Source organism: Trueperella pecoris (assembly GCF_014926385.1).
Classification (GTDB): Bacteria; Actinomycetota; Actinomycetes; order Actinomycetales; family Actinomycetaceae; genus Trueperella; species Trueperella pecoris.
The window spans coordinates 1551605-2012977 of sequence record NZ_CP053291.1 but is presented as its reverse complement, the minus strand read 5'-3'; the positions used below and the strand labels follow the sequence as shown (position 1 = coordinate 2012977).

Annotated in this window: 394 protein-coding genes, 5 tRNA genes, 1 pseudogene and 1 riboswitch (1 of these 401 running past the window's edge); of the genes and pseudogenes, 229 read left to right on the top strand and 171 right to left on the bottom strand. The window is 61.7% G+C overall.

The annotated features are described in order from the left end of the window. On the top strand, nt 1-1143 hold the 3' portion of the coding sequence (locus HLG82_RS09225) for a TRAP transporter large permease (RefSeq protein WP_193326540.1). The gene continues 171 nt to the left of window position 1, outside the view; 1143 of the gene's 1314 nt are visible here — the last part of the coding sequence; its start codon lies off the left edge, out of view; its stop codon occupies nt 1141-1143. 529 nt (nt 1144-1672) lie between these two features. Here the strand turns inward: HLG82_RS09225 and HLG82_RS09220 are convergent. Then, complete coding sequence (locus tag HLG82_RS09220) at nt 1673-1951, bottom strand: hypothetical protein (RefSeq protein WP_193326539.1); 279 nt, start codon at nt 1949-1951, stop codon at nt 1673-1675. Further along, entirely contained in the window at nt 1942-3414 is a 1473-nt protein-coding gene (gnd, locus tag HLG82_RS09215; RefSeq protein ID WP_193326538.1) for an NADP-dependent phosphogluconate dehydrogenase, read from the bottom strand. The genes HLG82_RS09220 and gnd overlap by 10 nt, the downstream gene beginning before the upstream one ends. A gap of 272 nt (nt 3415-3686) precedes the next feature. Here gnd and HLG82_RS09210 point away from each other — a divergent pair, with 272 nt between their 5' ends. From HLG82_RS09210 to HLG82_RS09195, 4 genes are read left to right on the top strand one after another with little or no spacing between them, the layout of a single operon-like run. Further along, on the top strand, nt 3687-4691 hold the full coding sequence (locus HLG82_RS09210) for a siderophore ABC transporter substrate-binding protein (RefSeq protein WP_193326537.1): 1005 nt from the start codon (nt 3687-3689) through the stop codon (nt 4689-4691). After that, nucleotides 4678-5733 (top strand): ABC transporter permease, encoded by a 1056-nt coding sequence (locus HLG82_RS09205; protein ID WP_193326536.1) that lies wholly within the window; start codon nt 4678-4680, stop codon nt 5731-5733. Before HLG82_RS09210 ends, HLG82_RS09205 begins: the two co-directional genes overlap by 14 nt. After that, nucleotides 5734-6723 (top strand): iron chelate uptake ABC transporter family permease subunit, encoded by a 990-nt coding sequence (locus HLG82_RS09200; RefSeq protein WP_193326535.1) that lies wholly within the window; start codon nt 5734-5736, stop codon nt 6721-6723. Beyond that, nucleotides 6720-7478 (top strand): iron ABC transporter ATP-binding protein, encoded by a 759-nt coding sequence (locus tag HLG82_RS09195; protein WP_193326534.1) that lies wholly within the window; start codon nt 6720-6722, stop codon nt 7476-7478. The genes HLG82_RS09200 and HLG82_RS09195 overlap by 4 nt, the downstream gene beginning before the upstream one ends. A 404-nt stretch (nt 7479-7882) precedes the next feature. Here the strand turns inward: HLG82_RS09195 and HLG82_RS09190 are convergent, their stop codons facing one another. The 5 genes from HLG82_RS09190 to iolC form a co-directional block, all read right to left on the bottom strand. Further along, entirely contained in the window at nt 7883-9379 is a 1497-nt protein-coding gene (locus tag HLG82_RS09190) for a CoA-acylating methylmalonate-semialdehyde dehydrogenase (RefSeq protein ID WP_193326533.1), read from the bottom strand. A 167-nt stretch (nt 9380-9546) separates the two neighbouring features. After that, nucleotides 9547-11433 (bottom strand): 3D-(3,5/4)-trihydroxycyclohexane-1,2-dione acylhydrolase (decyclizing), encoded by a 1887-nt coding sequence (iolD, locus tag HLG82_RS09185; RefSeq protein ID WP_193326532.1) that lies wholly within the window; start codon nt 11431-11433, stop codon nt 9547-9549. Beyond that, nucleotides 11430-12326 (bottom strand): 5-deoxy-glucuronate isomerase, encoded by an 897-nt coding sequence (gene iolB / locus HLG82_RS09180; RefSeq protein ID WP_193326531.1) that lies wholly within the window; start codon nt 12324-12326, stop codon nt 11430-11432. The genes iolD and iolB overlap by 4 nt, the downstream gene beginning before the upstream one ends. Then, nucleotides 12323-13189, bottom strand: coding sequence for a Cgl0159 family (beta/alpha)8-fold protein (locus HLG82_RS09175; protein ID WP_193326530.1), 867 nt, complete (start codon nt 13187-13189; stop codon nt 12323-12325). Before HLG82_RS09175 ends, iolB begins: the two co-directional genes overlap by 4 nt. After that, nucleotides 13183-14175 (bottom strand): 5-dehydro-2-deoxygluconokinase, encoded by a 993-nt coding sequence (gene iolC, locus HLG82_RS09170; protein WP_193326529.1) that lies wholly within the window; start codon nt 14173-14175, stop codon nt 13183-13185. Before iolC ends, HLG82_RS09175 begins: the two co-directional genes overlap by 7 nt. Nucleotides 14176-14343: 168 nt before the next feature. Between iolC and HLG82_RS09165 the strand changes: the two genes are divergently transcribed. From HLG82_RS09165 to HLG82_RS09150, 4 genes are all read left to right on the top strand, one after another. Next, nucleotides 14344-15114 (top strand): GntR family transcriptional regulator, encoded by a 771-nt coding sequence (locus HLG82_RS09165; RefSeq protein ID WP_255313887.1) that lies wholly within the window; start codon nt 14344-14346, stop codon nt 15112-15114. A 216-nt stretch (nt 15115-15330) separates the two neighbouring features. Beyond that, entirely contained in the window at nt 15331-16410 is a 1080-nt protein-coding gene (locus tag HLG82_RS09160) for a transaldolase family protein (RefSeq protein ID WP_193326527.1), read from the top strand. A 76-nt stretch (nt 16411-16486) separates the two neighbouring features. Continuing rightward, complete coding sequence (gene iolG / locus HLG82_RS09155; RefSeq protein ID WP_193326526.1) at nt 16487-17473, top strand: inositol 2-dehydrogenase; 987 nt, start codon at nt 16487-16489, stop codon at nt 17471-17473. A gap of 52 nt (nt 17474-17525) precedes the next feature. Further along, the gene (locus HLG82_RS09150) at nt 17526-18386 is read left to right on the top strand and encodes a sugar phosphate isomerase/epimerase family protein (protein WP_193326525.1); all 861 of its coding nucleotides are present in this window, start codon (nt 17526-17528) and stop codon (nt 18384-18386) included. Between the two features lie 1218 nt (nt 18387-19604). Here HLG82_RS09150 and HLG82_RS09145 read toward each other — a convergent pair. Together HLG82_RS09145 and HLG82_RS09140 are read right to left on the bottom strand one after the other, a co-directional pair. After that, nucleotides 19605-21266 (bottom strand): MFS transporter, encoded by a 1662-nt coding sequence (locus HLG82_RS09145; protein WP_193326524.1) that lies wholly within the window; start codon nt 21264-21266, stop codon nt 19605-19607. Nucleotides 21267-21551: 285 nt separating this feature from the next. After that, nucleotides 21552-22685, bottom strand: a complete 1134-nt coding sequence (locus HLG82_RS09140) for a zinc-binding dehydrogenase (RefSeq protein WP_255313886.1) — start codon at nt 22683-22685, stop codon at nt 21552-21554. Nucleotides 22686-23374: 689 nt separating this feature from the next. Here HLG82_RS09140 and HLG82_RS09135 point away from each other — a divergent pair. Then, nucleotides 23375-23614 (top strand): ATP-binding cassette domain-containing protein, encoded by a 240-nt coding sequence (locus tag HLG82_RS09135; RefSeq protein ID WP_193326523.1) that lies wholly within the window; start codon nt 23375-23377, stop codon nt 23612-23614. A 73-nt stretch (nt 23615-23687) separates the two neighbouring features. On the opposite strand, the gene pgm is transcribed toward HLG82_RS09135, so the two are convergent. The 9 genes from pgm to HLG82_RS09090 form a co-directional block, all read right to left on the bottom strand. Next, entirely contained in the window at nt 23688-25367 is a 1680-nt protein-coding gene (gene pgm, locus HLG82_RS09130) for a phosphoglucomutase (alpha-D-glucose-1,6-bisphosphate-dependent) (protein WP_193326522.1), read from the bottom strand. Between the two features lie 169 nt (nt 25368-25536). Continuing rightward, nucleotides 25537-28305 carry a lysylphosphatidylglycerol synthase transmembrane domain-containing protein gene (locus HLG82_RS09125; protein ID WP_193326521.1) on the bottom strand — a complete coding sequence of 923 codons (2769 nt, stop codon included), beginning with the start codon at nt 28303-28305 and terminating at the stop codon, nt 25537-25539. A 435-nt stretch (nt 28306-28740) separates the two neighbouring features. Continuing rightward, nucleotides 28741-31365, bottom strand: coding sequence for a heavy metal translocating P-type ATPase (locus HLG82_RS09120; protein WP_369408117.1), 2625 nt, complete (start codon nt 31363-31365; stop codon nt 28741-28743). Nucleotides 31366-31454: 89 nt separating this feature from the next. Continuing rightward, a complete protein-coding gene (locus HLG82_RS09115; RefSeq protein ID WP_193326520.1) occupies nt 31455-31682 on the bottom strand; it encodes a heavy-metal-associated domain-containing protein in 228 nt (75 codons plus the stop codon). A 103-nt stretch (nt 31683-31785) separates the two neighbouring features. Beyond that, nucleotides 31786-33270: a hypothetical protein gene (locus HLG82_RS09110; RefSeq protein ID WP_193326519.1), complete on the bottom strand. Its 1485-nt coding sequence runs from the start codon at nt 33268-33270 to the stop codon at nt 31786-31788. Nucleotides 33271-33443: 173 nt separating this feature from the next. Beyond that, the gene (locus HLG82_RS09105) at nt 33444-34142 is read right to left on the bottom strand and encodes a DedA family protein (RefSeq protein ID WP_193326518.1); all 699 of its coding nucleotides are present in this window, start codon (nt 34140-34142) and stop codon (nt 33444-33446) included. Next, the gene (gene purB / locus HLG82_RS09100) at nt 34139-35551 is read right to left on the bottom strand and encodes an adenylosuccinate lyase (protein WP_193326517.1); all 1413 of its coding nucleotides are present in this window, start codon (nt 35549-35551) and stop codon (nt 34139-34141) included. The genes HLG82_RS09105 and purB overlap by 4 nt, the downstream gene beginning before the upstream one ends. 160 nt (nt 35552-35711) lie before the next feature. After that, nucleotides 35712-36569, bottom strand: coding sequence for a fructosamine kinase family protein (locus HLG82_RS09095; RefSeq protein ID WP_255313965.1), 858 nt, complete (start codon nt 36567-36569; stop codon nt 35712-35714). 41 nt (nt 36570-36610) lie between these two features. Further along, nucleotides 36611-37012 carry a phage holin family protein gene (locus HLG82_RS09090; protein ID WP_193326516.1) on the bottom strand — a complete coding sequence of 134 codons (402 nt, stop codon included), beginning with the start codon at nt 37010-37012 and terminating at the stop codon, nt 36611-36613. Between the two features lie 101 nt (nt 37013-37113). Here HLG82_RS09090 and HLG82_RS09085 point away from each other — a divergent pair, with 101 nt between their 5' ends. After that, nucleotides 37114-38172 (top strand): histidinol-phosphate transaminase, encoded by a 1059-nt coding sequence (locus HLG82_RS09085; protein ID WP_193326515.1) that lies wholly within the window; start codon nt 37114-37116, stop codon nt 38170-38172. 225 nt (nt 38173-38397) lie between these two features. Here the strand turns inward: HLG82_RS09085 and HLG82_RS09080 are convergent, their stop codons facing one another. Both HLG82_RS09080 and HLG82_RS09075 read right to left on the bottom strand, forming a co-directional pair. After that, nucleotides 38398-39306, bottom strand: a complete 909-nt coding sequence (locus tag HLG82_RS09080; RefSeq protein WP_193326514.1) for a YwiC-like family protein — start codon at nt 39304-39306, stop codon at nt 38398-38400. Between the two features lie 88 nt (nt 39307-39394). Continuing rightward, a complete protein-coding gene (locus HLG82_RS09075) occupies nt 39395-40048 on the bottom strand; it encodes a hypothetical protein (protein ID WP_193326513.1) in 654 nt (217 codons plus the stop codon). A gap of 122 nt (nt 40049-40170) precedes the next feature. Here HLG82_RS09075 and HLG82_RS09070 point away from each other — a divergent pair, with 122 nt between their 5' ends. From HLG82_RS09070 to HLG82_RS09040, 7 genes are all read left to right on the top strand, one after another. Then, nucleotides 40171-41172 (top strand): AAA family ATPase, encoded by a 1002-nt coding sequence (locus tag HLG82_RS09070; RefSeq protein ID WP_369408116.1) that lies wholly within the window; start codon nt 40171-40173, stop codon nt 41170-41172. A 2-nt stretch (nt 41173-41174) separates the two neighbouring features. After that, complete coding sequence (locus HLG82_RS09065; RefSeq protein WP_193326511.1) at nt 41175-42065, top strand: DUF58 domain-containing protein; 891 nt, start codon at nt 41175-41177, stop codon at nt 42063-42065. Continuing rightward, the gene (locus tag HLG82_RS09060) at nt 42058-42516 is read left to right on the top strand and encodes a hypothetical protein (protein ID WP_193326510.1); all 459 of its coding nucleotides are present in this window, start codon (nt 42058-42060) and stop codon (nt 42514-42516) included. The genes HLG82_RS09065 and HLG82_RS09060 overlap by 8 nt, the downstream gene beginning before the upstream one ends. Further along, complete coding sequence (locus tag HLG82_RS09055; RefSeq protein ID WP_193326509.1) at nt 42510-43487, top strand: vWA domain-containing protein; 978 nt, start codon at nt 42510-42512, stop codon at nt 43485-43487. The genes HLG82_RS09060 and HLG82_RS09055 overlap by 7 nt, the downstream gene beginning before the upstream one ends. Before the next feature lie 194 nt (nt 43488-43681). Continuing rightward, nucleotides 43682-44509 carry a vWA domain-containing protein gene (locus tag HLG82_RS09050; RefSeq protein ID WP_193326508.1) on the top strand — a complete coding sequence of 276 codons (828 nt, stop codon included), beginning with the start codon at nt 43682-43684 and terminating at the stop codon, nt 44507-44509. Next, a complete protein-coding gene (locus HLG82_RS09045) occupies nt 44506-45228 on the top strand; it encodes a hypothetical protein (protein ID WP_193326507.1) in 723 nt (240 codons plus the stop codon). The genes HLG82_RS09050 and HLG82_RS09045 overlap by 4 nt, the downstream gene beginning before the upstream one ends. Continuing rightward, nucleotides 45225-46049 (top strand): type I 3-dehydroquinate dehydratase, encoded by an 825-nt coding sequence (locus HLG82_RS09040; protein WP_193326506.1) that lies wholly within the window; start codon nt 45225-45227, stop codon nt 46047-46049. Before HLG82_RS09045 ends, HLG82_RS09040 begins: the two co-directional genes overlap by 4 nt. Before the next feature lie 34 nt (nt 46050-46083). Here HLG82_RS09040 and HLG82_RS09035 read toward each other — a convergent pair whose 3' ends face one another. After that, nucleotides 46084-46725 carry a DUF4126 domain-containing protein gene (locus tag HLG82_RS09035; RefSeq protein ID WP_193326505.1) on the bottom strand — a complete coding sequence of 214 codons (642 nt, stop codon included), beginning with the start codon at nt 46723-46725 and terminating at the stop codon, nt 46084-46086. A gap of 226 nt (nt 46726-46951) precedes the next feature. Between HLG82_RS09035 and HLG82_RS09030 the strand changes: the two genes are divergently transcribed. After that, complete coding sequence (locus HLG82_RS09030; protein ID WP_193326504.1) at nt 46952-48028, top strand: LLM class flavin-dependent oxidoreductase; 1077 nt, start codon at nt 46952-46954, stop codon at nt 48026-48028. 460 nt (nt 48029-48488) lie between these two features. On the opposite strand, the gene HLG82_RS09025 is transcribed toward HLG82_RS09030, so the two are convergent. Beyond that, nucleotides 48489-48920, bottom strand: coding sequence for a hypothetical protein (locus HLG82_RS09025; RefSeq protein ID WP_193326503.1), 432 nt, complete (start codon nt 48918-48920; stop codon nt 48489-48491). Nucleotides 48921-49132: 212 nt separating this feature from the next. Here HLG82_RS09025 and HLG82_RS09020 point away from each other — a divergent pair, with 212 nt between their 5' ends. The 3 genes from HLG82_RS09020 (at nt 49133) to HLG82_RS09010 (ending at nt 52161) form a co-directional block, all read left to right on the top strand. Beyond that, nucleotides 49133-50110 (top strand): aldo/keto reductase, encoded by a 978-nt coding sequence (locus tag HLG82_RS09020; RefSeq protein ID WP_255313885.1) that lies wholly within the window; start codon nt 49133-49135, stop codon nt 50108-50110. A gap of 160 nt (nt 50111-50270) precedes the next feature. Further along, nucleotides 50271-51230, top strand: coding sequence for a ferrochelatase (gene hemH, locus HLG82_RS09015; protein ID WP_193326502.1), 960 nt, complete (start codon nt 50271-50273; stop codon nt 51228-51230). Between the two features lie 16 nt (nt 51231-51246). After that, nucleotides 51247-52161 carry a CDP-alcohol phosphatidyltransferase family protein gene (locus HLG82_RS09010; protein WP_369408115.1) on the top strand — a complete coding sequence of 305 codons (915 nt, stop codon included), beginning with the start codon at nt 51247-51249 and terminating at the stop codon, nt 52159-52161. 67 nt (nt 52162-52228) lie between these two features. Here HLG82_RS09010 and HLG82_RS09005 read toward each other — a convergent pair whose 3' ends face one another. The 3 genes from HLG82_RS09005 to HLG82_RS08995 all read right to left on the bottom strand — a co-directional run bounded on the left by HLG82_RS09005 (nt 52229) and on the right by HLG82_RS08995 (nt 57364). After that, the gene (locus HLG82_RS09005) at nt 52229-53314 is read right to left on the bottom strand and encodes a phage holin family protein (RefSeq protein ID WP_193326501.1); all 1086 of its coding nucleotides are present in this window, start codon (nt 53312-53314) and stop codon (nt 52229-52231) included. 16 nt (nt 53315-53330) lie between these two features. Continuing rightward, complete coding sequence (locus HLG82_RS09000) at nt 53331-55154, bottom strand: LTA synthase family protein (RefSeq protein ID WP_255313884.1); 1824 nt, start codon at nt 55152-55154, stop codon at nt 53331-53333. Nucleotides 55155-55240: 86 nt separating this feature from the next. After that, the gene (locus HLG82_RS08995; protein ID WP_255313883.1) at nt 55241-57364 is read right to left on the bottom strand and encodes an LTA synthase family protein; all 2124 of its coding nucleotides are present in this window, start codon (nt 57362-57364) and stop codon (nt 55241-55243) included. 98 nt (nt 57365-57462) lie between these two features. Between HLG82_RS08995 and HLG82_RS08990 the strand changes: the two genes are divergently transcribed. The 6 genes from HLG82_RS08990 (at nt 57463) to HLG82_RS08965 (ending at nt 64806) form a co-directional block, all read left to right on the top strand. Then, nucleotides 57463-58575: a glycoside hydrolase family 36 protein gene (locus HLG82_RS08990; RefSeq protein ID WP_193326499.1), complete on the top strand. Its 1113-nt coding sequence runs from the start codon at nt 57463-57465 to the stop codon at nt 58573-58575. A gap of 152 nt (nt 58576-58727) precedes the next feature. Then, entirely contained in the window at nt 58728-59414 is a 687-nt protein-coding gene (locus tag HLG82_RS08985; RefSeq protein ID WP_193326498.1) for a nitroreductase, read from the top strand. After that, nucleotides 59411-59920, top strand: a complete 510-nt coding sequence (locus HLG82_RS08980; protein WP_193326497.1) for a macro domain-containing protein — start codon at nt 59411-59413, stop codon at nt 59918-59920. The genes HLG82_RS08985 and HLG82_RS08980 overlap by 4 nt, the downstream gene beginning before the upstream one ends. Beyond that, the gene (locus HLG82_RS08975) at nt 59884-60378 is read left to right on the top strand and encodes a CorA family divalent cation transporter (RefSeq protein WP_193326496.1); all 495 of its coding nucleotides are present in this window, start codon (nt 59884-59886) and stop codon (nt 60376-60378) included. Before HLG82_RS08980 ends, HLG82_RS08975 begins: the two co-directional genes overlap by 37 nt. Nucleotides 60379-60808: 430 nt before the next feature. After that, entirely contained in the window at nt 60809-61903 is a 1095-nt protein-coding gene (locus tag HLG82_RS08970; RefSeq protein ID WP_193326495.1) for a Fic family protein, read from the top strand. A 641-nt stretch (nt 61904-62544) separates the two neighbouring features. After that, on the top strand, nt 62545-64806 hold the full coding sequence (locus tag HLG82_RS08965; RefSeq protein WP_193326494.1) for an AAA family ATPase: 2262 nt from the start codon (nt 62545-62547) through the stop codon (nt 64804-64806). Between the two features lie 187 nt (nt 64807-64993). Here the strand turns inward: HLG82_RS08965 and HLG82_RS08960 are convergent. Continuing rightward, a tRNA-Gly gene (locus tag HLG82_RS08960) sits at nt 64994-65067 on the bottom strand. 295 nt (nt 65068-65362) lie between these two features. Between HLG82_RS08960 and dcd the strand changes: the two genes are divergently transcribed. From dcd to HLG82_RS08905, 11 genes are all read left to right on the top strand, one after another. Further along, nucleotides 65363-65974, top strand: coding sequence for a dCTP deaminase (gene dcd / locus HLG82_RS08955; RefSeq protein WP_193326493.1), 612 nt, complete (start codon nt 65363-65365; stop codon nt 65972-65974). Between the two features lie 146 nt (nt 65975-66120). Further along, a complete protein-coding gene (locus HLG82_RS08950; protein WP_193326492.1) occupies nt 66121-69321 on the top strand; it encodes a Na+/H+ antiporter subunit A in 3201 nt (1066 codons plus the stop codon). After that, on the top strand, nt 69318-69773 hold the full coding sequence (locus HLG82_RS08945; protein ID WP_193326491.1) for a Na(+)/H(+) antiporter subunit C: 456 nt from the start codon (nt 69318-69320) through the stop codon (nt 69771-69773). The genes HLG82_RS08950 and HLG82_RS08945 overlap by 4 nt, the downstream gene beginning before the upstream one ends. Continuing rightward, nucleotides 69770-71317 (top strand): Na+/H+ antiporter subunit D, encoded by a 1548-nt coding sequence (locus tag HLG82_RS08940; RefSeq protein WP_193326490.1) that lies wholly within the window; start codon nt 69770-69772, stop codon nt 71315-71317. The genes HLG82_RS08945 and HLG82_RS08940 overlap by 4 nt, the downstream gene beginning before the upstream one ends. After that, complete coding sequence (locus tag HLG82_RS08935; RefSeq protein ID WP_255313882.1) at nt 71310-72146, top strand: Na+/H+ antiporter subunit E; 837 nt, start codon at nt 71310-71312, stop codon at nt 72144-72146. The genes HLG82_RS08940 and HLG82_RS08935 overlap by 8 nt, the downstream gene beginning before the upstream one ends. Continuing rightward, nucleotides 72143-72682: an MrpF/PhaF family protein gene (locus HLG82_RS08930; RefSeq protein WP_208585115.1), complete on the top strand. Its 540-nt coding sequence runs from the start codon at nt 72143-72145 to the stop codon at nt 72680-72682. Before HLG82_RS08935 ends, HLG82_RS08930 begins: the two co-directional genes overlap by 4 nt. Next, the gene (gene mnhG / locus HLG82_RS08925; RefSeq protein WP_193326489.1) at nt 72682-73035 is read left to right on the top strand and encodes a monovalent cation/H(+) antiporter subunit G; all 354 of its coding nucleotides are present in this window, start codon (nt 72682-72684) and stop codon (nt 73033-73035) included. The genes HLG82_RS08930 and mnhG overlap by 1 nt, the downstream gene beginning before the upstream one ends. 121 nt (nt 73036-73156) lie before the next feature. Continuing rightward, the gene (locus HLG82_RS08920) at nt 73157-73396 is read left to right on the top strand and encodes a DUF4235 domain-containing protein (protein WP_193326488.1); all 240 of its coding nucleotides are present in this window, start codon (nt 73157-73159) and stop codon (nt 73394-73396) included. A gap of 117 nt (nt 73397-73513) precedes the next feature. Continuing rightward, a riboswitch (TPP riboswitch) is annotated at nt 73514-73619 on the top strand. 89 nt (nt 73620-73708) lie between these two features. Then, nucleotides 73709-74719: a thiamine ABC transporter substrate-binding protein gene (locus HLG82_RS08915; RefSeq protein WP_216858931.1), complete on the top strand. Its 1011-nt coding sequence runs from the start codon at nt 73709-73711 to the stop codon at nt 74717-74719. Further along, entirely contained in the window at nt 74680-76365 is a 1686-nt protein-coding gene (locus tag HLG82_RS08910) for an ABC transporter permease (RefSeq protein ID WP_255313881.1), read from the top strand. Before HLG82_RS08915 ends, HLG82_RS08910 begins: the two co-directional genes overlap by 40 nt. Before the next feature lie 9 nt (nt 76366-76374). Further along, nucleotides 76375-77079 (top strand): ABC transporter ATP-binding protein, encoded by a 705-nt coding sequence (locus HLG82_RS08905; protein WP_193326486.1) that lies wholly within the window; start codon nt 76375-76377, stop codon nt 77077-77079. A 426-nt stretch (nt 77080-77505) separates the two neighbouring features. Here HLG82_RS08905 and HLG82_RS08900 read toward each other — a convergent pair whose 3' ends face one another. Further along, nucleotides 77506-77784 (bottom strand): hypothetical protein, encoded by a 279-nt coding sequence (locus tag HLG82_RS08900; RefSeq protein WP_193326485.1) that lies wholly within the window; start codon nt 77782-77784, stop codon nt 77506-77508. A gap of 31 nt (nt 77785-77815) precedes the next feature. On the opposite strand from HLG82_RS08900, the gene HLG82_RS08895 reads away from it, so the two are divergent. Continuing rightward, a complete protein-coding gene (locus HLG82_RS08895) occupies nt 77816-78373 on the top strand; it encodes a hypothetical protein (RefSeq protein ID WP_193326484.1) in 558 nt (185 codons plus the stop codon). Nucleotides 78374-78387: 14 nt separating this feature from the next. Here HLG82_RS08895 and HLG82_RS08890 read toward each other — a convergent pair whose 3' ends face one another. Beyond that, a complete protein-coding gene (locus HLG82_RS08890; RefSeq protein ID WP_193326483.1) occupies nt 78388-79713 on the bottom strand; it encodes a DUF4921 family protein in 1326 nt (441 codons plus the stop codon). Between the two features lie 64 nt (nt 79714-79777). Here HLG82_RS08890 and HLG82_RS08885 point away from each other — a divergent pair, with 64 nt between their 5' ends. After that, complete coding sequence (locus tag HLG82_RS08885; RefSeq protein ID WP_193326482.1) at nt 79778-81049, top strand: MFS transporter; 1272 nt, start codon at nt 79778-79780, stop codon at nt 81047-81049. Nucleotides 81050-81144: 95 nt separating this feature from the next. Continuing rightward, complete coding sequence (locus HLG82_RS08880; RefSeq protein ID WP_193326481.1) at nt 81145-81576, top strand: cupin domain-containing protein; 432 nt, start codon at nt 81145-81147, stop codon at nt 81574-81576. Between the two features lie 103 nt (nt 81577-81679). On the opposite strand, the gene HLG82_RS08875 is transcribed toward HLG82_RS08880, so the two are convergent. From HLG82_RS08875 to HLG82_RS08860, 4 genes are read right to left on the bottom strand one after another with little or no spacing between them, the layout of a single operon-like run. After that, nucleotides 81680-82312, bottom strand: a complete 633-nt coding sequence (locus HLG82_RS08875; protein WP_193326480.1) for a hypothetical protein — start codon at nt 82310-82312, stop codon at nt 81680-81682. Further along, nucleotides 82291-83523 (bottom strand): hypothetical protein, encoded by a 1233-nt coding sequence (locus HLG82_RS08870; RefSeq protein WP_193326479.1) that lies wholly within the window; start codon nt 83521-83523, stop codon nt 82291-82293. The genes HLG82_RS08875 and HLG82_RS08870 overlap by 22 nt, the downstream gene beginning before the upstream one ends. After that, nucleotides 83516-84229: an ATP-binding cassette domain-containing protein gene (locus HLG82_RS08865; RefSeq protein ID WP_255313880.1), complete on the bottom strand. Its 714-nt coding sequence runs from the start codon at nt 84227-84229 to the stop codon at nt 83516-83518. Before HLG82_RS08865 ends, HLG82_RS08870 begins: the two co-directional genes overlap by 8 nt. 17 nt (nt 84230-84246) lie before the next feature. After that, on the bottom strand, nt 84247-84549 hold the full coding sequence (locus tag HLG82_RS08860; protein WP_193326477.1) for a hypothetical protein: 303 nt from the start codon (nt 84547-84549) through the stop codon (nt 84247-84249). Between the two features lie 543 nt (nt 84550-85092). Here HLG82_RS08860 and mobA point away from each other — a divergent pair. The 3 genes from mobA to HLG82_RS08845 all read left to right on the top strand — a co-directional run bounded on the left by mobA (nt 85093) and on the right by HLG82_RS08845 (nt 87358). Continuing rightward, on the top strand, nt 85093-85689 hold the full coding sequence (mobA, locus tag HLG82_RS08855; RefSeq protein ID WP_193326476.1) for a molybdenum cofactor guanylyltransferase: 597 nt from the start codon (nt 85093-85095) through the stop codon (nt 85687-85689). A 386-nt stretch (nt 85690-86075) separates the two neighbouring features. Continuing rightward, nucleotides 86076-86732 carry a GDSL-type esterase/lipase family protein gene (locus HLG82_RS08850; protein WP_193326475.1) on the top strand — a complete coding sequence of 219 codons (657 nt, stop codon included), beginning with the start codon at nt 86076-86078 and terminating at the stop codon, nt 86730-86732. A 17-nt stretch (nt 86733-86749) separates the two neighbouring features. Then, nucleotides 86750-87358: an SGNH/GDSL hydrolase family protein gene (locus tag HLG82_RS08845; protein WP_193326474.1), complete on the top strand. Its 609-nt coding sequence runs from the start codon at nt 86750-86752 to the stop codon at nt 87356-87358. A 122-nt stretch (nt 87359-87480) separates the two neighbouring features. Here HLG82_RS08845 and HLG82_RS08840 read toward each other — a convergent pair whose 3' ends face one another. The 4 genes from HLG82_RS08840 to HLG82_RS08825 form a co-directional block, all read right to left on the bottom strand. Next, nucleotides 87481-88422, bottom strand: a complete 942-nt coding sequence (locus tag HLG82_RS08840; protein WP_193326473.1) for an ROK family glucokinase — start codon at nt 88420-88422, stop codon at nt 87481-87483. 61 nt (nt 88423-88483) lie between these two features. After that, nucleotides 88484-89437 carry an ABC transporter permease gene (locus HLG82_RS08835; RefSeq protein ID WP_193326472.1) on the bottom strand — a complete coding sequence of 318 codons (954 nt, stop codon included), beginning with the start codon at nt 89435-89437 and terminating at the stop codon, nt 88484-88486. A gap of 9 nt (nt 89438-89446) precedes the next feature. After that, nucleotides 89447-90088: a TorD/DmsD family molecular chaperone gene (locus HLG82_RS08830; protein ID WP_193326471.1), complete on the bottom strand. Its 642-nt coding sequence runs from the start codon at nt 90086-90088 to the stop codon at nt 89447-89449. Between the two features lie 14 nt (nt 90089-90102). Further along, a complete protein-coding gene (locus HLG82_RS08825; protein WP_193326470.1) occupies nt 90103-92274 on the bottom strand; it encodes a prolyl oligopeptidase family serine peptidase in 2172 nt (723 codons plus the stop codon). 107 nt (nt 92275-92381) lie between these two features. Between HLG82_RS08825 and HLG82_RS08820 the strand changes: the two genes are divergently transcribed. Together HLG82_RS08820 and HLG82_RS08815 are read left to right on the top strand one after the other, a co-directional pair. After that, a complete protein-coding gene (locus HLG82_RS08820; RefSeq protein ID WP_193326469.1) occupies nt 92382-92666 on the top strand; it encodes a transposase in 285 nt (94 codons plus the stop codon). Continuing rightward, nucleotides 92636-93517 (top strand): IS3 family transposase, encoded by an 882-nt coding sequence (locus tag HLG82_RS08815; protein WP_193326468.1) that lies wholly within the window; start codon nt 92636-92638, stop codon nt 93515-93517. The genes HLG82_RS08820 and HLG82_RS08815 overlap by 31 nt, the downstream gene beginning before the upstream one ends. Before the next feature lie 190 nt (nt 93518-93707). Here the strand turns inward: HLG82_RS08815 and HLG82_RS08810 are convergent, their stop codons facing one another. The 4 genes from HLG82_RS08810 to HLG82_RS08795 all read right to left on the bottom strand — a co-directional run bounded on the left by HLG82_RS08810 (nt 93708) and on the right by HLG82_RS08795 (nt 98494). Continuing rightward, nucleotides 93708-94739, bottom strand: coding sequence for a dimethyl sulfoxide reductase anchor subunit family protein (locus tag HLG82_RS08810; RefSeq protein WP_193326467.1), 1032 nt, complete (start codon nt 94737-94739; stop codon nt 93708-93710). Nucleotide 94740: 1 nt separating this feature from the next. Further along, nucleotides 94741-95379, bottom strand: a complete 639-nt coding sequence (locus HLG82_RS08805; protein WP_193326466.1) for a DMSO/selenate family reductase complex B subunit — start codon at nt 95377-95379, stop codon at nt 94741-94743. 5 nt (nt 95380-95384) lie between these two features. Further along, entirely contained in the window at nt 95385-98039 is a 2655-nt protein-coding gene (locus HLG82_RS08800) for a DMSO/selenate family reductase complex A subunit (protein ID WP_193326465.1), read from the bottom strand. Between the two features lie 188 nt (nt 98040-98227). Next, the gene (locus HLG82_RS08795; RefSeq protein ID WP_193326464.1) at nt 98228-98494 is read right to left on the bottom strand and encodes a metal-sensitive transcriptional regulator; all 267 of its coding nucleotides are present in this window, start codon (nt 98492-98494) and stop codon (nt 98228-98230) included. A gap of 126 nt (nt 98495-98620) precedes the next feature. Here HLG82_RS08795 and HLG82_RS08790 point away from each other — a divergent pair, with 126 nt between their 5' ends. The 8 genes from HLG82_RS08790 (at nt 98621) to pyrE (ending at nt 106249) form a co-directional block, all read left to right on the top strand. Continuing rightward, a complete protein-coding gene (locus HLG82_RS08790; protein ID WP_193326463.1) occupies nt 98621-100285 on the top strand; it encodes an FAD-dependent oxidoreductase in 1665 nt (554 codons plus the stop codon). A gap of 35 nt (nt 100286-100320) precedes the next feature. Further along, a complete protein-coding gene (locus tag HLG82_RS08785) occupies nt 100321-100479 on the top strand; it encodes a DUF8730 family Cys-rich protein (RefSeq protein ID WP_193326462.1) in 159 nt (52 codons plus the stop codon). A gap of 590 nt (nt 100480-101069) precedes the next feature. Beyond that, the gene (locus tag HLG82_RS08780) at nt 101070-101747 is read left to right on the top strand and encodes a TetR/AcrR family transcriptional regulator (RefSeq protein ID WP_193326461.1); all 678 of its coding nucleotides are present in this window, start codon (nt 101070-101072) and stop codon (nt 101745-101747) included. A 289-nt stretch (nt 101748-102036) separates the two neighbouring features. Further along, nucleotides 102037-102687 (top strand): bifunctional pyr operon transcriptional regulator/uracil phosphoribosyltransferase PyrR, encoded by a 651-nt coding sequence (locus HLG82_RS08775; RefSeq protein ID WP_216858930.1) that lies wholly within the window; start codon nt 102037-102039, stop codon nt 102685-102687. Further along, the gene (locus HLG82_RS08770; RefSeq protein WP_255313879.1) at nt 102684-103658 is read left to right on the top strand and encodes an aspartate carbamoyltransferase catalytic subunit; all 975 of its coding nucleotides are present in this window, start codon (nt 102684-102686) and stop codon (nt 103656-103658) included. Before HLG82_RS08775 ends, HLG82_RS08770 begins: the two co-directional genes overlap by 4 nt. Further along, nucleotides 103651-104952: a dihydroorotase gene (locus HLG82_RS08765; RefSeq protein ID WP_193326460.1), complete on the top strand. Its 1302-nt coding sequence runs from the start codon at nt 103651-103653 to the stop codon at nt 104950-104952. The genes HLG82_RS08770 and HLG82_RS08765 overlap by 8 nt, the downstream gene beginning before the upstream one ends. Continuing rightward, complete coding sequence (gene pyrF / locus HLG82_RS08760) at nt 104949-105665, top strand: orotidine-5'-phosphate decarboxylase (protein WP_193326459.1); 717 nt, start codon at nt 104949-104951, stop codon at nt 105663-105665. Before HLG82_RS08765 ends, pyrF begins: the two co-directional genes overlap by 4 nt. A 5-nt stretch (nt 105666-105670) precedes the next feature. Beyond that, nucleotides 105671-106249 carry an orotate phosphoribosyltransferase gene (gene pyrE, locus HLG82_RS08755; RefSeq protein ID WP_193326458.1) on the top strand — a complete coding sequence of 193 codons (579 nt, stop codon included), beginning with the start codon at nt 105671-105673 and terminating at the stop codon, nt 106247-106249. A 125-nt stretch (nt 106250-106374) separates the two neighbouring features. Here pyrE and HLG82_RS08750 read toward each other — a convergent pair whose 3' ends face one another. The 3 genes from HLG82_RS08750 to HLG82_RS08740 all read right to left on the bottom strand — a co-directional run bounded on the left by HLG82_RS08750 (nt 106375) and on the right by HLG82_RS08740 (nt 108839). After that, nucleotides 106375-106560 (bottom strand): hypothetical protein, encoded by a 186-nt coding sequence (locus HLG82_RS08750; protein ID WP_193326457.1) that lies wholly within the window; start codon nt 106558-106560, stop codon nt 106375-106377. Between the two features lie 171 nt (nt 106561-106731). Continuing rightward, nucleotides 106732-107553, bottom strand: coding sequence for a hypothetical protein (locus tag HLG82_RS08745; protein WP_193326456.1), 822 nt, complete (start codon nt 107551-107553; stop codon nt 106732-106734). A gap of 185 nt (nt 107554-107738) precedes the next feature. Next, nucleotides 107739-108839, bottom strand: coding sequence for a quinone-dependent dihydroorotate dehydrogenase (locus HLG82_RS08740; protein WP_193326455.1), 1101 nt, complete (start codon nt 108837-108839; stop codon nt 107739-107741). Nucleotides 108840-109092: 253 nt separating this feature from the next. On the opposite strand from HLG82_RS08740, the gene dnaK reads away from it, so the two are divergent. The 5 genes from dnaK to HLG82_RS08715 are packed head-to-tail and all read left to right on the top strand — an operon-like array spanning nt 109093 to nt 113993. After that, entirely contained in the window at nt 109093-110973 is a 1881-nt protein-coding gene (gene dnaK, locus HLG82_RS08735) for a molecular chaperone DnaK (protein ID WP_193326454.1), read from the top strand. Nucleotides 110974-111031: 58 nt separating this feature from the next. Further along, a complete protein-coding gene (locus HLG82_RS08730) occupies nt 111032-111655 on the top strand; it encodes a nucleotide exchange factor GrpE (protein ID WP_193326453.1) in 624 nt (207 codons plus the stop codon). 38 nt (nt 111656-111693) lie between these two features. Then, nucleotides 111694-112692, top strand: coding sequence for a DnaJ C-terminal domain-containing protein (locus HLG82_RS08725; RefSeq protein WP_193326452.1), 999 nt, complete (start codon nt 111694-111696; stop codon nt 112690-112692). 51 nt (nt 112693-112743) lie between these two features. Next, nucleotides 112744-113262, top strand: coding sequence for a heat shock protein transcriptional repressor HspR (locus HLG82_RS10535; RefSeq protein ID WP_193326451.1), 519 nt, complete (start codon nt 112744-112746; stop codon nt 113260-113262). A gap of 41 nt (nt 113263-113303) precedes the next feature. Further along, a complete protein-coding gene (locus tag HLG82_RS08715; protein ID WP_193326450.1) occupies nt 113304-113993 on the top strand; it encodes an NUDIX hydrolase in 690 nt (229 codons plus the stop codon). A 72-nt stretch (nt 113994-114065) separates the two neighbouring features. On the opposite strand, the gene HLG82_RS08710 is transcribed toward HLG82_RS08715, so the two are convergent. From HLG82_RS08710 to HLG82_RS08700, 3 genes are all read right to left on the bottom strand, one after another. Then, nucleotides 114066-114800, bottom strand: coding sequence for a glycerophosphodiester phosphodiesterase family protein (locus tag HLG82_RS08710; RefSeq protein WP_193326449.1), 735 nt, complete (start codon nt 114798-114800; stop codon nt 114066-114068). Nucleotides 114801-114833: 33 nt separating this feature from the next. After that, nucleotides 114834-116876, bottom strand: a complete 2043-nt coding sequence (locus HLG82_RS08705) for an alpha/beta hydrolase family protein (protein WP_193326448.1) — start codon at nt 116874-116876, stop codon at nt 114834-114836. Nucleotides 116877-116946: 70 nt separating this feature from the next. After that, complete coding sequence (locus tag HLG82_RS08700) at nt 116947-117609, bottom strand: NADPH-dependent F420 reductase (protein WP_193326447.1); 663 nt, start codon at nt 117607-117609, stop codon at nt 116947-116949. A gap of 182 nt (nt 117610-117791) precedes the next feature. Between HLG82_RS08700 and HLG82_RS08695 the strand changes: the two genes are divergently transcribed. Further along, a complete protein-coding gene (locus HLG82_RS08695; RefSeq protein WP_193326446.1) occupies nt 117792-120908 on the top strand; it encodes an ExeM/NucH family extracellular endonuclease in 3117 nt (1038 codons plus the stop codon). Between the two features lie 117 nt (nt 120909-121025). Next, nucleotides 121026-121946: a tRNA glutamyl-Q(34) synthetase GluQRS gene (gene gluQRS, locus HLG82_RS08690; protein ID WP_193326445.1), complete on the top strand. Its 921-nt coding sequence runs from the start codon at nt 121026-121028 to the stop codon at nt 121944-121946. Here gluQRS and HLG82_RS08685 read toward each other — a convergent pair. Continuing rightward, nucleotides 121943-123328 carry a YkvI family membrane protein gene (locus tag HLG82_RS08685; protein WP_193326444.1) on the bottom strand — a complete coding sequence of 462 codons (1386 nt, stop codon included), beginning with the start codon at nt 123326-123328 and terminating at the stop codon, nt 121943-121945. The genes gluQRS and HLG82_RS08685 overlap by 4 nt on opposite strands. 640 nt (nt 123329-123968) lie before the next feature. Here HLG82_RS08685 and HLG82_RS08680 point away from each other — a divergent pair. Then, the gene (locus HLG82_RS08680; RefSeq protein ID WP_193326020.1) at nt 123969-124979 is read left to right on the top strand and encodes an IS30 family transposase; all 1011 of its coding nucleotides are present in this window, start codon (nt 123969-123971) and stop codon (nt 124977-124979) included. 230 nt (nt 124980-125209) lie between these two features. Here the strand turns inward: HLG82_RS08680 and HLG82_RS08675 are convergent, their stop codons facing one another. Together HLG82_RS08675 and HLG82_RS08670 are read right to left on the bottom strand one after the other, a co-directional pair. After that, nucleotides 125210-125398, bottom strand: a complete 189-nt coding sequence (locus HLG82_RS08675) for an antitoxin (protein WP_193326443.1) — start codon at nt 125396-125398, stop codon at nt 125210-125212. Nucleotides 125399-125567: 169 nt separating this feature from the next. Further along, nucleotides 125568-126566: an Fpg/Nei family DNA glycosylase gene (locus tag HLG82_RS08670; RefSeq protein WP_193326442.1), complete on the bottom strand. Its 999-nt coding sequence runs from the start codon at nt 126564-126566 to the stop codon at nt 125568-125570. A 166-nt stretch (nt 126567-126732) separates the two neighbouring features. Between HLG82_RS08670 and clpB the strand changes: the two genes are divergently transcribed. Further along, nucleotides 126733-129366: an ATP-dependent chaperone ClpB gene (gene clpB, locus HLG82_RS08665; protein WP_193326441.1), complete on the top strand. Its 2634-nt coding sequence runs from the start codon at nt 126733-126735 to the stop codon at nt 129364-129366. Nucleotides 129367-129441: 75 nt separating this feature from the next. Here the strand turns inward: clpB and HLG82_RS08660 are convergent, their stop codons facing one another. After that, nucleotides 129442-130863 (bottom strand): mycothione reductase, encoded by a 1422-nt coding sequence (locus HLG82_RS08660; RefSeq protein WP_193326440.1) that lies wholly within the window; start codon nt 130861-130863, stop codon nt 129442-129444. Nucleotides 130864-130931: 68 nt separating this feature from the next. After that, nucleotides 130932-131438 (bottom strand): TM2 domain-containing protein, encoded by a 507-nt coding sequence (locus tag HLG82_RS08655; RefSeq protein WP_193326439.1) that lies wholly within the window; start codon nt 131436-131438, stop codon nt 130932-130934. 159 nt (nt 131439-131597) lie between these two features. Here HLG82_RS08655 and HLG82_RS08650 point away from each other — a divergent pair, with 159 nt between their 5' ends. Next, entirely contained in the window at nt 131598-132401 is an 804-nt protein-coding gene (locus HLG82_RS08650; RefSeq protein WP_193326438.1) for a serine hydrolase domain-containing protein, read from the top strand. Nucleotides 132402-132505: 104 nt separating this feature from the next. Here the strand turns inward: HLG82_RS08650 and HLG82_RS08645 are convergent, their stop codons facing one another. Next, a complete protein-coding gene (locus HLG82_RS08645; RefSeq protein ID WP_193326437.1) occupies nt 132506-133342 on the bottom strand; it encodes an exodeoxyribonuclease III in 837 nt (278 codons plus the stop codon). A gap of 54 nt (nt 133343-133396) precedes the next feature. Here HLG82_RS08645 and HLG82_RS08640 point away from each other — a divergent pair, with 54 nt between their 5' ends. From HLG82_RS08640 to HLG82_RS08625, 4 genes are read left to right on the top strand one after another with little or no spacing between them, the layout of a single operon-like run. Continuing rightward, nucleotides 133397-134185, top strand: a complete 789-nt coding sequence (locus HLG82_RS08640) for an SDR family NAD(P)-dependent oxidoreductase (protein WP_193326436.1) — start codon at nt 133397-133399, stop codon at nt 134183-134185. Nucleotides 134186-134194: 9 nt separating this feature from the next. Beyond that, complete coding sequence (locus HLG82_RS08635; RefSeq protein ID WP_193326435.1) at nt 134195-134632, top strand: hypothetical protein; 438 nt, start codon at nt 134195-134197, stop codon at nt 134630-134632. 23 nt (nt 134633-134655) lie between these two features. Further along, entirely contained in the window at nt 134656-135348 is a 693-nt protein-coding gene (locus tag HLG82_RS08630) for a TrmH family RNA methyltransferase (RefSeq protein ID WP_193326434.1), read from the top strand. Beyond that, the gene (locus HLG82_RS08625; protein ID WP_304413592.1) at nt 135345-135830 is read left to right on the top strand and encodes a (deoxy)nucleoside triphosphate pyrophosphohydrolase; all 486 of its coding nucleotides are present in this window, start codon (nt 135345-135347) and stop codon (nt 135828-135830) included. The genes HLG82_RS08630 and HLG82_RS08625 overlap by 4 nt, the downstream gene beginning before the upstream one ends. A 160-nt stretch (nt 135831-135990) precedes the next feature. Here the strand turns inward: HLG82_RS08625 and HLG82_RS08620 are convergent, their stop codons facing one another. The 3 genes from HLG82_RS08620 to HLG82_RS08610 all read right to left on the bottom strand — a co-directional run bounded on the left by HLG82_RS08620 (nt 135991) and on the right by HLG82_RS08610 (nt 139867). After that, the gene (locus tag HLG82_RS08620; RefSeq protein ID WP_193326433.1) at nt 135991-136953 is read right to left on the bottom strand and encodes a type IV toxin-antitoxin system AbiEi family antitoxin domain-containing protein; all 963 of its coding nucleotides are present in this window, start codon (nt 136951-136953) and stop codon (nt 135991-135993) included. A 269-nt stretch (nt 136954-137222) separates the two neighbouring features. Beyond that, a complete protein-coding gene (locus tag HLG82_RS08615) occupies nt 137223-138860 on the bottom strand; it encodes an inorganic phosphate transporter (RefSeq protein ID WP_193326432.1) in 1638 nt (545 codons plus the stop codon). A gap of 155 nt (nt 138861-139015) precedes the next feature. Then, nucleotides 139016-139867: a Sir2 family NAD-dependent protein deacetylase gene (locus HLG82_RS08610; RefSeq protein ID WP_193326431.1), complete on the bottom strand. Its 852-nt coding sequence runs from the start codon at nt 139865-139867 to the stop codon at nt 139016-139018. A gap of 198 nt (nt 139868-140065) precedes the next feature. Between HLG82_RS08610 and fbaA the strand changes: the two genes are divergently transcribed. Together fbaA and HLG82_RS08600 are read left to right on the top strand one after the other, a co-directional pair. Beyond that, nucleotides 140066-141088 carry a class II fructose-bisphosphate aldolase gene (gene fbaA / locus HLG82_RS08605; protein ID WP_193326430.1) on the top strand — a complete coding sequence of 341 codons (1023 nt, stop codon included), beginning with the start codon at nt 140066-140068 and terminating at the stop codon, nt 141086-141088. Between the two features lie 673 nt (nt 141089-141761). Next, nucleotides 141762-142772, top strand: coding sequence for an IS30 family transposase (locus HLG82_RS08600; protein WP_193326020.1), 1011 nt, complete (start codon nt 141762-141764; stop codon nt 142770-142772). 140 nt (nt 142773-142912) lie between these two features. Here HLG82_RS08600 and HLG82_RS08595 read toward each other — a convergent pair whose 3' ends face one another. After that, nucleotides 142913-143473, bottom strand: a complete 561-nt coding sequence (locus HLG82_RS08595; RefSeq protein ID WP_193326429.1) for a hypothetical protein — start codon at nt 143471-143473, stop codon at nt 142913-142915. Between the two features lie 400 nt (nt 143474-143873). Here HLG82_RS08595 and HLG82_RS08590 point away from each other — a divergent pair, with 400 nt between their 5' ends. The 8 genes from HLG82_RS08590 to HLG82_RS08555 all read left to right on the top strand — a co-directional run bounded on the left by HLG82_RS08590 (nt 143874) and on the right by HLG82_RS08555 (nt 152899). Continuing rightward, nucleotides 143874-145160, top strand: coding sequence for an adenylosuccinate synthase (locus HLG82_RS08590; RefSeq protein ID WP_193326428.1), 1287 nt, complete (start codon nt 143874-143876; stop codon nt 145158-145160). Between the two features lie 230 nt (nt 145161-145390). Then, on the top strand, nt 145391-147262 hold the full coding sequence (locus tag HLG82_RS08585; RefSeq protein WP_193326427.1) for a phosphoenolpyruvate carboxykinase (GTP): 1872 nt from the start codon (nt 145391-145393) through the stop codon (nt 147260-147262). 255 nt (nt 147263-147517) lie between these two features. Further along, nucleotides 147518-148405 (top strand): phosphoribosylaminoimidazolesuccinocarboxamide synthase, encoded by an 888-nt coding sequence (locus HLG82_RS08580; RefSeq protein WP_255313877.1) that lies wholly within the window; start codon nt 147518-147520, stop codon nt 148403-148405. Between the two features lie 165 nt (nt 148406-148570). Continuing rightward, complete coding sequence (locus HLG82_RS08575; RefSeq protein ID WP_193326425.1) at nt 148571-148888, top strand: TetR/AcrR family transcriptional regulator; 318 nt, start codon at nt 148571-148573, stop codon at nt 148886-148888. Beyond that, complete coding sequence (locus HLG82_RS08570) at nt 148869-149384, top strand: hypothetical protein (RefSeq protein WP_193326424.1); 516 nt, start codon at nt 148869-148871, stop codon at nt 149382-149384. Before HLG82_RS08575 ends, HLG82_RS08570 begins: the two co-directional genes overlap by 20 nt. Nucleotides 149385-149478: 94 nt before the next feature. Then, nucleotides 149479-150816: an NADP-specific glutamate dehydrogenase gene (gene gdhA, locus HLG82_RS08565; RefSeq protein WP_193326423.1), complete on the top strand. Its 1338-nt coding sequence runs from the start codon at nt 149479-149481 to the stop codon at nt 150814-150816. Between the two features lie 180 nt (nt 150817-150996). Beyond that, nucleotides 150997-151371 carry a sterol carrier family protein gene (locus HLG82_RS08560; protein ID WP_193326422.1) on the top strand — a complete coding sequence of 125 codons (375 nt, stop codon included), beginning with the start codon at nt 150997-150999 and terminating at the stop codon, nt 151369-151371. A 10-nt stretch (nt 151372-151381) separates the two neighbouring features. Next, entirely contained in the window at nt 151382-152899 is a 1518-nt protein-coding gene (locus HLG82_RS08555) for an RNB domain-containing ribonuclease (RefSeq protein WP_193326421.1), read from the top strand. 276 nt (nt 152900-153175) lie between these two features. On the opposite strand, the gene HLG82_RS08550 is transcribed toward HLG82_RS08555, so the two are convergent. Next, nucleotides 153176-153412, bottom strand: a complete 237-nt coding sequence (locus HLG82_RS08550; protein ID WP_193326420.1) for a DUF3073 domain-containing protein — start codon at nt 153410-153412, stop codon at nt 153176-153178. Nucleotides 153413-153866: 454 nt separating this feature from the next. On the opposite strand from HLG82_RS08550, the gene HLG82_RS08545 reads away from it, so the two are divergent. After that, nucleotides 153867-154058, top strand: a complete 192-nt coding sequence (locus HLG82_RS08545) for a BldC family transcriptional regulator (protein WP_193326419.1) — start codon at nt 153867-153869, stop codon at nt 154056-154058. 155 nt (nt 154059-154213) lie between these two features. On the opposite strand, the gene HLG82_RS08540 is transcribed toward HLG82_RS08545, so the two are convergent. Together HLG82_RS08540 and HLG82_RS08535 are read right to left on the bottom strand one after the other, a co-directional pair. Further along, nucleotides 154214-154540, bottom strand: a complete 327-nt coding sequence (locus tag HLG82_RS08540) for a DUF3618 domain-containing protein (protein WP_193326418.1) — start codon at nt 154538-154540, stop codon at nt 154214-154216. Next, nucleotides 154540-154986: a phage holin family protein gene (locus HLG82_RS08535; protein WP_193326417.1), complete on the bottom strand. Its 447-nt coding sequence runs from the start codon at nt 154984-154986 to the stop codon at nt 154540-154542. The genes HLG82_RS08540 and HLG82_RS08535 overlap by 1 nt, the downstream gene beginning before the upstream one ends. Before the next feature lie 267 nt (nt 154987-155253). Between HLG82_RS08535 and betT the strand changes: the two genes are divergently transcribed. Next, on the top strand, nt 155254-157413 hold the full coding sequence (betT, locus tag HLG82_RS08530) for a choline BCCT transporter BetT (protein WP_246462335.1): 2160 nt from the start codon (nt 155254-155256) through the stop codon (nt 157411-157413). A 52-nt stretch (nt 157414-157465) separates the two neighbouring features. Here the strand turns inward: betT and HLG82_RS08525 are convergent, their stop codons facing one another. Then, nucleotides 157466-158365, bottom strand: coding sequence for a helix-turn-helix transcriptional regulator (locus HLG82_RS08525; protein WP_193326416.1), 900 nt, complete (start codon nt 158363-158365; stop codon nt 157466-157468). A gap of 259 nt (nt 158366-158624) precedes the next feature. Between HLG82_RS08525 and HLG82_RS08520 the strand changes: the two genes are divergently transcribed. The 3 genes from HLG82_RS08520 to HLG82_RS08510 all read left to right on the top strand — a co-directional run bounded on the left by HLG82_RS08520 (nt 158625) and on the right by HLG82_RS08510 (nt 163442). Beyond that, nucleotides 158625-160982 (top strand): Cna B-type domain-containing protein, encoded by a 2358-nt coding sequence (locus tag HLG82_RS08520; protein ID WP_193326415.1) that lies wholly within the window; start codon nt 158625-158627, stop codon nt 160980-160982. A 65-nt stretch (nt 160983-161047) separates the two neighbouring features. Then, nucleotides 161048-162457 (top strand): SpaH/EbpB family LPXTG-anchored major pilin, encoded by a 1410-nt coding sequence (locus HLG82_RS08515; protein ID WP_193326414.1) that lies wholly within the window; start codon nt 161048-161050, stop codon nt 162455-162457. Between the two features lie 73 nt (nt 162458-162530). Further along, nucleotides 162531-163442, top strand: coding sequence for a class C sortase (locus HLG82_RS08510; RefSeq protein WP_193326413.1), 912 nt, complete (start codon nt 162531-162533; stop codon nt 163440-163442). A gap of 2 nt (nt 163443-163444) precedes the next feature. Here the strand turns inward: HLG82_RS08510 and HLG82_RS08505 are convergent, their stop codons facing one another. Further along, entirely contained in the window at nt 163445-164149 is a 705-nt protein-coding gene (locus tag HLG82_RS08505; protein WP_193326412.1) for a hypothetical protein, read from the bottom strand. Between the two features lie 104 nt (nt 164150-164253). Here HLG82_RS08505 and HLG82_RS08500 point away from each other — a divergent pair, with 104 nt between their 5' ends. Next, nucleotides 164254-165837 (top strand): MFS transporter, encoded by a 1584-nt coding sequence (locus HLG82_RS08500; protein ID WP_193326411.1) that lies wholly within the window; start codon nt 164254-164256, stop codon nt 165835-165837. 72 nt (nt 165838-165909) lie between these two features. Here the strand turns inward: HLG82_RS08500 and HLG82_RS08495 are convergent, their stop codons facing one another. Next, the gene (locus HLG82_RS08495) at nt 165910-166866 is read right to left on the bottom strand and encodes an L-lactate dehydrogenase (RefSeq protein ID WP_193326410.1); all 957 of its coding nucleotides are present in this window, start codon (nt 166864-166866) and stop codon (nt 165910-165912) included. 81 nt (nt 166867-166947) lie between these two features. Then, on the bottom strand, nt 166948-168771 hold the full coding sequence (gene murJ, locus HLG82_RS08490; RefSeq protein WP_193326409.1) for a murein biosynthesis integral membrane protein MurJ: 1824 nt from the start codon (nt 168769-168771) through the stop codon (nt 166948-166950). Nucleotides 168772-168890: 119 nt separating this feature from the next. Here murJ and HLG82_RS08485 point away from each other — a divergent pair, with 119 nt between their 5' ends. Then, nucleotides 168891-169901 carry a lipid II:glycine glycyltransferase FemX gene (locus tag HLG82_RS08485; RefSeq protein WP_193326408.1) on the top strand — a complete coding sequence of 337 codons (1011 nt, stop codon included), beginning with the start codon at nt 168891-168893 and terminating at the stop codon, nt 169899-169901. Nucleotides 169902-170028: 127 nt separating this feature from the next. Here HLG82_RS08485 and HLG82_RS08480 read toward each other — a convergent pair whose 3' ends face one another. From HLG82_RS08480 to HLG82_RS08455, 6 genes are all read right to left on the bottom strand, one after another. After that, complete coding sequence (locus HLG82_RS08480) at nt 170029-171306, bottom strand: peptidoglycan bridge formation glycyltransferase FemA/FemB family protein (protein WP_193326407.1); 1278 nt, start codon at nt 171304-171306, stop codon at nt 170029-170031. Beyond that, nucleotides 171303-172580, bottom strand: a complete 1278-nt coding sequence (locus tag HLG82_RS08475; RefSeq protein ID WP_193326406.1) for a peptidoglycan bridge formation glycyltransferase FemA/FemB family protein — start codon at nt 172578-172580, stop codon at nt 171303-171305. The genes HLG82_RS08480 and HLG82_RS08475 overlap by 4 nt, the downstream gene beginning before the upstream one ends. An 81-nt stretch (nt 172581-172661) precedes the next feature. Beyond that, the gene (locus tag HLG82_RS08470) at nt 172662-173972 is read right to left on the bottom strand and encodes a carboxylate--amine ligase (protein ID WP_193326405.1); all 1311 of its coding nucleotides are present in this window, start codon (nt 173970-173972) and stop codon (nt 172662-172664) included. Nucleotides 173973-174312: 340 nt separating this feature from the next. Further along, a tRNA-Phe gene (locus tag HLG82_RS08465) sits at nt 174313-174385 on the bottom strand. A gap of 38 nt (nt 174386-174423) precedes the next feature. Beyond that, nucleotides 174424-174497, bottom strand: a tRNA-Asp gene (locus HLG82_RS08460). Nucleotides 174498-174531: 34 nt separating this feature from the next. Beyond that, a tRNA-Glu gene (locus HLG82_RS08455) sits at nt 174532-174604 on the bottom strand. Nucleotides 174605-175073: 469 nt separating this feature from the next. Here HLG82_RS08455 and HLG82_RS08450 point away from each other — a divergent pair. The 12 genes from HLG82_RS08450 to pstB all read left to right on the top strand — a co-directional run bounded on the left by HLG82_RS08450 (nt 175074) and on the right by pstB (nt 187951). Beyond that, the gene (locus HLG82_RS08450; protein WP_193326404.1) at nt 175074-176606 is read left to right on the top strand and encodes a mechanosensitive ion channel family protein; all 1533 of its coding nucleotides are present in this window, start codon (nt 175074-175076) and stop codon (nt 176604-176606) included. After that, on the top strand, nt 176603-177100 hold the full coding sequence (gene msrB, locus HLG82_RS08445; RefSeq protein ID WP_193326403.1) for a peptide-methionine (R)-S-oxide reductase MsrB: 498 nt from the start codon (nt 176603-176605) through the stop codon (nt 177098-177100). The genes HLG82_RS08450 and msrB overlap by 4 nt, the downstream gene beginning before the upstream one ends. 22 nt (nt 177101-177122) lie before the next feature. Next, nucleotides 177123-177995, top strand: a complete 873-nt coding sequence (locus tag HLG82_RS08440) for an endonuclease/exonuclease/phosphatase family protein (protein ID WP_193326402.1) — start codon at nt 177123-177125, stop codon at nt 177993-177995. Between the two features lie 4 nt (nt 177996-177999). Continuing rightward, nucleotides 178000-178944, top strand: coding sequence for an EamA family transporter (locus tag HLG82_RS08435; protein WP_193326401.1), 945 nt, complete (start codon nt 178000-178002; stop codon nt 178942-178944). A gap of 121 nt (nt 178945-179065) precedes the next feature. After that, nucleotides 179066-179142 (top strand) — tRNA-Lys (locus tag HLG82_RS08430). Between the two features lie 333 nt (nt 179143-179475). Further along, nucleotides 179476-180090, top strand: coding sequence for a hypothetical protein (locus tag HLG82_RS08425; RefSeq protein WP_193326400.1), 615 nt, complete (start codon nt 179476-179478; stop codon nt 180088-180090). 155 nt (nt 180091-180245) lie between these two features. Beyond that, nucleotides 180246-182648, top strand: a complete 2403-nt coding sequence (locus HLG82_RS08420) for an RNA degradosome polyphosphate kinase (protein WP_216858928.1) — start codon at nt 180246-180248, stop codon at nt 182646-182648. 76 nt (nt 182649-182724) lie between these two features. Continuing rightward, a complete protein-coding gene (locus HLG82_RS08415) occupies nt 182725-183690 on the top strand; it encodes an NUDIX hydrolase (protein WP_193326399.1) in 966 nt (321 codons plus the stop codon). A gap of 188 nt (nt 183691-183878) precedes the next feature. Continuing rightward, nucleotides 183879-184970 (top strand): phosphate ABC transporter substrate-binding protein PstS, encoded by a 1092-nt coding sequence (locus HLG82_RS08410; RefSeq protein WP_246462337.1) that lies wholly within the window; start codon nt 183879-183881, stop codon nt 184968-184970. 66 nt (nt 184971-185036) lie between these two features. Continuing rightward, entirely contained in the window at nt 185037-186101 is a 1065-nt protein-coding gene (locus HLG82_RS08405; RefSeq protein WP_246462339.1) for a PstC family ABC transporter permease, read from the top strand. Then, complete coding sequence (gene pstA, locus HLG82_RS08400) at nt 186098-187147, top strand: phosphate ABC transporter permease PstA (RefSeq protein ID WP_193326398.1); 1050 nt, start codon at nt 186098-186100, stop codon at nt 187145-187147. The genes HLG82_RS08405 and pstA overlap by 4 nt, the downstream gene beginning before the upstream one ends. A gap of 24 nt (nt 187148-187171) precedes the next feature. After that, nucleotides 187172-187951 (top strand): phosphate ABC transporter ATP-binding protein PstB, encoded by a 780-nt coding sequence (pstB, locus tag HLG82_RS08395; protein WP_193326397.1) that lies wholly within the window; start codon nt 187172-187174, stop codon nt 187949-187951. Nucleotides 187952-188079: 128 nt separating this feature from the next. Here the strand turns inward: pstB and HLG82_RS08390 are convergent, their stop codons facing one another. After that, complete coding sequence (locus tag HLG82_RS08390) at nt 188080-189084, bottom strand: inorganic phosphate transporter (RefSeq protein ID WP_193326396.1); 1005 nt, start codon at nt 189082-189084, stop codon at nt 188080-188082. Nucleotides 189085-189087: 3 nt separating this feature from the next. After that, the gene (locus HLG82_RS08385) at nt 189088-189717 is read right to left on the bottom strand and encodes a DUF47 domain-containing protein (protein ID WP_193326395.1); all 630 of its coding nucleotides are present in this window, start codon (nt 189715-189717) and stop codon (nt 189088-189090) included. A gap of 195 nt (nt 189718-189912) precedes the next feature. Between HLG82_RS08385 and HLG82_RS08380 the strand changes: the two genes are divergently transcribed. From HLG82_RS08380 to HLG82_RS08345, 8 genes are all read left to right on the top strand, one after another. Continuing rightward, complete coding sequence (locus tag HLG82_RS08380; RefSeq protein WP_255313876.1) at nt 189913-191583, top strand: alanine/glycine:cation symporter family protein; 1671 nt, start codon at nt 189913-189915, stop codon at nt 191581-191583. A gap of 366 nt (nt 191584-191949) precedes the next feature. Next, a complete protein-coding gene (locus tag HLG82_RS08375) occupies nt 191950-192777 on the top strand; it encodes a hypothetical protein (protein WP_193326394.1) in 828 nt (275 codons plus the stop codon). A 9-nt stretch (nt 192778-192786) separates the two neighbouring features. After that, the gene (locus tag HLG82_RS08370) at nt 192787-193449 is read left to right on the top strand and encodes a heme-binding beta-barrel domain-containing protein (RefSeq protein ID WP_193326393.1); all 663 of its coding nucleotides are present in this window, start codon (nt 192787-192789) and stop codon (nt 193447-193449) included. Nucleotides 193450-193499: 50 nt separating this feature from the next. After that, nucleotides 193500-193724 carry a hypothetical protein gene (locus tag HLG82_RS08365; protein ID WP_193326392.1) on the top strand — a complete coding sequence of 75 codons (225 nt, stop codon included), beginning with the start codon at nt 193500-193502 and terminating at the stop codon, nt 193722-193724. After that, complete coding sequence (ygfZ, locus tag HLG82_RS08360; RefSeq protein WP_193326391.1) at nt 193724-194914, top strand: CAF17-like 4Fe-4S cluster assembly/insertion protein YgfZ; 1191 nt, start codon at nt 193724-193726, stop codon at nt 194912-194914. Before HLG82_RS08365 ends, ygfZ begins: the two co-directional genes overlap by 1 nt. Then, entirely contained in the window at nt 194914-195246 is a 333-nt protein-coding gene (locus HLG82_RS08355) for a DUF2516 family protein (protein WP_193326390.1), read from the top strand. The genes ygfZ and HLG82_RS08355 overlap by 1 nt, the downstream gene beginning before the upstream one ends. Then, complete coding sequence (gene dtd, locus HLG82_RS08350) at nt 195246-195695, top strand: D-aminoacyl-tRNA deacylase (RefSeq protein WP_193326389.1); 450 nt, start codon at nt 195246-195248, stop codon at nt 195693-195695. Before HLG82_RS08355 ends, dtd begins: the two co-directional genes overlap by 1 nt. A gap of 184 nt (nt 195696-195879) precedes the next feature. Further along, nucleotides 195880-198504 carry an ATP-dependent Clp protease ATP-binding subunit gene (locus HLG82_RS08345; protein WP_193326388.1) on the top strand — a complete coding sequence of 875 codons (2625 nt, stop codon included), beginning with the start codon at nt 195880-195882 and terminating at the stop codon, nt 198502-198504. 207 nt (nt 198505-198711) lie between these two features. Here the strand turns inward: HLG82_RS08345 and rbsK are convergent, their stop codons facing one another. The 4 genes from rbsK to HLG82_RS08325 form a co-directional block, all read right to left on the bottom strand. Then, entirely contained in the window at nt 198712-199620 is a 909-nt protein-coding gene (gene rbsK, locus HLG82_RS08340) for a ribokinase (RefSeq protein WP_193326387.1), read from the bottom strand. Then, nucleotides 199620-200636 carry an aldose 1-epimerase family protein gene (locus HLG82_RS08335; protein WP_193326386.1) on the bottom strand — a complete coding sequence of 339 codons (1017 nt, stop codon included), beginning with the start codon at nt 200634-200636 and terminating at the stop codon, nt 199620-199622. Before HLG82_RS08335 ends, rbsK begins: the two co-directional genes overlap by 1 nt. Nucleotides 200637-200660: 24 nt before the next feature. Further along, complete coding sequence (fucP, locus tag HLG82_RS08330; protein WP_193326385.1) at nt 200661-202019, bottom strand: L-fucose:H+ symporter permease; 1359 nt, start codon at nt 202017-202019, stop codon at nt 200661-200663. Nucleotides 202020-202383: 364 nt separating this feature from the next. Then, nucleotides 202384-203337, bottom strand: coding sequence for a sugar-binding transcriptional regulator (locus HLG82_RS08325; protein WP_193326384.1), 954 nt, complete (start codon nt 203335-203337; stop codon nt 202384-202386). Nucleotides 203338-203755: 418 nt separating this feature from the next. On the opposite strand from HLG82_RS08325, the gene HLG82_RS08320 reads away from it, so the two are divergent. The 9 genes from HLG82_RS08320 to HLG82_RS08280 all read left to right on the top strand — a co-directional run bounded on the left by HLG82_RS08320 (nt 203756) and on the right by HLG82_RS08280 (nt 214946). Continuing rightward, complete coding sequence (locus tag HLG82_RS08320) at nt 203756-204778, top strand: DUF7973 family transport facilitator (RefSeq protein WP_193326383.1); 1023 nt, start codon at nt 203756-203758, stop codon at nt 204776-204778. 160 nt (nt 204779-204938) lie between these two features. Continuing rightward, nucleotides 204939-205787, top strand: a complete 849-nt coding sequence (locus HLG82_RS08315; protein ID WP_193326382.1) for an HAD-IIA family hydrolase — start codon at nt 204939-204941, stop codon at nt 205785-205787. A 97-nt stretch (nt 205788-205884) separates the two neighbouring features. Beyond that, nucleotides 205885-207471, top strand: coding sequence for an FGGY-family carbohydrate kinase (locus HLG82_RS08310; protein ID WP_193326381.1), 1587 nt, complete (start codon nt 205885-205887; stop codon nt 207469-207471). Nucleotides 207472-207509: 38 nt separating this feature from the next. Next, nucleotides 207510-208313: a DeoR/GlpR family DNA-binding transcription regulator gene (locus HLG82_RS08305; protein WP_193326380.1), complete on the top strand. Its 804-nt coding sequence runs from the start codon at nt 207510-207512 to the stop codon at nt 208311-208313. Then, nucleotides 208297-209664 carry a sn-glycerol-1-phosphate dehydrogenase gene (locus tag HLG82_RS08300; RefSeq protein ID WP_193326379.1) on the top strand — a complete coding sequence of 456 codons (1368 nt, stop codon included), beginning with the start codon at nt 208297-208299 and terminating at the stop codon, nt 209662-209664. The genes HLG82_RS08305 and HLG82_RS08300 overlap by 17 nt, the downstream gene beginning before the upstream one ends. A 40-nt stretch (nt 209665-209704) precedes the next feature. Then, a complete protein-coding gene (locus HLG82_RS08295; RefSeq protein ID WP_193326378.1) occupies nt 209705-211369 on the top strand; it encodes a ribulokinase in 1665 nt (554 codons plus the stop codon). Continuing rightward, complete coding sequence (locus HLG82_RS08290) at nt 211370-212119, top strand: L-ribulose-5-phosphate 4-epimerase (protein ID WP_193326377.1); 750 nt, start codon at nt 211370-211372, stop codon at nt 212117-212119. It begins immediately after the preceding gene. Next, on the top strand, nt 212116-213828 hold the full coding sequence (locus tag HLG82_RS08285) for a dihydroxyacetone kinase family protein (protein ID WP_193326376.1): 1713 nt from the start codon (nt 212116-212118) through the stop codon (nt 213826-213828). Before HLG82_RS08290 ends, HLG82_RS08285 begins: the two co-directional genes overlap by 4 nt. 77 nt (nt 213829-213905) lie before the next feature. Further along, a complete protein-coding gene (locus HLG82_RS08280; protein WP_193326375.1) occupies nt 213906-214946 on the top strand; it encodes an alcohol dehydrogenase catalytic domain-containing protein in 1041 nt (346 codons plus the stop codon). Nucleotides 214947-215138: 192 nt separating this feature from the next. On the opposite strand, the gene HLG82_RS08275 is transcribed toward HLG82_RS08280, so the two are convergent. Beyond that, a complete protein-coding gene (locus tag HLG82_RS08275; protein ID WP_193326374.1) occupies nt 215139-215576 on the bottom strand; it encodes an RpiB/LacA/LacB family sugar-phosphate isomerase in 438 nt (145 codons plus the stop codon). Nucleotides 215577-216515: 939 nt separating this feature from the next. Between HLG82_RS08275 and HLG82_RS08270 the strand changes: the two genes are divergently transcribed. The 5 genes from HLG82_RS08270 to HLG82_RS08250 all read left to right on the top strand — a co-directional run bounded on the left by HLG82_RS08270 (nt 216516) and on the right by HLG82_RS08250 (nt 228049). After that, nucleotides 216516-217295, top strand: a complete 780-nt coding sequence (locus tag HLG82_RS08270) for a Rib/alpha-like domain-containing protein (protein WP_193326373.1) — start codon at nt 216516-216518, stop codon at nt 217293-217295. Between the two features lie 143 nt (nt 217296-217438). Continuing rightward, nucleotides 217439-218311 carry an LAVTG motif-containing sortase-dependent surface protein gene (locus HLG82_RS08265; RefSeq protein WP_193326372.1) on the top strand — a complete coding sequence of 291 codons (873 nt, stop codon included), beginning with the start codon at nt 217439-217441 and terminating at the stop codon, nt 218309-218311. A gap of 756 nt (nt 218312-219067) precedes the next feature. After that, nucleotides 219068-221818 (top strand): glycoside hydrolase family 20 protein, encoded by a 2751-nt coding sequence (locus tag HLG82_RS08260; protein WP_193326371.1) that lies wholly within the window; start codon nt 219068-219070, stop codon nt 221816-221818. A gap of 147 nt (nt 221819-221965) precedes the next feature. Beyond that, nucleotides 221966-226579, top strand: coding sequence for a glycoside hydrolase family 2 TIM barrel-domain containing protein (locus tag HLG82_RS08255; RefSeq protein WP_193326370.1), 4614 nt, complete (start codon nt 221966-221968; stop codon nt 226577-226579). A 360-nt stretch (nt 226580-226939) separates the two neighbouring features. Further along, the gene (locus tag HLG82_RS08250) at nt 226940-228049 is read left to right on the top strand and encodes a hypothetical protein (RefSeq protein WP_193326369.1); all 1110 of its coding nucleotides are present in this window, start codon (nt 226940-226942) and stop codon (nt 228047-228049) included. Between the two features lie 159 nt (nt 228050-228208). Here HLG82_RS08250 and HLG82_RS08245 read toward each other — a convergent pair whose 3' ends face one another. Further along, a complete protein-coding gene (locus HLG82_RS08245; RefSeq protein WP_193326368.1) occupies nt 228209-229204 on the bottom strand; it encodes an IS30 family transposase in 996 nt (331 codons plus the stop codon). Between the two features lie 727 nt (nt 229205-229931). Between HLG82_RS08245 and HLG82_RS08240 the strand changes: the two genes are divergently transcribed. The 5 genes from HLG82_RS08240 to HLG82_RS08220 are packed head-to-tail and all read left to right on the top strand — an operon-like array spanning nt 229932 to nt 233342. After that, nucleotides 229932-230777 carry a class I SAM-dependent methyltransferase gene (locus HLG82_RS08240; RefSeq protein ID WP_193326367.1) on the top strand — a complete coding sequence of 282 codons (846 nt, stop codon included), beginning with the start codon at nt 229932-229934 and terminating at the stop codon, nt 230775-230777. Continuing rightward, the gene (locus tag HLG82_RS08235; RefSeq protein ID WP_193326366.1) at nt 230774-231496 is read left to right on the top strand and encodes an ABC transporter ATP-binding protein; all 723 of its coding nucleotides are present in this window, start codon (nt 230774-230776) and stop codon (nt 231494-231496) included. The genes HLG82_RS08240 and HLG82_RS08235 overlap by 4 nt, the downstream gene beginning before the upstream one ends. 36 nt (nt 231497-231532) lie before the next feature. Continuing rightward, complete coding sequence (locus HLG82_RS08230) at nt 231533-232576, top strand: ABC transporter substrate-binding protein (protein WP_193326365.1); 1044 nt, start codon at nt 231533-231535, stop codon at nt 232574-232576. A 5-nt stretch (nt 232577-232581) separates the two neighbouring features. Next, complete coding sequence (locus HLG82_RS08225) at nt 232582-232965, top strand: ABC transporter permease family protein (RefSeq protein WP_193326364.1); 384 nt, start codon at nt 232582-232584, stop codon at nt 232963-232965. Continuing rightward, the gene (locus tag HLG82_RS08220) at nt 232962-233342 is read left to right on the top strand and encodes an ABC transporter permease (protein WP_255313873.1); all 381 of its coding nucleotides are present in this window, start codon (nt 232962-232964) and stop codon (nt 233340-233342) included. The genes HLG82_RS08225 and HLG82_RS08220 overlap by 4 nt, the downstream gene beginning before the upstream one ends. Before the next feature lie 72 nt (nt 233343-233414). On the opposite strand, the gene HLG82_RS08215 is transcribed toward HLG82_RS08220, so the two are convergent. Both HLG82_RS08215 and HLG82_RS08210 read right to left on the bottom strand, forming a co-directional pair. Next, on the bottom strand, nt 233415-234161 hold the full coding sequence (locus HLG82_RS08215; RefSeq protein WP_193326362.1) for a sulfite exporter TauE/SafE family protein: 747 nt from the start codon (nt 234159-234161) through the stop codon (nt 233415-233417). 1 nt (nt 234162) lies between these two features. Next, on the bottom strand, nt 234163-235419 hold the full coding sequence (locus tag HLG82_RS08210; RefSeq protein ID WP_193326361.1) for an anaerobic sulfatase maturase: 1257 nt from the start codon (nt 235417-235419) through the stop codon (nt 234163-234165). Between the two features lie 173 nt (nt 235420-235592). Between HLG82_RS08210 and HLG82_RS08205 the strand changes: the two genes are divergently transcribed. Next, the gene (locus HLG82_RS08205) at nt 235593-236957 is read left to right on the top strand and encodes an MFS transporter (RefSeq protein ID WP_193326360.1); all 1365 of its coding nucleotides are present in this window, start codon (nt 235593-235595) and stop codon (nt 236955-236957) included. Nucleotides 236958-236969: 12 nt separating this feature from the next. Here the strand turns inward: HLG82_RS08205 and HLG82_RS08200 are convergent, their stop codons facing one another. After that, nucleotides 236970-237968 (bottom strand): LacI family DNA-binding transcriptional regulator, encoded by a 999-nt coding sequence (locus HLG82_RS08200; RefSeq protein WP_193326359.1) that lies wholly within the window; start codon nt 237966-237968, stop codon nt 236970-236972. A 75-nt stretch (nt 237969-238043) separates the two neighbouring features. Here HLG82_RS08200 and HLG82_RS08195 point away from each other — a divergent pair, with 75 nt between their 5' ends. The 5 genes from HLG82_RS08195 (at nt 238044) to HLG82_RS08175 (ending at nt 244799) form a co-directional block, all read left to right on the top strand. Then, entirely contained in the window at nt 238044-239480 is a 1437-nt protein-coding gene (locus HLG82_RS08195; RefSeq protein WP_193326358.1) for a sulfatase-like hydrolase/transferase, read from the top strand. A 135-nt stretch (nt 239481-239615) separates the two neighbouring features. Then, entirely contained in the window at nt 239616-241028 is a 1413-nt protein-coding gene (locus HLG82_RS08190; protein ID WP_193326357.1) for an NAD(P)/FAD-dependent oxidoreductase, read from the top strand. Between the two features lie 165 nt (nt 241029-241193). Next, nucleotides 241194-242093 carry a hypothetical protein gene (locus HLG82_RS08185; protein WP_193326356.1) on the top strand — a complete coding sequence of 300 codons (900 nt, stop codon included), beginning with the start codon at nt 241194-241196 and terminating at the stop codon, nt 242091-242093. A gap of 110 nt (nt 242094-242203) precedes the next feature. Further along, nucleotides 242204-243256: a homing endonuclease associated repeat-containing protein gene (locus tag HLG82_RS08180; RefSeq protein ID WP_193326355.1), complete on the top strand. Its 1053-nt coding sequence runs from the start codon at nt 242204-242206 to the stop codon at nt 243254-243256. A gap of 244 nt (nt 243257-243500) precedes the next feature. Beyond that, on the top strand, nt 243501-244799 hold the full coding sequence (locus HLG82_RS08175) for a Fic family protein (RefSeq protein WP_193326354.1): 1299 nt from the start codon (nt 243501-243503) through the stop codon (nt 244797-244799). 128 nt (nt 244800-244927) lie between these two features. On the opposite strand, the pseudogene relB reads toward HLG82_RS08175, so the two are convergent. After that, nucleotides 244928-245119: pseudogene (relB, locus tag HLG82_RS08170) on the bottom strand (type II toxin-antitoxin system RelB family antitoxin); the annotation flags it as partial. Between the two features lie 152 nt (nt 245120-245271). Then, nucleotides 245272-246204 (bottom strand): restriction endonuclease, encoded by a 933-nt coding sequence (locus HLG82_RS08165; RefSeq protein WP_193326353.1) that lies wholly within the window; start codon nt 246202-246204, stop codon nt 245272-245274. 417 nt (nt 246205-246621) lie between these two features. Here HLG82_RS08165 and HLG82_RS08160 point away from each other — a divergent pair, with 417 nt between their 5' ends. The 3 genes from HLG82_RS08160 (at nt 246622) to HLG82_RS08150 (ending at nt 251582) form a co-directional block, all read left to right on the top strand. Beyond that, nucleotides 246622-247686: a ParA family protein gene (locus HLG82_RS08160; protein WP_193326352.1), complete on the top strand. Its 1065-nt coding sequence runs from the start codon at nt 246622-246624 to the stop codon at nt 247684-247686. Between the two features lie 34 nt (nt 247687-247720). Then, entirely contained in the window at nt 247721-248350 is a 630-nt protein-coding gene (locus HLG82_RS08155) for a hypothetical protein (protein ID WP_193326351.1), read from the top strand. A gap of 313 nt (nt 248351-248663) precedes the next feature. After that, nucleotides 248664-251582, top strand: coding sequence for a restriction endonuclease (locus HLG82_RS08150; RefSeq protein WP_255313872.1), 2919 nt, complete (start codon nt 248664-248666; stop codon nt 251580-251582). Between the two features lie 704 nt (nt 251583-252286). On the opposite strand, the gene HLG82_RS08145 is transcribed toward HLG82_RS08150, so the two are convergent. The 9 genes from HLG82_RS08145 to HLG82_RS08105 form a co-directional block, all read right to left on the bottom strand. Further along, nucleotides 252287-253888 (bottom strand): recombinase family protein, encoded by a 1602-nt coding sequence (locus tag HLG82_RS08145; protein ID WP_193326350.1) that lies wholly within the window; start codon nt 253886-253888, stop codon nt 252287-252289. Then, complete coding sequence (locus tag HLG82_RS08140) at nt 253889-255325, bottom strand: recombinase family protein (RefSeq protein WP_193327784.1); 1437 nt, start codon at nt 255323-255325, stop codon at nt 253889-253891. Between the two features lie 1174 nt (nt 255326-256499). Then, nucleotides 256500-257471, bottom strand: coding sequence for an N-acetylmuramoyl-L-alanine amidase (locus HLG82_RS08135; RefSeq protein ID WP_193326349.1), 972 nt, complete (start codon nt 257469-257471; stop codon nt 256500-256502). Beyond that, nucleotides 257468-257935 (bottom strand): phage holin family protein, encoded by a 468-nt coding sequence (locus tag HLG82_RS08130; RefSeq protein ID WP_193326348.1) that lies wholly within the window; start codon nt 257933-257935, stop codon nt 257468-257470. Before HLG82_RS08130 ends, HLG82_RS08135 begins: the two co-directional genes overlap by 4 nt. A gap of 84 nt (nt 257936-258019) precedes the next feature. Continuing rightward, the gene (locus HLG82_RS08125; protein WP_193326347.1) at nt 258020-258196 is read right to left on the bottom strand and encodes an acetyl-CoA carboxylase; all 177 of its coding nucleotides are present in this window, start codon (nt 258194-258196) and stop codon (nt 258020-258022) included. Beyond that, the gene (locus HLG82_RS08120; protein ID WP_193326346.1) at nt 258189-258647 is read right to left on the bottom strand and encodes a DUF1617 family protein; all 459 of its coding nucleotides are present in this window, start codon (nt 258645-258647) and stop codon (nt 258189-258191) included. The genes HLG82_RS08125 and HLG82_RS08120 overlap by 8 nt, the downstream gene beginning before the upstream one ends. A gap of 13 nt (nt 258648-258660) precedes the next feature. Then, nucleotides 258661-261576, bottom strand: a complete 2916-nt coding sequence (locus HLG82_RS08115; RefSeq protein ID WP_193326345.1) for a phage tail spike protein — start codon at nt 261574-261576, stop codon at nt 258661-258663. A gap of 75 nt (nt 261577-261651) precedes the next feature. Further along, nucleotides 261652-262344 carry a hypothetical protein gene (locus tag HLG82_RS08110; protein ID WP_193326344.1) on the bottom strand — a complete coding sequence of 231 codons (693 nt, stop codon included), beginning with the start codon at nt 262342-262344 and terminating at the stop codon, nt 261652-261654. Then, a complete protein-coding gene (locus HLG82_RS08105; protein ID WP_193326343.1) occupies nt 262344-264896 on the bottom strand; it encodes a phage tail protein in 2553 nt (850 codons plus the stop codon). Before HLG82_RS08105 ends, HLG82_RS08110 begins: the two co-directional genes overlap by 1 nt. A 69-nt stretch (nt 264897-264965) precedes the next feature. Here HLG82_RS08105 and HLG82_RS08100 point away from each other — a divergent pair, with 69 nt between their 5' ends. Then, entirely contained in the window at nt 264966-265367 is a 402-nt protein-coding gene (locus HLG82_RS08100) for a hypothetical protein (protein WP_193326342.1), read from the top strand. A gap of 174 nt (nt 265368-265541) precedes the next feature. On the opposite strand, the gene HLG82_RS08095 is transcribed toward HLG82_RS08100, so the two are convergent. The 31 genes from HLG82_RS08095 to HLG82_RS07945 form a co-directional block, all read right to left on the bottom strand. Beyond that, nucleotides 265542-265940 carry a hypothetical protein gene (locus HLG82_RS08095; protein WP_193326341.1) on the bottom strand — a complete coding sequence of 133 codons (399 nt, stop codon included), beginning with the start codon at nt 265938-265940 and terminating at the stop codon, nt 265542-265544. Nucleotides 265941-265952: 12 nt separating this feature from the next. Next, a complete protein-coding gene (locus HLG82_RS08090; RefSeq protein WP_193326340.1) occupies nt 265953-266540 on the bottom strand; it encodes a major tail protein in 588 nt (195 codons plus the stop codon). Nucleotides 266541-266542: 2 nt separating this feature from the next. Beyond that, nucleotides 266543-266899 (bottom strand): hypothetical protein, encoded by a 357-nt coding sequence (locus HLG82_RS08085; RefSeq protein ID WP_193326339.1) that lies wholly within the window; start codon nt 266897-266899, stop codon nt 266543-266545. Continuing rightward, on the bottom strand, nt 266896-267330 hold the full coding sequence (locus HLG82_RS08080) for an HK97-gp10 family putative phage morphogenesis protein (RefSeq protein ID WP_193326338.1): 435 nt from the start codon (nt 267328-267330) through the stop codon (nt 266896-266898). Before HLG82_RS08080 ends, HLG82_RS08085 begins: the two co-directional genes overlap by 4 nt. Next, a complete protein-coding gene (locus HLG82_RS08075) occupies nt 267323-267661 on the bottom strand; it encodes a phage head completion protein (RefSeq protein WP_193326337.1) in 339 nt (112 codons plus the stop codon). The genes HLG82_RS08080 and HLG82_RS08075 overlap by 8 nt, the downstream gene beginning before the upstream one ends. Beyond that, entirely contained in the window at nt 267661-267993 is a 333-nt protein-coding gene (locus HLG82_RS08070) for a head-tail connector protein (protein ID WP_193326336.1), read from the bottom strand. Before HLG82_RS08070 ends, HLG82_RS08075 begins: the two co-directional genes overlap by 1 nt. A 35-nt stretch (nt 267994-268028) precedes the next feature. Then, nucleotides 268029-269246, bottom strand: coding sequence for a phage major capsid protein (locus tag HLG82_RS08065; RefSeq protein ID WP_193326335.1), 1218 nt, complete (start codon nt 269244-269246; stop codon nt 268029-268031). A gap of 20 nt (nt 269247-269266) precedes the next feature. Further along, nucleotides 269267-270121, bottom strand: coding sequence for a head maturation protease, ClpP-related (locus tag HLG82_RS08060; protein WP_193326334.1), 855 nt, complete (start codon nt 270119-270121; stop codon nt 269267-269269). Next, nucleotides 270118-271434, bottom strand: a complete 1317-nt coding sequence (locus HLG82_RS08055; RefSeq protein WP_193326333.1) for a phage portal protein — start codon at nt 271432-271434, stop codon at nt 270118-270120. Before HLG82_RS08055 ends, HLG82_RS08060 begins: the two co-directional genes overlap by 4 nt. A gap of 27 nt (nt 271435-271461) precedes the next feature. Further along, nucleotides 271462-273060, bottom strand: coding sequence for a terminase large subunit (locus HLG82_RS08050; RefSeq protein WP_193326332.1), 1599 nt, complete (start codon nt 273058-273060; stop codon nt 271462-271464). A gap of 110 nt (nt 273061-273170) precedes the next feature. Then, complete coding sequence (locus HLG82_RS08045) at nt 273171-273461, bottom strand: pseudouridine synthase (protein WP_193326331.1); 291 nt, start codon at nt 273459-273461, stop codon at nt 273171-273173. Between the two features lie 32 nt (nt 273462-273493). Further along, nucleotides 273494-273781, bottom strand: coding sequence for an Nmad4 family putative nucleotide modification protein (locus HLG82_RS08040; RefSeq protein WP_193326330.1), 288 nt, complete (start codon nt 273779-273781; stop codon nt 273494-273496). A 194-nt stretch (nt 273782-273975) separates the two neighbouring features. Further along, on the bottom strand, nt 273976-274647 hold the full coding sequence (locus HLG82_RS08035; RefSeq protein WP_193326329.1) for a hypothetical protein: 672 nt from the start codon (nt 274645-274647) through the stop codon (nt 273976-273978). Continuing rightward, nucleotides 274644-274829 (bottom strand): cell division protein, encoded by a 186-nt coding sequence (locus HLG82_RS08030; RefSeq protein ID WP_193326328.1) that lies wholly within the window; start codon nt 274827-274829, stop codon nt 274644-274646. The genes HLG82_RS08035 and HLG82_RS08030 overlap by 4 nt, the downstream gene beginning before the upstream one ends. 144 nt (nt 274830-274973) lie before the next feature. Further along, a complete protein-coding gene (locus HLG82_RS08025; RefSeq protein ID WP_193326327.1) occupies nt 274974-276224 on the bottom strand; it encodes a site-specific DNA-methyltransferase in 1251 nt (416 codons plus the stop codon). Beyond that, nucleotides 276196-277383: a methionine adenosyltransferase gene (gene metK / locus HLG82_RS08020; RefSeq protein WP_193326326.1), complete on the bottom strand. Its 1188-nt coding sequence runs from the start codon at nt 277381-277383 to the stop codon at nt 276196-276198. The genes HLG82_RS08025 and metK overlap by 29 nt, the downstream gene beginning before the upstream one ends. A gap of 88 nt (nt 277384-277471) precedes the next feature. Next, a complete protein-coding gene (locus tag HLG82_RS08015) occupies nt 277472-278047 on the bottom strand; it encodes a P27 family phage terminase small subunit (protein ID WP_193326325.1) in 576 nt (191 codons plus the stop codon). Between the two features lie 244 nt (nt 278048-278291). Further along, on the bottom strand, nt 278292-278672 hold the full coding sequence (locus tag HLG82_RS08010) for an HNH endonuclease (protein WP_193326324.1): 381 nt from the start codon (nt 278670-278672) through the stop codon (nt 278292-278294). A gap of 151 nt (nt 278673-278823) precedes the next feature. Continuing rightward, the gene (locus HLG82_RS08005; protein ID WP_193326323.1) at nt 278824-279288 is read right to left on the bottom strand and encodes an ArpU family phage packaging/lysis transcriptional regulator; all 465 of its coding nucleotides are present in this window, start codon (nt 279286-279288) and stop codon (nt 278824-278826) included. After that, complete coding sequence (locus HLG82_RS08000) at nt 279285-280646, bottom strand: DEAD/DEAH box helicase (protein ID WP_193326322.1); 1362 nt, start codon at nt 280644-280646, stop codon at nt 279285-279287. The genes HLG82_RS08005 and HLG82_RS08000 overlap by 4 nt, the downstream gene beginning before the upstream one ends. Then, nucleotides 280627-280905 (bottom strand): VRR-NUC domain-containing protein, encoded by a 279-nt coding sequence (locus HLG82_RS07995; protein WP_193326321.1) that lies wholly within the window; start codon nt 280903-280905, stop codon nt 280627-280629. The genes HLG82_RS08000 and HLG82_RS07995 overlap by 20 nt, the downstream gene beginning before the upstream one ends. A gap of 133 nt (nt 280906-281038) precedes the next feature. Next, nucleotides 281039-283306, bottom strand: a complete 2268-nt coding sequence (locus HLG82_RS07990) for a phage/plasmid primase, P4 family (protein WP_193326320.1) — start codon at nt 283304-283306, stop codon at nt 281039-281041. Continuing rightward, complete coding sequence (locus HLG82_RS07985) at nt 283303-283746, bottom strand: DUF7768 domain-containing protein (protein ID WP_193326319.1); 444 nt, start codon at nt 283744-283746, stop codon at nt 283303-283305. Before HLG82_RS07985 ends, HLG82_RS07990 begins: the two co-directional genes overlap by 4 nt. Further along, the gene (locus HLG82_RS07980; RefSeq protein WP_193326318.1) at nt 283743-284507 is read right to left on the bottom strand and encodes a phage antirepressor; all 765 of its coding nucleotides are present in this window, start codon (nt 284505-284507) and stop codon (nt 283743-283745) included. The genes HLG82_RS07985 and HLG82_RS07980 overlap by 4 nt, the downstream gene beginning before the upstream one ends. Before the next feature lie 201 nt (nt 284508-284708). Then, nucleotides 284709-286670 carry a DNA polymerase gene (locus HLG82_RS07975; protein ID WP_193326317.1) on the bottom strand — a complete coding sequence of 654 codons (1962 nt, stop codon included), beginning with the start codon at nt 286668-286670 and terminating at the stop codon, nt 284709-284711. A gap of 83 nt (nt 286671-286753) precedes the next feature. Next, the gene (locus HLG82_RS07970; RefSeq protein ID WP_255313871.1) at nt 286754-286939 is read right to left on the bottom strand and encodes a hypothetical protein; all 186 of its coding nucleotides are present in this window, start codon (nt 286937-286939) and stop codon (nt 286754-286756) included. A 16-nt stretch (nt 286940-286955) separates the two neighbouring features. Then, nucleotides 286956-287513, bottom strand: coding sequence for a DUF2815 family protein (locus tag HLG82_RS07965; protein ID WP_193326316.1), 558 nt, complete (start codon nt 287511-287513; stop codon nt 286956-286958). A gap of 21 nt (nt 287514-287534) precedes the next feature. Beyond that, nucleotides 287535-288671 carry a DUF2800 domain-containing protein gene (locus tag HLG82_RS07960; RefSeq protein ID WP_193326315.1) on the bottom strand — a complete coding sequence of 379 codons (1137 nt, stop codon included), beginning with the start codon at nt 288669-288671 and terminating at the stop codon, nt 287535-287537. Continuing rightward, entirely contained in the window at nt 288664-289074 is a 411-nt protein-coding gene (locus HLG82_RS07955; protein ID WP_193326314.1) for a hypothetical protein, read from the bottom strand. Before HLG82_RS07955 ends, HLG82_RS07960 begins: the two co-directional genes overlap by 8 nt. Beyond that, nucleotides 289071-289310, bottom strand: coding sequence for a hypothetical protein (locus HLG82_RS07950; RefSeq protein ID WP_193326313.1), 240 nt, complete (start codon nt 289308-289310; stop codon nt 289071-289073). The genes HLG82_RS07955 and HLG82_RS07950 overlap by 4 nt, the downstream gene beginning before the upstream one ends. A gap of 64 nt (nt 289311-289374) precedes the next feature. Continuing rightward, on the bottom strand, nt 289375-289998 hold the full coding sequence (locus HLG82_RS07945) for a sigma-70 family RNA polymerase sigma factor (RefSeq protein WP_193326312.1): 624 nt from the start codon (nt 289996-289998) through the stop codon (nt 289375-289377). A 406-nt stretch (nt 289999-290404) separates the two neighbouring features. On the opposite strand from HLG82_RS07945, the gene HLG82_RS07940 reads away from it, so the two are divergent. The 10 genes from HLG82_RS07940 to HLG82_RS07895 all read left to right on the top strand — a co-directional run bounded on the left by HLG82_RS07940 (nt 290405) and on the right by HLG82_RS07895 (nt 306062). Continuing rightward, entirely contained in the window at nt 290405-291646 is a 1242-nt protein-coding gene (locus HLG82_RS07940; protein WP_193327782.1) for an ABC-three component system protein, read from the top strand. Then, nucleotides 291633-291872: an ABC-three component system middle component 7 gene (locus tag HLG82_RS07935; protein ID WP_193326311.1), complete on the top strand. Its 240-nt coding sequence runs from the start codon at nt 291633-291635 to the stop codon at nt 291870-291872. The genes HLG82_RS07940 and HLG82_RS07935 overlap by 14 nt, the downstream gene beginning before the upstream one ends. Next, nucleotides 291850-293511 (top strand): DUF2326 domain-containing protein, encoded by a 1662-nt coding sequence (locus HLG82_RS07930; protein WP_193326310.1) that lies wholly within the window; start codon nt 291850-291852, stop codon nt 293509-293511. The genes HLG82_RS07935 and HLG82_RS07930 overlap by 23 nt, the downstream gene beginning before the upstream one ends. Then, nucleotides 293504-293761: a helix-turn-helix domain-containing protein gene (locus tag HLG82_RS07925; protein WP_193326309.1), complete on the top strand. Its 258-nt coding sequence runs from the start codon at nt 293504-293506 to the stop codon at nt 293759-293761. The genes HLG82_RS07930 and HLG82_RS07925 overlap by 8 nt, the downstream gene beginning before the upstream one ends. Next, nucleotides 293758-295539, top strand: coding sequence for a type I restriction-modification system subunit M (locus tag HLG82_RS07920; protein ID WP_193326308.1), 1782 nt, complete (start codon nt 293758-293760; stop codon nt 295537-295539). Before HLG82_RS07925 ends, HLG82_RS07920 begins: the two co-directional genes overlap by 4 nt. A gap of 155 nt (nt 295540-295694) precedes the next feature. Then, nucleotides 295695-296786, top strand: coding sequence for a restriction endonuclease subunit S (locus HLG82_RS07915; protein ID WP_193326307.1), 1092 nt, complete (start codon nt 295695-295697; stop codon nt 296784-296786). A gap of 10 nt (nt 296787-296796) precedes the next feature. Further along, a complete protein-coding gene (locus HLG82_RS07910) occupies nt 296797-299946 on the top strand; it encodes a type I restriction endonuclease subunit R (RefSeq protein ID WP_193326306.1) in 3150 nt (1049 codons plus the stop codon). 196 nt (nt 299947-300142) lie between these two features. After that, nucleotides 300143-302386, top strand: a complete 2244-nt coding sequence (locus tag HLG82_RS07905) for a type ISP restriction/modification enzyme (protein ID WP_255313870.1) — start codon at nt 300143-300145, stop codon at nt 302384-302386. Between the two features lie 102 nt (nt 302387-302488). Continuing rightward, the gene (locus HLG82_RS07900; protein ID WP_255313869.1) at nt 302489-303535 is read left to right on the top strand and encodes an AAA family ATPase; all 1047 of its coding nucleotides are present in this window, start codon (nt 302489-302491) and stop codon (nt 303533-303535) included. Continuing rightward, nucleotides 303528-306062 carry a S8 family peptidase gene (locus tag HLG82_RS07895; protein ID WP_193326305.1) on the top strand — a complete coding sequence of 845 codons (2535 nt, stop codon included), beginning with the start codon at nt 303528-303530 and terminating at the stop codon, nt 306060-306062. The genes HLG82_RS07900 and HLG82_RS07895 overlap by 8 nt, the downstream gene beginning before the upstream one ends. 394 nt (nt 306063-306456) lie before the next feature. Here HLG82_RS07895 and HLG82_RS07890 read toward each other — a convergent pair whose 3' ends face one another. From HLG82_RS07890 to HLG82_RS07875, 4 genes are all read right to left on the bottom strand, one after another. Then, nucleotides 306457-306618 (bottom strand): hypothetical protein, encoded by a 162-nt coding sequence (locus HLG82_RS07890; protein WP_193326304.1) that lies wholly within the window; start codon nt 306616-306618, stop codon nt 306457-306459. A 263-nt stretch (nt 306619-306881) separates the two neighbouring features. Beyond that, the gene (locus tag HLG82_RS07885; RefSeq protein WP_193326303.1) at nt 306882-307523 is read right to left on the bottom strand and encodes a helix-turn-helix transcriptional regulator; all 642 of its coding nucleotides are present in this window, start codon (nt 307521-307523) and stop codon (nt 306882-306884) included. A gap of 263 nt (nt 307524-307786) precedes the next feature. Beyond that, a complete protein-coding gene (locus HLG82_RS07880; protein ID WP_193326302.1) occupies nt 307787-308428 on the bottom strand; it encodes a phospholipase D-like domain-containing protein in 642 nt (213 codons plus the stop codon). Continuing rightward, entirely contained in the window at nt 308415-309233 is an 819-nt protein-coding gene (locus tag HLG82_RS07875) for a phospholipase D-like domain-containing protein (protein WP_193326301.1), read from the bottom strand. The genes HLG82_RS07880 and HLG82_RS07875 overlap by 14 nt, the downstream gene beginning before the upstream one ends. Before the next feature lie 384 nt (nt 309234-309617). Between HLG82_RS07875 and ppdK the strand changes: the two genes are divergently transcribed. From ppdK to HLG82_RS07835, 8 genes are all read left to right on the top strand, one after another. Beyond that, a complete protein-coding gene (gene ppdK, locus HLG82_RS07870) occupies nt 309618-312350 on the top strand; it encodes a pyruvate, phosphate dikinase (protein ID WP_193326300.1) in 2733 nt (910 codons plus the stop codon). 386 nt (nt 312351-312736) lie between these two features. Then, nucleotides 312737-313594, top strand: a complete 858-nt coding sequence (locus HLG82_RS07865; protein WP_193326299.1) for a hypothetical protein — start codon at nt 312737-312739, stop codon at nt 313592-313594. Further along, nucleotides 313594-315429 carry a hypothetical protein gene (locus tag HLG82_RS07860; protein ID WP_193326298.1) on the top strand — a complete coding sequence of 612 codons (1836 nt, stop codon included), beginning with the start codon at nt 313594-313596 and terminating at the stop codon, nt 315427-315429. The genes HLG82_RS07865 and HLG82_RS07860 overlap by 1 nt, the downstream gene beginning before the upstream one ends. A gap of 468 nt (nt 315430-315897) precedes the next feature. Next, nucleotides 315898-316125 carry a FeoA family protein gene (locus tag HLG82_RS07855; RefSeq protein ID WP_193326297.1) on the top strand — a complete coding sequence of 76 codons (228 nt, stop codon included), beginning with the start codon at nt 315898-315900 and terminating at the stop codon, nt 316123-316125. Next, nucleotides 316122-318365 carry a ferrous iron transporter B gene (feoB, locus tag HLG82_RS07850; RefSeq protein WP_255313868.1) on the top strand — a complete coding sequence of 748 codons (2244 nt, stop codon included), beginning with the start codon at nt 316122-316124 and terminating at the stop codon, nt 318363-318365. Before HLG82_RS07855 ends, feoB begins: the two co-directional genes overlap by 4 nt. Further along, nucleotides 318362-318721 carry a hypothetical protein gene (locus HLG82_RS07845; protein WP_193326296.1) on the top strand — a complete coding sequence of 120 codons (360 nt, stop codon included), beginning with the start codon at nt 318362-318364 and terminating at the stop codon, nt 318719-318721. The genes feoB and HLG82_RS07845 overlap by 4 nt, the downstream gene beginning before the upstream one ends. 36 nt (nt 318722-318757) lie before the next feature. Then, a complete protein-coding gene (locus HLG82_RS07840) occupies nt 318758-321727 on the top strand; it encodes an FAD-binding and (Fe-S)-binding domain-containing protein (RefSeq protein ID WP_193326295.1) in 2970 nt (989 codons plus the stop codon). A gap of 59 nt (nt 321728-321786) precedes the next feature. Then, complete coding sequence (locus HLG82_RS07835; RefSeq protein ID WP_193326294.1) at nt 321787-323508, top strand: hypothetical protein; 1722 nt, start codon at nt 321787-321789, stop codon at nt 323506-323508. A gap of 106 nt (nt 323509-323614) precedes the next feature. Here the strand turns inward: HLG82_RS07835 and HLG82_RS07830 are convergent, their stop codons facing one another. After that, a complete protein-coding gene (locus HLG82_RS07830; RefSeq protein WP_193326293.1) occupies nt 323615-324712 on the bottom strand; it encodes an alpha/beta hydrolase in 1098 nt (365 codons plus the stop codon). 36 nt (nt 324713-324748) lie between these two features. Then, nucleotides 324749-326002 (bottom strand): homoserine O-acetyltransferase MetX, encoded by a 1254-nt coding sequence (gene metX / locus HLG82_RS07825; protein WP_193326292.1) that lies wholly within the window; start codon nt 326000-326002, stop codon nt 324749-324751. 354 nt (nt 326003-326356) lie between these two features. On the opposite strand from metX, the gene HLG82_RS07820 reads away from it, so the two are divergent. After that, the gene (locus tag HLG82_RS07820) at nt 326357-327976 is read left to right on the top strand and encodes a C40 family peptidase (protein WP_193326291.1); all 1620 of its coding nucleotides are present in this window, start codon (nt 326357-326359) and stop codon (nt 327974-327976) included. A gap of 174 nt (nt 327977-328150) precedes the next feature. On the opposite strand, the gene HLG82_RS07815 is transcribed toward HLG82_RS07820, so the two are convergent. Beyond that, nucleotides 328151-328678 (bottom strand): inorganic diphosphatase, encoded by a 528-nt coding sequence (locus HLG82_RS07815; protein WP_193326290.1) that lies wholly within the window; start codon nt 328676-328678, stop codon nt 328151-328153. A gap of 239 nt (nt 328679-328917) precedes the next feature. On the opposite strand from HLG82_RS07815, the gene dacB reads away from it, so the two are divergent. The 11 genes from dacB to HLG82_RS07760 all read left to right on the top strand — a co-directional run bounded on the left by dacB (nt 328918) and on the right by HLG82_RS07760 (nt 339820). Next, nucleotides 328918-330255, top strand: coding sequence for a D-alanyl-D-alanine carboxypeptidase/D-alanyl-D-alanine endopeptidase (gene dacB, locus HLG82_RS07810; RefSeq protein WP_193326289.1), 1338 nt, complete (start codon nt 328918-328920; stop codon nt 330253-330255). Between the two features lie 90 nt (nt 330256-330345). Further along, nucleotides 330346-331263: a zinc-dependent metalloprotease gene (locus HLG82_RS07805; protein ID WP_193326288.1), complete on the top strand. Its 918-nt coding sequence runs from the start codon at nt 330346-330348 to the stop codon at nt 331261-331263. Continuing rightward, nucleotides 331263-332315, top strand: a complete 1053-nt coding sequence (gene tilS / locus HLG82_RS07800) for a tRNA lysidine(34) synthetase TilS (RefSeq protein ID WP_193326287.1) — start codon at nt 331263-331265, stop codon at nt 332313-332315. Before HLG82_RS07805 ends, tilS begins: the two co-directional genes overlap by 1 nt. Continuing rightward, nucleotides 332312-332869, top strand: coding sequence for a hypoxanthine phosphoribosyltransferase (gene hpt / locus HLG82_RS07795; RefSeq protein WP_193326286.1), 558 nt, complete (start codon nt 332312-332314; stop codon nt 332867-332869). Before tilS ends, hpt begins: the two co-directional genes overlap by 4 nt. Continuing rightward, on the top strand, nt 332870-334987 hold the full coding sequence (gene ftsH / locus HLG82_RS07790; RefSeq protein ID WP_193326285.1) for an ATP-dependent zinc metalloprotease FtsH: 2118 nt from the start codon (nt 332870-332872) through the stop codon (nt 334985-334987). Beyond that, nucleotides 334984-335547 (top strand): GTP cyclohydrolase I FolE, encoded by a 564-nt coding sequence (folE, locus tag HLG82_RS07785; protein ID WP_193326284.1) that lies wholly within the window; start codon nt 334984-334986, stop codon nt 335545-335547. The genes ftsH and folE overlap by 4 nt, the downstream gene beginning before the upstream one ends. A 10-nt stretch (nt 335548-335557) precedes the next feature. Further along, nucleotides 335558-336334 carry a dihydropteroate synthase gene (gene folP, locus HLG82_RS07780; protein WP_193326283.1) on the top strand — a complete coding sequence of 259 codons (777 nt, stop codon included), beginning with the start codon at nt 335558-335560 and terminating at the stop codon, nt 336332-336334. After that, complete coding sequence (gene folK / locus HLG82_RS07775) at nt 336331-337188, top strand: 2-amino-4-hydroxy-6-hydroxymethyldihydropteridine diphosphokinase (RefSeq protein ID WP_193326282.1); 858 nt, start codon at nt 336331-336333, stop codon at nt 337186-337188. Before folP ends, folK begins: the two co-directional genes overlap by 4 nt. Beyond that, entirely contained in the window at nt 337188-337679 is a 492-nt protein-coding gene (locus HLG82_RS07770) for a DUF3180 domain-containing protein (protein ID WP_193326281.1), read from the top strand. The genes folK and HLG82_RS07770 overlap by 1 nt, the downstream gene beginning before the upstream one ends. Before the next feature lie 57 nt (nt 337680-337736). Then, nucleotides 337737-338234 (top strand): PH domain-containing protein, encoded by a 498-nt coding sequence (locus tag HLG82_RS07765; RefSeq protein WP_193326280.1) that lies wholly within the window; start codon nt 337737-337739, stop codon nt 338232-338234. Continuing rightward, complete coding sequence (locus HLG82_RS07760; protein WP_193326279.1) at nt 338231-339820, top strand: PH domain-containing protein; 1590 nt, start codon at nt 338231-338233, stop codon at nt 339818-339820. The genes HLG82_RS07765 and HLG82_RS07760 overlap by 4 nt, the downstream gene beginning before the upstream one ends. 170 nt (nt 339821-339990) lie before the next feature. Here HLG82_RS07760 and HLG82_RS07755 read toward each other — a convergent pair whose 3' ends face one another. Beyond that, complete coding sequence (locus HLG82_RS07755; RefSeq protein ID WP_197551433.1) at nt 339991-341007, bottom strand: LacI family DNA-binding transcriptional regulator; 1017 nt, start codon at nt 341005-341007, stop codon at nt 339991-339993. A 261-nt stretch (nt 341008-341268) separates the two neighbouring features. On the opposite strand from HLG82_RS07755, the gene HLG82_RS07750 reads away from it, so the two are divergent. From HLG82_RS07750 to lacZ, 4 genes are all read left to right on the top strand, one after another. Beyond that, complete coding sequence (locus tag HLG82_RS07750; protein ID WP_193326278.1) at nt 341269-342570, top strand: ABC transporter substrate-binding protein; 1302 nt, start codon at nt 341269-341271, stop codon at nt 342568-342570. Between the two features lie 61 nt (nt 342571-342631). Then, nucleotides 342632-343555 (top strand): carbohydrate ABC transporter permease, encoded by a 924-nt coding sequence (locus HLG82_RS07745; RefSeq protein ID WP_193326277.1) that lies wholly within the window; start codon nt 342632-342634, stop codon nt 343553-343555. Then, nucleotides 343548-344357 (top strand): carbohydrate ABC transporter permease, encoded by an 810-nt coding sequence (locus HLG82_RS07740; RefSeq protein WP_197551434.1) that lies wholly within the window; start codon nt 343548-343550, stop codon nt 344355-344357. The genes HLG82_RS07745 and HLG82_RS07740 overlap by 8 nt, the downstream gene beginning before the upstream one ends. After that, nucleotides 344354-347374, top strand: coding sequence for a beta-galactosidase, LacZ type (gene lacZ, locus HLG82_RS07735; RefSeq protein WP_193326276.1), 3021 nt, complete (start codon nt 344354-344356; stop codon nt 347372-347374). Before HLG82_RS07740 ends, lacZ begins: the two co-directional genes overlap by 4 nt. 381 nt (nt 347375-347755) lie before the next feature. Here the strand turns inward: lacZ and dhaM are convergent, their stop codons facing one another. Genes dhaM through dhaK form a run of 3 tightly spaced genes read right to left on the bottom strand, consistent with a single transcriptional unit; the run spans nt 347756 to nt 351751 of the window. Then, nucleotides 347756-350146 carry a dihydroxyacetone kinase phosphoryl donor subunit DhaM gene (dhaM, locus tag HLG82_RS07730; protein WP_193326275.1) on the bottom strand — a complete coding sequence of 797 codons (2391 nt, stop codon included), beginning with the start codon at nt 350144-350146 and terminating at the stop codon, nt 347756-347758. Then, nucleotides 350139-350753: a dihydroxyacetone kinase subunit DhaL gene (gene dhaL / locus HLG82_RS07725; RefSeq protein ID WP_193326274.1), complete on the bottom strand. Its 615-nt coding sequence runs from the start codon at nt 350751-350753 to the stop codon at nt 350139-350141. Before dhaL ends, dhaM begins: the two co-directional genes overlap by 8 nt. Continuing rightward, nucleotides 350753-351751 carry a dihydroxyacetone kinase subunit DhaK gene (dhaK, locus tag HLG82_RS07720; protein ID WP_193326273.1) on the bottom strand — a complete coding sequence of 333 codons (999 nt, stop codon included), beginning with the start codon at nt 351749-351751 and terminating at the stop codon, nt 350753-350755. The genes dhaL and dhaK overlap by 1 nt, the downstream gene beginning before the upstream one ends. 167 nt (nt 351752-351918) lie before the next feature. Here dhaK and HLG82_RS07715 point away from each other — a divergent pair, with 167 nt between their 5' ends. The 5 genes from HLG82_RS07715 to lysS are packed head-to-tail and all read left to right on the top strand — an operon-like array spanning nt 351919 to nt 356762. Then, complete coding sequence (locus HLG82_RS07715; RefSeq protein WP_255313867.1) at nt 351919-352830, top strand: Rossmann-like and DUF2520 domain-containing protein; 912 nt, start codon at nt 351919-351921, stop codon at nt 352828-352830. Between the two features lie 10 nt (nt 352831-352840). Further along, a complete protein-coding gene (gene panC / locus HLG82_RS07710; protein ID WP_246462353.1) occupies nt 352841-353680 on the top strand; it encodes a pantoate--beta-alanine ligase in 840 nt (279 codons plus the stop codon). Beyond that, nucleotides 353677-354108: an aspartate 1-decarboxylase gene (gene panD, locus HLG82_RS07705; RefSeq protein ID WP_255313866.1), complete on the top strand. Its 432-nt coding sequence runs from the start codon at nt 353677-353679 to the stop codon at nt 354106-354108. Before panC ends, panD begins: the two co-directional genes overlap by 4 nt. Nucleotides 354109-354116: 8 nt before the next feature. Then, a complete protein-coding gene (locus tag HLG82_RS07700; RefSeq protein ID WP_193326271.1) occupies nt 354117-355118 on the top strand; it encodes an HAD-IIA family hydrolase in 1002 nt (333 codons plus the stop codon). Nucleotides 355119-355157: 39 nt separating this feature from the next. After that, complete coding sequence (gene lysS, locus HLG82_RS07695; protein ID WP_193326270.1) at nt 355158-356762, top strand: lysine--tRNA ligase; 1605 nt, start codon at nt 355158-355160, stop codon at nt 356760-356762. A gap of 87 nt (nt 356763-356849) precedes the next feature. Here the strand turns inward: lysS and HLG82_RS07690 are convergent, their stop codons facing one another. From HLG82_RS07690 to HLG82_RS07670, 5 genes are all read right to left on the bottom strand, one after another. Further along, the gene (locus HLG82_RS07690) at nt 356850-359120 is read right to left on the bottom strand and encodes an MMPL family transporter (RefSeq protein WP_193326269.1); all 2271 of its coding nucleotides are present in this window, start codon (nt 359118-359120) and stop codon (nt 356850-356852) included. Nucleotides 359121-359228: 108 nt separating this feature from the next. Then, nucleotides 359229-360755 carry a glycerol kinase GlpK gene (gene glpK, locus HLG82_RS07685; RefSeq protein WP_193326268.1) on the bottom strand — a complete coding sequence of 509 codons (1527 nt, stop codon included), beginning with the start codon at nt 360753-360755 and terminating at the stop codon, nt 359229-359231. A gap of 208 nt (nt 360756-360963) precedes the next feature. Then, complete coding sequence (locus HLG82_RS07680) at nt 360964-361710, bottom strand: MIP/aquaporin family protein (RefSeq protein ID WP_193326267.1); 747 nt, start codon at nt 361708-361710, stop codon at nt 360964-360966. A gap of 271 nt (nt 361711-361981) precedes the next feature. Further along, nucleotides 361982-362638, bottom strand: a complete 657-nt coding sequence (locus HLG82_RS07675) for an ATP-binding protein (RefSeq protein ID WP_193326266.1) — start codon at nt 362636-362638, stop codon at nt 361982-361984. Between the two features lie 141 nt (nt 362639-362779). Next, the gene (locus tag HLG82_RS07670; protein WP_193326265.1) at nt 362780-363619 is read right to left on the bottom strand and encodes an SMP-30/gluconolactonase/LRE family protein; all 840 of its coding nucleotides are present in this window, start codon (nt 363617-363619) and stop codon (nt 362780-362782) included. Nucleotides 363620-364479: 860 nt separating this feature from the next. Between HLG82_RS07670 and HLG82_RS07665 the strand changes: the two genes are divergently transcribed. Genes HLG82_RS07665 through HLG82_RS07655 form a run of 3 tightly spaced genes read left to right on the top strand, consistent with a single transcriptional unit; the run spans nt 364480 to nt 366861 of the window. Then, nucleotides 364480-365184, top strand: coding sequence for an ATP-binding cassette domain-containing protein (locus HLG82_RS07665; RefSeq protein ID WP_255313865.1), 705 nt, complete (start codon nt 364480-364482; stop codon nt 365182-365184). Beyond that, nucleotides 365174-366295 carry a hypothetical protein gene (locus HLG82_RS07660; protein WP_193326263.1) on the top strand — a complete coding sequence of 374 codons (1122 nt, stop codon included), beginning with the start codon at nt 365174-365176 and terminating at the stop codon, nt 366293-366295. The genes HLG82_RS07665 and HLG82_RS07660 overlap by 11 nt, the downstream gene beginning before the upstream one ends. Then, nucleotides 366289-366861 carry a hypothetical protein gene (locus HLG82_RS07655; RefSeq protein WP_193326262.1) on the top strand — a complete coding sequence of 191 codons (573 nt, stop codon included), beginning with the start codon at nt 366289-366291 and terminating at the stop codon, nt 366859-366861. The genes HLG82_RS07660 and HLG82_RS07655 overlap by 7 nt, the downstream gene beginning before the upstream one ends. A gap of 27 nt (nt 366862-366888) precedes the next feature. Here HLG82_RS07655 and HLG82_RS07650 read toward each other — a convergent pair whose 3' ends face one another. From HLG82_RS07650 to glpA, 3 genes are read right to left on the bottom strand one after another with little or no spacing between them, the layout of a single operon-like run. Next, nucleotides 366889-368133 carry an anaerobic glycerol-3-phosphate dehydrogenase subunit C gene (locus HLG82_RS07650; RefSeq protein ID WP_193326261.1) on the bottom strand — a complete coding sequence of 415 codons (1245 nt, stop codon included), beginning with the start codon at nt 368131-368133 and terminating at the stop codon, nt 366889-366891. Between the two features lie 2 nt (nt 368134-368135). Next, complete coding sequence (glpB, locus tag HLG82_RS07645; RefSeq protein WP_193326260.1) at nt 368136-369404, bottom strand: glycerol-3-phosphate dehydrogenase subunit GlpB; 1269 nt, start codon at nt 369402-369404, stop codon at nt 368136-368138. Further along, on the bottom strand, nt 369404-371056 hold the full coding sequence (gene glpA / locus HLG82_RS07640; RefSeq protein ID WP_193326259.1) for an anaerobic glycerol-3-phosphate dehydrogenase subunit GlpA: 1653 nt from the start codon (nt 371054-371056) through the stop codon (nt 369404-369406). Before glpA ends, glpB begins: the two co-directional genes overlap by 1 nt. A gap of 147 nt (nt 371057-371203) precedes the next feature. Between glpA and HLG82_RS07635 the strand changes: the two genes are divergently transcribed. Further along, entirely contained in the window at nt 371204-372214 is a 1011-nt protein-coding gene (locus tag HLG82_RS07635) for a sugar-binding transcriptional regulator (protein ID WP_255313864.1), read from the top strand. Further along, nucleotides 372181-372699 (top strand): amino-acid N-acetyltransferase, encoded by a 519-nt coding sequence (locus HLG82_RS07630; protein ID WP_246462426.1) that lies wholly within the window; start codon nt 372181-372183, stop codon nt 372697-372699. The genes HLG82_RS07635 and HLG82_RS07630 overlap by 34 nt, the downstream gene beginning before the upstream one ends. On the opposite strand, the gene HLG82_RS07625 is transcribed toward HLG82_RS07630, so the two are convergent. Continuing rightward, entirely contained in the window at nt 372696-373079 is a 384-nt protein-coding gene (locus HLG82_RS07625) for a hypothetical protein (RefSeq protein ID WP_193326257.1), read from the bottom strand. The two genes, HLG82_RS07630 and HLG82_RS07625, sit on opposite strands and share 4 nt — an antisense overlap. Then, complete coding sequence (locus tag HLG82_RS07620; protein WP_255313863.1) at nt 373076-373951, bottom strand: iron-sulfur binding domain-containing protein; 876 nt, start codon at nt 373949-373951, stop codon at nt 373076-373078. The genes HLG82_RS07625 and HLG82_RS07620 overlap by 4 nt, the downstream gene beginning before the upstream one ends. A gap of 106 nt (nt 373952-374057) precedes the next feature. On the opposite strand from HLG82_RS07620, the gene HLG82_RS07615 reads away from it, so the two are divergent. Further along, nucleotides 374058-374975, top strand: coding sequence for a hypothetical protein (locus HLG82_RS07615; RefSeq protein ID WP_193326256.1), 918 nt, complete (start codon nt 374058-374060; stop codon nt 374973-374975). A gap of 41 nt (nt 374976-375016) precedes the next feature. Here HLG82_RS07615 and radA read toward each other — a convergent pair whose 3' ends face one another. The 3 genes from radA to HLG82_RS07600 are packed head-to-tail and all read right to left on the bottom strand — an operon-like array spanning nt 375017 to nt 378483. Continuing rightward, entirely contained in the window at nt 375017-376390 is a 1374-nt protein-coding gene (gene radA / locus HLG82_RS07610) for a DNA repair protein RadA (RefSeq protein ID WP_193326255.1), read from the bottom strand. A 9-nt stretch (nt 376391-376399) separates the two neighbouring features. Further along, complete coding sequence (locus tag HLG82_RS07605) at nt 376400-377074, bottom strand: potassium channel family protein (protein ID WP_193326254.1); 675 nt, start codon at nt 377072-377074, stop codon at nt 376400-376402. A 23-nt stretch (nt 377075-377097) separates the two neighbouring features. Then, nucleotides 377098-378483, bottom strand: a complete 1386-nt coding sequence (locus HLG82_RS07600) for a TrkH family potassium uptake protein (protein ID WP_193326253.1) — start codon at nt 378481-378483, stop codon at nt 377098-377100. 240 nt (nt 378484-378723) lie between these two features. On the opposite strand from HLG82_RS07600, the gene HLG82_RS07595 reads away from it, so the two are divergent. From HLG82_RS07595 to HLG82_RS07580, 4 genes are all read left to right on the top strand, one after another. Next, nucleotides 378724-378927, top strand: coding sequence for a helix-turn-helix domain-containing protein (locus HLG82_RS07595; RefSeq protein WP_193326252.1), 204 nt, complete (start codon nt 378724-378726; stop codon nt 378925-378927). Nucleotides 378928-379029: 102 nt separating this feature from the next. Then, nucleotides 379030-379128, top strand: a complete 99-nt coding sequence (locus HLG82_RS07590; protein WP_005504750.1) for a 30S ribosomal protein bS22 — start codon at nt 379030-379032, stop codon at nt 379126-379128. A 354-nt stretch (nt 379129-379482) separates the two neighbouring features. Further along, complete coding sequence (locus HLG82_RS07585; RefSeq protein WP_193326251.1) at nt 379483-379935, top strand: MarR family winged helix-turn-helix transcriptional regulator; 453 nt, start codon at nt 379483-379485, stop codon at nt 379933-379935. Nucleotides 379936-380126: 191 nt separating this feature from the next. Beyond that, on the top strand, nt 380127-380789 hold the full coding sequence (locus tag HLG82_RS07580; protein ID WP_193326250.1) for a histidine phosphatase family protein: 663 nt from the start codon (nt 380127-380129) through the stop codon (nt 380787-380789). A gap of 89 nt (nt 380790-380878) precedes the next feature. Here HLG82_RS07580 and HLG82_RS07575 read toward each other — a convergent pair whose 3' ends face one another. The 8 genes from HLG82_RS07575 to HLG82_RS07540 form a co-directional block, all read right to left on the bottom strand. Beyond that, nucleotides 380879-381304: a PLDc N-terminal domain-containing protein gene (locus tag HLG82_RS07575; RefSeq protein WP_193326249.1), complete on the bottom strand. Its 426-nt coding sequence runs from the start codon at nt 381302-381304 to the stop codon at nt 380879-380881. A 31-nt stretch (nt 381305-381335) separates the two neighbouring features. Continuing rightward, the gene (locus HLG82_RS07570; protein WP_193326248.1) at nt 381336-382208 is read right to left on the bottom strand and encodes a 1,4-dihydroxy-2-naphthoate polyprenyltransferase; all 873 of its coding nucleotides are present in this window, start codon (nt 382206-382208) and stop codon (nt 381336-381338) included. 26 nt (nt 382209-382234) lie between these two features. Further along, on the bottom strand, nt 382235-383530 hold the full coding sequence (locus HLG82_RS07565) for an AMP-binding protein (RefSeq protein ID WP_193326247.1): 1296 nt from the start codon (nt 383528-383530) through the stop codon (nt 382235-382237). A 45-nt stretch (nt 383531-383575) separates the two neighbouring features. Continuing rightward, nucleotides 383576-384670: a TDT family transporter gene (locus tag HLG82_RS07560; protein ID WP_197551451.1), complete on the bottom strand. Its 1095-nt coding sequence runs from the start codon at nt 384668-384670 to the stop codon at nt 383576-383578. A gap of 591 nt (nt 384671-385261) precedes the next feature. Then, entirely contained in the window at nt 385262-386146 is an 885-nt protein-coding gene (locus HLG82_RS07555; protein WP_193326246.1) for a carbohydrate ABC transporter permease, read from the bottom strand. Then, on the bottom strand, nt 386143-387096 hold the full coding sequence (locus HLG82_RS07550; RefSeq protein WP_193326245.1) for a carbohydrate ABC transporter permease: 954 nt from the start codon (nt 387094-387096) through the stop codon (nt 386143-386145). The genes HLG82_RS07555 and HLG82_RS07550 overlap by 4 nt, the downstream gene beginning before the upstream one ends. A gap of 66 nt (nt 387097-387162) precedes the next feature. Continuing rightward, complete coding sequence (locus HLG82_RS07545) at nt 387163-388461, bottom strand: ABC transporter substrate-binding protein (protein ID WP_193326244.1); 1299 nt, start codon at nt 388459-388461, stop codon at nt 387163-387165. Nucleotides 388462-388718: 257 nt separating this feature from the next. Continuing rightward, nucleotides 388719-389699 carry a 1,4-dihydroxy-2-naphthoyl-CoA synthase gene (locus HLG82_RS07540; RefSeq protein ID WP_193326243.1) on the bottom strand — a complete coding sequence of 327 codons (981 nt, stop codon included), beginning with the start codon at nt 389697-389699 and terminating at the stop codon, nt 388719-388721. A 30-nt stretch (nt 389700-389729) separates the two neighbouring features. Here HLG82_RS07540 and HLG82_RS07535 point away from each other — a divergent pair, with 30 nt between their 5' ends. From HLG82_RS07535 to HLG82_RS07525, 3 genes are all read left to right on the top strand, one after another. Next, on the top strand, nt 389730-390704 hold the full coding sequence (locus HLG82_RS07535; RefSeq protein WP_193326242.1) for an o-succinylbenzoate synthase: 975 nt from the start codon (nt 389730-389732) through the stop codon (nt 390702-390704). Then, nucleotides 390701-392311, top strand: a complete 1611-nt coding sequence (locus HLG82_RS07530) for a thiamine pyrophosphate-binding protein (protein ID WP_193326241.1) — start codon at nt 390701-390703, stop codon at nt 392309-392311. Before HLG82_RS07535 ends, HLG82_RS07530 begins: the two co-directional genes overlap by 4 nt. 525 nt (nt 392312-392836) lie before the next feature. Further along, entirely contained in the window at nt 392837-393904 is a 1068-nt protein-coding gene (locus tag HLG82_RS07525) for a S1C family serine protease (RefSeq protein WP_193326240.1), read from the top strand. Here HLG82_RS07525 and HLG82_RS07520 read toward each other — a convergent pair. Further along, nucleotides 393888-395162, bottom strand: a complete 1275-nt coding sequence (locus tag HLG82_RS07520; RefSeq protein WP_193326239.1) for an isochorismate synthase — start codon at nt 395160-395162, stop codon at nt 393888-393890. The genes HLG82_RS07525 and HLG82_RS07520 overlap by 17 nt on opposite strands. 39 nt (nt 395163-395201) lie before the next feature. Between HLG82_RS07520 and HLG82_RS07515 the strand changes: the two genes are divergently transcribed. The 18 genes from HLG82_RS07515 to secA all read left to right on the top strand — a co-directional run bounded on the left by HLG82_RS07515 (nt 395202) and on the right by secA (nt 417401). Beyond that, on the top strand, nt 395202-395900 hold the full coding sequence (locus HLG82_RS07515; RefSeq protein WP_193326238.1) for a demethylmenaquinone methyltransferase: 699 nt from the start codon (nt 395202-395204) through the stop codon (nt 395898-395900). Nucleotides 395901-396035: 135 nt separating this feature from the next. Continuing rightward, complete coding sequence (locus tag HLG82_RS07510) at nt 396036-397304, top strand: NAD(P)/FAD-dependent oxidoreductase (protein WP_193326237.1); 1269 nt, start codon at nt 396036-396038, stop codon at nt 397302-397304. A gap of 91 nt (nt 397305-397395) precedes the next feature. Further along, on the top strand, nt 397396-397755 hold the full coding sequence (locus tag HLG82_RS07505) for an NADH-quinone oxidoreductase subunit A (protein WP_193326236.1): 360 nt from the start codon (nt 397396-397398) through the stop codon (nt 397753-397755). A 5-nt stretch (nt 397756-397760) separates the two neighbouring features. Then, nucleotides 397761-398315: an NADH-quinone oxidoreductase subunit B gene (locus HLG82_RS07500; RefSeq protein WP_193326235.1), complete on the top strand. Its 555-nt coding sequence runs from the start codon at nt 397761-397763 to the stop codon at nt 398313-398315. Further along, on the top strand, nt 398312-399019 hold the full coding sequence (locus tag HLG82_RS07495) for an NADH-quinone oxidoreductase subunit C (RefSeq protein ID WP_193326234.1): 708 nt from the start codon (nt 398312-398314) through the stop codon (nt 399017-399019). The genes HLG82_RS07500 and HLG82_RS07495 overlap by 4 nt, the downstream gene beginning before the upstream one ends. After that, nucleotides 399019-400368: an NADH-quinone oxidoreductase subunit D gene (locus tag HLG82_RS07490; RefSeq protein ID WP_193326233.1), complete on the top strand. Its 1350-nt coding sequence runs from the start codon at nt 399019-399021 to the stop codon at nt 400366-400368. Before HLG82_RS07495 ends, HLG82_RS07490 begins: the two co-directional genes overlap by 1 nt. Beyond that, the gene (gene nuoE, locus HLG82_RS07485) at nt 400368-401048 is read left to right on the top strand and encodes an NADH-quinone oxidoreductase subunit NuoE (RefSeq protein WP_193326232.1); all 681 of its coding nucleotides are present in this window, start codon (nt 400368-400370) and stop codon (nt 401046-401048) included. The genes HLG82_RS07490 and nuoE overlap by 1 nt, the downstream gene beginning before the upstream one ends. Before the next feature lie 44 nt (nt 401049-401092). Next, on the top strand, nt 401093-402385 hold the full coding sequence (gene nuoF, locus HLG82_RS07480; protein ID WP_193327771.1) for an NADH-quinone oxidoreductase subunit NuoF: 1293 nt from the start codon (nt 401093-401095) through the stop codon (nt 402383-402385). Continuing rightward, nucleotides 402382-404955, top strand: a complete 2574-nt coding sequence (locus HLG82_RS07475) for an NADH-quinone oxidoreductase subunit G (protein WP_193326231.1) — start codon at nt 402382-402384, stop codon at nt 404953-404955. Before nuoF ends, HLG82_RS07475 begins: the two co-directional genes overlap by 4 nt. 4 nt (nt 404956-404959) lie before the next feature. Beyond that, a complete protein-coding gene (gene nuoH, locus HLG82_RS07470) occupies nt 404960-406288 on the top strand; it encodes an NADH-quinone oxidoreductase subunit NuoH (RefSeq protein WP_255313862.1) in 1329 nt (442 codons plus the stop codon). Beyond that, entirely contained in the window at nt 406288-406959 is a 672-nt protein-coding gene (nuoI, locus tag HLG82_RS07465) for an NADH-quinone oxidoreductase subunit NuoI (protein WP_193326230.1), read from the top strand. Before nuoH ends, nuoI begins: the two co-directional genes overlap by 1 nt. After that, nucleotides 406956-407975 (top strand): NADH-quinone oxidoreductase subunit J, encoded by a 1020-nt coding sequence (locus HLG82_RS07460; protein ID WP_255313861.1) that lies wholly within the window; start codon nt 406956-406958, stop codon nt 407973-407975. The genes nuoI and HLG82_RS07460 overlap by 4 nt, the downstream gene beginning before the upstream one ends. Beyond that, nucleotides 407975-408274: an NADH-quinone oxidoreductase subunit NuoK gene (gene nuoK, locus HLG82_RS07455; protein WP_193326229.1), complete on the top strand. Its 300-nt coding sequence runs from the start codon at nt 407975-407977 to the stop codon at nt 408272-408274. The genes HLG82_RS07460 and nuoK overlap by 1 nt, the downstream gene beginning before the upstream one ends. A gap of 76 nt (nt 408275-408350) precedes the next feature. Continuing rightward, complete coding sequence (gene nuoL, locus HLG82_RS07450; protein ID WP_193327768.1) at nt 408351-410234, top strand: NADH-quinone oxidoreductase subunit L; 1884 nt, start codon at nt 408351-408353, stop codon at nt 410232-410234. 21 nt (nt 410235-410255) lie between these two features. Further along, nucleotides 410256-411788 (top strand): NADH-quinone oxidoreductase subunit M, encoded by a 1533-nt coding sequence (locus tag HLG82_RS07445; protein WP_193326228.1) that lies wholly within the window; start codon nt 410256-410258, stop codon nt 411786-411788. Further along, complete coding sequence (gene nuoN / locus HLG82_RS07440) at nt 411788-413392, top strand: NADH-quinone oxidoreductase subunit NuoN (protein ID WP_193326227.1); 1605 nt, start codon at nt 411788-411790, stop codon at nt 413390-413392. Before HLG82_RS07445 ends, nuoN begins: the two co-directional genes overlap by 1 nt. Next, nucleotides 413389-414399 carry a polyprenyl synthetase family protein gene (locus HLG82_RS07435; RefSeq protein WP_255313859.1) on the top strand — a complete coding sequence of 337 codons (1011 nt, stop codon included), beginning with the start codon at nt 413389-413391 and terminating at the stop codon, nt 414397-414399. The genes nuoN and HLG82_RS07435 overlap by 4 nt, the downstream gene beginning before the upstream one ends. A gap of 161 nt (nt 414400-414560) precedes the next feature. After that, nucleotides 414561-417401, top strand: a complete 2841-nt coding sequence (gene secA / locus HLG82_RS07430) for a preprotein translocase subunit SecA (RefSeq protein ID WP_216858925.1) — start codon at nt 414561-414563, stop codon at nt 417399-417401. Between the two features lie 40 nt (nt 417402-417441). Here secA and HLG82_RS07425 read toward each other — a convergent pair whose 3' ends face one another. Beyond that, a complete protein-coding gene (locus tag HLG82_RS07425) occupies nt 417442-417957 on the bottom strand; it encodes an Rv3235 family protein (RefSeq protein WP_193326225.1) in 516 nt (171 codons plus the stop codon). Between the two features lie 9 nt (nt 417958-417966). Beyond that, entirely contained in the window at nt 417967-418635 is a 669-nt protein-coding gene (locus HLG82_RS07420) for a LysM peptidoglycan-binding domain-containing protein (protein ID WP_193326224.1), read from the bottom strand. Between the two features lie 215 nt (nt 418636-418850). On the opposite strand from HLG82_RS07420, the gene HLG82_RS07415 reads away from it, so the two are divergent. Further along, nucleotides 418851-419450 (top strand): hypothetical protein, encoded by a 600-nt coding sequence (locus HLG82_RS07415; protein ID WP_193326223.1) that lies wholly within the window; start codon nt 418851-418853, stop codon nt 419448-419450. Here HLG82_RS07415 and HLG82_RS07410 read toward each other — a convergent pair. Next, nucleotides 419447-419656, bottom strand: a complete 210-nt coding sequence (locus tag HLG82_RS07410) for a helix-turn-helix domain-containing protein (RefSeq protein ID WP_193326222.1) — start codon at nt 419654-419656, stop codon at nt 419447-419449. The two genes, HLG82_RS07415 and HLG82_RS07410, sit on opposite strands and share 4 nt — an antisense overlap. Before the next feature lie 106 nt (nt 419657-419762). Between HLG82_RS07410 and HLG82_RS07405 the strand changes: the two genes are divergently transcribed. From HLG82_RS07405 to HLG82_RS07395, 3 genes are read left to right on the top strand one after another with little or no spacing between them, the layout of a single operon-like run. Next, on the top strand, nt 419763-420356 hold the full coding sequence (locus tag HLG82_RS07405; protein ID WP_193326221.1) for a hypothetical protein: 594 nt from the start codon (nt 419763-419765) through the stop codon (nt 420354-420356). An 11-nt stretch (nt 420357-420367) separates the two neighbouring features. Further along, nucleotides 420368-421483, top strand: a complete 1116-nt coding sequence (locus HLG82_RS07400; RefSeq protein ID WP_193326220.1) for a CpaE/TadZ family protein — start codon at nt 420368-420370, stop codon at nt 421481-421483. Nucleotides 421484-421492: 9 nt separating this feature from the next. Further along, nucleotides 421493-421939, top strand: coding sequence for a DUF6912 family protein (locus tag HLG82_RS07395; RefSeq protein WP_193326219.1), 447 nt, complete (start codon nt 421493-421495; stop codon nt 421937-421939). Between the two features lie 6 nt (nt 421940-421945). Here HLG82_RS07395 and HLG82_RS07390 read toward each other — a convergent pair whose 3' ends face one another. The 9 genes from HLG82_RS07390 to HLG82_RS07350 are packed head-to-tail and all read right to left on the bottom strand — an operon-like array spanning nt 421946 to nt 434463. Continuing rightward, a complete protein-coding gene (locus tag HLG82_RS07390) occupies nt 421946-425008 on the bottom strand; it encodes an AAA family ATPase (protein WP_193326218.1) in 3063 nt (1020 codons plus the stop codon). Then, nucleotides 424990-426180, bottom strand: a complete 1191-nt coding sequence (locus HLG82_RS07385; protein ID WP_193326217.1) for an exonuclease SbcCD subunit D — start codon at nt 426178-426180, stop codon at nt 424990-424992. Before HLG82_RS07385 ends, HLG82_RS07390 begins: the two co-directional genes overlap by 19 nt. A 59-nt stretch (nt 426181-426239) precedes the next feature. Then, a complete protein-coding gene (gene hisN / locus HLG82_RS07380) occupies nt 426240-427049 on the bottom strand; it encodes a histidinol-phosphatase (RefSeq protein ID WP_193326216.1) in 810 nt (269 codons plus the stop codon). Between the two features lie 48 nt (nt 427050-427097). Beyond that, nucleotides 427098-428111 carry a ribosome small subunit-dependent GTPase A gene (gene rsgA / locus HLG82_RS07375; RefSeq protein ID WP_193326215.1) on the bottom strand — a complete coding sequence of 338 codons (1014 nt, stop codon included), beginning with the start codon at nt 428109-428111 and terminating at the stop codon, nt 427098-427100. Further along, the gene (gene aroA, locus HLG82_RS07370) at nt 428108-429391 is read right to left on the bottom strand and encodes a 3-phosphoshikimate 1-carboxyvinyltransferase (protein ID WP_255313857.1); all 1284 of its coding nucleotides are present in this window, start codon (nt 429389-429391) and stop codon (nt 428108-428110) included. Before aroA ends, rsgA begins: the two co-directional genes overlap by 4 nt. After that, nucleotides 429388-429870, bottom strand: coding sequence for a DoxX family membrane protein (locus HLG82_RS07365; RefSeq protein WP_193326213.1), 483 nt, complete (start codon nt 429868-429870; stop codon nt 429388-429390). The genes aroA and HLG82_RS07365 overlap by 4 nt, the downstream gene beginning before the upstream one ends. A 28-nt stretch (nt 429871-429898) precedes the next feature. Further along, nucleotides 429899-431941 carry a sialidase family protein gene (locus tag HLG82_RS07360; protein WP_193326212.1) on the bottom strand — a complete coding sequence of 681 codons (2043 nt, stop codon included), beginning with the start codon at nt 431939-431941 and terminating at the stop codon, nt 429899-429901. 38 nt (nt 431942-431979) lie between these two features. Further along, nucleotides 431980-433641 carry an alpha/beta hydrolase gene (locus HLG82_RS07355; RefSeq protein WP_193326211.1) on the bottom strand — a complete coding sequence of 554 codons (1662 nt, stop codon included), beginning with the start codon at nt 433639-433641 and terminating at the stop codon, nt 431980-431982. Nucleotides 433642-433695: 54 nt separating this feature from the next. After that, nucleotides 433696-434463 (bottom strand): FadR/GntR family transcriptional regulator, encoded by a 768-nt coding sequence (locus HLG82_RS07350; protein WP_193326210.1) that lies wholly within the window; start codon nt 434461-434463, stop codon nt 433696-433698. 64 nt (nt 434464-434527) lie between these two features. Between HLG82_RS07350 and HLG82_RS07345 the strand changes: the two genes are divergently transcribed. The 13 genes from HLG82_RS07345 (at nt 434528) to HLG82_RS07290 (ending at nt 446842) form a co-directional block, all read left to right on the top strand. Next, nucleotides 434528-436114 (top strand): ABC transporter substrate-binding protein, encoded by a 1587-nt coding sequence (locus HLG82_RS07345; protein WP_193326209.1) that lies wholly within the window; start codon nt 434528-434530, stop codon nt 436112-436114. 134 nt (nt 436115-436248) lie between these two features. Continuing rightward, nucleotides 436249-437202, top strand: a complete 954-nt coding sequence (locus HLG82_RS07340; RefSeq protein ID WP_193326208.1) for an ABC transporter permease — start codon at nt 436249-436251, stop codon at nt 437200-437202. 3 nt (nt 437203-437205) lie between these two features. After that, nucleotides 437206-439299 (top strand): dipeptide/oligopeptide/nickel ABC transporter permease/ATP-binding protein, encoded by a 2094-nt coding sequence (locus HLG82_RS07335; protein WP_193326207.1) that lies wholly within the window; start codon nt 437206-437208, stop codon nt 439297-439299. Further along, nucleotides 439296-440102 carry an ABC transporter ATP-binding protein gene (locus tag HLG82_RS07330; RefSeq protein WP_193326206.1) on the top strand — a complete coding sequence of 269 codons (807 nt, stop codon included), beginning with the start codon at nt 439296-439298 and terminating at the stop codon, nt 440100-440102. The genes HLG82_RS07335 and HLG82_RS07330 overlap by 4 nt, the downstream gene beginning before the upstream one ends. 9 nt (nt 440103-440111) lie before the next feature. Beyond that, nucleotides 440112-441026, top strand: coding sequence for a dihydrodipicolinate synthase family protein (locus HLG82_RS07325; RefSeq protein ID WP_193326205.1), 915 nt, complete (start codon nt 440112-440114; stop codon nt 441024-441026). 9 nt (nt 441027-441035) lie between these two features. After that, entirely contained in the window at nt 441036-441971 is a 936-nt protein-coding gene (locus tag HLG82_RS07320) for an ROK family protein (protein ID WP_193326204.1), read from the top strand. Nucleotides 441972-441974: 3 nt separating this feature from the next. Continuing rightward, nucleotides 441975-442646, top strand: a complete 672-nt coding sequence (locus HLG82_RS07315; protein ID WP_193326203.1) for an N-acetylmannosamine-6-phosphate 2-epimerase — start codon at nt 441975-441977, stop codon at nt 442644-442646. Between the two features lie 38 nt (nt 442647-442684). Beyond that, complete coding sequence (locus HLG82_RS07310) at nt 442685-443461, top strand: glucosamine-6-phosphate deaminase (RefSeq protein ID WP_193326202.1); 777 nt, start codon at nt 442685-442687, stop codon at nt 443459-443461. After that, nucleotides 443458-444624 (top strand): N-acetylglucosamine-6-phosphate deacetylase, encoded by a 1167-nt coding sequence (locus HLG82_RS07305; RefSeq protein ID WP_193326201.1) that lies wholly within the window; start codon nt 443458-443460, stop codon nt 444622-444624. Before HLG82_RS07310 ends, HLG82_RS07305 begins: the two co-directional genes overlap by 4 nt. A 79-nt stretch (nt 444625-444703) precedes the next feature. Next, entirely contained in the window at nt 444704-445306 is a 603-nt protein-coding gene (locus HLG82_RS07300; protein WP_255313852.1) for a sigma-70 family RNA polymerase sigma factor, read from the top strand. Then, entirely contained in the window at nt 445303-445602 is a 300-nt protein-coding gene (gene rsrA, locus HLG82_RS07295; protein WP_193326199.1) for a mycothiol system anti-sigma-R factor, read from the top strand. Before HLG82_RS07300 ends, rsrA begins: the two co-directional genes overlap by 4 nt. Before the next feature lie 58 nt (nt 445603-445660). Next, nucleotides 445661-445735, top strand: coding sequence for a 50S ribosomal protein bL37 (locus HLG82_RS10635; RefSeq protein ID WP_425507827.1), 75 nt, complete (start codon nt 445661-445663; stop codon nt 445733-445735). A gap of 405 nt (nt 445736-446140) precedes the next feature. Beyond that, nucleotides 446141-446842 carry a C40 family peptidase gene (locus tag HLG82_RS07290; RefSeq protein WP_193326198.1) on the top strand — a complete coding sequence of 234 codons (702 nt, stop codon included), beginning with the start codon at nt 446141-446143 and terminating at the stop codon, nt 446840-446842. A gap of 180 nt (nt 446843-447022) precedes the next feature. Here the strand turns inward: HLG82_RS07290 and HLG82_RS07285 are convergent, their stop codons facing one another. After that, nucleotides 447023-447610: a GDSL-type esterase/lipase family protein gene (locus tag HLG82_RS07285; protein ID WP_193327766.1), complete on the bottom strand. Its 588-nt coding sequence runs from the start codon at nt 447608-447610 to the stop codon at nt 447023-447025. Nucleotides 447611-447822: 212 nt separating this feature from the next. After that, the gene (locus HLG82_RS07280) at nt 447823-451545 is read right to left on the bottom strand and encodes a multifunctional oxoglutarate decarboxylase/oxoglutarate dehydrogenase thiamine pyrophosphate-binding subunit/dihydrolipoyllysine-residue succinyltransferase subunit (RefSeq protein WP_193326197.1); all 3723 of its coding nucleotides are present in this window, start codon (nt 451543-451545) and stop codon (nt 447823-447825) included. A gap of 241 nt (nt 451546-451786) precedes the next feature. On the opposite strand from HLG82_RS07280, the gene HLG82_RS07275 reads away from it, so the two are divergent. From HLG82_RS07275 to HLG82_RS07260, 4 genes are all read left to right on the top strand, one after another. After that, complete coding sequence (locus HLG82_RS07275; RefSeq protein ID WP_193326196.1) at nt 451787-453097, top strand: hemolysin family protein; 1311 nt, start codon at nt 451787-451789, stop codon at nt 453095-453097. Further along, complete coding sequence (locus HLG82_RS07270; protein WP_193326195.1) at nt 453094-454122, top strand: hemolysin family protein; 1029 nt, start codon at nt 453094-453096, stop codon at nt 454120-454122. The genes HLG82_RS07275 and HLG82_RS07270 overlap by 4 nt, the downstream gene beginning before the upstream one ends. 392 nt (nt 454123-454514) lie before the next feature. Further along, on the top strand, nt 454515-455282 hold the full coding sequence (locus HLG82_RS07265) for a M23 family metallopeptidase (RefSeq protein ID WP_193326194.1): 768 nt from the start codon (nt 454515-454517) through the stop codon (nt 455280-455282). 36 nt (nt 455283-455318) lie between these two features. Next, nucleotides 455319-456113, top strand: a complete 795-nt coding sequence (locus tag HLG82_RS07260; protein ID WP_246462372.1) for a glycerophosphodiester phosphodiesterase family protein — start codon at nt 455319-455321, stop codon at nt 456111-456113. Nucleotides 456114-456126: 13 nt separating this feature from the next. Here HLG82_RS07260 and HLG82_RS07255 read toward each other — a convergent pair whose 3' ends face one another. After that, on the bottom strand, nt 456127-456882 hold the full coding sequence (locus HLG82_RS07255; protein WP_193326193.1) for a hypothetical protein: 756 nt from the start codon (nt 456880-456882) through the stop codon (nt 456127-456129). Nucleotides 456883-457346: 464 nt separating this feature from the next. Here HLG82_RS07255 and HLG82_RS07250 point away from each other — a divergent pair, with 464 nt between their 5' ends. Genes HLG82_RS07250 through HLG82_RS07240 form a run of 3 tightly spaced genes read left to right on the top strand, consistent with a single transcriptional unit; the run spans nt 457347 to nt 460083 of the window. Beyond that, nucleotides 457347-458369: a peptidoglycan-binding domain-containing protein gene (locus HLG82_RS07250; protein WP_255313960.1), complete on the top strand. Its 1023-nt coding sequence runs from the start codon at nt 457347-457349 to the stop codon at nt 458367-458369. After that, nucleotides 458369-459022: an ABC transporter ATP-binding protein gene (locus HLG82_RS07245; protein WP_193326191.1), complete on the top strand. Its 654-nt coding sequence runs from the start codon at nt 458369-458371 to the stop codon at nt 459020-459022. Before HLG82_RS07250 ends, HLG82_RS07245 begins: the two co-directional genes overlap by 1 nt. After that, nucleotides 459019-460083 (top strand): hypothetical protein, encoded by a 1065-nt coding sequence (locus HLG82_RS07240; protein WP_193326190.1) that lies wholly within the window; start codon nt 459019-459021, stop codon nt 460081-460083. Before HLG82_RS07245 ends, HLG82_RS07240 begins: the two co-directional genes overlap by 4 nt. Before the next feature lie 416 nt (nt 460084-460499). Here HLG82_RS07240 and HLG82_RS07235 read toward each other — a convergent pair whose 3' ends face one another. Further along, nucleotides 460500-461165: a hypothetical protein gene (locus HLG82_RS07235; protein WP_193326189.1), complete on the bottom strand. Its 666-nt coding sequence runs from the start codon at nt 461163-461165 to the stop codon at nt 460500-460502. Between the last annotated feature and the right edge of the window lie 208 nt (nt 461166-461373).

The window sequence follows — 461373 nt, the reverse complement described above, 5'->3', positions numbered from 1 at the left end:
GTGAACTCCTTCTCCCTCCTGGCAATCCCGTTCTTCATCCTGGCGGGCGTGCTCATGAATTCGGGTGGCATCGCCGCCCGACTCATCGACGCCGCCAAGGTGCTTGTGGGTCGCATGCCGGCGTCGATGGCGCTGACCAACGTGGTCGCCAACGGCCTCTTCGGCTCGGTCTCCGGCGCCGCGGTTGCCGCCGCGTCCGCCGTCGGAACTATCATGAATCCGCGCATGATCAAGGACGGATACTCGCGCGAGTACACCGCCGCCGTCAACGTGGCCTCCGCGCCGTCCGGAATGCTGATTCCGCCGTCGAACACCTTCATCGTCTACTCACTGGTGTCCTCCACCTCAATCGCCGCGCTGTTCATGGCCGGCGTCGGCCCGGGCACGCTCTGGGTTGCCGCATGTATGATCGTCGCACTGATCCTGTACTACAAGTACGAAAAGAAGAACGTCGTCCAGGTTTCCGAGCGCCCGAGCTTGAAGCTCATCGGCCTGACTCTGTGGCGGGCCATCCCGTCCCTGCTCATGATCGTCATCGTGGTTGGCGGTATCCTTGGCGGTGCCTTCACCGCCACCGAATCCTCCGCGATCGCAGTCGTGTACTGCTTGGTGCTGGGCTTCCTCTACAAGAACATCAAGGTTAGGGACCTTCCGGGGATTCTGCTCAACGCCACCCGCACGACCGCCGTGGTGATGTTCCTCGTTGCCGTTTCCGCAGGACTGTCGTGGGTGATGGCCTTCGCGCGCATTCCGGCAATGATCGCCTCGGGCCTGCTCGGGATCACGGACTCGCCCACCGGCATCCTGATCATCATCATGCTGATCCTGCTCGTGGTGGGCACCTTCATGGATCCGACGCCCGCCATCCTCATCTTCGTGCCGATCTTCCTTCCGATCGTCACGGCGATGGGGATTCACCCGGTGCACTTCGGTGCCATGGTCGTCATGAACCTGTCGGTCGGTGTTATTACGCCGCCTGTCGGTAACGTGCTCTTCGTGGGCGCGAAGGTGGCGGGGCTGCGCATCGAGCCCGTCGTGACCAGGCTATGGCAGTTCCTCGTGGGCATCATCTTGGCGCTGTTCGTCGTGGTGTTTGTTCCGGCGATTTCGCTCTGGTTGCCGGGGGTCTTCGGGCTCCTTTAAGCGGCGGTGCTCGGGGCTCTGTTTCCGCCGCGCTCCCGCTCGGCTCCCGCCGCACCAAATCCTGTGACTTTTTGGCGGAATTCGGCGTTTGTGTTCACGAAATTCCATATACTCACGGGATTTGGCGGAGGCCGGCTGGCCTGAGGGGTTCTGGGCTGCCGGGTTGGCTATATAAAAGGGTGGTTGGACATGTTCGCGTGTCCAACCGCCCTTTTGCATGCAGGAAGATCCTGGTCAGGGCGGGTGCCCAGGTTGCCGGGCGGGCTAATCCGGTTGTGCGCCATGGCACTCCGACTTTTGGGGTGTATAGCCCGACATTTGGGGTGCGCATCCCCGACTTTCGGACGGGATGCTTCGGGCCTCGGCCAAATGCTGTGAGTTTTTGGCTAAAATCAGCAAGTGTGTTCACGAAAAACCAAATACTCACAGGATTTTGCCAAGGGCGGGCCGTGGGCGGGCCTAGGGGAGGCCAAGGGTGCTGCTCGCGCCGAGCAAACAGCCCCGGTGCGCCCGGGGCTGCCTGAATTGCCTAAAAAGTGGCGAGAGTTTGTGCGAGTAAGACTCCGCCGCCGATGATGGCGGCGAGTCCGGCAAGGCCAAGAACGATCAGCCCGCCCGCGGCCCTCGCGCAAGCAAGGAACTCACCATGCCCGGCAGGCTGGCCGCCCGCCGGACTTTCGGCGCGGTCGGACTGCTGGTGAGGGGCTGTTTCGTGGCGGTGCTCCCGGCCACCCCGGCTGCTCCGGTCCTGCCGGCCCGCCTCACCAGCCAGATCGCCCTGGCCCTCCCGGCCAACCATCAGTCCCACTGCTCTTCGATGCGCCCCTCGGACCACCTGGTGTGGAAGGTGCCCTCCATGTCGACGCGGCGATAGGTGTGCGACCCGAAGAAGTCGCGCTGAGCTTGGATGAGCGAGGCGGAGAGGCGGGGAGCCCGCACGCCGTCATAGTAGGAGAGCGAGGACGCGAAGGCTGGAACCGGGATGCCGGCGTTCATGGCGCCGGTAACGACGCGGCGCCACGCGGGCACCGCCGCGCTGATCTCGCCGGCGAAGAAGTCGTCGGCCAGAAGTAGCGGAAGCTGCGGGGTGCGGGTGTATGCCTCGGTGATGCGGTCGAGGAAGCGGGCGCGGATGATGCACCCGGCGCGCCAGATGCGAGCCATGTCCCCGAGGCGGATGTCCCAGTCGTATTCGTCCGAGGCGGTGCGGATCAGCTCGAATCCCTGCGAGTAGGCCACCATCTTGGATGCGTAGAGTGCGAGTCGTACGTCCTCGATGAGGGTGGCGCGCTCGGCGTCGGTGGTGGCGCTCAGTGCATCTGTGACGCCGTGACCAGGTAGTGCCGCTTGGGCTGCCTCGCGCTGGGGGGCTGCTCCGGAGAGCGAGCGGGCGAAGGTCGCTTCGGCGATGCCCGTGACCGGCACGCCGAGCCCGGCGGCGCTCTGCACCGTCCAGGCGCCGGTGCCCTTTTGGGCGGCGCGATCCATGACGATGTCGACGAAGGCCTTGCCCGTCTTGGGGTCTTCGTGGCGGAGCACTTCGGCGGTGACCTCGATGAGGTAGGACTCGAGGTCTCCCTTGTTCCATTCGGCGAAGACGTCGCCGATTTCTGTGGCCGACATTCTCAGCGCGGAGCGCATGATTTCGTAGGCTTCGGCGATGAGCTGCATGTCTGCGTATTCGATGCCGTTGTGGACCATCTTGACGAAGTGGCCGGCGCCGTCGGGGCCAACGTGGGTGCAGCACGGTTCGCTGTCAGCCTTGGCGGCGATGGTTTCGAACATGGGGCCGAGGCGGTTGTATGATTCGATGGTGCCGCCGGGCATGATGGCGGGGCCGAGGAGGGCGCCTTCTTCGCCGCCGGACACGCCTGCGCCGACGAAGTGTAGCCCGCGCTCGCGCAGGGTTGCTTCGCGGCGGCGGGTGTCTTGGTATTGGGAGTTGCCGCAGTCCACGATGATGTCGCCCTTGTCCATGCAGGCGGCGAGTTGTTCGATGACGGCGTCGGTTGGCGCTCCGGCTTGGACCATAATGATGGCAACGCGCGGGGTGGAAAGCCCGGCTACGAATTCCTTGATTGTGTCGGCGGGGAAAAATTCGCCTTCCGTGCCGTGTTCGCTGATGAGGCGTTCGGTGCGGCCGATGGAGCGGTTGTGGACGGCGACTTTGAAGCCGTTGCGTGCGAGGTTGCGTGCGAGGTTGGCGCCCATGACGCCGAGTCCGGTTACGCCGATGTCTGCGATTGCGGTGGTGGGGGCGGGGAAAGTCATGTTGCTCCTTCGGGTAGGGCGCTTGTCATTCTTATTGTAATTTACCTTTCCGGGTTTTCTTCACGACGCCGTCGCTCGCCTTTCGATTTACGCAAGACTTTTTCGCCAGGCTTGGCATGCGCGACCTGCATCTATTAGCGTTACCTAAGTTGATTATGAAAGCGATGGCTTTCGTAATGACGGTTATGATGACGAGCCGTCCCGCCGGTCGCGCCGCCCACGTAGCCACACCTGGGCGCCACCGGGTGGTTCGGTGACACACAAGGAGCACTATGTACTTCTCAAAGGCCATCAAGGCCACCGCCCTCGCTGTCCTCAGCGCACTCGCACTCACCGCGTGCTCGGCCTCGGCTGACAAAGCCCCGGCGGTCGCGACCGGCTCGGCCACAGCCTCGTCGCCCGCTGCCAGCGACTTCCCGCGAACGATCAAGCACGCCGCGGGCGAGACGACGATCGAAGCCAAGCCTGCGTCCATCGTCGTCCTCGACATGGCGGCACTCGACACGATTGATGCGCTTGGCGCAGGACAGGCGGTGACGGGAACGGTCACCAAGAACGTCCCCACCTGGCTCAAGGACGATGAGGGCATCGACTACACGAAGGTGACCTCCGTGGGCGGCCTGAAGGAACCTGACATGGAGGCCATCGCCAAGCTCAACCCGGACCTCGTCATTGTAGGCAACCGTTCGGCGTCGTTCTACGAGGAGTTCTCGCAGCTCTTCCCGACGATCGACGTGACGCATTCGTGGAAGAGCTCCGACTATTCGGCGACTGTTCCTCAGAGCGTGGAGATGCTCGCTTCGGCCATCGGCGCCGACGGCAAGGCGGCGGCCGACGCCATCACCGAGAAGGTCGCTGCGTACACGGGAATGGGCAAGGATAAGGGCAACGCGCTCGTCGTGATGACGAGCGCCGGCGAGCTCTCGGTTCACGACCGCGGTTCGCGCTGGGCGCCGATCTGGGACGTCTTCGGTTTCGGTGAGGCATACAAGAAGGCAGAGGCAGACCAAGGCCACAAGGGGGAGAAGGTTTCCTTCGAGACGGTCAAGGACATCAATCCGGATTGGCTGTTCGTCGTGGATCGCGACGCCGCCATCGGCAAGTCCGAAGCCGGTCAGGCCGCCGCACAGGTGCTCGACAACGAGCTCATCAATGCAACGACGGCCGCCCAAAAGGGTCAGATCGTCTACCTTTCGCCTGAGCGCTGGTACGTGGTCATGACCGGGGCGTCCAACTTCCCGGCTATCCTCGACGAAATTGCTGATGCCATCAAGTAGCCAGGCCTCCGCCCCCGCCCCCGCCCATTCACTGGCGGGGGCGGGGGCGCCAGCACCTGAAGCTGCCGCGCCCCGACGCGGCAAGTTTGCCCGATCACTGGCCGTGGCGCTGTTCGTCGTCGTGGCACTGGGGCTCGTGTCGACGCTGGTTGGTGGAGCGCGCATGTCGCCCGTCGCCATCCTCACCGGCCAGGCCAGCCCCGATGACCTGCAGATTCTCCTGGCCTCCCGCATCCCCCGCACGCTCGCCGTGATCCTTGCGGGCGCCGCGATGGCGGTGGCCGGACTGGTGATGCAGCTCCTCGTGCGAAACCGGTTCGTTGAGCCGTCCTCCACGGGGGTGACGGAGTCGGCGGGCCTGGGCATCCTCGTGGCCACGATCTTCATCCCCACGCTGTCGCTGCCGGGGAAGATGGCCATCGCAGTCGCCTTCGCGCTCGCGGGCACGGCTCTCCTGACCGCGATCCTGCGCAGCCTTGACCACCGCGACATCGTGGTCGTTCCCCTTGTGGGCCTCATTCTTTCCGGCGTCATCGGCGCCGCCACGCTGTTCCTCGCATGGGAATTTCAGCTCCAGGGCACGCTCAACGCATGGATGACCGGCGACTTCTCGGGCATCATCCGCGGGCGCTACGAGCTGTTGTGGATCGTGGCGGCGGCCGCCCTTCTGGCCTACCTCTTCGCCGACCGCTTCACCGTGGCCGGCCTGGGCGAAGACCTCGCCCGCAACCTCGGCCTCAACTACGGCGCGGTCCAGGCCCTCGGACTGACGATCGTCGCACTCGTCACGGGCATCACCACGGTGGTTGCGGGGCCGTTGCCCTTCCTCGGGCTGGTCGTGCCCAACCTCGTCTCGATCTTCCACGGCGACTACATCCGCCGCTCGTTGCCGTTGGTTGCGCTGGTGGGAGCCGCGTTCGTCCTCGTCGCCGACCTCCTCAGCCGCACGCTCATCGCCCCCGCCGAGGTGCCCGTGGGCGTGGTGATGGGCGTCGTCGGCGCGGCAATATTTCTGACGATTCTGTTGAAGCGGGTGAGGTAGATGCACGACGCCGTCCTCGACCGTATCCTCAACGCGCGCCGTTCCCAGGCCCGCGCCCGCCTGATCCTCGTGGGCGCGCTTGCGATCGCGATGTGCGTTTTCTTCCTCACCTACGACGCGTTCGGCGCTTGGGCGATCATCGGCCGCCTGCGTGCGACGCGCTTGGGCGCGCTCGTCGTCGTCGCCGCTTCCCTTTCCGTGGCCACGGCCGTCTTCCAGGCCGTGACGCGCAACCGCATCCTCGCCCCGTCGGTGATGGGCTTCGACTCGATGTTCCAACTTGTGGCGACGGCGTCGGTCTTCTTCTTCGGCTCGGCTGCGGTCAACGCGATGCCCGGGTCGGCCATGTTTCTCATCAACACGGCACTCATGACGGCGCTGGCCGTCTCGCTCTTCTTGACGGTCTTGCGCAAGGGGCGCTCGAACGTCTATCTGCTTGTACTCGTCGGGATCGTCGTGGGAACCTTCCTGCGCTCCGTCACCACATTGCTCTCTACTGTGATGGATCCCGGCGAGTACTTGGTCGTGTCCGACAAGGGGACGGCGTCGTTCGCCGTGGTCAACGGGCAGGCGCTCGGCATCGCCGTCGTGGTGGCGTTGGCTGCGCTGGCCTACGTCGTGTGGCGCAGCCCGGTGTGGGACATCCTCGCCCTCGGCCCGGAGATCGCGATCGGCCTGGGGCTCAACTATCGGCGGGAGGTGCGGCTGGCGCTGTCGGCGTCGACGGTGCTGGTGGCGTGCGCGACCGCGCTCGTGGGGCCGCTGATGTTCTTCGGCCTGCTCGTGGTCAACGTTGGTTACTACGTCGGGCGATCGAACAAGCTACGTGACCTTGTTGGCGTGACGGCGGGCCTCGGCGTCGTCGTCTTGGTGGGAGGCCAGGCCCTGCTCGAGCACGTCTTCGACCAGGCGACGGTCCTGCCCGTGATTTTGGAACTCGTTGGCGGCTTGCTGCTGCTGACGATGATTGTGAGAGGTGCTCGCCGATGATCGACATTCTTAACGTCACCATGGCCTACGACGCCGAACCGGTGGTCAACGACGTCAGCCTCAGCCTTCCCGACACCGGCATCACCGCGTTGATCGGCCCCAACGGTGCGGGCAAGTCGACGTTGCTGTCCGGCGTCGGGCGGCTGCAACCATTGGCCGCGGGAGAAATCCGCATCGACGGGCGGGCGCTGGCGGATTGGGACACCGAAGAGCTCGCGAGGACGGTCGCGATCCTACGCCAGGAGAATCATCTAGCGATCCGGCTGACCGTGGCTGAACTGGTCATGCTTGGTCGGCACCCGCACTCCAAAGGGCGGCGCACCCGGGAGGACTATGCACACGCTGCCGACGCGCTGAACTGCGTGGACATGGCTGCCTACGCGGACCGGTTCATCGATGAGCTCTCGGGAGGGCAACGCCAGCGCGCCTTCATCGCGATGGCGCTCGCCCAAGACACCAAGTATCTCCTGCTGGATGAGCCCCTCTCGGCCCTCGACATGCGACACGCCCGCGACATGATGCGCCACCTGCGGCGCGTGTGCGACGAGCGCGGAATTTCGGTGGTCATCGTCATCCATGACGTCAACACGGCCGCGGCCTATGCTGACACGATGGTGGCGATGAAGGACGGCAGGATCGCTCGCGTGGGAGCGCCAGGCGTGGTGATGCGAGAGGAGATCCTCGGTGAGATTTTTGGTGTGGACGTGGACGTGGCCCGGATGGGAGAGCGCCTGGTGGCGATGCCCGTGGCGTAGGGCGCTGTGAGGCTGGGTGAGCGGTTGAGCCTTCGGGGAAGAATAGTAAAACCTCTACCTATGAGGAGCACCTTGGCGTTTTGCTTGGCGGCGGAAAGCCAATGGTTGAGCACGTAGTCTGGCGCGATATGCAGATTCGCATGTATACCGGGCGCGCAGTAAAGGTCAAGGTCTCACGCCGATTCGATCACCCATGAAGGGTGGCCCCAGATTGCCGTATGGCACCTGTGAGAGCCCCCATAGGACTCGACTCTTAGTGTTTATTTGTTGCTTTCGTTGGTGGTGGAGAACGGTAATTATATGTTGGGTGGTGTTGAGCCCGCTGCTGGACACCACCCAACATAGTGTTTAAATTCGCGTTTGGCCTGATCAGGAGAAATGCCTGCGGTCTATTTCTGGCGCAATTATTCCTCTCGCTGGAATGACATCGTTGCCGTGTAGGTGCGTTCCGATGGCCAGCGGCTGGTAATCACCTTTGCCTTGGTGTAGAATCTGACACCCTCGGGGCCGTGGATGTGGTGATCCCCGAGGAGTGAGCCCTTCCAGCCACCAAAAGAATAGTAGGCAACCGGGGTTGGGATCGGCACATTGACCCCGACCATGCCGGCCTCCACGTCGAGTTGGAACCGCCGCGCCATGCCCCCGTCGTTGGTGAAGATGGCAGAACCATTCCCGAAAGGTTGCGCATTGACGATGTCGATTGCCTCCTCGTAGCTTCTTGCTTCGTGTATCGTAAGCACCGGCCCGAAGATCTCTTCACGGTAAATGTCCATGTCGTAGGTGACATGTGTGAGGATGGTCGGACCGATGAAATAGCCTTTTTCGTAACCATCAACGACGAGGTCACGTCCGTCGAGCACAACGTCGGCACCGCCCGCCTCGGCATCGTCGATGAGGGAGACAATGCGTTTCTTCGCAGTGGCGTCAATGACGGGACCCATGTTGACGCCTTCCTCCAAGCCCATGCCGACCTTGATTTTCTGAGCGTGTTCCTTCACGAGCGCGGCGAGCTTGTCCGCGGTTCCCTCGCCCACGGTAATGACGGCGGGCAGGGCCATGCAGCGTTCGCCAGCGGCGCCGAATGCGGCTGCGGAGATGTGGTGAGCGGCGAATTCCAGGTCGGCGTCGGGGAGGACGATGGCGTGGTTGTTTGCTCCGCCGAGGGCCTGAACGCGCTTTCCGTGCTTCGTGCCGACCTCCTGGATGATGCGGGCGACGGGTGTGGAGCCGACGAAGGAAATCGCGTCGATGCTGGGGTGCTCGAGAATCTGGGTGACCATGGTGCGGGTGCCGGCGACTACGTTGAACAGGCCATCTGGCAGGCCAGCCTCCTGGTAGAGCTTGGCAATGAGGAGCGATGCGGTTGGTGTGGATGTTGCGGGCTTGAGGATGAAGGCGTTGCCGGTGGCTAGTGCGAGGGGGTGCATCCACATGGGCACCATGACGGGGAAGTTGAAGGGGCAGATTCCGGCGACGACGCCAACTGGCTGGCGAATGGTGTGAACGTCGACGCCGCGGGAGACGTCGAAGGAGAATTCGCCCTTGAGTGAGGTGTTGATTGAACACGCGAAGTCGAGTGTTTCGCGACCGCGCTGGATTTCTCCGATTGCGTCTGAATAGTCCTTACCGTGTTCGGCGACGATTGCGCGGGCGAGGTTGTCTTGGTGGTCGAGGACGAGTTGGCGCATCTTGTGCATGATGGCAACGCGCTGCGCCAAGGAGGTGAGTGCCCATTCCTTTTGGGCCTTGTTGGCGACGGCGACGGCATGATCGAGGTCGGCTTGTGAAGCGAGAGCAAGTGTTGCAGAGATTTCTCCGGTTGCTGGGTTCTCGACGTCGACGTACTTTTCTGGGGTGCCGAGATATTCTTGGCCGTCGATCCATTGGGTGAGGGTGGTCATGGTTATGCTCCATTTCTGGTACGTCGTTGTACATCTAACATGACAAATATATCACAATGCGAAGGCTTGTATGAACAATTGGACTTATGTCCTAAGCTGAACAGGTAGCGCACCGCCCGGCTGAGATGTTCAGCCGGGCGGTAGCTCTCGCCTAGGGAAGGTTCGGGCTAAAAGTAGTGCCGTTGAAGGGTTAGCGCCTGGCGGTACTCCTCATAGGCCTGGGCCGTCGAGTCGATACGAGAAACTTGCGCCACCGGAACATCCCAATAGGACGACGACGGCGGGTTGGGTCCGTACAGGTCCGTCTCGATGTAGATCATGACAGCTTTGTCCATAGCTGCGGCCTGCTGGTATGCCTCGCGGAACTCCGCAATGGACGACACACGGAGAACAGTCAGCCCCCACGACTCGGCGTTCTTAGCGATGTCAACGGGAATGATCTGCCCCTCTTGGTTATGCGGATTCCCGCCGCCCATGCGGTAGCGGGTGCCGAAACGCTGCGATCCGCGCGATTCGGAAAGCGCGCCGATGGAGGCGAAGCCGTGGTTTTCAAGGAGGACGTAGATAATCTTCAGGCCTTCTTGAGCCACGGTTGCCAGTTCCATGGGAAGCATCTGGTAAGTTCCGTCCCCCACGATGCTGACCACTTCGGAATCGGGCAGTGCCATTTTCACGCCAATAGCCGCGGGGATCTCGTAGCCCATGGTCGAAAAAGCGTATTCGACATGGTACTGAACTGGCGTCTTGGCTTGCCACAAGGCTTGTAGATCACCGGGCATGGAGCCGGCGGCGTTGATCAAGACGTCGTTGTCGCCCATCATCTCGTTGAGGGCACCAAAGACCTCAATCTGTGCAGGGAGTGGGCCGTGGTCGATATGTGTCAGTTCGTCGACCTTCTCGAGCCATGCCGAACGTTCCTGCGCGATACGCTGCGCATAGCCCTCGCTCACGTGGTAGTCAGCGAGCAGGTTCGTCAGGTCCGTCAGCGCTTCGCGCGCGTCTGCCACCACCATCATGGCCCCGTTCTTGACGGCGTCGAAGGCCTTCACGTTGATATTGACGAACCGGACGCCTTCGTTCTTGAATTGTGTGCGTGAGGCTGTTGTGAAATCGGAATAGCGGGTGCCGATTCCGATAACTAGGTCGGTCTCGTCCGCCAGGTGATTCGCGCTATCTCCGCCGGTTGAGCCGACGCCGCCAATGGCCTGTGGATGGTCACAATTGATTGCCCCTTTGCCCGCCTGGGTATCGGCGACCGGGATACCAGTCACGCGCGCGAACTCACGCAATTGCTCGGAGCCCTTCGAGTAGATCACGCCACCGCCAGCGATGACCATGGGTTGCTTCGAGCTACGGATCAGCGCGGCTGCGCGCTCCAGACATGAACGCTCGGCCGGCGGGCGCCGGATCGGCCACACGCGCTTTGCGAACGCCTCCTCTGGAAAATCGAAGGCTTCGGCTTGAACGTCCTGCGGCATGGCGATAGTGACGGCGCCGGTATCGGCTGGGTCGGTCAATGCGCGCATTGCCTGCATCAACGACGGCAGGAGCTGCTCGGGCCGGTTGATACGATCGAAGAACACGGATACCGGGCGGAAGGCGTCGTTAACTGACGTATCGAGCGTCTGCGGGTTCTCAATCTGCTGCAAAACAGGATCCGGTGTGCGGGTAGCGAACTGATCCGACGGTAGCAAGAGGACGGGCAGGCGGTTGGTGGTCGCGAGCGCGGCTCCTGTCACCATGTTGAGAGCGCCCGGGCCGATCGATGACGTACACACCATCGTCTGTGTGCGGTTCTTCGCTTTGGCAAAGGCGGCAGCCGCGTGGACCATTCCTTGCTCATTACGTGGCATGTAGTAGGGAAGGCTCCCGCCATCCGGCGTTGGGTCGATCTCGTTTTGGAGCAGAGCCTGGCCTAGCCCGGCAACATTGCCGTGGCCGAAAATGCCGAACGCTCCAACGATGAGTCGCTGTTCTACTCCGTCAGACTCGGTGTACTGATTGATGAGGAAGCGAATGGTCGCTTGTGCGACCGTCAGCCGTACACTGCTCATAGCGTCTCCTTAGTGAGTTCTGTAAAGGGGAGGCGCGGGTCGATATTTTCGCCCTCCCAGGCCTGGCGCTGCCAGGTGTGGATCGGGTCGTCGGTCATCATCCATACCGAGTCCTCGGCGGGCCCGGCCATCACGTTGAGGTAGTACATGTCGTATCCAGGGGCTGCCACGGACGGGCCGTGATAGCCGAAAGGAACGACGACGGTGTCGCCGGAGCGCACTTCTGTGCAGACGTCGATCTCCTTGCCAGGTGAGGGATAGACGCGTTGCAGGCCGAAGCCGGGGGTTTGAGCGGTCGGCCCACCCGGGCGCATTTCAAAATAGTAGATTTCTTCGAGGATGCGTTCTTCCTTGTTGTGTTCATCGTGTTTGTGGGGAGGGTAAGAGGACCAGTTCCCGCCGGGGGTGAGGACTTCGGTGACGAGCAGATGAGATGTTTCGACCCGATTGCCAAGCGCATAGTTGTTGACTTGCCGCGAGCAGACTCCGGCGCCCCGAATACCAGCATTGACCTCCGTCACTGGGCAGTAGCGCACTGGCAGGTCTTTGCTTGCCTTCGCTCCGGGAATGGCAAAGCGGCCGGGCGTCGTGGCGGTGAGGGTGAAGGCAGTGTGGCGGGGGAGGAAGATGTAATCGGTGAGCGCGGTAAATACGCTGTCTCGTCCGTTTAGATGGAATGTCTCCTCGCCGACCGTAACATCGGCGCTACCGACCAACGGGAGGACCAGAACCTCGTCCTCGCCGGTGTTTGTGGTGAGGCTTTCGTTGGCATCGAGCCCGGCGATCTTGAGACTGGAGTATTCCCAGCCCGCCCTCTCAGCGGTGATGTAGGTATCGAATGCCCCCTGGGCGCTGCTGCCGGAGGGGAGAACGTATTGATTGTTTTGATTCATAGCAACTCCACTGCGTTGTCGACTGCTTGCTGAACGTCTCCGCCATGGGGAAAGAGAAGGGACCTGCCGATGACCAGGCCAAAAACGTTGGGGTACGTCATGGCCTGAGCCCAACTACTCAGGGCCTTGTTTGGGTCGGCTGGCACCTCGCCGCCAAGGATGAGCGAGGGCAACGTGGTGCTTTCCAATACCCGCTCCATGTCCTCAGTATAGGGGAGTTTGAGCCAAGTATGGGCGCTGGTCGAGCCCAGGGCCGAAGCAATTGCGATGGACATGATGACGGCGTCGGCGCTGAGGTCGTTGACGATACGGCCGTTTTTCCACGTGGAGATGAAGGGTTCGATCATCGCTACCTTGTTGAGCTTAGCCAGTTGGTCGACGGCGTGTGCGGTGGCTTCAAGGGTGTGTGGCGTGTGGGAGTCTTCGAGGCAGATGCGCGTGAGGGTTTTTCCGCCGTCGAGATTGTAGGCAGCAATCGCCTCGGGTGTATAGCAACCGAAGCGGTCGTCGATCTCGAAGGCGGATCCTTGCAGGCCGGTGCGATTCATGGAGCCGAAAACGAGCTTGTTGTCGAGAGCGCCGAGCAAAGTAAGGTCTTCGATGAGGTCGGCAGTGCCGAGGAAGCCGTTTACTCCGGGTCGGGAGAGCGCGATCATGCAGCGTTCGAGGAGCTCGGCGCGGTTTGCCATCGCAGATGGATCTTCCCCAGCTCCGAGGGCGCCGCGGGCGGGGTGGTCACATGCGATGATGAGTAGCTTGCGCCCGTCTGTGGGGATCGCTCCGGGGCGCCGATTGGCCAGCGCATTTTTCACGCGTTGTGGGGAATGAAGGCGGATACTTGGGATATCGCTGATTGTCACCATGAGCGCTTCTGCACTTTCGGATTGGTCTCAGGGCGGGTTGCCATGAGATGGAGGACTTCGGATTCGGTGGCCATCGCCGTGGAGCACTCGAGGCGAGAAGAGACAATAGCGCCCGCGGTTGAGGCGAAATGGATGGCCTTGGGGATGTCCCAGCCGGAGAGGAGCGCGTGGATCAGGGATCCACCGAAGGAATCGCCTGCGCCGAGGCCGTTGAGCGTCTCGACGTGCGTGACGGGTACCTCGATACGCTCTTCTGCGGTCTTTGCAAGGGTGCCCTTTGGACCTTGCTTGACGATCGCAAGCTTAACGCCGCGTTCGAGCAGGGCGTCTGCGGCCCGGTCTGGCTCGGTCTCTCCGACGGCGATCCTGCACTCTTCCTTGTTGCCGACAGCCACGTTGACATGGGAGAGGATGGCGCTGATCTCGCGTTGCGCGATTTCTTCGCTGTCCCAGAACATGGGGCGGTAGTCGAGGTCGGCGATTGTCCAGCCGGGGGAGCCCATGCGTGCACGCAAGGCGGTCCAGTGTGCGGACCGGGAGGGTTCGGCGGACAGGCCCGTGCCTGAGAGGAGGAAGGCCTTGGCGTTGTGAACCGCCTCGATGGGAATGTCTTGGGAGCGTAATTGAAGGTCGGGTGCGGAGGGCTCTCGGTAAAAATAGAGGGGAAAGGTGTCGGGTGGGAATATTTCACAGAAGGTGACGGGCGTCTTGAAGTTGGGGGTGGTGATGACAAAATCGTCGGCGACGCCGAGCCGGCGCATTTCCAACCGAACAAAGTTCCCGAACGGGTCGTCTCCCACTCCGGTGATGACGGCAGCGGAATGACCCATTTTTGCGGCTGCCACGGCCACGTTTGTCGGTGATCCTCCGAGGAATTTCCCGAAGGTTGTCACCTCTTCCAGGCTGATGCCGGTTTGTAGCGGGTAAATGTCGACGCCGGAGCGTCCGATGGAAATTACTTCTGGATGTTGAGCGCTGTGCACCATTGCATGCTCCTTTCTGCGTGTTTCACAGTTTGCTACTCGCACGGCTATTTGTCAATAACATGTAAGCGTATTGAGGTTACAAAGCGTGGAGATAGTCTAAAGAATGCGCATCATTAAATGAATTGCGATAATGTATTTGTTAAATGTTGGGAAGAAAAGGAGTGCGTCGTGGTAGATAATGAAAAAGATGCATCTCTGGATACGCCGTACGTCCTTGATGTGATACTCGATCGAAATTCCACTGAGCCTTTGTATCAGCAGATTTACAATCCCATTGCGGAGCTGATCGAAGCCGGAACCCTGTTGCCCAACCAACTTCTCGAAGATGAGATCTCAATGGCTCAGCGGTTAAGCATCTCTCGGCCGACCGCTAGGCGTGCCCTACAAGAGCTAGTAGACGCGGGTCTTTTGGTTCGAAGGCGCGGTGTGGGAACTCGTGTCACACCATCTCACGTTCATAGGCAGCTAGCACTCACCTCGCTTAACGACGATTTAATTAAGGCTGGCCACTCAACACGTACTGAGGTCCTGAAATACCAAATCCATCTCGCGAGCCCTGATGAGGTTGAGCTTCTCAATTGTGCGCTGGACGAAGAGCTCGTTACTATCCAGCGCCTTCGTTGGATTGACGACCGCCCATTGGCTGTCCTTAACAATACGATTCCAAGTAGGATTGCCCCTACCTTGACGGAGTTGTCTCGGTATGGGCTGTATGAATCCTTCGGAAAGCACAACGTCTTTCCCGCTTCAGCTGTGCAGACGTTAGGGGCGAAGAATGCCTCAAAATCCGAGGCCGATCTCCTCGCAATCGAGCCTGGGATGGCGTTGTTTACGATGGAACGGACGGCGTACGACGTCGACGGCCGGGTCATTGAGCGTGGTAGCCACGTCTATGACGCACAGCAATACAAGATGACGTTCCCATTGGCGACCAGCTAGATGTCTCTTGAGACTTCGCGCGCCTAGGTGTTGTTGGGGAATTTCTTATGTGACAGGCATGTTTTCATCCTCTTCAATAATGTGCATACAAACGCTTGACGACTAGTGTCAATGTTAGTAACGTAGTGGCTAACGACGCACCGCCAACGACGGCGACAACGCGTTACTCACCGCGACTGAGCTGGTGTGACAATTGATTGAGGAGACAACCCTACAATGTCAGCTACGACGTATACACCGGGCCCGCTATTAACCGCGAATCGGCAGTTCCCCACCGTGTTGTGGAACGACTCATCGGACATTGATGAGCTTCGCCAATCCATTTCTTTCGGAGGCGTTGGCGCTACATGTAATCCGGTGATCGCCTACAACACCATTTCCAAGTATCCGGAGATTTGGACAGAGCGTATTCGTAAGATCGCGGCCGACAACCCCACGTGGAGCGAGTCGCAGATCGGATGGCAGGCGGTCAAGGACATGTCTGTCGAGGCGGCGAAGCTTTTCGAGGAGATCTTTGACGAGACCAATGGTCACGATGGTCGCCTTTCAGTGCAGACCGATCCGCGCCTTCACCGCGATGCGAAGGCCTTGGCGGATCAGGCAGAAGAGTTCCATCACCTAGCAAAGAATATTATTGTCAAGATTCCAGCGACGAAGTCTGGAATTGAGGCGATTGAAATGGCCACGGAGCGAGGAGTGTCGGTCAATGTCACGGTGTCCTTCTCCGTGCCGCAGGCTGTCACGGCCGCAGAGGCCATTCAGCGCGGTCTTGCCAAGCGTGAATCAGCCGGGCACGACGTGTCGCAGATGAGCCCCGTCGTCACCATTATGGTGGGCAGGCTTGATGATTGGCTCAAGTCCGTCGTCAAGCGGGACAAGATCTTCATCGACCCATCGGCCCTCGAATGGGCGGGCGTGGCTGCCGTCAAGCGCGCCTACAGCATCTTCAACGAACGTGGGCTTCGCCCGCGACTGCTCGTGGCAGCGTTCCGGAACGTGTTGCAGTGGAGCGAATTCCAAGGTGGAGACCTCGTCGTCTCCCCGCCGTTTAGCTGGCAGAAGATCGTCAACGATTCGGACTACGAGCCGGTGGAGCGGATGAGCGAGGACGTCGATCCGCACTACATCACCGAGCTGCAGCGAATCCCCGATTTCAACCGCGCCTACGACGTCGATGGCATGAGCGTCGAGGAGTTCGAGGCTTTCGGACCTACCGTGCGAACGCTGCGTCAGTTCTTGGCCGCAGACAACGATCTGGACATGCTTATCCGCGATGTCCTTATTCCGGCTCAGTAAAATGCGCTTGTCGCGCTTTTGGTGAACCACTTCTTTAACAATTTTTTTTCCCCCCCAACGACGTGAGGAACCCAAAATGATTCGTATTGGTCTTGTCGGTGCTGGACGCATCGCCCAGGTACACGCCCGCACTATCGCAGCACATCCGGAAGCAGAACTTGTGCTTGTGGGAGATCCCTATGAGCCCGCTGTTACTGCTTTGGCGGAAAAGTATGGGGTACGCTACTGCCTCGATCCAGATGAGGTGTTTGCGGACGACGAGGTAGATGCGGTAATTATCTGTTCGCCCACGCCGATGCACGTGGACCATATTCTTAAGGCCGCTAAGGCCGGCAAGCCTGCCCTGTGCGAGAAGCCAGTGGCGATGGAAACTGAAACAGTGGAGAAACTGATCGAGGAGCTCAAGGGTGTCGAGCATACGACGATGCTCGGGTTCAACCGACGTTTTGACCCGACGTTTGCGAAGATGCACCAGCTCGTCGCGGAGGGCGCGGTCGGAAACGTTGAGCAGGTGACGATCATCTCGCGCGATCCCGCCGCTCCTCCGAAGGAGTACATCGAGGTATCGGGTGGAATCTTTAAGGACATGACGATTCACGATTTCGACACCGCGCGCTTCTTCTTGGGCGACATCGTTTCAGTTTTTGCGGTTGGCCAGAATCTTGACCCGGATCTTGTTGATACGGGCGATTTTGATGCAGCCGTCATCACCCTGACGAACGCCGAAGGCAAGACGGCGACAATCACCAACTCGCGACATTGCTCCTCGGGATACGACCAGCGCCTAGAGATATTTGGTGATAAGGCGACCTTGAATGGAGAAAATCTGCGTGCCGATCAGATCCGCGTGTCCAATGGGCAGTACACGGATGCCAAGTCTGTGTATCTCGATTTCTTCCTCGAGCGCTACGAGGAGGCCTACGCGCGCGAGCTCGGGGAATTCTTTGCCGCGATTAAGGAAATGCGCTCTCCGTCAACCTCCATCGATGACGGCGCCAAGGCGTTGGCCATCGCTGAGGCGGCGGAGCTGTCAGCACGGACTGGAAAAGTCGTTACTCTCTAGTTCTCTAGAACCACAATCGATCAATCACAGAAGAAAATCAAAGGAGACTTTCATGAAGATCGCGGGAGCGCCCATCAGCTGGGGCGTATGTGAAGTACCAAACTGGGGCTACCAGCTCTCTCCGGAGCGGGTATTGACAGAGATGAGGGAGATGGGGCTGACCGCTACGGAGTTCGGTCCGCAAGGCTGGCTACCGGTTGAGCCGGAAGCGCGCGCGAAAGCGGTCTCGGGCTACGGCCTTGAGCCGGTGGGCTCGTTCTTCCTAGCAATTATGCACGATCCGGAGGTCGATCCGATCCCTGCGGTAAATGCGGAGCTTGACGCCTTCGAAGTCGCCGGTGGCACGAACCTTATCCTCGCAGCCGATTCGGGTCAGGATGGCTACGACTCGCGTCCCGTCCTCGACGAGGTGGGCTGGGATACCTTATTTACTAACCTTTCTCGGATTACGGAAGTTGCGGCCGCTCGTGGCGTGACGGCGTCGTTGCATCCGCACTGGGGAACGATGGTGCAAAACATCGATGAGGTTGAGCGTGTGCTCGATAATTCCTCCGTCGGCCTGTGCCTCGATACAGGACACCTAGCGTGCGGCGGCGCCGACGTTGTGGAGCTAGTGAAGAAGTATGCCGATCGGGTGAAGATTGTTCATGCCAAGGATATCCATGAGGATATGACGAACAAGCTGTTGACGGGAGAGATCGCCTGGGGCGAGGGCGTGAAGGCCGGAATGTTTGCGCCGATCGGTCAGGGCGACATTGATTTTGCTGCTGTCGTTGAGGAGCTCGATAAGGTCGGGTTTGACGGCTACTGGGTGCTTGAGCAGGACATCATGATCGACGGCGAGCCGGAGCCGGGGGCCGGGCCGATCATCGATGCGCGTGCGTCGTTCGAGGCACTAAAGGCGCTTGCTTAGAGAACACAATATGAAGGGTGCCCTCCGGTGCGATCACCGGAGGGCACTTTTCTACTCCTCGCATACATATACTGTCAAAGTTGAGGGTGTAACCAAACAATCACTGAAATTCTTTGTAATATGTCATAAATTTCCTCTAGAGTAGGGCCGAAGAACAGAGAAACAAAAGCCGAGGCGTTCGGAAGAAAGAGGAAACGCATGAGCATAATCGAAACTAAGAGTCCCGTAACTGAGCACATCAATGTACTATTCAAACGTGAGCTAGTGGAATCGCCAAGTGCTGAAGGGGTCGCACTCAACGTGGCCCCAGCCACAATCGCTCTGGTGTTATTCCTTGTGTCGATCGTGCTCGGCGTCGTTACATCAGTTCCCGTAGTAGTGTTCCTGTCGGGAGTGGGGGCAGCTTTATTGGTTCCCGTCTTCGCATTCGCTGATCTATACGCTCGAGTGCAAAAGTAAATAAGCGCAAAGAAGTGGCTGTATCACTAGCCATGTTTGGGGTGCCTGGAAGTTTGTTGAGGCTTCCAGGCACCCAGGACTGCTGAAGGTTTGGTTGACGCCGAGGCTGCTTTGCGAGTGTGGGGTAAGGAAGGATGCTGACCAAGCCAGAGATTTATAACGAGCCTTTTAGAGCTGACACGGTCGCCCTTGCTGAGTCGCGGATGAGCCGCAGGCAAGTTGCACTGATCTAGGAATCTCTCGCTCCTCACTGTAGAAATGGATCACTTACGCTCGTCTGGAAGCTCATCGTATGAACCCCTTGAGTGATCCAGCGGTCACCAAAGGGATGAGTGTGGCTTAAAGCGGATCCTTGAGCTGGCGACGGAAAATGGACCCTGATTCATTCAACTCCCGTTCTTTGTCAAGCTTGTGAACAATCTGCTCAGGAGTATGCTTACTGATTTTCGCCGCCATTCATCCATTCTCCCCACCCACAGGCAGGCCTTCTTTGGACAACACTTAAGTCACTTGGCCTTAAGAACCTAAGGACTCCACTGTTCGATATCAGGGGAAGCAGCATGGGTTGATGCTGGAAAACTGGTCGGAAACGTTTCTCCATTACTCGCTCCTTACACCCCCGATTTCACCCGAAAACGTTGATACGCCAGGGAAAACACCATCCTGAGGGGACTGAAAAAGTGGGAGTCGACCCCAGAAAACTGGAATCAACCCCCACTCTCAACAGGGCTTTTGATGCAGCACCTTCTAGTTGGCAAACTACTTGGAGTAACGATCTTCCATGTAGATCTCGATTTCCTCGAGAGACTTCTTCGACGTCTCGGGCATGATCTTCCACAGAATCACTGCGATGAGGAGATTCATGACGCCGTAGAGCGTGTATGTCAGCGCGCCGCCGAAGTTGTTCATCATGACGGGGAATGTCCATGTGATCAGGGCATTAGCAATCCACATACAGAAGATCGCGGTTCCATTCATGACGCCGCGCACCGATGCGGGGAACATTTCGCCAAGCATCGTCCACACCACGGTTCCGTTGGAGGACTGGACGACGAGCATGAAGAATCCCATGATTGCGAGGATCGCGTATGCTGCCCATGGGGAGGGTGTGCCGCCTGCGACCATGTGCGGAACAATCTCGAAATGGAAGATTGCCGCGATGCTCAGGAGCGAAATTCCCACGAGGCTGACATCCCAAATAAGGATCTGGCGGCGGGTGAACTTTGTGATGAGGACAAGGCCAAAAGCGGCCCCGATAACGGACATGACACCGTTTGCCACTTGGGCACTAATCGCCGCAGAAGTTCCCATGCCGGCGTATCCGAGGACCTTGGGGGCGTAGTACATAACGGTGTTGACACCGGTAGTCTGGTTGACGATAGCGAGGAAAATACCGACGAGGAGAAGTTTGCGTAGCCAGGGCACTTGCCAGACTTCGCGAAGGCCCTTTGTCTGGGGTTTTGCAAGATCCTTCTTTCGGCTGTCGACCATCTCATAAAGCTCGTCCGTTACCGAGCTCTCCGGTTCGTCTGCGCGGACGATCTTGAGCGTGCCAATTGCTTCGTACACGTCGTTACGCAGAACGTGCCAGCGAGAGGACTCGGGCATGAAATGCATGCCCAGCCACAGGAGCAATGCGGGGATAGAGCATAGGACGATCATCCAGCGCCAGGCAGAGCCGTTTCCAGAGCCTTCTTGGATGGATAGCTGCATAGCAAAGTCGCGTATCACATTCATGTCCGTTGAATGCACGGCCTGCTCGATTGCCTTTTGGAGCGAATCCCATGTGTATGCGCCGGCGGCAATCTGGCCAGTTGGGTCGGCGGTTACGGTTAGCTGCGGGCCGCCGTGTGCCGCATTGATTCCCGCGTTCATCGCGAACGCGAGCAGTTGCCCGGTGACAATCATCAGCTGGTCAAGAGCGACGATTGTGCCGCGGATTCGTTTGGGAGCAGTCTCGGCAAGATAGACCGGGACAGTGGCCGAAGCGCCACCGACTGCCAGTCCGAGAATTAGTCGGAAGGGGTACATAACCCACACATTTGGTGCGAAGGTGTTGCCAATGGCTCCGATAAAGAACAGGATCGCCAGCATGATGATATTGTGACGACGTCCGTACCGGTCAGAAAGACGTCCACCAAACAGAGCACCGAATGCTGCGCCGATGGTAAGGACGCCTCCAATTGCACCTTCCTCTGCTGCCGTGAGGCCAAGGCCACCAGCACCGATGGGCATATGCATGTAGGGTAGCGCGCCGGAAATGACGCCTGTGTCGTAGCCGAACAGCAACGAGCCAAGTGTTGCAACAGCGGCGATCGTAATGATTCCACGGGGTTTTCCGGATGCCGGGGTTTCCTTGACCATGCGGCCAAGGTCATCCTTGGTTATCTGCTGGATGGAAGCGTTGCGATGATGTTCCATCGGTTCTCCTTAATGGCAATCGCGAGAATTGATTGCATCGTTGCAATCAATGTCACGAAGTGACTTTTGATGAGATTTTGTTTGAGGAGGTGTCTCGGGGGTGCATCAATTTGTCGCCATCGTTGGCGGCTACCATATACACCTAGTGGTACAACTCTCAAACTCACCACAATTGTAAGGTTTGTTGAGCATCTTGTCTATAACAAATGCCAAACAAATGCGGTAGTTTTATATGCGACCTGCTGATGATGAGCGCGTCACACGCAAATCGTTGACGGCATGACCTTAGAGTGACATATCTACAACGGCGCGCCCCTGGATCTTTCCGGCGGCAAGTAGTGTATAGCCTTTGCCCGCCGCATCGAGAGGGAACTTCCGTGTCACGATGCTTCGATAGTCGATGTTCCCCTCGGCTGCCATCTTGATGACCGTGGGAAGGTCCTGGCGGGTGCGGGCGCCGTACGATCCAAGAATCGATTGTGATCGGCGCACAGTCCTATTGATCTCAACGGCCGCACTTTGTGTGCCCGCGCCCAGACCAATCGGGACCATACGTCCACCATCGCGCAGGCAGTCGAGCGCGCTGGCCCAAGTTTCGGGCCGGCCGAGTGCTTCGAATGCGACGTCAACACCGCGGCCGTCGGTGATCGCAAATACTGCCGCACGCACGTTCTCTGTTGTCGAGTTGACGGTGTGGGTGGCGCCGAGCGCGCGGGCGGCTTCGAGCTTGTCGTCGGCCACGTCAACCGCGATGATTTTTGCCGCGCCAAATGACTTTGCCACCTGGATGATGTTCGAGCCAATACCACCCGTCGCGACTACCGCGACGGTTTCCCCGTATTGAAGATTGGCGCCGCGTCTGACAGCGCCATACCCGGTCAGCGCCGCGCAACCGAGGATTGATCCCGCGACCATGTCCATCGAATCGTCTAGTACGGCAACGGACGTTGATGGAATGACGCAGTATTCAGCCAGTCCGCCCATGGAATACATGGCGATAGTTTCGCCGTCGACGCCGAAGAGTCGAGTTTCGCCGTCGTAGAGTTGCCCCTTGAGACGGTTCATATCGAAGAATGGCGCGCACAGGTCGTCGCGTCCCTCGGCGCAGAACTCGCACTGGCCGCAGGGCATGAGGAAGGCGCCGGCAACGTGTTGGCCGACTTCCAGGCCTGTATGTTGGTTTCCGGGCCCAACCTGCACAATCTCACCGGTTACCTCGTGCCCGAGGACACATGGAACTGGAAAGGCAATCTTGCCGCCGATAACATGGAGATCAGAATGGCACATGCCGCATGCAGCGACTTTGATGAGAACTTCTCCGTCACGTGGCTGGGGAGTCTTGATTGTTTCAGTTTGTAGGCCGATCTTCGGATCGCGAAGAACTGCTGCCCGCATCGTTGCGGGTATTTGTGTAGACATAATAGCCCTCCATTGGGATATGTAATCGACTATGTCATCTACGATATCACAAAGATTTCGCGTTTGTATGTGGTGTCATGCGGTTTTTCGGCGTCCGAAAGGGTACACCCTCCATTTTTATGGTGCCGTAGGTGTGCAGGGAATGGTGTGGTGTCGCCCTCAAGGTCTCTTCGGTGTCACTACCTGCGCGTCTGACAAACGCCTGGGCTGCGAGATAAGCTTAAGGCACCCGTTTCTGGCTCGCTTGATGTTGTCACACAGTCGAAGGCTGGTGTATCCCCAAGACTGTAAGAGGGCGGGAGTGGAGTGAAGCCTGGTGTGGCTGAGCGGTTCGTGGGTCGCTGAGTGCAAGAAGGCAGTCCGCGGATCGAGGGCTGATTAGGGGCATCTCCTCTTCGCCGAAGAGGGTGGAGAATGATTGCAGCCGGTGTAGCGCTATGAACAATCTGTTCGTTAACCACGTTGATCCCAAAGAGACTGTTTGTTAGCTCGTCACCCAGGACATTGCGAGTTGCGCCTTCGCGCATGATCCTTTCTACGTGCATGATGGCGAGATGGGAGGCGTAACGGATATCCCGGTTGATGTCGTGTAAAACCGCGAAAGCGCTGTACTGTTTTAGGATTGCTTTCCAGATGCCCTTGGCCAACACGAAGCCTGTCTTGGTGGGAGAATATGTACCGCCCGCGACATGATGCGCCACCTGCGGCGCGTGTGCGACGAGCGCGGAATTTCGGTGGTCATCGTCATCCATGACGTCAACACGGCCGCGGCCTATGCTGACACGATGGTGGCGATGAAGGACGGCAGGATCGCTCGCGTGGGAGCGCCAGGCGTGGTGATGCGAGAGGAGATCCTCGGTGAGATTTTTGGTGTGGACGTGGACGTGGCCCGGATGGGAGAGCGCCTGGTGGCGATGCCGATCGTCTAGAGACCGACGTGGGGCAAACACGAGCGGCGAGAAGTGCGCCGCTAGGCCGACGGACCTGACCAACTCGTCGAGGCTATGCCAGCGCCGCGCTCACCACGTCCTTGGCCTCGGCCTGGACTTTTGCCAGGTGCTCGGCCCCCAAGAAAGACTCGGCGTAGATCTTGTAGACGTCCTCTGTGCCCGACGGGCGGGCCGCGAACCACGCGTTCTTCGTGGTGACCTTCAGTCCGCCGATCGCAGCGCCATTGCCCGGCGCTTCGACCAGACGGGAGGTGATCTCCTCGCCGGCCAGGGTTGTGGCGGTGACGTCTTGCGGGGCGAGCTTCTTCAGCTTCGCTTTCTCGGCCTTGGTGGCCGCCGCATCGATACGGGCGTAGGCCGAATCGCCGTATTCGGCGGTCAGCTCGCGGTGGAGCTGCGACGGCGACTTGCCTGTCACAGCCAAAATCTCCGATGCCAGCAGGTCCATGATGAGGCCGTCCTTGTCGGTGGTCCACACGGTCCCGTTCTTGCGCAGGAATGACGCACCCGCCGACTCCTCACCTCCGAAGCCGAGCGTGCCGCTGACCAGGCCAGGAACGAACCACTTGAAGCCCACCGGAACCTCAACCATGGGCCGGCCCATGCCGGCAACAACACGGTCAATCAACGACGAAGAAACGAGCGTCTTGCCCACGCCCACCGTCGGCCCCCATTCGGGGCGGTTGTTGAACAGGTAGTTGATGGCGACGGCCAGGTAGTGGTTGGGATTCATGAGTCCCGCATCGGGGGTGACAATGCCGTGGCGGTCCGAGTCGGCGTCGTTACCCGTGGCAATGTCAAACGGCACGACGCCGTCCGCACCCGGCTTCATCCGCTCCAGCAGGGAGGCCATGGCATAGGGGGAGGAACAATCCATGCGGATCTTGCCGTCCCAGTCCAGGGTCATGAAGGGCCAAGCCGGGTCCACAACCGGGTTGACCACGGTCAGGTCAAGTCCGTAGCGTTCCCCGATCGCACCCCAGTATTCGGCGGACGCGCCACCCATCGGGTCCGCGCCGATGCGCACGCCAGCCGCGCGAATCGCCTCGAGGTTGATGATCGACTGCAGGTCATCAACGTAGGCTGACAGGTAGTCATGTCCGCGCGTCGTCTCCGCCACGCGCGCCTGCTCATAAGGAATGCGCTTGACGTTCTTCCACCCCTGGCGCAAAATCTCGTTCGCGCGGGCGGCAATGACCTCGGTGGCGTCCGTGTCAGCGGGGCCGCCATGAGGCGGGTTGTACTTGAAGCCGCCGTCACGCGGAGGATTGTGCGACGGGGTGATGACGATGCCGTCCGCAAGGCCTGGGCCCTGCGTGCGCACGCCGGCCGCGGTGTCCGCGCCGTTGGCTGTGAGAATGGCGAGCGAGACGGCCGGGGTGGGAGTCCACGAATTACGCGCGTCCAAACGCACCTCGACGCCGTTCGCAGCCAGCACCTCCAGCGCCGTGCGCTCGGCCGGCTCGGACAGCCCGTGCGTGTCCCGACCAATGTAAAGCGGACCATCGATCCCCTGCGAGGCACGGTATTCCACGATCGCCTGCGTGGTAGCAACGATATGGGCCTCGTTGAATGCGCCATCGAAAGCCGAACCACGATGACCCGACGTGCCAAAAACGACCTGCTGAGCAGGGTTGTCCGGGTCAGGCTCGATGTCGTAATAGGCGCTAATCAGGGCATCGATGTCGATGAGGTCTTCTTTTTCGGCAGGATTGCCAGCACGTTCATTCATGCCTCCATCGTCTCACTTTTCGCCCACGCGTTCTATCTTTTCCACACACGGCGATATCACGACGCCGTCCGGGCAACTCCCAGCGACGGCCCGGGTGTGCGCCGACTGGGGAAGGACACGGTGACGGCGTCGTGAAGGGGAGGTGACGGCGTCGTGAAACGGTGCGGGCCTAGACGATGTTGCGTTTCTGGGCGATCTGCAAGGCAACCCAGCCCAGCGGGACGCGCCCCCAGAAGGTGAAAAGTCGGTAGAGCACCGCGGTGGAAAACGCGATCGAGGACGGAATGCCGGCGATGGCCAGACCGCCGGTGAGCGCCGCCTCGACCGGGCCGATACCACCCGGCGACGGAACCACCGAGCCGACCGAATTCGAGATCAGATACGTCACCGCGAGCGTGATGAGCGGCAACTCATAACCAAAGGACTTCAGTGCAAACCCGAAGCACGCGATAAAGGCAACGGACATGAAAACCGAGCCGGCCGCGCCCGCAAGAATCCGGGTCGGGTGGGTAAACAGCCACACGACGCGCGGCCACACCTGGTTGAGGGTCGGGCGAATCTTAGCCAACACCCAGCGGCGCAACTTGGGAAGGCCGAACGCGAGGGCCGCGATCGTCACGATCAAGGCCAACGTGATCTGAATCGTGCCAGAGGGCAGGGAAAGGTTTCCGAAGTCGCCGGTGAAGAGGGACAGCACAATGAGCAGCGCGATCGTGACCACGAATTGGCCCAGCTGGACCACAGAAACCGTGGCGACGGCAGGGGCGGTCTGGACACCCTTCTTCTGCAAGAAACGCAGGTTGAGCGCGGCCGGCCCAATGCCCGCCGGCGCAACAAGCGTGACCACCGAGGCCGCCACCTGCACCAACAGCGTCTGGCCGAGCGGAAGATCTTCCTTCGAAAACGCCTTGAGCGTGAGGGCCGCGCCGATATAGGTGCCCAAGCCAAACAGGAAGGCCACGAGCATCCACCACGGGTTAGCGTCAAGGATCGCCGCCCGCAGATCTTCAAAGTTGAGTGAACCGAAGAGGATGAGGAGGGCGATGACGCCGACAGCTACCGTCGCGATCGTCTTGAGCGAAAAGCGAGTAAACTCGACAGTCTGCAGGTTAGAGGCCTCGGGGATCTTCGCCGCCAAGGCGTCGCGAAGAGCCTGAAGGTCGGCCTTCTTCAGCACATTCTGGGTCGCGTGAGGAAGGATCGTCGCCTGAAGGAATGGTGCGATCGAGGCGACCACCGTGTCAGAAAGGTTGCGCGTCGCCGAATCCACCGCACGCTCAACGCCGACGACGCCGGCCAGCATCGCCACCGTCTGGGCCATGTCCACCTGGCGGGACGTCTCCGAAGCGAGAATCGAGCCGTGTTGCCAATTCGCCACGTGCAAGCCCGTGGGTGTCACCTTGATGTGCTTGGCGTACATGTTGCCGTGCGAAATTCCATTCCGATGGGCCAAGCTGACCTCATGCCACAAGGCGTCCAGCTGGGCATCGGAGATACAGGCCGGGTCGACGTCGGCGAGGAGGGGATCCTCGGTGGCCTGCTCGGCCACCAACACCGAAGCGTCCTGGCGCGCGACCGTGACGAAAGCGGGTGGCGAGACGCCCACCTGCTCCGCCCTCGTCTGAACAAGAACCATGTGTTCGGCTGTGGCATCGAGGGTGCGGCGAGTCTGGCGAATCGCCGTGCGCATGGTGAGGCGGGCCCAGAAGTCGTCAAGGAAGGACAGGATCTGCCGGTCGTTGTCCAGCACCATGAGATGATAGGTGTGACCGTAAATGTCGGTCGCCAAGTAATTGCGCGAGACGGCCGACGGCATCGTGGTCGGATACCGCTTGCGGAGCTCCTCCCGGAAGGAATAGACATCGAGGCCGCTAAGCTCGCGTTCGTCGTCGTGAGGAAAAAGGGAATTGATCTCGTTGATCAAACTCCGGGTGCCCGTGGTGTCGCTGGGGGAGGATTCGAGAATTTTACGAAGCGGCTCGAGGCTGGTCAGATTCGTGTGTCCGAGAGGTGCCGAGGTAGTGACGTTGAAGGCGTAGAGGAGGTCATCGGCGGTGAGCTCGTCAACCCGGACGGCGTTGACCACGTCGATCCCCGACTTGCGAATCATCGCGATGAATGCCGCGCCCGTCGTCCGCTCGGGCGTGCCGCCCACGATGTAACGGGTCAGGAGGCCCGCAATGACGCCAATAAGGATCGTGAACAGTGCCCCGGGCAGGCTCTGATTACCCTGAAGAATCGACAAGACGAGAACGATGCCCAGCAACCACCAGCCCACACGCGCAATGCGCGAGCCTTTCGTCGAGCTCGAGACCGTGAGCAACGTGGCGAGCATCGCCACATACGGCAATGCCGCCAAGACGGACTGGCGCTGGAAGGAACCGGAGAGCTCGTCAAACAGGAGTGACTGCGGCCACCACTTCGAACCCATCCACACCACCAGCCAAGAGACCGACACCGCAGCGGCCGAGGCAACAACGGCCGTCACGAGCGTGCGCCAGCGCCGGTGGAAGACCATCTCGCCCAGCAAAATGAACGGCAAGAAGAAGGACATGAGGCCCTCAAGTGCGTTGATCGGAAGGGCCAGGATCGTCTCGAGAACACCACCCGTCACCAAACGGACGTCCTCGGTGACAGCCACCGTCGTGGTCTTGCCATACACCGCAACAAGCGCAACAACCGCGATCCCCACCAGGCCCATCACCGCCCCGAACATGTCCGCCGGGTTGCGCATCCACCGCTGCCGAGTGTCGATGAGGAGAACCTCTCGCGTGGGGGCGGGGGCTGGGGTTGGGGTGGGGGTTGGGGAATTCGGCGCGGGCGTGGGCGCCGGGTGGGTTGGCGCGGGCGTGGCTGGTGCGGACGACTCGGCTGAGCCCTCGTGCAGGGTTGAGGGCTGGTCTAGACCGGCATTGTCGGAATTCTGTTGCCAATTCACACCATGATCCTACTCATTTGCTAGGCAAAACGGTCTGTTATCGCGGTGGGCCGCATTCCCCGAGGTCGCTGAGCGGGAATGGCATCGGTCCGAGCGGGAATTGGGCTCGCCCGCGCGGGGGTTGCTCGCTTCGGGTGGTCATGGTCAAACTCTGGAAGCGGTCGGTGAGCTCGAGCCGCCAAGGGGCGGGATCTGGATGCTATGGGAATGTTTTTATTTGCCATCGGGTGGGCTCTGGGTGCCATGGGATGAGCCACATGTACGCCGCGGTAGCATCATTCTCTCCCGGTAGCTCGAAAGCGCCGAGGTAGCAGCTGCTTACGGCTTGTTTTCGTGGGGGTCGGCCTTTTTGGCGCTGCGGCGGTGGTTTGGTACTACCGCGGCGTCAAATACGGCGTGACGCCGAAGCCAAGCCCGGTTGTCCAAACGGTCCGGCTAAGCGGCGCGCAGCCGCAGCGAATTCGCCACGACGATCACGGAGGAGCTCGCCATCGCAAACGCCGCGATGCCCGGCACGATCAGGCCGAAGACGGCGAGGGGGATGGCCACGAGGTTGTAGGAGAAGGCCCAGGCGAGGTTCTCCTTGATGATCGTGAGCGTACGGCCGGACACGTGTAACGACGCTGGAATGGCCCGGATATCCGAATTCACGATGGTGATGTCGGCGGCGGCTTTGGCGACGTCGGTCCCCGAGCCCATCGCGATCGAGAGGTCGGCGCCCGCCAGCACGGCTGCGTCGTTGACCCCGTCGCCCACCATCGCCACGCGCCGGCCCGCGCCCTGCAGGTCGCGGAGGATCTGAAGCTTCTGGTCAGGTAAGACGCCCGCCCGTACGTCTTCGATGCCGAGCTCGTCGGCGACCGTTGCGGCGGCACCCGCGTTGTCACCCGTCACGACGACGGCGGTCAGGCCGCCCGCGCGCAAGGCTGCGATCGTTGCGGCGGCTTCGGGGCGCACGGTGTCGCGGACGGCGATGAGCCCGGCGACGGCGTCGTTGACAGCGATCACGACGACGGTCGCGCCCGTTTCCTCCAACGCGCCGACGCGCGCGCGGATGGTGCCGACGCCGGAACGAAGGTGGTTGGCGTCGGAACGCAGGCGGTTGGCGAGCCAGTCGAGGCGGCCGGCGGCGATGAGGGTTGAGGAGCTGCTTCCCGAGCCGATGTCGCCTGAGCCGATGTCGCCCGCTGCCCTACCACTCGTGGCGAGCGCCGAGGAATCGACGCGCCCAGAAACCCCATGGCCGGAATGGTTTTCGAACTCGGAGACGACGGCCGGCGTGATGCCCTCGTCGCGGGCCGCGCGCACGATCGCCTGGGCAACGGGGTGTTCGGAATGGCCCTCGAGCCCAGCGGCGAGGGCGAGGAGCATGGGGGCGTCCAGGCCAGAATCGGGGGCGGGTTCAACGGCGTTGACGCTCATGATGCCGGTGGTGAGTGTGCCGGTCTTGTCGAGCATGATGGTGTCCACGCGGTGAGCGCTTTCGAGTACTTCGGGGCCGCGGATGAGCGCGCCAAGCCGGGAGAGTCGGCCGGAGCCCACGAGGAGCGCGGTCGGCGTGGCCAGTCCCAGGGCACACGGGCACGCCACGACCAACACGGTGATGGCAGAGGCCAGGGCCATCTGGAGCGGGTTGCCGATGGCGAGGCGGATGGCGAAGGTTGCGAGTGCGATCGCGATGACACCCGGAACGAAGACGGCTGAGATGCGGTCGGCGATGCGTTGGACGGGGGCTTTTCCGGTCTGCGCCTCGGCGAGCAGGCGGCCCATCTGCGCCAGCGTCGTCTCCTCGCCCACCCGCGTGGCGCGGATATCGAGGGAGCCGTGGACGTTGAGCGTTGCGCCGGTCACGGGGTCTCCGGGCCCGACGTCGACGGGGACGGATTCGCCTGTCACGAGCGAGGCGTCGATGGAAGACGTCCCCGATACGACGACGCCGTCAGCCGCCACCTTTTCGCCCGGGCGTACGCGGAAGATGTCTCCGACGCGAAGGTCGGAGGCGGGGATCATTCGCATCGTGGCCTCGGGGGTGATGGGGTCGGCATCCGACAGCGTGACGGGGCGGCCATCCGAGGGGCCCGCGGGGCTGGCCGGCGTCGAGGCGCAGAGCGTGGTGTCGGCCCGGCTGACGAGCAGGGCCTCGCTGGCGCCGAGCTCGAGGAGGGCTCGCAAGGCGTCGCCCGCATGATGCCGCGAGCGCGCCTCAAGCCAACGTCCGACCAGCAAGAACGTCACGATCATCGCCGCGGATTCGAAGTAGATGTGAGGAGAGGCCGCATGCCCCAGGCCGTGGATGCCGGTCATGTGCATGGTGTAGTCCATGCCGCCTGCGCCCCCGAACACCAGCGCCCACAACGACCATCCCATGGAGGCGATTACGCCAAGTGACACGAGTGTGTCCATCGTCGAGGCTCCGTAGCGTGCCGCCCGGAAGGCCGCGCGGTGGAAGGGCCAGCCACACCAGACGGCGATGACGAGGCTGAGAACGGCGATCAGCCACTGCCAACCTGCGAATTGGAGCGCCGGGAACATCGACAGCCCAATCACCGGCACCGACAGCACCGCCGAGACCTTGAACCTGCGCCACAGGTCCGCAACGCGAGCCTTGGCGGCTGCGTCGGCTGCATCTTGGGCGGCCTGGGACCGTTCGGCCTCGTCGGCCGTATGTGAGTCGCTCGTGGCGACGGGTGCCGCGCCCGAGAACTCGCCGCTTTCCGGCACGCTGCCCGAACCTACGTCATATTCCCCGCCGGGGCGAGAGCCCGCGCCAGAGCGAGAGCCCGCGCTGGGGACGTTCACTGGCCCGACGTCGTCGTGCCTGCGAATCAAGGAGGCATCATAGCCGGCCTTGACGACGACGGCGATCAGCTCCGCGTTGGAAAGCGAGGCCGCCGACGGGTCCAGCTCAATGTGTGCGCGTTCGGTGGCGAGGTTGACCACGGCTCGTACGCCGTCGAGCTTGTTGAGCTTCTTCTCCACGCGCGCCACGCACGAGGCACACGTCATCCCTCCGACCGCCAGGTCGACCTCGGCGGCGGGGGAGCGGGAAGGCCCCGGCACCCCGGCCGTCTTCGTATCGGCCGTCTTCGCACCGGCCGGTGGTGGAGAGGCTGGCTCCGCCCCGGAGTGAGGCTGCGGCGTGGTGGTCACTATCGGATGACGTCGACGACGGTGTAGTTGCCCGCCTCGTCAACCGCAGCGCGCAGCTCCTCGTCGGAGACGGTGGCGGAGGTGGTGACGACGACGTCGGAGGTGCCCTGCGGGTTCAACGCCACGTCGACGCCCTCAACGCCGGCGAGCTCGGTGATCTCCTCCGTCACGTGAGAAGCGCAGTGGTTGCACGTCATGCCGTCGATCTTCAGCGTAATGGTGGACATAGCCAGCCTTTCGTTTAGTTCTGAGGCTCACCCCAGCCGGGCCCGATGCCCGCGCACATGTAACGGCCCCCAGGCGGGAATTATTCCGTGTGGGTGCCGTCCGTTACTCGTGCGTGGCTGCCGCTTCGACGTCGTCCTCACCGATCAGCTCATGAATCCAATGGATACCGGCCGTGAGATCCGCCGGGAACGGGCTGCCCTCGTGCGATGTGGACTCGAGGTGATCACGCGCGGCGCGGTCGAGTAGCCAGTCGGGCATGTTGTCGGCGGAGCGGGGGAACGCGGCGAGCTCGTTGCGCCACTCTTCGGCGGGCACCAGATCCGCCCAGACGGGCTCCTGAACGGCATTGACGTTCAGCTTGCCCTCGCCCTTGTTGTTGATGTTGATGACGGCGACGAGGAATGGGTCCTCTCCAGCCAAAACGCGATCCTGCTTGAGGCGACGCATGTGGTGGCAGATGGCCGTGGGGATGACGCGCAGGGAAGCGTTCTGGCCGTCCTCGAGCTTGGCATACCCCTCGTAGATGACGGATTCGCCGACAATCTGGAGGCGTAGCGTGATGTCTTCCCACGACGGCGGAGCGGTCTGCGCTATGAGACCAAATGTCTCACGCAGGAGCTCATTGGGGTCAGAGAAATTGGTGGGCTGCATTCCGCGCGTGGCCACGGCTGGGCGGTCGGCAACATCCCACGCGACCGGCTTGGCCTCCTGGCGCTGCTGCTTGGTCAGATGAGCAGGGTCGACGAGGGCCGTGTAAATTCCCGTCGACCAACGCTGGAAGCGGGCGCGCTCCAAGAAAAGGGCGTCGGTGAACATGGAGGCGACTTGGAAAAGGAGGGAGTTGCCGTCGCGAACCGAACGCACCACGCGCACCGGAATGCCCGAAAGCTCACCGGTGACGAAATCGGTGAATATCTCCGCGTCCGGGCCCACCGCGATGCGCTTTGCCCACATTCCTGATTCGAGTTCCTCGAAGCCCGATTCCTGGGACGGATTCGACGGGGAGACCATGGTGACGGCAACCGGCTGACCGCCCTCAACTTCGACGTCGCACGGGACGCCGCCCCACTTGCGCCTGATCACCGGGCCAAGGAACGGCGAAGGAACCGTGGCGGTAAACGTACCCTCGGCAACGTTCTCCCAGCCGTAGGCGATGCCGTGATAGATCCCGCGCAGCTCGGGGGTGGGGTTGCCTGGGTAGAAACGCCACAGGCGCGAGCCGACCGTGACGCGCGCGGGATCGACCAGCAAAAGGTCAGTTTCGACGCCGCCACCTCGAGCCACGCCCGAGCCGTCGAAGGGGAAATATTCGACGACGCCGCCGCGGAACGCCTCCGGATGGAGAGGGCCGACCGCCTTGCGGTCGAGCGTGAAGGGGTCCGAGGGAACGTGCAGGATGTCGATCGGTTCGTCTTCCGCATACGGCGAGCCGGGGAATCGCAGGCACAGCAGATCCATCAGATCCGCGACCTCGGTGACGGAGGCAGCAGCCGCCGCATCGACGGCGAAGCCTGAGAACAGGTCATAACCCGAGGTGAGGAAGGCATCGGCCTGCGCGCGGGACACGGCCAGTTGGAAGGTAACCATGAGGCTCTTTCGTAGACGACGTTGTGTCTACCACTCTAGTGCGTCATGCGGGGAGGCGGAAACCCTCCGGCGGGCCGGTGGCTGGGGCGGCTGGGGCGGCTGGGGCGGCTGGGGCGGCTGGGGCGGCTGGGGCGGACCGGTCGCCTTGACCTGCCACGCCCGTGCAGGTGTGACTAGTCGGCGGCCCTGGTCGAGCGCGATCGCAGACGGACGGCGACCCACCAGGCGAGCGCGAGAAGAAGCGCGCCAAGCACGATCTTGGACAGGATGCCGACGTAGTTTTCCACCAGATGCCAGTTCTCGCCGAGCACGTAGCCTGCGCCCACAAGGGCCGTGTTCCAGATCGCCGCTCCGGCGGCCGTCAAGAGCGTGAACTTGACGAAATTCATCTTGATCACGCCGGCAGGAAGGGAGATGAGGGATCGGAAGATGGGGAGCATGCGGCCGAAGAAGACGGTGGACTGGTCGTGCTTGTGGAACCACGCCTCCGTCTTGTCCACGTCCGACATCTTCACCAGCGGGAGCCAATTAAAAATGGCACGTGTGCGTTCGCGCCCGATGACCCTGGCGATTCCATAGAGGGCCCACGCGCCGACGAGCGAGCCAACCGTCGCCCACACAATCGCCTCCACCAGACCAAACTGGGTGCCCTGCGAAGCGGTGAATCCCGCCAGCGGCAAGATGATCTCCGAGGGCAAGGGCGGGAAGAGATTTTCCAGCGCGATCAGGAACGCGACGCCGAATCCACCGAGGGACTCCATGATGGAAACGGCCCAGCCAGCGATCCCGTTGAGCTCGGCGTCGGTGGCATTGGCCGTGGCTGTGAGCGCCGGCAGGGAGGTGAGGGCCGTGAAGGCCGAATAAATCGTCATGAGCCTAAGGCTACGAGTTCTTTCGCCAGTCCGACATAGGTCGCGGGCGTGAGATTGCGCAACCTCGCGGCGGTGTCCTCCGGCAACCCGAGTGAGTCAATAAATGCTCGCATGTCGTCGGCCCCGACCTGATGCCCGCGTGTGAGTTCCTTGAGCCGCTCGTAGGGATCTTGCATGCCGGTGGCGCCCGCGATGGCGGCGGCCCGCATGGCCTGCTGGATGGGTTCGCCGAGGACTTCCCAGTGGCTGTCGAGGTCGGCGTCGAGCGCTTCGCGGTTGGCGTCCACGCCGGCGACGCCGCGGCGCAGGTTGGTCAGTGCCAGCAGCGAATGGCCGAACGCGACGCCGACGTTGCGCAGGGTGGAGGAGTCGGTGAGGTCGCGCTGGAGGCGTGAGGTGACGAGGGTTGCTGAGAGCGTGTCGAGCAGCGCGCACGATATCTCGAAGTTGGCTTCCGCGTTTTCGAAGCGGATCGGGTTGACCTTGTGCGGCATCGTTGACGAGCCGGTGTTTCCCTGCGCCGCCAGGTTTTGCGCCAGGTAGCCCAGCGAGATGTAGGTCCAAAAGTCCGTGGCGAGATTGTGTGCGATGCGGTTAAAGCGCACGACGTCGGAAAACAGCTCGCTCATCCAATCGTGGGATTCGATCTGGGTGGTGAGCGGGTTGAAGGTCAGTCCCAGCCCTTCCACGAAGGCGCGGGCGAGGGCCGGCCAGTCGGCGTCGGGAATGGAGACCGAATGCGCGCCGTAGGTGCCGGTGGCGCCGTTGAACTTGCCCAGGTATTCGGCGCGCGCGATGCGACTCAGCTGACGGGTGAGGCGGTGGGCGAGGACGGCGATTTCCTTGCCGAGCGTGGTGGGCGAGGCCGGCTGTCCATGCGTGTGCGAGAGCATGGGGGTGGCGGCGTGGGTGGTGGCCATGTCGGTGAGGTCGGCGACGAGGCCGCGCGCGGCCGGCAGCCACATGCTTTCCACGGCGCCCTTGATGTTGAGGGCGTAGGCGAGGTTGTTGATATCTTCGGAGGTGGCGAAGATGTGGACGATCTCGTGCATCTGCGGCAAGCTGGTGTGCTCGCCGAGGGTGGCGGGCGAGGCGTCCATCTTTTCCTTGAGGAAGTACTCCACGGCCTTGACGTCGTGGCGGGTTTCGGCCTCGATCGCGGCGAGGCGGGCGACGTCGGCGTCGTCCATCTTGCGGGGGATCGAGCGCAGGTAGTCGATCTCGGCGTCGGTGAGGACGGGTGCGCCGGGCAAGACGTGGTTGGTGGAGAGGAAAATGAGCCACTCCACCTCCACGGTGGCGCGGGCGCGGTTGAGAGCCTGCTCGGAGAGGTGGTCGACGAGCGGGGCAACCTCCCCACGGTAGCGACCATCGAGCGGACCCAGGGCATACACGTCAGAGAAGTTCATGCCTCTATCGTTTCACACGGACGACGCCGTCGGGAGACTGTCCGAAGTGAGGGACGCTTCGGGGTGGTTTCTGTTCGACAGGTGAGACGGTGGGGTGTGGTTGGGGCATGTGTCCGGCGACCGCGGGGTATCGGCGGGCTGCCCGGCTAGCGGCGCCCGGCTAGAGGTAGCGGCGAGCGGCGCGAATCGTTTGCGGCCCGTAACTTCCCCCGAAAAGCGCGGCGTGCACGATCAGCATGTGCAGTTGATGGAGGCCGACGCGCTCCTGCCACCCCTCAGCCAGCGGGGATGCCTCCTGGTAGCCGGCGTAAATTTCCTCCACGAACGGGGCGGCGAAAACGTTCAGTTGCGCCAGGTCCGATTCGGCGTGGCCGCCGTGACATGCGGGGTCAATGAGCACGCCGACCGCCTCCGAGTCCGCGGCGCCTCGCCCCACCAGCCCGGGATAGGCCGGGGAGCCGTACGAGGACGAACCGCCGCCGTCCATCACCGCGTCGGCCCGCGCCCACAACACGTTGCCCGACCAGAGGTCGCCGTGGAGGAGCGCCGCGTCTGTGTGAACCAGGCGAGGCTGTGGTGCATCGAAGTGGCCATCGCGGAGTCGTTCGGCAAGGCGGTCGATCGCCTCGGCGTCGGCAGGGCCAAAAGAGCCGTTTGCGCGGGCAGCTTTCACGTAAGGCAGCAGGCGGTCTTCGGCATAAAACTCCCCGAAGCGCCGCGGCTGTGAGCCCTGTGCGGCCATAGGCAACAGCGCCGAGCCCATCGCGCCGAGGTGCCCGAAACGGGCGGCGAAGGTCGGGGGCTCTTCGCCAAAGATGCGCTCGCCGGCAGGCGCGAACGCGTGCGTGTGGGCCAGACGCGAGCCGAAGATGCGGGCGGCGCGCGCAGACGGCGTCGTTTGCAAAATCGTGAAAGTCTCCAGCGAACTGGCCTGGGAGGTCGCCAAACGCGCAACCGGCGCGCCACCGTGACGCGCCGCCTGCGAAAGAGCCTCAAGGCCGGAGACCTCGTGCGCGATGGCGCGTGGGTCTGCGGACTTGGTGTAGGTATTGCGAATTGTCAGTCCCTATCCGGAATCACCAGGTTGAGGACCCAGTTCACCAAGCCGACAACCAGGCCGCCCACGAGCGCCCAGCCGAAGCTGTCAATGACGAGCGACATCGCGAAGTATCCCGTAATCCAGCTGGTCAGCAGCAGCATCAGCGCATTGACCACGATGAAGAACAGGCCCAACGTCAAAATGTAGAAGGGCAACGACAAGAGCTTGACGACCGGGCGGACAACCATATTCACGACGCCGAGCACCACGCCCGCGAGCAGAAAGTAGACCGCCATCTGGCCGCCGGTGCCCAAACTTGCGAGCGCCGCATCCGCGGTGCCTTCGAGCCGAATGCCGGAGAACAACTGAGTCGTGACCCAGAGCGCGACCGCGTTAACCACTGCACCAATAAGAAAATTCATGTCCCCATTCTAGGTCGGAAACAGGGAGTTCAGGCCGGAGGTAGGGGTCAAAGTGTGGTCTCGCTCATGCGCTTGTTGCGAAATCGGGGCAAGATAGAAGCATGGCTGACTTCTTCCGACCCGACCTCAACGACCTTCCCGCCTACGTGGCCGGCCGAAACCCTGATGATCCCGGGGTCATCAAAGTCGCCTCGAACGAGATGCCCTTCCCCACACTAAGCGGCGTGAGTGCGGCGCTCGCGGGCCGACTCGGCGATCTCGGCCGATACCCGGATTGGGGAAGCGCCGCGCTGAAGGAGGCGATCGCCGCTTTCCACCAGACCTCGGTGGCGAACGTGGCGGTGGGCAACGGCTCGTCGGCGTTGATTGAGAAGTTCCTGCAGGCCGTGTGTACGCCGGGCGGCGAAGTCGTATTTCCCTGGCGAAGCTTCGAGGCCTACCCGATCGCGATCCGCGTGGCTGGCGGCGTGCCGGTCAAAGTTCCGTTGCGTGACGACGGGCGACTCGACCTCGCCCGCATGCTCGACGCAATCACCGCCCGGACGAGGGCCGTGCTGGTGTGTACTCCGAACAACCCCACGGGGGCGGCGCTTCACCATGGCGAGCTGCATCGCTTCCTGCGCTCAGTTCCCCGTGAGATCCCGGTGCTCATCGACGAAGCCTATGTCGATTTCCTTGAGATGGACGATCCTGTGCGCGGGGTCGAGCTATCGCGAGAATTTCCCAACGCCATCTCGTTGCGGACCTTCTCCAAAGCCTACGGTCTGGCGGGTCTCCGCATCGGTTACGCGGTTGGCATGGAGGGTGTTGTTGCAGGGCTGGATAAGGTTGCCACGCCGTTTAGTGTGAACACGCTTGCCCAGACTGCCGCGACTGCCGCCCTCCAGCAGCGCGGCGAAGTCGAGCGGCGCGTAGGAATTATTAAGGCTGAACGTGCCAAGCTCGTGTCCGCGCTGCGTGCCCTGGAGTGGGACGGGCCAGATCCGCAGGGCAATTTCATCTGGTTCGGCCTTGGCGAGGAAAGCGAAAGGTTTGCCCGCCGCTGCGAAAGTGAAAAGATCATCGTCCGCACATTTGCGGGCGAAGGCGTGCGCGTCACGGTTGCGGGGCCCGAAGCTTCATTGCGCATCGTGCGCGCGTACCGCGCCTTCCGTTCTTAATCGGCTGGGATCCCCGCGCGCCAGCTGGGCTTCCTGCGCGCCGGCGTCGCACCTCTCCGCTAAGGGCGCACTTCTCCGCTCGTGACGCACCTTAAACCCCTGTGAGAGGTGCGTTATGTGGTGAGAGGTGCGCCGCGGTTGGAGAAGTCGTCGTGAAGGCCGGGCAGGCCGGGCGATCCACCCATACCATCTATATCGCCCGTGTTGACCGGGTTGATCGTGTCGTCACGCGAGCATAATCGCAAAGAGCGCAATCGACAGGGCCACTTCCCCCAAGCCCAGTGCGAGAGGGCTTAGCCAGGTGTGGTGATAGCCCCACGCGGGCACGGCCGCGGCCCGCGTGGCGATAATGACCCATAGCGCAAACATCCACCAGCTCAGGACTCCGATCCCTGCCAGTACAGATACTAGGACCAGCCCGGACCCGTGGAACAGGATTGACGCGATGTACCAAACAACTTTGCCGCGCTCGCGAATGTTCGTTTTGACATAAAAAATTGTGCCGAGGAAATACCAGCTCACAATCAGTGTCACCAGCCATATCCACGCCCAGCCGGTGAGGCTCGCATCGGCGGAGGTGCCAGGGAGCGTCACGGTGGAGTGGAGGAGCGGGCCCGGCAGTGGCAAATCCCAAGATTGCGGGGTGCTGGCGGTAACGATGTGATGCGTCCCAAGGTCATAGGCGACTGGCAGTGTCAGACTCGCGGCGCTCACCGTGGCTGCGTCATTGAGTATGGAGCGGTCTTTGCGGTGGATCGAAGCCCAGACGGTGACCGCGATAAGCGGAAGAAATACCGGGATCCACCACAAGAGGAATGGGCTGGTTACAGCGAGAGCGATGCCAAAAGGGAGAGTTGCTAGAACATAGGCGCGTACTGGGGGAAAGTATGATGGCCGCCGCCGCGAGCGGAGCCACAGGCCGGTTGCGTAGAAGGCGAAATAGCCAACCCACCACAGTCCAAGCAGGAGCGCATGTTCCCACACGGGTCCACCGATGGTGATGCCGAGGAGAATGGGGACGGTGATCATGGCCCACGCGCCGTGATACGTGGGAATCCAGCCGGCTCGACCTTTGCGGTGGGGCCGCCCGCCAAATGTTGTGACTTTTTGACTGGAATCGCGGTTTGTGTTCATCAAATTCCATATTCTCACAGGATTTGCCACGCGCAGGTCCAGCTGAGCACGCGCAGCCCACCCAGACCAGCCACCAGGCACGGGCTACCTAGAAGAGTCGGTCCGCGGAGCGGGCGAGTTCGAAGCCGTGCCCGGAAGCCTCTGACCAGCAGGTCACCCCGTTCTGTTCGAGTGTGCAGGCGAAGCCGTTCATTGCTACGGCGGTGCCGTAATCGAGCACCTCGGGGGTTTCCACCGAGTATGTGCAGCCGGCTTCGACGGGGTCTTCTCGCCCGACGCTGTACGTGGCGGTTTTCCCTTCGCACTGCCCGGGCGAGGGGTAGGAATAGGTGTAGATGGAACATTCTGCATTGTCGGAATTAATGCGGCAGTGGATGTTCTTCGCCGGGGTGGTGAACGCGGCCGCCGAGATGGCGCCCTCGGGTGCGGGGCGTTGCAGGGTTGCGCTGGGGCTTGGTTCGGTGGTGGGCGAGCCCGACGTCGTGCCGGAACCGGCCTCTGTGCCCCCGGTTCCTCCCGTCCCGGCGGTCGAACTCCCGGCTTCTGCGGACCTGGCCGTGACGGACGGCCCTGGGCGTTCGGCCAGTCCGCGCCCGGAATTGATCATGTGTTGGAAGAAGAGGATGGAGACGACGAGGAAGAGCACGGCGGCGGAGCCGAGGAAGAAGTAGAGCGGCCGCCGATCGGGTTGGGCGTGGTGGTCCTGGCCGTGGACGTGGTTGGGTAGCCACTCGTTGCTCATTGGTCCTCCTCATGACGACGTAGCATCATCCTAAACGACTTGCCACCATGAAAGCTGGCAACTGACGTGCACAGATGTCCAAGCACCTATACTTGAGTCTAATAACCAACGAAGGGGACACGATGAACGAAATGGCAAGCGGACACGTTAATGAGGACGAGTTGGCGCGTGTCGAAAGTCTGTTGGGGCGTGTGCAGGCGATCTTTAAAGGGCGTGTAGTTGGCCAAGAAAAGTTGGGGACAGCGCTTGTGGTGTCGCTGATGGCACGCGGGCATGTGTTGCTTGAATCTGTACCGGGCCTGGCGAAAACGACGGCGGCGGTGACCCTAGCGGAGGCAGTTTCGGGCTCGTTTGCTCGTATCCAGTGCACCCCGGACCTGATGCCGAATGACATTGTGGGCACACAGATCTACTCCTATGAGACGGGTGCTTTTTCGACCCAACTGGGCCCGGTCCACAACAACATGGTGTTGCTTGATGAGATCAACCGCAGTTCGGCTAAGACTCAGTCGGCGATGCTTGAGGCGATGCAGGAGCGCCAGACTTCGATTGGCGGAACGATCTTCCCGCTGCCGGACCCATTTATGGTGATGGCGACGCAGAACCCCATCGAGGAGGAGGGAACCTACGTGTTGCCCGAGGCTCAGATGGATCGTTTCTTGCTTAAGGAAGTGTTGACCTACCCAGAGCCGGCTGAGGAACTGGAAATTTTGACCAAGAGCGTTGAGGGCAGTTTTGGTCGGCCACATGGTGTGGAGCCGATTAGCACTGACGACGTGCGTTACCTGCAGCACATCGCCTCGCGAGTATATGTGGATGAGTCGATCAAGAAGTTCATTGTGGACATAATTAACACGACGCGTGGTCGTGGCCCGCGCCCGGTACCGGAACTTTCACACTATCTGAGAGTGGGCTCATCGCCGCGTGGAGGGCTGGCCCTCATGCAGGTTGGGCAGGCCTTGGCGCTGCAGTCCGGCAGAAATTACGTTACCCCGCAAGACATCACCGCTTTGCGTCATGAGGTTCTTCGCCATCGTCTTGTGCGAACTTATGAGGCGCTAGCCAGTAACGTGAGTACCGAATCGATGATCGACGCCGTATTCCAAGCTGTTCCCACGCCATGAGAATGCACAAACAGCGCTCGGCGGCAACGAGATCCGCGCTTGTCCGCGCGAAGGTCTCTTTGCCGGTGATTCGTCCCGCGTCGGGAGCCTTTGAAGGGCGCCATGCCTCGTTGCTGACAGGGCATGGGCACGATTTTGTTGACCTGGTCGATTACACGTATGGGGCGGATGTGGCTGACATTGATTGGAAGTCCTCGGCTCGGGCCGGCCATCCGATCATTCGCCGTTTCGAGCGCGAGACGGACATGTTTACCCAGTTGGTGGTTGACACTGGGCATGAGATGCAGGCTGCTGCGCCTTCTGGCGAGACGAAGAGCGAGATCGCGATGTTTGCCGCGGATATCATGGGATATCTTGCGATCCAACGCGGTGATCGACTTGCGGTAGCTTATGGTGATTCGGCTGGTCTGACTCGTATTCCGGCTCGCCACGGTAACTCCCATCTTGATTTTGCTTTAGATTCGGTACAGGAACGCATCGAGGACTCGGATGGTAATTCGCAAGTGTCGGGCATGCTCGAGGAACTCTTGCGGATGGCTCAGCCTCGCGCACTGCTCATGGTTATTACGGATGAGTATTGGCCTGATTTGCCTGATGGCAAGACGGTTCGACGTGTGCGTACCCGGCACGAAATGATCGTTTTGAGGGTGGCGGATATGTCAGTGGCCGCTAGTGGGGTTGAGCGTATGGTGGACGGGGATACCGGGTCGATCATTCCGGCTTTTTTGCGTGACGACCCAGTGTTACGTCATGATCTGGCTGAAGAACGACGCCGTGCCCACCAGTTCGCGTCGGACCTGCTGCGCTCCAACGGGATTCGCCACGCTACGGTGGAGTCCGTGGCGCAGGTGCCTCAGGCAATTGTGCAGCTTCTTCGGAGGTCCCATGCTTGACCAACTCATCGCACCTTCGTCCGTACCTTCGCTATGGTGGCTCATTTTTGGGTTGTGTCTAGTAGTGATGGTCACCGGCGTCGTTTTTGGTTTATGGCTGAAGGACTATACGCCGAAGCTGAAGGTATCGCCCGTGAAGGTGACAGACCAGGAACGGTGGGTGGCCCGCATTGATGATATCGTCGCTCGACACGTGGCAGCCGGAGTGGGACCCGGCGACCAGGCGCGTGCATTACACCTCGAACTGGCGACGGAATTACGCGCCATCTTGGGGGAGAGATCACAAACTGATGTTTCGTCGTGGCAGGTGGGACGGCTCGCCCAGGTAGAGGAGTTCCGCGAGGTTGCTGAGTTGATTGCTTCGTGGGAAGTTCCGTCCTTTGCCCCGCAGGCTCGGGCCGATATCTTGGCGGCCCGCGAGCGAGCCGTGAAGGTGGTGCTGGCATGGTAAATCCTGTTCTCGGAATCGTCTTGGGGATTGTGCTCGCGTTTGCGGGCGTCGCGGGCTGGTTCAGGTATCGCGTTTCGGGCGGCGCGGGTGTCAAAGTGGCCCATACGCGTGAAGCTCTTCGGCATCCGCGCGTTCGCAAACGACTGGCCATTTTGCGTGTCGTGATGGCCGCTGTCATCGCCTTGGGTGTGTTTGGCGGCGCGGCGAGTGCGTATGTGGCGGCGAGACCGGCTGGCTCACACAACGTCGAGAGCAAACTTTCTACGCGTGACATTATGCTTTGCCTGGATGTTTCCGGCTCGGTCATTGACTACGACGCCGAGGTTCTGCGCCATTTTGCCAAACTTGTAGAAAATTTTGAAGGCGAGCGTGTGGGAATGTCCGTGTTTAATTCCGGGTCGCGCATTGTTTTTCCGTTGACTAATGATTATGGGCTTATCAAAGAACAGCTCGACGACGCCGTGGCCGCAATGACGGCGAAAGACATCGCAGGGTTGACTCGACTCTTGGCCGGAACCGGTGCCGGGCTGGCCTATGGTTCCTCTCTTATCGGTGACGGTTTGGTGTCTTGCTTAAATTCTTTTGACTTGGCTGATCAGCACAGGGCTAGATCAGTCATTTTTGCCACGGACAACCAGCTGGCCGGTAGCCCGGTCTTCACGCTGAGCGAGGCTATTAAACGCGCGGTGCGTGCTGAGGTTACAATCCATGGGATATACGTGCCAGGTACAGCCTCACCGGAGACGAACGACGAGATGCGTTCGCTGCTCACAAACCACGGCATGCACTATTACTCCTTCAAAGACGTTGATTCTGCATCAAAGATCGTCTCCGCGATCCAGGCCCAAGATGCCGCGGATCTCGTGACGCCAGGCGATTCGGTCATCGTCGACGAACCAGGACACTGGCCTGCCTATATGGCTGTCGCTCTCCTCCTGCTTATCGGCCTCGCGTGGAGGTTCAAGCTGTGAGTTTCCAATTCATTCTCCCGCCCGCCGCCCTAGCCGCCGTCGCAGGGCTGGGGCTTGTTGGCATCGTCATGGGCTTGCGGGCAAACCGTGGGCAATGGGTTGCTTGGCTACGCCGCGCAATCATGCTTGCGATGGTACTCCTGATGGGTCTTGCCCCTGCCGTAGCGGTCCAAACGCGTGTCCTAGAATCGAATGTGGCGGTCTATTTCGTGGTAGACGCTACGGGATCGATGGCGGCCCAGGATTATGACGGAAACCGGCAAAGGCTGGAGGGGGTGAAGGCTGACGCGCTCGCGATCCTCGATGCCTTACCCAATGCTCATTATTCGGTGGTGGAGTATAGCTCCAGTGCCAGCCAGCAGCTTCCGCTGACGACCGACAAATCCGCGGTTCGCGCATGGATCGACGTTTACGACAGGGAACTGACCGATTTTTCGGCAGGATCCTCGGTCAACCGCCCGGTGGCGGAAGTTAGCCGTATTCTGCAACAGTTGCGTGCCCGTCAAGCCAACAAATTCGAACCCGTCGTTATTTTGATGACTGACGGTGAGAGCACTGACGCGTCGGCATCAAAGCGCGGCGAAGAGCCTGATTTTTCGCAATGGAAGGAGCTGGTGAGCGGCGGTGTCGTACTCGGCTACGGGACTGAGTCGGGTGGGCCGATGCTGCGCCGCGAAGCCTACGTCTCCAGCTCGGAATACATTAAGGCTCCAAATGGGCAAATAGCCATATCGAAGGCCGATCCGAAATCACTACAGGCTATCGCCGACCAAATTGGACTGCCCTACGTTCATCGGTCGGGGCCAGCGGGCATCAGCGAGATCGTCAAACAGATTCAAAAGGGCATGAGCGTTAGCTCCGATAAGGAAGATTCGCTTTACAGCCCAATCATCTGGCCTTTCGCCGTTGTCTTAGTGCTTCTCATGGGGTGGGAACTGTTTGATCTCATGCCCCGACTGCGTATGGTGGGATCAATGCGAGCCAAACCCGCCGGCCCGTCTGGAGAAAGGCGGAGACCATGAAGAGGGTTGTCCTTGCCATATGCGCGGTGCTGACAGCGCTGGCAATGGTTGGTGCTATCGTATCTGGCAGCGTCATTTACAGCTTGATGACAGGTCACTCTCGCTATGCTGAGCAATCTTTTGCCGCTTCTGCACAAGCCTACGATGTCGCTCGCCACACCATGCCAGACGGCTTTGGCCGATGGTCCGCCTACCTCGGTGCGGGCACCGCAGAAGTGCGTGCTGGTGCGCTCAATTCCGCCATCAATAAGCTCTCTGCTGCACTCGACCTCGTTGTAAAAGATACCGACGCCGACCTGCCCCACGGCGTCGTCCATGACGAGGACTACACTGACGAATGCAAAGTCCGCATCAACCTTTCAATTGCCCACGCACTGGATGGAGAACGGCTCAGCCAAGCCGGACGTGCTAAGGACGCCCAACGGGCCTACGACCAGGCGGCGACGACGGTGCAAACCTGCGCCGACCAGGGCGAGAAAGCCAAAGAATTGTTCGAACAGGCCACGGAGAAAGCTGAAAAGGAAGGGAGCAAAGCACGGTCTCAGGAGAAGGCCAAAGAAACCCCCCAAGGAGAAAAGCAACAGGACACGGGCAAAGAACCTGGCGACGAACTTAAAGATGAGGAGTTGAGAAAACGGGCTAAGGAAGTGGAGCAACAGCGCCGTGTCCTGCAAGAGCTCGAAAAGGACTTTGGCAGTACGAACGGAGAAAACTGGTGATTTTTGACCTAGGAAATCAACAAGGTAAACGCCCGGCCGTTATCGTTCCCGTGACGGGCACGACCCCGCAGGTTATCCTCGCCCAAGCGATAGAATGCGAGCAGGCCGGCGCCGACGTCGTCGAATTCCGCCTCGATTACCTGCTCGCCGCCCATCCAGGGATGGATATCGATTCGACAGGGCGTGAGCTCCTGCGTGAGCTTTTCACTCAACTTTCCGTACCCGTCCTTATTACGGTACGTACCCGGGAGCAGGGCGGCGAAGTCGAAATGACACCATTTCGATACCGTGTTTTGCTCGCCACGCTACTCGATATCCTGATGCAGGAGGGTTTTTCGGCAGAACGCGTCGGCATCGACGTCGAATTCCAATTGGATGCGACCCCGGATCTGGTTGCCCGCGCTGTGCAGCTGGGCTACACCCCCGTCATCTCCCATCATGACTGGGTAGAGACTCCCGATAATGAGGTCCTCTACGTCATGATCGAGGACATGTTGGCGGTGGGGAACGCTGTTCCTAAGCTGGCTGTGATGGCGCGTAGCGAGGAAGACACGATGCGCCTTCTGCAGATGACGAAGATGATCGCTGACGCAAGTGGGCGAGCGATCGTGACTATCGCCATGGGGAACGCGGGTATTCGGTCTCGACTCGAGGGCTGGAAGTATGGGTCGGTGGCTACCTTTGCCACAGCTAATGGTTCCACCGCTCCTGGGCAGCCTACGATCGGGCACCTATTTGAGGCGTTGGGAGATGCGCGAGCCAAGGCTAGACTAGCTGAAGAAGAGGCGGCGGCCGCGAGCGAGGCTTCCGCGGACGACTAGGCCGCTCGGGGCGAGATCGGAAGCCGCCGGACGCCTAGGAGTGCGGATCCGCTGGCTCGTAGGGCAGGCCCGATCCCTTGCCGCGCTTGCGGGCGTTGTTCCAGGTAATGGCCTTGTAGGCGAGCAGTGCGAAGCCCCCGATCACGACGACGATCGCGAGTCCCGCCAGGATCGGCACAAAGATTGCGGCAAGAGATAGGCCCACCGATGTGGTGTCCTCCGCCGTCGACATCACGGCCGCCCCCGTGCCGAGCGTTCCGGCGTTGACCGCGGGGCGGGCGGTCGCCTTGAGTGCGTGCATGATGAACGCGATGATCACGCCGGCCCCGATCGCGACCCATGTCTTGGGCTCTGAGAACACCGAGCCGGAGGAGACCGTGGAGGTTCTGCCGTAGGCGTCGAGGCCCGAGGCAAAGACGAGGCCGCCTGAGGCCGGGCGGATCGCCGTCTGGATGACGTCGTTGACCGTGTCCACCACCGGGATCTTGTCGGCAATAAACTCGACGGCCAGCAGCAGCGCCACGACCGTGAGGAGGACGGGGTCTGCCAGCCACTGCCAGCCCGAGGGGAGCGTGACGGCGTCGGTGAAGCGCGCGAGCAGGCCGAAAATGAGGAGCGGGATGTAGGCGTTGAGGCCGGCGGCTCCGGCGAGGCCCGTTGCTGAGAGAAGGTCCATGGCCGCATTCTTTCACTCTCGCGACGCCGTCACCATGCCGTGCCGTCGAATCGCTTCTGGTCCTCGCTCTACGAGGCTGGCTTGATGTCGCGGCGTGTGGATGCTTCCGCCGGCCTCGCCCCGTAGACGAGGCGGAGATGATCACGCGGGGAATGGGGGTGACAAACCTCGTGAACCGTGCGACCGACGGGTTTCCCCGCAAACCAAAGTAGTTTACAATTCAACTATGAAGGCTTTTGGACTTTTAAGTTTCGGTCACCATGCTCTGCCCGGGCAACAGGGGATGGACGCCCGCCAGACTCTCCAGGCACAACTCGAGATCGCGAGGGCTGCCGACGAGATCGGGGTTAATGGTGCCTATATTCGCGTCCATCACTTTGCGCCTCAAGGTGCGGCGCCCATGCCCATGCTCGCCGCGATGATTGGTGCAACCAAGCGCATTGAGGTGGGAACCGGCGTGATCGACATGCGCTACGAAAACCCGTACTACCTGGCCGAGGAGGCGGGCGCGCTCGACCTGCTGGCGGACGGGCGAGTGGCGCTCGGCGTCTCGCGCGGGTCGCCCGAGCCGGCCAACAAGGGCTGGGAGGCGTTTGGATACACGGGCGAGGCCCCCAATGGTGCCGACATAGCGCGCAAAAAGTTTGAGCTGTTCATGGCCGCGATTCGCGGATACGCAGTGGCCGAAGCTGCCCCGCTTGAGCAGCAGTACCCGCGCATGTATCAGCCTGGTACTCCGTTGCCGATCTTTCCCCACTCGCCCGACCTTGACAAGCGGGTCTGGTGGGGTGCGGGTACCCATGCCAGTGCCGAGCAGGCGGCTCGCGATGGGGTCAATCTCATGTCATCAACACTTGTCTCGGAAGCCGATGGGCGAACACTGGGTGAGCTTCAGGCGGAACAGATCGTTAGGTATCGTCAGGCGTGGGTAGACGCCGGACATGATTGGGTGCCGCGCGTGTCTGTGTCGCGCTCGATTTTCCCGATCCTCTCCGATGAGGATCGGCGTCAGTACGGCCTGCTCGCCTCGGGGGAGGATCAGATCGGCATGATTGAACCGGGCGTGCAGACAACCTTCGGCCGGACTTACGCCGCCGAGCCTGACGTTCTTATTGACCAGCTCAAGGCCGATCCCGCCATCGCCGCAGCTGACACCTTGATGATCACGATTCCCAACCAGCTCGGAGTGGACGCGAACGTGCGGATCTTGAGCAACTTCGCCGAGCATGTGGCCCCGGCCCTCGGGTGGATCTCGAATACCGAGGGCCCCGTTGAAGGCTATCCGCTCGACCGCGAACTGTGAGGTTGTGTGCCGGGCCGGGCAATGTTGTGAATTTAATGAGAATCATTCGCAGTATGTGTATGTTGGTCGGTGTCCTTCTCGCATGAGTTATGGTCGGCCCGGAAGCAACCGCTTCCGGGCCCATCGTGATCTTTGGGAACATGTCGGTTGAGCCCCTCCGTTCGAAGGCTGGGTTCCTTCGATGTAGAGATGTGGGCCGATCTTTGTATATGCGAAGATCGGTCCAAAAGCGACAGCGAAGGATGTGGTAAGAGGTGGGTTGGTTAGCATTGGAGTCGGCATTGCCCAAGATATCTGAGGTGTCGGTGGGTCGCTACAACCTCCAGCTGCAGGATGCTCAGCCCGTCACCTTCCCGCACCATTAAGCTGATGGCCGCTGTAGTAACCTGCGGCAGGTTACTACAGCGGCCATCAGCTTAGTCGGGTTTTGGCGGACCCCAGGCCGCCGAAACCCGCGGGCTTACTTCGCGGTCTTAGTTGCCTGCGGGGCGCCCTCGACCTTGGTGATCTTGCCCTTGAGCTTGCCCTCGAGGGCGGTCAGGTCGGCTTCCTCGCCCGCGATGTACCAGTTGTCGCCAACGAGTGCGGTGAAGGATTCGCCGGCGGCCTCAGCCTTGTGCATGTAGGCGGAACGCGAGCCCTTGTTCGGGAAGACGCCGAAGAAGTCCTTCTCCGAGCAGGTGCCCTGGTTCCAGTCGCCCGGGGTCCAGGATACGCACTTGTAGCCGGCTTTGGTGGCGGCAGCCTTCAGCTCGTCAACGGATTTGTACTCGCCGCGCAGGCTGGTGTCGGCGGTCTTGGTGGCCTCGGTGCCCTTGGCATCGGTCGAATCCGAGCAGCCTGCGAGTGCGAGGGTAGCGATTGCTAGTGCAGCGAAAAACTTAGTCTTCATAGTTCCCAAACAACGATCGTGTGTGGCTACGGGTCGAGAAGCGACCAGTTCGCCCTGAATGCGCATGCAACTTTACTACCTGCATGAAGGACTCTTCTAAGCTCTCGGTGGCATAGTGCCTGACCTCACCGACGCCAGCTCACCGACGACGGGCGTTCCACCCAGCGCGCAAAGAAATGTCCCGGGCGGCGTCGTGAAATAAAATGGGGTCCATGACACATAACTTTTCAATGCCATATAACCGACTCGGCTCTGCGGGCCTGCAAGTGTCCCAATTCAGCTTCGGCTCATGGGTGACTTTTGGTGGCCAAGTGGACACGGGCCTTGCGAAGGAGCAGCTGCAGGTGGCTGCGGAGGCGGGTGTGAACTTCTTCGACAATGCCGAAGTCTACGCGGGTGGCAAGTCTGAACAGATGATGGGGGAAGCGATTCGTGAGTTGGGGTGGAAGCGTCACGAATATGTGATTTCCTCCAAGTTCTATTGGGGCATCAACGGCGACATGCCCAATATGAAGAACACACTGAACCGCAAGTACCTCATGCAGGCGATTGATGGGTCGCTTGAACGGCTCGGCCTCGACTTTGTCGACCTCGCATACTGCCATCGCCCGGACCCGAACACGCCCATCGAGGAGACGGTGTATGCGATGAGCGACATCGTGGAGTCGGGCAAGGCGCTCTACTGGGGAACCTCCGAATGGAACGCGGAAGAAATCCGCGCGGCCTGGGATATTGCTGATAAGCGCAACCTGCGTAAGCCGGTCATGGAACAGCCGCAGTACAATCTTCTTCACCGTGAGAAGGTGGAAAAGGAGTTTGCCCGTCTCTACGAGGATCTTGGCTTGGGTCTAACGACGTGGTCGCCGCTCGCGGGTGGCGTCCTGACGGGCAAGTACCTCGAGGGGACGCCGGACGGCTCGCGCGCCACGCTCAAGGGTCACGACTACCTGGTCAAGGCCGCCGAAGAGAGCCGTGACAAGGTGGCCCAACTCGCCGCCATCGCCTCCGACCTGGGCGTGACGACCGGCCAGCTCGCCCTCGGATGGGTGGCCGCCAACCCGCACGTGTCCACGGTGATCCTCGGCGCCTCCTCGGTTGACCAGCTCAACGAAAACCTCGGGGCGCTCGGCGCGCTCAAGGCTCTTGAAGACGCCGACCTCAAGGCCACGATCGACGACATCTTCGCCTAGCCGGTACTTTCGCCTAGCGTGGGCGGCCCGCCGGGCAGAGCGCCGGAACGCCCGCGCCTGGCAGACCGCCCGTGTACGTCGTACCCCGGCCGGCGCCGCGCTTTCTCCCGCCGTGGCGTCGGTTGCATGGCGCCGCGTGCCATGGGATAGGTTAGTTGCCATGCCCGGACTTCTCATCGTCAACCTTGGCTCGCCGGAGTCGCCTGCGCCCGAGCACGTGCGAACCTTCCTGCGCGACTTCCTGTCCGACCCTGATGTCGTCGACTTCCCGCGGGCCCTGTGGTTGCCAATCCTCCACGGAATCGTGTTACGCGTGCGCCCGGCCAAGTCCGGGGCGCTCTACGAGAAGGTGTGGACGGAGGAGGGCTCGCCGCTCGTCGTCTACACGCGCCGCCAACGTGACCTCCTCGCGCAAGCCCTACCCGGCTGGGACGTCCGCTATGCCATGACCTACACGCGCCCGTCGATTGCCGCCCAGCTCGACGCCTTCGCCGACGCCGGCACCACCGACATCCGCGTCCTTCCCCTGTTCCCACATTGGGCGCCCTCCTCCACGGGCTCCATCGTCAAGCAGATTCGTCAATGGGAGGAGAGTAGGGTTCACGACGCCGTCCGGCCGCGTTTGCGCGTGATCGGCGCGTGGCCTACCCAGCCGGACTTCATCGGCTGGCACGCGGAGAGGCTCGCGGAGGCACTGGCGGGGGCTGAGGACGCCGTCGTCGTGCTGTCTTATCACGGCGTGCCGAACCGGGAGGTCCACAGGCCGCAGGGCTACCGGGCCGAATGCGAGGCGACCACGGACGCCATCGCGCGGGCGTTGCGCGAGCACGGCGTGGATTGCCCGGTCTATTCGACGTTCCAATCGAAGTTTGGCCCGGGCGCGTGGCTCCAACCCGCCACCATCGACACCATGTCGGAGCTGCCTGGCCGTGGCGTGCGCTCCGTCGTCCTCGCCACTCCCGGATTCGTAGCCGATTGCATCGAGACGCTTGACGAACTCGACGTGCTCAACCGCGAGGCGTTCGAGCGGGCGGGAGGCGAGCAGTTTTACCGAGTGCCGCCGATCAACGACCACCCCGTTTTTGCCAGGATCGTGGCTGATCTCATCCGAAACAGTTAAATCCTCCAACTAAAGTATGAGGCGCCTAACTTGGATCTTGGCCGGTTACGACGATAATAAATATGCACAAAAGGCCGACGAGTTCGGCGAAACAATTAAGGGAGAATACATGACGTCGGCTGATCACAACACCGCCATCGCGCCAGAAGCCGCAGGCGCCCAACGCCGTGTTCGTTCAATCGCACCGACTGCGATCGCGCCGTTGCCGGATCGGATCCGTGCTTGGCTCGTCCACATCTTCACCATGTCGGGAATGGCTTTCGCCGCGCTGGCGACTCTGGCCCTGATAAACCAGGACATCGCGTGGATGTGGCTGTGGCTGGGGATCGCCCTCATCGTCGACGGCGTGGACGGTTTCTTCGCCCGCAAGTACCGCGTGAAGGAGGTTCTGCCCTGGTTCGACGGCGGCATCCTCGACATCGCCATCGACTACATTACGTGGACCTTCATTCCCGCGATCTTCATGTATACCCAGCTCGATATGGGGCCGAAGCCGCTTGCCGGCATTCTGACGGTGCTTGTGTTGACGTCGTCGACACTGTGCTATGCGAACGAAAACTGGAAGTCGGTCGACTACTACTTCTACGGCTTCCCGGCCGCGTGGAACATCGTGGCCGTCATCTTGTATGTGCTCCAGACGGGGCCGTACGCCAACGTCTTCTGGGTGGCGCTCTTTATCGCGCTGACCATCGTGCCCTTCTACTGGACCCACCCGTTCCGCGTGAAGCGCTTCATGGCGATCAACCTCGCCTCCATCTTCGTGTGGATCGCGGCCACGGGGGCGCTGGTGGCGATCTTCCCCCAGCAGCCCCTGTGGCTCCTCATCGTCTTCGTCGTTTCTGGCGGCTGGTTCCTGATGACCGGCCTCGTGCGTACGCTCACCGGGCCGGATCGGCCCAGGCGGCGGTTGCGCCGCAAACGCACGATGTAAGAAAGGGCCCGGTGATCCGGGCCCTTTCAGTTGCGGCTGGCGCACGACTGGCACACTGCGGCCGGCGCTACATCTGCGACTGGCGTAGGCCATCGGCCACCGCGTGGTCACGCAGGTAGTTGATGCCCTCGTAGACGACCGCGCCGGCAATCATCAGCAACACCACCGCGTTCACCTTCCATGAGTAGCCCTGGCCATGCGTCCAGAAATAGAAATAGGGGGCTATGAAGGTCACAATCGTGACGACGAGTCCGGTGAACCTCACCCAGGTGCGATGGGCGGTAATGAAAGCCACCAGCCCCCATGTGTACGGGATCGCGGTCACGATGTCCATCGCCCACAAGAACGCCACACTCCCGTGGAAACTGTGGACGAACGTGACGGGTAGTGCGCGCAGGCTCGAATAGACGAAGACGACGACGTAGGCCCAGAACTTCGGGCTAAAAAGCGAGCGGTATGCGCGGCTGGACGGCAGGACGGGCGCTCCCATCTCGCGCAAGGATCGGTAATTGTGCGAGCTAATCTTCGACGAGTCAGCGCTGGTAAAGGCCATCGCCACGAAGTCGCGCTGCTCGGGCGTGCCGGTGGCCCACGAGCGCAGCCATGCCGACGGGCTCAAGCCCACGATGACGTGGGGCTCGCTTAGTTCGCCGAGGTAACGCTCCTCGACCTGCGAGGGTAGGCGCCCCTCGCGAACGACCGAGAGCTCCTCGGGCAGGAAGTGTTCGCTGAGCTCGTGCACCAGCAACTCGCCGGGTTCGACGCCGGCACCGATGGCCGTATTGACGCCGAAGAACTGTTGGAGTGCGGCGACGTGGGAGACCGGGACGAGCCCCACCGTCAAATGCTGACGAGTTGTGATGAGGGTGCGCAGATCGGTGGCCAGGGTCTCCGTCAGGGGACCGGATAGGCGATCCAGTGGGGACAGCGTAGGGTCCTGGCCCTCCGGCGTCGTCAGGAAGGAGCTAATGCGGAACGCCGCCAAGCTAATGGAGACGGAACGGGCGGAGAGGTTTCCCAGTCGGTCGATCCCGGACACGCGCTTGACCTGCACCGGATTTACTGGCGCTTCGCGCAGGAGGGGATAGCTGAGCACGGAGTGGCGTGTCAACAGCTCGGGGGTGTCTTCGGCGCCGGTCAGCGCTGTAGGCATATCGAACCTCGATCCTCTATTCGTCATTGCCAGGTTTTTCGGCGACTGTCTCCCGGTGGCTATCGTAGAACAGTGAGCGCTTAACAAATTCCTCATTCAGGAGGTCGGCGCCGTCTTTTTCCACCAGCGTAGGCACTCCGGAGAATAGGTTGGTGCCCAGGCCGAGCCGTTCGCCGTCGATCTTGGCGCCGATTGCGGCCAAGATGGTGGGATAGAAGTCGAAAGTCGCGTACTGGCGGTTCTTCGTGATCGACGCCGGCAGGTCAGTTCCTTGTACCGGGTTGAGGATGACGTTGACGACCGTGCGGTTATAGCTCTTGTCCCAGTTGGCAAAGAATTCGCGGTCCATGGAGCGGTGATCGCCGGTGACGACGATCGTGGTGTCCTTGGCCCAGGGCTGGTCCAGCATCCACTCCACGAGCTTGACCGTCTGGGCCTGGGAGTAGTGAATAACGTTCTCATATTGCTGTTCGAAGAGCATTTCCGTGTTCGGTGAGACGAGGCCTCCAGGGAAATGCGTGTCCGCGTTTTCAAGGATGAAATAGAAGGGCTTGTCGGATGTGCCGCGTTGCGTGAGCACGTCCTTGGCATATTCGTAGAGCTTGTCGTCCTCCACGCCCCACCACACATGGTAATCCTGGGGAATGCGGCCCTCGTCCTTAAACGACTGAAGGTCGTGGACGGTGAAGTTGCCGTGGCGGCGGTAGTAGTCGCCCAAGCCGGCCCATGTCGAGTCGGAGCCGAGCATGAAGTCCGTCGTGTAGCCGGCGGCGTGGAGGTAGTCGCCGGTGGTGAGGAAGTTGGGGTAGGACATGAGCGTGCCGTTGCCGTCGCCCGGCGCCAGCATCGGAACGCCGGCGTTCATCGCCACCATCGCCGCCACTGAGTGGCCCATAGCGGTCAGCTGTTGCGGGCCGCCCATTTTGTTGGTGTGTGAGAAGGAGACGCCCTTCGTGGTGAGTTCGGCCAGCTCGGGCATGACGTTGTAGTCGTTGTAGCCGCCCAGGTCCTTGGAGTAGAAGGAGTTTTCGATCGACTCCATGTAGATGTGGACGAGGTTGCGCTTCTTCTCCGGCAGCTGCACGGATGTTTCGGTGGGCAGGGTGATGTTGTCGCCGATGTAGGCTGACGTCTCGAACCGCTGCTTGAGGATATCGTTCAGCGGCAGCACCTGAAACGCATAGGTCACCGAGCCGGCGAGCGTGGCGAGCATGGTCAGTAGTGCGACGCCGCGCACGTGCCTGAATCTGCGCGACGCCGGCAGGGTCAGTTGTGCCTGAGGCTCGGCCGGCGCGACGGCGTCGTGTCTGCGGAAGAAAAGATCGGAACGGATCAGGCCAGCGCACGCGCCCACCAGCGCAAACCACACCACCGGCGCAACCATGTGATTGCTGAATTCCAGCGCGCGCTCTGGGGTGGTCGAGCCGTGGCCTTGGAAAAGGACGAAGAGGATCTCGTCGGCGGTGACTTCGTCCAAGGAATCCGAGATCTTCTTCGGAATGAAGAAGAACAGGGCGATGAGCCCGCCGGTCACGGCGCCAAGGATGACCGGGAAGACCTGCCACACGCGCCAATGGCTAGAAGCCGGGGCGAGGACGTAGCGGTAGGCGAGCGCCATCAGTGCCAGCGTCACGAGCCCGGCGGCCAGCGTCAGGCCGGCGTATGCCGCCACGAAGCGAAGCGGATGGTCAACCCCGTAGACGAAGACGCCCCCGCCGTAAGTCAGCACGAAGAAGGCAATCGCATGAATAACGATGCCACTGGCCATTCCGCGTACAAAAGCCGACCCGTTGCGGCCAAAGATCGCCAAAGCGATCAACCCGAGGGCCAATATAGACAACGCTTGAACGGTAACAATCACAAGGGTTAATCGTAGCTAGTGAGTGCACAATGCAGGAATTTTGTGGTGGCATCCACGCCGACCTGCTAGAACTTGTTGTCCTGGTTCACGTCGGGCGTCTCGGCAATAGTTTCTCGGTGCGTGTCATAGAATGGGGAACGCTTGGCAAATTCCTTATTTAGACGCGCGGCCCCGTCTTTTTCCACCAGCGTAGGCACTCCGGAGAATAGGTTGGTGCCCAGGCCGAGCCGTTCGCCGTCGATCTTGGCGCCGATTGCGGCCAAGATCGTGGGGTAAAAATCGAACGGGGCATATTGGCGGTTGTTGGTGATCGATGCCGGCAGGTCGGTTCCCTGCACCGGGTTGAGGATGACGTTGACGACCGTGCGGTTGTAGCTCTTGTCCCAGTTTTCGAAGAACTTCTTGTCCATCGACCGGTGATCGCCCGTGATGACGATCGTGGTGTCCTTGGCCCAGGGCTGGTCCAGCATCCATTCGACGAGCTTGACCGTCTGGGCCTGAGAATAGTGGATGACGTTTTCGTACTGTGTGGAGAAAGGTGCCTCTTTCATATTGGGTGACAGGTAGCCATCCGGCCAATGTGTATCGGCGTTTTCAAGGATGAAATAGAAGGGCTTGTCGGATGTGCCACGTTGAGTGAGCACGTCCTTGGCATATTCGTAGAGCTTGTCATCCTCCACGCCCCACCATACGTGGTAGTCCTGGGGGATTCGTCCGTCCTTTTTGAAAGATGGCAGGTCATGGACGGTGAAGTTGCCGTGTCGGCGGTAATAGTCACCCACTCCTGCCCACGCCGACCGCGAGCCGAGCATGAAGTCCGTAGCGTAGCCGGCTCCATGCAGGTAGTCGCCGATGGAAAGGAAATCGGGGAAGGACATTTCCTTTCCGTTCGGCGCTCCGGCAGCCAACATCGGCACCCCAGCCCACATAGAAACCATCGCTGCCACCGAGTGTCCGGTCGCGTAAAGCTGCTGTGGGCCGCCCATTTTGTCGGTGTGTGAGAAGGAGACACCTTTTTTGGTTAGTTCGGCCAGCTCGGGCATGACGTTGTAGTCGTTGTAACCGCCGAGTTCTTTAGAATAGAAGGAATTTTCGATCGACTCCATGTAGATGTGAACAAGGTTGCGTTTCTTTTCTGGGAGCGTGACTGCGTTTTCTGTTGGCACAACGATGTTGTCCGCAATGTATGACGATGTCTCGAACCGCTGCTTGAGGATGTCCGTCAAGGGCAGCACCTGAAACGCATAGGTCACTGAGCCGGCGAGCGTGGCGAGCATGGCCAGTAGTGCTACGCCGCGCACGTACCTGAATCTGCGCGACGCCGGTGGGGCCAGTTGAGCCTGAGGCTCGGCCGGGACAGCCACGGCGCGAGGCTCGGCCGGCGCGACGGCGTCGTGCCTGCGGAAGAAGAGATCAGAACGGATCAGGCCAACGCACGCGCCCACCAGCGCAAACCACACCACCGGCGAGACCATGTAATTGGCGAACTCCAGTGCGCGCTCGGGGGTAGTTTCGCCGTTGCCTTGGCTGAGGATGAACAGGATCTGGTCGGCGGTGACGTTATCGACCGAGGCGATGATGGTCCGCGGCACGAAAATACACAAGGCAATCAGCGCACCGACGAGAGCGCCCGCGAGGATTGGCACAAGCTGGCGAACGCGCCACGCGGTGCCCTTGTGGATGAAGCGGGTGCGGAAAGCGAGCACCAAGCCCCACAAGAACACGCCACCAAGCGCCAACGCGCCAACCGCGTAGAGGACAAAGAAAGCGGGCGCGGGCCTGGTGCCGTACACGAACGTGCCGACAGCGAAGGTGGCGAGGAGAGTGAGGGCAGCGTTAGCGATTACGCCTGCCGTCAGACCACGCGCGAACGACCTCCCCGTCAGGCCAAACATGCCGACGGCGACGGCGACCAGGACGCACACAACCAATAACTGAAGAGCGATCACCAGATAAGCATAGTGCGCGGGCGGGAGGGTGTCGCGCGCCGGGTTGTGGCGCGGGCCGGGTTGTAGCGGGGCGCCGGGCTGTGGCGGGCGTCGGGCCAGCTGCTTTCCGAACCAAAATCGGGTGACAGCCTCGGCAAACGTCGCCGTGATGTGTGGCGAGGTCAATGGCAACGGGGCGTTGGCGCTCGAAAACGGCGAAGTCGCCGCGGTCCCGGGACCGGTGGGAGGAACAGTGGACATCCAGGTAGGGGCGCAAACCATCCATATCGCTGTACCTGACGAGGACATCCGCGCCGGCGCTCGCGGATCCGCCGAGGATTGCGCGGCGAACGGTGTGTATGTTGGGGCGCGGTCGTTCGCCGTCGGCCATCCGTGGGGCGAAACCGAGTTCTATCGCCACGGCTCGAACTCATGGTCCTCCACGCGCTGGTGGCACCTGGGCAAAAAGCCGTGGCGCGTGTGGGACAACCCGGATCGAAATCGCCGGCGAGATCGAACCCGCGCGAGAACTCGGATACGAGACGCTCGAGATCGACGACGGCTGGGAAGAACGCGTCGGCGATTGGCGGCCCAACAAAAAGTTCCCCCACGGCATCGCGACCCTCGCTTCCCGCATGCATGACGTCGGGCTAAAGACCGGGCTTTGGCTCGCGCCGTTTATCGCCCTGTCGGGCACTACGGTGATCGAACGCCACCCCGAACTTTTTCTTCACGGCCCGCCCGATGCCGGAAATCTCCTGTCCGTTGGTCACAACTGGGGCGAGCACTTTTACGCGCTCGATCTCTCCCGGCCCGTAGCCCACGACTGGCTGGCTGAGACCATCAGTGAAATCGCAGACTGGGGCATCGACATGTTCAAGCTGGACTTCATTTATGCGGCCGCCATCGAGGCCGAACGCGCCGAGAAGATGAGTCGGGAAGAAGCCTACCGGGCGGGCCTGCGAACGATTCGTGAGGCGGTTGGGCCAGATGTCTACCTCCTCGGATCGGGGGCGGTGGTTAACGCGTCAATTGGCTTACTCAACGGCATTCGCGTCGGTCCGGATACCGCGCCCTATTGGTATAACACCGAGCGGAAGGGCGACCCCACCGGACCGTCCGTCCTCAACGCGTTGCGCTCCTCGCTCTCGCGGACCTGGCTCAAGCCACTGCTCGATTGTATCCCGGACGTTGCGTACTTCCGCACCCGGGGATCACTGCTCTCGCCCGAGATCAACGCGCTGACGGCGGACGCCGCGTTGGCCTGCGAATTTACCCAAAGCTCCGATCCGGCCTCGTGGCTCAGTGCGCGCGAGGCCGCCCAGGTGCGGCAGTGGACGGAGGCGGCGTGTTCCGCGCCGCGTGTGCAACAAACTGGGCGATACTCATACTCGATTAGGGATCGCGGTGTGGACTTTTCGCCCTATTTCAACCCCGTCGGGTGGGTCTCGGACCGGCTGCTCGTCAAATAGCCGGGGGTGACCGCCAAATCCTGTGAGTATTTGGATTTTGGTGAACGCACCTGGCGATTTGGACCAAAATCTCACAGGATTTGGCAGGTGAGGGGAGTAGCCGGCCGGCTGACAGGCCACCGCGGCCCGCGCCCGGCGCGTTATGATTGAGTATGGAGTTTTTGGATGTTGTGAGATCGCGAGTAAGTGTTCGCGCCTACCTCGACAAGCCGGTTGAGCCCGATGTTCTGGCGTCGGTATTGGATGATGCTCGGCATTGCCCGTCGTGGTCCAACTCGCGGGGATACCTCCTTGCGCTGGCGGAGGGTGAGCGTTTGGCGCGCCTCAAGAAGGCCTACGTGGAGGCGTGGACCCGGTCGTTGTCGGGCGAGTTTCCGCCGACCGATTTCAACACTCGCATGCGCTATCCCGGCGAGTTGCGTGATCGCCAGGTTGCCAACGGCAAGCGCTATTACTCACACCTAGGAGTTGCCCGAGGTGACCGCGAGGCCCAGAATGCCTGGCAGCGGCGTAACCTTGAGTTTTTCGACGCTCCGGTTGTTGGTTTTATTTTTGTCCATCGTCAGATGCTGCCTTTTTCGGCCCAGGATGCGGGAATCTTGCTTCAGACTCTCATGCTGTCGGCCACGGCTCACGGCCTGGGGACGGTTGGCCTGGGCACTCTGACGACCTGGCGCCATCCGGTGGATACCGAGTTTGAGATTCCGGAAGAATACGCCCTGATCACGGGCTTCGCGTTGGGTTACCCGGATCCCGACGCGCACATTAATTCCTTCCGTGCTGAGCATCCGCAGATTCCGCTGGCCCGTCCGCTTGTTGCAGAACCGGGTGACGCGTGAGGGCTGTTCACGCTGATATTACGACTCTCCCTGTCGACGCTGTCGTCAACGCCGCGAACTCTTCCCTCCTCGGCGGCGGGGGTGTGGATGGCGCGATTCATCGAGCGGCTGGCCCCGAGCTTCTTGAGGCGTGCCGCGAGATTCGCCGCGTCGATTATCCTTCCGGCTTGCCCGTCGGGGAGGCGGTGATCACGCCGGGGTTCCACCTTCCCGCAGCTCACGTGATTCACACGGTGGGACCGAATTGGCATCGGGGGCAGAAGGATCCGCCCCTCTTGGCCAAGGCGTTTCGTTCTTGCGCAGAATTAGCGACGCGGCAGGGTCTGACGACGCTTGCCTACCCTGCGATTTCGGCTGGCGTTTATGGTTGGGACATGGCGGAGGTCGCCCGGATCGCGACGGCCGAGCTTGCCGGCTTTCCTCACCTCGAGGTCACTTTCGCGCTGACGAGTGACGCCGTCCGCCAGCTGTGGGCCGATCACATACGGCTTGTGGACAGTGGTTGAGCTGCCGGCCGTCGTTTTCGCGTGGGAACCAGGTTCGCGCCTACCAAGCGCGCAAAGAAATCGTGGCGCTTCGGCGGCTCGTCTTGCCGATGCGCAACGTTGCAAACTCGATGTGGCGTATCCAGCCCGATCGTTCCGCCGAACTCGAGGCGAATTTCAATGATCTCAACGAACACGTGCTGCGGGTAAGCGAGTGGAGGAAGTCTCTGCGTGACATGGTCTCGACCTTGTTCGAGACTCATTTGTCTTTACAGGACCAACGGTTGAACACCACCATGCGCAAGCTGGCCGGCTGGGCCGCCGTCATTTCTATCCCCACCATGGTGACGGGCTTCTTCGGCATGAATGTGCCCTATTGGGGGTTTGGCCGGCCCGCCGGAGTCGGGGCCGCGATGTTCTTTTTCGTGGTGCCGGCTTTAACCGTCTACTTGGTGATGCGCCGCCTGAAATGGCTTTAGTATCGCTGACCGATTGGATTAGCTTCGCTGACCGGTTGGAGGGGTCTGCCGAGAGTTTGGCTGACCGTTTCCATCCTGCTGTTAAATGCCGGTGCTTCCGACAAAGAAGGGCGTGAAATTGCCAAGGCGTGCCGTCCGGTGCTGTGTGCCTGCGTGCAACGGTGGTGAAGCTTGGCGTTCTGAACTGCATAAACGTGGATATTTTGACGTTTATTTTGATACAAAGCGCCCAGCCTGGGTGCAGTCGAGGAGTGGGTGGGTGCATTTCGGTGCCGGGTGGGTGCATCGCGGGTGCATCCAGCGGGAATGTGATCATATTTCACAAAGGTTAGTGGTGAAGAATGTGTCGACACCATCGACATAAGTGGAAAACGTGTCGAAATATAGCGCTTATTTCGACACGTTATAGGGGTGTGGTTATACTGTCACCATGTCGTTCGATGCGGAAAAACCTTTCCAAGACCTTCCCCCTTTGCCCCCGCAGGCAGAGGTGGAAACCCCTGCTGTCCTGAAAGCAGCCATTTCGGCAAGCAGGGCCCTCGCGCGTCTCGATGGCGCATATAGGCGTCTGCCAGATCCCACAATGTTGATCAACCTCGTTCCGTTGATGGAAGCTCAAGCATCGAGCGAGATCGAAAACATAGTGACGACGAATGACGAACTCTTCAAAGCGGCGCATGGAGCTCTCACTACGATGACTCCGCAGGTCAAAGAGGCTCTTCGTTATCGGGAAGCTCTCCGAACGGGATATGAGTCTCTGAATCTTCGCCCTCTTTCTACGAGGACGGCAATAGATATTTGCTCTGCGTTGCAGGCTAGTCCTGCAGTGATTCGTGATCATCCAGGTACATATATTGGAAACCCCGTCACGAGAGAGCGGATTTACACTCCACCTGAAGGTAAAGATGCCATCTTGGATCACCTGTCAGCCTGGGAGAAGTTTCTTCACGCTGACCATGGCATTGATCCTCTCGTCGTCATGGCGCTCGCTCACTACCAATTTGAAGCTATTCACCCTTTCTTTGATGGAAACGGGCGCACCGGACGTATTCTCAATATGTTGATTTTGATCGACACTGGTTTATTGCAGTTGCCGATTCTCTACCTGTCGGGCCATATCGTCCGCCACAAAGATGAGTATTACAGGTTGCTGAACAAGGTCACCTCTCATGGCGAGTGGGAACCGTGGATTCTCTTTATACTCGGCGGGGTTGAGGCAACAGCGAAGTGGACGCTCGACCTCGTTGAGGCTACTGACGAGATGCGCATGAATCTCGAGCAGGAAATCCGTAGTTTGTTTCCGAAGCTGCCAGCCGCATCTCTATCACGCCTCCTTTTTAGTCAGCCATATCTCCGGATAGAAAATATTGTGGAAGCTGGTCTTGCTCAACGCCAAACTGCTGCGCGGTGGCTCAACGACCTTGCTGAGCACGGCTTTATTGCGAAAGAACGAGTTGGGAGAACCAACATATTCGTGAACACGCGCCTTCTTCAAACTCTGTTCCACACAAGCATTCCGGAGTGATCCACGTTCATTCTTGGTATCAAAATGAACGTGGAAGTGCTTGCAGCGCTTCTTGTTGCGCATAGGTTCGTCAAGCTCGTATATAAGAGCAAGCTCTTACATCGCTCGCTTTTCCTCCGATTGGAGCCAAAGACCTCGCATTTGATAAGGAACGAGATTGCCGCGAATCGGCTGTTGAGCAGGGGTTTTGCTGGTTCGAGTGCTGTTGCGCCCCTTCTTTTGGTGTAGTCATGCGGGCCGGTCCGGAGCGGTTCCAGCCTCCGTTGCTGTGCGCTGCACGGCGGGAGGGGGTCTGGTTCGGCGCTTGCGTTGGCGAGTTCAAGGTGAGGGGTGCCCGATGGCAGGTCGAAGACATCAGACGAAAATATGCAGTGACAGAACTGCCGACAAACCGACGAACCCGACCAACTGGATGTCCGCAAGACGTGACAAGCATGATTTAGTGGTACTTTCCGTGTGCGAGACCAAGGATTTGTGGTTCTATCAAATGCGTTTCCAGTACACTGTGATCAGAAGCCGCACAGTGTTGCGACTCTTCCTCCGAAGAACCTTGCGACATCCAAGTTGGTAGTCGCTTGACGCCTACAAGCCTAGGAACTCGGCAACTTAAGGTCTGCTAGAGCCGTTTAAGGGGATGCGACATGATTCAGGTCAAGAGCAATGAATCTTTGCGGAATGTTGCAAAGGATTCGTTAGTTGGAATACAGCTGTTGACGGATTCAGTTTTCTTTGGAATTAACGGAGCTGGAAAGACAACAGTATGTGAGGTGCTGAGTCGGGCAACCACTTTCGATGATAATCGGAAAGACAATGGTGAACCTATTCTTCTCTATGCGTTTGACGACCAATGGCGAAGAGACAAGGTTGGCGACTTCATTGAAGGTGGGGCAGCCCAAGGTGTCACTACCGTAGTCCTAAGTGATGACGCTGGTGACCTTGAAAAGAAGATGCGGATAGCGCAAGAAGAGTGGGAATCAGCTAGAAAAGATGTTGCGGCAAAGCAGGAAAAAGAAGATGACAAAAGCAAGAGCCTAGAGGGGATCGTTGAAAAGGTTGCGAAAGGCGTCCGGGAGGACCTTAAGGAAAAGTGTGCAAATTTAGGAGGGCGGCAGTTTCAGCGCCGCGAAATACGTGCATTGCTGGAGAGGGGCGAAGCCTCGCCACTGGCCCAAAATGAGGTTCAGGAAAACATACGTATAGCAAACTCGGATGATCCTGGTTTCCTTCCTGATTTACCGAATCTCCCAGATGGCTGGGTCTTTTCCGATGAGCTCTGGCAGAAGACCGCCGAAAAATCGTCAACTGCTCAGACGGTGGCCATGGCTATAAACGATTGGGTTCGTGAAGGCGTGAATAGGCATAAGGTTGGGGACTCATGCCAGTTTTGCGGGGGTTTAGTTTCGGCGCAGAGACTAGTAAGCCTTGAAAATGCAATCCGACAGGTCGAGGGAGAGGCTCCCGCACTAGTCAAAAGCGAACTAGGAGAATGCAAGAGCGCCATATCAGCACTAAAGGCTTTCGAAGTGGTTCTAAAAGGGACTAATCTCGATACTTCAATTTACAGTTCAGAATTATCTTCGCAGAAGGCGGAGGTACTGCTTGAAGTGCAGGCTGTTTTAACGCAGCTTGAGGACTCTGCGAACATTCTTGGCGAGCGCGTGAGAGATCCATACGGCTTGATTCAAGGAGACAAGCCAGATGTGCGATTCTCTGCACTTCAAGCAAAGTACAACGATCTTCAAGTCTCACATGACAGCGTCAGTGCAGAGATAGCCAAGCACTCTGCCAACAAGGAATCTGCCATTGTGCTTCTGAAGAAGCACTGCTGCGCCGTAGATGGGGCAGGATGGAGCGAAGCCAAGAAGGCGCATGACGATGCCGCCAAAGCCAAACAAACGGCGCAGGAAGGGGAAAGAGCTGCCAAGAAAAGCCTTGACAAACTTAAGAAACAAGTTTCAACTACTGCTGCGACTGCTGAATTCCTTGATAAAGCCTTGTGTATGATCTTGGGTGACGGAAATTTGCGTGTCTCTGAAGGAGACACTGGTGAGGGGTATCGAATTACCCGCCAGGGTGAGAAAGCCTTAGCGATGTCCGAAGGCGAGAAAAAGTTGGTTTCATTGCTCTACTTCTGTGCTGAGTTTTTGGCGGAGGACCGCAAACAGTCACTGAAAAATAGCGTGGTGATCTTTGATGATTTGGGATCCGAGCTAGACGAGGCAAGACTTCTTGCAGTGGATAGATTCATCTCCGGCCACTTCCAGAATCCCAAGCCTGCCTCGCTGGTGTATTTCACACACAGTCATACTTATCTAAAAATCCTACAATCTCGCCTTGCTGACAAGGCTGTTCCCAAGAAAAATGGCGAGGTTCCGAGAGCAGTATTTTACGAGGTTTACAAGGACACTTTTAGCTGCGTGGAGCAATCCACACGTTGCCGGCGATGGGATAACGACGCTGTGCGATTGACCAACGACTACTGGCTTTCGTTTTATATGGTGCTACGAGCTTTTGAGGATTTGCAAAGCGGCAATCCACCAGAGCTGGGAACCGGGAACTTCTGTCGCAAGGTGCTCGAGGGGTTCACTGAGTTCCGTGCGCCTAACAGCGATAAATTGGGCTCTCGCATCGATACTATTATCGCCCAGGGTAAAATTTCGATGTCGCCCGCCTTGTCGAAAATCGTTAACAACTTGTCCCATACCGATTTAAATAGATCTGGCGGTGTTCTCTCGAGGAATGAAGTTGAGCTTGCCGTGATTCAAACACTTTACTTTCTTCAAACCGTTGACTGCGAGCATTTTCGCGCGCTACTGGCCAAATTCAAGGGCAAGGAGCTGGCAAAGAAGCTTGAATCGGATATATCGTCGCACATCGATCTCGCAGTCAACGTAGCCCCATAGGTCTGTTCTACATCGCCGAGCCCGCCTCACATGAGGGCGGCATTTTCATACCCATAGCTAGCTGTTGCTCAACTCGACAACGCTCTGACTAGGGCAAATGCGAACTCGCCGACGCCCGCCGAATTTTAGGCCCCCAAGGGCATACTCGCCAAACGTAACCCCGGCCTTATCAAATTCGAGGTCATAGTGGAGCGGGCGACGGGAATCGAACCCGCCTCTGCAGCTTGGGAAGCTGCCATTCTACCGATGAACTACGCCCGCAAGGGTGATCCCATCTTACGTTCCTGACGGCGCGGGCGCCAATCGGGCAACGCTTAACATCGCACATCACCATTAACGTCGCACTTCTCCGCTACTGACGCACCTTAGACAGGTCTTTAAGGTGCGACGTTGGTGGAGAGGTACGCCACGGACAGAGAAGTGCGACGCGGGGGAGCCGCGGGGGAGCCACCAGCGGGGGAGCCACCAGCGGAGAAGTGCTACGCCGGAGCGGACAAATGCCCCGCCTGCCCGGACAGGCGGGCGCGCTCACGCGTGAGCGTGAAAGAATTGCCTCATGCTTCTCTCTGATCGTGACATTCGCGCATACGTGGCCGACGGCAGGATCACCCTCGATCCGTGGGATCCCGAGATGGTGCAGCCCTCCTCGGTGGACATTCACCTCGACCGCTTCTTTCGCCTCTTCGACAACCACAAGTACCCGATGATCGACCCCTCGAGCCCGCAACCCGAGCTCACCCGCCTGGTCGAGGTCCCCGCCGACGGTAGCCTCGTCCTCCATCCGGGCGAGTTCGTGTTGGGCTCAACGTATGAGCAGATTACGCTCGGCGACGACGTCGCGGCGCGGCTCGAGGGCAAGTCCAGCCTGGGACGCCTGGGCTTGCTCACCCATTCGACGGCGGGCTTCATCGACCCGGGCTTTTCTGGGCACGTGACCCTCGAGCTGTCGAACACGGCCACGATGCCGATCATGCTCTTGCCGGGCATGAAGGTTGGTCAATTTTGCTTCTTCCAGCTCTCCTCCCCTGCACAGCACCCTTACGGTCAGGGCGCCCAAGGCTCGCGCTATCAGGGCCAACGTGGGCCGACGGCGTCGCGCTCGGACCTCAACTTCCATCGGATTGACGTGTCGGCCCGTGGGCTGGACGTTTCCGGACAAGGAGCATGACGTTCCCGTACAAGGGGTATGACCTTGCGGGCAGGGAACTGAACCTTCCGAGCCGGAGTTGTGAGGTCGTGCGCTGACTCCACACATGGGTAAGTCTTTTCCCTAAGATAAATAGGTAGACGCACTCGACGGGCCTGGGGAGAAATATGCTGATTGTGCTGGCCGCTTTTGTCATTGGTGCCATCGTGGCGCCCATGGTGATGAGGCTGGGCCGGCGCGGCTACATGTATCTTTCGCTTCTCCCGGCGCTTTCGTTCGGCTATCTTCTCACCCTCGGCCCGGCTGTGATGGGCGGAGATTTCCCGGTTGGCAGGCTCGCCTGGGTTCCCCAACTGAACCTGGTGCTGACGTTCCGGATTGATCACCTGGCGTGGGTGATGTCGCTGATCGTGACGGGCGTGGGAACGGCCGTGCTCTTCTATTGCGCGCGCTATTTTTCGGCGTCGGCGCAGGGGATGGGGCGGTTCGCGGGAATCTTCATGGCATTCGCCGGCGCGATGGCCGGGCTCGTGACCACGGACAACACCTTAGCTCTGTACCTGTTTTGGGAGCTGACGTCGGTCTTTTCCTTCCTCCTGATCGGCTTCAATTACGACAAGCGCTCCTCGCGGCGCGCGGCCATGCAGGCTTTCATCGTCACGACGGCGGGCGGCTTGGCCATGCTTGTCGGCATCATGGTGCTAGGTGTGATCCCCGGCGGTTCGTTCACGATCTCCGAACTGGTGGCCTCGGCGCAGGCGGGCCAGCTGGGGGTGGCGGCGATTGCGGCGGAATCGACCCCTTCCGTGGTGGTCTCCACCGCCGTGGCTTTGGTTCTGGTGGGTGCCATGGCGAAGTCGGCGATCGTGCCGTTCCACTTCTGGCTGCCGGCGGCGATGGCGGCCCCCACGCCGACGTCGGCCTACCTCCACGCTGCGGCGATGGTCAAGGCCGGCGTCTACCTGGTGGCGCGTCTGGCGCCGGGCTTTTCAGACCAGCCGGTGTGGCGTTACATGATCGTGGCTGGCGGCGTGGGGACGATGCTGATTGGCGGTTACCGGGCGCTCAAGCAGTACGACCTCAAGCTGGTTCTCGCCTTCGGCACAGTTTCTCAGCTCGGGTTGATCATGCTGATGGTTGGCTATGGCACGCCGGCGATGTTGCTGGCGGGCCTTGGCATGCTCGTCGCGCACGCCATGTTCAAATCGACCCTCTTCCTGGCCGTCGGTCAGGTCGATTGGGCCACCGGCACGCGCGACCTCCGCCAGCTGTCCGGGGTCGGGCGCAAGATTCCGGTGACGGCTGCGGCCGCGGCGGTCGCGGGCATGTCCATGGCGGGACTGCCGGGCTTCGCGGGCTTCGTGGCGAAGGAAGCGGCCCTGCACGCACTCATTGGCGGCGACCTCTTAGCGACCGCGACGTGGGTGGCCATCGCGGCCGGATCCGTGCTGACGGTCGCCTACACGCTTCGTTTCTGGTGGGGCGCCTTCGCCGCCAAGCCTGGCATCGAAGAGACGGAGGTCAGCCGCCGCTCGTGGATCATGACGGGCCCGGTGTTGGTCCTTGCTAGCGGCAGCCTCGTCTTCGGGTTGGGTGCCCACCTTCTCGACGCCGTCTTCGCGCCTCACGCCCGCCAGATTCAGGGCGAGCTCGGTCACCTTGTCGCCTGGCCGGGACTGGGGTTCCCGTTCGTCGTGACCCTGGTGATCTTGACCCTCGGCTTTGGGCTATTTGTGGGCCGCGCACGGGTGGAGCCGCTTACCTCCCGGGAGTTCCCCGTCGCCGCCGAAACCGCCTATCATCGCATAATCATCGGCCTCGATTCGCTCTCTGGCCGGGCAACCGCCCTCACGCAACGCGGCTCACTGCCCGCCTACCTGTCGACGATCTTCACCTTCACGGCGCTTGCGGTCCTTGCAGCTGTTGCCCTCGGCGACTGGACGCCGCGCCTGCCCGTGCGGCCCTACGACTCCGTGGCTCAGGCCGTCGTCGCCGTGCTGACCATCCTCACGGCACTGTTGGCTGCGGGGGCTCGCCAACGCCTCAAGGCCGTCCTCCTGATGGGGATTTCGGGCTACGGAGTGGCCCTCATCTACGAACTCTACGGCGCCCCGGATCTGGCCTTGACCCAAGCATTAGTGGATACGATGACGCTCGTCGTCTTCGTCCTCGTGCTCCGCCGCCTGCCGCAATACTTCTCCCATCGGCCGCTGCGCGGCTCTCGCTGGTGGCGCCTCGCGGTGGCGGCCGGCTTCGGCGCGATGACGGCGCTGCTTGGCGTCGTCGCCGCGGGGGCGCGCGTACACGCCCCCATCGCGATCGACTTCCACGACGAGGCCTACGTGTACGGGTACGGCAAGAACATCGTCAACGTCACGCTCGTAGATATTCGCGCCTGGGACACGTTCGGCGAAATCTCCGTGGTTGTGGCCTGCGCGATCGGCATCTCATCCCTTCTCTTCATCCGTGACCGCGGCGGGCGCATCGACCGGTTCCGCAACCTGCGCACGCCCGCGACGAGCGTGGCCGGCCAAATCGTCCGCCCCACTCGCGACCTTGGCGGACCCACCTGGCGGCGCGTGCGCGCGCGAGCCATCGAATCCTCAGTAACCGCGCCCGGGCGCAACCGACGTTGGTTGGAGGGCAGCGACCAACTCCCATTTTGGCGCCGCTCCGTCATCGTTGAAGTTGGCACGAGGCTGATCTTTCACACCATCCTCGCGGTTTCCCTTTTCTTCCTCTTTGCCGGCCACAACGCGCCGGGCGGCGGCTTCGCGGGTGGCCTTCTTGCGGGTATCGCCCTCGTTTTACGTTATGTGGCGGGTGGACGCTACGAGTTGGGTGCCGCCGTTCCGCTACATCCGGGTCACCTCATGGGGACAGGCCTATCCATTGCGGGTCTGGCTGCCCTCATTCCCGTCGCTCTTGGAGGAACAATCCTCCAATCAGCCAAGATCGAGTTCGTGATGTGGGGCTTCGGTGAGGTCAAGATCGCGACCGCGATCTTCTTCGACATCGGCGTCTACCTCGTTGTCGTTGGACTGGTGTTGGACATACTTCGCTCGCTGGGCGCCGAAATCGACCGCCACGGGGAGCTCGAGGGCGTCGAGGACGAGGAAGTCGAAATCCGCCCGTCGGCCGATTCCCGCCGCGAGATGACCGACGCCGAACAGGCCCGCGATTTTGACGACGTCGTCTCCGCCCCTCCGACGCTGCACACCGGCGCGGAGCCGGGCACCCGCCAGGAGCCTCAGGCGAGCCCGTCTCGCCCGGGCGAGGTCGACCCCAAGACCGGCCTAACCACTGTCGCCACTGACCCGGCCACTACCAGCACGCTTATTGGGATCACCGAGGAGGCCGACAAGTGACATCATCCCTTGCATTGGCAATACTTGCGGGCGCGCTCGTGGCCGTGGGAGTTTATCTGGTTCTTGAACGCTCACTGTCGAGGATCGTCTTAGGGTTGGTCGCGGTAACCAACGGCGTTAATATCTTGATGCTGATCGCAGGAGGGCCCTCCGGCGAACCGCCCATGGTCGGCCAGGCGCGCCCAGAGGACATGGCCGATCCACTGGTCCAGGCAATGATGCTCACCGCAATTGTGCTGTCACTGGCGGTGACCGGCTTCCTCCTCGCGATGGCCTACCGTTCCTGGCAGCTCAACGGCAATGACGAAGTCCAAGATGACCTCGAAGACCGGCGTATTGCGGCGCGCTCCGAGGAAGCTAAGCTCGATGCTCGCGCCGACAAGCCAGCTGCCATTGAAGACCACGCTGCTGAGGTTCATGACGAAATTGAAGACGAGGAGGTAAGCCGATGAATTGGGACTTCCTTGTTGCTCTCCCGGTTGTTCTGCCGATCTTTGGCGCCGGGCTCTCGCTCGCCTTCGCCTCGGTTCGCCGCCTCCAAGGCATCCTCTCAGCGAGTATCCTCGGCGCCGTGTGGGTGGTCGCCGTCGCGCTCCTCTACATGTCCATGGCAGGCCCCGTCGTCCTCGACGTCGCCAGCTGGGCCGCGCCCATCGGCATTTCCATGGTCGCGGACCGCCTCAGCGCCATCATGCTCTTCACCTCCGTCACCGTTACGCTCATCGTCCTGCTCTACTCCCTCGCCCAAGGCGTGGCCGACGGCGACGACGCCGCACCCATCGCCGTCTACCACCCCGCCTTCCTCCTCCTCTCGGCGGGAGTTTCCCACGCGTTCCTCAGCGGGGACCTGTTCAACATTTACGTCGGCTTCGAACTGCTGTTGACGGCGTCGTTCGTGCTCATCACGCTGGGTGGGACGCGAGACCGGATCCGTTCGGGAACCGTCTACGTGGTCGTCTCACTCGTGTCGTCGGTGGTCTTCCTCGTGGGCATCGCGATGGCGTACGCGGCCACGGGCACCGTCAGCCTCGCCCAACTGGCGCTGCGCCTACCCGAGATCGACCCCGGTGTGCGGCTCACCATCCAAGTTATGCTCCTCGTCGGCTTCGGCATCAAAGCCGCGGTCTTCCCGCTCTCAGCCTGGCTGCCCGACTCCTACCCCACAGCCCCCGCGCCCGTCACCGCCGTCTTCGCGGGCCTGCTGACCAAGGTTGGGGTTTACGCCATCATCCGCACCCAGACCCTGCTCTTCCCCTACAACCGGCTCACGCTCGTCATCGCCATGATCGCTATCGCAACCATGCTCATGGGCATCCTCGGTGCGGTCGCCCAGCAGGACATCAAGCGACTGTTGTCCTTCACCCTCGTTTCGCACATCGGCTACATGATCTGGGGAATCTCCCTATCGTCCACCATTGGGCTCGGGGCCACCATCTACTACGCCGTCCACCACATCACCGTGCAGACGGCACTCTTCCTCGTCGTAGGGCTCATCGAGCGCCGCGGCGGCACGACGTCGTTGGTGCGCCTGGGATCGCTTGCAAAATTTGCACCCATGCTTGCGGCCCTTTACATCGTGCCGGCATTGAACCTAGCGGGCATCCCGCCGGGGTCAGGCTTCTTCGGGAAGGTCGGCCTCATACAGGCCTCGGTGTCACGATCCGCCTGGATCGACTGGGCCTTGATCGCCACCGGAATCATATGCTCCCTGCTCACCCTCTACGCGGTGGCGCGCGCATGGAACATGGCGTTTTGGCAGACCGCGCCCGAGCCGCTGCCCACCAAACCCATCCCGTGGGGTATGAGCGGGGCCGCGGGCGCGCTCGTCATCTTCTCCCTCGTCATCTCGTTCTGGGCTGGCCCGATCAACAAGTTCACCCTTGACGCCGCCGCCGAACTCAAAGCGCGCTCGCCCTACATCGTGGCCGTCCTACCCGAGGACGGGCGCGGCACCGGCGACTCCAAGGACTCCGGCGAGGGAGGCACCCATGAGTGAAACGCGCAGCCGATCCGCCGCCACGGGTCCCGCAGGTATGACAGCCAGGGGCGCGGGTAGGTCCACCGACGGCGTCGTCAACACCAAATCCGCGCGCGCCATCCGCCGGGCGGCGCGCCGCCCCGGGCGCTTCCCCCACGCTTCGGTGGGAATGCTTGCCTGGCTCATGCTCGTGTGGGTCCTCCTCTGGGCAGACCCCTCCACCGGCACGTTCCTCTCAGGAATCATCGTCGCGCTCTTCGTCACCACCGTCGCGCCATTCCCATACGTGCCCTTCGACGGGCGGTCGCGCCCGATCGCCGTCATCCACCTGATGACACATTTCCTGTTCGACATCGTCCACTCCTCCTTCCAAATGGCACGATTCATCCTCTCCGGCCGCCAGCCCCAAGCCGCAATCATCCGCGTCCACCTGCGATCGCACTCAGACGTGTATCTGGCGATGATCTCGGGAATGACGGCGCTCGTGCCGGGCTCGGTGGTGGTGGAGGCGCATCGCGTGACGGGCACGCTCTACGTCCACGTCTTCGACACGCATCTGGCCGGCGGGATCGAGGGCATCCACCGCACCGTCCTCGAGCTGGAAGAACGGGTGTTGCGCGCGTTTGCCTCGCACGACGAGCTGGTGGACGCAGGCTACGTGCCTAGTTCCTCGAGGCGGGCCGGGCGCCTGCCCGTGCCCTACGCGCCCGCGACGGGAGCGCCGCGCGAATTCGGCACCGCTCAATCGGCCGCGGTTGTTCAGGCGCAGCATGCCAAGCGGGACGAACGCCAGGCGCGCACCCGCCGCATCGCCGGAAACGCACTTCAGGCGGAGGTGGAACAGTGATCTATGTTCTCGGTGCATGTATCGCCCTCTTGGTAGTCTCGGCGCTATTGGTCACGGTGCGGCTGGTCAAGGGGCCGACCTCGCTGGATCGGATGGTCTCCGTGGACTTCCTGACCTCGATACTGATCGGAGGAGTGGCGGTTCTCGCGGCGATCACGCGCCGCGAGGATCTGCTCGCCTTGTTCATTGCGCTTTCCCTCATCGGATTCGTCGGATCTGCCACGCTCGCACGCTTCATTACCCCGCTGCAGGGCGGGATGGGTGGGTCGGCCGCCAAAAGTCGTGAGAATGTGGTTTTTGGTGAACACACTTGGCGATTTGGGCGGAAATCTCACAGGGTTTGGCGGGTGCGCCGAGTAGAGAGCCCGGCTGGCGGCCCAGGAGAGCCGACAAACGGCGGGAGAAGCTCCGATCCAGGTGATTTGTACGATCCGGATGCTGTGGATTTCTCCGGTACGGACGTGGACACGGAGGACGTCACTGAGGTCGGGCCAAAGCACGGTGGCGCGACGGCGGTAGAAAGGATGGAGCCGTAATGGAACAGCTTGCCGACTACCTCGGGGTTGCGCTCATCGCGGGCGGATCGATCTTTACCTTCATCGCCGCTATCGGCGCCTACCGTTACCCGGACCTGCTCGCTCGCCAGCACGTGGCCACCAAGCCGCAGGTGCTGTCGCTGATCATGCTCATGCTCGGCGTGTGCCTCATGGTCCAAAGCGCGACGATGACTTGGACGATGATGCTCGTCATCGGTTTTCAGCTCATTACCTCCCCAATCTCGGCCCACATGCTGTCGCGGGCGGGGTATCGGACGGGTCGAATCGACAAGTCGGCGCTGCTCATTGACGAGCTGGGTGAGGACATGAAGTCCGGAGACGACCGCGCGTAACGGGCCCGGCCGGCAACGTCCCACACGCACCTTCGCAATTGCCTGAAGCTAGCAGTGATTTCGTCATGACAGGCGCGCTGGCCGCTGGGATAATGGGACAGAAACATCCTTGGGAGGAATTATGAACATTGGTTGGAAGCTCATCACGATGGGTATCGCGGGCGCGGCCGGGGTTGCGTCGAATGTGGTGGTAAACCAGGTGTGGGAAAAGGGCCTTGGCAAGCAACGCCCGGTTGACGAAGACGAGATGATGCAGATGCCAATGCGTGACCTTGTTGTGTTCACCGCCGTCACCGCCGTGGTGACCGCCGTTGTGAGCACGGCTCTCAAGCGCAAGGCGGCGGAATGGTACGGAGCCTAGCCGAGGGCTAGCCTCGCGACATTGGATGCGTGTGGGCCGGTCTTCGCCTGGATTCGCCTGGGCGAAGATCGGCCCGTTTTCCCCGCATCGAATGTTCGCAAGTCAACTGCTACTCTTAAAGCACGACAGGGGAGCGCGTGTGCGCTGAGAGTGCGGCAAGGTGCTGCAGACCCTCGAACCTGCTCCGGTTAGCACCGGCGAAGGAAGTCGAGCTCTCCCTGGGCGTGTGCCCTGGAAGTGACGGTGGCCGTGGAGGCTGGCGGAATTTCCAGCGGATGATGCCCGGGCTCTCCCGAAGATATGGGAGGAAACATGAAGAAGGCCCTCAGCCTGATCTCCGTTCTTACATTATCTGCCACGCTGACCGGGTGCTCGGCGGTAGACCAAGCCAAACTCACCACGGGTGACACGATCACGGTTCTCACCCACGATTCTTTTTCGATCTCGGACGAGGCTAAAGCCAAGTTTGAGAAAGAAACGGGCATGAAGCTGGCAACCACGGCTCCGGGCGACGCGGGTATGGTGCTCAATCAGCTCATTTTAAACAAGGACAATCCGACTGTTGACGCCGTGTTCGGCATCGACAACTTCTCGGCTCAGCGTGCGCTTGATGAAGGTGTGATCGCGGATTACACGCCGGAGAAGGATCCGGGTGCGAAGATGCGCATTGGTGCGCTGACGGCGATCGACGCCGGCGATGTGTGCCTCAACGCGGATCCGGCCTACTTCAAGGAGCACAACCTTGAGCTGCCGACGTCGTTCAAGGATTTGACCAAGCCCGAGTACAAGGATCTCTTGGTTGTGACCAACCCGGTGGTGTCCAGCCCGGGTCTAGCGTTCCTGGTGGGATCAATCGAGCAGCTAGGTGATGGCTGGCAGCAGTACTGGACGGATATGTTCAAGAATGGCACGAAGGTGGTCGACTCGTGGTCGGACGCTTTCTACACTGATTTCTCGGCTGCCGACGGCAAGGGTGCCTATCCGCTCGTGTTGTCTTATGCGTCTTCGCCAGCCTACGGGAAGGGCGCTTTTGTGAACGTGCCGGGTACGTGCGTCGCGCAGGCCGAGTATGCCGGCGTGGTTAAGGGTGCGAAGAATGAGGACGGCGCCCGGAAGTTCATTGATTTCATGCTGTCGGAGACAGTCCAGAAGGATATTCCGGAGAAGATGTATATGTACCCGGTTGCTGATGTGGAGTTGCCTGCGGAGTGGGCCAAGTACGCGACGCGCCCGGCCGATTCGATCGTTCCGGATCCGGCGAAGGTGGCTAAGAACCGCGAGGCGTGGCAGAAGACCTGGTCGGGTCTGTTCGAGAATCGTTAACGACGCCGGTTTCGATGAGCGCAAGGAAGATTGTTCCGACTGTGGCCGGGTGGGCATTGGCGTTGACTGTGCCGCTGGTCTTCCTTGCGCTCTTTTTTCTTTGGCCGGTGGGCAGGATGCTGGGCTTGGGCATGTCGAGCGCGCCGGTGGCCTGGGAGGTGTTGGGTAGCGGCCGGACGTGGCGGATTGTGGGCCAGACGCTGGGGATGGCGGTGGTGGCGACGATGGGTTCGCTCGTCCTTGGTATCCCGGGGGCCTATGTTTTGTATCGCCTGCGTCTGCCGGGGCGCAGGTTCATGCGGGCGTTTGCGACTGCCCCGTTTGCGTTGCCGACCGTGGTGGTGGGTGTGGCTTTCCGCGCCTTGTTTGACCCGTCGGGTCCGTTGGGTTTCTTGGGCTTTGATCAGTCGACGACGGCGGTCGTCCTGGCCATGGTCTTCTTCAATTATGCGGTGATTGTGCGAACCGTTGGCTCGATGTGGGCGGGGATCGCGGATTTGACGGCGGCGGCCCGGACGCTGGGAGCGAGTCCGGCGCGCGCCTTCTTCACGGTGACGTTGCCACAGCTGGGCCCTTCTATTGCGGCTGGTGGCGGCCTTGTTTTCTTGTTTTGTGCCACGAGTTTCGGCATTGTGCAGACCTTGGGGCGTCCGGGTTATGGCACGCTTGAGTCTGAGATTTATGTGCAAACGACGTCGTACCTGAACTTGGATCATGCCGCCGTGTTGTCGATCCTTCAGCTCGTCATTGTTGTTTTTGCCCTCGTGGTGTCGACGGCGCTTTCGTCGCGGACGGAGCGGGCGCTGTCGGTGTCGGTTCACCGCCCGCAGCGCGTGACGCGCGAGGCGATCCCGGCGTTGGTGATCACCGCCGGTTCTTTGCTTTTTCTTGCGGCTCCGATGGTGGCCTTGGTGGTGGGGTCGCTGCGTTCGGGCGGTGAGTGGACGTTCCACAATTACCTCGCGCTAGGTCGGCCGGGGGCGGGCTTTTCTGGGGGCACCTCGGTCCTTGATGCGCTCGATCATTCGGCCCGCATCGCCTTGGATGCCGCCGTGGTTGCCCTGGCTGTTGGCGTGATTCTCGCCTTGGCTTTGTCGCGCCGCCCGCGCATGCCTCTCGCGCGCGCGGGCCAACGGGTTCTTGACGGAGTCGTGCTGTTGCCGCTGGGAATCAGTGCGGTGACGGTGGGCTTCGGTTTTTTGGTTACGTGGGGCCGGGTGCAGTCGCTGCCGGTGGGCGTGATCGTCCCGCTGGCCCAAGCCGTGGTGGCGTTGCCGCTGGTGGTGCGCTCGCTTGTGCCGATTTTGCGTGCGATTGACCCGAGGATGCGTGAGGCTGCTGCGACGCTCGGTGCGAGCCCGGCGCGGGTCATGGCGACGATCGACCTTCCGATCATGGCCCGCGGTCTGGGGGTTGCGTTCGGTTTTGCTTTTGCGATTTCCCTGGGTGAGTTTGGTGCGACCTCATTCCTGGCCAGCCCCGATTACCAGACTCTTCCCGTGCTGATTTCCAAGCTTCTTGGCCGGCCGGGCGTGGATAATTATGGGATGGCACTCGCCGGCTCGGTGATCCTCGCGGGCCTGACTGGCACGCTCATGTTCGTCACTGATGTGCTCCGCCCGCGTGGCGCTCGGGGCGCATTTTAAGGAGAAATCATGCTGACGCTGGAGAATATCGACCTCAGCTACGCCGAGCCGCCCGTCCATGCGGTGGACCATGTGAGCCTGGACGTGCCCACGGGAACGATCGTGGCGCTCTTGGGCGAGTCCGGTTCGGGCAAGTCTTCGCTGTTGCGGACGGTCGCGGGTCTGGAGACGGCGTCGGGCCGTGTGATTCTCAACGGACGCGACGTCAGTAGCGTGCCCGTTCACGAACGCAATATCGGGATGGTTTTCCAAAGCGGGCAACTCTTTCCACACAGATCGGTGGCGCGCAATATCGCCTACGGCCTCGAAGTGCGCAAACTGCCGAAGCCTGAGCGGAGCGCGCGCGTGGCCGAACTGCTCGAGCTTGTGGGCTTGCCAGGCTATGAGAACCGGCCGATCGTCACCCTTTCCGGTGGGCAAGCCCAGCGTGTCGCCCTAGCGCGTACCCTTGCCCCGCGCCCGGAGCTGGTCCTTCTCGATGAGCCGCTCTCCGCTCTCGACCGCATCCTGCGCACCCGGCTCTCAGCCCAGCTGCGCACTATTCTTAAGGCCGTCGACGCCACGGCCATCTACGTCACGCACGATCGGGAGGAGGCGTTGAACGTTGCCGACCTCATCGGCGTCATGCACGACGGCCGGCTCATCCAGCTCGGCACCGCCGAACAGTTGCTGGCCAACCCTGCTTCCGAGACGGTTAACCGCCTGCTGGCTTAAAATAGTTCGCCGTGTATCATGCCCGGACACACCTATTGCCGACGAGTTTAAATTCTAATGCTCGGCTCGCTAGGGAAATGTTCCTATATTTCCCGTTTGGATATGCTAGCGTTACGTTCCCAACAGCTTGGTCCTCGGGGAGTACACGCATGCGAGGTCTCCGTAGGTCCTTGCTGAGCCAAAGCCTGATTTTGTCACCGGTATCCCGCGTCTTCCTGAGCTATCTATCATCCTTGCGGTTGATGTTACTTTCACTAAGTATGGGAATCCCCCCGTTCCAGTACATGCTGCCGTTAGGTGCGCATTGATTGTTCTTTGTCTTGTAGTTGATGAGGGGTGAGGGAAATCAAAGGCTCCTGAGCATGTAATTTCAATACCTTTCGCGCTGGATTTAACAAATGAACTCCCCTGGGCAACTCTTCGCACTCATTCTGCAAGACGTGAGCTATTGCTCGCAGCATTTTCATGGATAGAATCTAAAGGTATCGTGAGCTTGAAAGTAAACTCCTCTCCATTCTGTTCAAGATCAACGATTTGGGGCTCGTTGTCGGAGAGGATCTCTATGCTAGCCTGCGTGCCAAGGGAGTTGGATAGGGCTCCCGTGACAATTGCGAAGCATAAGGCCGAGCTAAATAGTAGGTTTTCCATTGGAAACTCCTTCGGCAACTCGGATGTGAGAAGCAGTGAATAATATGGATACTTCACTATTGTTCAATTGGGGGAGCGCTAGGTCGTTATGAAAATTGCCTTTCACGAAGCAGATTACTTCGCGCGTTTTGCCCAAAAAGGTGACTGTCTCACGCCGATACCTTTCGCTTATACCGTGGGCGTGGCGAGCCCCGGAGCACAATGGGATCTCACGCGTCACCCGCCTTTTGCTCGCGAGGTCCCGCACCACAACCCGCTGTCAATCGAACAAGAAAGAGAGCTCGATCAGATCCTCGTCGAGACATCGTGCTCTCTTAACCTCGCACTCTACGCGGGCCACTTTGGTGAGGATTGGGGGCACTCGCTCGGTTTTGTGGATGAGGATGGCACGTTCATCTTCGGTGAGCGGTTTAATTTCATGCTTTATCGCACGGACGACATGCCACCGTTCGCCTATTACCGGCAACGCTGGGATAGCCCTTTCTCCCAGGTCGTAGCGGCATGGCCCGATAGTCGTTCCTGGTTTTTCAACTCGTTGCCCGATGCTCCATACACGATCATAGGTAGTGACAACGCGCATGTCGTCGACAAGCTCCTGGCATCTCCTGTGCTTGGAGCTGTTATTCTTCCGGCTTTCGGTGAATAATCCGCACCATCCTGCTACAGCGCCGGGTTGTACTTGAGCATGTTGACCTCGCCCGAGCACTCCGTGGCGATCGAAATGTTTGCCGCGAGCTTGCCCTCGGCGCGAAGCTCGAGGAGGCGGGGGACAACCCGGTCTCGCAATGACCAAGGGTCAATCGTATTGACGTAGATCTTCGAGCCGCCCTCGAACCCGGCGAGCGTGGACACACGCCACTTGAGCAGAATGCGCCAGGGCATGTTGACGTCCGAATCCATTGGCTTGGTGTACCACTCTTCATTGGTGGGTACGTCCGCGCCGGTGGCGGCGTGCATGGCATGAACGAGGTCCGACATCGCGCGCAGCTCGTCGCGGCTGTGCTCCCAGGGCTGAATGTGCGCCGACTTCGACCAGATCTCCAGGGACGGGTAGCGGTGGCCAAAGCCAGCGATCGCGACCGCGTGCTTGTTCTCGGCGATGATGAGGTTGTGGTAGCCGGCGTAGTTCACCCCGGCTTCGTTGTAGAGGTTCGGATTACGGCGAACCTTTTCCACCTCCATGCGGCCGTTGACGGTGCGCTGGTCAATGGCCACCAGCTGCTTGTGGAGATGATCAAAAGACGCGCCGGCGGGTTTAAGCCAATTCTGGAAGACCTGGACGTAGCGAACGTAGCGATTCGACTCGTAGAGGTCGCGCATGGAATCGACGGTGAGGCGCATGTACCACTCGTGTTCCTGCGGCGTGAGCGTTCCCGACGATGCCAGCTGCGTATCGTCGCTCGCCCCGTCCACGAAATGACGCCGACCCAAAATAAGATCGTGCCCGCCTCCGAAGAAGGAATAGGCACCCTTCATCTTCTCGGCCTCGGTCAAGTCCTCAAATTCCTCGGCGCTCATGCGCGAGGCGTACTTGTTGCGCAGCACGCCCATGACGTGGGCGCGGCCGGCCGGATCCGCCAAATAATGATCCATGCGCAACTGTGCCGCAGGGCTGAGTTTGTAATTGTAGTTTGCCGCCCAGTAGTCGAAAGAGAGAATTTCGAACAGGTTTGGCACCCGCCTGAACTCCCACTGGTTAGAGAGCATGTCCACCGAGTCGGTGAGGAGGATTTCGGCGTCGTCGCCCTTGCGAATCAAGCGCGACTTCTCCGGCGGGGTCTCAAGTACCCGCTGGGTGCAGAAGGCGCAGTGATGGCCCAGCTTGCTTGGGTCAATGGGCTGAGGATCCGCGTTTCTGATGCCGAGCGGCCTGTTCGCACGTCCCGGGACGGTCCACACCTCCGTACCCGAAAAAGGGTTGAGTTGTTTGATCGTCCCATCCGCCATCACCCGGAGGGGCTCGGCGAAAGCTTCGTACGCTTGCATGCGACTTCCTTTCAGCATCGTTGCGCCTTTCATTCTAACAGTGCTTCGGTGGTAGAAATACGGAGTGGCAGAACGCGTGAAACTTCCTCGAGAAATATGGGTGCTAGTGGTGGCAGCCGTGGTGGTCTCCCTCGGATATGGGATTGTGGCGCCGGTGTTGCCGCAGTTCGCCAAAAGTTTCGGGGTCACGACGACGGCCGCGACCGTCGTCGTCTCCGCTTTCGCTTTCATGCGGCTGACGTTTGCCCCGGTGTCAGGGTCGATGTCGAATAAGTTCGGCGAACGTGCAATGTTCATGCTGGGGGCCGTGATTGTGGCGGCGTCGTCGGCCGGGAGTGGGCTGGCCCACACATACGTTCAGTTGCTTCTGGCGAGAGCGCTCGGAGGCATCGGGTCGGTGCTGTTTTCGGTGGCGTCGATGTCGCTCATCATGAAGCTCGCGCCGGCCCATGCGCGGGGTCGGGCCTCGGCAGCCTACGGCTCCGGATTCCTCCTCGGGTCGATACTCGGGCCCGCGCTCGGTGGCGTTCTTGCTCCGCTCGGGCATCGTTGGCCGTTCTTTATCTACGCGATGTTGCTGGTGGCGGCCGCGCTAATTGTTTTGGCCTTCGTTCCCTCCGCGGCCGATGGGCATACGCCTCGCCGTACCCGATCCGTCCGCGCGCAGGTGACGCCAGACGAGTCCGGCAATCCCCAGGTCACGCTCGAACATGCGGGCACGCGCAGGCCCCCGATGCGGGTGCGCGAGGCACTGGCACTACGGCGATTCTGGATCATCTTGCTCACCGCGTTCGCGCAAGGGTGGACGAACTTCGGGGTGCGCGTAGCGGTTGTTCCGTTGTTGGCGGCGGGTATGCCCGGCGCGCCCGCGTGGCTGCCCGGTGGGGCGCTCATGGCCTACGCCGCGGGTAGTGCGCTGTCGCTGATGCGAGCGGGGTACTTTTCGGACGTGTATGGGCGCAAGCCCACCGTCGTTTTCGGTCTGCTCATTTCGGGCGTGTTTACCGTGTTCATGGGCGTGTGGGACTCCGTGGCCTTCGTACTGGTGGCCTCCCTGATGGGAGGCTTGGGCTCGGGAGCCATCCAGCCGTCACAGCAGGGCGCGGTGGCCGACATTATTGGAGACCGCCCGGGATCCAAGGTCGTGTCATTCTTCCAGCAATCAGCCGACCTCGGCCAGATCCTCGGCCCGATCGTCGCCGGTGTGATGATCGATTACTCGGGCTACCTGCTCGCATACGCCTTCTCGGGGGCGATCTTGATCGTTGTGGCGTTCGGATGGATCGTGGGTGTGCACGAGCCGATGCGCGTACGGCGTCGTCAATCCGGACTTTAGGGGAGCCTAATTACTTCGTCAGCGAATTGATCGGCTCGGGCCGCGCGGGCGCGAGATAATAGTACGTAAGTGACATCTTTCTGAAGGAGGAAACGATGGAGTACGCAGGCGTTTACGATGACCAGGGCAAGAAACCGTGGGTTATCGACATGGAGGGCGAGACCCTCGGAAATGACACCTTCCGCACCACGATGTGGACGGGCGAGCACCTACAGATGACGGTCATGTCCATCCCAGTTGGGGGCGACATCGGCCTTGAGGTTCATCATGGTATCGACCAGTTCCTGCGCATTGAGCAGGGCAAGGGCAAGTGCCAGATGGGTCCGAGCGAGGACAACCTCGACTTCGAGCGAGTTGTGGAGGACGATGACGCGATTTTTGTCCCGGATGGCGTGTGGCATAACGTGACCAACATTGGCGATGAGCCTCTCAAGCTGTACACGATCTACGCGGTGCCCGATCACGTGCCGGGCACCGTCCACCAGACTCAAGCGGATGCGGAGGCCGATCCAAACGAGGAAGACTAATCGCGCCGTCCGGGGCGGTCTCGCGCAGCGGGTCGCACATGTGTGGGGCGGGGAGCTACGGCTCCCCGCCTTTTTGTTCTCCGGCGGTGTGTCCGGCCAGAGGCTACCCCGTCGAGGGGCGCAGGCGATCCGGGTATTTGATAGGTGCGCCCGAATACAAGACGAGGGCCAGAAAACCAAGCGTTATGGCGAATATGAGTTGTGTCGGTGTCGCTAGGGGGTCGATCGTGACCGCCCACCATGAATAGCTATCCCCACTGCCGTCCTGCCCAAACTGGGCTGCCACCCCCGGGAGCAGAATCGGAATGAGCCAGGTCAATTCAGGCTTGCCGGCGGCAAGAAATGGAACGCTCAATGAAACGTATAACAAGACGTTTCTCGTGATCGCGCCTTGTGAGGCGCCGGCGATATCGCACATTTTCACCGTGATAAGTGCGGCGATGATAGCTGCTAAGGTCACCGACACAAACCAGAAGGCTTGTGAAACGAAGTGTCTCCTGTTGGTAGGAAGGGCGGTCATTTCAAGACCGGACAGGGCAACCGTTGCGCCAATAGCAACAACTGACGTCAGAAGGATGACGGGGGAGACGGGCCGAATCAGTAGGATCAGACCCAAGCGTTGCACCTTAAAATTGCCCAGCAGGGGCATGGCAACGAGGCCCGCGAGCGCAATCGCGAGGCCGAGCCTATATCGATGCACCGCGATGATGGCTCTTACAAGTCGCACTTGTTCCATCGATTCATTACCTCAGAAACTTCTGCTGGCGTCAGGACTGTTGTGTCGCTTTCGCTCGTTGAATCGCTGATGTCCATGATGTGTGCCCATGTGGAGGCTACTGCGCTCAGATCTCGATAGTAGCTATCGGGCAGAGGCTCATCTTCATAGAGTTGAGGGCATTGAAAGGGTACGGATACGTTCGTGGCGAGAAGATCAGGTGAAAACGCTTCCTCCGCCATGATTGTTGGGAGGAAACGTGTTCTTCCAGTTATTCCTTCAACGTCCCTGGCGCCGCGAACTGAAAGTTCGATAACTCTGTCAGGGATGAGGGCCTCATATCCGGTATCGCGAGCAGCTGCATATAGCGAACTGAGGTAGTCGACATAGGGCTGACCAATATCTGCATGCTCGCGGTACAGACAAATGGGAATCACGCCTTGATAGCACTCGTCAGGGTAGGCGGGGCTGGGGTTCATCGGCCTGCCCGGAACAAAGTAGCTTGCGGCAACAAGAATTGTGAACGCGCTAATGAAACCGGCTTGCGCTCGCCAATTGGGTATCCCTCGAGCCCAGACCTTACCCCGGGGCGTGGCAAGGAGGACCAGACCCGTGATGCCAAGCAGCGAAATTTGGAACAGTAGATGCGAAACATTCCAGGTCAGGCCAACTTGTGACACCGATGCGCCGCTATCGCCGAGAATTCTGAATGATGGTTCACTCGCCATCATCCCCATCAGACGGAGCTGGAGAAGGTAGGCGCTGACAGCTACGGCTGGCCCGGCAATAAGCGGTGGGAGAAATCGCCCAACTGCAGATCCAAATGCCGTAAACCAGAACAGCGATCCAAGCTGGGCGATCACAGCAAGAACAATCTGCCAAACCGAGTTAATGACTGCGTCAAAGATAACGAGGGAACTCACGACTGCAAGGAGGTGAATAGCTGCCAGCGGAATGAATGTGGACATGGCCATCCAGCTAAACGCTCTGAATCCTCGTCGTCCGTCGGTAACGTGGTGTAGGTGATCCCGCGTCAGTCTTGAGGCGTCAACTGCTGAGATTCCGGCGGCTACCAGTGTGACGAGCCAAGTAATGAGTGACGTGCCGCGAACGACGAACACGGCGTCGCCCACCCACGAGGGCCCTTGAAGCATGATGTTGGCGATGTACATTCCGGCCACCGGGATAAACGCCCAAAAACCAAAGAGCGTTTTTGAAGCGTACCTAATCATCGAATGCCCCCATGATATGGGTGAGGCCACGCTCGAAGACCGTGTTGCCGATTCCGCCGCCTGCGCCAATTCGCTCAATCTCTTGAGAGGTTCCTTCAAAGGCCAGCGCACCGTCCCGCAGGACCAGAATGCGGTCGCTCATCTGTGAAACGTCGTCCGCCAGATGGGTTGACATTAAAACGATATGGTCGCGAGCGAGCTCCTCCGTTAATTGCCGCAAATGCACGCGTTGAAGAGGGTCTAATCCCGCTGTCGGCTCGTCCAGAAGAAGGGCGGCCGGGCGGGCCACAATCGCTTGGGCGACGCCGAGCCGCCGCCCCATTCCGCCGGAAAGTGTGCGGATATTGGACGTACGGCGCTCGAGTAACCCCACGGATTCGAGTGCGTCTAACACAGCGCTACTGCGGTGTCGTTTTTCGACGCCGTAGAGCCAAGCGACGTACCACAGATAGTCGTCGACCGTGGCGTGGGTAGGAAACTGCATCGATTGCGGGAGGTAGCCCACGCCGGCGCCTCCGTCGAGCTTGCAATAACCCGAATTCGGCCGGAGTTCGCCGGAGATGAGATCAAAAAGAGTGGATTTTCCTGCACCGTTTTCACCCACGATACTGGTTAGCCCGCGGGGAAAGACATGGCTTATTGGCCCTAGGGAAAATCCACCCTGATGGGAAAAGGCGAGTTCGCTACAACGAAGTTCTAAGGTCATCGCTGACGTACTTTCTCCTAGTATTTCTCGCCCCGGGTTAGCACGTCATTGCTGACGATGTCATTGCGGTAGGGAATGTCAATCACTACTCGGATCCGTGCTCGTGCGTAATCCGCATTTGGGCTAAGTGAAGTGGTGGCTGCAACGCGCTGGTATGCCGGGAATGCAACTCGCTGAGAGTTTGCCCGTTGGTGCCAGTAATATTGCTGATTGCAATTCGTATACTGTGGAGCAAAGCAGAGTCCTGAATTGACGTAGGTGACGAGTTCAAGCATCGCCTTGTGGTCGTCAGCGTTGTTGATTTTGACGTAGCCGTCCACGCGTGAGCGTGTGCCTTGGGAGTGGCTAATTCCCCATGTTCCATACCCGTAGGCGGTGCTGCCGTAGCCTGATGCCTTCAGCGGGTAAGAAGCCGAGTTCCAGCTCTGACTAGCGTATGCCGCGCTTGCTCCAGCGCCGAAGAGTAGACCAGCTAAAACTACCCCCCCCCGGTGATTGTCCGCAGAGTTTTCATGGTGCCCTCCTTGAGTTTGAATGGCGACCACCAACCGGCCGCCTGTGACACATATTACACGGTGGTGGAAAATTCCGTCAATAGCCGTAAAGCGTTGGTTGGTGGTGATCTGTCCATGGTTGACTGTCGGCCACTCGTTGGGTGGCGCTGGTGTTGCCACCCGCGTCGCACCTCTCCACCCGTGACGCACTTCTCTGCCTGTGACGCACCTCTCCGCCCGTGACGCACCTGAATCCCGGGTTTAAGGTGCGCCGTTAGCGGAGAAGTCCGACGGCAAGGGGCGCGACGACGAGGCGCGACGACACCGTGGGCGCCGCCCGGGCGGCCCGGCTCTGGGTAGGGTGGAGGCATGAATCTCGCGGCAGTGATCGTCCAAGCTGGTGGTACGGGTGCCCGCCTGGGTGGCGCGTCCAAACCCGATTACCTGGTGGGTGGCCGACGTCTGCTTGATGTCTTCTTTGCCGAGCTGGCGGCCGCAGGCTTTGCGGGCGTGAGCGTCGTTGTCGCGCCCGGTGAGGTGGCGGTTCCGCCGGGCGCCATCCGCACGCTTGAGGATCCTCCGCACGGTGGTCCGCTTGCGGGAATAGTGGCCGGGCTCGCGCAGTTGGAGGGGTTGCCGGATTCGGCCCTCGTGGGTTTGGGTGCGTGCGATGCGCCGTTGTCGCCGAGGCTGTTCCCGGCGCTGGCCTCGAGCCTTGAGCGAAGCGGCGGCGGAGTGGCTTCGGGCTCGCTAGATGGGGTGATCCCGGCGTCGGGTGAGGGGCACCATCGGTATCTGCATGGCGTTTATCGGCTGGGAGCGCTGCGCGGGTTAGAGTTTGTGCGGCACGGTGCGATTCGCCCGGCGTTCTCCGCATTGAACCTTTTCGTCGTGGATGACCCTCACGATTGGTGTTTCGACGTCGACACCTCCGACGACGCCGAAGCGCTCGCGGCGCGCCTGTAGGGCCAGCTCGTCGTGATGTGCTGGTCGGCTGGGCTCCTACTCGCGATGGTGTAATCCTGTCAAGAATTGCGCCCGCCAAGGCTCGCTCGCGCCGTGGTGTGCCGCGGCCCAGGCGGCGCCGCGCGCCGCTATGCGCTGCCAGTCATATCTAGATGTATAGGCGGTCCGTCGCTGAAGGGTGCATTAATTTCTTACCGTGCCGTAAGTGGCCGGATTTCCAGGAGTGGAAAATTCACGGGCGTGACTGTATGAAATTCCGGGTTGATGAATATGGCTCATAAGTAATCGTGCCGGCTGACATGGCATTTATGGAACGCTCGGTATCTTGCAATAGTCCAATCGGTCAGAAAGACTCTCGAGCTTTCACGACACACGGAGAACACAATATGAGCCGTTCATCTGTCTACCGCCGGATTCTTGCCGGTGCCCTCGCGGTCGGTTTCCTTGCAACCGGTACGATTGCCGTCAGCGTCACTGCCGCCGAGGCCGCTGGGCGTCCTAAGCCTCCGGCAATTGTGCCGCTTCCGGAGAATAAGGATGCCGGGGAGTACTACAGTGCATCGCAGCTCGAGTCCTTCAGCCGGGATCAGCTGTACACGCTGAAGAAGAAGCATGAAAATACCTACCTTCACAAGCACCTCAACCTCCCGTTGCTTGGCGATTCTTACACCGCCGGCAATGGCGCAGGCTGGTACTACCAGAGCAAGGCATATCGGTCGGGCCTGAACTGGGGCCACGAGTTCGCGAGGATCATCAAGGAGCAGCGCGACATCGATACAGTGATCACCAATCTTGCGCACTCTGACGATGTGACTCAGGATGTGCTCGACTACCAGGTGCAAAACATCCCGACCGACACGGACCTGGTCATGATGACCATCGGTGGTAACGACGTCGACTTCAAGCACATCGTCATGCGCTGCTTCGTGCCCGCATTGCAGAATGCGGCTGCTTGCGCCAATGTCATCGGCGAGGCGGAGAGGAAGATTCCCGAAGTTCGCGAGCGCACCGCGCAGATCTTCGACAAGGTGGCGGAGCGCTGAAGGATCGTCCCAAGGGGTTGCCCAAGGCGCAGCTGACGTTGGTCTCCTATCCTCACCTGGCAACGAATACCCCCTACTACCTGGGCAATTTCGATGCGGCGGACAAGGTGCGTCAGCTTGGGCGCATTGCTCAGTCGGCTCAGAAGCATCTTGTTGAGGATTGGGTGAAGGCGCACCCGAACTCGAACCTCGTCGTCAATTATGTGGACAACACGGCGGCGGTCTTTGAGGGCCACGAGCCCGATCCACACTTTTCCACGGTCAATGACAAGCGGTGGATTAATGAGTTCACGGAGACCGACGGTCACCACATGAAGGATGGTTACACGGAGGCTGAGGCGAGCTTGGAACTGAACGAGTGGTACCACCCGAACCGTCGTGGCCACTACGAGATCGCGTTGAATATTGCCAACAAGTTCGGTGAGTGGAGTCGGAAGACCAAGGGGACCAAGAATGAGTTCCACGTTCCGACTAAGCGCGTCTTGGCCAATCCGAACGATTACGCCGATCACCTGAAGAAGAGCGTGGAGAATGCGAAGGCCGCGATGAAGGATGAAGATGATTTACGCGGCGAGTGGACCGACGTCGATGCGCTGGTTCGCGCGCCGGAACGGACGACGCCGTAGCCGTCTTCACGACGCCGTCGACGTGGTCTCCTCTACACGGTCGGCGCATGGGTCGGGGCGGGTATTGCCGCCTCGGCAACAGGTGGGCCCGGGCAATGATTGCCCGGGCCCACCTACATCCTTTACTCGCGGGCGAGATCCGCGGCGCCGATGATGCCGGCGTCGTTACCGAGCTTGGCTAGTAGCACGGGCGGTTCGGGGCGGAAGTCGCGCGCGGTGAGGCGCTCGAGGAAGGCGTCCCGGGCTGGGCGAAGCAGGACGTTGCCGGCCTCGGAGACACCGCCGGCGAGGACGAATGCCTCGGGGTCGAGGATCGCGGAGAGGTCGGCCATGCCTTGGCCGAGCCAGCGGCCCACCTCGGCGAATGCCTCGTTCGCCCCCGCGCACCCATTCTGGGCCGCCTGGGTGATCATGATGCCGGTGATGGCCTCGGGGTCGCCTCCGGCGAGGTCGAGCATGCCGGCCGAGCGCTCGCGGTCTTGGCGGGCGATCTTGCGCGCCGCCCGAAGAAGGGCGCCTCCCGAGGAGTAAACCTCCCAGCATCCGCGTAGGCCGCAGCCGCAGGGGATGCCGTTTTCGACCATGTTCAGGTGGCCGATTTCGCCGGCGAAGCCGCTCGCGCCACGCAGCAGTTTGCCTCCGACGATGATGCCGCCCCCGATGCCGGTTCCTACGGTGATGACAGCGGCGGATTCGTATTCGGCTGCCGCGCCGAAGCGGAATTCGCCCCAGGCGGCTGAGTTTGCGTCATTTTCGACGACGGTCGGCAGGCCGGTCGCTTCGGACACGCGCTTGCCGAGGGGGAGGTTGCGCCAGTTAAGGTTGGGGGCGAAGTTGACGGTGGAACGATCCGCATTGATGAAGCCGGCGGCGCCGATGCCGACGGCCTGCGCGTCGGCATCGGCGCGCAGTTCTCCAATGACTTCCAGGATTGTTTCGATGACTGAATCCGGCGTCCGGGTGTCCGTCGGTTTACGCGTCATTTTAAGGATATTGCCTTGCTCATCAACGAGCCCTGCGGCAATCTTTGTTCCGCCTACATCAACGCCAATAATCGCACTCATGGAACACATTTTGGCACGTATGCAAGGCGTTTTCAGTCGTTCAGAACAGTTTGCAACGCCTCTACTTGTGGGCGCGTGCGCGGGCCCTGCGTTCGAGTTCTGCGCGGGCTCTTTCGGTTTCCCTGGTTTCCCCTTCGGAGCCGCCTTCCGCCGCGGAGCCGCCTGAGTTGCTCTCACGGCTTGAGCCGTTCTCCCCGCCGGAGGTGGAGTTAGCCTTAGCGTCCTTGCTCGCCTTGCTCTTGGCATCAGCCTTGGGCGTGGAGGACTCCTGTGGGCTGGCAATGACCGTGGCGCGGGAGAGGACTTTGGTAACGATGATGCCACAGATGGTTTCCGCAAGCATGATGCCAACGAGAACTACGAGCTGGAAGCGAGCCGCCTCCACGGGGGAGGCGCCGCCGATGAGCGCGCCGACGAACGCGCCCGGCATGGTGACCAGGCCCGTGGACTTCGTCTTGTCGATCGTCGGCAGGAGCATCTCCTCAACGGCCGTTCGGCTCACGCGTGAAAAGGCCTGCTGCGGGCGGGCGCCGAGGGCAAACCAGCCCTCCACCTCGCCGCGCTGGGCCTGCGAGCTTGCCATAAAGCGACGCCCGGACAGGGTCGCTGCTGACATTGAGTTTCCGGTGATCATGCCGCCGACCGCGATAAAGTTCGAGACGGTGAGCTCCATCATCTGCATCGAGAAAATGAGTGCGACGACGATCAACGCGGCACTAGAAATGCCCAGCGCCGCCGCTCTGCGCCCATAGGGGAGCTGACGCAACCTGTTGCCCGAGGTCAGCGCGGCCACAGTCAACATGCCGGCCAGCATCAACACCGCAGTCCACGGATACTGGAATATCCCATGCAGGACGAGCGCAAGCGCCGCAAGCTGCGCCACCGCGCGCAGGGCCGCCACGAGAGGCTGGACGCCAACACGAAGCCCGGCCCAGCGTTGGAGGCCGAGAATGGCGACCACCATGACGGCGAGGCCGATGCTGGTGGTGATGAGGAGCCGGGTTGCGTCGTTCACGGTTCGATCCTAGTTCGCTGAGTCGAGGGCGCTTGCAAGCTCCTCAAGAGCGCCGAGCGAGAGTGCGGCGAGCCCTCGGTAGAAGTCCGACGATGCAGCATCGCGCGCACTGGCCAGCATCTGCGGAGCCCACAGAGCTAAGTGCTCGGTGTAGAAGCGGCGGACAAGCCCGACGTAGCGATCGGCGTCGACGAACGACGATCCATCGAGCGCCTCGAGAGCCCGCACGAGCCCCTGCGCCACGAAGTTGAATTCAAGGCCGATGTGATCGTCCGGCTCCTTGTGCAGGCGCGGGGCCTGCAACCCGAGCTGGCGATATTCGGCGCGAACCTGCAAGGTCTCCTCGTCAAAGACGAGGCCCTCGCCCCGGTGAACCGATTCAAACGGAGCCACTTTCGCGGCCGCCGTGCGCCCGTAAAGATCGTTGAGATCCTTGCGCAGCGCCTGGGCATCTTCGCCCACGCCGAACGACGCCGACCAGTAGTCGAGCCCCTGCGCGGTGTGAGCCGACGCATCAGGCCCGGCCAGCGGCCATTCGAGGTACATGCCCGCGAGCTGGGTGAGCGTTGCCGAGTCCGGGGAATCGAGGTGAAGGCGGCCCAAGGTGAGGAAAGCGGCGGCGAGAGCCTCGAGGCGGTCGTCGTGAAGCATGGTGAGTCCTTTCGCTACTTGGCGAGTTGCTGATCGAGGAAGGAAAAGATAAGCGCGGTCATGAGAGAAACCTGCTCGATGTCCGCCGCACCGGCGTGACCGCCCTCCGTGTTCTCATACAACCACGTCTCGTGCCCCATCTCCTCCAGCAGTGCGTGGAACTTGCGGGCGTGGCCGGGGTGGACGCGGTCATCCCTAGTAGAGGTGGTGAGCAGGATCGGCGGGTGTGGCTCGGTGCCCACGTTATGGTAGGCGGAATACCGCTCCATGTAGGACCAGTCCTCGGTATCCGGATCGCCATATTCTCCCATCCAGGAGGCTCCCGCGAGAAGATGGGAGAAGCGCTTCATGTCGAGAAGCGGCACGCGGCAGACAATCGCGCCGAAAAGCTCCGGGTAGGTGGTGTACATGTTGCCCATGAGCAAACCCCCGTTGGAGCCACCAATCGCACCTAACTGATCAACGGTCGTATGACCGCGACTGACAAGATCCTTGGCAACTGCCGCAAAATCTTCGTATGCCTTATTCCGGTTAGCTTTCAAGGCGGCCTGATGCCACGCCGGGCCGAACTCGCCACCGCCACGAATATTCGCGACGACGTACACGCCGCCCTCTTCCAACCACACCTTGCCGTACGTAGAGATATAGGAGGGCAGGCGCGAGACTTCGAAGCCACCATACCCATCGAGGAGGGTGCGCGCGGGCTGTCCTTCGAGGGCGGCGGTTGGGCCGATGATGAAATACGGAACCTTCGTGCCGTCGGCGGACTGCGCCCACTGTTGGCGAATCTCAAGGCCCTCGGCGTTGAAGCGAGACGTGGCGGCCCGCAGCTTGGCCACGTGCAACTCGGTTCTGCTGACGGGACCGTGGTAGAGCGTGGTGGGGGTGAGGAAATCGGAGATGGTGAGCCACACGTCATCTGACTCATCCGGGTCGACGCCGGCCACACTGACCGTCGCAAACTCGGCTGCCCTGGGGGTGACCTCGAAAATCTCCCACCGCTCGTCCTTGCTCTGATCGGCCGCGTGCGGATCCGCGCAGAAGAATAGGCGAGTCTTGACGTTGTCAAGAATGGTCAAGATGATGCCCGACTTCGTCGTCGTCAAATCCAGGAACGAGGACGAAGCCGTAGGCTCATACAGCACCTGGACGTCATCGGCCGAGGGACCGGCCACCGCCCTATCGAACGGCAAAATTGCCAGAGCGCCAGCGGGAATCGTGCGGCCCTCGAGCTCCCAGTCATGGCGCAAGGTCAACAGCGCCCAATCGCGCACAAGCCCCACCTCGGCCGAGCGTGGCAGCAGGATCTCGGTGAGCGCCGCCGGAAGCGCCTCGCCAGCCTCCTCAGCCGGAACGGTACATCCGCCGTGACCTGCCGCAACGGCGTCGATATCCACGAGGTATTCGATTGTTGTTCGGAAATCGGTGGCCCGATAGGTGAGCAGGCGTTCGTGACCGGGCGTGTGATCGTAGTGAGCACCCGAAACGACGTCGTGCTTGGAGCCCTCAACGATGACGGGAGCATCGCTCAGATCCTGGCCGCGGCGCCACAGGCGCGCACTGTTGGGGTAACCCGAGTCCGTCAAGGTGCCAGGCCCGAAGTCCGCCGAGATCACCACCGTGTCCCGATCAACCCAGCTCATCGCCCCCTTCGAATCGCCCTTGACGAATCCAGACTCGAGGAACGACTTCGCTTCGACATCAAATTCCCGCACGACGTTCGAGTCCGAACCACCCGGCGAGAGCGTGACAAGCGCCCGATCATAGGTGGGATACAGCAACGAGGCGCCACGAAACACCCACGACTGGCCCTCGTCCTCGCCGAGCGCGCCCACATCGAGGAGCACCTCCCATTCGATGTCCGCCTGAGCGTTCGCCAAATAATCCGCGACGGCGGCACGTCTCCACAGCCCACGCGGATAATCACCATCGGTGTAAAAGTTGTAGATCCACTCCCCGCGCTTCGTTCCAAGATCGAGCTTGTCCTTGGCCGAGAGAATCTCCGCCACCGCATCCCGATAGGCGCCAAACTTCTTCCCACCAAATTGGTCCAGCGTGCGCTGGGAGCGCTCGGTCACCCAAGCGCGGGTGGAATCATTGATCTCCTCCAGCTCAAGATACGGATCGATGAGATCCGTGGCGGTGGCTCGGGGAGCGACTTTCGGGGCATGCGGTGTTGTTGTCATGTCATCATTCTACGGGCCAGCTCCGATGGAGTGCCCTAGGTTTTTAGGTCCAGGTGACTTGAGTGTTGTCCGTTGATCCCCTGCCTGTGGGTGGGGAGAATGGATGAATGGTGAAGAAGTTCAGTAAGCATACTCCTGAGCAGATTGTTCGTAAGCTTGATAAGGCGCGGGAGATGAAGGAATCAGGCTCGACGACGGCTCAGATCCTGACCGAACTTGGGATTAGTGAAGCCACGTTGAATAGGTGGCAGGCAACCTATGGGTCGATGACCAAGAGCGAAGCGAAAGAGCTCCAGCGCCTGCGCGATGAGAACACGCGCCTCAAACGCCTCCTGGGTCAGGCAGAGCTGGAGAAGGCTGCGTGGAAAGAATTATCGGAGGGAAACTTCTAAGCCCAGCTCGCCGCCATGATGCCGTCTGGCATCTCGTTGGGCTGGGCTATTCCCAAAGACTTTCCTGCCAGATCGTTGGGCTCTCTCGCAGTGCTTACCGGCGCGCTAGGACCCGTGAAAGCACGCCGGATAAATACGCGGACTTGCGCGAGTGGATGCACGAGTTCGCGCGTGATCACCGCCGGTGGGGACACCGGCGTGCCTGGAGAAACGCCCTCGCCGAGGGTTATGGGGTATGCCGGGAAACTTTCCGGCGCTTGTGGCGTGAAGAAGGTCTACGCGTGTTGCCGCGCAAGAAGCGTAAACGCCTCAGTGGTCACGGCCAGCGTGATGTTCCTGCTGGCCAGTACCCGAACGACGTGTGGGCGTTGGACTTCCAGTTCGATTCAACCTGGCATGGCAAGATGATCAAGATTTGCAACATTATTGATGAATACACCCGCGAGCACGTCGCCTTCGCGGTCGATAAAAAGCTTGATGCGGGCTCGGTGATCGAACTGCTCGACGTGGCTTGTCTGGAGCGCGGAGGACGCCCTAGGGTGATTCGGATGGACAACGGGCCTGAGTTCATCGCCCACGCCCTCGAGGTTTGGGCGGCCGAGGATAAGACGATCCAAGCGCTCATTCCGCCAGGCCAGCCATGGCATAACGGGTTCGTTGAGTCGTTCCATAACCGGATGAGAGACGAACTCCTCGAGGACAACAGTATCGAGAACCTTGAGCATGCCCGCCTACTCGTGGCCCAGTGGTCACGGCGCTACAATGACTTCCATCCGCACTCCGCACTCGGCTACCTCAGCCCGCGGAAGTATGCGGAACAATGGAAACAAGAAAACACGGTCAACGCTTAAACCAAGTGGACCTAATTCTTAGGCCACCCCACCGACACTTTTTATCCAGCGTCTGTGCGCCGTGCCCTCGCGGCAGAAAAGCGGGAAATGGCTGGGAAAAGTGGGAAAGGACTGCGGAAGAGTCGAAGAGGGCGGAAAAGAGTGGTGCCCCCGGCACGCAGGTCCGGGGGCACCACCATCGCGTCGGCTGTTATCCGATGCCGATGAGTTGCTGCGAATCGTAGTGCAGCGAGCGGCCCATCAGCTCGGCGGCCAGAAGGATCACCAAACCGAGGCTCACCCAGGCGGCCAGCGGCACCGGGTTAGCGAGGGCCTTCGGCTCGGCCATCCGGTAGGCGACGAAGCCAATGGCCACGGCCCCGACGCCCAGGAGAATAAGCCTGACCCAGAAGAAGGCGCCGGCGAAGACCGCCGCAGACGTCGCAGCCGCCGGATCGGGGTTCATCGCCAAGTTCTGCAGGTGCATGACGTAGGAGATCAGGATCGCCACGGCCGCCAGAGCGGCCATCGCCGCACAAAAGCGAATGATAGCTACTGTCCAGCGCCACTCCTCCTCGGTGGTGGCCGCGTTGATCTCACGTGCGTTCGCGGTGAACCCGAGGGCGTCCATCCAAGACTTGCCGGCATTGGGGGCGGCGGAGCTCTTGGTGGGAATCTCTACGGGTGCGCGCCGCTGCTCACGCTGACGAACCAAGGTCATCAGCACAAGCGAAACAGTCACCGCCGCAGAGCCGAGCACGATCGCCGTCATGAAAAAGTGGAAGGGAACAACCCACGTGTTCCACGCCGGAACGGTAGGAAGGGTCGAGTAAATCATCGACATCGACACGATCAAGCCAATGCCGAAGATTCCCGCCAAGAACGCCACGAGCTGGCGGATCCTGAAGGAGGCAATCTTGAACCACTGCATGAAGGCGAAAACGAAGCCCAAGCCGGCGAAGCCCACACCGAACACAATCTCGCGGCTCAGCCACGACGTGGCCACGTTGCGGATGACGTTCAGCGTGTGGGTGACGTCGTTCATGTGGAACATGGAGGCGATCAGGCCAAAGACCAAGGCCGGGCCGATGAGGTAGACGATCGGCGTCGTCAAACGATCGGCAGTCTTTTCGTCGGTGCGCGCCGAGAGCCACATCTGGACGAGTCCAAGGATGATAAACATGCCCACGCACATTTGGGCGATGACCGTGAAGAGGATCATCGGGAGTTCATGAAGATTCATGTCAGATCTCCTTCGGGTTTGCAATCATGCCGGCCTGGGTGTTCCACGGCTGGGCGTCCTTGTGGGGGTTGATCACCAGTCGCGGCTTGGTGATCGACGGATCCGGAAGCGGCGCGACGCCGTCTTCGCTGCCATACGTCGAGCGTAGATCCTCGATGGGTCCCCAATCGAGAGCACGCGACGGGCAGGCATCCACACACGCCGGCGCCTGGCCCTGCTCGCGGTAGTCATAGCACAGGTCGCACTTGGACATGTGGCCGGTTTCCGCGTTGAACTGCGGAGCGCCATAGGCGCAGGCCCACTCACAGTAACGGCAACCCACGCACTTGGAGGAGTCGACGTACACGGTGCCGTCTTCGCGGCGGCTCATCGCCGTCGTCGGGCACACCTGCATGCAAATGGCTTCCTCGCAGTGGTTGCACGAAATCGACGTGTAGTAGGAGAAGACGTGCGGGGTAAGCGTTTGCCCTTGCTTTTGCCACGTACCGCCTGAATATTCGACGACGCGGCGCCAGTTCACACCCAGCGGGAGGTCGTGCTTGTCCTTGCACGCAATCTGGCACGCCTTACAGCCTGTACATATCTCCTGATCGAAGAAGAAGCCGTAGTTGGCTCCCTTTTCAGTCCGATTTTCGCTCATGAGTCCTAATCCTCCTTGGAGATGCCAGCGGCATTAGCGCTGTAGGGCTTGTAATAGGCGTCCTCAATCTTCTCGAGTGCGCCAGATTCCGCTTTCGCGATCTGTGCGAGCACGGTGTGGCTGGGTAGTCCCTTCGCCAGCGGCGTCGGGTGCAAAGACGTCAGGGTATTGACCGAACCGCCAATATCCACGGGATGCTTGCCGTCAGCCCCCTTCGGAAGGGAGAAATCAGCTGAAGGAAGCGGCTTGTACCAGGCTCCTTGTGGGATGGAGACAGTGCCGGGGATGATCCTTTGTGTGACATATGCACGGAGCTGAACAGTGCCACGCTCGTTGAAAACGTAGACGGCATCTCCATTCTTTATGCCACGCTGTTCCGCGTCGGTGGGATTCATCCAAGCAGTCTGGGTGTGTGCTTCTTTGAGCATCTTTACATTGCCATATGTTGAATGGGTGCGCCCTTTGAAATGGTGTCCAATGACCTGAAGCGGGTAATCTTTGTTCTCCCGGGCCTCGAGAGCGCCTTCCCACGTTGCGACGAATTCTGGGAGCGGCTTGATGACATCGCCGGCAAGAACCGGACGGAACACGCCAAACTCCCATACTTTCGCCATCTTTGCGAGGCGTTCGGAGTAGATCTCGATTTTACCTGACGGAGTCGAAAGTGGGTTGGCCTGCGGATCTTCGCGGAAGTCTTTCATTGCGATGACGGGGCCGGCGTTACGACGGTAGATTCCCATCTTCTTCCACTCATCCCACGTCGGCAGCTCCGGATCCTTCTTACGGGATTCTTCGATAGTCAGACGAAGCCAATCTTCGCGACTCTTTCCACCAGTGAATTCCTGTTCGATGTCAAGCTTGGCTGCAAGTTCTGTACAAATATCGAAGATTGATTTTGTTTCGTACAGGGGCTCGATTGCCTGCTCGGAGACGATGCCATAAGCCATCGGGCCGCCATTGGCGCCGTCGTGGTAATCGAACTCCTCCGACGTCGATGTGCCGGGCAACACGTAATCTGAATAACGCGCAGAAACCGTGTACATGATGTCAGTGGTCACAATCAGCTCGCACTTCGATTCGTCTTGCAAGATGGTGACGGATTCATTGTTGTTTCCAGTCTGATTGACGAGCGAATTGCTGGCGTACTGGAAGACTGCTTTGATCGGTACCTCAAGCGAGGTATTTTCCGGTTGCATATTTTCGTCGATGGGGACCTTGAGAGCGCGCACCCCGGGTTTAGGTTTAACACCGACGCCAGCATTGAAGGTGTTCATCTGCGGGCCGTGATCAATGGCGTCGAGCCAAGAAAAACAGGAAATGATCTTCTCTGAGGGGTTGACCAATTCAGTGTAGAACGGGTTTGCGATAGCAAGGCCTGCAGCACCTTCGCGCGCGCCGGTGCCTCCGCCCGGAATTCCTGGATTACCCGTCACGCATGCGAGGAGGAAAATTGCCCGGGCGGTGTTCTCACCGTTGGCGTGGCGTTGCGGACCCCAGCCCTGGGTGATGGCTGCGGGCTTAGCGTTTGCGATTTCGCGGGCAAGTCGGCGGATCGTTGCAGCAGGGACGCCACAGATGTCGGCGGCCCACTCGGGAGTCTTCGCGACACCATCTGCACCTTTGCCCTCAAGGTAGGAACGATAGGATGAATTTACGGGAGCTCCTTCGGGCATGTGCGCCTCGTCAAATCCAATACAGTATTTGTCAAGGAAAGCCTGGTCGTGAAGGTTTTCTTCGACCATTACATAGATCATGCCTGCGATGAGCGCGGCGTCGGTACCCGGGCGGAGTGCAACCCACTCGTCACCGAGAGCGACCGATGTGTCAGAGTAACGCGGATCAATAACAATTGTGCGCACTCCATGCTTGCGTTTGATCTCCTGGGTGACGAAGGTATGGCCGCCCCCAGACATGCGCGTCTCAAGCGGGTTATTTCCGAACATCACCTGGAGCTTGGCATGGGAGACGTCGTCAAACGAGTTTGAATTGACCCATGCGCCGTAGAAGTAGGGATATGCCTGTGTGATCGCCGTCGTTGAATAATCGGAGTAATGGTCCAGATATCCGCCAAACGCATTAAGGAGGCGTGCTTGTGGGGTAGCGTCTGGTGGCCAAGAACAGGACATGACAGATCCAAGCGTGCCGGTACCATATTGCACGTAAAAGGCCTCATTGCCATACTTGGCCTTTATTTCCTTCATCTTGTCGGCAATCTCGGTTAGTGCCTGGTCCCACGAGATTTCTTCCCACTGCTCATCGCCACGTTTTGTTCCAGGCTTTCGCTTCATCGGCTTCTTGAGGCGATCTGGGTTGTAGATGCGCTGGCGGATAGAGCGACCGCGAACGCAGGCGCGTACCCGCTGATTGCCGAGGGTGTCATCGCCCGTGTTGTCTGGCAGAACGCGGACGATAGTTCCGTCCTTAACCTGCAACCGCAGTGGGCAACGTGACCCACAATTGACGGTACACGCGCTCCACACGGTACGGTCGGCGTCGGCCAGACCTTCCGTGGAGGCGGCTTGAGCCGGGTCGGGCATACCGAGGTCGGTGGTCGCGGCTAGGCCCGCAACACCAGCGGCCACGCCTGACCACTTGAGGAAGGTACGACGCGAGGGGCCTTGCGGCTCCGTCGGTGCGCCGGGTGAAAGCGTCTGAGTCATCTTTGCCCCCGTTTGTTGGTGAATAAAGAAGAGCCGGAGCAATTTCCCCGGCTGGCACTTCAATTATTTGACCCAAAGCGACGGGTGTTCAGTAGCCGAAGGTCCTAGGTGGTACGAAAAGACGGGTGCGATCCAGTAGTTGATCGCACCCGTTTGATGACGGTTGGCTTGCGTAATGCTCTTGCAGGTCAGGCGAGGGCCGAGAACGCCTTTTCGAGCTCCTCCGGCGTGGTGGTTGGGTCGTCTGACAGCACGCAGTTTTTCATGGCGGCGGCGACGATCGTGTAGCCGGCCTTGTTGAGTGCCGAGGTGACGGCCGCGAGCTGATGGATGACGTCCACGCATTCGCCGCCCTTCTCAATGCTGTCGATGACCGCGTTGAGTTGCCCGCGCGCCCGCTTAAGCCGATTGAGAGCCTTGCGCTGCTCGGCCGATATTTTTGGAATTTCTTGCATATTCCCACCTCTCTCGCTCATGTGGCTTTTTGCATGTTACGGGATGGAATCAAGTGCTTGCGTATTCTCGCGCCTGCGCATTAGCCTATACCCCAGGGGGTATCTAGAGCAATGGAGGATTACCCAATGAAGATTGTTGTTGTTGGCGGCGTCGCCGGCGGAATGTCCGCAGCAGCCCGCCTGCGTAGGCTTCAGGAAGACGCTGAGATCATCGTCCTCGAGGCGGGCCCGGAAGTCTCGTTCGCAAACTGTGGCTTGCCGTATTTCGTCTCCGGTGAAATCACCGATCGCGGCGCGCTCCTTGTCCAGACGCCCGAATCGCTCAAGGCCTCGCTCAACCTTGACGCGCGCGTCAACTCGACCGTGACCAAGGTGGATCCGCAGACCAAGACCGTCCAGGTCCGCGGCCCCGAGGGTGAGTACGAGCTTTCCTACGACGAACTCGTCCTCTCGCCTGGCGCAGACGCCTTCCGTCCGAACATCCCCGGCATCGACTCCGAGCGCGTGACCACCCTGCGCACCGTCTCCGACGCCCTCGCCCTCGACAAGATGGCTGAAGGTGCCAAGACCGCCGTCGTGATCGGCGCGGGCTTCATCGGCCTCGAAGCCGCTGAAGCTCTCAACATGCGCGGCATCAAGACCACCGTGGTCGAATTCGCTGACCACGTCCTACCGCCACTCGACCAGGAGACGGCCTACTACGTCACCGGCGAACTGAAGTCGCTCGGCCTTGACGTGCGCACCTCCACCGCCGTCGAAGCGATCGAGGAAGGCGAGGGGACCGGCGTCGCGATCCTTTCGGACGGCTCGCGCGTCGAGGCCGACGTCGTCGTCCTGTCTGCCGGCGTACGCCCGCGCACCGACACGTGGGAAGCCGCTGGCGTCGAATGCGCAGGCGGAGCGATCGTTATCGACGAGCACGGCCGCACCAACGTCCCCAACATCTGGGCAGTCGGCGACGCCGCCACCTCGACCGACCTTGTCACCGGCATCAAGCGCCCGGTCGCCCTTGCGGGCCCGGCCAATCGCGCCGGACGCCTCGTCGCCGACGCCATCTCTGGCGACCTCTCCCATCCCATCCCGACCACCATCGGCACGGCCATCGTCCGCGTCGGCAAGCTCACCGCCGCCACGACCGGCGCAAACGAGCGCACACTCGCGGCCGCCAACATTGCCCACCACACCATCTCCCTCCACCCGGCCAACCATGCCGGCTACTTCCCGGGCGCCAAGCAGATGCACATGCGCCTCCACTTCGGGCAAGACGGGAAGGTGCTCGGTGCGCAGATTGCGGGTGTCGACGGCGTCGACAAGCGTATCGACGTCCTCGCCACCGCCATCAAGGCTGGCATGACAGTCGCTGATCTCATCGACCTCGACCTTGCCTACGCCCCGCCCTACGGCTCGGCGAAGGACCCGGTCAACATGGCCGGCATGATGGCCGCCAACGTCCTCGACCACACGATGGACGTCTGGCACACCTGCGAACTTGAGGAACTCCGCAAGGATCACCTCATCCTCGACGTACGTAGCCGCGGCGAGTACGCAAACGAGGGCCACATTGACGGCGCACTCAACATCCCGCACCTCGAAATCCGTGACCGGATGGACGAGGTCCGCGAGGCTGCTGCTGGGCGCCCGATCGCGGTTCACTGCAAGTCGGGCATGCGCTCATACCTTGCACACCGCCAGCTTGTTCAGGCCGGATTCGAGTGCGCAAACCACTCGGGCGGCATGATCACCATGTTGGCAGAAATCGGCGACGACGCCTCCGGCATGATCGTCCAGTAATCCAATAGCTCAAACACTCGAGAAGGACAAACACTATGTGTCAGCGCGTTACATGCAGGAAGTGCGGCAAGCCCACCTGGGCCGGCTGTGGTAACCACATCGAACAGGCTCTCGCCGGCGTTCCCCAGTCGGAGCGTTGCCAGGGTCACGAGAACGAGGGCGGCTCGTCCTTCCTCTCGAAGCTGTTCGGCTAAAGCTTCAGACTGAGGTGGCGGTTTAGCTGCGGCTGCGGTTTGGCTGTGGCTGCGGTTTGGCGGCGGGCCCTAGGTGCCTGATTGCCGCCTGATCGGTTCAGTCTTGGCCCCGCGACTTTGACGTCGCGGGGCCACCCGCTTTGTTGGAGAGCTTCGCGTGGGCGCCGTGGCGGAGCGGGCGCGTGGTGGCGCGGGTGGCGTGCAGGTTACTACAGCGCCGGCAGCCGGACAACGGTTGTGGGCAGGGCCCGGCCGCCAGTAAGGACTATTGCCCGCTTCCCTTCGCCGCATTCGGCTATAGGATGTGGAAATCGGGTCATCGGTGGAGCGGTGGGAGGCTCTGACACCGACCCACGACGCCCGTGCACCATTAAGCTGATTGCCGCTGTATTAAAATGCGCCAGATTAATACAGCGGCGGGCACCTTGGTACAGCGCGGACGTTGCGGTGGCTGGGCGGCCTGCAGGTTAGTACAGCGCGGACGGCCAACTCGCCGGGGCGGCCCGGCGGCGGCCCGGCGGCGGCCCGGTGGCGCGGCAGCCAAGCGGCCCAAGAGCCGCCCAAGCCGTTGAGACGGGAAGGAAACGCAGATGGCAGACGTCAACGATCCGCGTTATGTGCGCGTGCGTGCCCAGCTCAACGATGCCGCGCTGCGGCTCGCGCTGGCCAAGCCTGCTGATGCCATCACGGTGGCCGAGCTTTCCCGCGAGGCCGGCATTTCTCGGACGACCTTCTACCAGCACGGAGACTCACCGGCGCAGTTCATTGCGGACGCCGTCGTTGATATCCTTCAGCCTTTCCTCGACGAGCTCACCGGGGCTATCGCCACCGCAAGCGATGATTACCTTCTGCGCTGGCGCGAGATCTATATTCGCATGCTGACCGAGTTGCTCAACCACCGGCAGATTCTTGGCGCGCTTTTTGGTGGGGAGGGTCAGCCGGTGATCGTCGGCCACATTACCCGGCGCCTGACCTTGACCTTCGCCGCGTACGTGGACGAATTCAAATCTCGGCTCGAGGGCGAATCCGTGTCGGAGTTGTGGACTGAGATGGCCTCCACCCAGCAGGTGTATAACCTTGTGTCGGTTCTCGTGTCGTGGCTGAGTACGGGGATGAAAGAGAGTCCCGACGTCGTCGTCAATACCTATCTTTCTCTCGCGCCGCCGTGGCAGCTGGCTCGCTTCCAGGCCGATGGCTCACTCTCGCTGCGACGCTCCCGCCTGGTCTCCGACATTGTGGCGGAGGCATACAACAAGCCGCACCTGTAGCGGCGCCCTGTGTCGCACGCCATGTGCCGTCCGTACCCCCACGCCAGTAACCTGCACCCGCCCCCACGCCCCGTGCCGCACGCCACGCGGCGAGTGGGTTAAAGCGCTCGACATCACCCCACCCCCGCGTGCTAGGCTCAAGACGTCTTTAAGGCGGTCAGAGAACCGGCAAGACGCCACGCGTGAGCGCTTTGCCCTGCCTTTTGGCGGGGCTTTTTTGATACCCGCCGGGAGGTGAGGCCCGTGCGTGAGCCCTTGCCGCCGCCTACGCTCGAGCGGAAGGAATGCCATGACGACCGTGATGGACGGCCCGGCAATGGGTCGCTCGCTGACACGCATTGCTCACGAAATCCTTGAATCGACCCACGGCACCGACGACCTCGTCCTGGTTGGCATCATCAACCGCGGCGACACGCTGGCCCGCCTCTTGGCCGTGATGATCAAACAGATTGAGGGGGTGGAGGTGCCGGTCGTCCACCTGGATATCACGAATTTCCGCGACGACGCCGCAGTCCGGCTCGCGTCCGAACAGGCCCCGGCGCACCCCGCACCGGCCACCCACGCCGCACCCACCAAGCACCCCGCACCGGCCGCACCGGCCGACAAGGGCGGGGACGGCGAGACGCGGGGTGACGGCGAGACGCGGGCCGACGGCGTCGTGAACCCGGTTCCGGACCTGACGGGGAAGAAGGCCGTGCTCGTGGACGACGTGCTTTACACCGGGCGGACGGCGCGAGCGGCGATGGATGCGCTGCTGTCGGCAGGAAGGCCGGCGCGAATTTGGCTGGCGACCCTCGTGGACCGGGGCCATCGCGAATTGCCGATCCGGGCGGACTTTGTGGGGAAGAATGTGCCGACGAGCGCGGGGCAGAAGGTTGTGGTCAATGTGGAGCCGACCGACGCACGCACCGCCGTGGACGTGGTGGAGGTGGCCCGATGAGCATGCTATCCACCCGACACTTGATGAGCATGGATGACCTCACCCTCGAGGACATCGCCACGATCCTCGATCGCGCCGATACTCACCGGGAGCTCAACGCGACCAGCGCGGCGGCGAAGAAGCACGGCTCGCTGCGCGGGTACACGATCGTCAACCTTTTCCTGGAGTCGTCCACGCGCACCCGCACGTCCTTCGAGATCGCAGGTAAGCGGCTGGGCGCGGACGTGATCAACATTTCGGGTTCGGTCTCCTCGATTGTGAAGGGGGAGTCGCTGGTGGATACGGCGTTGACCCTGGACGCGATGGATACGGACATGGTGGTGGTGCGGGCCCGGGCTGCCGGCACCCCGCAGGTGATGCGCCGCAACATCCGCGGCAGCGTGGTTAACGCCGGGGACGGCAAGCACGAGCATCCCACCCAGGCCCTGCTCGATCTGCACACGATGCGCACGAGCTTCGGCCACATCGAGGGACTGCGCGTGGCGATCGTGGGGGACATCGCGCATTCGCGCGTGGTGGGCTCCCTGGCCCGCGTGTTGAATCGGATGGGGGCGAGCGTGGTGGTTGCTGGCCCGCCGGCCTTCATGCCAGCCCGGCCCGACGTGCTCGGGGTCGAGGTGGCGCGCAGCATCGACGAGGCCCTTGCCGGCGCTGACGTCGTCTACCTCCTGCGCATCCAGCTCGAGCGGCTGGGCAGCCTCCAGCTTTTGCCGTCGCTTCGCGAGTACGCCCGTTTCTGGGGGATGGACGAGCGTCGGGTGGCCTCGTTGGCCCCGCACACGATCCTCATGCATCCGGGCCCGATGAATCGCGGCGTGGAGGTCACCTCGGAGGTGGCCGACGCCGTCGCCTCCCGCATCAACGACCAGGTCAACTCGGGTGTGGCCGTGCGCATGGCCGTCATGGAACTTCTCCTCGCCAACCGCGAGGATCTGCCCGCCCAGCCAGTTAAGGAGCTGCTCAATGTCTAAGGTTCTTGTAGGTGCCCGCATCGTCGATCCCCAGAAGGGGTACGACGCCGTCGGCACAATTTTCGTCCGGGATGGCCGTATCGCCGCGGTGAGTTTTGACGGCGAGGAGGCCGGCTGGGCCGACGCCGAGCGCATCGACCTAAGCGGGAAGATCATCATGCCGGGCCTGTTCGACATGCACGTGCACTTCCGCGAGCCGGGGCTCGAGCACAAGGAGGATATTGAGACGGGCTCGCGGGCGGCAGCCCGCGGCGGATTCACGGGCGTTGCCACGATGGCCAACACCGAACCCGTGGTTGATCGCGCGCAGCTGGTCCTCACCCAGATTCAGCGCGGCAAGGAGATCGGCCTTGTTGACATCTTCCCCATCGGCGCCGTCAGCAAGGGCCTCGGAGGCAAGGAGCTGTCGGAGATGGGTGACATGGCTAGCGCCGGCGCGGTCGCCTTCTCCGACGACGGGCACGGGATCCAGCACTCTGGCCTCATGCGCCTCGCGCTCGACTACGCCAAACTCTGGGACTGCCCGGTGATCACTCACTCGCAGGACGAGGGGCTGGTGGGCGACGGCGTCGTCAACGAGGGCGTGGCCTCGACCCGGCTCGGGCTGGCAGGGTGGCCGTCGCAGGGCGAGGTGGTCCAGATCCTGCGCGACATCGAACTCGCCGAACTCACCGGCGGGCGCCTGCACGTGGGTCACATCTCGACCGCGGCGGGCGTGGAGGCCGTGCGTGCGGCGAAGGCTCGGGGGCTGAACGTGACCGCCGAAGCAACCCCACATCACCTCTTCCTCACCGAGGACGACATCAGCACCGAATACGAGACGTATTACAAGGTCAACCCGCCGTTGCGGGCGGGTACGGACGCGCAGGTGCTCGCGCAGGCCGTGGTGGATGGGACGATCGACGTCATCTCCACTGACCACGCCCCACACGCCGCCCACGAAAAGGACCTCGAATTCGAACGCGCACCCTTCGGCATGATCGGCCTGGAAACCTCGCTGCCGGCGGTGTTCAACGGGCTGGTGCGAACGGGACGCATCGACTGGAATCGCCTCGTCACGCTCATGGCGATCCGCCCGCGTCAGATCCTGCGCTTGGCGCCGCTCGCCATCGAGGAGGGGGCCGACGCCTCGCTGTGCATCTTCGATCCCGAGGGTACGACGCCGGTAGACCGCGATCACTTGGCCTCCAAGTCCGTCAACTGCGGCTTCTGGGGGCGCACGCTCGCCGGCGCCGTCTGGGGCACGCTCTTGCGCGGCGAATTCACCTATCGCGACGGAAAGGTCACCCGATGAAACTGACTGCCGGAGGCGAACGCGTCATCGTCGCCCTCGACCTGTCCGAAGGAGAGGCGCTCGCGCTCGCGGACACACTCCCGCGCGGGGCATGGGTCAAGGTCGGCATGACGCTCTTTTATGCGACGGGCCCGCGCATCGTCACCGAACTCAAGGATCGCGGATTCAAGGTCTTCCTTGACCTCAAGCTCCACGACATTCCCCATCAGGTCCGCCAGGCCAGTGCCGTGCTCGGAAGGCTCGGGGCGGATCTGCTGACCGTGCACGCGGCGGGCGGCGCGGACATGATTCGCGCCGCCCGCGAGGGGCTGGCCAGCGCGGGGGCCACCTCAACCGCGATCCTGGCCGTCACCGTCCTGACCTCGATGGACGAGGCGACCTTGGCGTCGATCGGCGTCGAGCGAGACCTGCCCGCCCAGGTGGCCGCTCTTGCGCGCGCCTCCTACGCGGCGGGTGCCGACGGCGTCGTCTGCTCCCCGCTCGAGGCACCCCACCTGCGAGGGGCTCTCGGTCCAGAGGCGCTCATCGTCACCCCGGGTGTGAGGCCGCCAGGCGCGCAGCTCGGCGACCAGTCCCGCGTCGCGACCCCCGCGGCAGCGGTGGCCGGGGGAGCAAGCCACGTGGTGGTCGGTCGGCCAATCACTGCCGCGGACGAGCCCGCCCGGGCATTCACGGCGATCTCCACAGACATCGATTCGGTACTTTATAGGTAGGAAAAATGGCACTGACTGACCTTGAAATTTTGGCGGAGCTGCGTGAAACTGACGCGATCGCCCACGGACATTTTGCGCTCACGAGCGGACGACACTCGGACACTTACATTCAGTGTGCGCGGGTGCTCGAATCGCCGGACGTGACCGCGACGCTCGCGCGGGAGGCGGTACGCCGCCTCCCCGCAGGGCTCGACGTGGACCTGGTGGCCTCCCCGGCGGTGGGCGGTATGCTCTTCGGCTTTGCCGTAGCCCTGGCCCTGCACAAGCGCTTCGTGTTTTCCGAGCGGGTGGAGGGCAAGATGCGCTTCCGCCGCTCCTTCCACATCCCGGCCGGTGCCCGGGTGTTGATCGTCGAGGACGTCGTAACAACCGGCGGTTCTGTGGCCGAAGTGGAGGAGCTGGTCAAGGAGGCCGGGGCGGAGGTTGCCGGCGTCGTCTCAATCATCGACCGCAAGACCGATCGGAAGTTTGCCGCGCCCTTCTACCCGTTGCTGGCGCTGCCAACCGAATCGTGGGAGCCGGCTGAATGTTCGATGTGCGGGGCGGGCGAGGAAATCGACTCGCCGGGAAGCCGCCGCTTGTAGGCGTGCCGGCGGCGACTGCCCCGAACTTCCCACCTACTTAACACCTAACATAACACTGTGGGAAGTTAGGTGTTATGTTGAGTGTTATGTTCGCGCCACGTCGCTTTGACCTCGTGAAACGCCCCTTATTGGCGATCCAACTCGCGGGTGTCGAGGTAGTAGATGCGCGAGCGGGTGCCGAACTCGGGGTCGTAATGGCGCGCGACGTCGAAGGAAAGGATTCCTTCGTTGCAGCGTGGCGGACTCAGTAAGAACTCTGGCTCGGTTCGGAAGATCATCTCAACGTTCTCCATGCCCGGAACCCAACGCATGAGCGCGTAGGTTCTCTTGCCTTGAGAGTGGAAGCCCGTCTTCCAATAGGTGGCCTCGCCGCAAACGGCCATCGAACCCGATTGGTTGTTCTTCCGGCTCAGTTGGAGGTGCTGACCGGAGCCATCAGCATAGACCGTGCTTTGGCTGATGACGCCGACGTCGTTGCTCGACTAAACGTCCCACCCGTGCAGGGTTACCCCATCGTAGGAGCGGCAATGGCGGCGGTCGCCCATCTCCCGAGTCTTGCCTTCGAGGGATGTGAGGTGGAGCTGGGTGCACAGGTCGGGGTCATCGCTTGGCCACACGAGCGAAGAGACGTGGCCGGGCATGATGGAGAGTCGGTCTGACAGAGAGCCGCTCCAGCAAGTGATGGCCGACGCCGTCGTTCCCTCGATCTTCGCCAGGCATGGTTCGCGGGTGCCGGGCTTTTGCGCCATGGCTACGATCGTTCCATCGTGTTCGGCGATCGTTTCCGGGAGGTAGGACCAGTCAAGGCCCGCCGGTGGGGCGACCTCGGTCGAGGCGCCGGTGAGGAGGTCGAGTCGGCTGATCTTGCCGGTTTCGGTGTTGCGGTCGGCCAGGTCGGGGCTGTCGACGACGAAGGCGTCGGTCCCCGTGAAGAGGATTCGGCCCAGGTAGCGGCGGGCGTCGTTGGGAATGCTGACTTCCCTCACGAGGTTGCCGGTGTCGCGTTCGTAGATGGAGGCGCGGTGGACGTCGTTGGTGTCCCACAGTGCGTAGTACCTCGAGCTGACGATGGGCAGCTCGTATTCGGCGGGCGCCTTGCCCTCGTAGATGAGGATGGGATGTGCGAGTTTCTCGACGTCCTCGATGACGGTGCGCGTGTGTGGCTCGACGAAGGGCGGGGCCTGTGTGAATGCCTGGACCGTCGGCACGTCGCCCAAAGATGGAATGCTTCGGCTGGCGGATGGGACGCCGGAAGTCTTCCCGCTAGCGCAGGCGGCGAGAGTCAGGACTGCGCACGCCGCCATCAATCGTCCTTTCCTTGCCCACGCGACCATGATTCCTCCTCCATGTAATGACCGGGTATCTCCATCGTATGGGGGGATACTTTCATGTGGGCGATTCGGCAGATTGATACCAAATCGTTGTCAACGTGGGACCGGCGGCGGAGCCAAGCGGCGGGCAACGGGGCTCAGCGCTCCGGCGTTGGGGCTCAGTTTGCGCTTATCCCGGCCACGATTTCTCGGATGAGCGCCGGGCCGCGATAGATGAATCCCGTGTAGAGCTGGATGGCCTTGGCTCCCGCGGCGAGGGCCGCATGGGCGTCGGCAGCCGTCATGATGCCGCCCGAGGCAACCACGTCAACGCGGGAGTGGGCGGCCACGTAGCGCACGACCTCGAGCGATCGCTTTGTGAGTGGCGCGCCGGAGAGCCCGCCGGTCTCGGCTGACATGGGAGAGCGTAGGCCCACCGGTCGCGCGTTCGTTGTGTTCGTTGCGATGATGGCGTCGACGCCGGCGTCCTGGGCCGCCTCGAGAATGCCGTCAAGTGCGGGCCAGTCCATGTCCGGAGCGATCTTGAGCCAGAGGGGAAGTCGATCTGGCTCGGTGCCACGGATGTCGTTGAGCGCCTGAAGCAGCGCCCGAAGCGCGGCGGGATCTTGGAGGTCGCGCAGACCGGGGGTGTTCGGGCTCGACACATTGATGGCGACGTAGTCCGCCACGTCGCTGACCTCGCGCATGCAGGTGGCATAGTCGGCGATGAAGTCCTCGTTCGGCGTCGTCTTATTCTTGCCGATGCTCATGCCAATGCGCGTGCCGAGGGCGTTGTTGCCGCGCACAACTCCCCATGAGCGAAGAAGTCCAGCCGCGCTCTCGACGCCGGGGTTGTTGAATCCCATGCGGTTGATGATTGCGTGATCCTCTGGCATGCGGAACATGCGCGGGGAGGGGTTTCCGGGTTGCGGGCGCGGGGTGAAGGTTCCCAGTTCTGCGCCGGCGAAGCCGATTGCGGACCACATGCGTGCGGCCTGGGCGCTCTTATCCAGCCCTGCCGCGAGGATGACGGGATGGCGGAAGCGCACACCCCCGCAGGTCACGGGCGCGTCCGGGATTCGCAGAACCGGTAGGTTGCTAGTGATCTGCGAGCCAAAGTTGCCTAGGGGGCCGGCCTGGGACAGCACGTTCATCATCTGGTCGTGGATAACCTCGGGATCCTTACGGAAGAGTAGTGGCCGCAACACTCGTTCGTAGCCGATGGCTTCGGTGGCCGTGACGGTCTGGCTGGCAAATCTGGTGATGCCGTTGAGGTTCATCGCATACCTTTCGACTGGCTATCCGCGTTAAGCATAATCGCTCTGCTGCACTCACAACAATGATGTCTCGCCTGATGTTTGGCGGAATCTTGCTTGTCGGACGGCGTTGGGAATGTCGCCGAGCCCGGCAAAGTTGAGTGGGACGGGCTCAAGAAAAGGGTAGGGTTCTTGACGAAACTTTTTCGATCGTCTTATCCTGTACGAGGAACAATTCTTAACCAGTGGGCTTCGGCCCAATAGAAGGAGAAACAACATGGCACGAGCAGTTGGTATTGATCTTGGTACCACCAATTCCGTGGTTTCCGTCCTTGAGGGCGGCGAGCCCACGGTCATCGCGAATGCAGAAGGCATGCGCACCACCCCTTCGGTGGTCGGCTTCTCGAAGACTGGCGAGGTGCTCGTCGGCGAAATCGCAAAGCGTCAGGCTGTTGCGAACCCCGATCGCACGATCTCCTCGGTCAAGCGTCACATGGGTGAAACTTGGTCAGTTGACATCGATAGCAAGAGCTACAACGCCCAGCAGATCTCGGCCTACATCCTTCAGAAGCTGAAGAAGGATGCCGAAACCTACCTTGGTGAGTCGGTGACCGACGCCGTCATTACCGTCCCCGCCTACTTCAATGACGCCCAGCGTCAAGCAACGAAGGACGCGGGCCAGATCGCGGGCCTCAACGTCCAGCGCATCGTCAACGAGCCGACGGCTGCCGCGCTCGCCTACGGCCTTGAGAAGGGCAAGGAAGACGAAATGATTCTCGTCTTCGACCTTGGTGGCGGCACGTTTGACGTCTCGTTGCTCGAAGTGGGCAAGGATGATGACGATTTCTCGATCATCCAGGTCCGTGCAACCTCCGGCGATAACCAGCTTGGTGGCGATGACTGGGATCAGCGCATCGTCGATTGGCTGGTCACCCAGACGAAGAACGCTTACGGCGTCGATCTGTCGAAGGACAAGGTGGCCGTCCAGCGCCTGAAGGAGGCCGCTGAGCAGGCGAAGAAGGAACTGTCCTCGGCGACCTCGACGAACATCACTCTCCAGTACCTGTCCATGTCGGAAAACGGCCCGATCCACTTGGACGAGACCCTCACGCGCGCGAAGTTCGAAGACATGACTCGCGATCTGCTCGAGCGCACGAAGGCTCCGTTCAAGAAGGTCATCGAGGACGCCGGTATCCAGCTGTCCGAGATCGATCACGTCGTCATGGTTGGCGGCTCCACCCGTATGCCGGCCGTGACCGAGGTCGTCAAGGAGCTCACGGGCGGCCGCGAGCCGAACAAGGGCGTCAACCCGGACGAGGTCGTGGCTGTGGGCGCGGCCCTGCAGGCCGGCGTCATCACCGGTGACCGTACCGACGTGCTCCTCATCGACGTCACCCCGCTCTCCCTCGGCATCGAGACCAAGGGCGGCGTGATGACCAAGCTCATCGAGCGCAACACGGCTATCCCGACCAAGCGCAGCGAAGTCTTCTCCACTGCCGAGGACAACCAGCCTTCCGTGCTCATTCAGGTCTACCAGGGCGAGCGTCCCTTCGCCCGTGACAACAAGTTGCTCGGAACCTTCGAACTGTCCGGCATCGCGCCCGCACCGCGTGGCATGCCCCAGATTGAGGTCACCTTCGACATCGACGCGAACGGAATCGTTCACGTCTCCGCGAAGGATCGCGGCACTGGCAAGGAGCAGTCAGTGACCATCACCGGCGGTTCTGGGCTATCGAAGGAAGACATTGAGCGCATGGTCAAGGAAGCCGAGGAGAACGCGGCCGAGGACGCCAAGCGCAAGGAAGAGGCTGAGGTTCGCAACACCGCCGAACAGCAGGCCTACTCCATCGAGAAGCTCCTGGACGAGAACAAGGACAAGCTTGATGACACGGTGACCACCGAGGTTCGCACCGCCGTTGAAGCGCTCAAGACGGCGCTGGCGGGCACCGACGTCGAGGCCATCAAGACCGCTCAAGAGGACCTCAACACGAAGGCTCAGAAGATTGGCGAGGCGCTGTACGCCCAGGCTCAGGCCGAGGGCGCAGGCGCTCCGGGCGCCGAGGGCTGGACGGATGCAGCCAATGCTGCACGCCAGGCAGCTTCGGACGAGGACGTCGTTGACGCCGAGATTGTTGACGACGAGGACTCCAAGAAGTAAATCGGTGTGAGGGGCGGCGGCTTCGGCTGCCGCCCCTTGCCCACAGAAAGGACTGGGGATGACGAACGAGAATCTCACACCCGACGAGCCGGCCAATGACGGCGAGGCCCCACAGGTCGACGCCACCGCCGACGCGGCTGACATCACCGCCGACTCCGCCAAGGATGCGTCTGCTGACGTACCCGCGACAGATGACGTGACTGGCGAAGACGGCGTCGTGGACCTGTCGGAACTGGACCAGGCACTCCTGCGGGTGGCCGAACTGGAGGAGGAGGTCGCGCGCCGGAAGGCGGACCTGTACAACCTCGGCCAGGAATACAACGGCTACGTCAAGCGCTCGAAGGCCGAGGCTCGCACGCAGTACGATGCTGGCATCACCAAGGTGCTGGAGAATCTGCTCTCCGTTCTTGATGATGCACATCTGGCACGCGAACACGGTGACCTGACGGGACCGGCAGGCACCGTGGTGGAGAAGCTTGAGCAGACGTTGGCAACTAACTTTGGGCTGGTGCGTTTTGGTGAAATCGGTGACGAGTTTGATCCCGAGCATCACGAGGCGTTGATGAACCAAACCTCGTCTGATGTTGAAACCCAACAGGTCCAGCACATCATTCAGCCTGGCTACAAGCAGGGCGAGAAGGTTGTGCGCCCGGCGCGCGTGGGCGTGGTTTCCCCCGAATAGGGAAGTGGCGGAGCGGAAGTTCCGCAGGGAGGTGAATAATGGCAGCTAGCCAGGATTGGATGTCGAAAGATTTCTACGCGGCTCTGGGTCTGAACAAGGACGCGAGCGAGGCGGAGATCAAGAAGGCATACAACACCTATGCCCGCAAGTACCATCCGGATCGCAACCCGGGCGACAAGGCGTCCGAAGAGAAGTTCAAGGCGGCTTCCGAGGCGTACCAGGTTTTGTCCAATGCCGAGGATCGCAAGCAGTACGACGCGATCCGTTCGATGGCAGGTGGCGGGGCCCGGTTCTCGTCGGGCGCCGGCGGGTTCGAGGACATCTTCTCCAGCTTCGGCGGCGGCAACGTCCGCTTCAACACGGGTGGGAACGCGACTCCCGGATTCGAGGACATTCTGTCGCAGATGTTCGGTGGCGGCGCGCCGCAGCCGAACGGTCAGGGCGGCTTCGGCGGCTTTGGGGGCTTTGGTTCCCGACGCCGTCCGGAACGTGGCTCTGACGTGCAGGCGGAGATTTCGATCCCGTTGCGTCAGGCGATCGATGGGACGACCGTGACGGTGACCAGCAATGGCGAAAAGGTCACGGCGAAGATCCCTGCGGGCATCACGGACGGGCAGAAGATTCGTATCAAGGGCAAGGGTCGCCCCGGCGTGAACGGCGGCGAGCCGGGCGACGTGCTGGTCAAGGTCAGCGTGGAACCGCACCCTGTCTATGAGCTCAAGGGCAAGGACATTTATGTCAACGTGCCGGTATCGTTCGATGAGGCGGCACTCGGTGCGACGATCGAGGTGCCCACGGTGTACGGGAACAAGGTCAAGGTCAAGGTCCCCGCGGGGTCGAGCTCCGATAAGCTGATGCGTGTGCGCGGCAAGGGGGTTCAGCCCAAGAAGGGCGATCAGGGTGACATGTATGTGCGTCTGAAGGTCGTCGTCCCCAAGCGCCTGTCCGATGAGGCGCGTGCTGTGGTCGAACAGTTCCGCGAGGTGACGGCCGAGGCCGATCCGCGCCGCGAGTTTGAGGACATGGCGAAGATTTAAGGTCAGGCCGCCCGCACACGCGGGCGGCCTGCGAGCAGGAGAGGAGCAGACATGGCTAAGGTGTCGAGGACGGCGCCGATCCTGTCGGTGACCGTGGCGGCCGAGCTCGCGGGCATGCATGCCCAGACGGTGCGCCAATACGACCGCATGGGCCTTGTGGTCGCCCAGCGTACGCGTGGCGGGGGCCGGCGCTACTCTCTCAACGACGTCGACAAGCTGGCCGAAATTCAGCGCCTGTCCCAGGAAGAGGGCGTGAGTCTGGCTGGTATCGCGAAGATCTTTGATCTTCAGGATCAGCTCGAAAAGTCCGAACGGGCCCGTACCAGGCTTGAGCGCGAGAACGCCAAGCTTCGCGGCGCCGTGGACTTCCTGCACGAGGAACTGACTCATTATGACCGGCGCATCAACCGGGTTTTCGCTGCGGGTCCCTCTGGCGACGTGCTCATGGCCGACCGCTTCGAGGACCTGCGTTCGGCATTGCGGGAGCAGGTGGCGCGCGAGCGGGGTGCGGCCGGGCACGACGTCGTCGTGTGGCGCCCGCGCTATCTTGTCCCGCAGAACCTGTTCTAGGTGGCGGGCATCGGCGGGCATCGGCGGGCGTGGGAGGCGTCGTGGGCGAAGTGACGATAGACCGTCTGACCCGTGAATTGAGCGCTGGTGTTGGCGCGATCATCGATGGGCGTCACCCTGCTCCTGGTGCGGGAATGAGGCAGGCAGCAGTTCTTGTGCTACTCGATCAACCCTCCGATCCGGCAGTTCTACTGACCGAACGGGCTTCCCATTTGCGCAAACATGCTGGTCAGATCAGTTTTCCTGGCGGGAGCGTTGAGCCGGGGGAGACGGCGTCGGGTGCAGCCTTGCGCGAGGCGTGGGAAGAGTGCGGGATCGACGACGCCGGGGTGCGGCTGCTGGGTGAGCTTCCGGCGAGCTCGTTGCCCGTGTCGTCCTTTGCCGTGACACCGGTGGTGGGCACGTGGAGTACCGATCGGCAGCTTGAGGCGGTGCCGAGCCCGGACGAGGTGGACGCCATCCATATGGTGAAGGTCGCGGACTTGGTCGATCCGAATAATCGGGGGCGGTGGTCTCGATCTGGGAGGCCCGTGTTGGAGCGGAAAGGGCTGGTGTCTGGCGGGGGATCTGGTGGTGAAATCGGCGGTGCGGCTTTCCGTGTTGGGGATGTTGTGATTTGGGGTTTTACGGCGATGTTGCTTGATGGTTTGTTGGACGTGGCTGGTTGGTCGCATCCGTGGGATACGGGTCGGCGTATTGCTGTGCCGAGGAGGTTTGGCGGCTGGGATTAGTCGTGCGAGGGCACCTGGCCGCGCCCGACTGTGAGTGCGGGGTCTAGGGCGTTTGGTGGGTGATGCAGGCTGTTATCTTGTGAGGTGGCGGAGCAGGTGGGGGACATCGGAGAAGACGCCGGTGACGCCCCAGTTGAAGAGTTCGTTCGCGCGGGCCGGGCTATTGACGGTCCACACGTTGACGCCGAATCCAGCGCTGCGGAAGGTGTGGACCATGTCTTTGGTCAGGCCATCCGAGTCGGGGTGAATGTAGTCGGCGTCGAGGAGTTCGAGGATGGACTTCCAGTCCGGCCAGAGGTTCTCCTTGACGAAGAGTGCGCCGATTGGCAGTGCGGGGTTCTTCGTCTTGATTTCGCGCAGTAGCAGGTGGTTGAAGGAGGAGATAATGACCTCGGGGCCATCGAGACGTTCTAGTTCAGCCAGGACGTTGTCCACGAGGAGGTGGCTCATCTTTGCGCCCGCCTCGTTGGACTTGAACTCGATGTTGGCGTTCAGGCCGGTTTCATTCATGAAGTCGACCAGCTCGCGTAGCGTGGGGATCCGCTCGCCTTCGTATTCGGGGCCAAACCAGGAGCCTGCATCGATGTCGTTGAGGTCGGCTTTGGTGAGCCCGTAGTACGAGCCTGACGTGTTGGTGGTTCGATCCAGCGTGGTGTCATGGATGAGGATGGGTGTCCCGTCCCCGAGAATGTCGACGTCTGTTTCGATCCAGGTCAGCCCGCGGTCGACTGCCTCTTGGAAAGACGCCATGGTGTTCTCTGGCTTGAGACCACAGACGCCGCGATGAGCGAAGATACGCTGTTGCATGCCTTTATGATCTTTCTATATTGTGATCTGCTTCTAGAGGAGTGTGGGTTTGATCCACTCTTTGCCCAGCACATGGTGGTCCACGAAGGCCATGACGGTCTGGTACCAGACGGCCGAATTGGAGGGCTTCAGCACCCAGTGGTTTTCGTCGGGGAAGTAGAGGAACTTGTGGCCGCGCACCTTCGCCACCCGGTTGAGGGCCTGCCACAAGGCGTGGCTCTGGGAGAGTGGGACGCGGTAGTCCTTGTCTCCGTGGATGATCAGCATCGGAACCTCGATCTGTTCGGCGAAGCGATGTGGGGAGTAAATGGCCTCCTGGGTGGGCAACATCCACTCGTACCAGCTGCCGTTGTCCGTGGTTCCGGCCATCTGCCCGACGTTCCACAGGGAGGCGTGGCTGACGATGCAGGAGAACCGGGTGCCGGTGTGGCCGGCCATCCAGTTCGCCATGTATCCGCCGTAGGATCCGCCGAGGAGTGCGGTTCGTTCGCCGTTGATGTCCGTTCGCGCCTCAGCAGCGTCAACGAGCGCGAGCACGTCCGTGTAGGGTGTATCGCCGATCGCGTCATTACCGCGGTCGATCATGTGCTGGCCGTAGCCGGTGGAAATCGCGGGATCCGGCAGAAGGACAGCGTACCCCTTTGCCACAAACGGGCCCGGATTCCAGCGCCACGTCCAGTCATTCCACGAGCCCCAGGGCCCGCCGTGCACGAAGACGAGGAGCGGGGCGGGAGCCGAGGCCGACGCGCCTTCGGGTAGCCAGAGCCACGCGCGAATGTCGGTTCCGTCCTCACCCTTGGCAGTCACTTCCTCCAGGCGACCGGGCGCATTGACGGCAGGCGTGAGCTCTGCCAGCTCGTTCACCGTCCCATCGAGGGCGAGGGACACCGGGCGGCCCGGCTCGTTGATGGCCGACCGCAACGCATAAATCACACCATCGCGGACGCCGAGGTTGGTGTAGGCGTAGTCATCGTCCGTGAGAAGGGTGATCGAATCCTTCTTCAGATCCACGGTGTAGATGGATTCGCGCCCGCGCCGTGCGGCGGTGAGAACGAGTGTGGAATCGTCCAGCCAGAGAATTTGGCCCGGCCAATCGTCAAAGCTGGGGGCAAAGCGGGTGTGCTCACCCGAGTCGCGGCGCCAGACTTCGGACCAGACCCGCAACGGATCGCCGTCGACGTTTCCGGATTCGGCATAGAGGATTGCTGCCGAGCCGTCAGGCGAATAGTCGCCAACCCCGTAGCTCGTGTAGTCGGGTACGTCCTCGCGTGAGCGGGGAGCAACGGCGACCTCACGGGCAGTGCCGGTGGCCAGTTCGATCTCCCACACGGAGTTGGTCTGTTCCGTCGAGTTCGCAACCGACCGGCGGATGGTCACCAGCGCGTGCGAGGCGGCGGGGTTGACGCTGACCTCTTCGAGAATGCCCTCGGGGACCGGAATCGGGCGGATCACGATCTCAGAATCGGGCAGCTTCGACGTCGGTGCTGCTTCCTCCCCGTCCGCCGCCGACGCGGGGGACGGATCTGCCGAAAAGTCCTCGAGCAGCGGGACGTCAGCGATGAAGAGTTGGGGGTAGGCGGGCCCGAGATCGTGATCCCAGAAGCGCACCGGGAAGCCCTCGTGCAAGATGGCGCTCACGCCGCGCTCCTTGCGATCGGCGTGGATCTTGGCATCGTCCTCGAGCGAGCAGCCGGGAAGGACCTGAAGGGTGAGGATCAGCTTGCCGCCCGTTGCGGTGACTGATTCGATATCGCCGACGCTACGGAAAATTACGCGCGCCTCACCTGCGGGCGGAAGCATCCACAAGGCGTTGGATTGTCCTTCGACGTGGTCGTCATCGCGCCCGGAGACGAAGTAGACCTCCCCGCGTTCGCCGATCGCCACGAGGCCCTCACCCTTGACCGAACGGGTCAGGGTGCGTGGAGTGCCGTCCGTGATATCCACCAACGAGGACACATATTTGTCCTTCTTCTTCGACAGGCGCGCCACCGTGGTGATTGTGCGCCCGTGCTTCGTAGCCAGGCCGGTGACGCGTGGCTGGGCAATGAACGAATCCATCGAATCAAAAATACTCATGCGTCAATCGTAGCGAAGGCCCCCGACAAAAAACGTGCGTCGCCAAGCCCGCGACGCCGACGTGGGGGCATCACCCAAGGTCAAACGTCGCGGCGGGATAGTCTGTGCGCCGCCGCAAGATCCGAACCAGCTGCTCAGCGGTGCGCCACCCGCCATTGAAGATCTGAGTGCCGGGCCCGAACATCCGCCCGTTGGCCAGCGGTCCGGCGTCGACGGGCGTAAATCCCAGGGCGTCAACGATACGTGCGGTCGCAAGCCGGGCGACGGCGTCGTCGCCAGCAACGCACTGCCCTCGGCGGTAGTCGGCGTGGCGGGGTCGGAAGTCGAAGGTCAGGTCGGCAAAGGAGAGGTGGTTGAGTGTTTTGACAACGCGGGCGCCGGGGAAGAGGGATTGGACAACGAGGCTCGAGTCACGAGGGGAGTTGGCGAAGCGAGTCGAGGCGTCGAGGCGCGGCCAATAGTTTGCGACGTCGACGACGACCCGGCCGGTGAGCGACTCAGCAGGGAGTGTCTCAATAGCTGAGAGGGGAATGGCCAAAAATACGGGCACATCGAGTGGGATTGCGAACAGTTTCGAGGCGTCTATCGTCGCGTGGGCGCCCGAATTGGTGGGGAGGCGATGCTCGCGCGTCAAGACCAGGGCAGTGGTGTTAATTGCATCAAAGCGCTCCGCCAGTGCTGTACCCATCTGACCAGCGCCAACGATCACCGCGCCAAAGGGTGGGTGCTCCATCTATCGCCTCCTCTTGTAAATAATTCTATTACTTCAGTGGGAAAGAGGAGTAAGGTGTTATGACCACTATGGAACAAAGATGTTCACCTTCTAGACACTTTATTGTCGGAGGGGGTGAGTAACCTTGTTCATGTACCTGTGCCATCGTCGGCATGGGTTTCAGCACACGAAGGGAAGACTCTGTGAAACGGAGAACATCATTCATCGCGGCCTTTGCGGCCTCGGTGCTCGCAATACCGCTGGCTACGGTGCCAGCGATTGCGGCGCCGGACGGTCAGAATGTCGTGATTTCGGAAGTTTATACGCGTGGAGGCACAACCGGTAATGAGTACCGCGACTATGTTGAGCTGTTTAACCCCTCTGATAATCCGATCGATGTGACGGGTTGGGCCGTCCATTATGTTTCACAGAAGGGGGCGAAGACATCTGCCAAGGCAAAGTTGACAGGCACAATCCAGCCGAAGAGTTATTTCCTCGTCCTTGGTGGAACCTCGAAGCAGGATGGCTACAAAGAGCTCAATTACGATGCGCAAGGCGGCCTGAACATCGGCGGCACAAGCGGTTTGGTTGTGCTCACTAGGAATCAGAATGATCTTGCCGGACTCACAAAGGGTGATATAACTGCGGTCGATGGAGTCGTTGACGCCCTTGGCTTCGGACAAGCGGATAAGTTCGAGGCTGCCGCTGCCTCGTCGGATGGGTTGACCGTACAAACGTCTCTCAACCGGAACATTACCGGAGCGGACACGAATGATAATTCGGCGGACTTTTCAGTTGGTGCTCCTACGCCGAAGTACAGCGGCGGAGATGCGCTGAAGGCCGGCGCAACTCCTGAGGATCCTGCTGGCCCGGGCACCGAAGAGCCGGGCGATCCGGGGTCCCCGAACCCCGATGATACGAATTCGGCTGAGCAGTGCAAGCTTGACGCGACGAAGATCGGTGAAGTTCAGGGCGCGGGTGCTACCTCTCCGAAGAAGGGCGAGTCCGTGACCATCCAGGGAACGGTGGTTGGAACCTTCCAGTCGAAGGGCGCAATCGATGGGTACTTCGTCCAGGATTCGGGCGACGAGGACTTGAACACCTCGGACGGCATTTTTGTCTATGACCCGAAAAAGGTCTCGGGCAACGTCGAGGTCGGTAGCGTCGTCCGTGTGACCGGCACAGTCTCTGAGTTTGCCGGTACGGCCAAGAGCCCGTGGGATGACAGCGCGACGCAGATCTCCCCCACGAGCGTGGTTTCGTGTGGCAAGAGTGATCTTCCTGCGCCGATGATCATTCAATTCCCCAACACCAACTATGAAGCATACGAGGGCATGCTTGTGACTTACAATCAGCCGCTCACCGTGCTCGAGGTGTACCAGTACGGTCGGTTCGGCGAAATTGCTGTTGGTCCGGAAGCTCAGTTCCAGCCCACGGCACTTTTCCCGGCAGACAGTGCTGAGGCAAAGGCTCTGTACGAGCAGAACAACGCCAACCGCATTACCATCGATGATGGGCGTGGCGATCAGAACGCGACGCCGGCGCTACATCCGGCCACTCTGAACCCGTTGACGATGGACACCCTATTCCGCGTGGGGGATAAGATCACTGGTTTTGCTGGAGTCATGGACTACCGATTCTCCAAGTGGCGTCTCCAGCCGACTATCCCCGGAACTATCGAAAACGTCAATCCTCGCCCCAAGGTTCCCTCGGTTGGCGGTGATCTCAAGGTTGCCAGCGCCAACGTTCTCAACTACTTCACCACGCTGAAGAAGGGCAAGAACGACAAGTATGCTCGTGGTGCCTCGACCAAAGAAGAATTCCAGCGTCAAGAGGCAAAGATCGTTGCCGAGCTCAACCTGCTCGACGCTGCAGTTATCGGACTCAATGAAATTGAGAACAACGGCACTGCGGTAGAAACCCTCGTCGCGGCCCTCAACAAGGCAAGCGAGCCCGGGAAGTGGGCGGCCATCAAGACTGGCAAGGTAGGAACCGACGCCATTACGACGGCACTGATTTACCAGCCCAAGCTTGTTCAGCCGGTCGGCAACTTCGACATCCTGACCAAGAAGGTTGATTCGCGATTCATCGACACGAAGAACCGCCCCTCGATCGCCCAGACGTTCAAGCACCTCGCAACCGACGAGACCATTACGGTTGTCGTCAACCACCTCAAGTCGAAGGGCTCAGAGTGCAAGGATCCCTCCGAAGCCACCTTGGGTCACCTGGTAGGCAACTGCCAGGAGACGCGCGTGAAGGCTGTTCAGGCACTGACCGATTGGCTCAAGGGTGACAAGATCAAGGTCGAGAAGTCAGAGAACGTCCTCATCATCGGCGACATGAATAGCTACGACCACGAGGATCCGATCAAGGCGTTTGAAGCCGCTGGTTACACCGACATGGTCAAGGCACTTCATGGCGAAAAAGCATTCTCATATGTCTACAATGGTCAGCTCGGCTACCTTGACTATGCCCTTGCGAACGACACCTTGAAGAAGAAGATTAAGGGCGCTGCTGACTGGCACATTAACTCTCTCGAGTTGCCACTTATCGACTACACGATGGCATTCAAGAAGCCCAACGAGGATAAGCTCTTCGCATCTGACCCCTTCCGCTCATCGGATCACGACCCTGTGATTGTTGGCATTGAGATGGGTAAGAAGATTGATCCCAAGCCGGACCCGACCTCCAAGCCGGACCCGAAGCCAGAGCCGACCTCCAAGCCGGACCCGACACCCAAGCCGGACCCGAAGCCAGAGCCGGACCCGAAGCCAGAGCCGACCTCCAAGCCGGACCCGACACCCAAGCCGGACCCGAAGCCAGAGCCGACCTCCAAGCCGACGCCGAAGGTTGAGTTTGTTTCTCCGAGTGCTCCGATCTTCCCGGGTGGTTCTGATCCGGTGACGTGCAAGGTTAAGCCGTTCGTTGAGATCGTTGCGACAAAGGGTGTGACTTACTCGGCGACGGTTGATGGTAAGGACCTTGAGTGGGTTAAGGATAATCCGTCGAGGTTCGAGTACGAGTACGGTAAGACCGTTGTGGTGAAGGCCAAGGCTGTTGAAGGCTTTGAGCTAGCCAAGGATGCTACGGCTGAGTGGTCTTGGACTGCTCCGACACGTGAGGCGCTTAAGTGCGATTCCACTCCTGCCCCCAAGCCCCAGGGTCCGAAGGGCGGGGCGCTGATCATTGATCAGGGCTCGCCTACGCCTCAAACTGGTCTGGTTCACACCGGTGCTACGGTTGCTGGTCTGTCGATCCTCGCCGCAGTCTTGCTGATTGCCGGTGGTGCTGTAGCGATCATCCGCCGCCGACAGAACTAACCCTGTGACGCGGTAATTCGCTAAAGGTTGGGGGCCGGCTTCGAAAGAAGCCGGCCCCCAGTCCATTCCGCACCACAACATTCCGCCAACCAGCCGACAGCCACTAAAATCGAGTCCATGACCGGTCGCTTCGCACCCTCGCCCACCGGGGACTTCCACCTCGGCAACCTCCGCACCGCCCTCCTCGCCTGGGCATTCGCACGCCGCGAGAACCATGGCTTCCACATGCGTATGGAAGACCTCGACGAACGCTCCCGCCCCCACTACTACGCTCGCCAACTCGGCGACCTCGCCGCCATCGGCATCGACTGGGACGGCGACGTCCTCTACCAAACCACACGCACCGACCGCTACGAGCAAATCTTCGCCGAGCTACGAAACCGCGGCCTCCTCTACGAGTGCTACTGCACCCGGCGCGAACTCGCCGACATCGCCTCAGCGCCACACCGCCCGCCCGGCTCCTACGCCGGAACGTGCCGCAACCTCACCGAATCCGAGCGCGAGGCCGGCCGTGCCAAACTCGCCGGCATGAACCGCGGGCCAGCCTACCGGCTGCGCACCGACGCCGACGAGCTCACCGTCACCGACCGCCTCGCCGGAAACTACACAGGAACCGTTGACGACTTCGTCATCCGTCGCGGCGACGACGCCTTCTCCTACAACTTCGTTTCCGTCGTTGACGACGGAGAATACGGCATCACCCAAATCGTCCGCGGCGATGACCTCCTGCCCTCCACACCCCGGCAGGTCTACCTCCAACGACTACTGGGCTACACAACGCCCGAATATATTCACGTCCCGCTCGTCCTCAACCAACAAGGTGTTCGCCTCGCCAAACGCGACGGCGCAGTCACACTCGCCGACCTGTCCACATTCGGCTGGGAGCCCGACGCCGTCCGCGCACTTCTCCTCAAATCCCTTGGGCTACCCGCCAACGCCACCGCGCTCGACATCGCCCCCGAAAAGATTCCCCACGAGCCCTGGCTCCTCGACGTCGCCGCGCTCGAAGCCGGCCCCCAAAGCTGGGGACTACGCTAGTCCTGCTTGTCTTTAGACCGCACGACGGGGTCGTCCACCAGCGGCTCCTCAAAGTCAGCAGGGTGACGGAAATCGACGACGTCGTTAGCGAACCCATCCTCGTCGTAGCCGTAATGTTCCACGAGGCTCGGCTCAAGGTCGGCCGCAGGGTCGGCCTCAATCGCAGGCACCACGTGATCGCGCAACGTGACGACCGCCTCGTGATTATCCAAATTTGACGCCGCAATCTCCTCGCGCAACTGGCGGTGGTGCGCCCGTGTGTACGGCACGCCACGCTGCCAACGGCGTCGGAAAAGCCGAAGAATCCGGGCCCGGCGCCTCGCCTCCTCGCTAATTTTGATACGGGCGGCAAACCAACCCCACAAGATGAGGATCGTTAGCGCAATGCCCACGAAACCAATTGCTGGATAGAGCGTACCCACCAGCGCCTCGAAACCAACGAACGACAACGCAAAACCCGCCGCCACCGACAAGAAGAGCGCAGGCCGGAACCATCCCTCCCGGAAACCATCCACGCGCTTCGCCAGCGCATAGTACATCCCGATCGCCGTGTTATAGATCATTCCGTAGATGACAACCGCCATGAACGTACCCGCTGCGGGACTCATCGTGTTGACGAGAGCAAGCATCGGCATCGGCGCATCAGCCACCGAGGGCAACTTGACGAACAGCGCCAACGTGGACAGGATGACCAAACCGCCGAACATCACGCCGCCGACCAGCCCGCCGATCCCCGCCGCCTTCGGGTCGTACAATCCGCCACCCATCACGATCATCATCGACGCGCCGACGGCGAATCCGAACGCCACGTAGTTCACCGCCGAGAGCACCCAATTCGAGATCGCCGGTTTGACCGCCTCCGCGTAAACCTGCATCTCTGCGATCGTGCCATCCGGGTTGAGTAGCGCGTAGGCCGAGCCCACGAAAATGATGACGATCATGAACGGCGTGATTGCGCCAATAATGCGCGTGACCTTGTTGACGTCGAGCAGGCCGGTCGTGGCAACAAGCGCGCACATCAACACCGAGCCCGCCCAAATCGGCAGGCCGAACTGTTGCTGAAGATTCGATCCCGCACCGGCGATCATGACGAAACCAATGCAAAACAGAGTGAAGACGATGAATGCATCAAGGAGCCGGGCCGCGATCGGGTGGGCGATCCGGTTGAAGACCGTGGAATGATCCTTCGCCTGACTGTAGGACCCGAGCTGGAACGCCGCAGCCCCCACGACGGCCATCAACAGCGCCGTCACAAATGCCGCGATGACGCCGTTCGGGCCATGCGCCACGAAGTACTGAAGTACCTCCTGCCCGGAGGCAAAACCAGCACCGACAACGACCCCGATAAAGGCCAACGCGATCACCAAGACGCGCTTGAGCATACTTATCCTCTTCCCAGCGGCACCCGCCGCCACTCGTTCAATCCATTTCACGGTAACGATCCGGCACACATTGGGTCAGGTTTTCGGGCGAAACCGGGAGGGAAGTCACGCGGCGGCTGTGCTACCTCCGCCGCGCTGCCGTCACCCCCGCGCTGTATTAAAGTGCCCCGCGCTGTATTAATCTGGCGGGTAGGTTCCAGGGGTCAATGCACTACTTTTTGGAGTGTGTTGAATGGTTGGTAGATCGCCGATTCGGCCTTATTCGCAGTCGTTTCGTGATCATGCGGTGGCCTTGGTTGCTTCTGGACGTTCGTGTGCAAGTGTTGCTCGTGAGTTGAAGGTTAATTGTCACTCGGTTCAGGTCTGGGCTCGTGGGGCGGGTTTAGTGTTGGTCCGTGGGCAGGGTGGGCCGGCGCAGGCTCGTGCGGCTGCTAGGGTACGGGTGTGGCAGTTGACGGCTGAGGGCTTGCCGGTTGCCGAGATCGCGAAACGGGTTGGTCATAGTCCGAACTGGGTTCGTGGGAAACAGGCTATGTTGGGGCCTATGGTTGAAGTTTTGCAACGGGGCCGTGTTGGTGGGGCCACGGTCGTGGCCAGTGTTGACCGGGTTGGTAATGGCAGGGTTGGTCGAGGCCGGCGTATGACGCTTGAAGAGCGCGTGGCGATCGGGTTGGGGTTAGCTGATGGTAAGTCGGCTCGGCAGATCGCTTTAAGTTTGGGGCGTAGTCCGTCATCGGTGACGCGTGAGATTAATCGTGGTGCTTTTCCTGATGGTTCTTATGATGCTCGCTGGGCTCATCAGTGCGCTCATCAGCGTCGTTCTCGTCCTAAGCCGGGCAAGCTTACTACCCATGTGGCGCTGCGTCAGAAGGTGGTTGAGCTGTTAAATAAGCGTTATTCTCCCCAGCAAATCAGTGTTCGTTTGCGTCATGATTATGGAGATGATCGGCAGATGCGTGTGTCTCATGAAACGATTTATCAGGCTTTGTATGTTCACGGGGGTGGGGCATTACGGCAAGAGCTTAAACGGGAGAAAGGACTGCGTTCGGGTCGTCAACGGCGTATTGCTCGTTCTGCTCTTGCTGGCACTCCCGGGCGCGGGCGTAAGACGTGGGTCGAGGGCGCTTCAATCGATTTGCGCCCCCACGAGGTCGATGGGCGCCTGACGCCAGGTCACTGGGAAGGAGATTTAATTATCGGTGGTGGTAAGGGCAAGCACACAGCGCTGATCACCCTAGTCGAGCGCTCTTCACGGTTTTTGCTGATCGCTCGTCTTGGGGTGAGCCATGATTCACCGACCGTGATTGAGAAACTGACCCAGATGGTTCAGACCTTGCCCAGTAAGGCCTTCTCCTCGATCACCTGGGATCAAGGTAGTGAGATGGCGCAGGTAGCCCAGTTCAAGGTCGATACCAATATCAAGGTCTACTTCGCTGACCCGCATAGCCCGTGGCAGCGTCCGTCGAATGAACGCCTGAATCGTGATATTCGTGAATACTTCCCCAAGGGAACTAACTTCGCTGACATCACCGACGAGGAAGTCGCTTTCGTCCAAGACGAACTCAACGACCGAGCCCGAGTTGTCTTGAACGGAATGACCCCACGTGAGACACTGGCCGAGTTGTTAAAAAATGATGCATCGACCCCCTGAATCTCCCGCGCATATTACTACAGCGCGGATCAGCTTAATAGGGTTTCGGCCCATGGGGCATCGGCACCGGCCCATGGGGCATCGGCACCGGCCCATGGGGCATCGGCACCGGCCCATGGGGCATGGGCGCCGGCGGATGGGGGCGTGGGCGCCGAGCGCAAAAGGAAGGGGCACAGATCGTTAAGACCTGCGCCCCTCCCGGCTAAGCGCTAGTTAGCGGTGGCGGGAGCTTACTCCGGCTTGGAGCCTTCGTTGCCGATGCGGGCATCGGCCTCGTCGCGGATCTTCGTGATCTTGTCCGCGTGCTCCGTGCCGAGCTTGTCGGTTGCGAGCTTGGCGGCCTGGTCGAGAGCCTTGTCGGAGTACTCTTCTGCCTGATCGCTGTTCAGCATGTCCTTGGCCTTGTCAAAAATTCCCATTGACAGCCCCTTTCTCTCGGTTAACGCCGGCCAACCCGGCCTAGTTGCAGTCTATCGCCGAACGTATCGCGATGGCGATGTTCGGCGGCCTTTAACCTGTGAGCGTATGCGGCTTGCGATCGCGCTCGGGTTGCTGGCTGCACGTATGGTGTGGCTCGCGATCGTGACGCTAGTGCTGGCACCCGGGGCACCAAAAGAGGCGCCGGCCAGCCATGTCGGCCTCACGGATCGTGGCGCCACAGCGCAGGCATGCCCGGCCCTGGCGGTGGTAGACGGCGAAACGGGTGGCTTCGGCGTCGTTGGCTGGGAGTGGGGAAGGGACGAGGTCGGGGGAGACGGTCGTGATCGTCCCGGCGGACAGGCCGTCCCGCATGAGGTGGACGAGGTCGTCCCAGAGGTGGCTAAGGCGCGTGGCGGAGACTTTCGCGCCCGGGCGGTAGGGGTTGATGCCGGTCCGGAAGAGGGACTCCGCGCGGTAGATGTTGCCGGGCCCGGCTGTCACCGACTGGTCCATGACCAGCGCGCCGACGGGGCTACGGCGGGCACGGACGAGGCTGATGAAGCGCTCGCGGTCCCCGGGTTCGTTGCGTAGCGGGTCTGGGCCGAGGCGTCCGACGACGACGCCGACCTCCGCGCCCGACTGGATGACGCACTGATTGGGGCCCGAGAGGTCGGCGGTGCCGTGGTCGCTTTGGATGCGCAGCCGGATCGTGCCGCGAGGCGGGTGTGGCTGCCAGGGCTTGAGGCTCGTGGGCGCCTCTTGGCTCCATGCGCCGAGTGATTCTTCACCGACGATGATGTGGGGAACCCCGAGCAGGGGAGAGGAGAGGAAGGTTGAATCGCCGTTGAATACCCAGCGTCCATAGAGCCCGAGGTGAACGTGGAGCCACAGCGCCTCGGTGGCAGTGGGATCGGCGAGGGAGGCGTGCGGATGCGCCGGCGCGGGGTGTGCAGGTGTGTCGCCCGCCGCCGGGCTTTCCGTGCCCGCCGGCAGGAAGGGGATAAAGAGGTGCTTGCCCCACGCCTGCGCGGGTAGGATCCGCGAGCCGTTGAGGATTTCTGCGCCGGCGGCAAACCGGCCTTGCGGGGAGGAGGCGTGGACGACGGCGTCGGCGAACAGCTCGGTGAGGACGCGGGCGAGGCGGTGAATGGAGTGACCCTCAGGCATGCCCTCAAGTATAAGGAGAGATCTCACCGAACTCTAGACTTTGAAACTTGAGTGGAATACACTCAACTTAGTTGACGTTGTCGATAGCGGAAAGTTGGTGTGGTGCACCCGTTGGGAACCGTGCCAAAACCGCTAAAAATAGCGGAAATATTAACGGAGGATAAGTATGGACAAGCTTACAACTAAGTCGCAAGAGGCGATCGCTGATGCGCTTTCGGCAGCCACGCGCGCCGGGAACCCTCAGCTTGAACCCACACACCTTTTGGCGGCCCTTCTTGGCCAGCAGGACGGGGTGGCGGCAGTGCTCCTCGAGGCGGTGGGGGCTCAGCGCCAGGTCATCGCCGAACGCACGCGCGCCCACCTCGCTACGCTACCCGGGATCTCGGGGTCGAATACCACGGCGCCGCAGGCGTCGCGAAGCACATCTCTCGTCCTGTCAGACGCGGGAAAGGAAGCCACCGCCCTCGGTGACTCCTACATTTCCACGGAGCATCTACTCCTCGCGCTGTCTGCCTCCCAGCATTCTGCTGGCGAAATCCTGAGGGCGGCGGGCGCTGGCCACGAACAGCTCATGGCCGCCCTGCCGGGGGTACGCGGAAACCGCAAGGTGGACTCGCCGGACCCCGAGGGCACTTTCCAAGCGCTTGAAAAGTACGGCGCGGACCTGACCCACATGGCGCGAGACGGCAAGCTGGACCCGGTCATCGGCCGAGACTCCGAAATTCGCCGCGTCGTCCAGGTCCTATCCCGGCGCACAAAGAACAACCCGGTTCTCATTGGCGAACCGGGCGTGGGTAAGACGGCCGTGGTCGAGGGGCTCGCCCAGCGCATTGTCGACGGGGACGTCCCCGAATCCCTCCGCGGCAAGCGCCTCATCTCGCTCGACATCGCCGGCATGCTCGCCGGGGCGAAGTACCGCGGCGAGTTCGAGGAGCGCCTCAAGGCCGTTTTGCAGGAAATCAAGGACTCGGATGGACAGATCGTGACTTTCATTGACGAGCTCCACACCGTCGTCGGCGCCGGGGCAGGTGGGGACTCCTCGATGGATGCCGGCAACATGCTCAAGCCGATGCTGGCCCGTGGCGAGCTGAGGCTCGTCGGGGCCACGACCCTGGATGAGTACCGCGAGAACATCGAAAAGGACCCGGCGCTCGAGCGTCGTTTCCAGCAAATCTACGTGGGCGAGCCGTCGGTGGAGGACACGGTGGCGATCCTGCGCGGCATCGCGCCCAAGTACGAGGCCCATCACAAGGTCACGATCTCGGATGGCGCGCTCGTCGCGGCGGCCACGCTCTCCGATCGTTACATCTCCGGGCGCCAGCTACCCGACAAGGCGATCGACCTCGTCGATGAGGCCGCCTCCCGCCTGCGCATGGAACTCGACTCGTCGCCGGAGGAGATCGACGTGCTCCAGCGTCAGGTTGACCGCCTCACGATGGAGAAGTCCTACCTCGAGGACACCGAGGAGAGCGACGACGCCGCGGCGGCCGACCGCCTCGAGCGCATCGAGGCCGAGCTCGCCGACAAGTCCGAGGAGCTCGCCGTGCTGAACGCCCGGTGGGAGGCCGAAAAGGCGGGGCGCAACAAGGTTGGAGACCTCCGCGTCAAGCTCGACGAGTTGCGCACCGAGCTCGAAAAGGCCATCCGCGAGGGCCGCTACGAGGAAGCCGGCCGTATCCAAAACGGCGACATCCCGCAGGTCATGGAGCAGATCGAGGCCGGGGAAGCCGAGGAGCGCGCCAGCGAAAGCGTCGTTCCCATGATCGCCGAGCGTGTCGACGCGGATGGCATCGCCGAGGTCGTTGCCGCGTGGACGGGCATTCCCGTCGGCCGCCTCCTCCAGGGCGAAACCGAGAAGCTGCTGACCATGGAAGACCACATCGGCCAACGCCTCATCGGGCAGAAGGCCGCGGTCCGATCGGTGTCGGATGCGGTGCGCCGCTCGCGCGCCGGCGTCGCCGACCCGAATCGGCCCACCGGCTCCTTCATGTTCCTCGGCCCCACCGGCGTCGGAAAGACGGAGCTCGCCAAGGCCCTCGCCGACTTCCTCTTCGACGACGAACGTGCCATGGTCCGCATCGACATGTCCGAGTATTCGGAGAAGCACTCGGTGGCTCGCCTCGTCGGCGCGCCTCCGGGATACGTCGGATACGAGGAGGGTGGTCAGCTGACGGAGGCGGTGCGGCGCCGACCATACGGCGTCGTGCTCCTTGACGAGGTGGAGAAGGCCCATCCGGAGGTCTTCGACATCCTGCTCCAGGTGCTTGATGACGGGCGGCTCACGGACGGGCAGGGGCGGACGGTGGATTTTCGCAACACGATCCTCATCCTCACCTCGAACATCGGCTCGCAGTTCCTTATGGATGAGTCGATGACGGAGGCGAGGAAGGCCGTGCTCGGCGCGGTGCGTGCGCACTTCAAACCCGAGTTCCTCAACCGCCTCGATGACATCATCGTCTTCGACCCGCTCTCGATCGACGAGATCGGCAAGATCGTCGACCTGCAGATCGAGCAAATGATGAAGCGCCTCGCCTCGCGCCGGATCACGCTCGACGTAACCGATGCGGCCGCGGCCGTTCTTGCCATGGACGGGTACGACCCGGCCTACGGCGCACGCCCGCTCCGCCGCCTCATTCAGCGCGAAATCGGCGACCAGCTGGCGCGGCTGCTGCTCTCCGGAGAGGTTGAGGACGGGGACACCGTGGTCGTGGACGCCGCCGATTTTGATACCGCAGAGCTCGACGCCGAAGGCGCGCCCGAGGCGACGCCGGGCTACCGGCTGGTCCTGAGCAGGCGGTAAGGGCGCTCGCTGCAGGGTTCTGGGTCGGCCGACGCCGGTGACCGACCCGGCCCTGCGACGTTGAGCGGCCCAGACCTACTGCTCGGCGCGCTCGAGGTGGGACATCCCGCTGACCTGTAGCAAGGCGTTTTCGAGGAGCTCGGGCATCGCGGGGTGAATCCAGTGCTGGGCGCGCACGATGTCACGCGCGCTCTGCCCGGTGGACATGGCCTGCACGATGAGCTGGACTAGGGTTACCGCCTGTGGTCCGATAATGTGGCAGCCGAGGATGCGCGACGTGCCGCGTTCGGCGATGACCTTGGTGAAGCCGTGCGTATCCTCCATGGCCCACCCATATGCGATGTCTGCATATTTCTGCTTGCCCACCACGTAGTCGATGCCCTGCCGCTTGGCTTCCTCCTCCGTCATCCCGACGGTGCCCACCTGTGGGTGGCCGAAGACGGCCGCGGGAACGATGTCCTCGTGCACGCGTGCGAGCTTGTCCGGGTTGAGCAGGTTGTGCCGCACGACGCGCATCTCATGGTTGGCGATGTGCTTGAGCATGTGTGGGGAGGTGACGTCCCCGAGTGCGAAGACGCCGTCGACCACCGACCCGTCCCTCCCAAGGACGCGAAGGTACTGGTCAGTGCGGATACGCCCGGCCTTCGTCGCGATACCCGCGGCCGAGAGGTTGAGGGTGTCCGCGTTGGGGATTCGGCCGGTGGCCACGAGAATCGTTTCCGCTTCGAGCGTACGCTCCCTGCCGCCTTCGAACCCGGTCAGCCGAACACGTCCGCCTTCTCGTGTGGCTCGGGTGGCATCGAAATATGTGACGACGCCGTAGCACTCGCGCGCCGCCTCGGTGTAGGCGTGGGAGATATCAGAGTCGAGGCTGCGCAGGAGGGCTCCGCTGCGGGCAACGACGGTGACGTCGACCCCGAGGGCCGAGAACACGGACGCCATTTCCGCGGCGATGTATCCCGACCCCAGCACGAGCATCGACTGTGGTAGCTGTTCCATTCGCATGACCGAAGCGTTCGTCAATGCCCCGACGTCGGCGAGGCCGACCACGTTCGGCATGTCAGGGCGGGAGCCGGTGGCGATGACGATCCTGTCGGCCGTGAGGACCTCTCGCCCTCCGTCTGTAAGGGCGATCTCTATCTTCTTGGGGCCGACGAAGCTGGCGTGGCCCGCGAAGTACGTCATGTTGCTGTGGCGGGTTTCGCGATGGATACGGCCGGCCTCGGACAGCGGGTCGATCCGGCCGAAGATGCGCTCGCGAATCGCGGGCCAATCCACGCCGTCGAGGCGCATGTCGAGCCCGAATCGGGCCGCGGTTGCCGCCTGCCGGGCCACGTCCGCGGTGTGGACAAACATTTTCGTGGGAATGCAGCCCGAGTTGAGGCAGGTTCCGCCGAAGGCGGCCTCCTCGACGAGAGCGATTTTCTGGTCGGCAAATTCGCGCCCCGGAATCGAATTCGCTGATCCGGACCCGAGTATTAAGAGATCGTAATGCATGGATTTACACTAGCGCTTTCCCTCCGCGGTCCGTGTGCGCCCCGCGTGCTCCCGGCGGCGCCCCGCGCCTAGCGGTAGTCGCCCGTACCCCGCATGATCTGTGCACACTCAACGATGACAAGCGAAATCACCGGCAGCATGGCAAAGATTGAACCTGTGGCAGCGGCGGCGAGCGCTCCAACAAGCCAGAGCGCGATGTTGACCAGGGCCCGGTTGGGCTTGCCGAGGTAGAAGTTGTGTGCCCCGAAAGTGCCGAAGGTTAATGCGAGAACGACGGCGAACCAGCGGCTCTTCGCCAACGGCGCCTCACCGCGTTGTAGGTCGCCTCCGCCTGCGAGCTGACCGTGAGTGGCGAACTGCGAGGGGTGGGCGCGAAGCGCGGCCGCGCGCTGCTGGGCGTGTTGAGCCCGGATGGCCTCCTCGAGCGAGCGGGCGTTGCCTCCGCCGAAGTTATGGCCTGGCGCATAAAGATTCGGCCCGAAGGGGGACTCGGGCAGATTTAATAGCGGATCGGGCGACGATTCAAAATGGACCCCGTCCGCGGAGGAACTCAACCTCGGCGTCTCGTCCTTCATGCGTCCATACTAACCCGCTTTATTCACCGTGCAGAAATGGGCGCAAGGGCCGTGGCATTCGCCGAGGTGACGGGGTTAAGGCCACCTTCGGCGTCGTGAGCGGAGGGGGTAAGGTGGCTTGCCCCTGCGGAGCGAATCAGTTTGTGCCAGAGTGGAGACATGATCACCGAGCCGCTGCCATCCGATAAATTCGACTTCGAGCACACGTACGTCGCCTTCGATGCGGCCGAGGTCAAGCTCGCGGTAGGGGACCCCACCAAGGTCTACCGCTACATGTCGGTGACGAAGCCGATCGCGGCGTGGGCAATCCTCGTGGCTATCGAACAAGGAAAATTTGACCTCGACACGCCCGCGGGGCCGGAAGGATCCACCTTCCGCCATCTCCTGTCCCACGCCTCGGGCCTGCCGGCCAAACCGGGCGATCCGATTGCCAAGCCGGGACGGCGTCGTATTTACTCCAACTACGGCTTCGACGTGATGGGGCAGGAGGCCGAAAAGTACATCGGGATGCCGATTCACGACTGGATCCACACCCAGGTGCTCGATCCGTTGGGGATGACGTCGGCCCGAATCGACGGCTCCATCGCCTACGCGGGACTGGGCGCCGCCAACTGCCTGGTTAAGTTCGGGCGGGAGATCCTGCATCCTCAGCTCATCTCGCGTGACCTGGCTGAAAAGGCCTTCCAGGTTCAGTTTCCAGGGATCCCGGGCATCACGCCGGGCTACGGACGTTCGCAGAACCGGCCGTGGGGCCTCGGGTTTTCGATCCGAAACCCGCTGGATGCGCACTGGACAGGGCCGCACTTCTCTAACCACGTGGTGGGGCACTTCGGGATGTCCGGCTCCTTCTTCTACATGGATCTCTACCAGGGCAAGGGCGGGGTCTTCCTCGGCACGGAGGACTTCAACGACGAGCACGTCGAATACTGGCCCGCCCTAACAGACGAGATGATCCAGCTGTAGCCGAGCGCCGGGCATGCGCCGGCCGGCGGCCGCATCAGGGCCGGCGCGCGCTGCTACCCGACGCGAGCTGCTACCCGGCTACGGCGCGTTCGGTGCGGGGCGCCCTAGAGGTCAAACTCCACGATCACCGGCACGTGATCCGAGGCGCCCTTGCCCTTGCGCTCATCGCGGTCAATCTCCACCGCGCTGACACGCTCCGCCAGAGCCGGCGAGGCGTAGACGTAATCGATGCGCATGCCCTGGTTCTTCGGGAAACGCAGCTGTTGGTAGTCCCAGAACGTGTAGTTCGTGGCCCGTGGCCGCGACACCTCTACGAATCCGGCCTCCTCGAACGCGAAGAAGGCGTCCCGTTCCGGCTGGCTGAGGTAGAGGCCGCCGGTGGCGGTGACGTCCCATACGTCCGCATCGGTGGGGATGACGTTCCAATCGCCCACGAGCGCGATCTTCGCCTGCGGATCCTCAGCGATCCGCTCCGCCGCACGCTGCTTGAGCGCATCAAGCCAGGCCAGCTTGTAGTGGTAGTGAGGATCGCCGACCGCCCGCCCGTTAGGGACGTACAGGCTCCACACCTCCACGCCGCCCGCCGCGCCAGAAGTGCCCGGAGCCGCCCCGCACGTGGCCCCGATGGCCCGGGCCTCCGGTTCGCCGGGAAGGTAGAGCCCATCAGCGGGCGCCCCCTTCGTGAAGCCGGGCTGGCCCCCGAACTCGTGCCGCACACCCTCCACGCCTACGCGCGAAACGATCGCCACACCATTCCACTGGTTCAACCCATGCGCCGCGACTTCATAGCCCGCCGCCTCAAACTCCTCCACAGGAAACTGTTCCGGCTTGCACTTGATCTCCTGCAGAGCAAGAACATCGAGGTCATGGCGTTGCAGGACGTCCAGTGCGCGGTCGGCGCGAGCACGGATCGAGTTAATATTCCAGGTCGCTAGTTTCATGCCCCCAGCCTACCTTCGCCCTCCGACACTTTCCGCACCCGGTAGGCTTGCCCCATGACAAGAGCACTCATCACCGGCGCCTCTGCTGGGCTCGGCGCCGAATTTGCCCGCCAACTGGCCGCCTCCGGCCACGACCTCGTCCTCATCGCCCGCACCGCCGCTCGCCTCGAGGCCCTTGCCGCCGACCTTCGGGCCACCTTCGGCATCCACGTCGAGGTCCTTCCCGCCGACGTCGGCGACCACGACGACGTCGCCCGCGTAGCGGCCCGTCTCACCGCACGCACCGAGCCCGTTTCCATCCTCGTCAACAACGCCGGATTTGGGCTGGGGCAGGACTTCGTCGGCGGCTCGCTCGAACGCGAGCTCACGGGGCTCAACGTGATGGTTCGCGCCGTTCTGGTGCTCTCACACGCCGCCGCGGCAGCCATGAAAGATCGCGGCCACGGAGCGATCATCAACGTCTCGTCCATGACGGCACTGACCGCGCAGGGCACCTACTCCGCACACAAAGCCTGGGTGCGCACCTTCACCGAGGGCCTGGCCGCTGAGCTAGCCGGCACCGGCGTGACCGCCACGGCCGTCACGCCGGGACTCATCCACACCGAGTTTCACCAGCGCTCCCACGTCGACGCCTCCCAATGGCCCGCCGCCGCCTTCGCCGAGCCCGCAGTCGTCGTCAGCTCCGCCCTCGCCGCCGCCCGTCGCGGCCGTGTCCTCGTCACGCCCACACCCCTTTACAAAGCACTCGCCGTCGTCGTCAAACTGATGCCACGCTCCCTCGTGCGCAAAGTGGCAGGGCCGGGACGGTCAGGGCGGGCGAGGCGCCAGCCCGCCGCCGAGTAAACTACCCGCATGGAAACTAACGACGCACCCAAAGCCGCCCTCGCCGCCCACATCATCGCCCTCGGCGGCCCGGCCCACCTCATGGCCGCCGCCCTCCACCGCGACGCCGCGCCGCTCTTGGGCCACGCCATGCTCGACCTCCTCGAAGAAACCGGACTCGGACCCGACGACGTCGACGCCGTCGGCGGCGAAGGGCCAATCGCGCTTGCCATCGCCACCGCCATCCTCCACGCCGCCGCATCGCGCGGACAGCACCTTGACGCCTTCAGTAAGATCGACAAGCTCGCCGGGCCGCCCGTCGCGGGCCGCCGCGTCGTCGTCGTGGGCGCGGACGGTAACCAAGCCTCGTGCGTGAGCACGCTGGAAGCCGCCGGAGCAAGGGTCGAGGGCGTCGCCGTCGTCGTCGGAGACACCTCGCTCAGCCTGTTCCAAACCGGCGACCTGTAAACACGGTGTGGGATACTAGCCACGTGAACGAAGAACGAAACTCGGGCGACCCGCACGGATTCGCCACGTGGGGCAACGGCGAAAAAATCGGCGGAATCGTGGGTGTCGGCCCCTGGATCAGCGAACACCCCGGCGAACCCCTGCCCGACGACCCGCGCTACGACCCCGAACTGCTCGCCACCGGCGACAGGCGCAACGTCACCGACCAATATCGATACTGGAGCGTCGAGGCGATCAAAGGCGAACTCGCCAAAAGCCGATCAGCGCTACACATCGCCATCGAAAATCTCGAACACGACCTCAACATCGGGTCGATCGTGCGGACCGGAAACGCGTTCAACGTGGGAGGCGTCCACATCGTAGGTCGCCGGAAATGGAACCGACGCGGGGCACTCGTCACCGACCGTTACCTCGACATCTACCATCAACCGGACGCCGACTCGATGGCGACATGGGCCGCGGACGCCGGGTACACCCTCGTCGCCGTGGACAACACCGGCGACACGGAGCCGATCGAAACGGCGGCGCTACCCGAGCGGGCCATCCTCGTGTTCGGGCAGGAGTCCGTGGGTATCTCCGACGAGCTACGAGCCGTCTGCCCGCAGGCCGTCTACATTCCCCAGTTCGGGTCGACACGCTCGCTCAACGTGGCGGCCGCCGCCGCGATCGCGCAGCACGAATGGGTGCGGCAGCACCGCGCGGAGCTCAGGGCTTGAGCACCGCGGATAAGCCGGGCGACGGCGTCGTTGATCCGGGTGTCCGAGAAATCCGCGTGGTCGGGGCGGTTTTCCGGCGGCAGGCGCCGGGCGAGGTAGCTGGTGGAGCTGACGGGCTCGCTGGTGGCCGGCAACAGATCATGGCTGCGCGGCGTGGGCCGGGCAGGCAAATGGCCGGATACTGGGAATTCCCGGGCGGCAAGATTGAACCGGGGGAGACGCCACAGGTCGCGCTTGTCCGGGAGTTGCGCGAGGAACTGCTGACTGACGCGGAGGTTGGTGAATTTGTGGGCCGCGGAGTTTTCGACTACCCGTTTGGTCGGGTGATTCTGGATGCCTACTTCTGCAAGCTGGTCGGGGCGGAGCCGCGGCTGACGGAGCACGTCGAATTCCGGTGGCTAGGCGTCGATGAGCTGGATTCCATCGAGTGGGCGCCGGCGGACGTGCCGATTATTGGTCAAATCCGGCAGATTTTGGGCTGATGCGGGCGGGTTGCCAGTGGTTGCCTGTCCTTCGATGTAGAAATATGGACCGATCTTCATATATACGAAGATCGGTCCATATTTCTACATCGAAGGACGGAAGGCATGCCCCGCCGCCCGCTAGAAGATCAGCCGGTCAGCGCAAGTCCCGTATCCGACGTCATCGCAAGGGTGTCGGCTTCCTCAGATGTCTCCGCTGGCGGATCAGCCTCCGTAGATAGGCCTTCGTCTCTTCCCAGCGATAGAAAATCTGTTCGTAACTGAGCGAGACCGTTTCATAGCCGAGGAGTTTGGCGTTCTGAATGCGCAGGTAGTCGCGGTTTCGCTGTTCCTTGGTGGAATGGAAGGCGTCCCCGTTGCATTCCAAGATGAGCGACTCTCCGGCAACCATGTCGACTCTACCGACCGTCGGAATCTCCACCTGCGGCCGTACCGGTACCCGCTCGGAAATCAAGAAGTTCCTCACCCGAGTTTCTAGGCCCGACTGTGCGAGTCCTGTCGCCCGTATCAATACCCGTTGCTTTCTTTTGGAAAGGTTTCGAATCAGCTCCGGCACTTCCTCGAGCCTCAACAGGCCCTTATTGAGAGCCGAGTCCAAGACCATCAAGCCCGTCTCTGCATCGTGGAAGTGCAGTACCTGCTCCACTGTCTCCAACGGGGATGGGACTAGGAGGGGTGGGCGCCTGTGCTGGCTGTGCATGATGACATCCGAGTTCTTGGCTGTCATCACATTGCGTAACGTCAGGACGTGGAGCCGTGGGCTGTGTGGCACCCAAAGCCCGTAAAGTTTGCATGCGCTCAGGCAGGAGATCCTGCCACCGAGAAGAATGGCTCGCACCACTTGTGAGTTGGCGCCGGGGCGAGCGTAAATGCCGCGTTCCAGCCTGCGGAGCCGGCCCTTCGCGACCGCCTTCGGCAGGAACGTCCGAGGGTTGATGCCGATGGCTTGCAAGTCAGAGGTCGTGAAGACGCCGAAGTTTCGCGCCACGAACGGAGCGCCATCAAATGGCTCAGCAAATCCCCATGGTGTGTTCTCTCCCCAAGACTGAGGCGGAACGTCGAATGGTTCGTGCGGGTAGGAGAAGGCGTAGAAGTCGTCGTAGGAGGGATCATGACCGTGCATGATTCCAGTGTGGCGATATATGGTTGTGGCCCGTTCGTGCGAACTAGGAATTGTGGATAGCGAGCGCGTCCACGTGCCGGTGGAAAACTTTCGGGCGTGCGGGTGAGGTTGGTGGCCGGGTCCCGTTGGCCACGAGGTTGGTGGCCGGTGGCTGCCTGTCCTTCGATGTAGAAATATGGGCCGATCTTCATATATACGAAGATCGGCCCATATTTCTACATCGAAGGACGGAGGGCAGGCCCCGCCGGGAGGGCAGGCCCCGCCGCCCGCTAGAAGATCAGCCGGATAACCGTCACCGCAGTGCCCGCGATCGCAGCGGACACGGGGAGCGTGATCACCCACGCCGTGGCGATTGGTTTCATCAGGCCCCAGTTGGTGTTGTGGTTGACCAGCCCGATGCCAAGCACGGCGCCGATGAGGATGTGGGTCGAGGAAACGGGCAGGCCGAGGAGCGAGGCACCCATGACGACTGCTGCGGCGGAGAGCTCGGCGGAGAAGCCCGAGGCGGGATGCATTTCGGTGAGCCCGGTTCCCACGGTCTTGATCACGAAGCGGCCGATGAACCACAGTCCCACCACGAGTGCGATGCCCATGGCCACCATGACGGCCATCGGTACGGCGCTCTTTTCGGCGATGGCGCCGGTCTTGAGGACGTCCAAAACGGCGACGAACGGGCCGAGCGCGTTGGCGATGTCGTTCGATCCGTGGGAGAAGGCGAAGGCGGATGCGGTGAATACCTGCATCCAGGAGAAGAGGAGGAAGGTGGAACGGTCGAGGTTCTTCTTCTTCATCGTGCGGGCGAGGATATAGACCGACATGTAAACGACGGCGGCGATCATGCCCATGATGAGCAGGTTGCCGATATGGGTGATGCCGAGGTGGAGATTCTTCAGGCCCTTGAAGAGCATCATACCGGAGATGACGAGCGAGCCGGCGGCGGCCAGCAGTGGGATCCACATTTCGATGGCGCGGCGCGGCTCGACCTCAGACTTCTCGACCTGGATCTCGTGCAGTTCCTTGAAGTAGTCGGATTCGAGGTCCTCGGGCTCCCAGTCGTCTTCGCGCATGGTGGCGATGTCGCGGGTGAGGGCGTTGGTATAGGCCTTTTGCTCTTTTTCGGAGAGGGTCTCGAAGTATTCGCGGTGGCGGGCTTTGAGTTCCTTCTTCTGTGCGCGGATGGTTTCGAGCCGGTGCACGGCGAGTTCGTTGTAGGACAGGATTGACCGCTTGATGCCGCGGTATAGCAGGTAGGAGACGATGCCGCCGAGGACGGGTGAGAGTACCCATGACAGGGCGATGGTGCCGATTTGGTTCCACTGGACCATGGACCAGCCGCCCTTGCCGGTGAGAAGCCCGACGGTCAAGGCTGCACCGACGATCCCGCCGACGATCGAGTGTGTGGTAGACACGGGCCAGCCCATGCGTGTGGCGAGGAGGAGCCAGATGGCGGCACCGAGGAGGGAGGCCATCATGATGTAGGCAAATTCCATGGGGTCAAGCCCGTTGATGGCTCCCAGGTCGACGATACCGGAGCGGACGGTGTCGGTGACCTCGCCGCCGGCGAAGACGGCGCCGGAGACTTCGAAGATGGCTGCGATGACGAGCGCCTGTTTGAGCGAGAGGGTCCCTGCGCCGACGGAGGTGCCAAACGAGTTGGCGACGTCGTTGCCACCGATGTTGAACGCCATGAAGAAGGCGAAAAGGATGGTGGTGATGAGGATGGTCCAGCTTGCGCCGCTGCCGATATATTCCTTCGACCACATGGCGAAGACGACGAGGGTAATCGCGAGCATGCCGCCGAAGAATAGGTGCCAGAGGCGGTTGTCTTCGTGCTGAACTGCGGGGCTGACTCCTTGCGGGAGACCGGGCAAATCGACGCTACCGTGAGCGTTCTTCGAATTGGCCATCTTCCTGCCTTTCGTGTGCGACTCCAACCATTGGACGACGAAACTAGATTAACTGTCGCTTAGCCACTGGCGAAACTGTGTGAATGAAGGTCACAGGTGCAGGTTTTCTCCGTGTAGCTTCTTTCGCTTCACGACGCCGTTTGGGTGCCTCGCGCCTACGCTTTCGGTACTTCCGGTGCAAGTATGTGTGCAAGAAGTGTGAGTGTGGGGGAGACGCCGGCGTCGATGCGGAGGTCGTTGATGGCGTCGGCGGCGGTGGGTCCGTAGTTGATGATGGCGAGGTCGGCGCCGTTTGCCCAGGCCTGGCGGACGACCCAGAGGCCGGTGCTGACCGCGAGGGAGGTGCCGGCAATGAGGGCGACGTCGCAGTCGGTGGCCGCCTGCATGGCCGCCTCCATCTCCGCGCTGGGGAGCGATTCCCCGAAGAAGATGACGGCTGGTTTGACGAGCCCGCCACACGATGGGCAGGGGGCGACGACGAAGGGCGAGGTTTCGGCGTCGTGACGGCGGTCCGCGGTGGCGAGGACGGCGGGGTCCCGGTCGTATTGGGGCCAACCGGGGTTAAGTTCTTCGAGGGCCTGGGCGTAGATGTCGCGGGCGAATTCGGTGCCGCAGTTGAGGCACTGGACGCGGCCGAAGGAGCCGTGTAGTTCCCAAACGTTTCGCGACCCGGCTTTGGTGTGTAACCCGTCGATATTTTGGGTGGCAACGCCGGTGATGTGGCCCGCGACTTCGAGGCGGGCAAGGGCGAGGTGGGCGCCGGAGGGCTCGAGGTTGGAGAATTGGCGCCAGGTCTCGTGGTTGCGCTGCCAGACCCAACGCTGCCAGACGGCGTCGGAGACGAACATGTCGAAGTCGATGGATGGTTTTTCGGTGGTTCCCCGCCCGCGATAGTCTGGTAGGCCGGAATCCGTGGAAACTCCTGCACCGGTGATGGCAAGTGTTCGCCGCCCGCGCATCAGTTCGGCGAGCGCTTCGGCCGCCTCGAGCGGGTCTGAAATAACCATGATTACCTCCGATTCCGATCCTACGCCTGCTTGACGTGCCAGAAGGTGGAACGTGGCGCGGTCGTGAGTGGGGTGCGTAGTTGTGGATGGTTTGCACGGATTTGCAGGATTTCCAAATCGGGGACCATTTGGCTACGCGGGGGAGGAAATCCGTGAGACAATATAGGCGTCAACTTTTCAGAGCAAAGGAGCACATTCGTGGGTATTGCAACGCGCGAAGTTTATGATGAGATGCTGGATCGGGCGAAGGCTAACAAGTTCGCTTACCCGGCCATTAACGTGACGTCTTCGCAGACCCTCACGGCTGCCATTCGCGGATTCGCTGAGGCTGAGTCCGATGGCATTATTCAGGTTTCGGTCGGCGGCGCGGAGTACGCTTCCGGCTCCACCATCAAGGACCGCGTCGCTGGTTCGCTTGGTCTCGCCGCTTACGCTCGCGAGGTTGCGAAGAACTATGACGTGACCATCGCTCTCCACACCGATCACTGCGCCAAGCAGAACATCGATTCGTGGATCCGCCCGATCATGGAGCTTTCCGCCCAGGAAGTTGCCGCTGGTCGTGAGCCTTTCTTCCAGTCGCACATGTGGGATGGCTCAGCCGTGCCGCTCGAAGAAAATCTTGAGATCGCGAAGGAGCTCCTCGCGCTGTCGCAGAAGTCCAACACGATCCTTGAGATCGAGATCGGCGTTGTTGGTGGCGAAGAGGACGGCGTCGTTGGCGAGATCAACGAGAAGCTTTACACCACCGCTGAGGATGGCCTGAAGACCGTCGAGGCACTTGGTCTTGGTGAGAACGGCCGCTACCTGACCGCTCTGACCTTCGGCAATGTTCACGGCGTGTACAAGCCGGGTCACGTCAAGCTTCGTCCGGAGCTCCTGGGTGAGATCCAGGCTGAGGTCGGTGCGAAGGTCGGCAAGGAGTCCCCGTTTGACCTGGTCATGCACGGCGGCTCGGGTTCGACTGCCGAGGAGATCGCAACCGCGGTCCGTAACGGCGTCATCAAGATGAACGTTGACACCGATACCCAGTACGCCTTCACCCGCCCGGTCGTGGATCACATGTTCCGCAACTACGACGGCGTCTTGAAGGTTGACTCGGAGGTCGGCAACAAGAAGATGTACGACCCGCGCACCTGGGGCAAGCTGGCTGAGGCTGGCATGGCCGCCCGCGTTGTTGAGGCTGCTGAGCGCCTCGGCTCTGCTGGCAAGCGCATGAAGTAAGTCAAGCACTGAGGGGGCGGGGCGACTGTTGTCGCCCCGCTTTTCTGTGCGGTGGCGCGGGGCGGCTCACCCTCGCCGCGGCCCGCATCCGTCCGCTGCGGCCCGCGTCCGCCGTGGCCCGCATCCGTCCGCTGCGGCCCGCGTCCGCCGTGGCCCGCGTCCGCCGTGGCCCGTACCCGCCGCGGCTGTACTAAGCTGATCGGCACTGTATTAATATACGCGGTAGGTTCCAGGGGTCAATGCACTACTTTTTGGAGTGTGTTGAATGGTTGGTAGATCGCCGATTCGGCCTTATTCGCAGTCGTTTCGTGATCATGCGGTGGCCTTGGTTGCTTCTGGACGTTCGTGTGCAAGTGTTGCTCGTGAGTTGAAGGTTAATTGTCACTCGGTTCAGGTCTGGGCTCGTGGGGCGGGTTTAGTGTTGGTCCGTGGGCAGGGTGGGCCGGCGCAGGCTCGTGCGGCTGCTAGGGTACGGGTGTGGCAGTTGACGGCTGAGGGCTTGCCGGTTGCCGAGATCGCGAAACGGGTTGGTCATAGTCCGAACTGGGTTCGTGGGAAACAGGCTATGTTGGGGCCTATGGTTGAAGTTTTGCAACGGGGCCGTGTTGGTGGGGCCACGGTCGTGGCCAGTGTTGACCGGGTTGGTAATGGCAGGGTTGGTCGAGGCCGGCGTATGACGCTTGAAGAGCGCGTGGCGATCGGGTTGGGGTTAGCTGATGGTAAGTCGGCTCGGCAGATCGCTTTAAGTTTGGGGCGTAGTCCGTCATCGGTGACGCGTGAGATTAATCGTGGTGCTTTTCCTGATGGTTCTTATGATGCTCGCTGGGCTCATCAGTGCGCTCATCAGCGTCGTTCTCGTCCTAAGCCGGGCAAGCTTACTACCCATGTGGCGCTGCGTCAGAAGGTGGTTGAGCTGTTAAATAAGCGTTATTCTCCCCAGCAAATCAGTGTTCGTTTGCGTCATGATTATGGAGATGATCGGCAGATGCGTGTGTCTCATGAAACGATTTATCAGGCTTTGTATGTTCACGGGGGTGGGGCATTACGGCAAGAGCTTAAACGGGAGAAAGGACTGCGTTCGGGTCGTCAACGGCGTATTGCTCGTTCTGCTCTTGCTGGCACTCCCGGGCGCGGGCGTAAGACGTGGGTCGAGGGCGCTTCAATCGATTTGCGCCCCCACGAGGTCGATGGGCGCCTGACGCCAGGTCACTGGGAAGGAGATTTAATTATCGGTGGTGGTAAGGGCAAGCACACAGCGCTGATCACCCTAGTCGAGCGCTCTTCACGGTTTTTGCTGATCGCTCGTCTTGGGGTGAGCCATGATTCACCGACCGTGATTGAGAAACTGACCCAGATGGTTCAGACCTTGCCCAGTAAGGCCTTCTCCTCGATCACCTGGGATCAAGGTAGTGAGATGGCGCAGGTAGCCCAGTTCAAGGTCGATACCAATATCAAGGTCTACTTCGCTGACCCGCATAGCCCGTGGCAGCGTCCGTCGAATGAACGCCTGAATCGTGATATTCGTGAATACTTCCCCAAGGGAACTAACTTCGCTGACATCACCGACGAGGAAGTCGCTTTCGTCCAAGACGAACTCAACGACCGAGCCCGAGTTGTCTTGAACGGAATGACCCCACGTGAGACACTGGCCGAGTTGTTAAAAAATGATGCATCGACCCCCTGAATCTCCCCGCCAGATTAATACAGCGGGAGACAGCTTAATAGGGCGCGGGCGTCTAACTCAGGGCGAGCCGGGAATCTGTACGCCCACGTGATGGTGAGCTTGGCGACCGCTTTCTGGTGGTCAGCCGAGCTTGCTGCTGGTCAGCGGAGCTCGGTGGCGCCGGGGGCGTCGAATTTGTCGATGATCGCGGTCAGGCCGGCGAGGATCGCCGACGCGATGAGGGCCTGTTTCGTGTGGGCGAACCGGTCTCCGGCCGCTCGCCTGCGCTCGCCCCTGCGGAAGATTGCTTTTTCTATTGCGATGCTCGTACCAGCCACAACGGTTGTTGCGACGCCGGCGGCGACGAGGTAGGTGGTGACGCCGCCCGCACTATTGATGAAACGCTCTTCGTCCGACTCGGCTGCGGCGTCTCGCTCCGGCGGAGCTGACTCGGCGTCGTCGTGCGGATTGGCACTCGCGCCGGTGTTGGTGCTGACGTTGCCGTTGCCGTCGCCGTCGCCCGCGCCGCCATCGAGGCTGGTGGGCGTGGCGAAGGCGCCCAACCCGATGGGCTTCATCTGGACCTCAATCCCGGTGATGGTTGCAACGACGCCGAAGCGTGCGAGTCGCCGGAGCCAGGGCCGGCGCACGAAGTCGGGCATGGCGTAGTAGGCAAAGGTGTTGGCGGCGGTCGTGGCAACGTGGGTGTAGGTCGGGTTCATTGCGATACCTCTCTTGCGGCTCTCCGGTAAATCTAGCAGTCGGAGGGGCTGGCGAGCGGTGTGGCCGGTGGGCGGAGCGTCCGGTGGGTGGTGCGTCCGGTGGGTGGTGCGGCGGACTGACCGGAAGCCGAGCGGCCGGACCGGGCGGCGGGTGTTGCGGCGGAGTGGCCGGAAGTGAAGCAAGTGGGGCGCCAGCCCCCGCCAGCCCCCGCCAGTCCCCGCCAGCCCCGCCCCGCCACCAACTGAAACCAGCCGCCTCACAATGTGGACAAGCTCTGCCCGTATCGTGGTACGTGTCGTAGACTGAGGCGGACCCGCAAGGACGGGTCCGCGGCTTGCCCGGCTTTTCGCGGGATGTACGAATCGTCAGGTGGCCGCCAGGACTAATGAAGGGCTCACCATGCCAGCAATCGTGATCGTCGGCGCCCAGTGGGGCGACGAGGGTAAAGGTAAAGCATCAGATCAACTCGGAACTGAGGTCGATTACGTCGTCAAGTTCAATGGCGGCAACAATGCTGGTCACACGGTCATTGTTGGGGAGGAGAAGTTTGCTCTGCATCTTCTTCCGGCCGGAATCCTGACCCCGGGCTGCACAGCCGTCATTGGCAACGGCGTGGTGGTGGACCTAGAGGTGCTTTTCCAGGAGAAGGAGGCCCTTGAGGCTCGCGGTGTTGACACGTCGCTTCTGCGCATCTCCTCGAACGCCCACATTATCCCCTCCTACAACAAGCGGATTGATGGGGCCAACGAGCGCCTGCTCGGCAAGCGCAAGATCGGCACGACCGGCCGTGGCATCGGCCCGACCTACGCCGACAAGATGAACCGCATCGGCATTCGCGTCCAGGATCTGTTCGATCCCTCGATCCTCCGGCAGAAGGTGGAGGGTGCGCTGCATCAGAAGAACAACCAGCTCGCGTCGCTTCACAGCGAGGAGACCTTCGACGTCGACGTCGTGACCAACGAACTTCTTTCCTATGCCGAGCGCGTTCGCCCGATGCTAATCAATTCGTCCGCCGAGCTGAACAAGGCGCTTGACCGCGGCCTGACCGTCGTGTTCGAGGCGGGCCAAGCCGTCATGCTCGACATCGACCACGGCACCTATCCCTATGTCACTTCTTCCTCGACGACGGCGGCGGGCGCGTGCACGGGTTCGGGCGTCGGGCCGCTGCGGCTCGATCGTGTGGTCGGCGTCGCGAAGGCGTACATCACGCGCGTGGGCGAGGGTCCGTTCCCGACCGAGCTCCTCGACGACGCCGGTGACCGCTTGCGTGAGGTTGGCGGTGAGTATGGCACGACGACGGGTCGCCCGCGCAGGTGCGGGTGGTACGACGCCGTCGTGGCCCGTTACGCTGCACGAATCAACTCGCTGACGGACGTGGTGGTGACGAAGCTCGACGTGTTAACTGGGCTGGAAGAGATTCCGGTGTGTGTCGCCTACGAGATCGACGGTGAGCGTGTGGAGGACATGCCGGAGAACCAGTCTGACATGCATCACGCCGCGCCGATCTACGAGTACCTGCCGGGGTGGAGCGAGGATATTTCGATGTGCCGCTCGTTTGAGGAGTTGCCGGCGAACGCCCAAGCCTACGTGCTTCGCCTTGAGGAGCTGTCGGGTTGCCGGATCTCCTCGATTGGCGTGGGTCCGGAGCGTGCGCAGACGATTGTGCGGCACGCCTTGTTGGATTAAGAAAGCGTGCACGTCGGCTCGCCGGCGTCGGCAAAATTGCAGGTCCGTCCCCGTTTCCGCGCGGGGGCGGACTTTCTCGTCGGGAAATTGGGCCGGTTCCAATATAAACTGGTGGCAAGGGTTTTGCGCTGAGCGCCAAATGCCCGTAGGTCCCATAAAAATTAACGATTCTTTCAGAATAATGGGATCTGGAAGTAATCCAACATCGCCAGTCTCTAGGAGGAAATGCGATGACAGAAACCGCGTTCAATGTTGAGGACGTCCGTGCAGGCGCACCGGAATTTGCGCCGAACGATCTCGTTGAGTGGGTAACCGAGGTTGCCAACATTACTCTGCCGAAGGATATTTACTGGGCAGATGGCTCCGAGGAGGAGTGGGATCGTCTTACCACTGAGATGGTCGAGTCGGGCATGTTCACCCGCCTCAACCCGGAGAAGCGTCCGAATTCGTTCCTCGCGCGCTCGCTCCCGTCCGACGTGGCTCGTGTTGAGTCCCGTACCTTCATCTGCTCCGAGAAGGAAGAGGATGCTGGTCCGACCAATCACTGGGCCGATCCGAAGGAGATGAAGGAGACCCTCATCGGTTCCGAGGGCGTCTTCCGTGGCGCAATGCGTGGCCGCACGATGTACGTCATTCCGTTCTCGATGGGCCCGCTTGGCGGCCCGATCTCCCAGCTCGGCATCGAGCTGACCGATTCGCCCTACGTTGTTGTCAACATGCGAATCATGACCCGCATGGGTACTGAGGCTCTGAAGCTCATTGGTGAGGGTAAGGTTTGGGTTCCGGCTGTTCACTCGGTGGGTTACCCGCTGGTTGACGCCGAGGGCAACGAGCGCCCCGACACCGCTTGGCCGTGCAACGACGAGAAGTACATTACCCACTTCCCGGAGACCAACGAGATCTGGTCCTACGGCTCTGGCTACGGCGGCAATGCGCTGCTGGGCAAGAAGTGCTTCGCTCTTCGCATCGCTTCGACGATGGCTAAGCGCGATGGCTGGATGGCTGAGCACATGCTCATCCTCCGCTTTACCAACGAGGAGACCGGCAAGCAGTACCACGTGACCGCCGCGTTCCCGTCGGCATGTGGCAAGACGAACCTCGCCATGCTCCAGCCCACCATCCCGGGCTGGAAGGTCGAGACCATTGGTGATGACATCGCTTGGCTGCGTCCGGGCCCGGATGGTCGCCTGTACGCCATCAACCCCGAGGCTGGCTTCTTCGGCGTCGCACCGGGTACGTCCTACAAGACCAACCCGATGGCTATGGACACCGCTCGCGCGAACTCCATCTTCACCAACGTTGCACTCACCGATGACGGCGACGTCTGGTGGGAGGGCATCGACGGCGAGACCCCGGAGCACCTCATCGATTGGCACGGCAACGATTGGACGCCGGAGTCCGGCACCGTCGCCGCTCACGCCAACTCGCGCTTCACGGTTCCGGCCGCACAGTGCCCGATCATCTGCCCCGATTGGGAAGCGCCGGAGGGCGTCGCTATTGACGCCATCCTGTTCGGCGGCCGCCGCGCCACCAACGTCCCGCTCGTGGCTGAGCAGAAGGAGCCGGCTCACGGCGTCTTCATCGGCGCTTCGGTCGCTTCCGAGGTCACCGCTGCTGCGACCGACGTCAAGGCCGGCTCGCTGCGCCACGACCCGTTCGCTATGCTCCCCTTCTGCGGCTACAACATGGCCGACTACTGGGGTCACTGGATCGAGATGCAGAAGGAGCTTGGCGACAAGTTCCCGCGTGTCTTCCAGGTCAACTGGTTCCGCAAGGACGAAGAGGGTCACTTCATGTGGCCGGGCTTCGGCGACAACTCCCGTGTCCTCGACTGGGTTATCCGCCGCGTTGCCGGCGAGGTCGATGCTATTGACGGCATGACCGGTAACTACCCCTACAAGAAGGACTTCAACCTTGAGGGTCTCGATGAGATCACCGATGAGGTCTGGGACAAGCTGTTCGCTACCGATCCGGAAGCATGGGCTACTGAGATTGACTCCACCGAGGAGTACTTCGCACAGTTCGGCGACAAGGTTCCGGCCGCTATCGTCGACCAGCTCGATAAGTTCCGTCAGCGCATCGCCGCTGCCAAGGAAGCCTAAGCGTTAGCTTAAGTCACGCGGAGGGAGGGCCTGTGGTCCTCCCTCCGTTGTTTTTCCTGCGTGCGCTGCCGGGCTACTGGCACGCCGCCGTGCGCGACGGTTCGGTAACGACGGCCCGATAGCAGCGGCGGGTCGTGCCTGACGGGCGCGACGGCGTCGTGGGTCCACGTGGTGGAAGAAAACGGGATCTCTAGGGTCACAAAGCAAGACTGGGTTACAATGAGAATTCCGGCACCGACGCCGAAAGGAGGACCAGTGACGGCTCAACTCACCATTCCCAACTGGACTCGCATCTATACGGGCAAAGTCCATGACATGTACCAGCCGGCTCACACGCTTGCCCACTCGGGTGGTGAGACGGCCATGCTCGTGGCCTCCGATCGCATCGCCGTTCTTGACCGAGTCCTGCCGAGCATCATTCCGGGCAAGGGCGAGATTCTAACCCGCATCTCCACGTGGTGGTTCCGCCAGCTGGAGGACGTCGTGGCCAACCACTACCTCTCGGACAACGTGCCGCACGAGGTGACGGGCCGGGCGATGATCGTTCAGCGGCTGCGCATGTATCCGATCGAATGCACGGTTGTGGGATACATGACCGATAAGGCTTTCGAGGAGTATTCGCGCGATGGCCGCATTGGTGGCGTGGATCAGCCTGCCGGCCTGGCGCTGGGGGAGAAGCTTCCTGCGGTGTTGTTCGTTCCGGCGTTGAAGGGCGAAGTGGGGCGCGACGACGAAACGATTAGTTTCGAGCGCATGGGCGAGATCGTCGGTACGGAGGCGTCGGAGCGCCTGCGTGAAATCTCCCTCGCCCTCTACGAGCGCGCGCAGAAGATTGCCGGGCAGAAGGGCCTGGTGATCGCGGAGTGCAAGCTCGAGTTCGGCGCCTCGTCCGACTATGGCGACGACGAATTCGTGCTGGCCGACCAGGCCTTCACGCCGGACTCGGCCACCTACTGGCTTGACGACGAGGTCGGCGGGAGTCATCCGCGTTCCTTCGGCAAGGACTATGTTCGCTACGTCGTCCAGGATGAGGCCCGTGAGTGGATCCGCGGTGCTGGTTCGCCACCTATCCTGCCAAAAAAGGTCGTGGATGAGATGGCCTCGCGCTATCGCTTCGTGCAGTCGGTCCTCATGGGTGAATAATCACCATATTTTCTCTGGCATATCGTCAATGAAATGGGTTCTCGTTCCTGTTAGTCTGAAACATGTAATTTAAGAATGGATTGTGGTCACAACTAGCTCCGCGTGACCACTATCTGTAGGCAATAGCGCCCTCCGGGCAGCCGGCGGGCTTTGAGGGGGGGGGACGTGGTGTCTGTGGCGGCAAGCAAGGAAGACAGGCGAAACACGCGGTGGGAAGAGCACCGCAACGAACGGCGTCGTGAACTCATCGAATCGGCGATCACCGCGGTGAAGAAGTACGGCTACGACACGTCGATGGACCAGATCGCCGCCGAATCCAAGACCTCGAAGTCGATCCTTTACAAGTATTTCGGGGACAAGGAAGGCTTGCAATACGCCATTGGGCAACACACCATCAACAGCTTGATAGACGAAATTGGGCATAAGTCTCTTTCTAGCGGGGGGGGGGTGCTTCCGGGATACCTTGGGTGCCGTCGTCGCTAAACTGTTCGACATTGTTGATGACAATCCAGCGTTGTACCGTTTCCAACTCGTTTCCGAGTTTGAAGATGACCCGGATGCACAGCTCATTGCTCGGGTAGAGCATTCGTTAATCCAAGCGTGGATGCCTCTGTTTGAGGCGGATGAAGAAATGGTGGCACACCCGCTATTCAAGGGGGTCGCTCACGCCTGGTTAGTTGGAATCATCTCGATCTTTAAAGGAATAGCGGAATCGCGCCTTGTGGCGCGCGATGCGGCTCAACGTCCCAATAAACTCAAAGGCCCACAATTGAGCCAAGCACAGCAACAATTCGCGCAGATCGAACGCGGCGCGCTGGAGGAGATGCTTGTTAAGTCGGTCGCCAAAGCGATGGAGTCAATCGTGATCGATACATACGAGTTGTTGACCGATCGAGAAGCAACTGCCGAGAAAGCCCAAGAAATCCGGCAACACGTGCACAGTTTTGGGTCCTATGAGCAAAGAAACACTGACCAATAATTGAGAAATCTTTTGTGGTTGTTTTTGCGTCAATTATTGTTGCAAGCGGTTGAGCCTTGTGGGCTCGGCCGCTTGTTCAATGTAAGGAGTAGGAATGGATGCACAGCTTGAACGTGTCTATGAAGAGGCGCTGAAGCGTAACCCCACTCAGCCTGAGTTCCAGCAGGCAGTCCGCGAAGTCATGGAGAGCCTTGAGCCGCTCCTCCTCGACCGGAAGGACTACCAGGACGCGGCAATCCTCGAGCGCATTATTGAGCCCGAGCGTCAGATTATGTTCCGTGTGGCCTGGCAGGACGACAATAATAAGGTTCAGGTCAACCGCGGCTACCGTATCCAGTTCAACTCCACGCTGGGACCGTACAAGGGCGGCCTGCGCTTCCACCCGTCGGTGACGCTGTCCGTTATCAAGTTCCTCGGCTTCGAGCAAATCTTCAAGAACGCGTTGACCGGCCAGGGCATTGGCGGCGGCAAGGGCGGATCGGACTTCGATCCACACGGCAAGTCCGACGACGAGGTCATGCGATTCTGCCAAGCCTTCATGATGGAGCTCTCCCGCCACATTGGCTCTGACATCGACGTTCCTGCCGGTGACATCGGCGTGGGTGCACGCGAGATCGGCTACATGTTCGGCCAGTACAAGCGCCTCGTGCACCGCAACGAAGCCGGCGTGCTCACGGGCAAGGGCATCGGCTGGGGCGGTTCGCTCGCCCGCACCGAGGCAACCGGCTACGGCCTGGTCATGTTCGCCAACGAAATGCTCGGCGAGATTGGCGACTCCCTTGAGGGCAAGACCGCAATCGTCTCCGGCTCCGGAAACGTGGCCACCTACGCCATCGAGAAGCTACACGCCGTGGGCGCCAAGCCCGTCTCGATCTCGGACTCTTCCGGGGCCGTGTACGACCCGGACGGAATCGACGTTGCTCTCCTCAAAGAAATCAAGGAAGTGCGCCGCGGCCGCGTCTCCGAGTACGCCGAGGCTCGCCCGAACGCGACCTTCCATGCGGGTAGCAAGGTGTGGGGGATCGACGCCGACGTGGCACTTCCCTGCGCCACCCAGAACGAGGTGGACGCCAACGACGTGCGCGCGATGGAGATGGGCGGCGTCAAGCTCATCGCTGAAGGCGCGAACATGCCGCTGACCCCGGGTGCCATCGAGGTGGCGCAGGACTCGGGCATCCTGTATGCGCCTGGCAAGGCCGCAAACGCCGGTGGCGTGGCCACCTCTGCGCTGGAGATGCAACAGAACGCCGCCCTGCAGTCCTGGAGCTTCGAGGAGGTGGAGGCTCGCCTGGCAGCGATCATGCATAACATTCACGCAACTTCGCTCAAGACGGCCGAGGAGCTCGGCCAGCCGGGCAACTACATGGTTGGCGCTAACGCTGCCGGCTTTATGAAGGTTGCCGACGCTATGCTCCAGCAGGGCGTGATCTAACCCCGTTTCCGCGTGGTATAAAGTCGCAGGGTTGGCACGGTCGTAATGATCGGGCCAACCCTGTATCCGCCCCGCGCGGGTGGCTGACGGCGGGGCGGACGGCTTGCGGGCGGGCGTCGTCGTGCTGGCCGCGAGGCGGGGCAGACGGCGTCGTGCGTGGCGATCAAGTAGACTCCTGCCATGAAGCGTCGTATCGATGAGGCTCAAGGGATGGGGCTGCTGCGTGCCTATGCGGCCGGTTGCGACCTGACCGTCGCCGATATGCGCACGGCCGTCCGTTTCGCGCTCGAAGAATTTGCCACTCGGCATCCGGGCCGCAGCGTCGAGATTCGCATCCCGTGGGTGGGGGCGGTCCAAGCTATCCCCGGCCCGACTCATACGCGAGGCACCCCGCCGAACGTCGTCGAGATGGATGGCCCAACGTGGCTCGACGCGGTCATTGGGCACGCGGTTGACCCATCGAAGATTTCCCAGTCGGGCGTGCGCGCCGACCTGGGCCCCTATTTCCCGCTCTTCGGCGATGCTCAGTTGCGCGCCGACAACCTCGAAGGCTGAGGCGAGTCACGTGCGTCAACGATTTATCAACCCCAATGTCGTCCCGCTCGAGGACGTCAGCGCCGCTATCGGCCAGCTCGCTCGCGAGGCCGAGGTGAGCCTGGAATACCCCGCCGAGGCCGTCGCCGACGCCGAAGCGTCACCTCGCGACTTCCGCCACCTGCCCGATCGCCGCGATATTCCGCTGGTGACGATTGACCCGGAGGGCTCGCGCGACCTTGACCAAGCCGTCTACATCGACTTTTCCCACGACGCCGTGCGCGCGGGTATCGACGCTGCTCCAACCTGCGTGGTGTATTACGCGATCGCGGCGCTGAACATGTTCGTCAAGCCCGCAAGCGCACTGGATGACGAACTTCGCCGGCGGGCCACCACAATCTACCTGCCCGACCGTTCCATCCCGCTCCACCCGGAGGTCCTTTCCACCGACGTCGCCTCGCTGCTACCCGGGGAAGACCGGCCGGCCTACCTGTGGCGCTTCGAGCTGGATGGTCGCGGCGAGGTCACCACCACAGGCCTTGAGCTGGTGCGGGTGCGCTCGCGGGCACAACTGACATACACTCAGGTCCAGGCCGTGTACGACGGCGAAGAGCAGCTACCCGCAAACGTTCCGGACGACCTGGCTGAGGCATTGGCGCGCTTTGGCCGCCTTCGGCAGGTCCTAGAGGAAGAACGCGGCGGCATCTCCCTGAACCTGCCCGAGCAGCGTGTTGCCCGCGACGCTGACGGCTTCCACCTCGAATTCCGTCAGCTTACTGACGTGGAGGGATGGAACTCTCAGCTGTCGTTGATGACCGGCATGGAGGCCGCCAAGATTATGATCCGGGCAAATATAGGTTTGTTGCGGACGCTGCCGCCCGCGCGGGAAAAAGATGTTGAGCAATTGCGTGGGGCGGCACTCGCGCTTGGGCTCGTATGGCCGGCCGAGCTCGATTATCCGGCGTTCTTGAGGGAGCTTAACCCCGCCCACCCTGCGGCTCTGGCTTTTATGAACGAGGCGGCGTCGCTGTTTAGAGGAGCCGGCTACCTTGCGCTGCCCGTTGCTGACGGCCAAGCGGGCAAACCCGAGGTTGGTGCGGACGCAAGCCTCGAGCATAGCGCTATCGCAGCCCCGTACGCCCACGTCACCGCGCCGCTGCGGCGACTGGTCGACCGCTTCGGGCTGGAGACGTGTCGAAGCGTCGTGGCTGGTGAACCTGTGCCCACGTGGGTGACGACGTCGCTCGGCGAACTACCCGCGCTGATGTCCGCGGGTGCGCACCGCACGAGCAAGTTGGAGCGAGACGCGATGAGCCTCGTCGAGGCGCTGACCTTGCGTGGCCGAGAGGGCGAGGAGTTCGACGCTGTCGTCGTGGACACCCTCAAGCCTCGCAAGGATGACCCAGCGGGCATGGAGCGCGGACGCATCGCTATCTTTGATCCCGCGTTGGAGGTGGAAGCCGTGGGTGCGCGCGTGCCGGCCGGGACGAAGGTGCGCGTGCGGCTGACGAACGAGGGGGATGGCCCGCATTTCAGCGTCGTGGAGTAGGCGATAGGCCGGGTGGGGCCCCGCGGGCTTTTCCCGCTGTCGCCGTGGGTGTCGCCCTGCACTCTCAGCCGCTCGCGCTGTATTAGGCTGTCCGGCGCTGTTTTAGTCTGGCGTATTTTAATACAGCGGCGATCAGGTTAGCGCGGTTTCGGCGAGGCGCCGGGCCGAGGGTCGGACCGGGAGCCGGGAGCCGCCGCCCGGCAGGCAACGCGTCGCCCGCGGGCACACCAAAGAGCCAGCTGGGTGGCTGGCTCTCTCGTGTGTTGGAGATGGACGTTAGCGCTTAGGCGCCCAGTCGTCCTCGTCCCATTCGTCAGTTGCCGGAGGTACCTCGTACGAATCGGGATCGTACTCGTCCCAGTCTTCGTAATCCTCGTAGTCGTCAGATTCGTCCTTCGACTCCACACCACCGGTGAGTTCTCTTTCGAGTGCCTCATAGTCGGTTTCTGGACTGAAGTACTTCAGGTTGCGTGCGACTTTACGCTGCTTGGCTCTTTGACGGCCGCGCCCCATATTGGCTCGACCCCCCTCAACTCGTCTTGGAGCAGGCACGTTGTGCGGCTCCGTGTTATCTCAATAATGGTTCGTGCGTCATACTTTACCCTGAAGTAGGTCCAAATCTCCACGTGGCGCTAAACCAAATCTAAAGTCACTGTTACGTTGGGGAAAATAGTAGTAGTATTTTCTGTATCGCGCGTGATGCCTAATTTGTGGTCGACCCTCGACTGGATCATAATGAAGTCGTTACGTTGCGAAACTCGTATTGTTGCTACTTAAATTGAGTAATTCTATTATTCCTTTTGGGTTTGTGACAGTGTGGGCGGCTTAATAAAATGGTAGAGACACGTGAATATTCGACCTTTATGTCTCGTGGAGGGAATGCGTCTAGGCACCCAGGGGAATATTCGCACCTGGGGCGAAGCTCACCACCATGCGATTCGTCCCGATCAACAGCAAGGATATACAGATGGATTTCGAGACTGAGCTCATGACGCCGTCGGAGGTGGCGGCACTTTTCCGGGTTGACCCGAAGACTGTCGCGCGTTGGGCCGACAGCGGCAAGTTGCCGTCGATTCGTACTCTCGGCGGACACCGCCGCTTCCCCCGCAAGGAAGTTCTTGAGACGATGCGGCGGTCGCAGGAGCCGGCAACGGACTGAGGTTTCCCAGTACCGGAGCCTGGGTTCTCGATGACGGAGCCCAGGCTTGCGCCGGTTGTCTGACGCAGACGTAGACAGCAATAGTGGGGGCGGCGGTGAAGTTTCACCGCCGCCCCCAGAACTACGTAAAATGCTCCGCGCTAAGCCGGCATTCCCTACTTCAGGATCTTCCGCAAGACGAAGAGCGCCACGACGGCCACGGCTGTGCCGAGGATGGCAAGTGCGCGCTTGTCGCCAGACTTGGCGTCCGCGACCAGACCCATGGCCTGCTCCTTGCGCTCGCCAAACTTGGCCTGAGTGTAGGCGCGAGCCTCCTTCTTGAGATTGTCAGGATGGAGCTTGCCTGCCAGCTCATTCACCGTGGCGGTGAGCTCCTCACGCACACGCTGAAGGTCCTTTTCAACTTCCTCCGCCGTGCGGTTGTCCGGAACTCCCTTGGGTGCTTCGTAATCAATGGCCTTCTTCTGGCTCACAGCAGTCACTAGTTCATTCCCTTCTTAACCGCGTCGATATCCTTCTTCAGCCCCGCCTTCGGGTCAATCACGTGCTTCTGCGAAGCCCTGATCCGCAGAAGTCCGACCGCCGCGAGAAGAATGATGATGAGCAACAAAATCCCCGACACGACGAGGAAAGCCGCCCAAAGAGGCATGACAGTTGCAAGGCCGTAGCCGGCCGCGAGGAGCAGCGTTCCGAGCATGTAGAGCGCGAGAACCCCCGCGACAGCCAAGAGCGCGCCTCCGATGCCGAGCTTCTTGACCTTTGCCACTGCCTGCAGTTTGGCGAAGGAAATTTCGTCACGTGCCAGCGCCGAGAACTGGGCGGTGATCTTCGCGACGAGTTCGCCAATCGATTGCCCTCCGCTGGCCACGGGGCCCTTGCCGGAGAGCGTGGAGGGACCTTGTGGGATGTGTGATTCGTTATCAGTCACGGGTACTCCTTTGTCTTTGCCCCTATTTTCGCATGGAATGACTACACTTTTCGACTCGATTCGTTGACCTTGCGCTTCCGCGGAGGAATTTATGCTTACCGCGTGAGGAGAGACGACGGCGTAGCCCGGTGTGCCCACGTCCTACCTGCGCTCCGGGCCTAGCGGGGCGTGCGGGCCGCGCGTGATATTCTGCCTAGGCAGGAATGCCGCTGTTTTTCGCGGTTAGCCGACGAAGCACGGCCGCCTCGGCATGGATGAGGAATAACGATGCAAGAATCGCGCCAGACTCCCAACGAGTTTGAGACGACCGACCCGCAGGTCTCCGAAAACGAATTCGCCCCCACGCGCATGGCAACCCAGATGTTGAAAAAGGAAGAGCGTGCGGCGTTGGAGCCGGTCAAGCTCAAGGCGGCTGTCTTCTTCGGCTCGGCGGTCTCGATCATCGCGATCACGCTGTGGACGATTTTCGGGGCGGAGTCGGCGGCTAGCGTACTGAGCGCGGCCACCGCGCGGATCGGCCAATGGTTTGGGTGGTTCTACATTCTGCTGGCCACCGTGATCGTCTTCTTCGTGCTCTACATTGCGATGTCGCGTTACGGCCACCTGCGCCTCGGCCCTGCCAATTCGCGGCCGGAGTTTTCCACGTTTGCCTGGGCATCGATGCTGTTCGCGGCCGGTATCGGCACGGACATCATGTTCTTCTCGGTGGCCGAGCCGGTCTCCCAATACATGGCGCCGCCACAGGTCGCACCGCAGTCGATTGAGGCTGCCGAGCAGGCCACGGTGTGGACCATCTTCCACTACGGCCTGACAGGTTGGGCGATGTATGCCTTCATGGGTATGATCCTAGGCTACTTCGCCTATCGTCACGGCAGTAGGCTTGCCGTCCGCTCCGCCCTCGAACCGATCTTCGGCAGGCGCGTCAACGGCGTTCTGGGGGAGTTGGTGGACGTTGCGGCGATCCTCGGAACAGTCTTCGGCGTGGCGACGACGCTCGGCATCGGCGTCGTGCAAATCAACGTGGGATTGGAGCTCATCTTCGGAATCAAGCAGGGCCTGCCCGCCCAGGTGGCGCTCATCGTGCTGGCGGTCTCGCTCGCCACGGTGTCGGCGGTATCCGGCGTAGCCAAGGGCATCCGCATTCTCTCCCAGCTCAACGTGATCCTGGCGATCATCACGGCGTTGTGGGTGCTGATCGGCGGGCGTACGTCGTTCCTGTTGAATGCGATCGTCATGAACGTCGGCGATCTGCTGGCCATGTTCCCCGGCATGACCCTCGACACGATGGCCTTCTCCAGCGCGGAAGATTGGAAGGGCTGGTGGACCCTGTTCTTCTGGGCGTGGTGGGTGGCCTGGGCTTCGTTCGTGGGCATGTTCCTCGCCCGCATTTCGCGCGGCCGCACGCTGCGACAGTTCATCGTCGGTTGTATGACGGTGCCGTTCCTGTACGTCGTGATGTGGATTTCTATCTTCGGCAACGCCGCGCTTGACCGTATTATTCACGACGGCGACCTGGCGTTTGCCGAGCAGACCGTCAAGGTTCCCGAGTTCGGCTTTTATTCTTTGCTTCAAGACATGCCAGGCTCAGGTGTGCTGATGCTCATCGCGACCTTCGTTGCCTTCCTCTTCTATGTCACCAGCGCCGATTCAGGGGCGCTGGTCATGGCGAACCTCTCCAGCGATCTTCCCACCCCGCGCACCGATGCCAAACCGTGGTTGCGTATGTTCTGGGCCGCCGTGACCGGGGTGCTCACGATCGGCATGCTGATCGTGGGTGGCATTCCCGCGTTGCAGTCGGCGACGGTCATTATGGGCCTTCCTTTCGCTTTCGTCATGGTGTTCGCGATGGTTGGGTTCTATAAGACGGTCTACCGTGATGTGCGGCGCCGCGAGAGCCACGCCCATTCGGAACGCAACGTGATCGCGGGCGCGGGTGCAGGCATGACGGGCGTGGAGGCCTCTTGGCAAGATCGCCTCGCGCAGGTATTCGGGCAGGTCACCCCGGGGCAGGCGAGCAGCTACATCGGGCGCGTGGTCCAGCCGGCCCTCGAGACCCTCGCGCGCGAGATGACGCAACAGGGGGCTTTCAAGGCCAAGGTCATTCGGGGCGACGACGACATCCTTGAGGACGTCGGCGCCGACACGCTGGTCTACGATCGGGTGAAGTTCATGGCGTTCGACGGCGTGGAGCAGTTCGTCTACCGCATTGTGGCAGTGGATGCCCCCGCTGTGGTCTATGGTGGACGCTTCTCCGAAGACGACGACCGGTCGGTTCGCTTGGAGGTGCACACCTCCGCGGGCGGACAAGACTACGACGTCATGGGCTATTCGGGTGAGGCGATCATCCACGACCTTCTCAACCACTTTGACCGCCACCAAGAATATCTACGTGCAGAGCAGAACGCCCAGAGGAAGGCGCGCAAGTAAGGCCGCAAGCCGGGCGGGCTCGATCCGGCCGGCGGGGCGGCGCGCGGCGTCGTTAGATGAGGCCGAAACGAACCGCCTGCATGCCAATCTGGAAACGGCTTTCGACTCCGAGGGTATCTGCGAGATGCTTGATTCGCCGTCCGATCGTGCGCTCGGAGAGTCCTAGACGCTTGGCGATGGCAGCATCCGGCAGGCCCAGCGCGAGGAGAACCAGGATGTCGTGGAGTTCGGGGGCGATCTTGTCGGTCGTCGAGGTGGGGGATCGGAATTCGAACGCGCGTTTCCACAGATCGTTGAACAGGTGGATGAGCAGGCTGATAACCTTCTGGTTGGCGATCAGGAACGCGTTGGGTTCGTTCTCCGTGGTCCACATAATGAGCGCCTCGGACTCGTCCGCCACGATCAGGCGGAAGGGAAGGCCCTCGGCGACTCGTGCCACCTCGCCGTGCGCCACCGAATCGCGCACGACCTGAAGGAAGGCCTCGGAGGCGAATTCTTGGCGGCGGTAGATCGTGTGGATAGTGACCTGCTTGTCCACGAGCGGCTCCATTGTCGGGGAGAGCGTGTGCGGATCAAGGTAGGGTGGGCGGTCAAAAATGCGCAGAATATTCGTGGCCTGCATGGTTACCAGGCCGTACCACTGGCGAATCTCGTCCGCATCCGCTGTGAACCTGAAGCCCTTGTAGGTCAGGTTTTCGATGCTGAGGAGATCGGCGAGGAGGCCGCGCGTGCGGGTGACGGATTCTTCCCGTTGCTGAAGAAGCTGCCGCATCGCGGTGGACGCGGGAAGGAGCTGGGTGCCAAACGGGGTCTGCTGCAACAGGCCCGCCCTGACTAACTCGTCCACGACGGCGGGATCCGTGGGGCGGATGTCGGTGCGCAGGCCGAGAAAGTAGGCGTCCTCAGCTTCCTGAGTAATTCCAATCTCTTTGAGAATCCGTCTTTGCGGCATCCTGCTGGCTCCTGAAGTTATCGCTGTGGAACGTCCCGGGGTGATGTGTTTGCCCAGTTAATAGAAAGGTATCGAATTATCTAATACTGCGGGTCGCCCTAGGGGCTTATTCGTGTGATCTAGCGCATCAAATGGTTTGGCCGATTTCGGCTTTGGCGGTAAGACGCCACCGGGTGGAGGTGACGCCGCCGGAACGCCCCTCTACGCTCGGATGAGTAAACATTCCAACGTATCGAAGGCCTAATGAGAAAGGTTATTCATGGGGAAAACTCGACGGAGGTATATTGCGCCGGCGATGGTTGCCATTCTGGCGCTCTTTGCCTTTTTGGTGCCTTTGCATGCGGCACAAGCGGCGCAACAGTGTGTTGGTAGCGTCAGCAACCTTCACTGGAAAAACGGTAACGATTTTGTCGATTACAGAAACGGGTTCACCAAGGTCGCTTTTGATTGGCAAGTAAGGCCTGATGCCAATCCGGGAGACACCTTTACGGTGACACTGCCTAATCAGCTCAAGCCGCACACGAGCTCGAATACTTTCGACCTGCGTGATAAGAACGGGGATGTGGTTGCGAACGCCACGTGGCAGGGCAAGCAGGTGACGTTCACGCTCACCGAGTATGCGCGAACCCACGGTCATATTGCCGGTAACGCATATTTCACGGTCATGTGGGATGAGTACCAGGTGTCTGAGGGACAGGCATACGACTTATACTTCAGGACATGTGAGGGCTCCTCAACCACGCTCAAGGGCAAGGTCCTCGAGACCGGCCCCGGCGGTCACGTTCATGGCAACGGAAAGACTGGCCACTTGACGTCGGACAATCAGCTCCGGTGGTATCTCGGTATTGCCACGGCGCAAAAGGGACCCTGGAAGACGCCCGTCAGCATCGTCGATCGCGGCGGACAGGGGTATAAGCTGAGTTGCGAAGGTGTGACAGTGGTCAACCGAGTCGTCAACGGCTCATACGTCAAGGACCACCCTATCGACGACGCCCGCTACCGCTGCAACGAAGATGCCACAGGTGGCATCCACATCGATCTGCTACCGCTTCCAGGGCCGATCTACATCAACGACGGTGAATCGCTAGTCGTGATCATGCGCGCCACGCTGCTCCCCGGATACAAGGATCTTGATGAGCTTGTCAATTCTGCAGAGCTTGTTGGTACGCCGGAAGGTGATCAGACTAAATCAGCCACGGTGAAGATTCCGGGAGCTGGTGGAAGCGCTCGTGGTGAGCAAGTTCGCTTCTCTCTTACTAAGGAAGTCGTTGGCGAGCAGGGCGCCAATACCGCCGCAGCCTACGAGTTTTCCTACAAGTGCCTGGGCGACGGCTTCGAGAAATTCGCCGCGCTGAAAGCCGGCCAAACCTCGGACGTCGTGACCACCCGATCGTCGGCCGTGTGCCAGATCCGCGAAGATAACCTGCCCGCGGGAGCCACCGTCTCCTACGAGGTTCTCAACCCTGACTCGGGTGCGAAAGTGACGGTGGAAGACGGCGTCGCGACCTTGCGATTTGCTCCGAACGCGAAGGCTGAAGTAAAGCTGCGCGCAACGAACAGGCTCGCCGACCTGAAGAAGATCTCCATCAGCGGGGAGAAGATCTGGGACGACGACGGCGACCGCGACGGCAAGCGCCCAGCGGAAATCACGATCCGTCTCCTCAAGAACAAGGCTATCCACGACACCCGGAAGGTGAAGGCCGATTCCACGGGGAGGTGGACGTTTGCGTTCGATGGGCTCGCTGAATCTGAAAACGGCAAGCCGATTGACTACACGATCGAGGAAGTGCGCGTCGATGGATACGAGGCGCCTCAGGTGCACAAGACCGGCGCCACGTTCACGGTGACGAACAAGCGTGTTCCTGAAGTCGTAGATATCCCGGTGATCAAGAAGTGGGAAGGCGATACCGGTTTCGAAGGCCGACGTCCGGCTAAGGTTGTTGTGCGCCTGCTGGCGGACGGGGAAGAAGTTGACCGCCAGCCCATTGACCAAAAGAACGGCGAATGGGCGTATACCTTCGTCGGCAAGCCGAAGTACGCCCAGGGAAAGCAGGGGCAGCCGATCCAATACAAGGTCGAAGAGGTAGACGTCCCGGCGGGCTACTCGCCTCATGCGGCCGAGCAGGGCGGGACGTGGACCATCACCAACACGTTGACGAAGCGACCGGGGTCAGTGACGTGGACCAAGGTCGATTCCGATTCAGTCGATAACAAACTCGGCGGATCCGAGTGGTTGCTCAAGGGGCCGGGCCAGTTGCCCGGCGGCACGCCCATCGTCGACTGCATTGCCGCTTCCTCCGACGCGTGTGGCGGTCCTGACAAGAATCCTGCCAAAGGCGAATTTAGGGTCGACGGACTCGATTGGGGCACCTACACCCTGACCGAGGCCCTAGCCCCCGCGGGATACATCGTTGATGACACGCCTCGCGAGTTCGTCGTCGACGGAACGGGTAACCCGGACCTGCCCATCACGCTCGGACACATCAAGAACCAGAAGGTTACCGCGCCGCTCATTCCTCTCACGGGTGGAATGAGCCGAGACGCCTACCTCTACGGAGGGGTGCTGACCATGCTGCTCGGCATGGCGCTCACCTTCGCGATTCGTCGTCGGGCATAAAGATTTTGACGCGCTGAGCGCGAGTGGAAAACCGGGGGAGACCCCGCAGAAAGGAAAAGACCACAATGGCTATGAAGACCAAGTTCGAACGCGTTGGAGCGCTCGCGGCCGCGGTGGCGATCGCGTCGCTCGGGATGGCTGGGGTTGCAAGCGCTGACCCCCAGGCTGGGTTCAATGTTCCGGATAGCGGCAAGCCCGTGAGCCTGACGCTCCACAAGCACGAGGGTGACCAGGGCGCCCAGGAGTACACCGGAAAGATCGATAAGACGACTCTTGGCAACCCGGTCGCGGGTGTGAAGTTTAAGATTCAGCAGGTCGGCACGATGGTCGGTGGCGAATGCGTTGCCCCATCGCTACAGAGTGCCGCCGGTTGGGAAGCTATCTCGAAGGCTACCATCGAGTCCGTATGTGAACCCAAGGGAGCCACCTCCGTTGAGGTTGTGACCAAGAAGGACGGCAGCACCGAGCGGCTCTCCCTTAAGCAGGGGCTTTACAAGGTGACGGAAACCGATCCCGGCACGAATCTTGTTGCTACCGCCGCCGTTCCCTTCCTCGTCGCGCTTCCGATGCCCATCGCAAAGACGAACGAGTGGGACTACGACGTCGTCGCCTACCCCAAGAACGAGCTAACAACCCCCGGCAAGATCACCAAGGAAGCGGGAGAACCCCGCAAGTTCATTCCTGGCACAGTGCTCGATTGGACCGTCAAGACCGAGCTGCCCAAGGTCCACTTTGCCTACACGGAAATCTCTTTGATCGACTCCTTGCCGGACGGCCTGAAGTTCGATGAAGTCGTCTCGGTCAAGTTCGGCGGAACACTGCTCGAGGCCGGAGATTTTGACAACGCCGCGACGATCAAGCTCAGCGAACAGGGCCTAAAGAAGGTCAACGCGCTCCTGCAGGCCGCAGACAAAGCGCTCGACGTCGTCGTCGTGCTTCGCACTGAGGTGACCAAGGACGCCAAGGGCGCCCTCGAGAACGAGGTGAGGCTCTCCCTCAACGGAAAGCCGGGCGACCCGGGCAAGGGCAAGTCCTACTGGGGTACCCTCGAGCTGACCAAGCGGGAGAAGGGCACCTCGACCGTCCTGCCGAATGCGCTGTTTTCGATTTACCTCGGAAAGTGCGAAGCTGTCGGCCAAGGGGCGAAGGTCATTGCCGAGGGTCTGAAGACCAATGCGGACGGCAAATTCACCCAGACTCTCTACGTCGGTACAAAGGAAAGCGACAAGATGGATTACTGCGTGAAGGAGACCGCCGCGCCGGCAGGCTACATCCTTGACCCCACGGGCGTGGACGTCACCCTCACCGCAACCGATGTTGCCACCGTGAAGACCGTGTCCTTTGACAATGTGAAGGTCACCGGCCCGGACCTTCCGCTCACGGGCGCCCAGGGCACCGCGTTGTTGACCGGAGCGGGTCTGCTCCTGTTCGGCCTCGGCGCAGGTGCGGTCTACGCGGCTCGTCGTCGCTCCTAAACGCCCATAGTCGCGCCTCAGCGCTCACCATGGGGGCCGCCAACTCGGCGGCCCCCTGCATGAGAGGGGATACATGCCTCGGCATCGCACCAACCACTCCATCGCCGCTCCGCGCCGCTGGATCTTTCCTAAGCTCGTAGCGTTCGGCTCATCGATCATGCTCCTCGGCGTGATGCTTGCCGTATACCCGCTCGCCGCCTCGTGGTTCTCGCAGTATCATCAATCTGCGCTGATCGCGCGCGTTGTCGACGAACAAAAGGGCCTTCCGAGTAAACAGATTGACGCTCGAATCGCCGAGGCGCGGGAATACAATCGGCTCCTCGTCGGCGGCGTCATCGTCGAGGCGAACCAGAACAAGGCCAGCGCAAACGTTGAATCCGAGGGGCGCTTCGACTACTACTCCTTGCTCAACGGCGCGTCATCAGTCATGGGGCGCCTGCGCATCGACGCCATCGACGTCGACCTGCCCATCTATCACGGCACCTCTGATGCGACGCTAGCAAAGGGCGTGGGCCACCTCCGCGGCACCGCGCTGCCCGTGGGCGGGCGCTCTCAGCGTCCCGTCCTCACCGCACATCGGGGATTGCCCGAGTCGACACTCTTCAATGACCTGGACCGGGTCGCGCTCGGCGACACGTTCATCATCGAGACTTTCGGTGAAGTTCTTACCTATCGAGTCGTTGACACCCAAGTCATCGACCCCGCCGATACCGAATCTATCTCAGTGGTCGACGGCAAGGACCTCGTCTCTCTCATCACCTGCACACCACTGGGTATCAACACCCACCGAATCCTCGTCACAGGCGAACGCATCACGCCCACACCCATCGCCGACGTCGAACGTGCGGGCAACACTCCCGACCTGCCAGGATTCCCATGGTGGGCGGTATTCATCGGCCTCGCGGTTGTCGCGTGTATGGTCGGTGTCTGGCATGCGGGGTATGCGCAGGCGCGCAAGGCCCGCGATCGCGACGCCGAAGCCTGAACCTAGCGTGTAAGAATCGATCGCGTTGCGTCCGTGCAGTGCGCAACCACGACGCCGACGTCCCGGCCCGCGTCCAGCAGCGCGAAGCCCGTTGACATCACCCCGCGAATAATTGTGGCGGTGATCTTGGCGTGCTCGGGATCGGGCGCCTCGCCCCCGGCGCACGCTTCCTGGACGAGCTCGAGCAACAGGGCATCCATCGCCGCGTGCCCGCCGCTTCCCCCCTCGATCTCCTCGCGGCGCAGGCCAACAGCTTGACTCACGAGCCATCCGTGGCTGCTGAGCGCCGCTTGAGACAGGTTTGCCTCCACGAAGACGCACGCGGCATCGATCGCGCGTGCCTGCCTCTGCTCCGCCGACTCGGCCGGCTCACCCGACTCGCCGGGCCCCGTACGCTCACCGGACGCTGTACGCTCGCCGGACGCCGTACGCTCGCCGCGCACTGGGCGGACCTGCGCGACGGCGTCGTGAACCGCCTCGATCCAGGCGGGGAAGTGGCGTGCGAGGACTGCGGCGCGCAACGAATCAATGGAGTCGATGTAGCGGTAGAGCGAGTTGCGCTTGATTCCGACGGCGTTCGCCACCGCGCCGGCAGTGAGCGGTTCGCCGGTGGCCATGATGCTTTCGGCGGCGTCGTGGATGCGGATGAGCGTTTCGTTGCGCTGGTATGCAAGTTGCTCGAAGTAGGGCTTAACCATAGGTGCCATTCTGCCACGTTTGAGATGTGAGCGCGCCCGCTTGCGACATGGTGTCGCAGGGTGTTTAATGTGAGGGTGCGACACGGTGTCGCGCCCTGTTTGAAAGGCTGCCCATGGAGCCCTCCACGTCCCGCTGGATTGTCCTCGGCGTCGTCATGTTTGGCGTATCGCTCATCGTGCTTGACTCGACCGTCGTCGCCGTCTCAATCCCCGACATCATCGCCGACCTCAGCCTGAGCCTCACCCAGGCGCAGTGGGTCACCTCCCTTTATGCCGTCATCTTCGCGGCGCTGCTCCTGACCTCGGGCACGCTCGGCGACCGCATCGGCACCAAACGCGTCTTCCTCGGGGGCCTTGGCGTCTTCGCCGTCGCCTCCCTCCTGGCCGCCATGGCCAATAGTGCCGCGCTCCTCCTCTTCGCGCGCGGCCTGCAGGGACTCGGAGGCGCGCTCGTGCTGCCCTCCACCCTCTCAACCATCAACGCCACCTTCCGTGGTAAATCCCGCGCAACCGCCTTTGGCCTGTGGGGCGCCGTCATGGCGGCCATGGCAGCCATCGGTCCGCTACTTGGCGGCTGGATCACCCAGACCTTTTCCTGGGAATGGATCTTCCTCATCAACCCGCCCATCGCAGCGATAATCTTCATCGTCGGCTTGAAGGTGCTTCCGGCCGGCACGCGCGAACACGTCGTCATCGACTGGGCCGGTTCCTTCCTCTCCGCCGCCGCCATGGGCACGCTCGTCTTCGGCCTGATCGAGGCCACCACCTTCGGCTGGATTCGGATGAAGAACGACGCCGTCGTTGGCAGCTGGCGCTGGGAGGCAGGCTGGATCTCGCCCACCCTCGTCGCGATTGTGACCGGCGTGCTGCTCCTCCTCGTGTTTATCTGGGTGCAGCTACGCCGGGCACGGGCCGGCAAAGCCGTGCTCCTTGACCTGAGCCTCTTCCGCCTCGCGACCTTCTCCAACGGCAACATCACCGCGATGATGGTCGCCGTCGGCGAATTTGGCGCACTCTTTGTGTTGCCTCTCTTCCTCATTAATGTCCAAGGCTTCGGCGCCCTTGAGGCGGGCTGGGTGCTCGCCGCGCTCGCGATCGGCGCGTTCTTCTCCGGGGCCGCCGCCCGTCATGTGGCTGGCATGATCGGGGCAGCGTGGACCGTCGTCGTCGGCCTGGTCCTCGAAGTCGTGGGCATCGCCGTGCTCGCAGCCATGCTGCACGTGGGCCTGTCCGCGCTGGTGATGGCCGGAGTCCTGGTCGTATACGGCTTGGGCGTGGGCCTCGCGTCCGCGCAGGTCGCCTCCGTCGTACTCGCGGACGTGCCGATTGACCACTCCGGAATGGGCTCGGCAACCCAGAGCACCTTCCGCCAGCTGGGGTCCTCCCTCGGCTCGGCCGTGGCCGGATCGACGCTGGCCGCGAGCCTGGCTGCTGTCCTGCCTGACAAGCTCGCTACGCTCGGGCTGCCCGAGAAGGCGGCAAGCGCGATCACCGACGTCACCGTCACCTCCGCAGGATCAGCAATTGGCCAGCTCTCGGAGAAGGCGGCTGATCCGGCGGCCATGCATGACGTGCTTGCTGAAGCGTTCACGAGCGCCACGAGCACCTCGCTGACGGCCTCCGCCATCGCGCTCGGAATCGGCCTGATCTCGGCGCTCGTGCTTGCGCAACGGGAGTGGGCCCGCGCGCGGGCATAAGCGCTGGGATAAGCGCGGGCGTAGGTGCGTCGTTGGCGGGGCCGGGGCGGCCCGGAGCTAAGCGGCCGGCCGCTATTCCGCGTAGCCGACGAGCTTGATCGTGTCGCGCAGTGCAGTCACCGAAGAGTCGAGGCGGGCCTGCTCGCGCTCGTCAAGTAGGAGCGGAAGTGCTCGTTCCACGCCGCCACGCCCAACGATCGATGGGACCGAAATCGCCACGTCGGAGGCGCCTTCGATTCCGTGGTGAATCGAAGAGACGGGCAGAACGGCCTTCTGATCTCCCAGGACGGCCTCAACGATGCGAGCGCCGGATACGCCGATGGCGTAGTTTGTGGCGCCCTTGCCCTCAATGACCTTGTAGGCGGCGTTGATGACGTCGTGCTCGATCTGATCGAGCTGCTCGGCGCTGAAGCAATTGCCGTCCTGTGTGCACGCTTCACGCAACGGTAGCTGGCCGACGGTGGCGGTGGACCACATGGCAAACTCGGAGTCGCCGTGTTCGCCGATGATCATCGAGTGCACAGAACGAGCCGAAACACCCAGGCGCTTGCCCAGGAGCCACCGCAGGCGTGAGGAGTCCAGGACCGTGCCGGATCCGAAGACGCGCCCGTCGGGCAGACCCGCGATCTTGGTTGCAACATAGGTCAGCACATCAACAGGGTTCGTCACCAGCATGAACACCGCGTTCGGTGAACGCTCAACAAGTCCTGGCAGCATCGACTCGAGGATGGAGACGTTCTTTGCCGCGAGATCAAGGCGGGTCTGGCCGGGCTTCTGTTTCGCGCCGGCGGTGATGACGACGACGTCGGAGTCAGCAGTCACGTCCTGGGATGCACCGCCGATGATGGAGGAGGATTGCATGAACTGGGTGCCGTGGGCAAGGTCGAGAACCTCGGCCTCCACCTTGGACTCGTTCACATCCTGCAGGGCAACAATTTTGGCCGAGCCGCGAATCATCGCCGCGTAGGCGAGGGCGGTTCCGACAGAACCGGCTCCAATAACGGACAGTTTCGAGGTAGAAGTAGTCATACCTCTAGTTTGCCACGCTACGACGCAGGGTGATGGAGCTTTGTCGTATTGGCGCAGAAGTCACCCTCGTCACAGCCCCGCTCACCGGCCACGGAACTTGCGCGCGATTTTGCCCAGCATCATCGTCAGCCCCGCGGCCTCCGGCATGCCCAGTGCCCGCATGAGAAAGAAGTAAACCACTGCGACGACCGGTGAGATCACGGCAATCGCCACGCCCGACAGCCACAGCGACGACGCCAACGCTCCCGTGCCCATCGTCCATACCATCGCGTAGCCGACAGCCGCACTCAGGACAGCTACCGCCACCAGCTTCGCGTGCGTACGCCACATGCGGTTGAGGTCCAGGCCGCCCAAACGGCGTCGTACCAAGAGATAGGTGACCACGCCGGAGAGGATGTTCGTCGTGGCCATCACCGTGCCGACGCCGAAAACCACCCACTGGGGAGGAAGGAAGCCGCACAACGCGAAGCCGACGATGCCGATCACCTGCCACGGCAGGCCAACCATGAACGCCGCCCGCGTATCTTCCAACGCAAAATACACGCGGTCCAAAACGGCGATGGCACTCGCCCCCGGAAGTCCGACCGCGAGCACGGCGACGACTGTCGAGATCGAGGAGATGACGTCAGGCGACGAGCCCGGCGAGAGGATGCGCGTGACCGGCACCGCCAACACGGCAAGGAGAGAGGCCGAAAGGAACATGAGCGTCGAGGTGACGCGCAACGTGTAGGAGGCCTCGGCCCGAACACGCACGAAATCCTTGTTCACCGCGGCCTGCGCCAGCTTGGTGAAGAGCGCGGTCACGATGGAGACGGTGATCACTGAGGTCGGGATCGAGTAGATCGTGTAGGCGGTGGAATAGCCGAGATTGCCCACGACGTCGTCGAGATTCATCCCCGACAGCTGGGCACGCATGGTTGCCCCGGCCGCCACGTTGGACTGCGCAATCGTGGGGAACATACCCAGCACCATCATGGCGATAATCCACAACGACGCACGGCCCGCCTGCCCCAGGCCCGAGCCACGCCACTGGAAGTCGGGGCGGAAGCGAATGCCCAGGCGGCGTAGCGGAATGAGCAAAATCCCGGCCTGCGCCGCGATGCCGAGCGTGTGGATGCCCGCCAGGAAGTGCCCGCGGGAAGAAAACCAGGTGGCGGCGTCGGACGAGGTGGCCACGTCGGAGGGCCCCCAAATCCATAGCATCATTGCCAAGCCGCCGATCGCGATGACGTTGTTGAGGGCGGGCGCCCACATGTACGGCCCAAAGTTCTCTCGGGCGTTGAGAATCTGACCGAAGATCGTGTACATGCCGTAGAAGAAAATCTGCGGCAGGCACCACAGCGCGAAAAGCACGGTGAGGCGATACCACTGCTCATCCAGCGTTGCGGCGTAAATCTTGACGATGATCGGGGCCGCCAGCGTCAACAGGATCGTGATGCCGCCGAGCGTGACCATCGACAGGGTTAGAAGTTTATTGATGAAGGCTGCTCCCGAGTCCTTCGAGGTGCGAGTGGCCTTAACGATCGCCGGGACCAAGACCGCATTGACGAGCCCACCCGCGATGATCATGTACAGCAAGGTGGGGAGTTTGTTTGCAATGTCGAAGGAATTGCCTGCTAGCGAATTGAGGCCCAGCACGGCACCCATCAGCATGGGCGAGCGTACCATTCCCAGCAAGCGTGACGTCAACGTCCCGAGCGACATAATGATGGAAGCTCTCGCCGAGCGCTGCTTCGACTGGGCGAAGGTTTCCTCGTCGGGCACGACGCCGTCGGGGCCAGTTGCGTCATCGGGTGCGGTTGCGTCGGGGCCGGTTGCGTCGGTGAGAGCCGGGACGACGGCGTCGGACGTGGGGACGGCGTCGGAAAGCTGGCGTCCGTGACGCGGCTTGTAACTGTTGAACATTGGCCCCTCAACGCTGGACGAACTAAACGCACCTATTCTAAAGCAGGCGCTCCGACAAGTGTCTGCGACACTGGGCGGCGAGGCTGTGCACGGCCATTGTTCTCCCGTAAGGTGGAAGAATGCTGATCCCTCATGATGACGAATCCCTCCTCACCGAATACGACGAATTCGTGAACTCCTCCCCACACGCCAGCCTCTTCCAAACTCGCGGCTGGGCCCACGTGAAGAATAATTGGGATGCCTACCATTTCATCCATCGCGCCGACGGCAAGATCGACGCTGCCATGCAGGTCCTCGCCATCGACGACGCCCAGATCGGCGGGCGGTTCTTCTATGCCAGCCGCGGGCCGGTCTGCGACCCGCGTGACGTCGACCTCGTGGCGGCCATGGTGCGCGAAGCGGCTGACCATGCGCGCGAGGCCGGGGGATTCCTGTTGCGGGTCGACCCGGCGGTCGCCCGCGACGACGAGCTGGAAGCCGCGTATGCCGCCAAAGGTATCACCTTCACTCGCGACCCGTATTCCTCCAGCCAGCCGCTCATGAACGTGGTCCTCGAAATCCGCGGACGCAGCGCCGACCAGATCCTCATGGACTACTCCAAAAACACCCGCAAGCACATCCGCAAAGGGGAGAAGTACGGGGTCAGCACGCGTGTGGGCACGATCGAAGACATCCCGGAGTTCTACGAGATCGTTCGCATCTCGAATGAGCATCACGGCATTTCGAGCCGTCCCATGAGTTACTTCCAGCGCATCTACGAGGCCTTCCCCGACTCGACCCGCCTGAGCTTTTCCATGTTCGAGGGCCGCTCCATCTCGACGTCACTCATGGTCATCCAAGGCAAGCAGGCGTTCGCCATGTACGGTGGGGACACCCACGAGTTCCAGAAGGGCCAGTCCTACCAGCTTGATTTCGAGGAAGTGCGCCACGCCGTCGAAGCCGGGTGCGAGACCTACGACATGGGCGGCATCCTCTCCGACGACGACGAAGACTCCCTGACCCACTTCAAGAAGAAGTTCACCGAGGACAACATCGTGTACTGGATCGGCAACATCGACGTGCCGCTCGAGGAGGACAAGTACGCCGCGTTCGTCGCGCGGACCGCGATCGGGGCGAGCCGGGAACGATAGGACCGTCGGGGCCCGGGTGCTCGGCCCGGGGTGCAGTCTTCGGCCTGGCCACCCGGGCTCCGGCCCTTTGCCCTTGCCCCATGCTCCGACCCTATTAAGCTGGTCCGCGCGGCCGGCCAGCGCGGCCTTAGTCTAGGGCCTTGAGCGTCTTCGCGAGGCGTGGCCGGATCGGCAGGTCGTAGGTGCCGACGAATTCCTCCACGTCGCCGATGAATTGGCGCTTAAAATGCAGCACCCCGGCGTCGGTGGCGGTGTCGGAGAAGTCTCCGGAGATGCCGTAGAAGTTGTACCACTGTACGCCATGGGCGGCCGCCCACTCGAACATCGCGCGGTGGATGAGGTAGATGCCGTAGTACGAGGTGAACTCGGCGTATGCGCCCGAGACTAGGTAGAGCAACTCGTTGCGAGAGCGGACGAACAGGCTGGCAGCAAGTACGACCTCATCGCCGTGGGCGGCCTGCACTGACCGGGTCTCGTCCTCGCGCCGGCCGAGAACCGCGAGGCGCTCCTGGAGTTCCTTGAGCTGATTCTTCTGCTTCTTGCCCAGTGCTTTTCCTGCTGCCTCGAGTTCGCGGGCGCGCGCGGTCAGGTCCGCCACCTTGGCCTCGATCTCGGCTCGCTCGGCACGGATCTGGGTGAGATAGTTCGTACAATGCAACACCGCGACCGGCAAAAACGCATTCTCCGGCCCGAACTGTTCGACGAGTCGTTTGTAATACGCGAGTTGCCCGGGGGATACCTCCGACATCTCGGTGCGCTCAGCCGTGTGCTCAAGCACCTTGCCGAGGATGCCGATCTGGTTGGCATCCACGAAGCGCACTTCCACACCGTTGGTTCCCCACCGGTTGAAGGCGGTGCGCACTTGCTGGCCGGTCGACTTCTGGATCGCCGGGAAGTCCATCCCCTCGATTTCCTTCATGTAGGAGTAAGTGATGGGGATATCGCCGCGGGTGACGAAATCGGCGACGACGCGGTGGCCGCCGAGTTCGGTGATCATCTGATCCAACTCGCGGGCTGAAGCGAGCTCGTGACCTGGGGTGACGTCGTCGTAGACGCGCCGGAATTCCGGGGGCGTGATGCGGGCGGAGATGACGCGCGGGTTACGCTTCGCGTGCGTCTTCAGGCCCGTGTAAAACAGGCGGCGGGCGGAGAGGGGGGCGTCGTCGGCGAAGACGGGCCCGTAAACGATGTTGATTCGGTAGAAAAGTCGCGACCACGTCTGGTAGCTCGCCAGCGCCAGACCGTAGACCTTCCCGGTGGTCTCTTCGACGACGCCGAACACCTCCACCTTCGCCCCGGATGCTTCACGCGTGCGCTTGTAGGCTGGCACCTGGGTGAACATGACGCGCTTTTGGTGGGCGATGAAGTTCTCGTAGATATCCTGTGGGATGGTTGTGAATTTCATGAGCCCACCGCATTCGTGAGTTTTGCCTGCAGTGGGCGAACCGGAATATCGTACGTTCCCACGTATTCTTCCGCGTTGCCCTTAAACTGGCGCTTGAAGTGCACGACGCCGGCGTCCGAAGCCGCGTCCGAGAAGTCGCCGGTCATGCCGAAGAAGTTATACCACCGAACGTCGTGCTGGGTGGCCCACTCGAACATCGCGCGGTGGATGAAGTAGATGCCGTAGTAGTCGTTGAATTGGGCGTACGCGCCGGAGACGAGGTAGGTCAGCTCGCCGGGGGAATGGATGAAGAACGACGCCGCCAGCACGATCTCATCCCCGTGCTCGGCTTGGACGGCCAGCGTTTCGCGTTCGCGCTTGTTGAGAACCTCGAGGCGGGAGCGGAGCTCTTTGAGCTGGTTACGCTGCTTCTTGCCCAGGACCTTGCCCTCGGCCTGCAGAGCCTGCTCACGTTCGGCGTAGTCGGCGACCTTGGCATCTATCGTTTCGCGTTCGGTGGCGATCTCGGTGAGGTAGGCGGCGGGGCGGAGCACGGCGACGGGGAAGAAGGCCTCGTCCGGCCCGAGATGCTCAGCAAGCTCACGATAGTAGTTCAGCTCCGACTGGCGAGGTGCGCCCTGGCCGGTGCGTTCGGCGGTGTGGGTGAGGATGTCGGCAAGCACGTCAATATCCTGCGGCGCGTTAAATCGCACCTCGACCCCGTTGGTTCCCCACCGGTTGAACGCGGTACGCACCTGCTGGCCCACCGACTTGGTCACCTGAGCTAGGTCCATGCCCTCAATGTCTTTGACATACACAAAGCGGGTTTGGATATCGGGGGAGTCGTTGAAATCCTTCGTCAGCCGCAGGCCACCGAGCTGGCCGATCAACGCATCGAGACGCTTTGCGCGCTCGGTTTCAGGGCCGGGCTCGACGTCGTCGTAGTGGACTCGCGTCACCATCGGAACCACGCGTACGGCCGCAACGCGCGGGGTTGCCTTCAGCCAGGTGATGAGGCCGCGATAGAAGGTCTCCTCGGCCTGTGCCGAATATTCACTGAACGTGGGGCCGAAGACCAGGTTGGCTTTGATGAAGAACTTTCGCCACGGCTGCATGACCACGGCGGCGGCTGCGATGAGGCGCTCGGGTGTTCCGTCTACGACGCCGACCAGCTCGACTTGCTGGCCCTCATCTCGGCGGGTTTTGACATAGGCGGGTAGCTGGGTGAACGACATCCGCTCGGCGTGGGCCGCAAAGCGCTCGTAGGTCGCATCGTGAAGTCTAATAAATCGCATTCTTCCTCGTTTCGTTCCCTTCGATTCTACGCGAGGGGGCCGGGGCTACTAGCAGGGGCGCGTGTGAGACAGGCCCTCGGCTTAGAAGCCCGAATCGGTGGCCTTGGGGTAGTGGGCGCGGGTCTTGCGGCGCATGTTTTCCGCGTTGAGCCGCCGGAAGAGCGCACGCCGCGGGTGACGGTCAGCACGGTAACGCAGTGGGTCGATCGCCGAGCGCTTGAGCGACTTGACGTGCCGCAAAAGCTCGGGATCGCGGATGTAATCGCGGTTGAGCATGCGCAGCGGAAGGACGTGGTAGAGCGCCTCGCGGGACAGGCGCTGGTCGGCGACGTCGTCTTCGCCGCTGATGTCCTGGAGGAACGCCTGCCACACGTCCACCCCGCCGGCCTTGAGATAGTAGTGATTGCGGCCAATGCGCGGGTTGAGGTCAAGCCAGTAGGCGGTGCCGGTGCGCGGATCGACCTTGACGTCGAGGGAGAAGAAGCCACGCAGGCCGACGGCGGTGGCGAGCCGGGCGCCGTCGTCCATGAGCTGGTCGTTGGGCACCACGTGGATAATGCCGGCGTTCCCAAGCAGACTTGGCTCGTGGTTGCCCAGCAGCACCCGGCCCGAGCCGATGGCGCTGACTTCGCCGCGACGGTTGATATAGCCGTTGACGACCCACTGTGTCGTGTCGTCACCCGGTATGAGCTCCTGGGCGGTGAGGGAAGCGTTGATACCGGCGTCGTGCCAGTCGCGTATGTGTGCGTCGGCCTGCGCAAGCGTGTCACAGGGCAGCACCTTGGCCATCCCGCGGGTGAAGAACACGGTCAGTTGGGAGCGCTCGTCGGGCTTGAGGACGATGGGGAAGGTCAGCTGGCTGAGAGTGGCAGCGGCAGCGTCGGGGGAGTCGGTACTGATGCGGTTTTGGCGCGGCGTCGCCAGACCAAGGTCAGTGGCGATGGCCGACAGGCGCGTCTTCGAATCAGCTATTGCGATGGCTTCCGCGGGTGCGTAGGGGAATATCCACGACCCCGGAAGTCGGTGGCGCAGCTCGCCGAGGAGCTGCACGTCTTCGTCCGTGTTGACGAGCGGCACGACGCGCTCGGTGGGAAACTCCTCGCCCAGTGCGAGCAGGAGCTCGGCAAACTTCTCCCGGTTCGTGATCGCGCGCGGCTCGGTGATGGCGAGGTCGAGGATCTTCGAATCGTCAATGAAGCCGCGGTGGATCTGGCTGTAGAGCCGCGGGCGGACTCCCGTGCTCTCGTGAATGAGGCGGGCCAAGGCGTAGTCACCCAAGTCCCACCCGAAAATGATGGGCAGGATGTCGGGCGATGTTGGCGTTGCCGGGGCGGTTTCGGGGGTGCGATCGTGGGGGCGGAGCGATTCGTTCGGGTCCTTCGGGGCAAACATGTTGCCATTCTACTGGGGGCGTGCGGGAGTGCGGCTGAATATCCGGGTCCGGTCCCGCCCAGCCAGGCTCGGTCCCGCCCGGACAGGCTCGGCCCCGCCCGGACAGGCTCGGCCCCGCTCCCGCTGTAGTAAGCTGACCCGCGCTGTAGTAATATGCGTCACATTGGTGCAGCGCGGATCAGATTAGTAGGGAGGCGGTCACGGGTGGGGTTCGGGTGTCGGCCATGCGCGGCAGTCACGGGGAGCTGCCACGGGCTGCGGCGGCCACGGGAGCAGCCGCGCGGGCCTCGGAACCCACAACCAAAACAAGAAACCCTCGCTTTCGCGAGGGTTTTACTTGTGGCTCCGACCGGCGTCGATCCGGTGACCTTTCGATTTTCAGTCGAACGCTCTACCAACTGAGCTACAGAGCCTAGTTAAGAAAAAGCCCGGGTAGCCGGGCAGTTTCTTGCGACCCTGACGGGACTTGAACCCGCGACCTCCGCCGTGACAGGGCGGCGCGCTAACCAACTGCGCTACAGGGCCAGATTGGAATTTCTTCCTGCTTCTGGCGAAGCCGTACCCCCAACGGGATTCGAACCCGTGCTACCGGCGTGAAAGGCCAGCGTCCTAGGCCACTAGACGATAGGGGCTCTTCCGTTTCCGGCTTTCACCGGGGAACGTCGATAAGCTTATGCGGATTTTACGATCTTGCCAAATTCGTTGGACGTGTTCTGTGCCACTGTTGTGGTTTTCGGCTTTCTGGCACTGATTTCTCTGGATTTCGCGAGGGAAATGGCGGTTGCTTCACCGTGCTGCCCTTCGGCGAAAACCCAGCTCAGGCGCGTAACGGTCGCACCGTTGCGCTTTTGTCCATGAGACCATGTCGGTTGACACGAGGTTTGCACGTTGACATGAGGTTTGCTGGATTGGTCGCGGGCGGGTTGGACGAGTGGGCCTGTGCCAGTTGATTGCGGTTGGTTGTGAGTGGTCCCAGGTGGCGGGGCTGTCCGCGATCGGGCGCAAGGTGTGGTGACGACGTCGGACCTAGACCGAAAGAGGAAGCTGAGTTGTGAGCGAAAAGGAGGTCTTTTTGTCGGAGGGGTCATTTAGCCTTGTCATATGAACCTCTTTGTCTATGAGCCCTTGATGGCGACGACCGATCCCGGCGGTGACGCGACCAGGAAAGACGTTGTGGAGACGGCTGTCGAAGCGACCTTCGACGCCGTGAAGATGATCGCCACGATAGGGGCTGGCTTGCTGCTGGGTCTGCTTGCAGGCCTAGTTTTTATCGCTATATTGCGAGTACTCGCGCGTCGAAGCAAGTATGATCCAATCTATAGCGCTGTCAGCAGGCGCGTGGAGATGCTATTTGCGGTGCTCGGCGCCTGGTTGGGTTTTCATTACCGGCTCGAGGTTATGCCAGCTGCTGCTCCGGAATGGCTCGCTTGGGTAGAGCACGCGTTTGTTATTCTTTTCCTTGTTGTTGCCACGTGGGCGTTGGCTGGACTTGTCGATGGCGTGACGCATGCGATCAACAACCGCATGGCGGAGACGTCCGAGGGGCGCGCCGCCCGGGTGAAGACCCAGACTCAGATTCTGCGTCGCGTCATCATTGCCTCCGTATGGCTACTTGGAATTGCGGGTGTTTTGCTCACCTTCCCGGGCGCTCGCGCGGCTGGTGCCTCCATCTTGGCATCGGCGGGAATCATTTCGGTGGTTGCCGGTCTTGCTGCGCAAACGACCCTGAGTAATGTTTTCGCAGGTCTTCAGCTGGCGTTCACGGATTCGATCCGCGTTGGCGACATCGTGATTCACAATGGTAACTACACCACCGTCGAGGAAATTACGCTCACGTATGTGGTGCTGGCGGTGTGGGACGGGCGCCGGATAATCGTGCCCTCCACGATCATGACCACGCAATCGTTCGAGAACTGGACGCGCCGAGCACCGGACATGACGGGTGACGTCATTATTACTGCGGACTGGGCCGTCCCGATCGACGCCGCTCGGCTGCGCCTCGAACAGATCCTTTCCAAGACGGATCTGTGGGACGGGCGAACTGGCGTGCTCCAGGTTGCCGATGCCTCGGCCACCGACCGGATCAATCTGCGGTGCGTGGTCTCGGCCAAGAACTCGCCCACGCTCACTGACCTGCGCAATCACGTCCGTGAGGAGATGGTGCGCTGGATTCAGGAGGAGGCCCCGCAGGCGATTCCGCGTGCCCGCTATTATGCCGACGAAAAGGGAGACCTTCGGCAGCGAAACGAGCAGACGATGGCACGCCTCCTCGAACGGGAGGAGGACAAGCCGCCGGTGTTCGAGCCGGAGCCGGAGTTCGGCGTCGCGCATCATGACACTCAGGAAACTGAAGTGATGTCGGCACGTGACGTGGAGAAGCTCCTCAGGATCTCCGTAGCTGAGCGTGAGGCGGAGCTGGATGATCGTGACGTGCCGAACGTCGAGGATCCAAGCCCGAAGAGTACCACGGTCAAGTCCGCAATTTTCTCCGGGTCACCGGAGGCGGAGGAGCGCGCTAAGGTCTTCGCAGGTCCGGGCGATGAGGCATATGAGGAGCGAAAGCGTAAACTCGAGGAAACTCGAGAAGACATGCAGACCGAAGAAACGGATCCGGACCTTAAGGAGAGGCAATGACGTTCAGCGTTATCAAGTCAGACGCCGAGTGGCGCAACCTTCTCACGCCGATGGAGTACAACGTGCTTCGGGAGGCCGGCACTGAGCGTCCCGGCACAGGCGAACTGCTGCATGAAAACCGCGCAGGGACCTATCATTGCCGTGCCTGCGACGCCGAGCTGTTCCGTTCAAGCACCAAGTTCGACTCCCACTGCGGTTGGCCCTCCTTCTATGACCCGAATGAGAAGGACGCCGTTGTTTATGTTGAGGATCGCTCGTTTGGGATGGTTCGCACTGAGGTTCAGTGCGCCACGTGCGGTTCGCACCTCGGGCACGTATTCCCGGATGCGCCGCAGACGCCAACCGGTAAGCGTTACTGCATGAACTCGGTGTCGCTACGCTTTGTGGCTGATAGTGACGTCGTGGATTCGGAAGAGGCTGCATCGGACGACGCCGCGGACGGCGTAACGCCCGGCGCGCCGGCCGTCGGCGAGGCTGGCCAGGCCGGCGAGTAGCGCGGACTGAGCGGGGGCTTTGATGCTGCGCGTTCTCACCTTCAACATTCAGTACGGCGAGCCCGTCCCTGCCTGCTCACCCGCGGCTGTCGCAGCGCTCGCGGATGGGAGAGGCGGCTCCGTCGGCTCTGGCCTTCGATCGGCGCGCGTGCTGGCGCGCGCCATTTCGGCACTGGGGGTCGACGTCGTCGGGATGCAGGAAGTCGATCGCGGCAAGATGCGCTCACACGGCGTCGACCAGCTTGATGTGGTCGCGCAAGAGTGCAGGATGACGCCGCTGTTTGCACAAACCAGACGGCGGTACGGCAACGGCCTGCTCACTCGATTGCCGGTCAAACGGGCTCGGGTGCTCAGGCTGGTCGGCCGCCGCACGCCATTCATTCACGACGGGCGACAAGGCGATTTTCTTTCCGAGCTTAAGCGGGGTCGTATTAACGGGTGGCGATTGAAGTGGCCCGATCGGCGCGCATGCCTATACGCCCAGTTGGACGGCCCGGAGGGGCCGCTCGTCGTGGGTGTTGCGCATCTGTCTACCGTGCGGGACGTCGCTCGGCGTCAGTTTCGGGACGTCCTGACCGGGTTCGACAAGTTCGCCCCGGGCATTCCGGCTGTGCTTATCGGGGATATGAACCTGCGGATCGAGCACGTGGAAGAAGAACTGGAGAAGCGCAATAATCGGCGTGGCACTCCGGGCAGCCGATTCGAGATTCTCCACCGGGGGAACGGGTCGCCCAGCTGGGCCCCGATCATCCAGATTGACCACGTTGTTGGCCGAGGCTTTGTTGGTGTCTCGAGTACGGTGATGCAGATGCCGGTGTCGGACCACGCGGCCGTCGTCGTCGAACTGGGCCAATCTGGCGATGAAGGCGAGGGGAACCCGCGTGGTCAAAAGTAGTGGAGTGTGGCGCGGTGAGGCCGGCCAGTACCTGACGGGGAGCCTAAATTTTACTGAGAACACGATGAGGTCGGCCGCGCCGGGCATGCTGCTGGCCTCGGGAATTATTCAATACTTGGGTGCATCGATCGCGGTGGCGCTTTTTGCGGCAGCAACTGTGAGTGCCGTGGCATGGGGCCGCGTGGCGGTGGGCGCGCTGGTGATGATGGCGTGGCGTCGGCCAGCCATCAAGGCGCGTCAGCTGTGGGTGCCGGCCGTGTACGGACTCGCGCTCGTTACGATGAACATGCTCTTTTATCAGGCGATTGCGCGAATACCATTGGGCACCGCCGTCGCGCTCGAGTTTCTTGGGCCGGTGATCTTGGCGGCCGTCACGGGGCGTGGCTGGCGGATCTGGGGCGGAATCGTCTTCGCGCTCACCGGCGTCTTCATGATTTCTTGGGTGGGGGTTGACCTTCGGGCTCCTGGCGTCGCGATGGGCGTTGCATGCGCGGTAGCGGCAGGTATCGCCTGGGCTGTGTATATGTGGCTCGCCTCGAAGGCGGCGCGCGCGGGCACGGGGCCGGACTCGCTAGCGATCGGCATGGCCATCGGCACGCTGGCCTACGCGTGGGTTGCTATACCGACCTTCGGTGTCATCCTCAGTGACCTCAAATTGTTGGGACTGATCGTTGCCGTCGGCCTGTTTTCGTCGGTGGTGCCCTATGTGCTGGAAGTGCTTATTGTGAGCAAAATCCCGGCTGGGAATTTCGCTCTTCTCAACGCGCTCTATCCGGCAACGTCGCTGGTGGTGGGAATGATCCTGCTCCGCCAGATACCAACGCTCGGAGAACTCGGCGGGCTCCTTCTCATCAGCGTGGCCGTCGTGCTGGTCTCGTTGAGGCCGCGCGGAAAACGCGGTGTGAGCGGGCATGAACTCGGGCGGCGCGGCTCAGGGGTGCAGCTTTAGCTTCCGGAAAGGTTGCCGGCAGGTAAGGGTCGGCCGCTGCGGATTTTCCACGCACGCAATATGTGGTTAGAATTGTGACAACCGGTGATGGCTTGGCTAGTCGCCGGGATCGCGCAAGCGAGGGCCTCTAGCTCAATTGGTTAGAGCTGCGGACTTTTAATCCGTAGGTTGTGGGTTCGAGTCCCACGGGGCCTACCATACTTTCGCCCGGGATCTCAACGAAAAGAGATGCCGGGCGAACTCTTGGTGTTGCGCTGTGTGCATTCGTGCCGGCCGGCGGCTCCTCAGTGTGAAACTCGTCCGTTTTATGGCGGTAGTCCAGGTAAAATAGAAGCCCCGGGTGCGTATCAGATGACAGAGGCAACACCGGGTCGCATATGCGAAAAGAATACCAGCGCGAACGTGAGCGGGCCGCAGCCGATACCGACGACCTCTGAGTCGGGCGTCAAACACGCCGCGCCGACCTCGCTTAACAACCACACGTAGAACGTGATCTGCGAGACAATAGAGCAACAGAGCAAGGAGGCAATCATGACAACACCACGTAGACCTGCACAGCTCAAGCCTGAGCAGATTGAGTTGATTGAAGGCGACGCCGACACGGCTGCCACCTCGGAGCTCGCCCACACCTCGGCGCAGGCCATCGTGCCTCTCGGCCCCGGGCGTGAGGAGGATCCTGAGGTTGTTGAGCGAGTGCTGACCTTGATCCGCGAGGAGGGGATCGACACGATTGCCGAGTCGTGGGTGAACTCTCCGGAGGAGTCCTTGCCGGGCGTGTTGTGGCGCGGTTTCCTGCTCTCGGAGTGGATTCGCCGCTACCCCGGTGAGGTTGAGGAGCGCTACGCCGCGGCCAGGCAAGCCTTGGGGCAGGCGGAGCCGAGTAAACTCGAGCAGGTGCCGGCTCCGCGGGATGTGCGCGCGAAGTGGGACAAGGTTTTTGAGGGAAACTTCAAGGGGGATTTTGCCGACGTTTTGCGTGGGTCGGCCCGCCTGACTGATTTCCTTGGCCGTGTGCAGCCCACCTGGATCGCCGACGACGCCCACCCGATGGCCACCGAGGTCACCCGCCGCGACACGGCGATGTTGCGTACGGCCGAGGAGTTCCGCGTTGCCGGCGAGCGCCTCATGAAGGGTTTCTTGGACTAGGCGCGACGCCGGTCGCCTCGCGCTAGCGCCTTCGCTCGCGTGCCGAGTCGGTTTGCCCAGGCGCGATCTCGCCGCGTGACGAGTGCGGTTTCGCCTGGGGCGGGAACGACATTTTTACATTGATACTTTGAGGCAAAGTTTGAGACGATTCGGATATGAGCGACAACTATTTTACCGACCAGCCTGAGGACGATTCCGCTCTCGTGGAGTCCACTCCGAGCGACCACCTTGACCTGGGGGAGGACATCCCGATTCCGGCGTTGGAGGAGCTCCTCGACGAAGATGAGGAGCTCGGCGACCTGACTTCTCAGGAGATGGCGGACCTGCGGGCGCGGGTGCTTGAGGGGATGCGCCTGGGGGCGTCGGTGTCCACGGAAGACCTCGTGAACGAGGCGGAGAGCCTCGTGCGTGAGGCCGAAGCCGAGGAGGCGATGCGTGCCAGCGAACTGCCCGAGGGTCGCTTCCTAGACCGCGAGCTGTCATGGCTGGCGTTTAACGAGCGAGTCCTTGAACAGGCGGAAGACCAGGACCTTCCGGTGCTCGAACGCGCGTGGTTCCTGGCGATTTTCGCCTCGAATCTCGATGAGTTCTACATGGTGCGCGTGGCGGGGTTGATGCGTCGTATCGCGACGGGCATGGCGGTGACGAAGGCGTCGGGCCTGACTCCTCGCCAGACGCTCGAGGGCATCACGGCCCGGACGAAGGAGCTGCAGGAACGCCACGCGCGCGTTTTCGCGCAGGACGTCCAGCCCAAGCTTGCCGAGGTCGGGATCGTCATCCAGCACTGGTCGGAGCTGGGGGAGACGGAGCAGGATCGCCTGTCCAAGTTCTTCCGTAAGCAGATCTTCCCGGTCCTCACGCCGCTGGCGGTGGATCCGGCCCACCCCTTCCCCTACATCTCAGGACTGTCGCTCAACCTTGCTGTACTGGTGCGCAACCCGAAGAATGACAAGGAGCTCTTCGCCCGCGTCAAGGTTCCTCAGCTCCTGCCACGTTTCATCGCGGTGGATTCGGAGGGCCGGCCCTATCGCCCGGAGGACGTTCCTGCTGATGAGCACGGGAAGACCACCTACATTCCGCTCGAAGAGGTGATCGGCGCCCACTTGGAGGCGCTCTTCCCGGGCATGGAAGTGGTGGAGTATTCGACCTTCCGCGTGACCCGCAATGAGGATCTTGAGGTTGAGGAGGACGACGCCGAGAACCTCCTCAAGGCCCTCGAGCGGGAGCTTCTGCGGCGTCGTTTTGGCCCGGCCGTCCGCCTTGAGGTCGAAAATGACATCTCCAAGCGCGTCTTGCAGATGTTGACGCGTGAGCTTGGAGTCCGCGACGAAAACGTCCTTCACCTTCCTGCGCCCCTCGACTTGACGGGCTTGAACGTCATCCATGACCTCGATCGTCCGCAGCTGAAGTACAGGAAGTTCGTGCCCGTGACGGCTCGTGGTATTTCCGATGTGGAGTCCTCCCGTTCCCCGGACATTTTCGCGGCCATCCGCCGCAAGGAGATCCTTGTTCATCATCCCTACGAGTCGTTCTCGACGTCGGTCCAGCACTTTATCCGCCAGGCCGCGGATGACCCGAAAGTGCTTGCGATCAAACAGACCCTCTACCGTACGTCAGGCAATTCTCCGATCGTTGACGCGCTGATCCGCGCAGCGAACGCCGGCAAGCAGGTCCTCGCCGTCGTCGAGATCAAGGCCCGCTTCGACGAGGAGAACAACATCGAATGGGCGCGCAAGCTGGAACAGGCCGGCGTCCACGTGGTCTACGGAATCGTGGGGTTGAAGACGCACTGCAAGCTGTCGCTCGTCGTGCGCCAAGAATCGGACGGGCTGCGCCGGTATGTGCACGTGGGCACGGGCAATTACAATCCGAAGACCGCGCGCGGCTACGAGGATCTTGGCCTGTTCACGTGCGAACGCGACGTCGGCCAGGACCTGACGCGCCTGTTCAACCAGCTGTCCGGATACGCTCCGAAGGCGAAGTTCCATCGTCTCCTCGTGGCGCCGACGGGCATCAGGTCGGGCCTCATTGAGCGCATCGAGGCCGAGATCGCCAACAAGGAGGCAGGCAAGCCGGCGTGGATTCGCTTCAAGGCCAACTCGGTGGTTGACGAGCGAATGATTGACGCCCTGTATCGCGCCTCCCAGGCGGGCGTCCCGGTCGACATCCAGGTGCGCGGCATCTGTTGCCTGCGCGCGGGCATCCCAGGCCTGTCGGAGAACATCAAGGTCCGGTCGATCCTGGGTCGATTCCTCGAGCATTCGCGCGTTTACGCGTTCTGTAACGACGGCGACCCGGAGGTGTGGATCGGTTCGGCCGATCTCATGCACCGTAATCTCGACCGCCGCATCGAGGCGCTCATCCGCATTGTGGAGCCCGATCAGATCGAGTACCTGGTGGAAATGGTTCGCCGCGCCACGTCGGACGCGGTCCAGTCCTGGCATATGATGGCTGACGGCTGGAAGCACGTCACGCGCGACGCCGATGGCAACCTGCTCGCCAATACCCAGGACGAGCTGATGGCCCGGGCGCGCGCAACCGTCGCGGATCACCGCTAAACCGCGGGTTTCGCGGCTCCGGCCGGCGGCGTCGTGTCGGCGTCGTGACGCGAACCAGCAGCACAGGAGGTTAAGCGTGCCCAAACCAGACGTCCGGGGTGCCGGTGCTATCGTGTGGCGGCAGCGCGAACAGCTGGAAGTCCTCGTGGTTCACCGCCCAACTTGGGACGACTGGTCCTTCCCCAAAGGCAAGGTCAAGAGCGGGGAGAGCCTTCACGAGTGCTGCGTGCGCGAGATGCGTGAGGAGACGGGGCAACACGTCACGCTCGGGGCACCGCTCGGCTGGCAGCACTACACGATCGCCGGCGGGAAGCTGAAGGAAGTGCGCTACTGGCTGGCCACACCCACTCCCAAGTCCCACCCGTCCCTCGCGGCGCGCCCCAAGGTCAAGCGCGCCTCGAAGAAGGAAATCGACGAGGTGCGTTGGGTCGGCGTCGAGCAGGCCAAGAAGTTGCTGTCCATCGACGGCGACCGGCAAATGCTGGCGCGCATGATCCACCTGTGGCAGGCCGGCCACCTCGCCACGACCCCGCTCCTGCTGGCCCGGCATGCGCGCGCCAAGAAGCGTTCGGCGCACCAGGGTGGCCGCGGCCCGGAGGACACACGGCCCCTGACCAAATCCGGGGCCAAACGGGCGGCGCGGCTGGCCCAGATCCTCTCCGCGTACGGCGTGGAGCGAATCGTCACCTCCCCGTGGAAGCGCTGCGTGGACACGGTCGCACCCTACGCGCAGGCCACCGGCCTCGCCCTCGAGGCCCACGAGCAACTGACCGAGGCCGCCCACGCCTCCGACCCGGGCAAGGTGGCAGACTTTGTTCACGACGCCGTCGCCCACCTGGCACGCCCGAGCGTCGTCTGCCTTCACCGGCCCACACTCCCCACGGTCCTCTCCGCCCTCGGCGCCCTCACGCCGCGGGCGTTTGCCCGGCACTTGCCGCACGCCGACCCGTGGCTGAAGACCGGCCAGGCGCTCGTGGTCCACATCGCCCGCCAAGGCAATGAGAGCACCGTGGTCGGGATAGAAAAGGTGCGGGCCTCCTGACGCGCGCCGGCCGAGCCGGAAAGCCGATGCGGCGGGCCCGCGACTGATGGCGTGACGATCAGCGACGGCGTCGTCAACGTTCACCAAATGTTAACCGGGCGTGTGCTGGCCGGAAATCTTGGCCCTTTAATGTTGGGCGTGGTGAGGGGGACACCCTCCACGACCAACATTCAAAAGGATGGAACACAGTGAAGACTAACCGCGCAGTCGCCTCAATCGCCGCCATGACGCTCGCACTGGGCCTCGCCGCCTGCTCCGACCCCAACCAAGGCACAACAAGCAACGGCACCACCACCGCCACCAGCACCTCGGGGACGATCAACGGCTCGGGGGCCTCCTCCCAGGTCAACGCACAGCAGGCCTGGAGGGACAACTTCACCGCGGCCTCGGGCACAATCGTCAACTACGAGGCCACGGGCTCAGGAACCGGTCGCGACCAGTTCATCTCCGGCGTCGTCGACTATGCCGGCACCGACTCGATGCTCAAGCCGGAAGAAATCACGGCCGCCACCGATCGTTGCGGCGGCGAAAGCCCCATCGAGGTCCCGCTCTACATCTCGCCGATCGCGATCGCCTTCAACCTCGAAGGCGTCACGTCGGTGAACATGTCCGCCGAGGTCATTGCCAAGATCTTCGATCAGAAGATCACAACGTGGAACGATCCGGCCATCGCCGTGCTCAACGACGGCGTCGCCCTACCCGACCTGCCCATCATCCCTGTTAACCGCGCCGACGACTCGGGCACCTCGAAGAACTTCCAGCAGTACCTCGTGGAGTCCTCTACGGCGTGGGACTACAAGCCGGCAGACACGTGGCCGATCACCGGCACGCAGTCGGCGGAAAAGACCTCCGGCGTTGTCAACCTCGTCAAGTCCACTCCGGGTGCCATCACCTACGCGGACGCCTCGCAGATCGGCGACCTGGGAACCGTGGCCGTCGAAGTGTCGGGCAAATTCCTCGCCTACTCGCCCGAAGCTGCCGCCGCGATCGTCGACAACTCGGCGCCCGCCAAGGACGCCACCGACCGCATCCTCGCTGTTGACCTCAAGCGCGACGGCTCCGTCGAGGGCGCATACCCGGTGGTCATGGTCTCCTACCTAGTGGCGTGCACGCAGTACGACAACGCGGGCACGGCTAAGGCAGTAAAGGACTACTTCACCTACATGGCCTCCGAGGACGGACAGGAGGCGGCAGCCGCCGCCAACGGCGGAAACGCCCCCATCTCCGACACGCTCCGCAAGCAGGCCATGGGCGCGATCGACCAGATCAAGACCAACTAGAACTCTGCACGCGCGGCCGGCCGGTAGCTCGCCGGCTGGCCACGTCCATGCACGATCGGAGTTTTCGTGGACCAACTTACGAGCGCCCGTCCCAAAATCCGCTTCGGTGACCGCGCCTTTGCCGGCATCTCGAACACCGCCGGAGTTTCCATCCTCGCGTTGCTAGCCGCTGTGTTCATCTTCTTGCTCGTCTCCTCTGGGAACGTGCTGGTCGCCTCCGGGCAAGACATCATCAAGCACGTCGGCTTCGCCCGTGGCATGACGTTTTGGCAGTTCGCTGGCATCACCGTCTTCGGGACCCTACTGGCCGCCCTCATCGCACTGATCATCGCAGTCCCCTTCGCGGTCGGCATCGCCCTGTTCATCTCCCACTATGCGCCGCGCCGCCTGGCCGCGGCATTCGGTTACGTGATCGACCTGCTAGCTGCCATCCCCTCGGTCGTCTTCGGCCTGTGGGGGATGTGGACGCTGGAGCCGCTCATGCGGCCAGTGTTCACTTGGATCTCAGGCGTCCTCATGCCACTGTTCACCTTCATCTCTGGCAAGCCCGCGGCAGACGCAGCCGGCGGCGGCGCCTGGGAAGGCGGGCTGCCCGGGCTATCGTGGCTGGCCCAGAACTACCAGTGGTGGCCGTTGCGTGCCGACGCCGCCGCGTTCGTTCCGCCGGGGCGCAACATCCTCATGGGCGGGCTCATCCTCGCCATCATGATCCTGCCCATCATCACCTCTCTCAGCCGCGAAGTCTTCAACCAAACCCCACGTCTCCAGGAAGAAGCCTCTCTCGCCCTCGGCGCCACCCGCTGGGAAATGATCAAGATGGTGGTGCTCCCTCACGGCCGCTCCGGCGTCGTCTCAGCTTCCATGCTCGGACTCGGGCGCGCCCTCGGTGAGACCATGGCCCTGCTCATGGTGCTCTCGCCAGGAATGATGGTCAACTTTAAGCTCATGAGCCCCGGTCAGCACTCCACCATCGCTTCCCAAATCGCCCTCCGATTCCCCGAAGCCTCGGGCCTCGAATCCGATTTCCTCATCGCGCTGGGCCTGATCCTCTTCGTCATCACCTTCGCGGTCAACTTCATCGCCCGCGCTATCGTCGCCCGCTACGCCGAGTTCTCAGGAGCCAACGCATGACCACCGCCGTCATCGCCGCCACGCCGCAAAAACACCTGCCGGCCTGGTTCAACATCGCCGTGCTTGGCGGAGCAATCGTTCTCGCCGTGGCGGCTGCGCAGGTAGTCAACTCGGGCGTGGTCGGCGTCGTGACATTCCTCGTGCTGTACCTGTCCGCCGTGAGCATCGCCGGCTTCGGGGTGGAAGGCAAGCGCTACGGCGCCGACCGCCTCATGACCTCACTCATTACCGGAACCTTCATCGCCGCCGTCATCCCGCTTGTCTCGTTGCTGTGGACGGTGCTCGTCCAGGGGTGGACGCGCATGAGCGAGTCCGGCTTCCTCACCGCCACCACCTTCGGCCAATCCATGGCAGGATCCGAGACGGGAGCCGGGCACGCCGTCGTTGGCACGCTACTCATCACCGGGATGGCGGCGCTCATCGCCGTACCCCTCGGCGTACTCACCGCCGTCTACCTCGTCGAATACGGAAGCGGGAAGCTTAAGCGGGCCATCACGCTCATGGTGGACATCATGACGGGAATCCCCTCCATCGTCGCGGGCCTCTTCGCCGCAGCCATGATCCCCATGATCAACCAGGCCCTCTTCGGCCAGGCCCAATTCAAGAACGGCTTCGCCGGCGCCATCGCCCTCGTGGTGCTCATGACGCCGATCGTCGTGCGAAACACCGAAGAAATGCTGCGCCTCGTCCCCAACGAGCTACGCGAAGCCTCCTATGCCCTCGGCGTGACCAAGGCCGGAACCATCATCCGGGTCGTGCTCCGCACCGCCGTCTCCGGCATCATCTCCGGCATCTTCATCGCCACCGCACGCATCATCGGCGAATCCGCGCCGCTTATGATTACCGCCGGTACCACCGACTTCTACAACTACAATATCTTTAGCAACCAGATGTACACCTTGCCGGTTTACGTCTACAACCAGTACGTCTCTGGAAACTCCGCCGAGGCCTGGGCGGGCGCCCTCCTGCTCATCCTCATCGTCCTGGTTCTCAACCTGTTGGCCCGCTGGATCGCCAAACACTTCGCCCCCAAAGGCGAAAAGTAACCGGCGGCCGAGAAAGGAAACTTCATGACTGAAGGCATCAAGGTTCGCGACCTCAACATTTTCTACGGTGACTTCCTCGCCGTCGAAAATGTGAACGTGGATATCGAGTCGCGGTCCATCACCGCGCTTATCGGCCCCTCGGGTTGTGGCAAATCCACCTTCCTGCGGTCGCTCAACCGCATGCACGAGGTGATTCAGGGCGCGCACGTCGAGGGCCTCGTGCAGATCGATGGTGAGAACATTTACGCAGGCGGAGTAGACCCAGTGCAGGTGCGCCAGCACGTGGGCATGGTGTTCCAGCGCGCAAACCCGTTCCCGACCATGTCCATCGCAGACAACGTGCTGGCCGGCATGCGCCTCAACAACAAGAAGCTACCCAAGGACGTCGGCGAGCAGATTGTCGAAGAATCCTTGCGCGGTGCCAACCTGTGGGAAGAGGTTAAAGACCGTCTGGGCCGCCCGGGCTCCTCACTTTCCGGCGGGCAGCAGCAGCGCCTGTGCATCGCGCGCGCAATCGCCGTCAAGCCCCAAGTGCTCCTCATGGATGAGCCGTGCTCGGCACTCGACCCCATCTCCACCCTCGCCATCGAAGACCTCATGCAAGAATTGCAGAAGGACTACACGATCGTGATCGTCACGCACAACATGCAGCAGGCGGCCCGCGTTTCGCAAAAGACCGGCTTCTTCAACATCGAGGGAACGGGCAAGCCCGGCCACCTCGTCGAGTTCGACGACACGGAGAAGATCTTCTCCAACCCCACCCACAAGGAGACCGAGGACTACGTGTCTGGCCGTTTCGGATGACGCGCGGCTTCTTGCCGACGGCGCCGACCGCGCACCGGCGGGCGTCGGCCGGCGTCCGCATCTAGGGCGCTGAGCCCTAGCCACACAAGATGAGGGTGGCACCCGCGGGTGCCACCCTCATCTTCACGCTACACAAAAAGGTGAAGTAGCAGGCTGAAGGCCGCCGCAACGAGTCCGGCCGCCGGGAACGTAATGAACCACGCTCCCACGATGTTGCCAGCCGTGGACCACCTCACCGCGGAACGCCGGGTGGTCGCACCGACGCCCATGACCGAGGAGGTGATGGTGTGGGTCGTCGAGATCGGTGCGTGCCAGATGAAAGCGGTCGTGTACAGAACCGAGGCGGCGACCGTCTCGGCGGCGAAGCCCTGGGCCGGGTTGAGATCCGCGATCTTCGTGCCGAGGGTCTTCATGATGCGCCAACCACCCGAGTACGTGCCCAGCGAGATGGCCCCCGCCGCAGCCAGCTTGACCCACAACGGGATCGTCGTGCCCTGGTGATAACCGCCGGCGATGAGCGCGATGACAATGACACCCATCGTCTTTTGGGCATCTTGTAGACCATGGCCGAGTGCAATTGCCGCCGCCGAAATCGTCTGTGCCACACGGAATTTCTTCATCGTTGATTTATGAGCCGCATGCTGGAATAGCCGGCGGATGATCGACATGGTAAGGAAAGCCAACGCGAAACCAACGAACGGCGAGAGGAACATGGGGATGATGACCTTCGTGCCAATGACCGCCCAATGGACGGAGAAAGAGGCAACGAGCCCTGCACCCGCAAGGCCACCGATCAGGGCATGCGAACTCGACGAGGGAAGGCCGAGCCACCAAGTCACAAGATTCCAGGTCACCGCACCGATGAGGCCCGCAATGACGACGAGGAGCCCGGAGACCCCGTCCGATGGCGAAACCTCCACAATTCCAGAACCAATTGTTTCAGCGACGCCGGTTCCCAGCAGCGCCCCCACAAAATTCATGCACGCCGCCATAAGCAGCGCAACCTTCGGGGTCAGTGCCCGGGTGGCAACGGAGGTTGCGATGGCGTTGGCGGCGTCGTGAAAACCGTTCGTGTAGTCGAAGGCCAGCGAAATCGCGACCACCAGAATCACTAGCGCAAGAATAGGATCCAAGGCTTAGGACTCCTTGAGCGTGAGCAACTCGATGCCGCTGGCGAGGGTTTCGAAGGAGTCCACGGCGGCCTCGTAGGAATCGAGTGTGATCTTGCGGGCTAGGATATCCTTCCCGGAGCGCTCGGAGGCGAACAAATCGATAATGAGTTCGCGGTAGATCTGGTCAGCACGGTTTTCGAGGTTGTTGATCTCGAGCCACTCGGTGCGGATGGAAGGCTCAATCTTCTTCAGCTTGCCGATGGCGGTCACGGCGTGCTCCGCACACTGGATGATGATGTCGGTCATTTCAAAAAGACGCGAAGGAACTTCGCCAATGCGGTAAAGCACGAGGTTGTTGCCGGCTTCGTCGATCATGTCCACGCAAGTGTCGATCTGCCCGGTGAGCTGGATGAGGTCGCCGCGATCGTAGGGGAGGATGAACCGCGTGCCGACTTCCTTGAGCACCATGTGCGATGCTGTGTCGGCCTGGTTTTCGATGTCATGGAGTTTGACGTTGAGGTCGGCGCGTGCTGCCGAGTCCGCACTCACCATGTCCGCCAGCACCTTGGCTGACCTAACGAGGTGGGTAGCCTGCTCGTTGAGTAGACCTTGAACTGCGTGTTGACCGTTGAACCGGCCAAAGAATCCAGCCATGGGGCATTAGCCTCCGCAAATAATTGGTGAATACCTACCAGTCGCAAGACTACGTGAGGAAGAATCTCTTTTCCAAGGTTTGGCGGGCGTGCGGCTTTGATTTTCAGGGTTCGGCGCTCATAAAGTGGCCGTCACGGCACAAACCTAGGACCTTATGGGAAGCTTGAGGCGGTTCACGACGCCGTCGCTCACCTCGTGCCGCTCGCTGACGGCCCGTTCGGCTCGGCTTCTGAGAGACGACGCTTCGGCGTCGTGGGACTGCGTTTCGGCGTCGTTGGCTCGGCGTCGCGGGGCTGCCTTGGCCCGAAGACGGCCGCGTTGTTGACGAAGGAGAAAGATATGCAGGCGTTGCAAGAATGGCTCGATCAGATGATGGGTCCGGCCACGGGTGTTCTCTCGGCTGTCAACGATTGGCTTTACACGTGGGTCATGATTGCGATGCTCGTGGGTACTGGCATCTTCCTGACGTTTCGAACTCGTGGCCTGCAGATTCGCCATTTCGGTGAGATGGTGCGCTACGTGGGGAAGTCACGCCAGGGATCCCAGGGCGGTATTTCGTCGTTCCAGGCGTTTGCCATGGGGATGGCGACTCGCATCGGAATCGGCAACATCACGGGTGTGGCACTGGCGCTCATTCTGGGAGGCCCTGGCGCGCTTTTCTGGATGTGGCTCGTGGCTATTTTTGGCATGGCCACAGCGTTTGCGGAGGCCACGCTCGCCCAGATCTTCAAGTCTGCCCACCACGATGGCACCTTCCGCGGCGGCCCGGCGAATTACGTGCTGCGCGGGCTGCGCTCGCGGCCGCTTGCCGTGAGTTTCGCGGTGGCGATGGTGTTTTCGATGTTCGTGGCGATGCCGATGGTGCAGTCGAACACGATCGCGGGCGTGCTCAACGCCTCCCAGGGCGTCCCCGGTTGGGTGACGGGCCTAGTCGTCGCGGTCCTGACCGCTTTGGTCGTCTTCGGTGGCGTTCGTGGCGTCGCTCGCGCGACGGAGATCATTTCCCCGGCCATGGCTATCGCCTACCTTGTGGTGGCCTTCATCGTGGTCGCGGTCAATATCGGGCACGTGCCGGCGTTCTTCTCCGACGTGTTCTATTCGGCCTTCGGGTTGCGCGAGGCGCTCGCGGGCACTGCGGGCGGCTTGCTTGCGGCGTTGATTAACGGTTTACGCCGGGGCTTGTTTTCGAATGAGGCAGGCATGGGCACCAACCCGAATGCGGCAGCTACCGCGACGGTGGCCCATCCCGTTCAGCAGGGGCTCATCCAGTCTTTCGGTGTTTTTGTTGACACGATGGTGATTTGCACGGCTACCGGATTCGTCATCATGACCTCTGGCGTGTTGGACCTTGCGAAGGCCACCCCCGATGACGCCGGGCATCTGACCACCACCGCCATCACCCAGACCATGGGCGGCTGGATGGGCTGGCCCGTGGCGATCATGATTTTCTTCTTCGGTTTCTCATCCATCCTCGGTGCATACGCCTACGGCGAGGCAAACCTCGTGTTCTTGCGGGCCTCGCGTCCGGTTCACATGGCGGCGAAGGTTGCGATTGTGACGTTTTCTTTCGTCGGCGCGATCCTTGCGTTGACGTTTGTGTGGGCGCTGATGGACGTGGCGATGTTCGTGGTCACGGTGCTGAATCTGGTCGGCGTGATTTCGCTGTCGGGCTGGGTGGTGGCCGCGTTGCGTGACTACGAGCGGCAAAAATCCGACATCGTGCGCGACGGCTTTATTGAAGTCGACGACGCCGGTACTCCCCGCCGCGTCACCGAGCCCGTGTTCGTCCCGGCCCGCGCCGACCTGCCCGGCGCCCTCGACGGCGACGTGTGGGCCGGCGCCGTCAACTCGGCTCGGCGGGCGTAGGGCTGGCGGGCACGGCTGGCGGGCTCGGACCCCGGCCAGGCCCGACCCCGGAACCGCCCCCAGGCAAAGGGAAGGGCCGCACGAGAAGGTGCGGCCCAACGCTTAGGACACCGAACCCGAGAGCGCCTGTCGGCGCGAAGGCCGCTCGTAGCGGCAAATATTTGGAGCCCGGGGCTTTCGCGATCCGGTGTCTTGGTTAAAGCCTAACCGAGGATCGCTGGCTTGTCACTACCCGGCAGGTGCACGCTTTCCGACGTGATGAGGCTCGGGCGCACGTCTTCCTAAGTTGTTTTAAATTGGCCACAAGGTGGGCCTTTGCGAGGTAAAGTCCTAATACCGGAGTCTGGGGGAGTTAGACTTACGGTTATGACTTCCTCCACGACTGAGTCTGCACACCAGTCCCTCCTTGATCAGGTCTTCGATCGGGAGAATCCGGCGCGGCCGTCGAATGATATGCGCCCGCCTTTGATTTGGTCTTCGATCGGCGCGTTTTTTGCTGCCGTTCTTGCTTTGGGTGTGTCATTCGGGCCGCTCACGTCCACGATTGCCGTGGCGGTCATTGCCGGCATGTTGATCCCGGGGTGGCCGGTTTTGATGGGCTTGACGAACCGTGGCGTCTCCCGTGTCGTCATGCTGATAACCTTGGCGGCCGCGTTGCCGGCGGCCTATTTCGGCTCGCTCACCACCACCATGATCGTGGCGACGGGTGGCATCCTGGCCTCATTCGTGGGGGAGATGTTCCGCCGCGATGGCCGCATTCACCTGATCGAGCACATTTCGGCGTCGGCGGGCGGGGCGATGCTGATGGTTGCCACTTCGTTGTGGATTCATGCGGGCGGCGTGTGGCAGGGGCCGAACCACTTCCTTCCCGACACGGGCACGTTCGTCGGCTTGGTGACGGCGACGACGGTCGCGGTCGCTGCAATTATTCACGGATTCGATTCTGATCGGGCCAATATTCTGGGCGTTCTTAATGCGGCGGTGGTCGGCTGGGTGACGGCCTTTTTACTCAATGGCCCGATGTGGGTGGGGATCGTCATTGGGCTGTCTGTGGGAATTTTCCACGCATTCTTGCGCCGCAGCCTGCGTAATTACGAGCGACCACTGACCTGGGTGCAGGGCGTGGTGAAGGCCGTGATTCCACATTGCGCGCTGGGCGTGATTGGCTACATTTTCGCGGTGGTTCTCCTTTAATGTTGAGGCATGACATTCCGACTTCCTGAAAATCTTGCCCCGGAGAACTACCCGCTGGGGTGGCTGATTGATTCGTGGCACGGTGGTGGCGTCATGGAGTATGACAACATTGAGGCCGCCGCTTATCTTCACGAGGTGACGATCGACGCCGTCGACGCCGGCCCGTATCTTCGCTTTATCTCCCGCATCTGGTTGGCGAACGAGCATGCCAGCGCGGTGGATAAGGAGGCACCTGGCCAGTGGACGTATGACCATTTGACGAAGGACGTCTTGTGGTCGACGCAGACGGGTTACCTTCGGGTCAATCCCGATGCGCCTCGTCGTGAGGATGGCTCGTATGAGCTTGAGGCGACGGTCGCGACTCCGGTGGGCAACGCCCAGCTGTGGGTAGGCTTGATCAATGGTCCGCGCCTGCAGATGGTGACGGATACGATTGTGCGTTCGGGTTCCGCGGCAGATCTTCAGGCGGCCAAGTTTATGGGTGGAAACGTTGCATCTGATTTCTTCTACGCCTATGACATGGAGGCATTTGGGTTTGAGATGCGCACATACCTTGCTGGGCGCTTGTCGCGGCAGTTCGATGATTCGGTTGACGCACCCGGCAAGGGTAACGTCGTATCGTCGGACGACGCTGGCCCGGCGGCCAGCGATGTAAGAAACGAAAGCAACTAAGACAGCGGCGCAGACGGCGTCGTGAAGGAAAACCTCGAAGGGGAGGAATCGTGAGCGAGAACCACTGGGGCATGGATTTCTATGCCGATAAGGACGCGGAGAAGCGGGAGGACGTCGTTGAAGCGGCGGACGCCGTCGAGGAGGAGAAGGCTGCTCGGGAATGTGAGCGCTCCGAGATTCAGAAGGAAGAGCTCGATCGCCTGAGGGCGGCCGAGAACGAGGCGGCGACCCATTGGGGCGTCGGCTACTTTACGGGGCAGGAGTCCGAAGACTAGTGAATTCCTCCCTTCCTGGCGCCGTGCTCGATGCGTGCGGCGTCCCGGCTCACTATGGCAACCCGTTCGCTGAGCAAAGTCGGCTTGTGGCCGGGAAAGCGTTCACGGATCTGAGTTTCGTGGAGGTGGTTGTGGTCTCGGGTCAGGATCGTCTGACTTGGCTGCACAACCTCACGACCCGCGACTTCACGAACCTTGCCCCGGGGGAGTCTTCGGAAATGCTTCTCCTCGACCCGAATGGTCACATTCAGGCGGCCGCGGGGGTCGTCGACGACGGCGAACGGACGTGGTTCCTCATGGATCGCGGCCAGGCGGAGCCGTTTGCGGCATTCCTCGAGTCGATGGTCTTCCGCATGCGGGTGGAGATCGGTCGGCCCGAGTACGACGTCGTTGGGGTGGTGATTCCTCGTTCCGAGGAAAAGACCAGCGGCGGCGATGCCGACGGCGGCGAGGCAGCCGAGGGCACGGAAAGCAGTGTGGCCACAGCGCCGGCCGGTGACCCGCCGGCGGACTTCCTTCCGGCTGAGGTGGCCGCGCTTGCGGAGTTGGTGTGGGAGGATCCGTGGCCGCGCACGCTTCCCGGCGGCGCGCACTACGGCGTAGCCGATTCCGAGCATTCCGCCCGGGCCTCGCGCCGAGTGCTGGTGCTGGTCAAACCAGGCGCACCGGTTGTGGAGGCGTTCATGGCGGCGGGCTATTCGCCTGCCGGCCTGCAGGCCTGGGAGGCTCAGCGCGTGGCTGATTGGCGCCCGCGCCCGAACAACGAGATCGTCGCCCGCGCCCTGCCGCACGAACTCGACTGGTTGCGTACCGCCGTCCACCTCGAGAAGGGCTGTTACCGTGGCCAGGAGACCGTGGCCAAGCTCGTGAACTTGGGAAAGCCGCCTCGCCGCCTGACCTACCTCTACCTGGAAGGACCCGAGGGTGACCTGCCGGCGGCGGGCTCGGAGGTCAAGCTGGGGGAGAAGACTGTCGGCGTTCTGACCTCTGTCGCCCGCGATTACGAGGAGGGCCCGGTGGCTCTCGCCCTCCTCAAACGCAACACGGCGCTCGACGCGCAACTGAGCGTCGGCGGTTTTATTGCCGCCCAAGTGGAGATCGTCTCGCGCGAGGGCAAGTCCTCGGCGTCGCCGGCGCAACGCCCAGGAGCGGGCATGCGCGGTGTGGGACATCGGACGCTGGGAGCGTAATGGGACAGGTAAATTACCTCATCGCGTTTGTGCTGTACACCGTGCTTCCGCTGGCGCTGACGGGCGTGTTCGTGTGGGCGTTCCTCGATGCTCTGCTTCGCCCCGAGCGCCAATTCGCTCTCGCGGACAAGCCGAAGAACTTCTGGCTCGCCGTGCTCGGGCTGGGTGGGTTGGCCTTTTTCACCATCCGCGTGCTGGGCTTCGCCTTCCCTCTCTCGGGCCTGGTCACGCTCGGCCTGCTGATCGCGGCCGTGTTTTACCTGGGGCCGGAGCGGGCGAAGATGGGGCGGCGCTGGGGTGGCGACTCCCGCGGCACGAGGGGCGGCTGGTAATGCGCGCCGTCATCCAGCGAGTTACACGCGCCAGCGTCCGGGTCGCCGGCGAGGTCGTGGGCGAGATCGGCCCGGGCCTGTGCGTGCTCGTCGGTATTACCCACGACGACGACAGCGCCACGATCGCCAAAACCGCCCGTAAGATCGCCCAACTCAAACTACTGCGCGCACCCGACGGCAACGACGACGCCGGAGTGCGGGTCAGCGCCGAAGAATCAGGCGCGCCCGTCCTCCTGGTTTCCCAGTTCACCCTGTATGCGGACGTGCGCAAGGGGCGCAAGCCCAGCTGGTCGCACGCAGCGGGCGGCGATATCGCCGAGCCGATTTTTAACGCGCTCGTCGACGCCGTACGTGGTCACGGCCTGCAGGTCGAAACGGGGCGCTTCGGGGCGATGATGGACGTCGAACTCGTCAACGACGGCCCCTTCACCATCCTGCTCGAGGTCTAGCAGTGTCAGCTGCGGCCTACATATCGCGTGGCGTTCACCCGCAGATGACGAAACCCGCCGCGACGGCGTCGTTCTCACGCCAGCGGCGAAACGGGGACTAATCGCGGCTAACCGGTCGCTAAGGTGATTGAGGAATCGCAGGATCGTGCACAGTCCTCGCGAAAATTTATTGAAGGAGACCACTTTGTTTGAACGGTTTACAGATCGCGCTCGGCGAGTCATCGTGCTCGCTCAGGAGTCCGCGCGGAACCTCAAGCACAACTACCTTGGCACCGAACACATCCTGCTCGGCCTGATCAAGGAGGGCGAGGGCGTTGCGGCCAAGGCGCTGGAGTCCCTCGGCGTGACGTACGATGCGGTCCAAGAACAGGTCATCGAGATTATCGGCGAGGGTCAGGAACAGCCCTCCGGTCACATTCCATTCACCCCGCGTGCCAAGAAGGTGCTCGAGTACGCCATGCGCGAGGGCCTGCAGCTCGGTCACTCCTACATCGGCACCGAACACCTCCTACTCGGCTTGTGCCGTGAGCAGGACGGCGTCGCGGCACAGGTGCTCGTCAAGCTGGGCGCCGATCTGCCGCGCGTACGCCAGCAGGTCACGCAGCTGCTCTCGGGCTACCAGGGCAAGGAGGCTGTGGGCGTCGGTGGCGGCGGCCCGCGCGAAGGCCAGAAGGCCGGGTCCACCGTGCTGGATCAGTACGGGCGCAACCTCACCCAGTCGGCTCGCGAAAACAAGCTCGATCCGGTGATCGGGCGGCACAACGAGACCCAGCGCGTTATGCAGGTCCTCTCGCGCCGCACGAAGAACAATCCGGTGCTGATCGGCGAGCCCGGCGTGGGTAAGACAGCCGTCGTCGAGGGTCTCGCCCAGGCCATCGCCGCAGGTGACGTCCCCGAAACGCTCAAGGAAAAGCAACTGTACTCCCTGGATATGGGTTCGCTCGTGGCCGGCTCGCGTTACCGCGGCGACTTCGAGGAGAGGATGAAGAAGATCCTCAAGGAGATCAACACGCGCGGGGATATCATCCTCTTTATCGACGAGGTCCACACCCTGGTCGGCGCGGGCGCTGCCGAGGGCGCGCTCGATGCGGCGTCGTTGCTCAAGCCCATGATGGCCCGCGGCGAACTGCAGATTATCGGCGCCACCACCCTCGACGAGTACCGCAAGTACATCGAAAAGGACGCGGCGCTCGAGCGTCGTTTCCAGCCGATCCAGGTTGAGCAGCCCTCCGTGAAGGAAACCATCGCCATCCTCGAGGGCCTGCGTGACCGCTACGAGGCCTTCCATCGCGTGACGATCACCGACGAGGCGCTGGAATCGGCCGCAACCCTTGCCGACCGTTACATCAACGACCGCTTCCTGCCCGACAAGGCAATCGACCTGATCGACGAGGCCGGCGCGCGCCTAGCCATCCGCAAGATGACGGCCCCGCCGGAGTTGCGCGAGCTCGACGAGGAAATCGCCGAGGTCAAGCGCACGAAGGAAGCCGCGATCGACGGGCAGGACTTCGAAAAGGCCGCCGCGTTGCGCGACGAGGAGCAGCAGCTCGCCCAGAAGCGTGCCGAACGTGAGAAGGCCTGGAAGGAAGGCGATCTGGACGTCGTGTCGGTTGTGGACGAAGACCTCATCACCGAGGTGCTATCCATGGCCACCGGCATCCCGGTCTTCAAGCTGACCGAGGCCGAGTCCGCCAAGCTGTTGCGCATGGAGGAGGAGCTGCACAAGCGCGTCATCGGACAGCATGAAGCCGTCACCGCGCTATCGCAGGCGATCCGCCGCACGCGCGCCGGCCTGAAGGACCCGAACCGGCCGGGTGGCTCGTTCATCTTTGCTGGCCCGACGGGCGTGGGAAAGACCGAGCTCGCCAAGGCGCTTGCCGAGTTCCTCTTCGGCGACGAAGAAGCCCTCATCACCCTCGACATGTCGGAGTACTCGGAGAAGCACACGGTTTCGCGGCTCTTCGGCGCTCCCCCCGGATACGTCGGTTATGAAGAGGGCGGCCAGCTGACCGAGAAGGTCCGCCGCAAGCCCTTCTCTGTGGTTCTCTTCGACGAGGTGGAAAAGGCCCACCAGGACCTGTTCAACTCGCTCCTCCAGATTCTGGAGGAGGGCCGCCTGAGCGACTCGCAGGGCCGCGTGGTGGATTTCAAGAACACGATCATCATCATGACCACGAACCTTGGCACGAAGGACATCGCCAAGGGTGTCCAGACCGGCTTCCAATTCGACGCCGATACACAGACCTCCTACGACCGTATGAAGGGCCGCGTCTCGGAGGAACTGAAGAACCACTTCCGCCCCGAGTTCCTCAACCGTGTGGATGACATCATCGTCTTCCCGCAGCTGCAGAAGGAAGAGATCCTCCAGATTGTGGATCTCATGATCGGCAAGCTGGGCGCACGTCTGTGGGACCAGGGCATGTCGATTGTCCTGACCGACGACGCCAAGCAGCTTCTTGCCGACCGCGGCTATGATCCTGTGTTGGGCGCGCGACCGTTGCGCCGTGCCATCCAACGCGACATCGAGGATATGCTCTCAGAGAAGCTCCTGTTTGGTGAGTTTACGAAGGGGCAGACGATCGTGGTGGACGTCGACCATGACAACATCCCCAAGTCCTTCACGTTCACCGGCCATGACTCCGACTACCAGTTGCCCAGCGGGGTCAAGCCGGCCGCCGAGTCCGAGGAGATCAACGGTTTGGCGCAGCCAACCTCGCTGGTTCCCGGTGGCGAGGAGCAGGCTGAGGCTACTGCTGACGTTGAAGCGCCCGCCGGTGATAGCTCTGGCAGTGGCACGGTGACCGAGTAGCGCGTAGTAAAGAGGGCGGCCCACGAGTTTTATCGTGGGCCGCCCTCTTTTGCGCTACTCGCGACCCCCGCCCCGCCAAATCCTGTGAGATTCTGGGTGAAAACGCCAAGTGCGTTCACCAAAAACTATATTCTCACAGGATTTGGCAGGGGTGCGGGCCCGCCTGGGTCTGCGCACGCCCCGGGCCGGACTCAGCCAAGCCAGCGCTTAACGCTGTGAACTGCTGAATTGCTCGGCGGTGGCGTATGAGGTTTGGGTGCCCTTGCGCGTCACAGAATCTGAGGCGTATCGAATTGCGGTCGTGATAGCGATCTCGACGTCGCCGCTTGTGACCAGCTCGTGTGAGAAGCAACCGATGAATGCATCGCCGGCGCCAGTGGTGTCAACGGCGTTGACCAAGGGCGCCTCAAAGCGCTTCGAACCTGCTGCGTTGACCCATAGCGCGCCCTTGGAACCCAAGGTCACGATGACGTCGCGGATTCCCGCGTCAAGGAGGGCGTTGGCTGCGTTTTCAATGTCTGCGATGGTGTCCACTGGCATTCCGGTCAGGAGTGACAGCTCGCTCTCGTTTGGTACGAAGTAGGTGCAGTCCTTGACTTTCTCCAGCTCAAGGTCGGGCTGTGCGGGCGCGGGATTGAGTAGCACGGGGATGTCGTGCTCCTTGCCGAACTGAATGGCGGCGTAAACACTCTCGAGCGGAATCTCGAGCTGGAGCACAATGAGCTTGCACCCTGCGATCTTCTCGGCAGCATCGTCGATGTCTTTCGGGGTGAGGAAGCCGTTGGCGCCCTTGACGATGATGATCGAATTGTGCGACTGAGGATCGACGAAGATCGGCGCAACGCCCGACGTCGAATCGGTGCGCAGCACGTATTCGGTGTCGATGCCGTTGAGGCGGAAGTTTTCGATGGTGTTATCGGCGAAGACGTCGTTGCCGACGCGGGTCAGCATGAATACCTCGGAGCCCAGGCGAGCGGCCGCCACGGCCTGGTTGGCGCCCTTGCCACCGCAACCGATGCTGAAGCCGGGCGCTTCCACGGTTTCGCCTTCTTGAGGCATGCGGTCGATATAGGAGATGAGATCGACCATGTTGGAACCAATAACTGCGATATCCATTAGTTTCGTACTCCTGTCGTGACCGAGAAATTCCGTGTTTCGCCTGCTCCGAGCTCAATAAGGGTGCCACACTGCTGGGCGGCGTTGCGTCCCTCGGGGCGTGAGGTTCCGGGAAGAACAAAGGCCGCTACCTGTTGGTCAGCATTGTAGAGCAGCCATCGGGTTGCTACTGGAAAATCCTTCGAAGAGAACTCGACGAAGAACGAGTGCCCCTCGGGGCTCGTGAGCGCGAACTCGAGGTTCTCCCCGTAGGAGGGCAGGTTGTCGGCGAAGTAGACGATCTCGGGGTCGAACTCCTTGGCGGCGTCGAGCGAGTTGGCGTCAATCTTTCCTGCGAGGATTTGCTCGTTGATTGCCGTCCAGCGCTCCGTAGGGGTCACGTGCGCGGGGATGGTGCGGCGCAACTGGAACGCGCCATCGGGGAGGGACTGGCTCATCGTCGCGCCCTCGACGAAGGCATAATTCATGTGGCACATGTACTGCAGCGGCATCGGCTGGTACTGGCTGAGGTTGGTCACCTCCAGCTGGATATCGAACTGCGAGGCACCGGCGGCGAGCTGCACTGACGGCGTCGCGCGATAGTGGTGGCCAAACCCCTTGACGTATTCACGCATGGAGACGACCCGGATCGAATCGGATTCGACCTCCAACCAGGCTTCTTGCATGGGTGCGCAGGGGAACTCGCCGTGGAGTGGGTGGTCGTCGTCGGGGGCCGGGCATCCGGCGGCGAGGAGGCCGGAGTGGAAGGCGAAGCAGCCGTAGGTGTCGGTGATGTCGGTGGCCGGGCGCGGCTCGGAGAACATGTTCTTCATGCGTAGGGAGTGCCCGTCGAAGTTGGCGTCCCAGATGATCTGGCCCATGAAGGGCAGGACTTCGACGTAGCCACGTTCGTTAGCGACAGTCAGGGATGCGATGCCGCTGGGGTAACGCTTGGCGGTGACGCGCAGGTCGCCGGAGTCGACGACGGTGCGCGGCGTGTGCTCGAAGAAGAGGTCGTGAAGTGGAAGGGTATACATTTTTCCTCAATTCAAAGGGGGTAGTTAGGAGCGGTTCGACGTCGTGAGGCGGTGCTGCCAGAGGAAGTAGACCAACACGACGGTGAAGCACACGAGGGAGACGACGAACGCGGTCTGCATCGAGCCGGTCTTGTCGGAGACGAATCCTTGAATCACGGGGATGACCGCGCCGCCCACGATCGACATGACGATCACGGCGCCGCCGGTCTCGGTGTGACGCTTGTCTTCGATGGCGTCCAAGCTGCGTGCGTAAATGGTTGCCCAGCAGGGACCGAACAGGCCGGAGGTGAGGATCGCGAAGTAGACTGCGACGATAGAGGGGATGAGGATGACGCCGAGCAGGGCTAGGAAGCCGGCTGCGGAGTAGCCGATGAGGACGAGGTTTTCGTCGAACTTCGTCATGAGCACGTTGGCGATGACCTTGCCCAGGAAGAAGGCGATGAAGGCGGCAACCATGTAGTTCGAGGCCGAGCGCTCATTGAGGTTGGGGTCCAGGTTGAGTGCGAGACGGATGGTGAAGGACCACACGGCTGTCTGCATCCCGACGTACATGAACTGGGCGAAGATGCCGCGGCGGAACGAGCGGTTGCGGGCGAGGTAGCGCAGGGTTTCGCCGATGGAGGCCTTGGCCTCCTTGCCGGCGATGAGCGGTTTGGCGTGGGGCATTTGGGTTAGGGCCACAAGGATGAGCAGGACGGCCAGAACGATGATGATGAAACGGTAGGGGCCCAGCGTGCGCTGGAGCATCTGCTCGGCGAGCTGGCGGTGCGCTTCGGCGTCGAGCTCACCGAACTGCTTGTGGAGCGCCTCGCCCTCGGTGAAGATAAGGTACTTGCCCAGGAGGATACCGAAGATGGAGCCCAGCGGGTAGAAGGTTTGGGAGATGTTGAGGCGCAGTGTGGCCAGGCGGCGCGGGCCAAGCATGGAGGAGTAGGTGTTGCAGGAGGTCTCGAGGAAGGACAGGCCGGTGGCGATCGCGAAGAGTGCCGCAAGGAAGACCGAATAGGTAGCCATGCGCGAGGCCGGGAAGAACATGGTGCAGCCGATGATGTAGAAGCACAGTCCGATGAGGATGCCGCTCTTGTAGCTCCACTTGCGGATGATGCGCGACGCCGGAATGGCCAGCAGGAAGTAGCCGCCGTAGAAGGCGGACTGCACAAACGCGGAGGCGAAATCTGAGAGCGTGAAGATGGTCTTGAACTGGGTGATCAGAATGTCATTCAGGCTGGCGGCAGCTCCCCACATGGGGAAGCAGATGGAGACGAGAATGTATTGGAACATGGGGGTCTTGGAGAGGTATCCGTCGGGCATTTGCCGTGAGGGATCCTTGATAACACCGAAAGAGGTGTTCTTCTTTCCGGCGACGTCGTTGTTGATACTCATGTCTTCTTCCTTGATGACGATGGTGTATGGCTCGAACGGCAGGCGGTGCTCGAGTGCCGCGAGAGTATGGCGATAGGAAATTGTGTGCAACGGCTGTGTTGCTTGCTTTGAGGATATGACGGGCGGGCAGGGGCCGGAAGGGGTGTCGTGGCACGAATGTGCCAGTGTGAAAAGGTTGAAATAGTGAGGAAAAAGCGCCCTTTAGGCGAGCGTGCGCGGCCTACTTTTGATCAAATGATGCCAAGCGGAACATTTGTTCTGCGCCCTTGGGTGCCCGTCGCGGAGCCCCCGACTCTGGCCTGGCCTCCGGGTCTGCGCGCTACGGGCCCGGGCTCGACCTGCCGGTCGTAGGTTGAGTGCAGGTTCAGTCGCGGCGAAGGCGTAGCACGGCGTTCGCCGTCGTGTAGTCGATGACGGCCCGGTTGGCGTACCCGTTTTCGAGGCAGGCAAAGATGGCTTGCGTTTTGTCTTCGCCGCCGGCCACAAGGAGTTTTTGTTCTTTGCGGCGCAGATCGGGCAGCGAGATACCAAAAGTCTTGTTGTTGATGTCCGGAATGCAGACGCGCCCGTGTGAATCGATGAAGCGTCCGCAGATATCGCCGACGGCGCGTTTTCTCAGGATGCTGATGTCGCTGAGGGAGAAAGTCGCCGCCGGCAACGAGGGGAGGTTCGCCTCGAAGCTGCCAACGGTGAAGATGGCGATTCGGGCACGCGCGCCCATCGCCAGAATGGGGCGAACGTGGTCTTCGCGGGCGAGTCGATTCCGTGTGGCGACGGAGTGGACGAATGCCGGGATGGGTAGGGTGTGGCAGCGTGCGCCGAGGGAGCTGGCTATCTTGGCGACGACGCGTTGGTTGTCCTGGTCTGGGAGCAGCCCGCCGGCGAGCTGGACGACGTGGAGGTTGCGGTGGTGCGAGGATTGCAAGTGTTCGGCGACGGCGCACATCGTCCGCGATGGGTGGATGCCGATCGTGTCGCCGTCGCGAACCATGTCGGAGATCATGTGTGCGGCGGCGGAGCCGAGTGAGTTCCACAGCGACTCTTGCGTGGGCAGCGGCGGGGAGACGAGCACGACGTCGATGAGGTCGTAGCGCTGTTTGAGCTTGGTGATGACGTCCTTGCTCTGGTCGCGCGGGTCAATCACGCTGATGCGGACGAACCCTTGCCGCTGGGCGTAGGCCAGCAGCTTCGAGACGGTCGGGCGGGAGATGTGGAGATCGCGTGCGACGTCGGCTTGGGTCTTCCCCGAATAGTAGAGCTTGGCGGCGTCGAGCGCGAGGATGTCGCGCTCGGTGAGTTTGTCGGGGGTGGGTGCCATGCTTCTAGGGTCTCACGTGTGCGCCGGCTCTGCTAGGGACCTGGTGGGACCCGCTGGGACTTGGTAGAGACTCGCTGGGACCCGGCCACGCGGGCTCGACCCGCTGCCGTTGCAAGAAGCGGCCCGCGCAATATTGTTTAGTTGAAAAATCACAGAGCACCTATGAGCAATTTTCATGGCTCATGTGAAAACTGCCATGTGCGATGCTAATTTTGACCATAGGTGGGAGTTTGCTCACAGGTCGACCAAGGTGTCGTCCACGCCGAGTCGCCACAATGGCGGCTCCACCCTACGGGCAAACATCCGGCTCGACAACAGAACCTCTTGGCAAGAACCCCGGTTCTCGCCGCCAGCGTCGGCGGCAATACCGCGGTTGACTGCCTCCCTCACTCATCACACCCTGACAAAGGAATCCAACATGGAAATTGATATCTTTTGGTTGGTAGCCGCATTCGGTGGCGGCGCATTCGGTGCGGCCATCGGTGGCCAGACCGCCTTTATCTTTACCGGCCTCATGTACCTCACGGGCCTCGGCGTGTTCATGGCGGGAATCGATGCGACCCCGTACATGAGCACGGTCGTCTTCGGCCCGGTCTTCGGCCCGCACATCGCCTTTGCCGGTGGCGCGACGGCGGCCGCCTACGCCGCATGGAAGGGCGCGATGCCCAAGGGTGTCAACGGCCGCGACATCGTCAGCCCGTTGGCTGGCCTCGGCCGCTCCGACATCCTTGCCATCGGCGGCGTGACCGGCATGATTGGCTACATCCTCAACCTCGCCATCGCCTATGTTCTGCCGACCTTCAAGGCTGATCCGAACCTTCACTACGGCAACGAGGTCATCGGCGCTACCGATACCGTGGCGCTGACGATCATCATCATCGCTATCGTCACCCGCTTCGCGTTTGGCAAGACGGGCATGTTCAACAAGGTCAACGGCCTAGGCCTGCTCGAGGTGGGCGAGGGCAAGCACTGGGTTGACCACCAGGAGAAGTGGTCGAACACCGCGATGCATGGCCTGACCTCCGGCCTCCTGTCCGCGTTCGGCACCATCGTCGTCGTCCAGCACTTCTTCACGATTTCGAACGGCGCCATCGTGGGCTATGCCCAGCTGATCGGTTGGGCCATTTCGGCTGTCTCGCTCGTGTTCCTCACGTGCGGCCTGAAGACCCCGGTGACCCACCACATGACCATCCTCGCCTCGATCGCGGCGCTGAAGTTTATGCCGGTTGTTGCCGGCACCTCGGACCCGGCGCTGTGGACGAGCGGCCAGATGGCGCTGGTGTGCGTCGTCGGCGGTATTGTCGGCGCGCTTGGCGGCCTGCTTGGTGAGTTCCTTGCCCGCGCTACCTGCTCCAACGGCGACACCCACATTGATCCGCCGGCATTTGCGATCTGGACCGGCACCACGGCCCTGTACGCGGTTCTCGCGCTGGTCGCGTAAACCTTCGTCCGCCCGGTCTTCGGGCCGGGCGGACACCACGGGTGTTCACGACGCCGTCGCCAGGCTTGCGTAACCGCCCTCAGTTTCACCCTCGCTGCGCCGGTCAGCGTCGCTCTGCCGAGCCGGCCACCCATCAACACTTTCACGACAAGGACACGGAATGCAGTACTCGTATCCCACCAGGCTCTACGACGCCTATGTTTTTGATCAGGACGGCACAATTTACCTTGGCGATCACCTCTTGCCGGGAGCCAAGCGGCTGATCGAGGGGCTGCGTAAGTTGGGCAAGCCTGTGCGTTTCCTGTCCAACAACCCCACGAAGGATCCCCAGGACTACGTGGAAAAGCTCGCCCAGCTGGGGATACCCACGTCGCTGAGCGAGATCGCCAACACTGTGGTCACCACGACGCGTTGGCTGAAGTCGCACTATCCCGACGCCACGGTCTTCCCCATCTCGGAAGAGCCGCTCAAGCGGGCGCTGAGGGCGGCCGGCATCAAGATGAGCGACGACCCGGCTCAGATTGACATCGTCATCGCCTCCTACGATCGCACCTTCGATTACTCCAAGCTCCAGATCGCCTTCGACGCCATTTGGTATCACAAGCGGGCCTTCCTCATCACCACGAACCCCGATCGTTACTGCCCCTTCCCGGGCGGGCGGGGTGAGCCGGATGCGGCGTCGATAGTCGCAGCTATTGAGGCCTGCACGGGAACTAAACTCCGAGCCAACATGGGCAAGCCGGAGCCGGCGATGCTTGAGGCAGCGCTCGGCGATCTTGATGTGGATCCGGCCAACTGCATGATGGTCGGAGACCGCCTCCACACAGATATCGGTATGGCGGTCAACACCGGCATGGCCTCCGCCCTCGTCCTCACCGGTGACAGTACGGCGGCTGAGGCGCAGGAGCTACCTCAGGATCGGCAACCCACTTTTGTTCTTGACCGGATCGACCACCTCATCCCCGCTGAGATCCGCGAGGAGTGGGGCTGGACGGACTCGGACGAATAGCCGACACAAACGTGGCGCCACCCGGCGCCGAAGAAGCCGCACGACGACGTCGTCGTGAAACTTTACCGACTGGTTCAACAAACTCAAGGAAGAGGATATGTCTACCGCAGCAGTTAATCATTACACGCTTGGCCCCTACCTGATGGGTATCGATTTCGGCACCGAATCGTGCCGAGTGGGCATCTTTGATCGCGTCGGATCGCCGGTGGCCTTCGCCGCCACCCCGTACCCGACCACCCACCCGCATCCGGGCTGGGCCGAGCAGAGCCCCACCGATTGGTGGCAGGCTCTCGTGGCCTCGACGCGCCGGGTGATGGCACGCGCCGGCATCGAGCCGCCCGAGATCGCCGGCATTTCTTACGACGCCACCACCATGACCGTGGTGCCGATGAACGAGAACGGCGAGGCCCTGCGCAACGCCATCATGTGGATGGACGTGCGAGCCACCGAGCAGGCCGGCCGCGTCAAGGATTCCACCTCGCCGGTCACTCGCTACACGGGCGGCGGTACCCTCCCTCCAACGGCCGAGTGGTACCCCTTCAAGGCCGCCTGGCTGCGCGAGAACGAGCCCGATATCTACAAGAAGGCCTACAAGCTCCTCGACGCCCCGGATTGGTTGACCTACCAGCTCACCGGCCAGTGGACGCAAAACATTAACACGGCAGCGCACCGCGCCTACTATGACCGTGACAACGGCGGCTGGCCCGTGGACCTCTACGAGGAGGCGGGCGCGGGCGACGTCTTCGACAAGCTCCCCGAGCGCGTCGTTGACCTCGGCGTCCACCTCGGCGGCCTGACCAAGCGTGCGGCCGAAGAACTCGGCCTGATCCCGGGCACCCCGGTCGCCCAGGGCGGCGGCGACGCTTGGCACGGCCAGATCGGCCTCAACGTGCTCAAGCCGGGCAAGATGTCGCTCGTGACGGGCTCCTCACACGTCATGTCGGGTCAGGCAAAGGACCCGGTTTCGGGACCGGGCTTCTTCGGTGGTTATACGGATGGCGTCGTGCCTGGACAGTACACGGTCGAGGCGTCGCTGACGTCGTCGGGCTCGGTGCTCAAGTGGTTTAAGGACCAGTTCTGCCAGGACATCGAAAAAGCCGCCAATGAAATCGGCATCGGCGCTTACGACGTGATGAACACGCGCTCGAAGGATATCCCGGTGGGCTGCGACGGCCTCATCATCAACGAGTACTTCCAGGGCAACCGCACCCCGTGGTCGGACGCGAAGGCACGTGGCGTGTTCACCGGCCTGTCGCTCTCGCACACCCGTGAGCACGTTTATAAGGCGATTCAGGAGGCGGTCTGCTACGGCGTTGAGGCGTCGATGCGTAAGCTACGCGAGGCCGGTTTTGAGGTCGAGGAATTTGTGGCTTGTGGCGGGGCAACCAAGTCTCGCGATTGGATCCAGATGCATGCTGACGTCACCGGTGTCCCGATTACGCTGACTGAGGTTGGCGACGCCGTCACGCTCGGCTCGTGCATCTTGGCCGCGGCGGGGGCGGGCCTGTACGACTCTGTGCAGGAGGCGGCCGACGCCATGGTTCACGAGCGCGAACGCATCGAACCGAATATGAAGCGCCACGAGGAGTACAAGTTCTTCGCGGACAAGTACATCGAGCAGTACGCGATTAACCAGGACCATATCCACACTGTGGTTGATTACGTCAACGATCTGCGCAAGTAACGTAGGGGTATAAACCCTGGATTATTTGGAGGATTCACGTGACGGCCAAGCTTTCACCAGCAGAACGACAAACGAATATTATCGGACTCATTATTGAGCGCGGTTCTTTGCATGTGGAGGAGTTGGCTGAGCAATGCGGCGTCTCCCTCATGACGCTGTATCGTGACTTGGCCGTCCTTGAATCCCGTCAGATTACTACCAGACGCCGGGGGCATGTGTCCCTCTTGGTCTCCTCCATTTCGGAGGCGCCCTTTTCCTTCCGCCTTGGTCAGGAGTGGGAGAGGAAGGTAGCGGTGGCTCGGGTGGCGGCTCAGCTCGTGTCCCAGGCGGCCACGGTGTTCTTCGACGATTCGACGACGGGATATGCCGCCATCGATCACATCGACGAGCCCGCAGCCAAGGCGTTCATTACGAACTCGATGCCCGCGGCGCGCAGGATCGCCGAGGGCGAGTACCAGTCGTTGACTTTGATCGGTGGGCACCTCGTGCGCCAGCTCGATGCCACTTTTGGGGCTGGCGCCATCAGTCAAGTACGTGAACTTGCCTTTGAGACGGCGCTGATCGGGGCTGCCTCGATCAAAGCGGGGGCGATATATCACCCCTTTGGTGAGGTGGCGGCGTTTAAGCGGGAGCTTATCAGCCATGTGGATGTGCCGATCTTGGTGGCGACGATGTCGAAGATTGATCGCATCGCTCTCCACCGGATGGGTGACATTTCGGACTTCGCACATCTCGTCATCGACGATTCCATTTCTGACCAAGTATTCAACGAATTTAGTTCCCAAACCAACGTGATAGTTGTCAGTCCAGAGAAAGGGCAAAACCATGTCAGAGCTGATTGAAAAGGCACTGCAGACCGCCACTGAAACCAAGGACATCATCTTCGGCGATGATGTGAACAAGGAAGCTGGCCCGCTTTTCGCTCGCCTGTACCCGGGCCAGAAGGTCCTCGTGGTTGCGGACGAGAACACTTACGACGCCGTCGGGGACACTGTCGTTGAATCGCTGCGTAACGCCGGGGTTGAGTTCGCCGACGAGCCCTACATTTTCCCGGGCAAGCCCACGCTGTATGCGGGCTATGACAACGTGATCAAGCTGCGCGAGATTATGCGCCCCTACGAGAACACGATCGTCCTGTCGATCGGCGGCGGAACGCTCAATGACATCGCCAAGCTCGCCTCGGGGGAGCTCGGGCGCGAGTACATCAACGTGTGTACGGCCGCCTCCGTTGACGGCTTCTGCTCGTTTGGCGCCTCCATCTCCAAGGATGGCTTCAAGATCACGCGCAACTGCCCGGCTCCGGCGGGCCTGGTGATGGACATTGAGACGATGATGAAGGCCCCCTACCGTCTGACGGCCACCGGGTATGGCGACCTCATTGAGAAGATTCCCGCCGGCGCAGACTGGATTCTGTCGGAGGAACTTGGCATTGAGCCGATTGACGAATACGTGTGGAGCCTGGTGCAGGGGCCGCTTATGGAATCCCTGGGAGATCCGCAGGCCGTTCGCGAATGCGACCACGACGCGATCGCCAAGCTCGGCGAGGGCCAGCTCATGTCCGGCCTTGCCATGCAGGCGCATCAGTCCTCTCGCCCGGCGTCGGGGGCCGGCCACCAGTTCTCCCACGTGTGGGAGATGGAGGGCCACGGCCTGGACTGGGAGCCGCCGCTGAGCCACGGCAACAAGGTGGGCGTGGGCACGGTGGCCTCGCTGGCCATCTGGGAGGAATTCCTCAAGCTGACCGAGGAGGATTTCGACGCCGACCGTGCGGTTGCCGCCCAGAAGAGCGCAGAGGAGACCGAGGCCGAGGTTCGCGCGCTCCTCATCCCCACGATCGCCGAGGAAGCGGTCAAGCATTCGGTGGGCAAGCTTCTTGCGGAAGACGAGTTGCGCGCCCGCGTCGACCTTCTTAAGGAAAAGTGGCCGGTCATCAAGGCGCGTTGCGAGGAGCAGAACATCTCCGCCCAGCAGGCTTGGGACATGCTGAAGACGGCCGGTGCGCCCTACCATCCCGAGATGCTCAAGATTGATTGGGACCGCTTCCGCGAGACCCACGTCAAGGCGCAGATGATCCGCCCGCGTTACACCGTGTTGGACATCCTCAAGGATCTTGGCCTGTTCGACGTCGTCATCGACAAGCTGTTCTCCGAAGAGGGCTTCTGGGGACGCCACCGCCACCCCGACGCCGAATAATTTCGCATCTCATTCCACTAGACGCAAAGGAGCGTTGAAAATGACGGAAAAGTATCTTGTTGGTGTTGACTTTGGAACGCTATCGGGCCGCGCGGTCGTCGTGCGGGCCTCCGATGGAGTCCAGGTCGGAACGGCAGTGACGCCGTATAAGTACGCGGTCATGGATCGTACCCTCGACGCCGGTGACGGCCAGAAGCTGCCACCCGAGTTCGCCCTGCAGAACCCGCAGGATTACATGGCCGTACTGGGCCAGGCCGTTCCGGAGGCCATCAAGGACGCCGGCGTGAGCCCGGCCGACATCGTCGGCGTCGGGATCGACGCCACCTCCGCAACCGTGTTCGTCACGGATGCCGAGGGCACCCCGCTGTGTGAGAAGGAAGAGTTTTCCTCCAATCCCCACGCTTACGTCAAGCTGTGGAAGCACCACGGAGCCCAGGATCAGGCCGATCGGATCATAGCGCTGGCCAAGGAGCGCGGCGAGGAGTGGCTTGAGCGCTACGGCGGCATCCTCTCCTCCGAGATGCTCTTCCCCAAGATTCTCGAGACCTTCGAGAAGGCGCCAGAGGTGTATGCGGCCGCCGACGTCGTCATTGATCTGCTCGACTGGGTCACTTGGAAGCTGACGGGTGAGCTGAGCTTCTCGGCCTCCGACTCGGGCTACAAGCGCATGCTCACCGACGGCAAGTACCCCACCCGCGACTTCTGCGAGGGCCTCGCGGAGGGATTCGGCGGCGTCTTCGAGGAGAAGATGAACGCCCCCATCAAGCAGTTGGGCGAAAAGGTGGGCACTTTGTCCGCCGAGGCATCCAAGCTGACCGGCCTGCCCGAGGGCATCGCAGTGGCGGCTGGTAACATTGACGCCCATGTCGTCGTGGCCGGCGCCAACGCCGTTAAGCCCGGCCAGCTCACCGCCATCATCGGCACCTCCGGCTGCTACATCCTCAACAACGAGGAATACAAGCCTGTGCCCGGCGTCTTCGGAAATGTTCTCGGCGGCGCCGTCGCCGGCCTGTGGGGCATCGAGGGCGGCCAGACGGCCGTTGGCGACGTCTTCGCCTGGTATGAGGACAACGGCGTGCCCGAGCGCTATGAGCAGGCGGCCCGTGAGGAGGGCATCTCCGTCCTGGACTACATGATGAACAAGGCTTTTGAGATGGAAATCGGCGAGCACGGCCTTGTTGCCCTCGATTGGCTCAACGGCAACCGATCCATCCTCTCCGACGCCCGCCTCTCCGGTGCGATCATCGGCCTCAGCCTCCAGACCCGCCCCGAGGACATCTACCGGGCACTCATGGAAGGCACGATCTTCGGCATCCGCGTCATCATCGACAATTTCGAAGAGCACGGCGTGCCCGTGACCGAGATCGTCGGCGCCGGCGGCCTGCTGAAGAATCACCACTTCATGCAGATGCTGGCGGACATCACCGGCCGCCCGGTCTCCATCTCCGAAGCCGAGCAGACCGGAGCTCTCGGTTCGGCCATTTTCGCGGCTGTGGCCGCCGGGGTCTACGACGACGTCTACGCCGCCGCCAAGGCCATGTCCCACGTGACCGAACACAAGTACGTCCCCAATGAGGAAGCCTCGGCCAAGTACGAGGAGCTTTACGGCATCTACCGCGAGCTTCATGACTTCTTCGGCCGCGGCGAGAACCTCCTCATGCACCGCCTGAAGGATATTCGTGCTCGCTCTTTTGGGGAGAAGTAAGTGCGACTGACAGAGCTTCCTGCCCACGTGCAGGAAACCGTTGCGGCAACTCGGCGTCAAGTGTGCGACCTTCACGCCGAGTTGCCCGCAAACGGCCTGGTGGTGTGGACGGCGGGTAACGTCTCGGCACGCGTGCCTGGCGCTGACCTCTTCGTTATCAAACCTTCCGGCGTGCGCTACAGCGAGCTGACGGCCGACAACATGGTCGTGTGCACGCTCGACGGAAAGAAAATCGAGGACGGGACGCCGGCCGATCTGACGGCGTCGTCGGACACCGCAGCCCACGCCTACGTCTATCGCCACATGCCCCAGGTCGGGGGAGTGGTGCATACGCATTCGCCCTACGCGACCGCCTTCGCAGCCAACCACCAGCCCATCCCGTGCGTTCTGACGATGATGGCTGACGAGTTCGGCGGCGAAGTCCCCGTGGGGCCCTTCGCCATCATCGGCGACGATTCAATCGGGGCGGGCATCGTGGCGACGCTGGAGGGCGCGCGCTCGCCGGCCGTACTCATGGCCAACCACGGCCCATTCACCGTTGGCAAAGACGCCACCGCCGCAGTCAAGGCTGCGGTCATGGTCGAAGAAGTAGCCAAGACTGTCGCGCTAGCGCAGGGGCTCGGCCACCCGCAGCCGATCGCGCAGGAGGCGGTGGACCACCTCTTCGACCGCTACCAGAACGTCTACGGCCAAAGAAATGACAACCGCTGTGGAGCTCAGCGGCTAAGGATTGAGAAAGGAAAACAATGACGTTTTTAGTGAATGATCCTGAGAAATTCCCGGCTGAGGCAGTGGCAGGCTTTGCCGCCGCCTACTCGACGTACGTCCAACCGGTTCATGGAGGTGTCGTCCGTGCTGGAACATCACCGCAGGGCGAGGTGTCGATCGTGGTCGGTGGCGGTTCAGGCCACTACCCGGCCTTCGCCGGCTGGGTTGGCACCGGCATGGCGCACGGCGCAGTATGCGGCAACATCTTCTCTTCGCCATCAGCCTCCCAAGCGACGTCGGTCTGCCGATCGGCGGACAACGGCGGCGGAACCATCATCATGTTCGGCAACTATGCCGGCGACGTCCTGCACTTTGGGAACGCGGCCGAGCAGCTACGCGCTGAAGGGCATGACGTGCGCATCTTCACCATCTCCGATGACATTGCCTCGAACACCGCAGAAAATCATCTCGATCGGCGCGGCATCGCAGGTGATCTACTAGTGGTTAAGGCGGCAGGGGCTGCTGCGGCCGCCGGCAAGAATATCGACGACGTCATGGACGTGGCAACGCGCGCCAATGACCGCACGCGCACCCTCGGCGTCGCCTTCACCGGCTGCACGTTCCCGGGAGCCAAGGAGCCACTGTTTACTGTTGACCCCGGAACCTTCGGCCTCGGCCTAGGCATCCACGGCGAGCCGGGCATCTCGGAGCACGAGATGATGAGCTCGGATGAGATCGCACAGATGATCATCGACAAGCTCCTCGAAGAAGAGCCCGCCCGCGGCGAGGGCGAGCGCCCCTACGAGGGCCGAGTCGCCGTCCTCGTCAACGGCCTGGGCGCCACCAAGTACGAGGAGATGTTCGTCTTCTACGGCGCGGTCAAGCGCATCCTTGAGGAACGCGGCTTGAGCATCGTCGGCCCGGTGGTCGACGAGCAGGTCACCTCGCTGGACATGGCCGGCATCTCGCTCTCGCTCATGTTCCTCGACGATGAACTCGAAGAATGCTGGCTCGCACCCGCTGACACCCCGGCCTACCGCATTGGCACTGCCTCGGCAGGCCAGGGCGAGCGCCGCGTCGTCGTCGAAGACGCCGAAGAAACAATCGCGCAAGGTGACCCGGCCTCGGCCAAGCTGGCCAAGGCCGTCGCGGCGGTTCTGCAAGCGTTCGAGACGAAGGCGCGCGAGGTCGAACACGAGCTCGGCAGGATGGACTCGGTGGCCGGAGACGGCGACCACGGCCAAGGCATGGTCCTCGGCACGACGGCGGCCGCGAAAGCCGCCCGCGAAGCCGTCGAGGCGAGCGCGGGCGTGCGCACGTTGCTCGCCCGGGCAGGCGCCGCATGGTCCGAAGGCGCCGGCGGTACAGCAGGGGCCCTCTGGGGCGGGGCGCTCGCGAAAGTGGGCGCCGGGCTATCGGACGACGACGGCGCCGACACCGACGACATCCGCCGCGCTGTCATCGAGGGCGCTCGCTTCTTCGTGACCATGGGCGGGGCAAAGGTGGGCGACAAGACCATCGTTGACGCCTCCGAAGCCTTCGCCGACACCCTCGAAAAGGCCGACGGGACGCTCGCCGAAGCGTGGGAAAGCGCAGCACGCGCCGCCGAACAAGCCGCGGCGGGAACCGCCGACTTCGCAGCGACCAAGGGGCGCGCCCGCACCCATGGTGAAAAGTCCATCGGAACGCCCGACCCAGGCGCAACCTCCTTCGCCATGCTCATGAGGGTCGTCCCCGACTTCCTCGTATGACCTTCACACGGACAGACGGGCAGGATATGGCTAGCCTAGAAGCCATATCCTGCCCCACCCACCTTAAGGATATCGACATGCTTGCAGCGCAACTTCACGCACCCCACGATCTTCGGTTAGTCGACAAACCGCGCCCCACACCAGGCCCCGGAGAAGTCCTTCTCCGTATCGAAGCCAACACCATGTGCGGCACCGACTACCGCCTCTACACCGGCGCCAAGACGGCGGGCGTGCGCCCCGGCGTCGTGCCAGGACACGAGATTGCCGGCCGAATCGAGGAACTCGGTGAAGGCGCGGAGGCGATCGTCCCGGGTCTCAAAGTGGGTAGACAGGCAACCGTTTCCATCGTCGTATCCTGCGGATACTGCCGAAACTGCCTGGACGACCGCGAGCACCTCTGCCTCAACCTCGAACTCTTCGGGTACGGCATCGACGGCGGCCTGCAGGAATACATGATCGTTCCCGAACGCGCCCTTCGCCGCGGCAACCTCTTCATGACCGACTCCGAGCTTGACCCACGCGCCCTCTGCCTCGCCGAGCCGATCTCCTGCTGCCTCAACGGGCTCGACCAGTTCCGCGTCGAGACCGGCGAGACCGTCGCGATTCTCGGCGCGGGGCCCATCGGGCTGATTCACGCCCAGCTGGCGCTCGCGAGCGGGGCCCGCCACGTGTTCGTCTCCAACCGGGGTGAAGAGCGACGCAAAGTCGCCGACCGACTCGGGGCGATCGGCGTCGGGCCGGACGAACTGGCCGACCGGGTGGCGCAGGCGACCGAGGGTGCGGGTGCCGACGTCGTCATCGTCTGCATCGGAGCAGAAGAACTTGCACAAGATGCGCTCGTCCTCGCGCGTGACGGCGGGCGAGTCAGCTACTTCGCCGGCTTCCCCAAGGGATCGACGTCGCAGATGGAGCCCAACCTCATCCACTACAAAGAACTGCAGGTCACGGGCGGTTCGAACGCGCGGCGGCGGGACGTCAAGCGCGCGATCAGGCTGCTCGAGGCCGGGAAGATCAACGCGGAGGAAATCGTCACGCACAGCTTCCCGCTTTCGCGGGTCGAGGATGCGTACCAGGCTCTGCACGACCGGGTGGGTGTGAAGATCGCCGTCGTGCCCTAGACATGGGCGGGCAGGGTGTGCCCGTGCCCGTGGCCGTGGCGGTGGCCGTGGGAGGCAAAAGCTTGGGGTCACTTACCGGTCAGTGGTAAGTGACCCCAAGGTGTGATTATTGAAGTTGCGGCCGGGAAGGTCGCGAGCGCACCGGCGTGGCGAGCGGGCCGAGAGGCAAGCGGGCCGAGCGCGACGGTTCGTTTACTCGCCGCGCTCAAACTCGCAAATGCGGTTGACCTTGTCCTTGGAACGGCTGTTGGGATCGTACTCGTACTTGAGGTACTCCTCGAGGAGCTTCTCCGCGAGCTTGATTCCGATGACCTGCGAACCCATCGAAATCAGATTCGCATTATTGGAAAGGACGGCGCGCTCGGCCTGGTAGACGTCGTGGATGCAGGCGCAATAGGCGCCTTCCACCTTGTTCGCGGCGATGGAAACGCCGATGCCGGTGCCGCACACAAGAATGCCGCGGTCATATTCGCCCGCCGCGACGGCCGTGGCGACATCGAAAGCCACATTCGCGTAAATCGGATCGTCCGAGCCGAGGTCAGCGACTTCGTGTCCGAGCTCCTCAGCCTTGGCCATGAGGCCCTTCTTAAGATCTCCAGCGTTGGGATCGCAACCAAATGCTAGTTTCATACCTGCTCCTTTGGGGGTGTAGCAACGCCTCCATTTTATCGGCGGGTGCTCAGCGGGAGAACAGAAGCGGAATTTATGCGCTTAAGTGCAGAGAGGGGCGGGCTCCGGCGGCGGACTGCCTTAACTCCCTGCTTCGAGCCACCACTCTGGGCAGCCAGCGTGCCACCTACCCGAGCGGCCAGGCGGGCTGGCCGTTCCGCTCTACTTTGGGGAGCCGGGTGCTGCACCTCGCCCAGCCGGGCGCTGTACTCCGTGCCGCCGCCAAATCCTGTGAAAATATGGTTTTTGGTGAACGCACTTGGCGATTTCGGCCTAAATCTCACAGGATTTGGCAGCGACCCCGGGCTGAATGGCTTCCACTGGGCTATTTGGTGTGTGGCGTGAGGAAAATCGCCCCGCAGATTTGCGCATTTAACCGGCATTTTTACGGGTGTTAGCCGGAGTCGGTTAGCGACACCGAGCGGCCTATCTTCGCTGGCGGTGGCGCTGCGGGTGATGGTCCCTGAGGTGTGCGTCCCTCATTTTTGCAGGTTGACGTAATACTACGGTCGGGTAAGTGGGGGTCTTGACATTGGAAGGATCATCGCGCACATAGCGGTTCTCATGCCTTCTTAAGGACACGAAGAGAGAAAGAAAACGCATGGCTTAAAACATTGCGCGTCGGACGTGGGCGGCACTCCTCGCCTTCGCTCTGATAATTCTTGGCATGGGGGCGTTGACGATCGTCGGCTCGCCATCCGCGCACGCAGCGACCGAGGGTGTCGTGACCGTTGTCGTTGACACCGAGTCCGAGGCTGAGGCGATTTACCACAACACTGAGAGCAGCGATACACGCCGACTGCAAACGGCGGCTACCAGGTCTGGCAGTGGAGTACGGACAAGTCGCAGGGCAAGATCGTTGATCTGGCATCCGCTGGCAACAACCGTCGGAAGGTCGATTTGACTCCATTTGAGGGTGATACTCGCGTCAACATGCTCGTCTTTATCGGAAATGCCAACCCTGACAAGAAGCCGGATGTTAGCAAGAATCCGCATAATGGCGTTCTGCTCCAAACAGCTGATTTGATTGACTTTTCCCCTAGCCGTGAGGTCAAGGTGGACTTTTCGCAACATATGGCACATGGCGACAAAGAGAAGAATAAGCCTGAGGTTAAGCAGAACAGGGAGTTGTATGAGGTGCCGGATACGCACGCCAACGTCCCTGTTGGTGGCGCAGTAGATATTCCTGCTCCCACTGATAACCGGAAGCATCTTGGTGAAGGTTCGAACCCATTCCCTCAGGGCACTAAGTTTGAAGTGGCCCCGGTCAGTTTTTCGAACGGCCTCGAATTTAGTTCGACAGGCGCTATCGGCGGCAACATCGACCCTTCTTATAGTGCAGGCAAGAAACCGTTGAATGTCAAAGTGACATTCCCTGATGGCTCCCAGCAAATTGTCGATGCCTCATACGAACTGATGGTTCCCGTGACTGTTACGCTCGACGTCAGGGGATATCCGGACGCTAAATCAAGGGGAGAATTTCGTGTTCATCAGCCTTTGGTGAGTGCAGTAGTTGGAGGGAAGGCGAAAGATACGCTGATGGTCGAGGGGCCTGCGAGTATCTGGAGTGCGAAGATCGGCAAGTTGGGCACGGAAGATAAGCTGCGCTTTTTGTTTATCAAGGACAATACGCGGATTTACAACCGCGGCCCGTCAACTCAACTACTGGCGCTCCTGTGAAGACTCAGGCAGATCTTGTTCTTTCTCCTGGTGAATCCAAGAATCTGACGTATAAAGATTTGGATTCTGCAGCGAAATTTGAGATTCCTCAAAAACAAATTTTCGTCAACCTTGATACGTCGTCAGATCCTGACACCTGATTGATGCAGGGGAAATACTTCGTTCGTCTGCTTGATGGTAAGAGTGGCGAACGTGTTGCAGATTTTGAGTTTGCAAAGCAGACTGCGCCGGTCCCGCCCGAGACTGACAAGCCGGGCACGGATCCGAAGGAGCCGGGCAAGAAGCCTGAGGCTCCGGAGACGACGCCGAAGCCCGAGCCCAAGCCGGTGCCGACGCCGGGTAAGACGTCGGGCACGGTGGATAACACCGTGACGCAGAAGTATGACCAGGTTAAGGGTGTCAAGGTTGTTGGTACGAACGATCCGATCTTCCCGGAGGCCTCCGATCCGGCGTCGTGCACGGTGAAGCCGTTTGCCACGATCGTCCCGATGAAGGGCGTGTCCTACTCGGTCACGGTCGATGGCGAGGAAATCGCTTCGGTTGAGGGCAACGGCTCGAAGTTTGAATACCCCTACGGCAAGACCGTTGTGGTCACGGCTAAGGCGGTCGAGGGTTACCAGCTGGCCAAGGGTGCGAAGACCGAGTGGTCGTGGACTGCGCCGACGCTCGAGGAGCTCAAGTGCACCATTCCCGCACACAAGCTCGTTCCTGGTCAGACGATCCCGGGCAACTCGGTGCCGGGCGTGATCGTGCCCGACGTTGAGGGGCAGCAGATCAATGACACGCTGAAGATCATTATTGATCGTGCGCTGAAGGGTCTGTCGGCGGGCGCGTCCGAGAAGGGCGCGACCGTCGTGGCCGAGAAGGCTGCACCTGCGAAGGCTGAGAAGGCTACCGCCAAGGCTCAGAAGCCGTTGGCGCACACCGGTGCCACGGTTGCCGGTCTGTCGATCGCCGCTGTGGTTCTGCTCCTCGCGGGTGGGGCTGTGGCGTTGATCCGCCGCCGTCAGGGCTAATGCCGTAAGTGTCTAGCAGACGTGAGGGTCGAGACTTCGGTCTCGACCCTCACTTTTTGTGTCCGGACTCTTGGTGAGGGTGGACCGCGTGACGTTCGATGTAGGATTTTGAACCGATCTTCGTATATAACAAGATCGGTTCAAAATCCTACATCGAAGGACGAGCCTCGCGAGCTATGCCCGTCGGCGCGGTGGACGGCCCGTGCGGGGTCGTGGGCTCCCGGAGGGTCGTGGGCTCCCGGGCGTGGATGCTGTAAAGGACAATCGGGGTAATCAGCCTATTATTTGACACAATAGGGCAAAGAAAACATGGTGCCTCTGATTTGCCGTGTGCGAGGCGGTTTTCGGGTGTGAGCTGGTCAAACGTGGTCAGGCGCTGTCTGGCGATGGGGTGTGAAGGCCCTTGATTGAGCCATTTCTTTGCGGTCGCTGGTGTCGGAGCGTGCGGGTGATGCTCGCGTAACGGACCGAGGTATAGCGCGCCGCGGCCAATTTCGCCTGAGCTGTGAAAATCGGCTACCCGAATCCATTTTCCTTAAAACAACGCTGTGACCTGCGAGTGTGTGGAAGCGAACCAATTTTCAATCAGATGTTAAAAAGGGGTATCACTTAACCGTTTAAGTTGCTACTATGGCCGGTGGACGTTCGTGCGCGGATGAGCGATCAAGGTGGATTGCTGATGGGCGGCGTCGTCTCCATGAAAATCGATGAGCTCAAGCATGTCACCTTAATGCGGCGAGCTCGGAAGGGACAACGATGTCTACCCATAGGAAACTCTTAGGGGGCGCGCTGGCGATGGTTCTCACCACTGCCACGCTGGCTGCGGCTCCTGGTGCAGTTGCTGCGCCCATCCAGAGTGGGGGAATCCACGATGTAATTCCTGCTGTGCGGCATTTTGAGCCTGCCGGCGGTGATGCGTGGATGCTCACACCTGAGACCAAGATCGTCGCACCTGAAACGTTGAAGGCTGATGCGGAGAAGCTTGCTCTGGATTTGGCGGTCAAGGGAAATGTCAGGCCGAAGGTTGAGATCGGTGGCGTCGTGGACGCGGACGATATCGAGCTCAAGGTCGATGCCAATCTCGATGTGCCCCAGAAAGACGGCTACGTTATCAAGTCTTCGAAGGACGCGCTGACGATCACCGGCAAGTCGGTCGACGGCGCGTTCTGGGGCCAGCAGACTGTCGTCCAGTCGGTCGCCAGTGCTGGCGGTGTGCAAGCGGGTAACGTGCGCGACTGGGCCGACGTCGGCGAGCGCTCGTTCCATCAGGACATGGCTCGTAAGTATTACGACAAGGACTACATCCTCAACCTGATTCATCAGATGAGTTACCGGAAGCTGAACGCACTTCAGTTGCACTTCTCCGAAAACGAAGGGTTTCGTTTGGAATCCAAGCAGCATCCGGAAGTGATGTCGAAGGACGGCGTGATCACGCAAGATCAGCTGAAGGAGATTCTCGCCGAGGCCAAGAAGTACCATGTTGAAGTTATTCCGGCGCTCGATATGCCGGGTCACATGCGTCAGGCGCTGTCGGAGCACCCGGAGCTTCGTCTGAAGGGCTACAGCGACGAGGCGAGGAAGGGACTCGATTTCTCCAAGCCGGAAGCTGTTGAATTCGTGAAGTCTTTGGTCGACGAATTCGCTCCTCTGTTCCCTGATACGAACAAGTGGCATCTTGGTGCCGACGAGTACGTGCATCCCTTCAGGGATGCTGACTGGAAGTATCCCGAGACGACCGAGCGCGTGAAGGCAAAGCTTGGCCAGGACAAGCGATTTGTGGATGGCTTTGTTGCTTTCATCAACGAGATGGCAAACTACCTTAAGACCAAGCACAACAAGGATGATGTTCGCGTTTGGAATGACGCGTTCTACCTGTCCAACTCCAACCAGAAGGTTGAGCTGAGCAAAGATATTACGATCGATTATTGGACCAAGTGGGATGCTCCGATGGCACCCGTGAAGACCTTTGTCGACAAGGGCTACAAGCTCATCAACTACAACGACGCTTACATGTATTGGGTGCTTGCCGAGCCGGACAAGGCCTACTACGACAAGCCCTCGGCGGAGAAGATCTTTAACGGTTTCCACGCGGGTCGTTTCCCGAGCATTGACAAGAACACGGGCCAGGCTTGGCCGACTGAGAATGTCAAGCGTGGAGAAACCACCGCGTACCCCGATTGGCTGCGCGGTGCTTCGTTCGCCATCTGGTCCGACGCTCCTCGTATGTTCACGCAGGATAAGGTCGCAGAGAATACAAAGGGCCCGTACACGGCTTTTGCCGATCGTGTCTGGTATTCGGGCGATGAGCGCACATTTGACCAGTTCAAGGCCTCGATGAAGGCCGTCGGCGACGCTCCGGTCCTCCCGGCGGATCTGGACAAGCTCGTCGTCGCCACCGAATCGAAGCTTGAGTCTACCCCGGCCTCGGGTGAGACTGTCGCCCCGGGTCAAGACGTTGCGTACACCGCCTCGGTGAAGAACGCGTCGAGCCAGGCCGTGCCGGTGAAGGTTGCGGCGCTGTCCACGAACCTCGTCACTGAGCCGGGCAATGTTCCCGTCACGCTTCTGGGTGCGGATGGCAAGCCCGTGGCGGCGGCCGGGAAGAACGTCGCGCTGAAGTCGGAAGGTACGAAGGCGACGGCGTCGTCGGTTGAAGCCAATACGAACTTCACTGCCGATAAGGCGATCGACGGCGATGCCACCAACAAGCAGTCACGTTGGTCGTCCATTGGTGGGCGGGATGGAGAATCCATTACCCTCGAGTTTGCAAAGCCGCAGGACCTTGTGAAACTGCGACTGGCATGGGAAGGTGCCCACGCCACTGCATACACGGTTAAATATTCCCATCCTCAGGGCGCCGATACGGAAGATAAGCTCACATATTCCGGCTCGGCGGGCAAGGATGCAACCTGGGTTGAACATAAGATCAGCCAAAAGGCGGTGACGAAGATGACGCTTACTGGCACTGCGCGCTCCTTACAGCCCTACGGTATTTCCCTTTTCGAGCTTGAGGCGTATGTCGCCGGGAGTCCGGTGCAGGTTGCAGATGCTGAGCTTGGCAACGCGGGCAACATCCGGTGGTCGGGCGTTCTTGAGCCGGGACAGTCGATTGCTTTTAGCTGGGACGGCACTGTCAAGGAAGACGCGGCTTCGGACGTGACGACGGAGCTGGTCAGCACCGCCATTCATGCCTTCAAACCGGGTATTCCAAGCGTGGTTAAGAGCGAGCTTAAGATTGAGGACGGCGAGGAGCCGGTTGAGAGTAAGGCTCCTGATAAGGGAAACGGTGAGGCGGGCGTTCCTGCGCCCACGTCTCCGAAGGTTCCGGTTGCGGATCCTACGACGCCGGTCAAAGCTCTCACGCAGCTACCGGCTAAGGGCCCTGCCACCTCATTCCTATCTAATACCGGAAGCTCGGTGGCAGTCCTGGGTCTCGTGGCCCTCGGACTCCTCGGCGCGGGCGCAGTGATGCGGATGCGCCGCGATTCGTCCGCGATGAGTGAATAAAAGACGTAGCCGCTGGGACGTCATCGTCCCAGTGGCTCGTCGGCCTCACCCGGTCTTCGACTTCCCCCCAGGGTCGGCTTCACCCAGAGTCGACACCACACAATTTTTCAAGCTCCGATTTATATTTCAAAGGCGAAATGAGGACATATGCGTAACCACTACGCGCCCAGATGGAGGAACGGCGCGATCACCAGTGCGCTGGCGTTAGCGTTGACGGCGTTAGGCCCGCTTCCTGCGGCAACTGCAACAGAGGAATATTCAGAATTGACCACATCAACCCAGATGGCGTCACCGCCTGAAGTTGTCTACGCGACCGCGCTTGACGCCTCCGTGCGCACGCAAAGCCTCAATTGGGGATGGAAGTTTAAGTTCGGCGAGCAGCCGGGGGCCCAGGCGAAGGACTATGTCGACGCATCGTGGAAGACCCTCGATCTGCCTCACGACTATTCCATCCACCAGGATTTCCAAAAGTCGGGCGAAGCTGAGAGCGGATTTCTACTTGGCGGAGTCGGCTGGTATCGCAAGAATCTTGCCCTGTCGGAGGATTTCCGGGGTAAGCAGATCAACATTAACTTTGACGGCATCTACATGGATGCCACGATCTACGTGAACGGCCACAAGGTCGCCAATCATCCCTACGGCTACACCCCTTTCTCGGTGGACATCACGAAGTACGTGACGGTGGGGGAGACGAACGTGCTCGCCGTGCGCGTCAATCACCAGACGCCGTCGAGCCGCTGGTATTCGGGCTCGGGCATCTACCGTAACGTGGACCTCGTCGTCACCAACCCGGTGCATATCGCCCACGACGGCGTCAAGGTCGTCGCTCCCACGCCCAAGGCTGGCACCATGGATCTGGACGTCAGCTCGAGGCTCGTCAACGAGACTGACACGCCGGCCACGGTGAAGGTCAGCCACAAGGTGACCTCCCTCGATGGGGGTACCGAGTACGGCAAGAGCCTTGCGCAGGAGGTGACCATTGAAGCGAACTCGTCCACGTCGAACAACGCCTCCTTCGAGGTCAACAACGTCAAGCTGTGGAGCCTGAAGGACCCGCAGCGCTACCTGGTGACGACCACGATCACAGGTGGGGACGGGCAGACCATCGACACGACGTCGGTGAAGACCGGCTTGCGCAAAATCGGCTTCGACGCAAATGAGGGATTCTCGCTGAACGGCGAGAAGATGAAGCTCAAGGGTGTCTCGATGCACCACGATCAGGGCGCCCTCGGCGCTCGTGCCTACCGGGCGGCGATCGCTCGACAAATCAAGATCCTGAAGGAGATGGGTGCAAACGCGATTCGAGTCACCCACAATCCGGCCTCGCGTGACCTCATCGACCTTGCCGATGAGAAGGGCATGCTCATTATCGAGGAGTTTTTCGACGGCTTCCAGCACCCCAAGAACGGTAACTATAACGATTACGCCCGCTTCTTTGAGAAGCCGGTTCGCCAGAGTGCGGAGGACAACCCCGGGCTTGAGAACGTTGCGCAAGACAGCACGTGGGCCCGTTTCGATCTCGAGGCCACCGTGCGACGTGACATCAACGCCCCGTCGGTGATCATGTGGTCGATCGGCAACGAGATCGGCGAGGGCACGAGCAAGGGCGACATGAGCAACTACACCGCTCAGCAGGCGAACCTCATTAAATGGACGAAGGCGCTGGACGAAAACCGCCCGGTCACCCGCGGCGACAATCAACTCAAGAGCGGCGCGCGGTCGGCCCAGGACCTTATGGATTCGCTCCATAAGGATGGCGGCATCGTCGGCCTGAACTACGTGCGTGGTGACAAGGACACCACCTACGACGACATTCACCAAGCGCACCCGCAGTGGAAGCTGTACGGCTCCGAGACGGCGTCGGCCGTCAACAGTCGCGGAGTATACGACCGCATCACCGGAGGAAAGCCCGCCGATAAGCGCCTGACCTCCTACGACAAATCTGTCGTGGGGTGGGGCGCCGTGGCGTCGCACGCGTGGTACGACGTCGTCACCCGCGATTATGTTGCGGGCGAGTTCGTCTGGACCGGCTTCGACTACATCGGCGAGCCGACCAACTGGAACGGCCAGGGCCAGTGGAACTACGCCGAGTCCGGCGACTGGCCGACCGCGCCGAAGAGCTCCTACTTCGGCATCATCGACACCGCCGGGTTCCCCAAGGATTCCTATTACTTCTACCAGAGCCAGTGGAACGACGACGTCACCACCTTGCACATGCTCCCCGCATGGAACGAGGACGTCGTGTATAAGGATTCGCGCACCAAGAACGTGCCGGTGGTGGTGTATTCTGATGCGCCGAGCGTGAAGCTTTTCTTCACACCGACTGGCGGGACCAAGAAGGAAATCGGCGAGAAGAAGTTCGTGGAGAAGACCACGAAGGCCGGCTACACCTACAAAGTGGTCGACGGCAAGGAATCTCACGAAAACCTCTACATGAAGTGGGACGTGCCCTACGCTGACGGCACGCTTGAGGCCGTCGCCTACGACGCCGCCGGCAAGCCGATCGACAAGACCGTCGGGCGTAACAAGGTCCAGACCGCCGGCAAGGCGGCCAAGCTCCAGGTCAGCGTGGATCGCAGCAAGATCAACGCCGACGGCTCCGACCTCGCCTACGTGGACGTGACCATCACAGACGCCAAGGGCGTGCCCGTACCCAACGCCGACACCGAGGTGACCTTCAAGGTCAGCGGCGAGGGCGTCTTCATGGGCAGCGACAACGGTTCGCAGACCGACCACACGAACTACGGTTCAGCCACCCGCAAGGCGTTCTCGGGCAAGGTGCTGGGCATCGCCAAGTCCACCAACAAGAGCGGATCTTTCACCATCACCGCCACCGCCGAGGGAATGGAAGCCCAAAGCGTGACGGTCCAGACGGCGGACGGCAACGACTCGTCCTCCGCCTCGGGCGTGGATCACTACTCCTACCCGCGTAACATCTACGTCAAGACGGGCAACGAGCCCGTGCTACCCGCCAAGATCGAGGCCTTCGACGCCTCGGGCGCTGCCAGCATGACCGGCGTCGAGTGGGCGCCCATCGCCAAGGAGCAGTACGCCACGGCGGGCAGCTTCGTCGTCGGCGGCCAAACGGCCAAGGGTGACAAGGTGAGTATCAACGTGACGGTCATCGACGGCGTCGGCGCTGTGCTTAACTACTCGGCCACCACCCCGGTTGGGGCGAAGGTGACTCCTCCGGAGGCGCGTCCGGTGGTCATGCCCGACGGCACGATCCTCAGTACGTCTTTCCCCGTCACGTGGGGTGAACCTGAGGGCACGTGGGGCGAGCCAGGTAATGTGAAGTTCGCCGGCACCTCGACTATCTTCGGCGATAAGTACCCGGTGACGGCCACGATCCGCGTCCAGAAGGCTAACACAGCGATTGGTGAGAACTTGGCGCCGTCGGCGAGCGTGAGCCAGTCGATTCCGGAAGACCAGCAGTCCGACACGCTAGACGCCATCAAGGACGGCAAGACGGCGGCACCACCGGTCTCCGGGGATAAGAACCCCAACGTGTGGACCAACTACGCCTACACGCAGAAGACCAAGAAGGACACCTCCGAGATCACCTTCACCTACGCGACCCAGCAGAAGTTCGGCGAGTTCGAGGTGTGGTTCTATCAGGACAATTGGTCGGCCCGTTTCCCGCGCGCCAATGACACCAAGTTCTTCGTTCGCGACGACGCCGGCGAGGACTGGCGTGAGGTCAAGACCACCGAAACGATGGGCGAGGAGCAGGACATGGGTTCCGGCGTGAAGGTCAAGCCCTACACGTACAAGCTCAACGAGCCCGTGGGCGGCACCTTCGTGATGATCGGCGTGCAAAACAACCCCGAGGCGAAGGCAGCCAAGCCGGAGGAGATCAAGCCGGTCACGGGTATTTCGGAGGTGTTGCTCAAGGGCATCATGCAGTCGGTGGATGCCCCGAACGCCACCGCGAAGCTCACCGAGGTCAAGCTCAATGGGACTGCCCTTCCGCAGGATGCGCTCGACAAGGACGAGTACAAGGTGAAGGATGGCGAGGTCAAGGAACTGACCGCCACGGCCGCCGACAACGCGGCGGTGACGATCGTGGGCGCCTACAAGGGCGTCGCGCACGTGATCGTCCAGTCGGAGGATCACAAGACGACGAAGACTCTGGCCATCGTCCTCGAAGGCTGGAAGCCCGAGCCTGAGGATCCGCCGACGACGCCGGGCGAGGAGCCCACCACGCCGGGCGACAAGCCCGGCCAGCCTGACGTCAAGGATCGGACACCTTACGCGGATTCCGAATCCTTGCTCAAGGTGATTGCCGACGGAACTGAGACGGTCACAGGATCGTACACAGTCGAGCAAGGCAAGTCTGTGACGGCCACCTTCAAGGGCCTTCCGGCAGGCAAGGACGCTCACGTTTACCTCTACTCGGCACCGGTTGATCTCGGCGTCGCCAAGGTGGCAGCTGATGGTCAGTTGGAGTTCGAGGTGAAGACGACGTCGAAGACCGCCCTCGGAGAGCACCACGTGTTTGCCCTTGCAGGTAAGGACTCGTCGGTGGTGAAGCTGACGGTAACCAAGCCAAAGTCGAATGACGGCGTTGCCGGCGCTCCGGGCCAGAAGGACAAGTCAAAGGACTCCGGCCCTGCCACGGGTTCGGGCGGGAAGGCGCCGAATACGTCTGGAAAACTGTCACGCACCGGTGCTGAGAGCATGGCACTGATCCTTTTCGCGGTCTTCGCCACGCTCGCGGGAACGATGATCGTGCGCAGGTCGGCTCGCCGCGACTCATAGCGGCTGAGCTTGAAACCGCATTAAGCTGATCGCCGCTGTAGTAACCCACGCCAGGTTACTACAGCGGCGATCAGCTTAATGGTGCGCGGGTGGCCGGTGAGTGCGCGGGCACCTGGGCGGGGTGCCGGGCAAGCCCACACTGCTTTATGGCGTGCGATGCTGACTTGTGATTTGTCCAGTCTCTTCGAGTGCTCAGGCTAAATAAGGAATATATAGGTTAAATACTAAAACCGGTGTCCGTCCGAGATGGCCAATATAGACTCAAAACACTCTAGCCGATTTGGCTGGAGAGGGAATGCAGAGACGCATTTCTGGAGACAACGGCCTTTGTGTTACCTCGGAATTAAAGGGGCGGGAGATATGGGAAAGAAAGTGGTCGGCGAGGCGAATCGTGTGTGGAAGCAGTATGACGCTTTTTGGGGGCGATACGCAAAAGCTTTCGACGGTGAAGGAAAACCGGGCGGCATTACGAGCTACGAGGGTCTTGCAAACGAGCTCAAGGGTTGGCGTGGGGGGACGGGTTATGAGAAGCTCGATGACTTGCTCGAGTACCTTGTGCATCCTGATGATCTAAAGGCATTTCGGGGTGAGAATCCTCCAAGAGTCCTTAAGTTCACCGAAAAGCACTGGCAAAATATGAAGCAGTTTGTATACGGTCTAAAGAATCCTTATGTCGAAGCAAATGATGAGGACTCCAAAGAATACCAAGCGTTCGATGGGGAGCAGCCTGTACCCATGCTCCCGCAGCCGTATTACGGGCGCCTGGAGAACGCCAAGATTGTCGTGGTTCTCAACAATCCAGCGTATGATCCATCTGTTTGGAAGGATGGGAGCGCGTGGGGGCGCATCAAGGGGCGGATGGAAGCACACCTTGCCCACCTCAAGGGAGGTGCTCCTGTTGTTCCGTGGGACCCAGGTACTCAATGGCTTCCGGGGGACGGTGGATACTATCTCAACAACTACAATCCGCTGAAAGAAGATCCAAACTACCTGATTCATAATTTCTCGGCTGAGAAAGAAAGAGAGGGGGTGAGGGCGAGCGATTCTCTTTTCCATGTCGACATGATTCCCTATCAATCTGATAGTGGAGGGGATCCGTACATGGACAAGATTTGGAGTCGTTTAGAAGAATTGCCATCGGTCCAAGAAACTCTCAAGCTGCTTTACGCAATTTATGTTGATACCGAAGATCGGGCGATCGTTTTTAGGTCGCCGAAGTCACTGCGCGTCTTCCAGGATTATGTGTGCGATCAGGAATGCAGGGGGCGCGGAGTGCAAGCGATTAGACAGCTTTATATGGATTCGGAGTGGGGCAAGCGTATTTTCATGATGTCATCAACCCAGAAGGCCTCTTTGACCTTCGGGAATTTGACGGTGGGTGAGGAGTCGTGGCTGGTATCGGGTGAAAGTTTGGAACAGAGAAAGGCTAGGGCTAAAGGGGCTATGTGCAAGATCTTGGGATGCGAATAGTGCATTGGTGGTGGAGTGGCCCGCGGCTGACTTTCCTTGCTGATGGTCGCCTAGGCTGAAAAGAAAGCGCGTGCGGACTGCTCCGTCCGCCCGCTTCAAGCCGCACTAAGCTGATCGCCGCTGTAGTAACCTGCGCGGGAGATTCAGGGGGTCGATGCATCATTTTTTTAACAACTCGGCCAGTGTCTCACGTGGGGTCATTCCGTTCAAGACAACTCGGGCTCGGTCGTTGAGTTCGTCTTGGACGAAAGCGACTTCCTCGTCGGTGATGTCAGCGAAGTTAGTTCCCTTGGGGAAGTATTCACGAATATCACGATTCAGGCGTTCATTCGACGGACGCTGCCACGGGCTATGCGGGTCAGCGAAGTAGACCTTGATATTGGTATCGACCTTGAACTGGGCTACCTGCGCCATCTCACTACCTTGATCCCAGGTGATCGAGGAGAAGGCCTTACTGGGCAAGGTCTGAACCATCTGGGTCAGTTTCTCAATCACGGTCGGTGAATCATGGCTCACCCCAAGACGAGCGATCAGCAAAAACCGTGAAGAGCGCTCGACTAGGGTGATCAGCGCTGTGTGCTTGCCCTTACCACCACCGATAATTAAATCTCCTTCCCAGTGACCTGGCGTCAGGCGCCCATCGACCTCGTGGGGGCGCAAATCGATTGAAGCGCCCTCGACCCACGTCTTACGCCCGCGCCCGGGAGTGCCAGCAAGAGCAGAACGAGCAATACGCCGTTGACGACCCGAACGCAGTCCTTTCTCCCGTTTAAGCTCTTGCCGTAATGCCCCACCCCCGTGAACATACAAAGCCTGATAAATCGTTTCATGAGACACACGCATCTGCCGATCATCTCCATAATCATGACGCAAACGAACACTGATTTGCTGGGGAGAATAACGCTTATTTAACAGCTCAACCACCTTCTGACGCAGCGCCACATGGGTAGTAAGCTTGCCCGGCTTAGGACGAGAACGACGCTGATGAGCGCACTGATGAGCCCAGCGAGCATCATAAGAACCATCAGGAAAAGCACCACGATTAATCTCACGCGTCACCGATGACGGACTACGCCCCAAACTTAAAGCGATCTGCCGAGCCGACTTACCATCAGCTAACCCCAACCCGATCGCCACGCGCTCTTCAAGCGTCATACGCCGGCCTCGACCAACCCTGCCATTACCAACCCGGTCAACACTGGCCACGACCGTGGCCCCACCAACACGGCCCCGTTGCAAAACTTCAACCATAGGCCCCAACATAGCCTGTTTCCCACGAACCCAGTTCGGACTATGACCAACCCGTTTCGCGATCTCGGCAACCGGCAAGCCCTCAGCCGTCAACTGCCACACCCGTACCCTAGCAGCCGCACGAGCCTGCGCCGGCCCACCCTGCCCACGGACCAACACTAAACCCGCCCCACGAGCCCAGACCTGAACCGAGTGACAATTAACCTTCAACTCACGAGCAACACTTGCACACGAACGTCCAGAAGCAACCAAGGCCACCGCATGATCACGAAACGACTGCGAATAAGGCCGAATCGGCGATCTACCAACCATTCAACACACTCCAAAAAGTAGTGCATTGACCCCTGGAACCTACCCGCCAGATTACTACAGTGGCGATCAGCTTAATGGTGCGCGGGGTGGCTGGGCGGGCAACGGGGCGGGGTGGCTGGGCGGGCAACGGGGCGGGGTGCCGGGTGAGGATACTGCGGGTGGCCGGTTGGGCACCGGGTGCAGGCGCTGGGCTTAGCGCGGAAGGCGTGGTTTCCGAGTTGGAGCTCCTCGGGGTAGCTGCCGGGACTTTATTCCCGAGCGGGGTTGCGGAAAATTGAATATAAATGGTTAGGCGAGCCTAACCTAAGGAGTATGTTCTGTGTCTGTACGCACCCACGATGATCAAAACGCTGCCGCGCCCGAGCCGTCCTCAACCGCCAGTGCCGAACCCGACGAACTCCGCAAGCCCGGACACTGGCTTCTCGCCAAGCTCGGCAAGCGGGTTTTGAGGCCAGGCGGCCTTGAACTCAGCCGGCGTCTACTCGCCGCGGCAGCTCCCACGGCAACAGACCGAATTGTTGAATTTGGCCCCGGCCCTGGCAAGACGGCAGAGATTTTGCTCGCTGCCCAGCCGGCACAATACACCGGCGTGGAGCTTAACCTAGATACTCCTCAGACACTCACCGCCCTGATTGAGAGCCAACCCCAGGCACGGATCGTGCACGCGGATGCCAAGGCCACGGGGCTCGACAACGAAAGCGCCGACCTCGTCGTCGGTGAAGCGATGCTGACGATGCAAAGCATGGAGGATAAGCGCGCGATCATGGCTGAGGCCTTCCGCCTCTTGGCCCCCGGCGGGCGCTACGCAATTCAGGAACTTGGATTCCGGCCCGACGATTGCCCGCAAGCCGTGATGAATGAGCTATGTCAAACGATGTCGCGCCTCATCAAAGTCGGTGCCCGGCCGCTGACGCTCCAGGGCTGGTGCCAGATGCTGGAAGAGTGCGGATTCGAGGTAGAAACGCGCCTGACTAACCCCATGCTGCTTCTCGAACCGCGGCGCATTATCGCCGACGAGGGCCTGCTTCGCGCCTTTCGATTCTTCATTAATGTGCGCCGCAACCCGGCCGCCCGCACTCGGATCCGAGCCATGCGTCAAGCTTTCCGTGATAACCAGGAACACTTGCACGCGGTGGCGATCGTGGCCCGAAAGCCACGTCGATGACGGCGTTGGCAAGCTCGCCTCCCGCGGTCACGACGGGCGACCGGCCGGGCATCGCCGGCCCCACGGCTTCCGCACCCGCCGCATCCGCCGCACCTCGACTCGCCGACCCCGGGGTGCGGGTACGCGAGGTGACCCTACGGCGTCGTGGACTGACATTGGTCGAGGGACTCTCGTTCGATGTGTCGCCAGGGGAGGTGCTGGGTGTCGCGGGGCCGTCGGGGTGTGGAAAGACCACGCTCCTGCGCACGATCGCCGGCCTGAACGCGCCGGACGCCGGGCGTGTGGAGATCCCTGACGGGCACCCGACCATGGTGTTTCAAGAACCCCGCCTCCTGCCGTGGCGCACAGCGCGAGAGAACGTGAGTCTCGCGCTGGGGCGCGCGTCGGGGGAGCGGGCGGATTACTGGCTCGAGGTGGTCGGGCTGGCAGATGCTATGGATCTGTACCCGGACCAGATGTCGGGCGGAATGCGCCAGCGCGTCTCGCTTGCCCGCGCGATGGCGAGTTCCCCGGCGCTCCTCCTCGTCGACGAGCCACTGACCGGCCTCGATCCTGCTCTCGCCGCCGACCTCCGGAACACCTTCCTCAGCGTGATTGCCGACGCCAACCTGCCCACCCTGTGGGTCAGCCACGATAGTCGCGAGCTGGACGCGATCTCCACCCGCCGCCTCTGGCTCGACGGCCCGCCGGGAACGTGGACTGTCCACGACCGCGTCTGACCGCTACCAAACCTCACAACGACAGAAAGAGAACACATGCGCAAAGCCACGACCCTCCTCGCCGCACTCCTCACTGCGAGCCTCGCCGTCCTCGGTGGTTGCTCCCCAGCGAACGACGCCGGTGCGGCCGCTACCGTCACGGGAGCTCCGCCCTCATCGGAGCGCGCCATCATCGAGAATTTTCGCGTGGCGATACCGAAGACGATGGCGTTTGGTGCGCCCATGGTGGCCTTCGGGCAGCAGGGAAGTCTGGATGACGGCGTCGGGAAAGTGACGCTCAGCAACTGGGAGGGTATCGAGCAGCTGAAATCCCTTGTCGCCAGCGGCGAGGTCGATCTTGCGGCGGCGCCCACGTACGTGGCCGCGAACCTGTACAACAAGGGGGTGGACGTGCGGCTGGTTGCGCCCATGGTGTGGGGTCTTTTGTATGTTGCTGGGCCTGCCGACGCCGAACCGGGTAGCTGGGAGTCGTTGCGCGGGCAGAAGATCGGCGTGGCGTTGCCTGGGAACTCTCCCGACCTGATCTTCTCCTACCTGCTGAAGGCGAACGGCCTGGATAAGGAGAAGGACATCGAGTTCGTCCCCGTTCAAGACGGCGCCCAACTCGTGCAGATGCTGGTCAAGGGTGAGGTGGACTGGGCGGTTTTGCCCGAGCATGCGATGACGCTCGCCCTCAAGAAGGCCGCCGAGAACGGCCGCGAGCTCCAGCGCGTCCTCGACCTGCAGAAAGAATGGGGCAAGCACAACGACGGCGTGGAGCGCTTCCCCATGGCGGGCCTGGTCATGCCGGGCAAGCTCGTCGATGAAAGGCCGGACCTCGTCGAGCGGGTTGTGCGCGAGCTCCAGCGCGGGGTCGAGAAGGCCAACGCGAAGGACGAGGCGACTCTCGGGGCGATCGCTACGCACTACTCGCTGCCGAAGCCGGTCGTTGAGCAGGTCATTCCCCGCCTGCAGCTCGACGCCGTGCCGGCGCGGCAGGCCCGGGCCGACGTCGAGAAACTGCTCAAGAACCTCGGAACCATCAACCCGAAGATCTACGGCGGGCAGCTGCCCGACGATAAGTTCTACGCCGGGAAGTAGAGCCGGTGCCGGGAAGGAGGGCCACCGGCTGGGTGCTCGCCGGGGGAGCGACGATGGTCGGGCTGTGGTGGGCAATCTCCGCGACCCAACTGGAATACGTGTTGCCCAGCCCGTGGGCCACCGGGCGGGCGGTGGCGGAACTCGTCGGCGACCCACGCGTGTGGGGCGAGCTCGCCCTCACCCTCACGCGTGCCGGCCTCGGCTTGGCGCTCGCGCTCGCGGTTGGGGTCGGGTGGGGGATCGCCAGCGGAAAGTGGGCGCGCGTCAACTGGTTCACGCTCCCGCTCTTCCAATTCTTGCTCTCCACGCCGGCGGTGGTGTTTGTGATTCTGGCGATGGTGTGGCCGGCGCGAATGGCTCCAGCGTCGTTCTCGTTGTTTGCCTCGTGACGCTTCCGCTCATTAGTGCCGCCACGCGCGACGCTGTTCGCGCACTTGACCCCGATCTTGTCGAAATGGCTCATCTGTACCGTTTTTCTCGTCGTACGCGCCTCGTCCACCTGCTCCTGCCGGCCATCGCGCCGTCCGTGGTGACGGCCGCGACCGTCGCGCTGGGGCAGTCCGTGCGCGTGGCGGTGATGGCCGAGCTCCTGGCAACGGCCTCCGGGATGGGCGCGGGCTTGCGCCTGGCTCAGATCAACATTGAGACACCCCACGTTTTTGCCTATGCGCTTGTTCTTGCCGGTGTCACCTTTTGCGGCGAACTGGCGATCCTGGGGCCGTTGCGGGAGCGGTGCGGGCATCTGGGTAGGCGCCAGGCGACTTGAGTATTAGGCGCCACCTGGGAACACCAAGCTTATTTGGGGTTTAATGGTTGACGGCACACTACGCTTGCCTCGCTAGAAGGTCATGATCGCAGTAAATGCGGCGACGCATAGGAGCAAAGAAACAAAAGCAAGGGAAAGGGCTTTTGCCGGCATTTTTTTAGATATTGGTCCGCCGAGAAGACCACCAAGCATGGAAGCGATTGCGAAGGCAAGGGTTACGTTCCAATCGATCGGTACATCGGTACCGATGCGTGCAATGAGCCCGCTTAGCGCTGTCAATGCCATGACAAGTAGGGAAGTGGCTGAAGCGAAGCGAATAGGCATTCCCAGGACGAAGATAAGGGCGGGCACGACGACGAAGCCGCCGCCTACTCCAAAGAAACCAGTTAAGAGGCCGGTGCCGAGAGCAGCGAGAATGATGGTGTGTAGTGGTTTTCGCTCTGGAGAGGGCTGTTCTTGAGTGTCACGGCTGCGTAGAGCTTTGACGAGCATTGTTGCACCGATGCAGAAAAGCAACAGTGAGAAAAGGATGAGCAAAATTCGTCCATCGACAAGCGGGCTGATGCGCGAGCCGATGACTGCTCCTGCTATGGCGCCAAAGGCGAAAATGAAGCCTTCTTTGAACTGAATTGAATGCCATCTGCTTGCCATCGCGATGAGCGCGGTGAGCCCGACGATAACCAGTGATTCCGCTGTGGCACTATGAGGGGATTGGCCGAGGAGGTGGACCAAGATGGGGACGGCAAGGATTCCGCCGCCGGCGCCGAGAACACCCACGATGACCCCGACGGTGATACCTATCAAACTTGCGAAGATCATGTCAATCCTTAGGGCGCATTTTTGTGCGTATATGTGGGTCCCGCATCAGGTGGGCGCTTTTTCCGAGCTGTAAGAGCCTACCCATCGCGATGAGGTCTGGTGCAATGTGTGTATAAAACTGTTGGTATCCGGAGCACAGGTAGTTTTGCGGTGCATCGTTTCCTGTGTCGATGAATCGATCCTTCGGGCATCCGCCGTTACACAGGCGAAGGACCGGGCATTTGTGACATGCGTGGGGCAGTTCTGTGCGTTTCTTGCGTGAAAACTGCCGCATCGTTTCTCCTGCCACTAATTCCGTAAAGCCTGTTTCGCAAATGTTGCCCAGTTTCCACTCTGGCTCGACCCAGTGGTCGCAAGCGTAGACATCGCCGTTGAATTCCAGTGCGAGGTTGTTGCCACATTCTGGCGCGTGCACGCAGACGGTTGCTTGTGAAAAGAGAGCCGTTAGGGCCGAGTCGAAGTCTTGGACGAAGACGTCGCCGACGTCGCGCTTTATCCATTCGTCGAAAATGGTTGAGAGGAAAGCGCCGTACTTTTCTGGGGTCACGCTACGACTCGTTACTGCTGTACCGTGTTGCCGATAAATTATTCCGGTCTTTGCGTTCCAGCCTTTTTCAACTGCGCGTAGGTGCTCTTGGGAGACCCGTTCGACGATGGGAATGAATTGAATGAAGCGCGCGTGGAGATTATCCCTGAAATAGCGGTAAACCTGCAGGGGGTGGTCTTGGTTGGTGGCGTGTACCGTACACAGGACATTCGTATCCACGCCGGCGTTTTGTAGGTGTGCCCAGCCGCGGATTACTTGAGCGTGGGTGCCGCGTCCTGCACGGTTGGTGCGGTAGGCGTCGTGAAGGAAGGAGGGCCCGTCGATGGAAACGCCTACGAGGAATCTGTTTTTTGCGAAGAATTGTGCCCACTCTGGGCTGATGAGTGTTCCGTTTGTTTGAATCGCGTGCGTGACGTTTTGGGTGGGGCGCCGGTATTGCTTGCCAAGCTCGACTGCTCGCTCGAAGAAGGGTAGCCCGCGAAGCGTCGGTTCCCCACCTTGCCACAGGAGGGTGACCGGGCCGTCTGGGCTTGCAGCAAGGAAGTTGCGTATGAAGTTCTCAAGCGCTTCTTCGCTCATGGTCTGCTTGTCTGGACTGTATAAGAGTTCTTTTGACAAGAAAAAGCAGTAGGCGCAATCGAGGTTGCAGGACGAACCTGTTGGTTTTGTGACGACGGAGAGCGGTATGTGGCGCACTGGTTCGGTGTTCATTGGTGCCCTGTCACCTGCTCTCCGTCACTTGCCCTTTGTTTTCACTCAGCTTTACGCACGGGATTCGTGGTCAATCAATTTTAAGGGAAATGTTTGGTAGACTTATTATCACGTGATAATGTTCTGGTTGAGATGATAGCTCACATCTACAATTCACTCAAAGGGGAGTTCGAATGGGATCACGAAGTCTCGCATCTGGAGAAATCTCAGAAAAAGATGCACGATTCGTAAAAAAGCACTCGTCAACGCTGATAGCGTTCGGGGAGTTTATTGATGGTTATGATCTTGCCGTGATCGGCGTGGCGATGGTCTTCCTGTCCTCGTCGTTTGCCCTCACGCCAGGGGACAAGGGCCTGCTCGTGGCCATCTCCTTCCTCGGCACGGCGGTGGGTCTAATCGTCTTCGGCGATCTGTCGGACCGCATTGGCAGGAAGAAAGTCTTCGCCTTTAACCTGTGGATCTTCATCATCACCGCCCTGCTCGCAGCAGCAATCACCCAGGTGTGGATGCTCTGGGCGCTTCGCTTCCTCATCGGCGTCGCAATCGGAATGGACCTGTCCACATCTGCGGCATACTTGGCAGAAATCGCTCCGAAGGCTCGGCGAGGAAGAATCACTGGTTCTTTGCTCAACATGATGATGGTACTGGGAGCGATGTTCGCCATTATCCTCGCAATGTTCCTATACTGGTTGGTTCCGGTAGACCACCACGATTGGATCTGGCGAGCCATGTTCGCTTTTGCCGCCGTACCCGCAGCAATCGTACTTGTCTTGCGCAAGCGCCTTCCCGAATCTCCGCGATGGTTGATTCAAAATGGGCAAATTGAAAAGGCATGGACAATCATCCGCGCACTCGGGCTTGAAGAGGAAATGTCTCAAGCCCAGCCAAAGCCGAAGACGAACCGCGAATACCGCAAGCTCTTCAAGGGGGACGCGCGCCGCCGAGTACTTGTGTGTACCGCATTCTTCATGCTTAACTCCACCGCAGGCCCCGTTGTGTCTTTCCTCGGCCCAGTCATCTTCGAACAGGCTGGCGTGCCAGCATCATCAAATCTGACGATTTCCTTGCTCGCAAATGTCGTGGCCTTCCTCGCCCTTTTCATCGGCGCATTCTTCATCGATCGAGTCAATCGCCGCACTCTCGGCATGATCACCGCCCTCATCCTCACGGCTGCAGCGGCGACACTCGGACTCTTCGGATCTATGACGAACGTCGTCCTTTTCGGTGCCTTCGTCGTATGGAGCTTTACCACCTACTTCGGCCCGGGAATGCTCGCGCTCGTCTGGTCCGTAGAAGCATACCCCACCGAACTGCGCGGCTTCGGCGCCGGATTCACCCAGTCGATGGCACGCATCATGTCGGCAACAGTCTCGTTCCTTGTGCCGGTGCTCGTCGCTCAATACGGCTACTATGCGATTGCACCATTTGCAATCGTTTACCTATTGATGTTCATCTTGGTTTGGGCAAACCCCTGGCTTGCCTCAACCGCTGAAAACCTAGAAGACGTCTCCGAAGGTGAAATCGTCGCCGCGAAATAAATGACCGTCAGCCTATCGGCTGACCGTCGTCTCGCGTAACCGTGCGGTAGTTGGCAAGATACGTTGCACACCCTTCACCAGTGGCTTGCCATCTTTTAGATGCTCAATAAGAACATCAGCAGCCAAGGCCGCGGCCTCAGGCAACGGCCAGGTGACAGTCGTGAGTTGGTGCGGCGGCGTCGGATCCTGTTCGGCGTCGCCAAAACCAAAAAGTTGGAAATGCGGGGTGATATCAATACCGCGCTCGCGGAAGAACTGGAGCAGGCCGTGGGCAATGTAGTCGTTCGTGGCGAAAATGAGGTTCGGATTCAAGCTGAGCACATGCTCGCCGGCATCGTAGCCATCGCGATACAGCCAGCCAGGCAACACCACCTCTTGTGCCTGTGGAAAGTGGCGGAAAAACTCTTCAGATCGCCCAGAAGCTTTGCCAGGCCCGCGGACGATCACTTGCCGCAATCCATCAGGCTTTATCGCAGCAATCACTTGTGCAACTCCAGGCTTTTCATCTATAACGATCGTCGTCAGATCGGGCGAAGGCGGAGCTGAGAGACCAGTATTAATCCACACCGACGGTATTTCATTAAGTTCGAGTAAAGGAGCAGCATTTCTTAACGCAAGATCGTCGCGGATGATGGCACCAGCAAGATGCACCTCGCGCAACGTGGACTCCATCGTCTCGTAGGGGTCAGCAGTGATCGGAACCGGTAAAACAAAGTACCCAGCCCGAAGCGCTCGATCGATGACGACGGTGAGCAGCTCATTAAAAACAGGAAGCTTGAGAGAAGAAGGCACCTCAGTGGTAAACAGAGCAATAACTTGGCTCTTTTGGTAGCGAAAGTTGCGCGCCGAAGGGTGGGCAATATAGCCCACTTGTTTGGCTGCGGCTTTCACGCGCAGGGCAGTATCAGGTGAGAACCCCAGCTCTTCACCGCGCCCATTGAGGATATGAGAAACTGTGGCTACGGACACTCCCGCAAGTTTTGCGACATCTTTTCTGGTAGCTCGCGGCATTGGGCCAACCTCTCTTTCGCGCGGGTGAACACCCCCTTAAATAGATGGTAGACAAGGAAAAATCAGGATATAGCAATGACAATCAACTTTGTGGTCGTAGTAACCGACGATCAAGGGCCATGGGCGACGAGCGAACACTGGCCAGAGCTTCGAACCCCGCATCTTGATGCCCTGTCGTCCCAGTCAACGGTCTTTGAAAACTACTACTGCGCTTCACCCGTATGCTCGCCGGCCCGTGGTTCCCTTTTGACCGGTCGGATGCCGTCAGCCCACGGCATCCACGATTGGCTAGTTGGAGGGCGACACCCCGATGATCGTGAAGAAAACTTCCTCTCCGACGTCGTGACTTTGCCAGAAGTACTCCAGGATCATGGCTATTCATGTGCGATGGTGGGCAAGTGGCATGTGGGCACATCGAAGCAACCGGCCGCAGGGTTCGATTACTGGTATGCGCATCGTTACGGTGGCGGCCCCTACTATGAAGCCCCGATTTGGGACGAAAATGGTCACGAGGCAAGTGAGCCAAAATACTTCACCTATGCCGTTGCAGATCGCGCCTGTGACTTCCTAGCAACGCGCGATAAAACTAAACCATTTTTCCTACTCGTCAACTTTACTGCCCCGCATTCGCCATGGATCGACAACCATCCGCAAGAGCTTATCGACCTCTACAAAGACACGGATTTCCCATCGATCCCGCGTGAAACTCCCCACCCGTGGACCAAGACATATAACGACTTTGCCGATGCCTTCGCTGACCCAGTTCCCAGCTTGCGCGGCTACGCGGCGTCGTTGACCGGCGTCGATCGTGCAGTCGGACAGATTAACGATGCCCTCGTTGCCCACGAGGCGGCAAATAATACCGTGTTTATCTATATGTCAGACAACGGATTTAGCTGTGGCCAGCATGGACTTTGGGGGAAGGGAAACGGCACCTATCCGCTCAATTTTTGGGAAAATTCGGTACGGGTACCGTGCATCGTGCATCTTCCTCAGCAGTCCGAGCGTCGCGACGTGCCTCAACATGTATCGGCATGCTCATTCTTTGAAACCGTCTGCGATCTTGCAGGGGTAAGCGCACCTGAGGATCCATTGCGGGCGGCCGGGTCAGTAGCGGCCCTTGTGCGTGGGGAGTCTGTGGAAAGTACGGATCCCGTCATGGTGTTTGACGAGTATGGTGGTGGGCGCATGATCCGCTACGGGGACTATAAATATGTTGATCGATTCGATGGGCCCCGTGAGCTTTACGACTTTAGCATCGACCCTGAAGAACGCCATAACGTTGCAGATACGCCAGAATACAGCGCCATCCAAGCGTGCCTCGCCGAGCGACTCACGCAATGGTTCGCTGACCACGAGACTGAGGTGAATCGGGCCTACCATCGTGATGTGCGAGGTCGTGGTCAGGTCCATCCTCCTCGCACGGGGTACGCTGATTCGCGCCTTTATGTGTTTGAAGAAGAATCGCTCGATGGTGACGACTCACATAAGGTAGGCGACGGACAGAAGTGATTATCGCGCGTATGGCCCCGTCCTTGTGTTGCGTGGGCCGCTCTAGAAAAAGCCGCGTGGGAAGCTCATCACGTTCCCTCATCTCGGCCGCTATTTTGAATACAATGACGTGTCGTAATTAGAGAAGGGGTGGGCGTGGCTCAGCATCGCGTGGTGATTGTAGGTTCCGGATTTGCAGGCCTGAAAGTGGCGCAACAGTTGAAAAAGGCGGATGTCAGCATAACTCTGATCGCCAAGACCAGCCATCACCTGTTCCAACCACTGCTCTACCAGGTGGCCACCGGCATCCTGTCCGAAGGTGACATCGCGCCCACCACGCGCGAGATTCTCCAGCGCCAGAAGAATGTTCAGGTGCGCTTGGGGCTCGTGGAGGACATCGACGTCGAACAGCGCAAGGTGCTCTGGCGCAACCACAACACCAACTACGAGACGCCGTATGACACGCTGATCCTAGCCGCCGGCGCCGGTCAGTCGTATTTCGGCAACGATCACTACGCCGTGTTCGCGCCCGGTATGAAGAGTATCGACGACGCCCTGGAGATCCGCGCCCGCATCTTTGACGTCTTCGAAAAGGCCGAGAACGAAACCGATCCCGAGGAGCGGGCCAAGCTACTTACCTTTGCGGTTGTCGGTGCCGGACCCACCGGCGTCGAGATGGCAGGGCAGATTCGTGAGCTGGCCTCACAGACGCTCCGCCACGAATTCCGCAATATCGATCCGGCCGAAGCCCGCGTGATCCTGATCGACGGCGCCGAGTACCCGCTGCCGGCATTTGGCCCGAAGTTGGGCAACAAGACTCGTGCCGAGCTTGAGGGGCTGGGGATCGACGTCGTCATGAATACGTTCGTCACCCACCTGGATAAAGACACTCTCACCATGAAGAATAAAGATGGTAAGGTCACCACCATCAAAGTGGCCTGCAAGGTGTGGGCGGCCGGGGTGCAGGCGAGCGAGCTGAGCCAGACGCTCGCCAAGCAGACCGGGGTGGAGCTTGACCGCGCCGGGCGCGTCGTCGTCGAAGACGATTTGACGGTGGCCGGACATCCGGAGATCTTCGTGCTCGGCGACATGATGAGCGTGCCGGGCGTCCCCGGCGTCGCACAAGGGGCTATCCAGTCGGCGAAGTTCGCGGCGCGGGTGATTTCGGCGCGCCTGAGTGACTCGGGCAACGCGGCAGCGCCCACCAAGTTCGTCTACCGTGACAAGGGCTCCATGGCCACGATTGCCCGCTTCAAGGCCGTGGTGAAGATGGGCAAGCTGGAGTTCACCGGGTTCTTCGCCTGGCTGTCGTGGTGCTTCCTGCACCTGCTGTACATCGTGGGCTTCAAGAGCCAAGTGGGTACGCTCCTGAGCTGGTTCACCTCCTTCATGTCGAACGCCCGTTCCGAGCGCACGACGACGAACCAGCAGCTCGTGGGCAGGCTCGCCCTCGAGCAACTCGGCAGCGGCTCGTCTGGAAAGCTCGTCGCCGGCGAGGGCATCGTTGGCGAGAACGTCGGCGGAGCTGGCGCTGGCGCGAAGGGTGCTGAGGGCGAGGCAACGCGGTAGTGACCATTTAGCGTCGTCGACAGACTGCCTGATCGAGAAGGAATCTTGAAAATGCGTTGCGACTCCTAGGAATCGTATAGCCGGAATGCGCGAAAAATATCGGAGAGATTCGATATGTTGAGAGGGTCGCCAGCGGATAGCTAGATGATGGTGGGAGGCAGCGCGGTGGGGATCGACGAAAGCAAGGATCTGCTTGCAGGTTTAGTTTCCGGTGAACTGCTTCTTCCTGATACTCCAGAGCACATCCGTGCATTAATTGCGGGTTTTGCTAGTGGGGTGTTCCTCGACCAGCTCGCCGATCAGTATTCCATGTCTGAAGACGAAATCCTGCATGTGCTAGAACATCATTTGCCATGCAAAGTTTTCGAAGTTAATGATGCGATTCGCGACGTCGAACAGGAAGCCAGTGATCGCCTCCTTGAGGTCAACCGTCGAAGAGTGCACGAGTGGTCAAAACAGAATGAAGGGCAGCCGATTGCGAATGCGGCACATGCTCTGAACCTGCCGGAATCGCAAGTTCGAGCGCTACTTGGTGTACGTAAAGAATTGCATCCTGCCCACCAATCCAATGTGCCAAATGGCAATACTCGGCCGGTCGTTGCCTCGCGTCTTGCGAAAGTTTCTGGCCTTGCTAAGGCTGCACAGTTGGCTACCGAGTCGGGAATAATTAGCGCCCCCGGCGTGGCTCGCCGCCCCTTCACAGCAAGTAACAATGGCTACGAGCCGAAGAAGAAAACTCCGAGGGAGATCGCCTCAGAAAAATTCCCGGATCTTCCGCGGCCTATTCCCCATGAGCTTGAAGACATCCTTGTGCACGCAGAGATGGATCTGAGCGACCTGTCGAACCGCGAACTCTTCGACGAGTGGGCAGCCGGTCGATGGATAGCTTCAGCGGGCCAACTCGAGGCTCGCACACAATCCACATGGGAGGAATTGGTTCACGAGTTTCGGCAGGCTAGAACTGACGCTGGGAGACCGAGGACCACGCACCTGGCGGTCTTAACGCAAGTAGTCGGACACCCTTCGAAATCCGGCCCGACGTTATTTCACGTGAACAGATCCTAGAAGCCCTTCACCATAGCGGTGAACCAATCGAAGAAGCCGAAAAGCTCCTCGCACGGTTACGCAGCGGATCGGCTGGTACATCACCCGTTCTCACACGGGATGATCATGCCGTGATCCTCTATGCCAACGGAGCGACACTAGAAGAAGTGGGGGAGCAACTAGGCGTAACCCGGGAACGAGCCCGGCAAATCATCAACAAACAATCGCCGGTGCCGACAGCGGATATTAGGAGCGCGTTGGCAACAGAGAAAACGTACTATGCCACGTGGCGTGAATTGTGTGAAATTGATGCTCTTGAAAAGTGGTCCACGCAGAACATCGGCATCGCCATCGAGCGGGCCGAGGTGCTTTTCAATCTGCCGATCGCCATCATCCGCAAGAGGCTAGGTGTGCGCCATAAATTCCATCCAAGCGAAAGAAAAGCAGAGCCACAGGGATATTCCGATGCCGAGCTCCTCAGTTTGCTCAGGCAATTCCATGAAGAGACCGGTTCAACAGTCAGTGCAGAATTTGAACGATGGTCGACGAATCAAGGTGGCCCAACCCGGCAGCCTCTCATGATTCGCTTTGGAACGTGGAACAATGCGCTTCGCGAGGCCGGGATTGATGACGTTGAGGACATCGTCCGGGACCGGCTCTATACGGATCGAGATTGTTGGGCGTGCGTGATCGAGTATCTACGCAGGGCCGAATCGGACTACACATTCGCGGACTTTAGCGAATGGGTAACGGCAGACGTGTATAGGCCGTCACCTGCCACTGTGCGGAATCGGCTTCTCGTGCGATGGTCTGACATGGTTGAGACGGGCTTAGCGGTTTTGGCAGGTAGGCAAACAAAATATGGGATGCGCTGGGCTGCCGATGTGCAACGGCTGCGTGACTGGAGAGAATTGGTAACCAGCCGTGACGGCCGGCATGACCACATTATTCCCGTTGACGTTCTACGCGAAGCATGTGAAGAGCTTGGGGTGCCTCTTACTACCGTTAGATACGACGAGTGGTCGCAAGCAACTGAGAAACCACGCTCCGCGAAATTGACGAGAATTTCTGGGAAGAAGTGGAATGACCTGCTTATTGAGGCTGGCATTCCATTGACAACTAAACAAGCGAGGAAAATGGCTGACGAGGCTAAGAAGCGTGCGACTATTCTGCCGGGCGGATAGCTCATACTCGGCGGTGGCTTCGCTCGTGAGAATCGATGTCGCTTCTGCGAGTGTTTGACTGTCTTCTTTTGCGACTTTATTCAAGGTGCGGTGTTGGCATCTCGCGACCCGCAGGCCGAACAGCTGAGGGAGCCGGGACGTATAAGGGTTATCCGTTCCGCTCGTCTGAAGCTATTCATCTTTAGCGGTTAAAGGTGATAAGTTTTTGCTTGTGTGAACGGTTATTCCTTAAAGGAGGTGCAAGGTGGGAACGTATGTGACGGGATTGTGGGAGGCGAACCTGAGCCTTCCTGGGCGTGCGAATCGGCGGGGTGGTGAGTACAGCATCTATATCCCGGACTTCCTTACTACCTTGCAATTCCAGCTTGATCCTAAGCTGAGCGCCCATCTTGCGGCTGTCGAACGCCGAGTACAAAACCTCATTGCGACGGAGGGAGTCGCGGAACTCGAGGACCTGTCCCGTTTCCTACTGCGCTCTGAGGCCATTGCTTCTTCGCAGATCGAAGGGATTCTCCCCGCCGCAAAGCAGGTTGCGCTTGCCGAGATCGGGGAGGCGGAGGATGTTCGCGGTATTTCTGACGCCGCAAAGCTCGTCGCCCGAAACATGACGGTGGTCCGTGAGTCATCCCAAAGGCTTGCGCAGGCTGACGTTGTAACGGCGAGCGACCTCGTCGGCCTTCAGACTGCGCTTCTAGGCTCCGATAACCCTTCGATCGGAATCCGTACCGTTCAAAACTGGGTGGGCACCTCCAATTACCATCCGATAGGTGCCGACTATGTGCCGCCTTCCCCGGATCGTGTGCCGGAGTTGCTCGAGGATCTACTGACTTATCTCAATGGCGCAACGCATGGGCCGTTGATCCAGGCGGCGTTGGTTCATGCTCAATTTGAATCGATCCATCCGTTCACCGACGGTAACGGAAGGGTCGGGCGTGCTCTCATCCACACGGTCCTCACCCGGCGTGGCCTCACTCCGAGCCGCGTGTTGCCGGTGAGTTTGGTGCTCTCAACATTCCGGGATACGTATGTGCAGGCGCTCAACGCCCTCCGGTTCGAGGGCAATGGCACGACGCCGGAGAACGCCCACGCAATCAATGCGTGGATTGAGCTTTTCGCGACTGCCGTTGACCATGCGGTGACGCAGGCTGAGGAACTCCGTGAGGACATCCGGCAGCTGCGCCGGCAGTGGAACGAGCAGCTGGACTCTTACCGTGAGGCGCACGGCTACACCCGTAGGCTTCGCTCCGACTCGGCGGTGGCGCAGATTCTGCAGCGCCTTGCCGGATCCCCTGTTCTGACGATCAAGACGGCGAGTCAGATTCACGGGATGTCACCCCAAAAAGCCTCGGATGCGCTCACCCAGCTCAAGGAAGCGGGTGTCATGAGCACGCGCAGTATTGCCCGTGGCACGCAGGCCTACATTGCCCAGGACGTGCTCGATTTGGTGACGCATGCTGAGCGGGCTCTCGCATCTACGAGGTTTGACACGCGCGTGAGTCCGCCGAATCGTCCGGTTCCAGAGCGTCCCTTCGGTACTCGGTGATGATGGCCCTGGGAGGTCTTGGCGTCAGGCCAGATTTTTCGTGATCCAGACCTTGATGATCAGCTGTGTTTGTGGGGCTAGTTTCTTGAATGCTTTGTCAAAATGGTGAGTTGTATGGATCTCATAGGTCATAGCCCAAGTTCGTCCCATAGCTCGTTGATCGGGCGCGTCTTGAAGTGGCCTGATTTCTTTTGGTCCTCATATTCTGCAAACACGCAAAGATCGTATTCGTTTTCGATGCGCTCGATGACCGTTTGTCGAATCATCTCGGACACGCTTGTGTTGGTGTGTTTCGCGAATAACTTAAAGAGGGCGAGCTCGTCTTCGGGAACTCACAGGCTGATTGTCGGCGTGGGTGACCTCCTCGCTCTGTAATACAATCGTAATGCGGAGCCTGGTGGCTGTCGAGATTGCGCTACAGTTCTTCGCTGAGCGGGCGCTGGTGATGCATGAATAAGCTCTCCAGCGCCGCCTACCCGAGCTCGTCACTGAAGAAGTCTTCGTCCATCTCGTAGAGGGTGAATTCGTGGGCTTTCTGCACCCCGACCCCATAGGCGAGCATCAGCTCGGTCAGCTTGATCCCGTCGATGAGGACGATTTTGCCGTGCCGGTAGCCGGCGGCGGTCTTGATTGCGCGCGGCTGGAAGGTGGAGGTGGTGATGAAGACACCGAGGTTTGCCCCGCGGGTGTCGAGCGCGCCGATGAAGTTGCGGATTTCCGGGTCGCCGACCTTGTTCGTGTCCGCGTAGCGTTTGGCCTGGATGTAGATGTTGCTCAGTCCGAGTGCGTCTTGCCTGATGACGCCGTCGATACCACCGTCCCCGGACTTGCCCACGCGTTGCTTTTCGCCGTGGGTTCCGCCGTATCCCATGGCCCACAGCAGGTCCACGACCGCTCGTTCGAAGAACGCCGGGTCAGCGTTTTGCAATCGCCGGCGCAGGTCGGTTTCGGTTTGGGCGTTGAAGGAGCGTTCGGCGTCGAGCATGGTTTCGATCGGGTCGACGACGCCGTCGCCACCTTGCGCCGTGACGTCCGGTGTCTCTTTGCGGGCTTTGATCTCCTCTTGGTAAGCGCGCCATTCGGGCCACTCGAGCATGTCTCGTTCGGAGTAGGAGGAGAGCCCACGACGGGCGACGGAACGGCCATCGTCGGTGATGCGGTAGTGGCCGCGTCGGGGACGCTCGACGAGCGCGGCCTTGACGAAGGAAGACAGCGCCCAGTTGATGCGGTTGGCGTATCGTGGCTGGCCCGACGGGACGAGTTCGGCGAGGGCCTCATCGGAGAGGCGCATGTGCTCAGCGACGAGCTCGACGATCTCGGCTACGGAACGCTCCTGGCCGTCTGCCAGGACGCCGAGGGTGGCGGTCCGGAACTGGTCGATGGTGGGTGTCAGGTCGGTGGGCATGGAAATCCTCGTTGATCTGCTGGAGTGTAGGGCGGGTGAACGCGCGGGACTGCCTTCCAAACTAGCACGTCGCCTGCCCGGGGGCGGGGTTGAAGGCGCTCCCGCTTAGCCACGCAGAATAAGAGGACAGTCGATTTTGTGTGCTGTAGGCATAAAGGGCAACCGATTAGGTGATATTCAGCTCTCCAACTTGACTATCGCCGCAACAGAAATAATGGAAACTGAAGCAAACGGCTAGTAAAGCAATCTGGAGCACTAAATTTTCGTGAAACTAACTAAGGTGAATTCTATCGGATTTGAAGACTTGAACGAGAGATTGCCCGATTCGATATACGGCCCCTGCTGGCTCAGGGTATCCTCTGAGTAAGCAGGTAAAGCGCTAGAAATTGAAAAACTTCGAGAGGGGTAAGTGCACTTATGGGGTACAAGTCTATTATCGCATTTTTTAATAACAAGGGTGGGGTTAGTAAAACAACTACGTGCTTTAATCTGGGTTGGAAACTTTCTTCGCTGGGATACACAGTGGTGCTTGTCGATGCGGATCCACAATGTAATTTGAGTGGGCTTGCGCTTGACGTTGAAGATAATGGCACTCACAATCAGGCGTACCAAAATTATGCACAGAGTAATCTTTACGATTCGCTTCTTCCTGCCTTGAAAAGTACTGGATCTAAATTACGTGCACCTGAGCTTCAAAGGGTAGCTTCAAATCCGAAACTGCTCCTTTTGCCGGGGAGTATCAAGTTGGCCGAAGTCGAAACTCAACTGGCTACCGCGTTAAATATGGGATCTATGTTGCCTGCAATGCAAAATGTTCCGGGAAGTTTTGGGGCGCTCTATGAATTAATATTTGAAAAATACGACGCAGATTTTATCCTCATCGATATGAGCCCGAGCCTTGGCGCGCTCAATCAGGTGAATTTTCTCAATTCGGATTATTTTATAGTTCCGATGTTTCCCGATATCTTCTCAGTAATGGCGCTGGAGAGCCTATCGGAAGCAATTCCTGGCTGGGTTAACTGGTCACAAAAGATCCAGGCGCTTCAGATGTTTTCTGACAGTGATCTGGTCTATAAGTTTGAACCGCGCACCCCTAAATACCTCGGAAGTGTAATACAAAGGTATCGGCCGAGAAACGGAGTGCCAACCCAGATGTTTGAGCAGTATTTCAACATGCTGCTCGACACCACGGAAAATACATTCATCCCGCGAATGAGAGAGTGCGGACTCACCTTAGATCCAGCTATTCAGGCGGAGTATGTGAGTGACTATCGGTTGGCTGAAATTCCAGATTTCAATTCGCTGATCGCTTCCTCGCAACAGGCACATAAGCCTGTCTTCGAGCTTAAAGAAAGTGATTTGACCACCTCCGGTGCCGCGGCATCTAGCCAACTAAATAACATCCATAATTTCGATAGAATATTCACCGATTTCGCTAATACCGTGGTGGGAATTGTCAAGGAAGCAAGTGCTAACTACTGATCGTGCAACACGCTTGCGTTGGCGACTCGAGAGGATGAAATCAGTTCTGAATAGAGCTTCGGAACTTGCTCAGATTGGTGACGTAGCTCTGGGGCCACTTCCATTTTCCGCGGAAGCGATAGCCGATATTCAGCGTAGCTCGGTGATGTTCCTAGTCGCCGCTACAGATGAGTTTTTCAAGAACTATTTCTTCGAAATCGCAGCGGGTTATCTTCAGGGTAATATCGCTATATCCGGTAAGGTTAAGGCGAAGGTCTCCGTTGCGACAGTCTCCTGTTTTCTAGATTCGAGAAACTCTAGTTTCGTGTTTCCTTATATGGAGGGATTGGGCCTAGCATCTTTGTCAAAGGACCTAGAACGGGACAATTTTCAGTCGTATGAGGATATTACCCGGAAGCTCGCGGAACTTGCCTTGCCAAAGATGAAAGATCTTATTCCGATTGCGGAAGAACGGGAGGCGTTCAAACAAGCGTTAGGGACACTTGCGACCGCTCGGCACATTATCGTTCACCGAGCTGGAAGCATTGATACAATTTTGGGAGTATCCGATGACACGGAAAGTGTTCGAGCTATTGTAGGTTCCTTTTCGGATTATTCGTATGATCTATCGCGAGGATGTGAAAGGATCGTCGAATCTACTATTAGTTTGTTGGAGAAGGCCTGAATAGTGTCAAGTCCGGGTTGAAGTGTCCCGAGTTTGCTTCCTAGGCGTTTGCCCTGGTTTTCATTTTCTCTGATGCGTCGGTGATGTGCCAGTAGTCGTTCTCGATCTCGAGCGGTGTGCGGTACCCTAGGGCTTGGTGTAGGCGGGTCTCGTTCCACTAGGTCACCTTGGGAAGCGAGTCCAGATACGTTACTCCGCTTTCACAGCCGGCGTCCGCCTGCTTTGATACTGTTTATCCAGGCAAATAATCATCATGTATTAATCGCCAAATTCGATCACATCGACGTGAACCTACGCTTGTAAGGATGGGACATTGGATAAGAACCAAGGCGCTTTCTCGGAAGAAAAAGCAACTGACGAGTTGAACGGAATGTCCCTGGATTCGCAGCGGGAAACGGCACGTAGTGCGGGTGCTTTTGATGAGCTACTGGTGCAGCTGCGTCAGATGAGTGATTCTGAGCGTGCCAAGGGCAATCTGTTTGAGCAGCTGGTTCGTACGTATTTGAGTAACGATGCTCAGATGAAGGCGCAGTTTGCGCAGGTGTTGTTCTGGCGTGATTGGGTTGAGGGTGGCCTAGCTGGTCGCCCTGATACGGGGATTGATCTGGTGGCGATCGAGCACGATGACATGCCAGCAGATGGCGTCGTGAAGGCTGATACGCCGGCGGTTGCGATTCAGTGCAAGTTTTACGCCTCGGGTACGTCGATTCAAAAGGCTCACGTGGATTCTTTCCTCTCAGAATCGGGCAAGGCTCCATTCAAACGTCGTATTTTTGTGGAGACGACGGGGGCTCCGTGGGGCGCGAATGCTGAAGAGGCGGTTCGAGGCCAGCACCTTCCGGTGAGTCGCATTGGCCTCACGGATTTGCGCAACTCTGATATCGACTGGAGCAGCTACGATCTCGAAGCGCCGCAAGTGGCTCCCGAAAAGCAGGCTCGCAAGATGCTGCGAACGCATCAGGTTAACGCGATTCGTGATGTGATGGAGGGCTTTGCTTCTCATGATCGCGGAATGTTGGTGATGGCTTGCGGTACTGGAAAGACTTTTACTTCTCTGAAGTTGGCTGAGAAGCTGGCGGAGCAGAACGGCGGCTCGTTGCGCATGATGTTCATGGTGCCTTCGCTTGCGCTTATGAGCCAGACTCTTCAGGAGTGGAGCACGGAAGCGTCTATTTCTTTTGATGCGTGGAGTGTGTGCTCGGATACGAAGGTTAACAGGAAGCGTGCTGAGCGCCAGGATTTGGCCGATTTCTCCGTGGTGGATTTGAAGACGCCGCCGACTACCGATGCGCAGAAGCTTGCCGATTCTCTTGCACGTGCCAAGTTTGACGCCGGGTTGCAGGTAGTGTTCTGCACCTATCAGAGTATTGATATTGTGCATCAGGCTCAGGAGATGTCTGGTGATGATTGGCAAGATTTCGATCTGATCATTTGCGATGAAGCCCATCGAACGACGGGCGTGAAACTGGCTGATGAGGACGAGTCGGTATTTACCCGTGTTCATGACAATTCGTATGTGCGTGCTGATAAGCGCCTGTACATGACGGCGACTCCACGGATTTACCAGCCGAACGTGAAGAATCTGGCGAAGGAACGCGAAGCTGTTCTGACTTCGATGGACGACGTCGAAGTGTATGGCCCGGAGTTCCACCGGCTTGGGTTCGGCGCGGCCGTGAGCCAGGGACTGCTGACCGACTACAAGGTCGTTGTGTTGGCGGTTCCCGAAGAGCAGATCGCAAAGCAGTTCCAGCTGACCGAGGGGCAGGCGTATGGAGAGCTGAAGTTGAATGACGTCGGCAAGCTGGTGGGCTGTTGGAACGCGCTGTCGAAGCGTCGCAATCCTTACAGCGATGCGACGTACAGTAGCGATGCTGTGCCGATGAAGCGTGCGGTGGCTTTTGCCAAGGATATTAATGCCTCTAAGCAGATTTCCCAGGAGTTCCCTGAGCTGGTGCGTGTGCATCTGCAGGATCTCACCAACGATGACGAGACCGATAATCTCGAGGTTCAGTGCGAGCATGTGGATGGCTCGATGAATGCTATCGAGCGTGGTGAGGCTCTGGATTGGCTTAAGGATGAGCCGGGGAAGGAGCATCCGGTCTGCCGCATTCTCACCAACGCTAGGTGTCTTTCTGAGGGCGTCGATGTTCCGACTCTCGACGCCGTATTGTTCTTGAATCCGCGTAATTCCCAGGTGGATGTAATCCAAGCCGTGGGCCGTGTGATGCGTAAGGCAGAGGGTAAGGAATTTGGATACATTATCTTGCCCGTTGCGGTTCCTGCGGGTATTGCCCCTGAAGAGGCGCTGAACGATAACGAGCGTTTCAAGGTGGTCTGGCAGGTTCTTCAGGCGATCCGTGCTCATGATGAGCGATTTGACAACACGATTAATTCGATCGAGTACAACAACGCTCGCCCGGAGAACATCTTGGTGGACGTGGTGGATCTTTCTGGCACTCCAGCATCGGGGATGTTCGATGGCTCGGCTCCTGGCGACGAAGATTCGGGTAGTGCTCCAGATCAAGGAACAACGACTCAGGGCACGTTCATCTTCCCGGCTGCTGATTGGAAGGACGCTGTTTATGCGAAGATCGTGAAGAAGGTCGGTACGCGTGAGTATTGGGATGACTGGAGTGCGGATATTGCGGATATCGCTTCGCGTTACATTAACTTGATCGAGAACCTTTTGGAGGAGCCTGAGAATCAGGATGCGTTTAAGGTGTTCGTTGAGTCCCTGCAGGCCACCCTTAATCCTGCGATTGACGCGGCTCAGGCGGTGGAGATGCTGGCTCAGCATCTGATTACCAAACCGCTATTTGACGCGATGTTCCCGGATCAAGAGTTCACTGCGCAAAACCCGGTGAGCATCGCGATGCAGGGAATCGTTGACCGCCTGGCCGCATATACGGTGTTTGAGAAGGAACGTGAGCCGCTGGCTGCGTTCTATGAGACGATGACGGAGAAGATCCGTGGCATCGATAACCTTGCGGGCAAGCAGGACATCATGCGTACGCTTTACGACAAGTTCTTTACGAAGGCGTTCTCACGGATGCAAGACCGTCTCGGTATCGTCTTTACCCCGGTGGAGGTGGTGGACTACATCCTTCATTCCGCTGAGGCAGTTATGCAACGCCACTTCGGCAAGAGCCTTGCCGACGACGGCGTGGCGATTATCGAAACTTTCATGCCACAACGGATACAAACGCGCGCGAACCTCGTTTTAGCGGTTTGATTGGTTCATTGACTTATGACGTCGATATTTGTTCGGTTTCCGCAATTCTACTGGCTCGCTGATCCAGAGTGCTTTCCAGAGCTCACACAGGACCCTGATCTAGCGGATCAGCTTGATAACCCCCGTCACGCGGACAAGCACAGCGTGAACTGGGCCGGAGTTGGCTCGATTGTTCAAGACATTGGAAATCGACTGGTTACAGGCGAGTACAGAGAAGACCCTGACGATCCAGACTGGGCGGAGGTTACTGTTACCTGCGGGAGTCTTTCGGAGGCAGAAAAAGAGATTGTGAACCGCTGGTTTAAGCATGGTGTCTGTCCTTGCGGTGATCCTCCATATCTGGAGAACGGGCGTCACCGACTGTGGAACTGTTGGTCTGCGAATAAGGACCTAATGTTACCGGTCGAATCTCCGCTTCTTTGTGCGACCCTCGAACCGGATGATTCGCCTGTGCATGATGTCTTGCCCTGCGAAGCCCGAGCCAAGCTGAATGTAGTGAGTGACGCCGTTCGAGATCGCAATTCTGCATATGTGGACAGACTTATCAAACTTTCATCACGCTGTGCGGTCGACGACCCGCATGACGGTGATTCCTCAAGCGCAACGGTTAGCATTACCCCTCATGTTGATGAAGCAACTAACTGCGGTGTTTTCAGCGCATTAAAAAGATGGTACGAGCGCTTACGTTCTAGGTGATTTTTCCCTCACGGTTGCCCGAAGCTGCATGTCACTGGAATCTCCTGGCAAGATCCGTCGCGGAACTGGAAAGTCACGGCGCCGTCGGTGCTGACGGTGCCTTTGTCGAGGAGGGTGACGCAGAGGTAGGGGCTGAAGAGCAGCTGATCGACGTTGAGCTGGGCGGTTTCCTGTTGGTAGTAGCGGTAGGCGGCAAGCCGGTTGTGCTTGTTTTGGATCTCGGCGACCACGGCGGCGTGCTCAGCTAACAGGGTTTGGTGTTGTTGGTGGGCGGCGTTGAATATCTTCTCGTAGGCCTGTTGGTCTTGGGCGACGCGTGCGTTGCGGGCGATCAGTGATTCGAGTTTCTTTGCTACCTGGTCGATCTGAGCGATCAGTCCGGCAGCTTCGACTTCGAGGTCACTGGTATCGAGCGCGTCTAGCACGGCGTGGTTGACGGTGGCGTCGGCTGGTGACCCGAAGCGGAGGCAGATGGCCTCGACGAACATGTCCTTGAGGCGTCCATCGTCGATGTGGCCGGTGGCGCACTTGGTGTCGCCTTTGTATTTGTGGCCGCAGCGCCAGATGACCTTTTCGTATTTGCTGCCTGCATGCCAGGTTTTCGAGCCAAAGAAGTGCCCGCACTGGCCGCACTCGAAGGTGGATGAGAACGGGCGGGTTCGGTGCTGCGTCCGCTGATTCGTGGCGCCTTTGGCCAGTTCGGCTTGGACGAAGTCCCACACTGCTGGGCTGATGATCGCTTCGTGGCTGGCGGTGACGTAGTACTGGGGCACCTCGCCTTGGTTGATGACCTGCTTCTTTGTCAGGAAGTCAGCAACATAGGACTTTTGCAGGAGGGCGTCGCCCTTGTATTTCTCGTTGGTGAGGATTGAGCGTACCGATTGGTAGTGCCAGGTTTTGTTGCCTGCTGCGGTGTACGTGTTCGGTTCATCCGTGAGGGTGCGGGCGATTGCGCCGATGGACATGCCGCCTAAGTACATGTTGTAGATGCGGCGCACGAGCTTGGCTTGCTCGGTGTTGATGACCAGGTTTCCGTCCTCGCCTTTGTCGTAGCCGAGGAACCGGGAGTACGGGATGGTGACTTTCCCGTCGGCGAAGCGTTTACGGTGCCCCCAGGTGACGTTCTCGGAGATGGAACGGGCTTCTTCCTGTGCCAGCGAACTCATGATCGTGATGAGGAGTTCGCCTTTGGCATCGAAGGTCCAGATCCCTTCCTTCTCGAAGTAGACCTCCACTCCTTTGTCTTTGAGTGCCCTCACTGTGGTGAGCGAGTCAACGGTGTTGCGGGCGAAGCGGGAGACGCTCTTGGTGATGATCAGGTCGATCTGGCCGTTGAGCGCGTCGGCGACCATCTGTTGGAAACCGGCACGGTGTTTGGTGGAGGTGCCGGTGATGCCTTCGTCGGTGTAGACCTGGACCAGTTGCCAGCCTGCGTGCTCGGTGATGTAGCGGGTGTAGTAGTCGACTTGGGCTTCGTAGGAAGTCAGCTGATCGTCATGGTCGGTCGACACGCGGGCATACCCGGCGACCCTGCGCACAATTGTTTGCCCGAGCGGGGTGCCGGTGTGCAGGGCACGGGTGGCGGGGATCGCGGTGACTGTGCGGGCCATTTAGCGTTCGCCTCGCTCGGCACGTAGACGCGCGGCTTCGGCGGCAGCCACCGCTCTGTATTTGGCTAACGCTTCGGGTGGTGTTGGTGCTTGCCGGGGGTTGTCCAACCCGAGCCTTTTGGCTTCGGCCCAGCGGGCACGCACGAGTTCACCCCAGGCGGCTTTCTTAGCGGGGGTCCACGAGTTCTTCTTCAGCTGGGGATCCCAGATACGTACGCACGTCGTGCCGTCCGTGAGGTGGAAGGTGAGACGGTCTTTGCCTTCCACATCGATGTGGTCTAGCCGCTCAGCCACAACATCGTCGTCGAAGGAGTCGATCCCCAGGACCTCAGCAATGACCTTCTTGAGTGCGGTGTCTGAGAGTTCGCGGGTGCCACAACTGTTGGCTCGTCCACTTCTGCGGTTGGTACATATCCAGCGCTCGGTGGTGATGTTGTGTTGGGTGCGCGGGTTGCGCTTTGCCCGCACGAACGATCTGTCGCAGGCCACACACCTGATCTTTGACGTGAGCGTGACCGTGTTGATCGCCCAGTTCGCCTTCGCTCCGAGTTCTCTGCGTCGGGCGATCTCGGTTTGGACGGCGTCGAAGGTGGCATGGTCAATGATCGCGGGGATCGCGTTTTTTACCAGATACTGCGGTAGTTGACCCGTGTTGCGCACCGCGCGGCCGGGCCTACCCTCAGGCGTAGACCACCGGCCCAGAAGCAGGTCGCCGGTGTAGGCGGGATTCTTCAGGAGGTGGCGTACCCATTCGCCGGGCAGTTTGTTGTCGGCCAGGTGCGGGACCCGGCCTTCGGTGATGAGTTGGGCGGCCATCTTCTCGCACGAGACCTTGTCCATGTATTGGGCGAATATCCAGCGCACCACCTCGGCCTCGTCTTCAATGATCTGCACGTCGGTGCCGTCAGCTGAGTCGGTGTAGCCATATAGGTGGAAGCCGTTGGCCTTGCCTTCCTCGAAGCCTGTCCAGACCCGCCACTTCACGTTTTGGCTGATCTGTTCTGATTCTGCCTGCGCGAACGAGGCGAGCAGGGTGAGCATCAGCTCCCCGTCGGCACTGGTTGAGGAGATGTTCTCCTTTTCGAACCGCACCTCCACTCCGAGTTCTTTGAGCTCCCGGACGGTTTCGAGCAGGTCAACGGTGTTGCGGGCGAACCTTGAGATGGACTTGGTCAAGATCAGGTTGATCTTGCCTGCCCGCGCCAGAGCAAGGAGTTCTTGGAACTGGGGACGGTTCGTCGTGGTTCCAGAGATGCCAGAGTCAGCGAAGACCCCGGCGAACGCCCAACCGGGAGTGCCGCAGATGAGCTGCTGGTAGTACGAGACTTGGCTGGACAGGCTTAGCGGTGTGCGTTCGGTTTCTGCGCTGATCCGGGCATAGGCTGCCACGTTCACGACCTGAGAAGTATTGGTCGGTGGCGGGGTGATTTGCTCCATTCTCTTCACGGTGTTTCTCCTAGTCAGACCGGGTTTTCAGGTTGTATCCATACATCACTCAAACCCTCCAGATAGTCAACGAAACAGGCTCTTTGAAGCCCGGCAAGTGGCGCATCTGTCTGCTCTAGTTGAGCACATACCGTTATGGCTTCCTCTGGGGTGAGGAGGCCGCGTCCCAGAAGGTTTTTGATGTCCTCAAGTTGGTGGTGCGCGCGTAGTTCAGCAGCGAGGTTCACCGCTTTCCACCTCGGGTGCGGAAGCGGTGCTGGATAAAGCACGGATGGCAGCAGTACTTGCGCTTCGTCTGGCCTGTGCGAGCGACGGTGACCTGTTGGTGACAGTTCGCGCACACCACCTCTTCAGTGACAACGGTGCGATGGGTGGCCCACCAAGCCCGGTGGCAAGGTGTGGAGCAAAACTTCGATCCGGCCCGCAGCTCGATTGGGTCGCAGCAGTGCAAACACCACACCCCTACTGGGTCCTGGACCTGCTCAATATCCGGGTCGGCGGTGATGTTATGTCGAAGACAGTAAGTTTTGACGCTGTTAGCGTTCAGGTCCAGGTGCGCAGCAATTCGGGAGTACGCAACCCCGGCAGCGCGCATCGTCTGGATGTGGCGGCGATCAGTCTGGTTCAAAGCCATCGCGAACGAGCTCCTCGCAAGTGGACGAAACGTGGTCGCCCATACGCCGCTCGCAGCACCCGTAACCGGACAGCGAACACAAAACTCTTCCCGCCGCTATCGCGCATTGAGGTCAGAGTTGGTGCGTAAATGCGGTCGGGACAGATATTCTGATGTTCTATTCACAATGCGGTGAAGAGTCGTTGGGTGGCTGGTGCGCTTCCTTGCGAAAAGTCCAGATCGGCTTTCGAACCGCCTTATCCGGGGTGGGTGATGAGGACGAACGAAGATTTGAATTTGCCGCTGTTTCTTGGTGGCCAGTCTTATCGAACCTGCTCAGAGTGCGGCTCCGACTGCATACCTGACCCATTCATTGCGGGAAAGAGTGAGGGGATCCGCGTCGCGTTTATCTGCCCGGATTGTGGTGTGCACTCAGTGATCGACCCCTTCGAGCATCTGCGATAGCGAATCGGCCTGTAAACGCAGAAAAGGCCCCGCCACCACCCAACAAGGGGGTGATGACGGGGCCAAAGCTCAGCGACTGCGCGCTACCTATCGGATGCCGAGCTTATGGTTCACGCGCGCCTGCACGGCGGCATAGTTCGCACCGAGCCTGCGCTTACGCTCCTCACCGTTCCCATAGTCGCCACGAATGACGGCGTCAGCCAGAGCATCGATGTTCACGGCAGGCTTTGCAGTGTTCTCTCCTGCGAGTTTCTCGTTGACGCGTTTCTGTACGGCCGCGTACTGAGCACCCAAGCGGCGCTTGCGATCCTCACCGTTGCCGTACTCGCCACGAATGACGGCATCAGCCAGGGCGTCAATGTTGCCGGTAGGTGGGGCGGGCTTGGCTGCAGGTTTCGGTGTCGGTGCAGGTTTACCTGCCAGCTTCTCGTTGACCCGTGCCTGCACTGCCGAGTACTTCGAGCCGAGCTTGCGTTTGCGCTCCTGGCCGTTGCCGTACTCGCCACGGATCACCGCATCAGCAAGTGACTCAATGTCAGCGGCAGGTGCATGTGCAGGAGTGGGTTTGTTGCCGGTGCGGAGTTGGTTGGCGCGAGTCACGATCTGATCCATACGCGGCCACAGGTAGGGGCCTGGGCAGTCCGTGGCAGCGAATTCACGGTGCCCGCGAATGTTCGACCGGTTCAGTGCGCCCCAGCCGTAGCGGTTGGACAGGTCGGCTGCGAGTCTGGCGAGGGTTTCCATCTGCGCTGCTGTTGCTTGCCCCTTGGGGCTGATGACGGTTTCGACCGTGACCGATGGCGCATCAGCAGAGAAGCTGCCGGAGGTCCAGGGCCGGTATTCTTCGGGGACGATACCCACCAGGCTGCCGTCTCGGCGCAGCACATACGTGCAGGACACGTCGCGTCCGTACTCGTGGGAGCGTGAGAGCAGGCGCACGTTCGATTCGTCGGTGCCGCCAGCGGTGTAGTGGATGATTAGCCGGGTGATCCGGTTTCCTGACCGGGAGGAGTAGTTCTTCGTGGAGACGGTGTGCTTGCACAGGGGTGAGAAGGTCATGAGTTTTGCTCCAGTTCAGGTGTGGTGTGGTTGGGGTGGTTTTCCAGGTCGGGTTTGCCTTCGACGTCACGGGTGATCAGGTCCAGTGCGCGCCGGATCTGCCTGGGCACGGGAAGCCCTAACCGGGTGGTGTTTTCCAGCAGGGAGATGCCTTCGTTGGACAGGTAGAACACGATGGTTACGGTGCGCAGCACACCGGGGGTGCCGATGACGTGTACATCGAGCAGGTGGGCAAGGCCAATGAGTGCGAACAGCACGATCTTTCGGCTAATGCCTTTGAATCCGATCGCGCTCGACACCCGGCGTTCAGCGATCGCGGCGAGCACACCGGTGATGTAGTCAGCGAACACGAACGCGACGAGGGCGTAGATCAGGCCATCGAGTCCGCCCAGGAATCCGCCGATCGCGGCTGCAACTCCGGCGAGGCCGGTTTGGATCGTGGCCCAGATAGCTTTGAGCGACATGGGGCTCCTTTCACAAGAGTTGGGCACACGACAAAGCCCGCACCCAAGCAGCGGGGTGCGGGCGTTCGGGGTGGGCCAGATGGTTTACAAGTTGGGGTTGGTGAGTACTTCCAGGATCGGGTCAGTTAAATCCAGTCCGCCTGTCGATGGCTTGACCTCCTCGACCGGGATTGGGGCGTCCTTGGCTGGTGGGACGGGGACGGGGTCGGGCGAGGCGGGTTCGATCGGATGAATTACCACCTCCTGAGGCAGTTCACTCACGGGTCTCACTGCCCTGCGTATTCGCGGCTTCCCCCAGCGCGGCCTCCACAGCGTCGTAGAGCACGTTGTATGCCTCGGCGCTCTGTCCAGACAGCGACTCGTCATAGTCGGAAAGCAGTTGTGCAACATCAGCGAGATGGCCGGTGTAGGTGGGGCCATCGACCTCCGCCACGGAGTCCAAGAGCTGTTCTCGCAGGGTGAGGAACTCGCCCAGGTCGGTGCCCTCAGCGAGCTGGAAGGTGCCGTCCTGGCCGATGAAGGGTTTACCGGTGTCATCGAGGATGGCGTGGGCGGTGACGAGGTCGTATTCGTCGGCCCCGAACCGCAGCTGCGCATCCTTGACCAGTTCCAGCAGCTTGGAGCGCGCCCGCGACTGAGCGGGGCGTAGCTCCATAGCCTCTAAAAGGTCGTGGATGGGGCCGAGGTGGCGGTTGGTAATGAGTAGGCGCATTATGGGGCCCTTTCTAGGCGAGGGTGGTGGACATGGTCGACAGGCCGGTATTGGCGTAGTTCTTCCAGGTGATGTTTGAGCCGGAGCCTGAGATAGAGACGATCCAGCCGTAATTCAATCGGCCAATGAGCGAGTTGACTCGGGTCATCAGGTCTTTGACCCTGTCAAAGAGTCGTGACATGTTGTAGAAGGTGCCGTTGGTTGTGACCAGCAGGTCGTAGGTGTGGAACCCGATCCGTGCCAGCCCGTTCGAGCCCGAGAGTGTGGCGTAGGTGCCTTTGCCGGTGAAGGTCACGTCTTGGAACATGACGTAACGGGTGTCGGAGGTGTAGACCTTGTTGCCGTTCATCCGCAGGTCAGCTCCAAGGTGGATACCGGCGCGTCCGTAGAACCGGCCCTTCGGATCCAAGGTGAGGCACGTGTAGTAGTCGCCCGAGGAGGTCGTCTGGTAGCTCCAGGCTATGTAGTCTCCCCGGTAAGCGAGCTGGTTGACGATGCCTTGGATATCGGCGGCGTCCTTCTTCGCTCGCCTGGCCATTTCCCCGATGTAGCGGGTCCCGTACCAAAACTTCAGACCAGCAGAAGTGATCGTCCCTTCCAGGCTCGTCCCCGAATACCATCCGATCTGGGTCGGGCTAATGCGAATACTGGAATTCCACCCGGCAAGGCCAACTTGGATCGCATTGGTGGCGAGCTTGTCTGCGGTGATTGACCCTGCCCCGATGCGGGCTGCCGACAGGGTGCCGGTGGTGATCTTTCCCGCATCCAATGCTGCGATCTTCGCCGACGTGACTGCCGCATCTGCGATCATCGCCGTCTTGATGAACCCGCTGGCAATGGTGAGCTTGTCGCTGGTAATCGAGCCTGCTGCGATCCTGGCTGCTGCGAGTGTCCCGGTGGTGATCTTCGACGCTGACAGGGAGGCGATCTTCGCGTCCGTGATTGCGGCGTTTGCGATCATCGCGGTCATGATGAACCCGCTGGCGATCGTGAGCTTGTCGCTCGTGATCGAACCTGCCGCAATCCTCGCCGCTGACAGGGTGCCGGTCGTAATTTTGGCTGCCGACAGGGAGGCGATCTTCGCGTCTGTGATTGCGGCGTTTGCGATCATCGCGGTCATGATGGTGCCCTCATCGATCGTGGTTGCACCGCTGATGTGGATACGGCTCCCGCTGATGAGGATGGTCTCTGGCGAGAGGTTGATTTGCGAGATGATCTCGCCCGCTTTGACCCGTAGGTTCAGATCGTTTGAGAGCATCGACAGTGACGACGACAGGTCCTGGTCTGCGTTGGTGAGCTGCAAGAACCACGCTTCGCTGCTGTCGTAGGTCTGAGCGGCACTCTGGTACGCCTCATCCGCTCGAGCATGTGCTTGGCTGATGAGTTCGTCGTACTGTTCCACTTGCGCGGCAGCCTCATCGGCAGCCAGTTCGGCTTCTGCAGCTTTGGCTTCCGCACCCATCGCGGCCTGTCGTGCCTGATCGATGTCGGCTTCGGCTAAGTCCATCCGGGTAGAAACAGCCGTGGCGGTGGCCTTCGCTTCGTCAGCGGCCTGCTGTGCGGCCTCAACCTCGGCGCGGGCAGTAGCGAGCTCTGCGGTGACCTGTGCGTGGTTCAAGTCGGTGGCCAGCGCCACCCAGCCAGGTTCGCCGGTGTCGGTAATTTGGTAAACCCAAATCTCGACGTTTTCGCCGTTGTTTCGAAACCAGGTGTCCCCAAGCCGAGCCGTGGCGGGGTGTATGGGTCCGTAGTGGTTGGTGGTTTTCCCGTCCGCTGATGCCAGCGCGACACCAGCCAAGTCCTGGGCCACTTCAGCCGCGTTTACTGCTGAGGTGATTTGTCGGGTGATGGAGGTGAATTTTCCTGCTACCGAGCCTAGCTCGACCGACACATAGGTTCTGGTGAGTGGGTCGTAGCCGTAGCCGACGACTCGTGCGGTCAGCGCGACGCCGAGGTCGGCGTGGCGCACGGTGACCGTGTCACCCAAAATCACGGTTTCGAGGTCAGCGAAGTCGGCGTACTCCTTGGTGGTGGCGAGCTCGACGAATGACACTGTGTAGGAGGCGGCAGGCTCATCCACACGGCCTTTGGTGAACTCTGCGTGTGCGGCTTCGCGCAGTAGGGTGTGGGCGTCGTCGAGTGGGACTTCGTCCTCACCGGGACGCTCGGGGTTACTAATTGCTTTGATGTGTGGGTAGCGGATAACCCGGATACGTGGCGTCACATACGTGTCAAGTTTGGGCGAGTCAATGTAGAGCTCGGGCAGGGTGATTCCGTCATAGCCGACCGGCACGACCCGGGTGACCACGCTGGTGAGGTCCACGACGGATTGGTAGCCTGTGAGGTTCTTCCGGTCCCGGATCACAACGCCACGGTCCTGGCCGCGCTGGGCAGAGTGGTGGATATGCCAGTTGTCGCGCGTGATTTCACCTGCCCAACGGGAGGCGAAGGTGTTGTCTTGACCGGTGTCCATGAGCGCAGACGCGAGACTCATCCGGACGAGTCGAGCTGTGGCTCTGGTGGCGGTGTCGGAGCTGGTTGCGGTAAACCCGTGCGGGGTGGTGGCGGCGTGCAGGAGCTGATCGAGGGCTCCCTTGGCGGTCTTGTTTACCACGAACGTGTCGGCGATGAAGTTCCCCGCCAGGTCGTAGAACACATGAAACGCCGTGACTTCGAGGAGCCCGTCGAGCGTGGTGGTGACTTCGTGGATGCGGAACCCCTGACGAACTTCGTTACCCGGCACAGGAGCGGCCACAATCGTCTCGAGGGTGAGCTTCTCGGCAAGGGGGCCGTCCGCCGGATACACCAGGCTCAGCGCGTACTGGCCGTCAAGCTCCTCCACCACACGGGCTTCAATAATGTGGGGGTCGAGGAGCCCAAGCCCGGTGGCGGTGAATGAGGTGGCATTCGGTGCGTGAACAGTCAGCATCGCCAGTGTCCTTTCCTAAGACAACAAAACCCGCGATGCACAGCAGCACGCGGGCAGAGGGATAGACGGAAGGGTTTAGAGGTTGCGCCAGTTCCCGACCACCTCAACCCGGCTGATACCAGCGCCAAGGGTGATGCGGTTGACACCCGGCTTCAGTGTGGGGAATTCGCCGGTGAGCGCATCGGTTAGCACCTGGCCAGCCACGTGAGCCACTAGCCGGGCTGAATCCACCGTGACCTGCCCCGAAGGTGCGCCGATTCGGTATGGGGTGCCGTTGATTGTGAGCGTCAGATTTCCCGTGCCAAAGAGCGTGATGACCGGATCGGACTCGATCAGGCCGGGGTTTGTGATCGTCCCCGAGGTGGTGAGCGTGTGCTGGTCCAGGCCGAGGTCAAGGTAGGTGAACGGCTCACAGACAAGGGTGGCGTCGAAGAACCCCCACGAGACTAGCTCCCGGCGAAGCGGTGAAATCTCTGCGTGTTTGACCTTGGTGAACCCTCCCGGCGCACCCGAGAAACTAATCGTTAAGGCTTTAGCGAGCGCTATGGCAGCTTTCCGATATGCCTCCACGCCCAGCGTGGTGTCGACGGCCAGCGGCAGGGCGAGCAAGGTGTCGGCCCAGCCGCCGAAGCGGGTGAGCTTGCCTGCCCGTCCTGCCACCTCAATGTCATCGACCACCCGCCGGGCGGCTGGCAACTGAACCGGCCCAGTCAGCCTGAGTCCCAGCTCGGTCGAGGTGGTGGTGTGGTTGAGGGTGAAACTGCGCATCACACACCTCCTGTCAGCACTACGTGGTGGGTGTTGATTCGAGCCAGTTGCCGGTTCAGGCCAGGTGCGAGCTTGCCCACCAAAGTGCCGTCGTTGAGGACGACCTTGATATCCAGCCCGGATAGGAGACGCTGTGCAGTAGCGTCAACAATCGCCTCCACATCCGTTGCGCCACCAGAACCAGCAGCGCTAGAAGCCGCGTGCAGAACACTCACCGGTACCGGTTGCAGATCCACCTGCGGTACCGTCACCGGCTCAAGGTTCGTGTCGATAGGGACGCTGAGCCCGTCGGTGAGCGCGCTCATGGCATCGAGGGTGTCCTCGGCAACATCTTCGGCAGCGGCTACAGCCCGGCCTCCGGTGGTTTCGATGCCTCCGGCAAGGCCCCTGGTGAGCATGTCGCCCACCCAGGCCATTTCGGCTGAGGGTGAGCGGATCCCGAAGAAGCCGAGGATCCCGTTCCAGATATCCCCGCACCAGCCCATCACCTTGTCCCAGAGCCACCCGGCCAGCCCTTGAATGCCGTTCCACAGACCACGCACGAGGTCACCACCAGCTGATGCCAGTAGGCCGACACCGTTCAGGACGGCTCCTACGATGCCGCTGATGATCTGCGGGATCGCGGCGACGATGGTGGAGATGATCTGCGGCAGATTCGTGATCAACGCCGTCAACAACTGGATCCCTGCTTGGACCAGTTGCGGGATCGCATTCCCGATCGCTGAGACGATCGCGGCGATAATCTGCGGCAACACGGCCACGATCGTGGTGATGATCTCTGGCAACGCCTCCACCAACGAGGTGAGCAGGGCGATGCCGGTTTCGATGAGCTGCGGAATCGCCGCCACCAGGAACTCAACAATCCCGGTAATGACTGCAGGCAGTGCTTCGATGAGCACCGGCAGTGCTTCGAGCAGCCCCTGCGCGAGCCCCATGATCAACTGCAACGCGGCTTCTAGGATCATGGGTAGGTTGTCGATCAACCCCTGAACGAGAGCCAGCAGCATCTCAATCGCGGCTGGGATCAGCTCCGGCAACGCCTCAGCAATACCGGCCACAAGGGTGCCGATCACCTGAAGCGCTGCGTCAAGAAGCATCGGCAACGCCTCGATGATCGACTCCAACAAGGCGGTCACAAGCTGGATGGCGGTTTCAGCCAAGGAGGGCAGGACTTCGACGATGCCCTCGATGAGGGAGATGAGGATGGACATGCCCGCCTCAATCACCGCAGGCAACTGCTCAGCAATAAACGCCAACGCCTCCTGCAAGATCTGACCGAACGTGTCGATCAAGGCAGGAGCACCGCCCTCCTCAAACGCGGCAGTGAGCTCGTCCACCCAGCCGTTGACCATCGGCAAGACGGTGCCTGCCAGCGTGTCCGACAACCCTTCAGCCAGCACGCCTTTCAGGTTGGCGACACCGTCTTCCAGGGTCGCGAGCTGACCGGAGAAGGTTTGGGATTGGGCGTCCATCGCCCCATAGAACCGGCCACCCTCCTCAGTCGCGCTGGCGAAGGCGTCAGCAACCATGTCGGCGCTGATCGCGCCCTTACCCATCTCCTCTTTGAGTTCACCGATGGACTTACCAGTCTTACGGGAGATCTCCTCGAGCGGGTTAAAGCCCGCGTTGATCATCTGGTTGAGATCCTGGCCGGTGAGCTTGCCGGTCGAGGACATTTGCGCGAACGCAAGCGTGAGCGACTCAAGCTTCTGCGCATCACCCTGGCTAATGTCGCCGAGCTGACCTAGGCACAGTTGAGCTTCTTCAGCCGAGATACCAAACGCCATGAGCGTTTGAGTGTTCTTGGCCAGATCCTCCATACCAAACGGGGTCCGCGCGGCTTCACGCTTCAGGTCGTTAACGAGCTGCTGGGCTTTTGCTTGGTCACCGAGCATCGTGGTGAAGGAGGTGGTGTATTGCTCCATGCGGGCGTTGTATTCCACGCCGTCTTTCATCGCGCCCACGAACCCCTTGGCAAGACCGGCGACAGCAGAAGCGATACCTTTGGCCGAGGCAACAATTGCTTCGGAGGCGAGGTTGGCTTTCAGGACGTCGCCGAAGATGCGGGTCTTGCCCGAGGTGTCATCCATCTCACCGCCGAGATCATCGACAGCGTCTTCGAGTTTGCCAGCCTGCTGGGCGGCATCCTGCGCGTCATCACCGGCATCGTCAGTGTGATCGGCGAACTGCTTGAGCGCATCATTGTTGTCTTCAAGCTCAGACTCCAGCCCGTTCAAGACTGCTTGGGCGTTGTTGAGCTGGATCTGCCAGTTCTTCGTCCGGGAATCGTTCTCCCCAAACGAGGCAGCAGCATTGTCGAGCGCCGCCCGCAGGGTCTCCACCTTGGAGCGCTGAGCCTCGATCTCTTTGGCCAGCACCTGGTTCTTCGCCGTCAGCGACGCAGCAGAACTTTCGTTCTTACCGAATTGTGAGGCGGTAAGTTTCATCTCCGATCCCAGCACCCGCATCTCGCGGTTGATCTCGGTGATTGCGCGCTTGAACTCCCGCTCACCCTCCAAACCAATCTTGAGTCCGAAAGAGCTATCAGCCATGGCGTGAAGGTCACCTCCTACGGGAGAATTGAGGAATAAGAGTCAGCGCGAGCAGTAAGGAGGGCGGCAGTGAGCGACATTGATGTGCGACGATTCGCCCGGTTGCTGGCTGGGTTGCCCGAGCATTTGCCGATCTCAGATGCGATGGAACATGCCGACCCGCAGAAGAAGGGACGGTGGTGGTCCTCGCAGCGTGAGCACATGTCCACCTGGTTCGCCTCACAAGCAACCACCGGCAGTGGTGCGTTTACCCGGCAAGCACCGAACCGGTCAGCCAAGACGACCTATAACCGGCTCCAACACCCCGAAGGGCTGATGTGGATTGCTGAAGCACTCGGAGCAGACACCACTCTCCTCCAGCGGGTCACCGAGGAAGCGTTGAGCATTCCCAGGCGCAGGCGAAGCGGATTCGTGCGCACGCACCTGCCCTGGAATCTGATCGCAGACCTGGCTAAATCCCAGCGGGGATGATGTCGTCGATGAACCAGTACCTGACTGGTTCGGCTCTGCCGGTGTCGATCAGCCAGCAATCCACCAAATCAAGCAGCTGCCCGAACACCATGAGTTCCACCTCGAGTGGGCGCAGGTGCAGGTGCGCCATGCCAATGTAGGTAAGCCGGGTGAAAGTGGCGGCTGGGCTGGTATCTACGCGCCCGATGCCGGGTCTTTTGGGACCGGTGCGGTTTCGATCGTGCGGCGGGTTCCGTGCTGGAGTGCGGCAGCAATCGCAGAGCGGTACTCCGACAGATCGGCAGGCACGGTCAGCAGCTCAACCGCATCCACCGTCAACTCGGTCTGCGGGTCATCTGGGTGGGTGAGGTTATGAATCGCCACCGACTGGTTCGCCAGCAAAGTGATCAGCCAGATCACCTCACCGAGCGTGTGGGCGAAGTCCTCACTGGTCTCCAAGGCTTCGCCGAGGTTCTCCAGCCCGCCGTAGCGGGCAGCGATCTCACGCGTGGCCCGCGTGGTCAAAATCAACTCATACTCGCTGCCACCGATAGTCACAGTGGCAGCAGACGTGGTCTTTTTCTTGGTGCTCATGTTGGGGGCTCCTTACTCTGCGGTGGCGGGTTCGTAGACGGCCTGGTACCAGGCGTTGATGGTCTCGTCCTTCACTCCAGCAGCCCCTTCGGTGACTTCGGCCTTCCACGGGTGCTTACCAGTAGCGTCTGGCTTGTTTCGGCGCAGGATTGTGCCCTCCACCGTCGGGGTGGAGAACGTAATGGAGTCGGCCTTGGTTGCCAGGGTCGTGGTGGGCAGGGCGAACTTGACCCGGTAGAGCCAGAAGTACTGGTACTTTCCGTTGGAGCGTGCGGCGCGGAAGCCGATCGCGACCGGGGTTGTGTTGTCCTCCGAGGTGGAGATCAGCACCCCGTTGGCATCGACGTGTGCGCCGGTGAGTGCGGAGGTTGCTTCGGTGCCAAGGTCATCCACGCCGAGGGTGAGGGTACCGGACTTGAATTCCTTCACGATCTCGCTCGCTCCGTCATCGGCGTACAGAATTGCTTCTGCCAGTTCCACAGAGAGCTCAGCACTGATGGCTTTAGCAAGCTGAGTGGGGGTGGCGTAGGTTTCCTCGCCCGTGGTGGGGTCTTCGGTGATAGTCGCGTAGTAGAGCTTGTCGAGTCCGATGGTGGCCATGGTTAGGGTCCTTTCATGTCATAAGGGGTGTAGGCAGCCACATCCAGGGCGTAGTGGTGAAAACCGGTGTCCGCTTCGAAGCCGATGTAGCGCCGTGCCGTGATCGCCAGCCCCGCCTCCAGCAAGGCGGCGGTGATCCGGTCACGTTCGGGTAGGTAGTTGCCTTTCGTGAACAGTGCGAGGCGCACTTCTTCGACCTCGACGTCGGGAGTGTTGTCGGCGAAGACGTCGAAGGTGTCGGCGATCGGGGTGGCCACCAGGTACGTGCCTGGGGCGGGCGCGTGGGTGTAGAGGCCGACCGCGATCGGTAAACCCAGCTGATCAGCCACGTCCGTGAGACGTTCGAGTAACGCGGTCATGGTGCGACCTGATTCATCCGGGCAGCAAGGGTTTGCTTCATGGCCTCGGTTGCCGGGCGGCGTGTTTGGCTGCGGGTGGGTGCCAGGAAAGGCCGGGCAGGCTGATTACTTCTGCCGTGTTCGAGAACGTTGGCGATCAGTGCGTGGGATCTGCCATCGCGCCGGTTCTCACCGAACCCGATCTTCACGTTGTGCTCACCCTTCGAGTTCACCTTCACCGTCGTTGTGCCGAGCGCGGCGAGCAGCTGCCCGGTCGAGCGCGAGGGTGCAGATGTATGGCCGATGGCGGCAGATAGGTTTGATCGCAAACGCGGTTCAACCACGGCAGCTCCAGCGTTGAGCACTTCATCGGCGGCGGTGTCCAGCAGAGTGCTGGCGGCGTCGAGTGCATCGATGAACGTGTTCGGCAACGCGATGTGTGCTTTAGCCATGGGTGTCTCCTTCGGGTGTGGTGGTGTGGGCGAGGATTTCGACGTACCTGCCGATCACCTCGACCGTGTCGATCACGAACCGGCCATCAACCGTGGCGATCTCCATCGCCTCCGTCACCTCAAGGCCAGGAATGACACGGATACGGAACAGCACGGTCGCGTTCGTAAAAGCAGCTCGGTTCACCCAGGCTGCTGAGGCGTGCCGGGTTTCCCGATACGCGCGCACGGTGGCGACGATCTCGTCCCGCGTGGTCGTGAACCCTGCCTTGTCCCGCACCGTGACCGGGGCGATGAGTTCGAGGGACTCGCGCATGCTCCCGATGGCTGCCATCAGATCTTCCATTCGCGGTCGAGGCGCAGCAGCGTGTTGACTGCGTTCCACACGGCCCTGGCAGCATCGGGTTTGTCGGCCCAGAAACCTGCCGTTGACCCGTCCCGCGACTCATAGAAGTAACTGGCGAGCATGATGACGGCCTGCCGGGTAGTGCCCGACATGTCGTGCTGCGCGTAGTGCCCCTCGTCCAAGTGCTGGTAGGCGGTGGCGTAGGAGGTGGCAGCCCCCACCAACGAGCCGATCAACGCGTCATCCTCATCATGAGTGAGAATTAAGTTGGCTTTGACCTGCTCCACGAGTTCATCAACGAACGTGTGCGTGTTTGTCATGGGTGCTGCCACCTCCCTGCTTGGAGAGTTCCGGTTTAGGTGCCCGATTTCTGGGTGAGGACCTTGACCGCTTCGGGCAGGATGAGTTTGCCGTCCAGTCGCTGGCTGGCAAGGAAGCCGACCTGGCCACTGGTGGCGAACAGTTCGTTGAGCCGCTTGAAGGAGCGACCTTGTCGGTCGGCGATCCAGTAGTAGCCCAGATCCCCGAAAGCCACCGTCTTCGCACTGGCTTTGATCTCGGGCACGAACGCCGAGGTGTTGACGGGCTTGCCGAGAATCATGTCCGGGGACCCGGCGGTCAGGGCTGGCTGCCACAGGTACTGGCCCTGGGTGTCCTTGAGCTTGCGCACGGTTTTCACGGTGGCATCATTCATCAGCCACACCGCGTTCTTTCGATACGGGGCACGCAGACTGTAGTGCAGGTCGATCAGTTCATCAGCGGTGATGTCGGTGGCCTTCGCTGTGGTCACCCCCGCGTCGGCGCCTCCAGCAGTGAAGATCCCGGTGGGTTGACCCGTGCCGGTGCCCACCAGGAAGGCTTCTTCTTCGGCGGCACCGATACGACGAGCGAATTCCACAGCCAGGTACGCCTCAACATCAAACGCGGCGTCGTTGAGCAGCTCCTCAGAGATCTTGAGGAAGGTGCCGAGCTTGAACGCCGAGAGCGTCACCTGGGAGAAGGTCTCATCCGACTCGGTGTACGGCTTGCCCTCATCGAGCCAGCCTGCCGTGCCATGCGTACTGACAACGGGGATTTTGCGGTCGCCACTGGTGGTTTGGATGACCTTGGCCAAGGAGCGCATGATGTTCTGCTCAGCCAGCGACTGCACGAGGATGTGCTCGAACTCATCCGGCACCAGGTAACCGCCCTCCGTGTCCACTCCTTCGGACAAGGCGTTGCGAACTTCAAGTGGGCTGGCGTTGAGGCGCATAGCATCCCAGAACGCCCGCTTGTACGACGCAGTGGCGCGACCTGTCTTCGCAGGTTCTGGGTCGCCGGTCTGGCCGGGCATGGAGGTCAGGGGTGCGTGGGTGGCGCGTGCGAGGTCAGCGTCCAGGCGCTGGGCGCGCTCGGAGCGTGCGATCTCGGCGGTCAGCCGTTCAATGTCGGCCTCCATACGGGCGTAGGTCTGGTCGTCTTCAGCGCTCAGGTAGCCGGTGTCGGTGTCGCGGCGTTCGTCGAGGAAGGCCTTGGCCTTTTCCCAGGTTTCGGCACGCTTGGTGCGCAGATCAGAAATCGTCATCGTAGACATCAGAAGGTTCTCCTTGAGAGTTAGTGGGTGTGGTTGATCAGGGCGGCGTACAGGTCAACGACTCGACGGCCAGTAGTCCGGGCAGGCGCTGGGGCTGGTGGCGGAACAGTGGGTGGGGTGTTGGTGAGCCGGGCGACGAGGCGCTGCTCAGCAGGCTTGCGGGCATAAAGAACCCCGCCAGCAGTTCTGCTCAGCGGGGTGATGTTGCTCGGCTTGGGTTTACCGGGCGGCGACTCTTCTTCGAGGGCACCGTCATCCGGCTCCGGGGCCTCATCGTCCTCGTCAGGACGGTCAGGCTTGTCGGTCTTGCCAGTGAGGTACTCGTCGGCGAACCCCATGCTGATCGCAGCACGCGCGTCCATCCAGGTCTCGGCGTCCATGAGCTTCGCAAGCTTGGCCCGTGACAGGCTGGTCTTGAGCTCATAAGCGTTGATGATCGAGTCTTTGACGGCTGAGAGCATGTCGATCGCCCGCCCGAGCTCATCGGCGTCCCCAATGGCCAGGGTGGCGGGGTTGTGGATCATCATCATCGATACTGGGCTCATGGCAACGGTTGATCCGGCCATCGCGATCACCGAGGCGGCGCTGGCAGCGATGCCATCGATGTGGACGCGGACGTGACCTGGGTAGTCGATGAGCATGTTGTAGATCTGCGCGGCAGCAACCACATCCCCGCCAGGGCTGTTGATCCACACGGTCACGTCACCCGAACCTGCATTGAGCTCGCTGGCGAACAGGGCTGGGGTGATGTCGTCGTCGAACCACGACTCCTCAGCAATCACCCCGTTAAGGCGCAAAACCCGGCTGGCATCACTACCTGCCGGGTCATCATCGTGGTTGGGAGCGGGTGGCTCCCAGTTCCAGAACCGTTTCACCGGCTCCTCCTTCCATCATGTTCTTGTCTCGAGTGCGTGTCCTGCGGCGGTGATGGTTGCCCGACAGACTCCACCTCCCCGGCAGCGGTGCTCGCGTAGGCTCCGGCCATCGCAAGCGGCAGCATGTTGCCGTTCACCAAATACAGGTCACCGCCCTCCTCCGGGGCGATGCGGTCGAGGTTTTCCAGGCTGCGGATGTCGTTCGCACTCATCCACCCGTTCTGGCGGGCGAGGGCGTAGCCGTTCGTGCGGGAGACGTAGTCGCCGCGCAGGAGGCCCTCAACGTTGAACTTCACGAACACCGAAGGTTTCTCACGGGCCGACAGCAGGGTTTTGGTGATGGCCTGTTCCCATCTGATGACCCACGGGTCGAGCGTGTATTTCACAAACTCCAACGACTGCTGCTCAATATTCGAAAAAGAGCTCTTGTCAAGGTCGCCGATCATGTGAGGTGGGATGCGGAAGATGCGCGCGATTTCGTTGATCTGGAACTTCCGTGTCTCCAAGAACTGAGCCTGTTCTGGGGAGACGGAGATGGGCGTGTATTTCATGCCTTCTTCCAGCACTGCGACCTTGTTCGCGTTCCTGGAACCACCAAAAGTCTGCTGCCAGGACTCACGCACCCGGCTCGGGTCTTTGATCGTGCCCGGATGCTCCAACACGCCTCCGGGAGCGGCTCCGTTGGCGAAGAAGGACGCACCGTAGTCTTCAGTGGCCATGGCCATGCCGATCGCGTTCTTCGCCATCGCAATCGGGCTGTAGCCCACGAGTCCATCGAAACCAAGGCCGGGAATATGCAGCACGTCTGCCGGTGACAGCCGAATCCGCTGCCACTGGCCGTACGGTTCGTCTGAAGTGGTCTGGTACTCGTAGTACAAGCGTCCGGCATCGTCCCTGCCTACGCTCATTCGGTTGGGCATGAGCGGGTAGAGGCCGATGACTTCGTCGAGGCCGTTGCGGATCACTTGGGCGTAGGCGTTGCCCCACAGCAGCAGGTGGGTCATGAGGGTTTCGCGGAAGACGAAGCTGGTCATCTCTGGGTTGGGCTCATCGTGCAGGAGCCGGTAGAGAGTGTGGTCGGTGGCTTTCACCTTCGACCCCTCCAGCTCGGTGCGGTAGACGTGCAATGGCAGGCCCGCGATCGCCTCGGCCAGGATCCGCACGCAGGAGTAGACGGCGGTCATCTGCATCGCTGAGCGTTCGGTCACCGACCGGCCACTACTGGTGGGACCAAACAGGAAGCTGTAGTTCGCCGACAGCTGGTGATTCGTCACCTGACGTTGCGCGGGTCTGAGCCAGTCAAAAACACCCACAGGGGCCTTCTTTCCATAGTCGAAGCGTTAGAGGACGAGTAGGCCTCGCGAGTCGTACACCGAGGTGCCTGCGTGGGTACCACCACCTCGGATGGAGCGGTCGAGGGCCATGATGACGGCGACGACCCCGTCGATCTTCTCGGTGCTCTTTTGTTTGTCGGGTTTGATGTTGCCTGCCGGGTCGGTGCGCACGTGAATGTTGTCGACCATCCAGCTCAAGACCGGGTGCCCGCCGTGGGCGAAGCGCCCTTCGAGAGCGAGCTTCATGAGCTCCTTGCTCGGTGGGCTCATGTCCTTGAAGCCCTGCCCGAACGGGACGACGGTGAAGCCTGCGTCGTCGAGGTTTTGGCTCATCTGGACCGCACCCCACCGGTCGAAGGCGATCTCGCGGATATCAAACCGGGAGCCCAGTTCTTCGATGTGGCGTTCGATGTGGGCATAGTGCACGACGTTGCCCTCGGTGGTCTCCAGATAGCCCTGGGACTGCCACAGGTCGTATGGCACGTGATCGCGCGCGACACGCAGCTCCAGGTTGTCCTCGGGGATCCAGAACCACGGGGCGATCCGGTACTTCTCGTCCTCACCGTAGGGTGGGAATACGAGCACGAACGCGGTGATGTCCGTCGTGGAGGCAAGATCTAGGCCGCCATAGCAGGGTCTGCCTTCCAGTTCATCGAGGTCTACCGGGTCGGCGTTGGCGTCCCAGATGTGCATGGGCATCCACCGCACACTCTGCTTCACCCACTGATTGAGCCTCAGCTGACGAAACGTGTTCTCCTCGGCTGGGTTCTGGCGGGCACTGTTGCAGGCGGCTCGCACCTTCTCGACCGGCACCGTCACCCCCAAGCTGGGGTTGGCTTTGTGCCACACCTCTTCGCTCGTCCAGTCATCCTCAAGGTCGGCTCCGTAGATGACCGGGTAGAACGTCGGGTCGTGTTTCTTGCCCGCCAGGATGTCTTGGGCTTTTTGGTGCTGCTCGTAGCAAATGCTGTGGGTGTCGGTACCTGCGGTGGTGATGAGGAAGTACAGCGGCTGGGTGCGCGCGTCACCAGAGCCTTTGGTCATCACATCAAACAGGGCCCGGTTGGGTTGGGTGTGCAGCTCGTCGAACACCACACCGGAGATGTTGAACCCGTGCTTGGAATACGCCTCAGCGGAGAGCACTTGATAGAAGCTGTTGGTGGGTTTGTAGATGATCCGCTTCTGGGAGGACAGGATCTTCACCCGTTTCGACAAGGCCGGTGATTGGCGGATCATGTCGGCTGCCACCTCAAACACAATCGAGGCTTGCTGGCGGTCTGCCGCGCACCCGTAGACCTCGGCGGCCTGCTCTCCATCCCCGCACGTCAGCAGCAACGCGATCGCAGCGGCCAGCTCGGACTTGCCCTGCTTCTTGGGGATCTCCACATACGCGGTGGTGAACTGCCGGTAGCCGTCGGGTTTGATGGTGCCGAACAGGTCCCGCACGACCTGTTCCTGCCAGCCGAGCAGCGTGAACGGTGTGCCTGCCCAGCGGCCTTTGGTGTGGCGCAGCGCCTGAATGAATGCGACAGCGAAATCCGCTTTGTGCTGGTTGTAGGTGGAGCCGTCTGCCATGAACCGGGTCGGCTGATACGTGCTCGTCATCGTGGCGACAGCTCCTTCCTGGGCGTAAGAAAAGCCCCAACCGTGTGGGGCGAAACGATCGGTGTGGGGCCAGGCCCGATCCGTTGGGGTGGTCGGGGCGGTGCGAGGGGTTAGCAGTAGGTGTGGCGGAAGTCGGCGACCACCTGGTCGGTGTCGAAGCCGCCGTAGCGCCCATCGGACAGGCCGCGCTGCCTGGCCAGAGCGATGATCTGATCGGCTCTGGTGTAGTGCCAGCCCACGCGGCTGAGCGTGTGGACCGGGATCTTCTCGGCCCCGACCTCCTCGGCGAGCTCCTCCAGCAGGCTGAAGGGGATCTCGGCGGTGGCCTGGATGTCACCGTGCGCCACCGCGTCGGCGGGGATCTCCAGGTGGTTGGTGATCAGCTCGTAGGTGGCGTCCATCGCGTGTCCTCCTTGCCTGTGTGGGGTGTGGGTTAGATCTGGGTCAGGGCCCAGGCGATGGCGTGTCCGGCGTCTGCGAAGAGGTGGTCGGCCTCGGCGATGAGCTCCAGGGCGCATTCGCTGCGGCCGCGTGCGTTCGGGCCGAAGCCGTCGATCGGGGCTTCGGCCAGGCGGTAGACCTGGGCGCTGTTGCCGTAGCCGTCTTTCTTGGTCCAGGTCGCGAAGGTGGCCAGCGTGTAGTCGCCGTGTGCAAGCACCGCCCCGAAGGAGTCGACGCGCATCTGCAGGGATTCGGTGGTGAGCTTCTCGGTGGTGTTCATGGCTGTTTTCCTTTCCTCAGGAGGTGTTCTTTCGTCATGTACATACAGCCATAGGTGCGGGCGCTTATCCAGTCGTATTTGCCCAGATCAGGCACTATTTTTGGGATCTACAACACTCAGGGAAAACCATCGAGAAACAAGGCTTGTGACGAGGGGAAACCCCGCTCGTGGCAGGGTTTCCGGGTACCAGCAGGTCATGCGTTGCGATTGATGCGCCGGTTCTCCTTCTTACTTGCTGGGGTGCGCCAGGCGGCGTCGCCTTCCAGGCCTGCCAGCAGGATGCGCCGCGCCTGCTTGTGTTCGGGGCCGATGAAGCCCAGGGAGAGCAGGAAGCAGCGCATCGTGTACTTGTCATTGCCCGGTGCTGGCGGTGTGGCCCGGATTCGGGTTGCCTCCCGGGCGCGTTGGCAGAGCTTGGACACAAGCGGGATCACCGCCTCGCGTGCCGTCTCCGGCGTAATCGACTCACACCACGGGAACGAAACTGTCTCGTCATCGTTGAACTCGACGGGTGTGGCCGGGATGCCCAGGGCCTTGGCGATCAGTGGCCCTTTGGCTCCCAGGAGCGCTTCGAGGTTGGCACGGGTGCGCTCACTCCACCCGGTGGTGGGTATCGTGACCGTCAACGCCACCTCGCCCGGGTCGGTGGTGGCAAAGTCTGCCTGGCGGGCGGCCTCGAGCACGGCCTGCGCCTCGATGCCATCTGGCAAGTAGAGGGTCCAGTCCCGATCCAGCGTGGCGTCTGCGATCTGGTAGGCAAACGAGGGCGTGCCCATGTAGGTGGCCTTGACGCCAAGGTGGTCGGCGAGAAGCTGGGCGAGCTTTTTCCTGCCTGTTTTGTGCGGGGTGAAGGCGAGGATGCTCATGCCACGACCTCCTGCTCGAACCAGGCGGCCACCATGCTGAGGAAACGTGTCGGGTCGTGCTCGATCACGCGCACCACCAGCTGATCGCCGCGAGCTGTGGCAACCCGCAGGGTTTCCTCGGGGTCGTAGACGTTGACTCCGACTGCGATGAGCTCGCTGATTTCGCTGTGTAATTCACTCATGACCAGTCCTTTTCGCTCGGTTCCCCCGGTGTGGGGGTGTTGTGGTCATGTACATACAGCCATACGTTTTTCCGCTTATCCAGTCGTTTTTGCCCTCATCTACGGCTCATTTTCACGCCCCTGTTTTGCCTGCATTTCCGGGGTTTATTCGCGGTCGCGGTCGACCTGTTTGACCAGATCCAGGTACGTGTACTGGGCGCCGTCGCGCTGGCAGGTGATCCCGGCTGCGTCCCCGGTCGCCTCGGCGTAGCGGCGCAGGATCACCGAGGCGTACTTTTCGTCCAGCTCCATGAGGTACGCGATGCGGTCGGTCTGCTCGGCGGCTATCAGCGTCGAACCGCTGCCAGCGAAGGTGTCGAGGATGATCGCGTTTGCCTGGGTTGAGTTGCGGATCGGATAGGCCAGCAGGTCCAGCGGCTTGCTCGTAGGGTGGTCGGAGTTCTTTCGCGGCTTGGCGAAGTTCCAGATCGTGGTCTGTTTCCGATCAGCGAACCACTTGTGCTTGGCACCTTGCTTCCACCCGTAGAGCACGGGCTCGTGCTGCCACTGGTACGGCGAGCGTCCCAGCACGAGGGAGTCTTTGACCCAGATGCAGCAGCCGGAGAGTTTGAACCCGGCGTCGATGAACGCTTTGCGGAAGCTCAGCCCTTCGGTGTCGGCGTGGAACACATACGCAGACCCACCCTTCTCACACACGCCCGCCATGTTCGTGAACGATGCGAGCAGGAACTCGTAGAAGGAGTCTGCCTTCATCGCGTCGTTTTTGATCGTGAGCCCATCGGAGGACTCGAAGGCCACGTTGTAGGGCGGGTCGGTGAGCACCAGGTTCGCGCTCTTGCCGTCCATGAGCACTGCCACATCGTCTGCGTTGGTGGCATCTCCGCAGACGAGCCGGTGCCTGCCGACGGTCCAGATGTCCCCGCGCCTGACGAACGAGGCGGCCTCGAGTGCTTTCGTGAGATCGAAGCCGTCATCGGTGACCTCGTCATCGTCGAGGGAGCCAATCATCGCCTGGATTTCGTCATCGTCGAAGCCGGTGAGCTCGGCATCAAAGTCAGCCGCGTCCAGGTCGGCGATGAGCAGGGCCAGCTTGGATTCGTCCCAGTCGCCGCTGATCTTGTTCAGTGCGACGTTCAGGGCCTTCTCGCGGGTCTCGTCCAATTCGACGACCACGCAGTCAACATCGGTGTGGCCGAGATCAGCGAGTACTTTCAGGCGCTGGTGGCCGCCGACGATGTGGCCGGTGGTGTGGTTGTAGATCACCGGCTCGACATAGCCGAACTCGGTGAGGCTGCGCTTGAGTTTCTCGTAGTCCGCATCCCCGGGCTTCAGGTCCTTACGCGGGTTGTAGTCGGCGGGCTTAAGCTCAGCGATGGGTAGCTGCTTGATGAGCACGGCGGTTCACCTCTTCTCGAAGTGCGTCGGTGTAAGGCAGGGTCCATTCCCACTCGCTCAGGCCATGTCCCATGTGCCCGTAGGTGGCAAGCTTCGCGTAGATGGGGGCTCGCAGGCCGAGCCGTTCGATGATCGCGGCCGGACGCAGCGGGAAGATCGCCTGGGCGGCGTCGGTGAGCAGCCAGGCCGGGTGCTGACCGGTGCCGAAGGTGTCGATGTGGAACGCGACCGGGTCGGCCTTACCGATCGCATAGGAGATAGCGACGTGGCATTCTTCGGCCAGGCGCGCATCCACCACGGTCTTTGCGATCAGGCGAGCCATGTACGCGCCCGTCCGGTCGACCTTGGAGGGGTCCTTACCCGAGAACGCGCCACCGCCATGCGGGCCGAGCCCACCGTAGGTGTCGACCATGAGCTTGCGCCCGGTCAGCCCGGTGTCAGCGCCGGGCCCACCGGTGACGAACCGTCCCGAAGGGTTGACCAGCACGCGCTCGGGCGTGGCACCGGGCAGGTGCGCCTCGACGGCCGGGGCGACGACCAGCGTGCACACTTCCCGTTCAAGAACGCCTGTGTCTTTATGTGCATCGTGTTGGATCGAGACGATCACGGTGTCGATGCCGACCGGGGTGCCCAGCTCGTCGTAGACCACACTGACTTGGGATTTGCCGTCGGGGCCGATCCCACGGATCGTGCCGTCGGTGCGGGCGGCATCGAGGCGGCGGCAGATCTCGTGGGCGAGCACGAGCGGCAGCGGCAGGCGCTGGGGCGTTTCGTTCGTGGCGTACCCGTAGACGGTGCCCTGGTCTCCCGCGCCCAGGCTCGCATACGCCGACTCGTCACCCGCACGCGCCTCGAGCGAGCTGGTGACGCCTGCGCCGATGTCGGCGGATTGGCGGCGCACCCACACGTAGATGACAAACCGGTTCGGGTTGTACCCGGCCCGGCGCAGCGCCTCCCGCGTGCAGGCGCGTAGCTGCGGCCGGACGGTGGTGGTCTCGCCGGTGACGATGATGCGCCTGCCAGTTGCCATGACCTCAACGGCCACGCGTGCCGCCGGGTCGCAGGTGAGGATGTCATCGAGGATGCGGTCTGCGATCAGATCGCACAGCTTGTCGGGGTGGCCGATACACACAGATTCAGCACTTCGCACTACAGACACGCGGGGGCTCCTTGCACAAAAGCGAACAACAAGAAAGCCCGCCCGGGTGCCGGGCAGGCCAGAAACGAAACGAGCGGGATGAGAGGCCTTAGGAGGAGGCTTTGAGCAGCTGCTCCATGACCTCATCGCCTGGCGTGGTGCCGGAGTAGTCGGTGGTGCAGGTGGCGCGCACGATGTCGAAAATCTCGTACCAGTACATATTCGCCTGCTTGCCGAAGCTCTGACTCATGGCCACGAACGGGCTAGCGATGGCAGCTCCGGTGGTGGGGTGTTTGCCCAGCAGGCCGAACTTGGAGATCGCCTGCTCGCACTGGATGTAGCGGGCGAACGCCTGCGCGTACTGCTCAATCAACCGTTTGGAGACGAACTCGGTGCAGCCACGCTCATCCAGCCAGTTCCACGTCTCCCGGTACACCAGGTCCGCACCCAGCGGTTGGCCGTCGCGCTGCTCAGCCGACAGATACGCGTCGGGTTCTGGCATCGGCTCGCCAGCGAGCACCGCGCCGTCGCCGATGTCGGTGCCGTCCAGGTCAAACACGTCTAGATCGACCGGCGTGGTGAGCCGGGTGGCGGGCCGTCCTGCAGCGAGCTTCTCGTTCAGCGGATCGGGTTTCGCTCCTGCACGGACACGGCGTCCGCCACGGTTCGTGCCGTCTTTAGCCACGAGAGTGCCTCCTTCCGAGGGCGTTGTGCCCTGGTGTGGAGGGCGTAAGGGGTCAATACCCCATTTGATTCCAAGATTTTGCGCACGGTTGGCCCCGCCCGCTGAGGAACAGATGAGCGGTAGAGATCCAGACGCCCCCACCCCCTCGCAGCCACGCGACGTTGCCCCGTATGGGGCGAACAGCGCCAGGGTGGGCATCGTTGAGGGTCAGCAGGTAGGCCGCGACAGTCGGCGGCACAGCGCGTTAGTCGTAGCTGTAGACCCTTGGTTGCTGCCTCCATCGGTCGCCATCGCATGCTGACTGGCGGGAGTGGCAGGGCTTGCACAAGCTGCGGAGGTTGGCCAGGTCGTGGGTGCCGCCGTGCGCCAGCGGCAGGATGTGGTGGACCTCAGCCGCAGGCGTGAACCGGCCAGCATCCAAGCAGTCCTCGCAGAGCGGGTGGGCCTGGACGTAGGCGGTGCGGATCTTGCGCCAGCGGTGGTCATAGCGCCGGTTGATCTTCGGGTCCCGCTGGTACTTCCGATAGCGGGCGTCCTCTTCCTTGGCGTGGGCCGGGCAGAACCGGGTGTCGGTCAGCTCCGGACAGGCTGGGTGGGAGCAGGGGCGTTTGGGCTTCTTCGGCACCGCGTTCACCGCCTTCTAGAAATGGTTTGACCCCCAGACGGGCTACCGAATGCGTCTGGGGGTCGGGACCTACTTTTCAACCACTTACAGCATGCAACAGGCAAACCCTGAAAGTCATCCCCTGTTTGCCACACTTATGCGCGCGAACGCATTAGTCCCTGCCGTACAAGAGCCGGGCGAAGCGAGCCAAGGCTCGTTGCTTCTTGGCGAAGGCGGTCTTGCGTTCGACGTAGAAGTGCTCGGCTACTTTGACGGCGGCGTCTTCTGCGGGCAGTTCGTCGAGGAAAAAGGTCTCCAGCACCAGCCGGTCATCGTCGCTGAGGGCTTCCCATGCGGGGGTGAACCAATCCATATATGCCCGCGCTTTGCGGTCACGGGCTTTGAGGACGTCGAGGTTGTCCAAGATCGAACACATGCGCGCTTCACCGGCGTGTGGGTTGTTGGCCCGTGGCAGGCCATCGAGACGGGGTGATCCGATCGATGTCAGCGAGGCTTTGAGTCCTTCGGCGTAGCTTCCGCCTTGCTGAAGAATGACGGCTTGGGTTGCGTAGTCCTGGAGCACGCTGATGGCGGCTCTGCGGTAGTCGAAGTAGTCCCAGACGGGGTGGTCGTTCATGAGTGTGCCTGCCTTCCAAGGGTTGTGGCGACCGCGTCAATCAACGCAGCTTGTGTCGTGTCTTTGTTGTCCAACGCGGCGAGCACTCCATCGTCGAGGGTGTTGTCTGCCGCCAGGTGCGTGATGGTCACCGGCACCTGCTGGCCTTGCCGATACAGGCGGGCGTTCGTCTGCTGGTACAGCTCGAGACTCCAGGTCAGGGAGAACCAGACGAGCAGGCTCCCGCCCGCTTGGAGGTTCAGCCCGTGCCCGGCGCTGGCTGGGTGGATCAGCGCCAGTGGGATCTTGCGGGCGTTCCAATCGGAGATATCGGCGCTGGTTTTGAGCTCGCGTGCTTCAGGGAAACGGGCACGGATCCGTGCCGCGTCGTGTTTGAACCAGTACGCCACCAACAGCGGCTGGCCGTTGGCTGCCTCGTAGAGGTCTTCCAGGGCATCAAGCTTGCGGTCATGAACGTGGATGGTGTTGCCGTGTTCGTCGTAGACCGCTCCGGAGGCCAGCTGCAGCAGCTTGCCCGACAGTGCAGCGGCGTTCGCAGCATCGATCATCTGACCATCGAGGTCGAGGACCATCTCGTCACGCAACTGCTCGTAGGCCTTGCACTCTTTGGTGTCGAGGGTCACGGTGTGGGTGGTGATCGTCAGCTCCGGGAGCTGGAGGTGATCGGTGGTACGCATCGAGAGCGTGATGTCACCGATGGCCTCGTAGATTTCTTCTTCGGCACCGGGCCGGGGCTTGTAGGTGAAGACCTGCTGGCCGTTGCGTTGATCGGGTACGAACCAGCGGTTTCGGAAGTGGGTGATGAACCGTCCGAGGCGCTCACCTTCGTCGAGGAGTCGGAACTGCGCCCACAGATCCATCAGCCCGTTCGATGCCGGTGTACCGGTGAGTCCGACGATGCGGGAGACACGATGGCGAACACTGGCGAGGGCTTTGAAGCGCTGCGCCCGATGATTCTTAAAACTCGACAGTTCGTCGATGACGACCATGTCATACGGCCACGCATCCCCAAGATGCTTGACCAGCCAGGGAATGTTCTCCCGGTTGATGATCGTCACCATCGCCTGCTGCGTGACCGCATCAAGCCGAGCCTGCTTGGAGCCGACAGCAACTGCGACCGAGAGTCCCTCCAGGTGATCCCACTTGGTGATCTCGGCAGGCCACGTATCCCGTGCCACGCGCAGGGGTGCGACGATGAGGGCGCGGCGAACGTGGAAGGAGTCCAGCAGCAAAGTCCAGATTGCCGTCAAGGTGATCACGGTCTTACCAAGACCCATGCCCAGCAGGATCGCGGCCTGCGGGTGATCCTCGACGAACCTGGTGGCCACGGTTTGGTAGTTATGCGGCTTGTAACGCATCAGCTACCTCCTCGACCCCGGTCAGCGAATCAACGACGTACACGTCAATCCCGTGGTCGCGCAGCTGCTGGATGCGGCGGTGTTGGATCGGGCGTGGGAGGCGTCCGGGTGCTTTGAGCTCGACGAAGATGAGGCGTCCGCGATAGATGCAGATACGGTCAGGCACACCGGCTGTGCCGGGGCTGGTGAACTTCCAGCACAGCCCACCCACCGCTTCAACGGCTTGCTTCAAATGCTGTTCAATGTGGTGTTCGTTCATGGGTTACACGTCCTTGGTGTTATGCCGAGGGTGCAACCTGGTGCAGGGTCGTTTTGGACTTTTCCTAAGGGCCCGTTTTTATGCCCTATAGGAAACTCACATATGGGTCTGCACCAGGCTGCACCCAGCGCTATTACTGCTGGTCAAACTCGTTTTTCAGTTGCAGGCCAAACACCCTGATTCCCGACTTCATCTTTTTGCGCACAAAGCCGTGGTGTTCGACGGTGGCGTTGAAATCGACCATGGGACGTGCCCACCCAGAGGTGGACATCGCCCACGCCCGGTAGGTCTGATACAAATCCCCGGCACGCTCAGAGAGGTGCTCGTCGACGTCGCAGTGGGTGTCGAGGAACTGGGCGAACCAGTTGTTCTCTTCCCGATACGCCGATGATGCGGCCACCACTCTGGCTGGCGCTTTCAGGTGGTAGTTCTCGGCGTGGATGAGGCGCGCACCCTCCATAATCCAAGTCAGGATCGCCCCGCCAGCTTCGTGGTAGAGGTGGTCGGCATAGTTCTTCACATCGCTTTGGCCTTCGATCTTGGCCTCAAAGGGAATGACGATGAGCCGTCGCCAGATCCCCGCATCCATCGCCCCCACCCTGGGCAGGTGGTTCGTGTAGAGGATCAGCGTGTGGGACGGGGTGAAGGCAAAGGGTGCCTTGTACTTCTTCTCCGCATAGATCTGGTCGGTGGAAGCAAGTTGTTTGACCACGGAGGTGGACATACGCACGCCCTCTTCGGACTCAGCCGAGATAATCAGCCGTTTGCCTTTGGCTTCGGCGAGTTCGGGTTTGACGTTGCGCATCCCACCGATCGTCAGCACATCAGCACTCATGTTCCCGGCGTAGGTGCCGAGCACGCGGGCGATCGTGTTCCAAAACGTTGACTTGCCGTTACGGCCGTCGCCGTAGGCGATGACGAGGGCTTCGACGAAGACTTGCCCAATTGCGGCCAGGCCAACGATGCGTTGCACGTAGTCGATTAATTCTTGGTCGCCTTGGAAGAACACCTCCAAGGCTTCCTGCCAGACTTCCGCCCCGGTGGTGTCAGGGTCGAGGCTGGTCTGCTTCGTCACCAAATCGGCAGGGTCGTGATCTCGTTTGCTTGCAGGGCCGATTCGAAGGTCGTAGCTGCCCGACGGCGTATTGAGCAGGTACGGGTCTGCGTCCAGCTGCTCTGGTGTGGTGAGCAGCATCGGGCGAGCCTCGCGCAGGCAGTTGGTGATCCCGCGCGACTCCCGCCGTTTCAGCGCGTAGGTCGCGTAGGTTTTCGCGTCTTCGAACGCGGCGAACGCCTCACGCTGGGCCGGGTTGAACATGGTTTGGGCTTTCGCCTTCGACATCGACCCGAGCAGCGTGCCCGCACCAGTCGTAGCGAGCTTGTCCTTCGCGTCTTCGAGTAGCTCGTGGGCTTCAGCGAGTTGACGTTCAGTGAGCTCTTGAGCAACAGCTTGGGCTGCAGGGGCCGATTCGTACCAAACACCGTCGTAATAGACGAGCCAGTCGGTGGCCTCCGAGTAGCGCAGCGAGTCCGGATAGGCCTTAGTCAAGGCATGGGCTTGCCCGACGTCGCTGTAATCGCTGGGGCGCACCGAATCCAGGCTCGCCTCAAAATCCTCCGGCGGCAGATAACCAGGCTGGTTCTCGACTGTCTTGGCGAACCGGGTGGCGGACCGCCAGATCGACTCCACCTCCGACTCGGGCAGTGGCGGATTACAGCGGGCGGCCTTGCGATCAAACAAGGCGCGTGCCTCATCGGTCGTGCCGAGGCGAATGAGGAGCCTGCCCGCAAACCTCGACAAGGTCGCATTGCGCGAACCTTCCTCGATGGCCTGGGTGGAGTCATCCCACTGGGCAAATAGGTCCTCATCCACCGCTTCGGCAAGCCAGTGGTCGATAGCACATTCACCCTCGACCATGGTGATCAGCGGGGCAGCGTGGCCGTAGATGAAGCGGCCAGCGTCGATCGCGTTGGGGTCGAAGAACTCGAACCTGGAGGCGAGCAGCTTCTTGAGTCCCGCATAGGCTTCAGCATCAGCCACGGGGCCAATCGGGAAGTAGACGTGGAAACGCGGCCTGGCCGACTGCGCACCCTTCGACTTCATGTGGTTGCGGCTGGTGGCAGTCATGAACGCTACCCCCGGCATTTGCTCGGCAAGGCTCGCTGGGGTGATCCACTCGGCTGGGTTGTCGGTGTGGGAGTTGTCGACGTCCATGACCAGACAGTTCGAGGTCACGAAACTGCCTGCTGAACGTCGCCCACCCACGTACTCGGCAACTACGTGATCGAGTCGGGCGACCGCTTCGAGGTCTGCCTCGCTGGTGACGTCATGTTGGTGCGGGTAGTGCGCGTTGTTCTGCTGGCCAGCCACGAGTGCGGTGTACATGGTCATGGGTGTCATGGGGTGACCTCCTCGAAGTCGGCGTCGAAGTACTTGATGGGAAGGTCGAAGTGGTGTGCCCACTCGATCTCCACTCGCATCCCCACTGACACACGCGCCGTGTACACCCAGATCGCTTCGCACTTAGAGAGCAGGATCCGGTTGAAAAACATCGCCAACTCGCGGGTCTCGGGATCGTTGTCGTCCATGAACTGTGGAAACAGCAGGTGCGGGGCGAGCGGAATCTTGCATCGAGCCACTGCATGCGCACAGAACGTTTGGGCGAGTTCCATGTTGGCTTCTACGTCCCCGGAGTAGGGCGAGCAAATGTAGACCAGGGGCCGGTAGCCGTATTCGGCGCGCTGCAGATTCTTCAACGCCCTATAGGCAGTGGGGTCTGGGTAGCCCTCGATGCTGTGGGGCGAGAAACCGAGCTCGGCGTGAAGGAAGGTGGTGATCATGCTGCACCGCCGTCCTGCTCGATGACCGGCAGCAGTCCGAGCTGGTTCTTTAGCAGGTCGTAGATGAACAGGCGTCCCTTTTGCGTCCAGTACATGTGGGTACGGGTCTTGCCCTCGTCGTATTCGTGGGTCTTGGATTGGGTGTACCCCTGTTCGGCGTATCGGGCGTAGAGGAACCAACGCCCTGACTGGCGAAATTGCACGCCTTCTTCGTGCAAGATCGCGTTCATCCGTTTAGCGGACAAGCCATAGTCTTTGGCGATCTCAGTCGTGGTCAGCAGCGAGGCCGACTGCAGCACCAGGTCGTAGTACGAGACCTTCGGGGCCGCTTCGAGCAGTGCTTGTTCGGCGGTCAGTCGCTTGGCCCGCTCCGCACGCAATTGAACGATGGCCTGCTCGAGGAACTCATCGTTGCTCAGGAGTTCATCGATGGCGTAGACGCCATGGCGGCGGATCGTCGGCAGGACCTCATCGACGACCCAAGCTTCGAAGGCTTGAGCTGCCGGGAGCTTCGAGGAGAAGATGAGCCGGTACAGGTCACCTTCGGTGACGAAGCGAACCTGCTGGATTCCACCGGCGGTGGGAAGGGGGTGGTGAATCGCCACCCCCTTGCAGTGCTGCTTCATCGCGTTGGTCGGGTCTTTGTAGCCGAGCGCTGTGGCGACATCTCGGCCACAGAAGTAGACCTTTCTGTCGTGGTTGATGGTTCGGATGGTTCCAAACGCATTATTGGTGAATGTCTGGAGGTCAGTGGTAGCCATGAGTGGCTCCTTCTAAGAGCCAGGTTTGACGTGATTCCGGCAGGTCACGGGTGTGGCTGCGTCGGGCTCTCACGCATACGCCCCCGAGGACACAAGAATCCGGACACCCAGCTCGGAGCAGTTTTGACACTCGCAGTAACCGCTCGCTACTGCGTCACCCTGGCCTCAGCCCTGAATGCAAGAGGGCAACGAGTATCTGGGTCAGTCCTTCTGGTAGAAGTCACACGCGAACCCATCCGCCGATAGGGGCAAGCCTTCAGCCCAGTCGGGGGTGGTGGCCATGAGGTTGCAGATCTCGTCGACTGTGGCGGTAGTGGTTTCGACGACGATCTCGTCATGTACATGCATGACGATCCGATGCCCAGCTTGGTCAACTTGGTGCATGCCGAAGGTGAGTAGGTCGCGGGCGACGGCTTGGACGATGTTCTCGGTGAGTTTCCCGCCGTAGGTTTCCAGCTGTCCCCACTTGCGTCCTGTGGTGATGCCTTCGTGGGTGATGCTGGTGCCGCCGAATCTGTTCTCGCCCAGCCGTGGCTTTGCGTAAGCGAGCCGACGAGCTGATGGGAGGGCAATGAACATGATCCCGGCTTCGACCGTGAAGGTCAGCGGACCGATATGGGTGGGCTGGCGGGTGCTGATGGTTTCGATGGCGGCGGCGTTGACGTCGGCCCACAGCTGGACGACGTTTGGGTTGGCTGAGCGCCACGCATCCACCAGAGGTTGAAGCTCGGGCTCAGCCAGTCCCATGCGTAGTGCACCCATGGCCTTCAGCGCCCCGACGCCGCCTTGATAACCGCAAGCTAAGACTGCGATTTTGCCCTTCTGCCGCAGGTCACTGTTCACACCGTGCTTCTCGACGGGGACGCCGAACATGCGGCTGGCGGTCTCGCAGTACAGATCCTTGCCCGCTTCGAAAGCGGTGAGGGTGGTGGTTTCGCCTGCGAGCCAGGCGATCACCCGCGCCTCGATGGCGGAGAAATCAGCGACCACGAACCGGTGGCCGTCGGCGGGGATAAATGCAGTGCGGATCAGTTGGCTGAGGGTGTCGGGCACAGAGTCGTAGAGCAGTTCGACCGCCTCGAAGTTGCCCGTCCGCACAAGTCCTCGGGCTTCCGCCAAATCTGGGAGGTAGTTGCGGGGTAGGTTTTGGACTTGGACGAGGCGGCCAGCGAATCTTCCAGTTCTGCCTGCGCCGTAGAACTGCAGGAAGCCCCGTCCGCGCCCGTCGGCTCCTGCGACGTGCTGCATAGCCTCGTATTTCTTCACCGAGGATTTGGCGAGTTCGCCACGTAGCTCGAGTGCCACTTTGACGTCGCCGGTGGCGGTGTCGAGCGCAGTAGCGACTTCGTCTTTGGTGAGTGACTGCAGGGGTGTGCCGTGCTCGGCGAGCCATTCCTTGAGCTGGATGGGCGAGTTCGGATTCTCAAGCCCCGTGAGCTCTTGAGCGCGGGCGAGCGTGGTGGCACGGTGCTGACGGTCGCACTGGACCGCATGACCCACCAGCACGCTGTCGAGGAGGATGCCGGTGTCGTTGATCCGTTGATCGAGCACGTAGGTGTCCCACTCAGTCTCTGGGACCGGGAAGGCTTCGAGTCGGTCGTGGATGGCGAGCTCGACTTCGACGTCGCGCCGGTTGTAGGCAATGAATGCCTCCCAGCCCCTCGGGTTGGACGACGGCGGATTACGGTTGCTGCCTTGGTTGAGAACCGATGGTTTGGCCGGGGTGCAGAAATGAGTGATGAGCTTCTTGCCTGCACTGTCTTTACGCACGGGCAGATCCAGCACGGTGGCGACCTGCTCCAGGCTCATGGGCAGGCCGAGGTAAGCGGACCAGATCATGGTGCAGTGCCACTGCGCCGGGTCCAGCAACCGCTGCCCGGCCATAAGCACCGGGTGGTGGCGGTTGAGCCAGGCTGAGAGACAGATGCGTTCGAAGGCGGCGTTGAACGCCCGCTTCACCACATCAGGATCGACCAGCGCGGCCAGCACATCACCGGGCAGGGAACCACCCGAGGCGAGATCGACGACCTCAACGTGGCCACCATCAATCGAGTAGCCGAACAAGAGAACGTCGAACTCTGGGTGTTCGGCGTAGGGGTAGACCCCGGCCTTGACCAGGTTCACTGGCGAAAAGGTCTCGATGTCGATGAAGAGTTCACGCACAGGCATGCCTCCCTTGGGGTACGTGAGAACGGGAGGGAACCAGCCCGCTGATTGGGGTTGGTTCCCTCCCGTGAATGGGTGGATTATTCAGAAACCCGCAGGCGGTCGAATTCGGCCTTCTCGGCCTCGAGCAACTCGGCCAGGCGCTTGCGATCACGGCGGCTCTGGAGCTTGATCTTGATCCAGCCGAACAAGAACACCACCCAGAACGGGATGAGTACGTACACCCAGATGGCGAGGGTGATTGCGTTGAAGACGTCCCACATCATGTCGACGGCCCTCCGGTCAGTTCAGGAAGTCGTTGTCGGTGGCTGCCGTGAATGACCCGAAGTCTTCCTCGGCACTGATGCGGTTACCGCCAAGGGGTTCCCCATCGCGGACCTTTTGGATGTTGCCCAGCCCGCACGCGATACCCCGGTTACCGTTGGTGTTGAACGCATAGAACGAGAGGCTCACGCGGGCGTAACACCCGGAGTAGACCTCGGAGGCATCCAGGATCGGCTGCAGATCCGCGCCCACAACCTGGGGCGGGGTGGTCGAGTTCGCGTTGACGAACATGGCGTTTGCGTAGGCTTCATCGTCGCGTTCAATGTCCCCGTCGCGGAGCGGGAGCTTGAGGGCTGCCTTGTTGGGGCGCTTGCCACCGAACTTCCCAATCCCGGCGTCGATCGCCGCACCAATGGCACGTTCGATCTTGGCCAGCGTCTCAGTGTCGCCCTTGGGGATGATCAAAGACACGCTGTACTTGGGCTTGCCGCCCTGGATCGACTTCGCCTCGAAGATGTTGGCGTAGGACAGGCGCACTTCGCCGGTGACCACACGGGTCGGATTCGTTGCAGACATCTTGTCTTACCTTCTTTCTTGTTACTTGATTGCAGTGAATTCATCTGTTGCCGACTGGATCTCCAGTGCGGGCCTCCTGTCGGAGTCGGGGACGAGTGTGGGCTTACCGGCTGGTTTGACCACGAGATCCCCGAATAGTTCGGAGAAGCGCTTCTTGCCCAGTTGCTTTTCGAGCGCGGTGATCATCTTGAGCTTTTGCTCCCAGACGTCGGTGACACCGGCAGCCTGCGCGGCCTCGGCAACGGCCTTTTCGTCCACGTACTTGCGGATCGAGCGGCCTTCCACGAGCTTGAAACCAGGCCACAATTTGCCCTGGTTCACCGCTAGCGACAGCGCGTGTGATTCCACATCGGCAGCCCAGGCCTTCAGGTCCGGCAGCTGGGCCAGCACCTTTGCGATCTCGGCATCGATGAGTTCGGCAGGTGGTGCGAACTCATGCTTGGCAAGCTGCAGGTTGGCTTCGGCCCGAGTGCGGCAGGTGGCGCTGAGTTTGCAGAACCGGCACCACTCCCCAGGAGCGAACTCGCCGTCACCAGCTGCCGCCAACACGGCACGCGGTTTCACCACGTTCTCGGCCCAGGCATCGAGGTCAGAGACCGGGATCGTCCACGTTGAAACGTTGGAGCGGCGGGGCTGGTAGACCGTGACCGCCACCTCGCTGATGTCGTACAACGATCCGAACGCGTTCAACGCTCCGAGCGCATAGAGCATGAGCTGCGGGTTGTTCTCGGCCTCGACCATGACACCCTGGCCGTACTTCAGGTCAATAATTTGGAGCGTGGGTTCGGCGATAATCACGCAGTCCCCGGTCCCGAAACCGCCTGGCACCACATGGCTAAAGTCAAGGCGTTGCTCGATGAGCACCTGCGGATCCGCACACACCTGGCGTACGTCACGCAGCCGCTCCTGGACGAACGCCACGTAGTCGTCGGTGAGGGTGTCCATCTGCTCGTCATGCCAATCCGAGACAGGCCTGGTGGTCGGCGCGTCATGCAAGGAGCGGCGGAGCTTCCACTCCGCGAGCTCATGGGCAGCGGTGCCTTGCTCGGCAGCAGACGATGAGGAGTCTGGGAGCCCGGCTTCCAACGTGGCTGAGGGCGTGCAGGCTAACCAGCGGTGCGCACCCGAGGCACTAAGCAGTGCGTGCTGGTCAGGCATCAGCTATCGCCCCCGACTGCTCCAGCAACTGCCCATACTTTGATGGGGCAACCTCGGAGAGCTTGTTCGCACCAGCGGCCTGGATAAGTTCACGCACGCGGGCGGTGTGGCCTGCCTGCGAGAGCCTGGCCAGCATGGTGCGGACTTGCTCGAGCGTCACCGGCACCGGTTCAGGAATAGGCACCGGGGCGGGTGGCTGGTGGGCGGCCTCGTACTCTTCCGCTTCAGCTTCGAGTGCAGGCTGGGCCAGTTCGGCGGCGGCGATCGGGCGAGCACCCGTCATGCCAACGTGGTCCTCAAACGATGCCCACGCACTGTCCTCGATCGCTCGTGCTAGAGCGGTGTACCCCTCGACGATCGTGTTGATCGCCTGAATGAATGTGTTCGCTTCGGTGACGTTCACGCGACATCACCTCTGCGGGTAACGCCGACCGCGTTGGCGAGCTCCATGAGGTCATCGTCTGGGCGTACGATTTCTACTGCGTGGACCTGGTTGCCCGGCACGAGAACGGTGAGCTGCTGGGGGTTCCCGAGCAGTTTGCGGGCTAGCCGGGTGCGGATACTGACCTTGCGGGCAGAGACCGCAGCGTCAGGTTCGGGCTGGTCGGTCAAGGTGACCTTGAGACGATGTTTGGTCATCGTGCTCCTCCTTATGACACAGGTTGAGAGTCGGTTGGTGCTGGCCTTGGTGTGGGCCGGGCACTCATACGCCCCCGAAGAGAGCCAGATCCGGACACTCCGTCTCGATGAATTCCCGAAGCCTCTTCAGGCCGCGCTTGACCGAACGCCCGATGCTGTTCGCGCGCCGCGCTACCTCGGCCTCGTCAGCGCCGGGGCGCTCCTCACGCGCGATCTCGACGAAGGAGAGCCGCTCAAACACGTGCAGGCGGATCTGTTCCGCTTGCTTGTCGCTGACCTGAGACAGCAGCCATTCGACAACCAGCTCGCTATCGACCTGTTCTTCGTGAACAGAGACGTTCAAATACTGAGGTCCGTCATGAACCTCGACTTCCCAATCGCTATAGGAGAGGTCGCCACGGTTTCGAGCGTTCTCGGCGGCACGAAAACCGAAGTAGGCAGTGCGCAGGTATGCGACTTTCCACTCCGGCACGTACGTCGGGTCGTACAGCAAAGCGAGAACCTCGTCGGCGCTCAGCTTCAGCTCTATGTCGCCAGTCGGTGGGTCAACGAGCTGGATCCATGCGTACTGCTGGACATCGTCGATGAGCCGGGACGGGACGTAGATCTGCTTGAACTCGTGCCCTGCGAAATACTTCGTGCGCACAGAGTAGGGGGCGGGGGTATTGGTATGCGGTTGTGTTGACAACGGGGTGTTCCCTCCGTGTTGGAGGAAGACCCGTGAGGTAGCAAGCTCGGTGTCAACGGCTCAGGAAGGGATGGGTAGAGAAACGAGATGGCAGGAACCCGCTGGGCGGGCACCTGCCACTTGCTGCTCTTACGCGTCTCCCTGATGGTTGACGGCCTTGTGTGATCAGCACGCGGCACCTGTAGGTCGCGGAACCGTCGTGGCCACTCAGATTCCACAGCCGCCTAGAGCACTCGCAGAGTGTCTTAGGCCCCTTCGAAGAACATCAGCGGTAGACTTAAGGCCGAAGTCTCGAGGTACGCGACGGATGCCTCCGGAGGTACTTCCAGACTAAAAATCGGGCGAGTAAATGTCGTTGCCCTAGTTTTGGTGCCCTTTTGGTGCTCTTTTTCTAAAGGAGGTTGTGATGAGCCAGTTGTGCTTCGCGACCTTCGCCCGTGCCCTACAGAAGGTGCTGATCCAGCCAGCCGCGAACTACAGCACGCCGACTCGCAAGGGTGACAAGCAGCCTTCGACGGCGCGCCCAAAGATGACCTCAACTGACGCCTACATCGTGGAGGTGCTCTTGCGCTGGATTCAGGACTTCGCCCCGGTTGCGGACAAGGATGGGTGGGACGTGTGGCGCACACCCAAGACGGTCAGTGGGCTGCTCAGGCAGGACATCGAGCTGCACACCGGCTTCGGGCCCGTTCTGAAGCAACCTGGACTACGTGGGGCTGCACGTGAAGCGTTCAGCAAGATCGCCCAAGATATTGCGCCAATGCGCGAGATTGACTTCAAGACCGAGCTGATCGAACTCATCAAAGATGATCCCGAGGTCAGCGCCGATGCAGCTGAAGATCTGCTGTACATCGCAGACAAAGATGACGGTTCGTTTTACGCTGATACGTTTATCTCAGCTATCTCAAGGCCGAATAAGAAACGAGCCGGTATCGGATCGATCACTGAAGCAGATGTCGTGCTTGCGGCCCGCAATGGAGACTTGTGTCCTGTCTGCCGCAAAGAGCGACTGGTGAAGACCGTTAAAGGTGAACGGCGACCATTCTTCGAGATTGTCTCCTTCACCATTGACGACGAAAGCTCTGAAACTGACCGGGAAGCAGTGTGTGTCAAGTGCGCCAAACTCGTCCCCGCCAATGACACGTTGCTTGAAGTACCTGATGTCATAAACAAACTCCGAGACATTCGAAATCGCAGGATCGCTGCAACAGCCCTTCAGGACACCGCGTTCGATTCACAACTCCACCCGGCGATCGTCTCTGTCATCGAAACGCTTGGGGAACGCATCGTCAATAGAGCTATCCCGGAGCTAACGTTGGATGCGGTGCGAGTCGCTGAAAAGGTCAAGCCCGAGTACTTTGAGCTCGCCGAGCGGATCAAGATCCACGTCTTGCAGTGGTACCGCATCATCGAGCAAGAGTTCCACGCACTCGAAGGCGGCAGGGGTCGCAGCCGATTCGACGCGATCGCCGGGCAAGTCGCCGACTTCTACGACCAGGCATCCCAGCACACTGATGACCAGCAAGCGATATTCGATCAAGTTGCTGATTGGATCCACGCCAACTCCGACTCGACGAATCTCAGCGCGTCGATCATCGTTGCGTGCTTTTTCGTTCAAAACTGCGAGGTGTTCGATGCGACTGCCTAGCAAAGTCACCCCCTATTCGCAGTCCACGCTGAGCCAGTTCCCGCCGATCCTGAAGCATCTGTCCGAGCAGGATCTCAGTCCCGCTGCCTTATACAAGAAGGTCAAATCGAAGTTCGCCGACGTGGACGAGTTCGCCGACGCCTTGGACTGCTTATTCGCACTCGGCCAGATCGAGCTGCTCTACCCGGAGGAGGTACTCCACTATGTTGGTCGAGTTCGACAGTGACGCGTTCTTTCACGACGAACAACGCCCTGGCCCGCTGCGCTTGAGCGAGGGGCTGAACACAGTGCTCGGTACTGAAAACACCGAGAACTCCATCGGCAAATCCACCACGCTTTTGGCCATCGACTTCTGCTTCGGCGGTTCTGACTACGTCGACAAAGCCAAAGACGTCATCAAGAACATCGGCCATCACGAGATTCGCTTCGCGTTCCTCCTCGGCGGAGAGACTCACTGCTTTCGGCGAGCCACCGACACGCCGACAGCGATCACCCTCTGCGATAAGAACTACCGCCCGCTGCGCACCATGACACTCGACGACTTCAAGACCTTTGTCGGCACCCAGTATGGACTTCAAGATACTGGCATCAGTCTCCGTCAAGCAGTCAGCAACTTCTTCCGGATCTGGCAACGCAAGAACTCCGATGTCGACCACCCACTCCTTGCGCACCCCCGAGACACCCAGGCAGACGGCGTCAAGCGTCTACTGATGCTGTTCGATGAGTACACCAAGCTTCAAGGCTTCATGACTGCTAAGGATGAGACTGCTCGAGAGCTTGACCTGTTCCATGCAGCCGGGCGGTACTACGATTTCCCCCGGGCAAGGAACATCACCGAGGTCAATAACAACACCCAGCGAATCGAAGACCTCCAGACCGAACGCGACCAAGCAGGAATCCGCGCAGGATTGACTGCTAAGGACTACACCTCAGCCCAACAGGCAGCCATCAACGAGGTGCAGGCAGAACGCGAGCCCTTGCTGCGGCGCTTCAACCAGCTCGGTCGACAAATCAACGCCATGCGACGGGCCAAGGGCATCTCATCCGACGTCAGCCTGACCAAGAAGTTCGATGCGCTGCGCGAATTCTTCCCAGAGGCAAATATCGAACACATCGAAAACATCGAACACTTCCACCGCAGCATCCGTCAGGTTCTAGACGCCGAGTTCAAAGCAGAAACCAAGCAGTTGGAAGAAGAACGTGGGCGAATTCAGCAGCGCCTAGGACAACTCAACTCCCGGCTCGAGGAGCTTTCCGTCGCACCAACCGCAACCCAGGCCGATATCCGCGCCTACAGCGAACTAGACCGACAGATCCGGTCCCTCGCCAACGCGAACAAGGCCTTCCTCGAAGAGCAGCGACTCATGGCATCCAAAAAGGAAGCCGCCGAGGCGCTCGCTAGAGAATCCACGTCGATCCTGCAGGGCATCGAAGACCAGCTCAACACTGTCATGCAGCGTATCGACGGGGAGATCACCGGCGAAGAGCGAACCCCGCCAAGCATTAAGATCCCCGAAGTCGGCAAGTATTCCTACGAGATCGAGAACGACTCCGGCACCGGCTCCACCCAGCGCGGGCTGATCTCATTCGACCTGGCGATGCTGGAGACGACCCTGCTTCCCGCAGTTGCCCACGATTCGATGCTCGTTCAGCCCATCGAAGACCAGGCATTCGACGGCATCGCGAAAGTTTACGCGCGCCAGCGCAAACAAATCTTCCTCGCGATCGACAAGATCAGCCGCTACTCCGAGGAGACACGGCAGATCCTGACCGAGTCTGCATTCGTCCACCTCGAGTCCGGCAGAGAACTGTTCGGCCGTTCACGGAGCAAAAAGAAGAAGAGGAAGGTCGCCGACAGTGAGTAAACGGATCGAGTTTGACCTCCACGTCAAGCCCTCCTACAAGCCCTTGTGGAAGCTGCTCGTGGACAAGGACAAGTTAAAGCAAGACCTCCGGGAGGAAGCCAAGCTCTCATCCACATCGATGGCTCGCCTCAACAACGGAGACAACGTCACCACCGACGTGCTCCTGCGGATCTGCCAAGTCCTCGACTGCCAGATCGGCGACATAGTCGAAGTCATACCTGCAAATGAAAAGAAAGAAGAAGACGCATGAGCCAACTGGGGTCCTTCATCTGGGGTACAGCCGACGTTCTGCGAGGGCCGTATAAGGCCAGCCAGTACGGCAACGTCATCTTACCCATGACGATCCTGCGCCGTCTCGACTGCGTCCTGGCAGACCACCAGGCCACGATCGAACCGCTGGTGGAGCGCTTCAGCAACAACCCCGAACTGCTGGCCGCGCAGGTACAGCGGGCTACTGGACTGCCGTTCTACAACACCAGTCCATGGACTCTGCGGTCACTGCTGGGTGATCCAAAGGGACTCGAGGCGAACCTGAAGCAGTACGTCAACGGCTTCTCGGACAACATGGACGTCTTCGAACGGTTCAAGCTCGCCGACGAAATCAGCACCATGGCGGAGAAGAACATCCTCTACATCGTCGTCGAGCGGTTCGCCAACATCGACCTGCACCCCAAGACAGTCACGAACGCTGAGATGGGTGACCTGTACGAGTACCTGATCCGTACGTTCAACGAGTCCTCCAACGAGGCACCTGGTGAGCACTTCACTCCACGCGACGCTATCCGCCTGCTCGTCGATCTCGTCTTTGCTGGTGACGATGAGGCGCTCAGTACGCCGGGTACGATCCGGTCGATCTATGATCCTACGGTCGGCACCGGGGGGATGCTTTCCATCGCAGAAGAGCACTTGACGGGCAGTAATGACAAACCAGGCCTTAACCCGCAGGCACAGCTTCGGCTCTATGGGCAGGAGTGGAACGACCACTCCTACGCGGTATGTAAGTCTGACCTGCTGATCAAGGGCTACGATTCCAGCAACATCCAGCTCGGTGACACGCTTGCCGACGATAAGTTTGCCGGGCAGACGTTCGACTACTGCATGTCGAATCCACCGTACGGGGACGACTGGAAAGCCAGTCAGGCAGCCGTGATGGAGGATCTCAAAGAACTCGGCAGTGCCTCTCGATTCTATGCTGGTAGTGACAAGCCCAAACAGAATGTGCCCGCCGTCAGCGACGGGCAGATGCTGTTCCTCCAGCACGTGGTTAGCAAGCTACGTCCCAAGGTCAAGGGTGGGGGCCGTGGCGGCATCGTCATGAACGGTTCACCTCTGTTCAACGGCGGTGCAGAGTCCGGCCCCTCGAACATCCGTAAGTGGCTCCTCGAGCACGACCTCGTCGACGCGATCGTCGCACTGCCGACCGACATGTTCTACAACACCGGCATCGCCACCTACATCTGGATCGTCGATAACAACAAGCCCGAAGAACGCCAAGGCAAAGTGCAGCTCATCGACGGAACCGAGTTCTATGCCAAGATGCGCAAGAAGCTTGGCGACAAGGGTCGTGAACTCACCGAAGCTAACCGAGCAACGATCGTGCGCCTGTATGCCGACTACGTGGAGACAGAGCACTGCAAGATCGTCCCCATCGACGAGTTCGCATACTGGCAGATAACCGTCGAACGCCCCCAACGCGACAGCGAAGGCGAGATCGTAACGAACGCTCGGGGCAAGAAGCAGCCCGACGCGAGCCTGCGCGACACCGAACGCGTCCCGTTCACCTACAACGGCAACAGCCGCGCCGACGAAGGACGCAACGAAACCATCAAGGCCTACTTTGATGCCGAAGTGCAGCCCTACGTGCCCGACGCCTGGATCGACGAGAAGAAAACCAAGATCGGCTACGAGATCCCCTTCACCCGCCACTTCTACCGCTACCAGCCACCCCGCCCACTCGAAGAGATCGACACCGAACTCCACCAAGTCACCCAAGAAATCCTGGCGCTACTTAGCGAGGTGACGGACTGATGCTCAAATTCAGAGGTGGTCTCCTCCCAGCATGGTTTGGCGCGGTACCCCCCGGCAACGCCCAACAGATCCTGCCGATCGGATACCTATTCGATAAGTACCGACACATTCCAGGTGCAGGTAAGGCAGATTCATATCAACGCCTTTCTCTAACAATGAACGGTGTACTGCCGAGATCACGAGAAGCGACCGACGGCCTCCAGCCAGAATCTTTTGACTCGTATCAGTTGTTGAAGCCTGGCCATCTCGTATTCAAGCTGATTGACCTGCAGAACGTCTCAACAAGCCGAGTCGGTTTGTCAGAAGACGAAGGCCTCGTAAGTCCTGCATATATCGTGGTTCAGCCGTCCAAGGAGGTCTTGCCACGCTACGCATACTGGTACTTCATGGATCTCTACTTTCGACAGGTCTTCAATAACCTGGGTGAAGACGGGGTCCGAGCATCTCTCGGATGGGAAAGCCTGAAGGAATTGCCGTTCCGACTACGTTCAATTGAACAGCAGGAGCGGATCGTCCAGTATCTCGATGCTGAGACGGCGAAGATCGACCACCTCATCGCCAAACAACGCGAGTTGATCGATCTCACCACGTCTCGTTTGCAGCTCTGGCGCGAGCATGCTTTTTGGGGCGGAGCGACGACCGATCCTTTTCTGAACCCGCCCGATGGGTGGGAGCTTCTACGGAATCGTCACATCCTGGAGCACGTGGAAGGGCGAAGTGATACTGGCGAAGAGGAGATGCTCTCCGTCAGTCACATCACTGGTGTTACTCCGCGTTCCATGAAGAACGTGACCATGTTCGAAGCGGAATCAACCGTCGGATACAGGCTAGTTGCAAAAGACGATCTGGTCATCAACACGATGTGGGCGTGGATGGGCGCCCTCGGCGTTTCCCGATATGAGGGACTAGTGAGCCCCTCGTACAACGTATACAGGTTCCGCGATCCAGATGCAGTCAACCCCATGTACTTTGATTGCATGTATCGAACGGCAGCCTATGTCAGCCTCATGAAGGCAAATTCACGCGGCATTTGGGAATCGCGCTTGAGGCTTTATCCAGAGGTATTTCTGCGGCTTACGTCGTTGGTGCCCTCCAAAGACGTACAGGAGCGACTAGTGAGCGAGAACCGTGAGCGAACGGCAGAAGCTGAAAGACTGATTGACAGGTGCAGCCAAGCGATCCAACTGCTGCAGGAGCGTCGTTCTGCGTTGGTTACTGCTGCGGTGACGGGGCAGATTGAGGTATAGGGAAAAGATCATGGGTGTTCAGCATGAGAAGAGTTTCGAGACCGAGATCTGTGAGTACCTCGGTGCACACGGTTGGCTGTACGAAGAGGGTTTCTCTGGCTATGACCAGGAACTTGCTTTAATTCCGGAGGATGTGTTCGCCTGGTTACAGGCGACGCAGCCAGAGCAGTGGGCGCGGGTTGTTCCCGAGGACGCCTCACCGGTGGAGGCGGAACTGGCTAAGCGTCTGCTGCTGGATCGCCTGGTCAAGGAGCTCGATCAGCCGCTCGAGCACGGAGGTGGTCTGCTCGCGGTGCTGCGTGGTGGGTTCAGGAAGACACCCGCGAAGTTCAGCATGTGCGCGTTCAAGCCAGCAACGTCGATGAACCCGGAAGCACAACAGCACTATGAAACAAACCGTCTTCGTGTGGTGCGCCAGGTGCATCATTCGAAGAAGCGCCCGCAGGATTCACTTGATCTGGTGTTTTTCGTTAACGGCCTACCGGTAGCGACGGCGGAGTTGAAGACGGACAACACGCAGTCGATTGGTGACGCGGTGCGCCAGTACCGTAAGGACCGCCTGCCGCAGGGGGAGCCGTTGCTGAAGTTCGGCTCGCGTGCGTTGGTGCATTTCGCGGTCTCTACCGATGAGATTCAGATGACGACCAAGCTTGATGGTGCGAACACGGTGTTCTTGCCGTTCAACCTCGGAAGCGACGGTGGCGCAGGTAACCCGGTCAACCCAAAAGGTGCCGCTACGTCATACCTATGGGAGCGGGTGCTGCAGCGTGACAACTGGCTGCAGATTCTTGAGCATTTCGTGAACCTGCAGATCACCGAGAAGGTCGATCCCATCACCGGTGAACGCGCGCGCACCAAGCAGATCATCTTCCCACGTTTCCACCAGTGGGAGGCCGTCACCAGACTGCTAGACACGACGAGAGTCGAGGGGGCGGGTAGCAAGTACCTGATCCAGCATTCTGCGGGCTCGGGTAAGACGAACTCAATCGCGTGGCTCGCACACGGGCTGGCGAACTTGCACAACAGCGATAATTCGAAGACCTTCGACTCGGTCATCGTCGTTACCGACCGCACGGTGCTCGATGACCAGCTCCAAAAAGCCATCAGAGCAATTGAGGGAACGAAGGGTGTGGTCGGAACGATCAATGCTGACGAGGTGCGCAAGGCCTCCGCCTCATCCAAGTCCGCATTGCTGGCCAAGGAACTCACGAGTGGCAAGCTCATCATCATCGTTACTCTGCAGACATTTCCGTTCGTCCTCGAGGCGCTTGCCCAACAGGGCGGACTCGCTGATCGGAAGTTCGCGGTGATCGCGGACGAAGCGCACTCCTCTCAGACAGGTACGAGCGCACAGAAGCTACGCCAAGTTCTTTCGCAAGTCGAGGTCGAGGCCCTCGAAGACGGCGGTGAGGTGAGCGTGGAGGACGTGCTTGCCGCTGAGATGGCAGCTCGCGCGACTGCTCAGAACATCTCGTTCTATGCTTTCACCGCAACCCCGAAGGGCAAAACTCTAGAAATGTTCGGCCGTCCCGGGGCCGACGGTAATCCGACACCGTTCCACGTGTACACGATGCAGCAAGCCATCGAGGAGGGTTTCATTCTCGACGTTCTGCGTAACTACACTACCTACAAGACCGCCTTCCAGCTCGCTCAGAAGACTGGCGACGCTACGGGTGGGGATGAGCTGGTGGATGAGGGCACCGCGAAGAAGGGCCTCATGCGGTGGGTGAGTCTGCACCCTACGAATATCGCCCAGAAGGTGCAGATCATCGTTGAGCACTTCCGTGAGAACGTCGCCCACCTCCTCGATGGGCACGCTAAGGCGATGGTGGTGACCTCGAGTCGTGCCGCTGCGCTGAAGTACAAGATGGCGATCGATTCCTACATCGAGAAACACGACTACCAACTCGGAACCCTCGTTGCGTTTTCCGGGAGCCTGACTTCTGAGCAGATCGACGACGTCGTACCCGGTGTGCAGGAGCCGTACACAGAAGCGAATATGAATCATGACCTGCGCGGGCGGGGGATTCCGCAGGCCTTCGCGGGCGATCAGTTCCAGGTCTTAATCGTTGCCAACAAGTATCAGACAGGCTTTGACCAACCACTACTGTGCGCGATGTACGTCGACAAGCGTCTCGACGGGATCGAGGCCGTCCAAACCCTCTCGCGCCTGAACCGCACTCTCCCCGCCAGGGGCAAGGACACGACGTTCATCATCGACTTCGTTAACGACGCTGACACGATCCTCGAGGCGTTTCTGCCGTACTACCGAACCGCCGAGATCATCGAGACCACCGATCCCGACCTCGTACACGATCTCTCGCGCAAGCTTGAGACCGCCGGGATCTACAACAGCGACGACGTGGATGAGTTCGCGCAAGCATTCATTATCGATAAGGCGCACGGGAAACACACCGCACCGTTGAAGCGCGCGGCCGACCGGTTCAATGACCGCTACGTCGCGGCAGTGCTGGACAAGAGTAAGGCCGAGGTCGATGAGCTCGACTTGTTCCGTAAGGACGTCGGCTCCTTTGTGAGGCTCTATGACTTCCTCTCCCAGATCGTCGACTACCAGGACACCGACCTGGAGAAGCTCGCACTGTTCCTCCGGCTGCTTCGTCCGCGGCTTACTGGGCGCACGACTCCAGAGGAGCTGGACTTCAGCAGTATTGAGCTGACCCACATCAAGCAGACTCGCAAGAGTGAAGGAGCGATTCCACTAGTCGGCGAAGGCGAGAAGCTCAAGCCGATGGGCGTCGGCGGCGGCCACTCGCGCGACCCACACATGGTCGCGTGGGTAGAAATCCTCGGCAACATTAATGCACTGTTTGAGGACGAGGACTTCGACCCCGACTCGGTTCAGTCGTGGGTGCAGGGCGTGGTCACGATCCTCGTGCAGAACGAAGCCATCAAGGATCAGGTCAACGCCAACACGAAGGAGCAGTTCCGGGAGTCCCAGACGATGGAGAAGGCGGTCACCGACGCCGTACTCGACCATCAGGACACCCAGAACTCCATCTTGGAGAAGTTCTTCGAGAGCCCGCACCGCCGAGGCCAGATCATCAAGGAGATCTCCGACCTCGTCTACTGGGAGCTGCGTCACCAAGTCAACATGGACAAGATGGGCGAAGACACCCCGGAGGGCCCCGAGCAGCCCTAACTATTGCTGCGCGCGGAATCCAGACTGGTTCACTCCGCCACTAACGCCAGTCGGGGCCGCGCTCTATGCCTTCCTCTGCGGCGTAACCTGCACTCGCGAAAGCCACTTAGTTTGCGCGAAATCCCTAGTCACCAGGGGTATCCGCGCTCCGAGTAGCACCCGCCGCTAAGCGGGGTCTTGTATCCATCGTGGCTTCTTGTGCGAACCGTTCCTCGGCACGGGCACGTTCGTCACGCGTCTGCTGCAGAGTGGAATCATCCCGGCTGAGAAGCTCGAGCACAAGTATCTGCACGAAATTTTCGCCAACGAAATCGTCTTGCTCAGCTACTACATCGCCAGTATTAACATCGAGCAGGTTTATCACGAGATTCGTAAGGAACAGGGATTCCCAGACGAGTATGTGGAGTTCCCGGGGATCACGCTCACGGACACCTTCCAGCTACGCGAGGAAGAAACTCCTATGGAGGGTCTAGGCGATTTCCAGCCGAACATTGAGCGTATTCAGCGTCAGCAGGAAGCCCCGATCCGGGTTGTGGTGATGAACCCGCCATATTCAGCAGGGCAAGATTCGGCGAATGATGACAACCAGAACCTCAAGTACGCGAAGCTTGATGCGAGAATTGCTGCAACATACGCCGAACGCTCGACTGCAACGAATAAGAATTCTCTTTATGATTCCTATTTCCGAGCCCTTCGTTGGGCAACGGATCGTATCGGGGAAGAAGGCGTGATCGCTTTTGTCTCCAACTCGAGCTTTATTGACGGTAATACCGCTGACGGCGTACGGCTGACTTGGCAAGAGGAATTTTCTGACATCTACGTCTATAACCTTCGCGGAGCCGTACGCGGGAAAATGGGCGATGTCGCAGCTCGAGAAGGCGGAAATGTTTTCCAGATTATGACCGGTGTGGCTATTACGTTGCTGGTCAAAACTAGCCATAAACGCCGCCGTACGAACGTGATGTTTGCGGAGACGCCGGATTACCTCTCGCACAGGGAAAAGCTGGACGTCTTGGAAGCCGAGAAAAGCGTGTTAGGTACCGAGTTCGCCAGGATTTCACCCAACGAGCATGGGGATTGGCTTAATCAACGCGATGAGAAGTACCTTGAGTATCAAGCGATTGGAGATGGAAAGACAAAAGGAAAGCCTGAAACGCCAGCGATTTTTTTGATGTATTCTGCCGGTCTTCAAACGAATCGAGATGCGTGGGTTTATAACTTCTCACGGCGAGCAGTTGAGACGAATATGCGTAATATGATTGCGAATTACAATGCTCAAGTGTCATCCGGTGTGAAGAGTATGGATGCCACGAAAGTCTCATGGTCAAGTTCTCTGGATACGCATTTCAATAAAAGAAAGACTTTCATATTTAACCCCGAACAGGTGCAGATGGCGATCTATCGACCATTTTGCAAGCAACCTGTCTATTTTGATCGCCATTTGAATCATCGCCCTTATCAGCTTCCGCAGATTTTCCCCACTCAGGGCCACCCGAATCTTTCAATGGCACTGACAGGTCCAGGCTCAGCTAAAGAATTCGCAACTTTCATGCACGAAGACCTTCCAGATCTACACATGCTCGGTGCGGGGGTGTCAACCCAAATTTTCTCCCTTTATACGTGGCACCCCGTTTCGGACGAGTATGGATTTGATCTTGCCGGGCTGACGGAATACCCAGATGCTCCAACTGAGTTCTCCGGAACCTTTGACTTCAACCGTCCCATCGGTTCGCAGGTGCCGCTGGAGGTAGGAGGCTATCGACGTCGCGACAACATCACGGACGCGACGTTGGTTGCCTACCGCTCTCACTACAGCGACGGTAGGAACCCTCGTGGAGAACGAATTAGTAAGGAAGACATCTTTTTCTACGTCTACGCCCTTCTACATCACCCGGAGTACCGCGAAAAGTATGCGGCCGATTTGAAGAAGATGCTGCCGCGCATCCCGAAGGTCTCTGACTTCTGGAGCTACGTCAACGTAGGCCGTGAGCTTGCGGAGCTGCACGTCAACTATGAAACCGTGGAACCGTATCCTGGGGTGGAAGAAGAATGGTCGATGATTCTGCCCGACGATGAGTGGCAGAAGTACCGCGTAGAGAAAATGAAGTGGGCCAAGTTGCCTTCTTCCGCAGTCAATAAGCGCCAGAAAGATAAGAATGATTACTCGACTTTGATCTACAACGCTTATCTGCAATTCACGGGTATCCCGGTGGAGGCGAATGAATACAAGATCGGCGGGCGTAGCCCGCTCGAGTGGGTGGTGGATCGTTACAAGATCACCACGCACAAGGCGTCGCAGATCGTCAACGACCCGAACGATTACTGCCGCGAGATCAACGACCCGGCGTACATCGCTAATCTGGTTCCGCGTCTGGTGACGGTCTCGATGCGTACGCAGGCGCTCGTGGCCTCCCTCCCGGAACTTGTCATTGAGGAATAATGTGCTGTTGTCGCGGGTTACTAGCTTTCAACGTGCCTGCGACAGCGCTGCAGAGTGTATGAGCATACATTGGGTATGCGGTCTGGGTGAGAGTATTCATTTTTGCTTGATTTTCCTTCTGGATCCTACGGTATCCTTGCTTTTGAGGAGTGGCTTGCAAGAAAAATAGCAGGGGGCGTCATGGTTGGTAACGGGCAACACGTTGCTGCGATGGTGCGTAGCTACGCCTCTGGAGATGACGCTAACTTCTACTCAGTCGCTCTTCAAGTGGCTGCTCGTGAAGCTAAAGCTGGGCATCACGTACTTGCCAACGACATCAAGAAGGCCGTTGACGATTCTCGTGAACGCGCTCGTGCTAACACGGTCACCACGCTGGTGCAGCCTCGTGGTGAACTCGCTGAGCTCGTTGAGGCAACTTACCCCGATGTTCGCTTGCGTGAGCTCGTGGCTCCTGATGAACTTCGAGCACAAATTAAGCAGGTTCTTGCCGAACAACGTCAGCGGCTAAACCTACTCGAGTATGGTTTTACTCCGGCACATCGGTTACTTCTGGAAGGGCCTCCAGGAACGGGTAAAACTATGACTGCCGCCGTGCTTGCGACTGAACTTTCGCTACCGATGTTTACGGTGAGGCTGGATAGCCTTATGAGTAAATTCATGGGTGAGACCGCCAGTAAGCTTCGCCTAGTTTTTGACTCAGTTGCTCAACGACGTGCTGTCTACCTGTTCGATGAGTTTGACGCTCTCGGCGCTGATCGTTCCGGGAACGATGTCGGAGAGGCTCGTCGGATCCTGAATTCGTTCCTCGTCTTTTTGGAGGAGGCGAGCCCTGAATCGCTCGTTCTTGCAGCCACCAATCATCGTTCAATTCTTGACAAGGCACTCTTTCGCCGGTTTGACGCCGTCTTAACATACACGTTGCCGGATGCGCGCCAGGCAACCACCGTTATGAAAGCACGCCTTGGCACACTAGCAAGTGGAATCAGCATGGCTGGGCTTGGCGAATATACGGTTGGCCTGAGCCATGCTGAGCTCGTAAAGGCAGCCGAGACCGCAGCGAAAGCAGTGCTGATGCGTGGCGAGAAAAAAGTCCAACGGGAGGATCTCGTTGTGGCACTAACTCTACGTCGAAAGGCAAGTCTTGGCTGAGGTACACCGCAATCTTGATCACCTCTACGTGCGTGGTTTTTCCGAAACAAGGGGCTTCCACCGAGGGGGTGGCGGAGCGGGAAAGCCCCTCCGTAAAGTTGATCGTTGTGCTCATGGGGCGGCGCTGAAGCATTCTGCGGAGAAAGTGTTCGCTACTTTCGATGAAAAAGTTGCAACGGTAGATATTTCCGATGAGGAACTGCGCGCAACGGGCACTATCATCGTGCTTGAAGGAGAAGAATCTAAGTATCCATTGAAGCTCGACTCCCTCAACGGGTTTACGGGCGGGAGAGCAAGCAAGCCAAAGTGGTTGTTGCTATCGGTGCGAGAAGCTCAGAATGGACATCCTGAGACGGCTACCGTTTGGGTATCCGACTCGTATCGTTCGCAGTTTTTGAAACTCTTTGAGGATTACCTCAACGACGAAAAGAACACGCGCACAGGTAGACCAAAGAACGAGGGCCTCGTCGCGAATATCTCGCGTATTCGCACAGCTGTTCTAGAGGATCTATGGACGTCTGAGGGAGAACCGCCGAGATCGGGCAAGCAATGGTGGGCGCTATGGCTCGACGGATCACATGAGCATGTTGAAACTTGGAAAGGATTTGTTGACGCATACGAGCTTAGGGCTCGTCTCAGTAAATATCGTTTTAGCGATCGCCTTATTGTGTGGGTGGAAGCATCATGGGAGCAATTAAAGATACTTCCGGTTACCTCGGTTCCTGTAACCGAAATTCGGCGGGCTCAATTTATTGAGACGGTGGAGGATCTGAGTGACGATGAACAGACCGAGTACATTGACGACCTTTCGCAAAGGATCGTTGTTGCTCCTGACGAAATGCCAGCCGTGTGCCTTTTAGATACGGGTGTTTTTCGTGCCCATGTACTTCTCGAAGGATCTTTATCTGCTGATGACCAGCACTCGATTTACGGTCCTTCTGTAACTGATGCACAGATTCAAGGACACGGTACAGCGATGGCTGGCCTTGCCCTTTTCGGGAATCTTGATCCACTACTCGAGGGATCGAGACGTGTGACGCTTCATCATCGGCTCGAATCAGTGCGAATGTGGCCAAGGGGCGATGAGCAGTGGGTAGAACGGCGTGATTATGGCACTGCCACAGTTGAAGCGGTTAATCGGCCGGAAGCAACGAGTCCTGATCGCAAAAGAGTATTCAGCCTGACATTAAGCGACAAACCGGACGTTCCTGGTCGGCCAACGTTATGGTCGGCTTCAGTTGATGCGCTAGCTGTAGGTACGGAAATTGTTCGAGACAACGACGAACTCCAGCTGTTATCGGAGCCTGATCCCGCATCGGCCCGACTCATTGTGGTCTCCGTTGGAAACGTGCCTAAATACGACTCCGATTACCGTAAGAATTGTCAGAATACCCTCATTCAAGATCCTGGCCAGGCTTGGAATGCCCTTACTGTTGGTGCTTACACCGAACTTACCAATGCCCCATCTGACCCGCAGTACGCTGGTTGGAGGGTCCTAGCAGAATCAGGAGACATCTCGCCACATACGTCAACCTCGTGTCAGTTTGATAAGAACAGATGGCCAATTAAACCGGATATCTGTATGGAGGGTGGCAACGTTTTGACAGACGACGCCGGGATGTTTGAGACAAGGTTACCTTCACTCTCGTTACGCACGACTGGGCGTAAGTCAAATGTTGGTATAACCTCTGCTAACGCTACGAGCGCTGCAACTGCACAGGCCTCCCGGCTGGCGGCTTTAACAATGCAACGGTACCCGTTGTATTGGCCGGAAACAGTGCGAGGTCTCTTGACACACTCGGCAGAGTGGACGGACTCGATGATTCAACAGCTCAAAACAGATCATAGAAAGAGCACACGCCAAGATCTTCTTCGTCAGTTTGGTTGGGGTGTTCCATCGGAAGAAGCTGTGTTGAACTCGGGACGAAATGCAGTCACACTCATTATTCAAGATCACTTCACGCCGTTCAGCGGTGACCGGTACACAATGCGGCAGTTCCGTCTCCACCCGTTGCCTTGGCCAACTGATGTCCTTCAACAGCTCGGGGATAGCGAAGTCCGCCTCCGAGTCACACTGTCATATTTTGTAGAGCCCTCGGCGTCCCGGCGAGGTTGGCGTAACAAGTATCAGTATGCATCCCATGGTCTGCGGTTTGATCTTCAAGGCCGATTGGAGAACCAAGCCGAATTTATCAAACGAATTAATCAGGAGGCCCAGAATGAAGAACATGGGTCGCGACCGAATGAGTCAGGCCGTTGGTTTCTCGGCGCGCAAGGCCGGCATTTAGGCTCTTTGCACCAAGACGACTGGACTGGCGCCGGCGCTGAGTTAGCCCACTGCAATAACGTGGCGGTTTATCCGGTTGGTGGATGGTGGAAAAACAACCGTCGGAAAGATCGTCGCGATCAACCCGTCCGATACGCGCTTTTGATCTCGCTTCAGACGGAGCGGCAGGATGTGGACTTGTATACGCCAATCGCTACTCAGCTTCAAGTTCCGGTTCCGACAGAGATCCCCGCACTATAGCGATTCCGATCTCTGGTCCCATTCATGGGGTAATCCTAACTTGATGAATGCGATCTTGACAGACCTCATCGAAGTCGACGAAGAATAGCTGCGTCGGGACCTAGCGAAATAAGGCGTCAAGCGCGGGATCGGACGCCAGCCTCATGCCTCCGGCGTTTCCGCCTCACCCGCGGCGCCCCGAACCTGCCCTTCATCTCCACGGGTGTGAAAAACTGTAGGTCATAGCTCGGTTCGCCCGGAAAATCTGAGGCTCGTCGCTCTCCGTGTGTTCCCCGCGCCCCGCCGTCGTCGTCGCGAACGCGCCCCTCAACCTCGAGCCGCCGTCGTCACCCACACCTCGGCCGTCGTCGTCACCCACACCTCGGCCGTCGTCGTCGCGAAGCCGTGCACGCCCTCAGCCGAGCATGGCCAGCGGAACCACCGCAACGCCGTCGGGTCGCCGGTACGCCACCCGCCCGGTGTAGACCAGCACTTCGTCGAGTAGCCTGTCGCCAAGTTTGGTCTCGAGCCAGTTGAGGTGCTTGACGTCGTCGGCGGTGACCTCCGCAGAATTCATACAGGCAAAAAGCCTCCGCCGCCGATTCTGATTGCCTCTGCGGGAGAAGAATAAAAATTGGCCTCCCGCATTTGAGGAAACCTAAGAGTTTAGGTTCTAACCTTGGGGAGGCGCTGATGTATAAATCTTACTGGTTTTCATGCCGGCATCAAGAGGAAAGCCGCACACAGACGCTACCAGCCGATTTTCAAGATTCCTAGCAGTCGTTTTTCAGGTTTTCCGCGCAGCCCGCCACGCGCGGTCTCACATAGCCGTTCGCCACTTCACGCTTCCTGCGTTTCCTCCGCTATCCGCGGCGCCCCGAACCTGCCCTTCATCTCGATGGGCGTGAAATATTGTAGGTCGTAGCTCGTATGACCGGCCGCCATCGCGGCGTACACGGCTTTGATTTCGCGCTTCGCCGCGTCGAGGTCGGTGTACCAGCCGATGATTTCTTCCTTCCGGTTCCAGAACCCCTTTTCGGTAACCGCCAGCAGCGCGTACTTAATCTCGCCCGTCCCGAACGACCTCGTCGCCCGCACGTCATAACACAAGCACAGCTTCTCGCCGTCCGGGGACTCGATCGCGATCCGTTCCGACGGCTGCAGCACGCGCACATATTGCGTCGACGACGCCGACGCCTCAGCCCCGCCGCTCGGCTCAGATTGCACCTCGGCCGTCGTCGCCTCCAGCTCCGACCCATCCGTATGCGGCGCTGCGGGCAACGCAAACAAACTATCTAGCGACACTCCAAGCTCCCGCGCAAGCAGCACCAGTTTTTCCACCTCAGGGTAGCCATCACCGTTTTCCCACCTCGACACCGCCTGACGCGACACCCCCAGCACATCCGCCACGTGACCCTGCGTGATGTTCTGCCTCTTCCGGGCAGCCTTCAAATGCCGTGCAAAAGTGTCATTAAGATCCATCAGTCCGACTTCCTCTCGAGTGGGTGCTCTTTCACAGTAGCGGGTGTCAACCGCCGGCAATAGGCGGTCAACCGCCAGTCGTGGGCGGTCTTCCCTCAGTAGACAGAGAAACATTTTTGCTGTCAAGCAAGTGCACGCGGAAATCGGGCAACCTGGAGTTGCAAAGCGGCCGCGTTTCTTCAGAGCTATGCGGGGGATGAGCGCAAGCTCAAGTTGCGGGAGCAGTTTTCGGCGGCCGGCAGCCGGCGCCCGGCCAGCCTGCCCTAAAACAGGAATCTGAACGGGTACAGCGTCGTCACGATCAGCGTCAGCAGCGCAGTCTTGCTGTAGATCGCATGGTTGATGCGGTTCGCCGCTTGCGCCCCCGCGCCCTTCACGGCCGCACCCGCATCCTTAACCGCGCTACGCACGGCTCCGGCGTCGGGCTGCCTTTGCAGCTGGTAGGCATCCGCCTCGTAGAAATCCAGCTTCCCGACGTTCGCGGCGAAAAACTCCCTCCCGCGCTCAACGAGCATCACTTCGCTGATGATATACGCCGACCGCATATCCCAGTTAAAACTCCCCACCCCGATAAGTTCGTCGTCGATCGTGAACACCTTGCCGTGGTACGACCGCGCCTTCGAGCTCAGCAGCACGTCCGCGCCGAGCTTCTTGATCTTGTTCTTCTGGATGATGAAGTCGCCCGCGCCGATGACGTTCGCGTTGTTGAACGGCGAGTTGGTGAAGATCGTCGTCGGCACCTGCGCCGCTGCTCCCGCGAGCACGTCGTACATCCGCTGGTTCGCGATGAGGTAAGGGGTGTGGCCCCGTACGTTGGCCTTCGCGTTGCGCATGAGCGCGCTGATGTCGTGCAGACTCTCGGGCGCCTTCGCGGCCGCCCCCACCGGGTTCTTAATCAGCGCCACACTCTCCACCCGCGTCAGTTTCCCGATAGTCGACGACGTCGTAGTTCGCCGGACTCTCGACCTTCACCTCACGATACAGTCCGTCGAGCTCCTCCAGGATCCTGGCGTTTTCCCGATCAGTTGCGAACAGGCACGCCCGATCCAGACTCGTGCTGACGCGCTTTTTCATCTCGTCAAAATAGTCGTCCAGTTGCGCGACGACGTCGTCCGGCGCCCGCTTCTCGCTGTAGACGAGCACGTCCCAGTCGTACGCGGTGTCGGCGTCGTGAACAAGGAATCGATCCTCGATGTTCCTGCCGCCCACGAACGCCAGCTTGTCCTCAACAATCATGTATTTGTCGTGCATCCGCCCAAACAGCGTCCACGGTTTGAGGAACCGCAACGGATTGTGGACCACGATGTTGACGTTCTCGAAACTGTTCAGCGCCTTGTAATACTTATTCTTCCCGGCGTTGAGTTTGAGGGAGAGGCCGTCGAGGATGATGTCAATCTTCACGCCCCTCTTGGCTGCGTTGACGAGGCTCGCCGTAAATAATTTCCCCGAGGCATCCGCCTTCAACCGATAGCACGCCACCTTGATCTTTTCCTTCGCGTGCTCGATGGCCCGCAGCCTCTCGATCCTCGCGCGGTCGTTGTTGGCGATGAGCGTGGCGTAGTTGACCGAGCCGTCGTTCGCGTAGAACCTGCCGAGCGAAAAATTCTCCGTGTACTTCCGTGACAGCGGGAGGCGCTTGAGAAACGGGACGGATGCAAGGAATAGGTACAGGAGTATCCTGGTGAGGAGGTAGGTGAGTCTTCGTTGCATGTTCTCACATCCGTGTGGTCAAGTTCCGGGGCCGTTTCGCGCCTTGAAGAAACCTTTAATAATGGCGCCTCGGCCGCATTACCGGGGGTCACATTCTGGCGTAAAAAGCCACGTTCGGGCCGTTTACTTAACGACTTTAGAGAAAAGCAGTAAAGAAAATTGAATAACACGATTATAGTCCTGCTGCTGGTCATGTGCGCTCGCACATGTCGGCTTACGTCAAGAGCGTAGTTACTTGGGCTGGTTTGCGGCACCGCGGGCACCCGGGTCGAAAGTCGCACATCCTCCTGCCCGGTGGTAGATTATTGGGCGGTGCGCGGTGGCAGCTGCCACCCACGTGAACACTGGATACGAACGAAATCCCACAATCCCAACGGAGGGAAGATGACAAAGTACGTATACGACTTTACCGAGGGCGATAAGGACCAGAAGGACCTGCTCGGCGGTAAGGGCGCAAACCTCGCAGAGATGACCAACCTTGGCTTGCCCGTGCCTCCCGGCTTCACCATCACCACCGAAGCCTGCCGCGTCTACCTCACCGAAGGTGCGGCGCCCGAGGTGCTCGACGTGCAGGTCACCGGAGCAATCCGCGAAGTCGAATCGAAGATGGGCAAGCGTCTGGGCGACCCGTCGGACCCGCTGCTCATGTCCGTCCGCTCCGGTGCAAAGTTCTCCATGCCCGGCATGATGGAGACCGTCCTCAACATCGGCCTCAACGACGAATCCGTCATCGGCCTGGCCGAACAGTCGGGCGACGAGCGCTTCGCCTGGGACTCCTACCGCCGCCTCATCCAGATGTTCGGCAAGACCGTCCTCCACATCGAAGGCGAGCCCTTCGCCGACGCCCTCCATGCCCTCCAGGCCGAAAAGGGCTACGCCGGCGACCCCGACATGACCACTGAGGACCTCCAGCGCCTCGTCGTCGAATTCAAGGCGATCGTCAAGGAAGCAACCGGCAAGGACTTCCCGCAGGACCCGCGCGAGCAGCTCGACCTCGCCGTCGAGGCCGTCTTCAACTCTTGGAACACCGACCGCGCGCGCATCTACCGCCGCCGCGAGCACATCCCCAACGACATCGGAACCGCCGTCAACGTCCAGACCATGGTCTTCGGCAACATGGGCGAAGGCTCCGGCACGGGCGTGTGCTTCACGCGTGACCCCTCCACCGGCCACTCCGGCGTCTACGGCGACTACCTCGAGAACGCCCAGGGCGAAGACGTCGTCGCGGGCATCCGCAACACGCTCCCGCTGGCCGCGCTCGGCGAGATCGACAAGAAGTCCTACGACGAGCTGCTCGCCATCATGGACCGCCTCGAAACCCACTACCGCGACCTGTGCGATATCGAGTTCACCGTCCAGCGCGGCAAGCTGTGGATGTTGCAGACCCGCGTCGGCAAGCGCACCCCGGCCGCGGCCTTCCGCGTGGCGGACCAGCTCGTCGACGAGCGACTCATCACCCGCGACGAAGCCGTCACCCGCGTGACCGGCGAGCAGCTCACCTCGTTGCTCTTCCCGCAGTTCGACAAGTCCGCCGCCAAGACCACCATCACCCGCGGCATGCCCGCCTCGCCGGGCGCAGCCGTGGGCGAGATCGTCATGGACAACGCCACCGCCGTTGCCCGCACCCAGGCAGGCGCCAAGGTTGTGCTCGTTCGCCGCGAAACCAACCCCGAGGACCTCCAGGGCATGGTCGTCTCCGAAGGCATCCTCACCGCTCGTGGCGGCAAGACCTCCCACGCCGCCGTCGTGGCGCGTGGCATGGGCCGCTGCTGCGTGGTCGGCGCCGATGACCTCCTGGTAGACGAAATTGCCGGCACCATGAAGGTCAAGTCCTCCGGCAAGGAATTCAAGGTCGGCGACATCATCGCCATCGACGGCACCACCGGCGAAGTCTTCGAAGGCGCCGTTGCTGTGACCGACTCCCCGGTGACCACCTACCTCGCCGAAGGCCTGGAGGCGGGCCTGGCCGCGGCGTCGTCGGATGACGACAAGGACCTTGTGGGTGCCGTGGACCGCATCATGCGCCACGCCGACGAAAAGCGCCGCATGCTCGTGCGCGCCAACGCCGACTCGCCCGAAGACGCCCAGCGCGCCCGCGACTTCGGCGCCCAAGGCATCGGCCTGTGCCGCACTGAGCACATGTTCCTCGGCGAGCGCCGCAAGCTCATCGAGAAGATGATCCTCGCCCACGACGAAGAGACCCAGACCGCCGCCCTCGCCGAACTCCTGCCGTACCAGCGCGAGGACTTCATCGGCATCTTCGCCGCCATGGACGGCCTGCCCGTCACCGTGCGCCTCATCGACCCGCCGCTGCACGAGTTCCTGCCCGACCTCACCGAGATCTCGGTCAAGCTCGCCGTCAAGGAAGCCAAGGGCGAAGAGATCACCGACGAAGAGCGCGAGCTCCTCGCCGCCGTCAAGAGCCACCACGAGCAGAACCCGATGCTCGGCCTGCGCGGCGTCCGCCTCGGCCTGAAGATCCCGGGCCTCATCCGCCTCCAGGTGCGCGCCATCTCCGAAGCTGCCGCACAGCTAAAGAAGGAAGGCAAGGACCCCAAGCCGGAGATCATGGTCCCGCTCATCGGCGGCGTGCGTGAACTCCAGATCGTGCGCGACATGGCCCTCGAAGTCATCGCCGAGGTCTCCGCCGAAACCGGGGTTGAGCTCGACCTGCCGATCGGCAACATGATCGAGCTGCCGCGCGCAGCCGTCTCCGCCGACACGATCGCAGCCGAATCCGACTTCTTCTCCTTCGGCACCAACGACCTGACTCAGACCACCTGGGGCTTCTCGCGCGACGACGTCGAAGGCACCTTCTTCAACGAGTACTTCGACTATGGCGTGTTCGGCGTTTCGCCGTTCGAGTCCGTGGACCTCGGCGGCGTGGGTGCGATGGTTGACATGGGTGTCCAGCGCGGCCGCCACACCAAGCCCGACATGAAGATGGGCGTGTGTGGTGAGCACGGCGGCGACCCGAGCTCGATCCACTTCTTCGAGAAGGTCGGCCTCAACTACGTCTCCTGCTCGCCCTTCCGCGTGCCGGTCGCCCGCCTCGAGGCTGGCCGTGCCGCCATCGAAAACGAGACCACCTACGAGCGCCGCTTCGACCACGTGTAGTGGCATCAGCGGGTCGAGGCTCGCGCGCACTGGCGCGTAGGCCACGGTAGCCCGCGACGTTCGATACGGGTGTGGCCCGATCTTCGGATCGGGCCACAGCCATGTCTGCTGTGTTTTCTTCGGGGCGCTGGGTGTCTGGCGCTGGGGCGCTGGGTGTCTGGCGCTGGGTGTCTGGCCCTAGGGTGCTGGGGTCGCCGCGCGTCGGTGCCAGCCGCGCGCATCGGCGTCGTGCGCCGGGCGGTGTCGGGGAGGTCAGCCCGCGGGCGATTTGTACGCTTGGGTACAAGTTCTTGTTAGGGTAGAAGGGCACGGCCGCGGAAGGTGCCGCCACGGTGCCGCCCGGTTCGTGCCACGCACATGCTAAACGCACAAATGAAAGAGATACCGTGGAAAACGAAAACAATCCCACGCAAGAACCAGATATGTCGCAGACCGCTGCGCTGCCCGGTCGCCCGGAGGGTGAGCCCAGCGTAGCCGAGACGGCGCCTATTCCGACTCGCCCGGCCGAAGCCCCGGCCCCGGCCGAAGCCCCGGCCTACGTGCCGGCGGCCCCCACCGAGCCGATCGCCGTCCCCGCGGCGCCTGCCAAGCCCACCGAGACGGTCGGCGGCGCGTTCACCGCACTGTGGGCCGCGCTTGTCCTCTTCTTCAAGGGTAAGCTCGTGGACGCCTTCAACCTGGGTGAGACCTACCGCCACTACTGGCACGTCGCCGTCGGCGTCTTCCTCGGCCTGACCGGCCTGGTTTACTTCTCCGTGGCCGTCGCAACCGTCAACGGCGCGAACGATGCCTTCGGACGCGTCTTCGGCTCCGCCTTCCGCGCCGCCGGCAGCCCGTTCTCCGCGGGCCTCCAGGCCTTTTTCATCGGCGCAATTCTCGCGGCCATCTTCGTCTTCGCCCGCATCGCCGGCATGTTCTTCACGCTGAAGGTGCGCGGGCTCAACGTCCCCTTCGGCCGGGTCGCGACCGTGTGGGCCGTGGCGGCCACCCCGTGGATCTTCATGCTGGTCATCTCGGCAGTGGTGGGCATCCTGCCCTCTTACACCACCTTCTTACTGGCGACGATCATCTCCATGATCGGCATCCCCATGACCATCTTCATGGCCGAGCTCTCCTTCTACGTGGGCCTCAACCGCATCGCCCCCGTGGAGAAGTCCCTGCTCGTCCCGCACACGCTCTTCACCGGCCTGGCCCTGCTCGTCTCCGGCCTGGCAACCATGGCGCTCTTCGAGATGGCTTTCTAATGACGCAACGCACTACGTCACGTTTTAGCCTGGTCGCGCTCTTCGCGGCCCTCCTCCTCGTCCTGAGCGCGTGCGGCGCGCGCGTCACCACCGCACTCGAGCTCAACGACGCCGGCGCCGGCACCCGCACCATGTCCTTCAAGATGGAGCGCAACCAGGACGCCGAGGGCAAGATCCAAGGTGGCTTCGACGCCGTCGACGCCGCCATCAAAAAGCACCTCCCAGCCGAGCTGACCTACTCGGGCCTCAACGTCGCCGACGCCGACGTGACCGGTTCCTTCACCCTCACCTTCTCCTCGCTCGACGACTACAAGGACAAGGTGGCGAAGGTTCTCGAGGCCGGCGGCAAGGACATCACGCCCAAAGTCACCTTCTATAACGCCGACGGCATGCTGAAGAAGGGTTTCAAGTTCACCGAGAACTTCTCCTCGACGCATCTGCTCAAGTGGCTGCCGGAGGCGCTCGTCGTCGAGAACGTCATCGACAAATCTGAGGCCTCCAACGTCATCGAGGCCGAGGGGGCCGGCACGGTCAAGTTCGGCGACAAGACCTACACGCAGGAATACGGCGGCACCCTCCGCATCGACGAGACCCAGGACCAGGGCTTCAGCTCCGTGGCCCTCGAAATCGCGCCGGTCGGGGAGAAGGGCTACGACGTCGTCGTGCGCACGAAGCGTTCCGGAACCCCGGGCGCGCCGCTCAAGAAGCTCGACGACGACTTCTTCGCTTCCCTCAAGATCGCGGGCGCGAAGGTCGACGCCGACGTCGATAGCGAAAGCAGGAACTACCAGCGCACGCTGAGCTTCTCGGCGGCCTCGGAGAAGGAACTCGTCGAACGAGTGGACGCCGTGTTCGGCAAGGACACCACCAAGTTCGAGGTCGCCAACAACTCCGGCAAAGACGCGCGCATCGAGCGCACCTACAAGGGCAGCGTCGATCCGGTGCAAATCTGCGCCGATTACTGCGATGTATCCGTGAAGGTCTCCGCGCCGGAGGGCTATAAGACGCCCACGAACGACGGCGAGGACACCAACTACGGCACGGGCGCCTTCGAGTTCACCTTCGTCAAGTCGGTCTCCTTCGACTCGATGAACATTACGATGGACGTCGACATGTCGCGCCAGTGGACGCTCAACATCGACGCCGTGCTCGACATGGCCGAATACGAAGCTTTCCTGGACCAGATCGACGAGACGCTGACCCCGCCGGCCGATGCCGGCACCATGACGAAGTCTGACGCTGACGGCAAACGAACCTACTCGCTCGTGCTCAAGCCCGCGGCAGATAACTCGAGTGCGGTCAACGAGTTCGTGCGCGGCACCGTGGAGGTGGGAGACGTCAGCACCATCGAAAGGGAAGCCTACGGCGCCGACTACCAGGTCAACCTCAAGCTAGATCCCGCAAGCATGGTGGGCATGATGGCTGTTGACAAGGTCAGCGCGCGCGTCAACCTGGGAACCTTCCACAGCTTCTCCGACGCCACGGGCGGCTGGACGGTTGACGGCTCCACGGCATCCTACGAGGGCGACGGCGGCGAGCTGCCCGCGCTCTACGCCTACGCATCCGGACCAAGCCTGGGCAAGATCATTGGCCTGAGCATCCTCGGCGCGCTGGTGCTGGTGGGAGTGGCTTTGGCGGTCATCTTCCGCAAGCGCCTGGCGCCGATTCTCTCGCGCGCGGGGAAGTCTGCGAAGGCGGCCAGTGTGAGCGCCGTTGACATGGCCAAGGAGGCCTCGCATTCCGCTGCGACCGGTTACTCGACCGCGATGGCACAGGCCGGTGCGGCTGGTGTGGCGGATTCGCCGCAGGGATTCACCGAGCACAACCTCCGATAGGTCGCCCGCCCTTGTTGGGCGAGTAACCCGTCCTTCGATGTCGATTTTTGAACCGATCTTCGTATATACGCCACATCGGTTCAAAAATCGACATCGAAGGTCATGTGGGTCGCCAGGCCAGGGCCGTTCCGGGCTCCAGTGGGCGTCTCGGCGCTGTGCCAGGTCCGACTTTTTCGCGTCAGGCGGCTCATCAGCGCGTCAGGTGCCCCATCAACGTGGCGGGTGTCGCCGTGGAGGGCCACCATGACGTCCAGCACCCCACGCTTGGCCCCCAAAAACCGGAATCATTCCAACATTTGAATAAGGGGTCTTTCGGCTTTCGAAACTCAATTAGGTGAGGGTAGCCTTGCTCCTCGGTGGGTTGTGGTTGATCTGCAATAGGTCTGCTATTGACCCGGCCTGGCTTCCCGCCAGCGTCCCGTTGGTCCGGCAGCGTGCTAGGCCTTGGCCACATTCTTGGAGGAAAACATGAAACTCTCCGAATGCCCCACACGCGTGGCACTTCGCTTGACGGATATCGAACTCCCGCGCCGTAGCATGTTGCGCATGCAAGAGATCGGGCTCCGTATCGGTGCGCAGGCCACGATCGTTCAGCGTGCTGGCTTTGGCGGACTTGTTCTCAACATTGCAGGTTCTCGTGTGGCGGTTGATCACCGGTCGGCGAAGAAGATTGAAGCGGAGCTGGTTGCAGCATGATGACTCAGACCAAGGTAGACGACAAGCCGAAGAACCGGTTCGCGGGCGTGTCCATCGCGCTCGTCGGCAACCCGAACGTCGGCAAATCCACGCTATTTAACGGTGTTACCGGTTCCCGCCAGGCGGTCGTCAACGCTCCGGGTACGACGGTGGAGGTGAAGGCAGGGACGTGGAAGAGCCTCGGAGTGCGCATCCTCGATCTGCCTGGAACGTACTCCTTAGTGCCGAATAGTCCGGATGAGAAGGTTGTTTCGGATACTCTCGCGGGCACCTATTTCGGTGCGGATACCATCGCTTCGCTATCGGGCACAGAAAACGTGGATCTTGTCCTGGCTGTCCTCGACGGTGGTGCTCTCACCCGGTCGTTATATCTTGTCGCTCAGCTTGCTCAGACCGGTTATCCGGTGGCGGCCGTGATTCACATGGCGGACGTCGCCACGGATAATGGTGTAAATATTGATCCGTCGGTGGTCTCGCGCGAACTGGGTATCCCTGTCATGGTTTTTGACCCGCGTAAACGCGCGAGCTATGCCAGCTTGGACCGTTTTGTTGAACAGGCCATTTTGGAACCAAAACGGGTGGCAGGTATTGAGCCTGACCCTGCCGCTCCCGGTTACAATTCCCGTGCTGCCTCTGGGCCGGTCGCGCAGTGCCACTTGTCTGAAGTTGATTCCCGTGACCTCCTTGCGCAGACCTCGTGTGGGGCGCGTATGTCCTGCGGGTGTGGGCACCAGGGCGTGACGAGCCTTGACCTTGGGCCGACCCGCACGAACGACGTCGCTAAGCCTTCGAGTATGCCGGCAGGTGACGCGACGGGTAATCCTCTCCAGCCCGCAAGTGAGGCGGAACTCGAACGTGCTACCACTCTTTTTGGCTGGGTGGACCGGGTGGAGTCGGCGATCAATACCGCTGCCCACGACGACGGGAGCGCCAGCCGTGGCCTCTCGCGGTCGGATCGTGTGGACCGCGTGTTGCTCAACCCGTTCGTCGGGCCTGTGGTTTTCTTTGCCGTCATGTGGTTCCTGTTCAAGCTGGCAGGGGAGTGGGTGGGCCCGATCCAGGACCACTTCGATGCCTTCTTCACCAGCGACGACGAGGGTGCGCTGTCGGTGGCCAACGGCGTCGGGTGGCTGTTGTCGTCGGCTGGCCTCGACGGCACGTGGGTGGAATCGGCTCTCATTAAAGGCCTGGTGACTGGCCTAGGCGTGGTCGCCTCGTTTGTCCCGCTCATGTTCGTGATCTTCGCGGCGCTGTCGATTCTTGAAGACTCGGGCTACATGGCCCGGGCCGCCTTCCTCGCCGATCGCCTCATGCGCCGCATTGGACTGGATGGCCGCGTGGTCCTGCCACTCATCATGGGCTTCGGATGCAACCTGCCCTCGCTTGCGGCGGCGCGCACGCTCCCGTCCGCGGCCCAGCGCCTCGTGACCGTGCTCATCACGCCGTACACCTCGTGTGCTGCGCGCCTGACGATCTACCTCATGATCGCCAAGATTTTCTTCCCGGCCAACGCGGGCACGGTGGTGTTCGCGATGTACGTGATTTCCCTTGCCCTCGTGGTGGTGGCCGCGTGGGGTTTGAAGCACTTCTTCACCAAGCATGAGGCCGAAGCCCCGCTCATGCTGATCCTGCCCGCCTACCAGGTGCCGCGCCTGCTCGTTCTGACCCGCCACGCCGTGCAGCGGTCGTGGGTGTTCGTCAAGGGGGCGGGCAAGATTATTGTGGCCATGACGATGGTCGTGTGGCTCTTGGGCGCGATTCCGATGGCCGAGGGCAAGTCCTTCGCCGACCCCGAGCTGGCCATGGAGCATTCCGCTTACGGGCAGATCGCCAAGGTGCTCGAGCCGGTCTTCGAGCCTGCAGGCTTCGGCGACTGGCACATGACCGGCGCCCTCATGACGGGCTTCGTCGCCAAGGAGACCGTGGTGTCCTCGATCGTGGCCTCCTACAACATGGACCCGGAGGCGGCCGGCGACGCCGAAGACAACGGCGACGACCTCGGCGTCCTGCCCGAGCTCCTCGGCCAGACCTTTACACAGACCGCGGGCGAAGGCCTCCAGGGGCTTGCCGCGATCGCCTTCCTCGTGTTCGTCCTGGCCTACACGCCGTGCCTGGCCACGGTGGCCGAGCAGGCCAAGCTCATCGGTTCCCGCCGCACGACGATCGCCGTGGTCGTCCAACTGCTCCTCGCTTGGGCACTTGCCGTGGGCATCTTCCAGATTGGCAAGTTATTCTTGTGAGAGAGATGCGGCTGGGCTCACGCCGGGCTCGCGGTGGCACGACGCCGTCCGCGCCGCCCGCGCCCGCCAAGGCAGATACGCCCGCGGCCGATGCGTCGCCTTCGCAGCCCGCGCCCTACGCGGTCACCGAGCGCGTCCTCGCCGAGATCCGGGCGGGCGGAACGATCCCGGCCGTCGCCCACAAGACGGGCACGAGCGAGGTGTTCGTCAAGGTCCTCGTCAACCATCTGGCGCGTACGGGACTGGGCGGGACGGCGTCGTCGTTGTGTTCCTCGGGCCAAGGCGCGTGCGGGAGCGAGGGTGCACAGACTGAAGCGGCTCTCATTAGTTGTGCAGGCTGCGCGTTCGCGAAGTAAATCGGGCACAATGGCCTCAACGTCCGAGGAGGCAACATGCAAGAATCGCTCACCATCGTCGACCTGATTAGCGCCCGCATCGAGGGGGACGTGGACGCCTCCTCGCGCGCCCGCGCCGAGTATTCGACGGACGCGTCGAACTATCGTGTGCCGCCCCAGGTGGTGGTCTTCCCGAAGAACGACGCCGATGTTGCCGCCGTTCTCGCCGCGTGCCGGGAGCTTTCCGTGCCGTTGACCTCGAGGGGTGCGGGCACGTCGGTGGCCGGTAATTCGGTGGGTGAGGGCGTGGTGGTCGACTTTAGCCGCTACATGAACAAGGTGGTGGAGATCGACCCGGTAGCGCGCACGGCCCGGGTTCAGCCGGGCGTTGTGATGAGTGACCTGCAGGCGGCCGCCGCCGCGCATGGCCTGCGTTTTGGCCCCGATCCGTCCACCCAAAATCGTGCGACTCTTGGCGGCATGATCGGCAACAACGCCTGTGGCCCGCACGCGGTGGCATGGGGCCGAACCGCCGATAACGTGGTGGCGCTGACCTGCCTGGACGGGCGCGGTCGCCGCCTGGAGGTGGGTGCGGACTGCCTCGATCTCGTGCCTGGGCTGGCGGAGTTGGTGGGCGGCCACCTTGCGCAGATTCGGCGAAACTTCGGCCGCTTTAGCAGGCAGGTCTCGGGTTACTCCCTCGAACACCTCCTGCCCGAGAACGGCCGCGACCTAGCCAAGATGCTGGTCGGCTCGGAGGGCACGCTCGTGGTCGTGACCGAGGCGGTGCTTCGGCTCGTGCCGATCGCCCAGGCCCCCACGCTCATCGTCCTCGGTTATCCCGACATGCCTGCGGCGGCCGACGCCGTCCCTGCGCTCCTCGCCCACTCCCCGCTCGCCGTCGAGGGAATCGACGCCCAGTTGGTGGAGGCCGTGCGCAAGAACAAGGGCAGCGTGCCCGAGCTACCGGCGGGCGGCGGCTGGCTCTTTATCGAGGTCGGCGCCCAAGAGGGGGAGGAGCTTTCGGTGGTGGAAGATCGCGTGGCCGGCATCTGCGCCGACGCCGGAACCGACGCCATCATGGTCCGCGAGCCCGGCCCCGACGCCACGCAGCTGTGGCGCATCCGCGCCGACGGTGCCGGCTTGGGTGGCCGCACTCCCGCGGGCGTGGCGGCCTGGCCAGGGTGGGAGGATTCGGCGGTCCCGCCCACGATGCTCGGACCCTATCTGCGTGAGCTACGCGCGCTCATGGAGGCCAGCGGTCTCGATGGCCTCATGTACGGCCACTTCGGGGACGGGTGCGTGCACGTGCGCATCGACTTCCCGCTCGAGGAGGCCGGCGGCGTGCCGGCGATGCGAGCCTTCATGGAGGCCGCCACGGACATCGCGGTGCGCTATGGCGGTTCGATGTCGGGCGAGCATGGCGACGGCCGGGCCCGCTCCGAGCTCCTGACCCGCATGTACCCGCCGGAGGTGATCGACCTCTTCGCCCAGGTCAAGGCCCTCTTCGACCCGGAGGACGTCCTCAACCCGGGCGTGCTCGTGCGCCCCCGGCCGATCGACGCCGACCTGCGCCGGCCCGCGGCGAGCCCCACCGACTACGCCGGGGGATTCCACTTCCGCCAGGACGAGGGGGACTTCACCAAGGCGGTTCACCGTTGCACCGGTGTGGGCAACTGCCGTGCCGACCGCACCAGCGCGGGCTTCTACATGTGCCCGTCCTACCAGGCGACGAAGGAGGAAAAGGACGTCACGCGCGGGCGCGCCCGTGTGCTTCAGGAAGTGACCAACGGCCAGCTCATTCGCGGCTTCGCCGACTGCGCGCTTCACGAGGCGCTCGACCTCTGCCTCGCGTGCAAGGCCTGCTCGCGCGATTGCCCCACCGGGGTCAACCTCGCCAAGTTCAAGTCCGAGGCCCTCTACCGCGGTTTCAAAGGCAAGCTCCGTCCGCGCACGCACTACGTCCTGGGCAACCTGCCTCTCCTCGCCCGGTGGGCCACCGCCGTGCCCGGTCTCGCCCGCTTGGCCAACGCGGCCATGAAGATCGCTCCCGTGCGTAAGCTCGCATTCGCCGCGGTGGGCCTGGACACGCGCCGCCAGATGCCCGGCTTCGCCACGGCTCGCTTCTCGCGCCTCGCCGCGCCGTTGCGTGAGGAGGCCCGGCAGGTCGCCGCCCGTGAGCTCGCGGCAATGAAACTGGCCGGCGGCGAGCTGGCACACGGGGCGCCGGCACACGGGGAGCTGGCCGGGCCGGCGTCGTCGTCGAAAAAGTACGTCATGATGTGGGCCGATTCCTTCTCCGAAACGCTCGACACCGCCGGGGCGCAGGCGATGGTGGCCGTGCTGCAGGGGGCCGGCTACACCGTCCTCATCCCGCCGCGCGACGCGTGCTGCGGCCTGACGTGGATCACCACCGGCCAACTCGATCACGCCAAGAAGGAGCTTTCCAACCTCCTCGACGTCCTCGCCCCGTTTGCCGCCTCGGGTGTACCGATCGTGGGCGTCGAGCCCTCGTGCACGGCGGTGCTGCGCGAAGACATGGCCGACCTGCTGGACGATCCGCGCGCCGACGTCGTCGCCACCATGACCTTCACCCTCGCCGAACTGTTGACCGCACCCGAGCCGATCGGGCCGACCGGGTGGCGTCCGCCGGACCTGAGCGGGCTCGACATCGTCGCCCAACCACACTGCCACCACTATTCGGTGATGGGCTGGCAGGCCGACGCCGCACTCCTGCGCGGCGCGGGCGCGCACCTGACGACCGTCTCCGGATGCTGCGGACTCGCCGGGAATTTTGGAATGGAGAAAGGTCACTATGAGGTGTCCGTCAAAGTTGCCGAGAATGATCTGCTACCCAAATTGGCGGCCGCCGCGCCCGACGCGGTCTACCTCGCCGACGGATTTTCGTGCCGTACGCAGGCATCACAGCTGGTCGGCGACCAGGGCGTGCATCTAGCCGAACTTCTACGCGACGGCAAGGGCGTGCGCCGCCGGACTCGCTCGCCGCGAACTGCGCTCCACGGATGATGTGAAGGCGGTCAGTATGTCAGCGGCGTCGGGTACCCTTGAGGGGGAAGGGAGAACGTGTGGGAGTTTTCGCATTACGCAATGGTCACCTCGTAGCGGCTCCGCAGTCGGTGGTCACTCAGGTCAGCGATGAGGTGCTGAATGCCGTTCGCGCACAATCCTTGGAATTCATTGACAGGCCGCTGTTTCCCGTCGGATGGGCGGAGGAAAGTCAATCGCTCCTCGCACTCGATCCGACCGGTCAGGTCGTCACCATCGACGTGCTGGAAACCCTGTCCTCCGATGCCTTCGTCAGCGCGCTGACCCGCGCCGGCCGCCACGGTGAGATGAGCCGTTTGACGCTGGCCAACATGTACACGGGCGGCGAGTCCGCCTTCGATGCGGACTACCAACGATTCGTCGAATCCTCTCCACCGCTCATGAAGCGCGGCCCCCGCCTGTTCATTTTCGCCTTTGACTACGACGTCGATGTGCGTCGTCCCATCTCCGCCTTGCGTCACGTGGGGGTTGAGGCCTACCGGGTTGTTGTGCACGAGGGTGTGAGCGGCCTGCTCGTCGAGATCGCTGATGTGATGGAAAATCGCGGCGTGATTGAGCCCGGAAGCCAGCCGGTGGCGATTGACGTGGCCGCGGAGGCCACTGATACAGACGGCGTTGTGCATCCCGCCGAGGGCAGCACGGCTCGCCCGGAGGACGGCACTGCCGGCTCGGAAGAAGGCATGACCGGCCCTGCCGATTTTGCCGACCCGGAGCCGGAGACGGTCGAGATGGAGGCAATCTCCACCCCGGTCGTTTTCGCCGAGGCCGAGCCTGTGGCTGAGGCCGAGACCGCGCCCGAGGCCCCAGCCGAGCCGGACCGCGAGCCGGCGGCTACGAACGCGCCCGTGGCGGAAGCGGCGGCTGTGGCAGAGCCCGAGCCCGCCCATGCCGCCACGGATTTCCCTGCCGATGAAGAGACCGCCATCATCGACCGTGCCCAGCGCTACGACGCCGCGTGGGAAATCATCGGATGGCAGTACGAAAAGGAACGCCCCGCCAAGCGCGACGCGTCGGACGTGCTCGGATCCGTGGAACGCCGGCGGGCGGACAAGGTCGCTCGCCAGGCTCAGCACGATGACATGTGGGCGCGGCTTGAGAAGAACCGCAAGGACGTCGGCGTCACGATGTACGACCTCCTCAAGGCCGAATCCAAGCGCGCCGAACAGCGCCTGTGGGACATGAGCGCGCCGAAGGCGGAGAACAACGCCCAGATCTTCTCCGAGCGATTCTCCTCGGAGGCCTCCTCTGAGGCGGTAGCCGACGCCGCGTTGAAGTCGGATCGCTGGGACGAGCGCTCTGCCGCTGTCTCCGATCCGTCCCAGATCGTTCCCGCCCCGCGGCGCGTCGGGCCGGAAGCCACCGTAGTTCCGGAGGCCCGCGCCGAACACCGTGCCGAGCCACGTCCCGAACATCGCGTCGAGTCCCGCTTGGAGTCCCGCACTGATCAGCGCGCTGAGCGCACTGCGGCTGAACACCCCCGGTCTGAGGCGGCGCCCACCCCGGATCCGCGGATGCAACGTATCGTCGCTGAGATCGGCGTCGCGAAACTGACGTGGCGCTCGCGGCGCAAGCACCGCGCCCTCCACGGGTATCTCACCAGCAGCGGGCTGATTGACATCATCGGCGTCGGCACGTTTGCGGACCCGTCCGAAGCGGCAGCCACGGCCTCCGGAAACCCATACGCCGACGGCTGGCACCTATGGCAGGTGCCCGACGGGCGCACACTCGGCGACTTCGCCTAACCCGTCACGGCCGCTCAACTAGCCCGGATCGACGCACCCAGGCCCACCGCATTCCCACACCGCCCGCACCTAGCGGCGTGGCGACCTACGCGCGGGCCTCAGAGCCTCAGTCGAGCTGGCCGACGTTCGGCGCTCCCGCCCACGTACGAATAAACGCGCCGATGTGCCAGTAGGCTTGTTTGCGCGCTGACTCGCGCGAGAGCAATACGTCGTGAATGCCGTCGGTGATCTTTGCCAGCGTGGCGACCTTGCCCAGCCACGGAATGCGCTTCCAGATCTGATCCACGTTCAACACCGTGTCCGCGTGGCGCATGTTGTCATCCCAGTCCTCGCTGTAATAGGTCTTCGTGCTGGTCAGCACGAGGATCGGGCATTTAATGTCGAGCCCCCGGGCGACCCGCTCATGGCCCTTGACCACCGCGCGCAACCACCCGGCACGAATCGGGAACGTCGGCACGTGACGATAGCGAGGATCGGGATTCCAACCACCTTCGATGAAAAACGGGTCGACGGCGTCGCGCCCCGCGGCCTCCTCCTCGGCGACCCAGGCCCGGCGCTCCTCCTCACTCATGTAACCCGTCAGAAGGCGCTGGTAGTAGCCGTTGTCGGTTTGCGGGATGACGGCTGTGGGGGAGAGGCGGTGCAGCGTGTCAAGGATCGGCTGACTCATCATTCGCACGGCCGTGGCGCCCTGGAATTCGATCCACGGCGAGTTGAGAATCAGGCCGGCGAGCGCGCCCGGGTGGCGGTCCGCCCACAGCGTCGCGGTCAGGCCGCCGGTCGAATGACCATAAAGGAAAATCGGGACGTCGTAGCCATGCTCCTCATAAATGACGTCGAGCGCCTCGTGGATCTCCTCATCGTAGGTCGACATGTCCTCCACGTAGCCCCACATCTGGCCCTCCATATGTGCCCGGCCATATTTGCGCAGGTCAAGTGCGTAAAATTGGCCGCCCAGCGCCGTGATTTGCTCGGCGAACTCGTAATGATAGAAGTAGTCGTTCCAGCCGTGGATGGCCAGCAATGCGAACGACGCCGTCTGCTCGCCTTCCGCCTGCCCCACCTCGTCGCGGGTTTCCTGCGCGCCTGCCCGAGCCGGGTCGTGTGTGACCAGGACGGCGCGGTTCGGCCCGTATTCGTCATCGTGAAGCGGGAGGATGCGCTGGTAGAAATGCTCGCCGAGGGAGTCAGGGGTCCACGTCATGTCACCATTATCCCCGATCGTGGCAGGGGTGTGGGGTCAGACGGCGTCGGGAAAGATCGACGGATCGTCGAGGAAGCCGCGAAGAATCTTCGTCACCTGATCGTTTTCGATGAGGAAGCCGTCGTGGCCGTACTCGGAGTGGACGTGGCGTACCGGGCCCGAGCCGGGTAACGCCGTGGCCAGCGCCTCGACGTCGCGCGGATAGAAGAGCCGGTCCGAATCCACCGACACCACCAGCGCCGGCATCGTGAGCTGCGCGATCACCGCCGCCGTCCCGCCACGCCCGCGCCCGATGTCGTGCGTGATCATCGCCTGGGAGATGCGCAGGTAAGAATTGGCGTCGAAGCGGACGGCGAGCTTGTAGGCGTGGTAATCCAAATATGAGGCCACCGCATAGCGACCGCCCGCCAAGGGATCCTCGCCCTCCTGCGGGGTGCGCCCGAAGCGTTGGTCGAACTCGGTGGGGCAGCGGTAGGTGATGTGGGCCAGCTCGCGGGCCAGGCCGAGGCCGCGGTGCGGGCCGGCGCCGTCGGGCAGGGAATAGTAGTCGCCGCCGCGAAAGGCCGGGTCGAACAGGATGGCCTGGTTTTGCGTCTTCTGGTAGGCAATCTGCTCGGCTGTGGTGGCCGGGCCCGCCACCAGCACGGCGATCGCGCCCGTCATCTGCGGATACGACGCCGCCCACTCCATCACGCGGTTGCCGCCGAAAGAAGCCCCCGCCACCAGCGCCCAGCGCCGCACGCCCAGCTGCTCGGCCAGGCGGTATTCGGCGGCACACATATCCCTAATCGTCACCTCGGGGAAGCGGGAGCCCCACGGCTGGCCATCGGGGGCGTTCGAGGATGGGCCCGTTGACCCTTGGCATCCGCCCAAAACATTCGGGCACACGACGAACCAGCGGTTCGTGTCGATGGCCTTGCCGGGCCCGACGATGTCGTTCCACCACCCGTCCGTGCCCTCGGCGGAGGTGGCGTGCGAATCGCCGGTCAGGGCGTGGCACAGGAGCACGGCGTTGGTGCCGGCGTCGTTGAGCTTTCCCCACGTCTCGAACGCGAGCCGGACGGCGGGCAAGCGGCCGCCGAGTTCGAGGTCCATCGGGCCGACGTCGAGAAAATGGCGTTCGCCGGGATCGTCGCCCTCACGCCAGGCGCCGCTGGCGGGGATGGGCTTGGCGATGAGCGGGGGATGGTAGCCGATATCGAAATCGGCCACGGGGGCCGCGTCGGTGACGGGGGTGAGTGGCGGGTAGCCGACGAGGAAGGCGGGAAGTGAAATGTCGCGGGCAGTCATTGGTTCCTTCATTGCGCGGATAACAACAAGGTCAAGGGCGCCGGGCCAGTCCGAGGAGGGCTGACGCCCGCATCACATTCGCTTCATCATGCCTCCACCATAGAGGCGGGCGCGAAGCCGCGCAAAGAATGTCCACAGCTAGGGACGGCGTTGAGAGCGGGGATGAGGCGTGTTCAAGCTGGGCAAATGTGATAGCCGTGTGACAGATGTGAAATCTGTGGCAGAAGTAATGTAAGTGAAATAAGTTTCTCGTGTTTCCTTTTATAACGAAAAGGTATACGGTTATGTGCGAGTGGTTGGCGCTTGTCAAGGCGACACGCCATAAGTTTTTATTCACGCACATGGAGGTGGCGAGTGACCTGGGCACGTAAGTCACTGGTTCTTATCTCGGCTCTCGGGCTCGCGGCATCAGCCGCGGCGCCCGCAGTAGCAACACCCATATCGGAAAACGACATCGATAGCGCCTACGCCAAGCAGGAGACCACCTCCCGCTCGTTGGCCGATATCGAACTCGAACTGGCGCGCCTGGCCACGCAGAGCAACGAAGCCACTGCCGCAGCCGCCATTGCGCAGGCCGCCGCGATGACGGCCCAGGCCGACCTCGCCGAGTCGATCTCCCTAGCCGTCGCCGCACAAGAAAAGGCGAATGCCGCGCTTGCCGAACTCGAAGAGGCTCGCCGCCAGCTCGGCTCGGTCTCCCAGGTCATGTACAAGAACCACGCCGGGGAAGTGACGCAGTCCTACTACCTCTTCGGCGCGGAATCGGTGGAGGAAGCCAACAAGCGTTCGCAGGCCTACGGCGCCGTGGCCAACTCGGTTGACTCCAAGGTACAGCGCTTCAAGGCGCTCGAAGAAATCGCGCGTGTGATGCAGGCCGACGCCGATCAGGCCGCCAGCGACCAGGCCAAGGCCGCCGAGCAGGTGTTCACCGCCGCCGACGAGGCCAGCAAGGCCGCCACCGCACAGACCGACATGCTCGCCGCCGCCCAGCACCGCCGCGATGTCCTCGCCGTCGACCTCGCCGCCCAGCGCGGCACGACGGTCGACCTCGAGCGCGAGCGCCTCGCTCAGCTGGAATTGGACCGTAAGGCGAAGGCGCAGGCCGCCGCGGACGTCGTCGTGACGAAGGCTGCCCGCGACGCGCAGGAACGCGCCGCCAACGAGGCCCAGGCTGCTGCCCAGAAGTCCGCGACCAAGGCCGCCGCTGCTGACGCCGCCGCTACCGCCGCCGAGCGCGAGGCCGCACGCCTGGCCGACGCCGCCGCTAACTCAACCGGTCCGGCCAAGGCAAACAACGAGCAGGCCGCCAAGGAAGCCGCCGAGTACGCAGCCCAGCAGCGTGCCGCCGCCGAGAAGGCCGCCAAGGAGAAGGCTGACCGCGAGGCCACCCAGAAGGCAGCCGAGGAGCGTGCCGCCGCTGAGAAGGCCGCCGCCGAGCGTGCCGCGGCTGAGAAGGCCGCCAAGGAGGCCTCCAACAAGGCCGCCAAGGAGGCCGCTGAAAAGGCTGCCGCCGAGAAGGCTGCCAAGGAAAAGGCCGCACGCGAGGCCGCTGAAAAGGCTGCCGCCGAACGTGCCGCGGCTGAGAAGGCCGCCGCGGAAAAGGCTGCTGCCGCTGCCGCGTCGTCGGGGGCTGGCCAGGACGTGGTCGCCTACGCACGCCAGTTCGCTGGCGCCCCCTACGTCTGGGGTGGTGTCTCGCCCACGACCGGATGGGACTGCGTTGGCTACGTCTGGTACGTCTACCAGAAGTTCGGGGTGACCACCCCGCGCCGCACCGGCTCCTCCGTCGGCCAGTACTGGGGTGCATACCAGCAGGTCCCGGCTTCGCAGGCTCGTCCCGGTGACGTGATGTGGTGGCCCGGCCACGTCGGCATCTACACCGGCAACGGCATGCACATTGCCGCATGGAACCCGTCCATCGGCACCGAAGAGAGCGCCGTCTGGGGCAACCCGATCTACCTGCGCGTACGGTAGGGGGCTGGGCTGGGGTGGCCAGTCCGGCCCAGCTCGCCGAAACCCGGCCCGGCTCGCCGAAACCCGGCCCGGCTCGCCGAAACCCTATTAAGCTGATCGCCGCTGTACTAACTTGCTGAAAGTTAGTACAGCGGCGATCAGCTTAGTGCGGTTTGCGCGGGAGTACGGCCCGGACTACTTCATGTTGTCAGGGTGCAGCTTCGGGTTGTGGTCGTAGTAACCGGTGTCGATTGCACGCTGGAAGGATGCCTGGATCTCGCGCTCGGTCTCTTCGCGACCAACCCAGTGCGCGCCCTCAACCGACTTGCCGGGCTCGAGGTCCTTGTAGACCTCGAAGAAGTGCTGGATCTCCAGGCGGTGGAACTCGGAGATGTCCTCGAGTTCGGTGCGCCAAGATGCACGCTGGTCACCCGTGGGGACGCACACGACCTTGTCATCGCCTCCCGCCTCGTCCTTCATGCGGAACATGCCCAGTGCACGGCAGCGGATCACGCATCCGGGGAAGGTGGGCTCATCGAGCAGAACCAGGGCGTCGAGCGGATCGCCGTCCTCGCCAAGAGTTCCATCGATGAAGCCGTAATCATCCGGGTAGCGGGTGGACGTGAAGAGCATGCGGTCAAGACGGATGCGGCCGGTTTCGTGGTCCACCTCGTACTTGTTGCGATTGCCCTTGGGAATCTCGATTGTGACGTCGAAGTCCATTAATCTCTCCTTTAGGTTTATCTGAGAACCATTGTAGCCACCATGTCCGAAATATTTCTGCGTGAATCGAGGGTGGAAGCGCACATTTGTTCTTACGGCCGCGCTCTCGGTGGGAAATCGTGGCTGACGGCGCCTCCGGCCGCGAACCATCCGCCCCCGGCCGCGAACCTCTCCGCGAAGCACCGCCGTGGCGGAATCGGCCCTCACTGTGGGAAGATTGCCACGTGTGGAAAAGGGTCTTGGCATTATTACTGACCGTCAGCGTCGGCGGTTATGTGTTTGCCGACGCGTGGGATCTCCTCCCTGGCCCGCTCACGACGGCGCCGGCCCCGGCTGAACCCCTGCCATACCCGACGGTTGCCCAGGTGAAAGCGCAGGCGCCCGACGTCGGCGGTGAGCCCGCGGCGAAGGCTCCGCGCGCGTCGGAGGTCAGCTCCCTGATCGAGGCTTTGGCCAATCATGAACGTAATACGGGCCAGACCTCGGTGGTTGTCAGCGACCCACGAACCGGTGAGGTCATCGCGTCGCTCAATCCGGACAGGCCGGCGATACCGGCGTCGAACATGAAGATCGTGACGTCGGCTGCCGCGCTCGAGGTGCTCGGGCCCGAGACGACGCTCCCCACCGTGGCCTCGCTTGCCGGTACGACGCTTTACCTCGTTGGCGGTGGTGACGTCCTGCTGGCCGAAGGCGCGGGTGACCCGCACGCCACCCAAGGCCGCGCCGGCCTTGGCGATTTGGCAACCGCGGCAGCCCAGGCGATGAAGGATAAGGGCGTGGGCGCGACCAACGTCGTCGTGGACTCCTCCCTGTTCGAAGGCCCGCAGTACTTTACGGACATCGAGGGTGCCGACCGCGGGTTCATCATGGAGCTTCGTCCCCTCGCCATCGACCGGGGGAGGGCCAGCAAGGGCGGCTACCTGCCCAATCCCGACCTCGCCGCCGGCGAGGTCTTCGCCGAGCATCTGCGCGCCGCGGGCCTCGAGGTGTCCGGCGTGGAGCGTGGAGGCAGGGCGCCGGCGGCAGCCGTGGAGCTCGCCCGGGTCAATAGCGCGCCGGTGCGCGAACTCGTCGGCCTCCTCCTGACGGCCTCCGATAATTCGCTGGCGGAAGTGATGGGTCACCTCGTCGGCGCGGCGAAGGCCACGGGCTCCTTCGAGGGCGCTGCCAAGGCCATCGGCGAGGTGATGGGCGCCAAGTTCGACATGACCGGCGTCGTCCTCGGGGACGCCTCGGGACTGTCAATGACGAATCGGTTGACGGCGTCGTTGCTCAACAACATCCTGCTCGAAACCTGGCAGTGCAAGGAATGCCCGCTCGCCGCGCTGCCGGCCGGCCTGCCGGTGGCGTCGCTGACGGGCACGCTCACACATCGCTTCGATGGCTCGGACATCAGCGGTCAGGTCCGCGCCAAGACGGGCACGCTGGTCGAGGCGATTTCCCTGTCCGGATTCATGCGCACCGAGGCCGGCTACCCGCTGGTGTTTTCCGTCCTCCTCGACCATCTCGAGGAGGGCACCGCGCCCGATTCACGTTCCCTCATTGACGGATTCGTCGAGGGCCTGGCTCACCTCTAGGGTTTCGGTTCGCGGACGGCGCCGTCGCCCAGATTTTAGCCGAGGGCAACTTTTCTCGCGTGCCCGGCGCGGGGGAACTACCCTAGAGTCATGAGTATCGACCACAGGAAAGTCCAGCGCGTTGCGCGCCTGATCTCGGGCGGCGGTCCGGCGGTGAGCCAGGCGCAGGCCGCTGGCGTTGTGCGCGATCTGCGTAGGCAGGCAGGCGTGGCCCCTGCACTCGTCGGCGAGATTACGGGGCTTGATGAGGCCGCCGCGGACGCGGGCAGGATAGAGGTCAAGGTGGTGGATCGGCCAACGTGGGCCGCTGCCGCCGCCCGCTCGATTGATGCGATGACGAGCGGATTGCCCGCTGAGACCGGCGTGACCGCGCGCTCCGGCACGTCCATCGGCACGGCCGAGGGCGCGATCGTGCTGCCGGCGGTGGCCTCGCGCGTGCTGGGCCAGTTCGACCCCTTCGCGGGGGAGGGTAGGCTGTATCTCGTGGCGCCGAACGTGGCCTCCTTCCGTGGCAAGTACGATCTGGACCAGCGCGATCTGTGCCTGTGGGTGTGCGTCCATGAGCTCACCCACGCCACGCAGTTCGCGGCCGCTCCCTGGCTCAAGGCCGTCATCACAGACAGGGCCTCGGCCCTCTTTTCCGCCATGGACGCGGGCGACTCGGCGAGCGAGATCCTGGCTGAGGCGACGGCCATGATGTCCCTCCTCGAAGGCCACGCCGAATACGTGATGAACAACGTGCCCGTGGTCCGCATGCCCAGCCGCGCGCGCATCGTCGCCGCCATGGCGCGGCAGCGAAAGGCCAAGAACCCCCTCATTGCGGCGATCGCAAAATACACGGGCTTCGCGGAGAAGACGAAGCAGTACACGCAAGGGGCGCAGTTTGTGGCCCACGTGGTGGACGCCGAGGGCATGGAATTCTTCAACCGGGTGTGGGAGAGCGCTATGTGCCTGCCGAATGCGGACGAGCTGGCCGATCCGGACACGTGGATCGAGCGCATGCGCTGATGTCTTTTCCCCACCCTGCCGTGACGGCGGCCCGTCACGCGATGATTGAGGCGCTCGCGGGCGTTCCTGACGGGGCGGCCGTGCTCCTCGCCGTCTCGGGCGGCTCGGATTCGATGGCGCTGACGAAGGTGGCGATGTGGGCGGCGCGTGGCCGCATCGAGGTTCTTTCGACGACGATCGACCACGGCCTGCGCCCAGAGTCCGCCGCGGAGGCGCTGGCGGTTGACCGCTACCTCCAGCGGGTCGTGGACGCCTCCATTGTCACCCAAGTCCAGGCGACGGTGGGCGGCGCCGGCCCTGAGGGTAACGCCCGCGCCGCGCGCTACGCCCGCATCGCCGATATCGCTCGCGCCGGTGGCCGTATGAAGGGCACCGGCCCGCTGACCGTGCTACTCGGCCACACCGCCGATGACCAGGCGGAGACCGTCCTACTCGGCCTGGGCCGGGGCTCGGGTGCACGTTCGGTGGCAGGCATGCGGGCGGTGGGAAGCCTGCCCGGCCACGACGACGTCCCCATGGCCCGGCCCTACCTGCACATGCGCCGCGCGGACCTGCGCACGGTCTGCCGGGAACTTGACCTGCCCTGGGTCAACGACCCCACCAACGAGATCGACGGCCCATGGCGCGCCGCCGACGGCAGCCCGCTCCGTCGCAGCGCGATTCGTCACCGCGTCTTGCCCGAGCTCGATTCCGCCCTCGGAGGAGGAGTCATTGAGGCCCTCGGCCGCACGGCCCTCATGGCCCGCGACGACGACGACGCGCTGAGCGCCATCGCCCACGAAATCGGCCGTGAGCTGGTGAGAGATTCGGGCGACGGCGTCGTTATCCCCGCCAAAGAACTGGCCGCCAAGCCACGTGCGCTGCGCACCCGGATCCTGCGCGAGGCGCTCGCGAAGGTGGCCCGGGCCGGTGACGTTGTTTACTGGCACATCAACGCACTTGATAGGCTCGCATGTGGAGTGGACAATAAACGTGACATCGATGTGCCGGGAGCGTTCGCGCGCCGGGCCGATGATCTTATATTCATAGCGCCGAGAGCGGAGAAATCATGAAGCTTGAAGATTGCAAGGACGACATCGTCAAGGTCGTCGTAACCGAAGAGCAGATCAAGACCCGTCTAGCTGAGATGGGCAAGCAAATCAGCGAAGACTACAAGGATGAGGACTCCCTGCTCCTCGTTGGCGTCCTGCGCGGCGCAATCATGGTGATGGCCGACCTCTCGCGCGAGATCTCGATTCCCCTTCACATGGACTGGATGGCCGTCTCCTCCTACGGTGCCTCCACCAAGACGTCGGGCGTTGTGCGCATCCTGAAGGATCTGGACACCGATATCGCCGGCATGAACGTTCTCATCGTCGAAGACATCATCGACTCCGGCCTCACCCTCGACTGGCTGCTACAGAACCTCGAATCGCGCGGGGCCAAGTCCGTCAAGATCGCCACCCTGCTGCGCAAGCCCGAGGCGGCCAAGGTTGAGGTCGACGTCGAATACGTCGGCTTCGACGTCCCCAACGAATTCGTCATCGGCTACGGCCTAGATTATGCCGAGGACTACCGCCACCTCCCGTTCGTCGGAGTCCTCGCGCCGCACGTGTACGGAGGCTAAATGTCCAATCGACAGCGACGCAACCTGGAAGACTTCAACCGCAAGGGCCGCAAGCCCAAGAAGACGGAGGAGTCCAAGGCTGGGGAGCCGAACAAGCCCCGCCAGAGCAAAGAAGATCAGGCACGCGAAAAGAAGCAGCGCCGCATCTTCTGGACGGTGATGGGCGCGCTTGTGGCCGGTGCCGCGGCGCTCTTCTTCATCTTCAATCCCGCCGGTTTTACCTCGGTCAAGACGAGCGAGGGCCGCCAGATCTTGCAGTCGCAGGCGATTGAACGGGTCCAGGTCACGGACGGCTCCCAGGTTGTCCAAGTCTGGCTTAAAGAGGACTACAAGCCGACTGACCTTGAAGGTGAGGAACAGCAACCGACGAAGAAGGTTCAGTTCCAATACACCGATCCCGAAGCCGCACAGGTACTCTCGCTTGTGGAGAAGGCCGACTCGAAGAACGGTTACAACTCGATCGTTCCTCAGCAGTCTATCTTCACCACAATTTTGACCTTCATTCTGCCCATGCTCATCATCATGGGACTGTTCTTCTGGATGGTTCCGATGATGCAGGGGCGGATGAACGAATTTGGGCGCGTGAAGAAGGACGGCGTGGAGTCCGACCTGCCCGACGTCACGTTCTCCGACGTGGCCGGGGCGGACGAGGCCGTCGAAGAACTGCGGGAAATCAAGGAGTTCATCGAAACGCCGGACAAGTTCCGTAAGATGGGCGCCAAGATTCCGCGCGGCGTGCTTCTCTACGGTCCCCCGGGCACCGGCAAGACGCTTCTGGCCAAGGCCGTGGCCGGCGAGGCGGGCGTGCCTTTCTTCCATATTTCGGCTTCCGAATTTGTTGAAATGTTTGTGGGCGTGGGCGCCTCTCGCGTGCGTGACCTCTTCACCAAGGCCAAGAAGGTGGCGCCGGCGATCATCTTCGTTGACGAGATCGACGCCGTTGGGCGCAACCGCGGCTCCGGCATCGGCGGCGGCAACGACGAGCGCGAGCAGACGCTCAACCAGCTCCTCGTGGAGATGGACGGATTCGACGATCGCACCAACGTCATCGTCATTGCGGCGACCAACCGGCCCGACGTGCTCGACCCGGCGCTCCTGCGCCCCGGCCGCTTCGACCGTCAGATCGGCGTGGACGCCCCCGATCTGCCCGGGCGCGAGCAGATCCTCAAGGTCCACGCGGACGGCAAGCCGTTGGCTGAGGGCATCAGCCTCGAATCTATCGCACGCCGCACGCCCGGCTTCTCCGGCGCCGACCTGGCCAACCTCCTCAACGAGGCCGCCCTCTTGGCTGCGCGCCGCGGGCACGCGAAGATCGATGAGGACGACATTGATGAAGCAATCGACCGTGTCATTGCAGGTCCACAGCGCCGCACCCGAGTGATGAATCCGAAAGAAAAGCGCATGACGGCCTATCACGAGGCCGGGCATGCGGTGGCCGCCGCGGCGCTCAACCACTCCGACCCGGTCACCAAGGTGACCATTCTTCCGCGTGGGCGCGCACTCGGCTACACCATGGTCATGCCCACTGAGGACCGCTATTCGACCTCCCGCCACGAGCTGCTTGACGAGATGGTCTACGCGATGGGCGGGCGCGCCGCCGAGGAGGTCGTCTTCCACGACCCAACCACGGGAGCCTCCAACGACATTCAGAAGGCCACGAACGTCGCCCGTAAGATGGTGACCGAATACGGTATGTCCCAGCGTGTAGGTGCGGTACGTTTGGTTGCCGATGAGTCTGACCCGATGACCCGCATGGGTGGCGGCAACACGCGCGAGCATTCTGACCAGCTTGCCAAAGTTGTCGACGACGAAGTCCATGCTCTCCTCGACCGTGCCGCCCAGGAAGCATGGCAGATTATGATGGACAACCGCCACGTCCTCGACCGCCTCACCACTGTTCTCCTCGAAAAGGAAACTGTGCTGGAAGAAGAGCTTAAGGTGATCTTCCAAGACATCGTCAAGGCACCGCCGCGCGACCTGTGGCTGTCCTCTCCCGAGCGGCCCGTGTCTGACCTTCCGCCCGTGCCACTTCCCGAGGCCGAGGCGGCCGCCGAGGAGCCCACCGCGCTTGAGGGCCAGGAAACCGACGAAGGCAAGCACAGCGAGGCCGACCAATGATCGACTCCGCTCGCGCCGAAGCCGCCGTCCGTGAACTCCTCATCGCCATCGGCGAGGACCCCGACCGCGACGGGCTAAAGGACACCCCCGCCCGGGTGACGCGCTCCTATGCAGAAATCTTCGGCGGGCTCGGGGAAGACCCGGGCGAGCACCTGGAGAAGGTCTTCGACGTCGGCCACCAAGAGATGGTCCTCGTACGTGACATCCCCATGTATTCCATGTGCGAACACCACCTGCTACCCTTCCACGGCGTGGCACACGTGGGCTACATCCCCGGCCCCGACGGCCGGGTGACCGGCCTGTCCAAACTTGCCCGTCTCGTCGACGGCTACGCCCATCGCCCCCAGGTTCAAGAGCGCCTGACCACCGAGGTGGCCGACGCGTTGGCCGAGCGGCTGGGCGCCTCCGGCGTCATCGTCGTCGTCGAAGCTGAGCACCTGTGCATGTCGATGCGCGGCGTGCGAAAGCCCGGCTCGCGGACGGTTACGTCGGCCGTGCGCGGCGCCATGCACGATCCCGCCACCCGTGCCGAGGCCATGAGCCTCATCATGGCTGGCTAAAGGAGAACACATGCACATCATGGGAATCGTTAACGTCACTCCGAACTCGTTTTCGGACGGCGGCAAGTATCTTGATCCGCGCGCCGCGATCGACCACGGACGCCAGCTGATCGCCGACGGCGCCACGATCCTCGACATCGGCGGGGAGTCGACCCGTCCCGGTGCGCAGGCCGTCGCGCCCGAGGAGGAATGGGGGAGGATCGCCGACGTCGTCGCCACACTTGCGCGTGAGACCACTATCTCCGTCGACACCTACCATGCCCCCACGGCCAAACTCGCCGTCGAGGCGGGCGCCAGCATCGTCAACGACGTCACGGGCGGGCAGGGCGACGCCGACATGTTCGCCACCGTCGCCGCCCTCGAATGCGACTACATCCTTCAACACGGGCGCGGTAACGCGCGCACGATGAACGAGCTAGCCGTCTACGACGACGTCGTCGGTGAGGTGCACTCCGAGCTGTTGGCCTCGCGAGACGCCGCCGTCGCCGCCGGAATCGCCCCCGAGCGTATAGTCTTGGACCCGGGACTAGGTTTTGCCAAGGTGGGCCTGCAGGATTGGGAAATCCTCTGCGGCCTGGGCACCTTTCTCGGCGAGGGACACCGCGTGCTCGTGGGCCACTCGCGCAAACGATTCCTCGCGCCGGTCGCCGTCGGGGATAAGGACGGGGCAACGGCGACGATCAGCGCACTTTTAGCCGAAACGGGCACGTGGGCCGTACGTGTCCACAACGTCGCCGCAACCGCGAGCGCCATCAACGCCATAGAGATGATGAGGGGACAAGCATGAGGATGGCAAAGATCCAGTTGAGCGGGCTGCGTGCCCGCGGAACACACGGCGTGCTCGACTTTGAGCACGCTCAGCCGCAGGAGTTCGTGGTGGACCTCAAGATCCACCTGGATATTTCACGGGCCCTGCAGACCGATCGCATTGAGGACACGATCTCCTACGCCGAGGTCGCCGACGTCGTCGTGAAGGTCATCGAGGGCGAACACTGCGACCTCATCGAGACCCTCGCCGATCGCATCGCCGCCCGCGTCCACGATCTGGGTGCTACGGCCGTGGAAGTCACCCTACACAAGCCCCACGCGCCGATGGATCACAAGTTCGCAGACGTCTCGGTGACCGTTGAGACCTGGGGTCCGAGCCTGGATCCTGACCCGCTCGCCGTCATCGCCATCGGCTCCAACCTCGACGATCCGGCAGACCACGTGCGTCGGGCCATTGACGAGGTTGGTGCGATCGCCGACCTTATCGCGATATCCGGCCTCTACCGCACCGCGCCGGTATTGGCCGAGGGACAGTCCGAACAGCCGGACTACATCAACGCCGTCGTCATGGCCGCCACCACCCTCAGTCCCGAGGAGCTTCTGGCGAAGCTACAGAAGATCGAAAACGATCACGGCCGGGTGCGCGAGGAGCGTTGGGGCCCCCGCACCCTCGACCTCGACATCATCACCTTCGGCGACGTGACCAGCGACGATGAGGGCCTCACCCTCCCGCACCCGCGCGCCGCCGAGCGCCGCTTCGTGCTCGAGCCGTGGCTCGCCATCGATCCCGACGCCGAACTCGCAGGTCAACCCGTAGCCACGCTTTTGGCTGGGCTTGAGGAGCAGCAGATCGAGCTCGTCGAAGGTCCCTGATGAGCGACGGAAAACTACGCCCCACCTCATGGACGAGCCTGCTCGCCATCGCCGTGGTTGCGGGCGTGACGCTTTTTTCTCTGGCATCCATCTTTGTCCGATCGGGCATTAGCCCTATACAGGTTCCATTTTGGCTTTTCCTCGTGCCGATCGCGATCGGCGTCATCGTGATCGTGCAGGCCTGGCTCGTGCGGCAGTATCGGCGTGGCCGGCGTCCTATCGACCAGCTCTACGCGGCCCGCATCTGGGTTCTCACCGGCGCGACCTCGCGCGGGGGAGCTATCCTCTCGGGCGGTGCTATCGGCGTGGCGGTCGCATACTTCATGGGAGGACCGACCTCCTTCCTCGATGAACAAGGCACTAACGCCTTGGTCGCCGGATTAGCATCGATCATTATGACCGTACTTGCCCTTGTTGGTGAAAGGTGGTGTATCGACGACGACGCCTCGCCCGACGCAAGTTCCGAAGCAAGTGGGACAGCTGGGGCGTAATCCCCGCCCCGAGCTGAGCCTTTTAAAGCCAAACGTACGGGATGTAGGGTTAGTCGTATGAAACATACGCTTGCACAGTCGGTCAGCTTCACGTCCCTACCACCTCAATATCAGACGGTGGCACTGATTCGGTGGACGATCGGCGTCGCCGCGGTCGTCATCGCGGTATGCGTTGCCGGATGGATGTGGGGATCGGCGAGCATGCCTGGCCTCATCTGGTGGATCGCGGCAGCGATCGTATCAGTGATCGCCCTCATTCAAATTCCTTTCGCCGTCCGCCGCGCCCGCATGTTCGGCTACGCGGAGCTCGAAGACGAGCTCCTCATCCGTTCGGGCGTCATGTTCCAGCGCATGTCCGTGGTCCCGTACGGGCGCATGCAGCAGGTCAACGTTGAGACTGGGCCGGTGCTCAAGCGCTTCGGCCTCGCGAGCATCGAGCTCGTCACCGCATCGGCTACGACGGAAGCGGAAATCCCCGGGGTCCGGCTCGAAGAAGCCGAGCGCCTGCGTGAGAAGCTGACCTCCCTCGGCGAAGTCAAGATGGAGGGCCTGTGAGCGACAAGCGCAACCTGGGAGACTCCGTCCCCGCCGAGGCATGGCGAAAATTCCACAAGGTCACCCCGATCGCCAAGGGCGGCATGGTGTGGGTCGTCCTCGCCATCGCTGTCTACAACATTCTTCAACAGATTCTTGAAAATGGGATGGACGGCTTCACCGACCTCCTCGACCACATCACGTGGCTCATCGGGATCGCCATCTTCGGCGGCCTGATCGTCCTCACTCTCTTGGTCATCCTCTTCTCTTGGGTGTCCTGGAAGTACCAGAGCTTCGCCATCGTGGACTCCGGCATCCACAAACGCACCGGCGTCCTCATCAAGAACCACAGCCACATGCGCTGGGATCGAGTCCAGACCGTCGAAGTCGAGCAGCGCCTTTTCGGCCGCATCTTCGGCTTCGGGTCAGTCAAGATCGAATCAGCTGGCAGCGAGCCCGCAACCGAACTCGGCCTGCTGACAATGGAAGACTGCGCCAAGCTGCGCAAGGAAGTCCTCACCGGGCTGGCCAACGCGCGCGCCGGGCGTCCGATCGGCATGGGCCTGTCCGCAACCGACGTCGTCGGACGCGAGCCGGGCACCGAGCTCCCCGCGGCTGTCGGCCAACCGGCCGACGGCGTCGTGGACGGCTCGCAAGCATTCGGGCAAGCGGCCGGGCCGGTGGTGCCGATCTTCGACCCGGACGACACCGAGAACGACCGCCTCATCTTCGAACTTCCGACCTCGCGGCTCATCGCGGCGCAATTCCTCTCGATGGGAGCGGTCATCACCATCGTGGGTACGATCGTTGTGATTGGCGTGTCGATCTGGCTGCATTCCGCCCTCATGGCCATGGTCGTCCTCCTCTTTGGCGCCGTCGTCTCCATCGTCCAGTCGGGGCTCGCGGCCTACGGCACGAAGGTCTACATTTCGGAAAACGGTCTGCGCGTGCGGGCGGGGCTGACCAAGCTCACCACCCGCTCGATGCCGCCGGCGCGCATGCACGCCATCGAACTCCATCGCCCGATCCTCTGGCGGTGGAAGGATTGGTGGAAGGTATCAGCCACGCTGGCCGGCGGAAACGCCCTCGAGAACGCCGGCGAAGCGACTAAGGCCGGGATCGTCATCCCGGTCGGCACCCGCGAAGAGGCCCTGCAAACGCTCTGGACCATGCTTCCCGACGCCGGCACCGACGACGACGCCGCCCTCATCCGCGACGCCCTCGACGGGTTGGGCACGGGCCGCTTCTTCCTGTCAGCGCCCGGGCGCGCCAAGTGGTTCGACCCGATCACCTATAAGTCGCGTGGCATCTGCCTGACGCCCAGGGTGGCCGTGATTCGCCGCGGGCGCTTCAGCCGCAAGGTCACCTTCGTCTGGCAGGATCACACCCAGTCCCTGCGCATGAGCCAGGGGCCGATCCAGCGGCGCCTCCAGCTTGGTGACATCAACTTCGACATGGTTAACGTCCAGCACTACACGCGGCACAAGAACATGGCGATCGACGAGGTCGAGCGCATGATCTGGGTCGAAAATGATCTGACAGCGAAGGCTCGTCACGTAGGCGTTTCGGAGTCGATTGACGATTGGCGCGAACGCGTGCGGGTCTAAGCGGATGTGCACAAATGTGCGGGCCAGTACCCGCGGGTCCCTGTCGGCCTGCTGGGTACTGGCCCGGATCGTCGTCGTACATGAATGCCGGCGCTTGGCCTAAGCCTCAGTGCAGCGACGGGGCTTCATCGGACATCTTCAGAAAAGGTCCACGGGCAGGGGAAGCTTCCCTATCCGACAGCTGCTGGGCACGTTGAGCCACGCAAAATGAGTTCAGAAGGAATAACCCGTTGTTCGATGGGTGCTGTGGGTGAGGCAATCCGCGCGATAACCAGATCTGTGAGTGTACGTCCGATTGTTTCGAAGTCCTGTCGGACGGTCGTCAGCGGGAGGACCGAATATTCAGCGAGTGCGATATCGTCGAAACCAACGATGGAAATATCTTCAGGGATGGACACGCCTTGTTCATACAAGGCCCGCATGGCGCCAAACGCCATTTCGTCGTTTGCGGAGAAGATCGCGCTTACGCGGAGCTCACTGAGGGCGAGACCTGCCTGGTAGCCGGATCGCGCGCTCCAATTGCCGTACATGATCGGGCCGAGGGGTAAACCTGCCTCTTCGAGGGTTGACTGCCAAATATTTTGGCGAATATTCGCTGACGGTGACTCAGTTGGGCCTGCGATGTGAGCGATCCGAGTATGACCCAAGCTGAGAAGATGTTCAATGGCGAGGCGGGTGCCCTGTACTTGGTCGGTGACGACCGATGAGAAGTTATTGGTGAATCGCGAATCCGATACAACTGTTGGCGTGCCGTGTGAAAGTGTGTGGGGGATCGTGGCTGATCCTGCTTGCACCACGATGAGTCCGTCAATAGCCTGATGGCTAAAGTAGGAGCCTGCTTGAGCTAGTTCTTGGGTGCCGGGATGGGAAATTTGGCGTAGGTTGACTGAGTATCCGCGTTCCTCAGCTTCCGCGGCGATGCCAGCGGTAATGAGGCTTTCCCCGGTGCGGCCGAGATTTTGGGTGATGACGCCAAGCGTGCGGTACTGACCGGAACGTAGCGCTCGTGCCGCACGATTCGGGACGTAACCGAGCTGATCCATAGCGCGAAGCACTTTGGCTTTAGTGCTTTCTTTGACATTGGGCACGGCGCGAGCAACACGAGAAACAGTTTGTGCGGAGACGCCGGCAAGGCGTGCGACGTCTTGGATAGACGGCTTGTTTGTTGCTCCTGATAGCTGACTCATGGACGTATTCTAGCAGGCATAACCTCTAAAAATGTTCACGTTAGCAACGCCGGGTGGAAGCTTGGTGGATCAGTTGCCGAGAGAGGCAGATCCGTGATACTGCACGCTTATGGAGCATCTTGTTATATGAAAGTTATTGAAAAGTGTTGTTGAAATCGTTGGGGAGTGTGTAGAGTGGCAACGTAAACATTTTGATTTCAAGCTCTCCGAAAGGCGCCAATGGAGGTGCCGACAAAGTGAGCTTTGAAGTGAAGGAGTTCAATGATGAAATCTCTGAGAAAACTGGTAGCAGGTGCTACAGCTTTCGCACTGGGCTTGGCATTAACCGCCTGTGGCTCTGATTCTGCCAAGGAGGCGAAGACCACCGCGGCGAGCGAGACTCTCACGGTCTGGGCGTGGGACCCGGCATTCAATATCTATGCGTTGAAGGAAGCGGAGAAAATCTATCAGAAGGATCATCCAAACTTTAAACTCAACGTTGTGGAAACGCCGTGGGATGATTTGCAGCCTAAGCTCACCACGATCGCGCAGTCGGGGCAGAACGATCAGCTTCCGGATATCTTCCTCATGCAGAACTACTCGTTCCAAAAGAACGTGGCCAACTATCCAGACATTTTCGCCAATATTGACGCTGCGAAGATCGACTTCTCACAGTTCCCCGAATCCGTGGTGAAGTCATCTACCTTCGAAGGTAAAAATTACGGTCTCCCGTTTGACTCGGGTACGGCAATTTCGGCTCTGCGCACTGATATCCTCGAGCAGGCTGGCTACAAGGCTGATGACTTCAAAGACATCACCTGGGATGACTACCTGGCCAAGGGTAAAGACATCCTCGCTAAGACGGGCAAACCATTGATGTCAACCATGGCCGGCAACTCCGACTTGGTCATGATGATGCTCGGCTCGGCAGGCAAGGGTCTTTTTGACAAGGACGGCAAGGCAACAATTGCTAACAACGATGCTTTGATTGAAGTGGCACGCATTTACAAGGAAGCCATTGACTCAGGCGTCTTGCAGATCGTCAATTCGTGGGACGAGTACATCGGTTCGTTCGTTAACGGCAATGTTGCGGGCACAATCAATGGCGTGTGGATCGCAGCAAGTATCCAAACGGCCAAGGATCAAGAAGGCAAGTGGGCCATCACGAACGTGCCTTCTCTGTCTAAGGTTGATGGGGCGACGAACTACACCAGCAATGGAGGCTCCTCGTGGGCGATTAGCGCCAATGCGAACAAGGAACTCGCCCAGGACTTCCTCGCCAAGACTTTCGCAGGCTCTGTCGATTTCTACGACACGATCCTGTCCAAGGCTGGCGCTATCGCCAACTGGATCCCCGCCGGCAAGTCCTCCGTCTACGGTGAGCCGCAGAAGTTCTTCGGCGGGCAGAAAGTCTACTCCGACGTCGTTGGCTTTGGCGCAAAGGTTCCAACGGTCGTGACCGGCATTTACCACACCGAGGCTCGCGACGCCGTCAATACGGCACTGACGAAGATCGCGTCCGGTGCGGATGCAAAGACTGCCTTCGCTGAGGCACAGTCAACTGTTGAATTCGCGATGAAGTAAGCCTCTCCCGCGCGGGGTCGGCATCCGTGCCGACCCCGCATTTTCTCCTTGGAAGGAAGCCATGGCACGCAATACACACAGTAGTGGCACAGTGAACGCTGGCCGCTCACGAATGCGACGTAGGCAAATACTGACAAGCTGGTCATTCATTATTCCTGCCTCATTGCTCATTCTGGTGACAAGCTTCTGGCCGATGGTTGAGGCCTTTATCTTGTCATTCCAGACGGGCAAGGGAACACGCTTGCATGTCGCTGAACCAATCTGGATGAACTATCAGCGTCTTCTTGAGGATGAAATCTTCATGATGACACTGAAGAACACCGTGATTTACCTGGTGATCCAGGTTCCGATCATGCTGATCGCTGCGCTTGTTTTGGCTGTCATTCTTAATCGTCCCGGATTGAAGTTTAAGGCCTTTTGGCGAACGGCTATATTTTTGCCGTGCGCGGTATCGTTGGTGTCCTATTCGCTTGTGTTCAGGACTCTCTTCGCGACTGATGGTTTCGTCAATCAGACTCTGATGTCGTGGAACCTAATTGAGGCTCCGGTCAATTGGTTAGGACAGCCTGGCACGGCTCGCATGGTTATCATCCTCGGCTTGCTGTGGCGTTGGACAGGATACAACATGATCTTCTATCTGGCGGGTTTGCAAAACATTGACCCGTCCACCATCGAGGCGGCGCGCATCGACGGTGCCGGCCCGATCAAAACGTTCTGGTATGTGATTGTCCCCCAGCTCAAACCGATTATTGTGCTCACTGCAATCCTGTCTACCAATGGCACACTCCAGCTCTTTGACGAATCGTGGAATCTTACGAAGGGTGGTCCGGCCTATGGAACGATGACGATGTCGCATTACCTTTACGAGCTTTCCTTCCAAAAGAACCCGAACTTTGGCTACGCGGCAGCGATTTCTTACGTGATTTTGATTCTCGTCGCTATCCTTGCGTTTATTCAGTTGAAGGTGGGTGATAAGCGTGACTAAAACATTGCGCAGCGCGCCTCAATACATCTTCCTGTCGATCGTTGCTTTGGCTTCGCTCTTCCCTCTGTATTTCATGGCCGTCTCGGCAACGAACGAGAGCCGGGATGTGCTGTCCACGAAACTGACTCCGGGCAGCCACTTGGTGGAAAATTTTAACTCCTTAGTGGCATCCCAAGACCTGGCCAGTGCCCTGTGGCATTCGACAGTTAACGCGGTGGCGACTACTGCCTTGGCGTTGATCATATGCTCGATAGCTGGCTACTCTTTCGAGATTTTCCATTCGCGCACGAAAGACCGCCTCATGGGCGTGTTGTTGATCGCGATGATGATCCCGTTTGCGGCGACCATGATCCCGCTCTTCCGCATGTTTGCGCGTGCAGGAATGGTCAACAGCACGTGGGCGGTGGTTCTTCCAGCTATTTCCACCCCATTCCTCATTTTGCTCTTCCGCCAGGCCTCGCGTAACTTCCCCCATGAAATCCTGGAGGCTGCGCGCATCGATGGCCTTGGTGAGCTATCGATCTTTATCCGTATCTACATCCCTACGATGCGTTCGACCTATGCGGCGGCGGCTGTTATCACGTTTATGACGGCGTGGAACAACTTTTTGTGGCCCAAAGTTATCCTCGTTGATAACGCCTATCAGACGATGCCGATGCTCGTTTCGAACCTGTCTGCTGGGTATGTCACCGATTATGGTGTGCTCATGCTTGCAGTGCTTATCGCCTCGCTTCCGGCCGTCGTCGTTTTCTTGGCCTTGCAGCGTTCGTTCGCTAACGGAGTGACAGGAGCGGTCAAATGACGTATGTCGATCAGCAGACAATAGCTGACCCCACGGTATTTGCGGTTAATCGCCGCCGAGCTCATTCCGATCACCGTTGGTTTGCGAGCCGCGCTGAGGCCGACGCGGGCGATTCGTCTTTTGAGACGTGCCTCGATGGGGTCTGGAAATACTTTCACGCACACTCTCCGGCTGACGTTCCTGCTGGTCTGGAACACCCCGAGGCCGAGATCGCCGGTTGGGACGACGTCGTCGTGCCCGGCCACGTTCAACTCGCGGGTTATGACCGCCCGCAATATGTCAACGTTCAGTACCCGTGGGATGGTCGCGAGGATATCGAACCGGGCCAGGTTCCCATGCAGTTCAATCCCGTCTCCACATACGCCCGCGATGCCGTTTTCCCCGCCGCCGCACCAGACCAGCAGCTTAGCTTCGTAGCTGAGGGAGCAGAATCCGCGCTGGCGCTGTGGGTGGATGGCACGTTCGTCGGCTATTCGGAAGGGTCCTTTCTGCCAGCCGAATTTGATGTCACCGAGTTTGCTGATGGTGCCAGCCACCGGATTGTGTGCCGGGTGTGGAAGTGGAGCTCAGGATCGTGGCTCGAAGACCAAGACTTTTTCCGATTTTCCGGCCTTTATCGTTCGGTATTTTTGCGGCTACGACCCCGCTGCCACATTGAGAATATCCGTGTGACCAGTGAGATCATTCCCGACGGCGGCACCGCCCGTATCTCGGTCGAGATTGAGGGGATAGGTCTAGAGAAAGCTAGGGTGGCAGCCGAGCTTGACGGCGTCGGCGAGTTCACTCGGGACGGGAACCGCCTGTGGATGGAGGTACCGTCTGCGCGGCTGTGGACGGCAGAGGACCCTCACCTGTACCGTATGCGGATAAGCGTCAGCGACGGCGAGCTCCTTGAGGTCATTGACCAGCCGGTGGGCATCCGTACGGTGGCTATCGAGGGCGCGTTGCTGCGCGTCAATGGAAAGCCAGTCAAACTCAAGGGCGTGAACCGGCACGAGTTCGGCCCGCGCGGGCGCGTACCTGACGAGGAGCTCCTCAAGAAAGATCTCATTGCACTCAAGCAGCTCGGCGTGAATGCCATCCGCACCAGCCACTACCCGAATTCGACTCCGTTCTACGAGCTGTGCGACCGCCTGGGCTTCTACGTTATCGCTGAGGCGGGCCTGGAAACGCACGGCATGTGGGACCGCATCATACGCGGAGAAGGTGGAGTGGAGCTTGCCCTGCCGGGGGATCGCGATGAATGGTACGCACCCGTTGCCGACCGCGTGACCTCGATGGTAGCCCGCGATCGAAATCACCCGTGCGTCATCATGTGGTCGCTCGGCAACGAATCGTATGGCGGAAGTGTGCTGGCACGCGTGGCCGATGCGGCCCGTACGATGGATTCGCGGCCAATCCACTATGAAGGCGTTTTCCACGACCAACGTTACCCCGGCACGAGTGACGTCGCCTCGCAGATGTATACGCCGGCGGCGGGCGTGGCAGACTACCTGCGCGAGCACTCTGATAAACCCTTTATTTTGTGCGAGTTCGCCCACGCAATGGGCAACTCCTTCGGTGCGGTGGATCGTTACATGGACCTCATGCGCCGCGAAGCGCACTTCCAGGGCGTGTTCGTGTGGGACTTTGCCGACCAAGCGCTCCCCATTCGCGACGCCGCTGGGCGCGAGTACTTCGGTTACGGCGGCGACTTTGGAGAAGCTCCACACGACGGCGACTTCAGCGGCAATGGCCTGTTTTTCGCCGATCACACGCCCAAGCCGCAGACTCAGGCCCTCAAGGCGCTCTACCAGCCGCTACTTATCGACGTCGGCGAAGATGGTTTTACGGTTGACAACGAATACGTGTTCGTCCGCACTTCACATCTGACCTGTGAGGTCAGCCTGTCTAGAGAAGGCGTTTGTCTGGAGAGCTCTCCGGTGGCGGTGGATCTCGATCCGGGTCAGAGGGGAACTTTCGCCCTGCCGTTCCAGTTGCCGACTGAGGTGGGAGAATACGCCATCGACGTCCGCTTCCTGCTAGCCCAGGCACAGCTGTATGCACCCGGCGGATTTGAAGTGGCGCGCGGACAGCACGTGTTTAGGGTGGGCGAGCCGCCGGCGCTGCCAAGGAGGCTGACGGCTGGAGTGCGCAGAACATCAGGCGCGCTCAAGGTTATCGACACGGTTCACAACATTGGCGTACGCGGTGACTGCTTCGAAGTCTTGTTCTCCCGACTCTATGGTGGGTTACAGTCCTACACTGTGGGAGAGCCGGGCCGTGAGCGCCAGATCTTGGCAGGCACGCCAAGCGTCAACTTCTGGCACGCGCCCACCTCGAACGAACGCGGCTGGGGCGGCCCGATGGAAGATGGCCAGTGGTTGCTCGCCTCACGCTATAGTCGAATGTTGGGAGACATGCGCGTGAGTGACGGGGACAGCATTGAGGTGTCCTGGACGTTGGAACTGGCCTCTGCACCCGTGTCGCGTTGCGAGATCTCGGCTCGGGTCTATCCCGATTCGACCGTTGTGCTCACAGCTCGCCTAGAGCCAGGGGCTGGCCTGGGGGATCCACCGGAATTCGGTTTCCTCATCCCTGTCGACCCATCGTTGCGAAACGTGCGCTGGTATGGCGAAGGGCCGGAAGAATGCGCCGTCGACCGGCGCCAAGGCGCTTATGTCGGGCTGTACGAAACCGATGTTGAAACGATGCTCACGCCTTACCTGCGTCCGCAAGAATGTGGCTCGCGCACGGGTGTGCGGTGGGCCCAGGTCACTGACGCTGAGGGGCGCGGAATCGAAATCGTGGCCCAATCCGAGATGGAGTTTTCTGCCTTGCCAGTCAGCCCGTTCGAGCTGGAAAACGCTCTGCACCCGCACGAGCTGGGCCCACACCGGCGAACCTGGCTCCGCCCAGGGATGCGCCGCGGCGTCGGTGGTGATGACTCCTGGGGAGCGCGCACGCACCCCGAATACCTTGTGCCACAAGGGCCACTCGAATTCACGGTGGCAATATCAGCAGTTGGCCCTAAATAAGGAATCTGTGGGACGATTTTCGTCCGGTGTATATGTGAGGAGCAAATGCCTGTCTCTAATGCGGTTTCGGCAAATCCACGCGCGAGTGCCCGAGATAAAACATGAATCTGGGGCCTACTAGGCCTCTATGTGAATTGGTGTCCAGTATCTTCAAAAGATCTGTCACTAGGCAGGCCATATTTTTAAAAGATCTGTCGGAGAGCGAGTTAGACCAAGCCCTCTGAGCTATCGCACCTCCACCACCTTAAAACAAAACCCAGCAGCTAAAAGCCCTGACGCCCACACCAATAGCAGAAGTCGTCTCATACGAGCTCACAGCCATCTTGGCAGATAGGGATTAGTCGAAAATTTACCCACAATTCTTCGTCAAGCGCGTGCCTCCTATGGAATGTGACGGATCGCCTGCTTGATCCGTGGCACGAGGCCGGGACGTACCGAGAGCGAGGCGACGCCTGCCCGGATTAGTTGAGGAACGTGTTCCTCGGAGGAGGCTAAGTCGCCACAGACTCCGAGTGGAGAATCGAGGAGTCGTGCCGCATCAGCGATAAGATCGACGACGAGCGGTATAACTTCCGCGGAAATGTCTTCCACGTCGGCGTTTCCACGGTCTGCGGCTGCCATGTATTGGATGAGGTCATTGGTTCCTACAGAGAAAAAGTCCACCTTCTCGTCAAAGGCCTTGACGTTTAGCAATGCCGCGGGTGTTTCGAGCATCATGCCAAACATAGGAAGCTCGTCCGGGCGTCCTTCAGCTTGGACAGCCTCGTTAAACATACGGCGTGCCCACACCACTTCGGAAACGTTAGTCACCATCGGGATCATGACGCGCACGTCCGCATGCTGTGCTACTCGGATGATGGCTCGGAACTGATCTATAAGCGCTTGGGAGAATTTCCTCATAAGACGGATCCCACGTACACCGAGGAAGGGGTTTTCTTCGTGGTTACTTTCGAAGAAAGCAACTGGCTTATCGGCACCTACATCCCATGTGCGAATGATGACTTGCTTATCTGCGCCCAGTGCCTGCGTGATTGCGGAAAAGATTGCCACCTGCTCGTCAATCGAGGGCAGATGCTCCCAGTCAGCGAAGAGAACTTCGGTGCGGACGAGACCAGAGCCGTCGGCACCGTTTTCGGCGCCGAGACGGGCATCATCGGTTGTGGCCACGTTTGCGCGGACATAAATCTGTCTGCCAGCGAATATCGCGGGCTCATGCGCGTGCGCGCGAGCGACCTCGTCAAGCCGTGCCTGCTCTTTTGAAGCACGTAACAGTTCACGTAACTGCTCACGCGTGGGGTTGACAGTAACGATACCTGAGCGTGGCTCGAGGGCGATCTCTTCGCCGTCGTTGATCTTGCGCGCGATATCCTTGCCAGCAATAACTGGGATGCCTTTGGCAGAGGCGATGAGCGCGCCGTGGCCAGTGCTTGATCCTGTAGCAGCGAGGATACCGATCACGCGAGCGGCGTCGATTTCCGAGGCGAGAGCGGGTGTCAATGAGTCGAGGACGACGATGGGGTCACGCCCGAAGTCTCGGATTGCTGTGGCGAGACCGCCGAGCGGGATGCCGTGGAGGGCCTGAACCAGTAGTTCACCGAGGGCTGAGACGTCCTCTGATCGTTCACGAAGGTACTCGGTGGGAAGCTCTTGGTAATCGGCAACTGTGCTTGAGGTGGCGGCCCGTACCGCGACCTCAGCAGGATTTCCGGCTTCAATGCTCGATATGATTCGGCTTGCGTACGCCGGATCATCAAGCAGACCAACCTGAAGGGTGAGGATCGGGTCGGTGCCCAGCGAGGATAGGTAGGCGCGCACGGTTTCGCGCGCCTCGAGGTAGGCTTCCATCTGATTTTCGGTGGTCTGGCGTACCTCCTCGCGCGGGACGACGCGCCACACGAGGGCGGGTCCGACGGCGATTTCGAGCCCGGAGCCGGGGGAGCGCATGTGTGCGGGAATGGTCGTTTCCGGTTTGCTTTCTCCCTCCGCAAGCCAGCCTCGTGCGGCTAGATCGCCGACGGCGTCGAGCGCGGCTTGCGCGTCGGGGCCGGTTGCTTGGACGAGGATTTCGTCCCCTTCTTGAACGCCGAGGGAAATGAGCGAGGTCATGGACCGGGCGAGCACTGGGCCACGTCCGGCGAGTTCGTGGTAGACGCGCACGTCGGCGTCGTAAGGTGCGACGGCGGCGACGAGCGCACCGGCGGGACGTGCGTGCAGACCGGCCGGATCGTCAACGACGAAGCGGCGCGAATGCCATTCGCGGTCGTCGGTGGTGTCGGGGGAAGCGGCCGTGGCGGCGGCACCGGACGCAGCGACGTCCGAGCTAGCGGCACCCGAGAGGCCGTCCGGGCTGTCAGCGGTGGCCGGATCGAACGGGATATCGGACTGCTTGGAGGCGAGGGCCACCATGGCTTCGCGGGCCACGGCCTCGCGGTCCGCGCCGGCGCTGGCGGCGACGGCGGCGACCACCAGGCCCTCCACGAGGGGAGCGGGCGCCACGATCGTACGTTCGGCGAGGTCGGGGTCAACAAATTCGAGCGCCATTTCGGTGGACATCACGGCGGAGCCGAGGTCGACAAGTACGACGACGCCCGCGCCGGAATCCGCCTCTTCGATGGCGGAGGCGATGAGTTCTGCGTTTGTTCCAAAACCGTCGCCTCCGGTCCCGCCGGCGGCCACGATCACGGCGTTTCGGCCCATGTCGAGGGCCAGGTCGCGTGCCGCGGCCGCCAGCGGTGCGGAATGAGAGACGACAACGAGGCCGACGTTAGTCACCAAATGCCTCCGCTGCTGCTTCGATGAGGAGGACGGAGGAGGCCGAGCCCGGATCCTTGACGCCCTTCGAGCGTTCGCCCAGGTAGGAGGCACGGCCCTTGCGGGCGACCATCGGAATGGTGGCCTCGGCGCTGTCGCGAGCAACCGTCAGCGCGGCCTGAAGCGCCTCGGACAACGAGCCTTCGGCCGCCTCGGCGGCCTCGAGAGCGGGGAACCAGACGTCAAGCATCGTCTTGTCACCCACCTCCGACCTGCCGCGTGCCTGAAGGGCCTCGACGCCGGTGCGCAGGGCGGCGACGAAACCCTCGCGGGTCAGATCGCCCTCCGGAAGCGCGGCCCCCATCTTCATCAGCAGCGTGCCATACAGCGGGCCCGATGCACCGCCCACCTTCGATACCAGCGACATGCCGGCCTTCTTCAGGTAAGCGCCCGCATCCTTGATGGAGTCCGGATCAATTTCCGAGATTGCTTGCGTGCCGCGTGCCATGTTGGAGCCGTGGTCCGCGTCACCGATTTGGCGATCGAGGTCCGTCAGCTCGGCCGCGTTGGCGTCAATCCGCTTCTTGAAGCCGGCCATCCACTCGACGAAAGGCTGAATCTGTGCCATTACTTGCCCCACCTCAGGCCTGTGGTCAGGACGGGAGCGTCCCACAAGCGCAGGAGTTCCTCGTCCGCCCTGAGCAGCGAGAGCGCGCAACCTGCCATCTCCAGGGAAGTCACGTAATCGCCGACCAAGACACGTGCGACCTCGACGCCGGCCTCCTTGAGCAGCTTCGCCACCTCGCCATACATGAGGTAGAGCTCCGAGAGCGGGGTGCCGCCCATGCCGCCCAGCATGGCGAGGACCGGCGCTCCGGTGAAGTCCATGTCGTGGAGGATGGGATCGACGAGTTCCTTGGCCAGCTCGTGAGCCGACTGAAGCGGGCGGCGCTCGCGGCCCGGCTCGCCGTGAATGCCGATGCCAAGCTCGATCTCGTTCTCGCCCAGCTCGAAGGTGGGCTTGCCCGCGGCCGGAACCGTGCAGGAGGTAAGTGCCAGACCGAAGCTGCGTGTGTTGTCTGCGACCTTCTGCGCGACCTCAACGACGGCGTCCAGATCAGCGCCTTCTTCGGCAAGGGCGCCGGCAATCTTCTCAACGAAGACCGTGCCGCCCACGCCGCGGCGGCCGGCGGTGTAAAGCGAATCCTGGACCGCCACGTCGTCTTCGACGATGACAGCGCGAACGGTGGTTCCCTCCATGTCAGCGGCCATTTCGGCGGCCATCTCGAAGTTCATGACGTCGCCGGTGTAGTTCTTGACGATGTGGAGCACACCCGCGCCGGAATCGACCCGGTTCGTGGCCTCCATGATCTGATCCGGTACGGGGGAGGTGAAGACCTCGCCGCAGCAGGCGGCGTCGAGCATGCCTTCGCCGACAAAGCCGGAGTGGAGAGGTTCGTGGCCCGAGCCGCCGCCGGAAATGATGGCGACCTTGCCATCCTTCTTGGTTGCTCGGTAAACGATGTGATTGGGGAGGTCGACCTCGAGGAGATCCGGATGGGCTGCGGCCACGCCGGTCAGGGAATCAGTGACCACGTCATTGGGGTTATTGATAAGTTTTTTCATGCCTTTAAGTCTTCCACCGTTACCCACATCACGCAACAGTTTCCCTGCCTAGCGCCCGCCGCTTTCGCTGGTAGCTGGGGGCTTTGTCACGGCGATAGTCACGTGCGAAGTCGGGAGGGGAGGAGGCGGGGTGAAAAAGCGTTGGAGGGGGTCGATAAGATGGGGGCGTGGACAACTCAACCGGGCGCATGGGCGTCGGAATTATCTCTGCTGGCAAGGTCGGCTCGGCGCTGGGCAGCGCCCTGCGGGCGGCCGGCCACACGATCGTGGGCGCCTATGCCTCATCGGAAGAATCGCGCGAGCGCCTCGAGCTCATGCTGCCTGGCGTCCCGGCGCTTGAGGTGCCAAGGATCGTCGAATGCTCTGAGCTGGTGATCCTCGCACTTCCGGATTCCGAATTGGCCCCGCTCGTCGATGGCCTGCGCAAGCTGGGTGCGTGGCAACCCGGCCAGATCGTGCTGCACACCTCGCCGCGATTCGGCACGGAGGTGCTGGAGGGGGCCCAGGCCAGCGGGGCCCTGACGTTGGCGCTGCACCCGGTCATGGAATTCACGGGCACCTCGATGGACGTGGCACGCCTGAGCGGCGCCCGCTTCGTCGTCTCCGCCGCCAACGTCCTCCAACCTATCGGGCTCGCGCTCGCGGCCGAAATGGGCGGCGAAGGCGTGGTCGTCAACTCCGCCGATCGTCAGATCTACGCCGCTGCCCTCGATCATGCGGCCGATGGGATCAAGCTGGCGCTCACCCAGGCCAGCCGCGTGCTCGGCGAAATCGGGGTGGAAGATCCTAGCGCGCTCCTGCGGATGTGGGCGGGAACAGCATTCGAACAGGGGCTCGTAGCGCGCGAGGGGCGGGGCTACGGCGTCGTGCCGGCGGGCGAGCTCGTGGTGCAGCGCGTGGCTGCTCTGGACACGCTGGCTGCCGAATCACCGGAGCTGTCCGACGTCGCGCTCAGCCACCGCCACGTCCTCGCAGCGCTCGTGGATCGTGCCCTTGCCCAGGGCATGCTCAGTGAAGAGGCGGCAAATGAGTTGCATACCATCGTCGGCAACCTTCGCGGCCCAAGTGGTGGCAGATAGGATAGAAACCGTGAAAGTCTGCACTACGCGAAACGAACTCGCCTTGGCATTGGCCGAAACATCCGGCACCCGCGCCCTCGTCATGACGATGGGCGCGCTTCATGACGGGCACGCCCAGCTCCTGAAGGCTGCACGGGCGCAGGCCGATACGGTCGTGGCATCGGTGTACGTCAACCCGCTTCAATTCGGGCCGAACGAGGACTACGAGGCCTACCCGCGCCCCGTCGAAGCGGATGTGGCGCTCCTCGAATCCGAAGGCGTGGACGTGGCTTTCCTTCCCACCGATGAGGATATCTATCCGCGCACGCCGCTCGTGCGCATCGATCCCGGGCCCGTGGCAACGATTCTGGAAGGCGCCACTCGTCCAGGCCACTTCGCCGGTGTGCTTCAGATTGTCCACAAGGTATTCAATTTGGTCCACCCGGACATGGCTTACTTCGGGCAGAAGGACGCCCAGCAGCTCGCCCTCGTGCGCACGATGGTCGATGATCTCAACATGGGCATCGATATTCGCCCGGTGCCGATCAAGCGCGACGAGTCGGGCTTGGCCCTGTCCTCGCGCAACTCCTACCTGTCCGAGGCGGAGCGGCAGCAGGCGCTCGCCCTGTCATCGGCGTTGCGCCACGGCCGCGAACTGGCTGAGGCAGGCGCCGGGGTCGCGGAAGTCCGTGAGAGCGTGCGTGGCGAACTCGTGGGCGCCGAAGGCGTTCGCCTGGACTACCTGCACCTCGTGGATCCGGCAACCTTCCAGCAGATGGATGACAACGCTCACGGCGAGGGCCTCCTCGTCACCGCGGCGTACGTCGGGTCCACACGCCTCATTGACAACATGGAGGTCACCATTCGATGAGGCTACGAACGATGATCACCGGCAAGATCCACCGTGCCACCGTCACGGGGGCCAATCTGCACTACGTCGGTTCCATCACGGTCGATCTCGACCTGCTGGAGGCTGCAGACATTCTCCCGGGCGAGCAAGTCGACGTCGTCAATGTCAACAACGGCAACCGATTGACGACCTACGTCATTCCGGGCGAGCGCGGGAAGGGGCAGGTGCAACTCAACGGCGCCGCCGCCCACCTCGTCAACCCCTCAGACCTCGTCATCATCATGTGCTATGGCCAGATGGCCTCCGCGGCCGCACGCAGCTACGAGCCGGCGGTCGTCTTCGTCGATGAACACAACCACATCCTTGAGCGTGGAAGCGACCCGGGGCAGGTCCCGGACAACGACCACGATCTGTCAGCTTCAGGCATCCCCTTCGATCAGGCCCGCTAGGAGTACCCATGCGATTCAACGTCAAGATTCCCCAGATCAACCCCAAGGCATTGATTCCCGATACTAACAAGCTCCGGGAGAAGATTGCCGGCACCTCCGCTCGGGCCACGGAAGCGGTGACCACGGCATCCGACTTCGCCACCGGCGAGGAAGAAATCTCCTCGCGAATCTCTGACCTGCAGGTCATGGTCGACGAGGCCCCCGGCCGTGTCTTTGACGCCTACCTCATCAACATCGATGCAGCCCTCTACACCGGAACGGAGCTCATGCCTGAGCTCAAGACCGTCATCAAGGCCATCACGCACCTCAGCCGCCCGATTCGCTTCATGTCGTGGCTGTCGGCCGTCACGCCCGCCCGACTCGTGGAAATCATGGCCGGCGAGGGTATCGAAATCTCCGCCGATCAGGTCATCACGCCGGCCACGCTTGCCTCCCGCTATCTGACGCATGCCTACCCGGGAGCGAAGGTCTTCGTTGCAGGCGAGACGAACTTCCGTGACGAGCTCGCGGCTTCCGGCATCGCCATCAGCGACGATCCGTCCGAGATCAACGTCGTTATGCTTTCCTTCGCCCACGATTTCAGCATGCAGATGTTCTCCACCGCCTACCACGCGATTGCTGACAATGGCGCCGACCTGGTGACCTCCTCCCTGCGTCGTCTGCGCCGCCTCCCCGATGGCACGCTCGAGCCGGGCGTACTTCCGCTCGTGACCGCCCTCGAGACCGCCACCCGCAAGCGTCTCACGAAGAACCTAGGCAGCCCCGAAACGGACCTGCTGGAGATGATCTTCGAAGACATTGACGTCTCTGCGGAAGAAGCCCTCTTCGTCACCGATTCCCTCGGCGCGGATATCCGCATGGCCAAGCGCTTCGGCGTGCCCACTGCCCTCGTGCTCACGGGCGATACGAGCCTCGAGCAGACTGCCGCGCTCAAGCCGCAGGACCAGCCCAACTACGTGCTTGCATCGATCGCGGACATCATCCCGAACTACATCAAGGATCAGCTTTAGATTTTCGCCCACACGGCTCTCTTCGAGAAAAGGAAAAGAATGACTCAGCCTCAATACGACGACACGTCGGACCAGATCGCCGTACGTAAGGGCAAGCGCGCCCGCCTCCTGGAAGAGGGGCGCGATCCGTATCCGCCCGAGCTCGAGATCACGTCGAGCGTGGGCGGCGTGCGATCTGGCTACGCCGTCAATCGCGACGACGACGCGGCCGGTTCCGCCCGCGAGGCAGCGGACGTCGTCGTGCTTGAGCCGGGCGACGAGCTGACCGAGGCTCGGGTGAAGATCGCTGGCCGCGTCATGCTGTTCCGCCCCTCGGGCAAGATTGCTTTCGCACAGCTCCAGGCGGGCGACGGCGAGCGCATTCAGGTGATTTTCTCCCTCGCAAACGTGGGCAAGGAGGCGCTGGACGCGCTGAAGGCGGACGTCGATCTGGGCGACTACGTGTGGGTGGAGGGCTATGTGGGCGCCTCCAAGCGCGGCGAGCTGTCGATCTTCGCCTGCGAATGGAAGATGGCGTCGAAGGCCATCCGGCCGCTGCCCAAGACCTTCACCGCAGAGGATGGCACGGAGATGTCCCTCGGCGAGGAGACCCGCATCCGCAACCGTCACCTCGATCTCATCACCCGCGACGCCGCCCGCAAGATCGTGCGCGTGCGTGCAGGCATGATGAAGTCGATTCGCCGTACGTTCGATGAGCGTGGCTACCTCGAGGTTGAGACCCCGATCCTCCAGCCGCTCCATGGAGGCGCCGCCGCCCGCCCGTTCGAAACCCACATCAACGCGTACGACCAGGACCTCTACCTCCGTATCGCCACGGAGCTCTACCTGAAAAAGGCCGTCGTCGGTGGTATTGAGCGAGTCTTCGAGATCGGTAAGAACTTCCGAAACGAGGGTGCGGACTCCACGCATTCTCCCGAATTTTCCGCCATGGAGGCCTACGAGGCGTACGCCACCTACGAGGAGATGGCTGTCCTGACCCGTGACCTCATCCAGAACGCCGCCCGCGATATCTTCGGCACCACTACGGTGACGCTGGCGGATGGCTCCGAGTACGAGCTGGGCGGCGAGTGGGCGCGCCTCGACCTCTACACCTCCCTGTCCGAGGCCGTGGGGGAGGATGTCAGCGTCGAAACTCCGCGCGAGCGCCTCGTCGAGATTGCTGAGAAGTTTGGGATTGGCGTTAAGGAATACGCGGTTGCCGGCAAGATCGCAGAAGATATCTGGGAGGAGCTGGTCGGTTCCAAGCTGTGGGAGCCCACGTTCGTCTTCGACTTCCCTGAGGACACCTCGCCGCTGACTCGTAACCACCGTACGAAGCCGGGCCTGACCGAAAAGTGGGACCTCTACGTGCGTGGCGTCGAAGTGGCCACCGCTTACACCGAGCTCGCAGACCCGGTCATTCAGCGCGAGCGCCTCACCCAGCAGTCTCTCGACGCCGCCGCAGGCGACCCGGAGGCCATGCAGCTCGATGAGTCCTTCATCGAGGCGATGGAGCAGGGCTTCCCGCCGTCGGGCGGCATGGGCATGGGCATCGATCGCATGCTGATGGTCCTCACGGGCCTGGGTATTCGCGAGACGATCCTCTTCCCGTTCGTCAAGCCGCAGGCCAAGGCGCCGAAGGCTGTTGAGGCAGATTCCGAGTAGTCTGACTCGTGATCTGAGCGATGGGGGAGCGCCCGGCACGTGCCGGGCGCTCCCTTTCTAGCTAGCGTCTAACTCGCGCATCGCTTCCTAGCGCACCTTGCGGGGGAGCCAGATCGGGTTACCGACGTCGTGAACCAGGCCGGCGATGAGAGCCGTGCGTACGATGATCGTGTCAATAAGCAGCCCGAGTGGCACGATGATGGCCAGTTGCACCATGAACAGCAACGGGATCACGCCCAACGCGGCGAACGTGGCGGCGAGGACGACGCCCGCAGATGTGATGACACCGCCCGTGACGGCCAGCCCGCGCAGAAGGCCATCGCGCGTTCCGAGCCGGTCCGATTCTTCACGCACGCGCGCCATGAGGAAGATCGTGTAATCGATGCCCAAGGCGACAAGGAAGACGAAGGCATACAACGGCACGGAGGCGTCCGCACCCGGGAAGCCGAGGATCCAGTTGAAGATGATGGCAGATATGCCCAGGGCCGAGGCGAATGACAGCACGTTTGCGACGACGAGCACGAGGGGCGCGACGACGGAGCGCAACAACACCATGAGCATGATCGTGATAATGCCCAGGACGAGCGGAACCACGGCGAAGAGGTCTGATCGCGCGGTGTTTTGCGTGTCCAGATTCTGGGCCGCGACGCCGCCGACCAGCGCCTCGATGCCGAGGTCGGTTGCCGCATCGCGGATGTCCTTGACGACGGCCCGGGCAGCCGTGTCGCCAGCGGGCATGGTGGTTGCGACGGAGAGGAGGACTCGTCCGTTGACGACGAGCGGCTCGCCACCTGCCTGCGGCTGAGCCTGGCCTCCTGGCGCGCCCGCGACTCCCGGCTCACCCGCGCCGCCGGGTCTGCCCCCGACGCCGGCCGGCATGCCAGCGTTCGCCGCGGAGGTCTGGAACTGGACGGACTTGACCCCGTCGATGGTCTCGATGCGGGCCGCGAGTTCTTTTGCCTCAGCTTCTGGGGCAATGACTTCGATGGGTTCGACGGAGCCGACGTCGAAGCGCTTCGCGAGCACCTCCAGGCCGACCACGGACTCGGGCTTGGTCATGAACTGCTCGCTTTGAGAGGTGCCTCCGCTGCGGAACGTCGGCGCGAAAGCGGCGAGGAAGACTAGCACGATGAGCGAGCCTACCCAGACCTTACGGTCGTGGTCCCGCACCACCCGCGACCACCGCGACCATAGGCCGTGACCTGCGAAGACGGCGTCGGCACGCGAGGGGTCGATCTCTTGCTTGGCGGGAAGGTGTGCGGGCCAGAAGACCGTGCGCGCGAAGCGGTTGCCAGGAAGCATGAGCATTCCGGGCAACAGGGTCAGGGCGGCAAGCATGGCAAAGACGATGCCGATCGCCGCGATGGGTCCGAGCGAGGCGGTCGAGGTCAGATCCGAGACGAGCAAGCACAGCATGCCGGCGATCACCGTTCCGCCGGAGGCAAGGATCGGTTCCCACGAGCCCATCACTGACCGGGCGAGCGCACGGATCGGCGTGTCAACGACGCCGTTCGCCTCCGATGCGTCGCGTAGCTCGTCTCGGTATCGGGCGACGATCAGGAGTGCGTAATCGGTGGTGGCACCGATGACCAAGATGGCAAGAATTCCTTGAGTCTGGCTGTTGAGATCCACAATGTTGCGCAGTGCGAGTTGGTAGGTGACGAGGACGGCGCCGCTGAGCGCAGCGATCGCCGTCGTGAGAACGGCAATCGGCAAGAAGAGCGAGCGGTAGACGACGACGAGAATGACGGCCACCAAGACGAGGGTGACGAGCAACAGGGTGAGGTCGATTCCCGCGAAGGCCGCCCCGAGGTCGGCGGTGAGCGCGGCCGGGCCACTGACGTACACCTTCACCCCGGGCAGGTCACTTTCCTGGAACTTGGCCACCTGCGTGCGGATCGCGCTGACGATGCTGCCGACCTGCTTCTTGCCGTCCGGGCCGATCTCGTTGACGGCATTGGCGTCGAGAGCCACGGGCAGCAGCACGGCCGAGGCCTCGGCGTTGGGGATGGGTGGAATCTGATCCTGGGCGAGGAAGTCCGATAGTGGGCGGCCGGCGACGTCGGCGTCAGGCAACTGCTGACCGAGCTTGGCCAGCGCACCCAACTCGGACTGGCCGAACGTGGCGCCCTCGGCGACGATCAAGACGGGTAGCTGGTTGGAATCTTTGAAATCGCGGGCGGCTTGAGAGGCGAGCGTGGACTGGGCTGATGCGGGCAGGAAAAATGCGGGGTCGTTTTCCGCGACCGAGGAAACCTTGCTCTGCGCCATGCCGCCGAAAGCGAGCATTCCCAACCAGAAGAGGAGGAGAATGAGGCGGAGCGGGATGGAACGCTTAGAGGTCAAAAACTTTTGCATAAGCCTCATAGTAGACGTATGAGCGAGACAGTGCGCAGGTTAGGTGACATGTAAAGCTGTGGGCGGACCCAGTCGGGCCCGCCCACGCGTTGGAGGTTAACTTACTGCTTACTCGCCGCGAACGTCATCGTCCACCCAATCGAAGGTGCGGGAGACGGCCTTCTTCCACAGGCGCATCTGGCGGGCACGCTCGCAGTCGTCCATCTGAGGCGACCAGCGCTTGTCCTCCTGCCAGTTGTCGATGACGTCCTGCTCGCCATTCCAGAAGCCGACCGCGATGCCTGCCGCGTATGCGGCGCCGAGCGCGGTGGTTTCGGCGACGACGGGCTTGACCACGTTGACACCGAGGATGTCGGCCTGGAACTGCATGAGGGCGTCATTGGCGGTCATGCCGCCGTCAACGCGAAGCTCTTCGAGGTCTACGCCGGAATCGGCATTCATGGCCTCAAGAACTTCGGCGGTCTGGAACGCGGTGGCCTCGAGGACCGCGCGTGCCAGGTGGCCCTTGTTGTTGTACCTGGTCAGTCCGACGATCGCGCCGCGAGCGTCGTCCTTCCAGTACGGGGCGAACAGGCCGGAGAACGCCGGGACGATGTAGACGCCGCCGTTGTCTTCAACCGTGTCGGCCAGGGTCTCAATCTCCGGTGCGGAGGAGATGATGCCGAGCTGATCACGCAGCCACTGCACGAGCGAGCCCGTCACGGCAATCGAGCCCTCAAGGGCGTAGACCGTGTCTTGGTCGCCGATCTTGTAGCACACCGTGGTCAGCAGGCCGTTCTTGGAGGTGATGGCCTCGGTGCCCGTGTTGATGAGCATGAAGCAGCCGGTGCCGTAGGTGTTCTTAGCCATGCCCTTTTCGAAGCAGGCCTGGCCGAAGGTCGCTGCCTGCTGATCGCCGAGGTCGCCCGAGATCGGGGTGTCGATGATGAGGGAGTTCTTCGAGCCGTAGCCGTAGACCTCGGAGGAGGACTTGATCTCGGGGAGCATCGACATCGGAATGGTCATGTCCGCACAGATGTCCTCGCGCCACTTCAGCTCGCGCACGTCCATCAGCATGGTGCGGGAGGCGTTCGTGACGTCGGTGACGTGGACGCCGCCGTTGGGGCCACCGGTGAGGTTCCAGATCACCCAGGAGTCGGTGTTGCCGAAGAGGAGGTCGCCGGCTTCAGCCTTCTCACGTGCGCCCTCGACGTTGTCGAGGATCCACTTGATCTTCGGGCCGGAGAAGTAGGTGGCCAAGCCAAGGCCGCAAATTTCCTTGTACTTGTCCGGCCCCTCGTCCCCAGCAAGCTCGCGGACGATCTTGTCCGTACGGGTGTCCTGCCACACGATGGCGTTGTAGATCGGTTCGCCCGTGTTCTTATCCCACACGACGGCGGTCTCGCGCTGGTTGGTCACGCCAACCGCTGCGATCTCGTGCCGGTTGATGTTTGCCTTGGACAGCGCCTGGCCAATGACCTCGCGAATGTTGTCACGGATTTCGATCGGGTTGTGCTCAACCCATCCAGCCTTGGGCAGGATCTGCTCATGTTCCTTCTGACCCACCGAGACGATGTTGCCGGAGTGGTCGAAGATGATCGCACGGGATGACGTTGTTCCCTGGTCGATCGCCATTACGTACTTTTTCTCAGTCATTGGGTTCCCTTCGTCATTGAATGGTTACTAAAAATGATAGCGATGGTGTGGGGCGCCCATCATACTTTTAACAAACGGTCAACGGTAAAAAAGATTCTGAGAATTATCCCGCTACCGCCCGTGAGCAGTGTCCAAGCGCCACATAGCACGACGCCGCCAGGCCGCGTTAAACGTAGGGAGAGATGCGGCCAGACGGCGTCGTTCGTTACTACATGCCGAGGATGTTGAGCATGTTCGGGCCGAAGACCAGACCTGCGAGAACGCCGCCGATGGTCGGGCCGACAACCGGAACCCAGGAGTAGCCCCAGTCGGAGCCACCCTTGCCCTTGATTGGCAGGATGGCGTGAGCGATACGCGGTCCGAGGTCACGGGCGGGGTTGATTGCGTACCCGGTCGGGCCGCCGAGGGAGGCGCCGATTGCGACGATCACGAGGGCAACGGCGAGCGGGCCGACGGCGGTCGGGATGCCGCCATTGTAGAGAACCCAGGCGACGAGCACGAAGGTGCCGACGGCCTCAGTGAGGGTGTTCCACAGTGGGTTGCGGATTTCCGGGCCGGTGGCGAAGGTGCCGAGAATCTCGGCCTTGTTCTCGTGTGCATCGTAGTGCTGCTTGTAGGAAAGCCAGGCCACCACTGCGCCGACGAACGCGCCGGCAAACTGGGCCACAATGTAGACCATTGTGTTGGCGAAGTTCACTGCAACGCCGGGGACGTACTCCTCGGCACCTGCAGCAAGGACACCGAGGGTCACCGCCGGGTTGAGGTGACCGCCGGTCCGGTAGGCGGCGTAGACGCCGATAAAGACTGCAAGACCCCATCCAAAGTTGATCATCAGCCAGCCGGTTCCGCGGCCCTTGTTCTTCGTCAGCAGGTTGTTGGCCACGACGCCAACACCCAAGATGATGAGGAACATTGTTCCGATGAACTCGGATACAAAGATTTCTCCAAGTGACATAATTGCCTCTTTCACGTTGTGCGACATTATTCGGCGACGTTGCCGAAAGGCTCAAAAGAAAACTCGGAAGCCTTATCCTATTCTTGCTCGTTTGAGCAGGCATGCGGTCCGGACTAGACGAATTGAACATGTTTGCACTATGAACAAATGGAGTTTGAGAAAGTGTGCACGCTCACAGTTTGATGCGGGCTGACGACGCCGTCGTCACGCTCGCATCCGAACCTCACGATGCGCGGTGGTAGTGCAGACGCGGGGCTCTCACGAGCGGCAACTACTCGTTCCAGCGCAGGGCGGCCAGCATCTGAGTCAGCGCTTCCTGTGCTTCGGTGTAGGAGACCGGTCGGGCGCCCTTCGCCTCCACGCGGCGATACATTGCGGGCTCGGCGAAGAAATGGGCGATGCCGCGGCGCAGGAGGTTCGGTAGCGGCTTGCGTGCCTCGTCGAGGTCACGCATGAGGCGGAACCAGAAGGTCTGCACGCGGGGGCGCTTGATGCACATGGCGTCAGCGAGGATGCCTTCTCGTTTGAGGTCGTTGATGATTTCGGGGGCAAAAATTCCCTCGGCCAGCACGTAGCGGCGCCCATCCATCTCGAGAGTCCGTTCACCGACCTTCTTGCTGGTGGGGATGTCGTAAACCGGGACCGTCGTGGTTCCCTTGGTGCAGAGCTCGACGAGTGCGTCAACTGCTCCTTGGCGATCCCATGTGGATGGAGAATCCCAGTCGACCATGCCGTGGCGCATCGGCATGCCGGGCCGATCGCCATCGTAGTAAAACTCATCAAGCGAGACGACGGGGAGGCCTGTGCGCGTCGTGAAGCGCGTCTTGCCGCTGCCGGATGCGCCCATCACCAAAATGACGCGGGCGTGCGGTGCTCGCGCCGACTCGGGCAGGTCGAAAAGGCCATCATCAGACAGGGGCGTGGACATGGGCTCAAGTGTATACCTCGTGCGCGGTTCGGCCCGTGCCAAGAAATCGTGATCTAGTCGTTTTCGCAGGTCAGAAGCGGGAAAAGGTGATGTGTGTTCTTCCTTGCCTTGCAATGGGGTGGCGTAAGCTTAGCGGCGGGCTTAGCCTGCAAACGGCACGACCGGCTTGCCGGGAACCTCGGCGCGCCCGTGGAAGACCGCGCCGGCTGCCGGCTCCGGGTCGGCGAGGTTTTCGCGGGAGGTGGTGATGAAGACATCGCGACCGTCGGGGCCGCCAAGCGTTACCGCGGTGACGAGGCGGACGGGAAGCTCCCACTCGCTAAGAATCTCGGCGTCAGGGGAGTAGAGGCGGACCTTGCCCACCTTGTTGAGGGCCACCCACACGTTGCCCGCGCTGTCCACGGTCAGCCCGTCGGGACTCGTGCCGATCGCCTCGTGGAAGACGCGGCGATTCTTCAGCTCCTGATCCACGACGTCGAACACGTCCGTGCTACGCGTGGCGGTGTCGTGATAGTAGGCGCGGTGGGCGTCGGGCGAGAAGTCGAGGCCGTTCGACGTCGAGACCCTTGGCAACACCGTTGTGACGTCTAGGTCTGGGGAAACTTTGAAGAGGGATCCCGCTCCAGGCGTGCGCGAATAGGCCATGGAGCCGGCGTAGAGGTTTCCCCAGGGGTCGGTGGCACCTTCGTTCATGCGCAGGTCGGCGTCGTCCCACATGGGCGGAAGATGGCGAACCTCGCCGAAAGGCTCGTCGGCCAGGCCCAGGCCGCGCTCAAGTCCGACGACGAAACCGCCGCTCGCGCGCGGGCGCACGAAGGCCGCAACCGGTGAGCCGGTGGGGAGGCGGTGGATCGAGCCGTCGGGAAGGAGGGTCAGGAGGTCTCCGGCCAGCATATCCACCCAGCGCAGGCCACCCCAGCTCGCGGACCAGCATGGGCCCTCGCCGTGATAGGCCGCGGGTTCGGTGATCTGTTCGAACATGATTGCTCCTTTCCCAGGAAGGTCTATTCTACGTGAGGTCGCGCTTTTACATGAGGTCCCGCCGCTCATGGTGCACCTCTCCGCTCGTGGCGACCCGCGTCTAGCGCCCGCTCGCGACGCACCTCTCCGTCCGTGACGTACCTTTCCGTCGGTGACGCACAAGAAAGCCCGGTTTAAGGTGCGTCGTCAAGCGAGAGGTGCGACGGTGGCGTCGGACGTGCAGGGGTCGTGTCGGCGCAGCGAAACTAGTTTTAATTTTTGATTGTCTAAAATTGGCTAATTCGAATGTTTGGCAAGTATGTTCCAAAGTGTCCAAGGTAGGTGTAGTGCGTGTTGTGACTTATATATTCAATAGAGGAGTGATGATGCGGATAAATCGGTGCGCTGCTATGGTTATGGTGTCGGCCTTATTTCTTGCGGCGGGCTTTGCACAAGCTCAAGGTAAAAGCTGGGGGCCCGTAGCTTCTTATTACAAAGGTAATGAAGTCGTTTCTGGTGGTGGAAGGTTTGTGAATGTTGCGGGAGTGGCTGCGTCTACCATGCGGGTTGTCGATGGGCTGAGGGATGGCAACACTGTGCATGGGACAACACAATTTAGTGCGTTAGTTAATCGGAGAGATACGAGTACCGGGCAGCTTTATCAGCACTGGGATAACCTCACAAGTAAGTCGACACGCTCACCTGCAGACAGGGCTGGAAGTATGTTGGCTCAGACCTTGACATCTGCGATGCCGGCGGACGGTTTTGCAATGAGGGGAGTGATGGTTGTATGTGCGCAGATGGGATTCCCGGTACCTGATTCTTGTAGTGAACCTGCGATAATCACTGAAAATTACTAGATCAATGAGACAACCACTCCCATGAAAGTTGAGTTGCGCGACGTTACCGTTTTTCGAGGGAGAAAAGCGGTCATAGATTCTGTGACGGTCACGCTCACGGAAGGGCTAAATCTCGTTGCGGGAGAGAACGGAGCAGGTAAGACAACCCTGTTGAGTGCACTTGCCACCCTGATTCCGCATCGAGGTCAGATAATATTCGACGGCACGGTTGTGGTGCGCGCAAACCTCGAAGCCGTCCGAGCGCAGATCGGCTATTTGGCGCAGTTCCCTCGATTCCCGAAAGGCTTCACGGTGAGGGAAGCGCTCCAGTATGCGGCGTGGCTTCGTATGATTCCGGGCGCCCAAACTCAGGCTCATATCGACCGTGCGGTGGACATGGCCAACATTTCCGACCTGCTCGACCATCACATGGGTGCGCTCTCAGGCGGAACGGCGCGGAGGGTCTTCCTGGCGATGGCGACCCTCCACCGCCCCAAACTCTTACTTTTGGACGAGCCAACGTCGGGGATTGACCTGCGCCACCAAGAACTGCTCTGGCAATCCTTACGAAGTATCTCGCGAGAGACCATGACGATCATGACCACGCACTCGGTGGAGGAGATCGTTGCGCTCAACGGGGCGCTCCTCGTCCTTCGCCGTGGCGGATGCGAGCTCCATGAAGAGCGGCTCTCGGCACGCCAGGCGCGAGATGTACTCCTCGGCAGGTCGGGCACAGATGAGGAGTAACCAACGATCCATATTCGTCCTTGCCACCCTATTTGTGTTGATCAACCTCGTAGCACGTGACTGGGATTGGCGATACGAGTGGACGCGCGCCTCGATGTCTCTGGCGTTCCTGTCCGTGATGATCGCTCCTCTTTTCGCGGGTTTGTCTGCATGGTGGGCCGCTCAGATGGTCCCCGCTCTCGACGATGTCCTGGCCATGTCCCCGCGTCACTCATCGGTCGTGTTGCGGGAGGTGACACGACTATTTCGCCCGGTGGCGGCCGCATTGGGCTTGGGCGGTCTTGCGATGGCGATTGCCTGCACATACACGGGCGGATTCTTCGCAACATGGCCCGACGTGTGGCCAATGCTGAGCGCCCTCATGCTGATCTATGTCGCTGGGGTCGTCGGTTTTGTCTCCGGCGGCGCCTACCCACGTCTGTGGCTCGCGCCCGTCGTGACGCTGGGCATCTTTGGGCTGATCCTTGGTTTGTATGGGACACATTTAGCGCCGCTCGTGCAGGCAGGCGGGGCCAGCGCGAGCCTCGTCGGCGTCGTCCCACATTGGAGATTTCACCTTGTGGGAATCGTTGCGTCCCTCCTCATCGCCTTCGGTGTCCTCAAGCTGTACGAGGGCGGACGACGCCGGTCAGCCCGCAACCTGGCAGTCGGCGTACTGCTGGTCATCGTCAGCGCTGGTGGAACGTATATCCTGGATTCGGCGTTGGCCGGTGATGGGATTTCCTCGAGGTTGGCGCTGACAGACAAGAATGTGACCTGTGTGGTCTCGCCGGAGGGCTACGAGATATGCCTCGGGAGGGGATACGGGTCCGTGCGGCCCGCCGTCGAAGAGGCCGTGGCGCACGTATCGGAGCAACTGGCTGAGCTCGGGGTCGAGGTGCCACGTCGGTGGGATCAGAGGGGCGGAGAAGATAGTGCCTACGTCAACCCACTGGAGAAAGACCTCGCCGCCTCGGTGAGGTGGGAGGCGATCAACCGACAGATTCCCCCACAATGCAACGTGGGTAGCGTGCGGGAGGCCGTGGATATCGTTTCACGCTATGGCGAAACTGGTGTGATCACGGATCGAGATGAGACCTTGCGCGCCTTCGAGGCATTGAAAGCATGCTAGTGCTACGCGTACGCGGGGTGATTGCGGCTTGGTGTTTCCTTGCGCTGCTCATACTTCTGACTGCGATGGTGCCGCAGGAGCGATTTGACGTGATTGGTCGACCAGGCGTGGTCAACGTGCTGTGGCCGTTGGTACTCAGCGCCTCAGGTGCCGTGACCATGTTCCTCGGACGGTGGCGCGATTCGACCGAGGCCATTGCGCCTCGCGCTGCCTGGCGGCGGCTAGCAGATTTCGGCTACGTGCTTGCCGGCGCCCTTGTTTTTAGTTTGCCGACCGCGGTAATCGGCGTGCAGGGAATTATCCTGCGCGACGCCGTATTCTACGTTTCGCTCGCCGTTGCGCTGGGTCCCGTCTTGCGAAGCGCGAGCTGGCTATGCGGCGTCGGCGTCGGGCTGGTGTGTTGGGTCCAGGGCGTCAACGAATGGAGCGAGCCGGCGTGGTGGGCCTTGCCCTTGGCACCGGCGAACGATGTGGGCTCATGGGTTGCCACGCTCGGCGTCATGGTTGCGGCCGCCATCATCGCGGTAGGCCGCACCGGAAACGACCGCGAGGGGCAAACCCCGTAGGATCTGCCCCTCGCGATTGAGCGGAGCCTAGGCCAGCCCGAGCGCGCGATGGATAATCTCGATCGGATGAACCACCGTGGCGCCGGTGCCCTTGCGGATCTGCCAGCGGCAGGTCTCGGTCTCACAGGCAGCCAGTTTGGGATTGGTGCGCTTGACCATGTCGAACAGCGGCTTGCCCACAGCCTGGGCGACCTCGAACTTTTCCTTCTTCAGACCGTAGGTACCCGCGATGCCACAGCAGGCCTCGCCGGACTCGACCACCTTGACGCCGGGAACCGCCTCCATCATTCGGATGGCTGGCTTGCCGATGCCCTGGCTCTTGACCTGGCACGGCTGGTGGTAGGGGATGGTAATATCCCACGGCTTGAGCTCCTCGAAGGGGAACTCCCCGTTGTCCATGAGTTCGAGGATGAACTCGGAAGTCTCAACCGTGCGCGAGCCGACGTCGAGCAACGTGGGATCGTCGAGGCCCATGATCTCGTGGGCCTCGTGGCGCAGCATGCCGGCACACGAGCCCGACGACGAAACGATCGTGAGATCCTTGCCGGCGGAGTTGAGCTGGTCGCACAGCTGGCGGACCTTCTTGGTGGCGCCGCCGAACAGGCCGTTGGACTGCTGGGCGAGGCCGCAACATCCCTGCTTGGGCACGAGCACCTCGTAGCCGAGCTTTTCGAGCACCTCGACCGTGGCCTTGGACGTGGAGACCTCGAAGTAGCCGCCGGCGCAGCCGTGGAAGAACACGATCGGGCCCTTGGGGAAGGGGCCGGTGCGTTCCTTTTCGTGCTTCTTAAACCAGCTCATGAAGGTGGAGGTCTGGGCCTCGGGGACGGGGGCGTCGCGGTGAACGCCGACGACCTTTTCCACAATCACACGGATCGGCTTGGTCTTCATCGCCACGTTGGCGATGGGGGCGAAGGGCGTCATGAGCTTGCCCTCAAGCTCGGTCTGGGTGATGAGGCGGTCGCGCAACGGCATATGGTCGGCCTTCATGACCGCACGTGCCTGGGCGTTGATCTCCGCGATCTTCACGCCCTGCGGGCACACCGTGGTGCAGATTGAGCACCCGGAGCAGTAGTCGAGCGACTTGTCCACGCTGGCGCCGTTGCGGAAGCGTTCGGCCTGGGGGCCGACGAACTTCGGGCCGCTGAAGAGCGGGGTTGAGCGGACCACCGGGCATTGCGACTCGCAGATCGTGCACTTGACGCACGCGTCAAGTGAGGCGCGGGCCAGGGAGGCCTTGGCGTGTTCGAGGGGATTGACGACGGTAGTCATGATTAGTCCTTCTTCCTCAAGATAGCGCGGGTGGCGGCGATGGCACTTCCGAGCGCGATACCCTCGCCGGACTTCTCGCTCCACGGACGGGCGCCGCCGATGAGCGACCCCACGCAGTAGAGGTTGTCGTAGGCGGGCTCCGACCCGTCAAGGGCGAGCATGTCCGCGTTGACGCTCACGCCACTTCCGAAGATGTCCTTGCCGTCGACGACGACGTTTCCGGTCACGCCGGTCGTCTCCGGGTCCTCGGCGTCGAGGAACGCCAGCGGCAGGTCGAAGACGCGCTCGCGGATCTCGCCGTACGAATCGCGGTGGATTGCTCCCGATTCGAGGCCGCCACCGGCGTAGACGACGGCGTCGACCTTGTCGGTGGTGACGCGGCCGGCGCGCTGGACCTTGAGGGCAGTGACGTGCTTGCCCTCGGCCTCGAAGCCGACGACCTCGGCGTTGAGTGAGATGTCCACCCTCTTGTCGCGGCAACGCTGAATGAGGAGGTCGTTGATGCGGCGGCCGGGAATCGACGGCGGCGGCACCGGCACCTCTCCCACGGGGACGCCGAGTTCGGCGGAGATCTCCGCGTAGGCGTCGGGGGAGAAGCCCAGGATCGCCGGCAGGAGGACCGTCTCGTCGTCCTTGACATGGGCGCGTAGCTCGTGGACCAAGGCGTCGCGGGTGGCGGGGCCGTCGAGTCCGGCCGTCCCGTCGAAAGCGCGGGCGAATGTCGTGCCCGTGGAGTCAGCCTCCGGCTTGCGCGGAGCTACCGAGATCGTGACCGAACGGGCCTCGATCTTGGCCAGCGGCGTGCGGGCCAGGTTGTCTGCGATGAAGGCCGCCGGGAAGTCCCGGAACTGGCGGATGCCCACCACGAGGAACTTCTTTGCGTCCTCCACAAGGGCGGGAACCATGGTGTTCTGCACCGCAAGGGTGGGGCGAACCGCGCCGATCGCCGTCGGGATGAGGACGTTGTGGTCGTCCGCCTCGGCGAACAGCCCGGTGGTGGAGCGTAGCCAGTCGACGCCCTCGCGGACGGCGTCCGTGCCGATGGCCGCATAGGGGTGGGTCGGCTCGGCGTCGACCAGCTCGTCGATGGCCGCGTACGGCTCGGAAATCGGGCGGCCATCCTTGCGCCACCCGTAGACGCTGAGCGTGCCGGAGGACAGGAGCAACCCGCCCCAGCCCTTGGTCACGATGTCGACGTGGTGGCCGGCTTCGCGTAGTTTCAAGGCGCTCGTCAGCCCAGCAAGGCCGGTGCCAATCACAATGATGCGCATTATTCGCTCTCCTTTACTTCTGTCGCGGGACGTCCGTGGATGAGTTCGAGGTCGCCAGTTGCTCGTACGGCCTCCTCCGAGGGCGCCGGCAGGTGATCGATGTCGAGGTTGCCCGCAAGGATCCACTTGTTGAGGGCCGCCTCGCGCAACTGCTCGCCGTACATGAGCGACTCGAGGCCCGAGTAGCGGTTCTTGACGAACAGGCGCAACATCGACGACGTGCGGTCGGCGTTCGCCTCGCGATCAAGCGACTTCGCGGCGACCTCGTGCATGATGCCCGCGGCACGCATTCCACAGAAGGTTCCCTGGCAGGGGCCCATCCCGAGGCGGGTGCGACGGCGAATGTCGTCGAGGTTGGCGGCGGGCTGCTTGTCGAGCTCCTTTTCGATGCTCGAGCGGGGCAGTAGCTCGCATTCGCAAATGATCGGATCCTCGAAGCGGTCGACTTCGGCCTCGTGGAGGCGGTCGGAGACGCGGTGAGTGCGGGTGGCGTGCGAGGGAACGGCCTCGTTCGCCGTCGTGCACTCGACGTACTCGCCGAGCTGGTGAAGCAGCGCGTCGACGATGTTCTTCGCCATGAGACGGTAGGTGGTGAGCTTGCCGCCGGCGATGGTGAAGAAGCCCTTGACGCCGTCGCGGCTGGAGTGATCGATGATCGACATGCCGCGGGACATGTGGCGGGTGTCGGAGGCATCGACGCGGGAGTCCTTGACCAGCGGGCGGGCGCCGGCCCACGCGTGAACCGCGCGTGCCTTGCGGAAGCCCGGGACGAGGTCCTCGCCCGAATCCAGCATCTGCTGGACCTCGGAGTTGCGGATCACGAGGAAGTCCGGATCGTCTTCCTTCTGATCGGTGGTGCCAATGATGGAGACGGTGTGTGCCGGGACGATGATGTCGCCGTCGGCGGGGTGGATACAGCGGTTGACCACGTGGTTGACGAGGCGGTGGTTCATGGCGATCATGATGCCGCGCCCGGGCACGACGTCGACGCCGTGGCACCCGGCCATCTTGGCGATCTGGCCGGCCCACGGGCCGCCGCAGTTGATGGCTGCGCGGCAGTTGATGCGGACTTCCTCGCCCGTCTTCTCGTCCGTGCAGATCACCTGGGAGACCTGACCGTTTTCGCTTTCAATCTTGGTCACGCGGTGGTAGGTCAGGCACTGGGCGCCGTAGGCCTTGGCGGACTCGACCGCACCCCAGACCATGCCCCAACCGTCGATGGAACCGTCACGCACGCGGAACGCGCGCTGGATGCCGGGATTTAGGCGGGGTTCGATGCGCAACGCCTCGGCTACGTCCAGCTCCTCGGCCGGCACGCGGGTCTCGCGGGCGGCGGGCAGGAATCGCGTGGAGAACTCCGGATCGTCATTTGGCCCGACGACGAACAGGCCGCCGGTCTCCTCCACGGAATCGGCGTGAATGCGGCGGAGAATCTCGTTCTCCTCGGCGCACTCGGTTGCCGAGTGAGGATCCGAAATGACGTAACGGCCGCCAGAATGGAGCAGCCCATGGAAACGTCCAGAGGTCCCTTGCGCCAAGTCGGCACGTTCTACTAGGACGGCGTCGAAGCCACGCATGGCAAGGTCTCGTAGAGCACCTGCTCCCGTCGCTCCTCCGCCTATAACAACAACATTGGTGTTTATAGTTTTCATCGTTCATCCGATTTCTACGCGGAAACTTAATTCCAATTTACGTCGTAAGAAAGGGGCGGTGGGCCAATCGGGGGTGAATCGGGAAAAGTTGCCCAAGTGTGCACGGGCGTTCAACGAACCTGAAATCACTTGCACAATGCGTATAGAATGAACCAATCGCTAAAGGAGACGACCTCGATGAATAGACAAGACCGCTCTCTAGCGGCATACGAAGCCGCCGTCATGCACTTCGTGCAGGGGGAGACGATGGAGTCCATCGCCCGCCGGCTCTCCGTGTCACGCTCCACGGTCTCGCGCCTGATCGCCGAAGCCAAGGACGAAGGTCTCGTCCAGGTGACCATCCACCCGCCCGAGGAGGCAGCCGGCGAGATGCAGGCACGCATCGCCCAGATGTTCAACGTACGCGTCAAGGTGGTCCCCGTTCCCTTCGGAGTCAACGAGACGCGCCGCCTCAACGCCGTGGCCCAGGTAGCCGGCATCACCGTCTCAAACCTCATGAAGCCGGACACCATCATCGGCTTGGCCTGGGGTAACACCGTCGCCGCCATCGTGGACCACCTCGTGCCTCGCCCAGCCCGCGGCTCGATCGCCGTCCAGCTTAACGGCGCCGCCAATGCCTCCACCACCGGCGTGCCCTACGCCGGCTCGCTCATGGAGGCCTTCGGCAAGGCCTTCGGTGCAGCCGTCCAATACTTCGCCGTGCCCGCCTTCTTCGACTTCGCTGCCACCCGCGAGGCGCTGTGGCGCGAGCGCTCGATCAACGCCGTGCGCGAGGTCCAGCAACGGGCCGACATCGCGCTGTTCGGCATCGGATCGCTGACCTCCAAGACCCCCTCAATGGTCTACTCCGGCGGCTACCTCAGCAAGGGCGAGCTCGAAAAGCTGCGCGAGGACGGTGTCGTTGGCGATATCTGCACGGTGCTCCTGCGCGGGGACGGCAGCTGGGAAGACCTCGAGATTAACTCGCGGGCCTCGGGACCCACGCCGACCCTTCTTCGGCAGATTCCCCAGCGCATCGGCGTCGTCTCGGGCGCGGACAAGATTCCCGCCACCGTGGCCGCCCTGCTCGCAGGGGTCATCACCGACCTCATCATCGACGAAGACTCAGCCGAGCTCCTCCACGAATACGCCTTGCGTTCCATCAAGGCCGGAAAATGATTCGCCCGGCCACAGCTCGTGACGTGCGGGCCATCGCCGAGATCGTGCGTCCCTACGCCCATCAGCGCATCCTCATCTCCAAAGACCTCATTGACTACTTTGAACACCTTCAAGAATTCGTGGTCGTGGAGGTCGACGGCGAGGTCGTGGCGTGTGGTGCCCTGCACGTCTTTTGGGAAGACATCGCCGAGATTCGCACGCTCGCCGTCAAGGAAGACTACCTCGGGCGCGGGCTGGGCCGGGCGATCGTCGCCGAGCTGGAGGCACGCGCCGCCGCCCTGGGCATCCGGCGCCTCTTCTGCCTGACCTTCGAAGTCGACTTCTTCGCGCGCGCCGGCTTCCACCCCATCGAGGGGACGCCCGTGGGGGTGGACGTCTACCAGGAGATTCTTCGTTCGCACGACGACGGAACCGCCGAATTCCTCGACCTCGCCCGCGTCAAACCCAACACGCTGGGTAATTATCGGATGCTCAAAGAGCTCTAGTCGAGCCCGGCACCTGCGAGGAACCCGGCCGCCAGCATCAACACGATCGGAGCCTGGAGGCCGACGAGCCCCAAAACCAGCGCGGTCACCAGACTCGGGCCGACGATCGCGGCCGCGGCACAACCCGCCAGTGCGATGATGAGCGAGGCCAACGCCGCCTTGCGCAGGAAACCGATCGCCGACGGCGTCGTGCCAGGCGCGCCCGACAGCAGAATCAGCCGCACCGCGCTGACCACGAGCACCAGGCCCGTGCCGCCGGCGATGATGGTGGCGAACGCCGTGCGATCGCCGGCCATCTGCACCAGGAGCCCGACGGCGAAAATGGTCAACGATGCGAGCGCGAGGACGCCGCCCACGCGGGCCAAGAGCTGTTCATTCATGCGTTCGATGCTAGCGGAAGGCGGAACTGGGCGCCGACTTGCTCGACCAAGCCGTCGGTGAGCAGGCCGTCCAGGGCGGGCCCGAAGCGCTGGACGCTCAGCCCCGTCGCGGACAGGAGCCCCTCGAACGTGTGCGCCTCGCGGCGGAGGGCGGCCATGATCTGCCCGCGCGCCTGCCGGTTCGTTCCCTCCCAGGCCTGCGGGCGGCGGCGTGGAGCGTGAACGTCCGCGGGCTGGCCCGCCAGATTCCACTCGCACTCGCCGGCCAACGGGCAGGTCTGGCACGCCGGCGCCCGGGCGGTGCACACCAGCGCGCCGAACTCCATGATCGCCGCGTTCCACCGCCAGGCCCGATCGCCGTGCGGGACGAAGCTACGTGCCCGGTCCACCTCGGCCTTGGTTTGGGAAGGAGCGGGTAGGGCCTGGCCGTGCCACCGCGCGAGCACCCGGCGAATGTTCGTATCGAGAACCACCGAATAGCCACGATAGGCGAAGGCCACCACCGCGGCAGCGGTGTAGGGCCCGACGCCGGGCAACGCCAGCAACTCCTCGTAGCTGGCCGGGAAGGATCCACGCTCCGTGATCATACGGGCGGCCTCCTGCAAGCGCAGGGCGCGGCGCGGGTAACCCATGCGGTCCCAGGCGATGAGGACCTCCGCCGGCGAGGCCGCCGCTAGATCGGCTGGAGTGGGCCAGCGCTCCATCCACGCCCGCCACACCGGCTCGACGCGGGACACCGGGGTTTGCTGGCTCATGATTTCGCACAGGAGGATCGCCCACGGATCGGTGGTGTGCCGCCAGGGCAGATCGCGGGCATTGGCCGCGTACCAGCGGGCGAGGGCCACGTAGGCGGAGTTCGGTTCGGGTGCCACCCGACTCACTATAGTCGGCGCCCGATAGTGCGCGCCCAAAAGGTGTGGCGAGCGCCCGCGGCGTGCATCGCTCCCGAGTAACTCATTTGCCGATACGGTAAAAGGCGTGAAGGAAAATCCCCGCCGACCGCGCCGCGAGGCACCCGGGCGTCCGCGCGCCCACAAGCGACCCGCCGACAACCAGGGCACTGGGCGTTCGGGCCGCACTCAGGGCTCGGCGCGAACGCCCGGTGCGCGCGTGGAAGCAAAGGCTGCCGGCCCGCGCACAGGAACGTCGCGCAACGCTGCCTCGCGTACGGGCACCCAACGCGCTGGGCACCGCAACGGGGAACGACGCCGTCCGCAGCGGCCATCCCGCCCCGCCCCGCGCTCCACTCGCGCTCGTGGCCCGCGGGACGCCGAACGCGCCAGGCTGCGAAAGAACCTCATCCTCGGCACGGTAGCGATCGTGTTGGCGGTTGTGGCCCTCGTGGGCGTCGTCAAATACGCGCTGTCGAAGATCGAAACCCACACCACGCCGGTCAATCCGGTGGCAGAATTCGAGCCCGTTGCCTGTGATGCTGACATGCTGGTCACGTCCGTGGAACGGACCGGGTCGACGTCGGGCAAGCCGGTGACGTTCTCCGCCTCGATCACCAACAAGGGCGATCGGCCGTGTTTCTTCGACGCCGCCGAGCTACGCTTGCAGCTCACCTCGGGCAACCAGACGGTCTACGACTCGCAGGTGTGCCAGGCCGGCCCTGCTGCCAAGCTTCTCCTACTCGACAAGGGGATGACCACCGTCCAGGCATTGGCATGGAATGGCGTGAATGCGGGCGTCAACTGCCAAGGCACTTCCGTGGCCGGCGCAGGCACCTACGTTGCCCGCGTCTTCAGAGGCTCGCAACCGTTGCTCGAAACCGGGCACATCTTCGAGCTTCTGCCCGGGGCTAAGGCACCGGCAAAGCCCACCGAGTCTGCAGAGCCGACCCAGGCCGAGGAATCGCCGGCACCAGACCAGAGCACCGAATCCACCCAGCCCTAGCGCGGCCAGTCTCGATGAGGGCGGACCCCATCGAGACTGCCTCATTCGATGGGCAGGACGGCACGAGCCGCCGCCCCGACGTCGTCGACAGCGCGCAGCCGCATCCCCGTCGGAGGCGTGAGGCTCTCCGACGTCGTCGGAATGATAGCCGTATGAAAGCCGAGCCGGGCAGCCTCGTTGAGCCTGCGCTGTAGCCCAACGACCGGGCGCAACTCGCCCGTCAGCGAGACCTCGCCCACCGCGATCACACCCGGAGCGAGGGGAAGATCCGCCGCTGCGGAGGCAAGCGCCAGCGCGATCGCCACATCCACGCTGGGCTCCACCGCGCGCGCACCGCCAACCGTGGAGACAAAGATGTCATGACGGTCGAACTGCACGCCGAGCCGAGACTGAAGCACCGCGAGCATCATGGCGACCCGCGAGTTATCAACGCCCGAGGTGGTACGCCGCGGGGGACCGGCCGACGGCACCGACAGGGCCTGAACCTCCACCGGCATCGGGCGCCGACCCTCGAGCGTGACCGTGACGCATGTGCCGGGAACAGTGAGATTACGCGCGGAAAGGAAAAGGCCGGAGGGATCGGCGAGCCCGTTAATGCCTGAATCAACGAGCTCGAAGCAACCTACCTCGTCCGTTGCCCCATAACGATTCTTCACGGCGCGCACCAGGCGCAGCCGCGAATGACGATCACCCTCGAACTGGCACACGACGTCCACAAGGTGCTCCAGCACGCGCGGACCCGCGATTGATCCGTCCTTCGTCACGTGACCCACCAGCAGCACGGGCAGATCCGACGCCTTGGCGGTGTTGACCAGCGTGGATGTCACGGCCCGAACCTGGGCGACGCCGCCGGCCGAACCCTCCACATGCGGATCCATGATCGTCTGGACCGAATCGACAATCAGGAGGGAGGGCTGGGAATCTGAAACGTGGCCGAGAATTCTTCCCAGGTCCGCTTCCGCCGCGAGCAACAGGTGCGGATGCAACGCGCCGATGCGTTCCGCGCGCGAGCGCACCTGGGAAGCCGACTCCTCGCCCGTGACGTAAAGGATGGGGTTGCGCCCATTGTCCTGCGCCTGCGCCGCCGCCTTCGCCGCGACGTCCAACAGCAGGGTCGACTTACCCACGCCGGGTTCACCAGCAAGCAAGATCACGACGCCGGGGACGATGCCACCGCCCAGCACGCGATCGAGCTCGCTCACCCCCGTAGGCGCCTTGACCGACGCCTGTGTAGAAACCTGAGTGATGGGCTGGGCGGGCGTACGCGGCGTGAGAGCCACCACCTTCGACCCCGCCGACGCCGGCGCGGCCTCCTCAAGCGTTCCCCACGCCTGGCACTGCCCGCAGCGCCCTACCCACTTGACGGTGGTCCAACCACACTCACTACACCGAAACGTGCTCTGATTCTTAGCCATGAATTGAGGCTAGCCCGCACGTCCGACAATTCTGTTCGCGAACTCCTCCAAGAGGGAGGACTCCCCGGAAACGATGAGCACGTCACCGTTGCCGATCCTCGTCTGCGGGGTGGCATATTCGAAGGGCTGACCGGGCGACTTCACGCCGATGATCGTCACGCCGAAACGCTGGCGCACGTTCGACTCCGCCAGCGAGAAACCAATGAGATCCTTCGGCGGAACCATCTTCACGATCGTGAACTGGTCCTCCATGTCGATGTAGTCGAGCATGCGACCCGAGAGCATGTGCGCGACGCGTTGTCCGGCGTCGTACTCAGGGTAAACCACATGGTGGGCGCCAATGCGCTTGAGGATCGTGCCATGCTCGCGCGATGTCGCCTTCGCCCAAATGTCCTTGATCCCCAAGTCCACAAGGTTAGCCGTGATCAATACCGACGCTTCGAGACCGCCCACGCCCACGACGGCGACGTCGAAGTCCTCCGCCCCCAACTGGTGAAGCGCCTCCGCCGAACGCGCATCGGATTCCACCACCCGGAAGCGGTGACTCCACTGCTGGGCAAGATCAGAGTTGGCCTCCACGGCCAAAACGTCCTTATCAAGTCGGTCCAGCGTGGCCGCGATGGCCGAGCCGAAACGGCCCAAACCAATGACGAGCGTAGCGTTATCCGTATATTTATCCGGCATGTGTATCCCTTCCTGCGCTCATACTAGCCAATGATCGGCCGGTCTTCTGGAAGTCGAATCACGCGGCGACGCGATCGCAAGGCCAAGGCCGCCGCGAATGTCATCGTTCCCACGCGGCCCAGATACATGAGCACCACGAGAATGAGCTTGGCCGAATCGGGCAAGTGAGGGGTGATGCCCGTGGACAGGCCACACGTGGCGAAGGCCGAGATGACGTCAAAAATCACTCGCGACAGGGGAAAGCCCGACACCTGGAGGATCGCCAGCGTCGAGATCCCCACCAGGAAGGCCCCGAGGAACGAGGCCGAAATGGACAGGCGAATCACGTCCGGGGGGAGCCTCTTGCCGAAGGCCTCCGTATCCCGATCGCCGCGGGCCTCGGCAATAATGGCGAGCACCAAGACGGCAAACGTGGACACCTTAATGCCTCCGCCCGTGGATGCTGAGCCGGCCCCCACAAACATCAGCACGTCCATGATGAACCACGAGCTCTCCGACAACGAACCGATATCCACCGTCGACAAGCCGGACGAGCGCGGCGTCGTGCCCTGGAACAACGAAGCAAGAACCCGCTCATTAAAAGTGAAATCCGCAAAAGCGCCATTCCATTCGAGCGTCCCGATCGCTATGACCGCCGCGACCCAAATCGCAAAATAGGACACCAGCGTGATCTTCGTGTGTAGCGACCACCGCTTGGGGGAGCGGACGTTACGCGAAATGTTCAAGATCACCGGGAACCCGATCGCCCCGGCAATCGTGCCGACGATAATCGGCACATTGATCGCCCAATTACCCACGTGCGGAGCGAGGCCAGCCTCGGAAATCACAAACCCGCCGTTATTGAACGTCGAGAGGGACATGAAGACCGAATGGCCCAGCGCCCCCAGGAACGTCTTCTGCGTGCGCATGATCGACGGAAACAGCGCGAGAGCCAAAATAAACTCAACCGTCAACGAGGTGATGACGACGGCGCGAAGCAGCCCTCCGACGTCGCCCAATCGCGACTTCGTCTCCGTTGCCGTCAAGATGCGCTGAGTTAGGCCGATATGACGCGACACTGCCAAGCCGAGAATCGATGCGAGCGTCATCACGCCCAAGCCGCCGATCTGGATGCCAATCGCGATGACGACGTGCCCGAAGCCCGTCCAATACGTCGCCGTGTCCACCACCGTCAAGCCCGTCACACATACTGCCGACGTCGCCGTGAACAGCGCCTCTAAGAACGACGCGCTACCCGGCCCCACCTTCGCGAAGGGCATGTACAGCAAGGACGTAATTGCGAGAATGATGAAGCCAAACACCAAGAGGGCCAGGCGGGCCGGGGAATGCCTCGCAAGATGATCAATCCGGTCACGGATCTGCGGGCCGGGGCGGCGAGGTGCCGTCACGTTGAACTGATCTTGCGTCATCTCACCTTCTCCCTTGCGCGCGCTACCCTCCAGCGTAGTCCCCCAACGGCCGCGCTGTGCCACTCGAGAAGATATGGCGACGGTGTCGTCCAGAGCAAATCAAGGGATTTGCCCTACATATTGCCGTTTTAATGTGTTGAGGATGGGAAAATCGGGTAGGGTGTGACAGGAAGTTAATTCGAAAGGGCAATTCGCCCACGCACACGTATCACGCCCCGCGGGGATGCAAGGACGGTAAGGATGGCACAGCTACCACCCTCGGTACCGCAGTTCTTCACTGTGGCCGAAGTCGCCGAATTGACGCGCGTTTCGCGCATGACCGTTTACCGAATGGTCCACTCGGGTGACCTGCCTGCCGTCCGTGTCGGAAGCTCATACCGGGTTCCCAAGTCGGCCGTGGACAAGCTACTCTCCAGCGGCATGGACCAAGCCGCCGGTGCGTAAGCGGCCAGCGTACGTGAGCGCGTTTTTGAGTTTTTCCCGTCTGCTGTAGACTTTCCTAGTTCCATGTGGCCGTGCCACTGCACAACCGATCGGAGGTAACCTATGGGTTCCGTCATTAAGAAGCGCCGCAAGCGTATGTCGAAGAAGAAGCACCGCAAGCTGCTTCGCAAGACGCGCCACCAGCGTCGTAACAAGAAGTAACTCGGGCTTCCCGATTGCTTGAACCGGTTCCTTTGGGGGCCGGTTCTTTGTTTTGGTGGTGGGGCCTGGGGTGTCGGCCCGGTCGGGCCGCCGTGTCCGCCTCGTCCGGGCCCCGCAGTAGGGCCGCTTCGCCCGCGCACCATTAACCTGCCCGCCGCTGTACTAATATGCAGCATTTTTATACAGCGGCGATCAGCTTAGTGCAGCGCGGGCGGAGGCGTGTCGGGCGGAAGGGGGCCGGCCAGTCGAGGCCGCGGACTCCCTGCGAACGTCACCCTCTGGGGCGACCTAAGGCTCGGGTGCGGCACGCCAACTATGTTAAAGTAGTTAAAGTTTCAATGAAAGGTGGTAGTGATGGCGAATTGGCTCAGTCAGCCAGAGCAAGAGGCCTGGAGGTCCTTCCTCACCGGCCAGGCGACGATCCTTGACAAGGTCAACCAGGATATGGCGAACGATTCCGGGCTCACGCTCAACGAATACGAAGTCCTTGTCCGGCTTTCTGAGTCTGAGGACCGGAAGTTGCGCATGTCCAACCTGGCCGAGAACCTCGTGCATTCGCGATCGCGGCTCACGCACACGGTCAAGCGCCTCGAGCAGGCGGGTTTCGTCCGCCGCGAACCCTGTCCGCATGACCGGCGCGGAATCATCTGCCAGCTTACCAACGAAGGTTACGCCAAGCTAGAAGAGGCCGCCCCCAAGCATGTAGATTCGGTCCGCCGGCACTTCGTGGATCTTCTGGAGACTCCCGAATTCCTCGAGCTCGGGCGCGCTTTCCGAAAGGTCATCGACTCCGCGACTGAAGAGTAGCGGCTCGTAGCCGGGGCGATATTGGAGCGGAACGGAGGCCCGCGGGCCCGCCGTTCCTAGGGCGGGCAAGGTGAAGGCTCTGGGCACGGACGTCAACATTCGCTCGCCGCCCGCGAAGGCTCGCGTCTACAGCCGTCGCCCGCGGAGGGCGTTGTGGAGGACGTCGCGGATGACGTGGCACAATGAAACCCATGGAAATGACAACGGTTCACCTCGTCCGTCACGGAGAGGTTTTTAATCCCGAGGCTGTGCTGTACGGCAGGCGCCCTGGGTATCACCTGTCCGAGCTTGGCAACCAGATGGCGCAGGAGCTGGGTCTGGCGTTCGCAGACCACGACGTGCGACTGGTGATGGCTTCCCCACTCGAGCGCGCGATCGAAACCGCCACTCCGACCGCCGAGCTTTTCGACCTACCCCTTCACCGCGACCCGCGTCTCATCGAGGCGGACAACAAATTTGAGGGTGTGCCCGTCAACAAGAACCGTTGGATTTTGGCCCATCCGCGCTACTGGGCGTGGTATGTCAATCCGCTGCGTCCCTCGTGGGGAGAGCCCTACACTGAGGTGATTAACCGCATGTCGAAGGCGATCGCCCACGCCGTCGACGAGGCTCGCGGCGGGGAAGCGGTCCTCGTCTCCCATCAGCTACCGATCTGGACGATGCGTCGTTTCGTCGAGCGCAAGCCGATCGCGTCGGATCCGCGCAAGCGCGAGTGTTCGCTGGCGTCGGTCACGTCGCTCACCTTCGCCGATAAGCAGCTCCTCGCCCTCGATTATTGGGAGCCGGTGGGGCACCTCTTGCCCAAAGCCACCGACATGGTCCCTGGAACGTCGCAGGCCGAAGAGCTAGCGTAAGCCTGTGGGAGGCTCATTCGGGGTTCATGACGCCGTTTGTACGCGGTGCAAGCGGCCCGCGTTGATGGCCCGTTCACGACGACGTAGGCCTACCGGCTGCCGTAGAGGCCGCCGGCGCTGTCGTCGTCCTCATCTTGATCCTGCTTGCCGTCCTCGGGGAGCCGGCCCTCTTGCCGCATGCGCTCCTCGTAGGCACGGCGGCGGTTGCGAGCCTCGAGGCGGGCGAGAAAGTCGGGATCGTCGTCGGGAGCGAGGGGACCCGAAGGCTTCTTGGGGCGGGAGAACGGGCTTTGCCCGGCGCCGAAGGAGCCCATCGTGTAGTCGGACTTGAAGATGTGCTGGTATTTGAAGAAGAGCCAGATCAGTGCGCCGAGAACCGGGACGAGCACGATGAGCAGGAGCCACAGCGGCTTGGAAATCTTTGCGGGCATGGCGGTGGAATCCGTCTGTGCGCAGTCCATGAAGGCGTAGACGATGAGCGCTATGCCGATGAGGATGGGAAGAATTCGAGGCATGTGTCAACCTTAACTAGATTTCCGCGTCCAATCACACTGCTAGCGTGACCAATAGAACCACACCGTATAACAGTTCGAACAGGCCCGTGTTGCGAAGGACGGGGATCAGTTCCCTGCCCGATGCCCCGCGCAGGACGGGTGAGGCAAGGACGATCGGTCCGACCCCGATGAACGCTGTTGTTGAGAGGGTGGGCCAGTGCCACAGGCCGATGACGACGTAGCAGGCAACCGCGCCGACGAGCATGGCGACGAAGGTTACGCGCGCGCGTCCCTCGCCCAGGCGGACGGCTAGCGTGTGCTTGCCGGTCTGGGAATCGGTGGGGATATCTCGGATGTTGTTGACCATGAGCAGGGCGCAGGCGATCAGCCCGATGCCGGTGCCGGCCACCCACGCCATCCAAGGGGCAGTGCCGGTCTGGGTGTAGGTTGTGCCCACGGTGGCCATGTAGCCGAAGAAGATCATGACGAAGACTTCGCCGAGGCCCATGTAGCCGTAGGGGTGCTTGCCGCCGGTGTAGTACCAGGCGGCGACGACGGCGGCCAGGCCCGCACCGATGAGCCACCACTGGCCCGATAGCACCACGAGGGTCAGGCCGGCGAGGGCACCGAGCGCGAAGAAGGCGAATGCGGCGCGTTTGACGACGCCGGGCGAGGTCTTGCCACCGCCGGTCAGGCGCGGCGGGCCGGAGCGGACGTCGTCGGTACCACGGATGCCGTCGGAGTAGTCGTTGGCAAAATTAACCCCGATCTGGAAGAAGAGCGCCACGGCTGCGGCTAGGAGAGCACGGGGGAAAGAAAAGCCTTCCTCGGCGATCGCGACCCCGGTGCCTGCCAATACGGGTGCGACGGCGGCGGGGAGGGTGCGCACGCGGGCACCTTCGAGCCAATCATGAATGGTTGCCATGAACCTGCCTTTCAACTCCCGACATCTTACAACCCGAGGTAATCGGAGACGAGCTCTCGCAGCTGGCGGCGGTCAACCTTTCCCGAGGCCGTGTGCGGTAACTGCCCGCCGATCTCCGACAGCCCCACGACGTAGGTGGGCGCCCACCAGGGGCCCAGGTCGAGCTTGACCCAGCTGCGCATGACGGTGATGTCGCAGCTCTGCGAAGGGTTGTTCGTGTCGTCGACGACGGCGGCCACCGCCTCGCCCCACTCGAGGTGCGGGACGCCGACGACGATCGCCTCCCTGCCTGCTCTGGCCAGCGATTCTTCGATGAGGCGGGGCATGACGGTGAGGCCGCCGGTGGTGATGGCGTCGTCGATACGGCCGAGGACGTCCAGGATGTTGCCATCGGGCGTCTCGACGAGGCGTCCGGCGTCCTTGGTGTGGTGGGTGGCGGGCGTGCCGGGCGTGCGTAAGGGCGCGGGCGGGTCGAAGTCGGTGGGCTCAAACGCGCTGGCCACGGCAGAGACGGGCGCGGTTGCGCTGGCTGTGCATGGCCACAGGTAGCCGGTGGCGACGGCGGAGCTGCGCAGCGAGATGCGGCCGTTACCGGCCAGAACGATCTTGGTGTCGCCGATGGGGCGGCCGTCGTAGACGCAGCCGCCGCACGTCTCGGTCATGCCATAGGAGGTGTGGACATCAAGTCCAGCCTCACGGGCTTGGGTCAGGGCGTGTTCGGGGGTGCCCGCGCCGCCGACGAGGAAGACCGCCTCGCGCAGGGCCACGAGGAGCTCGGGCGTGCGCAGGACGCGCAGGAGCTGGGTGGGAACCAGCGAAAGATACGTTCGCACCGCCGCTGACGTCAGTGCGGCGCGGGTCGCCCGCGGGTCGGACAGGTCGAGGTAGATGGGGCGGAAGCGGGCCGCGGACTGTGGCGACTCGCCGGCGTCTAGAGCATCGAGTTCGTTGATCGCGCTGCGGGCCACCGTCTGGAGACCGGCGATGTGCTCGAGCGGAAGTTGGGCCGCCCACCGGCCCGGCCCGCCGAACGCCTCGTGAGTGGCCTTCGCCGACGCCGTCAGAGACTCCCACGAGATTGCCACGATCTTGCCCGTGCCCGTCGTCGATCCCGAGGTTCGCATGAGCAGGCCCGTGCCTTCGGGAACCTCGAGGCGGCCAACCTCCGCGCGGATCGCCTCCGGGTCCGTGCCTGGAGCCACCACAAAGAGCGGGGCGGGGCTGCCTCCGCCGCGCCAGGTACGCAAGGCGCCCACGACGGCGTCGTGAACTCGCTCTACTGCCTGCGGGCCGCGTCCGCCCTCCACAACCACAAGTGTCATGCCTCTATCGTTGCCACCGCGGCGTGCCGGTTCAAATCGGCCGGGCTACCACACCATTCCGCGGCGGGAGATATTCAACCCCGAGGCCACGTAGCACAGCGTCACCGTCCCGAGGAGGACCAGCGTTCCGAAAGCCCCCACGCCTGTCAGGACGGACAGGCCCGTGCCCTTGGCCAGCAAGGTTGCCCCCAGGGCGAGCGTGCCGATGGGGAAGGTCAGCGCCCACCAACCCGGCGCGAACGGCATTCTGCGCATGAAACCGCGCACCGTCATGAAAACCGCCCACGCCACCAGCGGGAAACCGACGACGAACATGGTCCAGCCGTAGGCGTTCGCCACGGCCTGGGCGCTGCCGGAGAACTGCGGCATCAACATGTGCTGGGCTTGCGTGGCGATGGACTGGGCAGCCGCCGTCGACTGCCCGACCATTCCCAACGGAATCCACGCGCTCGCGCTCGCGGCCAGTGGCAACGTCTCCACGCGCCAGTGGTGATGGTAGGCCGTGGCGAAGACGGCGACGCCGAGGAAGAGGGCGAGGAAGAAGCACGCCGCGCTGACCGCGAGAAGCCAAAACTGGAAGGTGGGCGAGACGTGGGCGACGAGCCCTGCGCCCGTGGTGGCCGCAACCATCGGCCCGACGACGGCCAGTCCCCACACCGTGGTCGGCGATCCTAGGTCGGTGCCGACCAGCCAGATGGCGAAGCCGATGGCGGCCACGATGCCGATGAGGGTGCCCAGCACCCAGGTGAAGGAGTCGATCTCCCAGGCCAGATCGGTCAGGCGGGGCCAATGGGCAGGAATGACGGTGGCGGTCGCCGAGCCGACGGAGAGAATGCCCATCGAGACCGTGCCCCACATCGGGGTCTGGGTCGAATCGCGGATCGTGATGGTCAGCGCGGAGCGCGACCGTGCGATTCGCACAAGGTAGCCGACGGCCAGTGTTGCCAGCACGATCCAGGCCAGCGCTAGCACGCCGACGGCGGCCATGCCCGCGCCCGGGAGGTTATCCGCATGGGTCTGCAGGAGGGTGGCCAGGATGCCCGTGCCCATCGCCGCCGGGAACCATGCCGGTCCGATCGGTGGCAGTGGGGGCAGGGTGGTCGGCCTGGGTGCGGTGGGCGTCGCTGAATCATTCTTCACGAGTTTTAGGGTGCTCCTTCGCCGCCTCGGGTGACAAATCGCGAGCGCGCTTGCTACCTCACACCTCTCGCCCGGGCGCGGCAGCCGGCCCGTCCGGGGCTCGCAACATGCCGGCGATCTTAAAACGCACGTTCAAGGAGGAGCGACGTGACTACCTACACCCAGCATTCCGACCTCACCTTCACCTACGGCGAGCTCCCGGAAGAAGTCCAAGACCGCGAAGTGCGTGGAAGGCCAGCCCTCGCGCACAGATGCTCATGTCGGAATACTACGACGCCAAGCTCATGCTCGAGGGCGCCTTCCCCATCGCCTACACCAAGGCGTAGGAGGAAGCCAAGGGCAACCACCCGCTACTCCGCCGCGGCTGCTCCGTCATCTCTTACGCAGTGGTTTTCACCCCTCGGCTTCGAGGGCGAAGAAGCGCTGCCGCGAGCTGAAGACCCTGTGGCTGCAGGCGCGACGTTGAGGCAGCGGTGTCGAGCGGGCGCAACCCCGTGCGCGACTAGTTCGAGGCGACCGTGCGCGCATACGGCTGGGAAAGCTTGGAGGCTGCCCAAGCCTCACAATGACTCCGGCAGCCTCCGTTGGCATTTAGCCCTTGACTGAGCCTGACATCAGGCCGCCCACGAAGTACTTTCCAAGCGCGATGTAGACGATGAGTGTGGGCACTGAGGCGAGCAGCGCGCCCGCCATAGACCCTCCGTAATCGGCCATGATCGACCCGTGGGCGAGCTCATTGAGCGCCAGGGTGACGGGCCCCTGCTGAGAGGTGCCGCCGAAGAAGAGTGCGAAGAGGAAGTCATTCCATGCGGAGGTGAACTGCCAAATGATGACCACCACGAATGAGGGAACCGAGATCGGCAGGACCACGGAGAAGTAGGTGCGTAGCATGCCGGCGCCGTCCACCTTCGCGGCCTCGATCAGTTCGGTCGGGATCGACTCGTAGTAGTTGCGGAAGATCAGCGTGCAGATCGGGATACCGTAGACGATGTGCATGAAGATCAGGGTGGGGATGCCGAATCCGACGCCCGTATTGACCACCATGCGCATGAGCGGAATCATGACCGCCTGGTAGGGGATGAACATGCCGAACAGAATCAACGTGAAGACCGCGTTCGACCCGGGGAAGCGCCACTTGGACAGGACGAAGCCGTTGGCCGATCCCAGCATGGCCGAGATCAACGACGACGGAATCACCAGCAGCAGGGAACGCCAGATGCCGCCCTTGAGCGAGTCCCAGGCATTGATCCAGTTCTGCATTGACCATTCGGTGGGTAGGAGCCAGGTCGTCGATGGGTCGGCGTCGGTGGCTGTCTTGAACGACGTAATGAGCAGCACGTAGACGGGCATAAGGACGATCGCGAGGGACACGATCAGCAGGACGTAGCGAATGGCCTTGCTGGCGGAGAATCCCTGCGAGTTGCGTTCGGCTCGCTTGGCCGCTTTGATTTCTTTTGCGACGACGTTGGTGCTCATCGGCGGTTCTCCCTCGAATCGTGAATGAGGTAGGGGATCACGAACACTGCCACGATGACGAGGAGGATCGTGCCCACGGCGGCGGCCATGGAGTAGTCGTTGACCGTCATGAAGTTGTACATGTCAATGGCCGGAACCTTGGTCGGATACCACGTTTGGTTGGTGATCGAAATGATGAGGTCGAAGGACTTCAGCGACATGTGGGCGATGATGATCACCGCGGACAGGGCCACCGGCGTCAGTTGCGGGAAGATGATATGACGGTAGGTCTGCCAACCGTTGGCACCGTCAACCTTCGATGCCTCGCGCAGATCCTCGGACACGCCGCGGAAGCCGGCCAGGAACAAGGCCATGACGTAACCGGAGAGCTGCCATATCGCGGCCAGGGCGATCGCCATGATTGCCCAGTTTTCCGAAGCGGTCCACTTGTTTTGCAAGAAGTCCAGGCCGATCATCTGGAAGAGGCGGTTCAGGCCGGTTGCCGAAGTGTCCGTGCCCGGGTTGAGCAGCCAGCGCCACACCACGCCCGAGGCGATAAACGAGACTGCCATGGGGAAGAGGAAGACCGAGCGGAAGAATCCTTCACCGCGGATCGGGCGTTCCATGAGCCACGCCCAGAGGAATCCGATGACCATCGTGCCCACCAGGAAGGCCACGGTGAAGAACACGAGATTCTTCAGCGAATGCTGGAAATCGGGATTGCTAAAGAGCGTGATGAAGTTGTCAAAGCTGACGAACTTGATGGGCTGGTTGCCAGCCAGTTGCGCCGCCGAGTGGTTATCTTGGAACGAGGTGTAGATGTTTGAGCCGATGAGGCCGTAAACAAACACGCCTACGAGGATCAATGAAGGGGAGATGAGGAGCAGGCCCGGGCCCCATTGCCGCCAGCCCCCGCGCCGGCGTCGGGCCGTGTGCGGGCGCCTACTTTCTACTGTCGCATCTTGTGCCATGACTATCCGTCCACTGTATGGGGGTGGAAACAGCCTTTCGAGCTGCTTCCACCCCCGATCGATTGATTAGTTCTTAGCTGCCGCGCCAAGCTCCTTCTGGAGCGAGGCAACATCAGTTGCACCGGAGGAGGTGAACTTCGAGATGGCCTGCTTCATGGCTTCGGAAGCCTTGATGGACACGGCTGCGCCGTGTGCCAGGGACGGGACGATGGTGTCCTCGCTGAAGGACTTCATGGCGTCCTGCTGGTAGTCAGAGAACTTCGCGATCTGCTCTGGGGTGAGGTCCGAGCGAGCGGGGATCGAGCCCTTGACGGTGTTGAAAGCAACCTGGCCCTCGGGCGACGAGATCGTCTTCAGCCACGCCTTGGTTCCCTCGGTGTTCTTCGCACCAACCGGCAGGGTAAAGGAATCGGCGAGGAAGTCGAAGACCCCCTGGTTACCCGGCACCGGCCAGCTGTAGTAGTCTTGGCCCCACTTCTTGCCCGCGCCGTCGAATGCGGCCGGCGCCCAATCGCCCATGACGTTGTAGGCGACGTTGCCGTCATTGTTGATGATGGACTTCATCGCCGGCTCCCAGTCCTCCTGGTAGAGGCCCGGATCGGTGAAGGACATCAGCTTGGAGAAGTGGTTGAGAGCCTTGGTGACGCCCTCGGACTCCCACGAGGTCTTGCCGTCGAGGAGGCCCAGGTAGCCGTCCGCGCCGAGATCGGAGATGAGGACGGTCTCCAGCAGCTCCAACTGGGTCCAGTCCGAACCGACCGTCAGCGGGTGGGCCACGCCCGCGGCCTTGAGCTTGTCCATATCAGCGATCCACGCGTCGATGTCGGCGGGAGCCTTGGTGGGGTCGATGCCTGCCTTCTCGAGGGCCTTGGGGGAGACCCACACGACGTTACCGCGGTGGATATTGGACGGCACCGAGTAGATCTTGCCGTCCACGGTCAGCGCGTCCAGGAGGGTCTTGGGAAAAGCCTCGCGGAGCTTGAACTCGTCGTAGAGGCCCGAGACGTCCTCGAGGTAACCGGCGGCGATGTCCGAGGAAAGCTCGGCGCCAGCGTGTGCCTGGTAGGTGTCCGGCGGGTTCTTCGCGGCCAGGTCGGTCTGAAGCTTCTGCTTGGCGTTTGAGCCCGAGCCGCCCGATACGGCCTGGTTTTCAAACGTGATGTTGGGGTTCTGCTCGTTGAAGACCTTGACGAGCGCGTCGAGGCCCTGCTTCTCCGAGCCGGCCGACCACCAGGTAACGACGCCGACGGAGTTGCCTCCGCCCGTGGCTCCTTCGGTTCCCTTGGCAGTTCCTGAATTGCTGCCACAGGCAGCGAGGGACAGTGCGAGTGCTGCCGCACCCACCATTGCAACAAGACGTCGCATGTGATTCTCCTTTGAATACGTCACTTCGGTTTCCCGGCATCGTTGCCGATCTGGCGGAGGGTGCCGACGGTGGCATCCTCCGGCTCACGCGGTGAAGGTGAGATCACCCGAAGTTGTGTACGTCAATACTACACAGGGTGGCGCCGCTCACGCTGGGACCTTTCGTACATTTGGCGGTTAAGTTATCGAACTGCGACTTTGGTGGGGGAAATTTTCGGAAATGTCACCGTAGGAGTTGTCGGCGACGCCGAAGCTTCTCAGGCGTAGAACGGGAAACTCGACCAGTCGGGGCTGCGCCTTTCGAGGAATGCGTCGCGCCCCTCCTGTGCCTCGGCCGTCATGTAGGCCAGGCGGGTGGCCTCGCCGGCGAAAACCTGCTGGCCGGCCAGCCCGTCGTCGGCAAGGTTGAAAGCAAATTTGAGCATGCGCAGGGCCTGCGGGGACTTGGTTGACATGATCGCTGCGTATTCCAGTGCCTTCGCCTCGAGCTCGGCGTGGGGGACGGCCTCGTTGACCACGCCCCACCGTTGCGCGTCGGCGGCGGAATACTCGCGGGCGAGGAAGAAAATCTCCCGGGCGCGCTTGTCCCCGACCTGGCGGGCGAGCAGGGCTGCTCCGTAGCCGCCGTCGAAGGAACCTACGTTGGCGTCGACCTGCATGAACCGTGCGTGCTCGATGGAGGCCAGCGACAGGTCGCACAGTACGTTAAGTGAGTGGCCGCCGCCGGTGGCCCACCCGCAGATTGCGCCGATGAAGATCATGCCCGAGGTGCGCATGAGGCGCTGAACCTCGAGGATGTGCAGGCGCCCAGCCCGCGAGGTCTCGGCGCGCGTGGCCGCGTTGGCCGCGGCGTCGTCGCCCCCGCCGTCGTACTTATAGCCGTCCCGCCCGCGAATGCGCTGGTCGCCCCCGGAGCAGAAGGCCCAGCCGCCGTCCTTGGTGCTGGGGCCATTGCCGGTGAGGATGACGGCGCCGATCTCGCCCGAGAGGCGAGCATGGTCGATGGCCCGGTAGAGCTGATCCACAGTTTCCGGGCGGAAGGCGTTGCGCACGTGGGCGCGGTTGAAGGCGATGCGCACCACCGGCAGGTCACGTTCGCTCACGACCTCCTCCCCGTCGAAAACCCGCTCCACGCCGCGGTGATAGGTGATGTCCGCGTCGGGGAAGCCGTCGACCGTGCGCCAGCGGCGAGGATCGAAAATCTCAGAGACCTTGGGAGGAAGAGGAGTTATTGCCATGCCTCCATTGTGCCAGCGTATGGTTGAAGGATGAAGTTTTACGTCTATCGGCTGGCGCTGAAGAATCGCTTTCGCAAACTTACCGTCCGCGACGGTCTGGTCGTGCACGGTAAGGGCTGGGGTGAGGTCTCGCCGTTTTGGGATTACGACGCCGTCGAGTCGGCTCGCTGGCTAGCCGCCGGTGTCGAGGCGGCCAACCTCGGTTATCCGGTTGCGCTCCGCGAATCCATTCCGGTCAATGAGACTATTGCTGCTGTTGACGCCGAGGTGGCGCATGCGCTCGCGGCTGCGTCCACATGCTCGACCTTGAAGGTGAAGATCGCTGACCATCCCGGCGCTCTCTGCGAGGATCTGGCCCGACTCGAGGCGGTGCGGGACGCCCAGCCCGCGGCAAAGATTCGCATCGACGCCAACGCAGCCTGGGACGTGGACACGGCCGTGGCGCACATCCGCCAGATGGACCGGGCCGCCGGCGGCTTGGAATACGTGGAACAGCCCTGCCCCAGCGTCGACGAGCTGCTGGCCGTACGGCGTCGTGTGGAGGTGCCCATCGCTGCGGACGAGTCGATTCGGCGCGGGGCCGACCCCCTGGAGGTCGCGCGCCGGGGAGCGGCCGATCTCGCCGTCGTCAAGAACCAGCCGCTGGGCGGCGTACGAGCCGCGCTCGAGCTTGCCGAACGCCTCCAAATGCCGGTGGTCGTCTCCTCGGCCCTCGAGAGCTCGGTCGGGCTGCGGGCAGGCTTGGCCTTCGCCGCCGCCCTGCCCGAGCTGCCCTACGCATGCGGCCTGGCCACGTCCCGTCTTTTTACTCAGGACATCGTGGATCATCCGCTGGCACCGGTGGGCGGCGAGATCGAGATACGCGACGTTGCCCCCGTGCGTAGCCTCCCCGTCAGTGCCAAGCTTTCTCGCGCTTGGGAAGAACGCCTCGCACAAATGTGGGCGGTAGCCAGCGCGCAAGGTAAGGTCAGCGGAGAGTACAAATTCATGGGAGGACTTGCGTGAGCGAAGCAATCTCGGCCTCGACCAAAGTGGCGCGCGCCGTCGTGGCTGAATTGGTCCGCCTCGGCGTACGTACTTACATTTTGTGCCCAGGCTCGCGCTCGGCACCACTGGCGTATGCCCTTGCGGATGCCGAAGCAGCAGGTGTGGTGACCTTGCATGTGGAGACAGATGAACGTGTAGCAGGTTTTATTGCTCTTGGTAGCGCGGTGGCGGGTAACCCTGCTGCGGTGGTCACGACGTCAGGCTCGGCGGTGGCTAATCTGCATCCGGCAGTTGAAGAAGCCAATTATGCCGGAGTGCCGCTCATCGTTCTTTCGGCCGATCGCCCCAACGAGCGGCGCGGCGTGCGCGCCTCGCAGACCGCCGACCACCGGGCCGTCCTCGAGGGCTCGGTGCGCGCGGTGGCGGAGATTCCCGCCGATGCGCCGGCCGTGCGCGGGCAGGTCGTGCGCGCGGTGCGGGCCGCCCTACATGGACACCCTGGTCCGGTTCTCATCAACGTGGCCTTCCGGGAACCGCTCATGCCGGAATTGCCATGGGGCAACGTGATCTTAGACTGTGCCGAACGGCAACGTCCCTCCGGTAGCCGCACGGTGATCGTTTCAGGGCCCTCGATCCGGTCCAACCCGCTGTATCAAGAGACGTTGCCTGACATAAGCACAGTTCCCATCCTCGCAGAACCTACCGGCGAACTGCGAGGCCACCCCAACGCCGTATCCGCCCACCCTATTCTTCTGCGTACAGACTTACGTTCCAAGATTGAGCGGGTAGTGGTTTTCGGCCACCCCACCCTCACACGCGAAGTATCAGCGCTCCTTGGTGATCCAACAATAGCGGTCTATGCCGTGGATGAGGGCGCCGGATACACCGATGCGGCAGGTACTGCCGATGTCGTCACGCTAGCCGATGTCCCCGCACTTATTGCCGACAGCCCGATACGGTGGCTCGAGGAATGGCTAGCGCTTTCGGTGCGTGCTGACCAAGCAATCGAAGCCGAACTTGAGCACCTCACCCGCTGCACACATGTTCCAGTCCCGATTATCAGCCGCGCAATCACAGCATCGGAGGTTCCCACACAACTGGCGGCATCGACCATCATCCGCGAGGTCAACCTGTACGGAGGGCGGCCCGCCGGTCCCCTCTATGCTAACCGCGGCCTAGCAGGCATCGACGGCACAATGTCAAGCGCCATCGGCTCCGCACTCGCCACGGGGCGTCCCACCCGTGTCGTCATCGGTGATCTTGCCTTTATCCATGACGCCACCGCGCTCGTACCCACGATTGCTCAACGCAAGCCGCGTTTGGACGTCGTCGTTATCGATGACCACGGCGGCTCGCTGTTTTCGTCCCTCGAATATGGTACCGGGTCACAAAGTACCTATGACCGGGTGTTTCGGACCGAAAAGCACTTCGATATTGAAGCCTATGCACGGGCAGTTGGCGCGCAATATCGCGCGGTTGACGGGGCGGCTGATTTCCAAAATGCGCTCGCCGAAGAATTCGAGATTCGGATCGTGCACGTGGAAGCGGGGCGCAAACCAGCACCAATTGATCGGGCGAACCGCACTGGACTTGCCGATCGGGTCTTGGCACGCCTGCTGATGTAGCCGAACTTTCAGCCAACCTTCAGCAATTCTCCACTATTTGAATAGATTAGATTGTAAAACTTTGAGTCGTAACGAACTCGGCAGTGGAAAGGAATACGAATGAACGAGCACGAAGATGGACAAAGATTTGCCCCTCGTGATGCTGAACCACATGCGGCTGTGCCGCCCACCGAGCCACTGACACCTACGCAAACGGAGCCAAAGGGTGTTGATGCGCGAGGTCAGCAATCCGTGATGCAACGTGCTGTTTCTCCCATCGTGCGTGGGGGAGGAGCTCAGATTCTTCCCGGCGCCTCGCATACTGCGCAGACTTCACCAGCCGCGCAACGTTCTGACGATGTACCTCCTGCCCAGGACTCGACTATTTCGCAGGGAATGCCGCCGTCATTTGCGACGCCGCCGGGCGCACCGCCCATCCCTCCCATGGCTTCCGACATGCCTCCAGCCTCACCTGTGCCGCCGGTGGCATCTGAGAACAAAAGTCGCCGTGGGCCAGGCTGGATTGCGTTGATTTCTGTAGGCTTGATGGCATCTTTGTTGGGTGGCACGATCGGCGTTGGTGTGATGAGTGCCCGTTGGGGTGAGGGTCGCCCGGCTGCCATGCCGACCTCGACTACGACGGGAATAACTGAGACCGTCTCTTCGACAAAGGCCGGACCAGATTGGCAGAAAGTTGCGGGCGCCGTAGGCAATGCGGTGGTCGCTATTGACGTTCAGTCTGAAACCGGGGCGGGGTCTGGATCTGGCTTCATCATCGATGCTGAGGGGCGCATCATCACAAACGACCATGTGGTTTCGGGTGCGAAAAACATTCTCGTCACCCTTTCGGATGGCCGAGTTTACGAAGCTAAACTCGTTGGCAGCGATGAAGCCACCGACTTGGCAGTTATCAAACTGGTCTCGCCTCCTCAGGGCCTGACGATAGCTCGTTTTGGCGATTCGTCAGCGGTTAAAGTGGGCCAGCCTGTGGCTGCCATCGGTAACCCGTTAGGGCTGTCATCGACGATGACCACCGGCATCATATCTGCTCTGGATCGGCCTGTTCAGACCGTAAAAAAGGGAACGAGCTTCGCTCAACCCACGCGTGTTATTACTAATGCGATCCAGATTGATGCGGCTGTTAACCCCGGCAATTCCGGCGGACCTGTTTTTGATGAAACTGGGGCTGTCATCGGCGTTGCTTCATCGATTGCATCTCTTAGCGAGAATGACTCTGGTAAGGCTGGATCGATCGGCCTTGGCTTTGCTATCCCAGCCCAACTTGCGCAACGCATCGCAAACGAGATTATCACCAAAGGCGTCGCAGAACATGCCTTCTTGGGAGTCTCAATCGTCGACGGAGTCGGTCAGGCAGAAGGAACCTCGTGGAAGGGCGCAGAAATTGGCAAAGTCGAACCCGGAACACCTGCCGATAAAGCCAGCCTTCAAACGGGTGACGTCATCTTGAAAGTTAACGGCCGTGACGTCTCTTCTGCGCTTGCCTTGACCGGTTATGTGCGTCAGTTTGCTAGCGGCGACGTCGTTACTCTGCTTGTTGTTCGCAATAACAAATTAGTTAACGTTGACGTCGTCCTCGCTACGCGTCCCGACTAGTCCAGCTCGCATCGAGTGCGCCGAGAATGGGGGCGAATTTCGCCTCCGTCTCGGCGTATTCGGTTTCTGGCTGCGAATCGGCCAGGATGCCGCCCCCGGCCCATGCCCTCACCTCGGTGCCCTCGATGCGTGCGCAGCGCAACGCCACGCACCACTGCCCGCCGCGGGCATCCATCCAGCCCACTGGGGCGCCGTAGCGGTCGCGGTCGCCCTCGACCTGGGAAATGATCTCCAGCGCAGCAAGCGTGGGAGTGCCGCCGAGGGCCGCCGTAGGGTGAAGGGCGCCCGCCACCTGCAGGGACGTCGCGTCAAAGCTGAGCTGGGCACGAATGTCGGTTGCCAGATGCAAAACGTTGGGAAGCTCGAGAACGAAGGTCTGGCCCACCTCGACGTCGGCGATCTTGCTCAGCTCGCTGACCACAGACTCGACGGCCAGGGCGTGCTCGGTATTGTCCTTCGCTGAGGCCTGCAACGCTTCGGGGCTCGCGCCGCCGTCGCGGGGGAGAGTGCCGGCGAGTACTTCTACCTCGACGGTGCGCCCGTTGGTGGCGGCGAGGAGTTCGGGGGTGGCGCCGACGAGGCCGTCAACGGCGAACGTCCAGCACTGCGGGTAGGTCGCCGCGAGGCGCTTAATGACGTAGCGCTCGTCGATCGGCTCCTGCGCGTGCAGGCGTTGCTCGCGCGCAAAAACCACCTTGCGCACATCGCCCGCGGCAATCCTTTGCTGAATGGTGGCGACGCCGGAACGGTAGTCGGCCACATCGGCGTCGTGAACGCGAACGCTGCCGTGCGAGGGGTAATCGACGACGCTCGGGCGCAACGCCGCGTCCACGAGCTCGCGCGCATCCGGGGCGAGGGTGTCGAAGACGTCGCGATCGACCGGGCCGATGAAGGTGATCCACGATCGCTGCCCGTCGGTTCCGACAAGCACCTGGGGTACGATGAGCGCCGACCCCGCCGCGGAAGCGGACGCGAAGGCGAACGAGCCCATGCAGACCAGGCCGGTGCCCGGTGCGTGAATGTCGTCACGAATCTCGGCGGTGCTCAGTAGCTCCGTCCACCACTGCGAGGCCAGGGCAAAACGCGTGTTGGCAGCGTCGGGCCCGTGATCGTAGCGCGCTGCCACGCCAGCGGCGACGAATCCCTTGCCCTCACGCATCCACACCATGGCTCCCTCGCTGGTGCGAAGGAGCTCGGTCAAAACAGGCATTGAGGGTAGCTTGGTGGTCTGGGCGCGCAAGTGTGGAATGGTAAACACGAGTAACGATTTTACGACCCAAAGTGATTAAATGCAGACATGAAACGAGCCACTCTGGAGAAAATGCCGGACGAAGTCGCAGCGATGTTTGATCAGGTCTCAAGCAAGTACGACCTGACCAACTTCGTACTTACCTTCGGGTTGATCGACGTCTGGCGAGTTGCCACCCGGGAGGCCATTGCACCGCGGCCCGGCATGTCGATCCTCGATATTGCGGCAGGAACTGGCGCCTCCTCGGCCACCTACGCGAAGATGGGTGCCGACGTCGTTGCCTCCGACTTCTCCGAAGGCATGATGGAGGCCGGGCGCAAGCGCCGACCGCACCTCAACTTCGTCCAGGCCGACGCGATGGACCTTCCCTTCGAGGACAACACGTTCGACGTGACCACCATCTCCTACGGCCTGCGCAACGTACAGGATCCGGACAAGGCGTTGCGCGAGATGTACCGCGTGACCAAGCCCGGCGGCAAGATCGTCGTCACCGAGTTTTCCCGGCCCACCTTCACGCCCTTCCGCCGCCTGTACCGCTTCTATCTCGGCGAAGTGCTGCCGCTGATGTCCTTCCTTGTGTCTTCCGACGCCGTCGCCTATGACTACCTCGTCGAATCCATCCTGTCCTGGCCCGCCCAGGAGGAGTTTGCCACGCGCATTCAGCAGGCCGGCTGGCGCCAAGTCGAGTACCGCAACCTGTCCAACGGTATCGTGGCGCTTCACCGGGCGACGAAGCCGCTCGCCTAAGCACACACCTCCATTTGTGCAACGCATTTGTGCCGTTATTCCAGAGGTTAAAATTTTCCAACGTCTTTGCAGTTGCGTAGACTTATGGCCGGTATGGCGGGACGTAATTAACCCCGCCAATGAAAGGCGGTATCTATGACGGGGCATGCGGACGTCATCGTCGTAGGTGCCGGACCGGGCGGAGCCGCAACCGCCCACTACCTCGCCCAAAACGGTGTGGACGTTCTGGTACTGGAGAAATCCACCTTCCCGCGTGAGAAGATTTGTGGCGACGGGCTAACTCCGCGAGCCGTGGGCGAACTCATCCGCATGGGTATCTCCCTGCCCGAAGAGGAAGGCTGGGTGCGCAACTACGGCGTGCGTGCCTACGGCGCCGGCCACATGATCGAAGTTCCTTGGCCTGAGCTGGCCTCCATGCCCTCGTGGGGAAGCGCCAACCGCCGCGTCAACTTTGATGAGCTTCTCATTAAGCGCGCAGTCGCTTCCGGGGCCCGCCTTCGCGAGGGCATCACCGTCACGGGTCCGATCGTTCACGAAAAGTCCGGCCGGGTGGTCGGCGTTCGGGCGCGCAACGCGGACCGTTCGCAGGAGATGACCTTTTCCGCACGGTTCGTCGTCGACGCCGGTGGGGTCGCTGCCCGCCTAGCCACCGCCGCCGGCCGGGAAAAGAACATGTCGCGCCCGATGGGCGTCGCCTACCGCACCTACTTCGAGTCGCCACTGGCCTCCACCGACATGATGGAATCCTGGCTTGAGCTGTGGGCCGGCAAGCCGGGCCAATCTGAGCAGCTTCCGGGCTACGCGTGGGCCTTCGCCGTGGGGGAGGGCCTGATCAACGTCGGCCTCGGCTCCCTGTCCTCGACGGCCAAGCCGTCCGGCGTCGACCACCGCAAGGTGTTCTCCCAGTGGCTGGCCAACACCCCGGTCGAGTGGCAGATGAATCCGGACACCCAACGCGGCCCCATTCGCGGTGCTGCCCTCCCCATGGGGTTCAACCGAAAGCCTCACTACGCCGCCGGCCTCGCGCTCGTCGGCGACGCCGGCGGAATGGTTTCCCCCTTCAACGGCGAAGGTATTGGCCCCGCGCTCGTCTCCGGACGCCTGGTTGCGGACGCCATCGCCCAAGCCCTTGCCCACGCCAAGCTCGGCCAGCAAGATCGCGTCATGCGCGAATACCCGCGCCAAATCACGGCGGAGCTCGGTGGCTACTACACGCTGGGGCGGATCTTCGCCGCACTTATCGAGCGTCCGGAAATCATGCACCTGTGCGTCAAATACGGACTGCCGAGGCCCACGCTCATGACGCTCGTCATGAAGCTGCTTTCGGACTCCTACGACCGTCACGACGGGGACTGGATGGACCGCCTGATCACGGCACTGACCAAGGTGGTGCCGCAGGCATGACGATCTATAATTTCGAACCAATCTGCCAAGATGGCCGCTCGCGTGCGTGCGGGCCAATCTTGGCAACGATGAAAGAACATGTGGAGGACTGATGTATTCGTATGTTCCGCTACTAGTCATGATCATCGCCGGCGGCGTCGTCGCCGTGGCCGGCCTTGTGGTCTCCGCCCTCATCGGCCCGAAGCGCTACAACCGAGTCAAGGTCGCCAACTACGAGTGCGGCCTCGAAGCCACCCCGAGCGCTGGCCACGAAGGTCGCTTCCCAATCAAGTACTTCCTGACGGCCATGACCTTCATCATTTTCGATATCGAAGTTGTCTTCCTCTACCCGTGGGCGGTCTCGGCCGGGCGCCTGGGCCTGATGGGCGTCGTTTCGATCGCGGTCTTTGTGTTCCTTATTACCGTCCCGTTCATTTACGAATGGCGCCGTGGCGGATTGGAATGGGAGTGAAATAAATGGGAATTGAAGAGAAAGCATCCGGCAAGCTCCTCACTGGCATCGAGGCTGTTGGCGGCTGGGCACAGGCCCGCTCGCCGTGGCCCGTCACCATGGGGCTTGCCTGTTGCGCTATTGAGATGATGGCCTTCGGCGCCACCCGCTTCGACGCCTCGCGTATCGGTATGGAGGTCTTCCGTGCCTCGCCCCGCCACGCGGACGTCATGATCGTCTCGGGCCGCGTGAGCCAGAAGATGGCTCCCGTCGTGCGCAACATTTACGATCAGCTGGCGGATCCCAAGTGGGTCATCTCGATGGGGGTGTGTGCCTCCTCGGGCGGCATGTTCAACAACTACGCCATCCTCCAGGGAATCGATCACCTCGTGCCGGTCGATATCTACCTGCCCGGTTGCCCACCCCGCCCCGAAATGCTGATCAACGCCATTTTTGAGCTGCGTAAGAACCACATGGAAGGCCGCCCGCTTGGCGAGCACCGCAAGGAGATCGCGCGCAAGGCCGAGGAGGCCGCACTCGCCGCGATGCCGGTGGAAGAGAAGAAGGGACTGCTGGCGTGAGTGAAAACCAGGGCACCATCGCGGCGAACGAGGGAGCGTTCGGCGCTTCCGTCGTCGCCAAGCGTAAGGGCATGTGGGGCGTCAAGGACACCGGCGACACTACCGGCTTTACGGGTAACGAAGAGACCGCCGTCGTGGCTCCGGCCTCGCCGCGCCCCTACGGCGGATGGTTCGACGAGGTCGTCGACATCATCATCGAGCTCGCGCAGACCGACGGCTACGCCGAGTCCGAGGTCATCGAAAAGGTCTCGGTCGACCGCGGCCAGCTCGTCATCTTTATTAAGCGTGAGCGCCTGCTCGACGTCGCCCGCTACCTGCGCGACGATCAGGACCTGCGATTCGAAATGTGCCTCGGCGTCAGCGCGGTTCACTACCCGATGGACGTGGACCGCGAGCTTCACGCGTACTTCCCGTTGTTCTCAATCACGCACAACCGCATGATCGCCCTCGAAGTGACCTGCCCCGAAGACGACCCACACATGCCGTCCCTCTGCCCGGTCTACCCGGGGGATGACTGGCCCGAGCGCGAGGCCTTCGACCTCATGGGAATCATCTTCGACGGCCACCCGGGCCTGACCCGTTCGGCGCTTCCGGACGATTGGGTTGGCCATCCCCAGCGCAAGGATTATCCGCTCGGCGGCGTGCCGGTCGAGTACAAGGGCGCTGTTATTCCGCCACCGGATACACGGAGGGAGTACAACTAATGACTAGTTCCATGCCACGCGCCACGCGCGCTGCGACCGATGCGTCGATGGAAGATGCCCGGATCTACGAGGCAGTTGGAGGCGACTGGGGCGACATCGCTAAGGACGCCGAGGAGCTCGGCGAGGAGCACATCGTTGTTAACCTCGGCCCGGTTCACCCCTCCACCCACGGCGTGTTGCGCGTCCAGGTCGAACTGGACGGCGAACGCGTGAACGAGGTCCGTGCGGCGACCGGCTTCCTCCACACCGGTATCGAGAAGAACATGGAATACCGCACGTGGACGCAGGGCGTTGCCTTCTGCACTCGTATGGATTACGTGGCCCCGATCTTCCAGGAAGTGGCCTACTGCATGGCCGTGGAGAAGCTCCTCGGCATCGAGGATCAGATCCCCGAGCGTGCCCAGGCCATCCGCGTCCTGCTCATGGAGCTCACCCGCATCAACTCTCACATCGTGGGCATCGGATCGGGCGGCAACGAGCTTGGTGCCACCACGATGCTGACCCTGACCTTCCGCCTGCGTGAGGACCTCTTGCGCATCATGGAAGACATCACGGGCCTTCGCATGAACAACGAGTTCATCCGCCCCGGCGGCGTCCTCGAGGACCTACCAGCGGGCGGCATCGACTACATCCGCGAGCTTCTCCCCGGTGTTCGCAACACCATCTCGGAGATGCAGGATCTGACGATGGACAACCCGATCTTCCTTAAGCGCCACGTCGACGTCGCGGTCTCTCCGCTCTCGGCTCTCATGGCGTTGTCGATGACCGGCCCGTCGATTCGCGCCGCCGGACTGCCGTGGGATCTTCGCAAGACCCAGCCCTACTGTGGATACGAAAAGTACGAGTTCGACGTTCCCGTTGCGGAAAAGTGCGACGCCTACAACCGTATCAAGGTCAAGTTCGAAGAGTGCTACCAGTCGCTTCGCATCATCTACCAGGTGCTTGACGAGCTGGAGAAGACCGCCGGCGCACCCGTCATGATCGACGACAAGAAGATCGCATGGCCCGCTCAGCTTTCCATTCTATCCGACGGCCAGGGCACCAGCCCCGAGCACGTTCGTCACATCATGACCGAATCGATGGAGTCCCTCATCCATCACTTCAAGCTGGTCACGGAGGGCTTCCGCGTCCCGGCCGGACAGGCCTATTCCCTGGTCGAGCACGCAAAGGGCGTCATGGGCGTCCACCTGGTTTCCGACGGCGGCACGCGCCCCTACCGTGCGCACTTCCGCGATCCGGGCTTCAACAACCTCCAGTCGCTCGCGCTGATGGCTGAAGGCGGCCTCCTGGCCGACCTCATCATCGCGCTGGCCGCAGTCGACCCCGTGATGGGAGGAGTAGACCGCTAATGGCAACGAACTACACGCCAGAAGTTGAGGCACGCCTGCGCGCCGACGCCGCCGAGGTAGTCGCACGCTACCCCGAGCAGCGATCGGCCATCATGCCGCTGCTGCATCTCATTCAATCCGAGGATGGTTTCTGCTCCCCGCGTGGCATCACGCTGGTGGCCGACATCCTCGACCTGACGCGTGCACAGGTCTCCGCGGTGGCGACCTTCTACTCGCAGTATCGCCGCCACCCCAATGGCGAATACAACGTGGGCGTGTGCACGAATGCGCTGTGCGCCGTCATGGGCGGGGACGCGATCTGGGAGGAGCTGTCCGCCTACGTCGGCGTCGGCCACGATCAGACCACCGAGGACGGCAAGATCACTCTCGAGCAACTCGAGTGCAACGCGGGTTGCGACTACGCGCCCGTCGTTATGGTCAACTGGGAGTTCTTTGACAACCAGACCCCGGCGTCGGCCAAACAGATTGTTGACGACATCCGTGCCGGCAAGGACATCCACCCGACCCGCGGCGCGGCGAAGGTGCATACTTTCAAGGAAATCTCGCGCGTGCTGGCCGGATTCGAAGACGGCCACGTCGACGAGGGGCCATCGGCGGGCGAGGCCTCGCTGCGCGGCCTGAAGATCGCCCGCGAGAACGGCTGGAGCGCGCCCGCGCCGACCGGGGAGGAGATGAAGTGACCGAGTTTTCTGCACCCGGTATCCTGTCGCCCGTCCTGAGTGACATGTGGGATAAGGAGCGTTCTTGGACGCTCGATGCCTACCGCGCGGGCGGGGGATACAAGGCCATTGAGAAGGCCTGGGAGATGGCCAAGGAAGACGGTGCGATCACGAACGTGATCAAGGAATCGGGCCTTCGCGGGCGTGGAGGCGCTGGCTTCCCGACCGGACTGAAGTGGTCCTTCCTGCCCGCTCCGGACGGCGGTCCACGCTACCTCGTGGTCAACGCCGACGAATCCGAGCCCGGCACCTGCAAGGACATTCCGTTCCTCATGGCCAATCCGCACCTGCTCGTCGAGGGCATGATGATCTGCATGCTCGCCATCGGCGGCCACCACGGATTCATTTACCTGCGCGGCGAGGTTGTTCACGTCTACCGGCGCCTGCTGGCGGCTGTTCGCGAGGCTCGCGAGGCGGGCCTGCTCGGCAAGGGCCTCGGCCCCAACGGCGATTACGATCTTGACATCACGGTTCACGCCGGCGCCGGAGCCTACATTTGTGGCGAAGAGACCGCGCTTCTCGATTCGCTCGAGGGTTTCCGCGGCCAGCCGCGCCTCAAGCCCCCGTTCCCCGCTGTCGAGGGCCTCTATGCCCGTCCGACGGTGGTCAACAACGTCGAGTCCATCGCTTCGGTTCCCGGGATCATCAACAACGGAGCCGAATGGTTCCAGGCCATGGGAGCGCAGACGAAGAACTCGCGCGGCCATGGCATTTTCTCCGTTTCCGGGCACGTGAAGAATCCGGGCCAGTTCGAGGCTCCCTTCGGCATTACGATGCGCGAGCTGCTCGAGATGGCCGGCGGCATTCGCGAGGGCCACGAGCTGAAGTTCTACGCGGTGGGCGGTTCGTCCGCGCCGCTGTGTACGCCCGAGCAGCTTGACGTGCCGCTCGGCTACGACGAGGTCGCGGCCTCCGGCTCCATGCTCGCCACCCGTGCGATCCAGGTCTTTGATGAGACGGTCTCTGTGGTGCGCGTCGTCTCCCGTTGGACGGACTTCTACCAGCACGAGTCCTGTGGCAAGTGCACCCCGTGCCGCGAGGGCACCTACTGGATGCGCCAGCTCATGCACCGTTTCGAGGAAGGCCGCGCCCGCGACGGCGATATCGACCTGCTTTACGAAATTGCCGACAACATTTTCGGCCGCTCGTTCTGCGCACTCGGCGACGCCGCTGCCACCCCCATTCGTTCCGCGATCGATCTGTTCCGTTCCGAGTTCGAGGCTGGCTACACGACGCCGGCAGCCGAGCTCTTCCCGGCGGAGAAATCCGTACTGTTTCGCGAAGTAGGTGTTCAATGACAACCAAGAACGCACCCGCCGATCTCATCACCATCAAGGTGGACGGTAAGGAGGTCTCCGTCCCCAAGGGCACGCTGATCATTCGCGCCGCCGAGAAGATTGGTGTCCACATTCCGCGCTTCTGCGATCACCCGCTCCTGGCGCCGGCCGCTGCGTGCCGCCAGTGCCTGGTCGAGGTCGCCTCGCCGAACCGAGACGGCGTCGTGTCCAAGATGCCTAAGCCTCAGCCGGCCTGCGCCGTGACGGTCTCCCCGAACATGGAGGTCTACACGGCCGCCACGTCGCAGGTGGCCCAGAAGGCTCAGCACGGCGTGATGGAATTTCTGCTGATCAACCACCCGATGGACTGCCCGGTCTGCGACAAGGGCGGTGAGTGCCCGTTGCAGAACCAGGCCATGTCGGATGGCCGAGTGCAGTCCCGTTTCGTCGACATCAAGCGCACCTACCCGAAGCCGATCTCGGTTTCCCCACAGATCCTCCTCGATCGCGACCGCTGCATCCTGTGCCAGCGTTGCACGCGCTTCTCCACCCAGATCGCCGGCGACGCCTTCATCCAGCTCCAGGGGCGCGGCGGCGGCTCGGCGGGGCGCGAGGTACATGGTCTGCACGGTTCCCAGATCGGAAACTTTGACGCCTCGGTGCTGGACTTCTCCGACGCCGACGGTTCGCACGCTCCGGTCGTCGAGAATTCCTACGCCGGCCCGGATGGTGCCGTCGGACGCGAGCTCGGCTTCTCCGCGGGCCCGGTCGAGGCGTCGGAGATGGACGTGACGGGCAAGCCGTTCTCTTCCTACTTCTCCGGCAACGTGATTCAGATCTGCCCGGTGGGCGCGTTGACCTCGACCTCCTACCGCTTCCGCGCACGTCCCTTCGATCTTGTCTCCGTTCCCTCGATCACCGAGCACGACGCCTCCGGTTCGGCCATCCGCGTCGACTACCGCCGCGGCACCGTGGTTCGCCGCTTGGCTCAGGAGGACATGGACGTCAACGAATCGTGGATCACCGATAAGGATCGTTTCGCATTCCGTTGGCAGACCGGCCCGGATCGCTTGACCTATCCGCGTATCGCCGCCCAGCCTCAGGGGCCGACCTCCTGGTTCGAGGCCCTCGAGGCCGCAGCTGAGGGGCTGGCCGCAGCAAAGGGCAAGGGCATCGGCGTGATCACCGGTGGCCGCCTCACCCTTGAGGATGCCTACGCGTATACGAAGTTCGCCCGCGTGGTGCTCGGCACAAACGACATCGATTTCCGCACCCGCCCGGGTAGCGCGGAGGAGGATCAGTTCCTCGCGGCCCACGTGGCTGGCTCGGAGCTTGGCGTCACCTATGCCGATATCGAGCACGCGGGCCACGTGTTGACGGTCGGGCTTGAGGCCGAGGACGAGATCGGTTCGGTCTTCCTTCGCCTGCGCAAGGGAGCCCTCGCCAAGTCCACCTCCGTCACCGTCATTTCCGCCTACAAGACGCTGGGTACCTCGAAGATGAAGGCTCGCTTCTTGCCGGCTGTTCCCGGTACTGAGGCTGAGGTTCTCGACGCCGTCTACGCGGGCAACGCCAACGGCTTCGGCGACGTCTTCGACGACCTGAGCAAGGACGGCTCCGTCATTCTCGTCGGCGAGCGTACGGCCGATACGCCTGGCGCGCTCTCGGCGGCCGTTCGCCTCGCCCAGCGCACGGGCGCCCGCCTCGCGTGGGTTCCTCGCCGTGCGGGCGACCGCGGCGCCGTCGACGCCGGCGTCATGCCAAACCTGCTTCCCGGCGGACGCCAGGTGGCCGATGCCGGTGCGCGCATCGATGTGGCCGCCGTTTGGGGCGTGCCCTCGTTGCCGGAGACCATCGGCCGGCGCACGGACGAGATCCTCGCAGCCGCGGCTGCCGGGGAAATCGGAGCGGTGCTACTTGGCGGCGTCGAGCTGTCGGACCTTCCCGCGGGTGCGGCCGAGGCCCTTCGCAACGTCTTCGTGGTTCAGCTCGAGGTGCGTGAGACGTCGGCGACCGAACTCGCCGACGTCGTCCTCCCTGTCGCTCCTCCTGCCGAAAAGGGCGGCACGTTCGTCAACTGGGAGGGCCGCCTGCGCCCCTTCGGGCAGACGATCGTCTCCAAGAACCTCTCCGACCGCCGCGTCCTCAGCGAGCTCGCCGCCGAGATGGGCGTTGAGCTTGGGCTCGACACGCTCAAGGACGCCGTCGAGGAAATGGCCGAGCTTCGCCGGTGGGACGGCGCGCGCGCCGAGCTGCCCAACCTTGCCCCGGCCCCGGCTCCGACCGTGGGCGCCGGACAGGTCGTCCTCGCTTCGTGGAAGCAGATGATCGACGCCGGCGCGCTCCTGTCTGGAGAGCCCTATCTGGCCAAGACGGCACGCAAGCCCGTCGCCGTCATGAGCGCCAACACAGCCGCCAGCGCCGGCATCACGGACACCGTGACGCTGAGCGGACCGGACGGCTCACTGACCTACGACGTCGCGATCGTGGCGATGCCCGACGCCGTCGTGTGGGTTCCGCAGAATTCCCTCGGTAGCCAGATCGCTTCGATTGGTTGCCGCCCAGGCGACGTCGTCGGCATCAGGAGGTAACAAAGTGAATCCGGTGATTTTTAACGTCGGGGGAGTCGCGGCAGACTTCTCGCAAGACACGTGGTGGATCTGGGTGATCAAGGCGATTGCCATCGTTGTGTTCCTCATCTTCTCCGTGATCTTCGCACTCTGGTTTGAACGCAGGCTCATCGCCCGTATGCAGAACCGACTCGGCCCGAACACCGTCGGCCCGCTGGGCCTTGGCCAGTCCTTCCCGGACGCGATCAAGCTGATCCTCAAGGAGGACTTCTGGCTGGCCGGGGCAGACAAGGTCATCTACGCGATCGCTCCCGCCATCGCGGCGCTGTGTTCCTTCCTGGCCATGGCGGTTATCCCGGTCGGACCGAACGTGTCCATGTTCGGCATCTACACCCCGATCCAGCTTGCCGACTCTCCCGTGGCGATGCTGTTCGTTCTGGCGGCCGCCGCCCTGGGCGAATACGGAATGGTGCTAGGCGGGTGGTCAGCGAAGTCGACTCTCCCGCTCTACGGTTCGGTTCGCGCCGCCACGCAGATGATCTCCTACGAGCTGGCCCAAGGCCTGTCCCTCGTGACGATCTTCATCACGGCTGCGACGATGTCCACCTCTGGCATTGTTAACGCGCAGACGGACCTGTGGAACGTCATCCTGCTCATGCCGGCCTTCATGATCTTCTTCGTGACCATGTTCGGTGGCACCAACCGCCTGCCCTTCGACTTGCCGGAGGCCGAAGGCGAAATCGTTGCCGGCCCGCACTTGGAGTACTCATCGATGAAGTTCGGCTGGTACTACCTGGCCGAATACGTCAACATGCTCAACATGTCGATGTTGGCCACCACCCTTTTCTTCGGCGGCTACCGGTCCGGCCCGATCCTGACCTCGCTGTTTGGCCTGTGGGGCGGCGATCCGAATACCGGATGGTTCCCGGTCCTCGTTTTCGTCACAAAGATGTGGATCTTCATGGGCATCTTCGTCTGGGTCCGCGGAACGCTCCTTCGCTTCCGCTACGACCAGTTCATGCACCTGGGCTGGAAGGGCCTCATCCCGGCGGCGCTTGGCTGGCTGACCATCGTCATGTTCGTGGTCGGCATCAACATGGTCATCGCCATCAACATGACCCTCGTCCTGGTCATCCTCTCCATCGGTTACTCGCTCATCCTGCTCATTTTGGCGTTTGGCGATGACACCATCAAGAAGAGCCAGCAGGACATCATCGAAGAGCGCCAGCACAAGGAGTTCGATGGCTTCGAGAACGGCTACCCGGTTCCGCCGCTTCCCGGCCAGCACCTGCCGCCCTCGCCGCGAGCCCGCAATCGCTCGTCGATCGACACGAAGACTCTTGAGGAGGCCTAATGTCAGATAACAATCCACTCTTCGAACAACCGGATCCTTCGCTTTATAGCCCGACGAAGAAGGGCCCCATCGGCTCCTTCTTCTCGCCGGTTGCCGGCTTTGGCGTGACCTTCTCGACGATCTTCCGTCCTACGGTCACCGAGGAATACCCCTACAAGAAGGTTCCCACCCGCCCGCGCTATCACGGCCTGCACAAGCTCAACCGCTACGCCGACGGGCTCGAGAAATGCATCGGCTGCGAGCTGTGTGCGTGGGCATGCCCCGCGGACGCCATCTACGTCGAGGCCGCGCCAAACTCGCCGGGAGCACAGTACTCCCCGGGCGAGCGCTACGGGCGCGTATATCAGGTCAACTACCTTCGATGCATCTTCTGCGCGTACTGCATCCAGGCATGCCCGACCCGCGCACTGACCATGTCGAACGAGTACGAGATCACGGCACCCACGCGCGAGGAAATGATCTACGAAAAGCATCAGCTCCTCGTTCCGCTCGCGCAAGGAATGCTTAACCCGCCGCACCCGATGGTGGAGGGAACCACCGACGCCGACTACTACCAGGGCAACGTCACCGGCCCGACCCAGGCACAGATCGATTGGGTAGCCGAGCACCGCCCCGACGATCCGTCGCTCGAGGGCGCGCGTGCCTCCCAGAAAGCTGAGGGCGAGAAATGATGCCATTTGAGCCTCTAGATATCTCCCTTGGTGAGACCATCATCTTCGGCCTAGCTGCCCTTGCCATGGTGGCTCTCGCCGTGTTCGGACTGCTCATCGCGCGCAAGGCCGTATACTCGGTCGTGTCCGTCATCTTCATCATGGTGGGCCTAGCCATCCTCTACACCGCACTCGAGGCCCCCTTCATGGGCGTCGCACAGGTCGTGGTCTACACGGGCGCGATCCTCATGATGTTCCTCTTCGTCCTCATGCTCATCGGCGTCGATTCGGCCGATTCGACGCACGAGACGCTCAAGGGCCAGCGCCCCGTCGCTTTCCTTGGCGGCATCGGCGTGGGTGCGATCCTCATCAGCGTCGTCCTCGGCGCGGTCAACCCCGAAGCTGTGGGACTTGCCGCCGCGAACGTCGATGGCAACCCGGTGGGCGTAGCGAAGTCGATCTTCTCCAACCACATCCTCACCCTTCAGCTTACCGGCACGTTGCTGATCGTCGCTGCGCTCGGCGCCATGACGCTCACGCATCGCGACCGGCTCCACAAGCCCATCACGCAGGAAGACCGCGCCCATCAGGGGGTGCGCGACTTCGTCACGCACGGCCGTCACATCGGCAACAAGCCGAACCCGGGCGTCTACGCGGAGTCGAACTCCTCGGCCAACCCGGCGCTGACTGCCTACGGCCAGCCGGCCGCCAACTCGGTCAACCGCGTTCTACAGGTGCGCGGTCAGATGCGTACCGTTGGCGAGATTTCGCCCAAGACTGTCGAACGCATCGCCACGGGCGAGGGCGTCTCGGGTCCGTCCACCTACGGCAAGGTGGGGCGCTCGACCCTCATGGGCATGCCCGGCGAGCTCGCTCCCGATCACGACGCCGCCCTGGCGAGGCTCGAGGCGCTCGAGTCGGGGGAGGGCCGTGACGTCATCGACGCGACGCCCGAACAGACCATTCCCGGCGCGGACGAGGTCACCAAGGCCGACCACCTCACCGAGACCGTGACTGACAAGACGGAGGAGAACTAATGCACCTCATGTACTATGTGGTACTCGCACTGATCCTCTTCGTCGTGGGCGGAGCCACTGTTCTGACCCGACGCAACGGAGTGATCGCACTGCTCGGCGTCGAGATCATGCTCAACTCGTGCAACCTCGTCCTCATCACGTTCTCACGCATGTGGGGCAACCTTGAAGGACAGGTCTTCGCATTCTTTGTGATGGTCGTCGCCGCGGCTGAAGTCGTGGTCGGCTTGGCCATCATCGTCTCCATTTTCCGTACCCGCAGGACCGCGTCACTTGACGGCGCGAACCTCATGAAGAACTGATAGGCAGGTGTGAGCATTGACTAGCATTCTTGCGCAAAGCACCGTGGCCGTCGGTACTGCGACGGGCGCAGCCGGCATGATCTGGCTGACCGTGGCGATTCCGCTGGTCAGCTTCGCGATCCTCCTCCTGGCTGGAAAGTTCGCCGACACGTGGGGCCACTGGCTGGCGATCGCCGCGTCGACGGCGTCGTTCTTCATCGGAGCGGCCGCGACCCTCCAGCTCCTGGGCATGGAGGCCGGCGAGCGGGTCGTCGAGACGACGCTGTTCACGTGGATCCCGGTAGTCAACGATTTCGCGGTGGACTTCGCCACCCGCGTCGACCCTCTGTCGATCACGTTCGTGATGCTCGTGACCTTCGTCGGCACCCTCATCCACATCTACTCCGTGTCCTACATGGAGCACGATCCGGCCAGGCGCCGTTTCTTCGCCTACCTCAACCTGTTCGTGGCGGCCATGCTGCTCCTGGTGCTCGGCAACTCCTACGCCGTGCTGTTCTTCGGTTGGGAAGGCGTGGGCCTGGCTTCCTACCTGCTCATCTCCTTCTGGAACCACGTTCCTGCGTACGCCACCGCCGGTAAGAAGGCCTTTGTCATGAACCGCGTGGGCGACCTAGGCATGCTCATCGCGATGATGGCGATGGTCTCGGCGTTCGGATCGGTGAAGTTTAGCGATGTCTCCGTGGGCGTAGCAAACGTCTCGGAGGGCACGGCTGCCTTCATCGGAGTTTTCCTCCTGCTGGCAGCCTGCGGTAAGTCCGCCCAGTTCCCGCTCCAGGCCTGGCTCGGGGACGCCATGGCGGGCCCGACCCCGGTCTCGGCGCTCATCCACGCGGCTACCATGGTCACCGCGGGCGTCTACCTCATGGTCCGCTCGGGCGCCGTCTACGCCGCCGCCCCCGCCGCCGCGCTCCTCGTGGCCCTCATCGGTCTGATCACCCTCGTTTTTGGTGCGATCGTCGGCGCGGCTAAGGACGACATGAAGAAGGTCCTTGCGGCCTCGACCATGTCGCAGATTGGCTACATGATGCTCGCCGCGGGCCTCGGCCCGGTCGGTGCTGGATTCGCGATCTTCCACCTCGTCACCCACGGTTTCTTCAAGGCCAACATGTTCCTTGGGGCCGGCGCCGTCATGCACGGCATGAAGGACGAGGTGGGCATCCGCGGCTTCGGAGGACTCGCCAAGCACATGAAGATCACATTCGTGACCTTCTTCGCCGGCTACCTGGCCATCATCGGCTTCCCCTTCCTGTCCGGGTTCTTCTCCAAGGACAAGATCATCGAGATAGCCTTCACCGGCGAAGGGGCATTGCCGTGGATCTTCGGCACGATCACCGTGCTCGTCGCCGGGCTGACCGCCTTCTACATGTCTCGCCTCTTCTTCGGGATCTTCCTCGGAAAAGAACGCTGGGCACCCGAGGGACCGGACGCCCACCACCCGCACGATCCGTCCCCGCTGATGTGGGTCCCGATGGCGCTGCTCGCCTTCGGCTCGGTTGTGCTCGGCGCGATCCTCAACTACACGGGCTTCCTCACCTGGCTTGAACCGGCCATCGGTCACGCCGCCCACGAGGCGCCCGTCCTGCCGGTTCCGGCGATCACCGGAATCACCCTGGTCATGGTCGCGCTCGGCGTCGGCCTGGCATGGAAGATGTACGTTGCGAGCCCGATGCCGAAGTCGGCACCGATCGGCAACGGCCTGACCCGTGCCGCGCGCGTCGATCTCTTCCAAGACCAGATTAACGAAGGCCTGTTCATGAAGCCGGGTATGGCGCTCGTCGCCGGCACCGACGTCGTCGATCGGGCACTGGTCGATGGCGCAGTCAGCGGGGTAGCGAAGGGCACGCCGGCACTCGGCACTGTCCTTGGCAAGTTCCAGACCGGATACGCCCGTAACTACGCCAGCTACATCTCCATCGGCCTGGTCATTGCACTTATCGTCGTCGTCGGTTCGACGCTCTAAGGCTGGGAGGACAAGAGGTTCATGCAATTGCACACTGTTTTAGAAGCCGGGTTCCCCTGGCTGACAACCATCATCCTCCTGTCGGTGGTGGGCGCGCTGCTGCTGTGGCTGGTGAAGCCGCTGCGCTCCGTGGCGCGCCCGCTCGCCCTGGGCGTCTCGCTCCTTGTCGCCGCGGTCTTCCTCATCGCGCTGGTGACGGAGTTCGACCTCGCCAACGCCTCGGCCATCCAGGTCGCCGAGAACTATTCGTGGATTCCGCAGATCGGGGTATCCCTCGCCTGGGGTATCAACGGGATGGGCGCGGTGATGATCGCGATGTCCGTGTTCCTGGTGCCGGTCGTCATCCTGGCCTCGTGGAATGAGCTCGACGACGACCGCGTGGCCGGCTACTTCGCCTGGGTCCTCGCCCTCGAGGCAATCATCATCGGACTGTTCGCGGCTCGCGACCTTTTCTTGTTCTACGTACTGTTTGAGCTGATGATCCTGCCGATCTTCTTCATGATCGGCCGCTACGGCAAGGGCGCTCAGCGTGGCAAGGCCGCGATGAAGTTCCTCATCTACTCCCTCCTGGGTGGCCTGATCATGCTCGTCGGTGTCATCGCCGTCTACGCATACGGCCCCGGCGGTTCTGGCGGGTTCATACTCGACAACCTCGCCCTCGGCTTGCAAATGCCGCCGAGCGCGCAGGTGTGGATCTTCCTCGCCTTCTTCATCGCGTTCGCGATCAAGGCCCCGATGTGGCCCGTCCACACCTGGCTGCCGGATGCGACCGAGGAAGCACCTGCCGGCACGTCGACCTTGCTCGTGGGCATCCTCGATAAGATGGGCACCTTCGGCATGATTGCCATCTGCTTGCCGCTCTTCCCGGAGGCTTCCAGGTTCGCGGCCCCGATCATCATTGGCCTCGCACTCGTGTCAATCATCTGGGGCGCGCTCATGGCCATCGCCTCCAACGATCTCATGCGCCTGGTGGCCTACACCTCGGTGTCCCACTTTGGTTTCATGGTCATCGGTATCTTCTCCGGCTCGTCCATCGCCCTGGCCGGCGCGATCCTCTACATGGTGGCTCACGGCGTGGGCACCGCCGGCCTGTTCCTCATCGTGGGCTTCTTGGGCCAGCGCGGCGGCTCGCACTGCATTTCCCGGTACGGCGGCTGGCAGCGCGTGACCCCGGTCATCGCGGGCACCTTCCTAATCTGCGGCCTTGCCACGATCGCCCTCCCGGGCTTGTCGGGCTTCATACCGGAATTCATGGTCCTCATGGGCACGTTCGAGGTTGCCTCGTGGGCGGCGCTTGTCGGCGTCGTCGGCGTCGTTCTCGCCGCGCTCTACATCCTTCTGCCCTATCAGCGCGTCTTCACCGGGCCGAAGCCTTCCGAGCACGCTGCTGACCTCAACGGCCGCGAAAAGACGGTCATGGGCGCGCTCATCGCGGCGATGCTCGTGCTCGGCTTTTTCCCGGCCCTTGCGCTTGACGCCATTAACCCGGTTGCCGAAAGCTACGCCACCTATCTGGCGGCCGATTCGGTGATCGCTGAAGGGAGCACCAAGTGATGACTCACATTGAATGGCTGGCAGTCCTCCCACTGCTGATTGTCTTCGGCTCGGCCGTCCTCGGCACGCTGTTCGAGGCATTCATTCCCTACCGCGCGCGTCGCGCCGTGCAGGTGACGCTCTCGCTGACGGCCCTGGCCGGCACGCTTGTGGCCGTCGTGTGGCGGTGGACTGAGCTCCAGGCCAGCGGCGCACGCATTATCCCGCTGGCGATCACCCGCCACGAGAATGGAACCGTGGCGCTCGGCCTAGTTGAGGACTCGATCTCGCTGATTGCGCAGACGGTCATCGTCGTCGGCGCGCTCTTGTCCTTCCTCGTGATCGCTGACCGAACGGAGACCCGCGAGGGTGCGTTCGCCGCGGCCGCGGCCACCCGCCCGGGTTCGCCCGCCGAACGCGAGTTCACCCGCCTGGGACGTCAGCAGACCGAGATCTTCCCGTTGGCGCTCTTCGCAACGGGCGGCATGATGGCCTTCACCTCGGCCTACGACCTGCTGACCTTCTTCATCGCCCTCGAGGTCCTCTCGCTTCCGCTGTATGTGCTCTCGGCAACCGCCCGCCGCAAGCGCCTGCTGTCGCAGGAGGCCGCGCTGAAGTACTTCATCCTCGGCGCATTCTCTTCGGCCATCTTCCTCATGGGTGCGGCCCTCATCTACGGCGCCACCGGCGTCCTCAGCATCGAGGGCGCGATCATTCAGGTGACGCGCGGCATTCTCCAGGCCCCGAACGCGCTCCTCGCCGTCGGCGTCGTCATGCTCGTCATCGGCCTGCTGTTCAAGGTGGGCGCGGCCCCGTTCCACTCCTGGACGCCGGACGTCTACCAGGGCGCCCCGACGCCGATCACCGGATTCATGGCCGCCGGTACGAAGGCTGCCGCCTTCGTCGCGTTGATGCGCGTTTTCATCCTGCTGGTCACCCCGGTGTGGTCCTCGATCAACGTCTTCATGTGGATCGTCATCATCGCCACGATCCTCATCGGCACAGTGATGGGCCTGGTGCAGACCGACGTCAAGCGCCTCTTGGCGTACTCCTCAATCGCGCACGCGGGCTTCATCCTCATCGCGGTGAACTCCATCGACGTGATCTCCAAGCCCGAATCGACGCTTCAGGCCGTCCCGGCGGTCCTGTTCTACCTGCTTGCCTACGCGGTGGCGACGGTCGGTGCCTTCGGTGTCGTGACGCTGGTGCGCGAACGCGACGCTCACGGCAACGTTCTCGGCGAAGCCACGAAGCTCTCGAGTTGGGCGGGCCTGGGCAAGCGTAGCCCCATGATGGCCGTCTCGATGACGATCTTCCTGCTGTCATTTGCGGGCATCCCGCTCACCGGCGGCTTCATCGGAAAGTTCGAGGTTTTCCGCGCAGGTATTACCGGCGGCATGACGGTTCTCGTGGTTCTCGCGGTCCTGGCCTCGGCGGCGACGGCGGTGTTCTACTTCCGCCTGATCCAGCTGATGTTCTTCCGCGAGCCCGACGGCGAAACCACGGCTGTCGTCGAGTCCGAGGGCATGTCGATTGTCGCGATCATCCTTGCGGCGATCACCACGCTCGCGCTCGGCGTCGTGCCGCACATCGTGCTCGACTTCATCATGGGGTCCTTCGCGTGAGCGTAACCGAGTTTCTCACCAGCGACGATCCGTTTGCCCGCCGCATCGCCGAGCGCATGGAGGTCGTTGAAGAACGTCTGCGTTCGGTGTGCCGGGTGGACGACGTCGTCGTTGACAGCGCCACCTCCTACCTCGCTGACGCCGGCGGCAAGCGGCTGCGCCCGTTGCTGACACTGCTCGCGGCGGAGGTGGGCCCACACCCGGATTCGCCGGACGTGATCGACGCGGCGGTGGTCATGGAGTTGACCCACCTTGCCTCGCTCTATCACGACGACGTCATGGACGAAGCGCCCAAGCGGCGTGGGGTCCCGACTGCCCAATACATCTTTGGGAACTCGTCGGCCATCATGGCGGGCGATGTGCTCTTCTCCCGCGCGTCGAAAATCGTTGCGGGGCTTGGGCAGAAGGCGATCTACATGCATGCCGAGTCCTTCGAGCGCCTGTGCATGGGCCAGCTTCACGAGACGGTTGGCCCGCAGGCGGGGGAGGATCCTATCGAGCATCACCTCAAGGTGCTCTCCGGCAAGACGGGCTCGCTGATCGCGGCCTCAGCCCACCACGGAGTGATGGCCGCGGGCGGCCCGGATGAGACGAGCGAGGCGCTTGCGCAGTTCGGCGAGGGGATCGGCGTCGCCTTCCAGATTGCCGACGACGTCATCGACCTCGCCTCCGATCCGGACCTGACCGGCAAGACGCCGGGCACTGACCTCCTCGAGGGTGTCCCGACCATGCCTACGCTCCTTCTTGAGCGTGCGGCGGCGGACGGTACCATCGACGACTCCGGCGCGGCCATCCTCGCCTTCTTGGCGGAGGGGCGGCTCGATGAGGACGAACGCCTGGCGCAGGTGGTCGAGATGCTCAAGGCTCACCCGGTCGTTGATGAGACGCGCACGCTTGCCCGCAGTTTGGTCGACGAGGCGTTGACGCATCTAGCGGGGCTGGAGGATCGCGAGGTGTACGGCTACCTGGTCATGTTCGCACACGCGATGGTGGAGCGTATGGCCTAGCCAAGCCGTTATTGTGGTCAGTTGTGAAAAGGCGGAGGACTCGTGCTCTCCGCCTTTGTCATGCCCGGGAGGCGGGGATTCGCACGGGCCGCGTGGGCAGGTGCTCGGCTCACAGAGAAGTAGGACAACCGATTGCCGTTCGGGGGCGGGAAACCGGTAGAATGTCGGCAGTCTTTAAAGGAGCAAACGTGCGCAAACTGATTGACAAGATTCTGCGAGCCGGAGAAGGCCGCACCCTGAAGAAGCTTCAGAGCATCACGGCTCAGGTCAACGAACTTGAGGATGTCTTTTCGGAGATGACCGATGAGGAGCTCAAGGGGCAGACGGCCGAATTCCGCGAGCGCTACGCGGCTGGTGAGAGCCTGGATGACCTCCTGCCGGAGGCCTTCGCCGCCATCCGTGAAGCGTCGGTGCGTACGCTGGGCCAGCGCCACTATGACGTCCAGATTATGGGCGGCGCCGCACTTCACCTTGGCAATATCGCCGAGATGAAGACGGGCGAGGGAAAGACGCTCGTGGCAACGCTTGCTGCTTACCTGAATGCGATTCCGGGCAAGGGCGTCCACGTCGTCACCGTCAACGATTACCTGGCCTCCTACCAGTCGGAGCTCATGGGCCGCGTCTATCGTTTCATGGGCATGACCACCGGTTGTATCACGACGGGGCTGACGCCCGCCGAACGTCGTGAGCAGTACGGGTGCGACATCACCTACGGCACGAACAATGAATTCGGCTTCGATTACCTGCGTGACAACATGGCGATGAGCCTGGATAGTCTCGTTCAGCGCGAGCACTACTTCGCGATCGTCGATGAGGTGGACTCGATCCTCATCGATGAGGCGCGCACCCCGCTCATCATCTCAGGCCCGGCAGAGGGCGATGCCAACAAGTGGTATTCGATGTTCTCCCAGGCCATGGATCACCTCACCCGGAATATCGACTACGAGGTCGATGAGAAGAAGCGCAACGTGGGTATCCTCGAGCCAGGCATCGACAAGATCGAGGACATGCTCGGCATTGACAACCTTTACGAGTCGGTCAACACCCCGCTGATCGGTTATCTCAACAATGCCATCAAGGCCAAGGAGCTTTTCACCCGCGATCAGGACTACATCGTTGCCAACGGCGAGGTCATGATCGTCGATGAGCACACGGGCCGTGTGCTTCCCGGGCGCCGGTACAACGAGGGCATGCACCAGGCAATCGAGGCGAAGGAAGGCGTGGAGATCAAGGCCGAGAACCAGACGCTGGCCACGATCACGTTGCAGAACTACTTCCGCCTGTATGACAAGCTCTCGGGCATGACAGGTACGGCGGAGACCGAGGCCGAGGAATTCGCGTCGACCTACGACATCGGCGTCGTTCCGATTCCGACCAACCGCCCGATGCAACGCGTTGATGAGACCGACCTGGTGTATCCCACGGAGCGCGGCAAATTTAACGCGATTGTGGAGGATATCAAGGAGTGCTTCCAGTCGGGTCAGCCCGTACTTGTGGGTACGGCGTCGGTGGAGAATTCGGAGAAGCTTTCGGCATTGCTGAAGAAGGCTCATGTGCCGCACGAGGTGCTCAACGCCAAGCAGCACGAGCGTGAGGCCGCGGTGGTGGCGATGGCGGGCCGCAAGGGAGCCGTGACTGTGGCGACCAACATGGCTGGCCGTGGTACCGACATCATGCTTGGCGGAAATGCCGAGTACATCGCCGTCGACCTGATGAATAAGCGCGGGCTGGATCCCGAGGAGAATGCTGAGGAGTACGAGGCGACCTGGCCAAAAGTGCTGGCGGAGGCCAAGGCTATGGTGGCCAAGGAACATGACGAGGTCGTGGCTCTCGGCGGCCTGTATGTGCTTGGTTCTGAGCGCCACGAGTCGCGCCGCATCGACAACCAGCTGCGTGGACGTTCCGGGCGCCAGGGCGATCCGGGCAAGTCGCGTTTCTATCTTTCGCTCGACGACGACCTCATGCGCCTGTTCGGCAACACGCGCGCCGTGAGCGGCTTCAAGAACGGGCCCGAAGACCAGGCTCTCGACTTCAAGCTGCTCAGCTCCGCGATCGAGCGTGCGCAGACCCAGATCGAGGCGCGCAACGCCGAGATGCGCAAGAACGTGCTCAAGTATGACGACGTCATGAACGAGCAGCGCACCACCGTCTATGCCGAGCGCCGCCGCATCCTTGAGGGCGAGGACGTGGAGGATCAGATTGATTCCTTCCTGACCTTCGTGATCGACGACATTGTGGCCAGCCACACCCAGGGCTCTGCCGACGAATGGGACATGCATTCCTTCTGGACCGACCTGCGTAACATTTACAAGCCGTCGTTCACGGTGGAGGAGTTGGTTGAGGCTCACGGGGGAGACCAGCGTGATTTGACGCGCACGGTCGTTCTCAGCGAGATTCGTGACGATGTGGCCGCCATTTACGAAGAGCGCGAGGACGAGCTCGGCGCGGAGCAGATGCGTAACATCGAGCGCCAGGTGCTCCTCACCGTCCTCGATCGCAAGTGGCGCGAGCACCTGTACGAGATGGATTACCTCAAGGAAGGTATTGGCCTGCGCGCGATGGCTCAGCGCGATCCGCTTGTCGAGTACAAGCAGGAGGGCTACCACATGTTCCAGCAGATGAATGACTCGATTCGGGAGGAGACCGTACGTCATCTTCTCAACTTCGAGTTGCCGTCGGAGCGGATGGCCCGTGAGGCCGTGGAGGCCGCGCAGAACGCGGCGGTCGCCGAGCCTGGGAAGTCTTCTTTCATCGGCCAAAAGCAGGCGGTGCCACAGCGGGCCGATAGCGGGGAGGGTTCTACCAAGCCCGCGTCGACGGAGAAGATCCTCGGCATCAAGCGCCCGCGTATGCAGCAGAATCTGACCTACAGCTCCTCCGCCGGCCAGGACGGCAAGGCGGGTAAGGCAGGAAGCTCCTTCTACGCCAAGGACGAGCCACAGGGTGATCCTCAGGCGGGGATGAATCGGGCTCAGCGCCGTGCGGCGAGGAAGAACAAGTAGATGATGGTGTGGCCTCCCGATGGGGAGGCCACACTCGTGGCTAGATGATTTCGAGGGCAGTCACATGCCAGCGCCCTCGCCGCACCTCGAGCCGGGTGGCTGCGGCGCGGATTTTGTGCCCGTCGAAGACGACGAGCGAGGCCTCGGCGACGCCGTCGCGCGGCTCGCACACTCGCACACGTTTGATCCGTGGGGATCGGCATTTCTCGGGCTTGCCATGAATGCGGTGGCCGAGGCCGGCGCGCCGGGAGAGCGCCTCATAGACGCTGGGGTGCATCCACGTTTGTAGCTGACGGACGGGCCGGTGACCCATAAGTACCTCGATGGCCTGTCCGACGATGGAGGCAGCGAACCGGTCGGGAGGGACAAGCGCGTCGGGGACGACGTCGAGGGGGCCATCGCGATACATTCTCCGATCGAGCTTCGGTGAGCTGAAGGCGGCGCGGTCGAATTTGGGAAGGTCCTCCGCGTTGAGGGCGGGTGCGGCTAGGGTGGTCGCGGTCTTTCCGGGGTAGGACTTGGTCCTAGGGGGCTCGAGTACGGCGAGCTGGCTCATGTATTGTCCTTAGCTGAGTTGTAGGCGTTGGCCTGGGCGGATGTGGTCGGGGTCGGGGCCGATGACGGCAGCGTTGGCGCGGTAGATGCCCTGGACGATGGTGGCGAGTTCGGCATCGGAAGATGAGGGGTAAAGCGTGCGGGCGATGCGCCATAGCGAGTCTCCGTGCGCGACGACGTGTATGCGGCCCCCGATGATGACGTCGCCGGGTTCGGTGCGGCTCACGCTCGATATGGACGCCGGAGCGGGCTGAGCCGGGACCGGCGGCGCCGCCGGCGTCGGGCTCGGCGTAAGGCTCGCTGGCGGGCTCGGCGTCGTGTCGAGATCGGGGGAGGGAACCAGCTGTGGCGCCGAGATCGGTGAGGTCTCCGGAAGGGAGATCCCGGCGCCCCAGCTGAGGTCAATGGCATCCGGTTTTGTCGCTGCCGCGAAAGCGGGCGTTGCCAACGTGGCGGCAAGCCCCGTTGCGGCTAGGCCCTTGATGAACGGGGCTCCCCAACGCGCCACGGTTGCGCGCAACCGATGGCTGTTGGTGCCGTGAGCGAGCGCGAGAAGGATGATGGAGATCGCGTACCACACGATGAGTGTGGTGAGGATCGTGCCCGCGAGGATGACAAGCGCGAACTCGAGCTCCTGCTGCGGGGACCGAGCGGGTCTGAGGAGAGGATCGATCGTCATGCGATCTCCAATCATGTCGTTTGGTGTTGTTTGATGATGTGCAGGTTAGTTTGTCCCATTTGGCGCAACTGTTTCTAGTGGGTATACACGGCATTTCGGCACATGAGACCGGATGTAATCGACTGTAAGGGAAAGGTGGACGTTAACTGCGAAAACGGAATAGTGGGCTGTGGAAAGTGAAAACCGTTTCAGTTACGTGGGCCTAGTGTTGAGGCATGGATTGGTTACTTCTCGCGTACGACATCGCATCGAAGGTGGAGCAGGAAGAGCGCGAAGGGCTCTTGGCCGAGGTTGCGGATCTCGCCGACGCCGAACGCGCCACGCTGACGGTGGAGGATCGGATACGCGGCTCGATGGGCGCTCTCGTCCACGTCGGGGTCCGTGGCCCCAAACAGAGCGTGCGCGGGAGGGTGAAAGTCGTCGGGCAGGGGTGGTTCCTGCTCGAGGACGGGGCCGACCAACACGTCGTCCTCATTCCAGCCGTCACGAGCGTCTACCAGTCCTCGATCGTCCACACGTGCGGGCCCGATCTGCCCGTCACCGTGGGCTCGTTCCTGCGGGAGTTGCAATACGCCTACGCCCAGTTCTCATGTGTTGACATGGAAGTGAGCGCCCAGATCATCGGCGTGGGGCGTGATCACGTGCTCATCGACAAGGACAGTGACAGTGCCCGATACGGTTCGTGGGCGAGCCCATGGCACGCGTCCTACGACTACGAGGAAAGCGAACGGCTATTGCGGCTGGTCCTGCCCATATCCGCAATAGCCGTGATTAGCCAGGCGCGCGTCAACCGCGCCTTGACAAGTTCTTTCTAGAGGTCCTCGCCCGCCGCGATTTTCTGGCGGGTAATTTCGTAGCCGCGCTCGACGTATTGTGCAAGCATCGCATCTTCGATGCGCCACTGCCCACGCCCGCCCACCTGGATCGCGGGAATCTCACCGTTCTTGATGAGTGTGCGCACCTGACCGGCAGACACGTTGAGGTACTCAGCGACGTCAGCGATTGTCAAAAATCTAGCCATAGCGAGAGTCTCCCATCTTCAGGTGATGAAAAAACAAGTTATACACAAGTTTTATACCTGTGGACAATGAAAGCCAACAGCTAAGCAGGTGTGTGACTCTTAAGTCATGGCTATGTCAAAATTTGTTCCTTGGAAAGACCCGCGGCTTGCGGCGGGCGTGCTTCTGGTCGCCGGAGGCGGAATCGCAGGCTCGTTCTTGCTGGCTGGAGAGGCAACGGTTCCGATGCTTCGCGCCCAGGCGGAGATCGCCGAGGGAAGCACGCTAGATGAGAGCCAGTTCGTGGTCGCACAACTGCCCGCGAGTGTGGGGGACGGTTACGTGCGCCCGGGTGAGATCCCTCCGGGTACCCGTGCTGCCCACTCCATCGGCGCCGGTGACCTCTTGAGTCATACGGCAATGGGAGCCGCACAGGGCCTCGTCGACTTGTCGGTGCCGCTGCTGACCGACCTGCCGGCGAGCGTGAAAGTGGGGGAGAACATCAATGTGTGGAGGGTAAGCCAAGCGGACATGAACAGCCCGGCCGAAGCACGGATGATGACTGACCGGGCCATCCTGGTTGGCCTCGACAAGCCCGACACTCTCCGGACGAACGGTGCCCAGGCCCAGATTCGGGTCGAGCCCGCTGATGTTCCCGCGATCCTCGAGGCTCTCGGCTCCAAGGATGGCATCGTGCTCGTCGGGCCCGGCGGTCGGCCATGATCCTGTTGTGTTTGCCCAGCCACCTTGACGACGCCGTCGTCCGCGGCCTTGCAGCTTATGGGCAGGAGGGGCGGATCGCGCGTCGCTGTGGCGATCTTGCCGAGGTGTTGGCCGGCGTTGAGGCGGGTCTTGGTGACGTCGTCCTACTCTCGGGCGAGGAGCCGTTGCTCGACCTGTCGCTCGTCAGCCAGCTCAGACGCGAGGGGGCGATGGTCGGCGTCGTTCCTGGTAGTAGGCCTGCGAAGGAAGTCGAAGCGCTAGGCGCGATAGTCGTGGCCGAGACGGACATGGTCGCTTTCGTCCGCGGCACGATTTCGGACGGGCAAACAGCGGCGCAACCCCCACGTGGCAAGATCGTCGCCGTGTGGGGACCGGGAGGAAGCACCGGGCGGTCGGCGCTCGTGCGGGATCTCGCGGCGATCTGCCCGGATGTGATGGTTGTTGATGGGGACACCCAGCGGCCCTCGCTGACTCAGATGTACGGCCTCGAAGAAACATCCGCGATCGTGGCTCTCGCGCGACACATTGAACGAGGTAAGGACCCGCAGGAGATTCTTGACTCGGTGCTGGTTGACTTGCCCGGGCGCGACGCCGGCAGGCCCGGGCGTCTCCTCGCAGGGCTCAACACGGGTGAGCGCTGGCGGGAGCTGCCGCGCGTCGTCGTTGAACGGATGTGGCAGCCGCTGGCCGGGCAAGCCCAAACTGTCCTCATCGATCTGGCTGGCGGCATGGAATCTAGGCCCGGCCGAGAGGATCGGCATGCATTGACGCGATCGGCGCTTGAGGCGGCCGACGTCGTCCTCCATGTTGGTTGGGGCAGCCCCGTGGGCCTGCGTAGGTTTGTCGAACACCTGGACTCCGTGGGCACAGACCGGCCTGGCATGCACCGCGGCGTCGTCGTCCTTTCCGAGCACGGTTTGGGCATGGGCGGGCGGGCTAAGGTCGCGGAGCTGCTGGCAGGCGCGCCGATGGCGTGCCACCTGATCAGGGGCGATCGCCGGCGCGCCGAGCAATGCGAGTTGGAGGGCCGGGCCCTCACGCAGGCGTTCCCTCGTTCTGGCTATTCGAAGGACGTCGCGGCGTTGTGGCGCGCGCTCGAGTTAGAGGCCACCGGTTCGCGCGGCTAGGATGTGCATATGCGCATCTACATTCCGCTGACCCCGTTGGATCTCACGGCCGATATCACGCCACGGTTGGTACACGCCGTGACCGCCGAGCTCAAAATGGCCGTTCCGAATGAGGACGCCGAGGGCTGGGAAATGATCGCCACCTTGGCTGCAGCTGACGAATCGCTGCGACGCCTTGGGCAAACCGGCGCTAGAGCCCGGCGGCGCATGCTGTGCGTGGCTGAGGTTCAAGATCGCGTGCTCGCTCCGGCCGATGACCTGCCTTCAGCGCGGGAGCTGACCGCTGCGGTGTCGTGGGCGGATGTCGAAACGATCCTCGTCGACGAGCCCGGGTCCGAGGCTCTCGTTGATCGCGCATTGGCGGGGGATGATCAGGCCTTCATGTCCACAGGAGACATCGACCTCATGTGGTATGACATCATCGAGCGCTCCGCGCTTGCGCAAGAGCTCGGCTAACCGGCGCTACGCGGTGACGGAGAGGGTGGACCCGCCGTCACTCAGTGGAGTTACGGTGACCCGGTCAGGGATCATCGCCTTGAGCTCGTCGACGTGGGAGACCACTCCAACCGTGCGGCCGCTCGAACGCAGCTGGCCTAGCGTATCCATGATCGTCTGCAGGTAGTTGCTCGACAGGCTGCCGAAGCCCTCGTCGATGATGAGCGTATCGATGCGGATACCACCGTTTTCAGCCTGCACGACCTCGGACAGAGCCAGCGCCAGCGCGAGCGAGGTGTAGAAGATTTCGCCGCCAGATAGGGTGCCCGGCGAACGAACATGGTCCCCCTGCGGGCCAGCGTCGTGGTGAACGATCTCCAACCCGAGCCCGGACTTGACTTCGCCGCGGCCCTCGTCGGAGCGTTGCAACTCGTAGCGCCCGAAGGAAAATTCGCGCAGATGTTCGTTGGCGCGGTCAACGATCTGCTCAAAACGGCGCAGGAGAACCCACACCGTCAGCCGGATACGCGTGAGCGAGGAGCTTCCTGCACTCGCTAAGTCCGCCAGGCGGACCACCGGGCCGGCCTCGCCGGAGGTCTTCTTCCAGCCTTCTTGTGCTTTGCGTATGCGGGCCAGGGCCTTGGCCGAAGCGCGGGCGTTGTTCGTGGCAAGGGTGGCTCGGCGATGCGCGGCGAGCAGGTCGGCCATGGCCGCATCGTCGGCTGCCTTGACGCCGGCCAAGTCGACTTGTTCATCCCCGGACAGATGCTTGAGGCGTTCGCTGGACAGCTGGCCTTCGATACGGGCACGCTCGGCGTTAAAGTCCTGAACTTCCGTGCGTAAGGCGACCAGCCGCGAGTGGTCAAGGTAGACGGCGCGGGCCTGCTCGGCGTTCACACCGGCTTTGGCGAGTTCCTCAGCGCTAGCCGCCTGAGCCTCGGCCAGCGCGCCCGCCCGATGGGAAATCGTGGCCGCGGCCTCGCGGATGGCGGCAAGTTCTTTCCGCAGCGCATCGAGGGACGCCCGCCTGTCCTTCACCGAGTCGAATTCGCCGCGCGCCTCACTGAGGCGTTGCGCGTCGGAGTTGATGGAAGCCTCGGAGTTCTTGATTCGCTCAGAAAGGGCGCTGCGCGCCTCCCGGGCAAGGGCCAGCGATCTTTCTTCGGAGGCTTGGGCCTCGCCAAGCTCGGCCCGTTTCTTGGTATGTGCCGCCACGTTTTTCTCGGCGCGGGCGGCGTTGGCGAGCTCCTGTTCAAGCGTGGCCAGTGCCTCGCGGATGGTTTCAGGCGTCTGCTGACCCAGCTGGCCCTTCAGGTTGCTGACCGACGTTTCGTACTCGGCCACCGCAATCCGCTGCTCTTCGGCTGCCTGGGCGAGCGGCACGAGCGCAGCTTCCTCTGCTTGCACCTGTTCGAGGCTTGCCGAAGCGATCGTGGGCTGAGCCGGGTAGGGGTGATCATGGGAACCACACACGGGACAGGGCAGGCCCTCAGCTAGCTCGCTCGCCAGGTTTGCCGCCATGGAGCTTCGCCAGGCGTCCGTCACCTTCGTGAGGTTCTCACGTTGCGCGTCGTAGGCGCGGGCGGCCGCATCGAGATCCCCGTGGGCCCTCGCGAGCGACGTCCGTAGCGCCTGCAATTGATCGGCGATCGCGAGCGAGGCCCGATGTTGGGTGAGCTTCTGTTCGACAACCGGCTTCTTTGCCGCAGCCGAGCGTAGCTGCTCAAGCTCGGCATCCAGTTCTGCCAATCGTTGCGGGTAGGCGGCAAGGGAGGACTGCGTAGCCGCGATCTTCGAATCGAGGCCACAGAGCTCCTCATTCAATTTCGCGAGCTCACCCCTGCGCTGTGGGAGTGACCTTTCGAGCCCGACGAGTCCATCGAGCGCGCCAACGCGCTCGCCAAGTGCCGTGAGCTCGTGCCCCGCAACCGCCCCAAGCGCATTCGCGGATGTCGCAATCGGCCCCGACGAAGCGATCGCTTCGACGAGCGCGGCGTGTTCGGCACTGACAGCTTCGCCAGCAGGCGGAAGGCTAGATACCGCACTCCGCAGTGCGATTGCGCATTGGTCCTCATGATGAAGCCGGGAGATCGCTGTGGCAACCCGTTCGTGGGCCGCAATCTGCTCCTGGCATGTCGCGATATGCTGGGCATCTTCCTCGAGTGCGGCGCGTTGCGCCTTGAGTTTGCTGAGATCGGCAAGCGCTTTGCTCAGCCCCTGTGCTTCCTCCCATGCCTGACGGGCCCGATCGGAGGCCTCTTGCGCGGATTGTGCATCGGCGGCCGCGCGGGCCTCCTCCTGCGCCAGATGTGCATCCGCCTTTTCTATCGACTCAACGGGCGTTGCGTCATCGGAGTCGATGAAGGTCAAGCCCATGAGATCGGGGAAGAGTTCCGCAAACCCCTCGATGTCGAGCCACGCGTCGAGAGCACGCGTGGCAGCGCCGGCGGCGGCGTTGACCTTTTCGCGGGCGAGCTTTGCCGAGTCCTCAAGAGCTTTTGCGAACTCGCGGTAGTCACTGGTGTCAAAGAGCGTTTCCAAGAGGGCAGCACGTTCCGTTGACTTCATCTTGAGGAATTGTGCGAACTGCCCCTGGGGCAGGACGACCGTCTGCACGAACTGATCACGAGTCAGTCCAAGGAGGTTCTTCAGTTCGTCGTTGACATGAGAAATCTTGGTTGCCAGGCTTTCGCCCTTGTCCCATTCTCCGGCGTCCACGGCGGCCTCCGAGAGACGCCAGAGGTTGGCTGTGGCATCGACTGACGTAATGCCTTCCCCGCGGGTCTTCTTCTTCATCCGCTGCGGCGTTCGCCGGACACGGTAGGTTCCCGCGGCAATCGTGAAGATCAGATCGACCGAGGATTCTGTGGAGAGATCCGCGTAGGTGGATCGGATACGGCTGAGATCCGAATCCCTACCTGCGACGTCGCCATAGAGGGCGAAGACGATCGCATCAATAATCGAGGACTTGCCAGCTCCCGTTGGGCCCTCGAAGAGGAAGAGCCCTGAGGCCGTGAGCTGATCGAAGTCAATCTCATGGCTGTTGGGGAACGGGCCGATTGCGCTGAACTTCAGACGGCGGAAGTGCACGATTCTTCCTTCCCTACGCCTTCCCACACGGCAGTGATGAGATCGGATTCGGCCTCGGTGAGCTCACGCCCGCCGGCGTTTGTAAAGAACTCCCGAAGCACCGAAAGCGGATCGTTCTTAATGGACTGCAATTCGGCGATAGCCACAGCGTTCGCCTCAGACAGGTGCTGATGTTCGAGTACATGGGGAAAGCGGGCCGCAAGCTTAGCGAACAGGTTTGGCGGGCGATCCGGATCGGTGACGCGTATGCGAAGGAAATGATCGGTGTAATCGGAATACTTCGCAGAGAGGAGATTGTCCAAGGTGTCCTGCAAAGTCGCAAGCGGCCGGTACACCGGCGCGGGGATCAAGGTGACAGGATCCTTGGCTTGGGTATCGAGCAACACGGAAGACTTGACGTGGTTTTCCTCAGAAAACGAAAACGCAATTGGGGAGCCCGAGTATCGCATGAGCGGATCCTTATCCGTGCCCACGCGCTGCGGGCCATGGAGGTGCCCGAGCGCCACGTAATCAGTGAGGCCCCCGAGCTGGAAGAGATGGGATCCGATGGAATCGGCACCTCCGACTGAGATGTCGCGTTCGGATTCACTGGGTTCGGCTCCGATGACGAAGGAGTGAGAGAGCACGACGCGGTAGGGCTGTCCAGCCCCACGCCCCGCGTTTCCGGATCGCGAGCGCATGTCTTCTTCGATGCGTTCCAGCGCCTTCGCGTTGACGGCCGTGTGGCTCCTGTCTAGGAGCTCCTCGCCACCGAGGCGGGAGCGTTCCATATCCGGATCGAGATAGGGGATCGGGTAAACGAGCGCGCCCGGGCCGCCGGCTTCATCAATGACCACCGGAACGTTTGATCGACGCGAATCAGTGTAGATATACAGGCCATCGCGTGAGAGCCCGGCACCGAATCCCAAACGTTGGGCGGAATCATGATTGCCGCTCGTCATAATGACGCGCGTGCGTTCCACCAAGCGTTGCAGGGTATCGGCCAAAAGATCAACCATGGTGACCGGAGGAATCCCACGGTCATACACATCGCCCGAGATGAAAAGGGCATCGACATCTTCTTGAGTGACAAGATCGACCACATGATCGCACCACTGTTCGAACGCAGGCCCCAGATCCGCACCGTGGAGGGTGCGGCCCAAATGCCAGTCAGCCGTGTGAAGGAATCTCATGATGCAAGGCTACCGAGTCGCTCCGACAAATTTAGCCGCCGCCATCTGCTCGGAGACGGTCACAGGTCGTCGTCGCGCACCGAATGAAGAATCTCGAGGGCGCCCTCGTGTAGGAAGCCGTTCGTGGCGATCGCGTTGCCGCCCCAGGGCCCGTCCTGGCCCTCAAGCGAGGTGAAACGCCCGCCCGCCTCCGTCACAATGGGCACGAGCGCGGCCATATCGTAAAGGTTGAGTTCGGGCTCAGTGGCGATGTCCACCGCACCCTCGGCCACCAACATGTAGGACCAAAAATCGCCAAACCCGCGTGTCCGCCAACAGTTCTGTGACAGCCTCAGAAATCCGCGCAGCTGCTGGCGCTCAGACCAGCCTCCGAGCGAGGAATAGGACAGAGACGCGTCAGAAATCCGCCCCACCTGGGAGACCTGAATCCGGCGTGAGGAGGCGGCAGAGCGTCCGCTGTAAGCGCCGAGCCCTTTGGCCGCGAACCAGCGCTGCTTGAGGGCCGGCGCCGAGACGATACCGAGGACGATCTCGCCCGCATCCTCCAACGCGATCAGCGTGGCCCACACCGGCACGCCACGCACATAGTTCTTGGTGCCGTCGATGGGGTCGATGATCCAACGTCGGCCCGAGCGGCCCTCATGCTGCTCCTCTTCCTCGCCCGTCACGCCGTCGCGCGAGCGGAACTGTCGCAAGAGGTCGCGGATGAGGCGTTCGGCACCCTTGTCAGCGTCAGAGACCGGGGTCATGTCCGGCTTGGTCTCCACGTGAAGGTCGGCTGCCCGAAATCGTTCCATCGTGTAGACGTCGACTCGGTCGGCAATGCCGAGGGCAACCTGAAGATCATCTGCGTAGCGTGGCTGTGTCATGCCTTTTAGCATAGCCGCCCGCGCGTGGTGGGGGACAATGCCGCAAGACTAGGCCCAGTGCGGATCCATCTTGAGGCGGGAATCGAGCAGACGCCGGAAGGAATGGACGCGGGCCTTGAGCCGCTCGTCGCCAACCTCGTCCAAGGCGCAGTCGAGTGCCCCGGCCTCGTGCGGGCAGCTGCGGGGGCATTCCTCGGAGATGAGCTGCAGATCGGGAAATCCGCGTAGCAGGTCCTCGGGCTGGACGTGGGCTAGGCCGAAGGTCCGCACGCCCGGCGTATCGATGACGACGCCGCCGCCCTCGAGCCCGAATGCCATGGCGGATGTGGACGTGTGCCGCCCGCGTCCGGTCACCTCGTTGACGTGCCCGGTTTCGCGCTCGGCAGCCGGAACGAGGGCGTTGATGAGCGTTGACTTGCCCACGCCCGAGTGCCCGACCAGCACGGACACATGTCCCTCGAGGGCGCCCGCAATGGCGCCGACGTCGCAGCCCTCATTGGTGATCGTCGACTCGTAGATGTCAAGATCGAGATCCCCGTACAGGTCCAGCAATGGCTGAGGGTCGGCCAGATCGGCCTTGGTTAACAGCAGGATGGGATGCATGCCGGCGTCGTAGGCGGCAACGAGGCAACGGTCAATCATGCCCGGGCGCGGCTCGGGCTGAGCGAGGGCGGTGACGATGACAAGCTGGTCGGCGTTGGCAACGATGACGCGTTCCGTGCCCGCGGCCTCGGATTCCTCGGCGGTGCGGCGCAGCGCCGTGCGCCGTTCGTCGACCTCCGTGATGCGCCCGAGGGTGTCCTTGCGCCCAGAAAGATCCCCGGTCATCGCCACGATATCGCCGACGACGATCGCGCCGCGCCGCAACTCCTTGGCCTTGACAGCCGAGACGTGGGTGGCGTCGTCAAGCATGGTCACGTGATAACGACCGCGGTCCACGCGATAGACGCGGGCGCGGCGGGCCGCCGAATAATCCGGGCGAATCTTCGTGCGGGGCCGCGAGCGTTTGCCGGGGCGCACCTTTACACGGGGATCGTCGGTGCCAATATCGCGTCTGGTCATAGGTGTCCTTCAGAAGAAAATGCTCGCGTCCACAATGGCACAAATTCGGGAAGCGTCTTGGCGGTTGTTTCGATGTTGATCACGTGCGTGCCGGGCAGGCGCAGTCCGAGGATTGCGCCGAAGGTGGCCATGCGGTGATCGTCGTAGGAATCGATGGTGGCCCCGGCGCAGGGGCGAGCGCCGTCGACGACGAGGTCGTCACCTTCGACGCGCGCCGAGATTCCGACCTTGGCTAATTCGTTGACAATCGCGGAGAGTCGATCTGTTTCGTGGCCGCGCAATTGGCCGATGTTACGCAGGCGCGAGGTTCCCTCGGCGAAGGCGGCGACTGCTGCCACTGTGGGGACGAGCTCGCCGACGTCGCACATGTCGGCGTCGTAGGGGAGGATCGCTTGCGGTCCGTGCAGGTGAAGCGTGTCACCTTCCAGCCACGCCCGCCCGCCCATGGCCACGAAAATGTGGCGGTAGGAATCGCCGGGCTGGGTGGTGCGCTGCGGCCAGCCCGGTATCCGCACAGTCCCGCCCGTGACCATCGCGGCGGCGAGGAAGGCTCCGGCGTTGGACAGGTCTGGTTCGACCGTGAGCTCGGGAAGTTGGGGGACGCCGGGGCGGACCAGCCAGCGGTGTTGCCCGGCCACCTGCTCGACGTCGATTCCCGCCGTACGCAGCACGTCGATCGTCATGTCGATGTGCGGCTGGGAAGGGAGGCGGTCCCCCACATGGCGCAGATCGAGGCCCGCGGTCATGAGCGGGCCAGCAAGAAGCAGGGCAGAGACGAATTGGGAGGAGGCCGAAGCGTCGATATCGAGACGCCCGCCAGCAAGCAAGCCCTGGCCGTTAATGGTCACGGGCAACACGGGAGATCCGTCCCGATCCGCCGCTTCGACGCGAACGCCGAGCCCACGCAGGCCCTCGACGATGGCGTTCATCGGGCGAAGGCGCGCTGCGGGATCGCCGTCGAGAACCACGGGCTCGCTGGCCAGCGCGGCGATGGGCGGTATGAAGCGCATGACCGTGCCGGCGAGGCCGCACTCGACCCGCCCGCCACGGATCGGACCGGGCTCGACGATCCACGACGCTGCATCCCGGGTGACGCTCGCGCCGAGGGTTCGAAGGGCCTGTGCCATCAGCTCGGTGTCACGGGCGATAAGCGGGTTGTGGATTCTCACCCGGCTCCCTCCGAGCGCGGCGAGCACAAGATAACGGTTTGTCAGAGACTTCGAGCCGGGAATCGAAATCGTGGCATCAACGGGCCCTGACGTGGGGGCGAGCCAGGTCACCGACCATCCCCGATGGGCAGGTGCTCGGAGGCAGTTTCTCCTACTTCCTTGGCCCACGCGGACGCGCGCCATCCTAGGGAGGGCTTGCCGCCACGGTCGGTGGAGGCGATGAGCGCGCCGCCGATCAGGCCGGCGTCGGCAACGAGCGCGGATAGGGACTCGCGGCGGGTAGCGCCCTTCTGTGCCCAGAACGGGTTGCGCCCCAGTGAGAGCGGGATCTGCATTGCACCGAGCATGAGGGCCGTCGACCTAGGCATACGCCCCCGGGCCAGCGACAGCCCCGCTACCGTAAACACGGCGCCGGTGGCGCGGGTGAGCGCGTCAATAGACATGGTGTCGAGCGCAGGCACGCCGGCCTTTCGGGCGAGGGTGAGGACGCGCTCGGCTGCGGCGCGGTGATTGGCGGGATGCCGGAGGGCATCGACGCCAGCTGCGATGAAGGGTGCCGCGAGGAGCGGGCGGGCCAAGGTCGAAATCATGTCAACTCCATTCGTTCGTGTGCCCAGTCTAGTGGACGAAGATGGAGGTGGGTATGGCGGTAAACCAAATCCCGGCCGTCTCGCGCTCCCACAGCATCCCAATGGCGCCCTCCATCGCGACGAGCGACTGATAGCCGTGATGGCGGGGATTGATCGCCCGCTCGGTCCACCCTTCTCCATCTGCCCGATACAGCGAGCCGCACCCGCGGTAGGGGAGCATGCGCGAGGCGTTGGCAAAATAGATCGTCGCGTCATCGGTGCACGCGGCGGGCTGGCAGAAAATCTCGCGTAACTGTGGCTCCTCCCTACCTGCGGTCCACGTCTGGCCGCCGTCGGTGGAGAGGGAGCGTAGCACGCGTTGGTGCTGGGAGCGCGCGAATAGTTCGACCCCACGTTCGGTTTCCACGATGGTCGATTCGGTCATGGTCAGCGCTGGGTCAGTAAAGTTCCGTTCCGTGCTCGCCTCACTATCGCCGACGCCGTCTTTCCCGCTCGCGTGGATAGCAGCACGGACCGATCCGCCACGGCGCCAGGTGCGTCCGTCGTCGTCGGAGATGAGCATCGTGGCCGAATGTTGGTGCGAGTCTTCAGTGGAGAAATAGGCGGGAATGAGAAGACGGCCGGCGAAGGGTCCGCGGGTCAGGCAAAGACCGGAACCTGGCGCGACGCCGAGGAACGTCATCCACTCGTCCTTAACTTCATCTGTGATCAGGCGCATGCCTGACCACGTAGCTCCCTCATCATCGCTGGTCCAGGTCGCGATATGTGCGGTCTTGAGCAATTGGATGTCGGCGTTATGGAGAATGTTGCCAGCTGGGTGCCCATCGCGCAGGAGCGTACCGTCGGCGTCGACCTCCCACTCTGTGGGGCCGGCCTCGCTCACAATACGCGTGGGACGCGATGGCCAGTTTTCGGGAATTCGGTACTGCGCGCCCCGCTCGCCCTGGACAATGATCCCAGCCTCGTCCATGCCCGGTCCCGGAGCGCAGGTGAGCAGCCCGGTCTGGGCGGCGTAAAAGTCAGCGAGAACGTGAATTTTCCCGGTGCGATCCTGCACGGCGCACGCATCCGTGACGGCAACGCCATGGGCCCCTTCACCTGGGAAGGTAGCCACGGTGATGACCTCGCCCCAGCTTCGGCCGCCGTCGTGGGAGCGTCGCAACACGAGGTCGGTGGCATTGGGTGCGTCGTTCGGCAGTGACCGGCGGCGGTCAGCAAACGCCAGTAGCGTCTCGTTCGTCGTGCGTACTAGCGCCGGGATGCGATGAAATGCGCCGGTCGGGTAGGCGTCGAAAACCGGAACCTGTGAAAGGGGAAGTCGTTGCGCGAGCAGGGCGATCTGCTGGTCATTAAGGGGCGGATAGATGCCGCCATGGGCGACCTCGCCCATGAGGCGTTGTCCTTCTGGATCCTGCCCGATATAGAAAGCGTCGAAAGGCTCCAGCGAGCCGGGCTCGTGGGCGCATAACCACCCATCCACCCATACCCGGATAGCGCCGCCGGTGACGCTGACGGCCAGGTGATGCCAGCGCCCGTCCGACCAGTCGCCATTGGCGGTGGCGCGAACAGAACCAACACGGACATCAATGCCACCGGCGATCCTGGCGCTGAGCACCTCGGTCTCGCGTGTCGCAGCGAAGATCGTTCCATATTGGCCCGGCCCACGCACCCGGAACTTCGCCGCAATCGTGATATCGCCGAGCGCCCCGGCTGCCCGCGCGTCGGAATCGGAGAGCCGCATCGCCGCGAATGCGACCAGCGGCCGCGGCGGCGTCGTCGTATCTCGAATACAAGTTGCCAGTTGGTCCGGGCCGGCGGGGGTTGACGACGTCGTGAAAGTCCCCTGGTGGCCGACAGCCTGTGACGAGAGCCCGACGTCCGATGACCACACTTCGTAACCATCGAGAAAGACGCGTGCGGGCGGGCCCGCGATCACGTCGACTGTATGCTCGCCGAGGATATGCCCGTCCTCGATGTCGAAGTCGAACGGCGCATCAGCAACACCGTGCAGACGTAATTTTCCGCCACGCACGGCGAGCTCCCACCAACTCGTTGCGTCTTTGCCAGACATGAGCGGACCTGCCTGGAAGTGTCCTCGACAACGGAACATCATGCCCCCACGAAGTCGGCGATCAGCTCGAACACGCGCTCGCGAACGCGAGTGTCGGGGAGTGTCAGCCCGGCGTGGAACGTCCCCGAGATCATGTGCAAAGAGGCATCGAAGCCTGCGTCGACGAGCTTCGTCGTCCAAGCGATCCCCTCGTCACGCAGAAGGTCCGCGCTCGCCACAATCGTCAGTACCCGCGGGCGATGTTCGCCGACGCTGACCAAGCGCGGCAGCTCGCGCGGGTTGCGCCCGGCGAGGTAGGCCTTCCAAGCCTGATGGGCCTTGCCGCGGTTCCACATCTGGGCGTCGGCATGGGTGCGGATGGAGCGCGAGGCCATTGACGGGTCAAGGAAGGGCTCGAGCATGATCACGCCGTCGAGGCGCTCGCCGTTCTCTAGGAGCATCACGGCGGCCGATTCGGCGAGCCCGCCGCCGGCCGAATCGCCAAGAATATAAAACGGAAGTTCCCATTCGTTGCGTGCCCATTCGGCGACGCACGCACAGTCCAGCGCACCGGCGGGGAAGGGGTGTTCGGGGGCGAGTCGGTATTCGGGGCTCACCACCACGGCCTGCAGGCGGCGTGCCAGGCCGGCGTTTCGTTCGTCGTCACCGTCTGCTGATCCGGCCATGAAGCCGCCGCCGTGAATCGCGACGATCACGCGCCTGGGCTCACCCGCCCGCCAGATGCGCATGGTTGTCCCGTCAATGTCGACGACCTCGAGGCTCGCTCCGTCCACCAGCGGCGGCTCGTCGGGCGAACTCCAGCGCAGGCGCGTGCCGATGGGATCCCACTGGGGGTAGTAGGGCTGGTCGAGTTCGGGGCGCAGCTGTGGATCGATATAGAACGACGCCGTCTGGCTCGGTTGCGGGCCAACCTCGGCCTGTGTTCCGGGCTGGCGGATGACGGCGTCGGCGTCGAAGGGCGGGTGTACCCGCGCGAGGAATTCTCTGACGATGGCATCGAAGTCGGCGGGATCCTCGCGACGCACGCAGTGGCGGGCGCCGGGCACGAGGCGGGTGGAAATGCTCGGATTTGCGAGCGCGGCAATCTGCGCCAAACCGCTCGGCCCAAGCACGGCGTCGGAGGCCGTGCCCGTGACAATCAGCGTGGGCACGGAGATGTCGGTGGCCCACTCGCTCCAGTCGACATACCCCACCTGCCCGGCCTCAACGAAGCGTAGATCGACCTCGAGCTTGCCGGCCAGCCATCCGGCGCGTTCATCGTCGGGCCAGCTCGGGTACTCGTCGCGGTTGGCAGCGAGGGCGGCCGCCGGGTCGCGGCGGACTTGTGTGATGTGTGCGAGGGAATCGGCGACAGTATCGCGGTAAGACTGAGCCTGGGCAGGGGAAAGCCACGCCGGGTCCTCGCCGATCACGCCTGCGAAGAGTTCAGGGCGCTGCGCGGCGAGTTTGGTCAGCAGCGCGCCACCCATCGAATGGCCGATCCCCACCGCGGGCCCGTACGCGTCGACGAGCAATTCGATCGAATCGGTCAGCTGCTCCAGTGCGGCCTGCATGGGGGCGGCCAATTCGGCGTCGTGAAACGGGCGGGCTAGTCCGTGTCCGAGTGAATCGAGGGCCGCGACGCGGTAGTCGGGCGACAGCCGGCGCGCCAAGTCGGACAGCGACGCGGCACTGTCCGTGACACCGTGGCAGAGCACCACGAGGGGCCCATTGCCGCAATGGACCACCGGAAGTGAGCGGCCTGAAGTAAACATTTAGTCGAGTTCGAGGATGTTGGCCAGCGGCGCGTAATGCTCGCGCACGGCCTGGCGGTAGGCGGGGGCGTCTCCGGCCTCGGCCGTCTCTAGCATCTTCTGGTGAGCTTGGGCGGTCTCGAGGAGGCTGGCCTTGCGCGACACGTCGAGTTCGGGAATGAAAGCCTGATGGACGAGCCACATGGCGGCGTTCAGCTGCGAGACCAGCTCGTTGTTGAGGTATGACATGAGGCCACTGTGGAAGGCGATGTCCTCCTCCATATACGTCTTGCCGGCGCTGGCCTTCTTCACCATGCGTGCGACGAGCTCGTGCAAACCTGGGTTGTCGGTGCCCTTCAGCGCCGCGACGATCGAGTTGGCCACGCCGAGGTCGATGTAGCGCCGCATGGAAACAACCTGGCGTAGTGACTCTGCGCCCGAGGCCTTGTCGAGGGCATAACGCAACACCAGGGTTTCCACCATCGGTTCAAGCGACATGTCTCCGACGAAGGAGCCGCGCCCCTGATGGACGCGCACGATGTCGAGGGCCTCGAGCTTGCGCAGTGCCTCACGCACGGACGAGCGCGATACGTGGAGCGTCTCACACAAGGCCGCCTCGGTAGGAAGCGGATCGCCGGGCTTGAGATCGTGGTTGAGGATGTAGGCCTTGACTGCATCCATCGTCGCGGAGGAGCGGTTAATGGCGGCAATAGGCTCGTTTGCGCGGCCCGACATCGTCGTCGGGGAGAACTTTTGCAAAAGCACTTGCGCTGACTTGTCTGACAACATACGATTAGTATACCCGATGGAGAAGCGATGTCGCTTCACATTAACTCAATGGAGAGGATACAAAATGCGTTCTTCCAAGCGCTGGGCAAAGCTGACAGCAGTCGCTGCGGCTACCACGCTCGCTCTTTCCGCCTGTGGTGGTGGAGATACCAAGACGAAGGAAACCACGTCCACGGGCGAGGCCACCTCGTCCTCCACCGAGGGCGCAGCTCCTTCCGGTCAGATCAACCTGGGCGTCGCATACGAGACGACCAACTACGATCCGTCGACCACCTCCTCGGCACTCGCAATGGGCACCAACTGGCACGTGGTTGAGGGTCTGTACGAGTTCGACATGACCAACTACAAGGTCTTCCCGGCACTTGCTGCTGGCGAGCCCAAGAAGGTCTCGGACACCGAGTACGAAATCACCCTGCGTGACGGCGCCAAGTTCTCTGACGGCACCGACGTGACCACGAAGGACTTCCTCGAGTCCTACAAGCGCACGACCGCCGACACCTCGATCTACAAGCAGTTCTTCACCTTCATCGATTCGGTCGAGGCGAAGGATGACAAGACCGTCGTCGTCAAGCTGAAGTACCCCTTCGCCGCTCTTACCGAGCGCCTCGTCGACGTCAAGGTCGTCCCGGCAAGCTCCGATCAGAAGCAAATGACGGCCAAGCCCGTTGGCACCGGCCCGTTCAAGTACGAGACCATCTCGAACACCGCCGTTGAGGCTGTTCCGAACGAGTTCTACAACGGTTCCAAGCCGGCCAAGGTCACCAAGATGCACTGGGACGTCCTCAAGGATGACTCGGCTCGTCTCTCCGCTGCCCTCGGCGGCACCATCGACGTGATGGAGACCGTCCCGAGCGCCACCAAGGCACAGCTCGAGGCCGCTGGCTGGACCCTCGATGAGGTTCCGGGCTACAACAACCCGTTCCTCATGTTCAACACCACCAAGGCTCCGTTCGATAACAAGGAAGTCCGCAAGGCATTCCACTACGCGATCGACCGCGAGAAGCTCGTCAAGGAAGCTATGGGCGGCGACGCCACCGTAGCTACCTCCTTCCTGCCCAAGGCTAACCCGATGTACAAGGAAGCTGCCGAGCAGTTCACCACGGACACCGCCAAGGCTAAGGCTGCCTTCGAGGCTGCTGGCCTGAAGGAGATCACGCTGATCACCACCGATCACCCGTGGATCGCTAACCTCGCACCGCAGATCCGCAAGGACCTCGAGGCCGCTGGCCTGACCGTCAATGTTCAGTCCATGGCTTCCGGCGATCTTTACTCCAACTTCGCCGACGTCGATAACGCAACCTTTGACGTCGCCCTCGCACCCGGCGACCCCTCGGTCTTCGGTGCTGACCCGGGCATCATCATCAACTGGTGGTACGGCGACAACGTGTGGACCAAGAAGCGCGCTGCATGGGGCAAGACCAACCCCGAGGGCTTCAAGAAGCTGACCGAGATCGTCTCCGCCGCCGAGCAAGCAACGGGTGACGAGGCCAAGGCAAAGTGGGGCGAGGCTCAGGATCTCATCGCTGATGAGGCCCCGATCTTCCCGCTCTTCCACCGCACGATGATCACCGGCATCAACGGTGCAAAGGTCGTGGGCGGCCACGGCATCGGCACCACTGGTCTGAACTTCGTCGGCGCTTCCGCCAAGTAATTCCAACACTGACATGAAAAGTGGAGGGTGGGTCCTCCTACCCTCCACTTTTCATGTCTACTGCCCATTCGGGCCAGCGCTAGCCGGCGCACATTGACCTCAATCCTTCTTTGCTAGAAGAGGAATCAGGACATATGAACAACCTCCTTAGACTTCTCGGGCGGCGCCTCATCGCGCTCCCTATCATGGTGATCGGCGTGACACTGCTCGTCTTCTTCATCATGTCCCTTTCGCCGATCGACCCGGCCTACACGGCTCTCGGTGAATACGCGACGCCAGAGGCACTCGAATCATTCCGCGTTGCCCACGGCCTCAACGATCCCTTCTTCGTCCAGTACGCCAACTACATCATCAACATGGTCCAGGGCGACCTGGGTATCTATGGCGTCGGCGAATCCAACCGCGTGACCGACATCGTGATGGGCGCACTTCCCGTGACCCTGTCCCTGACCTTCTTCGGCTTGATCATCGCCGTCATCGTCGCATTCCCGCTGGGAATCATCGCCGCAATCTACCGCGACCGCTGGGCCGATCAGGTGATCCGCATCTTCTCCGTGATCTGCATCGGAACACCGTCCTTCTGGCTTGCCTCCCTCCTCGTGTTGGCGTTCGTCGGCGGTTCGATCCCGGTCTCGGGCCTCCTGCCCTCGATGTCTGAGGACTTCGCCGGCTGGTTCATGCGCATGCTGCTGCCGGCCTTCTCCCTGGCAATCCCCGTCATCGGCCAGATGACCCGCGTCGTTCGAACCTCCATGGTTGAAGAACTTGACCGCGACTACGTGCGTACCGCACTCGGCGCTGGCGTACCCCGCTCCGTCGTCATCGGGCGCAATGTTTTGCGTAATGCGCTGATCACGCCGGTCACCGTTCTCGGCCTGCGCGTGGGCTACCTCATGGGTGGCGCCGTTGTCATCGAGATCATCTTCGGCATGCAGGGCATGGGTAAAGTCCTCATCCTCGGTATCCAGAACAATTGGGTCAACCTCGTTCAGGGCGGCGCACTCGTTGTCGCAATCGCCTTCATCATCGTCAACATCATCGTTGACATGCTCTACCTCCTCATCAACCCGCGTATTAGGTCGGTGTAACAGATGACATCCAAGAAAAAGAAGCTCGAGAAGGTCACGGCACCTAACGCCCGTTTCTCACGCATTTCCAACATGTCGCTGGGCGCTCGCCTGGCAATGGTGTTCCTCGCCCTGATCTTTGTTATTTCCTTCCTCGCGCCGTTCATTGCTCCGTACAACCCGGACGAACTGGCCTCGAAGTGGACTGCCCCCAACGGCGAGTTCTTCTTCGGAACCGATCACGTCGGACGCGACATTCTCTCGCGCATCCTCTACGGTGGACGCTTCTCGCTGATCATCGGCATCTGTGCCACGCTCGTCGCACTGGTCTTCGGCTCGCTCATCGGCGCTGTCGCCGCCGTCTCGCGCAAGTGGGTTGGCGAAGTCATCATGCGCGTCATGGACGTCATCATGGCTGTGCCGGGCATCGCTATGGCCGCCGTCATGGTGCTCGTCTTCTCGCGTCGCCTTGAGCCGGATAACGTGGTGGGCCTCGTGGCTGTCATCATCGGTTCGATCGCCTTCGTTTACATCCCGCAGCTGGCCCGCATCGTTCGCGCGAACGTCATGAGCGCCTACGGCGAGGACTACGTGCGCGCCGTCATCGTCTCCGGTGCACGCGCACCGTGGATCCTTATCCGCCACGTGGCACGCAACACCGCCGCTCCGGTCCTTGTGTTCGCAACTGTTCTCGTGGCAGACGCCATTATCCTTGAAGCGTCCCTGACCTTCATCGGTTCGGGCCTGCAATCCACCATGGTTCCCACCTGGGGTAACGTCCTGTCCGACGCCTCGTCGAACCTGTCGGTTCTGCTCGGCATGTGGTGGACTGCGCTCTTCCCGGGCCTGTTCATCATGTTGACCGTGCTGTGCCTCAACATTCTGTCCGAGGGCATCACTGACGCCATGGTTGCCGCTCCGTCGACAGCCCAGAAGGTCGACGCGGTCACTGGCAACCGCGAGCAGGACAAGCTCCTCCTCGATCCGCGCCTGGCATACGCCGCCCAGGCCGAGTCTCTTCAGCAGCGCCTTGACCAGCTTGAGGTCGTTGAAGGCCAGCGCCATGATCGCTTCGTTGCAGAAGCAACCGGCCAGCCTCTCCTTGAGGTTCGCGATCTTTCGATCAAGTTCCCGCGTCACGGCGATGTCAACGTCGTTGATCACGTTAACTTCTCCGTCCACAAGGGCGAGACGATGGGCTTGGTGGGCGAGTCCGGCTGTGGCAAGTCGATCACCGCCCTGACCGTCATGGGCCTGATCGACCCGCGCGCCGAAATCACCGGAGAGATCTTCTACGAGGGTAAAGACCTGCTCAAGATGACAGCCAAGGAACGCCAAGCTCTGCTTGGCCACGAGATGGCGATGATCTACCAGGATGCGCTGTCCTCGCTCAACCCGGCTATGCTCATCCGCAGCCAGATGAAGCAGCTCACCTCACGCGGCGGCACCCGCACGGCGGAAGAACTGCTCGAGCTGGTGGGCCTGGATCCCAAGCGCACGCTGGAGTCCTACCCCCACGAGCTTTCCGGCGGCCAGCGCCAGCGCGTCCTTATCGCCATGGCCCTGACCCGCGACCCGAAGCTCATCATCGCCGACGAGCCGACCACCGCTCTGGACGTGACCGTCCAGAAGCAGGTCATCAAGCTCCTCAACGATCTGCGCGAAAAGCTCGGATTCGCCATGGTCTTCGTCTCTCACGACCTCGCGCTCGTCGCCGAAGTCGCCCACAAGATCACGGTCATGTACGCCGGCCAGGTCGTCGAGCAGGCTCCGACGTCGGAGCTCCTGTCTCGCCCGGTTCACGAGTACACCCGCGGCCTGCTCGGCTCGGTTCTGTCCATCGAGGCTGGCGCAGAGCGTCTCCACCAGGTCCCCGGCACGGTGCCTTCGCCGAAGGACTTCCCGGTCGGCGACCGCTTCGCGCCGCGCTCCTCCCACCCCGACGTCGGACTCCTCACGCCGCCGCTGCGCATGGAGATCCCCGGCCACGATCACTACTACGCCGCCATTCCTGACTCCGCATGGACCGACGCCGGCTACCCGGCGCCCGCCCAGCCCGGCGTCCCGGCACGCGCCACTCGGCGTTCACGCCACGAAGCGAAGGGAGAAGAACGATGAGCGAAACCCCGATCATCGAACTGCGTGACCTCCACGTCATCTTCAAGACCCGCACCGGATCGATCTTCAGCCCGAACAAGGTCCACGCTGTGGACGGCGTCTCGATGAAGGTCATGCCCGGCCAGGTTCTCGGCATCGTCGGTGAGTCCGGTTGTGGCAAGTCGACCACCGCGAACGTCATGTGCGGCCTCCAGCAGGCCACCACCGGCCAGGTCTTCTTCAAGGGGGAGGAGGTAACGAAGCGTTCGGCCAAGGATCGTCGCAAGATCGGCCGCGTCGTCTCCGTCGTCTTCCAAGATCCCGCCACGGCCCTCAACGCCCGCATGCACGTGCGAGACCAGCTCATGGATCCGTTGCGTGTCCACGACATCGGGACCGAGGCCGAGCGCGAAGCCCGAGTGGAGGAACTCATCGCCCAGGTGGGCCTGCCCCACTCGGCCCTCGACGCCCTGCCGGGCCAGCTCTCCGGCGGTCAGCGCCAGCGAGTGGCCATCGCCCGAGCGCTCGCGCTTCGCCCGGACGCGATCATCGCCGACGAGCCAACCTCGGCCCTCGACGTGTCGGTTCGCGCCCAGATCCTCAACCTTTTGATGGATCTGAAGAATGAGCTTGGGTTGGCGATGGTCTTCATCTCGCACGATATCCAGACCGTTCGCTACATCTCCGACACCATTGCCGTCATGAACAAGGGCAAGGTCGTCGAAGAGGGCCCGGCCAAGGAGCTGCTGGCAAACCCGAAGGATCCCTACACTAAGAAACTCCTTGGAGCGGCACCGTCGCTTCTCCATCCCCAGCTAGGTTAAGGAAAACCAATGAAATTCCGTGGAGTTGTTCCTCCCGTTGTTACCCCGCTGACCGCCGATGGCGCCCTCGACGTCGTCTCGTTCGAGCGTTCCATCAACCGCATGATCGACGCCGGTGTCGACGGCCTGTTCGTCCTCGGCTCCTCCGGTGAGGTCGTCTTCTCCGACGACGCCCGCCGCCGCGAGGTCATCGAGAACGCGATCCGCATCGTTGCTGGCCGCGTGCCGGTCATGGTCGGCGTTATCGACATGACTACCAAGCGCTGCATCGAGCACGCACGCGTGGCCAAGGAACTGGGCGCTGACGCGATCGTCGCCACCGCTCCGTTCTACGCCATCCTCGGCCCCAAGGAGATTAAGCGTCACTTCCGCCTGATTCACGACGCCGTCGATCTGCCGCTGTTCGCCTACGACATCCCGGTGTGTGTGCACACCAAGCTCTCCCCGGCGCTCATCCTCGAGCTCGCCCGCGACGGTGTGCTGGCAGGCGTCAAGGACTCCTCGGGCGACGACGTCTCCTTCCGCTTCCTGACCCAGGCGCGCGACGAGGAGGGCCTCGACCTGGTCCTGCTCTCGGGCCACGAGGTCGTCGTCGACGGTGCTTACATGTCCCACGCCGACGGCTCGGTTCCGGGCCTGGCAAACGTTGACCCGGTGGTCTACGTCGAGCAGTGGCGTGCCTACCAGGAGGGTGACTGGGACCGGGTGCGTGAGCTGCAGGATCAGGCGACCCGCCTCATGCGCATCGTTCAGGTCACCAGCGGCGAGACCGGCTACGCGGCCGGCGTCGGCGCCTTCAAGACGGCGCTCATGCTGCTCGGCGTGTTCGAAACGAACACGATGCCCGAACCCGTCCTCGCCCTCGAAGGCGAGAACGTCGAGGCAGTGGCCCAGGTCCTCCGCTCCGTCGGGCTTCTCAAGTAGGAGGACATCATGACTGGTGCCAAGGGTGACATCCTCACGATTGACATCGGTGGCACCAAGGTGGGTTGGGCTTTCACCGATGCTGATGGTCTGCACATGGGTGAAAGCCAATCCATGAAGACTCTCGCTCACGCTGGCGGTGCTGATGTAGCACGACGCATTGTGGACATGGTCCGCGAGGCTTGTACTGGCCGTTCCTCTCTCCTCGGAATCGGCATCGCCAGCGCGGGCGTGGTCAACCCCCACACGGGCGCGATCGTGTCGGCTACCGACACGATGCCCGGTTGGGCTGGCACCGAGCTCGGTGCCATGATCGGCGAGGCCACCGGCCTGCCGGTCCACGTGATCAACGACGTCCACGCCCACGGCCTCGGCGAGGCCATCCGGGGCGCGGGCAGGGGAGCAACGAGCGTCCTGTCGGTCGCCGTCGGCACGGGCATCGGCGGAGCGCTCATCCGCGATGGCCACATCGATTTCGGCGATCACTTCCTTGCTGGTCACTACGGCCACATTCACCACCACTTCGCCGATGACCTCACCTGCTCGTGCGGCCGATCTGGCCACATCGAGGCGATCGCGTCCGGCCACGGCATCACCAACTGGTATAACGCCCGCCGCGGCGAGAGCGACCCCGCCGTTGCAAACGGCAAAGAGCTGCAAGACCTCGCCGATGGCGGACACGAACTGGCAGGCGCGGTCTTTGCCGAGTCAGCCTACGCCCTCGGTGAGACCCTCGCGACCCTTGCCAACTGTATCGACCCCTCCGTCATCGTCCTTTCCGGATCTATGACCCGCTCGGGGCAGACATGGTGGGACAATGTACACGCAGGCTATGCGGCACGGGTGATGGATCCCGTCGCTCACGTGCCGCTCAAGCTTGGCATGCTGGACTCCGCTGCACCGCTCTACGGCGCGGCCATCAACTTCCTGAGGAAAGAAGGCTAAGAGATGAACCATCTCATCGAATCACTGCGCGGGAAGCTCATTGTTTCGGCGCAGGCATACCCGGGCGAACCCATGCGCCACCCCGAGACCATGGCCCAGGTCGCCCTCGCAGGCGAGCGTGGCGGCGCCGCCGCCATCCGCTGCCAGGGCCTCGCCGACATCGCAGCAATCAAGGGCCAGGTGGATGTTCCCGTCATTGGCCTGTGGAAAGAGGGCCACGATGGGGTGTACATCACCCCCACCCTTCGCCACGCCCGCGCCTGCATCATGGCCGGCGCCGACATTGTGGCCCTTGACGCCACACGCCGCCCGCGCCCCGATGGACTGACCTACGCCGAGACGGTCGCCGAACTGAAGAAGGATGGGGCGCTCGTCATGGCCGACTGCGGATCCTTTGAGGACGCGCGCATGGCCGTCGAGGCAGGCTCCGACATCATCTCCACCACGCTTTCCGGGTACACGGGCGAACGCCCCAAGACCGACGGCCCCGACATCGAGCTCCTCAAGGAGATCGTCGCCGCATTCCCCGACACGCCGGTGATTTGCGAGGGCCGCGTACACACGCCCGAACAGGCCAAGGCGGTCATGGACGCCGGCGCGTTCGCCGTCGTCGTCGGAACCGCCATCACCCATCCGACCACGATCACCACGTGGTTCGCTGACGCTATCAAGTAAAGCCGCCAAGTAAGACGCCACCAAGTAAAAGGACAAACATGCAGATCGGAATTTTCGACGACGAGACCGAGCTTGCCAAAGCAGCCGCCGACTACCTCATGACCATGATGGAGACAGCCGAGCCGCGTAACCTCGGCGTCGCCACCGGGTCGACCCCGCTGGGCCTGTACGCACAGCTGCGCGCCGCTCACGAGGCAGGCACTTTCTCCCTCGCCGATGCTCAGGCCTTCGCGCTAGACGAGTACGTCGGCATCGACCCCGCCCATCCCGAGGGCTACCGTAACGTGCTCCGCGCCGAGCTCGTCGGGGAGGATAAGACCGGCCTGAGCGAGGACAACCTCCACACGCCCAACGGCCAGGCTGACGATCCGAAGGCCGCCGCTGCAGCCTACGACGCCGACATCCGCGACAACGGAGGCGTCTTCCTGCAGATCCTCGGCATCGGCGCCAACGGCCACATCGGCTTCAACGAGCCTGGCGTCTCCCTCGTCTCCCGCACCCACGTCGACGCGCTGACCTACCAGACGCGCAAGGACAACGCGCGCTTCTTCGAGGACAACATGGACCTCGTCCCGGACAAGTGCATCACCCAGGGCCTAGGCACCATCATGGAGGCCAAGCACCTCCTCCTCGTCGCCATCGGCGAGAACAAGGCAGACGCCATTGCGGGCATGGTCGAGGGGCCGATCACGGCCTCCTGCCCGGCCTCGATCACGCAGATGCACCCCTCCGTCGTCGTCTTCTGTGACGAGGCAGCCGCCTCGAAGCTGAAGAACACCGACATGTACCGCACCCGCTGGGAGGTCCTCAAGTGACCGAGCTGCGTGGAAAACTGCTAGACGGCTACGGCAAGCTTGTCGGCTCGGGCCTGAAGATCGAAGATGGAGTCATCGTTGAGATCTTCCCCGCCGACGATTCGGTTGAGGGCTGGGTGACCCCGGGCTTCATCGACGTCCACTGCCACGGAGGCGGAGGCGCGTCTTTCCCGGATGATCCGAGCGCCCGCGGCGTCGACACCGCCGTCGAAGCCCACCGATCGATGGGCACGACGGCGATGATTGCCTCCACCGTCTCCCTCATCGACACCCTCACGCCGATCAAGGGCCTCGCCGAGGCCTGTGATGAGGGCAAGCTCGTCGGTATTCACCTCGAGGGCCCCTACATTTCGCCCGCCAAGTGCGGCGCCCAAAACCCTGCCGCTATCCGCATGCCGGATCTTGAGGAGCTGCGTCAGTGGCTCGAAACCGGGCGCGGATGGATCAAGACGATGACGATCGCTCCCGAAGTGGACGACGCCCTCGCCGCCGCCAAGCTCCTCCTCGACTACGGTGCCGTCCCTTCCTGGGGCCACACGTCAGCGACCGAAGAGCAGACCCGCGAGCTGCTCGAGGCCACCGCGGCCTACGCCAAGGACATCAACTTCCCCAAGCCACCGCAGACCGCGACCCACCTGTTCAACGCCATGCCCCCGCTCGGACACCGTAACCCCGGCCCCGTGCGCGAGCTCATGGCCGCCGCCCGCAGGGGAGAGGCCGTCGTCGAACTCGTGGCAGACACCGTCCACGTCCACCCCGACCTCGTCGCCGACGTCGTTACCTTCATCCAGGAAGCCAATCCGCTCGGCGTCGTCTTCGTCACCGACGCGATGGAGGGCGCTGGTATGCCCGACGGCAAGTATGTCCTCGGCGGCCAGGACGTCGATATTGTCGACGGCGTCGCCCGGCTCTCGCGCAACGGTGCCATCGCGGGCGGAACGGCGCGCGTGGCCGAGGAAGTCCAGCGCATGGTGCGTGGCGGCTACCTGGAGATGTCTGCGGCCGTGTGCTGCGGCGTCGGTGCAGCTGCCAACGCCGTCGGACTCACCCAGCAGACCCCGGGCGTCACCCTCGAATGGAAGGTTGGCGAGCGCGCTAACGCCGTCGCATTCACCGAGGACCTCGAGGTTACGACCATCGTGCGCGAAGGCGAATTCCGCTAACGCACAACAACTTTGGGCGCCGCAGGGAATACTGTGGCGCCCATTGCGTTACATGAGAGCCAGGTATAAAGGAGAAGCAGTGACGGAAGAGCTGAGGGTCGAAGACGAGAGCCCTGCACAGCGCAGCGCGCGTTTCGAACGCGACGCTATGCCTTACCTCAACCAGCTCTACGGCGCCGCAATGCGCCTGACCCGCAACCAACAAGACGCCGAGGACCTCGTCCAAGAGACCTTCGCCAAAGCCTTCGCCGCGTTCCACCAGTTCACACCTGGCACCAACCTCAAAGCGTGGCTCTACCGGATCCTCAACAACACGTTCATCTCCCATTACCGCAAGCAGCAGCGCCGGCCGCAAGAAACCGCGGCAGGGGAGGTCGAAGACTGGCAGGAATATCAGGCGTCCTCTCACCAGTCCACCGGTCTTGAATCAGCGGAGATGGCTGCGCTTGAGCTTTTGCCAAATGAAGAGATCCGCCAGGCCCTCGAGCAGCTTGCGGAGGATCGGCGAACCGCCGTCTACCTTGCCGACGTCGAAGGCTTTAGCTACCAAGAAATCGCGGACATCATGGGCACCCCGATCGGGACAGTCATGTCGCGCCTATATCGCGGGCGCACCCAACTTCGCGAATTGCTACGCGACTACGCCAAGGACATGGGATACGTGAAGGAGAATGCGAAATGAGCAAGGAATTCGACCAGCTCGTAGCTAAGCTCGAAGAGTGCTCCTGCGCTGGCACGAACTGCGGGTGCAAGGGCTGCCGTTGCGACGAAGTGCTTGAACGACTCTTCGAACTTCTTGACGACGAAGTGTGCGAGGAAGACGCCCACCGCCTCCTCAAGCACGGACGGACCTGCGCCAGTTGCTCCACGCGTATCGAAGAAGAGATCCTTCTCCGGCGCGTCATCCGGCGAGGTTGCTGCTCGGAGAGCGCCCCGGAATCGTTACGTATGAAGATCACAAACATCGTGACCCGCTAGGTTGGTAGCCTTATGGCCGAACAGTTACACTTAAGACCTACCTATCGGAGGAGTTAATATGTCGAAGCGTGGAAGGAAGCGCAAGGATCGCAAGAAGAAGACTGCGAACCACGGCAGGCGCCCCAACGCCTAAGCGTCAAATGGTCGGAGAGTGATCTCCGGCCATTTCTTTTTGGCGGGGTGGCAGGGCTAGCCTGCGCCGCTCCGCTTGCCCGCACTCGTCCGCGCTGTATTAAGCTGATCCGCGCTGTTAATCTGCGCCTTATTAGTACAGCGGCGGACAGGCTGGTGCAGTTTCGGCGTCGTGCACCGCGCGGGCAACCAGGAGGGCGAATCGAGCCCCTACTCCTCGTGGGGAGTCGACTCGGAAGAGAAACAACAGGTGGAGCCGATGTAACACCACTGGCGGCGGCCGTGGGGAATCGGAGGGTCTTACGTGGAAAAGTGTGGTGTCATCCACAAATATTGAGGCGTTGTGATTTGCTCGTTATGCTTTGTTACGATTTTGTTATCAATCAGTTGTCTGACAAGGAGCGTTATGTCCCGCATCGCAGACCGCCGCGTGATCCAGCAACGCAGTAATTCCACCGTACGCCTCGCGACCGCCTCGGCGTTCGCCGCATCGACGATGGTGGGTATGGTTGCTCCCGTTGCTTTCGCAGATGCTGGCGAAGCTCCCAAGAACCTTGAGGCGGCGACGAACGCGGTTCTCGCACCCAAGGTCGTGAAGGCATCGCTCAACACTCCCGCCGAAGGCGAGTGGGAATTTGAGGCCGTGACCGTTGACGCGCAAGGGGCTCCCGTTGTTGCGGTGACCGAGGATGGACGAGCCGACGCGAATGGCGGTCCGGCAGTGACGGCAGGCACTGGTGTAGCGGGTGTGGCAAGCGCTCGCCCGGTTGCTGTGCAAGCCGCCTCTGGCATCGTCGGGATCGCACGTGCTTACGCGGGCTCGCCCTACGTTTATGGCGGAAGCTCCCCGGCGGGCTTCGACTGCTCTGGTTTCACCTCATTCGTATACGCACAGGCGGGCATCTCCCTCCCGCGTTCCTCCGCCGCCCAGCTTTCTGCTGGTCAGCGCGTCTCCGCCGCTGAGGCGCAGCCTGGCGACCTTGTGTGGTGGCCCGGCCACGTCGGCATCTACACCGGAAACGGCCAGCACATCGCGGCTCGTAACCCGTCCTCCGGCGTCATGGAAGGCCCGGTCTACGGAAACCCGGTCTACGTCCGCATCGGCTAAGGTGCGCGTGAACCGATTGTTATCGGTCTAGGACCAATAAAGAGGGAGCTGGTGGGCTCCCTCTTTTGTGTTGCTTGTTGAAAACGCTCGCGTCGGATCCGGCTTGTTCCTCCCGGTGGCGAAGCGGATCAACGACGACGGCGAACCGGCCCCGCGGCGGCCTGATCAACGACGCCTGACTTAGTCGGCGACGGGTGGCTCGACCCCGAGCCACCGATGCCATCCCTTGTGGAAAACGAGCCACGTCATGAGGCCGTAGCCGGCCTGCCGCGGGCAGTACGAGTCGGCGGAGGTCGCCATGTCGGTCAGCCACTGTTCGTGGTTTTTCAGAGGCGTATAGGTGTCGACGTAGGGGATCTTACGCCGCTCACACACCTCGGCGAATGCGCGCGTGAGTTCGGCCTGCTCCCGCGCAGAAACGTCCAGTCGAGGCGGCGGCCCGACGACGAACGGGCTCAGTCCCTGCCGGAGGGCGTTGTCGAGCATGTTAGCGAGGTAGAGGCGTGAACGTGCGGTCGAGGTGCTTCCAAGGTCATGCGATCCGAGGCCAATGACGAGGCGATTGTCGGCATCCCGATCCATGCGGGGGAGGACTTCGGCTTCCCAGCGGTCAACGAGCTTGTCGGTTGTCTCGCCGGGGTTCGCTAGGGGAATTGCCATGATGGGCGGGTCGTGTGGCGAGCGCGCCATCGTGCGCCCGACCCAGCCCATTCCTCGGGCGTCGCCGTACCCTGCTACCAGTTCATCGCCTACGAAAAATACTCGGATGTTCACATGTCCTACCTTACGGCAAGGCGCCCCCGCCCGAGGGCACGGGCGCCCGAATCGCGAGCACTGGGCTCAGGGCTTCAGAGAGCATCGATCCGAAGTCGCGCCGTAGCGGCGGTCCCGGCTGGCCAACCGCACCGGCAGTCCGGCCATGCCGGCAGTTCGGCCACGCCGCCAGTTCGGCCGAACCGGCCAGCCAAGCCCGCTACGCGCTAGCGCCGGAAAGCCTCCTCCATGAGCGTGGCGGCCTCGGCGCGGTGCTGGCTGGCCATGCCGGCGGCGGTCGACGCCGCGGCGGGGCGAGAGATGCGCTTAATGCCGCGGTCGAGCTCCACGAACATGTCGAGGGCAAAGTGGGCCCACGCGCCCTGGTTGGCGGGCTCGTCCTGCACCCAGAAGACCTCGGCGTCTGGGTACTTGTCGAGTTCAGCCCGAACCTCGTCGACGGGGTTCGGGTACAGCTGCTCGATGCGGATGATGGCCGTCCGGTCGTCGTCGTTCTTGGCCCGTTGCTCAATCAGGTCGTAGTAGATGCGGCCGGTGCACAGAAGGACGCGATCCACGTCGCCGAGCTGCTGGGTTTCCCCGATGACCTTCTGGACGGTGCCGGAGGTGAAGTCCTCCAGCATGGAGTCGGCTCCCTTGCGGCGTAGCAGCTGCTTGGGTGTGAAGACGATCAGGGGCTTACGCGGCCGGCGGTAGGCCTGAGCGCGCAACATGTGGAAGTAGTTGGCTGGGGTCGAGGGCTGAACCACGATCATGTTTTCCTCGGCGCACAGCTGTAGGTAGCGTTCGATGCGGGCCGACGAGTGGTCCGGACCCTGGCCCTCGTAACCGTGCGGCAGGAGCAGCACGATCGAGGAGGACTGCTGCCACTTCTGCTCGGCGGAGGAGATAAATTCGTCGACGACGGTCTGGGCGCCGTTGGCGAAGTCGCCGAACTGGGCCTCCCACAGCACGAGGGCGTCCGGGCGCTGAACGGAGTAGCCGTATTCGAAGGCCATGATCGAGTACTCGGACAAGGCGGAGTCGTAGATCTTGAAGCGCGCCTGGTCCTCGGTCAGGCCCATGAGCGGGGTCCACTCTTCGCCGGTGGTGTGATCGTGAGCCACGGCTTGGCGCTGGGTGAAGGTACCGCGCCTCGAATCCTGACCGGACATGCGCACGGGCACGCCCTCGATGAGGAGGGAACCGAAGGCAAGGAGTTCGCCGAAGCCCCAGTCGATGTGGCCCTCGTGGGTCATAGTGTTGCGCTTCTCGAAGAGTTTCATGACTTTATCGTGCGGTGTGAAACCCTCTGGCGGGGTGATGTGGGCGCGTCCAATGCGCTGGAGGACTTCGGGGGCGACCGCCGTCGTCCAACCGACCATGACGCCGGCGTCTTCGCGCTGGGATTCCGGCTTGCCCAGGGAGTCGGCGGCGTCGGCCTCGTCGTGTTCGGGCTTGTTCTCGGCATCCCGAGCCTCGGCGAAGGCGTTTTCGAGGGTGGTGTGGAAGTCCTGCTCCACCTTCGCTGCTTCCTCGTCGGAGATGTCGCCGCGGCCGAGCAATGCCTCCTGGTAGAGCTGGCGTGTGGTGCGCTTTTCGTCCACGAGGGAGTACATGATCGGCTGGGTCATCGACGGGTCGTCGCCCTCGTTGTGCCCGCGCTTGCGGTAGCAGATGATGTCGAGGATGACGTCCTTCTTGAACTCCATGCGGTACTCGTAGGCCATGCGGGCCATGCGGCATACGGCCTCGGGGTCGTCGCCGTTGACATGGAAGATCGGAAGCTGCAGGCCCTTGGTGATGTCGGTCGTGTAGCGCGAGGATCGCGAGTTGGACGGGGCCGTAGTGAAGCCGATCTGGTTGTTGACGATGATGTGGAGCGTTCCGCCCGTGCGGTAGGCCGGCAGCTGCGACAGGTTGAGTACCTCGGTGACGACGCCCTGGCCGGAGAAGGCCGCATCGCCGTGGATGAGGATCGGCATGATTGCTGCGCCGTCCTCGTCGAGGTCGAGCTGGTCCTGCATCGCGCGCACGACTCCTTCAAGGACCCCGTCGGCGGCCTCCAGGTGGGAGGGGTTCGCCGCGAGGTAGACGCCCACCTGGTCGCCGCTGGCGGATGTGTAGGTTCCCTCGGTGCCGAGGTGGTACTTCACGTCACCCGAGCCTGGCTTCTTCGGATCGATGACGCCGTCAAACTCGCTGAAGACCTGCCCAAAGGACTTGCCGGCGATGTTGGTCAGCACGTTGAGTCGGCCACGATGGGCCATGCCGATGGCGACCTCGTGCAGGCCGTCGTCGGCGGCGCCGTTAAGGATGGAATCGAGCGCGGGGATGAGCGATTCGCCGCCTTCGAGGGAGAAGCGCTTCTGCCCGACGTACTTCGTCTGGAGGAAGACTTCAAAAGCCTCGGCCTCGTTAAGCTTCTTGAGGATGCGCAGGCGCTGATCGGCAGTGGTGGCCTCGACCTGGCGCTCGAGGCGCTCTTGGAACCACGTGCGCTGGACCGGATCCTGGATGTGCATGTACTCGATGCCGACGGTTCGGCAGTATGCCTGGCGTAGCTTGGCGAGGATGTCGCGTAGCGTCAGGTTGCTTGTTCCCGCGAAACCGCCGGTGGGGAAGGAGCGGTCGAGGTCCCACAGGCTCAGTCCGTAGGAGCCGATCTCGAGGTCCGGGTGGCGGCGCAGATGGAAGGAAAGCGGGTCGGTGTCCGCGATGAGGTGTCCGCGAGAGCGGTAGGCGTGGATGAGTTCAGCGATGCGCGCGGGCTTGCCGAGCTCCCGTTCGGCGTCGTACACAACGTCCTTTTCCCACACGATGGGGGTGTAGGGGACGCGCAGTGAGACGTAGACACGGTCGTAGAAGTCGTCGAGGCCGAGGAGCTTGGTTTCCATGAGGCGCAGGAAACGGCCGGAGGTCGCGCCTTGGATGACGCGGTGGTCGTAGGTAGAGCCGATGTGGACGACCTTGGAGATGCCCAGGCGTGCGATCGTCTCTTCCGAGGTGCCTTGGAACTCGGGCGGGTAGGTCATGGATCCCACGCCCACGATGAGGCCCTGGCCCATCATGAGGCGGGGCACGGATTCGGTGGTGCCGATGCCGCCGGGGTTGGTGAGTGTGGCGGTGGTGCCTTGGTAGTCCTCGATGGTCAGTTTGTTCTGGCGGCCACGATCGACGAGGTCTTCGTAGGCGGCGATGAACTCGGAGAAGGTCATCGTCTCGGCGGCCTTGATGGAGGGCACGACGAGGGTTCTGGTCCCGTCCGGTTTGGCGACGTCGATCGCGATGCCGAGGTTGACGTGCTTGGGCTCAACGAGGGCGGGCTTGCCGTCCTCAAGTGCGTAGGCGACGTTCATCTCCGGCATCTCGGCCAGCGACTCGACCATGGCGTAGGCGATGAGGTGGGTGAAAGAAATCTTTCCGCCGCGAGTGGCCGCCAGGTAGCGGTTGATGACCGCGCGGTTGTCGAACATGACGCGCGCGGGCAGGGCGCGTAGCGAGGTGGCGGTGGGAATGGAGAGGGAGGCGTCCATGTTCTTAGCCAGCCCGCGGTCGCCGCCCTTGAGGGGCGTGACGTCCTTCGCCTTGGGATTCATGTCCTCTTCGGCCGTGGCCGGGCGTAGCGAGTAGGACTTGGCGTAGGGAGTGATCGCGGGTGAGGCGGCGGCGCGAGGCTGAGGGGGCAGGTCGGAACGGGTGACGTTCGTCGACGGCGTCGAGGCGCGGTCCGATTGGGAGTGGACGGCTCGCTGTGCGGGGGTGACTTCCTTCGCTGGCTTCTCGGCGGATTGCTCGATGGTGGCGGGCTTGCGGCCCTCGGCTTCCCAGGCGCGGAACATCTGGGCCCATTGGGGGCCGACGCCCTCCTTGTTGTCTAGGTATGCCGCGTAGAGTTCTTCGATAAATCCCTGGTTGGCGCCGAAATCATCGGAGTTGGTTGACGACACTGTCTTGCCTCACTTGTTCGTTGGACGAGTTATAGAGTCAAGCCTAGTGACCTTTGCCTCGTTAGGGGGAGCAAAGTCCCGAAATAGACATCAAATTGGGTTGTTTTTGCTCGCAGAATTCTCTTAGTGTCAAGAAAACTCCTGAGATCGTTCAAGATTTGTTTTTCGTCGACGCCGTCTGCTCTCGCCACGCGTGGAGGGTGCGTTACGATGTTTCCTATGAATGAACGCGGGGTGAGTTTTGGCCACTGATTTAGTCCTGCTTGGAATCGCTCTCCTTCTTATCGCTGGAAACGCACTTTTCGTTGCGGCCGAATTTTCACTCGTCGCCCTTGATCCGGCAACGATTGACGACCGTGCGAAGTCGGGCGACAGTAAGGCTCAGCGCGTGCGCAAGGCTCTCCACCACCTTTCGCTCCAGCTATCGTCCAGCCAGGTTGGAATCACACTGACCACAATTCTCTTGGGATATGTGGCCACCCCGCCCCTCCAACACCTCTTTTCGGCAGTGTTGGAAGATCAAGGAATGGCGAAGGCCGCCGCGGTGGGTACGGCTGCCACGATCGCGTTTGTTCTGATCAATCTTTCTTCGATGCTGTTCGGCGAATTGATTCCGAAGAACATGGCGTTGGCCGAGCCGCTGAATACGGCGGCATTCGTGTCCTGGCCGCTGCGGGCCTTTACCACGTTGTTCAAGCCAATCATTGTGGCGTTGAACGGCACGGCCAACTGGCTACTGCGAAAGATGGGGATCGAGCCGGCCGAGGAGCTGTCCGGGGCGCGTTCTGCCACCGAGCTGTCGGCCCTGGTTCGTCACTCGGCGGAGGAGGGTACGTTGGACGTGTCCACGGCCCGGCTGTTGACCCGCTCGATCGACATGGGCGCACTGACCGCCGTGGACGTCATGACTGATCGCGGCCGAGTTAAAACCCTTCACGAGGAGGACACCGCCGCCGACGTCATCACCCTTGCCCGGGAGACCGGTCACTCTCGTTTCCCCGTCGTTGGCGACGACCTTGACGATATTCGTGGCTTTGTGCACTTGCGCCGCGCAGTGGCGATCCCTTTCCAGGCGCGTAGCCAGGTCCGCGTGACGTCTTCCTCACTGCTTGTGGAACCGACCCGGGTTCCGGAAACTATCGAGCTCGCCCCGCTGCTCGTGCAGCTGCGTGCCGAGGGGCTTCAGATGGCGGTCGTCGTCGACGAATATGGTGGGACGTCGGGGATCGTCACCCTTGAAGACGCCGTCGAAGAGATCGTGGGGGACGTGGCTGACGAGCACGATCGGCGTCGTGTGCGTACGCGAATTGTCTCGGGAGGGGAGTGGATGATACCGGGCCTCATGCGCCCTGACGAGGTCAGGCGCGAACTCGGGCTTGACGTGCCGGACGAGGGCCCGTGGGAGACCGTTGGAGGCTGGATCATGGCCCGCCTCGGACGTATTCCAGACGTGGGCGACGAGGTGTGCGAGGCGGGCGTGCGCGCCGTCGTCGCGACCATGGACGGCCGGCGCGTTGAGCAGGTGCGTATTTCTGGGGTGGAAGACGAATGAGTATCGGTAGTGCACTACTCGTGACGGCCCTGCTGCTGGCGGCCAACGCCTTCTTCGTCGGGGCTGAGTTCGCGGTCATGGGCGCGCGGCGCTCGCGAGTCGAGCCGCTCGCCGACGCAGGAAAGAAGTCGGCGCAGACGGTGATCTACGCGCTGGAAAACGTGACTCTCATGCTGGCCACGTGTCAGCTGGGCATTACGCTCGCCTCGGTGGCACTCGGTGCCATCTCTGAGCCGGCCATCGCCCACTGGATCGAGGGCCCGCTCAACGCTGTTGGCGTGCCGAGTTCGCTGCTCCACCCGATTGCGATCGTGATAGCGCTGGGCGGCGTGGTCTATCTGCACGTGGTACTTGGCGAGATGGTTCCGAAGAACATCGCTGTGACGACGCCGGAGCGGGCGGCCTACATCCTCGTGCCCCCGCTTGTGGTGGTCTCGAAGATTTTTCATCCCGTGGTCTTCTCGCTCAACTGGTTCGCCAACCACATCATCCGCGTGTTTGGTATGGAACCCAAGGACGAGGTGGGGGCCGCGTTCACCGTGGACGAGGTCGCATCAATCGTGGAGGCCTCCAAGCAGGCAGGCGTCCTCGACGCCGACGTGGGCCTGATTTCCTCTGCACTGGAGTTTTCCGAGTATAGTGCCGGTGACCTCATGGTTCGTACCGAGGAGCTGGTGACGGTTAGCCCGCTGATCACCCCGGACGAGTTGGAGGCCGAGATCGCCCAACAGGGTTTTTCGCGCTACCCCGTCCGGGTTAAAGATGAGCTTGTGGGATACATCCATATTAAGGACGTCATCGACGTGGCCCCCGAGCGGCGCCACGAGCCACTCGCCCCCTGGAAGATTCGTCAGTTGTCTTTGGTGGACTCTTACGACGAGGTGGAAACCGCCCTGCGTTCGATGCAGAAGGACGGCACGCATCTAGCGGCCGTGTCCGTCGATGGAAGGGTGGAGGGTGTCCTCTTTCTCGAGGACATCCTTGAGGAGCTCATCGGCGAGGTGCGCGACGCGATGCAGAAATAGCCGAATTCTGCGACCGTCTGAGGGCGAATGTAGGCAGTGGCTGACGTCATAGCGATCTGCGTGCCCGGGGTGTGGAAAGAGGTAGCAGTTTCGTTATCAAACCGTTATTCTTGAGTGAGTCGGCGGGTTGTCCGACATATTGATTTTTCATGTCACACCAAGGAGATGCGGGATTGTCTGAGCCCACTGCAACGCGCCCATCCCGCCGGCAGTTGCGTTTAGATCGCGAAGCGAAGCTGCGCGCCGAAGCAACTCAAGGCCTCCCTTGTGAAACCGTAGAATTCGCCGCGGTCGGCTCGGCAACGGCGCACGTACCAGATCCCGCCCCGTGGCAGTCGGCATCCCGCAGGCAGAGTGCTTCGTCGTCGTGGATTGATCGTGTGCGTGCGCGCATGACCGTACCGACGGCCGGTGCTGCCGCCCTTGGCCTCGTGGTTGCTTCGACGACTGCCAGTGGTGTTATCTTCGCCGGCCCAAATAGCGCCTCCGCCGTCCAAGGGGTGTCGTTGCTGGCGGCGACTTCCATTGTGACTCCTGAACCTGCCGTCCCGGATTCGTTGAAGAAGATGAGCGGCGCGGCCGATTCTGCCCGCTACCGTAGTTTCGAGCGGGTCTTTTCTGGCAAGGCTGCCCAGTGTGGGGTCCGTAGCAGTGCAAACTCCCTTGTCTCCGCCTTTGCGGCTGACGAAAACCTCGTCGTCCATCCGATGGCGAAGGGCACCTTCCGCGTCACTTCGCCCTTCGGCTGGCGGTCGGATCCGTTTACGGGGCTGAGCTCCTTCCATCTCGGTGTGGACTACGCCGGCCCGATTGGCACCCCTATCTACGCCATGGCTGATGGTGAGGTCATCTACGCGGGCGAAGGGATTGAAGGGCGCTCGTCGAACGTCGTCGTCGTGAGCCACGAGATTAACGGAGAAAAGTATTCCACTTGGTATGTTCACATGTACGCGGACGGAGTGTACGTGAAGAAGGGCGAGAAGGTCAGGGCCGGCCAGCTCATTGCGGGGGTCGGATCCGAGGGGCACTCGACCGGTCCGCACCTGCACTTTGAGGTCCACAAGGGCCACGAGCTCTACGGCGTCAAGCAGGAAGATATTCTTGACCCCGAGGTCGCACTTGTCGATTTGGGTGCGATCGACGTTTCGGAGCTCTGCTAGCTTTTTTACTGTGGGGCCAGTCCTCACGGTGGTGCAATGATGAATCGCGAACGTTTGTGGAAAATCGGGGAAAAGCCGGTTGTCCTCGCCCACCGTGGCGGTGGCAACGAAGTTCCAGAGAATTCGATTGACGCCTTCCGCTTCATGCGAGAGCGCGGTTTTCGTTTCGTTGAGACAGACTGCCACGCGACGAAAGACGGCGTCGTCGTCATCTTCCACGATCCGATTCTTGAAAGGACGACGGACGGCCGCGGAAAAATCTCGCGGTGGACGTGGCGTGACCTGCGCGAGGTGCGTGACGAGTCGGGACATCGGATCGTGCGCCTTGATGAACTGCTCGAAGAGTTCCCAGACATGATTTTCAACATCGACGCCAAGCACAACGGCGTGGCCCGGCCAATGGCGGAGATTATTTCTCGCCACGGCGCCATCGACCGCGTGAGTTTGGCATCCTTTTCGGAGACGAGGTTGCGCTATATTCGGCGCCTACTGCCGGGTGTTCGATCGTCAATGGGCACCTCGGCGATCGCTCGGCTCGTGTTGGCCTCGAACGGCCCGACGTCGATGCGCCGTGCAGCCCTTTATCGGATGCCGGGCCCGGAGCAGGGCGTCGAGTGTATTCAGGTGCCCGAGCTGTTTAGGTCGGTACGCATCATCAACGGCGCGTTCGTTGCGCTTGCACACTCGCGTGGACTTGCGGTGCACGTGTGGACCGTCAACGAGGAACGCGTTATGCGCAAGCTTCTCGACTTGGGCGTTGACGGATTGATTACTGACGAACCGACGCAGGCTCGAAGCGTTATCGACGAGATGTTCGGTGGCGGGGACTAGCTCGGCGTTTGCACTAGCCCCAGAGCTTGTTGCTCGGCGGGGACTGCCGGCATGCCTCCGCCAGCTCCGCGCCCTCGGGTGTGTTCTCATCCTTGAGAGCACGATACTCGGGTTTCTTTGCCCAGTCGAACACCGGGTGCCAGACATCGCCTCCCGAAAGGCCCGCTTCGATGAATGCGCGTTCCTCGGGAATAGTGTCTTTGTCGATGGAGACGCCGAAGGACTCGACGCAAGGGACGTAATAATCGACCAGGTATTCGTAGTCGACTTTCCACTGGTCTGCTCCCCATTGCTGAGTATACTTCGCGTCTACGGGGTATTGGGCGGTGCAATCAGATCGAACTTTTGCCCAGGCCTTATTTTGCTCGTCAGCTAGGTCCTCTGTGACGACGATGCCACCCGTCGAGGTGCTGGGGAAGCCATGCTCAGTGAGGCACTGTGCGGCAAGTGGGCCAGAATCCTCGAGGGAAACTCTCCGTACAAGCGGTGGGAGTTCAGCTTCGGAGGCAGGCTCCGGCAAGTTGTGAATCCGCAGAATTTGAGCCACTTGCTCAAGCCGCGATTGACTCTGCTGTTGCTCAGTGATGGGGCCGCTCGTGGGGGTAACCGAGGGTGACCACGCGGTGACGTCCCGCGGGTTCTTGGGCTGGGGTGCGCTCGGCGCGCTCTTGCCCGAACCCGCGCACCCCACCAGAGTCGCCAATGCTACAGACAACGCGGCACCCAGTAGCATCCAGCGCCGCGAGGACCGAAAGGCGTTAAGCGACATGAGTCATCCGATCTACGCTATCAGCGTGGGTTGCAGAAGCCAGCAGCGGTACGCAGGCTAGCGCTTTCGGCGTACCAGAAGGCTCGTGAGAGACTGGTGTCAATGTCGAAACGAGGGTGACCGGTGCCGCTTTTGATCGTGGAGCCAACCTTCAAATACATAAAGTTGGTTGGAACTCGCTGCTCTGAATAGGCGGATATCGCTCCTACTACGAGAGCTGGACATTGGGCAGTACCGCTTCGGGAGGCCGCCGCTGCCGGCGTAGCTAGACTGATGGTCAGTACACATGATGCGGCTAGAGCGGCAAGGGGCTTTTTAAACTGCATGGGGGTATCCTGTGATCTCTTGCTGCTATCAAGTGTAATCATGATAACATTGTCAACTAGATTTGTCTCTGGTTCTAGCTATTATTTCTGATGTGGGAATGTCTTTAAGTAGCACGAAAGGATGAGATCGTGCGGCGAATGATCATGTTTACGGCGGCCGTCGTCGTTGCCGCCCTCATTGGTCTTGGCGCGGGGTACATTTTCTTTAAGGACGGCACCACGGCACCGTCTGAGGCTGCTCCTGCAACGGTCACAGTAGAAACTGGGAACGTGGGGCGCAGCCTCAACTATGCTGCCAGCGTCGCTATGGACAGCCGCGCCCTTGCCACCAACGTGCTTGCCGGAGTGGTGACATTCGTGTCCTCGGACACGACGTTTTCCTCTGGTCACACCCTCTATGAGGTGGGAAAGATTCCCGTCGTCGTCGTGGAAGGACGCGTCCCCTTCTATCGGGAGCTGTCACGTGGCATGAAGGGCGCTGACGTCAAGCAACTCAACGCGTTCCTCGGTGTGCTCGGCTTTCCGGGTGCAGTGGATGACACGTTTGGCCCGCGCACCGAACTAAACGTGCGCCAGTGGCAGAAGAATACCGGCCAGCCTGAGACGGGTAAGGTACCTCTCGGCCAGCTCGTGGCCAGCCCGAGTCTGCCCGCCCACCTCACCTTTGACCTGAAGATTTTGCACACGGGGGCGCTACTGGCCGGGGGCGAGGCGCTGGTGTCTGTGCCCAGTGGCGAGCCACGCGTCTTCCTCGCGCTCAACGAATCTCAGCAAGTCCTGCTACCCGCAGGGGCCAAAGTGCAGCTCACGAGCGGCGAGCAAAAGTGGAGCGGCGAGGTCGGTGTGAGTCGGAAGAACGAGCAATCCTTCACATACGAAGTTGACATCCGCGGCGTCGGCGGCGGCGCGCTATGTACAGATGACTGCGCGGGGATCGTACCAGGTACCGACTTGCAGGCAACTATCGACGTCGTCCCCCAGGTCTCCGGCCCGCTCGTGCCGCGTTCGGCCATCATGACAGACGCCGTAGGAACTACTTATATCATCGATGCGTCAGGTTTACGCCACGATGTGAAGGTCTTGGGCGCCTCCCAAGGCGTCGTCGTCGTGGAGGGGATTGACGCGGGAAGTCAGATCCGCGTCTTTGGCGAGGATAGCTGATGGGACTGCGTGTCGATGACCTGAGCTTCCGGTACACCAAGACGAACACGGACGTCTTTACCGGCCTGACTTATAGCTTTCACCCAGGAGCGATCACGGCCCTGACCGGCCCGTCCGGATGCGGAAAATCTACGTTGCTCTACGTGCTTGGCTTGATGCTCAGACCGACAGCGGGGCGAGTCTCGTTCGCCGAAAAGTCGATTAGCACCCTGAGTGATTACGCGCGAAGCCAGTTTCGAGCCACCAACATCGGCTTTGTTTTCCAAGACTCTGAGCTGGATCCCTTCGCCACAATCCTCGATTCAGTCCTCGAACCGGGATTGTATACGGGCCGTCCCTACGCGCAATTGCGCACCCGTGGGCAGGAACTATTAGAGCAGGTGGGATTGTCCGAGTTTGCCAACCAGCGTCCCACCCAGATTTCAGGAGGTCAGGGGCAGCGTGCGGCAATGGCCAGGTCGCTCATCAACGACCCGGCTATCATCCTCGCCGATGAGCCCACCGGCAACCTGGATCGTGACAATGCCACGATTATCCTCGAGCTCCTGCGCAATGCGGCGCTGGCGGGGCGAACCGTCGTCGTTGCCACGCACGATCCGTTCGTGAAAGACGCTTGCGATGACGTGTACGACGTGGGGAAGGAAACCGCGTGAAAGGCCTTCACATCGTGCGCGAGGCCTGGCGGGATACCTGGCGGCAAATCATTCCGACCCTGCTTCTATTTGTCGTGTCCATCGGCGCGACGCTCGGCGCGCTACTGACAGCCGGACAGCAAGTAGCTCAACAACAAATCCTGCACAATCAGCTCAAAGACCCGGCAGCGCGATTCGTCATGATTCGCGATCCCAGTGGCGAACTACTCAACAGGCAAATCCTTACACTCCTGCAAAACACGAGCGGGGTCGAAAGTGCGATTGGCGTAGGTGAAGTGCTCGAAGTCGAGTCGCTTGGAGCGAAGATCACCGCGTGGGCAGTGACGGACAGTGCTGTTGCTATCGAGACGACGCGGGGACGCGCGCTCACTGCTGGCGAGGGCGTCATCGACGAATCTCTTCTTAGCAAGATCGGATGGGATGTACCTTCCGGGGCGGTGTATGCCGCAGCTCAGCGCGAGATTGCCGTAGTCGCCGGGGGAAAGACTCGGCCTGGCTTTAGCTTCTTTGCCGACGCCGTGCTCGTCCACCAGCCCCAGCTCGAAAACATGCGAGCAATTGCCATCATGGCTGAGCGCCTGGTGGACGTGCCGACCATCCAAGCAGCCATACACACCTACACCGACGCTGCTCCAGGCAAACTGACCTTCGAAAGCTCGGGGCTGTCCATCGTTGATAGAGTCACATCGGGGGATTTTGCTCGGTACACCCGATCAATTCTCTTCACCGTTGTGGGCCTTGGCACCTTCCTTACCGCCGTCGTCTCCCTGGCTTATGTGTTGCTCTATCGGCGCGCCCTTGGCCGGCGTCGTGCACTGGGAATAACCCGGATTGATTTGGCGGCGTTGACGCTGATCAGGATGGCCGCGCCCAATCTTATCGGGGCCGTCAGCGGGGCAATCGTCGCCGACGTTGTGGCACGAATCTGGCTGAGCCCGATTCCGCTTCCTTTCACGGTGGCGGTCGTACTCATCTTGGTGATCACCTCGGGTTTTGCTGCACTTGTGCCGATCGCCTGGGCAGTGAACCGTGACCCGGTGGCGATCCTTCGCACGGCGTAGCTTGGCAGTCGCGAGGCTTGGGGGGGGAACTACGAGGAGATCCGAGCCCGGCCTACTAGTGCACCCGCCGAGGGAGAGGCTAATCGCGTCAATTGCGCTGGGACTATCCATCCGCTTGCTGAGATAGCCCCCTTCATCAGGGCAAACACTGACGCTGAAAACACACACTAGCCGATAGGTAAAATCTCACTGACGCCACTGTGCGCCGCGGCTCTCGTGGGCGACCTCGAGAGATCGAAGACCCTCTCGCCGACAAGTATCCGAGAATGACCCTACTTATCTCTGCGCCGGATCCACCGAAGCACTGCTACGATCAAAACCACGCAGGTAACGGCCATGAGGACAACGATTCCCCAGAACCATATGTCGGCGCTAGCAGGGATGCTCGGGCTAAATGTTGAAAGACGCATTCACTTTCACCTCCCTATCTTCGTTCTAAAGCCAACCGTCGGTCTGTCGTTGGCAATAATCAACTCCACCTTGCCTGTGGCGGAGACAGCAGAAATAGTCCACCTGAAGTGATAGGTTACTTGTGCTGGTTGTTCAGCAGTTTCATGTAAAGAAGTATACGCGACATAGGGTGTGTCACAGACAAATCCTGCGCACTGTTGGAAAGGAGCATAATGAGCAGTAATTGAATCATAATCGCCATTGATAATTTGATAATTCGCACCGAAACCAGCCTGGATAGTACCAGTTGACCCAAATACGGTGCAGTTCCTGTACACCGCATATCCCGAACCACTTTTGACTTGGCAGTTGGTAGGTGCCGCTCGCAGTGTAATACTGGCGGGTCTTGTAGTGGACATGCCGGGGAACGATGCTGTGTTGAATTCTCCCGAGGATGTTTGAATTGCTGTTATTAAAATAGAACCATCGGGGTATGTGGCAACCGTCTCTAGATTTCCATTTCTCTGAAGTGTTTCTACATGAGTGGGATTAATATCTCCGCGATCAGCATCCGTCATCTCTCCGGCCCCAATCTTTGCGAGTAGAGAATGCTGTACATGCGCAGATACTTCATGTGTCTGCCAGAATTCTGTCAATCTATCGACATCGTCTTGGGTAAGTTGCGGATGCATTGAAGCCTGAGCAGGGGGTGCACCCACAATGAGAATCAGTAGGAACGCCGAGAGCCCCCCAATAATTTCCGACCTTTCATAGTGTGTCTCCTTTCAACCAGAGGTGTGGTGTTTATCATATCCTGCCCTGTTGAAGGGGTCAATGAGAACACGTATTTTGCGAGCTTTCAGCGGTCCGGTTCCGAAAGTCTATATAACTGTGCTGTCA

What these genes read in the sequence shown, in the direction of transcription:
- HLG82_RS08730 (WP_193326453.1), top strand. Translation starts at nt 111,032, where the DNA reads ATGACGAACGAGAATCTCACACCCGACGAGCCGGCCAATGACGGCGAG.
- murJ (WP_193326409.1), bottom strand. Translation starts at nt 168,771, where the DNA reads ATGTTCAACAGTTACAAGCCGCGTCACGGACGCCAGCTTTCCGACGCC.
- HLG82_RS08260 (WP_193326371.1), top strand. Translation starts at nt 219,068, where the DNA reads ATGTCTACCCATAGGAAACTCTTAGGGGGCGCGCTGGCGATGGTTCTC.
- HLG82_RS08195 (WP_193326358.1), top strand. Translation starts at nt 238,044, where the DNA reads ATGACAATCAACTTTGTGGTCGTAGTAACCGACGATCAAGGGCCATGG.
- HLG82_RS08670 (WP_193326442.1), bottom strand. Translation starts at nt 126,566, where the DNA reads ATGCCTGAGGGTCACTCCATTCACCGCCTCGCCCGCGTCCTCACCGAG.
- nuoK (WP_193326229.1), top strand. Translation starts at nt 407,975, where the DNA reads ATGCACCTCATGTACTATGTGGTACTCGCACTGATCCTCTTCGTCGTG.
- HLG82_RS08935 (WP_255313882.1), top strand. Translation starts at nt 71,310, where the DNA reads ATGAGTGAAACGCGCAGCCGATCCGCCGCCACGGGTCCCGCAGGTATG.
- HLG82_RS07415 (WP_193326223.1), top strand. Translation starts at nt 418,851, where the DNA reads ATGGATTGGTTACTTCTCGCGTACGACATCGCATCGAAGGTGGAGCAG.
- HLG82_RS07525 (WP_193326240.1), top strand. Translation starts at nt 392,837, where the DNA reads ATGGCATCTTTGTTGGGTGGCACGATCGGCGTTGGTGTGATGAGTGCC.
- HLG82_RS09080 (WP_193326514.1), bottom strand. Translation starts at nt 39,306, where the DNA reads ATGAACACAAACCGCGATTCCAGTCAAAAAGTCACAACATTTGGCGGG.
- HLG82_RS09060 (WP_193326510.1), top strand. Translation starts at nt 42,058, where the DNA reads ATGCTTGACCAACTCATCGCACCTTCGTCCGTACCTTCGCTATGGTGG.
- HLG82_RS08320 (WP_193326383.1), top strand. Translation starts at nt 203,756, where the DNA reads ATGGAAATTGATATCTTTTGGTTGGTAGCCGCATTCGGTGGCGGCGCA.
- HLG82_RS08550 (WP_193326420.1), bottom strand. Translation starts at nt 153,412, where the DNA reads ATGGGGCGCGGCCGTCAAAGAGCCAAGCAGCGTAAAGTCGCACGCAAC.
- HLG82_RS08105 (WP_193326343.1), bottom strand. Translation starts at nt 264,896, where the DNA reads ATGGCTGATAGCTCTTTCGGACTCAAGATTGGTTTGGAGGGTGAGCGG.
- HLG82_RS08470 (WP_193326405.1), bottom strand. Translation starts at nt 173,972, where the DNA reads ATGTTTGCCCCGAAGGACCCGAACGAATCGCTCCGCCCCCACGATCGC.
- HLG82_RS07855 (WP_193326297.1), top strand. Translation starts at nt 315,898, where the DNA reads ATGAAACTCTCCGAATGCCCCACACGCGTGGCACTTCGCTTGACGGAT.
- HLG82_RS07590 (WP_005504750.1), top strand. Translation starts at nt 379,030, where the DNA reads ATGGGTTCCGTCATTAAGAAGCGCCGCAAGCGTATGTCGAAGAAGAAG.
- HLG82_RS08790 (WP_193326463.1), top strand. Translation starts at nt 98,621, where the DNA reads ATGAAGATTGTTGTTGTTGGCGGCGTCGCCGGCGGAATGTCCGCAGCA.
- nuoE (WP_193326232.1), top strand. Translation starts at nt 400,368, where the DNA reads ATGGCAACGAACTACACGCCAGAAGTTGAGGCACGCCTGCGCGCCGAC.
- clpB (WP_193326441.1), top strand. Translation starts at nt 126,733, where the DNA reads ATGGACAAGCTTACAACTAAGTCGCAAGAGGCGATCGCTGATGCGCTT.
- ppdK (WP_193326300.1), top strand. Translation starts at nt 309,618, where the DNA reads ATGACAAAGTACGTATACGACTTTACCGAGGGCGATAAGGACCAGAAG.
- HLG82_RS07310 (WP_193326202.1), top strand. Translation starts at nt 442,685, where the DNA reads ATGCAGATCGGAATTTTCGACGACGAGACCGAGCTTGCCAAAGCAGCC.
- HLG82_RS08620 (WP_193326433.1), bottom strand. Translation starts at nt 136,953, where the DNA reads ATGCACGGTCATGATCCCTCCTACGACGACTTCTACGCCTTCTCCTAC.
- HLG82_RS07885 (WP_193326303.1), bottom strand. Translation starts at nt 307,523, where the DNA reads ATGGATCTTAATGACACTTTTGCACGGCATTTGAAGGCTGCCCGGAAG.
- HLG82_RS08040 (WP_193326330.1), bottom strand. Translation starts at nt 273,781, where the DNA reads ATGAACACCACCGAGAAGCTCACCACCGAATCCCTGCAGATGCGCGTC.
- HLG82_RS08000 (WP_193326322.1), bottom strand. Translation starts at nt 280,646, where the DNA reads ATGCGTTACAAGCCGCATAACTACCAAACCGTGGCCACCAGGTTCGTC.
- HLG82_RS07985 (WP_193326319.1), bottom strand. Translation starts at nt 283,746, where the DNA reads ATGATCACCACCTTCCTTCACGCCGAGCTCGGTTTCTCGCCCCACAGC.
- dnaK (WP_193326454.1), top strand. Translation starts at nt 109,093, where the DNA reads ATGGCACGAGCAGTTGGTATTGATCTTGGTACCACCAATTCCGTGGTT.
- HLG82_RS07650 (WP_193326261.1), bottom strand. Translation starts at nt 368,133, where the DNA reads ATGACTACCGTCGTCAATCCCCTCGAACACGCCAAGGCCTCCCTGGCC.
- HLG82_RS08655 (WP_193326439.1), bottom strand. Translation starts at nt 131,438, where the DNA reads ATGAAGGACGAGACGCCGAGGTTGAGTTCCTCCGCGGACGGGGTCCAT.
- HLG82_RS08155 (WP_193326351.1), top strand. Translation starts at nt 247,721, where the DNA reads ATGAAATCAGTTCTGAATAGAGCTTCGGAACTTGCTCAGATTGGTGAC.
- HLG82_RS08745 (WP_193326456.1), bottom strand. Translation starts at nt 107,553, where the DNA reads ATGGCGGCGTGCGCAGTCCTGACTCTCGCCGCCTGCGCTAGCGGGAAG.
- HLG82_RS08165 (WP_193326353.1), bottom strand. Translation starts at nt 246,204, where the DNA reads ATGCCCACCGACCTGACACCCACCATCGACCAGTTCCGGACCGCCACC.
- gnd (WP_193326538.1), bottom strand. Translation starts at nt 3,414, where the DNA reads ATGACTTTCCCCGCCCCCACCACCGCAATCGCAGACATCGGCGTAACC.
- HLG82_RS07475 (WP_193326231.1), top strand. Translation starts at nt 402,382, where the DNA reads ATGACAACCAAGAACGCACCCGCCGATCTCATCACCATCAAGGTGGAC.
- folK (WP_193326282.1), top strand. Translation starts at nt 336,331, where the DNA reads ATGAGGATGGCAAAGATCCAGTTGAGCGGGCTGCGTGCCCGCGGAACA.
- HLG82_RS08045 (WP_193326331.1), bottom strand. Translation starts at nt 273,461, where the DNA reads ATGGACGCCACCTACGAGCTGATCACCAACCACCTGGAGATCCCCGCC.
- HLG82_RS07235 (WP_193326189.1), bottom strand. Translation starts at nt 461,165, where the DNA reads ATGCATCCGCAACTTACCCAAGACGATGTCGATAGATTGACAGAATTC.
- HLG82_RS09045 (WP_193326507.1), top strand. Translation starts at nt 44,506, where the DNA reads ATGAAGAGGGTTGTCCTTGCCATATGCGCGGTGCTGACAGCGCTGGCA.
- HLG82_RS07765 (WP_193326280.1), top strand. Translation starts at nt 337,737, where the DNA reads ATGAAACATACGCTTGCACAGTCGGTCAGCTTCACGTCCCTACCACCT.
- HLG82_RS08145 (WP_193326350.1), bottom strand. Translation starts at nt 253,888, where the DNA reads ATGGCCCGCACAGTCACCGCGATCCCCGCCACCCGTGCCCTGCACACC.
- HLG82_RS07315 (WP_193326203.1), top strand. Translation starts at nt 441,975, where the DNA reads ATGAACCATCTCATCGAATCACTGCGCGGGAAGCTCATTGTTTCGGCG.
- tilS (WP_193326287.1), top strand. Translation starts at nt 331,263, where the DNA reads ATGTCTTTTCCCCACCCTGCCGTGACGGCGGCCCGTCACGCGATGATT.
- HLG82_RS07425 (WP_193326225.1), bottom strand. Translation starts at nt 417,957, where the DNA reads ATGAGCCAGCTCGCCGTACTCGAGCCCCCTAGGACCAAGTCCTACCCC.
- HLG82_RS08515 (WP_193326414.1), top strand. Translation starts at nt 161,048, where the DNA reads ATGGCTATGAAGACCAAGTTCGAACGCGTTGGAGCGCTCGCGGCCGCG.
- HLG82_RS07395 (WP_193326219.1), top strand. Translation starts at nt 421,493, where the DNA reads ATGCGCATCTACATTCCGCTGACCCCGTTGGATCTCACGGCCGATATC.
- HLG82_RS07655 (WP_193326262.1), top strand. Translation starts at nt 366,289, where the DNA reads ATGCTAGTGCTACGCGTACGCGGGGTGATTGCGGCTTGGTGTTTCCTT.
- HLG82_RS08295 (WP_193326378.1), top strand. Translation starts at nt 209,705, where the DNA reads ATGACGGAAAAGTATCTTGTTGGTGTTGACTTTGGAACGCTATCGGGC.
- HLG82_RS08500 (WP_193326411.1), top strand. Translation starts at nt 164,254, where the DNA reads ATGGAGCCCTCCACGTCCCGCTGGATTGTCCTCGGCGTCGTCATGTTT.
- HLG82_RS10535 (WP_193326451.1), top strand. Translation starts at nt 112,744, where the DNA reads ATGGCTAAGGTGTCGAGGACGGCGCCGATCCTGTCGGTGACCGTGGCG.
- HLG82_RS07755 (WP_197551433.1), bottom strand. Translation starts at nt 341,007, where the DNA reads ATGAGTCAGCTATCAGGAGCAACAAACAAGCCGTCTATCCAAGACGTC.
- HLG82_RS08545 (WP_193326419.1), top strand. Translation starts at nt 153,867, where the DNA reads ATGGATTTCGAGACTGAGCTCATGACGCCGTCGGAGGTGGCGGCACTT.
- HLG82_RS08205 (WP_193326360.1), top strand. Translation starts at nt 235,593, where the DNA reads ATGGGATCACGAAGTCTCGCATCTGGAGAAATCTCAGAAAAAGATGCA.
- HLG82_RS08710 (WP_193326449.1), bottom strand. Translation starts at nt 114,800, where the DNA reads ATGCAACAGCGTATCTTCGCTCATCGCGGCGTCTGTGGTCTCAAGCCA.
- HLG82_RS08875 (WP_193326480.1), bottom strand. Translation starts at nt 82,312, where the DNA reads ATGGAACAAGTGCGACTTGTAAGAGCCATCATCGCGGTGCATCGATAT.
- HLG82_RS08485 (WP_193326408.1), top strand. Translation starts at nt 168,891, where the DNA reads ATGCTGATCCCTCATGATGACGAATCCCTCCTCACCGAATACGACGAA.
- HLG82_RS08970 (WP_193326495.1), top strand. Translation starts at nt 60,809, where the DNA reads ATGTCGTTCGATGCGGAAAAACCTTTCCAAGACCTTCCCCCTTTGCCC.
- HLG82_RS07445 (WP_193326228.1), top strand. Translation starts at nt 410,256, where the DNA reads ATGCAATTGCACACTGTTTTAGAAGCCGGGTTCCCCTGGCTGACAACC.
- HLG82_RS08425 (WP_193326400.1), top strand. Translation starts at nt 179,476, where the DNA reads ATGACAACACCACGTAGACCTGCACAGCTCAAGCCTGAGCAGATTGAG.
- HLG82_RS07585 (WP_193326251.1), top strand. Translation starts at nt 379,483, where the DNA reads ATGGCGAATTGGCTCAGTCAGCCAGAGCAAGAGGCCTGGAGGTCCTTC.
- HLG82_RS08325 (WP_193326384.1), bottom strand. Translation starts at nt 203,337, where the DNA reads ATGGCACCCACCCCCGACAAACTCACCGAGCGCGACATCCTCGCGCTC.
- HLG82_RS08820 (WP_193326469.1), top strand. Translation starts at nt 92,382, where the DNA reads ATGGTGAAGAAGTTCAGTAAGCATACTCCTGAGCAGATTGTTCGTAAG.
- betT (WP_246462335.1), top strand. Translation starts at nt 155,254, where the DNA reads ATGCAAGAATCGCGCCAGACTCCCAACGAGTTTGAGACGACCGACCCG.
- dhaL (WP_193326274.1), bottom strand. Translation starts at nt 350,753, where the DNA reads ATGGCACAGATTCAGCCTTTCGTCGAGTGGATGGCCGGCTTCAAGAAG.
- HLG82_RS08990 (WP_193326499.1), top strand. Translation starts at nt 57,463, where the DNA reads ATGTTGGGGCGCGGTCGTTCGCCGTCGGCCATCCGTGGGGCGAAACCG.
- HLG82_RS08870 (WP_193326479.1), bottom strand. Translation starts at nt 83,523, where the DNA reads ATGATTAGGTACGCTTCAAAAACGCTCTTTGGTTTTTGGGCGTTTATC.
- HLG82_RS08810 (WP_193326467.1), bottom strand. Translation starts at nt 94,739, where the DNA reads ATGAATCTTCATGAACTCCCGATGATCCTCTTCACGGTCATCGCCCAA.
- HLG82_RS07260 (WP_246462372.1), top strand. Translation starts at nt 455,319, where the DNA reads ATGATGAATCGCGAACGTTTGTGGAAAATCGGGGAAAAGCCGGTTGTC.
- HLG82_RS08375 (WP_193326394.1), top strand. Translation starts at nt 191,950, where the DNA reads ATGACTTCCTCCACGACTGAGTCTGCACACCAGTCCCTCCTTGATCAG.
- msrB (WP_193326403.1), top strand. Translation starts at nt 176,603, where the DNA reads ATGACGTTCAGCGTTATCAAGTCAGACGCCGAGTGGCGCAACCTTCTC.
- HLG82_RS07555 (WP_193326246.1), bottom strand. Translation starts at nt 386,146, where the DNA reads ATGAGCACCAACGTCGTCGCAAAAGAAATCAAAGCGGCCAAGCGAGCC.
- HLG82_RS07665 (WP_255313865.1), top strand. Translation starts at nt 364,480, where the DNA reads ATGAAAGTTGAGTTGCGCGACGTTACCGTTTTTCGAGGGAGAAAAGCG.
- HLG82_RS08920 (WP_193326488.1), top strand. Translation starts at nt 73,157, where the DNA reads ATGAACATTGGTTGGAAGCTCATCACGATGGGTATCGCGGGCGCGGCC.
- HLG82_RS09055 (WP_193326509.1), top strand. Translation starts at nt 42,510, where the DNA reads ATGGTAAATCCTGTTCTCGGAATCGTCTTGGGGATTGTGCTCGCGTTT.
- HLG82_RS07670 (WP_193326265.1), bottom strand. Translation starts at nt 363,619, where the DNA reads ATGTTCGAACAGATCACCGAACCCGCGGCCTATCACGGCGAGGGCCCA.
- pstB (WP_193326397.1), top strand. Translation starts at nt 187,172, where the DNA reads ATGACTGAAGGCATCAAGGTTCGCGACCTCAACATTTTCTACGGTGAC.
- HLG82_RS08075 (WP_193326337.1), bottom strand. Translation starts at nt 267,661, where the DNA reads ATGGCAGCCATCGGGAGCATGCGCGAGTCCCTCGAACTCATCGCCCCG.
- HLG82_RS09020 (WP_255313885.1), top strand. Translation starts at nt 49,133, where the DNA reads ATGACACATAACTTTTCAATGCCATATAACCGACTCGGCTCTGCGGGC.
- HLG82_RS07410 (WP_193326222.1), bottom strand. Translation starts at nt 419,656, where the DNA reads ATGGCTAGATTTTTGACAATCGCTGACGTCGCTGAGTACCTCAACGTG.
- HLG82_RS07535 (WP_193326242.1), top strand. Translation starts at nt 389,730, where the DNA reads ATGAAGTTTTACGTCTATCGGCTGGCGCTGAAGAATCGCTTTCGCAAA.
- fucP (WP_193326385.1), bottom strand. Translation starts at nt 202,019, where the DNA reads ATGAGTATCAACAACGACGTCGCCGGAAAGAAGAACACCTCTTTCGGT.
- HLG82_RS07990 (WP_193326320.1), bottom strand. Translation starts at nt 283,306, where the DNA reads ATGACACCCATGACCATGTACACCGCACTCGTGGCTGGCCAGCAGAAC.
- feoB (WP_255313868.1), top strand. Translation starts at nt 316,122, where the DNA reads ATGATGACTCAGACCAAGGTAGACGACAAGCCGAAGAACCGGTTCGCG.
- HLG82_RS08775 (WP_216858930.1), top strand. Translation starts at nt 102,037, where the DNA reads ATGACGACCGTGATGGACGGCCCGGCAATGGGTCGCTCGCTGACACGC.
- HLG82_RS07940 (WP_193327782.1), top strand. Translation starts at nt 290,405, where the DNA reads ATGAGCCAGTTGTGCTTCGCGACCTTCGCCCGTGCCCTACAGAAGGTG.
- HLG82_RS07600 (WP_193326253.1), bottom strand. Translation starts at nt 378,483, where the DNA reads ATGACGCAAGATCAGTTCAACGTGACGGCACCTCGCCGCCCCGGCCCG.
- HLG82_RS08135 (WP_193326349.1), bottom strand. Translation starts at nt 257,471, where the DNA reads ATGACCTTCTCACCCCTGTGCAAGCACACCGTCTCCACGAAGAACTAC.
- HLG82_RS08680 (WP_193326020.1), top strand. Translation starts at nt 123,969, where the DNA reads ATGACGCTTGAAGAGCGCGTGGCGATCGGGTTGGGGTTAGCTGATGGT.
- rbsK (WP_193326387.1), bottom strand. Translation starts at nt 199,620, where the DNA reads ATGGATATCGCAGTTATTGGTTCCAACATGGTCGATCTCATCTCCTAT.
- HLG82_RS08275 (WP_193326374.1), bottom strand. Translation starts at nt 215,576, where the DNA reads ATGAAACTAGCATTTGGTTGCGATCCCAACGCTGGAGATCTTAAGAAG.
- hemH (WP_193326502.1), top strand. Translation starts at nt 50,271, where the DNA reads ATGCCCGGACTTCTCATCGTCAACCTTGGCTCGCCGGAGTCGCCTGCG.
- HLG82_RS08825 (WP_193326470.1), bottom strand. Translation starts at nt 92,274, where the DNA reads ATGACAACAACACCGCATGCCCCGAAAGTCGCTCCCCGAGCCACCGCC.
- hpt (WP_193326286.1), top strand. Translation starts at nt 332,312, where the DNA reads ATGAAGCTTGAAGATTGCAAGGACGACATCGTCAAGGTCGTCGTAACC.
- HLG82_RS07250 (WP_255313960.1), top strand. Translation starts at nt 457,347, where the DNA reads ATGATCATGTTTACGGCGGCCGTCGTCGTTGCCGCCCTCATTGGTCTT.
- HLG82_RS08090 (WP_193326340.1), bottom strand. Translation starts at nt 266,540, where the DNA reads ATGGCCACCATCGGACTCGACAAGCTCTACTACGCGACTATCACCGAA.
- HLG82_RS07860 (WP_193326298.1), top strand. Translation starts at nt 313,594, where the DNA reads ATGACGCAACGCACTACGTCACGTTTTAGCCTGGTCGCGCTCTTCGCG.
- HLG82_RS07840 (WP_193326295.1), top strand. Translation starts at nt 318,758, where the DNA reads ATGCAAGAATCGCTCACCATCGTCGACCTGATTAGCGCCCGCATCGAG.
- HLG82_RS09030 (WP_193326504.1), top strand. Translation starts at nt 46,952, where the DNA reads ATGAAGGCTTTTGGACTTTTAAGTTTCGGTCACCATGCTCTGCCCGGG.
- HLG82_RS08030 (WP_193326328.1), bottom strand. Translation starts at nt 274,829, where the DNA reads ATGAGTGAATTACACAGCGAAATCAGCGAGCTCATCGCAGTCGGAGTC.
- HLG82_RS07500 (WP_193326235.1), top strand. Translation starts at nt 397,761, where the DNA reads ATGGGAATTGAAGAGAAAGCATCCGGCAAGCTCCTCACTGGCATCGAG.
- HLG82_RS07605 (WP_193326254.1), bottom strand. Translation starts at nt 377,074, where the DNA reads ATGCCGGATAAATATACGGATAACGCTACGCTCGTCATTGGTTTGGGC.
- dtd (WP_193326389.1), top strand. Translation starts at nt 195,246, where the DNA reads ATGCGCGCCGTCATCCAGCGAGTTACACGCGCCAGCGTCCGGGTCGCC.
- HLG82_RS07750 (WP_193326278.1), top strand. Translation starts at nt 341,269, where the DNA reads ATGATGAAATCTCTGAGAAAACTGGTAGCAGGTGCTACAGCTTTCGCA.
- HLG82_RS07330 (WP_193326206.1), top strand. Translation starts at nt 439,296, where the DNA reads ATGAGCGAAACCCCGATCATCGAACTGCGTGACCTCCACGTCATCTTC.
- rsgA (WP_193326215.1), bottom strand. Translation starts at nt 428,111, where the DNA reads ATGACCAGACGCGATATTGGCACCGACGATCCCCGTGTAAAGGTGCGC.
- HLG82_RS07950 (WP_193326313.1), bottom strand. Translation starts at nt 289,310, where the DNA reads ATGACCAAACATCGTCTCAAGGTCACCTTGACCGACCAGCCCGAACCT.
- HLG82_RS07995 (WP_193326321.1), bottom strand. Translation starts at nt 280,905, where the DNA reads ATGAACGAACACCACATTGAACAGCATTTGAAGCAAGCCGTTGAAGCG.
- HLG82_RS08805 (WP_193326466.1), bottom strand. Translation starts at nt 95,379, where the DNA reads ATGAGCGAAAATCGGACTGAAAAGGGAGCCAACTACGGCTTCTTCTTC.
- HLG82_RS07595 (WP_193326252.1), top strand. Translation starts at nt 378,724, where the DNA reads ATGGCACAGCTACCACCCTCGGTACCGCAGTTCTTCACTGTGGCCGAA.
- HLG82_RS09085 (WP_193326515.1), top strand. Translation starts at nt 37,114, where the DNA reads ATGGCTGACTTCTTCCGACCCGACCTCAACGACCTTCCCGCCTACGTG.
- HLG82_RS08685 (WP_193326444.1), bottom strand. Translation starts at nt 123,328, where the DNA reads ATGCTCAAGCGCGTCTTGGTGATCGCGTTGGCCTTTATCGGGGTCGTT.
- HLG82_RS08120 (WP_193326346.1), bottom strand. Translation starts at nt 258,647, where the DNA reads ATGCGCCTACTCATTACCAACCGCCACCTCGGCCCCATCCACGACCTT.
- HLG82_RS08495 (WP_193326410.1), bottom strand. Translation starts at nt 166,866, where the DNA reads ATGACTACTTCTACCTCGAAACTGTCCGTTATTGGAGCCGGTTCTGTC.
- gdhA (WP_193326423.1), top strand. Translation starts at nt 149,479, where the DNA reads ATGGATGCACAGCTTGAACGTGTCTATGAAGAGGCGCTGAAGCGTAAC.
- HLG82_RS07290 (WP_193326198.1), top strand. Translation starts at nt 446,141, where the DNA reads ATGTCCCGCATCGCAGACCGCCGCGTGATCCAGCAACGCAGTAATTCC.
- HLG82_RS08965 (WP_193326494.1), top strand. Translation starts at nt 62,545, where the DNA reads ATGATTCAGGTCAAGAGCAATGAATCTTTGCGGAATGTTGCAAAGGAT.
- HLG82_RS08640 (WP_193326436.1), top strand. Translation starts at nt 133,397, where the DNA reads ATGACAAGAGCACTCATCACCGGCGCCTCTGCTGGGCTCGGCGCCGAA.
- iolB (WP_193326531.1), bottom strand. Translation starts at nt 12,326, where the DNA reads ATGAATCAAAACAATCAATACGTTCTCCCCTCCGGCAGCAGCGCCCAG.
- HLG82_RS07830 (WP_193326293.1), bottom strand. Translation starts at nt 324,712, where the DNA reads ATGACGTGGACCCCTGACTCCCTCGGCGAGCATTTCTACCAGCGCATC.
- secA (WP_216858925.1), top strand. Translation starts at nt 414,561, where the DNA reads ATGTCGGCAGTCTTTAAAGGAGCAAACGTGCGCAAACTGATTGACAAG.
- HLG82_RS08950 (WP_193326492.1), top strand. Translation starts at nt 66,121, where the DNA reads ATGCTGATTGTGCTGGCCGCTTTTGTCATTGGTGCCATCGTGGCGCCC.
- HLG82_RS08610 (WP_193326431.1), bottom strand. Translation starts at nt 139,867, where the DNA reads ATGGTTATTTCAGACCCGCTCGAGGCGGCCGAAGCGCTCGCCGAACTG.
- HLG82_RS07575 (WP_193326249.1), bottom strand. Translation starts at nt 381,304, where the DNA reads ATGCCTCGAATTCTTCCCATCCTCATCGGCATAGCGCTCATCGTCTAC.
- HLG82_RS08780 (WP_193326461.1), top strand. Translation starts at nt 101,070, where the DNA reads ATGGCAGACGTCAACGATCCGCGTTATGTGCGCGTGCGTGCCCAGCTC.
- HLG82_RS08675 (WP_193326443.1), bottom strand. Translation starts at nt 125,398, where the DNA reads ATGGGAATTTTTGACAAGGCCAAGGACATGCTGAACAGCGATCAGGCA.
- glpK (WP_193326268.1), bottom strand. Translation starts at nt 360,755, where the DNA reads ATGACTGAGAAAAAGTACGTAATGGCGATCGACCAGGGAACAACGTCA.
- ftsH (WP_193326285.1), top strand. Translation starts at nt 332,870, where the DNA reads ATGTCCAATCGACAGCGACGCAACCTGGAAGACTTCAACCGCAAGGGC.
- HLG82_RS07690 (WP_193326269.1), bottom strand. Translation starts at nt 359,120, where the DNA reads ATGCAAAAGTTTTTGACCTCTAAGCGTTCCATCCCGCTCCGCCTCATT.
- HLG82_RS08385 (WP_193326395.1), bottom strand. Translation starts at nt 189,717, where the DNA reads ATGGCTGGATTCTTTGGCCGGTTCAACGGTCAACACGCAGTTCAAGGT.
- nuoF (WP_193327771.1), top strand. Translation starts at nt 401,093, where the DNA reads ATGTGGGATAAGGAGCGTTCTTGGACGCTCGATGCCTACCGCGCGGGC.
- rsrA (WP_193326199.1), top strand. Translation starts at nt 445,303, where the DNA reads ATGAGCAAGGAATTCGACCAGCTCGTAGCTAAGCTCGAAGAGTGCTCC.
- HLG82_RS07920 (WP_193326308.1), top strand. Translation starts at nt 293,758, where the DNA reads ATGAGCCAACTGGGGTCCTTCATCTGGGGTACAGCCGACGTTCTGCGA.
- HLG82_RS08995 (WP_255313883.1), bottom strand. Translation starts at nt 57,364, where the DNA reads ATGTCCACTGTTCCTCCCACCGGTCCCGGGACCGCGGCGACTTCGCCG.
- lacZ (WP_193326276.1), top strand. Translation starts at nt 344,354, where the DNA reads ATGACGTATGTCGATCAGCAGACAATAGCTGACCCCACGGTATTTGCG.
- HLG82_RS08140 (WP_193327784.1), bottom strand. Translation starts at nt 255,325, where the DNA reads ATGGAGCAAATCACCCCGCCACCGACCAATACTTCTCAGGTCGTGAAC.
- HLG82_RS08505 (WP_193326412.1), bottom strand. Translation starts at nt 164,149, where the DNA reads ATGGCACCTATGGTTAAGCCCTACTTCGAGCAACTTGCATACCAGCGC.
- HLG82_RS08850 (WP_193326475.1), top strand. Translation starts at nt 86,076, where the DNA reads ATGAGCCGTTCATCTGTCTACCGCCGGATTCTTGCCGGTGCCCTCGCG.
- nuoN (WP_193326227.1), top strand. Translation starts at nt 411,788, where the DNA reads ATGACTCACATTGAATGGCTGGCAGTCCTCCCACTGCTGATTGTCTTC.
- HLG82_RS07635 (WP_255313864.1), top strand. Translation starts at nt 371,204, where the DNA reads ATGAACCAATCGCTAAAGGAGACGACCTCGATGAATAGACAAGACCGC.
- HLG82_RS07345 (WP_193326209.1), top strand. Translation starts at nt 434,528, where the DNA reads ATGCGTTCTTCCAAGCGCTGGGCAAAGCTGACAGCAGTCGCTGCGGCT.
- HLG82_RS07960 (WP_193326315.1), bottom strand. Translation starts at nt 288,671, where the DNA reads ATGCCTGACCAGCACGCACTGCTTAGTGCCTCGGGTGCGCACCGCTGG.
- HLG82_RS07565 (WP_193326247.1), bottom strand. Translation starts at nt 383,530, where the DNA reads ATGACACTTGTGGTTGTGGAGGGCGGACGCGGCCCGCAGGCAGTAGAG.
- HLG82_RS07320 (WP_193326204.1), top strand. Translation starts at nt 441,036, where the DNA reads ATGACTGGTGCCAAGGGTGACATCCTCACGATTGACATCGGTGGCACC.
- HLG82_RS08600 (WP_193326020.1), top strand. Translation starts at nt 141,762, where the DNA reads ATGACGCTTGAAGAGCGCGTGGCGATCGGGTTGGGGTTAGCTGATGGT.
- HLG82_RS07325 (WP_193326205.1), top strand. Translation starts at nt 440,112, where the DNA reads ATGAAATTCCGTGGAGTTGTTCCTCCCGTTGTTACCCCGCTGACCGCC.
- HLG82_RS08660 (WP_193326440.1), bottom strand. Translation starts at nt 130,863, where the DNA reads ATGCATTACGATCTCTTAATACTCGGGTCCGGATCAGCGAATTCGATT.
- HLG82_RS08070 (WP_193326336.1), bottom strand. Translation starts at nt 267,993, where the DNA reads ATGACAAACACGCACACGTTCGTTGATGAACTCGTGGAGCAGGTCAAA.
- HLG82_RS08285 (WP_193326376.1), top strand. Translation starts at nt 212,116, where the DNA reads ATGACGTTTTTAGTGAATGATCCTGAGAAATTCCCGGCTGAGGCAGTG.
- mnhG (WP_193326489.1), top strand. Translation starts at nt 72,682, where the DNA reads ATGGAACAGCTTGCCGACTACCTCGGGGTTGCGCTCATCGCGGGCGGA.
- HLG82_RS08645 (WP_193326437.1), bottom strand. Translation starts at nt 133,342, where the DNA reads ATGAAACTAGCGACCTGGAATATTAACTCGATCCGTGCTCGCGCCGAC.
- HLG82_RS08250 (WP_193326369.1), top strand. Translation starts at nt 226,940, where the DNA reads ATGGGAAAGAAAGTGGTCGGCGAGGCGAATCGTGTGTGGAAGCAGTAT.
- HLG82_RS08940 (WP_193326490.1), top strand. Translation starts at nt 69,770, where the DNA reads ATGAATTGGGACTTCCTTGTTGCTCTCCCGGTTGTTCTGCCGATCTTT.
- HLG82_RS08335 (WP_193326386.1), bottom strand. Translation starts at nt 200,636, where the DNA reads ATGTATACCCTTCCACTTCACGACCTCTTCTTCGAGCACACGCCGCGC.
- HLG82_RS07385 (WP_193326217.1), bottom strand. Translation starts at nt 426,180, where the DNA reads ATGAGATTCCTTCACACGGCTGACTGGCATTTGGGCCGCACCCTCCAC.
- HLG82_RS09005 (WP_193326501.1), bottom strand. Translation starts at nt 53,314, where the DNA reads ATGCCTACAGCGCTGACCGGCGCCGAAGACACCCCCGAGCTGTTGACA.
- HLG82_RS07700 (WP_193326271.1), top strand. Translation starts at nt 354,117, where the DNA reads ATGCGATTCAACGTCAAGATTCCCCAGATCAACCCCAAGGCATTGATT.
- HLG82_RS08255 (WP_193326370.1), top strand. Translation starts at nt 221,966, where the DNA reads ATGCGTAACCACTACGCGCCCAGATGGAGGAACGGCGCGATCACCAGT.
- HLG82_RS08770 (WP_255313879.1), top strand. Translation starts at nt 102,684, where the DNA reads ATGAGCATGCTATCCACCCGACACTTGATGAGCATGGATGACCTCACC.
- HLG82_RS08560 (WP_193326422.1), top strand. Translation starts at nt 150,997, where the DNA reads ATGAAGCGTCGTATCGATGAGGCTCAAGGGATGGGGCTGCTGCGTGCC.
- HLG82_RS07505 (WP_193326236.1), top strand. Translation starts at nt 397,396, where the DNA reads ATGTATTCGTATGTTCCGCTACTAGTCATGATCATCGCCGGCGGCGTC.
- HLG82_RS08080 (WP_193326338.1), bottom strand. Translation starts at nt 267,330, where the DNA reads ATGGCTAAAGCACACATCGCGTTGCCGAACACGTTCATCGATGCACTC.
- HLG82_RS07245 (WP_193326191.1), top strand. Translation starts at nt 458,369, where the DNA reads ATGGGACTGCGTGTCGATGACCTGAGCTTCCGGTACACCAAGACGAAC.
- HLG82_RS09205 (WP_193326536.1), top strand. Translation starts at nt 4,678, where the DNA reads ATGCCATCAAGTAGCCAGGCCTCCGCCCCCGCCCCCGCCCATTCACTG.
- HLG82_RS08235 (WP_193326366.1), top strand. Translation starts at nt 230,774, where the DNA reads ATGACGGCGTTGGCAAGCTCGCCTCCCGCGGTCACGACGGGCGACCGG.
- mobA (WP_193326476.1), top strand. Translation starts at nt 85,093, where the DNA reads ATGAATCTCGCGGCAGTGATCGTCCAAGCTGGTGGTACGGGTGCCCGC.
- pgm (WP_193326522.1), bottom strand. Translation starts at nt 25,367, where the DNA reads ATGAATGAACGTGCTGGCAATCCTGCCGAAAAAGAAGACCTCATCGAC.
- HLG82_RS09190 (WP_193326533.1), bottom strand. Translation starts at nt 9,379, where the DNA reads ATGACCACCCTCACCCAATGGATCGACGGCCAAGAATATCTCGGCACC.
- purB (WP_193326517.1), bottom strand. Translation starts at nt 35,551, where the DNA reads ATGAACTTCTCTGACGTGTATGCCCTGGGTCCGCTCGATGGTCGCTAC.
- HLG82_RS08110 (WP_193326344.1), bottom strand. Translation starts at nt 262,344, where the DNA reads ATGCGCAGTTTCACCCTCAACCACACCACCACCTCGACCGAGCTGGGA.
- HLG82_RS07680 (WP_193326267.1), bottom strand. Translation starts at nt 361,710, where the DNA reads ATGTCACTTGGAGAAATCTTTGTATCCGAGTTCATCGGAACAATGTTC.
- gluQRS (WP_193326445.1), top strand. Translation starts at nt 121,026, where the DNA reads ATGACCGGTCGCTTCGCACCCTCGCCCACCGGGGACTTCCACCTCGGC.
- HLG82_RS08440 (WP_193326402.1), top strand. Translation starts at nt 177,123, where the DNA reads ATGCTGCGCGTTCTCACCTTCAACATTCAGTACGGCGAGCCCGTCCCT.
- HLG82_RS08245 (WP_193326368.1), bottom strand. Translation starts at nt 229,204, where the DNA reads ATGACGCTTGAAGAGCGCGTGGCGATCGGGTTGGGGTTAGCTGATGGT.
- iolG (WP_193326526.1), top strand. Translation starts at nt 16,487, where the DNA reads ATGATTCGTATTGGTCTTGTCGGTGCTGGACGCATCGCCCAGGTACAC.
- HLG82_RS09065 (WP_193326511.1), top strand. Translation starts at nt 41,175, where the DNA reads ATGCACAAACAGCGCTCGGCGGCAACGAGATCCGCGCTTGTCCGCGCG.
- HLG82_RS07365 (WP_193326213.1), bottom strand. Translation starts at nt 429,870, where the DNA reads ATGATTTCGACCTTGGCCCGCCCGCTCCTCGCGGCACCCTTCATCGCA.
- glpB (WP_193326260.1), bottom strand. Translation starts at nt 369,404, where the DNA reads ATGCGCATCATTGTGATTGGCACCGGCCTTGCTGGGCTGACGAGCGCC.
- radA (WP_193326255.1), bottom strand. Translation starts at nt 376,390, where the DNA reads ATGGCTAAGAATCAGAGCACGTTTCGGTGTAGTGAGTGTGGTTGGACC.
- HLG82_RS08280 (WP_193326375.1), top strand. Translation starts at nt 213,906, where the DNA reads ATGCTTGCAGCGCAACTTCACGCACCCCACGATCTTCGGTTAGTCGAC.
- HLG82_RS08035 (WP_193326329.1), bottom strand. Translation starts at nt 274,647, where the DNA reads ATGAGCATCCTCGCCTTCACCCCGCACAAAACAGGCAGGAAAAAGCTC.
- HLG82_RS08475 (WP_193326406.1), bottom strand. Translation starts at nt 172,580, where the DNA reads ATGCGATTTATTAGACTTCACGATGCGACCTACGAGCGCTTTGCGGCC.
- HLG82_RS09090 (WP_193326516.1), bottom strand. Translation starts at nt 37,012, where the DNA reads ATGAATTTTCTTATTGGTGCAGTGGTTAACGCGGTCGCGCTCTGGGTC.
- nuoI (WP_193326230.1), top strand. Translation starts at nt 406,288, where the DNA reads ATGTCAGATAACAATCCACTCTTCGAACAACCGGATCCTTCGCTTTAT.
- HLG82_RS08115 (WP_193326345.1), bottom strand. Translation starts at nt 261,576, where the DNA reads ATGCTGACTGTTCACGCACCGAATGCCACCTCATTCACCGCCACCGGG.
- HLG82_RS07815 (WP_193326290.1), bottom strand. Translation starts at nt 328,678, where the DNA reads ATGGACTTCGACGTCACAATCGAGATTCCCAAGGGCAATCGCAACAAG.
- HLG82_RS07890 (WP_193326304.1), bottom strand. Translation starts at nt 306,618, where the DNA reads ATGAATTCTGCGGAGGTCACCGCCGACGACGTCAAGCACCTCAACTGG.
- HLG82_RS08300 (WP_193326379.1), top strand. Translation starts at nt 208,297, where the DNA reads ATGTCAGAGCTGATTGAAAAGGCACTGCAGACCGCCACTGAAACCAAG.
- pstA (WP_193326398.1), top strand. Translation starts at nt 186,098, where the DNA reads ATGACCACCGCCGTCATCGCCGCCACGCCGCAAAAACACCTGCCGGCC.
- HLG82_RS09210 (WP_193326537.1), top strand. Translation starts at nt 3,687, where the DNA reads ATGTACTTCTCAAAGGCCATCAAGGCCACCGCCCTCGCTGTCCTCAGC.
- HLG82_RS08785 (WP_193326462.1), top strand. Translation starts at nt 100,321, where the DNA reads ATGTGTCAGCGCGTTACATGCAGGAAGTGCGGCAAGCCCACCTGGGCC.
- HLG82_RS07270 (WP_193326195.1), top strand. Translation starts at nt 453,094, where the DNA reads ATGAGTATCGGTAGTGCACTACTCGTGACGGCCCTGCTGCTGGCGGCC.
- HLG82_RS07980 (WP_193326318.1), bottom strand. Translation starts at nt 284,507, where the DNA reads ATGGCTACCACTGACCTCCAGACATTCACCAATAATGCGTTTGGAACC.
- glpA (WP_193326259.1), bottom strand. Translation starts at nt 371,056, where the DNA reads ATGAAAACTATAAACACCAATGTTGTTGTTATAGGCGGAGGAGCGACG.
- HLG82_RS08065 (WP_193326335.1), bottom strand. Translation starts at nt 269,246, where the DNA reads ATGTCTACGATGACGATTTCTGATCTGCGCACCAAGCGTGCCGAAACC.
- HLG82_RS07570 (WP_193326248.1), bottom strand. Translation starts at nt 382,208, where the DNA reads ATGGCAACCATTCATGATTGGCTCGAAGGTGCCCGCGTGCGCACCCTC.
- HLG82_RS08705 (WP_193326448.1), bottom strand. Translation starts at nt 116,876, where the DNA reads ATGAGTATTTTTGATTCGATGGATTCGTTCATTGCCCAGCCACGCGTC.
- HLG82_RS09140 (WP_255313886.1), bottom strand. Translation starts at nt 22,685, where the DNA reads ATGTCTACACAAATACCCGCAACGATGCGGGCAGCAGTTCTTCGCGAT.
- HLG82_RS08865 (WP_255313880.1), bottom strand. Translation starts at nt 84,229, where the DNA reads ATGACCTTAGAACTTCGTTGTAGCGAACTCGCCTTTTCCCATCAGGGT.
- HLG82_RS08740 (WP_193326455.1), bottom strand. Translation starts at nt 108,839, where the DNA reads ATGAACCTCAACGGCATCACCAGATTTGCCAGCCAGACCGTCACGGCC.
- HLG82_RS09010 (WP_369408115.1), top strand. Translation starts at nt 51,247, where the DNA reads ATGAGGCGCCTAACTTGGATCTTGGCCGGTTACGACGATAATAAATAT.
- HLG82_RS08765 (WP_193326460.1), top strand. Translation starts at nt 103,651, where the DNA reads ATGTCTAAGGTTCTTGTAGGTGCCCGCATCGTCGATCCCCAGAAGGGG.
- HLG82_RS08520 (WP_193326415.1), top strand. Translation starts at nt 158,625, where the DNA reads ATGGGGAAAACTCGACGGAGGTATATTGCGCCGGCGATGGTTGCCATT.
- HLG82_RS08915 (WP_216858931.1), top strand. Translation starts at nt 73,709, where the DNA reads ATGAAGAAGGCCCTCAGCCTGATCTCCGTTCTTACATTATCTGCCACG.
- HLG82_RS08370 (WP_193326393.1), top strand. Translation starts at nt 192,787, where the DNA reads ATGACATTCCGACTTCCTGAAAATCTTGCCCCGGAGAACTACCCGCTG.
- HLG82_RS08800 (WP_193326465.1), bottom strand. Translation starts at nt 98,039, where the DNA reads ATGACTCAGACGCTTTCACCCGGCGCACCGACGGAGCCGCAAGGCCCC.
- HLG82_RS08050 (WP_193326332.1), bottom strand. Translation starts at nt 273,060, where the DNA reads ATGACGAGCACGTATCAGCCGACCCGGTTCATGGCAGACGGCTCCACC.
- metX (WP_193326292.1), bottom strand. Translation starts at nt 326,002, where the DNA reads ATGACTGCCCGCGACATTTCACTTCCCGCCTTCCTCGTCGGCTACCCG.
- lysS (WP_193326270.1), top strand. Translation starts at nt 355,158, where the DNA reads ATGACTCAGCCTCAATACGACGACACGTCGGACCAGATCGCCGTACGT.
- HLG82_RS07675 (WP_193326266.1), bottom strand. Translation starts at nt 362,638, where the DNA reads ATGTCCACGCCCCTGTCTGATGATGGCCTTTTCGACCTGCCCGAGTCG.
- HLG82_RS08890 (WP_193326483.1), bottom strand. Translation starts at nt 79,713, where the DNA reads ATGCAAGCGTACGAAGCTTTCGCCGAGCCCCTCCGGGTGATGGCGGAT.
- HLG82_RS07805 (WP_193326288.1), top strand. Translation starts at nt 330,346, where the DNA reads ATGAGTATCGACCACAGGAAAGTCCAGCGCGTTGCGCGCCTGATCTCG.
- HLG82_RS09070 (WP_369408116.1), top strand. Translation starts at nt 40,171, where the DNA reads ATGAACGAAATGGCAAGCGGACACGTTAATGAGGACGAGTTGGCGCGT.
- HLG82_RS09150 (WP_193326525.1), top strand. Translation starts at nt 17,526, where the DNA reads ATGAAGATCGCGGGAGCGCCCATCAGCTGGGGCGTATGTGAAGTACCA.
- HLG82_RS08310 (WP_193326381.1), top strand. Translation starts at nt 205,885, where the DNA reads ATGTCTACCGCAGCAGTTAATCATTACACGCTTGGCCCCTACCTGATG.
- HLG82_RS07550 (WP_193326245.1), bottom strand. Translation starts at nt 387,096, where the DNA reads ATGGCACAAGATGCGACAGTAGAAAGTAGGCGCCCGCACACGGCCCGA.
- nuoL (WP_193327768.1), top strand. Translation starts at nt 408,351, where the DNA reads ATGATCTGGCTGACCGTGGCGATTCCGCTGGTCAGCTTCGCGATCCTC.
- HLG82_RS07490 (WP_193326233.1), top strand. Translation starts at nt 399,019, where the DNA reads ATGACTAGTTCCATGCCACGCGCCACGCGCGCTGCGACCGATGCGTCG.
- HLG82_RS09200 (WP_193326535.1), top strand. Translation starts at nt 5,734, where the DNA reads ATGCACGACGCCGTCCTCGACCGTATCCTCAACGCGCGCCGTTCCCAG.
- iolD (WP_193326532.1), bottom strand. Translation starts at nt 11,433, where the DNA reads ATGAGCAGTGTACGGCTGACGGTCGCACAAGCGACCATTCGCTTCCTC.
- hisN (WP_193326216.1), bottom strand. Translation starts at nt 427,049, where the DNA reads ATGACACAGCCACGCTACGCAGATGATCTTCAGGTTGCCCTCGGCATT.
- HLG82_RS08005 (WP_193326323.1), bottom strand. Translation starts at nt 279,288, where the DNA reads ATGAACGACCACCCCGTCTGGGACTACTTCGACTACCGCAGAGCCGCC.
- HLG82_RS07405 (WP_193326221.1), top strand. Translation starts at nt 419,763, where the DNA reads ATGGCTATGTCAAAATTTGTTCCTTGGAAAGACCCGCGGCTTGCGGCG.
- iolC (WP_193326529.1), bottom strand. Translation starts at nt 14,175, where the DNA reads ATGGTGCACAGCGCTCAACATCCAGAAGTAATTTCCATCGGACGCTCC.
- HLG82_RS09115 (WP_193326520.1), bottom strand. Translation starts at nt 31,682, where the DNA reads ATGTCCACCATTACGCTGAAGATCGACGGCATGACGTGCAACCACTGC.
- HLG82_RS09110 (WP_193326519.1), bottom strand. Translation starts at nt 33,270, where the DNA reads ATGGTTACCTTCCAACTGGCCGTGTCCCGCGCGCAGGCCGATGCCTTC.
- HLG82_RS08830 (WP_193326471.1), bottom strand. Translation starts at nt 90,088, where the DNA reads ATGCTTCACGACGACCGCCTCGAGGCTCTCGCCGCCGCTTTCCTCACC.
- folP (WP_193326283.1), top strand. Translation starts at nt 335,558, where the DNA reads ATGCACATCATGGGAATCGTTAACGTCACTCCGAACTCGTTTTCGGAC.
- HLG82_RS08895 (WP_193326484.1), top strand. Translation starts at nt 77,816, where the DNA reads ATGAAAATTGCCTTTCACGAAGCAGATTACTTCGCGCGTTTTGCCCAA.
- HLG82_RS07915 (WP_193326307.1), top strand. Translation starts at nt 295,695, where the DNA reads ATGAACGGTGTACTGCCGAGATCACGAGAAGCGACCGACGGCCTCCAG.
- HLG82_RS07935 (WP_193326311.1), top strand. Translation starts at nt 291,633, where the DNA reads ATGCGACTGCCTAGCAAAGTCACCCCCTATTCGCAGTCCACGCTGAGC.
- HLG82_RS07420 (WP_193326224.1), bottom strand. Translation starts at nt 418,635, where the DNA reads ATGACGATCGATCCTCTCCTCAGACCCGCTCGGTCCCCGCAGCAGGAG.
- HLG82_RS07770 (WP_193326281.1), top strand. Translation starts at nt 337,188, where the DNA reads ATGAGCGACGGAAAACTACGCCCCACCTCATGGACGAGCCTGCTCGCC.
- HLG82_RS07335 (WP_193326207.1), top strand. Translation starts at nt 437,206, where the DNA reads ATGACATCCAAGAAAAAGAAGCTCGAGAAGGTCACGGCACCTAACGCC.
- HLG82_RS08265 (WP_193326372.1), top strand. Translation starts at nt 217,439, where the DNA reads ATGCAGGGGAAATACTTCGTTCGTCTGCTTGATGGTAAGAGTGGCGAA.
- HLG82_RS08420 (WP_216858928.1), top strand. Translation starts at nt 180,246, where the DNA reads ATGAGCGACAACTATTTTACCGACCAGCCTGAGGACGATTCCGCTCTC.
- HLG82_RS08615 (WP_193326432.1), bottom strand. Translation starts at nt 138,860, where the DNA reads ATGGCCAATTCGAAGAACGCTCACGGTAGCGTCGATTTGCCCGGTCTC.
- HLG82_RS09145 (WP_193326524.1), bottom strand. Translation starts at nt 21,266, where the DNA reads ATGGAACATCATCGCAACGCTTCCATCCAGCAGATAACCAAGGATGAC.
- HLG82_RS08510 (WP_193326413.1), top strand. Translation starts at nt 162,531, where the DNA reads ATGCCTCGGCATCGCACCAACCACTCCATCGCCGCTCCGCGCCGCTGG.
- HLG82_RS08585 (WP_193326427.1), top strand. Translation starts at nt 145,391, where the DNA reads ATGACAGAAACCGCGTTCAATGTTGAGGACGTCCGTGCAGGCGCACCG.
- HLG82_RS07930 (WP_193326310.1), top strand. Translation starts at nt 291,850, where the DNA reads ATGTTGGTCGAGTTCGACAGTGACGCGTTCTTTCACGACGAACAACGC.
- HLG82_RS08480 (WP_193326407.1), bottom strand. Translation starts at nt 171,306, where the DNA reads ATGAAATTCACAACCATCCCACAGGATATCTACGAGAACTTCATCGCC.
- HLG82_RS08985 (WP_193326498.1), top strand. Translation starts at nt 58,728, where the DNA reads ATGGAGTTTTTGGATGTTGTGAGATCGCGAGTAAGTGTTCGCGCCTAC.
- HLG82_RS09105 (WP_193326518.1), bottom strand. Translation starts at nt 34,142, where the DNA reads ATGACGATTTATTCGGCCTTCACGGCCCTCACCTCCCTGCCGGCGCTC.
- HLG82_RS07965 (WP_193326316.1), bottom strand. Translation starts at nt 287,513, where the DNA reads ATGTCTGCAACGAATCCGACCCGTGTGGTCACCGGCGAAGTGCGCCTG.
- HLG82_RS08595 (WP_193326429.1), bottom strand. Translation starts at nt 143,473, where the DNA reads ATGAACCCGACCTACACCCACGTTGCCACGACCGCCGCCAACACCTTT.
- dhaK (WP_193326273.1), bottom strand. Translation starts at nt 351,751, where the DNA reads ATGAAAAAACTTATCAATAACCCCAATGACGTGGTCACTGATTCCCTG.
- HLG82_RS09075 (WP_193326513.1), bottom strand. Translation starts at nt 40,048, where the DNA reads ATGAGCAACGAGTGGCTACCCAACCACGTCCACGGCCAGGACCACCAC.
- HLG82_RS07360 (WP_193326212.1), bottom strand. Translation starts at nt 431,941, where the DNA reads ATGTCTGGCAAAGACGCAACGAGTTGGTGGGAGCTCGCCGTGCGTGGC.
- HLG82_RS07350 (WP_193326210.1), bottom strand. Translation starts at nt 434,463, where the DNA reads ATGTTGTCAGACAAGTCAGCGCAAGTGCTTTTGCAAAAGTTCTCCCCG.
- HLG82_RS07540 (WP_193326243.1), bottom strand. Translation starts at nt 389,699, where the DNA reads ATGGCAATAACTCCTCTTCCTCCCAAGGTCTCTGAGATTTTCGATCCT.
- pyrF (WP_193326459.1), top strand. Translation starts at nt 104,949, where the DNA reads ATGAAACTGACTGCCGGAGGCGAACGCGTCATCGTCGCCCTCGACCTG.
- HLG82_RS07970 (WP_255313871.1), bottom strand. Translation starts at nt 286,939, where the DNA reads ATGATGTGGGACGTCTTCAACGCAATCACCCTCGCCATCTGGGTGTAC.
- HLG82_RS08130 (WP_193326348.1), bottom strand. Translation starts at nt 257,935, where the DNA reads ATGTCGCTCAAAGCTATCTGGGCCACGATCCAAACCGGCCTCGCCGGA.
- HLG82_RS08525 (WP_193326416.1), bottom strand. Translation starts at nt 158,365, where the DNA reads ATGCCGCAAAGACGGATTCTCAAAGAGATTGGAATTACTCAGGAAGCT.
- pyrE (WP_193326458.1), top strand. Translation starts at nt 105,671, where the DNA reads ATGGCACTGACTGACCTTGAAATTTTGGCGGAGCTGCGTGAAACTGAC.
- HLG82_RS08840 (WP_193326473.1), bottom strand. Translation starts at nt 88,422, where the DNA reads ATGAGTGCGATTATTGGCGTTGATGTAGGCGGAACAAAGATTGCCGCA.
- HLG82_RS07625 (WP_193326257.1), bottom strand. Translation starts at nt 373,079, where the DNA reads ATGAATGAACAGCTCTTGGCCCGCGTGGGCGGCGTCCTCGCGCTCGCA.
- HLG82_RS07515 (WP_193326238.1), top strand. Translation starts at nt 395,202, where the DNA reads ATGAAACGAGCCACTCTGGAGAAAATGCCGGACGAAGTCGCAGCGATG.
- dcd (WP_193326493.1), top strand. Translation starts at nt 65,363, where the DNA reads ATGCTTCTCTCTGATCGTGACATTCGCGCATACGTGGCCGACGGCAGG.
- HLG82_RS07265 (WP_193326194.1), top strand. Translation starts at nt 454,515, where the DNA reads ATGACCGTACCGACGGCCGGTGCTGCCGCCCTTGGCCTCGTGGTTGCT.
- HLG82_RS08215 (WP_193326362.1), bottom strand. Translation starts at nt 234,161, where the DNA reads ATGATCTTCGCAAGTTTGATAGGTATCACCGTCGGGGTCATCGTGGGT.
- HLG82_RS08450 (WP_193326404.1), top strand. Translation starts at nt 175,074, where the DNA reads ATGAACCTCTTTGTCTATGAGCCCTTGATGGCGACGACCGATCCCGGC.
- HLG82_RS07255 (WP_193326193.1), bottom strand. Translation starts at nt 456,882, where the DNA reads ATGTCGCTTAACGCCTTTCGGTCCTCGCGGCGCTGGATGCTACTGGGT.
- HLG82_RS08355 (WP_193326390.1), top strand. Translation starts at nt 194,914, where the DNA reads ATGGGACAGGTAAATTACCTCATCGCGTTTGTGCTGTACACCGTGCTT.
- HLG82_RS07340 (WP_193326208.1), top strand. Translation starts at nt 436,249, where the DNA reads ATGAACAACCTCCTTAGACTTCTCGGGCGGCGCCTCATCGCGCTCCCT.
- HLG82_RS08725 (WP_193326452.1), top strand. Translation starts at nt 111,694, where the DNA reads ATGGCAGCTAGCCAGGATTGGATGTCGAAAGATTTCTACGCGGCTCTG.
- HLG82_RS08905 (WP_193326486.1), top strand. Translation starts at nt 76,375, where the DNA reads ATGCTGACGCTGGAGAATATCGACCTCAGCTACGCCGAGCCGCCCGTC.
- HLG82_RS09175 (WP_193326530.1), bottom strand. Translation starts at nt 13,189, where the DNA reads ATGGTGACAATCAGCGATATCCCAAGTATCCGCCTTCATTCCCCACAA.
- HLG82_RS07910 (WP_193326306.1), top strand. Translation starts at nt 296,797, where the DNA reads ATGGGTGTTCAGCATGAGAAGAGTTTCGAGACCGAGATCTGTGAGTAC.
- HLG82_RS08230 (WP_193326365.1), top strand. Translation starts at nt 231,533, where the DNA reads ATGCGCAAAGCCACGACCCTCCTCGCCGCACTCCTCACTGCGAGCCTC.
- HLG82_RS09035 (WP_193326505.1), bottom strand. Translation starts at nt 46,725, where the DNA reads ATGGACCTTCTCTCAGCAACGGGCCTCGCCGGAGCCGCCGGCCTCAAC.
- HLG82_RS07745 (WP_193326277.1), top strand. Translation starts at nt 342,632, where the DNA reads ATGGCACGCAATACACACAGTAGTGGCACAGTGAACGCTGGCCGCTCA.
- HLG82_RS07580 (WP_193326250.1), top strand. Translation starts at nt 380,127, where the DNA reads ATGGAAATGACAACGGTTCACCTCGTCCGTCACGGAGAGGTTTTTAAT.
- HLG82_RS08160 (WP_193326352.1), top strand. Translation starts at nt 246,622, where the DNA reads ATGGGGTACAAGTCTATTATCGCATTTTTTAATAACAAGGGTGGGGTT.
- HLG82_RS08590 (WP_193326428.1), top strand. Translation starts at nt 143,874, where the DNA reads ATGCCAGCAATCGTGATCGTCGGCGCCCAGTGGGGCGACGAGGGTAAA.
- HLG82_RS08210 (WP_193326361.1), bottom strand. Translation starts at nt 235,419, where the DNA reads ATGAACACCGAACCAGTGCGCCACATACCGCTCTCCGTCGTCACAAAA.
- HLG82_RS07660 (WP_193326263.1), top strand. Translation starts at nt 365,174, where the DNA reads ATGAGGAGTAACCAACGATCCATATTCGTCCTTGCCACCCTATTTGTG.
- HLG82_RS09025 (WP_193326503.1), bottom strand. Translation starts at nt 48,920, where the DNA reads ATGAAGACTAAGTTTTTCGCTGCACTAGCAATCGCTACCCTCGCACTC.
- HLG82_RS07460 (WP_255313861.1), top strand. Translation starts at nt 406,956, where the DNA reads ATGATGCCATTTGAGCCTCTAGATATCTCCCTTGGTGAGACCATCATC.
- folE (WP_193326284.1), top strand. Translation starts at nt 334,984, where the DNA reads ATGATCGACTCCGCTCGCGCCGAAGCCGCCGTCCGTGAACTCCTCATC.
- HLG82_RS07510 (WP_193326237.1), top strand. Translation starts at nt 396,036, where the DNA reads ATGACGGGGCATGCGGACGTCATCGTCGTAGGTGCCGGACCGGGCGGA.
- HLG82_RS08795 (WP_193326464.1), bottom strand. Translation starts at nt 98,494, where the DNA reads ATGCAAGAAATTCCAAAAATATCGGCCGAGCAGCGCAAGGCTCTCAAT.
- HLG82_RS07545 (WP_193326244.1), bottom strand. Translation starts at nt 388,461, where the DNA reads ATGCGACGTCTTGTTGCAATGGTGGGTGCGGCAGCACTCGCACTGTCC.
- HLG82_RS07875 (WP_193326301.1), bottom strand. Translation starts at nt 309,233, where the DNA reads ATGCAACGAAGACTCACCTACCTCCTCACCAGGATACTCCTGTACCTA.
- HLG82_RS08315 (WP_193326382.1), top strand. Translation starts at nt 204,939, where the DNA reads ATGCAGTACTCGTATCCCACCAGGCTCTACGACGCCTATGTTTTTGAT.
- HLG82_RS08650 (WP_193326438.1), top strand. Translation starts at nt 131,598, where the DNA reads ATGATCACCGAGCCGCTGCCATCCGATAAATTCGACTTCGAGCACACG.
- HLG82_RS08700 (WP_193326447.1), bottom strand. Translation starts at nt 117,609, where the DNA reads ATGGAGCACCCACCCTTTGGCGCGGTGATCGTTGGCGCTGGTCAGATG.
- HLG82_RS08095 (WP_193326341.1), bottom strand. Translation starts at nt 265,940, where the DNA reads ATGAGCACCAAGAAAAAGACCACGTCTGCTGCCACTGTGACTATCGGT.
- HLG82_RS08750 (WP_193326457.1), bottom strand. Translation starts at nt 106,560, where the DNA reads ATGCGTTGGGTTCCGGGCATGGAGAACGTTGAGATGATCTTCCGAACC.
- HLG82_RS08635 (WP_193326435.1), top strand. Translation starts at nt 134,195, where the DNA reads ATGGAAACTAACGACGCACCCAAAGCCGCCCTCGCCGCCCACATCATC.
- HLG82_RS09195 (WP_193326534.1), top strand. Translation starts at nt 6,720, where the DNA reads ATGATCGACATTCTTAACGTCACCATGGCCTACGACGCCGAACCGGTG.
- HLG82_RS09160 (WP_193326527.1), top strand. Translation starts at nt 15,331, where the DNA reads ATGTCAGCTACGACGTATACACCGGGCCCGCTATTAACCGCGAATCGG.
- HLG82_RS08200 (WP_193326359.1), bottom strand. Translation starts at nt 237,968, where the DNA reads ATGCCGCGAGCTACCAGAAAAGATGTCGCAAAACTTGCGGGAGTGTCC.
- HLG82_RS08085 (WP_193326339.1), bottom strand. Translation starts at nt 266,899, where the DNA reads ATGACCGCGTTACTCGAACGTCTCACGGACGTGGCTGATCAGCTGGGT.
- HLG82_RS08880 (WP_193326481.1), top strand. Translation starts at nt 81,145, where the DNA reads ATGGAGTACGCAGGCGTTTACGATGACCAGGGCAAGAAACCGTGGGTT.
- panD (WP_255313866.1), top strand. Translation starts at nt 353,677, where the DNA reads ATGAGGCTACGAACGATGATCACCGGCAAGATCCACCGTGCCACCGTC.
- HLG82_RS09135 (WP_193326523.1), top strand. Translation starts at nt 23,375, where the DNA reads ATGATGCGCCACCTGCGGCGCGTGTGCGACGAGCGCGGAATTTCGGTG.